Genomic DNA, 397390 nt, shown 5'->3' with positions numbered 1-397390 from the left:
TACTACAACGTCAACTAAAGTCCAGTTCTTAGACTTTGAAATTGGCGCCACTTCACGAATTGTTACTAAATCACCTTCGTTACATACGTTAGCTTCGTCATGTGCTTTCAACTTAGTTGAACGCGTGATGAATTTACCGTACATAGGGTGCTTAACGCGACGTTCGATCATTACAACGATAGACTTATCCATCTTGTTACTGATAACAACGCCTTGTAGTGTGCGGATTTTAGCTTCGCTCATTACTTACCTGCCTTTTCAGTGATGATAGTCTTAACACGTGCAATATTGCGACGTACCGTTCTTAGCAAATGAGTTTGTGCTAATTGACCAGTGCTTGCTTGCATGCGGTAGTTAAACTGCTCGCGTAGAAGCTCTAGTAATTCAGCGTTAAGCTCTTCAATGCTTTTTGCTTTAAGTTCACTAGCTTTCATTACATTACCGTCCTAGTTACGAAGGTAGTTTTAAACGGAAGTTTAGCAGCTGCTAAAGCAAAGGCTTCGCGTGCTAATTCTTCAGAAACACCTTCCATTTCATAAAGAACACGACCAGGAAGAATTTGGCAAACCCAATATTCTACTGAACCTTTACCTTTACCCATACGAACCTCAAGAGGTTTTTTGGTAATTGGCTTATCAGGGAAAACGCGTATCCAGATTTTACCTTGACGTTTTACATGACGAGTCATAGCACGACGAGCGGCTTCAATTTGGCGTGCAGTCATACGACCACGTTCTACCGATTTTAAACCGTAAGTACCGAAGCTTACTGAACTACCAACCTGTGCAAGACCACGGTTACGTAGTTTAAACTGCTTACGGAATTTAGTACGTTTTGGTTGTAACATTACTGATTCCTCTTACTTAGGCTTGCGGTTAGATTTTCTTTTAGGTTTAGCAGCTGGTTGCTCTGCTTGCAATGGCATTTTGCCAATGATTTCACCTTTAAAGATCCAAACTTTGATACCAATAACACCATAAGTTGTGTCACCACGCGCAATAGCGTAGTCGATATCTGCACGTAATGTATGTAGAGGTACACGACCTTCACGATACCATTCTGCACGTGCAATATCAGCGCCGCCTAAACGACCGCTAACTTGAACTTTGATGCCTTTAGCGCCTAAACGCATTGCGTTTTGTACTGCACGCTTCATAGCGCGACGGAACATAACACGGCGTTCTAATTGACTAGCAATGCTGTCAGCAACAAGCTGCGCATCCATTTCTGGCTTACGAACTTCAGCGATGTTGATTTGAGCAGGAACACCAGCAATTTTAGAAACAGCTAAACGTAATTTTTCAACATCTTCGCCTTTCTTACCGATAACAACACCCGGACGAGCCGTGTGAATTGTAACGCGGATAGATTTGGCTGGACGTTCAATAACTACTTTTGATAGTGATGCGCGCTTAAGCTTTTCTTTCAAAAATTCGCGAACCTTATGATCGCCGTCTAAGTTGCTAGCAAAATCTTTGCTGCTTGCAAACCAAGTAGACGCGAAAGGTTTCGTGATACCTAAGCGAATACCGGTAGGATTAACTTTTTGACCCATACTAATATACTCCTAAGAATCAGACACAATCACAGTGATGTGACTAGTGCGCTTAATAATGCGATCGGCACGGCCTTTCGCACGAGGTCTAATACGTTTCATTGTTGGACCATCGTCAACCATAATGGTTTTAACGAATAATTCATCAATGTCTGCACCTTCATTGTGCTCTGCATTAGCAATGGCTGAGTTAAGTACTTTTTTAACTAATCCAGCAGCTGATTTGTTGCTGAACGTTAAAATTTCAAGTGCTTTCTCAACATGTACGCCACGGATTTGATCCGCAACTAAACGTGCTTTTTGCGCAGAACCACGGGCAAATTTATGTATAGCGATAGCTTGCATTTAACTTCCCCTTATTTCTTCGCTTTCTTATCTGCGACATGGCCGCGATAAGTACGAGTTGGTGCAAATTCTCCTAATTTGTGACCGATCATTTCTTCGGTTACAAATACAGGAACGTGTTGACGGCCATTATGGACAGCTATGGTCAATCCGATCATCGTAGGGATGATCATTGAACGACGGGACCAAGTTTTAATTGGCTTTTTATTCCCGCTTTCCACCGCTTTCTCTACCTTCGTCAACAAGTGTAGGTCAATAAAAGGACCTTTCTTGAGGGAACGTGGCATGGTGATTCCTTAATTATCAGTACCCTCATTACCGAACCTCATTATGTGGTTATCGGTAATGCAGAGTATTAGTTTAATGTACTAAATTACTTAGTACGACGACGTACGATAAATTTATCAGTACGCTTGTTCTTACGAGTTTTGTAACCCTTAGTTGGTACACCCCAAGGTGATACCGGGTGACGACCACCAGATGTTTTACCTTCACCACCACCGTGCGGGTGATCAACCGGGTTCATAGCAACACCACGAACCGTTGGGCGAACACCGCGCCAGCGTGAAGCACCAGCTTTACCCAGAGAGCGAAGCATGTGTTCAGCATTGCCGATTTCACCTAACGTTGCACGACAATCCGCTTCAACTTTGCGCATTTCGCCAGAGCGAAGACGTAAAGTAACGTAAGCACCGTCTTTCGCAACTAATTGTGCGTAAGTACCAGCAGCACGTGCAACTTGTGCACCTTTACCTGGCTTAAGTTCGATTGCGTGAACAACACTACCTAATGGTGCGTTGCGAAGTGGCATACTATTACCGGCTTTGATCGGCGCATCAACACCAGACTGGATTGTATCACCAGCTGTTAAGCCTTTAGGGGCTAAGATGTAACGACGCTCGCCATCGGCGTATAATACTAAAGCAATGTTAGCACTGCGGTTTGGATCGTATTCTAAACGTTCTACTTTAGCAGGAATGCCATCTTTATTACGTTTAAAGTCAACGATACGATAATGATGCTTATGCCCACCACCAATGTGACGAACAGTAATGCGACCATTATTGTTACGACCACCAGACTTAGACTTAGTGTCTAGTAATGGTGCGTAAGGCTTACCTTTGTGAAGCTCTTTGTTTACCACTTTAACTAGGTGACGACGACCCGGAGAAGTAGGTTTACATTTTACAATAGCCATTTTCAACTACTCCTATGATTCAGCGCCAACGAAGTCGATGTCACTACCTTCTGCAAGAGTTACGTAAGCTTTTTTCCAGTCGTTACGACGACCAGTGCGAGCTCCAGTACGTTTTACTTTACCCTTAACATTAAGTGTATTAACACCTACTACAGAAACTTCAAAAAGCTTCTCAACTGCCGCTTTGATTTCAGCTTTAGTTGCATCAGTAGTTACTTTGAAAACAACTGTGTTGTTTGCTTCAGCTGCCACTGTTGCTTTTTCAGAAATATTTGGTGCTAAAAGCACTTTCAACAAACGTTCTTCGTTTATCATGCTAGTATCCCCTCAATTTCTTTAACTGCATCAGCAGTAATTAAAACTTTTTCGAAACCAACTAAGCTTACTGGGTCGATTGCTGCAACATCACGAACGTCAACTTTATATAAGTTACGTGCTGATAAGAACAAGTTCTCGTCAACTTCTTTAGTTACAATCAAAACGTCTTTAAGCTCTAAGCCTTTCAACTTAGCAACTAAATCTTTAGTTTTAGGTGTTTCTACCGAAAAATCGTTTACTACAACTAGACGCTCTTGACGAACTAATTCAGATAGGATGCTAGCAATCGCACCACGATACATTTTACGGTTAACTTTTAAGCTGTGGTCTTGAGGTTTAGCAGCAAATGTAACACCACCTGAACGCCAAATTGGACCACGAGTAGTACCAGCACGTGCACGGCCAGTACCTTTTTGGCGCCATGGTTTAGCACCACCGCCGCTAACTTCAGAGCGAGTTTTTTGAGCACGAGTACCTTGACGAGCACCAGCTGCATATGCAACTACTACTTGATGTACTAACGCTTCGTTAAACTCACGTCCAAAAGTTGCTTCAGACACTTCAAGAGCACCTGTTGCGTCTTTTAATGATAATTCCATCACAAAATCTCCTGGACTAAGCTTTAACAGCTGGTTTGATGATTACGTTGCCATTGATTGCACCCGGAACTGCGCCTTTAACAAGCAACAAGTTACGTTCTGCATCAACGCGAACCAATTCAAGGTTTTGTGTAGTAACGCGCACAGCACCCATATGACCAGACATTTTTTTGCCTTTGAAAACGCGACCTGGTGTTTGACACTGACCTAACGAACCGTTAGAGCGGTGAGAAATCGAGTTACCATGTGTTGCATCTTGCATGCTGAAATTCCAGCGCTTGATACCACCTTGGAAACCTTTACCTTTTGAGGTACCAGTTACGTCTACTAATTTAGTTTCATTGAAAATCTCAACAGTGATTTCACTGCCAGCTTCAATATCGCTACCTTCATTATCACCTAAGCGGAATTCCCACAGGCCACGACCTGCTTCAACGCCTGCTTTAGCGAAATGACCAGCTGCTGGTTTGTTAACACGATTAGCTTTTTTGCTACCCGTAGTAACTTGAAGCGCTGAATAACCATCGTTGTCTACAGTTTTAATCTGAGCAACACGGTTCGCTTCAACTTCTAGAACTGTAACAGGAGTAGAAATACCGTCTTCTGTGAAGACACGAGTCATACCCACTTTACGTCCAACTAGACCTATAGTCATTGTTAAAACTCCTCTTAGCCCAAGCTGATTTGAACATCAACGCCAGCTGCAAGATCTAAACGCATTAATGCGTCTACAGTCTTTTCAGTTGGCTCAACGATATCAATCATGCGTTTATGAGTACGAATTTCGTACTGATCACGCGCATCTTTGTTAACGTGTGGAGAAGTCAAGATAGTGAAACGTTCTTTGCGTGTAGGCAATGGAATTGGACCACGAACCTGTGCGCCAGTACGTTTTGCAGTATCAACGATTTCTGCTGTAGATTGATCAATCAAACGATGATCGAACGCTTTCAAACGAATGCGAATTCTTTGATTTGACATGTATCAAATCCCCTTTTAAAAGAACAAAAAAATACATCCCTCTGCTTCCTTATGTGCTGGAAGGGGGTGTATTACTTAATAACATTCAACGCAAAATTAGCGCTGCTGTATAAAGAGGTAAACTAAATAGTTTTCTCTTTAGCTTGTTTTTCCTTACGATATTATCGAAACGAATAAACAAAAGCACACTCAGTTCACCTGAATGTGGTCGCGTATTATACATAATAATATTATTTAGGCAAGGGTTAAGTTTGCTTTGCTATTTTATTAATTTATCTGAGGCTAGATGGCGTTTGCCCGGTCCATTTTTTAAATGCCGCTCTAAAATTTGACACATCACTAAAGCCAATTGAACACCCTATATCTTCAACAGTTAATTGTGTAGATAGAATGAGTTTCTTTGCTGCTTCACAGCGTAACTCTTTCGCTATATCTCTAAAACTTGTGCCTTGCTCTGATAGCTTCCTTCTTAAGGTTCTTGGTGTTATGCATAAATAGTTGGCAAGCTCTTCTGAATACAATTCTTTATGCATATTCGCGGCTACCCATTGGTTAACTGTGATCAAAAATTCATTTTTAGCTGCAATTGAATTTAATACCAAATCGCATTGATCTAGTAATAACGGTATGGCAAAAGGATTACTTCTCGGTGTACTCAGCAGCAACTTGTTATTGGTGAGTACAAATTCATTATGGGCGCTGCCATACGTTATTGGGCACTGAAAATGCGCTTCATAAACGCGATAATGTTTAGGCTTAGCAAACGACAGTCTTAACTGGTCAAATGAAAAATTTTGGCTATTCAAACACTCTCTAACCAGAGAAAGTACGATCACACATTGGAGCTCTATATTAAATTCAATTAAGTCATTAACAGATAATAAATCGTTAAAACGAAAACAGGAATAACCCGGCATTTCATCATCATGCAAAGACATACTTACCGTTTTTGTGGCAAGATTGTGATAACGCACTGAAAATTCCAATGCGGCACGTAATCCTTTACAGCAGAGTAATGTGCATCCGTACAAACCGTAATCATTCACTTTTATTGATGCGCCCAATAATATACTGATCGTTGGGATCTTTAATGCGAGAACGTTACGATAGAAAGCAATTATCTGCTCTTTATGAACTTTATAATTACGATCATTTAGCTCATATGGATGGATATTAGTGTCTTTTAATAACAAAGCTACATCAACCCCTTTTTTAGCAAGCACTGTCGCAATAAAGCTAAGTTTATGGGCAAATACTTGTCCAACAAAGTTATCTGGCAAGTTATTTTTTAATGTCATATTACTATTTCTTATGGTGCCAATTAACGACAGTTAACCATCAATTAGACCGTTTATCACTCATTTTTGACCGCATTTCACCTTATTTTTACTATAACCGACGCTTATATTATAAGCACCTAGGATGCTTCAAGTTAAGCGTTACATGGGTATAACCAAAACCATAATAACTATAAAGGAAATGACATGAAGAATATGAGAAATAAACGTTTTTTTGCATTAAGCGCGTGTGCTCTTGCAATCAGTACCGCTTCGGCGCAACCAAACAACGAGAATGAACACGACAAAACATCACCTTTAGAAGTGCTGCACTTGGAAGTAATTCATGTAACCGCACAAAAACGTTCCGCAGATGCTCAAAAAACGCCAATATCACTTAATGTACTCAGTTCTGCTGATTTAAAAGAAAAAGGCATTGAGAAAATAGATGATCTGCAATATTCAGTACCCAATCTTCATATGACAGAAACGGGGATTTCAACGCAAATTTATATTCGCGGCATAGGCACGGGAAATAACCAAGGTTTTGAGCAATCTGTTGGTCAGTATATTGACGGGGTTCATTATGGTCGCCAACAACTATTGAGGATGCCTTTTCTCGATTTAGAGCGCGTCGAAGTATTAAAAGGTCCGCAATCAATTTTATTTGGGAAAAACTCCGTGGCTGGGGCGCTCAATTTAAGCTCTGCTAGGCCCACCCAAGACTTAAATGCAAGTATTGATGTATCTTATCAACCTGAGTTTGGCGCATCTGAAATCAACTCCATGGTTTCTGCTGGTTTAACCGACACTTTATCTGCTCGTGTTGCTCTACGTGATTACCAAGAAGATGGTTACATTAATAATAGCTTTAAAAATAACGATGAAACAACGCGAGATGAACAAGCGTATCGACTCAGTTTATTATGGGAACCAACAGATAGCACCAACTTTTTACTTAAACTAGAACACGACGAATTTAAAAGCGATGGCCGTCAAATTGAAATTATTCGCGATGATCCTAACATGTCTACTGGCTTAGCATTTAATCAATACCTTGGTTTGTTTGGTCACCCCGGAGGAATCACCGAAAGCGAACTAAACTTCGAACGTCAGGCTGACAATGATGAGTTTAGCCATAATGAATTAGACAACATCACTTTAACGGCTAATACCATGTTTGATGATTACACGTTAACGTCAATCAGTAGCTTAGTCAGTTATGAGTTTACCGAAGAATGTGATTGTGACTACGTTGCAGCGCCAGTATTTAACGTAGATATCAATGAAGAATATGAGCAATTTAGCCAAGAATTAAGAATAGTTTCACCATTAAGTGATACGTTTGATTGGATCGGTGGTTTGTATTTTCAACGCAGTGAAAACGAATTTGATGATCGTATCAAAATCCCTGCAAACAGTATATTACCTCTAGCTAACCCGTCATTGGCACCCATTGCTAATACAAGCGCAGGACGCAATTACACCTTAGAAAGCACTATGTGGTCTGTTTTTTTTCAAGGTAATTTTCATGTTAGTGATGATCTAACTGTAACGGCAGGTGCTCGCTATACCACAGAAAAGAAAGACGGTCACAGGGAAATGAATATTAGAGAGCTGAACAATAATATCATTGGCGGTGGAGATATTATCGCTGATCCAACAGCTGCTACTTTATACAATCTTGCTTTTGCTATTCAAAATGAGCAAAGTCCATTATCGCCTGAAGGGCACAATTTAACTAACTCTAGAGATGAGTCTTCATTCACTCCTTTGTTAAATGTTCAGTACAAATTCAACCGTGATGTCATGACTTATATTTCAGCGACTACAGGCTTTAAAGCTGGAGGTTTTGATGCGCGCGCTAATAATATTGGCTCATGGGAATTTGAAGAAGAAGAGGCAACCTCTTATGAATATGGTATTAAGTCTTCATTATTAGAGCATACTTTGGAAGTGAACTTAGCTGTCTATCGAACTGAATACGACAATTTGCAAATTAGTCAATTTGATGGAACTTTAGGCTTTAATGTTGGTAATGCAAAAGAAACATTGGTACAAGGGCTAGAAGTTGACGGTCGCTGGTTAGCATTAGATTCTGATGCTGGTACGTTAACCATCAATTATGCTTTGGCTTATTTGGATCATGAATTTAAAGACTTCAAGAATGGCAATTGCTACAACCGTCAAGTGCCTGATGGTGATATTGGTCCAGGGGGCGTTCAATTATGCGATTTTACTGGCAAGTCAGGCCAATACACACCGAAATTTACCACGACAATTGGTTTTGATTATTTTAAAGCAATTTCATTTTTAGGGTTTGAATATTTCCGAGCTAATTTAGGCTTGTACCATGCTAGCGAGCAAAATGTTCACCCTAACCTAGATCCACTTTATGATATTGATGCTTATATCAAAGTCGATGCGCGTATTGCGCTAGAAGCTGAAAATTGGAGCATTGCACTATTTGGTAGAAACCTAACCGATGAAAAAGTATTAACATATGCTGGCAATGCGCCGCTCTCGGGTAGTAGTTTCGGCACTAACACCTTCTATGGTTTTGTTGACCGACCTGCAACCTTTGGACTACAAGTGCAATATGATTTTTCTGATTAATTTCTCTCAGTAAATATTAAAAGCAGGCGAAAATATCGTTATTTTTTCGCCCGCTTTTATCTTATAGTGTCTACACCTAACTTTAACTCTGTTGTTTTTTAAGGCCTTACCATGACTAAATCCTGGTTCCAAAACTATCCCAACAACATCGCTCATCAAATCGATGTAACTCGTTATCATTCACTTATCGACCTATTTCATAAAACAACAGCTAAATATAAGCAACAAACGGCTTATAGCAATTTCGGCTCGGAACTTAGCTTTGAGCAAATTGAAAAGCTATCACGTGACTTTTCCGCTTTTTTACAAACAAAACTCAACATAAAAAAAGGTGACCGAGTCGCACTAATGTGCCCTAACACTTTATGTTTCCCCGTTGCCATGTGGGGCATTATTCGAGCTGGTGGTGTACAAGTAAATGTTAACCCTATGTATACGCCCAGAGAGCTAGAACACCAACTCAATGATGCCCAAGTTGATACTATTATTATATTTTCACCTTCTACCAAGATGCTTGCAGATATTGTTGATAAAACTGGTGTTAAAAATATTATTACCATTGATTTAGATAACTTAGTTAATAAGGGATTACCCTGCGCTTCTGTTGATGAACGTTTAACTGACACGATCAAGTTTACTGACGCCTTAGCACAAGGCCAAGCGCTTGAGCTATCGGAGCCAACCCTGTCTCAATCAGATTTACTGTATTTACAATATACTGGAGGCACTACTGGATTATCTAAAGGAGCAATGCTCACCCATGGCAATTTGATCGCTAATATATTGCAATATGAAGAGTTTGCCAAAAATCATATTCACTATGGCAATGATATTGTTATTACCGCTATTCCGATGTACCACATCTTTGCTTTAATGGCGAATACCCTTGCCTATTTCACCTTCGGCGCTAAAAATATTTTAGTCACTAACCCACGTGATATGTCCAGTTTCGTTGAGGTTTGGAAAAACACTAAAGCAACCATGTTCACCGGAGTAAATACTTTATTCAACGGCCTATTACACACCCCAGGGTTTGAACAAGTAGATTTTTCATCTTTAAAACTATGTATCGGCGGCGGTGCAGCAGTGCAAAAAGCAGTTGCCGACAAATGGCAACAAGTCACTGGCGTAAAGTTAAATGAAGGCTACGGTTTGTCAGAAACCTCGCCTATTTTAACACTAAATTTTGGTACGACTATTGATGGCAAGCAAAGCTATATTGATGGTATTGGTGTGCCTATGCCTAATACTGATATCTCTATTCGCGATGATGATGGACATGTTGTTGCTCAAGGTGAATCTGGGGAATTATGCGCTAAGGGTCCACAGGTGATGTCAGGTTATTGGAATAATGTTGAGGCTACCCAGCAGTGCATGACCCCTGACGGTTACTTCAAAACAGGTGATGTTGCTATGCTCGACCAACAAGGTTTTTTTCATATTGTTGACCGTAAAAAAGATATGATTAATGTCTCTGGCTTTAATGTGTATCCAAATGAAATTGAAGCTCAAATTGCTAAAATGCCTGGCGTATTAGAATCTGCGTGTATTGGCATTGATGATGACAAAACGGGTGAAGCAGTGAAATTGTTTGTTGTCCGTAATGCAAACGCTGCAGATATCAATGAACAAGATGTTATTGATTTTTGCAGACAAGGTTTAACCGCTTATAAAATCCCTAAAACCGTCACCTTTATTAATGAAATTCCAAAATCTACTGTTGGAAAGCTTTTACGTCGTGAGTTGAGATGAACTACCGACTAAGATCACAAAAAATTGACGCATTATTGACATATTCTTGGCATGAATATTTCATATAACTAATTTATGTAAGTTAATATGAGCATTTGACAATTAGGTTAATGCACTAAGAAATGCTCACTTAGAACCTATTGCTAGTTTTTTTTGCTTTGATATAGCCAGAAAGTTCTTGACGAAACTAATCCTTAAGCGTTAAGTTTGATGGTCAATATAAAAACAACTATAAAATTGCAATAGTTCTCAGGATAATAAAGTAGAAATGGAAAGTATCTATTTAGAATACGAAAATGAAATGGATTTGTATGAGTCATATATGCCATTTTTTACTAAAGGTGGCTTATTTTTTCGTACAGACGAGCTTTATGATATGGATGTCGAATTAACCTTGTATGTAATGTTACCTGACTCATTAGAGTATACCAGTGTTAAAACTCAAGTGAGTTGGGTTACACCTTATGGTACTCAAAATGGCAATGACATGGGAGTTGGCGTAAGTTTTGTTGAAGATATCGAAAATGTTAATCAACAAATTGAAAGAACAATAGCAAGGCTTTTAGGTTCACATACACCAACCTTATCTATGTAATAGGCTATTATATAATAATTGTAATGTAAAAAGCACAATCTAAAGCGCGACTAAAATAAATATCAACCATGGAATTGACATATTTTATTACATGTAGATGTTAAGCAAATAATAGAGTAACTAGGGGTTAGATGATGAAAAAATGGTTATTTTCCGATAATGGAAAAATTACAGGTCCTTTCGAGTTAAATGAATCACGGACACTGATAAAAAAGAATCCTTCCTTATATGCTTGGAACCCGTCGCTTACTCACTGGGTACCGGTCAATCAAATTGAAGAATTCGAACTTACAGTTGATATTCCAAAGCCGCCGATTGCTGTTCCGTTAGATATGACAGAAAAATTTCTCAACGAAGAACGTGAGTTAATTGCTCAACTGGGAACTCTTGATGACAACATCACCTTGACCCATACTAAATTAAGTGAACTAAATAAAGATACTGAGCATTATCAAAATATAACCACTAAATTAAATAAAGAAGTTAAGACGGTTATTGACAATATTGAGAAGCAATATGCCGCGCTAGCACAAAGTCTTGCTGACGCTAGCCACACGTCAACTTCCGCTTAACATAGGTAAGTTCATTCGCTATGTTTACTACTAATAATATAACTATAAAGTTTTTAATTAACGCTATAAAAGGATGATGAGATGAATAAATGGTATTTTACTAAAAATAACACCATAACCGAACCCATGGATTTTGAGGCTGCCAAGAAATTTGTTGCGGCTAATCTCGACTCATATGGGTGGCAACAGTCATTCACACAATGGTTACCTGTTCATTGCATTAATGACTTTGCTGGCATTGTGCCAGAAGCCAAGCCATTACCCTTAGTTCCTCAAGGGGTTGTTGATGAATTTAATAGCAAATCAAAAAAAATTATTGATAATATTTCAAAAGTAAATAGTGATATCTCAAGTGGCGAAAAGCTTTTACAAGTGTTTGCCCAAGAGATCGATACCTATAAAAAAATGACAGTTAAATTAAGTCCAGAAGTACAAGCAAATATTAATAGTATTGAAGAGCATTATTTCGCCTTACAAAAGCAACTGCAAGATATAAAACAAACAACAAATACAACCGCCAACGAAGTCAGTCAAGTTGTCAGCAATTTTAATTTAAAAATCACCGACAAATCCGTTGCCTCAATTACTTCTGAGTTACAAAAAAACATAGCCAAACAAATCAATAAATCTGATGTGAAGCCTCAACCAGTCATTGAAGACGAAATAGATAAAGCGATCCGTGAAAAATTAAAAATTTCACCTCCTGATTTATCGAAAAAGCCTTCTGATGAAACTACCCCAGTAGAGTCTAACAAAACAGCTGACAGTGAATCTAAACCTGTTGAGTCTAAGGCTGAAGTATCAGCTGAGTCAAAATCATCTGAGTCTTCTAATCAAAAGGCGAGTGATGAAAAAATTGTTAATATTAGACCGCCTCGTCCAGCTGGTGCTAAAGTCATTAGTACTCGTTCTAATAGACCAGGACCTGGTGCGGGTGCACACTATGTAAACAACAACACAGCAACAGAAAGCAAAGACACAGAGAATAGTGCTAGCAAAGAGACAACAACGGCAACCGCTGCAACATCTAAAGATGCAAAGTCTAGCCCGAGTAAAGTGAAAATTATCGCGGGTATACCGGTAATAGATCACGCTGAAACAGCGCAAGATACAAAAACAACCGCCGCCAAATCAAAACAGAACAGCGCAGATAGTGACGCTGATAAAATTAAAGATAAAATAGGTGCAGGGGTAAAAAATATATTTAGCTCTATGTTTAATTCAGAGCCAACCTCACCTCCTATGTCTTCTGCAATAAAAGATATAGACAATAAAGACGATGACAAAACGGTAACCACCGAGCAACCCCAAAAGGTCGAAAAGGTCGAAGAAATCAAAGAGATCGAAAGCTATGAAGAGCCGATGAGACAAAAGCGTCGTCGTCGCAGATAGCCAATACCCTTGTTAATAATGATTGAATAAGACACTGTAGCTTTTGCTGCAGTGTCTTTTTTTTACTATTTATTTGTCATTCTTCTATCGATCTTAGTTCACTAATGTTATACTCGCGCGCAAATTTTCAACAAGTTCTGCTTTCTTATACTTATATATAGGTAATAGCTATATGGGTATAACAAAGCAAAATAGACATTAACTAAATAGAGTAAAGTAATGGCAGATTTATCCAAATACAGAAACATTGGTATATTCGCTCACGTTGATGCGGGTAAAACCACAACAACTGAACGTATCCTTAAATTAACTGGTCAGATCCACAAATCTGGTGAAACGCACGACGGTGAGTCAACTACTGACTTCATGGAACAAGAAGCTGAGCGCGGTATCACTATCCAGTCTGCTGCAGTAAGCTGTTTTTGGAGAGATCACCGTTTTAACGTTATCGATACTCCTGGACACGTTGATTTCACAGTTGAAGTTTATCGTTCACTTAAAGTACTTGATGGCGGTGTTGGTGTATTCTGTGGCTCTGGTGGTGTTGAACCACAATCAGAAACTAACTGGCGTTACGCTAACGACTCAGAAGTTGCCCGTATTATCTTTGTAAACAAGTTAGACCGTTTAGGTGCTAATTTCTACCGTGTTGTAGACCAAGTTAAAAACGTTTTAGGTGCTAATCCACTTGTTATGGTTTTACCAATTGGTGAAGAAGATGAGTTTACTGGTGTTGTAGACCTACTTACTCGCAAAGCATGGGTGTGGGATGAAACAGGCCTTCCTGAGAACTATGAAATCCAAGATGTACCTGCGGACATGGTTGACAAAGTTGAAGAATACCGCGAAATGCTTCTTGAAACTGCGCTTGAGCAAGATGATGATCTTTTCGAAGCATATTTAGAAGAAGGCACTGAGCCATCTATGGAAGATATCAAACGTTGTATCCGTAAAGGTACACGTACTATGGACTTCTTCCCTACTTACTGTGGTTCTGCGTTTAAAAACAAGGGTGTTCAAAATATTCTTGATGCTGTTGTTGATTACTTACCATCTCCTACTGAAGTTGATCCTCAGCCACTTACTGATGAAGAAGGTGAGCCAACGGGTAAATACGCAATCGTTTCTGCAGATGAAACATTCAAAGCGTTAGCATTTAAAATCACTGATGACCGTTTTGGTACCTTAACGTTCGTGCGTATCTATTCAGGTACATTGAAAAAAGGCGATACCATTCTTAATGCGGCCACAGGTAAAACTGAACGTGTTGGCCGTATGTGTGAAATGCAAGCCGATGATCGTAACGAACTAACTTCTGCACAAGCCGGTGATATCATCGCGATTGTTGGTATGAAGAGTAACGTTCAAACAGGTCACACATTATGTGATCCTAAAGACCCTATCATCCTAGAAGCTATGGTGTTCCCTAAACCAGTAATCTCTATCTCAGTTAAGCCTAAAGATAAAGGTTCTACAGAGAAAATGGGTATTGCTATTGGTAAAATGGTTGCTGAAGATCCGACGTTCCAAGTTGAAACTGATGAAGATTCAGGTGAAACAATTTTATCTGGTATGGGTGAACTTCACTTAGATATCAAAGTAGATATCTTAAAGCGTACCTACGGTGTTGAATTAGAAGTTGGTAAGCCACAAGTTGCCTACCGTGAAACAATTACTGCAGAGATTGAAGATTCTTACACTCATAAGAAACAATCTGGTGGTTCTGGTCAGTTCGGTAAAATTGATTACCGTATCAAGCCTGGTGAACCTGGTTCTGGTTTCGTATTCAGCTCTGTTGTTGTTGGTGGTAATGTTCCTAAAGAATTCTTCCCAGCAATCGAGAAAGGCTTTAAGGGTATGATGGATACTGGTGTTCTTGCTGGTTTCCCTGTACTAGATGTTGAAGTTGAATTATACGATGGTGGCTTCCATGCGGTTGATTCATCTGCCGTTGCATTTGAACTTGCTGCTCGTGGTGCTTTCCGTCAATCAATTCCTAAAGCTGGTGCTCAGTTAATTGAACCTATCATGAAAGTTGATGTGTTTACGCCTGATGATCACGTTGGTGATGTTATTGGTGATTTAAACCGTCGTCGTGGCATGATCGGTGGTCAAGATGCAGGTGTTTCTGGCGTTCGTATTAAAGCTGACGTACCTCTTTCAGAAATGTTCGGTTACATCGGATCATTACGTACAATGACATCGGGTCGTGGTCAATTCTCAATGGAATTCTCACATTACCTACCATGTCCAAATAACGTAGCTGAAGAAGTAATTGCTGAAGCAAAAGCGGCTAAAGCTGCTAAAGAAGCTGCTAGAAAATAATAATTATTAGCCTTAGCTAATAATTAACGTACAAAAAAAGGATGCTTCGGCATCCTTTTTTATTTGACTATTAAGGTCTTTCCCACTCAGCGTCAATCAAAATGGGTAAAAAAAGCACCGTGTTAACAAACGACAGTGCCTTTGAGTAAGCGAAGCTGAGGTGTACCAACTCAAATTAGCTAGTGCATTTCAAAATAGAACTTAGTACGCTTATTATCGTAATTACCTACTTCATTCATTGTTTCTGCGTTATATAATCGTCCATTAACCATAGTATAAGCAACTTTGTCACTCAAGCGTATGTCTTGACTAATATCGCCATCAATTACGATTAAATCCGCTAATTTTCCAACTTTAATAGAGCCAAGCTGATCATCTAACCCTAAGGTTTGTGCCGGAGAAATAGTGCCTGTTCGCAATGCTTGTAGTGGTGTCATACCACCTTGCGCCATCATCCACATTTCCCAGTGCATCGCTAAGCCTTCACGTTGTCCATGACCGCCAGCATTGACTTTAATGCCTAAGTCTTGCAACTCTTTAGCAACTTTCGCAACATTAAAGTGGTTATAATGACTTAATGGAGCTTTTGGTCTGCGCATTGCTCTTGGCTGTAAAAACTCACTGGGTACATATTTACTTAAACGTGGATGTAGCCAAACATCGGTAGTGTTATACCAATAGTTCTCTCCCCAAATGCCGCCATAAGCGACCACCAATGTCGGTGTATAAGCCATTTGAGATTGCGACCATAACTGTTTTACATCATCATAAACTTTAGCAACAGGAATAGAATGCTCTAACGTGGTATGGCCATCAACCACCATAGTTAAATTATGTTGTAATAAAGAGCCACCTTCAGGCACTACAAGCATATTTAACTCACGGGCCGCCTGTATAAACTGTTGGCGTTGGTTTCTACGCGGCTGGTTATAACTTTTAACACTAAATGCCCCTGCTTTTTGTAGACGCTCAACGTGAAACTTTGCATCCTCTAAACTATCAACATGCGCGGTATATCCTGCAGCATGAGCGCCATAAAGAATCTTACCAGTAGAGAATAAACGGGCAGCAACAATCTGTCCTGCTTTTTGCATTTCACTAGCAGCAAAAAATTCTGAGGTGTCATTTGATGGATCGTGAATACTGGTAACACCGAGTGCTAATCCTGCATAGTTTTTCCAGTTCTGTTGAGGAATAATTTGGTTATTACCTTGCGGGCCATGAGCATGGGCATCTATTAATCCCGGCATAATACTCTTACCCGTAATATCAATGACTTTGGCTGAAGAAGGTATATTGACTGTTGATCTACTACCAATAGCCTTAATGATATTCCCTTCAACTAACACCACGCCATTATCAATAACCTGATCATCTTCCATGGTAATCACTTTACCGCCAACAAACGCAACCAAGCCTGATGGTTTATCAACTTTCTTTTGGTAACCAAGGTAGGTTTTTATCACTTTCGATTCTGAGTTTTTATCAGTGTCGGTGGCAGTTTTTTCGGGAGCAATAGCAAAAAGATTTTCAATATTGGCTTGGTACAAATCAGCACCTAAACTCCAATACAGTTTGTTTGAATCACCGTGCCAGTTAATGCCTTGCCCTGCTCTAACAGAAAGTTGTTTAACAGGTAAATTTCCGCCTTTAGGGCCGATAGTAATAACGTCGCCACGCTCAATAAATGGTGTGACAAAAACGTTAAAACGTTCCGCAAAAGCTAAAAATTGGCCGTTGGGTGATACCCGATATTCAGTGGCAAACTTACCTTGGTAAATGATTCTATCCTCTTTACCATCTAAACTGACGTAGGCTAATTGCGGCTGTTTTGCGTCACGAACCACATAAATATTGTCATTACTTTGACCAAAATGTGCTTTTTGCCCTTGCGCTGTTATAAAGACTGGTTTGGCTCCTTTACGTTCACCTTTTGCTGAAACTGCATATATGCCAGGGTTAAGATCCCAAGTAGGCTTAGTAATATAGCCACCAGAAATTTTATGGTACACCACAGTTTTGCCATCAGGTGAGAAACTGGGTTCAATATATTTGCCCTTTTCTTTGAGTAAAGCCTTACTTTTACCACCACGGCTGGAAACTACACGAATTTGCCCTTGTTGTTGATCGTGCCAAGTAGCATAAACAATTTTTTTACCATCACGCGAAAAACTTGGGTTTAACTCAAAATGCTGATTCTGTTTGGTTAAGCGCTTTGCTTTACCTTTTGCCTTACCATCAACAATGCTGCGAGTATAAATATGACCCATGGATTCAAACACAACTTTTTTACCATCAGGGGAAATCTCAATATCTCTGAGCATGTTAGCGGTGAATTTATCTTGTGGAAGTTGCTGCTTGAACTGTAACGCATGCTGAATTTTTTTCGTGGTTTTAACATGAAAGTTAATCACTTGCGCTTCTTTGGACTCAATATCAAGGCGATTTATTTTGCCATCATCCCAAAAAATCAAATGCTCACTATCCGGTGTCCAAGCAATATTAGGATACACCCCGTGAATCGCCCAAGTTTCTTGGAGATCGCGCTCTAAATTTTCATAAATTTTTATTTCTTCGCCGCTTTTTAAGTCATACAAATATAAATTGGATGCAAAATCATCTCGACTGATAAACGCAATAAAGCGCCCATCTGGTGACGGTGTCGGCCGGATTGCGCCACCTTTACCACTAATAATGGTATCTATTTCTCCTGATGCCAATTCAAGGCGTTTGATTTTATAAATACCTTTAACAGAGTCTTTTGAATAATGAAAGGTTTTGCCAGGGGTTGCATCTTGAGAAAAATAGACATATTTTCCATCAGCAGAATATGCCGGTTCACCTAAGTCTTTTTGATCATTAGGCCGTTTAGTTAGCATAACGCCACTACCACCGGTTTTATGATAAAGCCAAACTTCCCCAGCGCCTAAAGAACGTAAGCTAGTATAGTGCTTTCTACCAATTAAATAATTACCATCGGGTGACCAGGCAGGGCTATTTAATAATCGAAATTGTTCATTTGAAACCGCTTTAGCATTGCCTCCATCACGATCCATAATCCATAAATTATCACCGCCATCTTGATCTGAAGTAAAAGCAATATGTTTACCGTCAGGGCTAAAGCGTGGTTGCATTTGCCAAGCAATATCAGTCATTAAAGGTTTCGCTTCTCCGCCATCAATATCCATAAGATAAATATCGCCGAGAAAGTCAAAAACCAATGTGTTGCCATCAGGGCTAACATCAACGCTCATCCATGTGCCCGATGTAACGTCAATATTGACTTCTTTAAATACCCCTTGAGGGGCGTTCACTGACCATGTAGGCTCTTTTTCAGGTGCGGCTTTAGTGTCTGCCGCTTGGCTTTGCATTGCTGCAGGCAGCATAACACTAGCAATTAGTAATGAAATTACTTTTGCTTTTTTTATTGATTGGAACATATCTCAGTACCTTCAGTAGATTAATTACAATTTATACAAACATATATAATGTAATGTAATTTCTATACTACTAAAACACAAAGGCACAAAAAAATAACCATTATACGACAGCTAACACTATATCAACGATGAAATACCAATGCTAAATCTGATAACCCCAGCGTGGCATAATTTTCTGTGCTATCCCTAAATGATCTAATACACGCCCTACCATAAAATCGACCAAATCATTAATTGCTTGTGGCTGATGATAGAAACCTGGCGCTGCAGGCATTATTGTTACGCCTTGCTGAGACAAACTCAGCATGTTGGTTAAATGAATCGTTGAAAGGGGGGTTTCTCGAACCATTAAGATAAGCTGACCACGCTCTTTGATAACGACATCGGCAGCACGTTCTATTAAATTATCGCTCATGCCTTGGCTGATAGCAGCGAGAGTTCCGGTTGAACAGGGGCAAATGACCATTTGCTTTGGCGCGGCCGAACCAGAGGCAACGGGAGAAAACCATTGCTCTTTACCAAACACTTTTATTTGCTCTACTTTGCTGTTAAATCTCTCAGTTAATAAAGCACTAGCCGCATCTGGCGATGCAGGTAATTTAAAATTTAGCTCAGTATCCAACACCACACGCCCTGCGCTAGAACACAGCAGGTAAACTTGGTAATCAGCGGCGATTAAACACTCGATTAATCGCAAAGCATAGCCTGCGCCAGAAGCTCCGGTGATAGCTACAGTAATTTTTTTACTAAAGCCTTCTAAGTTATTATTTTCAGTACTAGAATTTGCTATTGTATTAGCCATTATGTTCAACTTATAAATTACTATATTTGCTGGTTAGCGCGGTTAATAGTTTATGATGAATATTTCCAAAGCCACCATTACTCATCACCACTATAGTATCATTGGCTTGGCTGTGCTCGATAATTTTCACCACTAACTCATCAACAGTTTTTTCAACAAAACAAGGTTGCTGACATTGATTCTTTAGCGCGTCAACCGACCACTTAATATGCTCATCTTGATAAACAAACACCTGATCAGCTTGCGCTAGTGATAAGGGTAACGACGCTTTATGCACGCCTGATTTCATCGTGTTTGAACGCGGCTCTAATACCGCTAAAACTCGACCCGGTGTATCACTGGTGTCAACTTGCGTCCTAACACCCGCCAGTGTTTTAGCGATAGCCGTGGGATGATGGGCAAAATCATCATAAACGCGGATATGGTTGACTTCGCCTTTAAGCTCAAAACGACGTTTAGTATTAATAAATGAAGCTAAAGCTTCAATAGCAATATGGCTAGGCACACCAGCATGACGGGCTGCGGCTATAGCCATTAAGCCATTATCAATATTAAAGTCACCAATAAGTGACCAGTTAACCTGCCCCTGTAGCACCCCATTAAACAATACTTCAAATTCACTACCATCAGCAACAAGCTTTTTCGCCTGCCAGCCTTGCTGACAAAGGCTGTGCTCAGTAGGCGTCCAACAGCCCATTACTAAGGTCTGATTTATCGCGACCTCATTGTGCGGAGACAAGATCAGACCATTGCTAGGTACCATACGAATAAGGTGATGAAATTGACGTTGAATATCTGATAAATCATCAAAGATGTCACCATGATCAAATTCCAAGTTATTAATGACTAAAGTTCTAGGGCGATAATGAACAAACTTGGAACGTTTATCAAAAAAAGCCGTGTCATATTCATCGGCTTCAATCACAAAAAAGGGGGCATTACCTAGCCGAGCTGAACAGTCAAAATTTTGTGGTACACCACCAATTAAAAACCCCGGCGTTAATTGTGCATAGTCTAAAATCCAAGTAAGCATACTACTGGTGGTAGTTTTGCCATGGGTACCGGCAACGGCTAGTACCCAACGGTCTTTTAAAACATTTTCTAATAGCCATTGTGGACCTGAAATATACGGAATATTTCGATCAAGCATATATTCTACCATGATATTCCCTCGGGTCATGGCATTGCCTACAATCACTAAGTCAGGCTCATCATCAAAGTGAGCGGTGTGATAACCCTGCTTTAATTCAATACCAAGCTGTTCTAGTTGGGTGCTCATCGGTGGGTACACCTGAGCATCACAACCGGTCACACGAAAACCAAGCTCTTTTGCTAGGGCAGCTATTCCTCCCATAAAGGTGCCGCAAATACCGAGAATATGTAAATGTTGAATTTTATTTGTCATGAGTAAGGAAAAAGACTGAAATTAGATGAAAAATTATGGTGGTTAATATACCTTAGACTCTCTGGATAAGTAAAAAAGTATTGGATAAAAGATGTCAGTAACCACAGTAAGCAGTCTTCATATATACCCCATTAAATCAACGCAGGGCATTCGCTTGCTGCAGACTGATGTAGAGCCTAGAGGCTTAGCCTTTGATCGACGCTTTGTTATAGCCGATCTTTCAGGGCAATTTATCACCGCGAGAGTAGAGCCAACTTTATGCATAGTGCAAACAAGGTTAACCGAGCAAGGCCTAATACTATCAGCGCCGAATATGCCAACCTTAACACTCAATTATGACGAATTTAGTGAACACTATCAAAACGTCACAGTATGGGGCGATGAAATATCAGGACAAAGTTGCACTGAAGCAGCCAATGCTTGGTTTAGTGAATACTTAAAACGCCCGTGTCAGTTACTGTTTTTTGGTCAAAAGTCGTTGCGAGAAAAAAAGGCATCGAGCAAGATCTCACGACAGCTCGCTTTTGCTGATGGTTATCCGTTGCTATTAATCTCTCAAGCATCATTAGACTCACTTAACCATCGTCTTGCCAACAATCAACAGCCAGCCGTACTCATGTCACAATTTCGCCCAAACATAGTGGTAGATAACTGCCTACCCTTTGCTGAGGACGGTTGGTTGCATATTCGTATTGGCGAAGTTGAATTTATGGTAAGCAAGCCTTGCGAGCGTTGTATATTGACCACGGTTAATCCAAATACAGGTGAAAAGCATTTTCAACAGCAACCTTTACATACACTTAAATCATTTCGAAAAACCAGTGATGGTGAAATACTCTTTGGCCAAAACTTGATACCACTTAATAGTGGTCAGATAAAAGTGGGAGATAAATTAACCGTTATAAGCCAGCAAGAACCGCCAACCTTTGCTGTTGAACAAACCAACGTACAACATCAAGCGGATAATTTAAAAAAAGAAAAAACAATAACGGCTTTTGCAAACAATAACGCATCAACCACTAAAACCTCTCGAAAAAAGGCAACTGTGCATTTTGACAAATGGCAAAAAGATTATGCAATTCCTGATGTCAAGAATAACCCAAAAACCTTACTAGAAAATGGTGAAGATGCCGGGTTAATACTGCCATACTCTTGTCGGGCAGGTATGTGTGGTCGGTGTAAAGCAAAGCTTATCAGTGGTGAAGTACATCAAACAACCAGTGATGGTTTGACTGCACAAGAAGTTCAACAAGGCTATATTTTATGTTGCTCGGCTACTGCCAAGAGTGATGTGGTAATTAAGCATGAATAATCTTCACTAGTATTTTGCAGTAATCAACATACAGCATTTGCCTTACGAGCTTTTTGATAGCGCAATATTTTTACCTGAGTATTGCGGTTCTAAGCAAAAAACAGTGCGTTCCCCAAAAGAAACCTCAACCTCACCGTGCTATTTCTACAATTGTCACCCTTGGTAATTATATTTCATTTTCGTAAACCACATAACAAAAATATATCGATAATTTAGACTAAAGTCGATAAATCTTGACGTAAATCAACATATAGTTTCTCTAGTAGAAGTTAGCTTGAGACGTTGATATAAATCAACTTTTAAAATCTGACAGGGTGTGAGAATTAGCTCATTAGAGTACATATAATCATAAAAACAAAGGTACTAACGTTTTTCTTAAATTATAAAACTTAACACTGGAACATTACTATGAAAGCAAAAAATATGAATAAAACTAATTTCGCCCTCTCCCTAGTTACTGCTGCTATCTTATCCGCTCCTTCAGCTTTTGCCGCTGATTCAGACTTGGCATCTGCAATCACTGATGGCACATTATCAGCGAACTTAAATTTACGTTATGAAGCCGTAGATCAAGATAACGCGTTAAAAAATGCTGATGCATTAACATTACGTACTCGGATAAACTACACGACCGGTATGTTCAAAGGATTTTCTGCGGCTGTTGAACTTGAAAACTCAACCTCGTTAGTTGATGACTACAACGATGCAACCGGAGAAGGAGCAGGTTACTCTGTAATTGCCGATCCTGATCACACAGAACTTGATCAAGCCTATATTGCCTATAAAGAAGGTAAGTTAACCGGTAAATTGGGTCGTCAAGTAATCACTATGGATAACCATCGTTTTGTTGGCCATGTCGGCTGGCGTCAAGATAGACAAACCTTTGATGCATTAACCTTAGGCTATCAGTTAAATGAAGCCACCAAAGTTTCTTATGCTTATCTAGCAAAGCGCAATCGTATTTTTTCTGATGAAAAAGACGTGGATGCAAAAGATCATTTGCTAAATATTTCACACAAAACTAAAGCGGGTACCATCACGGGTTATGCGTACTTATTAGAAGAAGATAAAACTGGTGGTGCAGAAATTAATACCTTAGGTGTTCGTTATGCTGGTGCCACTACCATAAAAGAAAACAAAGTGACCTATTCAGCTGAATTTGCTCGCCAAGATAACGATACTGCTGATAAGTCGGCAAACTACTTTGCCGTAGAAGCAGGTACATCTATTAAGAAGATCAATGTTAAAGTGGGTTATGAACTACTCGGCTCAGATGATGGTGAATATGGTTTTGCAACGCCATTAGCAACATTGCATAAATTTAATGGTTGGGCTGATCAGTTTTTAGGTACACCAGCCCAAGGTTTGCAAGATATTTATGTTTCTGTTGGCGGTAAACTTGCTGGTGGTTCATGGAAAATAGTTGCTCATGACTTCGCCGCTGATGATTCAACCAATGCAATTGATGATTTAGGCTCAGAAATTGATGTGGTTTATGCAAAAGCAATCAACAAAACCTTCAAAGCAGGTATCAAATATGCAGCATACAATGCCAGCGATTACAATGACGACCTAGTTAAAGTAGATGCTGACAAGTTATGGGTATGGTTAGAAGCAAAATTCTAACCGGATAATACGCTTATAAACATTAAGTTACTCATTTTGGGTCAAACGAAAGTTTGACCCTTTTTTTATTATCAAAAAAAGCACCAACAGAAACGGGTATTAGCAAATAAGAAAATAATGCGTGAATTGTTATTTGCCAACGATTAGAATAGCCGCGGTTTTCATGGTTAGGCTTACCCATAGTGTTATTAATGATCGACAATTACGACTCATTTACCTTTAATTTAGTGCACTACTTTCAAGCACTAGGACAAGAGGTGGCTGTTTTTCGTCATGATGAGATTACCCTTGCGCAAATAACAGCGTTGCAACCAGAGTACTTAGTGATTTCTCCCGGCCCCTGCGATCCTGACAGCGCAGGTATCTCGCTCGAGGTAGTTGAACATTTTGCCGGCAAAATACCATTACTTGGTGTCTGTCTCGGCCATCAATGCATCGCCCAACATTTTGGTGCTAAAATAATAAAAGCTAAACAATTAATGCACGGTAAAACCAGTCAAATTACCCATAACGGCTCAGGCCTATTTCAACAACTTAACCTTCCATTGCAAGTAACTCGATACCATTCATTAATTGTTGATAAAAACAGCCTCAGTGATGATTTTATTGTCAGTGCTTGGAGCTTAGATGAGCAGGGAAATCATGATGAAATTATGGCTTTACAGCACAAGACATTAGCACTTTGCAGCGTACAATTTCATCCAGAATCGGTGTTAACTGAACAAGGTCACGCATTGCTAAAGAATTTTCTTGCAATGTCCTCCTCTTAACACAGAATAAAAAAAATAAGAAATACGCGTTTATCGCATTAATGCTTTGATAACCTAGACCGATAACCTTAGAATAAGCCTTTTGCTTTATACGTTATAAATATACTCAAACCATTATAATCAATGTGTTGTGAGAGATAATCAAATCCTATGCAATTTTTTAACAGTAACGACTCCATCTCTGCCATTCGCCAACAAGCAATCAGCTTATCTATTAGTAAAGATTTTGCTGAGAAAAGCCGTGGTAAAGTCGATATTGTGACCTTTCAAGGAAGTGAACAAGAAAATCGTCGTCGACAATTATTGTCCGTTGAAGTAAAAGCCCAACAAGCAAAAATAGTTGCGGCGCATGGAGAAGAGCATTTTCGCCAACAAGTAATGGCAACCTTTTTTGCCCAAGTAAATAAGCAAGTGAATGAACAATTTGATAACAAAGCTTATTTATATAACAAGGTACTGAATATAGAAGAGGAAGCTCCCACTATTTTAGAGCTACTAGCATTGCGGGCAACTTCAATAAACAAAATAAAACCTTTAGCAACTTCATTGCCATGGTTAGCAACTGACTTAATTAGTTTAGTCAATAAACCTCAATACCGAAAGCGTGCAGATGTTCAAGTGAGTGATGCTAAACTAGCGCTAAGCTATATCGGCCTAGATAACTTAAAACTGGTAATGCCCACCTTTATTCTTAAACATTGGTTACCAAACAGCACCGCGCCGTTTAGTATGATGAAGCGTAAGCTTTGGAATGACAGCTTATCAATAGCATTAGCCTCGCAAGCACTAGCCGAGCACACAGGAATTAATGGTTATGCTGCGTTTGCAACTGGCATGCTGTCAAATATTGGCAAATTAGCCATAACTCGCTGTTTTTTAAGTACCTATAACAAAATGTATAAGCAAGAGTTAACGGATGCGTTTAACGCTAAAGATAAGCGTTTACATAATATTTTAACAAAAATAGAAAGCTCGCCTGAGTTGCTGCTTGAACAGTTAACTTTGCGTAGTAGTCAACTTTCAGCTGAACTTATTGAATTGATGAATTTTGATCGCTTACCTATTACTGAAGCCATGTTTGACTTAGCGTATACTGAATCATTAGACAAAATGTCACCTTTAGCGCAAATAGTAACTAAAGCTAAGGTTTATGTTGATTATCGTAGCCTTGCCAAAGCCAAATTGATCACAGAGCACGAAACGCTAGCATTATTTCAAGCGGCAAAATTAACAAAAGCTGAGATTTCCTTACTCAAAAAAAGTGATATCGACCATATAAAGTTAAAATTCAACTAGCTTTTAGCAATTTTGATGAATTTTTTTTTGATTATTTATGAAAAGCATCATTAGTGCATTTTTTTTCAACTAGCTCACTACTGTATACCAATGTCTCTTTTTGGTTTTTTTTACCTAGCAATAAATATTCAGTTAATTTGAATAAAACTCCTCAACCCTTTATTTTTAAAAGCCTGCAGCACTTTCAGGCAAGACAATCCGGCTTTTTCCTGTCATAATCATCTTCTATTATTTAAGCACTGACTGAAATAATACCAGTTTCATTAATTAGGTGATCTATTTTATACGCAGGAAAAACAGCGAAATACAAGGCATTTATTTTAATAACTAGTTGTTCTAATTGTTAAATAAATAACGCCGTAGTTGGTTGTTTTAACCAGTAGAAATGATCACATAGTTAGTGAGATTGGTATAAATAGCATAAATAGATATTTTACATATACTCAGTCAGTGTGAGCAATATACATAAGCCAGTCAATTTTGAGGAATTATAAATGTCAGAACAATTTTCTGTAAATCGCGAGTTATTTGATGAAGTCATGGTGCCTAACTACGCACCTTCAGCTGTTATTCCAGTTCGTGGCCAAGGCTCTCGAGTATGGGATCAACAAAACAATGAGTATGTCGATTTTGCTGGTGGTATTGCCGTAAATTGTTTAGGTCATTGCCATCCGGCACTTGTAGGCGCATTAAAAGACCAAGGTGAAAAAATTTGGCATTTATCAAATGTAATGACCAACGAACCAGCTTTGCGTTTAGCGAAAAAATTAGTCGATAATACTTTTGCAGAAAAGGTATATTTTGCAAATTCCGGTGCTGAAGCAAACGAAAGTGCGTTAAAGCTGGCTCGTCGTTGGGCGCTAAATGAATTTGGTGAGCAAAAAACACAAATCATCGCCTTTAAGCAAGGTTTTCACGGTCGTACCTTCTTTACCGTCACTGTGGGTGGTCAAGAAGCGTACTCTGCAGGTTTTGGCCCAAGACCTGCCGACATTGTGCATGCTGAATATAATAACCTAGACAGCGTTAAAGCCTTAATTTCAGATAAAACCTGCGCTATTATGATTGAACCTCTACAAGGCGAAGGTGGTATCGTCTCACCAACGCCTGAATTTATTCAGGGGGTTCGCGAATTATGTGATGAACACAACGCATTATTGATCTTTGATGAAGTGCAAACAGGTGCAGGTCGATTAGGAGCTTTATATGCCTATATGGATCTGGGTGTTACGCCAGATATTTTAACCTCTGCTAAAGGACTCGGTGGCGGTATCCCTATTGGTGCAATGCTAACGACTACTGACATCGCCAAGCATTTAGTTATTGGTACGCATGGCAGTACCTATGGAGGCAACCCGCTAGCTTGTGCTGTAGCAGAAGCAGTGATGGATATCATTACTGATGACACAGTATTAGCGGCTGTTAAAACTAAATCTCAACAATACATTGATGGCTTAAATGCCATTAATGCTAAGTATGACGTATTTAAAGAAATTCGTGGTAAAGGTTTACTACTTGGTGCGGTATTAAATGATAAATACCAAGGTAGAGCAAAAGACTTCTTAGTAGCAGCCATGGCTGAAGGTGTTATGACCTTAGTTGCCGGTGCTAATATTATTCGTTTTGCCCCCTCACTTATCATCCCTGAAGAAGATATTACTGAAGGTTTAGCACGCTTTGAGAAAGCTGTCGCTAAAATTGTGTCTTAATTAAAACGCACAATAGCATTGCCTTATTAATATGTGAACATTCACAAGTTAATAAGGCTGTATTCTAATCTTCGAGAGCTATTTATGATTATCATCCGCCCTATTAAAACAACTGATTATGACGATTTATATCGCATTGCAATTGAATCAGGCCATGGCTTTACGTCACTGCCGGTGAATGAAGATATTTTAAAAAAACGCATTGATCATTCACAAACATCGTTTAATAGTCAAGTCAGTGAACCTGGCAATCAAGGCTACCTGTTTGTGATGGAAGATACCCAAACGGGGCAAGTAGTTGGCACTTCAGGTATTGAAGCTGCTGTTGGCTTAGATAATTCTTTTTATCATTATCATTTAGGCAAGGTTGTTCATAGTTCACGAGAATTAGATATTCACAATACCGTTGAAACACTTTCGCTTTGTAATGATTACACTGGCGCAACTGAAATATGCACGCTATTTTTACAAGAGAGCCATCGCAAAGATGGTAATGGCCGATTCTTGTCGCGTTGTCGATTCTTATTTATCGCTGAGCATACCGAGCGATTTTCAGAGTGTGTTATTGCTGAAATGCGCGGTGTGAGTGATGAAAACGGTCAATCACCTTTTTATGATTGGCTTGAAGAACACTTCTTATCTATTGAATTTACCAAAGCTGATTATTTAACCGGCATTGGTAATAAAGATTTCATCGCTGAATTAATGCCTAAATACCCGGTTTATGTCAGCCTATTAACAAAAGAAGCACAGCAAGTCATCAATAAAGTCCACAAAAATACCGTGCCTGCTTTGCGCTTGCTAACCGCTGAAGGTTTTTCACGCCGTGGTTATGTTGATATTTTTGATGCAGGACCAACTGTTGAAGCAGATCGTAATCAAATAAGAGCCGTTCGCGAAAGTAGTAAGTATCAAGTATTAATTGATGATTCTTGTGGCAACGAAAACAGCGAAAAATACATTGTCTGCAATACAAAAGTAGCAGATTTTAGAGCAACACAAGTTAAATTATCACCCAGAGAAACCGCTAACCAAGTGGTACTTACAAGCGATGTTGCCCAAGCATTACAGGTAGAGCAAGGCGACTGGGTTCGTCTGCTAAGCAATTAATAGCCTAACAAATAGGAATAAATATATGTCTGATGTTCAATTAATTAATGGTCAATGGCAAGCCGGATTAGGGCACGAGATTGTTTCACTAAATCCTGCTCGCAACGAAGTTATCTGGCAAGGAAAAACGGCGTCTCCTGAGCAAGTAGAGCAGGCGATTAGCAGTGCACGAACTGCCTTTGAATCTTGGTCAACTCGTAGCTTTGATGAGCGCGTTAGTATTGTCAGCAAATATGCCGAATTACTGGGCGAAAATAAAGAGGCACTCGCTAACACTATTGCCTTAGAAACAGGAAAACCTCGCTGGGAAACCTTAGGCGAAGTTGGTGCTATGATTGGGAAAATAAATATATCCCTTAATGCTTATAAAGAACGAACGGGTACTGTAGAAAACCCAATGCCCGGTGCAAAAGCTTTTATTCGCCACAAACCTCATGGTGTTGTGGCGGTTTTTGGCCCATATAATTTCCCTGGACATTTACCCAATGGACATATAGTTCCAGCACTTATCGCCGGCAATACCATTGTATTTAAACCCAGTGAATTAACGCCTAAAGTTGCACAAGAAATGTTAAAAATTTGGCAAGCTGCTGGCCTACCAGACGGCGTTATCAATCTTGTTCAAGGTGAAATAGAAACCGGTAAAGCCTTAGCAGGCAGCAAAATGATCGATGGTCTATTTTTCACAGGTAGCTCAGCAACAGGGCATTTATTGCATCAACAATTTGCAGGCCAACCGGGTAAAATTTTAGCGCTTGAAATGGGTGGTAACAACCCGCTGATCGTTAAAGATGTTAGCGACATTAATGCCGTTGTCCACGACATTATTCAATCTGCCTTTGTGACTACCGGTCAACGTTGTACTTGTGCTCGTCGCTTATTCATCGAAGAAGGCGAACAAGGCGATCGCATTATTGCCAAATTAATTGAAGCAACCAAAGCGCTCACAATTGGCTATTATGATGATGAACAACAACCCTTCTTAGGCGCGATGATCTCTGAAAAAGCAGCGTTAGGCTTAGTGGCTGCACAGCAAAAATTACTCGATTTAGGGGCAAGTTCACTACTTGAATTAAAGCACTTAGAGGCAAATACAGGCTTTGTTTCTCCAGGCATTGTTGATGTCACTAATATTGTCGCTAAAGTACCTGATGAAGAATACTTTGGTCCTTTATTAAAAGTATATCGTTATAGCGATTTTGATGAAGCCATTAATGAAGGTAACAATACTGGCTTTGGCTTGTCTGCTGGTCTATTGAGTGATAGTGAAGATCTGTACAACCACTTTTTTACTCGCATTCGTGCAGGTATTGTTAACTGGAACAAACCCATTACGGGTGCAAGCAGCGCCGCACCTTTTGGTGGTATTGGGGCTAGTGGTAACCACAGAGCCAGCGCATTTTATGCGGCTGATTACTGTGCTTATCCAATTGCCTCAGTTGAAGCAGAAAAAGTTAGCTTACCCGCTACTTTAAGCCCAGGTATCACACTGTAACTATGCTCCTTAAACACACGCATACTTTAGTAAACAAAAGAGCAGCGGGCTTACGCCCCTGCTTCTTTAAGAATATCGATCAAATATAGTTTTTGGTGGTAGCGTTTGTTGTCACCCAAATATCCCCTTGGAAAATTTTAGCCTTCACTCTCTACCGCCCTCTTTTGAAGTTTTTTACCTCTACTTATAATCCAAAGGATATATCATGACAGCACAAGTCTCTCATCTTTTTAATAATATTTGGCAACAATATTTAGCCGTAACCCCATCAGCTAATGAAATTCACCAACTTTTAGGCGACGGCGCAGATGTGATCAATGATCACGTAGCTTATCGAACCTTTAACCTCGATAAGGTCAATTTAACTAAGCTTGCAAGTCAGCTATTAGCAGTTGGCTACACTGAATGTGGGGAGTATGATTTTCCTGAAAAAAAACTCACCGCTAAGCATTTTGAGCACAGCGATAGCACCTTACCTAAGGTATTTATCAGTGAACTACGTGTCGAGGAATTTCCAGCTGATGTCCAAGCTATAATCCATGGTTTAGTTAAACAACTGCCTGATAATATTAGCGAGCAAGCAAACTTTCTTTATTCTGGACGAACTTGGCAAGTTAGCAGCAATGAATATAAAACCTTACTAAAGGCAAGTGAGTATGCTGCTTGGTTGGCTGCTTGGGGCTATAGAGCAAACCACTTTACCGTAAGCATTAACCATTTAAATAAGTTCGATGAGATCACTGAGGTTAACGCGACCTTAAAAAAATCTGGTTATCATTTAAATACCGCTGGTGGTGAAATTAAAGGTAATTTAGCGGTTATGCTAGAGCAATCATCAACTCTCGCTGATAATGCTAAGGTTGAATTTAGCGATAAAACCATGGAAATTCCAAGCTGTTTCTATGAATTCGCTAAGCGCTACCCACAAGAAAACGGTGAGCTTTATAGTGGGTTTGTTGCAGCTTCTGCTGATAAAATATTTGAAAGTACCCATGCTGCATAAATGGGATTAACACTTAAGCCAGTATTGCCTTTGGTACTGGCTTTCTTATCTCGCAAACACTAGTAGTGAGCGGCATCACTCTTTTTGCCTTGATAACTTATTTCTAACTCAACAATAGAAATAGACTCATTTAATAATAATTCATGATAAATACTCATTAAGTCATCTGTTTTTGTTGGGATTACTCTAAAGGTATCTTTCGCTATTTTGGTTTTGCGTTTAAAAGATAAATTCGGTATTTTTCCTGGCTTTGCTACGACTACAAATGCACCAGTAACGGTGCCATATTCTGACATATGAATGCTTCGCACCCTGCTACCCTTGCGAAGATTTCCTCCTTCGACAATAAATTTATCACCATTTACCGAGATAGTCGTTTTACCCGATAAATTCGGTTTTATCACATTGTGTTTTGTAGCTTTTATTGCTATCGGTTTACTTGGACTATTATCCTTAACAGGTGTTTGCACCTGTTGCTGACGATTGTTGTTTTCTGATACGTTGTCAGGCTCAGATTGCGAACATGAAACAACAGTAGCAACCATACAAAACCCTATAAGTAGCCTATGTTTATTGTTCATTTATTCTTCCCTCTAAATTGAAAAAGCCAGCGAAATCGCTGGCTTTTTAATAATAACAATAAACCAGACTACTTACGACGACGTAAAAGTGCTAATGGTAATAACAACAATGCTAACCAAGAAGTAGAGCCACCACTAGATTTTTTAGCGGGTGGCGTCACTGGTGCTGGAATGTCTTTAACTGTAACAGACACATTGCTTACGACAGAATCTGTACCATCATTAACCGTTAAGGTTAATTCAACTGAAGTTGAACCTGAGGCCACAGCCGGTGCAGTAAAGCTAGCATTAGCTGTATCAGCACCCGTGATAGTCACTCCAGTATTTGTGGTTTCTGCCCAAGTATAAGTTAACGCATCACCATTAGGATCAACGGCTTCTGCTGTCAATACCACATTAGCGCCTTCATTGACCGTTTGCGATAAAACGCTATCTGCTATCGTCACCATTGGTAAGCGGTTATTACAAGCAAAGCTGTCACCTGCAACAACATCTGAGAAAATACTCGTTTGAGTATTGGTAAAAGTCATATCATCAATGTACCAACCTGCACTAAAACCAGAAAAAGGTTCAGGTACAAAGGCGGAATCTGTTGCTAAACGGAAACGGAATTGTACTTGGTTACCGTTAATAGACTCACCAAAACTAATAGTTTCCATACCGTAGTTTGTGCCTGAGAACATTGGACGTTCAGCAATAACCGCTTCTGTATGTTCTAACCCTACATCAGTATATCCATCGCCTAAGAACACAGCACCCACTTCTGTGACATCGGCCCATTCACCACCATTGATACTTACTTCTACTACAGCGCCATCATAACCTTCTTCAATGTTATATAAATGCCAGAAGCTAATAGTATAATCACCATCAAAGCCAACTGCCATTGGGCGGGTTTGATAAGCAACATCAGAGGTGAAGCTATTGGCTGTGGCCGAAATCATGCCGTCCGTTGCATCCCATTGATCTAGACCCCAAGTACCTGTTGCCAGATCACCACCATCAATAACATTTTCAGTGAAATCATGTAGACGAGACAGAGTATTAAAGTCTTCAACTTGTGAGCTACCTACTAATTCTCGAGCCACAAAGTCAACATTTGTTGTTATTGATAGCTCATATTCCGCGGCTTCAACTCCACCATCAAGATCAGGCACAAACTTAAGCACTAGTTCGTCACCTACTCCTGCATCATTTAAGGTAAATTCGATAGGCGCACTCGTAGCTGAACCAAACATAGCTATATCACCTAAGGTCACAACGCCATCATTAGCAAATGTAACATCATGACCGCTTTCGGCTACTACAGTACCGCTTACACCGCTAAGAGCTGCATTACCACCATTATAGACAGAAAAACTAACCGTACCTGTTTCTCCTTTATCTAAAATATTATCATTTGAACAGTAACCCGAAGTTAAGCCTGCATAGTTGGTGTCAACCTTATGTGCGGTAACAGAAAAAGTATCTAGGTCAGTTTTGTACGACTCAACAACACCTGCGTGATCTGTTGAGAAACGACTTGGCGAAACAGCGCCTAAGCCCATACCACGACGTGCAAAGGCTGCTAAGATTAACTTATAATCTTCTTGATCATTCGCGTATGCGGCTGCCAATAGCGCATCACGCCCTTCGGTGAAGGTCGGAGCCATTGGCATCATCTTATAACTCGCCACAAGATAATCTTTCATCAAGCTTTTTGCTTCATCAAAAGTATGACGTTCGTCATTAACCATGGCAATAAAGCTATCCCATAGCATTGAGGCATATACAGCCCCTGAACCATGAACTTCTGGATCCGCTTCAACATCAGCAAAAGTAGATGGGTTTATCTCCATATTGGTTGAGTAGGGGTATTGGCGGATACCATTAACGAAGCTAGCAACGTAGGTAGTATCACCGTAGCCACCAGCATAGTTTTCGTTACCTGCGACTAAGTTGTCATCAGCATCTGAAGCAAATAATAGCGCATGGAAATCACCAAAACCTTCACCCATTGAGCCTGCTTGGTTACTACTTAAACCTGAGCCATTACCCACTAAACGATTACTGATATAGTGACCCCATTCATGGGCAACAATAGCATTATCCCAAGAGCTATCTTTAAACACCCGTGTTAGATCGTTTCTAAACATCTTGATAGAAACGCTTTGATTAGCATCTAATAAAGCATAAATGGCGGCACCCTGATTTTCTGAAATGCCCATGCTAGGTATTGTGACAGTATCATCACTTCCACCCATAGGTGCAGGATCATCACCATCTTTATTATTTGCTACTAAAACAGCAATAGCTCCCGCTTCTTGGGCATTTTTAACTTTCACGGTGAAATTACACGCACCACGATCTATGATGGCGATTTTGCCAACTAGGTCCGCGCCATTTGTCGCAGCTTCACAGCCATCTCTTACTGGATCTGTTCCATCTTCAATACGGATCAAACTACCTGAAACATCAAAGACCTTAGGACCAAAACTTGAAAGCCTTACGCCATCCAATAAACCAATAGATGAATGAGAGGTAGCTGTTACACCATAATCAACGCCGTTTTCTGCTTGAGTCGTTTCCCAAAGGTACATCTGCATACGTGGAGAAGCGCCATCTGCAGGGGTAGACATATTGGCATTATCAAAACCCGAATTGTCTTGAACCTCTACATTTAATGCATCTCCTTCAACACCACCACGACCATAGTTTAGTGCTTGAGCGTTTCCTGATGCTTCATCAAAGCCATGGGCGTAAAAATCATCATGTAAATAGTTATTCATTAAAAATAAATTCACGATGGCAGCTTTTCGGTTATTGACTGAGTATTCAGCTTCCGTGTCATCATATGGATAATCAAAGGTATTGGCGCTGGTCACTTCAGCCATATAATCGCCGTTGGTAAAACCTTGTGGAGCAACAGCATCAACGTAAGCAGTAACATTGTTACCTGCGGTAGTAGTGGCATCATCAGCCAACCATGCATCTTTTGTACTAATAGGGCCGTGACTCAATGAAACCAACGGGGCATCTAGGTACGCTGCGGTTAAATATGCATCTTCATCGCTACCTGCTGGTGCTGGCATCACATTACCATGAGGGCTATCCCAAGGTTTACCATTTGCATCAGCATAAATCCGGTAATTAAAGTCTGCGGCATGGCTAGTTAAATTCTTTTTAAATAAAACTTCGCCGGTTTTTGCCGATATAACATACGCATAATATTCTGAATCGAGACTATTAATATCAGCAGTTTCAAGCTCAACATAATGAGCAGCAACTAATGTGTTTTTATGCTCAAAGAATACTTTTTTAGCTCGAGGCTCACCAACTAATTGTTTAGCTGTTGACATGTTGTCTACAGAAAACTTATCGAATTTATCCGTTGAAGCTTTTGCAACTACGCTGACAGCGCTGCTATCTCCGCCCATTGCCGAAAATGCAGCACTTACTGACTTAGCACTGTTACCGAACGCACTATCAATGTTTTTAAGCACTGATGCTGCCGAGCGACTCGCCGTTTTTCCTAAAAAATACCCAGATGAGGCAACTAAATCAAAGTTACGATTCATCATAATATTGTATTCACTATTAAATACTTCAACGCCTGCGACTTCTTGCTTGTATTTAGCAATTTTTGCGCCGCGTCCTAAATCATGAATATTTGCTAAAACAGGTTTAGCTAAACTCTGGTTAGCTTTATTTAGACCTGTTAATTGCTTCAAATAAAAGTCTGCTGCAAAAGCGTTTTGATGCGCTATAGCAATAGCGCCAACATTGGGTTTAACGATATTTTTACTGGCCCATGCAAAAGTAGTTTTACCTAATTTTGCATCATACTGATTGGCCATACCGCTGACAGTATTAGTTTGAGTCTGTTGTTGTGATAAAACATTGGTAGGTAATTTGCTTTTACCTGATGCTTTAAATGTTTGAGCATCAGTTGTATTTGCGGCAACACTACCTAGTGCGGTAACAGAAAGTGCGGCACCAACAAAACTTGCAATAAGTGATTTTTTCATTTTGATTAAAACTCCTTCAATAGCTTTGCTTGCTCATTGTGAGTAGCAAATTTGCTTATTTTATTTATTATTAATTTCTTTGTTGAAAACAGACTAAACTAAAATGCTAAAACAAAACAGCCCATAAACAAAAATATTACAATTATTTTACAATTACTGCTGTACTGAATTATGAACAAGACTTAATACTGCTTCAATTTTCATTTTTCATTTTTCATTTTTCATTTTTCAAAGTAACTATTTTTTGCGTGTTGATCACTAGACCTGATACAATGCGGTTTTGTATAGAAGTGCAACACGATATTAGAATGATTATTGATAACGAGGGTTACATTCACATAATTGAATATTTAACAGAGCACTTATGTTTATTTGAAAACTCAACTACCGATCATTACCAAAGCAGCTCTGTCTTGTCCGTGATAGAAAGTGAACTAAGCGAGCAAATAATGTCAGTTTGCGGGCAAAATAAAATTCTGTCATTTAACCAACGCAATACTATTATTCGTGAATGTGATGCAATAGTTCATGACCTACAAGAAATATTATCCGGTGTTATTAATAAGCCCGTTACCCAGCAGCAACATAGCTTTATTAGCGAGTTTGCATCATTAATCAAAAATTTATTTGATACACATATTAATAGTGCCATAAAAAGCTGATTTGCTATTGCAAACATCACAAATTAATTAAAATGCCCTTTTTTACGATAAGAGAGTTCAACAATGAAAGCACAAGTTAAATGGCTTGGTGAAGAGCTATTTCTCGGCACTTCAGAGAGTGGTCATACGTTAATGATCGATGCTAATGGCGGTAATTTAGCGCCCAGTCCCTTAGAAAACATTCTGATGTCTTTAGGCGGTTGCTCTTCGGTTGATGTGGTAAGTATATTACAAAAAGCTCGCCAACAAATTAACAATTGTGAGGTTGAAATTAATGGTACTCGCGTTGAAACCGTGCCTAAATTGTTTTCAGCTATTCATTTGCACTTTGTGATCACCGGACACAACATTAAAGAAAACCACGTACAGCGCGCTGTGGCTTTGTCTGCTGACAAATATTGTTCAGTGGCACTCATGCTGTGCGGTAAAGTGAGTATTACCCATGACTATACTATTATAGAATGCTAGCAACACGTAAACTTACACTGGCTATACTCGTTTACCATTAAGCTTATAAATCGCTCATCCAGTCGAGCTGTTTGTTCGCTTGGTTTTTTCTTTCCATGAGATCACGGATCAGCGGGGTCAAGATTAACTCCATTGCTAAACCCATCTTACCCCCAGGCACAACCATGGTACTTACGCGTGACATAAATGCACCATCAATCATACGAAGGTAATATTGAAAATCGACATTTTTAACTTCGCGGAACCTTATCACCACAAAGCTTTCGTCTAAAGTCGGGATCGCTTTTGCGCTAAATGGGTTAGAAGTATCAACGGTTGGCACCCGTTGAAAGTTAATATGGGTACGAGAGAACTGTGGTGTGATAAATGAAATATAATCTTCCATGCTTCGGACAATGCTCGCGGTTACTGCTTCACGGCTATGACCGCGCTTTTTGGTATCGCGGATAATTTTCTGTATCCATTCCAAATTAACAATAGGCACCATACCAATCAGTAGATCTACATGCTGAGCAACATCATTATCGGCGGTAACAACACCGCCATGGAGGCCTTCATAGTATAAAAGATCAGTGCCTTCGCCTAATTCTTCCCATGGGGTAAACGTACCTGGCATTTGGTTATAAGGCACGGCCTCGTCAAAGGTGTGTAAGTAGCGCCTCATCATCCCTCTGCCAGTTTCACCATAACTACAAAAAAGTTTTTCTAAAGCGCCAAAATCATTCGCTAAATCACCAAAATAACTTATATTAGCGCGGATCTCTTTCGCCTTTCGCTTTTCTAGGTCCATCTCTTGGCGAGAAAATCGGTGAAAACTATCGCCTTCAACATTGACTGAGTTTATCCCTAGCGTGCGAAATATATGTTCAAACGCAGCGGTAGTGGTGGACGTACCAGCGCCAGATGAACCAGTAATAGCAATAATAGGGTTTCTTGAAGACATAAAACTAGCTCAATAAAAAAGATAGCTATTTTATACGGGGTAATTCCATTAAGGTCAAGTAACAAAAAACCGAGCCTAAGCTCGGTTTTTTAATTCTATCACAGAGTGAAACTTAAACGTGGGTTTAAGCTTCTGCTGATTCTTCGACTTCTTCAACAATTTCTTCAACTGCTGGACGGTCTACTAATTCAACGTAAGCCATAGGCGCTTTATCACCAGTACGGAAACCGCATTTTAAAATACGCGTGTAACCACCTGGACGTTCTTGGTAGCGTTCACCAAGTTCGTTAAATAAAATACCTACTACTTCTTTGTCTTGTGTACGAGCAAATGCTAAACGACGATTTGCAACACTGTCGGTTTTAGCCAATGTAATCAAAGGCTCTACAACGCGACGTAGTTCTTTAGCTTTAGCTACAGTCGTTTTAATAACGCCGTGCTTAACTAAAGAGCTTGCCATATTGCGGAACATCGCTTGGCGATGACTGCTATTACGGTTTAACTGGCGACCACTTTGACGATGACGCATGTGTTAATCCTTCTTAAAAAACTATTAAAAAAACGATGATCGAACTAGTCGTTGTCAACGATGCTTTCTGGTGGCCAGTTTTCTAGGCGCATACCTAGAGACAAACCACGTGACGCTAACACGTCTTTAATTTCAGTTAATGACTTCTTACCTAAATTAGGCGTTTTAAGAAGCTCAACTTCAGCACGTTGTACTAAATCACCAATATATTGAATTGCCTCTGCTTTTAAACAGTTAGCGCTACGAACAGTTAGCTCTAAATCATCTACAGGACGAAGCAAGATTGGGTCAAACAATGGTTTTTCTTCCACTTGCTCAACTTCTTTAATATCACGAAGTTCTACAAACGCATCTAGCTGTTCAGCTAAAATAGTTGAAGCGCGACGGATAGCTTCTTCCGGATCCAATGTACCATTGGTTTCCATATCTAAAACTAATTTGTCTAAATCTGTACGTTGTTCAACACGTGCAGAATCTACATCATAAGCAATTCTAACTACTGGACTGAATGAGGCATCAACCAACAAACGACCAATAGCACGATCTTCTTCCTCGGCATCACGGCGCGCTGAAGCAGGTACATAACCACGACCTGTTTCAATTTTAATGCGCATACTGATAGAACCTTCACCAGTTAAAGTGCAGATTACATGATCTGGGTTTGCAATAGTTACATCACCATCATGTTGTATATCAGCTGCCGTTACAGGGCCTTCACCAGACTTAGTTAAAGTCAGAACGGCTTCATTTTTGCCTTCTAATAAAACAGCAAGCCCTTTTAGGTTTAACAATATTTCGATGATGTCTTCTTGAACACCTTCTTTACTACTGTATTCGTGTAATACACCATCAATTTCTACTTCAGTTACAGCACAACCTGGCATTGAAGATAAAAGAATGCGGCGTAACGCATTACCTAAAGTGTGACCAAAACCACGTTCTAATGGCTCTAAAGTTACCTTAGCACGACGAGGGCTAAGGGTTTCAATACCAACCATTCGTGGTCTAAGGAATTCGGTTACAGAACCCTGCATATATGTCCTCTCTTAAAGTGCAACTTTACTATTTAGAGTAAAGTTCAACAATTAACTGTTCATTAATTTCAGCAGATAAGTCAGCTCTATCTGGAACACGTTTAAATGTACCTTCAAGTTTTTTATTATCAACTTCAACCCAAAGTGGCTTCTCACGTTGGTCAGCTAAGTCTAAAGCAGCAATAATACGTGCTTGAGTTTTAGATTTTTCGCGAACAGAAACCACATCTTCAGCTTTAACAGTGAAAGATGGAATATTTACTACGCCGCCGTTTACCACGATAGCCTTATGGCTAACTAATTGACGAGCTTCAGCACGAGTGCTTGCATAGCCCATACGGTAAACTACGTTGTCTAAACGTGTTTCTAAAAGTTGTAACAAGTTTTCACCTGTATTACCTTTTAAACGCGCAGCTTCTTTGTAGTAATTACTGAATTGTTTTTCAAGTACGCCATAAATACGACGAACTTTTTGTTTTTCACGAAGTTGAACACCATAGTCTGACAAACGACCGCGACGGGCGCCATGTTGACCTGGTATTGTTTCGATTTTACATTTAGTGTCAATTGCTCTAACACCGCTTTTAAGGAACAAATCTGTTCCTTCACGGCGACTAAGTTTTAACTTAGGACCTAAATATCTAGCCATTTTCTTTCTCCAACTATCCTAAAAAAAAGCGATTAAACGCGACGTTTCTTAGGAGGACGACAACCATTATGAGGAATAGGTGTAACGTCAGTAATGTTGGTGATTTTAAAACCAGCAGCATTTAAGGCACGGATAGCAGATTCACGACCTGGACCTGGACCTTTAACGAACACTTCAATATTCTTCAAGCCAAACTCTTTTGCAGTAGCGCCTGCGCGGTCTGCAGCTACTTGCGCAGCAAAAGGGGTAGATTTACGTGAACCACGGAAACCTGAACCACCTGCAGTCGCCCAAGATAATGCATTACCTTGACGGTCTGTAAGAGTCACGATTGTGTTGTTGAAAGAAGCATGGATATGAGCCATGCCGTCAGCAACTTGTTTTTTTACGCGTTTGCGCGAACGAACTGGTGTTTTTGCCATTATCTAGTTCCTCTTACTTCTTAATTGGCTTACGAGGACCTTTACGGGTACGCGCATTTGTTTTAGTGCGTTGACCACGTAGAGGAAGACTGCGACGGTGACGAATGCCACGGTAACAACCTAAATCCATAAGACGTTTAATGTTCATTGAAACTTCACGGCGCAAATCACCTTCTACGGTAAATTTGTCCACTTCAGCGCGAAGCAAATCAATTTTTGCTTCATCTAATTCACTGATCTTCGTTGATTCTTCAATACCGGCAGCTGCACAAATTGCTTTCGCACGTGTAGCACCAATACCGTAAATCGCAGTAATGGCGATTACTGCATGCTTACGATCAGGGATGTTAATGCCAGCGATACGGGCCACTAACACATCTCCTATTAATAATTAAAATTACTTTGGTTGGAAAGCCCGTTAGGATACCCAACCATTCTCTTTTTTCGCAAATCGAAGCGGCATTATACAGAAAATTCTGCATAATGCCAGTTCAAAAAGATCTAAGCGTTAACTCATTACTAAGCTAAGTTTTATTCTTAAACTTGTAACTCGTTGCTTGGGTGATTAGCCCTGTCTTTGTTTGTGCTTTGGCTCTGAGCAAAGAACGCGAATAACGCCTTTACGCTTAACCACTTTACAGTTACGACAAATCTTTTTTACGGATGCACGTACTTTCATTTTATACTCCGTTAACTTTTTTTGACTCAGTCTATCGACCGTAGCCTTTTAAGTTTGCTTTTTTAAGTACATTGTCATATTGATGAGACATCATATGCGTTTGTACTTGTGCCATAAAATCCATGATAACAACAACGATAATCAATAATGATGTACCGCCAAAATAGAACTGAACGTCCCATGCTATCATCATAAACTCAGGTACCAAACAGACAAATGTAATATATAACGCACCTGCTAGGGTTAATCGCGTCATTACTTTATCTATGTATTTGGATGTTTGTTCACCTGGACGAATCCCTGGAATGAACGCACCTGACTTTTTCAAGTTATCTGCTGTTTCACGCGGATTGAAAACCAATGCCGTGTAAAAGAAACAGAAAAATATTATTGCTGCAGCTAACATCAATACATACAAAGGTTGCCCTGGCGACATCGCCTGAGAAACACCTTGTAAGAAATCTGCCACAGGACCTTCACCTTGACCGAACCAGCTCGCTAACGTGCCAGGGAACAAGATAATACTTGAGGCAAAGATAGGCGGGATAACCCCAGCCATATTTACTTTCAAGGGTAAATGCGTGCTTTGTGCAGCGAAAACCTTACGGCCTTGCTGACGTTTAGCATAGTTAACAACAATACGTCGTTGACCACGTTCTACAAATACCACTAAGAAAGTTACTGCAAATACCACAACGCCAATAAGCAATAATACTAATAGGTGCAATTCACCTTGACGCGCCATCTCTGCCGTTTGACCAACAGCTGACGGCATGCCAGCAACAATACCAGCAAAAATAATAATCGAGATACCATTACCAATACCGCGTTCAGTAATTTGCTCACCTAACCACATTAAAAACATAGTACCGGTAACCAAACTAACTACTGCAGTGAAATAAAAACCAAAGCCAGCATTCATAACTAAGCCTTGCATCATTTCTGGTAAACTTCTGGCAATCGCGATCGACTGAACTGTTGCTAGAACTAGTGTGCCGTAACGTGTGTACTGGCTGATTTTACGTCGTCCTGCTTCACCTTCTTTCTTAAGCTCGGCAAACTTCGGTGTCATAACCGTCATAAGCTGCATAATAATTGAAGCCGAAATGTACGGCATAATACCAAGGGCCAATACTGAGGCTCGCTCAAGTGCACCACCAGAGAACATGTTAAACATTTCTACAATGGTGCCCTTTTGTTGTTCAAAGAACTGAGCTAATACAGCGGCGTCAATACCAGGGATTGGTACAAATGATCCTAAACGTAGCACGACTAATGCTATGAATACGAACCATAATCTTTGTTTAAGCTCAGACGTACCGCCTGCGCTCTTACTTCCCTTTTGAGAAGCGTCCAATCCTGGTTTAGCCATAATCTGTATTATTCCTCGATGTTACCACCGGCAGCTTCAATAGCTGCACGAGCACCTTTAGTTACGCCTAAACCGCGAACAGTGATCTTGCGAGTAATTTCGCCAGACAGCATGATTTTTGCTGTTTCAATGTTACGGCTGATTAGACCAGCATCTTTTAACGCGTGAATATCAACAACATCACCTTGAATTTGATTTAATTCATGTAAACGAACTTCAGCGCGAACTAAAGATTTACGTGACGTAAAACCAAACTTAGGTAAACGTTGTTTCAATGGCATCTGACCACCTTCAAAACCAGGACGTACACTACCGCCAGAACGAGACTTCTGACCTTTGTGACCACGACCACCTGTTTTGCCGATACCAGAACCAATACCACGACCACAGCGTTTCTTAGCTTTATTCGATCCCGGTGCAGGGGATAAAGTATTTAAATGCATAATTAATCCTCCACCTTAACCATATAGTAAACCTTGTTAATCATACCACGCACAGATGGAGTATCTTCTAACTCAACTGTGTGATTGATACGACGTAGACCAAGGCCTTTTAATGTAGCTCTATGCTTCGGTAAACGACCGATAGAACTTTTTACTTGTGTTACTTTAACTGTTTTAGACATGCTGAATTACCCCAGTATTTCATCAACGCTTTTGCCACGTTTAGCTGCCATGCTTTCAGGCGAATGCATATTCGTCAAAGCAGAAACAGTAGCGCGAACTACGTTAATTGGGTTAGTAGAACCGTATGCTTTTGACAATACGTTCTGAACGCCTGCAACTTCAAGTACTGCACGCATCGCGCCACCGGCGATGATACCTGTACCTTCAGAAGCTGGTTGCATGTAAACTTTAGAACCAGAATGACGGCCTTTGATAGCGTGTTGAAGAGTTGTACCCTTCAAGTCAACTGTTACTATGTTACGGTGCGCTTTTTCCATTGCTTTTTGAATAGCAGCAGGCACTTCACGTGCTTTACCGTAGCCAAAACCAACGCGACCATTACCGTCACCAACGACTGTTAATGCGGTGAAACTGAAAATACGACCACCTTTAACCACTTTAGATACGCGGTTAACGGCGATTAGCTTTTCAGCCATATCACTTTGTTGTGTGTTTTCTTGATTATGATTAGCCATTATCAACCCCTAGAACTGAAGACCAGCTTCGCGAGCTGCTTCTGCTAATGCTTTAACGCGACCATGGTAAAGGAAGCCTGAGCGATCAAAAGCAACTTTAGAGATGCCTTTGGCTACAGCACGCTCAGCAATTGCTTTACCTACTGCAGTTGCTGCTGCAACATTACCTGTTTTTTCAACTTGCGCTTTTACTTCGCTGTCTAAAGTAGACGCAGAGGCAATCACTTCGCTACCAGTTGGCGCGATTAGTTGAGCGTAAATGTGACGAGGAGTACGGAATATGACTAAACGATTCGCACCCAACTCGCTGATTTTTGCACGAGAGCGTTTAGCTCTGCGCAAACGAGATGTTTTCTTATCCATAGTATTACCCTACTTCTTCTTAGCTTCTTTACGACGAACGTATTCATCAGCGTAACGTACACCTTTACCTTTATAAGGCTCTGGTTTACGGTATGCACGAATGTTCGCTGCGGTTTGACCAACTAAATGTTTATCACAACCTTTCAGTGTGATTTCAGTTTGGCTAGGAGTTTCAACAGTAATTCCTTCAGGAATTGCGTGTTTGATTGGGTGTGAAAAACCTAAAGATAAATCTAATGATTTACCAGCAGCTTTTGCACGGTAACCAACACCCTGTAAAACTAATTTCTTTTCAAAACCTTTACTAACACCTTCAACCATATTATTGATTAAAGCGCGTGCAGTACCGGCTTGTGCCCATGCAGTTCTTTCATCGCATGCGATATTAGTAATGATTTGGTTCTCTTCTTGAGAAACCGCAACAAAACTGTGAATCGTACGTGATAATTCACCTACTGGACCTTTAACTGTGATGTCTTGACCTGATAACGTTACGGTAACGCCAGCAGGAACAGCGACAGGTGCTTTTGCAACACGAGACATAATGTACTCCTTACTCTACGAAACCAAGAACTTCACCGCCAATACCCGCAGAGCGAGCGGCGCGATCCGTCATCAAACCTTTAGAAGTAGAAACTATCGCAATACCCATGCCGGCAAGAACTTTAGGAAGTTCATCACAGCTTTTGTATATACGAAGACCAGGACGTGAAACACGCTTGATCGTTTCAATTACTTCTTTACCTTCAAAATATTTCAACTCAACAGATAGCTCTGGCTTTACATCGCCTGCTACTGAGTAGTCTGAAATATAACCTTCTTCTTTAAGTAAGTTAGCAATTGCAACTTTTAACTTTGAAGACGGCATTGTTACTGCAACTTTTGCTGCAGATTGACCGTTGCGGATGCGTGTAAACATGTCCGCGATAGGATCAGTCATCATAACCATTTACTCCCGTGAATTACCAACTAGCTTTCTTAAGACCTGGAACTTCACCACGCATTGTTGCTTCGCGCAACTTAATACGGCTTAAGCCGAATTTACGTAAGAAACCATGTGGACGACCCGTAACATTACAACGATTACGTTGACGGCTACTTGAAGAATCACGAGGTAAACTTTGAAGTTTCAATACCGCATCCCAACGATCTTCTTCAGAAGACTCTGGACTTGAGATGATTTCTTTTAACGCACGACGCTTTTCAGCGTACTGAGCTACTAGTTTTGTACGTTTAGCTTCACGAGCTTTCATTGACGATTTAGCCATAACTCTACACCTTCTTCTTGAACGGGAAATTGAAGGCAGACAATAAAGCGTGTCCTTCTTCGTTATCTTTCGCGCTAGTAGTAATAGTGATATCTAATCCGCGAATTTTATCGATTTTATCATAATCGATTTCAGGGAAGATGATTTGCTCACGAACGCCCATGCTGTAATTACCACGACCATCGAATGACTTAGGGTTTAAGCCACGGAAGTCACGGATACGAGGAATTGAGATAGAGATTAAACGCTCTAAAAATTCCCACATACGCTCGCCGCGTAGAGTTACTTTCGTACCAATAGGATAGCCTTCACGAATTTTGAAGCCCGCAACTGATTTGCGTGCTACTGTCGTGACCGGCTTTTGACCTGAGATTGCAGTAAGATCATTTGTGGCGTGTTCTAAAACTTTTTTATCAGAAATAGCTTCACCAACACCCATATTAAGGGTGATCTTTTCAATCCGAGGGACTTGCATGACACTTTTATAACCGAACTTCTTTTGAAGATCTGCTACAACTGTATCTTTGTAAAAATCATGCAGTTTCGCCATCGTTTACTCCAATTAAATTAATTCGTTATCAGATTTGAAGAAACGAACTTTTTTGCCGTCTTCAATTCTAAAACCAACGCGGTCAGCCTTACCCGATTTAGGGTTAAGGATAGCTACGTTAGATACCTGCAAAGGTGCTTCTTTTTCAACAATGCCACCAGGCTGCTGTAACTGAGGTACAGGCTTAGTGTGCTTTTTGATTAAATTAACGCCTTCTACGTATACTTTGCCGCTTTCAACAAGAACTTTAGTAACTTTACCAGTTTTACCCTTGTCTTTGCCTGCAAGTACGATTACTTCATCATCACGACGAATCTTAGATGCCATTATCGTGACTCCTTATAGTACTTCTGGTGCTAATGATACGATCTTCATAAATTTCTCATTACGAAGTTCACGTGTCACTGGCCCAAAAATACGAGTACCAATTGGTTGTAAGCTTGCATTAAGCATTACAGCCGCGTTTTCATCAAAACGGATGGCAGAACCATCTGTACGACGAACACCTTTCTTAGTGCGCACCACTACCGCAGTATGAACATCACCTTTTTTTACTTTACCGCGAGGACTTGCTTCCTTCACGGCAACTTTGATGATGTCTCCAATGCGTGCATAGCGACGGTGCGAGCCACCAAGAACCTTTATACATTGAACACGCTTAGCGCCACTGTTATCAGCAACATTCAGCTGTGATTGCATTTGGATCATTGATTTTTGCTCCGCTGTTATCTTTTAACCTTCTAAAAAAAACGAAGTAATACAAAAAGATAAATTAAAATTCAAGGCCAGAAATTGACCCGTCACTGCCTTAAAAAGACTTCCCATCCCTTAGAACTTCAGCAAAAAGCTAACCACTCAAAGTTACCGGGCGCGAGATTATACCACCACTAAAAATAAAGTGGTAGTTTAATTAACTAAATATTGAACAGTGTAAAAAATAAACCCGATACTAAAACCTAAGACTATAACTAACTACTATTTGTTTGGCTTATTTTCCTTATATAGTTTTGTTCTCTTGTTCTACTTATATAGTGTGATGTAATTAAAGTGAGTAAGATGTTATAGATTTGGTGTGATAATTAATTATTGTGATTAACAAAAGATATAATGATTGACTAACCCTAACAAAACTTGCTACAAAAGCTGCCTGTTTTAACAAGATAGAAATAAAAGCTGATTTTGTATCATTTTAATCATTATTAACAAACTGATATCTAAGTAGTTATTTTTTATTTCTAAATTTATTCATTGGAAACATTGATTTTTACCATCAGTGATACAATATAGTCCTGAAGTCGAACCCTAGTAGTTTATGCAATTACTGAGGAAAAGGGCTATTATTAATAGTATTGGCAATTACAATTAAGGCTAACAGGTTAAGGTATAACCCTTGGTCTTTATAGTATTAGGAGATTCAACATGCCAGCAAGTAAAAATAAAGCATTAGGTATTTTAGCATTAGCGGGCGTAGCGCCATACCAAGGTAAAGCTGATGAAGAATACATGGGTGAACCACAAAAAGAACACTTCAAAAAAATTCTTGATGCATGGCGTGTACAACTTCGTGAAGAAGTGGATCGCACCGTAACGCACATGCAAGACGAAGCGGCTAACTTTCCAGACCCAGTTGACCGAGCCGCGCAGGAAGAAGAGTTTAGTTTAGAATTACGTACACGAGATCGTGAGCGCAAGCTTATCAAGAAAATTGAGAAAACCTTACAGTTGATTGAAGAAGATGATTTTGGTTTTTGCAATTCTTGCGGTATAGAAATTGGTATACGCCGATTAGAAGCTAGACCAACCGCTGATCTTTGTATTGAATGTAAGACTTTAGCAGAAATTAAAGAACGTCAAATGGCTGGTTAAGTCATTGCATTGGTAATGACTTCGAACAATAATTTACCGATTGAGCGATCACCATTATTATCTAAAGATAGTTATCGTGGTCGTTTTGCCCCCTCCCCTTCAGGCTTACTTCATTTTGGTTCCTTAATCACCGCGTTAGCTAGCTACTGTGATGCAAAATCAACTACTGACTCTCAAGGGCTTCAAGGTAAGTGGTTAGTACGTATTGAAGATATTGACCCGCCAAGAGAACAGGTTGGTGCAAGCGCTTCGATTTTATCTACTCTAGAGGCCTTTGGTTTACATTGGGATGAGCAAGTTCTCTATCAAAGTCAGCAAGCAAAACGATATAGAGAAATGCTTAATGAGTTACGACAGCAACATTTAAGTTACTATTGTCGTTGCACACGCAATGAAATAAAACAAATTGGTGGTATATACCAAGGACATTGTCGTTCTTTAAACCAACCTAAACAAGATAGTGCTGCTAGGCTAGTCAATCAACATGGGTTACATCAATTTAACGATATTTTTCAAGGACGTGTACAATGTGATCTTGCTTTAGCAGCAGAAGATTTTATCATACACCGTAAAGACGGGCTATTTGCTTATCAACTTGCCGTGGTGCATGATGATATTTTCCAAAATATTAGCCATGTTATTCGTGGCTGTGATCTACTTGAGCCAACCGCTAGACAATTAACATTATTTGCAACACTAAATTGCCCTGCCCCCCAATATGGCCATATCCCCTTAGCAATAACCGATCAGGGATATAAACTCAGTAAACAAAATAAAGCTCCCGCTATAGATAAAAACCATCCACAACCAAGCCTTATTGCTGCGCTTAATTTCTTAGGCCAAGCGCCAGCGCCAGAATTAGTGTATGAAGATGTTGGAGATATTATTGATTGGGCGGTTGAGCATTGGTCAAGAGAAAAAGTTTCTCCCGTTAAAGAAATAACTATTGCCTAGAGTATTTTCATTTAACAAACGAGTATGCCAAGATAACCAAAACTTTTTCTTCGCAATAAGCACACATATGATTTTAAATTTTTCAGATTTTTCCGCTAACCAACGCTATCATTTGATGACGCAAACCATTATTCCTCGCCCAATTGCTTGGGCATTAACAGATTCTAATAATGGCACTTATAATTTAGCGCCATTTTCATATTTTACCGCAGTTGCCAGTGCTCCGCCGCTACTTATGCTATCGGTAGGTAAAAAACCTAATGGCGAAGATAAAGATACTTTAGTTAATATTATTAACAATAAAAAAATGGTCATTCATATTGCTTCTGAGTGTCACGCCGACTTAGTAACAAATACATCGCAAACATTAGCACATGGTGAATCAGAGCTGACCAAAAATAACATTATCACCACTGAATTTGAGGGCTTTTCTTTACCGCGATTAGCGCAATGCGATATTGCTTATGGTTGTGAGTTATACGAAATAAAAGCACTCGGTGATGTACCCCAAAGTTTAATTTTTGTTGAAGTTAAACAGGCCTATATTAGTGATACTGTTGCAGATTTAGATGAGAAACAACGCATTACCGTTCACGCTAACCGAATCAACCCTCTAGCTCGTTTAGGCGGTGGTGAATATGCCACTATTAATACACCTTTTACTATTGCTAGACCCAAATAATAACCCCCACTTTATGAAGGAATACTCATGTCTCAAACTATTGTAATTACTGGAGCCAACCGTGGTATTGGTTTTGCTATGGCAAAAATTTTTCAACAACGAGGCGACACAGTTTATGCGCTGTGCAGACAAAGCTCACCCCAGCTAGATGCTTTAGGTGTTAATGTTGTCGAAAATATAGATATAGCGACTAATGATGGTATTGCTCATGCTAAATCAACATTGGCCCATTGCCCGATAGATCTATTAATTAATAATGCCGGTATTCTACGAGATGAAAACTTACAACAATTCAACACTAGCACGATAACTGAACAGTTTATGGTTAATGCCTTAGCGCCCTTGTCACTAACACAAGCTTTACTAGAAAACCTTAACACGGATAGCAAAATTGCTTTTATCACCTCACGAATGGGCTCTATTGCAGACAACGATTCAGGTGGCCGTTATGGTTATAGAATGTCAAAAGCAGCCCTTAATAGTGGCGCGGTGTCACTAGCAAAAGATTTACAGCCAACAAAGATTTCCGTCGGCATATATCACCCAGGCTATGTACAAACAGATATGGTTAATAATGCCGGGCAGACCAGTAATGGTGATATCAGCGCCCATGTTGCCGCAGAAAGACTAATTGGTTTAATGGACGGTTTAACCCTAGCTGACTCTGGCGTATTTAAACATTCCAATGGTGAAGTTTTACCTTGGTAAATGATGGTATGGTTTATACCTGTTGGAATTAAATAATCACATTTGTGTTATCGTGATTAACGACAACTAGTCACTATCTAATAAACGCGGAGAATATTGAAATGGAAGTACGCTTTATTTCAAAAACAATAACAATCAGTGGGTTCAGCATCAGAACGGATAATGCCACTGAAATGGATCCCCAAACAGGGCAGATTGCTAAATTATGGCAAACCTTCGATAAAACTGTACCGGTTGATTATAAAAATGGTGAAAGAATATATGGCGTGTATTCTGATTATGAATCTGATCACACAGGGAAATTTACTGTACTTGCAGGTTTTGACGGTAATGATTCCTCATCCCAATCACAACTTGAGTCAATAACGATCCCAGAAGGTAAATATCTTGTATTTTCGCATAAAGGTGATATGCCTCAAATTGCTATCGATGCTTGGACCGAGGTTTGGCATTATTTTTCACAAACAAATACGGAATATAAAAGGCGTTTTTCAATCGACTTCGAATTCTACCCCAATGGCAATGAAATCGAAGTTCATATCGCCATTCTATAATAATAGCTCATCGAGTATTTAACAGTGCCCCCAGAAAAAGAGATGCTTTTTCGTTCTCTTTTTTTACAATTTGTTATATCATTATCAGCAACTATTTATAACGTTAACCTTAACAAATAATGAGTTAACTAGTACAAATACCGATTCAACCACCCCCGACACTTATTATAAGGCCAGCGATTATCAAACGCGTTATCGATTTATGTAAAAAAGTTTTTACTAAAAATACCAGTAAAAATAATCAAACCTCTAGTCATGCCACCACTCTTGATCAGCCGATAGAACTTAGTCGCGATCAACATCCAGTATCTCGGCAATTAATTAGTCAAAGTGCGCTTAAAGTTTTATACCGTTTAAATAAAAGCGGCTTCGATGCTTACCTAGTTGGCGGTGGCGTGCGCGATATTTTATTAGGATTAAAGCCAAAAGATTTTGATATTGCCACCAATGCTACGCCTGACGAAATAAAAGGCTTATTTCGAAACTGCCGCTTAATTGGTAGGCGCTTTCGTTTAGCTCATATTGTTTTTGGGCGTGAAATTATAGAGGTCGCTACCTTCCGTGGTCACCACGATGAACAAGGCACACAAGATAAGAAAACCTCAAAACAAAGCGAGCACGGCATGCTACTGCGCGATAATATTTATGGCAGTATTGAAGAGGATGCCCAGCGTCGAGATTTTACCATCAATGCTCTGTATTACTCGTCTAAAGACTTTAAAGTACTCGATTTTGCCAATGGCGTTAGTGATGTAAACAATAAAATTATTCGGTTAATTGGTGATCCTGAAACGCGCTATCGTGAAGATCCAGTGCGCATGCTGCGCGCAATTCGTTTTGCCACTAAACTTGATATGCAAATGGCACCAGAAACCTCTAAACCTATTAAAGATTTATCGCCTTTAATGGCTAATATTCCTGCTGCACGCATGTTTGAAGAGTTTTTGAAAATGTTTATCTCTGGCAAGGCTGTTGCGAACTACCATCAACTGCGTAAATACAACCTTTTCGGTTATTTCTTTCCAGCAGTTGACCAAAAGTTACCTACACTTAATCTTGCACAAAAAAGTGAGCCAGGTGGTGATGATTTGCTTGAACGCTTTATTATTCAAGCCATGACCAACACAGACAAGCGCATCAATAATGAACAACGTGTTACCCCTGCATTCTTATTTGCCGCCATGCTTTGGTATCCGTTACAAAATTATATTAAGCAGATTAATCTGCACAATCAAATGTCGCCCCAGGATGCTTTTTTTGCTGCGTTAAGTGAAGTAATGCCAGAGCAACAACGAAGCATTGCTATACCTAAGCGCTTTCAAGGTGTGATGAAAGACATATGGATTTTGCAAGAAAAATTAGTACGCCGTGAAGGTAAAAAAGCATTTAAAACGTTTGAGCACCCTAAATTTAGAGCTGGTTACGACTTTTTACTATTGCGCAGCGAAATTGAGACTGACAATGACCAATTAGCAGAGCTAGCAAAGTGGTGGACTGATTTTCAAAATGTTTCTCAAGATGCCCAACTACAAATGGTCAGAGGAATAAAAAGCGCGCCGAACAGTCGACGTCGTACTCCGAGAAAACGCCGTAAACCAGCACCGTCAACTGCTGCTAAGTAACACTTGCGATGCACATATCCAAAACCACTGCATATATAGGCTTAGGCAGCAATTTATCTAAGCCTATTGAACAAGTTAAAGCCGCTATTGAAGTAATAGCTAAACTGCCCCAAAGCCACATTAGCGCGGTGTCTTCCTTGTATCTTAGCAAACCTATGGGCCCGCAAGATCAAGACGACTATATTAATGCAGTTCTTGCTTTAGAGACCTCGCTAACGGCCATTGAATTACTTGATGCTTTACAAGCCATTGAACATACTGCGGGAAGGGTTCGCAAAGATAACCGCTGGGGTGCACGTATTTTAGATCTCGACATTATTCTTTTTGGCGATGAAGTTATCGATTCACCACGGCTAACGATCCCACATTACGGTATGTGTGAACGAGAGTTTGTGCTAGTGCCATTAGCAGAAATTTCCCCCCAGCTCACATTACCCAATGGCACCAGTGTAAAACTATTGAGCCAAAATATTGAAAAAAATGCGATGGTAAAGCTCAATTAAAGCGAGAGATAGTTTGCTCAATATTGCAGTGAAAAACTATTTGTGCGAAAGTAGTGCAACTGAGTAATTACTCAAACCTAAATTCAAATCTATACGCAAACAATAAATTAACTCAACCAAGTATTGAGAACTCTATGGCTAAAATAACCACATCAACCTTGTTAAAAATGAAACAACAAGGGGAAAAAATCTCTACAATTACCGCTTATGATGCAAGCTTCGCCCAGCTTTTTGATCAAGCAGGTATTCACGCTATTTTAATTGGCGACTCATTAGGTATGGTATTGCAGGGCCAAGACGACACCCTACCAGTATCTATTGATCATATGGTTTATCACACTCAGTGTGTTAAACGAGGTGTTGAAAATACGTTAATCATTGGCGATATGCCATTTATGAGCTATGCCACCACCGAACAAGCAATGACAAATGCCGCTAAGTTAATGCAGGCAGGTGCAAGCATGGTTAAAATGGAAGGCGGTGCTTGGTTGGTTGATACCATTAAATCACTGGTTGAACGTGGCATACCAGTGTGTGCCCATTTAGGGTTAACTCCGCAATCTGTTAATGTGTTTGGCGGCTTTAAGGTACAAGGTCGACAAGATGAACAAGCACAACAAATGATAAAAGACGCGCAAGCGTTAGAAGCGGCAGGCGCACAATTGCTGGTATTAGAATGCATCCCTGCACCCCTGGGAAAAGCGATCTCTGAAGCCATAACCATTCCAACCATTGGTATTGGTGCGGGCAAGGATACTGACGGACAAATACTGGTAATGCACGATGCCTTAGGTATCTCTTGTAGCTATATGCCAAAATTCTCACGAAATTTCATCAAAGAAACGGGCGATATTAAAAAAGCCATTGAGCTGTATATCAGCGAAGTTACCAAGGGTAATTTTCCCGGTGAAGAGCATATTTTTAAATAGACAGTTAGCACGTGCGAGTTACTAATTTCATAATACACCAAACCAAGCATAAAAAGGCTTAGCTACTCACAACGCCTCTAACTCACTACTTTATGGTAGCGCGCTCGAAAACGCCTTTGAGTTAGAAGCAGTATCAGTGGCATACACAGTTTCACGAGATAAAGATGAACACAGTAGAAAATATAAACGATTTACGCGCCCAAGTTAAAGCATGGCGCATGCAAGGGTTAACCATAGCATTTGTACCAACCATGGGCAATTTACATGACGGTCACTTAGCGTTAGTTAATGCCGCCCACCGGTATGCAGATAAAGTCATTGTCAGTATTTTTGTTAATCCAATGCAGTTTGGTTTAAGTGAAGATATTGACAATTATCCAAGAACGCTAGCGCAAGATAAAGCGAGCTTGATTAAAGTAAACACTGACTTATTGTTTACCCCAACAGCAGAAACTATTTACCCCAAAGGCTTTGGTGAAAATAGCTATGTTGAAGTGCCTAACATTTCAAATTTATATTGCGGCGCTAGTCGTCCGGGTCATTTCCGCGGTGTTGCCACAGTTGTTTGTAAATTATTCAACTTGGTTCAACCTGATGTGGCGTGTTTTGGCTCAAAAGATTATCAACAGCTTCAGGTTATACAAACCATGGTTGAAGATTTATCTATGCCCGTTGACATTGTTCCAGTTGAAATTGTCCGTGAAACATCAGGGTTAGCAATGAGTTCACGCAATGGCTATTTAACTCCTGAAGAATTAGCGATTGCTCCCGCTTTATATAAAACGTTGCAATGGCTAAGTGCTGAGTTACGTAAAAGCCATCAACCTAGAGATTATGCCGCGTTAGTAATGCAAGCGTGTGAACAAATTGACCGTGCTGGATTAAAAACTGATTACATCAATTTATGTCATGCTAAAACGCTCGCACCCGTCACCCCAAATGATAAAGATATTGTTATTTTAGCGGCTGCCTACTTAGGTAAAGCAAGGTTAATTGATAACTTGCCAGTGAGTTTGTAATAACACTCAATGAATACATGGCGAGTCAGAGAAAGTTTGGCTAACAAACACTCGAAACTTGCCATTTTTATCATCCTTAAACACGCTAACCTTCTGCTAGAGCAAGTAACTGCGGTAAAAAATTCTCGCTTTCTTGGGCTAATAGGCATTGCTCAGCCAAAATATCCTGTAAATTTTGCTTACTGGTTAGCGGGTTAGCCAGCACAACTCTAAAGACAATCACTTTTTCCCCGCCATAGTGCGCAACCTCTATGCGGGTACGTGACACAAACGAGCGCCCATCTTCACGTTGGCGTTTTTGAATAAATTTAGTTAATTTACCAAGCAATAAATTAATATCAGCTTGCTGTTGAGTCGTTGTACTGTGTTGTGCAAGAAATTTCTGCACCGACTTGGGTACGTAACGATACGTTAACAAACACAACTCTGGTTTGGTAATTAGCTCAAAATCTTGATGTTGATTGATAATATCTGCAAAATATTCTGCTTTTTCGATGGCTTGGTTAATCAACATTTCATAACCGGGTCGGCTAATAATATGCAAACTCGCATAGACCAACATTGCCATCCCAGGACGAGAGCCTTCTAGGGTATGGCTACCTAAATCTTTTGAGCCATTACGTAAAATGTACTCTGCATGATGTTCTATATCTGCCACTGACGAAGGGTCTTTAAATAAAACCACGCCCGCCCCCATAGGAACATACATTTGTTTATGAGCATCTATAGTGACTGAGTCTGCGCGTTCAATACCTGACAGTAAATGACGGTGTTTGTTCGAGAGTAATGTTGCTCCTCCCCAAGCGGCATCTACGTGAAAGTGACAGTCGTATTGCGCTGCAATGTCAGCCATTTTATCTAAAGGATCAATATTACCTGTTTCGGTTGTACCAGCAACACCAACAATAGATAACACTTTAATATTTTGTTCACTCAACTGTTGGCACTTTTGTGCCAATTTTTGACAATCAATTTTATTATTTTCATCCGTTTCAATGGCGATCACGCTGTCTTGACCTATGCCGAGAATATCCGCGGATTTTTTTAACGAATAGTGACCACGCTCTGACACAAGAATAACCAAGCCTTGATAGCCATAGTGTTGTAGCGCTGAAAATAAGCCTGAACGGGTAATACCTTTAAAGTTACCATCCGCTTTCAATAATTTATTACGGGCAACCCAAAGGGCGGTGATGTTAGCGACGGTACCACCCGAGCAAAAAGCCCCTAAAGAATGCTCAGCAGAGTGCATCCAAGCCTGATAAAAATGTTCATCTTGTAAGTAGACCAAGTTATGCATCATGCCAAGCACTTGCCGTTCTAATGGCGTAAAGGCTTTAGATGTTTCGACTTTTACCAAGTTTTGATTTAAGCCAACCATCAACTTAGATAAAGGCAGAATAAAAGAAGGTAACGCAGAGGTCATATGGCCAATAAAGCTTGGACTAGCAGTATGAACAGACTGCGCGACCAGTTTATCTAATAAATGATGGATATGATCAGAAACAAACTCAGGTTGTTCTGGAATACGCGGGCAAACAAAATCTTGCTCGATATCTGTTAGTGCATTTTTACTAGCAACAATATGATTATTAAGAAATCCCGCTAAGTTTTGCGACATTTCTTTCTCTATTACTCCTAAGGTTGAATCAGGCGCTTCAGCCACAGTAAAAATTCGGTGCAAAGATTCATTTGTTGCTTGTGCTGTACGTTTGCTCTGCGTCATAGCCAGTATTAATAACCACTAAGTAATAACCAATATGTGTGGCACTTTAATAAAAAACGCGGCAAATGTCTTCTATTTTCAGTCTAAAGCCTGATGATAGTGATTATTCACTTGGTTATTGATACTAATTAACCAGTGAGCTCGCGTAAATCAAACCCGCCTGTGTACAGGTCATCAATGCAATGATTAATACCAATATTTTATTTTTCACCGTTTTCATGATTTTTCCTTTTAACATAACGATTATGCTAATTAGTAATCAACAGTTGTGCCAAAACACTAATATACTGATTTAAAAGAAATTAGTGTTTTATAAGGTTTCTTCAGAAATCCTTAAGTGGTGAAAATCGCTATAAAATAGTGCTTTTATACACATTAACGATTCAGTATTAACTGCCAGCACACTTGGCCACTGGTTTGATATTTAGCTTCAAAAGGCGTTAATGGCGGCTGAGTAGATACTTCATCGTGGCTATTCACTTGGCTAATGTTGCCATGCAATGCCACTTGTTTAGCCGCTTGTTGAAACTCTTGTAAATACAAGAGCCAATTACTACGCAAAATAAGGGTATTACCAATACTCGTCATTTGCGGAAATACTGCACTACCATGCCAACGGCGCTGTAAATGCTTGGACTTAGGCCAAGGATTAGGATACAAAATATAATGTTTACTCACCGGCCAATTCGCTGCTTTAACTAAGCGATAGAAGTCATTAAGATCAGCGCGCACTAAATGGTAGTTATTTGCCTGATAACCGTCTTCTAATGAGAAGCCTTCAACATTACGACTGATTCTATGTGCCGATTTATCAACACCAATCACCAACGCTTGTGGATTTTGTTGTGCCAAAATCCGCGTGCTTTGTCCGACGCCGCAACAGGCATCTAAAATAATTTCCCCCGCAGAATTGTTTGTTAAAAAGGCTTGAACAAACGCATCCATTTCCTCAAACGCTTGCTCTGTGTGGGCTTGATACGGCTTTTGAAAAGGGTGTGCTAAATGTTTTTGCACCACTTCATCAAGCTTTTCATGAATGCCTGTTTGGTTAGTGACAATAGCTTTTGAATCGCCTGTCATATTGTTGCTATCCATATTAACTTCTCAGCCCTATACCTTTGCTAATTAACGTCATCGCAATGGTAAATAAAGTAACAATAAATACACCTATTACGGCAAAGGCAACGGTGATATTAACGTCTGATATACCCAAAAAACCATAGCGAAAGGCATTTACCATATAGACAATCGGGTTGATTTGCGAAACACCTTGCCAAAATTCAGGCAATAAACTAATAGAATAGAACACGCCGCCAAGGTAGGTTAACGGCGTTAAAACAAAAGTAGGAATTATAGAAATATCATCAAAACTCCCAGCAAAAATTGCATTAATTAAACCACCCAAAGCGAACGTAGCAGAGGTTAATGACACTGTTGCAATAATTATCCATACATTGTGTATTTGAATATCAACAAAAAATAAAGAGACTATAGTCACAATTAGCCCGACTAACATACCACGTGCCATACCGCCGCCAACATATCCGGCAACAATCACCCAATTAGGCACAGGTGCCACCAACATTTCTTCAACATTGCGTTGCCATTTAGCGCTAAAAAATGACGAGGCGACATTAGAGTATGAATTAGTGATAACACTCATCATGATTAATCCGGGCACGATAAACGACATATAATCAAAGCCACCCATTTCGCCAATACGGGAACCAATAAGTGAGCCAAAAATAACAAAATATAAACTAATGGTAATCGCTGGAGGCACTAATGTTTGTACCCAAATACGCAGAAAACGTTGAACTTCTTTATTTAAAATACTTTTCAAGGCAATGGAGTTATTCATAATTAGCTAGCCTCTTTTTTCGATTCATTGTTCGAGATTAGATTGACAAATAGCGCTTCTAATCGATTACTTTTGTTGCGCATACTTAACACATTAATTCCTTGCTCTGATAACTGTACAAACACTGAGTTTAAGCTTTGTGATTTTTGTAGATCTACCTCTAACGTATGATCGTCAAGCACTCTATAGCTTATACCCTCAAGACTAATTTGATGTTGAGTAGGCGATAAATCTAAAACAAATGTTTCACCATCTAGCTGTGCGAGTAAGCCTTTCATACTGGTATTTTCAACAATTTTCCCACCGTCAATGATACCAATATTGCGACATAAGGTTTCTGCTTCTTCTAAGTAGTGAGTGGTTAAAATAATGGTAATACCTTGGTTATTTAAATCACGTAAAAAATCCCACATGCCACGACGAATTTCAATATCAACGCCAGCGGTTGGCTCATCTAAGATCAGCATTTGTGGTTCATGCATTAAGGCACGAGCGATCATTAAACGACGCTTCATGCCGCCAGAAAGCTCACGTGCAGGGGCATTTCGCTTATCCCACAATTCCAGTTGTTTTAAATATTTTTCAGCACGCTCTAGGGCTATTTTCTTTGGCACGCCATAATACCCGGCCTGATTCACTAAAATATTCGTCAAAGGTTCAAACTGGTTAAAGTTAAACTCTTGTGGCACTAAGCCAATAAAAGATTTTGCTTTTTCTAAATCAGTATCAATGTCATAACCATACACTTTCACTTGACCTTGGCTTTTATTGACCAAGGAAGTGATCACGCCAATAGTGGTGGATTTTCCAGCGCCATTAGGACCTAACAAAGCAAAAAAATCACCTTGTTTTACTGTTAAATCAATACCTTTTAGCGCTTGAAAGCCGCCTTTGTAGGTTTTTGCTAGTGCGGTTATTTCCAATGCATATGTGGGTGATGCATCAGTATTTACCGCGTTAGTTTTTAATGCTTGGGTCATGATTTTCCTTTAAGGGCAATTAATAACAACAGTCAAGGATAAGGCAAATAAATATGGTGCTATTTATTATAAATTCAACCTTACTGGCAATCTATTACAATAATATTTTCGCCTACTGCTGTGAGCCATCTTTGATTTCGATTAGGTAGCTTGGCACTATTGTTATGCTATAATTAAGCATATCTTATCAATACATCTTTTATCGATGTGACTCATGACTAAAAAAAATCTCACTATTCGCGAACGTACTATTTTTGACGGATTATTTACCAAATACTTTTTAAAATCATTTTTTACCCTTTGGTTTAAATTAGCAGGTTGGAAGGTCTGCAAACATCCCCCCGAAGGCGCAGGCGTTGCTATTGCAGCACCACATACCTCTAACTGGGATTTTATTTATGCCCTTGGCGCGGCCGTAATACAGGATGTAAAAATTTATTTTTCAATTAAAGACAGCTTGTGCAAAGTACCTGTTTTAGGCTCGTTATTAATGTGGTTAGGTGCTATGCCGATTGATCGAAGCTCAAAAGGGCAAGGCCAAGTAGAGCAAATAACAGCGTTTATTGATTCGCAAAAAGGCAATCGTGTATTTTTCTTGTTTACTCCTGAAGGTACTCGTGGTGCAGTTAAAAAATGGAAAACTGGTTTCTACCATGTTGCACAAGGGTGTGAGCTACCTATTTTTCTTGCCAAGGTAGATTACCTCAGTAAAGAAACGGGCGTGTTTCATACCTTTAAACTAACCGGTGATAAAGACGATGACATTCAAGCGATACAAGCGTCTTATCGCAGTATTCATGGTAAACATATTAACGACCAATATCCGCCTTATATTGGCCAACTGCCGTCAATTTCTGAAGCTGAAGCCGCGGTTATTAAAGCCTTGTATTCGCTTAAAGGGGTAGCCACTAAAATGGAAATTACTGCTAAAGCGAAATTAACCAAGTTATCTAGCAATATGTTAACCCTGTTAATTGACAAAGGCCTGTTAGAAAAGCATACCGTTAGTGGCAGCGCTAATGAAAGCACTTACCAGCTAACCTTTGCCGGCAAAGGGTATTTTTTACATCTCACGCCAACAATTAATTAAAGCTCAATCAAGTTCGCCTACGGGTATTTAGTTTTTCTGGTAGGCGAATTGAAAATTGTCCCGTGTTGTAGTTTGCCGTTTACCTAAATACCTGCAGGACAAAAAATACAGCGTTTAATAACGCTTTCACCGAAAACCTCTTTTAAAAAAGCTTTACTGGCTTCTATCACTCCATATCCTCACGGCTAGACTACTAAGTGATTAATTATGCATTGAAATAAAAGCATTGTGTAGTAAACTATCCTAGTTAATATGAGTAAACATAGTAAGGAAGCTATTGAAAATTCAGTTTTTCTTTCCAATCTTTCCTGTCTCTGTAATACCTCAAAAAAACAAATCCTATCGGCTATGTTTAGCTGCTCAATCAAATAGGCTATTTATATATTAACTTCAACAAGAGATACTTACTTGTTGTTAAACCTCTGAATCGACGTTAGAGAACAATTTAATTTTTAAAAGGAACTTAAAAGAATGAATGAAATAATTCTATGTAAACGAAACTTAAGCGGCAGTGCATTTAAAAATGAGTGTGGTATTGATATTGCCCAAGCTTTATCTCTCACATGCCCAAACCCAGAGATGATTATAGCGAACAAACCCTATTTATTGAAAAAGGGGCGTTCTACTTTTGGTGCCACAACTTTAGCAAAGTTGTCTAATCCTGCAACTACAAAGAACCTTACAGATTTATCTTTATCTTTTGGCGGTGATAATCTGATAGCCCTTGCCGCTATTACTGCAAAGTTAAAAGAATTTAATGTTGGCTTAATGGGGGCATCAACAAGTGTTTACGCCAACAGAATTGGTGACTTTGTTGGTGCGGTGAAAGACTATCAAACAGCACTAATGGAATATCGTCATGCTTCAATGGCAAATTCCCCCACCAAAGCAGCTGCAAAACAAAAGGCAAAGATTGCTTTTGACAAAATGCAACGTAAATTTAGGTTAGAAGTTAAGGCAATAACTAGCCAAATTAAGTCAACTCGTGGGAACCCTATGACCAACTTTAAAAGAGGAGCTAATATTGCTAGAAGCAGCCGAAGTGTAGCTAAACTAGACCTAATCAATCCAGTACAAGCAGATAATATTGTGAAACTCACTAAATATGCCAAAGTTTTGGGGAATGGACTGACTGTTATCGACTTTGGTGGTCGAGTTGGCAATATTCATAATAGTTACAAAGCAGGCGCTAATTGGGAGCGAGAGATGTTTATTGAATCAAGTAGTTTTGCTTTAAGTGCAGCTACTGGTATCGGCGTTGTCAATGCTGGCGGTGCAGCATTAACCTTTTTGATGGTGGCAACTCCAGTGGGCTGGGTTGGTTTAATTGTCGGCGGTTTGGCTGTGGCAGGTACAGCTGCGGCTGCCTCAATAGGAATGAATAGTGCAGTAAAAAACAATAGTGGCGACTGGTATGACGCTATAATTAAGGTGGTAAGTGATTTATGAGTATGTTTTCTCAATTACTAGGCTTTGTTGCTATTTTTGTGTTTTTTTCATGTATTTTGTATGTTTTATTCGGTCAAATCACTGTACGTAAATTACGAAAGAACCCTAAAACCAAAGATCTACTCGGAGTCGAGTATGTTAGCGGCTGGGATATTATTAATGTCGCACAAGCCTTTGCATTCCCCCGTTCTTGGGCAGAAAAAGTAGAAAATAGTAAGTTTTCGTTCCTATATGCAAATGCAACTGTGTTATATGAAAATACCACTAAATTTGATCAAGTATTAGGCTGTATTTTTTATTGGCTAATCACGCTTTCAGGTTTATCAGGTGCTTTTCTGGTCTTACTTAATTACCTTGGCGTTTTCAGTGAATAGAGGTTTAATAAATAAAGGGTGGGTTGCGCGTAGCCAAAACTTAGTCATTTTGTTGCGGCTACGCTTTATAAGTAAATATAACTGTGACAGGTTATCTGTTTATACTTTTTTAAGCCAAAACTAATCACTACTTCACAAACACTACACTTGATAATGGTGGCACTGTGAAGCCTTTCTTATCGGCTTTACTTTGTGTCACGATTTTATCAGCACTGTGTTGTTGAATAGGGTGTAATTGATATTCACTTGCTTGTTGGTAAGCAAAGGTTTGTGCCTCAGTGCTAGTGTTGAAAATAACCATTAAACTATCAACATTCTCATCTACTGCTTGGCCTTGGGTATCATCAAGTTTCATCACCACGAGACCCAGCTGCTTGTTATCATTATTTAAGAAACTGACTTTTTCAATAATCGCTTCCGCTGTAGTTAGTCTAAATAATGGCGAGCTCATACGCAGTGCCAGCATTTCTTCAAATATTTTAGCACTCAATTTAATATGTTTAGCTTGGACTTGATCACGCCCTTGGTGACCTTTTAATACGGTTTTAATTAATGGCCAGTTGTCTTTGTCTTTATCTGCTGGCGGTAAACCAATATTGTAGTAATTACTTTGCTTGCTAAAATCAACTCGGTTAAACCAGTCGCCATAGTCATAGCTATCTCTAAGATACGATTTAGAGCGCATAAACTCGCTACCCATATGCAAAAATGGAATGCCTTGGGCGAATAAAGTGAACGACAGACTTTGCACATGCATCCTCACACGATCGTCCGTAGAAACCTCAAAAGGCAAGCGATATTGACTATTATCCCACAAGGTTTGATTATCATGCTTTGACACATAGTTAATGGTATCACTAGGATCTAAAGCATAACCTGTTGGTTGATCGCCATAAGGGATATCCTTACCGAGTACTTGTTTACCGTTTTGCTGTTTAACTGGGAACTTTGATAAGTTACCCGCTAAGCCAACTCTTAATTGATCCATGCGTAAATCAAATTCTTGGCGGCTGTTAGCTTGGCTTAAACGTTCATTAGCTTGTATCAATAAACCATTTCCGATCCCCTGCGAATCGCGGGTATTATTGCCTCCACCGCGCACTGCGTCACGTAGCCGGTCAGAAAAAGTACCTATTTCTGTGCCACCCAAATTTAACTGGCTCGCCTGTTCAAAGCGACTATTGTTAGCGACTTCACCAAAGTTCCAGCCTTCTCCATAAAAATAAGTGTCAGAATCCACTGCTCGCACCGCTTCTCTTGCTGCTAACATTGCGGTTTTAGTCTGATGCCCCATTAAATCAAAACGAAAGCCATCAATTTTGTAGTCTCTAGCCCAAGTGACTAATGAATCTGTCATCAGTTTTGCCATCATCACCCGTTCAGTGGCGGTATTTCCGCAGGTATAACAGGTCGATTGCTCAACTTCACCGGTCATAATATTCAAACGGTGATAGTAATTAGGGACAATTTTATCGAGCACTGATTTTTCTTTTAAACCAAACTGGTAGGTATGGTTGTACACTACATCCATAATCACTCTAAACCCAAGACGGTGAATGCTTTGTATCATTGCTCTAAACTCAACTAATCGGCCTTTGCCTTGTGGGTTTAGCGCATAACTGCCTTCTGGTACTGTGTAGTGAAAAGGATCATAACCCCAATTGAAATTATCATACTGTCGCAGTTCACTCACTATTTGCTGTATTTGCTCACCGCTAGCATCAAAACTCGCTAGCAAAGATTTTAAGCTTTGCTCTTCACTTACATCAGCAAAATCAGTAGTGCAAATCACCAAATTAGGATCAATAGGACATACTTTGGTTTTTATCTGTGCGATAGAGTCGTTTATATCAACCGTTTTTGATGTATCCTCATTAATACTGGCAAGGTCATAAGTAGGTAATAAGTGGATAGTATTTAACCCTGCTTTTTTCAGTAATTTTAAGTGCTGTATACCGTGAGAGGCCTGTTCACTAAAGGCTTGATATTTTCCTCGATATTCATCATTAGCAAGTGCCTTATCGTTAGCACTAAAATCACGAATATGAGTTTCATAAAAGATATTATCTTCAACGTTGTTCACCGTAGGCACAGGATGATTCAACCAACCTTGAGGCTGTGTGTCAGGCGCATTTAAATCAACCACTTGTGAGTACTTACTATTTACTGACAAACTCAGAGAGTATGGGTCGGTAGTAGTCAAAGTCTCTACTTGCTTGGACTCGCTATGATAAACCGTGACTTGATATTGATAGTAAGCGCTATTAAGCGAGCTGTCAGTGGTTATCGACCAAACCCCACTATGAGTGTCTTCAATCATTGTTAAATGAGGTGTTTCGGCCGGGGTAAGATCGTCATTAAACAGTAACAATTCAACTTTTTGAGCAGTTGGCGCCCATAGCTTAAAGCTCACCTTATTTTCAGTGATTGTAGCACCAAGATCGGTCACTTCATCCGCATCATTAGGCCCTTGGGTATAAAGTGCGTCAATGACTGCACCGGTTTGCACATACGAAAGGTGTTCAATTTGCGCTTGTTCATTTAACGCCGCTACCATCAAGGGTTGTTTCAACCATGTTTTAACCTGTGCTGCAGACAAGTTAACTTTATACCCTTGAAAATCAGCTAAATGTGGAAACCTTCCTAACATTTCATCAGGCAGAGAAACAGCCGACAACAAGAGACCATCAAAGCCATTTTGAGTTGCAGCTAATAATTGATAGTAATGTTGACTGTCTGTTTTAGGTAATAGTAATAATTCAGGTGCTAACCAATGAGCCGCGCTGTCGCTCGTCATACTTGCTAATTGGCTAGCTGTATATGCCTGAGGTTTAACTTCATAGCTCGTTTTATCAAGGGTAGTAAATTGATGTTGCAGTGTTTGAGTATTATCTCCACAAGCAGCGAGTAAAAACGATGCAAAAACGCTTGCGTAAGCTATCAACGATATTTTGGACTTTTTCATAAGGGTCGAATCTAAAAGTTTTTGTTGTTATTAACTTACTTGCTCTGCCCAGATAAAAAAACTAGTTTTGACTCAATGCATACGTATTCAAAAAATATAATAACCATAAAAAGATTCAAAAGGCTTACAAAAATCAATTTGTAAGCCTTTTGCTGCGACGTCAATGAGGCAACTAAGTTTGCCTCAAATTTTAGTGCGATCTATGGTTGGCATTGCTGAATAATCAAATTTCCTACATTAGCTCCTTGGCTTGGGTTTTCTTCGTGCAATGTGAGTAAGAAGCTATATCTGCCTGCTGCTAATGTAGCTTGGTTATTGTCTGTACCCGCACCTTGATATGCAACTGAATAAGTCACCCCTATGGCTAAATCACTGCGATTAATGTCAGTGCTGCCATTAGCTTGTGCCCATAGTTGGGTTTCCCAGTTACCATCACTTGAAGCCAGTTTAAATTGCATTGCACCATCAAAATCGGCTACGGCTTGATAAATATTGTTACCCTTGTAGTGCATACGATAAGTGTCTTGTGCATTCCAGCCTGTATGATCACCTTTAACATAAAGTTGGCCATCACCAGCGATAGTAAACGGGATAGCGTCAGTTGAATTAACTAAGGCGTCACAATCAACAGTTGGTGCAACACGGCTAATAGTTAGTTCTGGCACAGCCGCTGATGCATCAAGGGCAAAGGTAAAGCTCTCCTCAGCGTCCGCGGTAAATTCCATGCTGCCACCATTATTGGTAATCGCAATAGAGCTTGTGCCAACACTGACATCACTAAAGCCTAGATCAACTGCCGCAGAATCAATTGAAGTAAGAGTAAAGGTGTGTGTTCCTGCGGCTAACGTTGTGGCTAAGCTATAAATACCATTGCCGTCGTAAGTAAAAGTATCTGCTGAGGTAAAACCGTCATTGCCATCGTTATTCATTGAGCCACGAACAAAAAGCATATTATTGCCATACGGGGCAATATCAGGTGCATCACGAGTAACACTTGCAGATAACCCCATCCCCTGATTAGCGCCCTGTGGTTTAACAAACACAGCCGTTGTTAACGCAGGTACAGTAAAGGTGCCCGCATTTGCGCCCACGGTAAAGCTTGCGGTTTGTACTGTGCTATCAACTGAGGCTTGTTGTTTGCTGTGCAATTCAAAGCCAGCGGCTGTGGCTACAGTATGTGATTGTTCTCTCATGGTGGCGTTAATCACCACAATAATGGCATCATTATTAGCATCTAAATCAACCAAACCTGTACCATCATCAATACTCATCACTATCAAACCCTTCGTTTGATTACTACCCGTATTATGAAAACCAACACGATCATAAACATCCTGTGCTGTCGCCAGACTAAATAACTTGCTGCCAGCGCGTATAGCAACAAACTCATTAAATACCTGGCTCGCAAATTCAATATGGCTAGCTTTTACTTTAGTTTCAGGGTTTTCAATTATAGTCTTTATATCAGCAATGGTTTTACCATCATCTATTTCTACTGGCAGACCAACATTCCAGTTATTGCTATTCTTGGTGAAATCAACCCAATTATACCAATCACCATTGTTATAACTGTTTTTATCCATAGATTTAGAGCGAAGTAAATCACCACCAATTTGTAAAAAAGGGATCCCTTGGCTGAGTATTGGCATAGTAATAGCGATATTTTGTGCTCGTACTCTGTTATTTACTGACATATCGCTAGCTAAACCATATTGCAATTTATCCCACAACGTTGAGCCGTCATGCTTAGAAACATAATTGATGATATCAGCGGGATCTTTGGCATAAGATGATTGCGAAAAGTCTATACCCGATTTTATAACGCCATGCTTATCTTGCAGCTGATAATCTTGCAAAGTGCCGGCTAAACCTAAACGCATGATATTTTGATCGTTAAAAGTAGCATTTTCATTAAACAATGACGCTCCACGAATAATATCTCGTGGTCTGTCATTGAAGGTGCCTATCTCTGAGCCTGCCATTTGGTATTGTGCCGCTTGTTCATAGCCTTGCTCTGAACGGCCCCAACCTTCACCGTAAAAATAGGTATCTGCATCAATGGCTTGAACCGCATTGCGCGCCTTGATGATGGAGTCTTTTGAATGGCTCCCCATAATATCAAAACGAAAGGCATCAAATTTATAATGATTCGCCCACATTACTAATGAGTCACTCATTAGCTTGTCCATCATTCGGTGCTGTGTTTCAGTATCTTGGCAACAAGTCTCGTTAAGAACATTCCCCGAAGTTAAATCACGGCGGTAGTAATAACCTGGAACGACTTTATCGAGTACTGAGTTATCCCACAAACCCGATGAATTGGTATGGTTATACACAACATCCAGAGAGGCTCTTAAGCCCATATCATGTAAAGCTTTAATCATTAAACGCATTTCTATAATACGACTGACACCATCGGCATCAGAAGAAAAGCTGCCATCTGGGACATTAAAATGTTGTGGATCATAACCAAAGTTATAGCCATCAATATCACGCATTGATTGTGTTAAAACTTTCGCTTTATCTGTGCTGGTGTCGTAACTTGCAAATACTGACAATAAAGTTGCCGCATCATTTTCTTCACCACACACAGGGGCGTTACTTTTAACCGCACACAACTCAGCTACGGTATTGGTTAAGTTAATTTGTTTACTAAAGTCCTCATTAACACTCGCAATATCATTGGCGGGTAAAATTTGAAAATGAGTTAAACCTGCCGTAGCTAATGATTTCAAATGCGTTACCGGCACTGAGCTTTCTTCGGTGAAGGCTAAATATTTACCACGATTGGCAACACTGGTGCTTTCATCACGCACACTAAAATCACGTATATTGCCCTCATAAATGATGGCATCTTCAATATCTGCAATCACAGGAATGCTATGAGTGTCCCAACCTAGTGGTTTTAAATCCGTATCCTGCAAATTGACAAATTGCGAATACATGCCGTTAGTTGACAACGATATAGAGTAAGGGTCGGTTGACCAAAGAGTTTCAAACTGTTTATTTTGGTGATGATAAACCGTTAATTCATAGCGATAAAATAGTCTATCGTTGTTGATTGGCGTAGTAGAAGACCAAATGCCTGTTGCACTATCAAACGTCATAGTTTCAGTGCTTTGTAGGATTTTTTCAGCATTATAAATTTTCAAGGAAACTTGCTGTGCTGTAGGTGCCCATAGCGTTGCTTTAATATCCGTCGCGCTATAACTCAAACCCAGTTGAGCTTCATCAGCATCATTACTACCAGAGATATAAAGTGCATCAAGTACTTGTGGTGTTTGCACATAAGTGGCTGCAACAACTTCATCAGCGCTGTTATAAGCAATAGCGAGTAATTTCCCTTTTAGCATCTGTTTAACCTTGCTGCTATCAGGATTAGCTGCTTCATAAGCATCAAGTACACTATATCGAGGTAAATCTAACGCATTAGCACTGTTAGTTGCTGGGATAAATTCAATATAGTTCTCCCCTGCTATGCCAGTATCGCCATTAAAACCTAAGTCATTTACAGCTGAGCTATAAACCCTAACGTTAGCAACACTATTAGCACTAACTTCCCAAAAAATGGTATCTGCTGCAACCCAATGAGCCGCCGTATCTTTGATAAGTACTCCTGATGGGAATAGTGTTGGCTCGGTATATAGTTCATTAACACCGTCAAGTAACCAAATCATACGTTCGCCAGATAAATCAGCTTGCTGATCAGCCTCATTAGGTGCTTTATTATTACCACTGTGCATGATGTAATTAACACAATCAGTATCAGAATATCCATCTTTTAAGCTAACCAGCCAATAAGCACCATAATTAGGATCATCTCCTGATTTTGCTTGTGGCGTTGCCCAATCTATCGCCGGTCCGTCGTAACCATCGCAAGTTTCATCCGCCCACAAATGTAAGCCCCAACTCGTATAATTATTGTCGACACGGTTATAGAAAATAACTAATTCATTTTCGCCTGCTGTTACTACAGGCGCAGGTAATGAATTATCTATTGTTACTGTCATTTCAGTGACATTAATTGTCTCCTTTTTACCATCATTACCACCACAAGATACTGTACTGCACATGAGTATCGCAGTAATTAACGGATGATAAACATTTTTTATTCTCATCAAAACTTATCCCTTTATTATTATTTGCCTACCATGAACTTAAGGATTTGATTATTTTTTAAATAGTCATTGCATACGTATTCAATCGTTTTTCAATAGCACTCCACCTTATGAATACGTATGCATACGCTATTCATCACCGAATCTGCTCTTTATAGTAAAGTTGTTCACAAATTGACTGTCTTTTAAACATGATGACGTGACAAAACCAACAAAACATATAACTATTAAGCTAAAGGGACACTGGCTTATAAAAAATTAATCACGGATGGCTAGGGGAGAACATTCAATGTTAAATTTTAAACCAAGTAGAATGACGCTAGCACTGCTTTCAAGTGGCTTCGTAGCGTTAACCGCATTTAGCGCGCCAACATTTGCCGCTGAAGAAGCAGAAGCTGCAAAAGCTGAACAAGAAATTGAAGTTGAAGTAATTCAAGTGACCGGCTTTCGTAAAAGTGTGGTCGAGTCTATCAATTTAAAACGCTATTCATCAAATGTAGTAGAAGCTATTTCCGCAGAAGATATCGGTAAATTACCTGATTCTTCCATAGCCGAGTCAATTGCGCGTTTACCAGGTCTTGCTGCACAACGCCTTGATGGCCGAGCAAGTAAAGTTAGTATTCGTGGTTTCGGTGAAAATGAAAGTGGTACCACCTTAAATGGTCGTGAACAAGTGTCAATTGGTGACAACCGTGGTGTAGAATTTGATCTATACCCTTCAGAAATCATGAGTGGCGTTACAGTATTTAAAACGCCCAATGCCAGCCTTGAAGGTGAAGGGATTGCTGGTGTTATTGATTTACAAACTATTAAGCCACTCAACCAAGATGGTCGCGTTGTTCAGTTTAATGGTACTTATGAAAAAACCAGTTTCGATAAATTAAATCCAGATGGAGATGATGATGGTTTAAAAGGCACCTTCTTCTACATGGATCAATTTGCAGATGACACCTTAGGTGTTGCGTTTGCCTACACTACCATGACCTCGCCCAACCAAGAAAAACGTTGGAATGCTTGGGGATACCCAGAATTTGAAGCTGAGGGCAAACAATACTCTATTTTAGGTGGAGCAAAACCGTTTGTTCGCTCTTCTACCCTAGAGCGTGATTCAGCCATGCTAGTGGTTGAAGCAGCACCAACTAATGACATTAAGATGACTTTTGATGCCCTTTATGTGGATTTCTTAGATACCAAAAGATTACGTGGCATTGAAGTACCTTTTGCTTGGGGTCAAGGGTCACTTTCAGCACAAAACATCGACGAAGCAACAGGCTTTATCACTGCAGGTGGTACTGACGGTCAACGTGTTGTTGTTCGTAACGATGTTGAAAGACGTGATGCTGAATTAATCTCACTTGGCTTTAACACTAAATGGTCTGTTGCCGATGAGTGGGTATTAGACTTTGATGCCAGTTACTCTGAAGTACAGCGTGATGTATTTAGTGTCGAAAGTTACTCGGGTACTGGTCGTGGAGACAACCGTGGCGCAGCAGACTCTCTTGGCTATGTATTCAACTCAGGTAATACTGGTGCTACTTTCTCGCATGGTTTAGATTACAGCGATTACAATTTAATGCAATTAGGTGGTCCTTTAAGCTGGGGGTGGAGTGGCGCATTAAATGATAAATATGGCGTTACAGGTACAGAATATGAAAACCAACTACAAGATGGTTTCATTAATGCACCAAATATCGATGATGAATTAATGTCATTAAAATTTGCTGCCAGCCAAGAAATAGATTCTGACTTTATTTCTGATATTACCTACGGTGTTGCTTATCGTGAGCGTGAGAAAACTAAAAAATCAGAAGGTTATTTCATGACCTTGAGTAGTTTTAGCTACCCAGATAACCCTGGAACATTGTCTGTTCCTGAGCAATATCGTTTAGGCAGCACTTCATTAGATTTTATTGGTATGGGTGATATGATTGCCTACGATACCATGGGCCTCATTAATGATGGTTACTTCGACTTATTAAGAGAGAGTTTGACTAACCCTTCGCATGCTACTAAATCTTGGCGAGTGAGCGAAACAGTCACTTCAGCCTTTGTACAAGCTGAAATTGCTACTGAAGTTTCAGGCATGGAACTAACAGGTAATTTTGGGGTGCGTTATGTTTATACTGAACAATCTTCTAAAGGTAATGCGTTTAATACTGTAGACGGACGTGTTGTCGCTATACCAACTGACATTAGTCATGATTACAGTCATTTTTTACCTAGCCTTAACTTATCGTTAAAAATTGACGACTCACAATCACTACGTTTTGGTGCGGCAAAAACAATTTCTCGCGCACGTTTAGATGAAATGAATGCTTCATTTACAGCGGAATACAAAACCCAACCCGATGACCAAGGTAACTTCTGGCATGTTAGTGGCGGTAACCCAGCACTAGAGCCAAAAGAAGCCATTGGACTTGATTTGTCTTATGAGAATTATTTCAGTGATGAAGGTTATTTTGCTGTAGCCTTATTCCACAAAGATATTTCCAATTGGATTTTTGATGGCTCATATGCGGTTGATATGACAGGTGTAGCTAACCCTTCAACCGGTTTATTACCGGCAACAACGTCAGGTACAGGTAGCGGTAAAGTAAACGGCGGTGAAGGTTCACTTTCAGGGTATGAAATTTCAGCAACCTTACCATTCAATGTGGTGTCAGAATCTCTTGATGGCTTTGGTGTTATCGCCAGCTATACTGGTGTTGATTCTGACATGAAGGATCAAAACGGTAACAAATTCCAGTTACCGGGTCTTTCTGAAAACATTTCTACTTTTACAATCTATTATGACAACAATGGCTTCTCAGCACGTGCAAGCATGCGCCATCGTGGTGACTTTAAAGGGGATGTTTACGGGCTAGGGTTTGACACGGTGCAAGTTGATATTCTTGGCGAAACCATTTGGGATGCCCAAATTGGCTACGACTTTGGTGACGCTGGTTACGAAAACTTAGAGGGGCTTGCCATCACGCTACAAGCGTATAACTTGACGGAAGAGCCATTCACTTCGTTACAAGGTGATAATGCACTGCAAGTACGTGATTACCAAGATTACGGAAGTTCTTACTTATTAGGCTTTAGCTATAAGTTTTAATTAAAAGCTATATGTAGTTTAATTTAAAGCCCTTGTGATAAAAGTTGCAGGGGCTTTTCATTTTTAATATTCATAATTGTTTAGCGATCTACTGCCATACATGGAGCATAAAATGAACCAAGATAAAATCCAAAAGGTTATTGTTGTTGGCGGCGGAACCGCTGGTTGGATGACCGCAGCCCTACTCGCTAAAGTATTAGGAAAAACAATTGACATTACGTTAGTTGAATCAGACAAAATAGGAATTGTAGGTGTGGGAGAAGCCACGATTCCACCAATAATTAACTTCAACAGTGCCATTGGCATTGATGAGACAGAATTCTTAAAAGCAACTCAGGGCACAATCAAACTTGGTATTGAATTCAATCATTGGAACAAAGAGGGTGACCACTACATGCATGCCTTTGGTAACATTGGCAAAAAATTTCCTTTTTGTGATTTTCACCACTTTTGGCAAAAGGCTCAGCAAATAGCAAAGGATTCAGACAATATTGATGAAAGTGATTTTTGGGATTACTCGTTAAATTATCAAGCAGCTAAACAAGGAAAATTTGCGCCTATTAAAAATATTCCTAATACTAATTTGCCTGGGTTAGGGTATGCCTATCATTTTGATGCTGGCTTATACGCTAAGTTCTTAGGTACACATGCACAAAGTATGGGTGTAAAGCGAATTGAAGGTACCATATCTGAAGTATCACAACATCATGACTCAGGTTTTATAAAAAGCTTATTACTTGAAGATGGCACAACCGTAGCAGGTGATTTATTTATTGATTGTACCGGCCTTTCCGCCTTGTTAATTGAAAAAACCTTAAGCACAGGTTTTGAAGATTATTCTCATTGGCTACCTTGTAATAGAGCTGTTGCTGTGCCTTGCGAACGCACAAAAACCACAGAGCCTTATACACGCTCAACTGCACATAGCATTGGCTGGCAATGGCGAATACCACTACAACATCGAACAGGCAATGGCTTAGTGTATTCAGATAAATATATGACAGATGATGAAGCTAAAGCTGTTTTACTTAGCAATCTAGATGGTAAACCATTGGCTGAACCCAGAATTGTGCCTTTTAGGACGGGACGACGTCGCAAGCAGTGGCACAAAAACGTGGTATCTATTGGCTTAGCAAGTGGCTTTTTTGAACCGCTTGAGTCCACTAATATACATTTAATTCAAACCGCCGCTACCCGTTTAGTCAAATTTTTTCCGCACAAGGGAATTAATATCGAAGAAGTTGATGAGTTCAATCGACAATCGAAAACAGAAGCAGAAGGCATTCGAGATTTCATTATTTTACATTACAAACTCAATGGTCGCGGCGACAGTGAGTTTTGGCGTGCATGTCAACGTATGGATGTACCCGATTCGCTTATCAATAAAATTCAATTATTCAAAAAAACCGGTAAAGTGTTTTGCAACCCTGATGATTTATTTACTGAAATAGCTTGGCAACAAGTTATGATAGGGCAAGACAACGCGCCCGAAGATCATCACCCCTTAGTTGAGACCTTAAGCACAGAACAAGTATTAGACTTAATGGATAACCTAAAAACCTTAGTCAATCGGACGGTAGAAAAACTCCCTAGTCATGATGACTTTTTAACTTCACTTTAAGCAGATGTAAGCAATGCAAACAATAACATTAAACAACTCAAACATTACCAGTACTCGCCTTATTTATGGCTGTATGCGTATTGCTGGAGACAACTCAGCTCAGGATAGAGCAAAGGGAAAACAAGCTATTCATTCAGCGCTTGATGCTGGTTATAACCATTTTGATCACGCCGATATTTATGGTGACGGAGAATGTGAGCAACTCTTTGGTGAGCTACTTAATAAATCACCAAGCATGCGTGATAATATTATTATAACGTCAAAAGCGGGTATAAGAGTTGGCGATGTTCCAAATATTGGCGATCCTAAGTGTTATGACTTTGCTCAGCACTATTTAACTCAACAAGTAGAGCGTTCGCTAAAGCGCCTGAATACAGATTATTTAGATCTGTTTTTACTGCATCGACCGGACTACCTATTTAATGCAGAAGATGTTGCTGAAACCCTGATGCAATTAAAAGCTAGCGGTAAAGTTAAGCAGTTTGGCGTGAGTAACTTTTCACCTTCGCAAGTCAATTTGCTACAATCAGCGTTAGCTGAGCCATTATTAGTGAATCAGATAGAAATCAATATTCACAATATTGAAAGCTTCACCGATGGCACTTTAGATCAATGTCAGCAATTGGGCATAACGCCTATTGCATGGTGCCCGCTAGGCGGTGTAGCTTACCCTGCATGGGGCAACACTTTTTCAACAACGGATGAACAGCGCATATCAACAGAATTATCACGCCAAGCAAACAAATATGACTGTATGCCATGGCAGCTAATATTAACTTGGTTATTAAAGCACCCTGCAAATATCTGTCCTATCATTGGCTCTACCACTCCTGAGCGTATTGTCGGTGCTAAACAAGCGCTAACAATAGATTATAGCCATGAAGATTGGTATCGCTTACTAGAAGCAAGAAACGGCTATGCGGTGCCTTAGATATTACCTTCAAATTTAAATAGGCTTTGGGTTGCTACTAAGGTTTTAATGCTTGGCCAAGTAGCAATGCTCGTGAATATATAGTTAGAATATTTCAGCGAAGTCTGCTTCAAGCTCATTATAGTCAACTGAGCTAATGCCAAGTACATCTAAATATAGACTTTCATACTCTTGCCACATAGGGGCATAATTAAACCGTTTCGCACGTTCAACTATATTTTCTGCGGCTTTAAGTGTTGCAAGTGCAACTTTACACTCAGATTCAACTGAGCTTGAAAAAAAGCTATTGTCGTGATGTTGAAGAATTAATTGGCAAAGTTCTTTTGGTAGATGCCAAGAAGACGAAATGTAATACCCTAATACTGCATGATTAGTTTGGTAATGCCTTTCTTCAACTGCAATAAAATTATCAGCGGTATTAGCTTCAATAAGCACTTCTTTATAGTCTGCATATTTTAGCGCTAACAAGGGTATACCACAGTTATGAAATAACCCTATGGTGTAAAGCATCTCTACAGGAATATTATTTTCAACTTTACCACCAAGAAAGGTCATGGCATTTGCAATATCATTGGCATCATCCCAAAATCGTTCCAATGAGATACTGGCTTTTCCTGTAAATGACTGTTTAAGTAAGGTTGCTGTGACTAAACTATTAATAGTATTAAGCCCTAACATTAACACCGCTTGTTTTATTTCTGAAATCCGCCGATTCATGCCATATAAAGGAGAATTTATAATTTTTAAAATTGTTGCCGACAAACCAACATCACTGGCAATTAGGTTGGCAACTGCACCAATATTGGGTTCTTTTTCAGCCATTAAGTCATCTATTTCAGATAAAATTTCAGGCCTAACTGGTACTTGAAATCCTGCAACTACCTGTGCCATTTTTTGCTCATCAAGCTCAAACAAATTCACTTCTCCTTTAATAATTTAAATTCACACTTAATTGTACAGCGATAAATCATGCAAATTATGCCTAATGCCTAATACTAGTTCAGATCATAATAAAGATAAACAGCGACTAAAGTATGAAAAGCCATGAAATACAGCCTAAAAATCATTAAATAAAATAATTTGATTTCATCGTTTGGCTTAAACCATAAATACGTTAGTATTACTTCTAGACACCTTCAATAACGAAGGAATTATCAGTATTTAAACTTAATAAGGACTCTTTGTGTTTACCACCGAACTTGCCACCGAAACGGAAAAAAGCAAACTATCACTTGCCCCTACTGATTTATTAAAAGAAGAAATCGATCAGGTTGCCAACATCTATAATATCGTCATTGAATTTTTTACCAATTATAGTTTCCAACTTGTTGGCGCATTAATCATTTTTATTCTTGGCTACATGGTAGCGGGAAAGATATCTCGATGGGTCTTAAAATTATGTTTAAAACATAACCTAGATGTCACCTTAAGTCAGTTTTTAGCTAGTACCTCTAAAATGCTCATTGTTATCATGATAACCATTATTTCATTGAATAAATTAGGTATTAGTGTCACCCCGTTTGTAGCGGCCATCGGTGCTATTTCTCTAGGTGCTGGTTTAGCATTACAAGGATTGTTAGCTAACTATGCCGCCGGTTTTAATATTATTTTAATCCGACCTTTTGTGGTGGGTGACACCATTACTGTCCATGGTGTCACGGGTGTAGTTGAAGAGGTATTGCTAGCTTATACCTTATTAAAAAATGAAGATGATGTGGCAATTACTATCCCTAATAAGCATATCGTGGGTGAAATTTTGCATAATTCAAAAAATGATTCTTTGCTTGAACTAAAAGTCGGTATTGCCTATGAGCACAACCCCTTAGAGGTGGTAAAATTGCTTGAACAAACCATGCTCTCACTAGATATTATTGGCGACAATGGCAAGTTACAAGTGGGTATTGATGAGTTTTCAGACAGTGCCATTACCTTGGCTGTTCGGCTGTGGACGCCAACGGTCAACCTGTATGCAGCAAAGTATAAAGCCTACGCCAGTATTTATACTGCACTAGATAACGCCAATATCAATATTCCATTTCCTCAACGTGATGTACATATTCATCAAGTTGCTCAAACATAAAAGCAATTAAAAACCCAAAACAATAAGTTTTTATCGTTTATCGATAAAAACTTATTGCTAAATATTTGCACACTGTTATATTAAGCCCATAATACGACTTATTAATAACACCAATGACAAAAATATCTCTCGTCAGTAAATACATTTGCGCATTACTTCTTGCACTGGCCATTTTGCAAGTAACCTCTCATGCTTTATTGTTATGCTTTGGTGAATTAACCACTGAAGGTTTAAGCCAGTTAAGTATTGATTTCTATTTATTTTCTAGCCATATATCTCACCAATTTCCCCATGGATGGCTTGATATATCTCAAGCGCTGATGAGTGAAAACTTTAATGCATTAGCCATTCTAGGCACTGCTGAATTAATACCCTACCTTTTGATTTATTACTTTTTATTCAAACTCTTTAGTTATTACCAACGAGGCCAAATTTTTACTGTTGCCAACATAGCTTGTTTAAGAAATATCGGCAAAACCCTGCTATTGTGGATTTTGTTGAATGCTTTTTATCCAGTATTGGTTTCCTTAATTATTCGATTTACAGGGCTCTCTAACAAGCTTGCCATTTATCTGAATATTGGTAGTAGTGAAATAGTGTACTTAATTTCTGGGTTAGTCATTTATGTGATGGCATGGGTAATGACTTTAGCCATTGAGTTAAAGCAAGAGCAGGAGCTCGTGGTTTAATGGCTATTATTATTGAACTTGATGTCATGCTTGCTAAACGAAAAATGAAATTAAATGATTTAGCGCAAGCGGTAGGCATTACGCCGCAAAACTTATCAGTATTAAAAAGTGGCCGTGCTAAAGCGATACGTTTTTCTACTTTAGATGCTATTTGCCAAACCTTAAATTGTTCACCTGGTGATATCTTGATTTATCAATCGGATGGTGATGAAAATGAATAATTTAATAGATATTGCTGCATCTGTTCTCACGGTAGTAGATAAGTTTAATTTAGCTTTTTTTAACGCGCTTATGCATTTCGCTCAGGATAAATGTTATATCCTTTGTAGGGGGTAATTTATTGCCCCTTTGTCGGACTGAAGTCCAACCTACATGGGGTATTTAAATTATACCCATAGATCCTGAGCTATATATACCCGCTCCACTTGAAGATGCAGGATTCAGCTGGAACGGGTATGCATAACCATGCTTTTCAATGGAGTAAAATATGTTTAGAAAAATCATCGTTATTGGCATGTTAGCAGGAATTTTTTCGTGTACCGCCACGCTACAAGAAGACAAATTCATCACCCAGAGTGAAGTTTTAGAACGTTATAATGAAGAATTGATCAATAACTGGCAACAACAATTTCCCGGCCATAAACTCAACACTCTTTCATTAACCACCACAAACAACGAGGCACAACTAGAAGGGTTATATTTAGATAATCCTGACAGTGATTCACTAATATTTGTAATTCAAGGCAATGGAATGCAAGTGAAAGAAGGCGGTATAGCGATGTTAAAAACCCTATCACCTTTAGGGTTAGATATTGTTATTTTTGATCGCAGAGGCCTAGGGGCTAGCTCAGGTAAAGCAACAATTATGAATTTAGCTTCAGACGCTAATGAACAATACCAGTATATAAAATCCGTATTAAAACCAAATAAAGTGATTGTTCATGGCTATTCATTAGGGAGTTTTATTGCCACGCAATTAGCCAAAGAACACCCTATTGATGCGCTAGTTTTACAAGGCTCCGCTACCAATGTAGATGACTGGATAGCAGCAAAAACGCCTTGGTATATGTACCCTTTCTTAACCGTTAATATGGATCCTGCATTTCATTTAGCCAATAACCAAGTGATTGTTGAGCAACAATACCAAAATCCCTTACTTATTATTGCAGGTGAAGACGATCAACAAGTACCCGTTAGCCTGTCACAGAAACTTTTTAATGCTAGCCAATCAGCGAATAAAAAGTTAATTATTGTAGAAGGGGCTGACCATGGAAATATGTTTAAAGCCCCTGCAACAACTGACATTTATATTGAATTTTTAACATCAATATAAATGTCAGTTTAATTCACTTGATAGATAGCAAAACTCAATGGCGACAGCTTATCTTTTGTATTAGCAGTTGATTGGTAGAGCAGCTTTTCAGTTTGTGATTTAGTCAGTACATCTAAGCTTTGAACTTGTGTTGAAGTATTAAATACAATCACTAGTTTTTGTTCTTTTGCTTGAACTTTAGCAACACGCTCAATGGCAAAAACGCCTGGCTTATCCTGTGAGTACAAGGTTGTTTGCTCACCAAAACGTAATGCTGGATACTGTTGATATAACTTGGCATATTGTGCGAAGGCTTTATAAAATGTATGTTGGATATCAAAATTGTCATCGGCAGTGCTTTTGTCTGTTGCTAGTAAATCATCGTCATTGTAGCTAGCAACTTTTGACGGCATCATGTCTTGACGTGAGTCTTGATCGCCACCGTCACCGACAAAACCTTGCTCATCACCATAATAAATTACTGGAACGCCACGGCTAAAAAATAACATAGCATTGGCAAGTAAATTACGTTGAATTTGTTCTTGCTCACTGTAATTATGTTTACTTTCTTTTAAAAAGTAAGCAAATCGTCCCATGTCATGATTACCAGTAAAATTAACCAGCTGATTAGCATTAGTATTTTCAATATCCTTATGGCTCGTTTGATAGAAATGATCTTGGGCAAATAAATTTGCCAATTCATCAGACCCTTTTTGTTCTACCAAAGCGCTTCGAATGGCACCTTGTAAAGCAAAGTCTAATACCGATTGTAGTTTTGCTTCCCTGGTAAAACTGCTTAATTCCTTAGCGTCAAAACTATACACTTCACCAAACATAAAAAAGTTACCTATGCCTAATGATTTAGCGTGCGAGATTAATGCCGGCGAAAACGCTTGCCAAAACTCAGTATTTACATGTTTAACTGTATCGATACGGAAACCGTCGGGTTTGAATTCATCAATAATGGCTTTGTAAATATCAATCATGCCCTTAACAACCTCTGGGTTGTCAGTATCAACATCATCAAGACCGGCAAAATCACCGCGAATTGAGCTTTCGCCAACCCAATTAGAGTCTCCCTGGTTATGGTAAACATTCACATCATTAAGCCATAATGGCGTTTTTAAGGTTTCATTTCCTGTTGGAATAATAGGCGTATAAACATTCCCATTAGCTAGCTCGGCAACTGATTTAAAAGGGCAATCTTCACCTTCTTCTTCAATTAACCAACCCAAACCATCACCGCCATGACATTCTTTATACTTAATAACATCAGCCGTGTGATTGGTAATAATATCGAAAAACACTTTTATATTTCGCTGATGCGCTTGGTCAATAAAGTGCTTTAGATCAGCATTAGTGCCTAAGTGTGGATCAATTTCAGTAAAATCTAATATCCAATAGCCATGATAACCAGACGTGCCTTGTTGCATTGCTTGGTTACGCAATATCGGCGTTAACCAAATAGCGGTAACCCCCATGTTATCAAGATAAGGTAATTTTTCAGTTAACCCTGCAAGGTCGCCACCGTGATACATCCCCTTGTGGCTTTTATCAAAACCGCCACGAGATAAGGCTCGTTTTTTATCGTTAGCCGCGGCGCCTAAATCATTGCTTTTATCACCATTGTGAAATCTATCAGGCAAAACAAAATAAAAAACTTCGTCCTGAAAAGCGCGTTGTTGATAAGGCGCTAACTTAGCCGCTTTTGCGCTGCTATTTAATTGCTGTTCGGCTGCTTTCGCATCTCCCACTAGAGGCATAAACACACTAGTGATTGCAGTAATAAAAATAGCGCTTTGCACAAATACTTTCATAATAATCATCTCTTTTTATAGTTATATATTTTTCGTGCCTATGCACTTAACTCAAGACAAACAAATTATCTAATGTAGGGGGTAATTTATTGCCCCGTGTATATTTTATTGCTCGGACTAAAGTCCGCCCTACATAAGATGTTTAAATTTTCTTGCCTATGCACTTAACTCAGGACAAACAAATTATCTAATGTAGGGGGGTAATTAATTGCCCCATGCATATTCTATTGCTCGGACTAAAGTCCGCCCTACATAAGATGTTTAAATTTTCGTGCCTATGCACTTAACTCAAGACAAACAAATTATCTAATGTAGGGGGGTAATTTATTGCCCCGTGTATATTTTATTGCTCGGACTAAAGTCCGCCCTACATAAGAAACCTCTGATTTTTTAAATAACTTAATTTTTCGGTCTTGCTTGCTGCATAGCACTGGTAATGGCATTAACTGAGTCTTGTTGAAAGAACTCTTCCAGGGTGACAGGTAGTTTCTGACGCCAATTTGGGTGCTGATCTATAGTGCCTGGAATATTCACTTGTTCTACCACCTCTAGCACATCCTCCAAAGGAATTAATTGAATATGGCTTGGCGCCTGTGCTAAATATTTTTGCACCGCAACAGATAATTCAGTATTCATTTTAGCTGGCGCTTGTTGAGGAAACTTCTCTCTATCAATAACGTTAAGATCATCCAGCGCTGAGATTAACAATTGCCTATCTTCAACACGCGCGCTTCGCTCTGCCTGCCCCATAGCCTCACTAGGGTATAAGTCGAGTGTTTGTCGCCACTCAAGATCGCGACCTGTCCACCATCCTGTCAATGTAGGTAAATCATGAGTTGATACTGTCACCATAGACTGAGCTGGATAGAGCTCTGGACGCATAAACAAACCAGAGTCCCAACGTTCAAAAAATAGCACTTTATAGGATAATAAGCCTGCTGCCGCCATAATATCGCCAAAGCCATCAGGGACTGTGCCTAAGTCTTCACCAATCACCACACACTGTTCACGTCGAGATTCAAGCGCAATAATCCGTAGAATGTCTTCGAGTGGAAAGGTGATATAAACCCCCTCATCGGCTTTCATACCCGGTGCTACCCAATATTGGCGCATTAATCCTAAAATATGATCAATACGCAACGCTCCAGCATATTGCATATTACTGCGTAATGCTTTTACTAGCGGTAAATAACCTTGTTGCTTTAACGCCACAGGGTTAATTGGCGTTAATCCCCAATCTTGTCCTAAAGTATTCATGGCATCAGGTGGTGCGCCTACCGCAGCACCTGACACATAAACGTCTTTATCACACCAAACATCGACGCCTGAGCCATCACAACCCACAGCTAAATCAAGATATAAACCCACAGGCATACCCTGTTCACTGGCCGTATCGGCAACTGTTGTTAATTGTCGATGCGCTAGCCATTGTAAATATGCAAAATAATTAATGCGCTGGCTATGACTGATTTGAAACGCCTTGATTTCAGCGCTGTTAGGGTTTTGATAAGCTTTGGGCCACATTTTCCAACCATAAGCATGCTCATCTAGCTCCCTAAAATGTTCATACAAGGCATCAAAGGTTGTCAACTTCACTAAGTCTTCCCCCTGCTCAGCCTTAAAATCATCAAATTCTTGTCGCAAGGCGTCACTTGCCTGACCATTAAACTCACGATATAACAATGCAAGCATTTGATATTTTACGTGAGCAACCGCGGGGTAATCGATCAGCTCTGAAGCTTTAGCATGGGCAAGTGTTGTTTGAAACTCTGCGCTGCTAAATAACTGTTGTGCCGCGTTGCACTCATTAAAATGAGGCACTGTAGTCACATCAATATACATAACATTTAAAAAACAACGACTCGTTGGTGAGTAAGGGCTGCGATGGGATGGGTTATTTGGATATAAAGGATGTAACGGGTTTAAACCTATAGCGGAAACGCCTTGCTTAGCTGACTGTTCAACCAAATTGAGCAAATCGCCAAAATCACCCATACCCCAGTTATTTTCACTGCGGATAGCATAAAGCTGGGCCGCATATCCCCAGATTTTCTCAGGTGAAGCTTCTTGTGGGCTGTAACATGTTTGAGGTGCAAAAATTAAATGACACTGCGCCGATTGCTCACCATAGGTAATGGCTAATTGATGATAACCTTGCGCTAATTGTGGTAACGCTAACTGATACTTAACATATTGGTGATCATCTAACGGTGTTTCATCTATTTTAGTTAAGGTGTTCAAAGCTATTTGAGCGTTTAGCTTTTCACCTATTTCTGTTGTAACTTGCCATTCAAGGTAATCACATGCGCTAGCACACAAACTGACAACGATAAAATGTTCACTTTCTTCACATTTAGCTATGTGGGTGGCCGGCAACATATTGCGCCACGTCTGCTCATTTAATAATTTTATTTGCTGCTTAACAATACTATCGCTACTTAGATCGTACCCCATTGCTTTTAGTAAGCTTTGACGTGCTTGGTCTTTAGCAAACACTTGATTACCATAAGAATCAATATAACTTTGGTGGAACCCGACTAATTGGGCTAACTGTTCTATTAAGTGCGAACTTGCCTGTGCAGCAACATGGCACGAGTCTGATAAAATGCCCGCTGAAAAGTCTTGTGACGTCATATACTTATTACTCTCTATCTTCTTTGCTCACAGAGGTGAGTTGCTTAAAACTGGCTGTGTGGGTTTTATATTTTGATGTTGTCATTAGCCGCCCTGCTTGGTCATTGAAAAAACAACTGTGCTTAATGGTGGAACTGTTATGGTGATAGTGTGCGCTTGCCCCTGACACGAGCTGCTAGCACTGGTGACACCACCAAAGTTACCTTGATTACTGCCGCCATAAATTTCGGCATCTGAATTAAATATTTCATGATAAAAACCTGCGCTAGGCACCCCAACTGCGTAGTTTTGATGACACTGGGGGGTAAAATTACAAACCACAATAACCGCGGGACGCTCAGTGTTCCCTGCAGCGTCACCATAACGAATAAAGCTATAAATAGACTGCTGCGCATTATCATGCTCTAACCAAGTGAAACCTTGTTGGTGACAGTCTTGCTGATAAAGTGCAGGGGTACTGGTATACAAAGTATTCAAATCTTTAACGAGCTGCTGCACACCGCTATGCCAATGGATATCAAGCTGATGCCAATCAAGCTCTGTGTCATGATTCCACTCTTTTCCTTGCGCAAATTCACAGCCCATAAAGAGTAGTTTTTTACCCGGGTGGGTCCACATAAAGCCATAATAGGCACGTAAATTAGCAAACTGTTGCCAAGTATCACCGGGCATTTTCGCTAACATAGAGCCTTTACCATGGACCACTTCATCGTGACTTAACGGCAAAACAAAGTTTTCATCAAAGGCGTAAACCAAACTAAAGCTTAATTTGTTGTGATGATATTTTTTATGAATAGGATCTTCTTGCATGTACTGCAAGCTGTCATTCATCCAACCCATATTCCATTTGTAACCAAAACCCAAGCCACCTGAGTCAGTCGGACGAGAAACACCCGGCCAAGAAGTAGATTCTTCAGCGACTGAAAATGTGCCCGGATATTGACTATAGAGCTCTTCATTAAAGCGTTGTAAAAAAGCGACCGCTTCAAGGTTTTCACGACCACCATGAATATTAGGTAGCCATTCATCTGCTTTACGGCTGTAATCTAAGTACAACATAGAAGCAACCGCATCGACGCGGATACCATCAACATGAAAATCATCAAGCCAGTGCATGGCACTGGCACGTAAAAAATTGGCAACTTCTGTACGGCCATAATTATAAATTAAGGTGTTCCAATCAGGATGAAAGCCTAAGCGTGGATCTTCATGTTCATATAAATGTGTGCCGTCAAATTGTGCTAAACCATGTGGGTCACTAGGAAAATGTCCCGGCACCCAATCAATAAGCACTCCTAGGTTAGCTTGATGACAACAATCAATAAAATACTGAAAATCTTCACGGCTACCAAACCGTGCGGTTGGCGCAAATAAACCTACAGGTTGATAACCCCATGAACCATCAAACGGATATTCACTTACCGGCATCAATTGAATATGGGTAAAGCCCATATCAAGTACGTAAGGAATTAGCTGCTGAGCAATCTCTCGATAATTTAAAAAATCACCATTTGCCGCTCTTTTCCATGAACCAAGATGCACCTCATAAATACTAATCGCTGCGTTACAGGCATTACGTTGCTCGCGCTGTGCTAACCATTGTTCATCTGTCCATGGATAGGTTTGCTCGTTAGCAACGATGCTAGCGGTATCAGGACGATTTTGTGATTGGCTAGCATAGGGATCTGCTTTGTGATCAAGGAGATTGCCATGTCGATCTTTCAATTCAAATTTGTATAAACTACCGGGGTTAACCTCAGGAATAAACAAAGTCCAATAGCCACTCAACTTGCCATAGTGGGGAATGTTTTCCATCAGATGAATGCGCCCATCCCACTGGTTAAAGTCGCCAATAACTGCAACTGAACTTGCATTAGGCGCCCAAACGCTAAAAGTAGTGCCTTCAACTATGCTATTGCTATTATCTGTGACCGATGCTGAACGAGCACCTAATACACGATAAGGCTTTTGATGGTTTCCTTCATTGAGCAAATGCAGATCGAGTTCACCTAAGATTGCATTTTTCATGGTGGAACAAAATGCATACGCATCTTCAACAACCTGAACTTGCCCATTGCTGCTTACTTGTAATTGGTAAGCAAAGCGTTTTTTACGCCTGAGTTTGGCAACAAAAAAACCTCTTGGGTCTACTTGGGTTAGCGTCGCCAAAGGCTTTTGAGTTTTTTTATCCAGAATAACAATATGCTGTGCATCCGGCATAAAAACACGAATAACTAGTTTCTCTTCACCACTTAATCGAGTATCAGTAAGCGTTTGCAAACCTAGCAAAGCATGAGCAGCAATATGACGTGCTTGCGCGATGGCATCAACATCGGCTTGCGTGGTCATAGTGTTGGTTAAAATACGTGTTATGGTATTTATTTTTTTACTCATACTGTCCCTTTTATACGTCCATGGTTATCATGTTCGACTATTGGTTACTGTTTACGACTTAGTTAAGTGCCAAATATTGTCTACATAATCTTCAATAGAACGATCAGAGTTGAACTTACCCATCATCGCAGTATTTAAAATGGCCATACGTGCCCATTGCGCTTTATTTTGATATGCCTTACCTAATGCAAAGTGCGCATCAGAGTATGATTGAAAATCTGCAAGCACCTTGTATGGGTCACCTCCATCAAGAAAACTATGTTTTAGCGTGGACAATTCGCCCTCATGACCCGGAGTAAAATAATCCGTGTCGAGCCAATCTAAACATGCTTTAATTTCACTGTTAGTTTCATAATAATGCTGCGAGTTGTAACCTTTATTATCCAAGGCCTTCACTTCATCAACGGTTAACCCAAAAATGAAGATATTGTCACTGCCTACTTCTTCAGCAATTTCAATATTCGCGCCATCTAAAGTGCCAATAGTTACCGCGCCATTGAGGGCCAGTTTCATATTACCCGTACCTGATGCTTCTTTGCCTGCGGTAGATATTTGCTCTGAAACATCAGCAGCTGGAATGATTTTTTCAGCTAAACTGACACGGTAATTAGGTAAAAACACCACTTTTAATTTGTCATTGATACGAGGATCGTTATTGATTTTCTCGGCAATTTTATTGGTGGCATAGATGATTGCTTTCGCTAATTTATAGCCTGGAGCAGCTTTTGCGCCAAAAATAAAGACGCGCGGGTGCATATCTAGCTCAGGGTTCTCCAGTAAGCGACGATATAAAGCCAAAATGTGAAGCAAATTCAAATGTTGACGTTTGTATTCGTGTAACCGTTTTATTTGCACATCAAAAATAGCTTCTGGACTGACTGTGATTCCGGTTAACGCTTTAATTTCTTTGGTGAGCAAAATTTTATTTTGCAATTTAATATCCATAAACTGCTGTTGAAAATTATTATCATCAGCCAACGCAGACAGCTGCTTTAAGCTATTTAAATCTTTAGCCCAGTCTTCTTTGATAGTTTTGGATAACAACTTTGAAAGCAGCGGATTACAAGCTTTTAACCAACGACGCGGCGTAATTCCATTAGTGACATTGGTTAGTTTATTTGGCCATAAGGCATTAAATTCTGGAAATAAATCACTTTTCACTAAGTCAGAGTGAACTTGAGCAACACCATTAACTTTATGAGCGGTAACTACGCATAGGTGCGCCATTCTTACGGTGCGTTGCTCGCCTTCTTCAATCAGTGACAAGCGTGCGCGCATCGCTTCATCATTTGGCCATTTAGCTGCAACGTCATTATTTAAAAAAGCTTCATTAATTGCATATAAAATCGTTAAATGACGAGGTAAGACTTTATCAAATAAAGCAACAGACCATTTTTCTAATGCTTCTGGTAATAAGGTGTGGTTGGTATAGGCAAAAACTTTACCTGCTAAGTTCCAAGCCTCGTTCCACGTCATCTCATATTCATCTAGCAATACCCGCATAAATTCTAAAATAGCAAGGGTAGGATGGGTATCATTTAATTGAATCGCTACTTTGTCAGCAAGTAACACTATGTTTTTAGCTAAATTCAACTTGCCATGCTTGGCTTCAAAACGGGCAATAATGTCTTTTACTGAACAGGCACAAAAGAAGTACTGCTGAATAAAACGCAACTCTTTGCCCGCATCATGTTCATCATTGGGGTATAATACTTTCGAGACACTTTCAGCCTGAACTTGGTCTTCTAGGGCATGTAAATAGTCGCCATCGTTAAATTTATCCCAATCGAAAGCGTTATCGGCTCGACATTCCCATAAACGTAAGGTGTTCACTGTGTCGCTTTGATAGCCAACAATTGGAATATCCCAAGGCACACCTCTAAAGGCATTACCTGCATGCCAAATGGATTTAACACTGCCATTCGCCTGAACCACTTGCTCAACTTCACCATAAAGTTTAATGGCTTGTGCTGACTCTGGGCGACAAACTTCCCATGGATTACCGAACTCACGCCACATATCAGGTGTTTCAATTTGATGACCATCAGCAAAAGCTTGTTTAAATAAGCCATGCTGATAATGAATGCCGTACCCCATAGCATTGTAATCAAGGGTAGCAAGAGAGTCTAAAAAGCAAGCAGCTAAACGTCCTAAACCGCCATTACCTAACGCAAGATCAGGTCCTTGCTCGCATAAATCAGCCAGCTCGAAGCCTAAGCCTTTCAGTGCTTTATCGGTTATTTCATATAAATTAATATTGTGTAAATTATTCGACAATAAGCGTCCCATAAGATACTCAAGAGATAAGTAATTAACACTTTTAGCATCGGATGAAAACTGACGCGCCTTCGTCGCTTTCAACTTATTTACAATAATATCTTGCAACGCTAAAGAGGTTGCTTGCCAGTATGCCGACTTGGTTTCTTTTTCATCTGCAATGTCACCTAAGGTAAACTGCAGGTGATATTCAATACGCGAGGTTAATTCAGCGGCATCAATAGTTGAGCTGCTCGCAGTTGTCTTGTTAACTGTGGTTTTAGCTTTGGTAAACATATGTCGTTCTAACTCTCAATAATTCAGATAATAAAAAACCTATGTTTCGATTATGACTAACTGAGAAATTAGGGCAATGGACTACATACGTATGCAAAGATGAAAACGATGAAAAAACTCATGCATACGTATGTAAAAGGCGATTCATCGCCACAACATATAGTGGCTACTTATTTTTGACGGTTTAATTTACCCAAACAAGCAGCATCACCGAACCTGATTGTTATCAAACATATTTTCAATAGTCATAATATTTTGCACTCATTTGCTAGTGAAAAACTATTTTTTAATTTTTGTACTATAGTTTATGAGTGAAGGAAATAACTTCGATACTGCAGCAAGATAATTCCGCTCCAATCTGAATCACTAAAAAGGCTTAAACAATGAATGTAGAGTTTATTAACCCGTTTTTAAATGCACTGTTGAATGTTGTTGGTATGATGGGACATACAGAATTAATTGCCGAAAGCCCTAGATTAAAAAAGAATGATATTTCGATGGGAGATGTCTCAGGACTTATTGGTATGGTTGGTCCACAAACGAAAGGCTCACTCTCAATCACTTTTGAAAAATCATTAGCGCTGAGGATTATGCAACGTATGCTCGGCGAAAAAACCAAAGAAATAAATGAAGACGTTACTGACATGGTGGGTGAAATAACTAATATGGTAACGGGAGGAGCAAAAAAAGAGCTAGGTAAAAAGGGCTATGATTTTGATATGGCGACCCCGATCGTAGTGTCAGGTAAAAACCATACCATTGATCATAAACATAAAAGTAAAGGTCATGTCATTATTATTCCTTTTAAGTCTGACTCAGGCAGAGCATTTATTGAAATCTGTTTTGAATAAAACACTTTAACCTATATGGACCCTCTGTGATTGCAAGACACTTAAACCCAATACTCCCAGCCACCTGAGCAAATCGTGATCATCTATTCTTATGGATTACCATTAAGTAATTACAACTGCATCAATGTGTATATCAGCTCAACTCTTTCTCTGGTGCGTTTTTCATTAAGAAGATCCTAAACATGCATTTAACATGGCACTGCATACGTATTCAAAAGGCAGTATAATCCGTGCGAGGTTATTATCGGTAGTAAAACACATATTATTTAAGGATCTCCTTTGCGCTTTTTGACCTTGTTTGCCTTACTGAGAACATCTCTCTGGATTACATTATTTTTTGGCCAAGCCTTTGTTTGTGCAAACGCAGAAAACACGCCAACAAATAATTATGTTAGCCATCAACTCATTGATAATGCTCTAGTGGTTAGCACCACGCAAGGACAGGTAACTTTAAGTGCTTATGGGCCACAAGCGATTGAAGTTCACTATGCGCCAAGCCGTGCAACAACAGCGGCTAATATATCCACCGACATTTTAGCGAAAAATGCAGCTAATTTACCTTCATTTGCGATTAAAGAAGCGGCAAAAAAACACGCTTTAGCCCTAGAAAACACCAAACACTCCTTAACTTTTTCTAGTGACAAGTTAAGTGCAATAATCACTAAACATCCTTTTAACATTGCTTTTTACACTTTAAAAGATAACCAGAAACAGCTGTTGTTAGCACAAGAGCGCGGTTATTTTACCGGAACCGCGCAAGAGAATGATCAGCAACACCCAGTGCAAGGCTTTCGTTTTTCATTAACCGAACATGAAAAGCTATTAGGCGGTGGTGAACGAGTACTAGGGATGGATAGACGCGGCCAGCGCATGCCATTATATAACCGAGCGCATTATGGTTACGAAACTCGCTCAACACAAATGAATTTCAGTATACCTGCGGTATTATCAAGTAATAAGTACATCGTCTTATTCGATAACTCAGCTAAAGGATGGATGGATTTAGGTAAATCTGAACAAAACATCCTGCAATTTGAAGCTGTTTCAGGGCGCATGGCTTACCTTGTTTTTGCTGGTGAAACCTACCCTGAATTAATCAAAAATTATGTTGAGGTGACTGGCAAACAACCCATGCCACCGCGCTGGGCGCTTGGTAATTACGCTTCTCGTTTCGGTTATCGCAGCGAACAAGAAGTTCGTAAAACCGTGAACAAATTTATCGAATTAGATTTTCCGTTAGACGCACTAATCCTTGATCTATATTGGTTTGGTAAAGACATAAAAGGCCACATGGGTAATTTAGATTGGGATAAAGCAACATTTCCAACCCCAAAAAGTATGATCTCAGATCTTAATAAACAAGGGGTAAAAACTGTATTGATCACAGAGCCTTTTGTGTTAACCAGCTCAACCAAATGGGCTGATGCTACAAAGAGCCAAGCCTTAGCAAAAGGTGGTGATGGCAAACCAAAACGTTTTGATTTTTACTTTGGTAATACCGGCTTAATTGATGTTTTTAATGATGATGGCAAAGATTGGTTTAACGCTATTTATCAAGGTTTACATCAACAAGGTGTCGCCGGCTGGTGGGGCGATTTAGGCGAGCCAGAAGTTCATCCTAGCGATACCTTGCATACTTTAGCTGATGGCAGCGTAGTTAATGGCGATGCTATTCATAATGTTTACGGTCATCAATGGGCAAAAATGGTTTACGAAAACCAATTAACGTTAACACCAAATAAACGCCCTTTCATTCTTATGCGCTCAGGGTTTGCTGGCTCACAGCGTTACGGTATGATCCCGTGGACGGGAGATGTCAATCGCTCCTGGGGCGGGCTCAAACCGCAAGTTGAGTTGAGTTTACAAATGGGCTTGCTTGGCATGGCATACACTCATTCGGATTTAGGGGGCTTTGCTGGGGGTGAAACATTCAATAAAGAAATGTATATCCGCTGGTTACAATATGGCGTTTTCCAACCAATTTACCGTCCACACGCACAAGATAATATAGCTCCTGAAGTCGTCTTTCACGACAAGGAAACTCAAGCTATTTTACGTAACTTTATTAAGCTTAGATACCAGTTATTACCCTATAACTACACCCTAGCTTATCAAAACAGTACGACAGGCATGCCGCTTATGCGCCCATTGTTCTTTGAGCAAGCATCACTGCCAACAAGTAAAAATGAGGCAACAATCAACTTAATGGATAATGCTACCAGTTACCTTTGGGGTGATGCCTTTTTAGTCACTCCGGTGGTTGATGCAAACGTAAAATCAGTTTCAGTGCCTTTACCAAAAGGCGTTTGGTTTGATTATTTTAACGGTGATAGACATCTAGGCAATCATACGGTTGATATTGCAACAAGCTTAGAAACCCTGCCGGTACTGGTTCGCGCAGGTTCATTTATTCCTATGATAGACGCTATTCAATCAACTAAAGATTATGACAACACTAAGCTAACACTTCACTACTATCACGATAAATCAGTTAACCACAGTGTTGGTGAAATGTATGAAGATGATGGTGAAATGTTTCAAGCTAACACCCAAGATTTATTTGAGTTATTATCTTTTAAAGCCAATCAGCAAAGTGGTCAGTTAGCGATTCATCTTTCTAGGAATGCTCATCACTATGTTGGTATGCCCAAAAGTAGGCAAATGACCTTGGTCATTCATAACTGGCAAAATAGCCCGGCAAAGGTAATGCTCAATAACAAAGTGATAAACGATCTTAGCTGGGATAAAACAACACGAACGTTAACCGTTAATTTTGTTTGGCAACACCAAGATTTAACCCTAAACGTACAGTAAAAAATATCGCAATTAAGTGAGTCTAAATAATGAACACAACCACAAAAAAAACCATTAACTTAATTGCCGATATTGGCGGCACTAATATTCGTATAGCGCAAGCTGAACAGTCATGCGCTGCAAAATATAAAGAAATTGAAACCTACCGCTGTGCTGAATTTGCTAGTTTAGCCGATGTAATCTCGCTTTATATAGAGAAAAAGCAGCTGCATGATAATGTTATCAATGCTTGTTTAGCCATAGCCTGCCCAACAGACAACGATATTATTTCGATGACCAACTTACCTTGGCAGTTTTCACAAAAAGCACTCGTTGAAACGCTAAAGCTAAATAGCTTAACTATGATCAATGACTATACCGCTATTGCCATGGCTATTCCGCTATTAAATGACAGTCAAAAAGTAAAAATTGGCGGTGGCCAAACCGTTACCAATAAACCTATTTCAGTGTGCGGGCCAGGCACAGGGTTGGGTGTTGCCAATTTAGTCCCGATTTCAGTCGCCGGAAATAATCAATGGCATTGTGTTAGCGGCGAAGGAGGTCATGTCGATTTTGCCCCTGTCGGCGAAATGGAAATTGCAGTATTGCGGTATTTAAACACTATAAAAAACCGCGTTTCATATGAACAATTGCTTTCAGGCTATGGTTTAGAGCAAATCTATCAAGCCTTGGTTAATATTGACGATGATGATGAAGAGGCTCGTTTATCGGCTCAAGAAATAAGTAAACGAGGTGTTGAAGGTACGTGTATTATGTGTCGTCAAAGCATGCTCATTTTTTGTCAAGTACTCGGCAGTTTTGCGGGCAATTTAGCCCTAATTATGAACAGCCAGGGCGGTGTATATATTGCTGGCGGTATCGTACCGCGTTTTATTGATTTTCTTAAAGAAAGTAAATTTAGAGAACGCTTTGAAAGTAAAGGGCGTTTATCACATATTACTCAGCAAACACCTACTTACGTTATTACAGAAGCGCAACCGGGTTTACTAGGCGCTGCTGCGTATATATTGCAACAATAAGCTATTGCAGCAATATCGCTTTAATAACAGTCAGAAGACTGTGAGTGATTGCCTGAATGATTGAGTTAATCATTCAAAAACAATGAAACTACCAATGGTTAACCTGCCTTTTTTAGGGTCTGATGATAATCCTACTAATGGGTTTATGTTACCCGAGTGCAACAAGTTACTTGGGTAAATAACGGCTCTATTCATACTCGCATTTACCGAATATATTTGCTCGAACATATTATTGCTACCTTGAATATAGCAGGGGTTTAAATGTAACTGATTCTCCATAGCTTCTTTTTTCAACTGAGTTCCATAGCCAAGTAAACGCGCTGCAGTAATAGTTTCGAATGCACTAGCACGGTGTCGATAAAAAGCGGTACCACCATGCTCTGGTTCACATAAGTAATGTACCACTGCTAACTGGTTACTCTGTGTTGTATCAAAGTGTGGCACCATTTGCATCGGCCTTAACTGCTCGGGCGCTTGATCAGAAATAGCAAAAGCCGATAATACAGCCGTAGCATATTGAGCATTCTCAAAGCCAAAAAATGATTTAAATAGTGGGAAGTATTGTGAACAAAGCTGCTCGGCATAGCTGGCTTTCGTCTGTTTTCGCTTTCCGGGGTAATAGTTTTTAACATCCGAACTAAATAATGAGCCATCTCCTGCTTCTTCGATAAGCGTCTGATAGTCTTTTGCAAAGTTATCAATGATTAGTACAGGCGTATTTTCTTGCCCGATGCTAACTTTAGTTATGCTAGTCTGATTTAACGCAACATTACTCATGGACACCCTCAATAGCACTCGTTATCAATGCTCAAGCCGATTATTTTTTAAGTCAATCAAAGTCTGTACTTGCCCCAATGAGTTACTCAAAATCTGTATTGCGGCCAATAAGCCTAATTTATGAAGTTGTAATATCTGCTCATCAACTAACTTAGCTAACGCCTCTTTGTTTACCGTATATAAACCATTTAACCGCGTTGATGTTTGATTTTTAAAGGTGATTTTTAATGATAGCGATTGCAATAAATCCATAGCTTGTAAGTTTTCAATTAAACGTTTGCTTTCTGCTTCGCCGCTAAGTAATTCTGCTAGACAGGCTTTAGTTTGTTGAAAGTAATCCGAATCTAGTCCGCGTTCATCAAACAAGTTCATGCCCCCTTCAGACGTAATCGCAGGACTTTCACTATCAACACAAACGATGTGATCAATATTGTCTGACTGTACTTTATGATGTGTAATAGGATTGCCAACAAAGAAAGGTTGACGCCTAATATGTAAAGGTAAATAAAGACCTTGCCACTCGCCATTGCTCCAAAATAAATTTTCTCCCGTTTCAAAGCCTAATAAAGCGATACAGACGAACTCACCGGTTTCACCATCTTTAGTAATGGCGAGCGGGTATTGTGTGGCTGCACTTGAAAACTCTGACAGAACTACAGGGATCATATTTAGCTTTGCCCCATGTAAAGCCAATTTACGGATATCTATCTGTAACGTTCGGTGATTTTTATTATCTACTGCAACTAGATTTGCCATTTATATTTCTCTTTTATCGCTGTTTATAAAATTACCCACACTTAAATAGTACTAAAACCAAACGTTTTAATTTTATTAAGCAATTCTCGATTTGTTGGCAAAGTAGAAACTGCGGTATCAATTAGCTTTTTATTTTTTGAAAACTGATAATCAGCAAAATCAATATCATCTAAAATATAGGGAGCATGACTATAGTCGCTTTTAAAACCCATGCCATACAGCACATATTGATAACTGGCTGCAGGGAACACTTCATTATTGCTAGTGAAATCGCAATCCGCAGGTGAGCGATACTCCCACAAGTCCATCAAATCTTGAAGACTTTCAGGAATCGTTTCTTTTGCTCGATTATCAACCCAAAAAGGCTCATTTCGCTTGCTCAAAACATAATGTAATTTAAGAAAATCGATAATTCTTTGCCAGCGATAGTGAGTGGTTTCATTAAAACGTTTCGCCACTACATTCATAATACCGCGCGACTGTGGTAATTGTTCAGATATCATTTGTGCCGCCAGCTCTACCATAACTAACGCGGAGGCTTCTAAAGGCTCTAAAAACCCTGCCGACAGCCCTACAGCAACACAATTGTTTTTCCAAAACGTTTCTCGATATCCACTAACTATCGGGATTTTTCTGATTGGTAATGAGGAAATGTTATCACCAACATAGTCAGCTAAAACTGCTCTGGCTTGTTCTTCTGTTGAATATTTACTTGAATAAACATAACCAACACCTCGACGATGCTGTAAACCTATATCCCAAATCCATCCCGCTTCTTGTCCTGTTGAAATAGTATGCGAAGCAATCGGTGAATCCTCATTATCATAAGGTACCTGAACAGCTAAAGCCGTATCAATAAACAATACATCACTACAGCTTTTAAAAGGTACTTGATAATGCTTACCTAAAAGTAAGGAAGAAAAACCCGTGCAATCAACAAATAAGTCGCCACAAATATCCTTGTTATTATTTGTTGATACTGAAGCTATATCATTATTTTCAGCAGTATTAATGGCAGTAACATCATCTAAGATATGAGTGACACCTAGTTTATTAGTGCAATGTTTTTGTAAAAACACGGCAAATTTTCCAGAATCCAAGTGGTAGGCATAATTCGCTACATCAGAAAATTCTGCTGTTCTAATCGTTTTTGGCGCTAAACCTTGTTCACAAATCGCTTCTTGAAAACAGACTTCATGAGAGAAAGAGCCCACCCCTTCTTGGCCTTGCCTAGCTAGCCAGTGCGCTGCTACTTCTGCTTGCCCATAACCTTGTGGCAATACCAAGGGGTGATAGTAAAAGTCGCCTTCATTACCATCTACCCACTTGGCAAACTTAGCCCCTTGCTTGAAACTAGCATCGCATTCTCTAATAAAATCAGTTTCACTAATACCTAACGCTATCAAGGTACTACGCATAGTTGGCCACGTTCCCTCCCCTACACCAATAGCGGGTATGGTTGGCGACTCTACGAGTATAACCTTCAGTCCCTTTTCGGTATTAGCTTTGTGTTTTGCCGCTAGGCGCCCTGCAGTAAGCCAGCCGGCAATACCACCACCGACAACAACGACGGTTTTTACTAAGGTTTCATTATTCTTTTTGTTTTCTGCAGATTCATTCATAACAGCTTGACCTTATGATGTGATATGAAAAAAGCGTCTACTGAAGTTCAGAAGACGCTTTCAGCTTTATAGTTCGCGCTTAGAATGAACCACGAATACCAAAGGCAAAACGGCGGCCACTATCTTCAACTAACAGGAGTTGGTTCGCAAAGCGACCACGCTTATGCACATATTCTTCAGTCAAGTTAATCCCTTCAAAGAAAATAGAGATATTGTCATTAATATCATAACTACCACTAGCATCTACTTGCGCATACGCTTCAACAATAGTAACACCATCACCATTTGACTGTGTTAATGACTGCACAAAGCTATCACGCCAGTTATAAGCTAAACGAAATTGCAGTGGCCCATTTTCATAAAATCCAACAAGGTTATAAGAGTCACTTAACCCTGTTACTGCAAATACTTGGGTAATATCAGCTGCATCAAGCGGCGCATCACTATCAACCAAAGTTGCGTTAGCCATTAAACCAAAACCGCTATCAAAGGTATGTTGGAGCGCAATCTCCCAACCATCAACAATCGCAGACTCACTGTTGTTAGGAAACGTATTAGTAAATACAGCCGTGCTATCAGCACCATCAGAATTATCAACATCAGTACCGGTAGATGGATCGGTTAACAAGCTGCCATCAGCTAATTCAAAGGTAAGATCTTGTGTGGCATTAATAATAAAATTAGCAACATTTTTTCTAAAATAACCAGCAGATAAATAACTCGCCTCAGCGTAATACCATTCTAGCGATAAATCGACATTATCTGACGTGAACGGTTCTAACGCAGGATTACCAGAGCTAGAGGTTAAATTGCCTCCTTGACGTGTGGTGCCTATAACCGTTACCGGTGACAAGCTATCTAATGTTGGCCGCGTTATTGTTTGTGAGGCTGCAAAACGAGCAATCAAATCATCATTAATTTCTAACTTCACACTTAGGTTAGGTAATAACGCTTCATAACTAGACGTTTTGGAAATTGACTGGGCTGCACCATACATGGGTAACATTTCCGTTTTATCAAGAATATCAAGCTGCCTCACAGGCTCATCAGTGCCATCGACATCGACGTCAGTTGCTTCATAACGAAAGCCTGCCGTTGCTGAAAGGGGCATACCTGATAATTCAGTTTCAAAGTCAAATTCTACATATAACGAAATAGTCTCTTCAGTGATTTCAAATGATTTATTGCGTTTTACCGCATCAAAACTGATGTCATTACCATTAGCTGCCGAGAAAGCTTCTAAGAAAGCAAAATTGGCTTCGCCATCATGTGCTAGCCATGAAGTTGGCATACGCCCACCGCCACTAACATTGGCTAAAAAATCACCACCCGCGTCAAATACATATTGTGAAAAAGCATCCATGTTTGGCGAGTCTGGGTAACCACAAAAGGCACAATGAATACCAACCCCTTCATTATCCCAACGATCTAAACTTTTAGTTTCAGATGAATACATGGCACCAAATTTAACTGCCGATAATCCACTATCAGCATCATCAAGCCAGGTGCTGTTCCAGCGCAATTGATCAACGGTATCTTCAACAGCCCAACCACGGCGTAACATCACATGTGCACGGCTATTGGCGGGATCCAAAAGATCAGCAACCCCGTTCGGTGTAATTGCAGGATCATAAGCCACACCATCAATTTCTTGTTGTCCACTATATATACCCGCATCTGCGCCAGCAAACTCACTAGCGTAAGGTAAAATATTATTATCTACTTGAAAACGCACTCGGTTAGCGTAGCCAATCAAGGATAATTGGTCACCTCGACCATTATTTGCTTCACGTTCGGCACTTGAATGGCTGATATCAAATTGCATATTTAAATTGTCATTTACGTCCCAATCAAAATTTAAGCCTAAAGCGCTTGAGCCTGTTAATCGATCAAACTTTTTAGCATGCATATCAGTCGCTAAACCAACTTCTTGATACAAATCGATAACTGTGCCGTTGGCATCAACAGTAGCACCAGCATCATTACCAAAACCTTCAATATTGGGCGCCGTAAACCAGTGTCCATATGAGTTGGTATTACTTTCTACATCAAAATCTGAATACAAGGCGTCAGCAGTAACAATAAGGTTATCAGCCGGTGCGTATTGAATAACTAAATTAACATTAGTACGGGTACGTTGTTCGGTGGTGACTTTATGATCATAGTTACGTGGAGAGAATATATTGCCCGTATAAGGTTGCCCACTTTCAGTTTGCGGATTAGGCACACCAACGTTTTCTAACCAACCATCCATTTGAGCTTGATTTAAACGAGTTTCACGCTCTTGGTGCGATATTGCAAATAACAGCCCTAAGTTGTCATCATTAAAAGTGTTACTGACCAACGCTGACACCTGTGGCGTGGTTTCTGCACTGTTTTCATCGTAAACGCCTTTGACACTGCCTGCCAATTTAAAACCGCTAATAGCAAAAGGACGAGCGGTAGTAACATTGACGGTTGAACCAATACCGCCTGACTGCATGGTTGCGGTAGAAGTTTTATGAACATCTAAACTTTTCACGAGCTCTGAGGCGATAGTATCAAAACTAAAAGCCCGACTTTGATTTTCTGAGGCCATTTGGCGACCATTTACCAACACCGTGTTAAACTCAGGACCAAAGCCTCGCACTGTAATTAATTGCCCTTCACCACCTGAGCGATCAATTGACACACCAGTAATGCGTTGTAGTGATTCCGCTAAATTAGTGTCTGGAAATTTACCAATATCTTCCGCAGAAATAGAATCAACAACACCTCCTGCCTCTCTTTTTGCATCCATGGCACGACCTAACGCGCCTCTGATTCCTCTAACCTCAATAATCTCTGTTTCTTTTGTTTGAGGCTCTGCCTCTGCAGGTAAGGCTGCAACGGAAGTTAGTACCGCAAGTACTGCGCTTGAAACTTTATTCTTTTTATAATTAGCCATGTCGTTTTCTCTCTCAAAACTTGGATCTATTAAAATAGATAACTGCCCACTTTCACTAATTTCAGTTTTCAAGCCGGTATCTTTAAGCATTATTTGCAGTGCAGTCATTATTGAATACTGCCCTGATACTCGATTAGTTTGCTTTCCTGCCATTTTATCTAATGGGAAAAGCAAGGTAATATCCGCTTGCTCGGCAAAATTAATTAGTGATAAGTCAGCTCTTTGTCTGGGAATATTAAACTTCACTTTTTCAGCTATTTCTTCTGCTAAAACCCCGTTATTAGACAGGCTTAAAATCAGAACAAAAGCGATGAATTGTAAATATAATTTTTGATATTCCGAGCGTATAGATTTTCGCCATACACAAAACAAAGACGACTGGCCTTTTATTTTCCTCCATATTTTTTTTGTCATTTTTAAAATGAATTCTGTTAGCTGATTAATCATGTTTATTTTTTATGATGCCTTGGTATTTTTATTATTTGACATTTTATCTAGCTATAAGTTGATTAATAATTATTTTCATTATCACAATAAGATGTTGTTAATAAAGGATAATAATATATATAAACAAAACCCAAATGCGCTTGCATAAACTAGCAATACAATTATCACCAAAAACCATATTACACTTCTCCTATGGATTACAAGCTTTTAACTCTGTCTTCGTGCTTACTAATCGGTAATAGTTTGAGGTGTAAGCTATAATAAATATAACTTAAATTAGCGGATTTTTAGCGTTAAATCGTCCTTCTACTATACGAGTTAAATGGCTAACTCCATGATGACAATAATACAACTATTGAGTAGGGCTTAATGTCGAACCAAACATTACTACATAAAGCATATTTAACCTCTAGAAAAAGTATCTCTAGGTTGGTTGCTCGCATTGTGCCGCCCCATGAAATTGAAGATATTGTCCAAGAAACGTATGTTCGCATTTGCCAAATAGAAAACAAAGAAAAAATCACTTCACCTAAATCTTTTATGTATAAAACAGCGAAAAATTTAGCCTTAGATTATCAAAAACAAGCAAATGTACGTCTTGTTGATGGTATCGAAAATATGGAAACTTTAGAGCGATTATTATCAGATCAGTCTAAAGATGAGATGTATGAAAATGCACTAGCTAATAGTGAGTTTTCTTATTTTTGTGAAGCAGTTAGACTATTACCTGTACAATGCCGTAAAGTGTTTGTATTAAAGAAAGTTTATGGTTATTCGCAGCGTGAAATTGCTGTTCAGTTAAACTTAAGTGAAAGTACCGTGGAAAAACATATCTCAACTGGCATGAAACGATGCACCTTGTTCATGCGTAAAACACAAGATAACGCAGTGCATGAAAAAGAGCCATCATTTCAAGACACGCAACTAAAAAACGGAGGCACTTATGAGTAATATCCATCACATTCATAAGCCAACTATCATTGACGATGAAGAAAGCCGTGTTGAAGAGGCCTGTGATTGGTTGGCTAAAATAGAAAGAGGGCTGACAGAGCAAGAAAAACCTGCACTACACACCTGGTTATCATTAACCTCTAAAAACACCGAAGTGTTATTAGAAGTTGCTCACTTGTGGGACAAAATGGGTGTGCTAAGCCGTTTATCCGATTTATTTCCACAAACACCGCCAAATACAAGTAAAAAATACTCAACATGGTTAGGTGCACTAGCAGCTTCGGTCGTTTTTGCCATTACGCTAGGGTTTTATCAAAATGGATTCCATTTTTCATTATTTGGGCAAGCTGAGCAGTCCGCCGTTGTTGCATCGCAAATGAATTTCCAAACAGGCATTGGTGAAAGCAATACCATCAACTTACCTGATAACAGTAAAATTGTTCTAAATACTAATAGTTTTGTGCAAGTACGCTACACAAATACTGCAAGAATTATTGATTTGCAGCGAGGTGAAATTCATATTGATGTTGCTCATGATAAAACCAGACCATTAAGCGTGATCGCTAGTGGTAAAGTTATCCAAGCGGTAGGAACTGCATTCAATGTTGAAGTACGTAATGATTTAGTAGAGCTAATCGTTACCGATGGCAAAGTATTGGTTGCGCAAAGAAATAAAACTATAGCACAAACGGATATTAACGAAGTTGTCAAAAGGTTACCTCATAACTCTATGGCTATATCTAAAGGAGAAAAAGTAGACTTAGATTCAACCGGTAATACTATTGAAAAAGTTGTCAAAGTAGATCCTGTAGAGCTTGCTGCAAGCTTGTCTTGGCGCCAAGGAAACTTGATATTTAGAGGCGAGTCATTGGCTGAGGCGATGGCTGAAATTAGTCGCTATACCAATTTAACATTTGAATTATCAGATGACGAACAACTGCATCAAGTTCAAGTTGCGGGAATGTTTAAAACTGGAGACGTAACGGGTTTACTTGAGGTATTAAGCAACAATTTCAATATTACTTATAAAAAAATTGCTAACGATAAAATTGTTTTACACTACGCGGGCTAATGTCTAACTATCTGATGCTCGTGTGGTAATTTACATCTAATTTTTTGAAACATGGTTATCCTTTATTACATAAGACAAAAGAGCAATAGCCTTGCCCCCTTTTATACATAACCTATAAATAACTCACACTTCATTCATCACGTTAAATGTCATGAATACATAATAATAATAAGGATTACATCAGTGAAGACCAATGCTACAGATGAATTTAACAATGCGTTTCATATTGCTAAAAAGCAACCAGACTCAACTTTATATGTACTATTTATCGCATCAGTTGCCGCAATTGGTGGCTTTCTCTTTGGTTTCGATTCAGGGGTGATAAATGGCACGGTAACAGCACTAGGTAATGCATTTAATTCCAACGATGTTTCTACTGGCTTTAATGTCGCCTCTGTTTTGCTAGGCTGCGCCTTGGGTGCTTTAGCCGCAGGTCCGTTATCAGATCATTATGGCCGTAAAGCAATTATGATTATTACCGCTATTATTTTTGCCATCAGCGCGTTTGGCTCAGGAATTTCTAGCACGTCTATGGAGTTTATTCTCTACCGATTATTTGGCGGTTTAGGTATTGGTGCTGCGTCGGTTTTGGCACCTGCTTACATTGCAGAAATTGCCCCTGCAGCTATACGAGGTCGATTAGCTACCTTGCAACAACTCGCTATCGTGCTAGGTTTATTTGCGGCCTTTTTGAGTAACTATATTATCGCTTCACATGCTGGCGGTGCACAAAGCATCTTTATGTTAGACATTGCAGCATGGCGCTGGATGTTTTGGGTAGAGCTGATTCCATCCATGCTATTCTTAATGGGTGTACTTTTTATTCCTGAATCGCCTCGATATTTAGTTGCGCAAGGGAAAATTGAAAAGGCGCAACAGGTCTTTGCAAAAATATCATCCACTAATACCATTGAACAAATTGAAAACGTTAAAAAGTCATTACATGGTGACAAAAAGCCGAGCATTAGCGATTTATTTATTGAAGGTAAAAACAGAATACATCCTATCATTTGGGCAGGTGTTGCGTTGTCAGTATTCCAACAATTTGTTGGTATTAACGTGGTTTTTTATTATGGCTCTGAACTTTGGCAAGCCGCTGGATTTGACGAATCACAATCATTATTCATTAATGTTATCACTGGTACTACTAACATAGTATCAACGTTTATCGCTATTGCCTTAGTTGATAAAATCGGCCGAAAACCGTTACTACTTATTGGTAGCATTGGCATGTTTATCAGTTTAGGTGCATTGACTTTTATCTTTGGCACCGCTGGGTTTGATGAGGTGGGTAAACTCGCTTTAACCGAAAGCATGGGCACAATGGCATTAATTATGGCCAACTTATTTGTGGTGTTTTTTGGTTTAAGTTGGGGGCCAATCGTTTGGGTATTATTAGGCGAAATGTTCAACAACCGAATTCGCGGCGCGGCTTTAGCAGTAGCCGCCAGTGCTCAATGGCTAGCAAACTTTACCATTACTATGACCTTTCCAGTATTACTAGCTAACTTAGGATTAGCTAGTGCTTATGGCCTATACGCAATATCAGCGTTTATAAGTATTTTCTTTGTGGTGAAATACATAAAAGAAACACGTGGTGTTCAATTAGAAGCAATGTAGTAGTTTTCAAATTACAGCACTAAAACAATTTACCTTTATTGCTTTGGTGCTGCTTGATTTTATTGTAACTTTAGCTATTCCATATAATTATCTAAAACTCTACAAATACACTTTTCAACACCGCATTAGTTTATCTTTCATTTATTCCCTCTTCACTCAATGAAATAAAATTACATAAAACTGTAATTACACTATAAAAATATGTAAAATAAATAATGTTATTGCCTTGCATTACATTTTTACTCACTTTTTACTGAACTAAAGAGCCATTTTGGTAATTTTACGACAGTAAGTGCAGTGCCGTCAGAAAATGGTAAGACTGTCTATTACCTGTGTTAAGTAATCCTAAACGGATAAAAAAACAACAAGGCTAATAATAATTTTAAGAATAAAGCGAAGTGCAAGCAATGTTTAACTGTCTTAGAATTGCGTATTATGCACACTTGTTAACATCAACAACACTTAGTTTTCTAGTCTGCATTAAACGTCCGTTAAAGGAAAAACATGAAACAATATATAATGGAGCCTGGCAGTGCTTACCCTATAGGAACTACAGTTAAAAATTCAGGTGTTAATTTTGCTATTTTTTCCGCCAACGCTGAAAAAATTGAACTGTGTATTTTTGACCAACAAGGTCAGCAAGAATTACAGCGCTTTATTTTACCTCAGTGTCAACACAATATATGGCATGGTTTTCTTAATGGCGCTAAAGCTGGTTTAGTTTATGGTTATCGGGTTTACGGTCCTTACAGCCCAGAATCAGGTCATCGCTTTAATCACCATAAATTACTATTAGACCCCTATGCAAAAGCCTTGAAAGGCACATTTAAATGGTCAGATCGTCATTTTGCTTATAACGTCACCGATCCTCGACAAGACCTCTCATTCGATGTTAGAGATAATGCCGATGTTATGGTCAAAGCGATTGTTGTTGACCCAAAGGCTCCACTTGTACCAAGAAACCCCATTGCTTGGCAAAATACGGTAATCTATGAAGGCCATGTTAAAGGCTTAACCGCGCTAAATCCCAAGGTGCCAGAAAAATTACGTGGTTCGTTTTTAGGCATAAGCCATCCAGCCATGCTTGCTCATTATCGCGCGATTGGCATTACTACTATTGAGCTACTGCCGGTTCAACAATTTATTTCAGAGCAGTTTTTAATAGATAAGCAGCTTGAAAATTATTGGGGCTATAATTCGCTCGCCTTTTTTGTTCCCCACAAAAATTATCTTAACCAGCAGCAAGTACATGATTTCCAACGCATGACTGATGAACTTCATCAAGCGGGTTTTGAAATACTCATTGATGTGGTGTACAACCACACTTGTGAGGGTGACTGGTTAGGACCAACATTAAGCTTTAGAGGTATAGACAATGCTAGCTATTATCGCTTAAACCCTGCATCACCGCGTTATTATATTAATGATACGGGTTGTGGCAACACCCTAAATATAAGTCATCCTCGTGTTTTGCAAATGGTTATGGATAGTTTGCGTTATTGGGTACAAGTCATGGGAGTTGATGGCTTTCGTTTTGATTTAGCAACTATTCTAGGGCGGGAAGCGCATGGCTTTGATAGTCAGAGTGGTTTTTTAGATGCGGTATTACAAGACCCTATTCTCAATAGTGTAAAAATAATTGCCGAGCCATGGGATATTGGCCCCGGAGGTTATCAACTGGGTGGGTTTCCTCCGCCGTGGTCTGAATGGAACGATCGCTATCGAGATACTATCAGACGTTATTGGCGAGGCGATAAAGGAATTTTGCCTGAATTTGCCCGCAGAATTCATGGCTCTAGTGATATTTTTGAAGGCAATGGTCGCCAGCCTTTTGCTAGTATCAACTTTGTCTGTAGTCATGATGGAAATACCCTTTATGATTTAGTGAGTTACCAAGATCGCCATAATAAAGCCAATGGCGAAAACAATCAGGATGGTCATGCTGATAATTTTTCGCATAATTACGGCGTCGAAGGTGATACTGATAATCAAGACATTACCCGGTTACGCTTAAGACAAATAAAAAATATGCTAGCAACACTGATGCTTTCTCAGGGCGTTCCTATGTTGCTGGCAGGTGATGAAATGGGGCGAAGCCAACAGGGTAATAATAATGCCTATTGCCAAGACAATATGATTAATTGGTTAAATTGGGATGAAAGAACTCTGTATGCAAAAGAGCTAAAGCCTTTTGTCGCTAGCTTAAGTCAATTAAGAAAATCTTGTTCAATGCTCGCCCATGATCGTTTTATACATCACAATGATGATAGGGCTAAAGTCACCATTAGCTGGCTCCATCCATCAGGCATAGCAATGAACAAGGAACATTGGCATGCTCAACATGCAGCTACCTTAGGGTATTTATTGCAGCAAAAATCAAGTAGCGATGCGTTACTTTGTTTGTTTCATGCCGGCAACGCACCAATCACCTTTCAATTACCCGCACTTGACAATAACGGGTCATGGCAAATAATGATCGACACCACAATAAATACTGTGCAAGATGCAGTACGCTTTATGCCAACCCAGCAATCTATTATCATGGCACCGTTTTCAACAATGGTTTTATTAAACAAGGATCAACAATGACCACCATACGAGTTAACACCCAAGCCTTTTCTGATCAAAAACCGGGGACTTCTGGGTTACGAAAAAAAGTCACTCAATTTCAACAACCCGGCTATTTGGAAAACTTTGTTCAAGCTATTTTTAACACTATTACCCCTAGTAGCAACCAAAGGTTGGTCATAGGTGGCGATGGCCGCTTTTATAATAGAGAAGCCATTCAAGTCATTGTTCGAATGGCCATTGCTAATGGCTTTACTGAAATTCTAGTGGGCCAAGGGGGGATTTTATCAACACCCGCAGCCTCATGCGTGATCAGAAAAAACAAAGCCTGTGGCGGTATTATTTTATCGGCAAGTCATAATCCTGGTGGTCCTGATGAAGACTTTGGTATTAAGTTTAATGGTGAAAATGGTGGTCCTGCACCCGAGCCAATCACTGAGGCCATTTTTCAACAAACACTGAAAATAACGCAGTATCAAACCATTGATTACAATGATATTGATTTGGATAAGTTAGGTACATTACAAATAGCACAGGCACAGGTAACAATTTTTGATCCTGTCATTGATTATGCCGACTTAATGGCGTCGATGTTTGACTTTGATGCGATGAAACAACTATTTCAACAAGGCAAATTTCGCATGTGTTTTGATGCCATGCATGCGGTTAATGGCCCGTATGCAAAAGAAATACTGGAGCGCAGATTAGGAGCCCCCATAGGTACTGTTATTAATGCAACGCCGTTAACTGATTTTGGCGGTGGCCACCCCGATCCAAATTTAGTGCATGCCCATGAATTAGTGGCGCTACTGCATGGTGATGACCCACTCGACTTTGGTGCGGCCTCAGACGGTGATGGCGATCGAAATATGATATTAGGTAAAAGGTTTTACATAAATCCTTGTGATAGTTTAGCAATTTTAACCGCCAATGCTGACTGTATTCCTGCCTATGCAAAAGGGCTTGCCGGTGTGGCACGCTCAATGCCCACTAGTCGTGCAGCCGATCGCGTAGCAAGTGCTATGGATATTCCTTGTTTTGAAACACCAACCGGTTGGAAGTTTTTCGGTAATTTATTAGACGCAGGAAAAATCACCTTATGTGGCGAAGAAAGTTTTGGCACAGGATCGGATCATGTCAGAGAAAAAGATGGTTTATGGGCAGTTTTATTTTGGTTGAATTTAATTGCGGCAAAAAATCAGCCTGTACGTGACATTGTCGAGAATCATTGGGCTAAATATGGCCGAGATTATTTTACTCGTCATGATTACGAAGGTGTAGATAGCAACAATGCCCAAGCAATGATCAGCCAATTGAAAGCTAAAATACCAACCATGCCCGGTCAAACATTTATCGATAAAAACAAGAGTGAAATCAAAATAGAATCAGCAGATGATTTTCAATACCTTGACCCTGTCGATAATAGTAAAACGAGCGAACAAGGTGTTCGAGTGTATTTAAGTAATGGTGGTCGTATTGTCTTTAGATTATCAGGTACTGGCACCCAAGGGGCAACGTTAAGAGTTTATTTTGACTGTTTTCAACAACACCCAGATTTACTCGCTCAAGATCCTCAACATGCTTTAAGTGAACTAGTTGATATAGCACAATCATTGGCCGGCATTAAACAGTTCACCGGTAGAGTTAAGCCGGATGTGATCACCTAGTATAAAATCAAATGTATTGAATACGTATGTAATGCATGGTTGTTGCTTATCATAATAGGTATATTAATAACCCCGTTGTTTGATATTGACCAAGCATTTATTGGTGGTAAGCACGCTAGTCTTTTTCAATAATTTGATAAGGCTGTGTGCTTTTTTTATCAAACTAGCTGAAATTATTACTATAAGAGTCTGCTACATGACCACGACCGACAACACGATACATAACCCTAATCAAAAACCTCGCCTGAACTTTTGGCAAATTTGGAATGTTAGCTTCGGCTTTCTTGGCGTACAATTTGGCTTTGCCCTACAAAATGCAAATGCCAGCAGAATTCTGTCTGACTTAGGAGCCGATTTACACTCTTTGTCACTTTTTTGGTTAGTTGCGCCGATTATGGGCTTAATTATCCAGCCCTTGGTTGGATCGGCTTCTGATCAAACGTGGAACCGTTTAGGTCGTCGAAATCCTTATATATTAGCCGGCGGCTTTGCCGCAGCAATTGGCATGTTATTAATGCCAAATTCAGCCACCTTAGCTAGCTTTATCACGCCGTTATTTTTTGGCGCTATGATGTTGGCATTAATGGATGCCTCATTCAACCTAGCCTTTCAACCATTTCGCGCCCTAGTTTCAGATATGGTGCCATCTGAACAACGAAACGTTGGTTATTCTATTCAATCATTCTTAATCAATATTGGTGCTGTACTAGGCTCAATTCTGCCCTTTGTATTAACCAACGTTATTGGTTTAGAAAACACCGCCAATGCTGGCTCAGTTGCGCCTTCGGTGATTTGGGCATTTTATATTGGTGCGTCAGTGATGTTAGGCTCAGTGTTATGGACAGTCTTTAGAACCAAAGAATACGCGCCCGGAACTAATGGCTTAGCACCCTTAGAACAAAACGATATTGAACGCTCATTAGCAGAAAAATTAGCACACTTTTTTAGCTTAATGAAAACCATGCCAACTACTATGAAACAACTAGCCCTAGTACAGTTTTTCTCTTGGTTTGCTTTATTCATTATGTGGGTTTATACCATGCCAGCAATTACTCAGCACATTTGGGGCATTGATGCTAAATGGTTTGACCCGCATTATCTAGAATCTGTTAGCAACATACCTGTAGATATTGCACAAGCAAAAGGCACTGCTGGAGATTGGGTAGGTATTATCTTTGCCGCCTATTCACTATTTGCTGCTATTGCCTCATTATTTATGGCCAAAGTGGCCAATAAGATTGGCCGTAAACTAACTTATTCATTATCATTATTTGCCGGTGGACTGGGGTATTTGAGTATTATGTTAATGCAAAATCCCGAGCTAACCTTAGTTAATTTAGGCATTACTCAAATAGAAGTGCCACAGGGCGCAGTATCGTTATTTTTACCTATGGTTGGTATTGGTATCGCTTGGGCAGCAATACTGGCCATGCCTTATGCAATTTTAGCTGGCTCATTACCGGTTAAGCAAACGGGTGTTTACATGGGCATATTTAACTTTACCATTGCCGCACCACAAATTGTTTCAGGAATATTTGCCGGTTGGATTTTAACCGCTGTATTTGATAACCAAGCGATTTACATCATAATGTTAGCTGGGATCTCGATGATTTTAGCAGCATTGTCTGTGCATTTTGTGAACGAAGGTGCAGAACAGAGTATAACAGCAGGTAATGATGAGCACATACAAACTAACTAAAGACTTTAACTTTTAAATATAACTGCCTCTGAAAACTGAAGCGCTTTATTGGTGATAAGGTCAATAATTAGCATAATTATTGGCCGCTTTGTTGTATTAAACCACAGATTTTTGTAGTATCTGTTGTATAGATTATACCTTTTAGCTTGGTATATTTTTCCTAATACAATCATTATCATGCAATAAAGGGATCTTTTATGTTTTCATTAAACCAACCTCACTTAACTACCTTAGCTTTAGCTATTACACTCAGCTTAGCAACCCTACCTACTGCTTTTGCTGAAGACACGCCAGCAGACACCTGTGCCAGCGCTGCCTCTTTGTTCAAAGAAGGAGATATTGAAGGAGCGTTAGAGGAAGCAAGATGGTGTGTGACACAATTAGAACAGCTTAAGCAAAGCAGAGTATCGTCATTTTTTAAGGACGAAATCAATGGATTTAAAGGTGGAAAGCTCAATAAGCAACAAGCTATGGGGATTTCCATGATTGAAAGAAGTTACAGCAAGGACGGAAAAATCATTAAAGTTTCTTTATCAGGAGGAGCTTCTGGCGTTGCAAACAATGCTTTTGCCGCACTTGCCTCGTTTGGCATGCAAGCGGCTGATGGTGAAAAAATAAGAATTCAGCGCAGAACAGCTGTAGTAACCGCTGACGGTAACAATAATCAAGTTGTCGTTACGCTAAAAAATGATGGCATGCTTACCTTTGAGTCCAATGATTTGTCAAGTAAGGACGTAACCGCTTTTGCCAAAGCGTTTCCTATTGCTGATTTAGATGATTCTAGAAACTAAATCACGCTTACAGCTATATTAGCTAAATATATCAACTGACGAAAAAATAAGGAAAATGCATGTCGACCGAAAATATAGTTTTTGCCGCAATCGGAGTGATTGCTTTAGCCGTAGTGGCTTATTTTATTCTGCGCTACCTGAAAGGCTCAATAGAAATAGCGCTCGAACAAACCAGTTTTAATCCAGGAGATACAATTAAAGGTAACTTTCGTTTACAGGCCCGTCAAGCCATTGAAGGCAATAAATTAACCGTAGCTCTGGTTGCTGATGAAGTCATTAAGCGTAAAGACAGTGAAGGTAAAAACGTTACTGATACCCAAGAGATATACCGAGACGAACAGGTAATAGAAGGTAAACACCTCTATGAAAAAGGGTTTGACAATACTCATGACTTTGAGTTGTTAGTCCCGGGTTCGGGTGAATCAAGCATGGATAACTCAAAAATAGGTCAGGCATTAAACACGCTGGGCTCGATGATGGATATGAATCGACGATACCTAGAATGGTCAATCGAAGTTTGTTTAGATGCTAAAGGTATAGATTTAACTGATTCTGAAAAAGTCTACGTTAAATAGTATTTTTTAACGGGCCAAAAGCCACCCCATATCGTAGCTGTATTTGATAAGCATACCAAAGCACATAATGACAACTAGCATTCTTAGAAGTTTAGGGTTGATTGAAAACAAACAATGAGACCCTAACCAAGCGCCGATCACTTGCCCAAACATCATAACCACACCTATTGTCCAAACTATTTTACCGGCAAATAAAAATATAATTAATGAAGCGATATTTGTTGAAAAGTTTAGTGTTTTTGCGATGGCTGTAGATTTTATAATGCCATATCCCCTTAAAGATATACCTGCTAAAGCGAAGAATGAGCCTGTACCGGGACCAAAAAAACCATCATAACAACCTATGGCCGGAACCACGATATTGTTGTAGCTACGTTGTGAAAGCTTTGGTTTAGCTTGCTCTTCACTCGGTGTTGGTGAGATTAAAAAGTAAACGCCAATAAATGAAATAACAACAGGAATAACATAATTAAGTATTTCTGGATTCACAAACTGTATAGCGATAGAGCCTATTGTTGCGCCAATAAAAGCAAAGAGCATTATGTTTTTAACGTCATGCCATTTAACCCTTTTATTTTTTATCATCAAAAACGTTGCTGTTGCTGTTCCCATACTGCCCTGTAATTTATTAGTTCCCAATGCTGCTAGAGGGCCTACCCCGCTTAAAATTAATGCTGGTAAAGCAATTAACCCACCGCCACCTGCAAGGGTGTCTAATAAACCTGCAACAACTGCAACTATAAATAGAATAGACAGTAGTTGTGTCGTGATTTGCGCATATTCCATCAAGATTCTCTTATAAAAAAGGGGATGGGTTATCAGACAAAGTACTTGGCAAAATAACCTAAACGAAAGTTCAACTAATGATTCAATGTTTCATTATTAAGCAACTTATCAATTAACTGCTTAGCTTGCATAGGATCATAACTGATCGTTCTATCTAAAGTAACCAGCTCAAGGTTATGCCCTCCTTTAGGTCTTGTTAACCAAAAACGTGGCACAACTGACAGTAATTTTGAGTAAGTTAAGGTTTGTCTTTGTATGCCGCCTGTTTGGCCACTTTTTCCACCCGTTTTATCGCCAACTAACTGACCAAAGTTATGATCTTGGATAGTATTTGAAAATAAAATAGAAGATGAGTAAGTATAAGGCCCAACTAATACGGAAACCTTACCTCTGTATTTTAACGGATTGTCAGAATCTACTTGATGTACTGTGCTGATTTCACCCGTTACAACATCACCTACTTTTCTTCCTTCCCCTACTCTTCCTGGAATAACTTTTAGCTTATAATTTGAGCCTGTTTTCCAAGGTTTATCTGCAATATAAGGTAGAATTCCTTTAATCCATAAATGATCATCACCACCGCTATTTTTTCTAATATCTATAATCAAATGTGTTAATTGCTGTTTTTTAATTTCGCTGAAAACAGATTCTAAAAACCTGAATACACGCGGTTCATCTTCAAGCCAAAGAAATGTATTAATAGTCAGCAGGCCAGTATCTTTTGTTAGTAAGCCAAATTGAAAGTTAGCGTCAAAGCTATCCTCACTATTATCTATTTCATTACTCGCATTAACGGTCACTTTTTTTATCTGATTAGACCCATCTTGCAAATCTAACGTAAACTTTTTTTGCTCACCAAAATACAACCAGTAGTAAGTTGCAAATCGAGTCGCTAGTATGGCTTGCCTGTGATTATCACTATCACCGTGGGTTCGTTGGAGTAAAGGTTTCAATATTTCGAAAATGGGCTGTCCATTAATCTTGGTAATCTCATGGCCAGCAAGCTCAGATGACTCACCATTAAGATGCCTTTTTATGAGAAGCTGACTGTTGTCAATCACTACCTCAAACGGAAATAAAGAGCCGCCATTTTGTAAATGTGCCTCTATAAGTGCTTCTCTATCTAAAGGCGTTATGGATGAATGACCATCAGAGATGATGCTATTGAATTGCATCATTTCTAACCAGAAATTTCGCACTGATATAGGCTCATTAATACTCTCTTTAAATTGATTAATTTTTTCATAAAACAAGTTAACATCTTCTACGGTATAGCCTAACTCAGGGTGAGTTTTTTCGATAAACGTTAGCCACTGATTAATATCAGCCCTAGCCTCTTTAGGCTGCAACATTGCATGGTAGTGTTCTAGTTTTGTAGCAAATACATCGGAAGAAATTAGGCCTAGTAGTAATATGATGAGTATATTCTTGAACATTTTGTTTCCCGGTAAGTTATATGATTATTGGTGTGAAGCTGCTAATAGCATAATTGTACTCACTCTCAATATAGATTAACATTAATGAAAACTAACTATAGAATTAAGCCTAAACTTAATGATAAATAGCGACGATTTACGTTTTTTTCAAATGATAGCGACACATTCATCTTTAGCTGCAACTGCTCGTGCTTTGAATGTCACCCCACCAACCATTACCCAACGATTACAAGCTATCGAGCACAAACTTAAGTTGAAATTAGTAGAGCGGCATGCACGAAGTATTACCCTTACCGATGAAGGTGAATTACTGGTTGAGCGAGCTAGCATCATCCTTGGTGAAATGGATGATCTACATGAATCAATTTATAGTCAGCGTAATGAGGTTAGAGGCTGTTTGAAAATTTTAGCGCCATTAGGTTTTGGTCGAAAATACATAGCACCTCTGGTGACAAAATTTCAGCAGCAATACAAAAACATCTCTGTTGAACTTGAGTTGTCTGATAACCCTGATTGGGCTACTAAGCATTCTTGGGATATAATTATCTATATCGGCGAATTACGTGACTCATCGTTCAGGTTAACGATATTAGCTGAAAACAAGCGCTTTTTATGCGCTTCTCCAGCTTATATAGCAAAACATGGCTTAGTAACCCAGCCTGCTGATTTACGTCAACATCATTGTATTGCGCTTAGAGAAAATGCTGAAGATGTCACCATGTGGAAGTTTAGCAAGCCGACTACTAGCAAAACTGAATCAATTCGTATCAAGCCTGAACTTACATGTAATGATGGCCGTGTTATCAAACAATGGGCGTTAGATGGATATGGTATTATTTCAAGATCCGAATGGGATGTCGCACCTGAATTACAAAAGGGTTCGCTAGTACGCTTGTTAACTAACTATGAATTACCCTCTGCTAATATAGTCGCCTTATTAGGGACTGATCAGCGTTCACGATCAGGGAGGACAACTAAGTTTTTAGCGCTTCTGAAAAAATCTATTGGAGAAAAACCTTGGTATTAAAGACAGATACTTAATTAACAACGCTAAAAATAATTAACTTCCACAAGATTTACGAACGATAACATTAGGCTCAATTAAAGTGGTACTTATCTCTTGACCACTAATTGACGCTAACAAGGTGCTGACTAATAGCTCACCAGCTAATTTAGTGTCTTGTTTAACGGTAGTTAAAGGAGGGAAAGTAAAACTAGCAATGGCGATATCGTCGAAACCAACCACAGCGACTTGCTCAGGAATGGCGATGTTGTGTTCTTTTAAAGCACGCATCGCGCCAATAGCAATTAAATCACTAGCCGCGCAAATTGCGTCAAAATGTTCACCACTTTCAATCAACTCGCAAGCGGCATAGTAACCGGCTTCTTCAGTATAAAAAGCATTAAACTGCGCTTTTTCATTGACTACTAGGTTATGATTTTTTAGTGCTTGGCAATGACCTTTATAACGATCAAAAAATTCAGGTGCACGACTTGAAGCGCTCCCTAAAAAAGCAAAATATTTTCTGCCTTGTTTAATAACATGTTCAGTGATTTCTTTGCCGCCTAAATAATTATCACAGCCAATAGACACGATAGGTAAATCTTTTGCTTCTGCGCCCCAACGAACATAATGAGTTCCTTGTTCATTGAGCTTAATTAACTTTTCTTCATAATCAACGTAGTCACCATAACCTAATAAAATCAAACCATCGGCTTTGTTGCTGTCTTCAAAATCAGCATGCCAATCATTACTTGATTGTTGAAAAGACACTAATAAGTCGTAACCCTTATCTGCACATGCTCTAGTGATGCTGCCAAGCATCGATAAGAAAAAAGGATTAATCGCAGAATCATCATTGGTGGGATCTTCAAATAACAGTAGGGCGATGGTATCGCAATGCTGTGAACGTAAATTACTGGCATTTTTGTCTACTTTGTAATTTAGCTCTTTGGCGATGGCTTGGATCTTTTGTCGAGTTTCTTCATTAACTAACGGGCTATTGCGCAATGCTCTAGACACGGTTGATTGGGAAACACCCGCTTGGTATGCAATATCAAAAGAGGTCGCTTTTTCTTTCACTTAGGTAACTCTAAATAAAGTCTTTTATAACCAGAATATACTCCACTACGTAGGTTAAGTATAGAGCTAAGTATCATGCGAACACGCAAATACTATTTGTTTTAAAAACATTCAGACATAAAAAAAGCCTAACCCTGAATAGCAGATATAGGCTTTTCAATGGTGCAAGCAATTGAGACTATTTTGACGCCCGTGATACATAATCACCCGTACGAGTATCAATTTTTACTTTTTCACCAATTTGCACAAATAAAGGAACACGAATAACAGCGCCAGTAGCTAACGTAGCTGGTTTACCGCCTGTTCCTGCGGTATCACCTTTTAAACCTGGATCGGTTTCAGTAATATCAAGTTCAACAAAGTTAGGAGGTGTTACTGAAATTGGCGCGTTGTTCCATAAAGTAATGGTACAAATATCACCCTCAACCAACCATTTAACTGCGTCAGCAACGGCTTTATCATCGGCAGCAACTTGGTCAAATGTTTCATTATTCATGAAATGCCAAAACTCACCATCAGCATAAAGGTAAGCCAATTCGATATCCATTACGTCAGCACCTTCAACCGACTCGCCTGATTTAAAGGTTTTTTCTAGAACCTTGCCTGAAACAAGTTTACGAATTTTAACGCGGTTAAAGGCTTGACCTTTTCCCGGCTTAACAATTTCATTCTCAAGAATGTTACAAGGTTCGCCATCAAGCATGATTTTAAGTCCAGCTTTAAACTGGTTAGTACTGAAATTAGCCATTAGTGTGCTCTTTAATTAATTGTCTATTACCATTAAACTACGCAATATCTATGGTAGAGAACATAAGTTGAAATAAGAATTGTCGCAGATAATAACCCTTATCCGCACTAATTTCATCGGTTTTGACGTCTTTTTTGATTGCATATTTGCATTTTTGCGGCCTACACCTCAAATAACTGGCAAGTTGTACAAAAAAGGACGTTAAAAAAAAATGAAAAAAAATGAAAAAAATCCTGCAATTGTGTTTGCAAACTCGTTAGGCTCTAAAAAATCGACAAAAACCACCCTTAGAGTTATTGATTACTTATGCAGGGAATACAACAAAACCGATCACAATTCGCTAGATTGGGCTAATTTTGACTATGTTGAGCTACTAAAACTAAGGCGAAAATTCATTGATAAGGGGTTAAAAACAACCTCTATTAATAGCTATATAAGCACGCTAAAAAGTGTTAGCCGTGAATCATGGCGTTTACATATCATTGATACTGAAACGTACATGAGAATTAAGGATATACAAGGCATTAAAGGTCATTCTGATATGACTGGCCGCGCATTGTCACCAACCGAGCTTAACAACGCGGTTAATAGCACTAATAATGATATTAAAAGCATTCGTGATTCTGCCGTAATTGCTATTGGTTACGGCTGCGGTTTACGTTCGTTTGAGATTGCACAAATTGAACTTAACGACATATCAAGAAATAAGCTGATAGTTTATGGTAAAGGCCGTATTGTTAGGAACGTTTATTTGCCTAATTTTGCTGTTAACGCGTTAAAACGTTGGTTACATATTCGCGGTAGTAAAAAAGGCGCGTTGTTCTCTTCGTTAACGAAAAATCATAGGCTTTTAGATCATGGTATTTCTGTTCGTACAGTGGGAGATATTATTGATAAGCGTTGCGAGAATATAGGCATTGAGCGATTTACACCCCATGATTTACGGCGTTCGTTTGCTACTAACTTGTTATCATCAGGTGTCGATGTATTCATCGTGCAAAAACTAATGAGACACGCGAGTATTAATACAACTAGAATTTATGACATGAGGGGGGAAGATGCAAAAATGGCGGCTGTTGAAATGTTGCCGTTTTAATTTATTTGTTCGTACGAACTGGCAACGTGTTCGCACGAACAATCCACCAGAACGTAATAATTTAACGTTTGGTACGTAATAATTGTTAATTTATTACGTTCTAGTCTCTGCTTTTCTTTCTAGAATCCATAATAGTTTCAATTATTGATAACCGTTTATCGAAATTGGCGATCAAATGATTTAAACGTATTAGCGCATAAACTGAAATAATAACGGGCGCACTTAGGCCGATTTCTGATAGTTGTTTTAATACTGGTATTATTTCCATTTTAACCCTCTTTTGGCGGTGTCCAATTTGCTTTTTGTCGTGCTAATTCTTCCTTTGTTGGCTGCGAATTCCAATCGCCAAAAAAATTCCTCATTTTATATGCACCATAGGCGGCACAGGCCACCACGCCTAACAATAAATATTTATATTCTTTTTTCACCATTTGGGCCCACCTAACTTAACGGCGTAATACATCATTTTAGCTTTAAAATAGTTCACGTTATCCGTTCTCATTGCTTCATAAAACATTTTATGTACTGCCTTGTGTGGCTCTGATTTTGCCACACAATAAACATCATGAATCACGCTTGCGCGTCGATATTTGCCTGAAAACGGGGAACCAATGAAAGACCATAAAAACCGTGGAATGCTTGCACCGTCTATGATTGCGCCTTTTGGGGCTACCCAGTGTTTTCCTGTTTTATCCTGGTAAAGTAGCGGTTTTAATAATTGCATTTTTCGAGGCTTGTTTTTCCACTTTGTTTCAACATCACCAATAAATTTTGCAATCACTTTTCTGGTAATCCTTGCCAAAATTCATCAGGCGAGTGACTAACGTCATAAATCCAGCCACCTAATGACCAATGCTCATTACCCGACAATGTTTTACCTACAGAATTAACACCATTAGAAAAAATATTATTGGGGTTTGTCGGTGCTATTGAATAAGCCGCATCACTCGCGCCCTGTGCAATGCTTTTCTTAAAAAGATAAACGGCTAAAATCGCAGTTATACCCAGCGCGGCTGCTGCACCGGCCTTTGTATCTAAAATATTCTTCATTATGCAAAACCTCGCTCGAATCCTGTTTGTATTTGTTCGCTTGAATACGGTTGTTGTCCGTTTTCATGGCGAACAATTGCGGCCATTAGTAACGGGTAATCATAAACGGCCAGTGGTTCAACTGGTGATAAGCCCGTAATACTTGCTGCACTGTTGATATAACTTTGTGTATCGTTTTCATTTGGTGGAGCCCAACGTGTAATAATAGATTGAATTGTATTTAAGCCGTAAATATCGCGGTATGTTCTAAGCACTCGCGCCATTGCTCTTAATCCGTTCTCTGGTTCATCAAAGACAATAAAACCTTTGTTTTCATCAATAGCGCCTTGCCACTCCTGCCAATTTCCAGTAGCGCGAATATTTCCAGCGTTATTATTACGAATACCCAATGGTGTGTTTTTTGTGATCATAAATAAGCCTGTGACAATAAGAACGGTTATCGATGTTAGATAAAAGTGATTGTTCATTGCTAATTAAAATCTTTTAAATTTGAAACGGTTTCAGTTGTTGCTATCGTTGGCGAACTCAACAACGACATTTTTGCATCTAACGCTTTGTACGCTATATGCATTTTATGCTCATTGTTTGACGTATTCCCGACATACGCTTCTGCACGAGTCAAACCGACATATTGAAAATCAATTTTTAATGATGTCTCACAAATTAAGCCAAGACCTTTTGCGTACGAATCACAAACAGTTTCCAAAACAGACGGGCTATATTTACCCCTAGCACCGCAATTAAACCCAAGCATTCGGCCAAACATAGCATTTTCATTATTTATTAAATCAATAGTGTACTCCGTACCATTTTTGATTATAAACACCCTGTAAATTTGCCCTGCATTTACTGAGCGTGGGAACATCGGCAACAATATGTTTGTCATCACACAAGGAGAATCTATATCTAAAACAGTTTGTCTTGCTGATGTATCAGAAAGATAAAAACTATTACCGCCTATTCTGTATTTAAACATATCGTTTGCGGTAGAATTAACATAACCAAGACCAGACGGTGCTACTGCGGTTTGAGGCATGATAACCTCAGAATTAGCAGACAATAACCCCATAGAAACGAAATCATTTTTTTGCGCTACACTTTGAAGTAAAACTCTCATTTAAAATAACTCGTCTATTGCTTTAACAACCACAGAACCCGACACTGGAACTAAAGAAAGCGCCTGCTTATTCGTCCATTGATATAGACCTGCTGGCAACTCAATACCATTGACAGAATCATTTAAATAACAGCTATTTGATATTTGATATGTACCTTGCAAGCGGGCTGTATTAGCCGGAAAAATCTCAGTTAACACGTTAATTGTTTGTTTCGGTAAATAATTAACATTACTTGCTGAATCAACCGAAATTGCGCCACTCATTGAACTATCTTCAGCTTTTGCCTTACCGCACCAAAAACGGATATTTTGAGCGTTATAAGATGAAAACTCTATTTCAGTAATAGGCGATCCATAACTCGATAAATCTAGTGTTAGCCCTGCCTTGATATCAGTGCGTAACGACCAATCTTGACCGCGAAAAATAGCCTTAGCATCCTCACTTAAATACAACACCTTAAAATGATGCCCGTTCATACCCATGATTGAGGCTGTAGCGCTTATATCTTGTCTATAAATCATCAGTTAACCTCGAAACGCATAGGCCACGCCAATAACTGCCGCGCCAATTGATAAATATTTAAAAATTTCTTTTAGACCTTCAACGCTATCGTCTAGCGCAACGTTTCCGGCCACTTCTAGCGCTGAATCCAATCCTTGTTCTTGTAACTGTGCTAACGTCAACAAGCTATCGTTTAACATTGTTGAATTATCAGCCATGTAACCACCGAACAAACCTGTTAATTCTGCGTTAGCTTGAATTGATTGATTAGACAAAAAGCCAACATCGGCTGAATATTGTTCTTGAGCTGATTTAAGCCCTGCACCAAAATCATTTAATGACTGTTGGTGTTGACTAGCTAAAACCTCAGTTGTATCAATAACTTTGTCTGCTAGAATTGCATTGTTGAGCATGGCGCTATCTGTTAAATACGCCAAATCACCGCCATATTGCGAGGCTAAATTTTCAGTAGATGCAATAACTGAATCTGACAAATAGGCGCTATTAGCTGCTGAATCTGCCGCAATATTTGCAATATTGTTGTTCGCCTCGGCTGAGGCTAACAACGCAGAATCAACAATTGATAAATTATCCGCGCTTGTTCCCAAAACAACATCAATAATTGAATTCAAACCATTGTTAAACGTATCAGAAACTAAACCAAACGCGGAATCAATAGCCCCGTGGTCAGTTTGCGTTATATTGTTAGTGGTGTTAGTTTCAATTTTGTTTTTGCTGCCTGCAACATTTGTTTTTAAAATTAGGTTACTACTGCCAATAGTGCCACGGTTGCCCGTATCAAAACCCGTTTCGCTCGATTTTGATTCTGAGCCAAAAAAACTACCAAACATATTAAGCCCTTATTTTTTTAACAGTATTACGGCCGCAATAATAGCCGCTGCAATCAATATATTTTGATTTGAATTAGCACTGGAACCATTAACTATATGATTAGCACCAAATGACATAGAGCCACCGCCCGAGGTGGCACTACTAGAACCTTGAAAACCACCGCCACCAGTTAAACCACCCTTACCTAGACCGCCCAACCCCATCTGCTCAAGCATTTTTGTTACCTCTACCCTGTAGATAATTAGCAATAAGAATTGCCGTAACAGATACGGCAACACTAGAAATAAATGACTTTAAACTCATTTATTCATTACCAAGGCAACAACCAAAATAACCGCACTACCAATCAGCAAATGGTTTTGCTCAAGCTTAAAACCTTGTTGCACTGGCACAACTGGCGATGGTGGCGCGGGCGTTTGGTTAACATTCGCGGTTGTTTCAACCGTTCCCGAGTGTTCCTGTTGCGCTCTACCTGTCGCCTCGGCTTTTGCCTCTTCAACTCTAAAGTTGAAATACTGACCTAACAGATTTGAAAAATCGTCCATCATGACAAACGCCCCCCTTTAAATTCCGGTATAACCCGATAAATATTCGACAACAATGTCAAATGCCCCCGCACTTGCACAATGAGTACGTACACGAAAATCAAACGCATTTTGTACAACTAGCGCTTGCATTGGGTCACCATGTAATGTGAAATCTACCGTGGTCATTTTTGCCGTATTAGGATTACGACCGTAGTCGGTTTGAATACCTGCGCCGAGCGTTTTAGATGGGTCATACCAAATCGTAGAATCTAACTCGACTTCGGCTTTTGAAATATCACTTTTAAACAAATGAATTGCTTTTATGCGTGATTCACGCGGCAAGTTATCGATTTCTTTAATACCTGCGGCTGCGGCACTGGCTGAAAATCGTTTGTACTTGATAATTGCACCAAGAGGTAGGTTATTACTACGAATAGCACTGGCTTTTAATACTGGTGCGGCTGCGGCTGCATCAATATTTACAGCAACATCAAACGTGCTGACGTCCATTGTTCCGATGGCCGTAGAGCGTCTAGTCGCTTCTTTAAACTCTGGCGTTTCAAACCACAACGTAATAACACCTGCTTTGATGTTACGTTTGTAATATTTATTAATATCTTGCAAACGCGTAGCATCTGAAAACGATTGTAAAACCTTACCGTTTATTCTGACTTCAATATCTTGTAATTGCGCAAGTGTAACGCCTGAATATTCAATATTGATTGCATTGTAAGAATAGCCCAAAGGCACTTGTAAAACTGCCGTAGAACCTGCGCTGACATTGGAAAAACTAGGTAATTCTTTATAACTAAACTGTGACATAGAACCCCCGATTAGCCAGTGATTCGACGTACAGCCGATACTTTATTTCGTAAAACGTGTGCTGTAAGAACAGCGCCCACAACTACAAAAAAATTTATTGCTTTTGCTTTGCTCATTTTCTAGTCTCCCGACTTAAATGTTTAAAAATGCGCCCTGCTTCACAGCGTTGCGCTATTGGTTTGCTATATGTACAACGTTTTTTGCACAAAAAAAAGCCACTCCGTAACGTAACGGAATGGCTCTTTAAAAAAGTGTACTTCTAGGGGCTAGAGGTATACTTTTTTATTCGTCATCTTCCAAAATCACAACCCAAGCTTCATAAGGCGCGCTTACTATTTTCAACTCTAGTAACTCAAATTCCTCTGCCTCGTAAACTTCAACAACTTTTTTATATGCCAGTGGTTTAGGCACATAAGAAGAAAACATAAAAGCAACTTCTTTGTTTTTCTCACTATCAAACTCTTTAACGTGTGCAATTACTGCATAATCAGATTGTATTGTTTTCATCATTTCACCTTTTTGTTTATAAATGTAAGTTTACCTGCTTGGCTTGGTTTACTGCCATTACGAATATAAAAATGACATTCCTCAAGCGTTGCGATTTTTTCAGTTGGTACGGACATAATGCCAGCCATGTACTTTTGGTCGGCTGGTGTTCGTAGCAGTCCGCACCAAATATAACGACATTGATTAAGGAATGTTTTATCAACTTCTTGCGGCCGTTGACTAACACCCATTAAACGAATACCGTACTTTCGACCTTTGCGAGATAAAAAGCCCCAATGTTTTGGAGCCTTGCCGGGCTTTACTACGTCTGCTAGCTCTTCGGCAATAACCGTCATTGGCCGTTTAGCATGACCAATTGCCCACGCTAACGAACAAAACCATTCGAAATTCTCAGGTGTTGGCTCAAGTTCAACCCTTGCACGAATTTTACCAAAACCTGCGGCCTTAACTGCGCGTAAAAACCCTTGCTTGGTGGTGTAATTACGCAAACCTGAATAGCTACCCTCTGGGTCCCACGCAATAACGCGATCACAATTTCTGTAATACGGGTGTCGTTTTATAAACGTTGTTTTACCTGAGCCCGTAAAACCTAAACAAATATGATGTAAATTGTCTAAACTTTCATCAGTTCTAGAGTACGTCGTCATTCTGTTCACCATTTATTGTTTTAGATTCTTGCGCCATGTAGTACATGGCAACACGGCCACCAACAAACGTACCCGTTGCCATGAGAAAAGCAGCCCAAGGCGGCAAATTTACACCACCGACTGATTCCATAAATTCCTGAGTTGCTTGCTCCATTTCTTCGGCTTCATCTTCTGACATATTCATATCAAGCCCAGTTGCCTTAGTCGCTTGCATACTGCCAAGATTAAGCACTTGAACAAACGAACGAGCAAAACTTTTCGGGGTATGTCGGCTAGTGTGAGATACCTCACCCGTTGTTGTTTCAACTTCGGGTATATCTGCATCTTGAATTGTTACTTCGGGTAGAACAGGCTCGCCAATTTCTATCATTGGCTCCGCTTGTGAAATTTCTGCCGGTTCAGCTGCTGTATCTTCTGTTTTTTTACGTGGTGCCATGTTTTACTCCAAGATAAATTGCTAATAACAAATTCAAAAAAACAGCTAAAATGCAAAAATAGTAAGCCATTCTGTTTAAACCATCTTCAAAATATTCCCATTTTAAAAAAGCTTTATGAATACAAAAAAAACATAGAAAAAATATAAATACATTTAAAATTAGTAACGTTATAAACATAAAACCTCCGTTACATATCTAAGAATGAAAAACCCGAACTTTCTCGGGGTTTTTCTGGTGGTGGCGTTTCAATTGTTTGCGTTGGCACGGGGCTTTTTTTGGGTTGTACGGGCGTTTGTTTAACGTCTGCCCCGTAAATTGTCGCGCGTTCCAATATGATTTCTTGACCGCCCTGAGCGTTTAAGGGCTGTTGGCCGCAATGAGAGCAAGCAACATATAATTTTGAATTTCTGTTTTTACGTACTGGCACAACTGAGTTACACCACGCGCATGTAATTTCTCCGATATCAGCATTTACTTTTGACATTTGCTCAACCTCACTTTTAAACTAAACAATTCTTGGTTTTGGTGAATTACCAAAGGGATTAAAATCTTCATGGCTTTTTCGGCAATGTTCGCTTTGGTGGTGGGCAATCTTGCCCCCTCAAATTCAATCGCCAAATTTTTCAATGCTGCTATTTCTTCATTCATAAGTACCTCTTTATCGTTACGAAATTTTTTGAGGGCGAAAAATTTCCACCCCTGCAAGATTTGAGCGTGTCCATTGGCTAGATTATCCCTCTACCGCTTGCTAATAGGCTCACTCTGCTGCCGTATTGGAAATTGCTTTATTCCTGCCTTTTAAAACAAAGACCTCTTACAAGCCCTTTCAGGGCTTGCGCTTAAAGGTGGTCGCTAGCGCTCCAATCCTTCACCTTTCGAGAATAAATGCGCTCGGCTAGCCTCGAAATGATTTACCGGTGTTGCTGCTCTTCCGCTGCGCTTCAGATGCAGCAAGCCCCTAGAGAACCACCAAAAAAATTGTCGCTAACTGCGACTTTTCTTGGTTAAATCACTACTGGCAATGGTGCAATCTGAAACACGCTTTGTTCGTTTCAGACGCGTTAACGGGCTAATAACCGTTAACGATGATGGGATATGCTACGCTTTCAATTAAATGCGCCCTTTCACCTACAGCCCCACCACACAAACGCATTAAACAACTTACCTCGCCTTTTTAACGTGCTGCCGTTGGTTTACCCGTTGCACTTGTTATTTAGCAGGTTGCGAACCCTGCGCGTTCATCGCTTCGTACTGCGTTCAATGTCGGTGATAGATCCTTGATATTGAACTGGGCCACTCAAACCCCATTTTTTAACGTAGTGTGCAACCAATCTCTTCAACCCAATTACACACCCTGATAGCTAAAAACCTTTTTAACGAGCAAAAGAAAGCCCACGCGGTTTAAGGCATGGGCTTTGTTTTGCTCGTTACTCTGGCTTTTTTCGCATGTCGGTAATGTCGGTTATATTGAAAAAATCAATAAAACGTTGCCACTCTTCAATGCAATCAAATTCTAAACTCACTCTTGAATCATCAGGTGACCATATTTGTATAAATTGAATTGTTCTTTTAGAGTCACTAGCGTTTTGAATCCAACCTCTAAAATCGCCTTTTTTTACTTTCGCATTAACTGAAATCATAACTTCCCCTTTTGCGCGTAATAGCGCATTAAAATCATTTTTTTAATTAAGGAGATGTCTGTCATGTTGGCTTGCCACCGTTGCTGTAAACGCGCTCTAAAAGCGGCTGTATTATCAACAATCGTTACTTGTTCAGCTTGCATTCAGTTACCCCCCGTTAGCATTCCCAAACCTAAAAAAAGGGCGGTGCGCCCGTTGCAACAGGCAACACCAAGGGAATAAATGTAAGTAAGATGCTTTGGCGGCTATGAACTGAAATAACATGAAGTGTGCTAACAACATCAGTAAAACGGCCTACACCGCTAAAGCGAATAATAAGGTATAGCATGCCGATACACCTGTAAAGTGTACCGATACGATTGCCAAAATGCTTTACAGGTACTAAAATTAAAAAAGCTAACAACATCAGGTAGAATGAAATGAACTTTCAAGACGTACTAGACAAGGTCTGCAATGGAGTTTCAGACAATAAGACATCTCAAAAACTTGGCATTTCTAGAATCTCATTCAGCAGATACAGAAATGGCCGACAAGTACCAAATGATGAACTACTCGATAAAATGATTGAAATGAGTGGCTTATCACCACAACAAGTATACTTAGCCGCATACGCTGAAAAGGTACACAACCCAAAGGTTGCCGAGGCATTTAGACACCTTGCGGCATAGAAAAAAAACACCAAAAAAGACCGCTTTTTATAGCGGTTTTTTAGTGCCTGACAAATAGAGAAAATTTGCAAGTGTATAATAAATAAGCACTTGTTATCGCGCTGTAAACAACACATAAACCTAAAAACAAAAACATGAGCAAAAACAACAAATTAAAAGAGTTTTCAGGTGAAAAATTGTCGCAGATAATAACCCAAATTGACCCACAATTGCATCTTTGCAGTGAAATTTCATGGCAAAAAGATCTACAGCAAGTGGTCACTGACCCAGAAAAATTATTATCTATGTTGGGTATTAATAGTGAGAATTATTTACAGCACTTTAAAGCTCGAAAATTATTTCCAGTACGCGTCCCCATACCTTTTATAAAACGTATGGCGCCTGGGGATATTGACGATCCGTTATTAAAACAGGTGATGCCACTATCAAACGAATTTGTTGTGACTGACGGTTTTATGACTGATCCTCTGCAAGAGCATGATACCGTTGCTGAAGGCTTACTGCACAAATATAAGCATCGAGTATTAATGATCGTTAAAGCTGGGTGTGCAATAAATTGCCGTTACTGCTTCCGTCGTCATTTTCCCTACCACGAGAACAGCCCCAACAAGCAGCGCTGGCAGCAAGCATTAACATACATCAGCAAACATACTGAAATTTCTGAAGTGATTTTTAGTGGCGGCGACCCACTGATGGCCAGCGATGAACATTTAACTTGGCTTGTAGAGCAAATAGAGGCGATACCTCATGTGACCCGCTTACGCATTCATACACGCTTGCCCGTGGTGATCCCCAATCGTATTACCCCGAAATTAGTTGAACTACTAAGCCATAGTCGTTTAAAAGCAACCATGGTTTTACATATAAACCATGGTAATGAAATAGATGATTCACTTGTTAATGCGCTTGAGCCGTTAAAAGCTGCGCGTATTCCAATTTTTAATCAAAGCGTAATGCTTAAAGGGGTAAACGATAATGCTAAAACACTTATTACCCTATGTGAAAAAGCTTTTGATAGCGGCATAATGCCTTACTATTTACATTTATTTGACCCCGTTCAAGGCGCCGCCCATTTTGATGTCAAAGAAGAAAGAGCAATAAAAATAGTTAACGAAATGCTTAGCATCTTGCCCGGCTTTTTAATGCCAAAATTGGTGCGAGAATTAGCGGGACAAGCAAATAAAACCCCTATTAATTTAACATTAAACTAAACATTCACAGCATAAGCTGGAATAATCACCCCACTTTTTGAGTAAGAAAATACACCATGACTAAAGCGATAGAACAACAATTGATCGAAAATATATCTTTAATTTTAAAAAGATCCCTGACTGCTGATGCAACATTAGCTGATTTAAGAGCACAAAAAAAAGCCGGATTTGAAGCTATTTTCAAAAAAGATGCTGGTTTTAATAATAGTGCAAATACATTTCAGCCTTATGTTGAAGAAATCGCCGATGATTTATTGCAGTGGCAGGCTAATAAAGAGCAACAGGAATTACTTATTCCTTTAGTCAAAAAAATAGAACAGCTATTTACGGTATTAGCCGGTTTTGAACAGACTCATAGCGCATAAATACATGCCACTCTTTATTTTGTTACGATATTTAACCACAATACTTAGTTGTCATTGTGGTTAAATAACAAAATGTAGGTAAAGTGTTATTGGTTTTTTTCCACAATATGATCATTGAAAGCTTTTTTAAACCAGTCATCTAGCATTTTCTTTTCATAACCTAAAGCATCATTGCGGTATCTAAGGCTGCTGCCCATCATAAAGTTCATATCTCGTAATTTTACCGATGCTGCAGCAATTTTCCCGCCATCAGAGCCAAGTAATTGATAAGAAAAAGTCAATTGTGGTGAATAAAGTTCTTTAATGATTCGCAAACGGTCAATGCCGCCGATGAGGGTATCACCCGCCAAATCAACATCGGTGACCTCAATATGGAGGACCATACCTTCAGGAAGACGCTGTGCTAACTTATTAAAGTGTTTTTCAAAGTTTTTAAACGTGCGTTCTCTAAAGTGTGTACGGTGTTCATTACCCGAGTCAATATCCCGATATTTTTTATAATCTGTCCAAGTAACTTCAGCGGTTGCAGCGTATGTTTTGCTAGGCAACAAAATAATGACTAACAAGATTAATAATATGGTCGTAAACGTTTTCATAAGCATATCCTCCGTATGGTCTATAATAGATTAGACCATAAAAATGTTCGAGATATTACATAAAACGCGTACTATTTTACAAAAGGCGACTACGAAATAGGATATACCATGTCTGAATATATAATGAGTCAGATGCACATTGAAGCTGCACGCAACGCTACCGACGACTTTAATTTGTTTCATGATAAGCACCGCTGGCACAAGATAAAAGATAACCCTTTTCGCGGAACAGTTGCGCTAGGTTTTCAATTAGGCTGCTTTGTAGAAGACCAGGTCAATCGTTCTGCTAAAAATTACATCCAACAATTAAATACCGCAAACAAGCCACAAATTAGCGGCTCACCGTTGAACTTTAGCCAGTATGAACTCACGTTTGCCGGTGCAGTTAAACCAGGTGATAGTATTTCACTAGTAGTTCGTGATGGCCGCCTATCATCTGGTGCCAATACTGAGTACTTTTCAAATCGAGTCGCACTTAAAGCAAACGGTAAAACAGTGTTACTCGGCTATAAACGACAAAGCAGTGCTCACTTGATAAAAGGTATTGCGCCATTACCAAATTTTGAGGAAGTGTTTAATAGCGATGATCGAAGCTTTATCACCGGTTCGCACTGTTTTGTTAAACGTAAATACATGATTGTTGGTAATGCTAAAAACTTTCTAACCAGTGCATTCGCTGAGCAATCTGACTACATTGATGAATTTATTGATAAAGTCAGCTTTCCTGAAATGTACCCACTAAGTTTGATATCATCAGCGCTCTTAGAGCGAGCACAGGCAGTTGGACAAGACTTGATTGCAGAGCCAATGATATACCTGTCTCATAAATTGTCGATTGATAACAAAGTAATGAGCACGCTTCAAAGTAATGATTGTTTAAATATTTTACTAAGCTCTCCTATTAAATCAGCTGATAAGAACGCTCAATCTGTTGTGCATCATTGCAGTTGCGTGTTAGCCACAAAAGAAGTTCTATTTCACGCTGAAATACAGTTGGCGCCGTTGTCTTCATTAGTGAAATAATACTTTCAAGCATCACAAGGACAGGTACTCAATCACTGTGATGAATTGTTTTGAGTTTTAAACTAAAACTGCTAAATTGTACTTTAGCTGAGATTTTTTCATTAACTCAAATGACTGGATATTTTTCCACAACTCAACTATAGCAACCATCACTTGTTCAATTGTGTTAGTAAATTATGGCAACTAAAAAAAATAAAAACTGGCTCATTTACCTTGTTGCTATTGTTATTGCTCTCGTTATCATCAGCCCGCTTGCTGATAAAAAAATAATGCCCACAGCACCTATCATTGAGCAAAAAGCCCACAGCCAACCAAAAGCTTTAACACCCATTAAGGCTAAGCAAGTATTAACCGAAAAAGTGCACGTTGCGCCGCCCGTTGCTCCTCCTTATAAAGTAGAAAACCATTACCCTTCACAAGATGTGTTTGACGAACATCTTTGTAGTATAGATAGATTGCATATGGATTACCAAGCGTCACTTACAACTGCCACCCAGCGATTAAGTAACCAGTATCAACACCAGTTTTATCAGCTCAGCCCTAATTTAACGCTCAACCTTTATTCAGTCAAAATGACAACCTATTTTGAAGAAACGCTGATTGCAAGAATTAACATTTTACATCAAGAGTACATTAAATTATTAGGCGACTCAGCTGAGCGCAAAATAGAATTAAATTTAGTGATCACCCCTGAACGAACCGATTATGATTATTACACTGGGTTTTATGCTGATAATTTAATTACCTCTCTTGGCGTTTATTTTGGTGGATTAAATATTGCTTATATTGATTACCAACATTCTGATGAAAAAGCCCTAAAAACCGCCCTTCATGAAACGGTTCACGCCTTTAATGCACACATCATAGGTAAAACGCCACGGATGTTTAATGAAGGCATGGCTGAATTTTATGAGAATATGACCATAAAAGATGACAAACTCAGCCTTGTTTTTTACACCAATCAATTAACCAAACCGCCCTATCCGTTAATGCAGTTTTTTGACTATCAACAATGGGCAAATTTAGACATTCATCACCTGTATTATAGCAGCTGGGCTTGGGTTGCCTTTATGTACGGTGATCTTGAGCGGTTAAACGCGTTAATCACCTTTATTGAAAAAGAACAAGTTGAGCCATGTTCAGCCTTTTCTGCCGGTGAAACTTATGGCATTTTCCAAGAAATTTATAGCACCCTAGAAACAGATTTTTATGATTGGCAACAAAATATCAGTGCAAAGTAATAGCGTATCACCTTTAGCATAAAAGCTTTTAGGGATCTTGCCTTATCAAAAATTGATTATTTTCGGCAATACCAGCTTAAACTCCGCCCCAGAAAGCTCATGAGAGTCACCAACGGTTAGGCTGGCGCTATGCCAATCAAGCACACGTTTTACAATCGCTAAGCCAACGCCATATCCTTTATAATTTGACGCACTTTGTTCTCCCCGGATAAAGGGCTTAATTATTTGCTCTCGAAGCTCTATGCTGGTATTCCATGAAGTAACTTTACGGTAAAGTCGATAAATAGGCCTGCGCTCTTAATGAGCGCAGCACCATAAAGTAATCAAACACGATAAAAAATATAGTTTTACGCACGAATAGAGCGTTATTCTACTATTTCACTTATCGTTAATACAGGTGTATTTATGTCGTTCGCATCAAGTACAAAAGCTAATATTTGGGTGTTAACAAGCGTTAATGAAAGGTTATCATTAGAGTTTGGTGTTAACTCAACGTTAGTACCTAACGTTATAGCGTGTGCCCCACCCAAATTAGGACCACCTGTGCCTCCCCAGTCAGCATCAGCAACTTTTAATGAATGTTGGCCGTCGGAGATTTGATAACGGCCACTATAAATACCGTTACCTTGATAAGTTAATGGGCGATTAGTGCCCCACTCATTCATTAAACCTCTTAAGTAGATAACCTTATCACCGTAAGGTGCTGGTATTGCTAGTGGTTCATCTGGTGTTATCAATAAACTTGGGCTGTGTCCGTCGCTAGCGTCTAATTCAAACACATACTTACCATCAGCAATAAGGTTTAATGTTAAATTATTGCCGCCGTTAATTAAGCTAGTCGCTTGAGCGATAGGCATATTGAACCCACCACCAATATTTGCCGTTGAAAAACTATCATCTGCAATTTTGAACTGATATTCACCCTGCTGTAAATCTGTAGCTAGTCGGTATTTATCATTACCCATATAAATAAAAGGCAAGGAAGTATCCCAATTATTCATCGCACCACGTAAATAAATGGTGTTGGTGCCATAAGCAGGTAATGCCGATAAACCAAAACCTTGCTCTTCTCCTTGTGGTTTAACAAATACTGCGGTCGTTAGTGCAGGTACAACAAAATTGCCATTGCTAAAACTAGCGGTTTGCACGCGAGTATCTGCTGAGTTCGCCTGGTTTTGATGTAGTTCAAAGTTAGTCGCATTATTAACGTTGAAAGACTGTTCACTGCTAGTACCATTAAATAGCACCACAATGGCATCGTTTGCCGGGTCTAAATCTGTCAACCCTATTCCATCATCTAAGCTCATTACTATTAAACCTTGGCGCTGCTCGGTACCAATGTTATGAAACTTAATACGGTTAGATACTTGCTCTGCCGTGGTCAATCTAAATAGCTTACTGGTTGCTCTAATATTGATAAACTCTTTAAATAGAGCACTCGTTAAGTTAATTGCTTGAGCGCTAAAAGCATTATTCGCATTAGCACTAATCGCACTAATCGTTGGCCATTTATTTTGGTTGTCTTGGGCTAACGGTAAACCAATATTCCAATTACTTTGTGTTTGTGTGAAATCAATACGATTAAACCAATCACCGGCATCATAGGTATTTCTATCCATTGATTTTGAACGAATTAAATCTGATCCCATTTGTAAAAATGGAATTCCTTGGCTCAATAGTGGTAATGAAAGCGCAATATTTTGCACCCTTACTTTATCGCTAACGCTCATTTGGGCAGGCAAATGATACTGTAGCTGATCCCATAAGGTTTCATTATCATGCTTAGAGACATAATTAACGGTATCTGCTGGGTCGCTACTGTAACCTGCTGGTTGACCATTCCATTGATAATCATAACTAGATAGATAGTTACCACTAGCGGCAACAAACTGATAGCTATCAATATTCCCAACTAAACCAATACGGATAACATCTTGATCATCTAAACTACCGCCATCATTAAATAAAGCAGCGCCTCGCACAGCGTCACGTTGTCGGTCAGAGTATGTGCCTATTTCGCTGCCGGCCATATTAAGTTGTGATGCTTGTTCAAAACGGCGGTTATTGACCACTTCGCCGAAATTCCAACCTTCACCATAAAAATAGCTATCAGCATCTACAGCTAATACCGCCTTTCTTGCTTCAAGAATAGCTTGCTTAGGAATATGTCCCATTAAGTCAAACCTAAAGCCGTCAAAGCCAAAATTTTTGGCAAAGCTCACTAATGAATCATTCATTAGTTTAGCCATCATTCTATGCTCTGTTGCCGTATTTTCACAACAAGTAGAGGTTTCAATAGCTCCACTATATTCATTTAACCTATGGTAATACCCTGGTACTACTTTATCTAATACCGAGTTATCATATAAGCCTGATGATGCGGCATGGTTGTAGACAACATCAAGTACTACCCGTAGTCCAATTTCATGCAATGCTTGGTTCATTGCACGCATTTCAATGATGCGGCTAATGCCATCAGGATTTGAAGCGTAACTACCTTCAGGTGCGGCAAAATGCTGTGGATCATACCCCCAATTAAAGCCGTCAAAACGTCGCATTGATTCAACCAGTGCTTGCGCTTGTGTTGTACTTGGGTCGTAATTTTTTAAGACATCAAGTAGTACAGTATTGTCATTCTCGACACCACATACTGGCGTATTAGCGTTCAGTTGGCATAAATCAGCCACCGTATCGGTTACATCAACACGCTGACTAGCATCTTCCTCGATAGAGGCGATGTCATTGGCAGGTAATACATGAAAATGCGTTAAACCTGCCGCTTGTAGTTGCTGTAAATGCTGCATAGGTAAAGAGTCTGCTTCGGTAAAAGCAAGATACTTTCCGCGATTCTCTGCGCTTGTGCTTTGGTCTAAAGCACTAAAGTCACGAATATGACCTTCATAAATAATGCTGTCCTCAAAACTTGCTACTGTAGGTACAACATGAGTATCCCAGCCTTGTGGTTTTAATTCATCGTCGTTTAAATCAACAAATTGACTATATCGACCATTAGTTGATAAACCGACAGAATAAGGATCTGTAACCGTTAAGTTTTCCATTTTACTGGTCAGTGGATGAAATACGGTTAATTGATAACGGTAATAAAGGCGATCAACCGTCGATTTTTCCGTGCGATAAGACCAAATACCTGTCGCTTCATCGACAAGCATTGGCTGAGTCTTTACTTCTTGCTTTGCAACATTATAAATCTTAATTGCCACTTGGCTTGCAGTAGGCGCCCAAACTGCTGCGGTTACTTGACCATCTTGATAATTAACACCTAAGTTTGCTTCATCAGCATCTAAGCTGTTGCGGGTATACAAATAGTCCAATAAACGTGGCGACTGCACACGTGTCGCATCGAGTAAATTTTCTTGTTGATCTAAAGCGACTACGAGTAATTGATTTTTAACTAATTGTTTTGCTTGAGCATCATCTATATCTAAGGTGAAGCCTTTAAAGCCATTTAAGTGTGGGTTTTGTTGATAATAACTCGCGTTAGCATCTTTGGTAGCGAGTGTTTTATATGGTAAGTCATTCAGTAGCGCTTTGTCGATAACCTCAATACCTGCTTCTGCGGCATAATACAAACGGTAACTATCTGCGTTATTCACTTCAGTTGACCATAATAACGTACTGGTGTCTAACCAATGAACGCGCGCACCATCCAAAAAAACAGGCCGAGTGCTAACTGGGGTATACCAGATGTCAGGGTAGCCATTAAAGGTGAAGGCCTGCTGGCTTTGCTCGGCTTTTATAGGTTCGAAGCGACTATTACTAGCACCAAGCGCTTTGTCATTCCCCTTATGAATAATGAAGTTATAGCAATCGGCACCAGGTTCTACACTAAGAATATAATAGCCGCCATATTCTGGATGTATGCCATCAATAGGGTACGGAGATGACCACTGAGAAAAATGAGCACTGTCAGTAGTTGGACTCGCATAATTACCGCAACCTTCGCCGTTCCATAAATGTAATCCCCAACCATCATAGTTACCATCTGCGCGTTGATAAAAAATAGCTATTTGATTATCGCTTAATTCAAGCCCTGTACCGCTCGTGATTATCTCCACCTTATTGATGATTTCAAAAGCAATAAGCGCACGTTTGAGCTCAAGTTTTAACGTAAACTTATGGCTGGCACCTGCAGCTAGTTCCCCTATCGACAAATTGATATAAGGAACACCATCGTCATGACCATCAATATTTAGTATCTGGTGGCTGCTGCTCGGAATGAAAACTCGAAATGGCCCGGTTAATGTTTCGCTACCTTGGTTAGTAATAGTAACAATTGACAAATATTGATTATTGATGCGATCGTAAACAGGACGAGGTGAATAACTAAAATCAGTTTCAGCTGTATTCTGCCATGCAGCATAGCTAAAGGGGGTAGTCAGTAACATTAATAATAGCGCAAATTGTAGCGTTAATTGCCACAGAGTTTTTTTATAAAAATTCATGCCATTATCCTCGGTTGGAATTAAAGCGTTGTTGGCTAATTACACCTACCATAGCGATTAATAGCATGATAAGTGTACTTGGCTCTGGCACTGAAGTTGTTACAGAAGTTAACAAAACATTGTCTATCATGAGTTTTGATGACACCGACGTCGGGTTAAAACCACCTTGTACAGTGAAATCTAGGGTCCAATTTGTTTGGTTGTAAAAGCTAGGGTCTAATAATGCGGAAAAAGCCCCTGACTGGTAGAGACTAGTCGCTTCAATAAGATGTCCATGTTCACCATTAGCATTGAATAAAGTTCCTGTGCCATTGCTTAAACTGACAAAAAAACTGTCGGCTAACAAGCTACCGTCATCAAAACCAGAGAAATTCCAATCAAAGCTAAGCTGCAAACCACCACTGGCAACCGTTAAGTCTAAGGCAGTGAAAAGCGTATTGGCATTAAATGCAGTAGCCCCCTCTAATAGATCAACACTAATAACAGCACTACAGTCGCCGGCATTATTATTAATACTAAAATCCCCTGTTGAACCCGGGTCACCAAAACCGTCAGTGTCTTTGTGCCAACCTTGAAAATCACAACGTTGGAAATCACCATTGTCAATGATTGAGCTATAGCCATCAACACTAAAGAGAAGTACACATACCGCGGTTATAAACGCTCTTACTTTCATCACTATCACCTTGTTTTTATATTTTATTTTAATTTATTTTTGTACAGCACATTTGTCATAAGGCTTATCGTAGGGCTTAGTACCTGAGTTACAAATATCCAACATTTGCTGTTGGTTTATTAAACGCTAGTTATGAGAGGATGTTAGATTGAATACGTATGCATGCATACGTATTCAATCGTTTAGAGAGTAGTGTGAGTGATGAAATAAGGCTTTAGTTTAAAAGATTAATGCTTCAGTAATAGATTTACAAAAACGTTATATTGAATTGACGCCAGCATTCCCTTCTTTCATTGACTTAGATAGCTTACGAAACTCACTTGGGGTTGTTCCAGTCTCTTGCTTAAAGGCTTTATAAAAGGAAGGTCTCGCGTTAAAACCAACCTCAAGCGCGACATTTAGCACACTGTCTTGATTGGCTAAAATTTTCGATTTGGCAGCCTCAATACGCCACTTGTTGATGAAGTCAAAGAAGTTAGTGCAGAGCGTTTCATTCAGCGTTTGTGAGATATAGTTGGGAGAAATAGCTAAATGGTTTGCGAGTTTTTGCAATGATAAGCTTGAATCTAAATATAACTTCTCCTTACTCATCGTGTTATTAATTTTATCTGCAATACGACTTGCTTGCTCAGAATCTAGTGCTGAACGCTGATACTTCATTGGAGGACTGAGTACAATGCTATTATCATTATTTGGGGCTGCTGTATCTAGCGTTTCATTTTTACCATAGTCAGTAAAAACTGGCTTTTGTTGCAAGCCAAAGTGAGCCAAACTCCAGACCAACAATAGGGACAGCAAGCTCTCAGTTCTTATATTAAATAAAAAGTTGTCAAATAGGTTGGAAGAAAACACCGTAACCAAAGAAAACAACCATGTGCAAATAGCAATAAATAGTAGCCAGTTCATCCAGTTAAGTGCTTTATCGTCATGGTTTGAAAACACGTTTTTTAGCTGTTTTCGATAATCAACCAAACGACGAATAATACGGAAAGCTAAATACACACATTGCCCCAACCAAAGCATCATCAACACCAATAAACCTATAGCTGTGGCGATAGCTAAAGGGGCAACTACATCAAGGTCATCAATAAACATGTCGTTATACATGCTTTTTGGTAAAGACAGGATCATGACACCAATAAGCATAGCGGGCCATAACAAAGAAAAATAGCGTATTTGTTTGCGGTTTAGTTGCCAAGGTTTTTCAGCGGTGATCCCTTCAATATAAAACCATAAAGAAGGACACAACAAAAAAGCAATAGGAAATGCTATCGCGCTATAAAGTTGGCTAACATCAGGAAATTGTGCATAAACAACTGGCACCAATGCGATTGTGCCGTTGGCGAATAAAAAGATTGCTAAGGGTAAAAAAACGACAGACTTCAATGCGCGCTTCAAAAGAATTGGAACGCTTAACAATATCTGTCCTAGCATAATCATGCTGATAATCATTACGATAGGGTCAGTCAAATTTCATACCTTATTTGCACACTTAAATATTTAAGCATTAATTCTACTTCATTATCCTAGAATATACCTAAAAAAGTGTCCGCGCTTCTAGTCTCGGACGACATAAGCGCTTATAAAGCCTATTATTTTAAACAATCACGGACAAATTGTAATATTGTGTCCTCGTTACCTTGTGATTGATGAAGTGTTAATACAAACCTTGGTATTGCCCTTCACTAATAATTTTAACCATCACCTTTTGCCTGTTCAAAGGGTAAAAACAAATAGAGAAATGGAGTTACAAATGAGTTCAAACAATAGTACCGCGCAAGTTTTTGAAGACTTTCAAATTAACGTCAAACTGAAAATCTCTGCACTTTGGGTCGCGGTAATGTTTTGTTATGTCTATGGCGACTATATCGAAATTTATGTACCTGGAGTACTAGCTGAAGCAATGCTGGTAAAATCAACAACAGAAACGCAATTAGAGTTTTTTGCAGTCGCGCTACTCATGGTAATACCTAGTGTGATGATATTTTTCACCTTAGTGTTAAAACCTATAATTAATCGCTTATTAAATATTATATTGCCTATGTTTTATATAATTTTGCTTGTTGCGGTAAATTTAGGTGGTGGTTGGGTGTTTTACCTATTTTTAACGGCAATAGAGATTTTCATTTCAGTGGCGATTGCTTGGTACGCATGGAACTGGCCAACAATCGAAAATAATAATGAAACATCGTTGTCTCACACATTTTAAAATTGGCTGACATTGAAGAATAGCTTAGCCGTGAATTAAACACGTTTCACTTCAGCCATTTATTGGAATTAGAACAGAATATTATTGAAGGCGCCTTTCATAAAGTATTGGCGCCGTAGTACAGGCAATAGCAAAGAAAATATAATACGCAGATATTGCAGGTAATTTTTCATCTAGTAACCTGTCTATTTAATATAGGTTAAGCAACTTTATGTCACTACTTAATAGCTAGTGATCTATCTCCCTCTCCTATTGTAAATATTATTTATAGCAATTTTAATTTGATTAATGATCGTTATGATCATAACATAAAAACATACCATACTGTATGGTATGTTTTTATATGTAATATATGTTCTTTTTAATCGTTCATATCAGTTAACTAGTTGAGCTTAGTAAGGAGTATTAAATGCAGGTAACATTTTTATGGACAGCTGTTGTAATGAGCTTTGTTACATTTTTAGTACATACATTTGTCGGTAGTCGTAGAGTTGCACAACCTTTGCTAGTCAATACCTCCTTGCCTATTGCATCTAAATGGTTGAATTATTACTGCTGGCATATCACCACTATTTATACTTTTTTGATGGGTGGCGGTTATGCATATGTAGCATTAAATCCAAATAAACCTGAATTGGTTGTTTTTTTAAGTATTCTGAATAGTTGTTTTGCTGTTCTCAGTGCTTTGGTTGCACTAAAGGGGAATATTAACCCGTTTCGTTTTCCTTCTACGTTACTTTTTTCAACCGTGTCTGTGTTGGGTATTGCAAGTTTGTTGGTTTAAGTTTATTGATTTGGGTTGACTACCGAATAAAGGAAAGTTTGATGATTAAAATATTCGCCGCTATTCATGCTTTAAAGCTACCAATCGATGATCGTCTGAGTGGCAAAGCAATCGCGCCTTTTTTCAGAGATGCACTGCAAACGCAGTTATCACAAAAGCAACTTACCCCCAGCGAAGTGCAATATGCCATTTTTAATTATTTACCTAGTTGGGTTAATGGCCTAATGCAACTGCGCAATAAACTGGTAAAGCTATTTGGCTTTAAAGTGGGACAAGATAATTTAAGGCCAGAAAGCGATGAATTATCTATTGGCGATCAAGCAGGCTTTTTAACTATTATTGAAAAGTCAGATGATGAAATAATCAGTTATGCCGATGATAAACATATGACTTTCTATTTAAGTGTCAAAAAGCAAGGTAATAACGTCGTTGTTTCGAGTTTGGTTAATCAAAAAACACTGATTGGCCGTATTTACGTTAATGCCGTTCTGCCCTTTCATTACTTTATTGCCCGTATCGTAATTAACAATGCCATTAAGGCGAAAAGAATATGACTAAACCCGCTAAAAAAAACCGCATAGACTGGCTAACCTTTGCACTTGAAATACTCATTAAAAAAGGGCCTGACCATCTTAAAATAGCACCTTTATGTGATTTAAAAGGCGTGACTAAAGGCTCTTTTTATCACCACTTTAAAAATCGTGCAATGTTTATCGATAACTTAATGCAGCATTGGTACGAAACCACCACAGTTGCCTTTATTGAACAAGCCAATACTCAAGACTCACCGCTAGAGCGGTTAAAAAAGCTAGATAAAGTCATTACCAGCACAAACATTGAAGCAGAAGTGCATATCCGTGCTTGGGCACTTAAAGACCCAACCATTAGTGTACATTTGCAAAAAATAGACACTCAACGACAAGAATATTTAGCACAGTGTTATTTCGAATTAGGGCTTGAACAATCACAAGCTAAAGATGTTGCTTTAATGGCCTACGCCAATTTTTTAGGCATGCAGCAAATTCATCCAACACCAAGCGTAGAAGACGCATTGAGAGTATCGGTTATGGCATCAAAAGCATTGCTCCCTAATATTGATAATTAATATTGATAGCTAATAAACAAATTTTAAAACTTAAAGGAAGCTACCATGAAAGCGATGAAATACTCCGGTTATTATTTATTTGCCACGGGCGTGATACACAACTTTATTGGGCTGATGCTTGGTTGGTCAAGCTTAATAGGCATGCACCAAGACGGTTGGCTATTTTCAACTGTAGTAAATGGGCAAATGGCATTTGACCGTGAAGCCATAAGTTGGTTTTTAATTAGCGGTACATTTTGGATGTTGTTTGGATTGATGCTACAAAAAGCATTAAACGAAGGCTTTATACCGCCACTTTCACTTGGTTGGGGCTTTATAGCTATTGGCATTACTATAGCGGTTATTATGCCGATATCAGGTGCTTACTTATTTATTGTGCAAGGTGTCATATTACTGATGGGGTCTTCATCTAATAAAACGCTGGTTTCAACCTAATTTTACCTATCTGATATTTGCGAGCCTAATACTTAAATATAAGTAATAGGCTTTATATTAACTAAGTAAACTGGTTTTAAAGGCTGATTCTCCTTTTCTCTTTGCAGCATACCTCTGCTTTCATTTTCAACTTAGATATACCCAATTTTTGTAGAGCGTCTTCATTTGATTAGAGAATTCAATGATTACTTGGATGGTTAAACCTTGTTTGTTTGATTAATGACTTCTCAATTTTATCATTTCAAAAAAGGTACTCATCAGCATGTTCTCAACGTTGCAACAGTTCCCAGCATATCCGAACTTGGTCTTTCTGTTGAATTTAACGCCGACAACACCCCCAATAAAATCGATATGGGCCCAGTATATACAAAGCTGAGATCGGTGCTACACAAGTACTTGCCTGTGTAAAAGCTGCTGGAACCTTCAAAAGCGTTTAATGAAAGTAAAAGTCAGTTGATTACTTTTCTGACTCCTTTAATTGATATGATCATGTAACTTAAACCATAATTTCCTGCCCATAGATGAATTATCGGCAATCCAATTTATACTCTTGAAATTATAAAGTTTGATAAAACGTACAAATGAAAATCTATAAAATCAATGCGTTATGGTTTATTACAAAACGATTTAGGCTGAAATCTATTACACCATGCCGCCCACTCACAGCCTATCCATTTGATAATCAACTAAAAAATAAAACTAACCAAGTGGGATACCCCACATTATACCCCCGCAGCTCAAGTGACTTAGTTAAGCTGTTGATAAATATTAAAATAAAGTTTTTGTTAAAAACAAACATCTTGGTTCACCACTATTCCAACACAGAGTTTAGATTTGTTTCTACTCAATGCCTTCTTAAGCGCTTTGCTGACATTAACTTTTGTATATACTTGATCATATCAATGGCAATACTAATTGAAATTTCTTGCTCATTTAGGGCTAGTTCAAACTCATTGAGCCTTTGATACATACTTCATTATTGTAAACTAGAATAATAAGAAGCGCCCCTATAATGAAAGGCGCTTCATAATGGTGATCGACAACATTGGACCAAATGATTTGCTTAAGCATATATTGCTCTACAGCAAGCTAAGTAAAATAGTGCTCTTATAAATACTCTTTTAAGAAGGATAGGTATTTATCTGACGCACTGATGCGATTTGCCTTTTTACTAAAGCCATGGCCTTCATCATCAAATACTAGGTAATCAACGTAAGTGCCGCCGCCACGAATAGCTTCAACCATTTCATCACTTTCAATTTGAAGCACACGAGGATCGTTTTTACCTTGCACAACTAAAACAGGGCTTTTTACTTGATGACCGAAAAATACAGGTGAAATACTGTGTAATCGTTCTTTGTCTGTCGCTGGATCGCCTAATTCATCATATAGGCTTTGTCTGAACGCTTCCCAATATGGAGGAATACTTTCTAAAGTACGTACCCAGTTGGTTACGCCAAAAATATTAATACCTACTTTAAATTCATCGGTAAACGCCATAGCAGCCATCGTTAGATAACCTCCATAACTACCGCCCATTACACCTATACGATCTTCATCAACCCAATCTAGCGTTTGTAAATATTTCTTATTGTATACAACGTCTTTTAAGTCATGGTCACCATGCTTTTTATCATCTAAATGATAAAACGTTTTGCCATAACCATTGGAACCACGATTGTTAATTTTTATAATGGCATAACCGTTGTTTACCAAATGCTGAGTATAAGCAGAGTATCCTTTACGAGATTGTCCGCCAGGGCCGCCGTGAATCATTATCAATGCTGGTACTTTTTGAGTAGTTGCTTGTTTTGGTTTATACAAAATTGCTGGAATTTCTAAACCGTCAAAGCTTTTAAATCGTACAACTTCACCCGCAACCAAATTTTCTTCTTTAATTGCTGGGTTGCCAGAGTTGGTCAAACGCTTAACGCTATTACTTCCCATCTTATGCACATATAAATCTGATGGCGAAATATCAGAATTAACATAAAAAACGAGAGTTGTAGAATCGGCAGAAAAGTTCACACCACGCAAATCACCGCTTGGCATATTCGGCAATGCTAGAGACTTATTACTCGCAACATCTTTTATTTCAATTTTTGTTTGTGCATCGGCGTTGATTCCAGTGACTTGGTATTTTCCGTCTTCGGAAAAATAACTAAACCTTACATCCCAAGGTGCTTTGAAATTAATGGTATGCTCACCTGACGCTATATCGTATGACCAAGCTTGATTAAATTCACCGAATTCGTTTGTGGCATAGATTAATTGCTTACTATCTTGAGTGAAGGTGTAGGCAAAATACTCAACGTTGCCTTCATGTGGTGATACATGAGTTGGTTTAAGCGACTTCTTTAAAATGTCGACAAGGTATAGGTCTGAATTACTATTAGAATGCGACTTACTTAACGCGACAAATCGCCCATTTGGACTCATCGACTCAATTGAATATCCAGTTGTATTTTCAAATATGAGTTGTCGGCTATAATCGCTCACTGAGTATTGATAAACATCAAAGTATTTTGCATCACGTTCATTGGTCATTACATAAAAGGTTTCTTTGTCTTTATGCCAGGATAGAAAGTTAGCTTTGTGTCCTGAACCAGGGGTTAAATCAGTTTCTTCGCCATTTAACTCCCTAACAAATAGGTGATCTAATTCATCTCCACCTTTATCAGCTGAAAATAAAAACCTTTCATCATTTGGAAACCAAGAATCGACGTATATTGATTCTTCGGTTGAAAAAGTTAGCTGAGTTGGCAAGCTGCCGTTTAGTGGTACTTTATATGCGTTGTAAATACCTGAATCGTCGTTACTTACAAGAACGGCATCACCTTTATAGTTAATGGATGAACCAAAAGTACTAGTTGTTTTAAAGAATTCTTCAGCGCTATAGGTTTGTATCGAAATTTGTCGATTTTTATCTTCTTGATCAGAACTTGAGCATGCCGTGAGGGCGAAGCCTAATAAAGCTAAGCTTATGAAACGTTTAAACATATATATGTCCTTATTGTGCTTTTTTAATTAGTATTATTTTATTCGAAGTTAGTATGGTGCAAAGTCCGTGTTTATACAAACCATATAATATTGATTAATATCTCTAGTGCGCACTTTAAAGTCATGTTAATGCAACTTTGTGAATGACGGCTATGGTACATTTTTGCAATGTCCGGTTATTCAATTAATTGCTAATGTTTATAGTCAAACAATCAATATTTATATAGGTGGTAAACGTCCGCTAACGTATCTTAGTGAACATTAGGTTCGGCTGGGAGATAGCTTTCGCTTGCCCACAATTAAGACATAAAAAGTATTATTAGATATTGAGAAGCAGCAAATAAAAAAGCCTGAATATCACTATTCAGGCTTTCGTTTAATTGGTTAGAGCTTTATATGAATAGAGTTTTAACTCTATTACATCATGCCGCCCATTCCACCCATACCGCCCATGCCGCCCATATCAGGCATTGCAGGAGCCGCAGCAGCTTCTTGTGGTGCGTCAGTAATCATTGCTTCTGTTGTTAACATTAAACCCGCAACCGAAGCTGCAAATTGTAATGCTGAACGTGTTACTTTAGTTGGATCAAGAATACCCATTTCTAACATATCGCCGTAAGTACTGTTACCCGCATTGTAGCCGTAGTTGGCTTCACCATTACGCACTTCATTAAGTACCACTGATGATTCATCGCCACAGTTAGATACGATTTGACGTAGTGGCGCTTCCATCGCGCGAATAGCAACATTAATACCATGAGTTTGGTCTTCGTTAATACCTTCAAGGTCTTTAATAGCCTCAGCAGCGCGAACTAATGCAACACCACCACCGGCAACAACACCTTCTTCAACCGCTGCGCGTGTTGCATGTAATGCATCTTCAACACGGGCTTTTTTCTCTTTCATTTCAACTTCTGTTGCTGCACCTACTTTAATTACTGCAACACCGCCAGCAAGTTTAGCTAAACGCTCTTGAAGTTTTTCTTTATCGTAATCTGAAGATGATTCTTCTATTTGACCACGAATTTGCGCAACACGTGCTTGAATATCAGCTTCTTCGCCAATACCGTCAATGATGGTGGTATTGTCTTTAGAGATGATAACGCGCTTAGCTTGGCCTAAGTCTTCTAATGTCGCTTTTTCAAGCTCCATACCAATTTCTTCAGAAATAACGGTACCTGCTGTTAATGTAGCAACATCTTGCAGCATGGCTTTACGACGGTCACCAAAACCTGGGGCTTTAACCGCTGCAACTTTAACAATACCACGCATGTTGTTTACAACTAAGGTTGCTAATGCTTCACCTTCAACATCTTCTGCAATAATAAGTAATGGCTTACCAGCTTTTGCTACGCCTTCAAGAGTTGTTAGTAATTCTCTGATGTTAGAGACTTTCTTATCAACTAATAAAATAAATGGGTTTTCTAATTCAACTGTACCGTTTTCTTGGCTGTTGATAAAGTAAGGAGATAGGTAACCTCGGTCAAATTGCATACCTTCAACAACATCTAGTTCATCGGTAAGGGCTTGACCTTCTTCAACCGTAATAACGCCTTCAGTACCCACTTTGTCCATGGCTGTGGCAATAATTTTACCTACTGTTTCATCAGAGTTTGCTGAAATAGTACCTACTTGCTCAATCGCCTTATTGTCTGTTACTGGTGTAGAGCTGTCTTTTAATGCGCTCACAGCAGCAATTACTGCTTTATCGATACCACGTTTAAGATCCATCGGGTTCATACCCGCAGCAATTGATTTTAAACCTTCATTTACAATAGCTTGCGCTAAAACTGTTGCCGTTGTAGTACCGTCACCAGCTTCATCATTGGCTTTAGAAGCAACTTCTTTCACCATTTGTGCGCCCATGTTTTCGAATTTATCTTCTAGCTCAATTTCTTTAGCAACCGAAACACCATCTTTAGTGATTGTTGGACCACCAAAAGATTTGTCTAACACTACGTTACGACCTTTAGGTCCTAAAGTTACTTTTACCGCGTTGGCTAATATATTTACACCATTTAACATTTTTACGCGTGCGTCATTTCCAAATAATACGTCTTTTGCAGCCATGTTATTAATTCCTATAAATTTGTTTCTAATTAAAAATCAATGTAAACGCTATACTTTCAAGCAACAGTGTCATTATGTTGATGTGCTCAAAAGTGAAGAAAACTAAGGTGCTTACACTAGAAAGAGAATATGTTTAATGTGACTATTCTACGATAGCCAAAATATCAGCTTCACTTAAAATAAGGACTTCTTCACCATCAATTTTTTCAGTTTTCACACCGTAACCTTCTGAAAAAATCACTTGGTCACCAATTTTTACGTCTAATGGGCGTACATCACCATTTTCTAAAATACGGCCATTGCCAACTGCAACAACTTCGCCACGAGTTGATTTCTCGGCTGCACTACCTGTTAGTACAATGCCACCTGCTGATTTTGATTCGACTTCTTTGCGTTTTACGATGACGCGATCGTGTAATGGACGAATGCTCATATATTGTCTCCTGAGACTATTGAGTGTTAACAAATTGGTTTATGTGTAACTAGATGGGGCTTAAAAAATACTTCACAAGTGTTGTTGTTAATTTTTTCAGCTATTTTCTATTCTTTTCGTTTAAAGTCACCTTCAAAGTTTTCTCCTTGATGGTGATTTAATGGTGCTTTTTCAGTAAATATGTCCTCTGGCTCAACCTCATTTTCATAAGTGTGCCCTGATGTTTGAGTAAAACTACTTGAATGAAAATGCGCATTTGCACCAAAACCCGCACCTTGGCTAGTATGAATATGAGCCTGTACTGAGCGAGCCAATGCTTGACGAATGCTAGGCACAAGTAACGATAAACCAAAAATATCGGTAACAAAACCAGGAGTTACTAAAAGCACACCCGCAACTAATAGCATTAACCCTGTAACTATTTCACTAGAAGGCATTTCACCTTGTGCCATTTTAGCTTGAACCGATTGCAAGGTAGCAAGCCCTTGTTGGCGAACATACTTAGCACCCAACCAAGCACTAATAACAACAATAGCCACGGTGGGCCATGCGCCAATTAATTCCCCTACTTGCATTAACACAGTAATTTCAATAATGGGAACAATAATAAATAGTGCAAATAATATGCGAAACATAAAGACTCCTGTTTTATTTGTAATATATATTGGGCTGATCAGGTCTTTTTCAAGCGCACTGCATTTTTACACCACTTTTTACTTGTGTTGTTAAGTTTTAGTTAAGAGAATAAGGCTAAACTTTTGGGTTATAATTGACCTTGTCATAATTAAACTAAATAAGTGGTGCAGCGCATACAGGATTATGCAGTATTGCAACAGATGTGGTTACCTTGAATATCCGGCAAGGTAAAAACACTACTTAACCCGGATAAAAGATTATTTAAAGTTGTTTTGATGAATAAAATACTGTCGTTTTTTAACTTACCATTAAGTCAATATACCCGCACTTATTTACCGGTTTTGTGTGTATTACTTATAACGCTTACCTCCTTGCAACCGAACGTTAGTCAAGCGCAAAATTCAATTTTTGACACCTCAAGTTCCTCGTTGTTTAGTAATGATGATGAATTTTTACATGTTGACCAAGCATTTGTTTTTAATTTTGATCAACGAACTAACTTGCTCAACGTTAGCTTTGATATTAGCGAAGGTTACTATCTTTATCGACATCAGTTTAAGTTTACTGGAGAAAATGTTCAATTTTCAGCGGTAGACCTGCCTCAAGGCATTGATCATGAAGATGAATTTTTTGGTGTTCAGCAAATTTATAAAGAACAATTAACCTTTACGATTAACTTAGAACAGGCAAATGCTGACGCAAGTATTACTATTCGTTATCAAGGTTGTGCTGATAAAGGCTTATGTTATCCGCCAACTAAAAAAACAGTACAATTAAATGAAGTACTTCTGCAAGCAACGGCTGATAATTCGACTGTTTTATCAGCGTTAAACCCTTCACAAACGCCAATAAGCGTACCATCAACAGATAACACACCAAATACAACCTCAGCTACCGCTGCTAGCGAGCAACATCAATTAGCTGACATGTTAAAGCAAGACAGTTTACTGTTAACCTTAGTTGCTTTTTTTGTTGGTGGTTTATTATTATCTTTTACCCCTTGTGTCTTTCCTATGTATCCTATTTTAACGGGTATTATTGTTGGGGCAGGAGAGAAAATAACCACTAAAAAAGCCTTTACCTTATCATTTTTCTATGTGCAAGGTATGGCGGTTACTTATACTTTATTAGGCGTTGTTGTTGCCCTCGCAGGTGCTCAATTTCAAGCCATATTTCAACATCCCTATGTATTAATTGCGATGAGTGCTTTATTTATATTTCTAGCGCTTTCAATGTTCGGTGTGTTTAATTTAGCACTTCCTGCAAGCCTTCAAACTAAATTAAATGATCTCAGTAATAAACAAAAAGGCGGCTCTATTACCGGCGTTATTATTATGGGGGTTATTTCTGGCTTAGTAGCCTCGCCATGTACAACAGCACCGTTAACTGGGGCATTATTATATATCTCTCAAACTGGTGATGTTGTACTTGGTGCCTCAGCTTTATATGCCTTAAGTTTAGGTATGGGATTACCTTTACTTATTCTAGGTAGTTCTGGGGGTAAATTATTACCTAAAGCAGGTAACTGGATGAACATTATCAAAAATATTTTTGGTTTGTTGCTGTTAGCTGTTCCGATATTTTTATTAGAGCGTTTTATACCTGACGTTGCAAGCCAAGCTCTATGGGCCTTATTAGTATTAGCTAGTGCTAGCTATTTTTATGTAGCAAATCAAAATGCCGCTCAAAACAAGCCGAAAGGTTTTGGCTTTGGTTTGCGTTCACTGCTGATTTTTCTAATGATGTTTGTCGGTGCAAACATGGCTTACCAGCTGGTAGTGCCTAGCGCTAAACAAACCACTGCTTCAACGAGTCAATCTAACCAAGTGCAACACTTCAAGCAAGTATCTACATTGCAAGCATTACAAGCTGCGATTAAACAGGCAAATAATGAGGGAAAAACGGTAATGTTAGATTTATATGCCGATTGGTGTGTGGCCTGTAAGGAATTTGAACAGTACACTTTCCCCGACCCTAGAGTTCAACAAGCACTAGCTAACTCTGTGTTACTTCAAATCGATTTAACTGAAACAGGTAGCGCTGAAAATATCGAATTAATGGAGCATTTTAATGTGTTTGGTTTACCTTCAATTCTATTTTTTGATTTGCAAGGGAAGGAATTAAGTCAACAGCGCATTACTGGGTTTATGGGTGCTGAGCCTTTTAGCGCACATATTCAAGCCATCTTTTAGAGGCAAGGTACTTTAACGGTAATAATTAGTTAGACCCCAGCCAAGCATCAACAATATAGCTTAATAATATTCAAAAGCTTTGTTGTTGATGCGTTAATCTATTGAGGCTTTATCAACCTGTGTTTTCCAATGCCCGTCATGAATATGCGTTGTGATAAATTCAATTAATTCAACTTCTGGCACTGGTTTTGAAAAATAATATCCTTGAATTATATTACATCCGTTCTCAGTTAAGCTGCGCAACTGTGCAGCAGTTTCTACGCCTTCAGCAACAACAATTAAATCTAAATTCTTCACCATAGCAATAGTCGACATAATAATTTGGTAGTCAGAATGATTTTCTAACATACCAAACACAAAGCTTTTATCAATTTTTATAACATCAATCGGCATCTTTTTAAGGTACGCCAACGAGGAATATCCGGTACCAAAATCATCAATGGCAAAACTAAAGCCCATCACTTTAAGGCTGTCCATCATAGTAATTGTGTGTTCAATGTCTTTAACTAACGTTTGCTCAGTAAGCTCCAATTCAAAATCTTGCGCTGTTAATGAAAACTTTTTCAATAAACTTTGTAAGTAGCTAGGTAAATTAACATCGATAAACTGCCCAGCAGATAAATTAATCGCTATTTTAATATCCGACAACCCTTGCTCTTTAATCAACACCGCTAATTCAAAGCAACGATGAATAATCCAGTAGCCAAGCTCTATCATATGCTGAGAGTTTTCTAAGATCGGAATAAAATCTTCAGGAGATATCATACCGCGCTCAGGATGCTGCCAACGAAGTAGTGCTTCAAAGCCATAAAGTTTTTTATTATCTGCCCGTAATTGCGGTTGCAGGCTTAAGCTAAACTGTTGTTTGGCAAGCGCTTGACGCACTTCGCCTTCAAGCATGACTTTATGAGCCACACGTTGGTACATCGCTTGATAATAAACATGGTATTGTCCGCCACCATTATCTTTAGCTTCATACATAGCAATATCGGCATGTGAAATTAGATCTTCGGCTTTTTCATCGGCTGATTCAGTATACGAAATACCAATACTGGTGGAGACATAGAAAATACTAGAGCCAAGCCTTATCGGCTCTTTAAATTGGGTTAGCAACTGCTCAGCAACAGTCACCGCTTCGTTAACTGATTGTAAGTTACCCAACACCACAACAAATTCATCACCACCAAAGCGACAGGCTAAATCAATTTTACCAACACTTAAACGCACTCGTTCTGCTGCCTGAATCAGTAGTTTGTCACCTTCGGTATGGCCGTTACTATCATTTACCTTTTTAAAATCATCTAAATCTAAAAATAAAACCGCAACACCACCGGGGAAACGACCAATATTTGATATTGACTTACGCAATTGATAATTCAACATATTGCGATTGGGTAAGCCTGTTAGCAGGTCATACATTGCAATGTTTTCAAGTTCTTTGGTTTTTTGTTCGACTTCAATATTGAGTTGCTCTAACTCATAACTCAACTCTAATGCTGAATGCGTTAACACGTCTAATTCATCAGAAAATAGAATAGGTCTTTGCAGTTTTACTTGCCTAAATTGGTCAAACTTTTTACTAGCAAGCAAAGGCAAGGCTCCAGATAACCGTAACAAACGCTTGGTAAAAGGCCTCGCGACAAAATAAACAAAAAAACCTAATAGTAAGAAAATACCACTCAGTGACACTAAAAACTGTTGTCTATATTGGGCATTTTTTTCTTTAAATTGTGTTACATCATCAATTAAAGATAGGTAAAACGCCCGTTGGCTACTTTGTGCAAGAGGTAATATATTAACTAAGTAACTACGGCTATTGAGATCTAGCTGCAACCCTTGTTTAAGTACTATGTCTACATTCGATTCATTATTTGCATCAATAAGTGCTTGGGTTAAGCCCATATTAGATGATGAAACAATATCAATATCATTGTTAGTGGCGTTTGCTACTAAAGGGAAACTAATCACCGCAACATCACTGTTTAACGAGGTATTAATGGCATACAACATATCAACAAGACTAGTGCTCATGGTAATAACAGCAACTTCGCCTTGGTTATTTAATAAAGGAAGACTCAATAATAATTGACATTGTTGTTGGCAATAAATTTGATGATAAGGCCGCTGATATAATAATACTTGTTCTATGTTTTCTTTTACCGCGCTAGGAATAACTGAGGTAATATAAAGTGTATTTTTTTTAGCATCCACTAACCAGACATTTTCTACATTAAGGTTAAACTGCAAACCATCAAATTGGTTTTTTAGCTGTTCAGTAAACACAGTAAAATTATCTTGTTGAGAAAACTGGGTGATCTCAGCAAATGACTCAATCCAAACATTGAGCTTAGAGCGTAAAATATCGCTGTGTAGCACAAATTGTGCTTGTCCTTGATCTAACGTATGTTGTTGAAACTGTTTGTATTCATCTTGCAATCGCGATAAGGACAGCGCAGAAAAACCAATCGCCAAAAGCAATAACGTAGAAACTATCAGCATTAAGAGTTTGGTTGGAACACTAATAAATTTTTTTGTCATTAGTACACGTCCTTATTAAAACCAATACATTAAATGCATCGCCCATAGTTGCCAGTTTTTATTATTATTCATTTGTGGATTAGGAAGAACAACAGGGGTTAACCTACCTGCCCCTTGAATCCAATGATATTCAAAGCTCAACCTTAAGTTACTGGTAAAATCATACGATAATCCAAGGGTAGCATCTCGGTGATATACAAAATACCCAGGAACAAGTCCACCACTTTCAGCTTCAAACTTCTTGCCTTTTTTATCATTTTTATCACTGTAAAAACGCTCATAGCGAGCTAATAACGTTAATTCATCACTAAGTTTATACCGTGATTGCAGATACGCCCCTTGACCAACCGGCTTTTTAAAATGCAATGGATGGTAAAAGCCTTTAGTGATAAATCGCTCTTGATAAACCTCACCACTAAATTCCCAACGCTCTCCTTCATATAATGCATTAACAGTATAAAATTGAAAAGAAAAACCACCATCAAAAAAACGATCGCTGTTATCATTGGCTTGATAGCTGAAGTCTGAGTCTAAATAAGACGCACCAAAGCGCCACGGTGAGAAAGCAGGTTGCCAGTAAATACTTGCCTGTATATCGGTATCTTGCTTAACTTCACCTTTAGCAAACTCGCTTAAAATGATATTAGCTTGTTTATCTGTAATAGGAGAGGCACCGTAACTAAAGTTTACATCAAAATTGCCATAATCATCATTATTGTGACTAATTTTTATTGCCGCGCCATCGCCACCAACAGCAAAATCTCTAAAGCCATCAAAATATACCGATTGCGGTAAAATAATACTCGGGCGAGCAAACGGAATATCTCTAGAACTGGAGTATAACCAATGGTTATTTTTAAACCTGCCTAAATAAATATTGGCACGCCATGCTGGACTGTCATATGCCGCCCAATCTAACAATGCATAATCAACACGCACACCTTCTGCGTAGCGATTTCCCCCATTAAGGTAAACAACTTGTCCGGCTAAACGTAAGTTATTGTTTAATTGATAAGAGGCATTAATACCAACTTCAGTAAGTTTGGAGGTTAAAGCACCGTCGTCATTAACAAAGTCACTTCCATGAACATCAATCAAACCTTGCGCTGCAAAACCATGAAGCTGTAATTGTTGCTCTACCGCTTTACCAGTAACAGAAAAAACACACAATGTTGTTATGAGTATTGTCAGAAACAACCTTTTCATTGGGATATTTACCATTTTAATCTGTAATTGTAATAACACGCACAGACTCCTCATCCTTGACGTTGTCGACATAACCAATAGCACCAGGGGTATTTTTGATGGCATCGATCAGCTCTTGTGGCGAATTTACAGTAATTGGTGCAACACCTAAGCCCGAGTAGGTGAGTTTATTCCAGATGCGATCAAGTTGATAGGGAAACATTTGCAAACGCTCTTTACTAAAGTGTAAATGCAGCACATGTTTTCTTGGTAATGTATAGACAGTAATTCTGCTGCCATCAGCCCAATGTATTTGTCGCATGGTGTAAATGCGCCTTAATTGGGAGGTTGTTAATACTGACTCTTTCACAGAAGGGTGCATAATCACCTCAACAGCATAAACCGTTGAACTAGCAATTCCCAAAACTATAAACAACCAGAGTAAATATATTTTTTTGATAATGCTGTCCTTTTCCACCTAACCCCATTTTATTAAAAACGGTTAAGCATTTACCAAAGATTCAGTGAGACGATTATACATGAATGGTAAGTGACGATTTATCGATAAAGCGAACTATAGCTTACTGAAAATATTAAATAAAGCTTAATGTTTCTCGATAAAAAATTAGCTGCTACTTAACGCTTTTAACAGCACTCAAGTTGCATAACTCCCGCCGCATAAATTCTATAAATACTAAGCTAGCTATTTGAATTACAACAATAACTTAGATATCAACTGCTTTACCAAACACTCCGAAAAGGTGTAACCCCTTAAAAAACAGCACCTTAATTAACTTCAATTATTAGGTGATTGTAGTAAATGATTTATAGAAAATCCAGTTTTTATAGCAATCAAAGAGATTAGACCAGTATTTTGCTGCTATATTCTGCGAAAACACTATAATAATCGCCAATATCAAAAAATAAGCAGTTTTTGATTCACAGCATCATTATTTTATGCAATCATAATAAGTAATTACATTTTACCGGTATTTTTGACGAAGATGACCACAAAGTTTAAAGTTTTATTGTTAAATGGCCCTAATTTAAATATGTTAGGCAAGCGTGAGCCTGAAATATACGGCGCACAAACATTAGGTCAATTAGTTGAGAAGTTAACTGAGCAAGCTCAACAGCAAAACATTGAGCTGACTCATTTACAATCAAATGCTGAGCACGAGTTAATTGATGCAATACATCAAGCTTATCAAGAAATTGATTTTATTATTATAAACCCTGCGGCCTTCACCCATACCAGTGTTGCTATTCGAGACGCGTTATTGTCTGTAGCAATTCCCTTTATTGAAGTGCATTTATCAAATGTGCATGCTCGGGAAAAATTTAGACATCACTCTTATTTATCTGATGTTGCTAAAGGTGTGATTTGTGGCCTAGGTACGCAAGGATATAGCTTTGCACTTGATAGCGCAAAAACCTATTTGAACAACAGAAAAGCAAACATTAGCAATTAATGAAAAATCATTAATTGGTTTATATTTTAAGCAAAACGAACATAAGGTATTACAATGGATATTCGCAAAATAAAAAAACTGATCGAATTAGTAGAAGAATCAGGGATCAATGAACTAGAAATTTCTGAAGGTGAAGAATCAGTTCGCATTAGCCGTGGCGCAGTAGCCGCTGCACCGGTTATGCATGCAGCCCCTGTTGCTGCAACTGCTTCACCTATTGCAGCCCCTGCAGAAGCTTCTGCACCAGTTTCAGCGCCAACTGCACCGGTAGTATCTGGTCATACCGTTCGCTCTCCTATGGTTGGCACTTTCTATGCTTCTGCTTCACCTGATTCACCTGCCTTTGTTGACGTTGGCCAACACGTAAATGCTGGAGACACCTTGTGTATTGTTGAAGCAATGAAAATGATGAACCAAATTGAAGCCGACAAATCAGGTGTTATCAAAGAAATTCTAGCGCAAAACGAAGATGCTATTGAATTTGATCAACCGCTATTCATCATTGAATAAGCCCAACCAAAAAGGGTCATTCCATGTTAGATAAAGTTGTTATCGCCAACCGTGGCGAAATTGCCTTAAGAATACTACGCGCTTGTAAAGAGCTTGGCATTAAAACTGTTGCCGTACATTCAACGGCTGACAAAAACTTAAAACACGTATTATTAGCTGATGAAACCATCTGTATTGGCGGTCCTTCAGCGCTAGATAGTTACTTAAACGCACCTGCTATTATCACAGCAGCAGAAGTCACTAACTCTGTTGCTATTCATCCAGGGTATGGTTTTTTAGCTGAAAATGCTGACTTTGCCGAGCAGGTTGAAAAGTCTGGTTTTGCCTTTATCGGTCCTAAAGCAGAAAGCATCCGCATCATGGGTGACAAAGTTGCGGCCATTCAAGCAATGAAAACTGCTGGGGTTCCTTGTGTGCCAGGCTCTGATGGTCCTTTAACTGACGACGAAGCAGTGAACAAGGCTCATGCTAAACGTATAGGTTACCCGGTAATAGTTAAAGCCGCTGGTGGCGGTGGTGGCCGCGGTATGCGCGTAGTTCGTTCTGAAGAAGAATTAGTAGAGTCTATCGCGTTAACTAAAAAAGAAGCCGGTACTATCTTTAAAAACGACATGGTATATATGGAGAAATTCCTTGAAAATCCTCGCCATGTTGAAATACAAATTATTGCTGATGGTCAAGGTGCTGCAATTCATCTAGGTGAACGTGATTGCTCTATGCAACGTCGCCATCAAAAAGTCGTTGAAGAAGCTCCTGCTCCAGGTATTACACCTGAAATGCGCGCTAAAATTGGTGAGCGTTGTTGTAATGCTTGTATTGAAATTAATTACCGTGGTGCGGGCACGTTTGAGTTTTTATATGAAAACGGCGAATTCTACTTTATTGAAATGAATACGCGAATTCAAGTTGAGCACCCGGTCACTGAAATGATCACTGGGGTTGACTTAATTAAAGAACAGCTAAGAGTTGCCGCTGGTCAGCCATTATCGTATACCCAAGATGATATTAAAATTTCAGGTCATTCAATCGAGTGTCGCATCAATGCTGAACATCCTCGAACATTCATACCATCGCCAGGTAAAATTACTCGGTTCCACTCCCCTGGTGGTTTAGGTGTACGTTGGGATTCTCATGTTTATGCAGATTATGTGGTACCACCTCATTATGATTCTATGATTGGTAAATTAATTACTTGGGGTGATAACCGTGATGTCGCTATTGCTCGTATGCGCAATGCATTGTCTGAGTTAGTGGTTGACGGTATTAATACCAATATCACTTTACACAAAGACATTCTTGACGATCAAGGGTTTGTCAATGGTGGCGCTAACATTCACTATTTAGAGAAAAAATTATCTGAATCTGAGTAGTTAACGGCACTATTGTGATATACAAAAAGATGATATTAAAAGCTTTGCAGTTGCAGAGCTTTTTTATTTCAATTACGTTAATATCCAGTTGATTACGCGCCGAGTTGGGCGTAAATTTACTCATATAGATATTAAACAGCTAAACCAATCAACGAGATTAAGCTATGAATAAACCATTAGAAAAGCCACACCCTCCTGCTGACGATGACTGCTGTGGTGGAGGTGCATGTAACCCTTGTGTTTGGGATCATTATTATGCTGAGTTACAAAAATGGCGTATTGAACAAGCTAAATTAAAAGAGCAAGCTCAAGAAAAAAATGATTAATATCTATCTATACCCAAGCCATCTCAAGGTGCTCGTTTAAAACATCAAAAAAGTGAAACACTCTAATCTTTATTGAAATATCCCTCGACTCTAAGAGCAATTCCAGGAGTGGTAGAATAGCCCTCCTTCTCAGGCCACTCTAGAAACGGCTCAATTTCAAAAAATAGCCACTTGCGATAAGCATTGGCCCGATAGAGATAACTTAACTTATAATTATCAGCAACAAAGCCACGGTCATTATTGTCTTCACCTTGTATAACAAAGCCAATAGCTGAGGCTTGTCGCCTATCTATCTGGCGTAGTAAGTAATTCTGTTGACTCCATCGATAGCCATCAAAGGCTTGAGAAAACCTCACCCTAAGATTAGTTCGAAATTGCCGATCTTTTGAGTAATTATAGTTATATTCAGCACGTAAACCCTGTCCAAAGCCATCCTTTAAGTAATAATAAACCGAAGGCTGAAGTTCAAAGATATGTTTTTCAGAAAAGTCAGTGAGGAACTTTAACCTAACTTTAGCAAACAGATCGCCACTAGAAATTCCCACTCTGCTATCAAGAAAGCGAGTAGGTTTACTAATATTAATTAACCGAATTGCCGCAGTTAAAGAATCACCGCCGTTAGACGTTAAGTTTCCCCCTTGATAATCATTGTCAGTTTGATTGTCATCCAACTCATCAGAAAAAATAAAATCCACTTTTTGTTCTAAATTTGGTAGCTTTAAACGTAAACGAAATTTTTGCGTAAACACACTTAAATCTCTCGCCCTTGGCTCCCAGCCAACGCGAACTCTAAGTGATGATTTTGTATTGGTGCCATCAATTTCATCACTTGCAAAAAAACTATCAAACCATAATGCTGTGCCATAAACTGAATCACTTATCGCATCGTGAAAGCCAAACAACCAATCATCTTCCGGTCTGGGATAGACAACGATTAATTCCATTGGGTCTTCATTTTTCTCCTGCGCCATGGCATCAGGAAAAAACAGCAACGCCAATATAAAAGCAGCTCTGATCAAACTTATTATTCCTTTTTATTATTAATAGGTATGATTACTTAAATTATGCACCAAAATTCCACTTTCAGTTAATTAATTGCTCAATTTATCGTGTGCCGTCAGCTATTGTATTGACCTGATAAATAAAAAAACCCCGTAATAACGAGGTCTTATATGATTTACTTTAATTTGTCTTTACAAAAAAGACAACCGTTTCCTAGAACGGAATATCATCATCAAAATCAATTGATGGCTCTTGAGGGTTCACTTTAGGTGCTTGCTGTTGAGGTTGCTGTGAAAAACCACCTTGTTGTGGCGCTTGTTGTTGGCCAAAACCACCTTGTTGTTGTGGCGCTTGTTGCTGGCCAAAACCACCTTGTTGTTGCGGTGTTTGCTGCCCTTGAGGCGCAAAACCACCTTGTGGTGCCTGTTTGTTATAAGCCTGTTGTTGCTGTGCAGGCTGACCTTGGAAGCCACCTTGCTGTTGCTGTGCAGGCTGACCTTGGAAGCCACCTTGCTGTTGAGGTGCTTGCTGACCTTGGAAGCCGCCTTGATTAGATGATTTTCCATCTAACATCTGCATGACTCCATTATAGCCTTGTAATACAATTTCAGTGGTATATTGATCTTGGCCTTGTTGGTTGGTCCACTTACGTGTTTGTAATGAACCTTCAAGATATACTTTTGAACCTTTTTTCAAATATTCACCAGCAATTTCAGCAAGTTTGCCAAACATAACGACACGGTGCCATTCAGTTTTCTCTTTTTGTTCACCGGTTTGTTTGTCTTTCCATGAATCTGACGTTGCTACAGTGATATTGGCAACTGCACCGCCATTTGGCATAAAACGTACCTCAGGATCTTTACCTAAGTTACCTACTATAATTACTTTATTTACACCCGCCATGAAAAATCCTATTGATTGTGTACTTCTAAAACAAGTTGCTTGATAAACAAACACCGCGCCTTAGATTTTAAAAATTTAATTAAGAGAGTAATTCTATAGGGAGAATCGATCAAATTCGAGTGCTTTTTTCGTTTCCGAGCTATTTATTTTTAGCTAATTGATTTTAATCGAATTAGCTAAAATTGAAATGATTACTCTTGTACTAGGTGTTTTGTTAATTCACTGCGGATCTCTTCTGATATTTTCATAGACTGCTGTGCTTGATAATCAAAATTAACCATAGCCGCAGTACCTGAAACACATTTTTGCCCATGCTGCCAAATTTCTTGGTAAACATCGAAAGATGCGCCGCCAATTCGGCTGATATATGTGCGTACCTCAACTGCTTGCCCATAAAATAATTGACCATGATAAGACACCTCAATTTTAGCAATAATCAGTTGCCATTTTTTCGGGTCTAAGTCAGGAATAAATAACTTGAATATTGGCTCTCTTGCACCCTCAAACCATACGGGAATTATAGTATTATTAATATGGCCAAGCGCGTCTGTATCGCTAAAACGGGGCATGAAGTTTTCTGTAAACATAACTATTTTATCTCTATTTTTATCGGCTTAATACCGCTATAGTAACTTTAGTTCGAGGTAAAATCAGTCACTAATACAAAAAATAAAAGATCCTAACAATGAAACAATTACTCTTACTGTGTTTATGTCTAAGTTTAGTAGCAACTTCATCACCACTATTGGCCAAAGGTGATAAAGCTGCACCAGCACGCACTGAAGGCAATGGTCCTTATAAGCGACTAATATTGCGTGGTGGTATTTTAGTCACTGGAGAAGGTGCGCCCGCTCGAGGCCCTATGGATATTGTGATTGAAAACGATCGCATCACTCAAATTGTTAATGTTGGCAATCCCGGTGTGCCGATTACTTCAACTCGCCGCCCTGTTGCCCAAAAAGGTGATAAAGAAGTAAATATTGAAGGCCAGTATGTGCTCCCCGGCTTTATTGACATGCATGGCCATATTGGTGGTAGTGCTGACAATATTCCTGCCGAATATGTGTTTAAACTATGGCTTGCTCACGGTATTACCACCGTTCGCGAACCAGGCAGTTTTAATGGCATACCATGGGTAATGGATCATGTTAAACGCAGTGAGAACAATACCATTGCAGCCCCGCGAATTGTGCCTTACTTTGGTTTTGGCTTAGGCAGTGATCAACACATTACCACTGCTAAGCAAGCACGAAACTGGGTAAAATCTATTGCCAAAAAAGGTGCTAAAGGCATTAAATTTTTTGGCGCTTCCCCTGAAATAATGGCAGCGGCGTTAACTGAAGCAAAATCACAAGGCCTAGGCAGCATGATGCATCATGCACAGCTTGATGTTACCAACATGAATGTTATAGATTCTGCTCGATTAGGTTTAACCACTATGGAGCATTGGTATGGTTTACCTGAGGCATTATTTGAACATCAGCATATTCAAAATTACTCCCCTGATTATAACTATAACAATGAGCAAGACCGATTTGGTGAAGCGGGCCGTTTATGGTTACAAGCGGCCAAACAAGGCAGTGAAAAATGGCAACAAGTCCGTGATGAATTATTAGCGCTTGATTTTACCCTAGACCCGACCTTTACCATTTATGAAGCAAGTCGGGACTTAATGCGTGATATGAATGCTGATTGGCACAAAGAGTACACATTGCCAACCTTATGGAACTTCTTTCAACCCAATCGTTATGCACACGGATCGTACTGGTTTGATTGGACCACTGATGATGAAATTGCCTGGAAGAAAAACTATCAACAATGGATGGGTTTTGTTAATGAATACAAAAACCATGGTGGCCGTGTTACTACTGGCTCAGATTCAGGGTATATCTTCAAAATTTATGGTTTTAGCTATATTCGCGAATTAGAGCTGTTACGTGAAGCTGGTTTTAATGCGCTGGAAGTAATACAAGCTGCAACTATTAATGGCGCACAAGCGTTAGGAATGGCTGATGATATTGGCTCTATTCGTGTTGGTAAAAAAGCTGATTTGGTTATCGTAAATGAAAACCCGTTACGTAACTTTAAAGTGCTCTATGGCACCGGCCATTTTCGCTTAAATAGCGATAATCAACCGGCACGCGTTGGAGGGGTAAACTATACCGTAAAAGATGGCATTATTTATGATGCAAAAGCATTATTAGCAGACGTTCGCGCCATTGTAAGCGCAGCAAAAAAACAATAGCTATATCATTATTTTGGAATAAAACTAAAGAAAACGCTTTAAAATACGGTCAATTTGGGCAAACCGTATCTTATTTAACAATTTCTTTGGTTTTTCTGGGTAATCACTTACTGCCTCAAGTTCACTAAAATGATTGATTTTTTCGGTATGTTGCATAATAGCCTTTAACTCAGGGGCTACTTTTGCCATTAAACCTTGAGCAGCATCATCAAGCAACAAACCATTTTCTAAGTCTAAAGCCCATGCCCGTGGGTTTAAGTTACTTCCTGTTAATAGATGATAACGCTCATCACTGATAATACCTTTAAGGTGAAAGCTATTATCTTTATCACGCCATAAGTGAATATTGAGTAAACCTTTATCAATAAAACCTTGGTAGCGCTTAACAAAACGTTTAAGCAACATTTCATAAATATACGGCACTATACCAATGGTACTAAAATTAGCTTGGTCAGCAATATAAAAATCGTTGGCGGTTTTATCGCCCACCACTAAAGTAATATGAACGCCACGCTTTAACGCATTAACAATATCTCGTGCTAACACCGGCGGTAAATTAAAGTAAGGAGTAAAAATCAGTAACTGCTGTTGACTGCTTTTTATTACTTTGCGAATCACACCGTTAAGTTTGTTTCTTCGACGACCATAACCAATGAGTGGCAAAATGCTGATAGGGTTAGCCACCACACTCGATTTTTTATCATGCCCTTCAAAGTGCATATGATAAGCTGATTTTTTCAATAACGCTTTAAGGGCTATAATATTCTGTTTTTGCTGCTCTGGTGCTGGCAGCTCCACTTCGTTAAGTAACGGCGCTAAATTTGAGTCGATAAAAAATTGCTGTAAATACAGGCAAAAACTGCTTGCCAATGAGGAGTTACTAATTTGGTAATATCTATCTAGGCGATAGCGGCTCTCTTGCTGCATATAAATATCATTAATGCTTGCACCGGTGTAAAACAGTACATCATCAAAAACCATACCTTTTAAATGCAACACGCCAAACAACTCTTTACGCTTAACGCCAATACCATAAACAGCAATTTTTTGTTGGTATTGCGCCGCTGCAGCAAGGTATAAGGCTCGATTCCCTAAACTTTGTTTTTCGCCAATTAACCCACGTTGAGCACGATGAAAATCAACAAAAATATTAATCTCTAAATCAGGCTTTTTTGCTTTCGCCTGATAAAGCGCATGGAGTATTTCTCTACCCGCCTCATCATCTTGCAAATAAAGCGCAGTAATGTAAATACGGTGGTTAGCTTGAGCAATTAAGGTTAATAATTGTTGTTTATATTGTTTGGGCGTAGAGAATACATCGATATCTTCGCTGCTAACTACTAAATTTTTCATTTCAAAAGTCAAACTGGGTTAATAACTATAAAGGCGTTTGCAGCAGTATACGTCAGTTTATATTTTTCTAAAGTAAATTTTGCTAATTGTTGTCACAAGTTGTAACAAACGCTCACTTACTTGGGTATATATAGAAACCATTAATAGCACTAAAAACTTCCCTGTTTTTGTTTTGTTCTTGTCTACAAAGGTAGTATCAGTGGTAAAGAGTAACTCAGTAGCCTTTATGCTGGTTTCAACACATATCCTTTAGTGAATTAAATCACCATTGCTAATTCTGCCGCTTGACGTATAGCTCGTTTAGCATCAAGCTCGGCCGCCACATTGGCTCCACCAATTAAGTGAACGCTTACACCGCCTTGCTCAAGCGCTTGTTGTAAATCACGGTTTGGCTCTTGTCCGGCGCAAATAATCACATTGTCGACATCAAGTAATTGCTCTTTGCCCGCGACCTCAATTAACAGTCCTTGATCAGATACCGACTTATAGCTCACTCCAGGGATCATATTGACATTATGTTTAGCTAAATTCGCTCGATGTACCCAGCCCGAAGTTTTACCTAAGCCTTTACCTACCTTAGTGGTTTTACGTTGTAATAATGTAATTTGACGATCGCTAGGTGCTTTCTCAAATAATTTTTCTGAGTCCAAAGCACCAGTATGCTGATAAGATTTATCCACACCCCAATGTTTTAACCATGCTTCTTGATTCACAGACAGTGACTCACCAGACTCAACTAAGTATGACGCCACATCAAACCCTATGCCGCCAGCACCAATAATGGCAACCTTTTCACCAACAGTTACTTTTTCTCGTAATACCTGTAAATAGCTCAATACTTTAGGATGCTCAATGCCTTCAATATCAAGTTTTCTGGGTTTAATCCCTGTTGCTAGCACCACATCATCAAAACCCGCAGCGAGTAAACTTTCAGCACTTTGTTCACTATTTAAATTTACCTTAACATTATGCAAAGCCAGCTGTTTATTGAAGTAACGAATGGTTTCATAAAACTCTTCTTTGCCTGGTATTTGTTTAGCTACATTAAACTGACCACCTATTTCTGCTGTTTTATCAAACAGCTCAACATGATGACCACGCTCTGCAGCGTAGACACTAAATGCTAACCCTGCAGGTCCCGCGCCTATTACCGCTAATTTTTTTGTTTTTTTAGCTTTAACAAAATTTAACTCTGTTTCATAACATGCTCTTGGGTTCACTAAACAAGAGGCGCGCTTTTGCTGAAACACATGATCTAAGCAAGCCTGGTTACACGCAATACAGGTATTGATCTGATCCGACTTATTCTCTGCTGCCTTGTTAACAAAGTCAGCATCGGCTAGGAATGGTCGCGCCATTGACACCATATCTGCCTGACCCGAGGCCAGAATTTGTTCCGCAACTTCAGGGGTATTAATACGGTTTGTGGTTATAAGCGGAATGGATACTTCTTTTTTCATTCGCTCAGTAACCCAAGTAAATGCGGCTCTTGGAACTGAGGTAACTATGGTTGGCACACGTGCTTCATGCCAACCAATGCCGGTATTAATTAATGTTGCTCCTGCTTGCTCTACGGCTTTTGCCATCGTCACTACGTCATCCCAGCTATTACCGCCTTCGACCAAATCCAACATGGATAAGCGGAAGATAATAATAAATTTTTCGCCAACCTTAGCACGTACCGCTTTGATGGTTTCTATGGCCAAACGCATGCGATTTTCAATACTACCGCCCCATTGATCAGTACGCTGATTGGTTCGCACACAAGCAAATTGGTTTATTAAATAACCTTCACTGCCCATAATTTCAACACCATCATAACCCGCTTTGGCAGCCAAATTAGCTGAATGGGCATAATCTTTAATCGTGCCTTCAATTTGTCTATTCGACATTGCTTTAGGGGTAAATGGCGTAATGGGTGATTTAACTTTACTTGGGCCAACACTAAACGGGTGATACGCATATCGCCCGGTATGTAAAAGCTGCAAGCAGATCTTCGTTGGATATTTATGTACAGCGCTGGTGACTTGCTTATGTTTATTTACATGCCAAAAATGGCTCAATTCACTACCAAAAGGGGCAATTCTACCACGCTTATTAGGGCTAACACCGCCAGTGACAATAAGGCCAACGCCTCCTTTAGCACGCTCTTCATAAAAGGCCGCCAGTTTGGCAAAACCACCGCGCTCTTCTTCAAGGCCGGTATGCATTGACCCCATCAATGTACGATTGGCTAATTGAGTAAAGCCTAGGTCAAGGGGCGCTAATAAGTGAGGAAAGTGCTTGTTTGATGTTGTCATATCAAGTCCTATTGGTCTAACCAGTTAGTAAGTTGTCGTTAATTTACGCAAAAAATTTCAAAAACACAAGTTAATTTTGACACCTGTCAGATAGGTTCATCTTAATTCTTCATCTACCTTAGGTTATTATTGCTAGATGTATAAAAAAGCTAAAAAAGTTGAAGTGAATATTAATCAAATAGCACTCACCACTTAATCACTAATAGTAGTAGAATCTTTGAAAGTGGCGAACAAATAATTAGGATAAGCTCCAGCCAATGACTATTAACAAACAAGCACTAGTTGAATTAATCATCAGCGATCTTCAACAGGCCTTAAATCAAGCCATTAGTGCAGCGAACGAGGCCCATGCCGCTGCGGTTGATGATCAAAGTGTTGCAGAAACGCAATATGATACGCTCGCGATTGAAGCAAGCTACCTTGCTGAGGGGCAGTCAAAGCGCGTTCAAGAATTACAAAAGGCAATTTATAGTTACCAAACATTAAACTTATTGGCTTTTGATGAAGACAAAGCAATCGCTTTATCTGCACTAGTACAACTTAATGCAGACAGCCAAGCGCAACACTGGTTTTTTATTGGTCCTGCAGCAGGCGGTTTTCGCTGCCAATTAGCCAAACTGCAGATCACAGTGATCACGCCACAATCGCCCATGGGCTTAGCGTTCATGGGAAAATACCAATATGATGATATTAAAATAACACTCGGCAATGGTCAGTTAAACGATTACATCGCTATGGTACAGTGAGCAATATCACCGTACCCATCACTTATTTTAATGACACTGCACTGTTGCGATGTCAGCAGAATTAGCCGAAAAATAGACATCACTGAGTGAAAGCGTCACCGGAGCACTTGATGTTAATGCAAAAGGTGTTGCCAACTTATCAAACCGAATACCAGCTTGTTCAAAACAGCTTAACGCCACAGAAAGCTCATGCCACTCATTTTTAGGTAACTGTGAAAGCTTTTGAGCAATGTCAATACTGGCCTGACAGCTTTTTTGCTCTCCCGCTGTTTTGCCACACAACATCGATACTATCACCGGCGCAGCAATATCACTTTCTCTTTTAACAGTGAACACTAATGCTGAAGACATAATTGGCGTCATCGCTAAATCAGCAGTTTCTCCCGAAGGTGCTGAAAATTGAATGCCAGCCTTATGTTTTCCTGTTAGCTGTACTCTAAAAGCGTCTTCTTGAACTTCTTTATCAACGGTTCGGTACACAATACCCGGTAACGATGCACTATTAGATTCAATAGCCTTTTTTTGCTTACCTGACCATAATATAAGTTGCCATGGTTTCATTGGGGTACCCGCAAAAATTGGCAAGTCTGTTTGGCTACTTTGGCTGAAGGTAAAATCTTCAGCCAAATTATCTGGTAAGGTATTTTTATCCCCATAACGCAAGCCAAAGCCATAAGGTAATAACGGCTGATAGTCTTTATCAAATCGATTAACGGTTTGTTCAGGTGTGCGTGGCCAAGAAAACGAAAGTTTGCCGGTAAAGTTATGTTGAATTTGGTTTTCTCCATCTTTCAATATTACCTCAGCAACTGCTTTACCTTCAGAGCCAGGTAACCATGCCGCAACAAAAGCATCACTGGCGTTTAACTCCGCATTTACCCACATTGGTCTACCACTAATAAATAGTGAAACAACCGGAATTCCTTGGGCTTTGAAGCGCTTTAATAAGGCAAGATCTGACTTATGGCTTGCCTGATAGGCTAAATGATCTCTATCACCTTGGCCTTCTGCGTAAGGCTCCTCACCAAAAACCACAATTGCCACATCTGGTTGCTCAGTAAACAGTCCTTTTTCATTAAGCTCTATTTGCCCACCGGCTGCCGTTATTTGCTCAGCAAAACCATCAAAAATAGAGCTACCACCAGGAAAGTCACTGTTTTGATTATTAGTGCCCTGCCATGTGATCGTCCAACCGCCTGATTGCTTGCCAATATTATTTGCGGCATCTCCCGCGATTAAAAACTTCTGTTTAGGTGATAGCGGCAGTAAGTTCGCCTTGTTTTTCAATAATACTAATGATTCGCGCACTGCTTGTTTGGCTACTTTACGATGGGCTTCACTGCCAATTAATTGTGTTTTCCCTGAAAATTGTCGTTTAGCTGGACTAGGTTTATCAAATAGACCTGCTCTTAACTTTACTCGTAAAATTCGGCTTACTGCGTCATCAATACGAGATTGTGCAATTACACCACTTTTTACTTGCGCAATGGTATTTTCATACAACGGCTTCCAAGCATCCGTCGGTACCATAAAAATATCTAAACCAGCATTGACCGATTGCGGGCAACTCTCATTAGAGCAACCTTGTACTTGTCCATGACCATTCCAGTCACCAACCACAAAACCATCAAAACCCATTTGTTCTTTTAACACTGTGGTTAACAAGTACTGGCTGCCGTGGATTTTTTCACCTTGCCAACGATTAAATGAGGCCATCACAGATTGTGCGCCCGCCGTTAAGCCACCGACGTAGCCTTGGGCATGAAGTTCAAACAATGTTTGTTCATCATCAATATTATTACCTTGATCATCACCACCTTGTGTACCGCCATCACCGATAAAGTGTTTTACGGTACTAATAACACGATCATCACCGAGAAAGTCTTTTCCTGCCATGCCCTGTAAACCAAGAACAATTGCTGTTGCGTAAGTTTTTACAATCTCGGGATCTTCTGAGTAGCCTTCATAAGCTCGCCCCCAACGATCATCTCTAACCGTCGCAACGGTTGGGGCAAACACCCAATCTATACCGGTTACCATGACCTCTGTTGCTGTTATTTCAGCAATTTTTTCAAGTAACTCCGGGTTATTCGCAGCACCTAAACCAATGTTGTGTGGAAACAAGGTTGCGCCAATCACATTGTTGTGCCCGTGTACTGCATCTGTGCCCCACATAGTCGGAATTGTGCTGCCATCAAGTGAGTCATCAATAGATGCTTGATACATTTGCTCAGCTAAATGTATCCAGTCTTGAGGAGTGGCATGTTTATTATTATTAGGAAAAGCCCCACCACCATTGAGATATGAGCCAAACCCGTATTGGCGCATATCTTCAGGGCTTATATCCCTAATTTCTGGTTGGATCATTTGTGCAACTTTTTGCTCTAGAGTCATGGTAGACAATATTTCAACAATTTTTGACTCAATCACTGGATCTTTTTTAACATCAATAGTGAGTTGCGGCCATATCGTTTGATTATGCACCCGGCTATTTTTGCTTGGGTCAACAGCCACATGCTCTGCCTGACTGCAACTAAATGTAACGATAGGCAAAAGCACCATCAACAGTGCGCGGGGTTTAAAAATAGAATACATCATGATTGTCTCGTTTGAGTCGTTAGGTTCACTATCGGGTTGTCGTTAGCTTTACAGCCGCTAACGCCATAAAAAGCAATATATACATAGCAAAACAAAGGAAGAATAAAAGCGATTTGAATGGTTAAACTATCCGCCAACATACCTTGTAATAACGGAATAATAGCGCCACCGACAATAGCTAAGCACAAAATACCTGCACCTTGACTGGTATGCTTGCCAAGCCCTTTTAACGCTAAACTAAAAATCGTAGGAAACATAATAGAGTTACATAGCCCGACCAGCAAAATTGCCCACATTGCAATACTGCCTGTGCCAACAATAGCTACACCCACCAAAATAGCCGCTAGCACCGCATTAAAGGCAAGCGCTTTTTCGGCATTAATTTTTTGCATCACTGCTGCACCAATAAATCGTCCGAGCATAGCTCCGCCCCAATAGTAGGTTAAATAGGTTGCCGCCTCAGATTCAACTAGTCCTGCTATATCAGCCTCTCCTAAAAAACTCACTAAGAAGCTACCAATGGACACTTCCGCGCCAACATAAACAAAAATGCCAATAGCACCTAAAACCAAGTGACGATATTGCCAAGCAGAGCCATCAAGTTTTTCTTCATCAATAGCTTCAGCACTTTCAATATGAGGCAGTTTTAAAAAAGAAAATATTGCCGCTAGTATTAGCAACATGGCTGTTAATATTAAATAAGGTACTTTGACACTGTCAGCAGATGCTGATTCAGACATAGAACTTGCCGCTTCATTTAAAATAAGTAGTGCCCCTAAATAAGGGGCAACTGTAGTGCCGAGGGAATTAAATGCTTGGGTCATGGTTAATCGTGATGATGCCGATTTTGCAGGCCCTAACAAGGTGACATAAGGGTTAGCAGACACTTGTAGCACGGTAATGCCACTCGCGAGTACAAACAGAGCAAGTAAGAAAAAGTTGTAACTATGCAGAGATGCCGCAGGATAAAAAAGCAAACATCCTAGCGCTGCAATGACTAAACCAGTCACTATACCCTTTTGATATCCTACTTTTTTTACTACTCGCCCTGCAGGAAGTGAGACTAAAAAGTAAGCACCAAAAAAGCAAAATTGCACCAACATTGACTGGGTATAACTTAAGTCAAAAATTGCTTTTAGGTGAGGTATAAGAATGTCATTTAAGCAGGTAATAAAACCCCACATAAAAAATAGCGAAGTTAATGAAATTAATGCAAATTGATTGGTATTGTTTATACCTTTGTTTTGACTATTTTGTTGTTCTAAAGTGAACGAAGCTCCAGCCATGAGGGTGAACTCCTATAACGTACGTTGAATGAGTGCAATAAAGGCGGCTAGTGATTCAACATCGCACTAACCTCTTTATTTTGCATAAAGCGAAAAACTTAACGCTGCTCAAGTAGCCAGCGTTATTTTTTCTACCGATTAAAAGCTATATCTAGCTCCTAAGCTGTAGCGAGGACCATATTCGCGTGCAAATAAAAACTGTCTTTCATAACGTCCAAAGCCTTGCTCCGTTTCGTTATTAAGGTTGATGCCCTCAACGAATACAGTGAATCGTTCATTAACATCATAATTAACGCTCATATCCCACTGACCAAAAGCTTTAGCAAATTGTGGTGGGTTGTCTGATGAACCTTGATCCTGTCCAACACCAATCAAGTACTCATCTCGCCAGGCATAAGTAACTTTGACTGACAAACCATCTTTTTCATAAAAAGCTTGGAAGTTAGCTGAGTCACTTAAGCCCGTTAATGGGGTTTGTTGATCTAAACTATTCACATCAAATTCAACATCACCATCTACAAAAGTCGCATTAACCCCAACACCAAAGCCGGTGTCTCCAAACAGGTGCTGAACAGCAAGTTCAAAACCATCAACTGTTTTGTTGTCAGAGGCATTAAACGGACGTTTGATATCCCAAGTCATCAATGGGTCGTCTGCATTTGGTGTTAAATAGCCTTGTTCATTTAGTGTTGAACCATTAGCTTGTATTTGCGCAAAAATAGCATCATTGGTAGCTTGTTCACCTCGCCCTTCAATATCACTAATAGCTTGCTGCCAACGTGGCCCTAAATAAACATCATTAAAGCCTTCAATGGTAGTTGAAACAATTTGACTACCAATAAAGTTTTTAACATCTTTTCTGAAATAGCCAAGTGCAGCATAGCTGCCCTCGTCGTAATAATATTCAAGGCTTAAGTCAAAGTTTGTTGACTCATAAGGTTGTAGATTAGTATTGCCTTCACTGCCATTGCGCGAGCCAATTTTGGGGCTTCCTGAAAGACTTCGTCCACCGGCTAAATCTCCTAATGGCGCTCTAGCAATGGTTTTACCCCAAGAAACACGGCCAACTACCTCATCGGTAATATCAACTTTGAGATCGAACATCGGCAAAAAGACATCATGTTCACCGGTTAGGGCTAAAAAGTTATTTTCACCGGGTAAATATTGGGTATGCCATTCACTGCCACCTTTCCACCACACAGCGGTGGGTACAGGTTGTAATACATTACTGGTGACTTTTGTTTCTTCATAACGCACACCCACATTTAACTGTACTGGAAAATCAGCGACATCAAATTCCCAAGCGGTTTGTAGGTAAAGGCTAGTGGTGTCTTCTGCTACTGAGCCAGCTGACTGTGTCCCCATGTCATGGTAGGCAGTGGTAGCGAAATAGTCATCACCACCAAGAACATCATTGGTAAGAAATGCTTCTGATCTAGCAACCAGCTCATCAAAATCAAACGTGTAATAGTAATGCGGATCTAACGAGCTTCCTCCACCATCAAAGGCTCCTAAGAAGTCGCTGGTATCGTGGCGGGTAAACATGCCATCGGGCAACATTGCCGTATAAGAAGGGTTAAATAAGAATCCACCAATTAATCCACTCCAAGCGCTCGAACCACTAATGTTTTGCTCGGTACGGGCAATACCAAACTTAATATCAACTAGCGGTATATCAAAAACATCATTATCCCATGCACCATCAAGTTGTAATTGCTCAACTTCAGCTTTGCCTGGCGAGTGGATAAATTGACTAAAATGTGAATCAATTTCACTAGCTGCCAATTCATTTGTACCGTTATTCCAGAGTATTTCAGCATGTGGCACCTCACCCGTTCTATAGTCGTAAAACTTAGTATTAAGTTGGTCAGAGCCTAAAACTAACGAACCCGCGCTATCCATCCCCTTATCTTTGCCATTATCCGCTTCATTGCTAGAGTTATGATAATCTAAAGTAAGCGATAAGGTGTCATTGACCATCCAATCTAGGTTGAAACCAATCGATTTTGCTGCCACTTCGGTGGTATCACGATTAGCACTAAATGAACCGTCATTGCCACTAATATCAGCGTAAACAACCGTACCATTTTCATCTAGTTCATAGCCATTGATATTACCTCCATAATCATTCCACATCCCCCACCCTATGGAGTTTGTTCCTGTAACTGCTTTTGAGCCGGTATAATCAAAGGTTAGAATAAGATCATCGATGGGCGCATATTGTACAACTACATAGCCGTTGGTTCTTTCCCGCTGGGTGTTAGCTATGGTGTAGTTCATGTCACGAGGAAAAAAATGATCACCTATGCGGTTTCCCTCGTCATCAAGTGGCCTAGGGTCGATAACATTGGCTGCATCTAAATTACTAGGCAAAGCAACATTGGCTTGCCACCCCTGTATTCCTGCGCTTTGTTGCTGAAAATCTCGTCGTTGATGATTAAAGGCAAAGGCAAAACCTAAGCTTTCATCAGCAAAGGTGTTTGAATATAAAGCAGAGAACTCTGGCGTAATATCATCGCCTTCTTCATTAGAGGTATCATAAAGCGCCTTAGTCGATATTGATAATTTTTCACCTGGGCTAGAGAGCGGCTTGGTGGTAACAATATTGACGGTTGCGCCTAAGCCTCCGGTTGGGTTTTCAGCTCTAGCTGTTTTATATACTTCTAATGCGGAAACACCTTCTGCAGCTAAATTTTCAAAATTAAACGAGCGACTATTACCCGTACCCGGCATTTGTCTGCCATTTAAGGTTACTAGGTTAAAATCCGGCCCAAATCCACGTACAGTAATTTGACTACCTTCACCATTACTTCGACTTACAGACACCCCAGTGATGCGCTGTAACGATTCAGCCAAGTTGGTATCTGGAAATTTGCCCATTTCTTCAGAGGAAATCGCATCAACGACCCCAGACATATCCCGTTTTAAATTCATTGCTCGGGTTAAGCTGCCTTTTATACCTCTAACCTCAATGACTTCAACTTGATCTTCTTGTTCTTTAACTTCTTCAATAGCTTGTGCAGAAATAGTACTAGTTAGACTTGCAGTCAATGCTGCAGAAATATACAAGGCTAAGCGTTTTTTAGAGAATTTTAATTGTTTCATGTTTACCCTACTTTCTTATAATGAGTTGGAAAAGCGGTACTACCTTGCCGAACAAATGTGTACCGCATAACACGTTTATATAACGAGTGATTACGGTGCTTTGATAACCACATTATCAAGGCGATATACCGCTCCTTCACCAGCTCCCCATGCAGGGAAAACCATTAAGACATCAATTTGATCAATTCCTAAACCAGCATCAAATAGACTTTGTAATGAATAAGTATAGCTTTGCCATTGTCCAACCACAGGATCTACTCCTTCTTGGCTAGCATTTAAAGCAAGCTCAACCGCAGCAGAAGCATCACCTGACTCTATTTTAAACAACCAAGCAGCATCTGAATTATTAGGTGCATTAACAACCTTCATTTCAAATTGAACAACCCCATTAGACAGTAAGTTTGAGGCATCTAAATACACGTCATCATCGGCTAACAAACCCATCACTGTTGGCGAAGCACCAATAACAAACTCAGCAGTAGCGCCATGCTCAGTGTCGTCATTTTCTATGGTTGGGGTTGAACCGCCACAACAGTCCCAAATACTCCACTGTTCCTTCACTTGCTCAGCAAACAACACATCACCGCTAAAGCTGTCTGATGCATTAGGATCATAAACCTTGGCATTATCAACTCGATAAATAGCACCTTCTCCAGCGCCCCATGCAGGGAAAATCATGAGCACATCAATAGCGCTAACATCTAAACCGGCATTAGCTAAATCAGACAAATTGTAGGTGTACGTTTGCCATTCCCCTGCTGTAGGCGCGACACCCTCAACACTCTCTGATAATGGCAACTCTACTGCTGTATCGCCACCCGCTGCTTCAATTTTAAATAACCACGCTGCGCTGGTATCATTTGGCATTGAGGTAACTTTCATGTCAAATTGCACCACACCATTAGACAAAATACTCGAGGCATCAAAAGGAGCGGGCTGTTCGGTATTACCTTCTCTAGAAATAAACCCCATCACCGTTGGACTTGCGCCAATAGCAAATTCAGCCACTGCGCCATGAGCATCATCTTCATCCGTTGCAACAACAGGCGTTGAACCACCACAACAATCCCACATAGGCCAACTTGGGTTTTCTGCATCATCAAAAAGGACAACTTCTGGAGAAGAAGTATTAACGCCTGAATCAATTTCTACATTAGTGATGCTATACACCGCCCCCTCACCTGCTCCCCATGCTGGAAATACCATAATGACGTCAATTGCACTTAGATCTAAACCAGCATCAGCTAACATCTTCAGCGGAAAAGTGTAGGTTTGCCATTCTTCCGCTGCTGGTAAAATGCCTTCTGAACTCTCAGATAAAGACATTTCAGCTGCCGTAGCACCGTCAGAGCTTTCTATTTTGAATAACCAAGCTGCGCTGGCATCATTTGGCATTGAGCTGACCTTCATATCAAAACGAATAGAGCCTGTTGCTATTGCTGGAGAAGCATCAAAAGGGCTTGCTACACCAACGGGGTCGGTTATATTACCCTCTCTTGAAATAAAACCATTGACGGTTGGTGATGCACCCACAGAAAACTGCATTACATTACCTTGATCAGTATCTTCAACAACTACAGGTGTTGAACCACCACAACAATCCCATGCTGGCCAATTTGGATTAATCGCACCAGTAAAAATGCTCAGGCTTTGTGGAACAGCAACTGATGGTAGCTTAGGAATTGGCGCTGCACCCTCTACCAAGGCATCGTCAAGACTATCGTAACCACCTCGAACAGTGTCACAACCTTTACCCGTATCAGGATTTTGATTACATTGATAAACACGCACATAATCAATTTCAAAGGTTTGTCCATGCTCAAATGCTGATGCATCAATGCCTAGGTTATTGACATTTTCCGGCCAATCCCCCCCGACGGCAAAGTTTAAAATCATAAAAAACTGTTGATCAAAAGGCGCTGCATCCCAATGGGTAGTTAACTCACCCGTTACAGCATCATAGTATTCTGCAAACCAACCTTGGTGGGCTAGGCCAACTGCCACGTCTTTACTGTTATAGCGCACTTGCGATTGACGTTGTGTGGCATATAAGTAGTCATCAACATACCAACGAATTTCACCTTGTTGCCATTCAATCGCGTAAGTATGGAAGTCATCAGCAGGGTTTATCCCCTCAGGTAAACTGTAGGATTTTCCTGAATGTGCATTATCAGGCCATGCTTTGCCATAGTGGAGTGTACCGTGAATATTGTTTTCGATAACGCCTTCGGCATTAGTTGTTTTCAAGTTAACCGCTTCAAGAATATCGATTTCACCCGATTTTGGCCAACCACCGTAAGTTTCATCCGTGGGTAACATCCAAAAGGCCGGCCAACTGCCTTGGCCGCTGGGTAGTTTTGCTTTTACCTCAAACCTACCATAAGTAAAATCCGCTTTGTTTTTGGTAATAATACGTGCAGACGTATAAGGTTGCTCAGCCCCATCTGAGGCAGGTAATGCAACAATATTTAGAATGCCATCACTGACAAAAGCATTGTCGCTACTGTCGGTGTAACATTGTTTTTCATTGTTACCGCCACCTTGGCAATTGACTTCATGAGTCCATTTATTGGTATCAATTGCAGTACCATCAAATTCATCACTCCATACTAACTGCCAATCAGTAACTGGCTGCTGCGGGTCAACCTTGCTTGCATCAGTATTGGTGGCAACATCGCCCCCACAACCAAGCAATGATACGGCTGAAGCCAATACACAAAATTGTGTGATATTTCTTACAACTTTAATCATAATTATATTTCCAAAGACTTAACATCTACTGTTATTTTGCTCAGTTGGTTCTTTTTAGTTTTTGTGCCACTCAACCAAACAAAAAGTTGTTAAATAGTTATACGCTCAATGTTCACAATACGCACAAGCTATCCCCTAGCGTTATATTGTGTTAGCAACGAAGGGGTTACAATTAAAATGCGGCATCAAGGGTTAATAACGCGGTATGGGTATTTTTTATTATGTATGTGCGATAACACGCAACAAAAACACGTTAACGGGTTATGTTGCTGTTTTTGATTCGATTAATTCTTGAATGGCTGAACTGAAATTTCGACTTACTTTAAGATGAATATCGTCACCGAGCTCTAAGATACTTTCACTATTACGCAACGCACGAATGCTTTTAATACAGTTAACATTGACCAAGGTTGATTTATGGATACGTTTAAAAACGCGCTCATCTAACTGACTTTGCAATTTTTTCATGGTGATACGCACAATATGGGTTTCTTTTTTGGTATGTACGCACATGTAATCTCCTGCAGCATCGATCCATCGAATAGTATTTACTGGCAAAAACACTTTTTCATTATCACTATTTTTAATGACCAACTCTTGGCAAAACGATGTTGGTAGTGGTTCACCTGATTGTAACCAACTCTCTAATTCTGAGATTGCGATACCTGAACTTTTACCCAACGCCTGCAACAATTTAAATTTTTCGTGTTCTTTGCTAGCCTGTTTAGGGTTATGTTTTTCAAGTAATCGTTCAACTGTTTTCTTCAAACGTCCTAAATTAGCGGGTTTTAACACATAATCAATGGCATTAAGTTCAAATGCATCAATCGCATATTCCCCGTAAGCACTCACAAAAACAATCATTGGCAAGATATCAGATTGCAGTGCTTGCACCACTTCAATACCATTTAAACCCGGCAAACGCAGATCAAGAAATAACACATCTGGAGACAGTTCATGACACAAGGCGATAGCTTGATCACCGTCACTGGCTTCACCAATCACGTTAATTTCAGAAATTTTTTCAAGCCGTAAGCGTAACCCTTCAAGGGCAAGCGGTTCATCATCAACGATAATGGCGGTTAGCACTTTTTTACTCATGATAATTTCTCAAAAGGTACAGATATACTCACGGTTGTCCCCTTCTGGTCATTGATAGCTATCTGTATATTGTAGTCACCATTAAACATAGCATCCAATCGCGCTTTAGTATTACTCATACCAATACCAAAGCCATCACTCACCATGTGGTGTTTTCCGTCACCATTATCTAACACCTTTATAAGTAATCGATCCCCCTGCTTTGCTGCGGAAATAGTGATATTGCCACCTTCTTTTCTAGGTTCAATGGCATATTTTATGGAGTTTTCAATTAAGGGCTGCAACAACATGCTAGGTATTTGACAGTTCAACACTTCATCACTAATTTGCCGATTAATACTTAACCTATCAGCAAATCTGACCTTTTCAATAGACAAATAAATATCCAACAACTGTAATTCTTTGTGCAAATTCGTTTTGCTTTTTGTCTTGTTATCTAAAGAATATCGAAAAAATTCACACAGCTTATCTAGCATCTCATTCGCTTTATCATTTTCATGTTTATAAATCAGCGTTGAAATAGCATTAAGAGTATTAAACATAAAATGAGGGTTTAGCTGATATCTAAGCATTTGCAATTGTGCATCTTTGGCTGAGGTTTGCGCCCTTAGCAACATTTCATGCTCTTTTTGTAGTCTGGTGTTGTACAACATAATGAAAAAGAATGCCGTCCAAACAAACATAGTGGTTAACGAAAACATTAACCAACCGCCAAACTCCAACATATTCCAGCCTTCATTCCAGTGCTGATGATGGACAATCACCTTAAACGAACTCATTTTGATAACGTTATAAGTCAAGCCGAGTACTGCCGCTGATAAAAAGCTGCAAAACAATGTTTGCTTTAATGGCAAATGGACAATACGGCGAATCAACTGCCATTGTAAATAAGACAGTAGAAAACCACTCATGGTTTCTACTATTAGATTAACAATTTGCTCTGAAAGGCTGAAATTTGGATCGTCAAGTTGTGGGCGAATAATAGCGAGAAAAACCACCAAGGCATAACCGAGCCAGCCAGCAATTTGTAACGTCCAAAATTGATGACTCTGCTTAGAGAAAGTTTGAGCTTCTATTTCTAGTGAAGTTTCTATGTTAAATTCATCCATAACACCAACGACATATTGTCATCATAATAGTAAAAATGAATCAATGTAGCGATAATATTTAATTAAAGCGTTTTTTTTCGACAAGGCGTGCCTATTTCGAGACAAGGTATTAAATAATTTGACTCAATTGACAAAAGCGTAGAGGTGTCATAAATAATGGGCGTGGCATCAATTAATTAGTGTATCGGTGGCGCGGGTAATTTTTGAGATTATATCTATCTCACTATCGCCCCAAAACGCCTTACAAATGGATCAAGTTTCAAACATTTCACTACTATTTTCAAAAGATTTAAATTCAATAGAGTTTCCACTATAGTCGAGTACAAACATTGTATTTTGTTGCCCCATTTCGAGATAGCATTAAGCTTAAATACGTCCACTCTACTTATCATGACTATGTGCAAAACATACACAGAGGTTTCTTGTACCAGTAAGGTAAGCTTGTATTACTTAAATTAGCTTTTTGATATCGCGATAAAAGTTCTCATGCGACCCTAACGTTAATAATTCCAAAGTGACATTTCCATCTTCATAACTGTACCCAAGCAAAGTTAGTTGTTTAGTCATTTTGAACTTATAAACACGCAAAAAAGATAAGTCACCTTTCTTTTGCTCACCAATTAGCGGATCTTTAATCAACTCCCTGATCGCATTATCTAACTCTATCTTTTGATTTTTATGTAGCTTTTTAACTGTTCTTTTAAATATTGGCGTTTGAAGAACTTTAGTAATTTTAGTCAAATTGGTAGTTCTCTAACTTGCCTGCTTCTTTTTCAGCTTTAGCGATAATCGCTTGTTTTACAAACTCATAAGGCAATTCAGGATTATCTTCCATTATCTCACCTATTTTTGCCCAATGTTCAATTTGCTTTGGCGTAGTTCTATTTAAAGCTCTGCCCATAATGGTTGCTTTACTAACTAAGCTCTCATCTAATCTAATACTTGCTGTTGCCATGATAATCTCCACTCATCGTCAATAACACAATCGTAGCACACAGCTACTTTTGATGCAACTTACCACAGAAGGGTTTAGGATGTGAGTTGCTCAGAGTGGTAAGCCATTATTTCGCACCTAAAACCTTAAAATTTTAGAATTGACTTACTGTAAACCTATCTCGCTTTGTGCCCAAAGCGCCATAGAAAACCAATTTTATATCATAAACACTATGACGTTATCGCCACCTTTTCGTAAAAGAACTTATAATAACTTCCATACCAAGACCAGATCTATTCATTGAAATATACCTAAATTAATTGGGGATATGAGTGTCAGATACTCATATCAAATGGGTTTGTTTTAGGAGGCAGAGACTGTATGTCAGCATTTGTGCCAGTTGATTTATCTCATTTTTTAGATACGACCAATAGTCTGGATTGTCTACAGTTCGTTGCTTTATTTTGGCAGGGACAAAACGTGACATTTCGCTGTTAAAATCAATCTTTACTTCATCAGCATTATTTAGTCTATATAACTGTGTTTGCAACATTTCAAAGAAGTCATCTTGCTGCTTTCCTCTGGCTTGTAGTTTATTATATGTTAACCCTGTATTTACTTTGATTCCTTGTTGCTTTATCCAAACTATATCCCAAAGATCACGAGGTTTAATTCGTCTTGAACGATAGGCTAAAGCGATAAATTTATCAGCAAAAATTTCTTCAAGTGACTGCGTTGGTATTAAATACCCTTCAGTAGATACATCAATACCATAATGGTTTATTAATGGTCGTTTTTGAACGTCGAAAGAAGGAATGGCACAAACATCGATATGCATTTTTTGACGCGGAATATCAGGTCTATTAGACTTCCTTTCTATACTTATTTTCCATGAAGATGTGTTTCCTTGTTTTTCTTGGCTCGGTTTATTTACCCATACCTCAACTTCGTATTTTTTTGAAAGGTAGTGTTGAATATCATTTTCAAGTCCGTTGAAGTCTGATGGCTTGAAGTCATGCCCTCCGTTGAAATCTAAATCTTCAGACAGACGAGAGCTGTTATAACAAAGTCTTAGAGATGTGCCACCAATAAATGTTAAATGTTAAATGTTGTAAGACACCTTGCTCTACGAGAACATGCATGATGTCATGATGTAAAATTTCCTTTTCAATCACAGGGATTATTCCTGCATATTCAGGGTGTTGCTGTAGAATCTGATTTATGTAGCGCGATAGCATTAACTGTTCTCCAGCATATGGGTATTACGACGACAAGATTTTAGGTCAGCTATAGCCCGACTTACACTGGCCCTAAACATTTTAATGTCAAAATCAAAGTACACATCATTTTCTAATTGCTCTAAGGATTTCTTAGTATGAATAAATTCAACAATACCGTAGGCTGTATCAAATTTTCCTTTTCTTCCTTTAGTCATAACTGTTAGCCTATCCATTGTGATTTGCGATATATCACCAGTATGACTCAGTTGGCTTTCAAGACTAATATAGTTAAAAAAACCAGCTCTGAGTTTTTTGGCAACATTAAAAAGTGCTTTTGATAAATCGGGAGGAGTGATAGAGCTGGTGTATATGCCTTTTGTTACTCTTATCAGTGTACCTCTTTTAACGCAATCGGTTAAAAACTTGTTAAATTTTGGCGTTACCTGCTCATCTAACATGTAGGCAAGTTCGGCAGTATCAAATACACTGTCTCCAGAGGCTATTGATTTTGCTATAGCAGATGTGAGTTTTTCAGACTTATTCATCAGTATACAGTTTATTACTTATAGTGTAATAAACTGTATACTGATGATGAATAAATAACAAGCACTACACGTATCAAATACAAATAACCCTCATGTTTAAAGAGTAAATTTATAAAAACTATTATGGAGTTTATGGCTGCTTTATTAGCCTTGGTGACTGTCAGGTGTAATCTAATGTATCATTCACCTAACAAAATTGAATTTAACGCGTGTAGAAAAAGGTAAACTAAAATAATATCTAGTTCAGCTCGAATATTGATTATTAATAGCCTGGTTATTTATTAAGCTTCACAAAAATACACCGAAAAGACATGACCTTGCTGTAATAAAAACACCACGGTCATGAAATAGTATTAATTGACCAAAACTAGTATGGCTGTGCTTAGCTTAGCTTAGCAAGGCTTTTACCGCAGGCAAATCTACAAGTTTGTCATCTACCTTTAAATAGGCTACTGCATGACTTTTTTCGCTAGCATTACCATCAAGCTCATCATGTACTAGGGTTGCTTCAATAACGCCCGGCATATTGATCAGCAACTCAGCAACTTGTTCCGCTTTTTCTTCACTGTTAATAGTGGTACTAAAGGTAAAGCTTTTTGATTTTTTCAGTTTTTGCATACCAAAGCTCAATAGCAACCAAAATATACTCACTACCGCCATTACTAAAAATATACTGTTCTCACCAAAATGACTCGCCACTAATCCACCGACAATACCACCAACAAACGCGCCTAAAAATTGGCTACTAGAATAAATCCCCATTACGCTGCCTTTAACCCCAGCAGGCGCAATGCGCGAGAGAATAGAGGGCATGGTTGCTTCTAAATAATTAAAGGCTGTAAAAAACAGCACCACAGAGATGATCAAGCTGGTTAAGCCTGAAGGTATCAACCACAATAACAGCAAAGCCACACTCAGCAATGCGACTGCACCACTAAACATTGGCTTTTCTTGCTGCTTTTTCATGGCGATAATCATAAAAGGCACCATTAAAAAGAACGAGCCAAGTAACGTTGGGAGATATATTTGCCAATGATCTTCTAATGCTAAGCCACTAGCAACAAATTGCTTTGGCAAGGTCACGAAACAAGCGGTTAATGCCATATGTAAAACAAACACCCCTGCGTTTAAACGGGCTAACTGTGGGTGACGAACAAGTTTAGCTATTTGCTCAGGTAAGGCAACACTGTCTCCACGCGGCGCTTTGCTGACCGAATAAGGCACCATAAACTGGATCATAAACATAGCAACAATAGTTAATGCGCCAGTAAACCAAAACAAGCCACTTAAACCAAAGGCATCAGCCACTATAGGCCCTAAAATCATTGCTAGGGTGAATGACAAACCGATAAACATGCCAATAGTGGCCATGACTTTTGGGCGCTGCTCTTCACGACTTAAATCAGCCGCTAATGCTAAAATTGCACTGGCAATAGCGCCCATGCCTTGCAGTGCTCGACCAAGTACAACGCCATAAATACTAGTAGAAAGTGCGGCAACAATGCTACCGATTAAAAACACCACCAACCCAGCTAAAATCACCGGTTTACGGCCATACTTATCCGACAATATTCCCATAGGTATTTGCAGTAATGCTTGGGTTAAACCATAGGCACCAATGGCAAGCCCAAGCCATAAAGGGCTATAACCTGCAAGCTGTTCGCCGTAGATAGCAAACACTGGCAAGATCATAAATAACCCTAACATGCGCACACCAAAAACACTGGCAAGCGAAAAGGCGGCTTTTTTCTCGATACGGTTTAAACCTGAAACACCCATGAAAATTTTTACCTTGTGTTAAAAATATAACGAGCCTAAACATTGCTCAAATACAAAATCGACGTAGTTTACCACGCTATGCTCAGCAACAAAATATTAGTCAAAAATATACCTTAGATAATTAAAGCACCAAGGCTTGCTATCACGAAAGCAAACACCACATTAAGTACCAAACCCGCACGCATCATTTGCTGCTGAGGTACAAATCCCGAAGAGAATACAATTGCATTAGGCGGAGTAGCAACGGGTAACATAAAGGCACAAGAGGCACTTAAGGCAATAACAACCGCGATGACAACAGGGGGTAACTGTAAATCAACCGCAACCGACATAAATAAAGGCACTAATAGTGCGGCGCTTGCTGTATTGCTAACTAACTCAGTAAGAAAAATAACAAACAGACAGATAATCAATAACAATAACCAACTGTTATTTGCTGGTAAATGGCCACTTATTTGATTGGCTAACCACATACTAGCGCCTGAGGAATTTAACATAGCGCTTAACGTTAAGCCGCCACCAAATAAGATAAGAATCCCCCAGTTTGTTTGCTTGATAAATTCATCATAAGGTAAGCACTTAGAGCCAGTTAACAGGATAATAGCCAGCACGGCTAGCATGGCGTCAAACCCTGATGAGACACCTAAAAGTTCAGACAATGGCACACTAAAAACCCAGCCTAACGCGGTCAATGCAAAAATAGCTAGTGCTATATTTCGCTGCCAATGATAATCAGTGCGTTTTATTTCAAAGGTGACCGGCTGGCTAAACTTTGGCCTAAAAATTAGCAGTAGAATACCAATCATCAGCGGAAATAATATTACAAATAGCGGCAGCCCCCACTGAATCCAATCAGCAAAACTTAACCCAGTTGCCGATGCCGCAATGGCATTGGGCGGGCTACCAATAAGCGTCACCATGCCACCCAAATTTGCCGAATAAGCTAAGCCTAATAACACAAACACATACAAACTTGGGTTTTCATCCGCACGTTGTCGTGACAGTAACCCCAACGATATCGGCAGCATTAAGGCAATAGTGGCAGTATTACTGATCCACATGGAGAGAATAGCCGTAGTAATAAACAGAAATACAATAGCGACAAACGGGCGTCCTCTCGCCAGCGACAACATGGTTAATGCAAATAACTGATCTAAGCCATATTTTTGTAAGCTCGCGGCTAAGGCAAAACCGCCCATAAAAAGAAAAATAATAGGATTGGCAAAATTTTCAAACGCTTGAGGCGCTGATAACAACCCAGTTGATAACGCTAAAACGGGGATCAATAACGCAGTAGTACCAATAGGCAGCGCTTGGGTTATCCACAGCCAAGCAATAGCAACAAAAATAGCCATACCTTGCTGTACTTGCACTTCTGCATCAATAAAGCCTCTTGCTGCGAAGAAAAACACCACCGAGAGCAATAAGTTAACCGTATTTTTAGTAAGCAAATTAGCGCCTATAAGTGAAAGTAACAGATAATAAAGCCAAGCTAGATTCTAATATACTTCTGAGTAAATTGATAAAATAAAAGTGCTCATAAACCGAACATTTTTCTATATTTATGTCATAATACTCGGCTGAAATTTTACCCATGGATTAATAGATAAAAAATGAGAAACATTGACGTCAGAGGGGCGCGTACCCATAACCTGAAAAACATCAGTTTAACCATTCCTCGTGATAAATTAGTGGTGATCACCGGGCTATCTGGTTCAGGTAAATCATCACTGGCTTTCGATACCTTATATGCCGAAGGGCAACGTCGCTATGTTGAATCGTTATCAGCCTATGCTCGTCAATTTTTATCGCTAATGGAAAAACCTGATGTTGATCATATCGAAGGGTTATCACCAGCTATTTCTATCGAACAAAAATCTACTTCTCACAATCCTCGCTCTACTGTGGGTACAATTACCGAAATATACGATTACTTAAGATTATTATATGCACGTGTTGGTGAGCCTCGTTGTCCAACTCATAAACAACCACTAGCGGCTCAAACCGTTTCTCAAATGGTTGACAAAGTTTTAGCCCTTGAAGAAGGTACTAAAGTAATGCTGCTTGCACCAGTATTGCAAAACCGCAAGGGTGAACACATTAAATTGTTAGATAACTTAGCCGCCCAAGGGTTTATTCGTGCCCGTATTGATGGCGAAGTATGCGACTTATCTGATCCACCAACACTAGAATTACATAAAAAACATACTATTGAAGTAGTGGTTGATCGCTTAAAAGTGCGTCCAGATATTCAATTGCGCTTATCTGAATCGTTTGAAACCACCTTAGGTTTAACCGCTGGCACCGCCAAAGTTGCCTTTATGGATGAACCTAACAAAGAAGAATTGCTATTCTCAGCTAATTTTGCCTGCCCACATTGTGGTTACAGTATGCAAGAATTAGAGCCACGATTATTCTCTTTCAACAACCCTGCAGGTGCTTGCCAAACCTGTGATGGTTTAGGTATTGAACAGTTTTTTGATAGTAATCGCATCATCGCTAATGATGAATTAAGCCTTTCTGGTGGCGCGGTTCGTGGTTGGGATAAACGTAATTTTTATTACTTTCAAATGCTGCAAGCACTCGCCGAACATTACCAGTTTGCCTTAGATAAACCATTTAACTCATTAACCGAAGCAAACCGCCAAGTGGTACTTTACGGCAGCGGCAGTGAAGAAATTGAATTCAAATACATGAATGATCGCGGTGATGTTGTTGTACGCAAACACCCATTTGAAGGCATCATTAATAATATGCAGCGCCGCTATAAAGAAACAGAATCGAATGCGGTGCGTGAAGAATTAGCCAAATATTTAAATAGCCAACATTGTCCTGACTGTAATGGTAGTCGTTTACGCTTAGAGGCGCGCAATGTGTTTATTGATAATACGCCATTACCTATTGTCGCTGAATTTGCTATAGCGGATGCCTTAGCATTTTTCAAAGGCTTAAGTCTTACTGGGCAAAAAGCACAAGTTGCAGAGAAAATTTTAAAAGAAATCAACGACCGTTTAGGTTTTTTAGTTAATGTTGGCTTAAATTATTTAAATCTATCACGCGGAGCCAACACATTATCCGGCGGTGAAGCGCAGCGTATTCGCTTAGCCAGCCAAATTGGTGCCGGTTTAGTTGGTGTAATGTATGTTTTAGATGAACCATCAATTGGCTTACATCAGCGTGACAACGAACGTTTACTCAGTACCTTGATCCATTTACGAGACTTAGGCAATACTGTGATTGTGGTTGAGCATGATGAAGATGCCATACGTGCAGCAGATTTTGTCATTGATATTGGCCCGGGTGCTGGAGTACATGGCGGTGAAATCATTGCCCAAGGCAGTGTTGACGATATTTTAAATTGTAAGGACTCACTTACTGGAAAGTACCTGTCTGGCGAAGAGGCAATAGAAATACCTGACGTTCGTCACCCGTTTGATAACAAGAATATCGTTGAGCTACTAGGTGCTAGTGGTAATAACTTAAAAGATGTTGACTTAGTCATCCCTAACGGCTTAATGACCTGTATTACTGGGGTTTCAGGCTCAGGTAAATCTACCCTAATTAATGATACCTTATATAAAATAGCCCATATTGAACTTAATGGTGCCACCGTTGATGAGCCAGCGCCTTATAAATCTATCACGGGGTTAGAACACCTTGATAAGGTTATCGATATTGACCAAAGCCCCATTGGCAGAACGCCTCGTTCAAACCCTGCCACATATACTGGCATATTTACCGCTATTCGCGATATTTTCGCCGCCACCCAAGAGTCTCGCTCTCGTGGTTATAAGCCTGGACGTTTTAGTTTTAATGTTAAAGGTGGACGTTGTGAAGCTTGCCAAGGTGATGGTCTAATTAAAGTAGAGATGCACTTTTTACCTGATGTGTACGTGCCATGTGATGTTTGTAAATCAAAACGCTATAACCGTGAAACTTTAGAAGTACTTTATAAGGGTAAAAATATTCATGAAGTACTCGATATGACCATTGAAGATTCTTTTGAGTTTTTTAATGCCATTCCTGCGGTCAAACGTAAATTGCAAACCTTGCTTGATGTCGGCTTAGGCTATATAAAGCTTGGGCAATCTGCAACTACCCTTTCGGGTGGCGAAGCTCAGCGAGTCAAATTATCAAAAGAGCTATCCAAACGCGATACCGGTAAAACCTTGTATATCTTAGATGAGCCAACCACAGGCTTACATTTTCATGATATTAAACAGCTCTTACATGTTATTCATCGCTTACGCGACCATGGTAATACCATAGTGGTGATTGAGCATAATCTAGACGTAATAAAAACCGCTGACTGGATTATTGATTTAGGTCCTGAAGGTGGCTCAGGTGGTGGCGAAATTTTAGTTACCGGTACGCCCGAGCAAGTAGCACAGCATGAAAGTTCTCATACTGCGCATTTTTTGAAGCCCTTATTGGATAAAAATGGTTAAATTAATATGGTAATAGTTACAGATTCAGCAAGACTTAGCTTTCGCTTGATGGGGCAAAATGATGCCCAAGCCTTATGGGAATTAGATCAAGATCCCGAAGTTATGCATTATCTCAATGGTGGCAAACCTAATAGTATGGCAACCATTAACGAAGTTTTTCTACCGCGCATGCAAGCCTATACCGATGCAAGCAAAGGTTGGGGGATTTGGCAGGTCTGTGATAAAAGCTCGCAAGAATACCTTGGCTGGGTGTTAGCAAGGCCAATGAGCTTTTTCACCGAACAACCTGATATAAAAGATATTGAATTAGGCTGGCGTTTTTTCAAAAAAGCATGGGGAAAAGGCTATGCAACCGAGGCAGCTATAGCGATTAAAGATGCGTTAGCTAGTCAAACAGATATCGAGCATGTTTCGGCATTAGCGGTAGAAGATAACATTGGCTCAATTTGTGTGATGAAAAAAATAGGTATGCAATTTGTTCGAAAATATGAGCATAAAGACCCAATTGGTGACTTCACCGCAGTGCACTACCAAATGTCGGTAAAATAGCTTACTCTATTTTTATAAGGTATAAATAAAACCTAAGAAACAGCGATATTTTGATAAAGGAATAACCACTGAAACATTCTAACAGCACACAAACATATCCCAATGCGCTCATTTATTTGCTCGCCTTTACCAGTGGCTTTTGTATTATGGGTATAGAGCTTTTAGGAGGCAGAATTCTCGCGCCATTCTTTGGCAGCTCTGTGCATATATGGGGCAGTATCATTACCGTCTTTATGTTGAGCTTATCCCTCGGATATTTACTTGGCGGTAAGCTTTCCACACGCAGCCCCTCGTTAACAACCTACGGGCTTATTTTTGTTATTGCTGCAATAACCCTTTTACCTATTGCTTTATTTAGCCAATGGATAATGCAGGCAATATTTCTCAGTATTGAAGACACTCGCTATGGCTCTTTATTAGCTTCCATGGCGCTGTTTTTTATTCCTACTGTTATTCTCGGGATGCTATCGCCTTATTCAGTGCGATTATTAGTCACTCACTCGCATGAAAGCGGCCAAATAGCCGGAAAGCTCTATTTTGTTTCAACCCTAGGTAGCGCCTTAGGCACGATTGTAACTTCATTTTATTTAATATTATGGTTTGACATTAACCTAATTGTTTATAGCTTTTGCGCAACTCTTGCAGGTTTAGGTTTATTGGCAATTTTTATCAATAAAAGCCGTCAAGCATATAAAGAGAAAGTTGGACTCAGCCATGCTTAAATCGTCAGTGGTACTTTGCTTGTTACTTTTATCAGTTATGGTAATAGGTAGCTCATTGGTTCACGCTAAAGTAATACATCAAGAACGCTCACTGTACCGCAATATATTAGTGGAAGATAACGGCGACTTACGCTGTTTAAAGTTTAATGTTAAAAGCAACAAAACCCAACAAAGCTGCTACTTAAAGAGCCAACCACAGCAATTAGTATTTAATTATACTAAACTATTAATGGCTAGCTTATTGTTTAATTCTGAACCAAAACGCATACTAATCATTGGCTTAGGCGGTGGAACCATGTCTAATACCCTTGGCCAACTCTACCCTTCTAGTCAAATCGATAACGTTGAAATTGACCCAGCAGTAATTAACGTCGCGCGTCAATACTTCGGCTTTGATGAAAATAAAAACGTCCACACTTACACTCAAGATGGGCGCATTTTTATTAAACGTGCTTTATTAAAAAAGCATCATTACGATTGGATCATACTCGATGCCTTTAATGGCGATTATATTCCAGAGCATTTAATGACAAAAGAGTTTTTACAGGAAGCTAAAGCATTACTGAGTAACGATGGTATACTCAGCGCTAACACCTTTTCATTAAGCAAACTGTACGCACACGAATCGGCGACTTATAAAGCTGTATTTGGTGATTTCTATCAGGTAAGTAACCAAGCAAACGCTAACCGTATTATTATCGCTCATCGTAATGGTTTCTCTAACACCCCGTTAACTCCTGAAAATATCAATACTTTTAAAACAACATTACAGCCCTTTGGTGTTGATATTAAGCATTTATACGACCACATGGTTTTTTCCAAACATCATCAAGATTGGCCAGAAAACACGCGTTTATTGACCGATCAATTCTCTCCTGTTAATTTATTAAACTCAAACTAAAAGCGATTTCTGCACAAAAACTATCCTAAAGTCTAATTGGATTATTTTGTCGACACTTCTATAGTATTAACATAATTAATAACTCATTGAGGGCAGCTCATGAACTTTACAGAGCAACAAAGCAAAGCAGTAGAATCAACGAAAGAGTACTGGAATGAGCAAGCTAAGCTTGTTTCTTGGTATAAAACACCAAATACAATATTGTCGACAAATGATAATGACTGGACCGATTGGTTTGCTGATGGCGAACTAAATACCAGTTACCTCGCCCTTGATTATCATGTTGAACAAGGCCGTGGCGCTGAGACTGCACTCATTTATGACTCGCCGGTAACCGGCACCAAGCAAACCTTTACTTATCTTGAGTTAACTGAGTTGGTGGCTAAGTTTGCTGATGTATTACAAAAGCAGCAGGTAGACAAAGGTGATCGAGTTTTAATCTATATGCCAATGATCCCACAAGCTGCTATTGCGATGTTAGCTTGTGCTCGTATTGGTGCAATTCATTCCGTGGTGTTTGGCGGCTTTGCAGCAAAAGAGCTAGCCATACGTATTGATGATGCTGAACCTAAAGTAGTGGTGAGTGCCAGTTGCGGTATCGAAATTGAAAAAATTATCCCTTATAAGCCATTACTCGATAACGCCATTGAATTATCAACACACAAGCCTAGCAGCTGTATCATATATCAACGTGAACAATTAAGTGCTGACATGCACAGTGGTCGCGACTACAACTGGCAAATACTGATGGATAGTGCCCAACGCATTGCACCAGTGCCTGTTAAAAGTACCGATCCACTTTATATTCTCTATACCTCAGGCACTACGGGTAAACCCAAAGGTGTAGTGAGAGACAATGGTGGTCATGCCGTAGCCATGCTCTATAGCATGAAAAATATCTACGGCATGCAAACTGGCGATACTTTCTGGGCTGCATCTGATGTTGGTTGGGTTGTGGGGCATTCTTACATTGTTTATGCGCCGCTTATGGCTGGCTGCTCAACTATTTTATATGAAGGAAAACCAATAAAAACGCCAGATGCTGGGGCTTTTTGGCGTGTGTGTGAAGAATATAAAGTCAATGCCTTATTTAGTGCTCCTACGGCATTTCGTGCCATTGCTAAAGAAGACCCTGAAGGTGCTTTATTGCAAGATTACGATTTATCGCAATTAAAACGACTTTATCTTGCTGGCGAACGTTTAGATCCCGCCACCTATCATTGGCTGCAAGATAAAACTAAGCTTCCGGTCATTGATCACTGGTGGCAAACTGAAACCGGTTGGGCTATTGCTAGCACACCATTTACTGATGAAAGTGGCACGTCATTAATGCCGACCAAAGCGGGCTCTGCTGGTTTTCCGGTACCTGGCTTTAATGTACAAATTTTAGATGCTTACGGTAAAGCTCTGCCTGCCAATCAGCAAGGTACAGTGGCGATAAAATTACCAATGCCTCCTGGCTGTTTACAAACAGTTTATAAAGATGATGAACGCTTCAAATCAAGCTACTTGTCAACACACCCAGGTTATTATGTAACCGGTGATGGCGGTTATATAGATGACGCAGGTTACTTATTCATTATGGGCCGAACCGATGATGTGATCAACGTCGCAGGACATCGCTTATCCACAGGCGAAATGGAAGAGGTGTTATCTAGCCATAGCGCGGTTGCTGAATGTGCAGTGATCGGTATTCATTGCCCACTCAAAGGCCAAGTACCGTTTGGTTTAGTGGTGATAAAAAATGGTGTTGAGGAAAGTGATGAACAACTGATCAGCGACTTGAAGAAGAAAGTACGTGCTGACATTGGCGCAATTGCTTCACTGCAAGGTCTCATCATAGCCGAGCGCTTACCTAAAACACGTTCGGGTAAAATTCTGCGTAAAACCTTAAGACAAATGATTGATGGTGAAGAAATTGAAATCCCTTCAACCATTGATGATCCTGAAATAATCGCTGAACTTTATAAGCAACTAGAGCCTACTACCAAGTAACAATTTAGTGAGTCATCAGCCTATATTTAAAAAGCTGCTCATAAGTATGAGCAGCTTTTTTTACGCTTTATGTAGTTTATTCAGCATTACATCCTAAACCTCAATAGAGCTTTATATACACTAACAATTTATACATAATTTTTAGTTATGAAAGAGGCTAATATTCCGACTTTGCATACGTTAGGTAGTTCTGAAATTTAGGGCTGCAGCTAGCCAAAAGTTGACCTAAAAAATCTCTGTTAGGCCGTTCAGTTTTGCAAAAAGGTGCCCCTTCATGTATCTACATTTCTATTCAAATATCTATCTCAAAGAATTAAAAACTAGACATTAAAGACTAATTAGACTAAATTAGTCTTAATATTGTTTAAGGAGGTTATAAATATGTACATAGATAACAAGGCTTACTATCAAATTAAAGAGAATTTAGAAGAAGCTTCTTTTTTGATTAATAAATCAGGAGAAGAGAAGAGGGTACATAACTTAATCATGAATGCTCTAATTAATTTGGCGAAACACGAAAGTAGTCCAGAGGAAAGTTCACTATCTGAAGTTAACGAAATAAATAAAGTTGCCAGAAGACTCAAGCTTTGGGCTAAACGACCAGAACAATTAAACACTAGAATCCTAACTACCTACTTGAAACTCAAGGCTAGAGAAGGGAAAGTAACAGAGCATAGATTAAAACAAGAAGTAAATGAAGATAGCAATTTTGATTCAAATTTTACGCAAATGAAAATAATAGCTGACAGGAATCATGGCAAACTATTCTCCGTGGAAAATAATGAAGTAACAATATGGGAGCCTGTTAAGCCTCATGTCGATAAATTCATAAAAAATTTAGGTATATAAATATGCCAGATTGCTTAGGTAAAATTGTTGACTACCTACTCAATGGGGCTAACGACAAAGCCTTTATTGAAATTCAATCTAAAAAGAAAATGCACTCCTATTCAGATAGTGAATGGGCCGCTGTGATTTGTCACTTAAACAGAGAAGATATTGTAAAACTAATAAAAAACCTTATTTCAATACGCAAAAGAAATAAACTGCATATTGGTGGAAGTGTCAGCCCTGTTAGGTGGCTATATAAATTTTATATAGAAAACTATAATGATGATAATAACGAATTATTTGATTGGATTGCCCATAACAGCGAAAATCCGTATGAACCAATGGGTAGTTATCAGCATAATCATCGATGAATAACTAATACTGACCAACTGCTTCACGCTAATTACTGCCTGATAACATATGGCAAACAATTCGGTTGGGTGAATTCTATTAAGAATCCATTAGGCCATTGTCTGCTATCGTATCTTAGCAGACATAAATTGAGGCATATAAGCGTTATTGTTTTTGACCGTTTCAGACTTATGACTGACCTAATCTACGATACGAACAGGTCAAACTAGAGATTGAGTAGGATCAGATTAAATAGACACTATTACCCTTTACTTTCAGCCGCTGTTTTAGTGGAACCCGCCACCGCTTTATTTATTTCAGCCATTTCTGCTGCTGTTAAGTCACGCCATTGTCCGGGTTTTAAATTGCCTAACTCAACACTCATAATTCGCGATCGTTTGAGCTTTTTAACCTCATAATCGAGGTGTTCACACATACGGCGAATTTGTCGATTCAAGCCTTGAGTTAAAATAATAGTAAAGACAAACCGGCTTTTTACGCGCACAATACAAGGTTTGGTAATCGTGCCTAAAATTGGCACCCCGCGAGACATGCGCTCAATAAAACGCTCACTAATTGGCTTATCTACAGTAACAATATATTCTTTGTCGTGCGCATTTTCAGCACGCAAAATTTTATTCACTATATCACCATCGCTGGTGAGAAAAATTAGTCCCTCTGACGGTTTATCTAAACGACCAATAGGAAATATTCGCTCTTTATGACCAATGGCATCAATAATATTCCCCCGCACATGACTTTCAGTGGTACAAGTAATACCAATGGGTTTGTTATAGGCAATATAAATACGATCTGACTTGTTATCCGGCATCGACGCAATGGGTTTACCATCAACTTTGACCACATCACCTGATTTAACTTTTGTGCCTAATTCTGGCAACTTACCATTAATAGTAACTCGATTAGCTTCAATTAATTTGTCTGCGCCTCGACGAGAACAAAAACCCGATTCACTGATATATTTGTTTAAGCGTTTTTCGCTAGGCGTTGAGTTAGATGAATTGTCGGTCATAAAGAATATTTAAGTGCATTTAGTCTGTTTACCATTATACTCAAAACAACCCTTAATGTATCAAGTGTAGTAGAACATTATGTTAATTTTTGCCCATCGTGGTGCCAGTGGTGTAGAGCCCGAAAACACCTTACGTGCGATACAAGCCGCAATTAGCGCAGATGTCGACGGCATTGAAATCGATATTTATGAAGCTGACAATCGGCTTTTTGTCATTCATGACCGCTGGTTACAGCGTACCACCAGTGGCATAGGGCAAATATCTCAACATAAGTATGAAGATTTGCGCCGTTTAGATGCCGGCTTAGGAGAAAGCATTCCTACTTTGGATGAGGTGCTTGCCCTTATTGCTGGCCGCTGTCTTATTAATATCGAAATTAAAGGTATTAGTAATATTGATTTATTATTTTGCTATCTTGATCAGGCTATTCACAACGCTCAAATTACGGTTGATGATATTTTACTATCATCCTTTAACCACCGTTTACTCTATAATATTCATCAGCAACGACCTGAGTTTGCTATTGGTGGCTTGACTGCCTGTTATCCACTCGATTATGCAAAATTTGCTGAGCAACTTAATGCTTATTCGGTGCACCTTGATGTGGATTTTATTAGCGTGAACTTTGTTAAAGATGCTCACCAACGAGGGCTAAAAGTGTTTGTTTATACCGTCGATGAGCTTGAAGATATCAAAGCAATGAAAGCACTTGGGGTTGACGGTATTTTTTCTAATTTTCCTACCACAACAAAAAGCCATATAGCGCATTTAAGCATGAACGCTATTGAGTAGCATCACCCCAATAATAAGCCAACGTGCCTCACTCTTTTTTGTTGGACTAAAATCCAACCTAAAGGTAGAGGTTAAATTATTAAATAACTTGCCTACCATTTTGCATTAACGCACTAAGCGGATTTACGCCAAACTGATAACTTAGCTCAGCCGGCTGATTAATATTCCATAGCGCCATATCGGCATCAAAACCAACACTGAGTTGTCCTTTAGACGCTGCTAATCCTAACGCTTTTGCCGAATGACAAGTAACACCGGCTAATGCCTCGCATGGCGTTAATCTAAACAAGGTACACGCCATATTTAGCATTAATTGAATAGAACAAATGGGTGAAGAGCCCGGATTAGCATCAGTAGCAATTGCCATGGCTACACCATGGTGGCGTAATAATTCAATAGGAGGTAATTGTGTTTCACGTAAAAAATAAAAAGCCCCTGGTAACAAAACTGCGGTCATATTGGCCGCGCTCATCGCTTTTACGCCCGCTTCAGATAAAAACTCTACATGATCACTTGATAGCGCGTTATATTTTGCCGCTAGTTCAGTTGCGCCCAAATTTGTTAATTGCTCCGCATGTACCTTAATGGCTAAGCCGTTTTGCTGCGCCTTAGCAAATACCCGCTCGGTTTGTTCAATATCAAAGCCAATATTTTCGCAAAACACATCAACAGTATCGGCTAATTTTTGTTCCGCAATTACCGGTATCATTTCATCGCAAACTAAGTCGATATAACCCTGAGGGTCATTGTTATATTCGGTAGGAAGTGCATGTGCACCAAGAAACGTTGGCTTAATCGTTATCGGCAAGGCTTTTGCTAATTCGCGTGCAACCTTAAGCATTTTAATTTCATTGGGTAAATCTAAGCCGTAGCCCGACTTAATTTCCACGGTAGTAACACCTTGTTGGTGGAGTGTTGTTAAACGTGGCAATGCACTTGCTAGTAACTCATCTGCTGTTGCCGCTCTAGTTGCCTTGACCGTAGAAACAATACCTCCGCCGGCTTGAGCTATTTCTTGATAGCTTTTTCCCTGTAAACGCATCTCAAATTCATTCGCACGATTACCGCCATAAACAAGGTGGGTATGACAATCAATAAATCCTGGGGTTAGCCACTGACCTTGGCCGTCAATGAGTTCAATTGATTCAGAGTGATATTTAGGTAAATCGACTTCTTTACCTACCCATGCAATTTTGCCATCGCTAATGGCTAAAGCGCCTTGCTCTATGCTGCCATAACCAGCGCCAGCGTCAGTCATGGTGGCTAAGTTCACATTTAGCCACAGCGTTTGCCAATGTTCAGTGGTGTCAGAAGATTGCAGGGTTTTATTCATAAATAGGGCCTAATCGCGATAATTATTAGCGACAACTTTAGCTGACTAGGTAAAAATTATCAATAGTTGTATATACAACTATTGTATTATTTAACAAACTATGAGATTGTATATACAAGTTGAATTAAATCGCTAACCTTACCTAAGAGTATTATGAGCATTACTAGTTTACCCCAAAAGAAGCTAAGCAAAAATGAAAAGCCGGCAAAATTTACTATTATTAAGCAGTATATTTGTCAAAAAATTGAATCTGGGGCATGGCCACAGCATTTCAAAGTGCCGTCAGAAAATGAATTAACACAGCAATTTGATGTTAGCCGCATGACTGCGCGCCGTGCTTTGCAAGAGCTAACTGAACAAGGCATTCTGGTTCGTGCTCAAGGCTCAGGCACATTTGTCGCTACCTTTAAATCGCAATCATCACTGTTAGAAATAAGAAATATTAGCGATGAAATTCAAGACAGGGGCCATAAGCATCATGCTCAACAACTTATGCTTAAATCAGTGGCAGTCAATGAAGAAATTAAAATTTTATTAAATTTAAAAAACAATGAACAAGTGTTCATGTCGCAAATATTGCATTTTGAAAATGATCAACCTATTCAATTAGAGCAGCGTTATGTTAATGCGGAACTAGTGCCTGAATATTTATTACAAGACTTTACTACCACAACGCCACATGAGTATTTATCTGCTGTTGCACCAATTACAGAAGCAACCCATGAGATTGAAGCAGTACTAGCCGCCGATAATATTTGCCAGCTGCTGGGTATTGCTCATAGCGAACCGTGTTTACAAGTTAAACGCCGAACCTGGTCAAGCACTGGGGTGATTAGTTTAGCTATTTTAACGGCACCGGGTAATAAATACCGGTTAGGTAACCATTTAGTTTTTTAAGCAGATCAACACAAAAATAGAGCTGCACTTGCTGCAAGAATATTACGAGGAAACCCATGACTATTAATACAATCGATAACACAGGCAATAACTCCACCAATAATATTGAGCCACGTCTTGATACGTCAAGAATAATACGTGCCGATCGTGGCAGTAAAATAAGCGCTAAAAGCTGGTTAACCGAAGCCGCAAAACGCATGTTAATGAACAACCTTGACCCTGAGGTAGCAGAGCATCCACAATCTTTAGTAGTTTACGGTGGTATTGGCCGAGCAGCTCGCAACTGGGAATGTTTTGATAAAATCGTTGAAGTATTAAACCGCCTTGAGGATGACGAAACCTTAATGGTGCAGTCAGGTAAGCCCGTTGGCGTATTCAAAACCCATAGCGATGCCCCAAGGGTTTTAATTGCTAACTCAAACTTAGTGCCACATTGGGGCAATTGGGAGCACTTTAACGAGTTAGATAAAAAAGGTTTAATGATGTACGGTCAAATGACCGCAGGTTCATGGATCTACATTGGCTCACAAGGCATAGTGCAAGGTACCTATGAAACATTTGTCGCTATGGCAAAACAACATTTTGGTGGCAGCGCTAAGAGTAAATGGGTGCTAACAGGTGGTTTAGGTGGCATGGGTGGCGCACAACCTCTAGCCGCTACTATGGCAGGTTATTCAGCGTTAGTGGTAGAGTGTGATGAATCACGTATCGACTTTAGACTGCAAACTCGCTACGTTGATAAAAAAGCCACTGATCTTGACCAAGCATTAGCAATCATTAATGAAGCAACTGCTAAGGGCGAAGCGATTTCTGTAGGTTTACTTGGTAATGCGGCCGATGTATTCCCTGAATTAGTTAAACGAGGGATTACCCCAGATGTAGTAACCGATCAAACCTCTGCGCACGACCCTCTAAACGGTTATTTACCACAGGGTTGGACCATGGAATATGCGGCACAAATGCGCAAACAAGACGAAACGGCAGTAGTTAAAGCAGCCAAACAGTCAATGGCTGTTCAAGTACAGGCTATGCTTGATTTGCAAGCAGCTGGTGCAGCGACCACAGATTACGGTAATAACATTCGCCAAATGGCCTTAGAAGAAGGGATTAGCAATGCCTTTGATTTCCCCGGTTTTGTACCCGCTTATGTGCGCCCATTATTTTGTGAAGGTATTGGCCCATTTCGTTGGGTGGCTTTATCAGGCGATCCAGAAGATATCTATAAAACCGACGCCAAAGTTAAAGAATTAATTCCAGACAATCCACATTTGCATAACTGGCTAGATATGGCGCGCGAGCGCATTGAATTTCAAGGCTTACCGGCTCGTATTTGCTGGGTCGGGTTAAAAGATCGCGCACGTTTAGCGTTAGCCTTCAATGAAATGGTGAAAAATGGTGAGCTATCTGCGCCAGTGGTTATTGGTCGCGATCATTTAGATTCTGGTTCAGTCGCATCACCTAATCGCGAAACTGAAAGCATGCTTGATGGCTCTGATGCAGTTTCAGATTGGCCATTACTCAATGCCTTGTTGTCTACTTCAGGTGGTGCCACTTGGGTAAGTATTCATCACGGCGGTGGTGTAGGCATGGGCTTTAGCCAACATGCTGGTGTAGTAATTGTTGCTGATGGTAGCGATGCTGCTGCAACACGTATTGGTCGAGTATTATGGAATGACCCTGCAACCGGCGTTATGCGCCATGCTGATGCGGGTTACGACATTGCAATTAACTGCGCGAAAGAGCAACAGTTAGACCTTCCGATGATTGATGGTGCAAACGGCCAATAACAATTACTTGAAAAAGAATGATATAGAGAAAATTATGACACCAATAACACAATTAAATATTATCCCCGGGCAACTAACCCTAGCACAACTTCGTGCGGTAAACCGTTATGACGGTATTGAGTATTCTTTAGATGAAAGTGCTTTTGATGATATCAATAAAAGTGCTGCGGCCGTACAACAAGTGATTAAAGATAATCGCGTTGTCTACGGTATTAATACTGGCTTTGGTTTACTGGCTAGCACCCGTATTAAAAATGATGAATTAGAGCTGTTACAACGTTCAATTGTACTGTCACATTCAGCCGGTTTTGGTGAATACATGGAAGATTGCACTGTGCGTTTGATGATGGTGCTAAAAATTAACTCCTTATCTCGCGGGTTTTCAGGTATTCGTTTAAGTGTTATTCAAGCACTTATTACCTTACTTAATGCCCAAGTTTATCCTTGTGTCCCGAAAAAAGGCTCAGTGGGCGCCTCTGGCGACTTAGCGCCATTATCGCATATGGTGTTACCTTTACTTGGCGAAGGTGAAATGTCTTATCAAGATCAAATTATTCCTGCTAAAGAAGGTTTGAAAATTGCGGGGCTTGAGCCAATTACTTTAGCGGCAAAAGAAGGCTTAGCATTGCTTAATGGTACACAGGCCTCTACCGCATTTTCATTAGAAGGCTTATTTTTAGCCGAAGATTTGTATGCCGCAGGTACAGTGATTGGCGCTTTAACAGTTGAAGCGGCAAAAGGCAGCCGAGCACCGTTTGATCATCGTGTGCATTTTGTTCGTGGTCAGCAAGGTCAAATTGATGCCGCCAGTGCTTATCGTCATGTCATGACTGAAGATTCTGAAATTGCCCAATCACACGTTGATTGTGAAAAAGTGCAAGACCCCTATTCGCTGCGCTGTCAGCCGCAAGTGATGGGCGCTTGCTTAACGCAAATTCGTCAAGCCGCCACCGTACTTCATGTTGAAGCTAATGGCGTTACCGACAACCCGTTAGTCTTTGCCAATGAGGGTGATTTTATTTCCGCTGGTAATTTCCATGCTGAGCCAGTTGCGATGGCTGCTGATAACTTAGCGCTAGCAATCGCCGAAATAGGCTCACTGTCGGAGCGTCGTATGGCATTACTTATTGATGCTAGCTTAAGTAAACTCCCTCCATTTTTAGTAGATAATGGCGGTGTTAATTCTGGCTTTATGATCGCCCAAGTCACTTCAGCGGCACTAGCGTCAGAGAATAAAACCTTAGCTCACCCAGCATCAGTGGATAGCTTACCGACATCGGCCAATCAAGAAGATCATGTGTCTATGGCTGCTTTTGCAGGTCGACGATTAACCGATATGAGTGAAAATACCAATGGCGTATTGGCTGTAGAATATCTGGCTGCTGCACAAGGGTTAGATTTTAGAGCGCCGTTAAAAGGCTCACCTATTATCGAACAAGCAAAAGCTATGCTGCGTGAAACGGTGACTTTTTATGATAAAGACCGATACTTTGCCCCTGATATTGTCGAAGCCTCAGCTATCATCAGTGATGGTGATTTAAACCAGTTTATGCCTGAGCAGTTATTGCCCAGTTTTTAACGACTTATTTGATTAATTTTTAATGAGTAAATGGGTGCTAATAAGCACCCATTTTTTTAAGCAAAACTTGCAAAAAAATCAACTCGGTGTAAATTTAAATAAGACTCGTTAGCAATCACCCGACTACCGATGACAATAACCGGTTACAATAATTATAACAGGGGCACCTCATGACCGAGAACACGCAAGATACTACCAATACCCAAGGATCTATCCCTAAGTGGTTCACCATTGCAGCCACGCTTGCTTTAGTGTGGAATTTAATGGGCGTATTAGCGTTTGTCGGGCAAGTAACAATGACCGATGAAATGATGGCGCAATTACCCCAAGCTGAGCAAACTCTTTATCGTACCATTCCATTATGGGCAACCATTGCCTTTGCTTGCGCTGTTTTTGCTGGAGCGCTTGGCTCGCTCGCCTTATTAATGAAAAAAGTACTCGCACAGCCGCTGTTAATTCTGTCATTGGCTGGGGTGATTATACAAATGTTTCACGCTTTTATAATCAGCAACTCGTTTGAAGTACTTGGTGCTAGCGGTGCCATAATGCCGATAATGGTGGTAATTATTGCTATTGCATTAGTGCGATGGGTTAGTAAAGCCAAAGCTCAACACTGGCTTTCTTAGCTATTGATAAAGCAGCGTTTCTTTAGTAAGTTATTGTTGCTGCTATATCTTGATTTATAAATTATCTGATAAGGAAATCTGCTAATGTCATTAAAATTCATGCTCCCTGCTTCACTCTGTCTTGTATTAATTGCTTGTGGCGGTGGCGCAAGTAGCGACAGTGGCATCACACCTACTGCGCCCGTTCCCGAAAAGCAATCATTAACCCTAAGCTATGATTTTTCTGAGTCCGATCTAGGTTTTACAATTGATACCGCAGATCATGATGTTGACCACGAGTTGAATGGTAAAATACGATCTGAGCTAACCTCCTTGCCATCACCTTATGAATACCGACAAGGTATTATGTTCCAGTGGCGTAATTATTCTGATGATATAAAAGGTTTTATTAAAAAGAAAATTACGGGGTTGAAGGGCGATAGTCTGTTTAACGTGAATTTTAACGTCGAACTAGTCACTTTTATGTCTGATGCTTGCGTTGGTATCGGCGGCTCGCCCGGACAAAGCGTTAAGGTTAAGGCAGCGCTACTTGCACAGGAGCCGAATAAGTTGATAGACGGTAGTGGTAGTTCCACCATGTATCGTATCGATATAAATGATGGTCAATCCGGTGGTGATGATGTGGTTGTATTAGGTCATATTGGTCTACCAATACCTTGCGACGATGATTTTTTTGCCAACCCAGTTTGGGAGATAAAACCACTTACTAATGATGAATCCTTTGTGTTAACTACTAATGCAAATGGTGAAGCATGGGTGTATTTGTCAATTGATTCAGGGTTTGAAGGTGAAAGTACTTTCTATATAGCATCAGTTGAGTTGCAAATTGAGCAGCAGTAATTGTTGCCCCTACAACTTTTCGCTGATTGCTTCTGCTGTTTTTAGCGTACGTATTTCTTGGAACAACTGGTCGGCTTCTGCGTATTGAAGTTTAAGATACTTAAGCCATTGTTTAATACGATTAGGATAATACTTGCTCTTATCACCGTAAGTTTCAAAGCGAGTATATGCTAGTAATAATGTTTGTACTTCATGCCAAGGCATAGCATTCACTTTGGGGTGTTCAGGGTCATTTCCTTGCCCTTTGATCAGTTGAGCTAAATTAGGCAGCATTAATGCACCGCGTCCAACCATAATATCGGTACAAGTAGATACTTCACGACATTTATTGGCATCACTCAAATTAAAAATATCGCCATTTGCTATCACTGGAATGCTTATATTCTGTTTTATTTTAGCTATCCATTGCCAATGGGCTGGAGGCTTATAGCCTTCAATTTTAGTGCGTGCATGCACGGTTAATTCATTCGCTCCTGCCGCTTCAATGGCTTGCGCATTTTCAATGGCAAGGCTTTTATCTTCATAGCCAAGGCGAATTTTAGCACTGACAATAGCATCTGTTGGCACTGCTTTTTTCACTGCACTCACAATTTGATAAAGGTTGTCTGGATCTTTTAATAAAATCGCGCCTCCTCGATTGCTATTAACCATTTTTGACGGGCAACCAAAATTAATATCTACACCATGTGAACCCAATTCGATGACTTTAGCGGCATTATCAGCCATACAAACGGGATTTTGACCTAATAGCTGTACTCTTACAGGTGTTCCTGCTGCGGTAGTGCTGCCATAAGCATTAGCATTTTTTAATTCCGGACAGGCTCGATAGAACGCCTTATCTGAAATAGTTTGCTCAACTACGCGAACAAACTCAGTAACACATAAGTCATACCCACCAATTTCGGTGAGTAACCCTCGCATTAAATGATCAAGTACGCCTTCCATCGGCGCTAATACTATTCGCATCACGAGGGGGTCTTGTGGTTAGTTTTTTTACAATGACCTTTGCTACGATTTTTCAAGTGTTTATTGATTAAGTAGTAAAAAAGTGTGGTCGCAAAGGCAATAGAAAAATGCACCACTAAGGTCAGTAGCTGAGCATTTTGTTGCCACAAAAATATCGGTCCACGGTAGGTGATTACGAATAAATCTAGTACAGAAACGTGTAACCAAATCGCAACAAAGACTAACTTAAGACGATGACGGCTAAGAAAAGCATGAGTAAAAACAGTCAAAAATAAAACCAATAACAGGCACAAGTAGCACTATTATAGCCAAGTGAGTAGCTCAGGGTAAATAAACTTATAATTTAAACCTTGTTTAGCTTTGTCACCACTGACAATTTTGTCTATATCATTTGCACCATTTGACGACAAAACAGCCGCATCAAGTGGCAAAGCTTTAGTTGCTACTTGATAAAAATGCCGTTTACTAACATGCGTATCACAAACTCCATTGAAAATTCCAGAATTTGCGCCCGTCGTTAACAAAGACTCAATTAATCCCACGGCATCTTGTTGGTGAATAAAATTAACTGGTGCCATGGAGTCAGTCAGCGTTTTATTGGCCAAAACAAATTTACGCGGGTGACGGTCTGGCCCAAGTAAACCAGCTAGCCGGATCACATTAGCTTGCGGCTTAAACTTTAGCACTACTTGCTCCGCAGCTTCAATCATAGCAACTTTAGCAATAGTGGTATTTAGACGGCTTTCTTCATTAACAATACCTGTGAGCCCTTGATAAACCCCAGTGGTAGATAACATAATTATACGTTGAGTGATCCCTCGTTTTTGTGCTGCATTAACCAATTGCGCTATTTTATCAGCGTAGTCAGTTCGGCCTTTTTTAAATTGAGGGGTGATTGCAATAACCAAATAATGTTGGGCAAAAACATCCTGTTGTGACAGCTGTTCGTTCTGGCTTGGCACAAGCAGTTGCTGTGCGTTGATTCCTTGCTGAATAAGCTTATCAACATTCTCTTGCTTACTACTGGTAGCAAGAATTGAACCCCCTTTTTCTATTAAAGCAACCGCTAGTGCTTTGCCTAACCAGCCACATCCTATAATACCAACGGATAAGTCAGTTTGTTCGGTATCATTCGCGTTATACATTACGGTTCCTGTTTAAAATGTTTAATTTGTTCAACTACAGTTTTAGCAACGCCATTGGGAACCAAAAAAGATAGATTATACTGGCTGATTTTCCAGCCTTGTTCGGTCTGAATTAAAACACCCGAGCCACGACAAAAGCCATATTTTTGGTTTTCTAATATTTCATCAAAAAAGGCTACCTTACTATGTTTTATTAAGCTTATATTCCTTTCTTTGACTTGGTATAACCAACCATTGCCTTGGTTAAAGTGCGGCAAAACAAATTCAGTAAATTGCTTTTTAGTCCAACGCTCGCTGGCATCAGTACCTAAAAAAATAGCATCTGAAGTTAACAAACCTAAATATACCGATGCATTGGCCTCTGCCGCTGCATGATGAAATTGATCTAACGATTGGGTAATGGCTTGCTCTATCGTTTTATGTTGATCGTTTTTGTGCGCTAAAGTGAAAAAACTCGCTAACATCAGCACTAGTAACAGGTATTTATGAGGCATAATATTCTCCATTTATTTGGGTATAATAAAGTAACTACCGGTAAAAGTGGCAGCTATCTTGTCGCCACAGTAAACATGGGCAACTAACTTAATACGTGCTTTTTTACCTTGCGCTAAATTATCAAATGTTCCTGACACCTCATGCTGGAGTACTTGAGCATAAGCCAAACCTTTAATTGGACTATGATAGCGAATGTCAGCTTGGGCTAACACAATATCGCCATCTAAGTTAGCCTGGGTTTGTTGTTGTTCTTGCATAGCCAAATACACCCAACCCCAGCCCGTTAGTGTAGCCAAGGTATAAATGCTGCCAGCAAACATGGTGTGATGCAAATTTTGATTAAATTGTGCATCACAATTGGTCAGCAGTTCTTTACTATCATAGTAACTTATTTGTAAAGCCATGGCTTTACTTAATGGAATGGTGCTATGCCAAATATCTTGAAGGGTTTGTGCCGGTATTGCTTGATGTTTAGCATGGCTCGTGAGTTTTTTGCTCATACGGTAATGCTTGACTTCATCATACAAGGTATGGGAAAACCCTTGATTTTCGTATCCCAATTGTTGATAAAAAGCGATTGCCTGCTCACGGGCATTGAGGCAAATTTCTGTTAAACCGAACTTACATGCCTGTGCTTCTAGTTCGTTAATTATTTGTTGGCCTAATCCTTGCCCTTGCATGCGCTCAGCAACCGCCATGTAACGAATTTTTCCTTGCAGCCCGGCTAATTTTTCTAGGCGACCAACGGCTAACACTTGAGCATTTTCATCAATGACCATACGGTGAATCGCGTGCTGCTCATGCTCATCTTGCTCACTTCCTAGCGCTTGTTGCCAAGGTTTTCTCAATATCTGCCAGCGTAAGTGGTAGTATTGTAAGAATTCATCATCGGTATTAGGTGCTCTTAGGGTGTTCATTGTCTATCCTTAGTAGAGTAACGTTTATTGTCTACATTGAAACTAGGAGAATTATGCAATTAGCAAAACACATTGCGCAAGGAAATTTATTGTACTTAAGCCAAAGTAATCAGCGTTTATCCGTTAGCGAAAATGCATATTATCGGTGGCTAGCATTTGCTAGCCCTGAAGGCGAACAAGTGATTCAGAGTGTTATGCTTAAGCGTAAACCATGGCGATTAACCTTGCCCCATCAAACTGCGCTAATGTTACCCTTATTGTTTTTTAAACCCAACCGTATTGTTGAGTTAGGCTTAGGAGGGGGGAATATTCAACGCTTTATATCGCACTTATCCTCCGCGATCACTATTGATAGTGTGGAACACTACAGTGAAGTCATTGACTGCTTTAACCAGTTTTTCAACCCGCAAAGCAATCCTGTACACCTAATATATAGTGATAGCACACAATGGTTACTCCAAAACACATTGATTTATGACTGGTTTATTTGCGATATTTATCAACAAGACATTCAAAGCTATAATAGTGCCGTGAATCAATTGACGCATTTAACTCGCCATATAACGCCAAGTACTTGTTTGTCTATTAACTTACCCGATGCAACTGACCAAGAAGTTAATTTGCTGCTTACCATACTCCAACAAGTCTCAAGGGATCATAACATCACCTATTTTCATGTACCCAACTATTTAAATATTGTGATACATTTATTACCTAAGCAATGGCAAATTTATAAACGTTCAAAGCGAAACAGCTACAGTTATTTACCGAAATCTATATTCTCGAAGTGGCAGAATTTTTGGCAGCATGGAAAAAACATCTAGCGGCCTATAGGGTTAAATTGTAAGTGTAAAAGTAACCGGCCCATCATTTAATAGCTGTACTTTCATATCGGCAGCAAACTCACCTGTAGGCACTTTAAAGCCTTGTGTTCTTAGTTGCTGACAAAAATATTGATAAAGCTCATTACTAAATTCAGGTTTAGCCGCCGAGGTAAAACTTGGGCGCATACCACTTGTTGTATCTGCCGCTAAGGTAAATTGTGATACCACCAAAATATCACCGCCCACTTGCTTAACATTAAGGTTCATTTTACCTTGAGCATCATTGAATACTCGATAGCCAGCCACACGCTCTGCAAGGCGTTTGGCTTTCGCTTCAGTATCTTCAGGTTGAACGGCTAACAACACCAACAATCCCTGTGCTATTTCACCAATAACGGCATTATCCACTGTCACACTTGCCGAGCTTACGCGTTGTATTAAGGCAATCATACGTCTTCACTCTCTAATTCATATTCTTGTAATGATACGGTAATGACCGCACCACCTAATACGATTAACCAAGATAAATACACCCACAAAAATAAAATAGGTACAATCGCTAATGCGCCATAAATAGCTTGATATGAAGGAAAAGCGGTTAAGTAAAGAGCAAATATTTTTTTTGCTAACTCAAACAAAATAGCAGCAAACAAAGCGCCTGAAATTGCATATTTAAAGGGTACTGTTTTATTGGGCACTAACATATACAGCAACACAAAAGCAGCCATTGATGACAATAAGGGCAACACCCTAAAAAAAAGACTCGTGATACCAATACTATCGTCTACACCCAGTGACACCAGTGAAACAATATAAGAGGTGATAGCAATACTTGCACCAACCAAAATAGGCCCTAATGTTAAGATCATCCAATACATTGAAAACGAAGTAATCACACGACGTTTTTTATTTACCTGCCAAATATTATTAAAGGTTTTATCAATAACCGAAATCAATAATAAGGCCGCGACAAATAAAAATGATAAAGCGACCGCTGACATTTTAGAGGCATTAGCAACAAACGTAGACATGTATTGCTGCACAACATCACTGGCGGTAGGAACAAAGTTATCATACACAAACTGTTGTACACTTTGATGAAAATCAGCAAAAATTGGAAAGGCAGTTGCCACCGATAAAGCAACTACCATCAGAGGCACTAGTGACATTAAGCTGACATAGGAAAGATATCCTGCAACTACTTGCAACTGTGCTTGGGCAACACGCTTTTGTAAATAACGCATAAACGAAAAACAATGTCGCCAAGACAAAGTGTGCTTAATTTGTTTAAAAAACATTTGCAAAGAACTCATATTTGCTAACAATTATGTGATATTTAAATGGTTTGTAATATATTATGATAACCTCTTAATATTTACTAGTAATACCCAAGCTAACTAACCAGAAAGCTTTTAACTACACTTGGGTAGATGAGGAGACAAAATGGCAGGTCAAGGTTCAGGTGGTAATGTAATTGCGGCAATATGTAATATATTTTTTCCCGGCTTAGGGCAGTTAGTGCAAGGAAGGGTTTTACCTGCAATTATTTTTGCAATTGTTTGCGTGGGTGGCTATGCACTCTGGTGGTTGATAATTCCAGCAATTATTGCCGGTATTTTTCATTTATATTCAATTTTAGATGCCGCTACTTATAAAAACGATAACTAACGCAACGTAATGTAATGTAATGCAATACTTTTTGGGTGAGCTATGGCTTATACCAAACGGATTAATAACTGCGATTACAAAAAAAGCCGCTTGATACACCATCAAACGGCTTTTTTAATAACGCTAGCGTATCTAAACTCTACTTAGCACTGCGGCCTTCACGTTTACGATCGCTCTCTTTTAAGAACTTCTTACGGATACGAATGTTATCTGGTGTTACTTCTACCAGCTCATCGTTATCAATAAATTCTAACGCTTGCTCTAATGACATTAAAATAGGTGGTGTTAACGTTTGCGCTTCATCAGTTCCCGATGAACGCACGTTAGTTAGTTGCTTACCTTTAAGCGCATTCACGGTTAAGTCGTTATCACGACTATGAATACCAATAACTTGACCTTCATAAACATCAACACCATGACCGATCATCATTCTGCCACGTGATTGTAGGTTAAATATTGCATTAGTTAAGGCTTTACCCGTAGCATTTGCGATCATTACACCATTTTTACGTTGGCCTATATCACCACCTTTGTGAGGACCATACTCGAAGAATGTGTGGTAAATCAAACCAGAGCCAGAGGTTAAGGTCATAAACTCAGTTTGGAAACCAATCAAGCCACGGCTAGGCATGATGAAATCCATACGAATACGGCCAGTGCCATCAGGCGCCATATCAGTTAATTCAGCCTTGCGGGTTCCCATTTTTTCCATAATAGACCCTTGATGTACTTCTTCTACATCAATGGTTACGGTTTCGTAGGGTTCTTGTAGCTCACCATCAACTTCACGAATAATTACTTCAGGGCGTGATACCGCCAATTCGTAACCTTCACGACGCATGTTTTCAATAAGTATGCCTAAGTGCAACTCACCTCGACCTGATACTTTAAATTTATCTGGATCATCAAGCTGCTCAACACGTAATGCAACATTATGCACTAATTCTTTTTCTAACCGGTCTTTGATATTACGAGAGGTAACATACTTACCTTCTTTACCACAAAATGGTGAGGTATTGACTTGGAAAGTCATATTGATGGTCGGCTCATCAATAGACAAGGCAGGTAAACCAACCACTTCATTTGGACAACAAATAGTGTCAGATATTTTCAATTCACCTAAACCAGTAATAGCGATAATATCACCTGCTTCAGCAACCTCAGACTCATAGCGTTCTAGGCCTAAGTAACCAAATACTTTACCTACTTTACCATTATGAATGTTGCCATTTGCACATTGCACTGTCACTTGTTGATTAGGTTTTACACTACCACGGGTAATACGACCAACGCCAATTACACCTAAATAAGAACTGTAATCAAGTTGTGATATTTGCATTTGAAATGCGCCATCTGGGTCGGCAACAGGCGAAGGGACTTCGTTGATGATGGTATCAAATAACGGTGTCATGTCTGTACCAACAGCACCTTCTTCTAACGTTGCCCAGCCATTGATTGCTGAGGCGTACACAACTTTAAAATCAAGTTGTTCGTCAGTTGCACCAAGGTTATCAAATAATTCAAATACTTGATCCATAACCCAATCAGGACGAGAGCCAGGCTTATCAATTTTGTTAATGACTAGAATTGGCTTTAAACCTTGAGCAAAGGCTTTTTGCGTCACAAAACGTGTTTGCGGCATTGGCCCCTCTTGCGCATCAACAATCAATAATACTGAATCAACCATTGACATAACACGTTCTACTTCACCACCAAAGTCAGCATGACCAGGAGTATCTACGATATTTACACGGTAGTCGTTCCAGTTAATTGCGGTATTTTTTGCTAAAATGGTGATACCACGCTCTTTTTCGATATCATTTGAATCCATTGTACGTTCTTCTAGACCGCCTCGTGCGTCTAGCGTACCTGACTGTTCTAATAATTTATCTACTAAAGTGGTTTTTCCGTGATCAACGTGGGCAATGATGGCAACGTTACGTAATTTATCTAACACAGGCGTTTACTCGCTGTTACTATTATTTCATAAGCTAACTAAACACAAGGCAGCATATAAATAACTAGGGCTATAATTGGGCGCGCATTATACAGCAGATTTGCTTAAAAAGATATCACTTATCTAAAACACCTTTTTTAGAAAAATAACGCTTAATCCATAACAATAAAGCATCGAATAGTGCCAATTAATTACAGGAATATCGAATGAAATAGTCTATAGTAAATGCAACGAAAGCTTGAATGCACCATAAAGATCCCACATCGCACCAAAGCAGTGCAAGGATGTATTTTAATCAAAAGCAAGAGCTTGTTTATAAAGGGTTTTATAGTTGGCATACTATTAGCTTATTGTTTGCCATAACAATTGGTGCTTACCAAAAAAATTAACACTAACTTCCACTGGAGAGACAAAATGTCACAAGCAGTATTCGATTTAATAGAAGAACACGACGTCAAATTTATTGACCTTCGTTTTACTGATACCAAAGGTAAAGAGCAACACGTTTCTATTCCTCATCATCAAGTTACCGAGGACTTCTTTGAAGAAGGTAAAATGTTTGACGGCTCTTCAATCCAAGGTTGGAAAGGCATTAACAAATCTGACATGGTATTAATGCCAGATGCTGATTCTGCTGTATTAGACCCTTTCACTGACGCTGTTACCCTTAACATTCGTTGTGATGTAGTAGAACCTGATACTATGCAAGGTTACAGCCGTGACCCTCGTTCAGTTGCAAAGCGTGCTGAAGAGTATTTACGCTCTACTGGTATTGCCGATACCGTATTAATTGGTCCAGAGCCAGAGTTTTTCTTATTTGACGATGTACGATTTGACACTGATATCAGTGGTTCTTTCTTTAAAGTTGATGATAAAGAAGCATGTTGGAATTCAGGTACTGAGTATGAAGAAGGCAACATGGGGCATCGTCCTGGTCTTAAAGGCGGTTACTTCCCAGTATCTCCAGTAGATTCTTCACAAGATATTCGTTCAGCAATGTGTTTAGTTATGGAAGATATGGGCTTAGTTGTTGAAGCACATCACCATGAGGTTGCGACGGCAGGTCAAAACGAAATCGCTTGTCGCTTTAATACTATGGTATTAAAAGCCGATGAAGTTCAAGTGTATAAGTATGTGGTTCATAACGTAGCACACGCATACGGTAAAACAGCGACATTCATGCCTAAACCGCTAGTTGGTGATAATGGCTCAGGTATGCACGTACATCAATCTCTTGGCAAAGATGGCGTTAACTTATTCTCTGGTGATAAATACGGCGGATTATCTGAAATGGCACTTTACTATATTGGTGGTATCATCAAGCATGCTAAAGCGCTAAACGCATTTACTAACCCAGCTACTAACTCTTACAAACGTTTAGTTCCACATTTTGAAGCGCCAATTATGCTTGCTTATTCAGCTGCTAACCGCTCTGCTTCAATTCGTATTCCAGTGGTACCATCACCAAAAGCGGCACGTATTGAAGTTCGCTTCCCTGATCCAGCGGCTAACCCTTACTTAGCATTCTCAGCATTGTTAATGGCTGGCCTTGACGGAATCAAAAATAAGATCCACCCTGGTGATGCAATGGATAAAGATTTATACGACCTTCCTGCAGAAGAAGCATTAGCGATTCCACAAGTTGCTACATCATTAACTGATGCGCTTGATGCTTTAGAAGCAGATAGAGAGTTCTTAACGGCTGGTGGTGTAATGGATGACGATATGATTGATGCTTACATTGCCCTTAAGCGCGCTGATTGTGAATTACTTAACACCTCAACTCACCCTGTTGAATTTGCTATGTACTACAGCGTTTAATTTGTAAAAATAAACCTTTTTTATAAAGCCCATTTCGATGGGCTTTTTTTATGGCTCAACTTTAAAATCAAAGAAAGTTAGTTTTAAGTGGTAAATATTAACATTATTGTATAAATTATAACTACCTATGTTTATACTAGGGGTGTTTGGCTATATCTAAAGGAAGCAGATATACTTAGGTTACTATGATTAAAACTCTATTATTGATATTACTTACCATTGCAATAGCAACGCCAGTAAATGCAGGTACGGCTAAGGTGTATGTGTGGCGTAATGAAAAGGGTGAGCTAGTTTATTCAGATACTTTTAAGCCCGGCTCGGAAGAAGTCATAACCAAACCTGACAATGTCATTAAATTATCCACATCAGTTGAAACTCAAGTATTAGATATCAACAAAAAAGTTATAAAAGAAGAATATCAAGTACTTATCAATATCCCCAAAAATAACAGCACGATTCGAGATAATACAGGCTCAATATATATTCAAGGTACTATCAAACCTATTTTTAAACGGGGTTTAACAATTCAGTTAGTTTTAGATGGCGAGCCTTACCAAGCCCCTCAAACTGATACCCGCTTTTCGCTACGTAATATCAACCGCGGTGAACATCAAATAAAAATGCAGTTATTAAATGAAAAAGGCAAGGTTATTGCATCATCAGATATAATAACGTTTTATATGCACCGCGCCTCGGTTAATTAGCCCTATCTAGCACCAAATAGCGGCATTTTGCGCTGCAAATAAAACCTTTATAGAATATACTAAAATTGAAAGCACCAAATTGGTGCATCAATAGTGTAATGATGGGGCTTTACCTTGCAATCTAGGCAAATAATACAACAACGTAAATTAGGATATCAGCAAGCACTGGCTAATCAACTGGTGACCGCGGTACTTATTCTCGATCAAAAATTAACCATTTGTTATTTAAACCCTGCTGCAGAAGCGTTACTAATAAAAAGTTTAAATAAGTTATATGGTTGTTCTTATGACTTTGTTTTTGCCAACACCTCCATCACTGAATCTCGCTTAGTGCAGCTGCTGGCAACGGGGCAAGAGTTTACCGATAGTGAAATTGTCATTGCATTTAACCAAAATCATCGTTTTACCGCCGAAGTTACTGCATCTGCGGTAGAATTTAATCGCACACCTCATGTACTTATTGAATTCAAACAAATAGACCAACAAAAACAAATTAGTCTTGAAGTTTTTCAGCAACAACAATGGATAGCAGCCCGCGACTTAATTAAGGGCCTAGCTCATGAAATTAAAAACCCACTCGGAGGCTTGCGCGGTGCGGCGCAATTACTGAATAAAGAATTGGATACAGAGCAGCAAGAATACACCGCTATGATTATTGAACAAGCGGATAGATTAACCAATTTAGTCGATCGTTTATTAGGGCCAAACCAGCTTCCACAAATAAAAAGCCATAATATTCATTCTGTACTAGAAAAAGTCTGCCAAGTGATAAATTTTTCTAGCGAGCAAGAAATACAGTTAAAACGTGACTATGACCCTTCAATACCCACCATTGAATGTGATCAGGAAAAAATACAGCAAGCGGTTTTAAATATAGTTAACAATGCGATTCAAGCAATCTCGCCTGATAACACTATTACGCTAAAAACCCGAATAGCCAGCAACAAAACCATTAACGGCAAACGAGTAAAATTGTCAGTAGAAATTAGTATTATTGATGATGGCCCAGGCATACCTGCGAATATTCAAGACACCTTGTTTTATCCTATGGTTTCAGGGCGTTCCAATGGCACCGGTTTAGGTTTATCCATTGCACAAACACTCATTAACCAACACCATGGTAAGCTTTCATGTCATAGCCAACCGGGACACACTGAATTTATTATACTTTTACCATTAATCGACAATAAATAACTTAAGCAAAGGGTCTGAAAACTCAAGCCCACCACTTTAACTCAAGAGAAAACATGATGATAACCGAACAAGTTTGGATAGTTGATGACGATAGCTCAATTCGTTGGGTATTAGAAAAAGCCTTTGTCAAAGCTAATATCACCAGTGCATCTTTTGAAAGCGCTAATAACTTATTAGTAGCGCTTGACCATGATCAGCCTGAAATCATTATTTCTGATATCAGAATGCCTGATATGGATGGTATGACGTTACTCAGTGCAATCAACAAGAGCCACCCCAATATCCCTGTGATTATTATGACCGCTCACTCTGATCTCGATAGTGCAGTTAATGCCTATAAAGGCGGTGCATTTGAATATTTACCCAAACCTTTTGATATGGACGAAGCGGTAACGCTAGCTAAACGCGCTTTAACCCATGCGCGCGAGCAAAATGCCAAGAACAAACAAAAAGAGGCAACCCCTCTTGCTGCCGGTTTAATTGGTGAAGCGCCAGCAATGCAAGAAGTATTTCGAGCCATTGGCCGCTTGTCACGCTCAAGTATAAGTGTCTTAATCAATGGCGAATCTGGTACAGGTAAAGAATTAGTTGCCCATGCACTGCATTCACATAGCCCACGATCAGAGGCCCCCTTTATTCCGTTGAATATGGCCGCGATTCCAAAAGATTTAATTGAGTCAGAATTATTTGGTCATGAAAAAGGCGCGTTTACTGGCGCTAACTCGGTGCGCCAAGGCCGATTTGAACAAGCCCATGGTGGCACGTTATTTCTCGACGAAATAGGCGATATGCCACTAGAAATTCAGACCCGATTATTACGGGTATTGTCAGATGGGCAATTTTATCGCGTTGGTGGACACTCACCAGTACAAGTAGATGTTAGGATCATCGCCGCCACTCATCAAAATTTAGAAGACAGAGTCAACAACGGTGAGTTTAGAGAAGATTTATTCCATCGCTTAAATGTGATTAGAGTCCACTTACCTAGCTTGCGTGAACGAAAAGAAGATATCGGGCTATTGAGCCAACACTTCCTAAAACAAGCCGCCAATGAGTTAAGTGTTGAACCTAAAACCGTCAGCAATAAAGCCGCTGCCTTTTTACAGCAATGCCAGTGGCCCGGTAATGTGAGACAGTTAGAAAATATTTGCCGATTTCTCACCGTGATGGCAAGTGGGCAAGAAATATTAGTAGAAGACTTACCCAGTGAGCTGACAGAAAAAACTGCACAAATAAGCGCACAAGCATCTTCTTGGCAGGCTGCGCTGAGCGACTGGATGGATCAGGAACTAGTAAAAGGCAGTAGCGCTATTTTAGACACCGCCATGCCTGAATTTGAAAAAATAATGCTCGAGCGTGCACTGTTATTTACCCAAGGCCATAAACAAGATGCGGCAAAAAAACTCGGCTGGGGTCGAAATACCTTAACGCGGAAGCTTAAGGAGCTAGATATATAGGGCACACTTATAGCCTAACTATCAACCAAAGAATGGCTTTTTGAAATATAATCAGACGGTTAGCGTCATTGATTTTACATCGGCCTCTTAACAGAGTCGATAATGAATTAAACTCTGGCTCTGACGACCCTTTGGATTATGAATGCATTGCCAAAAGCAACGCTACTTAACTATATCAATATAACCTTAAGTACGTTCGTCTTTACTGTGCCAAACCCTTACAACAACGATGGTAACGTTATCTTCTCTATAACGTAAAACATAATTTCCTGCGCCAAAAGGAATTAGTATTTCTCGAAATGAACTTAAACCTTCAACAGGACGTCCTGATTCAGGGTTACTCATTAGAGTTATTGCACCTTCTCTAATTTTACCTGCCGCTCTCTTTGCAGCACTTGGGTTTTTGTCTTGAATGAATTTTCGGAGCAGCATTAAATCGGTTATTGCATCAGGTAACCAAACTACTTCTCGGGACATGGTTTTTCCTGCTCAGAACCCCAACAGTCTAACCAATTCATTACTGATTGATTGCTTACAGATTCACCATTTTCTTTATAAGCTTCCCATCTTGCTAATGATTCTTTATCAGCTTGTTCTTTTGCTTCTTCTTGCTCGATATAACGAGCTAATGCTTCTTTAGCATGATAACTTTTAGAACGATGAGTACGCTCAGCCAATGCAGACAACCTACTTTCTAACTCATTATCTAATCTAACGCCTAACATAATTTGATCTTTACATTTGCTCAATCATGTTAAACAGTGTTTAACAATTTAATAGATTTGTCAATTTACATTTCTACTTAGCATGTTGATGACATTATCAAAAGGGTTATCAAAAGGGTTATCAAAAGGGTCAGAGCACTTTGTTTTCTCGATATCCTTTCGATTTTCGATCGCCCCCTCTAGGCAATGGTGATGCACGCCGTCCTGTTTGTTTTTCGATTTGTGCTTTAAAGCGATCATTGCCTAATACCCAAGCCTTGCTTGTCGCATCTTGAATTTCTTTAATGGTATAGTCAGGGATATGATGCTTAAACAATTCACGATAAGCAGCTTTTCTTTTTTTCTGGCTAGTGCCAAGTTCAAGGTAACTAGCATGAGGTGTCAGCAAAGCTATTTTTTTATCTTCTGCATTGCCATGATAGCTCGACCAAGGGTATTCCACTGGATGATTGACCATATCTGCCGCTACTGGGTTTAATTCTATGTATCGACTGACCAATAGAAAATAATGTTCACTATCAACTAATGTTGATTTAAACCGTCCTTCCCACAATGTTCCTGTGCGGTTATAGGTTTGATTAACATATCGCACATAATATCGCCCTAACGATTGCATCAGTTTGCTTACACCGTCATTGGTACTTGGTGTTACTAACAAATGAACATGGTTGGTCATCAAAACATACGCATGAATAGCGACTTGATACTTTTTGCCATATTCCTTGAGCTTATCCAAATATAACACGTAGTCTTCATCACCAAAAAAGGTTGCCTGCCTATTATTACCTCTTTGCACCACATGTTGAGCGACACCTGGCATATTTAATCTTGGTAGTCGGGGCATTATTAAGTCTCCCTCTTATATTAAAATCAGCTTATGTCATCCGCAAAACAAAATCAATAACTCTGACCCTTTGGTTCTGATTGTAAATTATCAGTAAAGGAAAACCAATTACTCTGACCCCTTTGATTTGTGAGCTTTCAATAATAGTGTTTCAGATTTTTTCATGCTCTCATTATATTTTTTAAGCATATATAAAACTCCAAGAAAGTTATCCTTCCAAGTAAAGCTTTCCTCTAATTTTTCAACTTTTGAAATTGCTTCATCAAGTTTTTCTTGTTGTCGAGAAGAAATGGCCATGTCTACTAATTTTTCTACACAGTCAAATTGACCCGCATCACACTTAAGAGTTTTTGCACCTTTAGCAGGTACCTCATTAGCATTCAAACTAAATAAGAATAAAACCATAAAGAATGTAATTGTACGCATTTTAATAACTTACCCTAGAGGGACTTACATCAGGAACGAACTGATGATACCACGCTTTTATTTCTGGAGCGCCACTGCTTGACTCAATAAGTTGTGGAGAACTAGCCTTTATGGCATTTGACCGAATAGCTTTAAGCTTAGGGGATGATACATTAGTTGAGATACTCACACAGCCTTTAGCAACTATACCTGCACATGCTTCTGCGGCAATACCTATTTGTCCCTTGGCATTAACATCTATACCTCCTCAATCAAAAGGGTCAGAGCAATCAAAAGGGTCAAAATCAAAAGGGTCAGAGACATTGGTTTTCTCGATATCCTATCGATTTTGGATCGCCCTCTCTAGGCAATGGTGATGCACGCCGTCCTGTTTGTTTTTCTATTTGTGCTTTAAAGCGATCATTGCCTAATATCCAAGCCTTGCTTGTCGCATCTTGAATTTCTCTAATGGTATAGCCAGGGATATGATGCTTAAACAATTCACGATAAGCATCTTTTCTTTTTTTCTGGCTAGTGCCAAGTTCAAGGTAACTAGCATGAGGTGTCAGCAAAGCTATTTTTTTATCTTCTGCATTGCCATGATAGCTTGACCAAGGGTATTCCGCTGGATGATTAACCATATCTGCCGCTACAGGGTTTAATTCTATGTATCGACTGACCAATAAAAAATAATGTTCACTATCAACTAATGTTGATTTAAATCGTCCTTCCCACAATGTTCCTGTTCTGTTGTAGGTTTGATTAACATAACGCACATAATATCGCCCTAACGATTGCATCAGCTTGCTTACACCATCTTTTGTACTTGGTGTTACTAACAAATGGACATGGTTGGTCATCAAAACATACGCATGAATAGCGACTTGATACTTTTTGCCATATTCCTTTAGTTTGTCCAAATATACGGTATAGTCTTCATCACTAAAAAATGTTACCTGTCTATTATTTCCTCTCTGTACAACATGTTGAGCGACACCTGGCAAGTTTAATCTTGGTAGACGGGGCATTATTAAATCTCCCTCTTAAAATAAAATCAGCTTATGTAATCCGCAAAACAAAATCAATTACTCTGACCCCTTTGATTCGCTTGGCGTTACTAACAAATGAACATGGTTGGTCATCAAAACATACGCATGAATAGCGACTTGATACTTTTTGCCATATTCCTTGAGCTTATCCAAATATAACACGTAGTCTTCATCACCAAAAAAGGTTGCCTGCCTATTATTACCTCTTTGCACCACATGTTGAGCGACACCAGGCATATTTAATCTTGGTAGACGGGGCATTATTAAGTCTCCCTCTTATATTAAAATCAGCTTATGTCATCCGCAAAATAGAATCAATAACTCTGACCCCTTTGATTCTTTGACGGCCTTTGCCTTGCATCATGCAGAACACGTAATATTTCTAATGTATTATCTACATGATTAATGCGATACCAAAGTGTGTAAGGAGTACCGCTCACGACCCACTCCTGCATGTCAGGAAAGCGACCTTCTCGCCCTAAACTCGGTATTTCTTGTAACAATAGACTCGCTTCATGAAACTTTTTCGCAACGCCTTTTGCGGCTTGAGGATTACGTTGATCAATATAATCAACGGTTTCTTGCATGTCTTGTAATGCAGCTTGTGTCCACTTAAGCTTAAGCATCTACGTCCCATTTTTTGAAGAAGTTTGTCACTTCATCATCACTGGAAAATTGTCCATTATCCGCTTGCCTCTGACCTTCAGCTAAGGCTAAACGTGTTGCTTCATCTAATGCCGGTTTTTCCGTCACGCTTTCTTTAAATGTGTGAACAATGTTTAATAATGCGCCTAAATACTCTTGTGGCGTTTGCTCTATTTCTTGATGTAATGCTTGTGCATAGTTGATAACTGCCATGATTAATCCACCTTTTCTTGTGCTGATATCATTAGTTTACCACTCTTTTTAATTTTTCTTAAAGTTGCTTTTGTCTTTACTGCTCTTGCTTATTTTCTAAAGACAATAATCAAAGAGGGTCTGAGTTGATTTTCACGATATCCTTTCAATTTTCGATCATCTCTTATGGGTAATGCTGATACACGCCAGCCTGTTAGCTTTAAATTTGTGCTTTGAGCGTTTGCCTCCTAAATCTAAGCCTTATTTACGCATCTTGAATTGTTAACATCAGGGATATAAAGTTTAAATAATTAACAACCAGCGGGTTTTCTTTTTCCTAACGAGTGTAAAGTTCTCTATAACTTGCATGCAACTAGGTTAGAACTATTTCAAATTTTCTCTCTGTTTTACTGAGGGTATTACACCAATAGCACTCGCCAAAGCTAACCTTGATGTACTATTATCAACATATCTACCTATACTGATAATGTATAACCTAGTATCAACCAACTAATTAGGGTTGATAACATGAGAGCCTAGCAATGATCACTCACTCAAAAACTCAATCACTTGAGCAAACACTTTCAGCTATCGTTGAGCAAAAAAAAGAGTTACCCGGTGCTTTATTACCTATTTTACATGATATTCAACACCACTGTGGTTATATCCCTCAAATAGCCTTGACCATTATTTCAAAGGCTTTGAAGCAAACTGAAGCTGAAATATATGGTGTGATCAGTTTTTATGCGCATTTTCATCTTGAGCCACAAGGTAAGCATACCATTGAAATATGCCGTGGTGAGGCCTGTCAATCAATGGGGTCTATGGCGCTTGAGCAAGCGATAAAATCTAAACTTAACATCGATTTTGGACAAACAACCCCAGATAAAAACTTTACCCTTGAGCCGGTATATTGTTTGGGAAATTGTGCTTGTTCTCCTAGCATTAAAGTTGGCGATAAAACTTATGGCCAAATGACCAGTGAAAAATTTTCCTCGCTGAGCGAACAACTCTCACTTTATAAAATTTCATTAGGTGAGGAGCATTGATATGACCACAAGAATCACCACACTGTACTTACCTATTGATACCACCGCATTATCAATGGGTGCCGACGAAGTTGCCAAGGCAATAGAGTTTCAAACTACCGCTAATCAACAGGCCGTAAAAATTATCCGCAACGGCTCTCGTGGCCTGTTTTTTTTAGAGCCTATGCTTGAAGTTGAAACCGCACAAGGCCGAGTAGCCTATGGGCCAGTATCAATTGATGATGTCGAATCATTACTTGCACAAGGAATGTTAAATGGCGCTCCTTCTCATCCCTTGTATTTAGGGTTAACAGAAAGCATCCCTTACTTAGCCAAGCAACAACGGCTAACGTTTCAACGGGCAGGCATTATTGACCCACTCAGTATTGAAAGTTACATCAAGCACCAAGGGTTTAATGGCTTATCAAACGCCTTAACTCTTCTTGCACAAGGCCGCCAAAGCATAGTTGATGAAATTAAAGCATCAGGCTTACGAGGCAGAGGCGGTGCCGCGTTTCCAACCGGCATCAAATGGCAAACGGTGCTCGATGCTAAAGTGAGCTCACCCGAACAAAAAAAATACATTGTTTGCAATGCCGATGAAGGCGATTCAGGTACTTTTTCAGATCGCTTATTAATGGAAGCTGACCCGTTTAGTTTACTTGAAGGCATGATCATCGCAGGTTTAGCAGTAGGTGCAACGCAAGGCTATATTTACCTGCGCTCAGAATATCCTCAAGCCCATAAAATACTAGAGCAAGCGGTTGCTCTTGCTTACCAACATCAGTATTTAGGGGATAATATTCAGGGCAGTGACCAGAACTTTGATATTGAAGTTCGCTTAGGCGCTGGTGCTTATATTTGTGGTGAAGAAACCGCGTTATTAGAAAGCCTAGAAGGCAAACGCGGCTTAGTACGCGCTAAACCGCCACTACCGGCAATTGAAGGTTTATTTGGTCAGCCAACAATAGTCAATAATGTCATCAGTTTAGCAACTGTACCCACAATACTTGCCAAAGGCGCACAATATTACCAAGATTATGGCGTCGGCCGTTCACGGGGAACTTTAGCTTTTCAGTTAGCAGGAAATATCAAGCAAGGCGGGTTAGTTGAGCTTGCTTTTGGTACGAGCTTAGCCGAGATTGTCAATGATTTTGGCGCAGGCACTTATACTGGCAAGCCCATGAAAGCCATTCAAGTTGGCGGCCCTTTAGGGGCATATTTACCAGAGCAACAATGGCATACACCGCTTGATTACGAAGCATTTTCTGCAATTGGTGCCGTATTAGGTCATGGCGGTATTGTGGTGTTTGATCATAGCGTCAGCATGACCGAACAAGCACGTTTTGCTATGGAGTTTTGTGCTGTTGAGTCTTGCGGTAAATGTACACCCTGTCGCATTGGCTCTACGCGCGGAGTAGAAGTAATAGATAAAATGCTAGCTGCTCATCAACAAGGTCAGGCAACCACTCAAGCAGAGCTTAACACCTTACTAGTAGACTTATGCGATACTATGGAGGATGGCTCGTTATGCGCCATGGGAGGGATGACCCCTAACCCAGTTAACAGTGTGCTAAACCACTTTGCCGATGATTTTATCACCGATCAACCAAGCAAGCATGTTGAGACTCTTTTAAAGGCTTCAGCGAAGGAGCAACACTAATGGTAACGATTTATAATCCTAGGTTAGCAATTAACACCACACAAAACCAAGGTGAGCAAGCGCTAAAACCAAACAGTTTAAAAGACTTAGGTACTCCTTTTGTGGAATCTAAAGAGCAAGTGAGCTTAACCATTGATGGCCAACCCATTACCGTGCCTAAAGGTACCTCAGTGATGCGTGCTGCGGCATTATTAGGTATCACTATTCCTAAGCTATGCGCTTCAGATAATCTAGAGTCATTTGGCTCTTGCCGTTTATGTGCGGTGGAAATTACTGGACGTAAAGGTATGCCAGCATCATGTACTACACCGGCTGAACCAGACATGCAGGTAAGCACGCACAATAAAAAAATTGCCCGTTTACGTAAAAATATTATGGAATTGTACATTTCAGATCACCCACTTGATTGTTTAACTTGCCCGAGTAATGGTGACTGTGAATTGCAAGATATGGCAGGAGCCGTTGGCCTACGAGAAGTGAGATATGGCTTTGATGGTGAAAATCATCTTGATGCGGCTAAAGATAAATCAAACCCTTATTTTACCTTCGAGCCAAGCAAATGTATTGTTTGCTCACGTTGTGTACGTGCTTGCGAACAAGTGCAAGGCACCTTTGCTTTGACCGTTGAAGGACGAGGGTTTGATTCGAAAATTTCAACGGGCATGAATAATGATTTTTTAAGCTCAGATTGTGTTTCTTGTGGCGCTTGCGTTCAAGCCTGCCCTACTTCAACCTTAATGGAAAACAGTGTCATAGACCAAGGCCAACCAGAGCGCAGCATTACCACTACTTGCGCATATTGTGGCGTTGGTTGTTCCTTTGAAGCACAAATGAAAGGCGAAGAAGTGGTTCGCATGGTTCCGGCAAAAGATGGCCAAGCCAATCATGGTCATTCATGCGTTAAAGGTCGATTTGCCTTTGGCTATGCCACTCATCAAGATCGCATTACTACCCCTATGATTCGCGAAAGTATCGACCAACCTTGGCAAGAAGTCAGTTGGGATGAAGCTATCAATTTTGCCGCCAAAAAACTTCAAGCTATTCAAACACAATACGGTAAAGACAGTATTGGCGGTATCACCTCGTCACGTTGCACCAATGAAGAAACCTATTTGGTGCAAAAACTCATTCGCGCTGCTTTTGGTAATAATAATACCGACACCTGCGCACGGGTATGTCATTCGCCAACAGGCTTTGGCTTAAAAGCAACCATAGGTGAATCTGCGGGTACACAAACCTTTGACTCTGTGCTCAAGGCCGATACCATTATAGTCATTGGCGCAAACCCAACAGACGCCCACCCAGTATTTGCTTCATTGTTAAAAAAACGTTTACGCCAAGGCGCAAACTTGATCATTGCCGATCCACGTAAAATTGATCTCGGCAATAGCCCACATGTAAAACTAAACTATCATTTACCGTTACTACCAGGTACTAATGTGGCTTTTATTAATGCCATGGCACATGTCATAGTTGATGAAGGTTTAGAAGATAAAGCCTTTATTGCCGAGCGCTGCGAAACACAGGCTTACCAACAATGGCTGACTTTTATCAGCGACACGCGTCATTCACCCGAAAATACCCAAGCAATAACCGGCATTGATGCGAAGCAATTACGCCAAGCAGCACGGTTGTATGCCACGGTTAATAATGGTGCTATTTATTATGGTTTAGGGGTTACCGAGCATTCTCAAGGCTCTAGCATGGTGATGGGTATTGCCAATTTAGCATTGCTCACTGGCAATATTGGCCGCGAAGGTGTTGGTGTTAATCCGCTTAGAGGGCAAAATAATGTGCAAGGCTCTTGTGATATGGGCTCTTTTCCTCATGAATTACCGGGGTATCAACATGTTAGTAATGATGTGTTGCGAGAAAGTTTTGAACAGCATTGGCAAGTGGCTATTGATAGCGAGCCGGGGCTACGCATTCCTAATATGTTTGATGCTGCCATAGATGGAAGCTTCAAAGGTTTGTACTGCCAAGGCGAAGACATTGCGCAATCAGACCCAAATACACAGCATGTTGAAGCGGCTTTATCGTCCTTAACGTGTTTAATCGTACAAGACATTTTCTTAAATGAAACCGCCAAGTTTGCTCATGTATTTTTGCCCGGCGCTTCTTTCTTAGAAAAAGACGGTACTTTTACTAATGCCGAGCGCCGAATTAATCGCGTCAGAAAAGTCATGACGCCATTAGCAGGTAAAGCAGATTGGGAAACCACCATGGCCTTATCGAATGCTTTGGGTTATGAGATGACATATCAACATCCAAATGAAATTATGACTGAAATTGCACAATTAACCCCTACTTTTACTGGCGTTAGTTATGAAAAGCTTGATCAGTTGGGCAGTATTCAATGGCCGTGTAATGAGGCTAACCCTACAGGCACGCCAACTATGCATGTTGATAGTTTTCCTATTGGCAAAGCCACATTTGCATTAACTGAGTATGTGGCTACCAATGAACGGGCCAATAGAAAGTATCCGTTGTTATTAACCACTGGGCGAATATTGTCACAATACAATGTGGGCGCACAAACTAGGCGCACAGAAAACCAACACTGGCATGATCAAGATATGTTAGAAATTCACCCCCATGATGCCCAAGAGCGTGGCATTAAAAACGGTGATAATTTAGGGGTTAGCAGCCGTGCGGGTAATACAGTGTTAGCAGCTAAGATCACCGAGCGCATGCAGCCGGGGGTGGTTTATACCACATTCCATCATCCTGAAAGTGGCGCTAACGTCGTCACTACCGACAATTCAGACTGGGCGACCAATTGCCCCGAGTATAAAGTCACCGCCGTGCAAGTTGAGAAAGTGTCTGCGCCATCAAAATGGCAGCAAAGGCAACAAGAATTTGCGAGCCAACAAACCAACTTTTTACCAAAAAAGCGTCAAGGCAAGCGTCAAAATAATGAATAGCATAGACAACAACTCGACAAATGGGCTGTGTAAAATTAATCGCCGAGTTATCACTGCAACACCCAGTAACTGTGAACCAGAAGTTGACTGGGTCATTGAAGAGCAAGCAATTGCATTAGTGTTTAACCAGATATCTCACGCAGTCATGATGGCAACCCCGCGCGACTTGCTTGATTTTGCCATTGGCTTTAGTTTATCTGAAGGTATTATCAACCAAGCCAAGGATATTTTAACTTATGAAATAGTAGAGGCTGAACAGGGTATTGAAGTACAACTGGGCATTAGTTCACGACAGTTTTCAGCACTTAAGCATAAACGCAGAAGCTTGCTCGGCAACAGTGGGTGTGGTTTATGTGGGGTTGAGTCTTTAGCTCAAACTGTCAAAACCAGAGCAAAGCTCGAGCCAATAACCCTGTTAAGTTTTGATGTAGTCAATCAAGCCGTTACTACTTTTACTCAGCAACAGCAACTTAATCAGTTAACCGGCTCAGCTCATGCTGCGGCTTTTTGTGCGGTTGATACCGGCGAAATACTCTGTATCAGAGAAGATGTCGGCCGTCACAATGCATTAGACAAGTTATTAGGCGCATTAGCACAGCAACCTGCTTACAACACTGAACTACAGCGTCAACAGGGCTTTATTTTAGTCTCTAGTAGAGCAAGTTATGAAATGGTTGATAAAACCATTGCCGCGGGTATTCATCACTTAGTAAGTATTTCCGCCGCAACCAGCAAAGCGATTCAATGGGCGCAACAGCATCAACTCAACTTGATTGGGTTTGCCCGTTCAAATCGACATTTACGCTATAGCCAACCACACAAGTAGACACCGAAAATGACCACAAAAAACGACAGTATCATAAAGATGAGTAACCAAATTGCTGACAACATAGGATTGCACTTAACAACAGAGCAAGCTGCCGATAAGGTGTTCAATCATATTCAACTGTTTTGGGCAAAATCGATGAAAAATAATTTGATCGACTATTATCAAGAAGATGGAACGCGCTTAGGCAGCACCACTAAACTGGCAGTAGAAAAGCTAATTGCTGCTACAAGGTGATTTAAATCGCTCAAGTGGTTGATTAAACTACCTTCATATTTTCTTTATGCATGCTATTTTAACCGAACAAGCGTATTAATATGTTTTTTCTGGGGATTAACTGCTCTTTATAAGCTCTACTTTAGGAATATTAACCGTAATTTTTGTGCCTTTATTGACACGGCTAGTACAAGTGATTTCTCCTTTTAAGTTATGTATCACTAAATTGTGAATAATGCTTAAACCTAAACCACTGCCTCCACTGCCCATTTTGGTGGTATAAAACGGGTCAAATATTTTATCAATAAACGCTTCATTAATTCCGACACCATCATCTTCACAACTAAAAACTAGTGCTTTTTCATGGTAATTGGCATTGAGCTTTATGGTACCTTTGTCTTCTATACCATGCATCAGTGAATTCATAACAAGGTTGGTGACTATTTGCGAAAAAATTCCGGCAAAGCTATGTATATCAATTGAATCATCAATATTGTTAATCACTTCAATAGGTGAGTTTTTTAAACGCCCATGAAAGCTTAAAATAATTGAATCGCAGTAACTTTTTAAATTAAAGGAGCGTTTGATTTCATTGTGTTGATCAGCACAAACCTCTTTAAATGAACTCACTAACTCGGCGGTATGATGTAAACTAGACAACATAGCTTTTGACAGAACTTGAGTATTACTTAAAAATTTCCTTAAGTAGTTTTCGCTAAGGCCTTTACTGTCTAGCTTTTGCACAACAGCTAAAGCTTCTTCTTCAATATTACTTATACCTAATACACAGTTGCCTATGGGAGTATTAATTTCGTGTGCAACCCCAGCGACTAATCGCCCTAATGAGGTCATTTTTTCAGTTTGAATGAGGATCTTTTGTGCTCTTTGTAATTCAGTTAGGCTATTTTCCAACTCAGCGGTTCGTTTTTCTACCTTTTCCTCTAACTCCTGATTCAATTTAAGAACCGAATTTTCCGCGGCAATTCGCAACTCCAACTCGTGTTTGAGTTCTTGTTGTGCTTGCCTCAATTGACACATTGCTTTTTTCTGTTCTTTCACCTTTTGATTAAGAGTAAAAAAATGGTTTTTGGCTGAATCACACTCATTGACTCTCAATACAACCAGCGCTACAGCTGTATCAGTGGATGGTGTAAATAGAAAACCATCAGTAAGATAGCAAGTACTAACATTCAATTTAAGCGGTACTTGGCAAGGCGTTCTACTACGAGTATAAGGTTTTAACTTTTCTATAATGTGCGGTAATTCACCACTAACTATAAGGGATAACGTTTGATTTTTTAGTGCTTCAGCTTTGAGGGCTAACAATTGGCTTGCTTTACGATTAACTTCTAGAATTATTCCGTCAGCAGACACTAATATCATACCATCAGGCAATTTATCAGTGACCTGACGAAAATTAGCAATGTCTTTACTATGTTCGCTATTCTTTAAAATATTCATTGCCAATGTCTACAGTAGCAGCATCGTTTACATTCAGATACACGATAACACGACAGGAGCTTGCTCCATTGGCAATAGTTTCTTCCAAAGAGACCTTAGCATACCCCAAATTCTCTGCTGCAATAGTACCAAAGACATTTGATGTCATCATACATAGCGCAGGTCGGCCTTTAACTTTATCGCCAAACGGGCAGGAATGCCCTTGTAAAACAATTTTATTATCATCTTCAGAAATAACACTAAACTTACCTTGAATACGATGCTTTAGATCTACTAACACCGAAGATACTTGCTCACGATTCAAGGTGTTTACTTTAAGAGCTGTGCGATATTGCGCGTTAAGTGACTCCCCCATTTGTTGGCCGACAATACTGATAAACCCTTCAGCTTGGTTAAGCCCAACAACATCTTGCAAGGTACCCGATAAATAGCGTAATAAGTCACGCAAAAAAGTATCACGCTCTAATGGAATGATTAATTCAGATAGGTTCGCTTTACTTGAAATGATACGCCCCTTAGATTCGATGCCTTAAAGAAAATAGACAAATTATCTGCAAAATGAATGCTATCGAATCAACAAAGCATTCATTATTAAGTAAGGTATAAGTATGATTATAGGTATAGCATATGAAAAGTTATTATTCTAGTAAGTGCAATAATAAGCGTTCTCAATCGCAGTAGCCAAACTGCATACTGGGTCAGCAATTACTATTTTTCTTGGAGTTGAGATTTATCGATTTGCTCAGAGGTTGTTAACTCACCAATATTGAGAACCGGTGCAGCATCTATGTCAGAAGCCCCCATCATATGCGCAACACGTTCAACACTGGCGAGTAACTGGTATTGCTCCCATTCTTTTAGCGCACTAAATTTTTCAACAAAGCTTTCTTCAATAGGTTTAGGTGCATTTAACAGAGTTTTAGCGCCGTCATCAGTTAAAAACAAAGCAACCCTTCTGCGATCACTTTCACTACGAACCCGATTAACAAACTGCTTAGTTTCTAATCTATCTAAAATACTGGTAACCGTGGGTTGGCTTAAATTAATATTAGTGGCAACCTCTTTAGCCGTAATGCCTTTGATTCGTTCTAATTCTTGCAATACCAGTAATTGAGGCCCAGTAATTCCCGCTTCTTTGCTTAATTTTTTTGAGCGCAAGTCTATTGCACGAATAATTCGACGTATTGACACAAACAATTCTTCGTATTTTTCCATAGGTATTTTTCTTATTTAATAATCATTTGCTTGTTAACTAAATTCTATCTGGGAATAGTTTTAAACACTAGCTATTTTTCTCACCATAATTTGCTGTTATAGGCTTTATTTAACCTAAAAATGCCTATTTTGTACGCAAAAACTTGATTTTCATCTTAAATATAGTTAGTATGCGCATCTTTAGTACACTAATTACTTTTATGTTAACTTTACATTAACTTTATACTATGCAAAAGGAGAAACTATGAATATTAACTATGAAACTTCAAAATATAGTAGTCCGTCAAAAACCCCCTATTTTTCGGCTGATATTTCTCACTGTTTTACCCCTTTCCATCGTTTTCAATACGCTTCTTATCGCTTGAATCTCCTAGTAAACAAGACGTAATCCTCCTTCGTAAATAATTAGTGCTGTATCGATAACTTGAGTTACCTCCTCTAATTGTTGTTCGTTATCGCTAGCTAGCCAACAAATCCAATAGCCAGAATTACCCCGGCTTTGAATGGGCTTTAGTGGCATTTTAGTAACGACAATAATTGATAAATTTTAAAACAACAGAATATCAATAGATTTATAAGGGTTCACCGTGAATTTTGAACATTGGAAAAGAATAGTAATTAAGGTTGGTAGCGCATTAATCGCACCAACAAATACGGGTTGTAGTAGTGAATATTTATTGAGTATTGCAAACTTTATCAAACAGTGCCGCTCTTCAGGCATACAAGTTGTGTTAGTTTCTTCTGGCTCCATAGCCGCAGGCGCACATCTATTTTCCCCTAATAAAGACAGCAAAAACACAGACAACATCATCATCAAAAAGGCGATGGCTGCTGCAGGACAAGCGGAAATGATGGCAACTTGGGATACATTATTTGACTTCCCTACTGCGCAAGTATTATTAACCCATGCAGATTTACGCAAACGAGATCGGTATGAGAGTATAAGAGATACTATAGATACCTTGTTAGAGCATGATATTCTTCCCATTGTTAATGAAAACGACGCGGTTACAACAGACAAACTTAAAGTAGGTGACAATGACAACCTTTCTGCCATGGTTGCAACAGCCGCGCACGCTGATACTTTAGTAATTTGCTCAGATATAGAAGGACTTTTCACCAAAAACCCACACTTGCACCAAGATGCAAAGTTGGTATCCGATGTCTATCAGATCGATGAAGACATTTATGCTATGGCTGGTGGCGCTACCAGCAGTGTTGGTACAGGTGGTATGAAAACCAAAATTGAAGCAGCAGAGAAAGCGATTTCTCACGGTATTGATACTTATATTGTTAACGGGTTTAAAAAGCAAACCTTTCAAGCAATGTTGGCTGGCGATAATCCTGGCACACATTTTTTCTCTGATAAAAACCCGATGCACGACGGTGTACACTGGATGCGTCATACTACCCGCGCCCTAGGAGAACTCATTGTCGGCGATCAGTACAAAATTGGTCACAATGAGGCCAGTGATTTATTAGTCGCCGATGATTTACTCAGTGTCAACGGAGATTTCTCTTCCGGCGATGTGGTACTTTTACGTAAACATAATGGCGACAAGCTAGCCAAAGTAAAAACTAACTACAGCAGTTGTTTGCTTAACTTTGTTGCTGATAGTACCAACCAAGACTTTTCTGAAGAATTAGATAAAACCCAAGACCCTATTATTTCAAAACAGTATATTGCCTTAATGGAATCTTGATAAAATGGTGTTTTAATCAACTTTTGGCACCAATTGTCTATTGTCGCATTAATCGATAATGGCATTGTTAGCGTCATCTTCGACTTGTTTTATCGAAGATGACTGACTTATCAATTAGATTAACGCCGCCCACTGGCTTCAACTTGCTCAAACATTTGTTGAATTGAAGCTGGCACCTGCTCTGTCGATTTACTCACCAACACAATAACAAGGGTAGATAAAACAAACCCCGGAACTATTTCATAAATAGTGGCGCTTAATGATTGGCCATTAATAGTGTAAGGGGCATAAATCCATACCAATACTGTAACAGCGCCAGTAACCATACCAGCGAGCGCGCCATTTCGATTCATTTTTTTCCAAAAAAGGCTCAAAACAACAATCGGTCCAAACGCCGCACCGAAGCCAGCCCATGCATTGCTTACTAAATTTAAAATGGAGCTATTACGATCATAAGCCAAATATATCGCAACTAATGCCACTATAAAGACTGAAATTCGTCCAACCATCACTTGTTGCTTATCACTAGCATCTTGATGCAAAAATGTTTTATAAAAATCTTCGGTTAACGAACTTGAGGTCACCAATAATTGTGACGAAATAGTACTCATTATTGCAGCTAGAATAGCCGCTAATAAAAACCCTGAGATCAATGGACTAAATAACACTTGTGATAATACGATAAAAATAGTTTCAGGGTCATTTAATGCAAGGCCTGTATTATTAACGTAGACAATCCCAGAAAACCCTGTGGCCATAGCACCGCATATGGCAACAATCATCCAAGTCATGCCAATTCGTCGTGCTGTGGGTAAATCTTTCACCGAACGTATCGCCATAAATCGAACGATAATATGAGGTTGACCAAAATACCCCAAGCCCCAAGACATCGCCGATATTATGCCGATGATCCCAACACCACTAAACATATTGAGTAAATCAGGATTAATTGCTTGAATACTAGTATGCATAGTTGATAAGCCGCCAATATCATTAATAACCACTATAGGCACTAGCACTAAAGCGATAAACATAATACAGCCTTGAACAAAGTCAGTTAAACTCACCGCAAGGAAGCCACCAAATAAAGTGTAAGCCACTACCACACCCGCAGTCACATACAAGCCCAGTTCATAGCTTAAGCCAAAAGAGCTTTCAAATAACTTACCCCCTGCGACGATGCCCGAAGAGGTATACAGGGTAAAAAATACAATAATAACCACAGAAGAAACTAACCTTAATGCTCTAGATTTGTCTTCAAATCTATGTTCAAAGAAGTCAGGTAGAGTAATTGAGTCGTTAGCGAGTTCGGTATAAATTCGCAAACGTGGCGCAACAATGAGATAATTTAGGAATGAGCCAATCACTAAACCAAGTGCAATCCACAAACTGCTAACACCGGTAATATACATCGCGCCAGGTAATCCCATTAACATCCAGCCACTCATATCTGAGGCGCCGGCTGATAATGCTGTTACTGAGGGGCTTAAGCTACGCCCACCTAGCATATACCCAGAGACATCATTAGCTGTTTTTAGATAGGCATAAACACCTATCGCTATCATTGCGAAAAAATATATTCCTAAAGATAAAAGCGTTTCAAATTGCAAAATAATTCCCACCGTTGGTCTATAAATACCTTTGTGCCGATAAAGAGTTAATTTGCTCGCTAATCCATAAATATTAATAATAATTTATCTGTGCTGGTGGTTTTTTATAAGTAGGTCAATGAACTAACAAATAATTAACTGACTTTGGTTTATTGTTATTCAAGCACTTGAGCTATATTTTATTGTTGCATATTGGGCAAAAGCACTATTTTCTTATATGATTAACAAAAAAAAGCGTATTTTCGAATAATAATTCATAATTTTTTATGGATTTGACCTTATACAAGCTCTTTATAAGTAACACCAAAAATTGGACAAATTGAATGCAAAAAAACGAGTCGCCTAACAACCGAATTTATGACGCTTTTCAATCATGCAGAGATGGTTTAGTGCGCTCGATTATGAAAATGAGTGTCAAGCAACAAGATGTTGATGATATTTTACAAGAAACCTTTATCCGAGCTTTAAACTCAGATACTAAAAAGCAAATAGATTCTCCCAAGGGATATTTATTTGTGGTTTCAAGAAACTTAGTCCTGAAAAAATTAACACAACAATCGAAAGAAATAGACACTGAAATTGACGATGCTTTATTAGAAAATGATAGTGAAAATACCGTTGAAAAAGCGCTCCATCAAAAACTTAAATTTGAACGCTTTATTGAAGTATTAAACTCATTACCTGAAAAAAATCGTCGCGCAATCCTATTAAGAAAACTCTATTGTTTAAGCCATAAAGAAATAGCAAAAAAAATGAATTTATCCGTAAGCTCTGTTGAAAAAAATATCGCCCAAGGCTTGAAACAATGCAAACAGTCACTTTGTGCTCAAGGATATGATGCAAATGAAAACAAACAGCCAATACCGCTTAATCGTTCTAGCGAGGAGGGCACAAAATGACAACAAGTAACAAGGTCATTCCACTTCATACAGTGAACTCCATTGATGACGAAGCTTCGCTTTGGTTAGTCAGGCTAGACAACGGCAATTTATCTGAGCAGTCCAGACAAGAATTAAAGGCTTGGCTAGCTGCAGATGAACGCCACCAACAAGCATTAAAATCCATGGCTGATGTCTGGCATGACATGGATGAAGTGCTAATGATGATTAATGATGACAGCGCGTCAAAAAACGCCTCAATATGGTCAGTATTAACGCCCGCATTTAAACCCGCTTTATTGGCAGCCAGCGCGAGTTTTCTAGCAATTATTTTGTGGTTAACCATGCCTGCTAATGTAGAAAAGCATTCTTATGCCACCTTAATTGGACAACAAATGGATACCCGTTTCGAAGATGGCTCGATTATACATTTAAATACCAATAGTCATATTGAAACTGAATTTTCTGATGAAAAGCGCATCATTAAATTAATTAAAGGAGAAGCATTATTTGAGGTGGCTCATGATCCTAACCGTCCCTTTATTGTTTATGCCGGTGATCGTCTTGTTCAAGCGATAGGAACCAAGTTTGTTGTCCATTTAGCCCCTGAAAACATTCAAGTTACTGTGACTGATGGTAAAGTTAAAATGTCCAAAGTCGCCTTAAACACCAGTTTAGATGACATTAAAGCATTAAACAGCGCCACCATTGAAAGAGATGACATTTTCATCGCTAAAGGTGAGAAAGTGATCTCTACGAGTAATGACTCGCCAAAATTAAGCGTTATTAAGCCAGAAAGTATCGCTCGTGAACTTTCTTGGTTAAATGGTAAGCTAGTGTTTGACAATGAAAGGCTATTAGACGTAATTAAAAAGATCAACCGCTATGACGATATAGAAATCATCTTAGGCGACCCCTCACTTCATGATGTTAAAATCAGTGGTCGTTTTGATCTTGGAGACAGTGAAGCATTAATTGAAGCAATAGAGTTATCTTTTAATATTACTTCTCACCAGCCAGAGTCGAATAAAATAATCCTGACTAAAAAGATTTAACACCATAAGCTAAGCGCATCAATCAATTGAAAAGTAAGGTTTTATCATGCAATGATAAAACCTTACTACCCTAAAGCCAATCATGAAAAATCAACACCCTCTCACCATTTTTTTTATTCCTGCAAAAAATAAATGAAAAAACTTTACGGTTTTTCATCCCACTCGACTCTTTAACTTAGGCTGCAAATAATGAATACCTTCTTGGTATAAACAAAAAGCCTCAAGAAAAAAAATTATAACTCGGTAAAAAATTGGGAAGGAAATAACATGTCTACTATATTTCGTGCTACGTCGTTAGCACTTGCTGTAAGTGTTGCGCTAGGTAGCACTTCGTCATACGCAGCTGGAGAAGGTAATCCTGCTGCAGAAAAAGATGTTGAAAAAATTGTTGTGGTTGGCTCTCGTGGTGCGCCACGCTCAGTTAATGACTCACCAGTACCTATTGATTTAATTGGCGGTGATGAGCTTGATCGTGGTGGTAATACCGATATGCTCGAGCTGATTAAAGGCAGCGTGCCGTCATTTAACGTTCATTCTAACCCTATTTCAGATGCTGCAAGTTTAGTTAAACCTGCTAACTTACGTGGTTTATCATCAGACAGCACCCTAATACTGGTTAATGGTAAACGTCGTCATCGTGCATCAGTGATTGCTTTATTAGGTGGTGGTATTAATGATGGTGCCCAAGGCCCTGATATTTCAGTTATTCCTAGCTCAGCATTAAAACAAGTAGAAGTACTGCGTGATGGTGCTGCAGCGCAATATGGCTCAGATGCCATTGCTGGGGTAATGAACTTTGTCTTAAAAGATGACGCTGACGGCGGTTCGTTAACTGCACGTTATGGCTCTTACTATGAAGGCGATGGCGATACCATGGAGATCTCTGGTAATGTCGGCATGGCATTAACTAAAGACGGCTTTGCTAACTTAAGTTTTCAATATAAAAATGCCGATGCCACTAGCCGAAGTGTTCAGCGCCCCGACGCTGCTGGCTTTATTGCGGCTGGTGTTCCTAATGTAGGTGAACCTGCACAAGTTTGGGGCTCTCCTGAAGTTAATGATGATTACACTATTTTTCTTAACTCTGGCTTAGACTTAGGTAACGATAACGAAGCTTACTTATTTGGTAACTTTTCAGAGCGAGATATTCGCGGTGGTTTCTACTATCGTAATCCCCATAATCGTGGTGGTGTATATTCAAATGATGGTGGTGGCTCACTACTCATTGGTGATGTTGCTCAAGCAAATGGCGCTGAAAGAACTTGTTTACCTGTTCCGGTTTCCAGCAACAACGTATTAACTCAACAAGATTATATCGATAATATAGCCAATAACGATAATTGCTTTAGTTTTAATGAATTATTACCCGGCGGCTTTACCCCTAATTTTGGTGGTAACATTGTAGATACTTCAATCACTATGGGAACACGTGGTGAGTTAGATAATGGCGTTATGTATGACGTAAGTGGTTCAATTGGCTTCAATGAATCTTCTTATGTAATTTATGATACCTTGAATGCGTCATTGGGACTTGATACCCCTCGTGATTTTAACCCAGGTAAACATACACAACTCGAAAAAACCTTTAACATCGATCTCAATAAAGACATCGAAGTCGATTCAATCGATGCCTTAATGGTAGCTGGTGGCTTTGAGTGGCATGCTGAGTCCTTTGAAGTAACGGCTGGTGATGTGGCTTCTTTTGAAGCTGGTCCATTTACAGATCAAGGGTTTGGTATTGGCTCTAATGGTTTTCCAGGGTTTAAACCACAAGCAGCCGGTGTTTATTCACGTCAAAACTATGCGTTTTATGTTGATATGGAAGCACAAGTCACTGAAGACTTTTTGTTAGGTGCCGCGCTTCGTTATGAAGATTACAGTACCTTTGGCAGTGATACCAACTACAAGTTGACCGGCCAATACCACATCACTGATGATTTTTCATTACGTGGTTCAATCAGTACCGGTTTCCGCGCGCCAACGGTTGGGCAAGCGAACTACTCCAATGTACAAACCGCATTAGAAAATGGTGCTTTAGTCGATTCTGCTTTATTACCAGCAACTAATCCGGTTGCTAAACAATTAGGTGCCCAAGAATTAACGCCAGAGCAATCTGAAAGTTATACCTTAGGTGCGGCATGGAATGTCGGCGCTCTTTTTGTCACACTTGATTATTATAATATTTCTGTTGAAGACCGGGTGTCTCAGTCAACAAAGTATGAACTAACCGATGCCGATAAGGTTGCATTAAAAGCAGACGGTGTGCCCAATGTAGATTCAATACAGTTGGTAAGCTTTTTCACCAATGATTTTGACACTACCACATCAGGAATCGACTTTAACGCTAACTACGCTACTGAATTACTTGATGGTGATGCCACCTTCAGCTTGGCCTACAATTACAACAAAACTGAAGTAGATAATTTCACTGTAGTCACAGGTGATTTTAAAGTATCTCGTTTGGAAAATGATTTACCTAACCATCGCGCTACCTTTACTTGGTCACAATCTTGGGATCAAATGAGTGTATTGCTTCGTGGTAATTACTATGGCGAATACCAAGGTGTTCATGTTGATTACGATGCCACCATTAACGATGGTGATGCTGCGATGACCCTTGATGCCGAGTTAAGTTACTTTGTTGCCGAGGATATTGTATTGTCTGTAGGTGCGCAAAACTTATTCGACCAACAAGCCACTAAAATCAACTTCACTGAACAAGGTGCTGCAGATTGTGGTGGATGTGTAAACAACCAGTGGGGTGGTAAATATTATGAAACCTCACCTTTTGGTTTTAACGGTGGTTTTTACTACGTAAAAGCAACTTATAACTTCTAAGATGTTATAACTTAGGTTGTTATTATCAAACCCAGCGCTTGCTGGGTTTTTTATATATAAATCAGCAAAAAATGTTAAAAAATCATTTATTGGTTAAGAAGAAATATTCAGAGAAACAACACTGGAGATGGTACTTAGGAACAGGTTATGACATTATTATCTAAAGGGTATATACAACTAAATGAATAATAATAAACTGTGAGATATCTATTAAGTGTTTGACCGCCTATTAAAACAAAAAACAGGGAAAGTCATTAAGTTTCATCTAGTGTTTTGCTTACTCTTGTTAGGTAACTCCTTAGTATGCGAAGCTACTGAACGATTTCACTTTGAGTTACCGGCAATGAATGCCCCAGCGGCCTTAAATAAATTGGCCGACATATCTGGATATTCTCTGCTTTATCCCTTTGATGATGCTATTGTGGTAGTGACCAATCCAATGTTTGGCCGCTACTCTCTTGAAGAGGCTTTGGCAAAAATTCTGCTCAATACACCAATGCGTGCGGTAGCCACCCAAAAGCGGGTTATTGCTGTGTCTGCTCAATTAGATAACTATGCGCGTTATATCGCCCGAATTAACAAAAAAAGTAGCCCATCGATTAGCGATGCAGCAGGTAAATCTAACCACAATGATTCCACTGACATTACCGCTAAAAAAACTAAAGTACCTATTGAAGCTGAACGTTTTGTTATTACCGGCTCACGACGGGTAAATCGTTCACCAAGTAATGCCTTAGCCCCTTTAGATGTCATTAATAAGCAAGATCTTACCGCCCGTGGTAATAACGATATGATCGCGACACTCTCCAATGTTATTCCTTCATATAATTCAAGCCAAGAAGCGATTAACGATGCGGCAACCATAGTTCGTCCTGCGAGTCTTAGAGGATTACCCACCGATAGTATGCTAATACTTGTAAATGGTAAACGACGTCATCGCAGCGGCGTTATTTACGAATACGTTTCAGGATTAAACGTAGGTGCCCATGGGGTCGATTTGGAGCCAATCCCCAGAATTGCGCTAAAGAGTGTTGAGGTGTTACGTGATGGTGCAGCCGCACAATATGGCTCAGATGCTATCGCTGGGGTGATTAACTTTAGGCTAGAAAACAGTGCTAAAATAAACCGCATTGAAATGCGCTCTGGTCAGCATTACCCAGGAGATGGTGCTAAATTTGAATTATCGGGGATGTTGGGCACCAATATTGGCGAGGTCGGCTCAGGCAATGTGTCCTTCGAGCTTTCTCAAAGTGATGCAACATCGCGCGGTATTCAAGATCCTGCGGTTGAAAGTTTAATTGCAAGCGGTATTAATGAAGAAGATATTCAAGACCCTGTTGTGATTTGGGGGGCTCCTAACATAAGTGACAATATTAAGCTGTTTGGCAATATCGAAATGGATATTGGCAATAACAGCAACTATTCGCAACTCTACCTCTTTGGCAATTGGGCACAGCGTAAGGTAGACGGCAGCTTTTTTTATCGCAACCCAAATACTCGTGCGAGTGTCTTTACAAACCCTAATGATGGTACTCGTTTATTTTTTGATACAACCGATAATAACAGCGGTAATTGCCCCATACCAACAATCCCAGGCGGGATTGGTGATGCCAAAGCACTAGCAGCGGTTGCAGCAAACGACAATTGTTATGCCTTTAATGAACAATTTCCCGGCGGCTTTACCCCAAGGTTCGGTGGCAAAGTTACCGATGCCAGTATGGCTACTGGCATAAGAGGTGTATTCGATAACTCCAACGCTGAATTAAGTTACGATATTAGCATGATAATTGGCAGTAATCGTCTTGATTATGAACTGCATAATAGTGTTAATGCCTCATTAGGAGAAAGCTCTCCTAATGATTTTGAACTAGGCTCACAAATACAAACAGAGCGCATCATCAATGCTGATTTCACATATCCTCTCGATCTTGGTCTTGAATCAGAATTAAACATTGCATTTGGCTATCAAAACTATTTTGAACAATATCAAGTTATAGCCGGTGACAAGGCTTCTTATGAAGCAGGCCCTTTTTCGAATCATGGTGAAGCTATTGGCGCAAATGGCTTCCCCGGCTTCTCTCCTGAAGCCGCTGCGACAAACGATCGAACATCAAACGCGGTTTATTTAGATATTGAAGGCGACATTACTGACACTCTGTCAATGTCATTTGCGATGAGATATGAAGATATAGAAAACATTGGCAATACCTTTAATGGCAAGCTGTCAGCACGCGCACAAATAACCAATGAAGTCGCATTACGTTCAACCCTCAGCACCGGATTTAGAGCGCCCACCGTAGGGCAATCAACACTGCAACGCATATCTAACACTAATTCCATTGTAAATGATGTGGTTGTGCAACAGATATCCCAATTAGTGAGTGCTTTAAGTCCCATTGCAACGGCTCGCTCTGGCGGCGAGCTTAAGCCTGAAACTGCAACTAGCTTTAGCTTAGGGGTATTATCTGAAGTAGGGCCAGTTAACATCACTTTAGATTATTTTCATATTGGTATAGACGACCGATTATCATTATTTGAAAGTGAAATAAGTGAAAACGATACACCTTTGTTAATCGCCTCAGGGGTAGATTCAAATGTGGTTAATATTCAATATTATGCTAACGATTTTAACTCAACAACCCAAGGTATTGATTTAGTTGCAAGTACCCCCTTTGCATTTGGTGGTGGCAATAACCTAGTCACATTAGCTTTTAACTATACCGACACTAAGCTAGCAGTGACTAATCCCAAGAGCCCTATTGCAAATTTTAATGTCCGTAAGGAACGGGAAGAAGGCGTACCCAAAGTCAGAGCTGTACTCAGTTATACGCACTCACAAGCCGCATTTAATACTATGGTTCGCATGAATTATTATGGCTCATTTTATAATGCGCAGTTTAACGATGTATCACTAATTGAAAAAGTTGACCCCGTGGTTGTCACTGATTTTGAAGTATCTTACGATATGACCGATAACTTAATGATTGCCCTAGGTGCTAAAAATATCTTTGACGTCTACCCTGATGAATATAGCCAAGGGCGTAGCTCTGGATTTTTGGGTGCTATTTATCCGTTAAATGCCCCGTCTGGTTTCAACGGCGGTTATTATTACTTGCGCATGGCTTGGAATTTTTAGTCTCAGCTTGTTTGATATTTCTCTATAAGCTTTGTCAATGGCAAGGGTCTGTCAAAGTAATACCCCTGAATCAAATCACAATTATATAGCGCTAATCGTTCATATTGTTCTTTAGTTTCAACACCTTCAGCGACAATCGCTAAATCATAAAACTGTCCGATAGCAATAATGGTTTTAACCAAGGACTCACTTTGTTTATTTACTAACAATTTATTGATAAAAGAGCGATCAACTTTTATTTCATTTATCGGTAGGTTTCCTAAATAACTCAATGAAGAATAACCTGTACCAAAATCGTCAAGGGATAATTGAATACCATAATCACGTATCTGATTAAGCACAGGAGTCACCTTAGTTAAATCAGAAATTAGCACATTTTCGGTAATTTCGAGCATAACCAAATCAGGGGAAAAGCCACTTTGGGTAATGGTATTGAGTATGTTTACAGCAAAATTTGCCGCCATTAATTGTTTTGGTGAAATATTCAGAGACAACTGTAATGCCTGTTTGTGCACACGATTGAACGCATGTATATCGTTAAGAGCCGTTGTGATAACAAAGTCACCAATTTCAGAAATAATCCCTATTTCTTCGGCTAAATGGATAAACTCATCTGGTGAGACTGCACCAAGTGCTTTATTATTCCAACGAGCCAAAGCTTCAACCCCTTTAAGAGCACCCGTTTCAACACATATTTGCGGTTGGTAAAAAACACTTAATTCATTTTCAGCAATAGCCATTCGCAATTCAGACTCAATCAAGAAGTCTCGTTGTACTTGCTTATTAATAGCATCATTAAAAAATAAAGAACGCCCTTTTTGTAGTGATTTAGATTTATACAGAACAATATCCGCTTTACTAATAAGATCCTCAGCATTAACGGCATCATCAGGGTACATGGCTACGCCTATACTACAGCTAGAAAAAATTGATTTACCCTGAATGATAAATTCTTGATTAAATATTTGCTGAATCATTTCAATTTTTTCTTGTGCTTGGTGCAAATCACTAATCATTGGAAAGCAAAAAATGAATTCATCCCCCCCAAAGCGAGCAACACTATCATATCCATTTAATATTTTAGTGAATCCTTTTCCTAACGCTTCCAGTAACTTATCACCGACAGAGTGACCATGTAGATCATTAATTTTTTTAAAGTCATCTAAATCAACAAACATCACCGCCAGACGCTTATTACTTTCCTTCGACAGCTTTATGCCTTGTAGAATATTGTCATCAAGTAATACTCTGTTGGGTAACTTAGTTAAAGTGTCATGTAAAGCTTGGTACTGTAACTGTAGCTTGACCTTATTTAATTCTTCAAAGTCTGAATTTATTTGGGTTTCATAGTGAGAAAATCGATTAGACAAATATTTTGTTAAGAGCAGTGATAAAGCGACAAAGAATAAGGTCACAATAGAGCTTAAGCCCAATAAATTTAGAAACTGGCTTTTGTTTTGTTGAGCAACAATTTTTTCTCGTTCGGCCAGGTATTTATCTGCTTCTTGCTTATAAAAACCTGTACCAATGATCCACTCCCACTGAGAAAAACTCTGAATGAAGCTTACTTTTTCAGCTGGTTGTCCTGTACTTGGCATGATAGGGCTAAGATAGTCTAGGTAGCCGCCGCCTTGTTTAGCAACATCAATAATACGATTACCAACTTCTACAACATTGTTATCGCTATTGTTATTTAAGTTAGTTCCTTGAAAGTTTTTTCTCACATGAGAAATTATATTACCTTGATAATCTAACAAGAAAATAAATCCATTTTGACCGTATTTAATGTTTGAAATTCGCTCTATCAGGCGTTTTTTAATATCATTTTCGACATCAACCACATACTCTCCGGTGCCAATAAACCAGTCATAAGGAGCAAAATGTTTACCAAAGCCGATTTTTTCAAATTCTTGCTGTTTATTATTCGGCTTAACAAACCACCAATGATAAAAAGCCTCGCCATTGTCTTTGGCCAGTTGCCCTAAATCTCGAACAATATAATTTCCACGACGGTCTTGAAAATTAATTTTTGAAGTGCCTTCCATTTGTGGCAATACCGGGTGCATAACACTGAGCCCGTCTGTTTTATAGATAAAGAAGTATCCTCGTCCATTGTTAAAACGAATATTGCGCAATGCATCTGTAATTAAAGCGGTAACTTCTTGTTCTGTTTTACCTTTATTATTATTATATATATTAGTGGCGATGTTATGCGCTTGATATATATAGTTTTTAATATTACTTTTGAGTATTGCTTCTGTGTTGTTTTTTTCAAAGGTGATTTGTTGAATAACTTGGTTAACTTGGGTTTTAATCATCTCTTTTTCAGAGGCAATAAAACTTTTTTTAAGGCTGAGCATATCGCCTGCATGAAGGGTTTTATTATGATTTAGCACCACAAACATCGATAACATAGCAAACGCTATCACAGTAACAGGCGGGATAACTTTAATTAGTTGTAGTAGTTTTTTATCATGAACTATTGGCATGAACTAACTCACTTGTAATGGCGCTTTTTGACATTCACGGGGAGTCCATATAAGACCCTAAGCGTATGCTAAATATGTGTTATAAATTAAATCAATTAGACACTGTACACTTTATAGTGTAGTTGCTTAAAAAAAATTCATCATACTATATTGATCATTGTTATGGAAATTTTGCTTATGCGGTTGTTAATTGCATAGTATTAATTTCCTCTGTTAGCGCTCAAAATCGTTCTCATTATACAAGTTAAAAAAAGCCCCTGTGTAGGGGCTGAACCATCAAGCGAGGAAGGAACTTTGAATTATTTTAAAATAACTGTATCAATCACATGGATAGTGCCATTGCTCGTATTAATATCTGCAATAGTCACCATAGCATCACCAATCATTAACATGCCACTATCAGGATCAATACTCACTGCAACATCAGTACCCGAAGCTGTGGTAATTGTTTGTCCGTTGGCAGCATAGGCATCTAATGAGCTAAGCGCAGCACCGCTAACCACATGTGTTAACAATACGTTTGTTAGCGCTTCACTATCAGCTAACAAATCTGCTAAAGCGTCAGGATCAATTTTAGCAAATGCATCATTTGTAGGAGCAAATACGGTAAAGGTGGCAGTTTCGTCAGCGAGTGTTGTCACTAAATCGGCTGCTAGTAGCGCATCTACTAAGGTTGAGAAATTATCAGGATCAGCTAATGCAACTTCAACAATAGTTTGGTTCGAAGCATCAACAGTTGCGGGAGGTAAAATCACTGTATCTACCACATGAATGACTCCATTACTGGCCATTACATCAGCAGTACTTACCTTAGCACCATTGATAAATAGCATTGAATCGACAAATGACAGTGCAATATCTGCCCCAGCTGCAGTTTCAACTTTATTTTCCATCGATTGTGCAACTTCTATGGCGCTTTCTGCCAATACCTTGCCAGGAACAACATGATATAGAAGGATGTCAGATAACTGCTCCGTTGTTAAACTTTCTAAAGTACCCGCTGGTAACTTTGCAAACGCAGCATCGGTTGGAGCAAACACAGTGTATTCACTGTCTAGATCAGCCAGTACAGTATCAAGCCCCGTAGTTTGAAGTGCAGCGGCCAATGTAGTGAAGTTACCGTTATCAACAGCCACTTCTACTAATGACATTACTGCAGGCTCTACAACCTCTGTTTGTTCAATATGATTATCATCATCATTACATGCTTGAAGTAAAGACATGCTTAAAAATGCCACACTAAGTACTTTTAAATATTTCACTTTGCTACCCTCTAATTAATACATTTGATTAAATTATTTTTGCCACTCACGAATAGAATTACGCGGCTCTACAAAAAAAAGATCATAAAAAAATGAAAAAATATAATTTTTTATCAATGATCTAAACCATACTATTTACGTAATAACAGTATTGAGTTGAAAAAAGAGGCAGTTATGAAGATTTTAATTACTGGTGGAACAGGATTTATAGGGCAAGCTTTAATCAAAATATTGTTACAACAAAACGCAGAAATTAAGGTGGTAACCAGAAATATTGCTCATGCAAAAAGCACGTTACCTAATACTGTCGAGTTTATAACCCACTTATCGCTAGACGATATTGAAAGCTGTGATGTGGTGATTAACCTTGCTGGCGAGCCTATTGCAGATAAGCGCTGGTCAGCAAAACAAAAAGATCGAATTTGTCAAAGTCGATGGCAACTAACCAAACAACTTGCAGAAAATATTCAACTTGCAAAAAATCCACCTCACTTATTTATCTCAGGAAGTGCCATCGGAATATATGGGCGACAAGATAATACTCCAATCACAGAAAGCTTTTCTGATTTTCATCCTGAGTTTACTCACAATGTTTGTGAAAAGTGGGAAAATATAGCCACCAGCGCATCTAGCTGCCAAACCCGTGTAGCTCTATTAAGAACAGGAATTGTTTTAGCAAAGGACAAGGGAGCGCTAGCTAAAATGCTAACACCGTTTAAACTCGGACTTGGAGGTAAAATAGGGCGTGGTAATCAAATGATGTCTTGGATTCATATCCACGATATGGTGCGCGCTATTCTACATATCATTGCACATCAAGAGCTGCACGGCCCGATCAATATGACTGCCGAGCAAGCAGTTTCTAACCAAGACTTTAGCAAAGTACTCGCTAATACATTAAATCGACCATGCTTTGCCACCGTACCAAGTTTTATGCTCAAAGTACTATTAGGTGAAATGTCTGACCTTTTGCTCTTTGGGCAGAATGTATATCCAGAAAAATTGTTAAAGAGTGGCTTTGTGTTTGAATACAAAGATATTAGCACTGCCATGGACAACTTGTTTCCAGGCTAAAACTAATGTTCTTTGGGATGTACTAAACAACTTGAACACGATAAAACAAAAAAGCCTCGATTATCGAGGCTTTGATAGTGATGCAGAACAATTAGGTACTTAGTAGGTAACTATTCTATATTAGCAATCTGAACATAGACGACATAATTAAACCATTTTAATTCAAAAGGATACATCCTAATTAAATACCTAATCATAAATTATGTAACCACTTCTGTAACCATATTGATGGCAATAGCAGTCTATTTGAAACCTCCACTGCAATACCAGTTACTACTTGCTAGTGCTTGATACATTGCTGTTTTCCAACTGTTTGTATGTTGTAGCGATGCACCTGCATGTTTTTTTAATAGAGCTTGTTCTACACCTGCTTGCTGACTTATTTGAAAATCTATATCTAACTCACCCCGTAAGTTAGATATTTCATCTCCAGCTTGAATACAGAAGCGTTTAGCTAGCTTAAAGTCATCAAAGTGACTATTTACTCTAGCCTGATCAGAAGCATTCCAATGACCTGGTGCTCGCACAAAATACCTGATAGTTGCAGGAGTTGTCTGAATGACTTCTGCAAACAACCATTGTTCATTTATAAAGTGACCTTGGTCAAAGTATGGGTGTAAACATTGTTCATTCTTCGATGTTGCTATTCCTGCATTTTTACCTTTATTGCAAGGGGTACAACTAGGAACTAGGTTATTAGGGTGAATAGATAACAATGGAAATTTTGCTTTGGGTAAGTAGTGATCTAAAGTATCAACTTGTCCAAACCCGCAAAAGGGACAAATTCGCAAAGGTGCTTGCATCATAATTTGATCATAATACTGCCTCGCAGGCTTTCTAGCAGGGACCATTTGAAATGTATAAAGCCCCTTAAGCTGACCTTTGGTTACTTGACCTGTTACTACTGCGTCATCATTACCGGTAAAGGTTTGTATTTGAAATAAGTCAGCAGTAGCCGCTTTCGTATCAAAGTCTTGAACTGAATTATTTAGTTGAGGGTTGATAGCATTAATATTCTGTGTCTGTGTTTGACAGCTAATACTACCAACACAGGTATTTAATACATCAGTAAAAGTAAGTTGAGGATGCGGAATAGCTCGCATATTAATCGACCTCTCTATTTGCAATTAACGCTCTGAGAATTGCCTGACCTTCAAACCCTATTTGTCCTTTGTATAGGTCTACGATTTCGTCAAAACTTTTACCTGCTTTAACTGACTCCATTAACAATGCATGAAAACCTGATTTAGTGACTTCTAAACCAAATACCTCACGAGTTAAAACACCGACATTTTCACCAAAAGTTTCATTTTCAGGGCGAAAAGAAACACCTTCATTTCGCGTTCTTTCTAATTTCCAGACGCAGTTTTTAGGTACTTCTTGTAGTATTACAGGGGAGTGGGTAGCAATAATAGCAACAGCATTTCGGTCTACTAGTAAGTCAGATAGAGCTCTTGTAAATGCTGAAAGTAATGGAGGGTGCAGATGACTCTCGGGTTCATCAATCAATACCAGAGTTTTTTCTTCTATTGTTTCAATAAGTTTTGTTAAGGTAAGCAAAACGATAGTATGCCCTGAACTCATCAGACGAACTAACTTTAACGCTGATTTTTTTACTTCACCGGCTTTTTCTAAACCACCTAAACGGGTGAGGTTCATTTCTGCAAAGTTAATATCAGATTCTAGCGTTTTAATCGCTCGTAGCCATCGTTTTTTCTTGGTCTGTAAACCGAAACAAACTAATAAGCTATCAACGAAGTCGTTTCTTATCGCTTCATCACCTTTCAGTTTTTTTGAGTTTGCATCATCATTTTTCTTTAAACCTATGTAAAAATAGCAAGTTCCTAAGCTTCTATCTGGTCTGTTTTTTGGTGGAATAAATGGGTCAAATGCGCTGAAAGAAACAGAAGATATACTACTGAAATAATCTTTAGGAAGTCTTATTTCTTGCCAGGGATTTTGTTTACAGAGCATCACGCCAACTTCTTCTTTAGCGGCTGAATCATCAATAACTGTTTTAACAATGTTGTTTAGTAAAGTTGTCTTGCCAACGCCATTCCGACCAATCAGAACGTGTATATTGCTAGAAGGCAAGGAGCCAGGAGTTACTTTAAAACTTATATCTATTTGGGCACTTTTCTCTGTTTGCACTTTTTTATATGAGAAATCGAACTCAGATAATGGTGCTTCACCTTTAATTATTTTAGAGAACTGTCCGTGAATGACTGAAGTGCTCACTGAGCGTAATAGCGATGTTTTAAAAACAGGTTCATCAAAGGCTATATCAAAACTATTGCGAGAATATGCTACATCATTGAGTTTTTCTAATATTTGATTACCAAGTTCTTCACTCAGTAGGCTTCTAATATTTTTGTAGTATTCATCACCTTGCCCTAGACTAAATGCATTATCATTAAAGTGTGCAAAAGGGTCATTACTTATCTGTTCAGAAATCCAGCCTTTTTTACAACCGACAATTCCAACTTTAATATTTCCAATACTATGTCGGTTACCATGTTCATCAAAAACAACCAGCGAAAATGTAGTTTTAAAATCATAGTCATCCCAATTACCTTCACACAAGTAAGCAGTCAGTTTACCGGTTTGCGGGGGATAAGCTTTGTGCTTTATTATTTTAAACGTTAATTCCATTTTCTAATTCTCTAAAATGATCCATAAGTACTATTACCAGCGCCTTGATAATTCGCATAAACATGCTGATAAACAACAAGGTTTAAATCAGCTAATTCAGCATCAGGGTAAGGGGCTTGTGGCAACCACTCTAGGCTATCTTTGATCATGGTTTTAACTTGTGAACTAACTTGTGTGCTTTCACGCCATCGGTCAACTTTCAGCTTTTCTGCTTTAAGCTTTGCTAAGGTTTCTTTTGCTACTTTTTTAACTTCTTTTTCATCAGCTGGTTTTAACGTTGGCTTTTTAAGAAGGTCGTAAATTGCTAAGGTTTCTTCATCTAAACCCTCACGCATAGCTCGTTCTTGCTCAGGGCTTAAGTCATTTTTCATAAAGTCATTTAAGTCATCAAATGCTTTTTGAACAGCTTGAATGTCTTTACCTGCATTATATTCGGCAATAATTTCTTTGTATTTTTCATAAAATTCAAGGCGAATGGGGTTCTCACGCACCATTCTTTCAAGCTGCTTTTCAATCGCTTCTTGAAGATCAAAAACAACGGCATTCTTTTGCTCAGATTTAGCAAAGGCTTTTCTAAGGCGATCAAAGTCTAAATTACCTAAATCAACATAATCATCTTCACGAACTTCATTCTTTAACGTACTGACACTCATGCTGACTTCTTGTTGAAGCTTGCGCATTACCGATGAAATGTCCGCAGATTTTGTTTTTTGATTAAGTTGGCTATAAATGGCTTCAACCGCGTTATAACGAGGAATAAATTGCTTCACAATCTCTTCAGGGTATAGCGCTTTGTATTTACGCATTACCTCACGAGCAGCTACTTCAAATTGAGTTCGGGTGGTTTCATTTAAGCTTACAGCATTTGCTGCTTTGCCCAATGAAGTTAAACGCTCCATAGCGGTTTTAGCGTTAACAAGGTCATCAAGGTTAAAGTCAACTTCAGATAAAAAGTTAGCAACAGCAAGAATCGCTGCATTAAGTTCTTCAGCCATTTCTTCTAGTTTTTCAACTGGGTTGGTTGGCTTTTCTTCGCCACCATTGCCTTTACCGCCAGGTGAAGTAGGTTTACCGCCTTCACCGTAAACTGAATAGGCTTTTTCTAATTGGGTATACACATTGCCGTAATCAACAATTAAGCCATTTTCCTTTTCATCATCATATACTCGGTTGGCACGAGCAATGGTTTGCATCAACGTATGACCTTGGATAGGCTTATCTAAGTAAACGGTTGATACACAGGGGGCATCAAAGCCAGTGATCCACATGGCACACACTATAGCTAAGCGGAACGGATTTTCTTCGTCTTTAAATTCAGTTTCAAGGTCGCGTTCCACCATTTTCTTGCGATGAGTTTCGATATCTAAATCAAGCGCTTTAAATTTCTTAACTTCGTTTTGCTCACTACTTACTACAACACAAACTTCGGTTTCTTCAACACGAGTTAAATGTTTCTTAATGGTGAGCTCTTCTTGCTGATCGATTGCATCTTCAATGCGCTGTTTTAATTCTTTAATATACTCAGGCCAATAACCCATCACTAATTCATACATACGAACAGCAGTTGGTTTATCAAGGGCTACAAACATCGCTTTACCTTGATAACCACGGTCATTAAAGTGCCAAACTAAATCTTTAGCTATTTTATCAAGACGATCATCTGAAGTAAGAATTGGGTAATCTCTAGCAAACTCTCGTCTCAGCTTAGCTATTTGGTCAGTATCTAAATCTTCATTATTGATGATTTCAGCCATGCGTTCGTCTAAGTCTGGGTTTTCTATATCGAGCTTTTCACCACGATTTAAATAACGAAGTGGCAGGGTTGCACCATCATCCATGGCTCGTTTGAAGTCATAAACTGAAACATAACCACCGAATATTTTTTTAGTCAATTCAACTTCATCAGCAATTAAAGGCGTGCCAGTACAACCAAGGAAAGATGCATTAGGGATGGCTTTAAAACGCATGTTTTGTGCGTATGTACCGCCTTGCGTTCGGTGTGCTTCATCTGAAATAACAATGATGTTATCTCTTTCGGTTATCAGCGGATATTCAGTTTCTTTTTTCTTATCAATAGCGAACTTATGGATCAGCGTAAACACATAACGATGATTTTCACTGAGCAATTCACGTAAATGGGTTCGTGATTTAGCTCGCATATTTTCTTCGGTTAGTGCGCCACAACCAGTAAAGGTATCATAAAGCTGATTTTCTAATTCGGTACGATCAACCACAATTAAGAAGGTGTAGCTTTTACCAAACTTACGTAATATTTTTTGGCAAATAAATACCATAGAGTATGATTTACCAGAGCCTTGGGTATGCCAGAAAACGCCCAGCTTACCTTTTAAGTCATTAATGTTTTTGGCTTTGTTGACCACTTTATTTACACCAATAAATTGGTGGTTTTTTGCCATGATTTTTACAACGTCATCGCCTTCACCATCGAACAGCAAAAAGTTTTCAAATAAATCGAGTAACCGATGCTTTTCACAAGTACCACGTAAAATGGTGTCTAGGCTAACTTCTCCTTTGTCGTTTTCTTCAATACGCTTCCATTCAAGAAAGAATTTATATGGGCTAGTTACTGTACCTACGCGAGAGTCAGTACCATTACTTAAAATGATAAAGGCATTGCTATGCAGCACTTCTTCAATAGTATCTTTATAATCGCTTAGGTTATCTTCATAAGCGTTTCGCAAATCTGTGTGGTGGGCTTTAAGCTCAAAAAACACCAGCGGAATACCGTTAACAAAGCCAACAATATCAGGGCGGCGGTTATAAAGCTTACCCACTACTTCAAACTGCCTAACTGCGAGAAAGTGATTTTTGGTTGGCTCGTTAAAGTTGAATACTTTAAGACGTTTCTTTTGCAGTTTACCTTTATTGTCTTGATAACTAACTTGCACACCTTTAGTTAATAGCTCATGTTTGGCTTTATTAATTGCACCTAGGCTTTTATCAGCTTCGACTTGGGTGATTTGGTCAATGGCGTTTTGATATGCCATATCAGGTAGTTTGGGGTTTAACTTAACCAGCGCTTGTTTGAGGTAGCGAATGAGTATGACTTCTGATTTATTAGCACGCCCAAGCAAACCATCACTACGGTCGTCTTGGCTCGATAGGGTTTCGTTATGCCAAGCGGTTTTAACCTGCCATTGCAGGTCGAGCAACACCTCTTCACTGGCGGCTTCTACTAAACCATCTTCAGAATAATCATAACTCATTTATTGATACTCCATTCAATACGCTTTATTAACTTCTCTATTTAAACTAGAGCGCTTGTTATTTTTTCTTTGTTTTTACCAATTAGGCTGTTGCAATTTTATCTTCTTGCTCTTCCAACCGATTTAACATGGCTTCTGGCAATTCCACTTGTTCGATATCAATCATGCCAGTCAATAATCTTGGAAGAAGGATGTCTCTGGCTTCTTTGAGTAACTTAATCTGATTATTTAATTTGAATTTAGCTGCATAGATTGGTTCCGCTAACGTGTTGAATTCTTTAATTAGGTCATCACTTGGAAGAGTTTCTTCGAGAGCTCTAATGAATTTCAAGCTGTAAAATTTCTGAGCAACACCTGACGACATACTATCTAGTTTATTCACTGTATGTTCATTAGATAAATAGCTATACAAAAAATATTCAAAGCCATGCTTTCTCTTAAAAATAACAACATTTTTACAGCTATATTCAAAGTCTTCAGTTACGACACCAGTGTTCCCTAAAGTTCCTATATTGGAAAACAATATATCCCATTCTGATAAACCGCTTCTTTTTTTGATTTGCTCGTGATCTTCGTAACTAATTAAATAAGCACTTTCAAAATTTATAAACCCGTTTTCTATATGCTTACCCGTGATTAAAGGAACTCCTTGCTCAACTTGCTTAGGACTATCATGTGTTCCATCAGTTATCTTTTCACAAAAATCGCTTATTGGTCGTTTGACCCAACCTTCAGGTAGACCTGTTTCTTTATCAAAAACAGCTGTTTCATGGCCGGGGAATTTCATGCGAATAAACCACTCTTCGAAAGTGATTTGCGCCATCTCTTCTAATAACTTAATGCGTTTTAGGTTGTTTTCGATAAGGTCGTCGTAACTCGATAAAATTGCAGCCAGTACTTTTTGCTCTTTTAGTGGAGGTACCACAACTGGAAGACGTTTTAGTATGCCACCACTAAGGTTAAGCATAGTTGCACCAACAGCGTTATTAATTAACCATTCAATGGTGTCTGAACGACTTAAATAATATCTAAAATAAGTTGGGTCTAGCACCTTTTTGGGAGGTGTAATTTTTAAACACCCTGTACCACATATAAACCCTGTTTGCTCTTCGGTTATAAGGGTACACTTTGAAATTTCGCCTCTTCGAGGAATAACAATATCACCAACTTGAACTTTATGCTTTGAAAGCCTTTTTACGTTGATATCGTCAATTCGAGCGATCTCAGCAAGCTCGATTTTTCCACCCTTAATGTCTTTTGGCATGATCACTGGAGTACCTTCAGCAACATAATCATGTTGGTGAAGTTGTGAGCCAAATGGGCCAGTTTGTATCACTCCCCCATACTCATCACATATGGTTCCAAGCTCAGTAGATATCCACTCACTCATTAGTATCTCACCTCGGAAATTTGAGATAACAGCTTATTAGATGATTCATTTAGCTTCGACAGCTCTTCATGTACCTCGGCTATTCTGGCTTTATAATCAAAGTCTTTATCTATCTGTAATTGGTAGCCAACATACCTTCCTGGCGTTAAGCTGTAATCGTTCTCTTCAACTTCATCACGGCTAACAATTTTGCATAAACCTTCTATATCTTGGTATTGGTCGTTAGGGAAGTTTTCTCTTAATGATGACCAGTCTTTGATACGTTGTTTGTAATCAGCTAATTCTTGTTTAAGAAGTTCTTTATGATCGTTTAATGCAGCGCTTAGTGATTTAAGTAAGCGGCTATTCGCATCGAGTTGCTTTTTAAGCTGCTTGTTCTTTTTATTTGCTTGGTCTTTTGTCGCTTTGTCTTCAGGCGTAATAGAAGGGCTTTCTTTAATCGCTTTGGCTTCTTCTTTACATTCAACTAATGCTTTTTCAGACTGTGCTTGGTATTGCTCAATCAAAGAAAATAGCTTTTCAACGGGTAGGTTGAAGCGCTCATTCCATGTTTGGCAGGTATCAAAATCGCTGTCATCAGCAACACTAGGTTGCTCGTTTAATTCTGCTGCAATTGAGCTGAAATCAAGGTTAGGTTTGTCACCTTTATAATCATCAGCATTTGGCGCTGCTAAAATCGTTTTGCATTCATTACGCAGTTGGTTGATTTCATTTGCGATGTCTTTACCCAATGAAATAGCTTCTTGATTATGAATGGTTTGAGCAGAGGCTATCGCGGTCTCATCACCTCGGTACGATTCCATAAGGGCGTTAAAATTAGTTAACTGCCCAGGTGAATAATCATTAATGGTGTTGGTGACAACTCGGAAGGTATTACGAGCATCTATCATTAAGATTTTGTCTTTGTTTTTATCCGTTTTACCTTTGTCTAAAAACCAGACATGACAAGGTAAAGAGCGGGTATAGAAGAAGTTATTACCTACCGACACAATACAATCAACCGCACCTGTTTCTACCAGTTTTTGGCGAATAGCTTTTTCGGTATTTCCTGCATCGGTGGCAGAGCTTGCCATTACAAAACCCGCACGGCCTTGATCATTTAGGTAATGATAAAAATACTGTATCCACAAGTAGTTGCCGTTATCAGCTTTAGGTATACCTACATCTTTGAATAGACGAACATCGGTTTTAACATAATCTTTTTTCTTATCGACTTTTTTCACGTTAAATGGCGGATTAGCCATTACAAAATCACATTGACCAACAAGGGCATGAGGGTCAGAATAGAAGCTGTTGGTTTCAGATACTTTACCTTCAATACCATGAATAGCTAAGTTCATTTTTGCTAAACGGGTGTTGTTCGACTTTAGCTCAGAGCCATAACATTTAACTTTGGTGTTTATAGAAACACCTTTGTTTTGTTCTTCAATAAAATGACCTGTTTGTACAAACATACCGCCTGAACCACAAGCAGGATCATGAATAATACCGTGATCGGGTTTGATCATATTTACGATAAGTTGAACGAGTGAAGGTGGCGTGAAGAATTCTCCGCCTTCTTGCGCACCGGCACCATCCATTGAGAATTTCATTAAGAAGAACTCGTAAATGCGACCGAAAATATCGCCTTTTATTTTTTTCACTGAGTCTTTATTAAAAACACGAATTAACTCGCGTAGTAAGTCTGCATCAAACTCTTGATAGTTTTTAGGTAATACGCCCAATAAGTCAGGATAAGCCTCTTCAATTAGCTTCATCGCATTGTTAATGGCTTCATCTAATGATTCTGATTCTGGCAGGTCTGCTAGGTAATCAAACTGTGACGCTTCTGGTAACATCATTGCACCAGCCGCTAGGAAGTCTTCCTTAGTTGGCGCACGTTTACCACGAGGGCCATCAGGAATACTCGCTTCAATTTGGCCTTTTGCTTGGTCATATCGGTTTTGCGCATAACGCAGTAGGATTAAGCCAAGCACAGGATCTTTATATTCAGCGGCAGTAAGCTTTGAATTTGCACGGAGAGAATTAGCACTATCCCAAAGTTCAGTTTCTAATTGTTTGATTTCTTGTTGGTTCATGTTTATTTAATTCTCTAGCTTATTTATCAATGTATATTTCAACTTATATTTCAAAGAAGTCTTCATCTATTTTCTTCAGGTGCAATACCTGTTCGTCTCTGCTACCGATGTTATATCGCAGCATGAGTTTTGCTAATTCAGTACCATTTATAAGTACAATGCGAGTGCCTAAGTTTTGTGCGGTCTCGATGGCCGATGATGTAAACTCAGATGTTGTAATGAAAATGCCTTTTTGTGCTTTTTTCAGGTTTAATGCACCAAAGAAGTCACGAATATCAACAGCACCGACATTGTTACCTTGGGCATAACGTTTAGCTTGTATGTATATCTGATCTACGCCTAAAGGGTCTTGATCTATAACACCATCAATGCCGTTATCACCTGTTTTACCTAGTGCATGTGCGGCTCCTTCGCCAGTACCACCATATCCCATGGCTACAAGAAGTTCGATTAGGAGATCTTCAAAGAAGGCGGGAGTGACTTTGCGAGTGCGTTCTAGAATGTCTAGGGCTAACGAATCATTGATTTGTTTATAAGCCAAGCGAAGTGCTTCATCAGGAGTTATGTCGTCAACTTCGTCATTATCTTCAACATCATTTTTAGTCGTTACATTTTTTTGGTCTTTAAATGCAATAAACTCATCAAACTGCTTTAGATATTTATTATCGATAACAGCATCATTATCTTGAAGGGCTTTTATTCCACGCTCGGTAATAACAAAATGCGCACGTTTAGTAATATCTAATAACCCTGCTTTAGAAAGGTAAGTACGCGCCCAACCAACACGGTTATCAATAATTCTTTGTTTACCACTAGGTAGCGTTTCTTCACGCTCGTTTTCTGTAAGATTAAACTTATCAGCGAGCTGATTGATGACATCACGAAGTTTTACTTCGCTATTTTTTTCAGGTGAATTATTAGCTGCATTCGCTATTTCAAGAAAAGGGCGCATGAATTGCTGGTAATTGGGGATCATTTCTAGTCCTTTTTCACTTTCCGTGTTTCAAAACCGGCAAGAGTTACTTATTTTAAACCTTATGATTTAATTCAGTTGTCGTGCCACAATGCGTATTGGGAGAATATTGTAAAATCAATAAAAATACTACAATTTAGTAATAAAAATATCACTTTACACCATTGTCATAACCCATTTTTTTTTGTAATTCCTTAATTCTTGCTAACCTCTCTTCTGGCTTCATTTCAGTTACTTTAGCATTAATTACTCCATTGACCGTTGTATAAAGTTCTTGTTTTTCTTTAAATGCTTGAACTGCAACATGCTTCCCCAATAATTCTAATGCTTTACCGATTCCTGTTGGATTAAATTCTCCAATTTCAATAGTTTGATACTCACCTTCTACATTAACAGTTTTCTTAATTAGTTTACGACCAAAACAATGATCTAAGTATTCTTGTATTTGGATTAACACATAATCCGCGTCTATTTTAGTTCTTTCGGTCCGCTCTTGTTTAGCTATTTCAATCGCTGATCTAATGTCAGGTTTTGACAAGTTTTGATTAGCAATTCGGTTAGCTGTTTTTTTACTATAACCGGCTCTAATCGCTGCTTGTGTTCCATTTAAGTCTTTTAGATATTCCTTCACAAACATATCTTGTTTTATTGTTAATTTTTTTACCGGCATTGTTACCACCAAAGATATAAAGTATTGCTATACCACCTGTACCAAAGAGCTAAGACACGCTAGTTATTGAGGTTTAGATGGTATGGCTATTATTAGGGATATTTTCTTTGCTATACCATTTATACCCTTTATTATTTATCACTTAAATCAATTGGGATAGGTGGTATAGCAAGTTCAGGCTATTCGAAGATATCTGAAGCGCTCTCATTTAATATTTCTGCAAAATTTTGCCTCATGACATTGATATCAGGTAGTTCAAAATATTTTCCCTCTCCTCTGTCTGACCTACCAAGACTTGGCCCTGAGATTTCAGCCATTAGCTTGCCTATTTGACTTCTTGCTGAGCCCAATTTAAAAGAGATATTCTTAGACTCACACCAATGATTATATTCATCAATTATCTTGGTTACACCTATCCTGGCATTCTTTGAAAACCCATCATTTCTTAATAAGTGTTCAAATATAAACTGCTGAGAAAGAGTTAGTGATTGAAGCTTTTGTTCAATTAAGGCTTTTGTTGTAGGTGCTTTAAATGGATTGAAGTTCGTTATGTCAGTATTTAACAAATGGTTTAATAATTTAGATGCCCCATTATTATTTATCCAGTTACGCAACTTTAAAAAGTATTCAGTGTCTTGCGCATATTTGGGATTAGGCTCTAAAACTAAATAACGCCTTTCTTTTGTACCTGCTGCAATCACATGATGACGATTACTGGCAAAAACGACTCTTGCATAATTGGGTATTGAAATAGCTTCCAAACCTTTTTGTTCCATTTGTACCGTTGACTCACTGATAAAAGACTTCAATTTATCTGCGGTAGCTCTTGATGTTAGATTTACTTCATCTGCAAATATGAGTAACTTATTTGCTATTACACCATTAAATTGACCTGTAATGTGTCTATCGCCGTTCAAATGAACTCCTTGAGAACCAAATATATCTAATAATGGAATCATCATAGTGCCTTTACCTGTTCCTTCTACAGATTTCATTATTATGGCAACGCTAGGCTTGTCTTCTGGCTTTTGAACTGCATGTGCAAAATATCTAATGAGATAGTTAAAAGCGATATCATCCCCCCCACAAATAACATTTTTAACGTGGTTAAGGTAAATAGAGCAATCTCCCTCAATTGGTTCAACACTTGGTTTTATGAAAGTATTAAAAAAATGAGGCGGGCACTTTTCTTGAACAGGAAAAAACCCCACACCATCTAACTTTTTATTCTTTCCTGGCCACTTTGTCCATGCCCTACCCGCATTGTTTTTAGCAATCATTGGGTAGTCACTAGTAAAATTAATAAATTCATCAATAGATAAAAAAATGCAATTGGAACCATGCATAGTGCATGGTTTTATAAAGGCTATTTTATTTTTACTGCCTATTAACACATGAGTAAATTTCTCATTCATTAAGGTCATTATTTCTACTTCATCTTTATTCAGTTTCTGACCTGATGCTAAAGTATATTTGTCAATTTTAAACATATAATCATTCCAGGGATTTCTTTATTAATGCATATTTATCTTCAATACTTTTTAATTTATCTCTGCGTTTAAGTATCTTTTTTTCTACTAATGACTCTCGAAGAATAGAACGCAAATAAGCTAACCATTCATGATCGCTATTAAACACCCTGTTATGGTAAGAATGGATAATATTTCTATCTTTCAACGTACCAAAAGAAAAAGTAATAATTGGTTTTTGTAAAAGTATATAAAAGAAGGTGTTATTTCCGATATTCAAATAGTGAACCTTTCCATCAGCAATAAAGTTTATTTTAATTAACTCACTATAATTTTCCTTCATGGTAGACCCCTAAAATATTTGATTGAGTAGATTCGAATTTTTTTAACATCATATTTAGTAGATCAACTATATCGCTGTGCTCTAATTCAAAATTAGTACCATCACTTGAATTAGATATTAACTTAACAATGATGTGTAACTCATTTACTTCAAAATCTACAAGTTCAAACTTCCTTGGTAATAAATTCATATCTTAATCCTCCAAACCAGGGTTTTCTTTATTAATAAAAAGAAGCAAGTCAGACAATAACCATGCAACACTGTTCGTGCCCAGAATTTTACGCTTAGGGTGCTTACCTTCTTTTTCTAATTGAGTAGTTCTACTTCTTGATAAGGAAGTGAAGTTTTTTCTTTCAGGATCTCTGACAAGACGTTCTTTTTCGCCATAGATTTCGAGTAATGTTTTACGTTTATTATTAGGAATAGGAAGTTTAGGTGTTTTCATTTGAGTATCCTCTAGTTATCTGAAACTGTCGGATACTTACTATATATATTAAAATTAATGTATCTATAAGGGTAAACTTAGAAATTTACCCTTATAGACAAAGATGTTTAATCAAAAACATTCCTCTACAAATAGTTTATTATTTGGGTAGAGGTTAAGGATGGGTCTATATCCAACATTGATTCTAGTGTTTTTATCTCACTAGAACTGATGATTTTTTTAGCTGTTGGATAATCATTCGTGTTAAAACTAGCTATTTTATCACCAGATAAATCTTGGTAAATAAGGTCACATATTTCCTCAATAGTAATATGTATTTTTGAGTGTTTAGAAAAAACCTTTAAATCTAATATAGGCAATGTATGTCTATTAAATATATTGTGAACTTTTTCTGATTTCCATTTATTATTTGGTTTTTTAACAACTCTTAATGATTCTTGCCCATTTATTACAAATCGCTTAAATTCACTTAACAACTGATTAATTGGTCTTGCCAAATCAATCGAAGCAATTACAGTTGATTTAGAAACTCTAACTGGTTGAAGATTCATTTCTTTAAAAGTAGACTCCATTCCTTTTGTTTTTAATTCCACTTTTAATGGCTGAAAGCTTTTATGAATCAAATCAATATATTCTTCGGTTACAGCCGCTATATTTGGTGTATCAAAATTATTAATTAACAAAGAAGTATTTTTTAAAATTTTATCTGTAGTAAAAGGTAGATGTGCATAATAAAAATTTTCTCCATACACACTTGCAAATGGCTTACCTGTAACTATTTTATTTGCCCAGAAAGTAGTAAGTTGCTCTTTATTCCAAATTATTGAGCCTAAATCTTTATGGCCATAAGGCATTTCATCACTTAACATCCAGTTTCTAAGTTTTAGCTCCTTAATTAGTTGCGAAAAAGTTAACTTTTTCACATCGTTATAACTATCTAAATTAAACCATTCATAATCTTTCATGTTTAACTCCCTGGATAACGATCACAAACGATATCAATTAACTTAGTATTGGATGAATACTCTCCAATATCCCATAGTGGAAAATTATATAAATCACATGCTATCTCTGTGATTGGATATTCAAGTTCAACATCATTTGCCCATGTTTTGGGCAAATTTGTTAAGCCATAAAGCGTTCCCCAAATATTTCCCGCTATTGCGCCTGTCGAGTCTGAATCACCATCATGGCTTACACTAATATTCATTAATTCTTTGAAATTTTTTGCTACTAAAACACAGTAAATAGAAATAGCTAAAGCTTCTTCTGCTATCCAACCTTCGCCCATTATTTTAATAGCGTCATGTGGTAATATATCGGTCTTAGATAATTTCACTGCCTGCTTTATCGCGTTAATTGTTTCATGCTTATATTCTTTTCTATTAAGAATTTCTAGTACCGTTTTACATGCATCAATTAGTGATTCTCCTTCCAATATTTGATAGATAATTACAGCAAAAGCGCCTGATGCTAAATAACCTGTCGCGTGACCATGCGTAAGATTTGCAGCGTTAGAAGCCAACTCAAAACAATCATTAACTGAATATTTATGTTTTAAACGCCAGCAATAAAGCCCAATTGGAGCAACGCGCATCACACCACCACAACCCTTACTATTATTTATTGCCGGCGCTTCAAAGCTATCCATTTCTGCCAATGCAGAAAGACAAGTATTACCAGGGGCTCTTTGTGAATGAAGCTCTATTTGTTGCCAAAGATAACCGTCAGTTTCAACATGCAGCGATCTTGGGGATGAATGACCTTGAGTTTGATACCACCGTTGATAAGCATGACCAATACAACCAAGTTCAGAAGTAACGCCTTTAAAGCAACCTCGGACCCATGAACGAAGTAGCCCTTCTGCTGTAAATAATGTCATTTGTGTATCATCAGTAATTGCACCGGTTTTTCCGTAGGCTATATCAAAATTTTGAATTCCGTCCTTGCCATACTTTTTCAATATTTCATCACGCTTCATAAATTCGACAGGAGCGCCGAAAGCATCACCAATAGCACCGCCAAGCAAACAACCTAAAAACTTTGAACGGGTACTGTCTAAATTTTCAATGGTTTTATGAGGCTCTTGAATACTTTTGTCGCTTTTATTTAAAGTTAAAAAATATTTTTCAAAGCAAAATTTTGATTGATTAAAGAATTCATTTACATATAACTGAGTACCAATATGCTTGTGAGGTAATGGATTCAATGACGTTTGTTTTCTCCACACTTCAAGAGAGCTGACGTCATGACTGATTCCTAATCCATATTGCCAATAACTTAAGTAACTTTGTCCAGCATCAGATGCATAAGATTGAGAAATGCTGCCTGCCCGGTGAGCCGCATATTGTAATTTATTACGACCTATTAACTCACCTGTCATTTGATCGACATTTTCACAAATAGCACGGATTTTATTTAAGGCATTATCATCTAGAGGTTGGTATACACAAATTAGTAAGTGTTCATCTTTTTGTTTAAAGGCAGCTAGTAATTCATCATTTCGTTGTATTGTTACTATCTCATCTATCGCAAGATTTATATCACCATATAAAGCAGTCCAGTTTTCACCCTCAACAAAGTTTTCTTCTTCAATACCTTGATCATTGAATAAATTACATAAAGATAAAATAGCTTTATGTTGGTCTTTATAATTACAGCCTTTCTCGGACATCCTTAGTTGAATGCCTTGTAATAAGAGTTCTTTAGGAATATTTTCAATATTAGTTAAACCCGATTTGAATATTTGCTTAGGCAGGAAGTATTCTTGTTCAGGTATATTTAAATTATCTAGTGCTGCTTTCTTAAAAGTAAGCGAAATTAATTCTGTCATTTATCACCCCTAATTAACGTAGGGAGCTATTAAGCTCGATATTTTGAATAAAGCCTCTTTTCGTTCATCAAAGTAGTCATACTGATCATAAACACCTTCCACGCCTTTAATTTTATGGTTTAAGCACCTCTCACTAATATGAGGTGGTACTTTTAAGCTAGCCAATAAAGTTTTTGCTGATCTTCTTAAGTCATGAATAGTAAAATGCGCAAAATTAAATTTATCTTCTTTAAATAACTTTGCTATTGCTGCATTTAGTGTGTCAGGCGAGACATAAGCTCTTTTACTTCTTCTTCTGTTAGGAAAAATATAAAGGCTTCCAGCTGATCTAATTTCAAGCTCTGAGAGCCAACCTAAAACTTCTGTAGATAAAGGCACCCTAATACTAACGCCTGTTTTAGTTCTTTCTTTCGGTATAATCCAAATTCCTTTATCCAAATCAAATTCGCTCCAAGTCGCAGCCATTAATTCCATTTTTCTACAAGCTAACGATAACAGTAACGCTATTGCTAAATAATTTTCTCTTGTGACTTGATCTTTGTTGGCAGTTAGGACGATAAACAATTCTTTTATTTCTTCAATTGATAAAGCACGTTGTCTTGCAACTTCAATACCGCCAGCATCAGCATATTGAAATGCATCTGCAGGATTGGTTTCTACGATACCAAGTTTAATTCCGTGTCTAAAAATATGCTTAAGATAGTTTAATGCGTCATTTGCAATAGATGGACGCCCTGATTGATCGATGCTTTTAATAACAACTCTAATATCCAGCGGCTTAATTTTCGTTGTGGCGATACCACCCAGTATTGGTGAAATATCTTTTTGATATACTCGCCGATAAATATAAGATGTTTTTATCCGCTTATCACATTCTTTTAACCAGTCTTCTGCTAATGCATCTAATAGTTTAAATGGTTTTACAGAGTCTAGTTTCCTATGTTCTAGGGGATCTTCACCTTCTTTCACCATCATTTTAATTTCAGCTGCTTTTAAACGAGCCTCAGCTAATGACAATGCTGGATATGGTTTTTTAAGAGATATAAATCTGCGTTTACCATATATAGAATACCGAACTTCAAAAGTAGCGGTTGCAGAATTACTTACCCGAAAATAAAGACCATTACCAAGAGATTCTCGGCATGGTTCACCTTTTTTCTGTAGTGCTGTTAATTGTTTAGCGTTAAGTGTTGCCATCAGAATCCTAAAAGTGGTTACAATGATAAAAAAATCCCAATAAAAAAGGGTTACCTATTATTAAGTAACCCTTATTGTAACCATTTTTTCAGATAACGCCAGTAATCTTGAGACACCTTACAATAATAAAACCATATAAAACAAACACCTCAGGTAGCACCCGTAACCACAAACACCCTATTCAATATTCGCAATCTGCTCACGCATTTGTTCAATTAACACCTTTAACTCAACTGCACTGGCGGTAACGTCGGTGTTAATAGATTTTGAGCCAAGTGTGTTTGCTTCACGGTTAAATTCTTGCATCATGAAATCTAAACGGCGACCTTGTGCGCCACCTTTTTTGAGGATTTTTTTGGTTTCGCTGACATGGCTGTTTAAGCGGTCTAGCTCTTCAGCTACATCCATTTTTTGAGCAAGTAATACTAGCTCTTGCTCTACTCGGCCTGAATCTAAATCGATTTTAGCATCGGTAAATTTTTCAATAATACGGTTACGCTGCCATTCTATAATTTCTGGCATTTGCGTTTGTACTTTTTCAGCCTCAAGTGTGATTGCATCAAGGCGCTGTTCAATCATCGCGGTTAGGTTTTCACCTTCGCTAGCACGGGCGTTAATAAAGTCTTTCAGGGCAATATCAAAACCAGCAAGTAGTTCAGCTTGAATCGCTGACATATCAGACTCTTCAGCTTCCATTACGCCAGGCCAGCGCATTACTTCAAAGGGGTTTATTTGGCTGTTAAGTGTCTGTTCGTTTATCCAATTAGCATGTTGTAGTAATTGCTGAGCCAATTTTTCATTGAGGGCGAGTTCACTTTTATTCGCCGCATTAGCGTTAAAACGTAAGCTGCATTCTACCTTACCGCGGTTTAACTGCTTACGAAAACGCTCTCGCAGTACAGGCTCTATGCCACGAAACTGCTCAGGCAAGCGAAAATAGGTTTCTAAAAAACGTTGATTAACGGAGCGAATTTCCCACACTGCATTACCCCAATCGCCTTTAACTTCGTGGCGAGAAAATGCTGTCATACTGTGGATCATAATGGTTACCTACTAAATAATAATGATAAGATTATGCCTTAGTAGGCTTTGAGTGGCTAGTAAAACAGCCTTAGTTAAAATGATTCATCAAGGGGCTGTAAAAATTAAATCACCAAAGCTCACTGAAAAATCAACACACCAGACACTAAAGGTATTAATATCATCGAGGCTATGATTATTTGGCAATTTCACGATAATTGTTGCGTTATTATACGGGACACTGTCTTTTCTTAGCTCATCACCTAAGGTAAACGACTCAATTGAACTGGTGTCAGTATTGTCTGCATAAAAATATACAGCTGGCGCTGTCGCATCATAGTTGAAATTAGTAATAGCGATAGTGCAATTATCAATAATTTCAGCATCTCCCGTTACATCATGAGCTAAGGTATTAAAACTACCTGTAAAACCTACTGACGGATGGTCACTGCCACAGGCACTTTGCTCATTTCCCGTACTTCCCCCTAGGGTAGTTTCAAAGTGCATGACAGCTTGCGCTGCTGAAATTAAGCTGATATTAACCGCATTATTATCTAAAACAAGTTGTTGAACTTGGCTGTCAAAATCTGCACTGGCAAAATCAACCGTTAAGTTGGCCGCTAAGGCATGAATATTGTCATTAAGGGTTATGCCATTTGCTGCATCTCCATCTACATCAAGCGTTTGTAATAACCGTAGCATATTAACGACTTCAGTGTTATTAGTGTATTGTGTACTGAATATAGTTAAAGGGGTTATAACACTGGCAACTGGGGTTTCTAAAAATTCTATGTCACCAATAGAAAAGGTTACCTTTTCATTTAACTGATAGATGAACTCGCCATTTGCATTTGTGACACCTGATTGTGTTTCGGTTTTGTAATTAAGTCCTTGCACAGGTGAATCAATAAATGTGCCAGTATACGTAACTGGCGATGGTTGAATGGCGGGTTGAGATGTATCGGCAGTTGATGAGTCAGAGCCTCCTCCACAAGCCATCAAACTAAGAGATATAATGCAGCCTGTAGATATTACTTTTAACATACAATTCACCTTTTTTTTGTTTTCAATATGCTGTTGAGTTAGCAAAGTATGATTCAATTTCCTGACGAATTCCTCACAGAAGTATCACAATTTGATATTTTTTAAGTGTTAAGTTTTTGCCAATGCGTTTTTATATGCTCTGCCACACGAAACGCGTTTGCATAAATGGTAAAAGTGTAAGGAACACTACCGCCAGTTGGCATAAATGAACCGTCCGTTACATAAAGGTTATCAACCTCATGTGCTTGACAGTTTTTATTTAGTACCGACGTTTTAGGATTATCACCAAATCGGCATCCCCCCGCCATTAAGTTAGTGGCTGGATAACCACTGACTGAAGAATCAATGTTTTTAGCGCCTAGTGCTACTAAAAGCTTTTCAGCTTTATTGGCTAAGTAGGCACCTACTTCGAGATCATGTTCATGATAACCAATACGTACTTTCGCCACCGGATCGCCCCACTTATCGGTCACTTCATCATCAAGGGTTACAAAACAATCATCCGTAGGCAGCCAATCATTAAATACTTCAAACCGTAAGGTTTTATAAGTGGTAAACTCTTGTTTCATACTTTGCTTTAAGGCTTCGCCCCAGAGTAATTGCTCATTACCCTGGTCGTCCGCTCCCCACTGTGTTCCTCTTGCACGTGCAATAGGGTTTTGATGGAATAGAAAGTCGATGGTTCCTCCTTTTGCTTTACCATGACTATTTGCTCCAGCAAAGGTTTTATCCTCTATTTTATACCAGTCTTGCAACGCTCGATTAATAAAGGGGCCAACATGTTTTAGTTCTCTCGCCTGTTGCTCAGTCAACTCATTAAAAAAGAAATCACCACTACCAGTTCCGCCACCACTAAAGAGTAAGTTTTTTCCTACTTGACCATTATTGTTGGCTAAACCATTAGGAAATTTTTCACCTTTGGACGCCAATAACAATCGTGATGTTTCCACCGCTTGACAGGCAACTACATAAATTTTTGCCTTAACTTTTTGTTTTCGTCCCAAGCTATCGTAATAATCAACACTACTCACTTTTCCTTGGTCATCAGTGGCTATTTTATATACCTTGGCATTGGGTTTGATCGTACAATTACCAGTAGCAACCGCATGATTTAATAACGCGGCTCGGCCACTACCTTTAGCACCTGATGAACAGCCATAACTACTACAGTAGCCTGAATACTCACAGCTTTTTCGTCCCATTGCTGGTTTTGATAATATTGCTCTTGGTACCGGTACCGCATGATAGCCTATACTTGCGGCCGCTTTATCTATCCATGCTGACATAGGCACTTCAGCAACAGGAGGATAAGGAAAATCCGTTGAACGTGGCTCTTGATGTGGATGTTCAACCACACGGCCTGAAACACCAACCTCACGTTCTGTCATGGCATAATAGGGCTCCAAGTCATCATAACTAATGGGCCAGTCCGCAACGTTTGCGCCAGCAATGGCACCGAACTCAGTTTTCAAGCGAAAATCAATGGGCTTCAGGCGATGAAAATAACCACTCATAAAATTAGATGAGCCACCGACAACCGTACCATTCCACCATGACCAGCCTGACTGGCTAGTTGCCTCGCCCTGCCATAAGCTGTCGCCATTTTCATCTTGATATTCTTCTTCAATCACATGTTGTTCATCGCTTAATTTTGGGTTGTAAGCGTCATGTATACTGATGGCCAGTTCATCTTTAAAAAATTCTTTTTCTGTTAACCACGGGCCCTTTTCTAGCACTATTACTTTGGCACCCGCTTTTGCCAATGTGTAAACAACCGGTGAAGCACCTGCCCCACTACCAACAACACAAATATCATAAGTTACATTGTTCATGCTTTATTTATTCTCTTAATTGATGAGGTCTTTAGCGGTAATGAGCTCGCTAACTGCTGGTTGTTATGCTGCTCTTTAATGGGGATGGCATTACCCGAGCTTATAGCAAGCTCTTGATGTGCTTTCCCCCGTTGTGGCAGTTCAAAATAGCGTTGCCCAGCCTTAGGCAATGGAAATCCAGGCTGATGTTCAAGCCAATGCCACCCTACTCCGTTTGGGTTGCCACCGTATGCAGGAGGCGCCAACATGGCTTCAAATATATAGGCAAGCAGGGTTGCTAACCAGTTTTCACCCGCCCTAGATTGACTTATTCCCCTAAGGATTATTTCTTTCTCATCAGATGATAGCTTTACAAAGGGCTTATCTAACTGGCTGTGCGCATAACCATTTAACCAACTCACCCCTTTAATAATGAAATCTTTTTCATCTTGATCAATAGGCTGCACTGTTACCACTTGATATAAATACGCTAGCGCATCAATATCTTTAGCGCTAGGACCACTCCGCGGTTTATGTGTAGACTCAGGCAACAAATGCATTAAGGTTGCTTCTAACGTTAACCAAGGATCTTTGGTTAATAACCTCTGCAAGATGTTTTTGTCTGGTGCTGTTGACGCTAAAGCTGGCAAAATCATGCCAGAACTAACGCCGATAGCTCCAGCTCCAGCCGCTGATTTCAAAAACATTCTTCGCGATAAGTTGCTATTCATCCTTGTCGCTGTTGAGTCTTTTTGTCGTTGTCTTTTTTCTTTAAACCAAAGAGGGGTTTTATATGTTTTATCAAAGAATGATTTCAAATGCCTACTCCCACTTGTCTTGATGTTATTTTCCGACACTGCCTTTGAACGCCCATTTATTAAGGAAATTAGACCAATACACTGCTGAATACCGCTGCCCGTCTAATAATTCAGCGGTATCCTTAGATAGCAACATTTTACCTGTTGCTGTAGATACATACATATGAGGGTAACCTAGCACTGGCGGTAACGAAGCCATAAAGTCAGCATTTTCATTGCTGTCGCTGACATTAATTTTTAACAATACGTATTGATTATGTAAGGTTTGATATATGTCTGGGTTTTTCAGTAAAAAATCATCCATTTTATGACACCAAGTACACCAATTACCGCCAATTTCAATTAACACATTGCGGTGTGTACTTTTTGCTAACGCTAATGCTGCATTAGCATCTTTAAAGGGATCGCGTTTTGCATCATAGACTTTACTGTACTCAGGTAATTCATAGGCAAGTTGACTACTATGGTCAGGTGGTTGTACCTCACCAAAACCAAAGAGGCCTAAACAAAATATCAAGGATATAACTAGTTTCATTATCCACTCACTATTAAAAATATTGCTATAAATTACACATCACTGACAAGGTGACCTTTATTATCTCAACTATATTTCAAAAAATGTGCTGAAGCATTATAATAGAGTCAATTATTTACATGCATTTATAAAAAGGGTTACACCATGCGTCCAAGCGGCAGAACATTAGGGCAAATTCGCCCAGTTACCATCACACGTCAATTTACCGCACATGCTGAAGGTTCAGTACTAATTGAATTTGGCGATACCAAAGTGATTTGCACCGCTTCAGTAGAAGAAGGCGTACCTCGTTTTTTAAAAGGCCAAGGTAAAGGCTGGGTAACAGCTGAATACGGTATGCTACCTCGATCAACGCACACGCGTATGCGAAGAGAAGCGGCCAACGGCAAACAAAGTGGCAGAACCTTAGAAATATCACGTTTAATTGCCCGTGCTTTGCGTGCTGCTGTTGATTTGAAAGCTTTAGGTGAAAATACCATTTCGGTAGATTGTGACGTGATTCAAGCCGATGGTGGTACGCGTACTGCATCAATTACCGGCGCCTGTGTTGCGTTAGTTGACGCACTTAACTATATGCGCGCTAAAGACATTATTAAAACCAACCCACTTAAGCATATGATTGCAGCTATTTCAGTAGGGGTTTATCAAGGTGAGCCAGTGGCTGACTTAGATTACGCAGAAGATTCCAATGCTGAAACTGATATGAATGTGGTCATGACTGATACTGGCAAATTGATTGAAGTTCAAGGTACAGCTGAAGAAGAGCCATTTAGCTTTGAAGAAATGCAAGCGATGATGCAGTTGTCTAAAGATGCAATTAATGAATTATTTGACCACCAAAAAGCAGCATTAAGCTAACACCCTCGCTTTTATTGGTAAAGTTTGGAGAAAAAATGAAAGATTATCAACGCGAATTTATTGAATTCGCTTTATCGAAGCAAGTATTACGTTTTGGTGAATTCACATTAAAATCAGGCCGTACCAGCCCTTACTTTTTTAATGCTGGATTATTTAAAACTGGGGGCGATTTAGCACGTTTAGGGCGCTTTTATGCAGCAGCTTTAGTTGATGCAAAAGTCGATTTTGATTTAGTCTTTGGTCCAGCCTACAAAGGTATTCCTATTGCAACCACCACAACAGTTGCATTATTTGATCATCACCAGCTTGATATTCCTTATTGCTTCAATCGTAAAGAAGCTAAAACCCATGGTGAAGGCGGCAGTTTAGTTGGTGCTGAGCTAAAGGGTAAAGTGATGTTGGTAGATGATGTGATCACAGCCGGCACAGCAATTCGTGAGTCGATGGAAATTATCAAAACTCATAATGCTGAGCTTTCTGGTGTGCTAATCGCCTTAGATAGACAAGAAAAAGGCCAAGGTGAATTATCAGCTATTCAAGAAGTTGAACGCGATTTTGGTACCCAAGTTATTGCTATTGTGTCCTTGGCTGATGTTGTGACCTTCCTTGAAGAAAAGCTTGAAAATGAACCAGAAAACCAAGCTGAATTAAGCGCTAGCCTAGCGAGCATCAAACAATATCGTCAAAGTTACGGTATTTAAAACTATAGGTATTGCGTTGTGCAACTAAAAAGCCTACATCTTTGCAGGCTTTTTTACTTTAATTGCTTGATAAACTAAGCGGTTAACTCAAATTTAAAGCTTGGCGCTTTTTCATAAGCTTGGGTGATGCCTGCATAATAATTTTCAATTCTTAATGCTCGTTGTACAACCGCTGCTGGTTGGCTAGGTATAGCACTTTCTTGGTTATCTAAGCTTTTATTAATTAACACTTCATATGAGTGGCTTGAATGACGACTTGATACAGCAGAGGAGGCAGTACCTTGCTCATTTTCTTTATCACTACTTGATGTCCGACCTTCAGCACGTTTAGCTGCCAGCTCAACCAATAACTCTGATTGTGCTTGCATAATCAATTGGGTGGCGGTACTTGCGACTCGAGTATCTTGTATTGATGGGTGAACAGGGGCTAATGCCGCCGCATGAACTTTCTGCATTTTAGCAATTGTTGCTTGAGGATCTCCTTTAACAATAGATAAATCAACGGAAACCTCCCCTTCTACCGCATATCTTTTACCGTCAGGGCCGGTAGTGTAAGACAAGCTAGGTGCGCCAGTAACAGAGCCACCAACAGCAGCATGAGCAGCTTCATGAGTACGAACTTCTTTATCCCTTTTCTTGAGTTCGCTAATAACCCGTTCGTGTTCTAATTGTTCAGCACGGGTCTGCTCTGAGCCATCTTTTGCTGTGTTACTATCGCTAGCTTCTTGAGCTGAAGGCTTTGAACCACCAGTGTCACCTTGGTGTTCATGCCCTTGGTGTTCATGTTGTTCGGTGATACTGCTATTAGCTAATTTTGCCTGTTCGCTAATATTAGCAAAATCTATGGTAGCATTATTTTGAGCGGGTGTTCTGCCACGCTCTTTATCTGAAGCAAGCCCTTTCTCAGCCGTCGATTGACTGGTTGCTGGGGCCTGAGTGATCATATCTCGTTGGTTATTCTCACGACGCAAGCTTTCCGTATGCGGATTAAGCACAGTTGGAATGGATAAATTGGGTACTTGCGGTGTAATGTTCATAATTAACTCACAGCTTCACCTATTATGCCGTTACATCGAGTAAGGTTCCTAAACTATCATCAGCTGTTTTAATTATTTCAGTAGAAGCTTTTGCTTGATGTTCAGCAACTTTCAAATCAACAATTGACTGATTTAAACTAGGAATTTTTTGCTCACTACTTACAGCCGCTTGACTAACAACATCAACCTCACGAGTAGCGCCGGTCTGAGCAACAATATCTGCAGCTGCTTGATCAGCGACTTCTGTGGCTTTTTGCAGGCCTTGAATGCCTGAATTAAATGCCGATTGTATTTCCATCAGACTGTCCTCATTAAACGTTATCTGTACTGATTAATTATTAGCCAAAACGGTGAAAAAGTAAAGGTTAATTACACTCGTTTTGCTAGTGGATAAACCTTGCCAACAGCCAATTAACAAGTATTTCTTTAAAATCATCTGCATGCGAAATAAAAGGTGCGTGCGATGCCTGAAGAAATATATGTTGTTCGCTTTCTTGGGCAAGTGTCTCAACCTGGCTGATAACCCTTTTAGGTACCAAACTATCTGCATTGCCATACAAGCGTAAAAAGGGTTGATAAATATCCTTTAGCCTAGGCCTGAAATCAGTGCTTTCTAATAATTTTAGTGATAGATCGAGCGTTTTTTTATTTGCCATTTCATGTTTGAATATTAAGGCAGTGAGCTGTTTAACATCTTGACGAATATGCGGGCTACCCATCGCCTGAATCTTTAAGAAGCCGCTAATGGTTTTTTGTGTATCTATCTTGAGTTGTTGATGAAATGTCTCAAGCACTTTAGGTTTTATACCTGGCCATAACGTATCTTTTTGTTCATTCATTTCCTCTGTAAAACGAGGTGAGCTTGCCACGGTGATCAAACCAAGTACCTTTTTTGGATAACTTAACGCCATTTCAGTCGCAACCAATCCACCCAAAGACCAGCCTAAATAGATTGCTGGTTGTTTAATAGTGTTAACAATACATTGACAAATATTAGCCAATGAATAGCTGCTAAGCGTATTATCAATATTGATTCCATAACCAGGTAAGTCCAGGGTTACGATGTAGAAGACATCAGTAAACTCTGGAGTTAACTGTTCAATAAAAGGTTGCCATACTGCTGAGTTCAAGCCCCACCCATGTAGTAAAACTAGTGGTATTTTGTGTTGCTTTTGCTTTGCGGTTAATTCAGGGTAAGTGGAAATATGGAGAATTTCTGCCATGCTGATATCTTAAGGAATTTTCAATGTACGCTATGTTACAAAATGGTTGATAACAATGGAATGGCAAACACGCATAAACAAGTTATATCAAAAATTACGAGTGACACTTGGACAGTGTGATTTGTGCGGCAACAGCATTTCTGACAACACCAATAGTTTAGACACAATTATTTCACCAAGGCTGATTTGTTGTCATTGTTTGGCTGACTTACCTTTGTTTACTCACACCGCAACTCAGGGTGATTTATTAAATTGGCCGGCAATAACTAAAGCATTACCAAAAATACATTTTGATCATTTATTCTGCCTTTCACCCTACTTACCCCCTTTTACCCACTGGTTACCTCAATTTAAATATCAGGGCCGCTTTGAGTTAGCCTCCTTGTTTGCCGACTTACTTGCCCATCAATGGCGAGCTTTTCATTTTCCCATCAATGCAACACCGGTTGATCTAATCATTAGTGTGCCATTACACATTAGTAAGTGGCAATATCGTGGCTACAATCAAGCACACCTAATCGCTAAACCATTAGCGATTAAGCTCCAGCTTCCTTATGATGAAACCGTGCTAATTCGCTCAAAAAAAAGCATCAGTCAAGTAGGGAAAACTGGCGCTCAACGACGTAAAAGCTTAACCAATGCCTTTGCCTTAGCCCATAAATTATCAGCACAGGTCAAGCATGTGATACTGGTTGATGATGTCTTAACCACAGGCAGTACAGCCAGTGAAATCAGCAAGCTATTAAAACATGCAGGTGTGTCAAAAGTTACCGTATTAACGGTGTGCTTAACACTCCCTGCTAGGTAAACTCTTAGCGCTTGCTTTGAGCATTAAATGCCTTAGCAAAAAACAGACTATTAGCGAGTAGTTTAGCGCTCCCTAACCAATAACCGCGAAAAGCCAGTACGTCAGCTGTGGCTATCACTCGACCTTTACCGTAATTATGAGCAACAATAGCGGCATTATGCGCTAAGCGACGAACTAAATTACTGTCAGTATAGCCGCTAAGCAGAGGATCTTCATGATACTTTGCTACTGTAATAAATGGCTGCTGCCCAGCATCCATAATTAAGGTACTATTACGAAAAATAGGTAAGTTTTCTTGGGTGTAGCCGAACGCTAATGGGTGAGAAGTATCTAACTTAGTTTCAAAAATAGCTCCTGCAATGCGCTTTCTCGCACTGAGCTTTTCTTTATCTCCATAGCTTAACTTGTCTGTATCAAATAACAGATTTATTTCTTTTTTACTGGCAAAGTTTGCTGCAAGAATATCTTGTTTGGCTAGCCATTTAGCACCACGTTTTTGAGCAAAAACGATCCCTCCTTGCTTAAGCCAAGCTTTAACAGCAGAAGTATTTTTGGCTGATAGCCCTTGATAATTTCCATCAACTAAAATGAGGTGGCTATAATTTGATAAATCTATACTAGACAGGCGAGAATGTTCAACGACACTGACCGGAATATGTAATGTTTCATCAAGATAGTAACGAATTTCTCCGGCTTCATATTGAGAAATACCCTTGCCTCCTAACAATAATACTTTAGGTTGCTTAAGTAATCGAAATGAGTTGCTGCCAAAGTCAATACCTTGCCTTGTTAAACCGCTGTTAATGGTAACTAGCTCAATATTTACTTGGTGTGCTAACTGTGCAGTGTTAACTCGCCAATTTTCAGCAGTCTGAACTCCAGCAGGAATAATAATGGTACCACTGGCAAAACTACGTTTCTTACCATTAACCTCACTGGTGAAACTTGAGGTCGCCACTTTAGCGTTAATCTTTTTTGCCAATAATTGGTTCAATAACTTTGGTGCTAAGGCATGGTGCCATTCAAATGCATAGGCATAATCGCTGTTTTTAACACTAAGTTTGCTAACGTGGTTAATCTCTTTTGTAGACCAAGGAGTTTTTGCTATCTCAAGCCCCCAAGTACTATCAAGCTGATGAAATTCAATATTCATGGCTAGAGGCATAGTCCAGCCGGATACATCATAAAAGGTATTATCAGGAAAGTCTGTTTGCTGGTTAAACAGCGCTTGCACTAGTCGGTATTGTTTTTGCGCTAAAGGGATATAATAGCTCGTTTGTGCGTTATAGCTTTTACCTTGATGGCTAAAATCACGGCTTAAGGGGTAAACCTGAATTTGATGCTGTGTTAGTTTTTCTAGCAAAGTATTTAAGCGATAACTATCTTTAGTTTCACTAATCAAATACCCTTTAAATTTTTCTTTTTTTGCTTGTTTTATTGCTTGTTGATAAAACGATTGTTGATATTTTTGCAACGCTTGTCGATTTTGCCAAGCTCCTTCTATAGTTGATAGCGAAGTGAGTACATGATTTTGAATACCAAACTCAAAGGTTAACAAACCATTTATGGTATCTTGTTGCATACCTCGTGAGCTGGCTTGTTCAAATAAAATACCGACACTGGCATTGATGTCGGGATAGGTGGAGCCTTTCCCATAATAAAAGTCATCAAAACTCTCTTGGCTATAATATAGACGCTGAGCCTTATCTAACGCACTGGCATGAAATTTCGCCAATGCTTGGGTCAAGCTGACATTTTGTTTAGGTGTAAGTGGGTGGGTTCTACTAATAATACCCGGTTGAAAAAAGTAACTACTGTTGGCACCCATTTCATGATAATCACCCAATACATGAGGCTGATATTGATGAAAATATTTCAATCTATGACGACTTTCTTGTTGGGTTAATAATAACCAATCACGGTTTAAATCAAACCAGAAATGATTAGTTCTGCCGCTTACCCAACCTTGATGATGTTCAATATGTTCAGCATCACTGTTGCTGGCTGAGCCTCGATAGGTACTGACCCAATTCACAAATCGGTCCATGCCGTCTGGGTTAACACTTGGCTCTAATACAATAATGGTATTGGCTAGCATAGTAGAAATGTACTGTTCCTCTGATGCTGCTAAGTAATAGGCAACCACCATGGCGGCATTGGCACCACTAATTTCGTCACCATGAACACTATAGCCTAACCACACAACTAAAGGCTCATCAGTTGTTTTTGTGTTCGCCTTTTCGCTGCGCTTACTAGCAAGGATAGTGTCTAAATTTTCAATGTTTTCAGGGCTAGAAATAGTGATCAAGAATTGATCGCGCAGCTGAGCTGTTTTGCCAATAGCCGTCATTTTCAATCGCGTTGAACTGTCTGATAATTGACTGAAATACTGTTTTAATTGATCGTGTCTAACATGACGTTGGCCTATTTCAAAGCCTAAACTATCACTTGGTAAAGGGATTTTATCATTAAAAGTGGCCTGCTTCGGTAAATAGTTTTGCACTGGCATTGCAGATAAAAACGTAGCAGGGATGAGTAAAAACAATAAGATAATAAAACGAGGCAATAACATAATAAATTCCAATAGAATGATCTGAGATAAAATAGCAAATAAAAACATAAAAATCATTAGCACATCGCGAGATTGCGGAGTAAAATGTATATACCCGAGTAAAATGCTCAAGTATATTCATTTTAAAATCGAAAAAATCAAGAGAGTTGCTGAATTATGATCACTATATCACCTACTGCCCAAGAGCATTTTATTAAGTTATTAGCTCAACAAGCCGAAGGCACCCATATTCGCGTATTTGTTGTAAACCCTGGCACTGCAAAAGCTGAATGCGGTGTATCATACTGCCCACCTGACGCAGTAGAAGCTGATGATATAGAAATTCCTTTTGATGGTTTTTCTGCTATGGTTGATGCCGATAGCAAAGGGTTTTTAGAAGAAGCTGAAATAGATTTTGTTACCGACCAAATGGGCTCACAACTTACCCTCAAAGCACCGAATGCTAAATTACGTAAAGTTGCTGATGATGCACCGTTATTTGAGCGTGTTCACTACTTTTTACAAGCCGAAGTAAACCCACAACTTGCCGGTCATGGCGGCGAATGTACCTTAATTGAAATTACTGACGATGGCTATGTAGTGTTACAATTTGGCGGCGGTTGTAACGGCTGTAGTCAAATAGATGTTACCGTTAAAGATGGTATTGAAAAACAGTTAATTGATATTATGGGTGATGAAATAAAAGGCGTTAAAGATGTTACTGAACATGAGCGCGGTGAGCACTCTTATTACTAAACACGGTAACAATGAATAATGTACTGGCAAGATTAGGTCAAAATCCCAAACGTAGCCTGTCGCTACTTTTAATAGGGTTTGGCCTTTTTTTCTTTGGCTTGATTTTCGTTGCACTTGGTTATTTTTATCATCACTTATGGCAAGTGTTAGGTATTATTATTCTCGCTATCGCTTGCTTAATTGCCGCTTGGGGTTATTTAGGTATTTTTGCTAATCGTTGGTATCATATTCTTAATAAGCATTCTTCCGGCAATAATAATCGTCAATGATAGTATTTATACAAAAGCACTGGCTTCACATTACCTTATTGCTACTTATCAGCATTGCCACATTATCACTTTGGCCCGCGGCAAAACTACCTGACGTACCCGGCTCAGATAAAACCCACCATTTAATTGCTTATGCCGCATTAATGTTTCCAGCTGCTTTGCGCCAACCCAAGTGTATTGTTGTAATCACCGTTGGCTTTCTCGGTTTTAGTGGCTTGATTGAACTTATTCAACCTTATGTGAATCGCTATGGTGAGTGGTTAGATATGGCAGCAAATACCAGTGGCATTTTATGCGGCTGGCTACTAGCACATTTTTTGTTACGTACTAAACGAAATGTAAGCAACTAAGTTGACACTCATCAAAACAATGTTTGCTAAACTTAGTACAATATTCATTATATTTAATTAGGCGACCCAATCATGCCATCAACAGAAATAGAAGTTAAACACCACCCGAAACATTTGTGGCAAAAAATCACTACCGTTATTGCCAACCTATGCTTTGCCTGCGCCGTTATGGGTGTGATAATCACCCTGATTTATATTGATGACGTGACTGAAGTATATAAAGCGGCGATGGGTTCTATTACCTTTATTAGTTTCGCTATTGGCATGGTATTAAAATCTATGGCTGACACCAGTATTCCTAATTTGAAGCCAGATAAAGACTAGTTTGTTTTAACTTGCTAAATGTGTTGCTTTTAATACAAAGCGACTATCTTTTGATAATCGCTCAGCAGCTTATCACTATCAATACTCACTACTTTTCCAACTTCTTGTTCGGGTTTAAAGATAGCAGCGATTTTTCCTTCGGGGTTGATCAACACTAATGACGCACTGTGATCCACCAAGTACCCTTCTCCTTCTCCGCTGATGGCGTACATCAACCCTAAGTTCCGAGCAAAAGGGAAAAGCACATCATGACCTGCCCTTAATGCGATAAATTCAGCATTAAAATAAGCAATATATTGGCTTAATTTTTCTTGGGTATCACGCTGGGGATCAACACTTACCAACAGTATTTGACTATTGTGCGCAGCCACTTTTAATTCATCGTAGATATAACCTAAATTTTGCAAGGTAGTTGGACAGACATCAGGACAAGAAGTATAGCCAAAAAATACTAGCGACCATTTACCTTTTAGCTTTGCTTTGGTAAACGGGTCACCATTATGATCAATCAATTCAAAGGGCTTTATATCTCTTGCATGTTGATAATAGAGCGCATGTTCTGGCTGCGGTAATTGAGTTGCCTTTTGAAAAAACCACGCCCCGAGTATAGCTGCGATAAAGCCAATGACATAAATATACGTATGTTTCATAAGAGAGCTATTTTAACCTACTGGTAGTATGTAGTGATCAAGTAACAGAATAATAAACAACAACATTAAGTGAATAATTGAAAATTTAAAGGTGTCTATCGCGGTGTTCTCATCTGCATTAAACTTTAACTTCCATGCATAAGCAAAAAACACTAAATTTAGCACCACAGCCCCTACTAAATACAACCAATTACTCATGCCAACCAAATAAGGCAGTAAACCTACAACAAATAACAACACGGTATACAACAGTATTTGTGTTTTAGTGAAATTAACCCCGTGAGTCACAGGTAGCATGGGTATATTTACCTTGGCATAGTCATTTTTTCGATGGATCGCTAGCGCCCAAAAATGTGGTGGTGTCCAAGTAAAAATTAATAACACCAACAATAAGGCATGCGGATGTATATCATTGGTCATTGCCGTCCAACCGAGTAATGGCGGGATAGCGCCAGCCAAGCCGCCAATGGTAATATTTTGTGGTGTAGCCCGCTTTAAATACATGGTGTAAACAAAACTATAACCAACTAAACCAGCCAAGGTTAAATAAGCCGTTAACGGGTTAACTAAGGCATAAAGCATAATAAAGCCAACAATAGCCAAACTAGCGGCAAACACTATGGCTGCATTGGCAGTAATTCGCCCTTCAGGCAGTGGACGACTATGAGTACGTCCCATTATGGCATCAATTTTCTCATCGACAATATGGTTTATGGCCGCTGCCGCTGATGATAATAATCCAATCCCTAGCATTGCAGGAATAAACAGTTGCCAAGGTAATCCTCCTGGCACCGATAAGCTCATCCCGACAACAGCCGTTAATACTAATAGCGCAACGACTCGTGGCTTAGTTATATCATAATAAGCACGCCATTTTGGCGTTATAATAGGCACCATCTTTATTTCTTCAATCATTTCATCAGACATAATTATTCCTGTATTAATACTTTATATTGTACGACGTAAACGATAAGTCAAGGCAATGAGAGTCAGCATCAAACACCCTGCGACAATGTTGTGAGCAACAGCTACAGATAACGGCAATGAAAACCAAATGTTACTTATTCCTAATGCCACTTGAGCAACAAGAGCAACACCAACAATTAATGCTAAAGATTTAAAAGTGCTTGTTTGCGCTTTGAAAAACACCATTAAAATAAGCCAAGCCAAATATACCGTTGTGACAACAGCACCAAAACGATGCATAACATGGATAGTCACGCGTTCATCATGGTTTAAATGACCAAATTCATAACTGTCTTTTGCAGGGGGAATCAAATCAAACGAGTTTTCAAAGTTTAATTGCGATTGCCAGCCAGCCTGGCAGATCGGCAGCTCCACACAGCTTAGCGCGGCATAATTAGACGATGTCCAACCTCCTAAGGCTATTTGACCCGTTAAAATAATAATACCTAATAGCGCATATCGACTGTATTTTTTGACCGCAAAATCACTGTAAGGAACGCGATGCCGCGATAAACGCAAATACAACAAAAATAATAAGCAAAGCGTGGTAAAACCTCCCAACAAATGCCCCATAACGACAATAGGCATCAGTTTCATTGTTACTGTCCACATGCCCAAAGCGGCTTGAAAAATAACAACCGCTAAGATAAAGCAAGGTAAACCTAAGGGTGTACCTTGTGAGCGATTTTTATAAGACAAAAAGGTAATAACTAAAATCAGTAAACCTAAGGTGCCGGCAAAGTATCGATGAATCATTTCATTCCATGCTTTTTCAGGCTCAACTTTACGCTCAGGGTAAGCTAACTCAGCTTTTGCTATTTGTTCTTTTGTTTCAGGTACATCGAGTAATCCGTAGCATGTTGGCCAATCAGGACAGCCTAAACCTGCATGGGTTAAACGCGTATAGGCGCCTAATACCACAACCACTATAGCTAAAAGTATACTGACAAAAACTAGTTTTTTAATCAGGTTATGCGGTGCAGATAGCATTGGTTCACTCATGTTAGCCCACCTTGGAATATTTAAGCAGTTTTTTCATGTCAGCAAGGATTTGCTTACCAAACTGAGGCAGTTGCTTGGCATTATTAGGGATTTGATGACTCATAAAGACATTACCTAATGGATCACTAATAAATATGTTCTGGGAGTCAAGATATCGCTCGGCTTGAGAAGGCATAGTGGTAAGTTGCCACTGACTTTTAGATAGCTGTTGAAGATGTTCATTTGCAAGCTCATTTTGATACAAGGCAAGTGGCGTAACTCTCGGCATTTCTTTACCTAAAGCGACATAAGTATTATGCACCGTTGTCAGTGTTTTTTGACAACCAATATCGCATTGTTGTGGTATGTTGTAGATAATTAACCATTGTTTATCATAGGCCGCTTTATCAAGACCTAATTGCGCTATTGTTAATTCTTGCGATAATAATGCGCCGTTATTAGTAACGCCTGTAGCAAGCCACTCTCCTTCTAAGGCAAACTTAGCCAAGACAATTGGTAAAGCAAATACCGCCAACATCAATAAGAAGCTTCTTCGGTTTTTTTGCTGAATCTTATTTTTTCCATCCTCATTGTGAGTAATAGGGGGTTTTTCTGTTACTACATTCATACCAACTAGCCTTTAAATTATCTTAATTTGTTATCTTTTTTATTTTTTTTCGTCATAACTTTTTTTATATCTGAACCAAATTTTGCCCAGATCATTAACAATATCCATGCTAAAGCCAAGCTAAACCATTGAAACGCATAACCGCGATGCTTTTGTGGTGACATCACTATGGGTTGCCAATTTTTTTCAAAACCAATGCTTTCATTTTTATCTACATAAACAACGAAGGGCAACAGCTGTTTATTGATAATTGATGAAAATTTATCTAGCTCGATTTGCTGTACTCTTAATGGCCACGTATTATCACTAAACACTTGCGATTCCAGCATAATACCTGCTTCAATAAAACGGACATTTCCTTGGAATTGGTGCCAGCCATCCAACGCTTTAACATCAGGCAACTCATCTCTATTAATTGAGCCATTAACCCAACCAAGATTAATTAAAACCGCATATTTAGCGGTAGTTGCTACTTGATATACGCGGTATCCTAAACGCCCTTTATTGGTTTGGTTATCTAATAGAAATACTTGTTTTTTATTAAATTGACCTTTAAGGATAACAGGATAATCATTGACCTCATCAATGGATTGACTGTGACTAATTAATTTCACCAAGCGGGCTAGAGAAATCGGATTTTGGCTATTGAGTTGTTCTATTTTGGCTAGACGTAGTTCTTTTTCCAACGCTCTGTCCGATTGCCATAAACCAAGCTTTACTAGTGCCGAAAAAACAAGCACAGTAAACACCAGCCACAAAAGATTAAGTTTATTGGCGTTACTAGGTTGTTTTTCTTCCATAGTTGAAGCGTTACTACTTGGCATTAAAATAAAAATCCTTAACACTATTTATCACAGAGGATATGCTCGTATGTTATTTAAAATTGTTATTATCACCTTACTTTTGTTTATGATTTACAACCTGTTTCGCGCCTTGCTTATTATGAATAAAAAGCCGAAAGATAAAATAAATGCAACTGATCAAACATCTATGACCAAATTCATCGGACGTAGGTTAATGCTCTCTGTTGCTATTGTTATCATACTAGTAATAGGTTTGCTCACTGGCTTGATAACCCCAAATCCTCGACCTTATTAATTATTAACCTCTTGAGAGTCATGAGATAGGTAATCTTTCTGTTGGTGCAATGCTAAGATAAATGCGTTAGCACAAAGCTAAGGTACTGAATTGACGCCAGTCAATGAGTACCTTCAATGCAGTTATCACGGATTTAGCAACGTATTTAACATCACAAGATGTAGACGAAGACAAACAACAATACCCAAACCACATCGACAAAATGCCAATACCAACTGGCCGCTTGAAAAGCGAAATGATTGTCTGGGGTAAAGTGCCCCTTCAATACTCTAAAGAACATCACAATTAGCATAATGCAACCTAGGGTGACATGCATGCCATGAAACCCTGTTAACATATAAAACGTATTGCCGTATATGCCACTAGTTAAGTACAGCTGCATTTCTTCAGAATAGCCATGGGCATACTCTAGTACTTGAAAGCCCATAAATGCCATACCTAAAACTATAGTTATTGCTAGCCATATTTTTAATTGTGGTCGCTTATTTTGTTCTAAAGCGACATGAGCAAAATGCGCGGTAATTGATGACGTTAAAAGCAAAATGGTATTAAGCAAAGGCAAACCATACCAACCCATGCCAGTGGTTTGGGTACCATCAGGGGTTTTAATTAGAGGCCAAACAGCAGTAAATTCGGGCCACAGCACTGCCCCTGTCATGGCATTATTACCTGCTCCTCCTAACCACGGCACTGAAAACGTTCTGGCGTAGAGCAAGGCACCAAAAAATGCGGCAAAAAACATCACTTCTGAAAAAATAAACCAACTCATTCCTTGTCGAAATGAATTATCCATTTGATGGCTATACTTTCCTGCCATTGATTCATTAATCACATTACTAAACCAACCCACGACCATAAATATTACTAACGCAATGCCGGCAAGTAATATATAGCCACCAAAACCGCTAGTCTGGTTTTTGATTTCTGTTACATAATTGGCTGCACCTATGGCAATCAAAAATAAGGCAATTGCACCCACAATAGGCCAGTGACTTTGCGCTGGCACATAATAGCTTTCATATTCTTTTGTTGTCATTTTTGTTCCCTCTTTTTCTTTTGAATGTTAAAGGGTAAAACCACACGCCTATTAAGCATCATTTTTGTCGGTGATGTCATACAAGGTGTAAGATAATGTCAGCGTTGTAATCTCTGAAGGTAACTCAAGATCAACATAAAACTGCAACCCCATTTCAACTTCTTCACCAGGCATTAACGGCTGCTGAGTAAAGCAAAAACATTCAATTTTTTGAAAATATCCAGCAGCTAATCCTGGTGAAACTGACGGAACAGCTTGACCAATAATTTCGCGCTGAGCGTTATTTTTAGCGTAAAAATTAACAAATTTCATTTCACCGGGGTGAACCGATATTTCATTGATAACAGGTTCAAACTTCCAAGGAATGCCTTGTGCTGTACGAGTAATAAACTGCACTTTTACTGTACGCGAGCTATCAATACCATTATCAGCATAAGTAACAGCAACATCATTGGTCTTGCCATTCAAACCGGTAATATCACAAAAAACATCATATAAAGGCACAAGTGCAAACCCAAAACCAAACATCGCAAAAACCACTAATACAAGTTTTTTAATGACTTTGCTGTTACTGGCTTTATTTATTTGTTGGTCGGTTTGTTGAACCGTGCCTTTATCCATGATTAATCAACCTTTGGTGGTGTGCTAAAGGTATGGTATGGCGCAGGGCTTGGTACAGTCCACTCTAACCCTTCTGCTCCATCCCATGGTTTCGCTGGTGCTTTCTCGCCACCTTTAATACATTTGATCACAACCGCTAAGAAAATAAGTTGTGATAAACCAAAGGCAAAACCGCCAATACTCACCCATTTGTTAAAATCAGCGAATTGCAGGGCATAGTCAGGAATACGTCTTGGCATACCTGCTAACCCTAAGAAATGCATTGGGAAGAACAACAGGTTCACTGAGATTAATGAACACCAAAAATGCCATTTAGCTAACGACTCGTTAAACATATTCCCTGTCCATTTTGGTAACCAGTAGTAAGCACCTGCATAGATTGAAAATAAAGAGCCCGTTACTAACACGTAATGAAAGTGAGCAACAACAAAGTAAGTATCATGGTATTGAAAATCTACCGGTGTCATCGCTAACATCAATCCTGAAAATCCACCAATGGTAAATAATATAACAAAGGCAATGGAAAACAGCATTGGCACTTCAAAGGTCATAGAGCCGCGCCACATAGTAGCAACCCAGTTAAATACCTTAACGCCTGTTGGCACAGCTATTAACATGGTGCAATACATGAAAAATAACTCACCAAATAACGGCATTCCCGTGGTAAACATATGATGGGCCCAGACAATAAATGACAATAACGCGATAGACGCTGTTGCATAAACCATCGAGCTATAGCCAAAGAGTTTTTTCCGTGCAAATGCTGGGATGATGGTTGAAACAATACCAAAGGCGGGCAAAATCATGATGTAAACTTCAGGATGACCAAAGAACCAAAAGATATGCTGGAACATGACCGGGTCGCCACCACCTGCAGCATCAAAGAAGCTAGTGCCAAAGTATGTGTCTGTTAACAACATAGTTACCACGCCGGCTAACACTGGCATTACCGCTATCAATAAGTAGGCGGTAATAAAAAAGGTCCAAACAAACAAAGGCATTTTCATGTATGTCATGCCAGGAGCGCGTAAGTTCATAATAGTTACGACAATATTAATCGCGCCCATAATAGACGAAACACCCATAATATGAACAGCAAAAACAAAAAATGCCGTGCTGCCATTAGAATAAGTAGTCGATAGTGGCGCATAAAAGGTCCAACCAAAATTTGGCGCGCCGCTTTCCATAAAGAAAGAAGACAGCAAAATAGCAAAGGCAAATGGTAAAATCCAAAAGCTCCAGTTATTCATCCTTGGTAATGCCATATCTGGTGCACCAATCATCATGGGGATCATCCAGTTAGCAAAACCTGTAAATGCTGGCATGATGGCACCAAATACCATAATTAGGCCATGAACCGTGGTTAACTGATTAAAAAAGTCAGGTTCAACAATTTGTAAACCGGGCTGAAATAACTCAGCACGAATAACCATTGCAAGTGCGCCGCCCGTTAAGAGCATAATAAAAGAGAACCACAAATAAAGTGTTCCTATATCTTTATGGTTAGTGGTGTATAGCCAACGTTTTATTCCGGTCATTTTATGGTCATGATGATCATCGTTATGCGTGTCATCAAGCGATTCATTTATTGTTTCTGTTGTCATTTTTTACTCCTCGCCTGCTGCTTTTACATCTGAACTTTGCACTAAATCGCCGGTATCGTTACCCCAAGCGTTTCGTTCATACGTTACAACTGCTGCGATTTCTTTTAAACTTAATTGCTTACCAAATGGAGGCATCATGCCTTTTCCGTTCAGCACCAGAGAAATATGGTCTGCAACTGAGCCTTGTACGGCAACAGCGCTACCTTTAAGTGCGGGGAATGTCGGTGGTAAACCTAAGCCTGTGGGTTGATGACAAGCGGCACAATGCGCCATATAGGTTGACTCACCTAATTGCATTAACTCGTCTTTGCTCATAGAGGCACTTAATGAGGCCAATTCGGCATCAGCTGCTTGTGCTGTTAATGCATTTTGCTCATTTATCCAAGTGTCATAATCTGCTGCAGACTTAACTTCAACAACAATAGGCATGAAGCCATGATCTTTACCGCACAGTTCAGCACATTGACCTCGATAAATACCAGGTAGGTCAACATTGGTCCACGCTTCATTGATAAAGCCAGGGTTGGCATCTTGTTTAACTGCAAAAGCAGGAACCCACCAAGAGTGAATAACATCATCGGAAGTGATTAAAAAACGAACTTTTTTATTCGCAGGTATCACTAAAGGTCTATCAACTTCTAGTAAGTAGTCTTCGCTCTTTTCGGCACCATTACCAGCAAAACTGCCATTTTGGTTTTCATATTGTTCTCGCGGTGTCGACAATACAGAATAGTATTCAATATCTTGATCAAAATATTTGTAATGCCATTTCCATTGCGAGCCGGTAATTTGGATGGTTACCTCAGAATTATCATTATCTTCCATGCTTATTAAGGTACTAGTTGCAGGTACTGCCATGGCAATCAGAATGACAATAGGAATCGCCGTCCACAATATTTCTACTTTTGTACTCTCGTGAAAATCAGCGGCTTTTGCCCCTTTAGATTTTCGGTGGAATATCATTGACCAAAACATCGCGCCAAAAACGACTATGCCGATAGCAGTGCAAATATAGAGCACCAGCATATGTAAGTCATATACCTCTCGACTAACTGCTGTTACCCCTTTGGTTAAATTTAACTGTGTCTCTGCCCAAGCTGAACTGGAAAACAAACTTGTTAATAACAGCCAAGCTCCCATCAACCAACATTGATTACCTCTATTCACTCAACCTCTCCTCTATCATTGCCTAGTCACACTAAAGAGCAGGAACAGCATCTCTTGTTATTATGCATAGGCCATAAAAAATAGAAAACAGAAAGCAGCAATGTACTACTCACATCATTGAACTGATTATCTGCTAATTTTGTTATTATATTTTTATTAAATTAACTGACGATAATTGCCAATACCTTACAAAACATTGAGCAAGTGATGTCTATATTTATCAAATTAGCGAATTATCGTATTATTGTTGTTATTGCGTTTTTTTCGTTATTTTTTGTACAATTACTGCTTTAGAATTACTCAAAACTTGATCCAGGTCAAACAATTTTTCAGGGTTAAATAGAGAAAAAGCAACAATTTCAATAGAGTAACAACTCTAACTATAAGCCCAACCCCTTGCAGGTATAGGCTATTGTTATGTTAAACATTAATATGAGAAATATTTGTTTTTTTTGCAGGTTTCTAAGCGTTAGTGACTTTTGTCATTTTATGGTAGGTATTTGAATTTTTTCGTTATGATGATATTGGCAATCAGCACAGAGTAAAAATGAGCAAACAATAATTGCCGCCATGATGAGCGTCAATTATTGTTTGAATTAGCTATTTAGCTATATTGCAATTATTCTTTTTAGCCGTTTACCCAGCTAATTACATCCAGTTACCGTTGCGAATAACACCAACAGCAAGACCTTCAATATTAAACTCTTGACAAGAAAGATCGACTTTAATTGGCGAGAAAGCCTCATTTTCTGCATGTAAATAAACAATATTACCCTCTCGTTTAAATCGCTTTACCGTGACATCATTTTCTACTCTGGCAACAATGACTTGTCCGTTTTGTATATCAGTAGTTTGATGAACAGCAAGTAAATCGCCATCTAAAATACCAATATCTTTCATGCTTTCACCATTTACGCGCAGTAAATAGTTAGCACAAGGATGAAACAAATTGCCATCCATTTGGTAATGTTCTTCAACATGTTCTTCTGCCAAGATGGGCTCGCCTGCGGCTACTCGGCCAATTAACGGTAAGCCAGCTTCTTCGATAAATTGTTCCGCTAAACGTATACCCCGAGAGGTACCCGCTAGCATTTCAATATAGCCTTTTTTGGCTAATGCTTTTAAATGCTCTTCGGCAGCATTCGCTGATTTAAAGCCAAAAAAATCTGCAATTTCGGCACGCGTAGGTGGCATACCTGTTTCTTGAATATTCTCTTTAATCAGATCAAAGATCTGTTGCTGGCGATTTGTTAATGGTTTTAGTTCATTCATTGCAGACATAAGCTTTCCTTTCTACTTTTCCATTCTAGGAAAAGTCCTGTATTTATTTACAACTGTCAGTATATACAGTCAAATTACAAACACAAGCTTTTGCTGATAATATTATGATTTTCGCTCTCAATAACGGGCAAAATCACATGACTTTACAGCGATATTTATACAAAAATAGCCCCCATCCTTCAGGTGTTCACTTTGAATGCTGATATTATTAAACTAGGTGTATTTCAATCATGTTTTCCAGAACTTTTATTTGGTGGTGCCAAGCACAGCTTTTAATGGCGTTAAGAATTGCTCAAAGTTCTGCCATTGTTGCGTGGCACTTTTATATATAGGCTGGCGTACTTGTTCGGAACTTGGGGTTTTAATATTACGTTTGGTTTTATGAAAATCTAGACAGGACTGTTCAAATTCAAGGCCACAAAAGTCTAGCATTCTGCGAACTTGTGTGTCTAAATCATCCACTACGTCTTCATGATTAACCGTCAATACGGATCCAGGCAGTACATTATCCCAGTGTGCCATTAATTTTAAATAAGCTTGATAGTAACGACCAATATCTTCTAGGTTATAGCTAAAGTCTTGCCCTTCAGCGAATAGTTGCTTAAAGCCACTAAAACAACAGGCCATAGGTGATCTACGTGCGTCTATCACTTTTGCGTTAGGTAGTATTAAGCGAATCAAACCAATATGTAGAAAATTGTTGGGCATTTTATCAATAAAATACGGCGCTGCTTCTCGATATACTTTTGTCTCGTCAATAAACTGCTGACCAAATCGACTAAAATAATCAGGAGTTATTTCAGCTAAATTTTTTGGGTATTGGTTTTCGACACTATTTTGGTTTCTGCCACTCAATCTTGCCGCTAAACCTAGAATATTATGCAGCTCCATCGTGCCATCAACTTGGCTATGAGATGCTAATATCTGTTCAAGTAAAGTAGATCCTGCTCGTGGTAGGCCAACGATAAAAATAGGATCAGGTGCGCTCAAACCTAAATGCCCTCTTTGATTAAATAACTCATGTGTACAGTATTTCATTTGGGCGGCGACTTGTTGTTCAATTTTACCGATATCAAAGCCGCTTTGCTTATGCTGTATAGCGTTTCCTTGCTGATAAGCTTTGAAAGCTTTTGCGTATTCTTGCTTATCTTCAAAAGCTTTGCCTGTCGCGAAATAGAGCTGAATACTATCAAGCGATGCTAATGCTTTATTTTCTTGCTGTAGTTGCATTTGCTTAATTTCTTCATCACTAAAACGATAGGTTTTTGTGTTAGCTAAGCTCCAATATGCATCGCCATAATCTGGCTTTAATTGATATGCTTGTTGGTAAGCCGAAACAGCTCGCTTAATATCTCCTTTTGCCTTTAGTGCATGCCCAAGCTGTAAGTGAAAGCCAGCAATAGCATGGTCTTGTGCAATGACTTGCTCATATATCCTGATAGCTTGTTCAACTTTCCCTAAACCTGTCAATACATTAGCTTTAGCAACTTTGAAACTTAAATTGTTAGGTTGTTCAGCCAACAGACTTTCTACTTGACTAGCAGCTAGTTTGTATTTTCCTAAACGGATTAACAGGTTAAGGTATTGAGAACGAGCAGTAATATGGTTTGGATCTAGTTCAAGTGCAGTAGCCAATAAAAACTCGGCATCATCATAAATTTTTAATTCCATGCCTATTTCAGCGAGTAAGCACATGCCTTCAATATGCCGCTTATTATTTTGTAAAAAGTGTCGACAAATTTGTTCCGCTTTTAATAGTTTTCCTTCATGCATCAATTGAGTAACGCCGAGCAAAGCGGGCGGTAGTTGCTTTAATTTTGCTAATTGATTTGCAGCCTGTTGCACATGGCTTGTTTGATTGGTTTTTTGATAAATTTCAATTAGCTGTTGCCAACTAGCCATTAAACTTGGATTGAGTTTTACCGCGTTTTCGAAGGCTGCTTTGGCTGGAACTGTTTGATTTAATGCTAGGTGAATATAACCTTTTTCTTGATTAGCTCGGCTATGTTGCTCATCAAGTTTCAATAATTCATTAATACTAATTAAAGCTGCAGCATGATCTTTAGCATAACGCTGCGCTACGGCAATTAAATACCAGAGTTCAATGTGCTGTTTTTTTTCTGTTGTTTGTGCCAAAAGCAACTGACTTTGTTCAATAGCATCATTAAATTTTGTTGCTTGAATCAGCTGTTGAATCGACTTTAATTGTTGTTCTATAGCAGGCAAGGATGATATCTCCAACGACTTGGCTCCGTGGTGAATTATTATAAAGTATTTATCAATAAAAAGCCGCTTGATACAAATAACAAGCGGCTAGTTTTACAGGTAAATGTTCGCTATAACTTAATAAAAATCATAAGAGAACCTAAAACCAACGGTTCGTGGTCTATTACTTACCACTTTTGGCGTAAACTGTTGAGTATCTATATTTAAAATGGCACTTTCATCGGTTAAATTATCAATGAAGAATTCTGCTTTCCATTCGTCGTTTGTTACACCAAAACTCAGATTAGCCAAAATGTAACTATCTGCCACATAACGGCCGCCTTTAAAGGTTTGTCCATTACGGTCTTGGTAATTAACCCCAGAATAAACACTCGCTTCATTTTCAATACTTAAGCCTGAGCCTGTACCATAGATTAAATGACTCGCATCTTCTACCACATTGGCATTCATGGTCATACCCGTTAATCTATCGCCAGTATAACTAATTGAGCCGTTAATATAGCCAGACATATCACCTTTTATATGGTAATAGTAATTGGCTTGTAGATTTCCGGAGAACTCTGCTGTAAACGGTAATCGACTACCAACTGGCGGTGCTATGCCGACAAGTTCGTCATTGACTGAGGTTAACTCAGTATCAATCCAACTAAACGCGCCCGATATCACTAAATTGTCAGTTGCAACCCAAGTAAAGTCACCATCAACCCCCCTAATTTCTGCATTACCTACATTATCGGTAAATACTAAGAAACTAATATTGGTTGGGTCAAATCGTGAGGTTTGTAAGTCAGCTATTTCTGAATAATAGGCCGTTGCATTCAAACGAAGCGTTTGTTCAAATAAGCTAGATTTAATTCCTAACTCAATATTATCTAAACTATCCGTGGTTGAATAAACTGGTATGCGGAAACCTTCAAAAGCGCCTTCTTGAGACGTTGCTGAACCACCACCAACACGGTTAGTGACCGGTGGTCTAAACCCTTCTGAGTAAGAAGTATATACCATCACTTCATCTGATACTTTCCAATCAAGCCCAACCTTAATAATGGTATCATCTACCGTTAGTTCACCATTATCATCAAGTAAGCTGGTTTCTAACTGACCACTGGCAAGCGCTGCTTGTATTGCAGCCGCTTCATCGGCACCAAAAAATTCACTTAACGCAGCATCACTACCATCACCAAAAGCACGTAATCGCCCACTGACATCTACTGTTGATGTTGAGCCTTTATAAATGTCATCAATTTGATACCAACGGGCACCAAAACTTGCGGTGACTGTGTCAGTTAAATCAAACTCGAACTGACCAAATACCGCTATTTGATCTATAGTATGAGTAACATCATTAACAAAACTTACTTCAGCAGGAAATGGCCCGCCATTACTGTTAATTCCTTCATCACCTGGCAGTGTTCGCTTTAAGTCAGGATAAAGATCAGTATTAGCTATTTTAAACTGACCAACGGTTGATAGTTCTTGCGAGTCATAAAAAACACCGGCTGTCACACGCCAGCGATTATCAACAGAGGTGTTTGCGCGTAACTCATGAGTGACACGAGATGCGCCGGTATCTTCTTTATAAAATTTTGTTGGATCAAGACACTCTTGAACTTCAGCTGCCGCCGCATAATTACAAAGATAGTAGGTAGCAAATAAGCCGCCATTGGTATAACCCGTGTAATCAATAGTTGAGTTAATGTCTCTATCTAAGTAGCCACCAGTATAAACAATATCAAGCTGCTCCAGGCGACCTTCTAATGTCCAGGTGGTTAAACCAAAGTCATCATTGTTATTTTCTGGTTGAAAGCGATTGGTTGATTCCTCTCCCTCAAGGTTAGGGTCATAAGCAAATACCCCTTCAGTATCGAGCGATTGTTGGGTGTGCTGAACTAACAGCTCCCATTCATCATTAATTAAATAAGATAAACCAAAACGAGCACCGGCATAATTAGCAGTATTAAAATTTTCTTCAACTAAATGATCATTTTTGGGCGACACAATTGGGGTAGTTTCAGGATTGGCTAGTTTACCCCAACCAGCAGAAATTCTATCGACAACAACAGCACTACCAGTATAACCACCTTCACCAGGGACATTGAGAATATTATCAATCCAACCACCGGCATGATCATTATAAGCCGCCACGCGAACAGCAAGCGAATCACTTAACGACATATTAAAATAAGCTTCAACAGAGTTGCTCATATCGCCACCCTTTGTTGAACTTGTACTCATATCAAAACCAGCAGAGAAACCATCATGATTTGGTTTGTTGGTAATTAAACGCACAGTACCCGATTGAGAACTAGCACCAAAAAGCGTGCCTTGTGGGCCAGGCAGCACCTCAACACGTTCTACGTCAGTCGCATAAACATCTAAATTACGGCCTTGCATCGACACGGGTTGCTCATCCAAGTAAAAAGCAACCGATGGTTGTAAGGCTTGTACCGATGAAACAGAGATATTGGTTTGATTGGTTGCAGCACCGCGCATTATTATTTCATTTTGTCCTGGACCAGTTCCCTGAAAAGAAACGCTAGGCAAAAATTCGACATACTCATCAAAGTTTGCAACGCCGAGCTTTTCTAAACTATCACCAGTGATAGCGGTAACAGTAACAGGAACTTCTTGTATAGATTCAGCACGTTTAGTAGCAGTGACTTCAATAACTTCAATTTTTGCATTTTGTTTTTTTATCGCTTCCTCAGCATAGAGAGAGCTTGATGCAGCTAGTGCTGTTAAGACAGCATAATGCAGCTTGGTGAGTTTCATGTTAACGACCTCTTGATTTTTGAATTATGTTTCGAGCTGATATTATTAGTACTCTAATCATTATGTATTATAGGTTAGCAATTAAAGTGTGATTTTACAAAAGATTGAGCATTTATATTCATATCGTAAAGTTACCATTGTTAGTCTAGTAGTTTACATAATGGTTTATGTGGATATAATCTCAATACAAACTATATTCTGGAGAGTGGCTTGTCTTTACCCATAAAAAGTCAATTAAATAAAAAGGTCTTTGTTGGTTCCTCGTCAATAATTATCGCTCTTTTGCTTTATACCGTTGCATTACCTAAACAAGCACAGAGCATATTCAACCTTATCCAAGCAAGTATCGTTGATAATGGCAGTTGGTTTTATGTACTAACTGTGGCATTTATTTTCTTTTTTGTAATTTTCTTAGGTTTTTCTCGTTATGGCGAAATACGGTTGGGTCCTGATCACGCCAAACCCGATTACTCGTTACTGACTTGGCTTTCGATGTTGTTCGCTGCGGGTATGGGAATTGGTTTGATGTTTTTCGGGGTCGCAGAGCCACTAATGCATTACTTATCACCACCTACAGCGGCAACTGGCACTGTTGCTGCCGCTCAAGAAGCAATGAAAATGACTTTTTTCCACTGGGGTCTGCATGCTTGGGCTATTTATGCCATTGTTGCCTTAGTACTCGCTTACTTTAGTTATCGACACAACTTACCCTTAACATTACGTTCTGCGTTATACCCATTAATTGGAGAGAAGATTTACCAATGGCCTGGGCATTTGGTTGATGTATTTGCCGTGGTTAGTACTGTGTTTGGGGTTGCAACTTCACTTGGTTTAGGAGCTTCACAGGTTAATGCTGGTTTTGGTTACTTGTTTGGCATAGACACTTCCACCACCAACCAAATAATAATAATGTCTGGTATCACTACGCTCGCCGTGGTGTCTGTTGCCACAGGTTTAGATAAAGGCATCAAAAGATTATCTGAAGCTAATATGATTTTGGCGGTAATATTATTAGCTTTAATTTTTGTGCTAGGGCCGACCGTTTTTTTATTGCAGGCTTATTTACAAAACATGGGTGATTACTTAGCCGATATAATACACAACACCTTTAATTTATTTGCCTATAAAAAAACAGATTGGATAGGTGGTTGGACAATATTTTACTGGGGATGGTGGCTTGCCTGGGCTCCTTTTGTGGGTTTATTTATAGCTAGAATTTCTCGTGGACGCAGTATTAGAGAGTTCATTTTAGGTGTGATGTTAATTCCCACCTTATTTACTTTGTTGTGGATGACTATTTTTGGCAATAGTGCTATTGATTTAGTATACAGCCAAGGAGTTGTTGAGTTAGGCGAAATGGTCAGTCAAGACTCTTCTGTTGCGCTATTTGTATTTCTTGAAAACTTTCCACTGACCTCAGTACTCTCATTTTTTAGTGTGCTAATGATCGTGATCTTCTTTGTTACCTCATGTGACTCTGGCGCAATGGTGGTTGATATGCTTTGTTCACACGGCAGTAATAACACGCCATTATGGCAACGTATTTATTGGGCTGTGGGCATTGGGGTGGTTGCTGCAATATTGTTGTTAGCTGGCGGTTTAAATGCACTACAAACTATGACCATAGCAAGTGCCTTACCTTTTGCTATTGTCTTGTTACTTGCTATTATTGGCTTGATAAAAGCGCTAAAAGTTGAAGCATTTAAACAAGAAAGCCAACTGATAACTGCTATCCCCCATTCTGCTAATGACAATAACGACAGTTGGCAAACTAGATTAAAGAACATTGTTGATTTTCCAAATAAAAGCAATGTTAATAAATTCATTGATCAGACTGTTGTACCTGCATTTGATTCGGTTGCTAAAGAACTACAAGCAAACCAAATTAATGTTAACGTTTCAACTGACAGTGGCATAAGCCTTATTGTTGATCACGGCGATGAGCAAAGATTTATTTATCGTGTACTTGCTCGTAAATACTCACAACCAGATTTCATCACCGAAGATGATGACGATGAACAAAGTTACTATCGTGCTGAGGTTCACCTTGTTGAAGGCGGACAAGATTACGACATTATGGGCTGGTCAAAAACAGCCGTAATTAACAATATAATTGACCAATACCATAAACACTTACACTTTCTACATTTACTGCGTTAACCAATGCAATGCCAACTTGAAAGTAATAACAAGTTGGCATTTTTGTAACTGTGTTTAATCGCCAACCAAAATGCGTTTAAACAAAATGAGAGGTTAAAAGCCTGCTGCGCGAGATACTTAAGGTTAAGCACTCGCATCTTAAAGTAGCTTGGGTATATAATTAATTACCTATTATCAATGGTCGAAAGCAATGTCATTAGAAAATATCTCCGCACAACTCAACATGGCACACAATACCAAACCTGGTAGTAAACGCACGCTACCTCCTGTCGATCAGTGGAATCCTCCTTACTGTGGTGAAATAAACCTACAGATAAAAGCCAATGGCGATTGGTTTTATGAGGGGACTGTTTTCAAACGTCTTGCTTTGGTGAAGTTACTTGCTTCAGTATTAAAACTTGAAGATGATGACTATTTTTTAGTCACGCCAGTAGAGAAAATTAAAATCTCTGTCGACGACGCCCCCTTTGTATTAACACAGTGGCATTGGCAAGATAAAATGCAAACGACTATGGTAGTGGCCAATAACGTTGGCGATGAGTTTATTTTAGATGCTAATCACCCGCTCATTATTAATGAATTTGGCGAACTATATGTGACGGTACGTCGTAATTTATTGGCAAAAGTACACCGCAATATATATTACCAATGGGTAGACTTAGCTGAAGAAATTAAAACAACAAAAGGCACTGAGTTGATATTTACTAGTGCCGATTGCCAATTTAGTTTGGGAGTTATCGAATAACTATTTAATTTCTGACAGTTATCAAGTGAAGATAATTTAAATCACGCGTGAAAAACGCTGTTGATTGATATGTTTTTTCATATAAGCGTCAAAACTCATACAGATGATACGTATCAATAGCCGTGCTTTTTGATTGACGGTTATCGATTGTGCGGTATTTGCCACTAAGCCATCGTCTATAAAGGTATCAAGCAGGGGCAAGTCTTCAGCAAAGTAATCATCAAAATTAATGTTATATTTTTCATTAATCTTGGTTTTATCTAAATAAAGGTTACACATCAGCTCTCGGATTACTTCGCCGCGCAAAACATCATCATCTTGTAAACTAACACCGCGTTCAAGTGCATGTTGTTGATTATCAATTGCTTTATAGTAAGCTTGTAATTCCTTAATATTTTGTCCAAATGAATGGCCAATATTACTAATTGATGACACACCTAAACCAAGTAGATCACAACCACCTTTAGTGGTGTAACCCTGAAAGTTACGATGTAACGTGCCATCGTTTTGAGCAATAGACAGTTCATCATTAGGTTTAGCAAAATGATCCATGCCGATAAAGTCGTAGCCGTAGTTACACAAGGTTTCTATTGACAGTTTCATCAAGGCAAATTTTTCTTGGGTAGTAGGTAGCCATTCATCACGTAACTTACGTTGTGCGGCAAAACGACTTGGCAAGTGTGCATAACTAAACAGTGAAATTCGGTCAACATCCCACTCGTGCGCTTTATCTAAGGTTTTAGCAAAGTTTTCTAGTGTTTGATGCGGTAAACCATAAATTAAGTCGATGTTAATTGACTTAAACCCTACGTTCTTAGCGTGAGCAATAAAGTCACCAATAAACTGTGTAGATTGCACACGGTTGATGGCTTGCTGTACTTTTAAGTCAAGATCTTGAACACCAAGACTTAAACGGTTAAACCCTAGTGAAAATAAGTGCTCCGCCAAGTTCATTTCAATTTCTCTAGGATCTATTTCGATGCTCATTTCCAGATCATCAGAGAAATCAAATTTTTCTTTTAACAAAGCAACTAACGTTGTTATTTGTTTATCTGTTAAAAAACTTGGTGTACCGCCACCCCAGTGTAACTGTTTCACTTTATAGTCAGTAAATAATGGTGCTTGCAGGGCAATTTCTTGTGCTAAATATTCAAGATAGGTATCAGCTTTATCACGATGACGGGTAATGACCTTATTACAGCCACAGTAATAACAAAGGGTATGACAAAATGGAATGTGAACATACAAAGACAACTCACGGTTAGGTGAATCTTTTACTGCTTGAACAAAGTCTTTATGTTTAAAGTCGTCATGAAACTCAAGCGCGGTTGGATAAGAAGTATATCTTGGGCCACTTGTGTTATATTTGTTGAGTAATTTAGGATCGAAAAATTGACTGACTTGCATCTTGCTCACACCTTTAATTCAGGCACCATATAAATAACTTGTACCTATTATACATAACTAATGAATTCGGGTATTGATTAAACGCAAGTCTTTCATTTATTAATGCGCTTATAAATTGTTAGTCTGCACACTCAATACAACTTTCTGCCGCTGGCTGCACCTGTAAACGTTTTTCGCTAATAGGCTCGCCGCATTTTTGGCATATGCCATAACTACCATTTTCCATGCGGGTTATTGCGTTGGATAAATGCTGTATTTCTATTTTAGCTTCAGATTCTAAGGCATTTAATACTTCTTCATTTTCTCGTTCGCCCGCTTGTTCAGACCAGTCTGAATCACGACCATCGGCAAAGTCACGGTGAATTGCACCAATACGTTGCTGAAGTTCAACAATACGTTGAGTAAATTGCGATTTTAATTGTTCGGTCATCATGCATACCTCAAATAAAGCACTACTGAATGTAGTATTAACTTATGCCTTAAGTATACTCATTCTTTCTGTAGTATATTGTTGAAGTAGATCAAGGTCTGTCACTATTTCGCTGTGCAACTGTGCTTCTATTTTCATTCGTTGATAATCTTCTTGCATGCGCTGTTTTTTAGCTAACTGCTTTCTATCTTCAAGGATTGATAGATGTTTTATCTCATTATACAACTTAAAAATCGCTGGAAATTGTTGTGCCAATTCACTGCTTAGCTTCAAAGAGTCTAACAATACGGATAAACGCCAACACCCTTCGCTAAAGTCACATTGCTCTTCTTGCATGGCCTTAACAATAATTTTGACACTGGCGAACACTGTTAAATCGTGCTTAGCTAATGCTTGTTGTTTGGCAACTTCCGCCTGTTGTTGCGCTTTTTTTTGCGCACTCAGTTGCTTTAACAGTGTGCCCGCATAAAAAGCTAAACTTGCGATAATCACCGTTGCTACAGCAATGGCAATAAGCCAGTATTCGTTCATAACCAGTCGCCTTATTCTCGATCATCATCGGTTAATGAATCAAGCACAGAAGAACTGTCTAACTTGTCCCATAAATCATCTTCGGACTTACCGATACTTGCTGGTGTTTGGTCTTCATCCGCATCATCTAGCTGGGCACTTATTTGTTGATGACGCTCCATTAAGTCATTAAAGTAATGCACTTCGTCTTCTGTTAATGAAAGCTCATCTTCTTGCTTTTCAAGGATAGTTTGTAAACGCTCATCGGCCTCGATGTTTGCTAACTGTTGAGCTAAACTCAGTTCAACATTTGCATCATCTTTATCTACGCGACGAACCGCAGCAATAGCTTCAGATGCAGGGTTTACCGCTCGAGTTTGTTTAGGCTTAGTTGATTGAGTTGCAGGTGATTTAGCAGCTCCACCTAAATCAATTGGCTTTTTACTGCCAATACGGGGATCTTTATTTTGAGCAGCTTTTTGATCTTGTTGACTAACGGGTTGCGCTTCTTGTTGACGGTTGCCGGGTTTTTTGCCCTTTCTTTTACGCACTCTTGGCTCAACGTTAGCTAATTCTACTTTACTAAGTTTAGGTTTCGCCGTGGGTGCAGAGCCCTGTTTTCTTGACTTTTTTGTACGAGACATGAATTTGATACTTTTATAACGATTAATTGCGCTATTTTACGCCATTAACCGTTAAAAAGTAATGAAAGAATTAAAACTTAATCTTGTTGATGTAACCAAGCCGCATGACGTGGTGCTCGTTTAGTTTTAGACCATTCTTCAATCATTGCCGATCCAACTTGGTTCAACTGTTTAAATTGCTCAGGTGTGCCGGTATTAGCCGCTAATTCTAAACGATGTCCATTTGGGTCAAAAAAGTAGATTGATTTAAAAACGCCATGATTGACTGGTCCTAAAACATCGACCCCTTTGCTTTGAAGTGTTGCCTTGGCTGACAACAGCGCTTCAAGATTTTCTACCCGCAATGCTAAATGCTGCACCCATTCAGGGGTGTTCTCATCACGTCCCATTTCAGGCGAATTAGGAATTTCAAAAAAAGCTAAGACATTGTCATTACCGGCATCGAGAAAAATATGCATGTAAGGGTCAGGGGCTTTAGTAGAAGGTACTTCATCTTCTGCAATGGCTAAAACCAAATCCATATTTAACTTGTCTTTATACCAATCGGTTGTTTCTTTAGCATCTTTACAGCGATAAGCAACGTGGTGAATTTTTTCTATCTTGATCATGTCAAAGTGTCTTATGAAAAACTAAAGTGTGAGCTAATTTTAGTCATATCTTCACTAACTTCACTAATTTAAACGCTATTTAACCTGTTAGCTAACGTCAGTAATTCACTACGCCTATCTGTATAGTTATTGTTACAGCAATATTTGTTGAGCCACTAGGCTAAAATAACGGTTTTATCACCATTTAAACATACACGTTGCTCGGCATGAATCCTCACTGCATGACTTAAGGCGGTGGCCTCAAGATCGTGCCCCATATGTACCATCTGCTCAATAGTAAACGTATGATTAATAGGCTTAACTTCTTGTGCGATAATGGGCCCTTCATCAAGGTTTGCTGTTACATAGTGCGCCGTCGCGCCAATAACTTTCACCCCGCGAGCATGAGCTTGGTGGTAAGGGCGTGCACCTTTAAAACTAGGCAAAAACGAATGGTGAATATTGATTGCGCGACCAGCTAACTGCTGACACAAATCATCTGACAAAATTTGCATGTAACGAGCAAGTACCAATAAATCAGCCTTGGTTTCAGCCATTAACGCCAAAATTTGTGCTTCTTGTGCCGCTTTAGTCTCTTTAGTGATAGGCAAATGATAAAAAGGTACATTGTGCCAGTCTGCCAGAGATTTACAATCTTGATGATTAGACATTACAGCAACAATATTAATAGGCAATACCCCTGATTTCCATTTTGTTAATAATGAAACCAGACAGTGATCGTCCTTTGAAACCGCAATCACTACATTAGGTACATCACGTTTATTTCTCAATTGATAAGACATAGCTAAAGGTTTAGCTAGTTCCTCTAAAGCTTCAATAAATTCATTTTCAGATACGGTTAAATTACGATCATCAAAGGCAATGCGCGAAAAAAAAGTTTCAGTATAAGGGTCACTATATTGAGAGGTTTCTGTAATAAAGGCACCATGTTCAAACAAGCTTTGAGAAACTTTTGCTAAAACGCCAGTGTTGTCTGGGCATTGCCAGGTTAGGATATAGTGATTGGGAGTTGTCATGATATTTTGTTAATGATGAATACAGAGGCGATATCATTGGTTATTTTCACCAAAATTTCTACTATTTTTATAGCTTATTTGGCTATATATTCTTATTTTTATGTTTATTGGTTAGATAAACGGTGTTTATTTTTAATGTATAGCTGCTCTACTTTTTCACGAGCCCAAGGAGTTTTACGTAAAAACTTTAAGCTTGATTGAATGCTAGGGTCTTTGGTAAAGCAATTTATTTTTATTTGCTTGCCTAATTCGTCAAAACCAAAATACGCTTCAAGCTCGGTAACTATCGTTTTTAAAGTTACACCATGTAACGGGTTATAGGGCTGATTATCCATGTAAGTACTTCGTTGAGTAAAAAGTCATTATAACAAAAAACAAGCAAAAAAAATGCACCTAGAGTTAGCAAAAAACCTCTTGCCCTAAACGGTAGGTGCTTATACCATTAATTAAAGTATTTTGTTTTAATTAGCAAAGTAAGCGGTTAAGTCATCCGCACCACCAATATGCTGACCGTCAATAAAGACCTGTGGTACAGTATCAGCATTAGCTATGGCGCGCATGGCTGAAATACTAATTGCATCACCAAGGGTTAACTCTTCATAGGTTAAACCATGTTGCTCAAGCAATGCTTTAGCTCTAGCACAGTGCGGACAGCCGGGTTTAGTAAACAAACTAACTTGCGATGTTTGCACTGCTTCAGGGTTAATGAAAGCCAACATTGTATCTGCGTCAGATACTTCAAATGGGTCACCAGGTAAATCCGGTTCAATAAACATTTTTTCAATTACGCCATCTTTAACTAACATTGAATATCGCCAGCTACGCTTACCAAAACCAATAGCTCCTTTATCAACTAATAAGCCCATACCTTGGGTAAATTCACCGTTACCATCTGGAATAAAACTGATATTTTCAGCCTGTTGATCTGCTGCCCATGCATTCATTACAAAGGTATCATTGACAGATACACAGATAATTTCATCAACACCGTTTTCAGAAAACTTGCTGGCTAACTCATTGTAGCGAGGTAAATGTGTTGAAGAACACGTAGGCGTAAAAGCCCCCGGTAAAGAAAAAACAACCACTGTTTTACCTGCAAAAATTTCTTGGGTATCGCGTTTGCTCCATTCATCATTGACACGGATAGGAAAAGTGACTGAGGGTACAGATTGACCTTCTTTATTGGTAAATGGTGTTGCTACATTGGAACTGTTATTAGACATTATATTTCCTTAATATTGTGATGATAAATAAACGATGCTGTAAAATAGCCATGTCGTAATTATCGTCGAAAAATTAATTTTTTAACATTAATTAAAATAGATGATTACAATCAATATAATAGATTAATAACTGAATTATTTTTGAAATTATATTTCCTTACTCTGGTCTTGTGATAAGTAACGAACATCTCAAACCAAAAACTAAAGGAAAGCATTGTGCGTATAACCTCACCATTTATTTTAATCAGTATATTTTTATTATTAACTAGCTTGTCTACCTTAGCCAATAATCAAGCCCTGCCATTGAAAACGATTGCCGAAAGCGCAGAACAAGTAAGGCCATTGCTTAATGGGCAGTATATTCCTTCAAACATAACTGTTACCACCTCAACCGGTAAAAAACTTGCTTTAACAAAAGTAATAAACAATCAAAAAACCATCCTGTTCTTTTATCGCGGAGGTTGGTGTCCATTTTGTAATACACAAATGGGGCAACTTAAACAAATTGAAAGCCAGCTAAGCTCTCTTGGATTTCAACTGATTGGTATTTCAACTGACAACGCGCAAGATCTTCAAAAAAGTATTGGCAAAAATAAACTCAATTATCAACTGCTGGCTGATTTTAATTCTGATGTCAGTCAAGCTTTCGGCTTAGCCTATTATGCAAGCAAAGAGACTACCGATCGCTACCTTAAGGCAATAAACTTAAAAAACCCACTGCAAAAAAATCAGGCTGGCGAGGAAAGATTAGTCCTACCGGTACCTGCAATTTATGTCATCGACAGTGACGGCTTGGTACAATTTAATTACGTAAATCCTAACTACAAGGTACGCTTGCACCAATCATTACTCCTAAAAGCTGCAGCGTTAGTGAAATAACTAAAATATTTGCTAATCACTAACGCTACATGATAAATTAGCTACAACTTGTATATACAACCAAATACAAGTACGACATATTAGCGAGTTTACTTAAAAAAGGGTGAGTGATGAATGCAAATTATTCCTTAGTAAAAGGCAATATTGGCATGCTGATTAGCATGCCACATAATGGACAGCAAATCCCCGAAGCTATCGCTGACACTATGACAACTAGCGCTAGAAGGGTGGTTGATACCGACTGGTATATGGATAAACTGTATGACTTTGCTACAGCCATGGGCATATATACGCTCAACCCAACATATAGTCGTTATGTTATCGATCTCAATCGAAATCCCAATGGTGAAGCTTTATATATTGGCGAAAACAATACTGAACTTTGCCCAACCACTGCCTTTGATTTATCGCCACTTTATCTTAAAAATCAACAACCAACACCAGAAGAAGTAGCTCGTCGCGTTAAGCAGTATTGGCAACCCTATCATCAAGTGTTAACTGAAACCTTAGCACTGCTCAAGCAGCAATACGGTAAAGTTGTACTACTAGATGCGCATTCAATTTTATCACACGTACCACGCTTTTTTGATGGCCAATTACCCGATTTTAATTTTGGTACTGCCGATGGAAAAAGTTGCGACTCTGTGCTGCTAAATAATATCCGCGCACTTGATTTATCGCCCTACTCTTGTGCGTTCAATGGTCGTTTCAAAGGGGGGTATATTACTCGTGCTTATGGTAAGCCAACAGATAATATTCACGCTATTCAGCTTGAGCTATCGCAGCACACTTATATGAATGAGCCAAGCAATCAGTACAATCAACAAAAAGCAGCTCAAGTAAAACAACATTTAAAAAAGTTTGTTACCTGTTTGGCCGATTTTGCACAACGCTAATGCCCATTAAATCTCAATCGATAAGTGAGAGTTACCCCTATGAAATATTATGCTGAAAACATTTTACTAACTGATGGTTGGTCTACGGATAAAACAATTACCATAGACGAAGGGATCATTTCTGCTATTAGTGCAGGTAAAGCAAAAGGCGCGAAAGTGCTATCAGGGCCGGTCATTCCTGGCATGGTCAATTGTCACTCCCATGCGTTTCAACGTGCCTTTGCCGGTTTTAGCGAGCAAGGTAGCGATGGACAAGATAGTTTTTGGACATGGCGAACGATAATGTATAAGTTTTTGGCACAATTAAGTTGTGATGATGCCCAGGTTATTGCACAGCAGCTTTATATTGAAATGCTCAAAATGGGATACACTCGGGTAGCTGAATTTCACTATTTGCACCACGATATTGATGGCAATACCTACGCAAAAAATCAAGCTGAGCAAGGTTTAGCAATGATGGCTGTGGCTATTTTTAATGCCGCAAAAAATTCAGGAATAGGATTAACCATGCTACCTGTGTTGTATCAATATGCAGGCTTTGGGCGGCAAGCACCAAATGAAGGCCAAAAACGCTTCATTAATTCTACTTCACAATTTAATCAATTGGTCAGTGATTGTTTTGTCCTAAGCAAGCAATACCCCAATACTAATATTGGCATTGCACCTCATTCATTGCGCGCTGTAGATAAAGATGCAATCACCCAAGCCGTTCAACATGTGCGTTCACTTGATGATCAAGCCCCGATTCATATCCATATAGCAGAGCAGCAACAAGAGGTTGATGATTGTTTACGACATTATAAAAAACGCCCAGTACAGTGGTTGTTAGATAACATTGAATTAGACCAACATTGGTGCTTAATTCATGCAACTCACATCAACTCACAAGAACAACAAGGGATTGTAGACAGTAATGCTATTGCTGGAATTTGCCCAACAACCGAAGCTAATCTTGGTGATGGTATTTTTCCCACAGCAGACTTTTTAGCGCTAAATGGCACCTTGGCAATCGGCTCAGACAGTCATATCTCGGTAAACCCAATTGAAGAGCTGCGATGGTTAGAATATGCACAACGTTTAACTAAACAACAAAGAGCGGTTCTGGCTTCAGTTAACACTGCCTCAGTCGGCCAAAATTTATGGCTAAAAGCTGCTGCGGGTGGCGCGCAAAGTACCAATTCAAATACCGGAGCTTTAGCCGTGGGAAAACAAGCTGACTTATTAGTGCTTGACCCAAAGCAAACATCTCTTTTTGCTAATAAAAACCAGCACTTACTTGATAGTGTCATCTTTGCTAGCCAAAGCAATACCATAAAAGATGTGATGGTTAATGGTCATTGGGTAATAAAAAATGGGAGCCATGCTTTAGAGCAAAGCAGTGCCACCAACTTTGCCCATTTGTTAGCTAAACTATCGGCTTAAAGCATGTTTTGATATTTATCTATAGTTTTACACACTTTACTTTTATTGGCTGGGTGAAAAACAACATTACGCTTATTGCCTTTGCAATAAGCTTGATAGAACTCACCTACATTTTTACGTGACGAAGTGATCTGTTGCAAAGACGCAATTTCATCCATTGAAAAAGTATCTAATTGAGGCTCTAAATCTGTATATATTTTATCGGCTTTTAACCTTACGCTGGTATCGCTAAATTCAGCAAACCCCTCCAATAATTGCGCTTTAGTTTTATCATAAAACTGAGTAACTTCTGGTTGGGGGTAAAAATGTAAAAACACTGCCGCAGCAACAATTAAAATGATTAAATTTTTCATAACGTCTCGTATATTAGTATGCGCTAATTTATGTTATTCTCAGACAGAACAATACCATATTACTTTTTTTTGTACTAACTTACAGCAACACTATTAAGTTATTTCCCGATCGTCGAGAATTAAATATAATTTTTATTTCCTAGTTTATAAGGATTCATCGTGAGCACTGACGACAAGCAATTATCCAAAAGCACGGTTAACATTCCCGTTAAAAATGTAAAAATTCATCCTGCCAAACACAGCAAAGAACGCTATAAGCCTGGTGATCAGATCTATGTGCGCAAAAGTTCTGGATTTTTCCAAAAGTTAAGACAACGCATGAATTTGGTATATTTTGCCTTCTTCGCTCTTTTACCTTGGCTTCAATACAATGGTCATCAAGCAATTTTGTTTGACATTAGTGAACAGCGCTTTACTTTGTGGGGCTTAACGTTATGGCCTCAAGATCTTACTTTACTAGCTTGGCTTTTTATTTTTTCAGCGTTTTTACTGTTTTTTGTCACAACTTTCTTAGGTCGAGTTTGGTGTGGTTATATGTGCCCACAAACCGTCTGGACTTTTATTTTTATCTGGTTTGAAGAAAAAATTGAAGGTACTGCAAATCAACGCAGAAAACTAAATCAGCAGAAAATGAATGCAAGCAAACTCTACAAAAAAGCCTTGAAACATGGCTGCTGGCTTTTATTTTCATTATTTACGGCCATGACCTTCGCTGGGTATTTTTCACCAATGAATGAGTTATTTATCAACATTGTGACCTTTGATACCAGCGTCACTATGGCTATTATTCTAGCCTTTTTTACTTTTGCTACATACGGTAATGCTGGCTGGATGCGTGAAACGGTATGCTTACATATGTGCCCATACGCACGCTTTCAATCTGCCATGTTTGATAAGGACACCTTAACTGTATCTTATGATAGCAATAGAGGTGAAACTCGTGGTGCTCGTGGGCGAAAACAAGATCCCAAAGAAATTGGTTTAGGTGACTGTATAGATTGTAATTTATGTGTTGAGGTTTGCCCTACCGGTATTGATATTCGTAACGGCTTACAATATGAATGTATCAACTGTGGTGCCTGTGTTGATGCTTGTTCAAGCGTAATGACACGAATGAAATACGAGCAAGGCTTAATCCGCTATACCACAGAACATGAATTAGAAGGTAAAAAAGTCCATTTTGTCCGCTCTAAGTTAATTGGTTATGCGTTGGTATTGTTGGTCATGAGTACCATGCTAGTATTAGAAATTGTTAACCGAGTACCTTTATCACTTGATATTATTCGCGACAGAACTGAACTGGCAAAAGAAAACTTTAACGGTGAAATAGAAAATGTTTATACCTTAAAAATTCTGAATATGTCGCAAACAGACAATACTTACCGGTTATCAGTAACAGGTATCGAAAATACCCAGTGGCATGGTAAGCAAGAGGTTTTCGTTGAGGCCGCTACCGTGTATACCTTACCCATTAGTATCTCTGTAGACCCTTATGAGTTAAAGGGTTACATGACAGATATTAATTTTACCGTAGAGCAAATTTCACCGCAAGATGATGTCAGCATTGAGCAAGAAAGCCGCTTTTTTAACAAACGATGATCGCTAGCTGAGAATAAATGAGCATTTATGGCACAATTTGATTTTAAATCGCTTTCTCCCGATACCATTATCGACGGTTTAGAAAGCGCAGGTTTTATGGTTGAAAGCGGTTTACTGGCACTGAATAGTTATGAAAACCGGGTTTATCAGTTTCATGATGAGCACTCAACTAAGTATGTAACCAAGTTTTATCGACCTAACCGTTGGCAGCTTGCGCAAATTCAGGAAGAGCATGACTTTTCATTTGAACTTGATGAACACGAATTGCCTATTGTTGCTCCCTTAAAAAGAAACGGAAAAAGTTTATTTGAATACCAGGGCTACCATTTTGCTGTATTTCCTTGTCGGGGCGGTCGTATCTTTGAGGTTGACAATTTAAACCAATTGGAATGGATGGGGCGATTTGTTGGTCGCATTCATGCGGTTGCTGCTAAAAAGGCATTTGTACAAAGACCAAGTTTTAATGTGGATGAAATGCTCTATCAAGCCAGTGAAACTATTGAGCAAAGTGGCTTTGTAATAAATTCATTGAATAAACCTTTTTTTACCATATTAGCACAAGTCATTGATGTTGCGGCGAAGCAATATCAGGTCGAACAGCCAATACGCTTGCATGGTGACTGCCATGCAGGCAATATTTTATGGCGTGACGAAGGGCCGCACTTTGTTGATTTAGACGATTGTCGCACCGGCCCTGCTATTCAAGACTTATGGATGATGCTGTCAGGCGATAGACAACAACAATTGTTACAAATTGACACCCTATTAATGGGCTATGAAGAGTTTTTTTCATTTGAACCAACACAACTTGTTTTGATAGAATCATTACGAACTATGCGTGTCGTTAATTATATGGCATGGTTATGCAAGCGTTGGCAAGATCCAGCTTTTCCTCGAAACTTTCCATGGTTTAATACTGAAAAGTACTGGGAACAGCAAATACTTATGCTCAAAGAACAAATGTCGGCACTGCAACAACCACCGTTAAGTTTGTTACCTGCTTGATACATTATCAGCCGGAATGCCAACTACAGGCGCTTTTCTTTATGTGCCATATTAATACTAAATAAATCAGGAAATTATAATGAGAAAAATACAGCAGTTTTTTATGGTATTGCTAATGCCTCTTTTAGCTTTTTCAATATCCGCTTGTGCTGAAAAGTACACTGAAGGTAAGCACTATTCGAAAGTAAATGAAACCGTATCGAGTCAAGCAGAAGTGCGTGAATATTTTTCTGCATATTGTGGCCATTGTTTTAAATTTGAACCGCTAATGCATAATATTAAAAAGCAATTACCAAGTAATGTAAAATTCGAACGTAACCATGTTGATTTTCTTCGCGGCGCTTCACCAAAGATACAGCAATTGATCAGTAAAGCTGTGGTTGCGGCACAGCAATTAGGTGATGAAGATAAACTCATTGGTGCCATATTTAATTATATTCATATACAACGTGCTGTTATTACTTCTGAAAAAGATATTCGCAACATTTTTGTACTTAACGGTGCTGATGGCGATAAATTTGATAAATTGATGAAAAGTTTTAGTGTAAACTCACAAGCCAAGTCAATGAAGAAACATCAAGATAACATGTCTCAAAAAGGCGCGTTAAAAGCAGTTCCAACGGTTATTGTAAATGGTAAATATCGTGTGAATGTAGCTGAATTAGATAAAAACAACTTTGAACAAGACTACAACAACCTAATCAGTCACTTACTTACCCTTAAGTAATACCAATTTGATTAAATTGTTAACAATTTAAAGCTGTCACTATGACAGCTTTTTTGATCTACTCATTTAATAAACTTTGTAATAACTTCTCTTTAGCTTTTGCAAACTCATCTTGGGTTAAAAAGCCCTGTTGCTTGAGATTTACTAACTTCTCTAGGGCATTGACCAACTCGGTATTTATCGTACTGTTATGGTGGCCCTCACCTGATGTTTTGTTAACCGCTTCACTTGCTTTGGCTGCCGATGTGTTGTTTTTCGACGTATTATCTGTTGAAACACTATTATCAGACAGAATGACACGCTCCGCTTTGGTAGGACGAATCGCTGCTGCTTGATCATGAAGCGGCATTTGCTGTTGAGCTTTTTGTTCACTGGCAGCCTGCGTTTCAATTGTTGGCTTGATAGGTCTTGTGGCCGTTTCCTTACTATTTATTTTTTCCGCTATTAACCAGCACCAATCAACCACATCATCAATCACCACGGTATAGGTTTTTTTCGTTATGCGGTCGCTACCTTTTCGCATATATAAACACACGGTATAGCTTTTGTCATGGCTGTCACACAACAGCAAACTAATTTGTCTAGCTTTACCATCAACCATCTTAGTAATTTTTTCTTTAGCAAAGAGTGCGCGCAAACCTTGTTCTTTGTCATCATCAAACCCATGCCCAGCCGTATGATTAATAGTGCTAATACTATGATTGTTTAACAACACCTCACAGCTTACCAAGTCGGAAAAATTAATGATGGTATCCGCGGTGTTTTGATGACGATGATATAAAGCGACTTGCTGTTGTGAATCACTTAACTTTAGTTGCGCAAATTGCTTTCTTACCACAGCTTTAGCTGAAAATTGCAGCCGTTTAAACATGAAAAAGCCAATCGCTACAATAGCGAATATAATGAGTAGAAAATAAGACGTTGACCCCTCATCAGTTTGTAATGTGCCAGCGTTAGTATTTTTTTCTGCCGGTAAAATCTCGCCATTATTTTCTTGAAACAGTTGAAACACAACACCCGCAGTTTTATTTATGAGCAAAAGTTCATCGTCAACATTTGTGGTAATAGAGATATCACTACCAGCATTAACGTGTTGCTCGGGGAAACGCCATACTAACTGAGACTCGCGCTCAATTAACGTCCCCTGATTAAAGGCTAGGTTTAGCGATATAGACTCAATAAGCCAATGCTGCTTTGTTTGTTTTAATAGGAGCAACTTATTTCTTAACAATGGCAAACTTCGCCCCTGATAACTGAGTAAATCCATAATAGCGCTATCTGTTTGGTACAACACAGTACTTGGGGCTTTATTACGCCAATCATCACCACCTGTTGTTAAGGTCAATACCGACTTGTTTTGATAGTAGTGAGACAGTAAAAGAGCATCCTTATTTTTATCCGGCCAGATAAACTGCTTTATATTTTGCCCCCCTAACAGGTAAAGCTCATTGCTGATGCTATCAACATTCGAGAACGGGTTATTACTTGGCACAGTAAAATTTCGCAAACCAAATTTTGCAGGATTTATCCGTAAAATAACACCTGAATACAGTGGCTTTTGCCATTTTTCTTGTCCGTTTAATGCAATGTATAGTAAGCCGAAATCTTCATTCCATGCTTTTTTATATGGGTTAAATGCCATTTGCTGTATCTTGATACTGAGATCAGGCACTGCAATGCGCAAAACTTCCCGCTTAGTGGTTAAATCAACCTTTTTATAACTAGCGTCTGTAAATTTCCACTGAGTAATAACCGCATCATGCGTTAAGGAAAAGCCGCTACTGCGTTCTTGTATTCGTTTAACCTTACTTTGCTGATCTAAGCTTTCTATGTGGGCGGTATAAAACGTGTTATAACCCAATTGATCACGTAATGAGAAATTAGGGTGTAACGCAATAGCCGTCAACTGAATCGGCTCAGTCGTGGTTTTCTTAGTCGCATTAAGATTAAAAATAACATGGGCGTTATCCATACTATCAATCAGGGTCATTTGACCTGCAGTATCAATAATAAAATGCTGCTGTTGGTTACTTGGGTTAGCTACAAGCTGCTGCCACCCAGAAGAGGTTATCGAGGGATTATTGCTTTGGGCAATTTGATTCAGTTGATAATCGTTTGTTGCTGCAATTGCAACCGGTAAAAAAAAACTCACAATTGCTAACATCACAACACCGTAGGTTGTGAACTGAATCCAATGGAAGAAATTATTTTTACTGTTCATCACACTTAAGCGTTACTTTAGATAAATAGATATATTAACAGAATAGCAAGAGACGGTGAAAAATCACAGATGTAATCTATTTAAAAGTCAGTAAGTTCATTGAAAAAAGAGAAAAAAAAGCTAATTGCACAAAACAATTAGCTTTATTGGATTTACTAATAAAACTTAGTAGGTGAGTTACTATTAGAAGTTAACCGTCACTTCATTAGAACACGCGGTACTTTCATCACACACTTGATAAATGAACTGAGAGCCAGTTGCTCTTCGTTCTCGGTCGCGATAAATACCAACATTAGAAACCGTATCAATTTTTTCACCGTTACGATAAATATCAACCATTTCTGAACCTGTGCCAGACCAAACAATATCAACACGCAAGTTACCTAAACGCGATTTATACGCGCGTTTAACATCAGCTTCAATACTGACATCAGAAACCGTTACTTCCATAACGCTGGTATTTGCATTACCTTCAGCATCCGTTACGGTTAATGAAACATTATATGTACCTGATGCAGCGTAACTATGAGTAGGGTTTTGCTCAGTAGCGCTTGTCCCATCACCAAAGTCCCATGCCCAGCTTGTAATGTCACCATTGACATCTGAACTGCTATCCGTAAATGATACCGATAAGTAATTAGCATCATAACTGAATTCAGCAATAGGCGCTGCAGGTGCTACATCACCCAACGCAGAGAAAGTGATAGACCAATTATTTAGGTTACCTGTATCCGCTGCATAAGTATCTTCAATACTTAAGGTCCAATCACCTAAAGTTGACTCACCATTAAATGCACTTGAAGGGAAAGATTGAGCGATATCATCGGCACTACCGCCTGCTTGATTATGCAATACTGCCGTTGTACCTGCAGGTGATGTTAATTTAACAATTAAGTCACCAATATAGGTATGAGTGATATCAACAAAGGTGCTTGATCCAAATACCGTTAGTGCGTCTGCAATAGTAATGGTTGATGTTACGCCTGATGGGTCATTATCAGGAATAGCTGCAGGTGTAGTGTTATTATAGGTAAAATCATTCAGCCCTTGTGGATTAACATATAAAGAGACTGTTTTACTTTTAACTATTTCACCGCTTGTACCAGTAACAGTAAATTGGTAATCACCCCAAGCAGTATCTGCAACTGTAGGTACCGTTAAAATAAAGCTTGTTCCTGGTGTCACTGTTGACGCTGACAATGCCGCACTGCCTAGTGAATCGGTAACGGTTAAATCAACATCACCATTCCAATCAGCAATAGCGCTAACATCAAAGTTGTAAGTAGCTGTTTCACCGGCGGTTAGCATAATTGAACCAGGAGAAACTGAGAAGCCAAAGCCTGGCGTTGGATCAGCATCAATTAACGCTGTGTGTATATTTAAACGTTTACCTGAAACAGTTTTACCATTTAGTTCTGTATTGTCATCACCACTGTTCATTAATAGCTCTTTTAATTCAACCACTGAAAGTTCAGGGTTAACAGAAAGTACTAATGCGGCAGCGCCAGCAACATGAGGTGTAGCCATGGATGTTCCTGAAAAGCTGCTATAGCCGCCACCGGGTACCGTTGATAAAATTGCAGAGCCTGGTGCTCCCATATCAACGCTGGTTAAACCCCATTGTGAAAAACCCGACATTGAATCAGTATGGGTTGTACTTGCTACAGAAAGAACACTGTCATGTTCATAACTTGATGGAAAGTGAGGACTCACATCATTATCAACAGCATCATTACCGGCCGCTGCAACAAATAAAATATCTGCCGCTTCAGAAGCGTTAATCGCATCAATCATGGCCTGACTTGAACCGCCACCGCCCCAACTATTATTTAACACGCGCAAGTTAATGCCGCTATTTTTCAGAGCTACCATGTAATCCATACATTCCAACGCATCAGAAGTTGCGCCTGAGCCAGCAGCATCTAAAAATTTACAACCGACTATTGAAACGTCATGGTTAACGCCGGCAACGCCCTGTGCATTATTACCTGTACCACCAATAGTCCCCGATACGTGTGTACCATGACCATTATCATCCATAGGGTCGCCAACACCGGTAATAGCATTAATGCCATAAACATCGTCAATATAACCATTGCCGTCATTATCAATACCATCGCCAGCAATCTCACCTGGGTTTACCCAAGCATTGTCAGTTAAATCAGTATGGCTATGATCAACACCTGTATCAATAACACCAACGACAACATCGCTACTACCTGTTGAAATTTCCCATGCTTCTGGGGCATCTATATCGGCATCATCTGTACCGCCCGTTTGGCCGGTATTGTGCATTCCCCATAACTCATCAAAACGTGAGTCATCTGGCATCACACTCGCTTTTAGCAAATAATCTGGCTCAGCATATAATACCGCGGGATGCTGATTAAGTTTTTCCAGCGCTTTTTTAGCTAATATACTAGTAAGCTTATAATTTGCCATTCGACCTTGCGAGATATGACGATAAGCATCATCTATTTCATCCGCATTCAGATCAGTAATTTTTGCCAGCACTAGACTTCGCGCAGAACGTCTTTGTAATGCGGTAGTGTTTTCTTTATAAACGACGATCACCGAGTCACTTTTATAACTGGCTTGGTTTACACCATCGATATGGGTTGATGCCATCGCTAGAGTGGGTAGCATCGCTAAGGTTAACGCTGTTAATTTCGATTTCATGATTTGAATCCATGTCCGTTGTTATTATGCTCAAAAAAGTTGAGCGTCGGTATAGATTCTCCAATGTTAATCTGTCTATTTTACTACTTTCACACTACATCTATGGAACTAAGCAACCCAAGTACTTTAAACATATAAATTAACAAAATACTAACAAATAGAATTAAAAATCATAAAAATACGACTTTATTCTTAGAAACCTATAACTCATACCTTAAAAACCTCATGCTTTTTTATGGCTTTTTCAGGTGGTAATACCTGATGTGTTCACTAGTACTTTTTTACTAGTTATAGCGGCCAATCATTTCATTAACATTTATTTTACATTTTAAGCCATTGTTTTAAAAGACTTATTATTAAATGATAGTTTAGGGTGATATGTCTCTAGTAAAAATAATTATATGGTTTAAGGGCAACTATGTGTTTAAAGGTAGTGTTAGGTGAGAATAAATAAACTAAATAATAACAATAAAAGAAGCCCGCTCCAGTGCTGTTTTTTTACTGTTGTGATCGCAAATTTAGCATTTTATTCTCAGATGAGTTATTCAAATGACTTACTTTCAGGCACAGAACTAAAAGACTCTCCTTTGTCGTTAAGTCTTACTACTACAGCAACCATGCAAATTGGTGAGGAAACTCAACAATTAGTTATCAATCAATATGGAATACACAACAAAGCAACAGTAAACCAAATGGCTAACATGGGAAATAACATCATTATTGACCAGTTTGGTATTGACAATATGGCTAACCTAACACAATCAGGTTATGGCAATACAATCAACTTGCAACAACAAGGTAATAATAATTTTGCTGAAGTTATTCAAGAGGGCAATACCAATGTAGCTAATGTACTACAGGAAGGTGAACAAACATTTACTGTTCATCAAATTGGAAATGACATGGTGGTTAATATTACTCAATTTTAACAACCTACTTTGGAGAAAACTGTGAAAATTAATAAATCAATAATAGCCGGAGCTATCGTATTAGCGTTAGGCACACAACAAACTGCTTTTGCTGCAGATGATGTAAAAGACGAATCAGCAGTACAAATCAGCAAAGATATTATGGTCGATGCGGCTGGTAACGTCATCATTCTGTCGCAAACATCACAAACCGGCGCTGTGTATGGTAATGATGTCCATTTAGCACAAGAAGGTGATGCGAACGGGATTGATGCATCAGTAAATGGCGATGACAACAGCACTGAAGTTATGCAAGTAGGCGTTAGCAATATCGCTATCAGTGCCAGTACAGGTGATAGCAATATCCAAGCGATCACGCAAGAGGGTGACGATAACGAAGCTCAAACAACTATCACAGGTGATGAAAATATTGCCGAAGTCAACCAACTTGGTGGTGGCTACCTAGGCATAGGCAACGCTGCAGTCAATACTATTTCTGGTGACGGTAACGAAGTATCAATGGAGCAAGGTGATGGTGGCCACTGGTCATTTAACCGTAATATGGAAGGCTCAGGTAATAGTTTAACCACCAAACAGTCAGGCCAATGGAACGAAGTTCATTTTGATAATATTGTTGGCGATGGTAATGAAATAGCCGTTGACCAAGATGGCTATTGGAACGTAGTACGCGTTAGTACTATTGAAGGTTCAGACAATGAGATTGATTTTGAACAAGAAGGCGACCGCAATAAAATCACAGTAACAGAGGTCATTGGCGGTGAAAACGAACTCAACGTTGATCAAGAAGGTAATTACAACCAAGTCACTTCCAATATATTTATGGGTGAAGGCAACGAAGTATCACTTACCCAAAATGGCGATGACAACGAGTCTACTTTTGACGTGATTGGCGATAACAACGACTTTACTGTAATGCAAAATGGCGCAGCTAACATCTCATACCTTGGTGCGCTTGGTAGCGACAATGAGTTTAGCGTTACACAAATTGGTGATGCCAACGAATCTCACTTGGTAAACTTCAATGGTTTTGATAATGACATTGATGTACTTCAAGCAGGTGACGAAAACGTTGCAGTAATTCAAGCATCTGCCGATGATAATAGCTTAACCACCAATGAAAATGACATTGAAGTAGCTCAAACAGGTAACATGAATGATGCGGTTGTTAACATGAGTACTATCTTAGATAGCAACTTCAACACCGTTGATATTGCCCAAAGTGGTGACCTGAACTCATTGGATATTTTAATTGAAGGCAGCAACCATGTTATCGATATCGCTCAAACGGGTGATGAAAACATGGTCACGGGTGCAAATGGTGATGCCATGTTAATTGGCGGTGCTGGCATTGAGCTAAGTATTAATCAAATAGGTAATGGTAACCTAGTTGAAGGCTCTATTATTAGCGCTGGTGGCAGTGTTTCCATCTCTCAAGTGGGTGATTGGAACAGCGCAACTATTATTCAGCAATAAGCTGAATAATCATTAAAGGGGGGCGGGGGCCCCTTTTTTTATACAAATATGAACTATAAATTTATTTTTTTAATACTTTTCTCTTCTTTTTCTGCTAACACTTCGGAACTCGAAATTGGCGGTTTACTGCTAGATAACACCATCAGCAGGCAAGGAAAAGAGTTTGCCTACAAGTTCAGTCAACTTTGGCAAGATTTGCCTCATTCAGATGGAATTAACGTGCAGATAAAAGAGCAAGTAATTCCTCGTTCAGGGACAAAATTAACGGTAAACATGAATAACACCCTTATATATGTCACTTATATGGGCAGGAGACAAGAGCCGATAAAAAGTCGAGTTGAACAAGCCATGCTAATTTTGATCGAAATGATGGCAAAATCTCAATTTACAGAACACAACCCTGATATATCAAATGATGGATGGTAGTAATGAATATAAAAACAAGTGTTTTAGTGGTTTTCCTTTTAGCTGCATCCTGGGTAAATGCCTCCGAACTAGTGTATACCCCAATCAACCCGAGTTTTGGTGGTAATCCTCTCAATGGTAATTTTTTATTAGGTAAAGCACAGGCTCAAAATAAACATAAAGCCAAATTAAATAAAAAGTCTTATGCCGAAAAGTTTCAAGAATCTTTAGAGCGAGCTTATATTAATAAGATGGTGCGAGAGATTACCGATCTTGCCTTTGGCGAAACTTGTGATGTTGCCACCGATACCGAGTGTGACCCAAGCATATTTAATGAAGACTCAATATTTACCAGCGGCGATTATCTGATAGAGATTATTACCAGCAATACCGACAGTATTACTGTACAAATTACCAATAGCCTAACAGGTGAAATCACATTAATTGAAGTACCAAGATTTGGATAATAAAATGAAGAAGTTAATAGTTGTCTCTTTGTTCCTCGTATTATCAGGTTGTAGTAGCCTTAATCACTTAATACCACCTGAGCAAGCAGGTGCGATAAAAATAGTGAATTCTGCCGCTTTTGATGAGCTAACCAATTTACCCAAGCCTAAGGGGCGCATTCCGGTATCGGTTTATTCTTTTCGTGATCAAACAGGGCAATATAAGCCTCAAGCGAATGTCAGCTCTTTTTCAACCGCGGTTACCCAAGGCGCCACCTCAATTTTAATGCAAGCATTGAGCGACTCTGACTGGTTTTTGCCCGTTGAGCGTGAGGGCTTACAAAATATTCTAACCGAAAGAAAAATCATCAGAGCCTCTTTGCAAAATGATAAAAAAGAGGGTCAGGAAGTCAAAGACCTGCCGCCACTAACCACCTCAAAATTGCTAATAGAAGGTGGAATAATCAGTTATGACTCTAATATTAAAACCGGCGGCTTTGGTGCTGAATATTTCGGTATAGGCGCCTCAGAACTTTACCGAGAAGATTTAATATCCGTTTACATGCGGGCAATTGATGTGCGAACCGGACAAGTACTGGTCTCGGTTTCAACATCTAAAAAGATACTCAGTAAAGAAATTAGAGCCGGTTTTTTTCGCTATGTTAGCTTTAAAAGACTAGCCGAAGCTGAAGGTGGCTACACCACCAATGAGCCAATGCATTTATGTGTTACCCAAACCATTGAAAAAGCCATAACGGAGCTTATCCTAAAAGGTATCGATAAAAAGGTATGGCGAGCAGCCTCACCTGCCATTGCTCAGATAAAAAAAGCGCCAACTAAACTCGCCACACCAGCTAAAGTGCTTGAAAAACCCAAAACGCAACTCGCTAGCATTATTTATTTTGATTATGACAAAGCGGACATCTCAAATAAAGCGGCTAAAACACTCACCTCACATGCTGACTACTTGGTAAAACACCCAACAAAGAAAGTACGTTTAGAAGGCCATGCCGACGAAAGAGGTAATGTTAAATATAACGCGACCTTAGGAAAAAATAGAGCCGTGGCGGCGGCTAAGCACTTGCACCAACAAGGTGTTAAAGCAGAGCAAATGTTAGTAACTAGCTTAGGCGAAAATAAGCCTGTAGATAAAGGCACCTCTGAAAAGTCATATGCTAGCAATCGCCGCGTAGAGTTGAAGCCGATTGATAAATAAAAGCATCCTAACTCATTGCGTTGTTCCTTAGTTTAACTATGGTCTAGTTTAATTATGATCGGCTTAGTTAATTGTAGTTAATTGCTGATGTTTTTCTAATGCCAGAATAAAGTCGCTAGGTGAATCCACACCGATATAAATAACATTACCCGTGTTAAGTTCAATTTTTACATTTGGGTTACCCGCCAAATTATACCTTTTAACATGACCCGCTCTGCGTATGAAGCTTGAATTTAATTCAATACTTTCAATCTCAGTTAAAGGCACACACAAAGGATTCCATATTCCGTACCTGATAATAAGAGAAGTTGATGTAATGGAAATAGGCCTAATTGAAATTGCCTTATATTCAGCAATAAAAAAGACTAAACCAATAAGCGTTATACCCGTTGTAATATTGGCCACAAATGGAGACCATATAAAGTGCAATAACAAATGCATAACGGGTAACTCAAATATAATAATGAGAATAAACCCAAATTGATTACTTTGCGTACTGTCTTTTTCATGACAACTGAAGTGATCATCTCCCGAAAAATATTGCTGTTTTATCCTACGGGAAAATAATGCATACGTCCAAATGCGAGCCTCGAAAGAAAGTAATGAGCTTATCACACCTTTACCTACAATTTTTTCAATCGGCTCTGATATAGACATATCAGGATCTTTTTCTTTGATAAGCGATGCTTTAATCGCAAAGAATACGGTAAAGATAGTGGTGACTTCTAAAGCGATAAATGCTGCAATAGCTAAGTAGCGCAATGACTCAAGGTAAGGCCAAATAACCTTTGAGCTTTCAGGAATAACAAAGCTTCCAACCAATACAATTAAACAAGCATATGCAACAGCCTTAATTGTTGCTTCTTTTTTATCTTTGACGCACAAAAAGCATAAAACAGGTAAAACAATTAAACCGTCAATTAATAACAGCCATTCTGGCTGCTCTGTACCATACTCATTTAAAGCATTGGAGCTTTGATAGAAAAAAGCCCAAAATATACAAATAATAGTAAGAAATATAAATGGTATATTTTTTTTAGTTAACGCTAGCATGAATACCCCTTATAGTTAAAATGCTGACCTTTCGGTCATTAATTAGCATAGCGGTTAATTCACTACTTGAAACTGTTTGCTCCAAGACAGCAATTCAACTCTATTTCTTGAGCTGGTTTTTCTAAAGATACTGTAAATATGGGTTTTAACGGTATTAGGGCTAATATGCAGTTGACTGGCGATCTCTTTATTTTGAGCGCCACTAGATACTAGGCCTATAATCGTTTTTTCTCTTTTAGTTAATGATGGGCAAACCGTTTGATTGTTATCAGTATAGTCAATATTCCCTTGAGTAGTATCCAAGTGTGTTAATAGTTCACCTAGTGCAATATTCATGGTTTCACGTTTAAACCACCGCTCATCATCGAGTAAAGCACCGAACCCCTTCAAAATGATATCAGCACGATCCGCATGATAAAACATTCCTCTGATACCTGCCATTAATGCAGATTTTTCATCTAGCACTCCTGCAGAGCAATTAAACAACACCACCTTATGCTTAAGTGTTAACTTCACCAAGTTTTCGGGAATGGCGTTGACATTAATGATGCTGGCAAAATCAATAAAAATTAAAGGATATTGAGCTAAAGCTAGCTTTTCAGGTAAGGAGCAACTCACTTGCGCTGTGATGTTGCATGTGGCTAATAAATTCAAAAATTGAGTTAACTTTAGTTGTTCTGCTGAGGTCAATTCGATACTTTTGCTTATATTGGTAAGAACATAAGCTTTAGCAGGGGTAGTCACTTCTGTCATATCACGTACTTCTTATGTTTTTATAGGTACATTAAGTGAAGTTATGACGTTCTAGATTGATAAAGAGGGTTATTCCGTCCTTTTTGTTTACAAGAATCAATCCATTAACTCCACGATTACATACTATTAATGATATTTTCACACCAAATGTCAATATAAATATGCAAAAAAAGTAACTTTGTATCTATTCACTAAAAAACGCTTGAGCTGATTCAGTCGTTATTTGCCCTTAAATTATAGTAATAAATGCACAGTTTTCGCTTCAATAAACTGTGCTTTCTCGGCAGTGGCTAAATAACTCAACTTACCCTCAACCATCAGGTTGTTGCCTAGCTTTGCATGCTCCACTATGTATTGTGCTTGTTTACCCCAAACGTGCAATTCACGCTCTATTTGGTGAGGTTGCCAGCATTGTTTTTCAAAGGAATATGCTTGTTGATTTATACTAATATTCATTTGTGCTAACTGTTTATTATTTTGTGTAGTGATTAACTGAGGTTCACTGAGTAATTGCCCACTGCAATGCACTTGATTAACGGTTTGTGTATAACCTTTGTTAAACTTTTGAATAAAAGTCGCATGCACAATGGCTGGATGTTGTTTGGTATTGGCTGTATTGACTTTGATATTGCTTAAATAGCCTTGCACTAACACAATATCGCCTTTGTTAGCTGTTAGTAGCGTCTGTTCAACTAATTCACCTTCCACTTTTATATGGTGATAGCTAGTCCACTCTTTGTATTGATTCGTTTTTTTATCTAACCATTTTGAGCTAGTGGCAAGCGTAATTTCAGTGATTGCTGAAACAGGGTTCGCCTTATAACGAATATCTGGCGTAGCCACTAAATTGCCCAACAGTGTCACCGCACATAAATTTTGACTTTGCACGGGTGTGTTTAACTTATGCATAATAAAACAGCTCTTATCGCCTAATTGATACAAATGAAAAAATAGAATTGTATTTCTTTTTACGCCATTTTACAGTATTCAGTCAATTTATTTTGTCTTCTATTGCAAGGGTATGCTGACGCAATCATTTTTTACCCGTTAACTTGGCCTTTTTCATATTATGGTAAACATCAATACTGTAGAGCGCTAATGCTGACCAAATAAATACAAAGGTTATAAATTCAGCTAACTGCATTGATTCTTGATAATAAAAGCTTGCCAGTAAAAACATAATACTAGGGCCTATATATTGAAAAAAACCTAAGCTTGATAAGGTTAAACGCTTAGCTGCCGCGGTAAAACATAACAACGGCGCAGTAGTTACTATGCCTGCCATTACCAAAGTAATATTGAGTGTATTAGCGTTAAGAGCCAAGTTTGATGTGGTGCTTTCTAGAAAAAATAACCAATATATAATCGCCACGGGTAGCATTAACAGCGATTCGATCAACAAGCCAACAAACGAGTCCACGTGCATTTTTTTTCTTAATACGCCATAAACGGCAAAAGAACTTGCCAAAGCCAAAGATACAACGGGCAATGAACCAACAGTAAACAATTGTACTAATACACCAAAAACAGCTAAACCCACCGCCACTTTTTGATTTCTCCGTAAGCGCTCACTGAAAAATAGCATCCCTAACGCGACATTAAATAAAGGATTGATAAAATACCCTAGGCTAGCATCAAGCAAATGATCATTATTAACAGCCCAAATAAATAATAACCAATTGAATGCTAACACCGCTGCAGATAGGCTCAACTTAGCAATAACCTTAGGCTGCTGACATAGCTGAACCAGCACTGACCACTTTTTGCTAGCTAATACTAATAGTAATAAAAAAACGCTAGACCAAATAATGCGGTGCATTAAAATTTCACCTGCGCCAATATCTACCAGTAATTTAAAATATATCGGGGCAAGCCCCCACATAAAATAAGCGGCTAAAGCATTGATAACACCACTGCGCATTGATAATTGTTGCTGTGAAATTGACATAATGGGATATTTTTAACAGAAATAACACTGGCGCGCATGGTAGCACAACAACAGCAATAGTTATGCTAATTCTAAACGAGTTTAATCTATCAAACGTATGCAAATGTAAAGTTAACCAACCATATAGGTTCCCGTACCAAACGCTATATGTTCACCTTGCTCGTTATGCATTTCCATACGTGCAACAGCAACTTTACTGCCACTTCGAATAATGTGCGCAGTAACAATAAACGCTTCTCCACGACCCGGACGTAAATAATCAGTTCGTAAATCTATTGTGCCTATTTTATCTAGACTTTGCCTAATTGCCGCAGGCGATTTATCGGTTAGCTGCTCAATGATATTAGCTGCGGCCACTGTGCCTCCAGCCAAATCTAATGCTGACGCAGTTACGCCACCGTGCAGTATTTTTCGAACTGGGTTACCAATTAATTTATCTTGCCAAGCAAAGCGCACTTCGGAATTTTGGGCGTTAAACCGGGTAATTTCTAATCCTAGTAATTGATTAAATGGCATGTTCTGATTCCAATAATCAGTAAGCTGTTGATACATTACCTCATTACTCATATAAACCTCTCTGGTCAGACGTGTAAACAATTAAGATAACATCATTAAGGGCACATAGGTAAAAATAATGGTGCCTCTACAACGTCACTCAGGTAAAATAGGGTCATTGTCAATTACCGAAGACGTTCTGTTGAATATTGCTACACAACCTATTGATGAAACATCAGACAACCAAAAGCTTCTGCTCACTAGTTTAAAACACCATTTTGGTTACGATAGTTTTCGCCAAGGCCAAGCTGAAATCATTACTCACCTTCTTCAAGGAAGGGATTCTCTGGTACTTATGCCTACAGGCGGTGGCAAATCATTGTGCTATCAATTGCCCGCCACCTTATTACCGGGAATCACCATTGTTGTTTCTCCTTTAATTGCACTGATGAAAGACCAAGTTGATAACCTCACTCATCAAGGAATATCGGCAGCATTTATTAATTCATCATTGTCGCAACAAACAATTAACGATACTTTTACCCAGCTAGCCCAGGGAAAAATCAAACTACTCTATGTTGCTCCAGAGCGATTAACAAGTCGCTATTTTTTACAAGGGTTAAGTGAACTACCTTTGAGTATGTTCGCCATAGATGAAGCACACTGTATTTCGCAATGGGGGCATGATTTTCGACCGGCTTATACTCAACTCAATATTTTAAAAGAATTTTTTCCTCAGGTGCCGGTGATGGCATTAACCGCTACGGCAGATGTTACTACACGTAAAGATATCCTTGCTCAACTATCATTAAACAACCCTTACATTCATTTAGACAGCTTTGATAGGCCAAACATACGCTTTACCTTAGCGCAAAAATATGACGGTGAAAAACAAGTATTGGGTTATGTGAAAAAGCAAGGCGATGACTCTGGTATTATCTATTGCAACAGCCGCTGGCAGGTAGAAAAACTCACCAAGTATCTAGCCGCATGTGGCATCAATTGTGCTGCTTACCATGCTGGCCTTGAAACTGAAATACGGGCTTTAGTGCAAGAAGGCTTTACCAAAGACAATATTCAAATCGTTGTAGCAACCGTCGCTTTTGGCTTAGGCATCAATAAACCCAATGTACGCTATGTTATTCATTTTGAACCCCCTCGTACCTTAGAGTCCTATTACCAAGAAATAGGTCGTGCAGGTCGCGATGGTTTGCCCGCTGAAGCGTTGTTTTTAGTTGCTGACAAAGACATTAGTCGTATTAAAAAACGTATTAGTGAAGGTGACAACCCGCAACGTGTTAATGTTGAAAAGCAACGCTTTGCTGCCATGAGTGCATTTATTGACGCACAAACGTGTCGCCGACAAGTTGTTTTAAACTATTTTGCAGAATATACCCAACAAGGCTGTGGTAACTGTGATATATGCTTAGACCCCCCAAGCCAGTTTGACGCAACAGAGCCAGCTCAAAAAGTACTATCATGTGTTTTTCGTATTAAACAACAAGGTGATATTAACCATGTTATTGATGTTTTACGTGGGGAAAATACCAGCCAAGTATTAAGCCAAGCACACGAGCAGGTATCAACCTTTGGTATTGGTAGTGGAAAAACACACGGCTATTGGTTTGCGATTATCGGGCAACTCATTCACTTAGGTTACTTACAACAAGATATTGAGCAACAATCTACTCTGTGTTTAACACAAGCATCGCGCAGCGTACTTAAAGCAACAGAGCCATTAATGCTAGCGAGCCCACGTTTACAAAAAGCCAGTTATTGGCAAAGTAAACACCAGCAAAAACCTTATGACAGAGCGTTATTCAGCAAATTACGTGAACTAAGAAAAAGTATCGCCGATGGTGAAGATATTGCGCCATTTATTGTCTTTAACGATGCAACGCTGTCAGAGCTCGCTAGAGCTCAACCCAAAACAGCAGCACAAATGCTTGCCATTAGTGGTATTGGTGATGTCAAGCTAGCACGTTATGGCAGGGCCTTTTTGCAAGTGATTAGCGAGCATTGTCATTAACCTATGCAACCTTATATTTTAAGATCAAAAAAAGCGCTAATTAGCGCTTTTTTAACTATTACAGATTGGCAAGCTTATTTTAAGCTGGCGTAGTATGCTGCTAAGTTATCCATATCAGCGTCAGTCAATGCTGCAACCATACCCTTCATGGTTGGATCATTACGTTTACCTGATTTGAAGTCTTTAAGTTGCTTAGCAAGGTAAGCTTCTTTTTGACCAGCAAGGTTAGGGTACATTGGAACAGCTGAAATACCAGCAACGCCGTGACATGCACTACACATCATTGATTTACCTTTACCAGCGGCAGCATCACCAGCAAAAGCAGGAGATGCCATCATTACGGTTGCAGCAACTGCAAGAGTAAGTTTAATCATAGTAATTATCTCTCTTTATCTATAAAGTTAATTTTCTTTCTAAAGCCAGTATAAATAAAAACCGTTCTGCTGTCGTTATTTTTTTAATATAATGCTTTTTTTAATGTGAGTAGCATAGCAATGGACTATAAATGAATACCATTCTCATAAAATCAATTGCTTATAGAGCAGAGATTATTGATATTTTATTTAATAAAAGCTGGTATCAAGAAGATATCAATTTACTGACAAAATTACTGTTAAATAAAGTAACAGCATCTCAAATAAAAGAAACGATATTAGGGGCAGATAGAGAAAACATTCGCTTTCAATACTTAGATGCCGAGTTTGTATTAAACTTTGATTATTACAGTCAATCTTGTTGGATTTGTCCTAATGATGAAGCTAGCCAAAACAAAACCCATCAACTTTTTGAACGTTTAAAGGCATAACATGTTTGACAAAATACTCATTAGCCGTTGCTTTTTAGGTGAAAACGTTCGTTACGATAGTAAAGCGATTCCCTTAAAACACCCATTGTTAGCTTTATGGCAACAGCAAAAACGTCTAGTTGCTATCTGCCCAGAAGTATCAGGGGGCTTGCCTGTGCCAAGAGAGCCAGCAGAGCAGCAACCTCATAGTGGCAAAGTGATTACCCTATCCAATATAGATGTCAGTGCACAATTTAATGATGGTGCCAATCAAGCATTAGCTTTATGCAAAAAGCACAATATTCGCTTCGCTTTACTAAAAGAGTCTAGCCCTTCATGTGGTAGTTCGTATATTTATGATGGTTCTTTTTCCAATAAAAAAATTGTCGGACAGGGCATTACTAGTCAACTCTTGCACCAACATGGAATTACTGTTTTTTCAGAACACTCGCTAGATAAGTTAGCCACTTTGTTAGATTGTGCTGACCTAACTAACCACCAATAATTGCTTTACGACTTCTATTAATAAATTTATTGAGTGGCTCTTTGTTTTTCATTTCGCCAACGCCACATGAAACACTCATTTTAGGTAATCTTACACCAGACTGCACACTCACAAAGCGAAGCTTTTCAACACCTTGTCTTATTTTTTCGGCTATTTCAGTCGCAATCTCGGTTTCAACGTCAGGTAACAACACAATAAACTCATCGCAAGCAGAGCGTACAGGTAAACCACTATCATCAACATAACTAGCCACTTTTTTGGCGATTTTAGATAAGATAACATCGCCAATTAAGCTGCCAAAACGTTCTTTAAATTGACTAAAATGATCGACACTAACCACAATAGCAACAATACTTTTATTAGTCTCATCACCAAGCCATACATCAACATGTTTAGACATAGCTTTTCGGTTATGTAAGCCAGTGACTGGGTCGAGATATAATTCTTCACGAACTAGTTCTAGTTCATCCTCCAAGGCTTTTGTTTGCATTTGAGCTTGCTCTAAATTAGTAGCTAACTCATGTTGACGCATTTTAAAGGTGGTGGATGCTTGATGAAGTTTAGATAAGGCTAATTTAACTTTCTCTTTGTCACCAGACATCAACTCAGGTAAGTAATCATCAAATTGTTCAATAAGATCTTCTGCACCAGAAACTGATTGTTGGCAACGCTGCTGAAATTGAGTCAATAGGCTAGATAAATCAGAAAGGATTTCTTCACGAAATTTGCTTTGTTCAAGTAAGTGCTCTTTATAAAGTTGCTCCATAAAGAAATTATCTAACGCTCGACCTGACAACAAAAAGCGTTTAATACTTGCTATTAATTTTGACTTTTTGTTCTGGCAATATTCATAACTAACGGCGTAATTAATAGGATTAACGGGTAGATGCCATTGCTTCAATTGACTGACAGCTAAGGCCATGGTTTTACTTGCTTGCTTTACGGAATCGTGATACTTCACCGATCACCTCTATGAAATTAACACGTCCATGATCTGCGGCATATGTGGGTGCTAATTCTCTAGTATTTGAGTAAAAATATCTACTAAATTTATAATTATTTTATCTCAAAATACTGCTACAGTACCCATTCGTCTTTAAGTGAGTGAATAGAATGAAAAAAATTTTTTCCTTATGCTGTATTTTTTTTCTGTTAAGTTGCAGTCAAACTAAACGCATCGATGATAAACCCGTTATCAGCTCTCGAGATCAACAGTTACATCAGTTAATTCGTACCTATCAGCAATTTTATCAACAAAGCAATCCCTTTAACGATCCTCAAGAGGGAGGTAATAATGGCAAGCTGCCCGATCTATCCGCTAAGTTTTTAGCAAAGCAACATAAAAAACGACAAAAGATCTATAAAGCCTTAACTCGTATTGATAACGATGACCTCAGCGCCGCTAACAAAATCAATAGTGCTGTTTTAACTTATGTTTTAAAAAATCAAATTGATAGTTATAACAATAAAGAACACTATATGCCGCTAACCGCAGAGTCGGGTTTTCATGTGTGGATTGCTAACATTAGCCAGCAGGTAAACCTAACAAGTGAACAAGATTACCGCGATTATCTGTCAAAGTTACGTGCTCTGCCTCGCTACTTTTCTCAACAAACGGCGTGGATGAATCGTGGTATTGCCGAAGGGATCACCCAGCCTAAAGTTGTACTTAAGGGCTTTGAAAAATCAATACAGGCTTTTATAAAACAAGATATTACTGACAGTATCTATTATAAGCCTTTTAAAAAGATGTCTGTTCATATCACAATCGAAAAACAGAAAAAGTTTCAGCAAGCAGCCAAAAAAATTATTGCTGAGCAAGTAATGCCAACTTACCAAAAATATTATGATTATATGGTCAACCGTTATCAACCCAATGCTAGAGATAACATTGCCGCCATTTCATTACCTAATGGTAAAACTTATTATCAAAACCGTGTCGCTCATTACACCACCTTGGATATAACCGCAGAACAAGTGCATCAAAAAGGCATAGCCGAAGTTAAGCGAATCCGTGCTGAAATGGATGAGATTATCAAGCAACTCAATTTTGATGGCGACTTCAAAGCCTTTGTCAGCTTTTTACGTAATGATCCGCAGTTTTATGCTAAAACTCCTGTTGCCTTATTAAAAGAGGCATCCTATATCGCAAAAAAAATGGATGCAAAACTGCCCTCCTTGTTCAAAACTTTACCTAGAACTCCTTATGGCGTTATCGAAGTGCCAGCGAATATCGCACCTAAATACACCACTGGTCGCTATTCTGGCCCAGCTCGTGACGATCAAGCGGGAAACTACTGGGTCAACACTTATCGATTAGATAGACGACCACTTTACGTTCTCCCCGCATTAACCTTGCATGAAGCCGTACCCGGTCATCATTTGCAAGGCTCTATAGCCCGAGAAATGAAAGAGGTACCAAAGTTTCGTAATCAAACCTATATCTCAGCCTTTGGCGAAGGTTGGGGGCTGTATTCCGAATATCTAGGCATAGAAGCTGAGATTTACGAAACGCCTTATCAAGATTTTGGTCGATTAACCTATGAAATGTGGCGTGCCTGTCGACTTGTTGTTGATACAGGTATGCATGCTAAAGGGTGGTCTAGGCAGCAAGCTATCGATTATTTAGCTAATAATACAGCCCTCTCATTGCATAATGTGCAAACAGAAATAGACAGATATATTTCATGGCCAGGTCAAGCTTTATCATACAAAATTGGTGAGTTAACAATTAAACGATTACGTAAAACAGCAGAAAAAGCCTTAGGCGAGCATTTTGATTTACGGGACTTTCATGATCAAATTTTGAAGAATGGTTCAATGCCATTAAGCATGTTAGAAAGAGTAATTGAACAATATATTCAGCAACAACGCGCAAAAATAATACAAAAGCAGATATTGGAAGAAAATAAATAGGAATTATTAAGGATGTTAGCAGAAGGCAAGGAAGCCACGCAAAGCAGACCGAGGAAATAAACTTGAGACTGTTAAAATAGAAGAGCCCCCACTACATCTAAATTTGGCAGTCCCGCTGTCATAGGTTTCCCGTTAGACCGGTTACTTTGCGTCTCTAACTTTCATTAGATTTGCCCTTGTCGAGCTTTAGAAGCTCAAATTCATTATAGCGCTTCTCTTTTATTTGTAAACAAAAAACTAACATATTAGGGTTAATCGCGTTAAAATAAGCACTGATTTTTTTATAAGCCTGTGTTTTTACTGATGTTAATAATTAAAAAAATAATTAATTTTTTTGCATTTATACTGTCATTTTTTCTGCTCAGTATGAGCTTTAGTGTCTTATCAGCAGAAGCTGACAGGTTAAGCCCTGAGCAGTTGATTGCGCAAGTAGATGCATTAGTTCAAACAGATCTCGAAACACTCAACTATCGGCAAATTGTTGCGTTAGGCAATGCCATCATAATACAAAGATCATTGTACCCAAGTGAAACCTTAGCCAAAACCTATTTATTATTAGCCAATGTTGCTAACAATAAAGGTGAATTTTCAACCGGATTTCAATTTATTCAAGATGGCTTAGCTATATCAAGTGTAAATGAGCAAACCAATTTAGATTTATATATTACCCAAGCAAATATTCATAACGCCCAAAATCAAGGCGAAGCTCTACTTTCCACTGCTGATAAAATAATAGATAGACCAAACATCAAAGAAATCACCCCTTATTATTTATTAGCAATGGGTTATCGAAGCCTTGCTCTTATCATGTTAAATCAGCATAAAATTGGCTTAGCTGATTTACAAAAAACAATTAATACCGCAAATAAACACACTGATTTCAATGAGAATATTGCGCTATTATCAATCCTAGCCAAAGCTTATTTTCATTTAGGTGACTACCAAGCTACACTGACCATTCAGTTGAAAATACTCGCATTGCGTTTTGAGTTAGCGCGACTGGGCAATGTTAACCAAACCTATCAACACATTGCTAATATCTATTATCGCTTACACCGTTTTGATGATGCATACAATGCCTATTGGGAGGCAAAGAAACATGCTGAGAAAAAACAAGCGCCTATTTTTATAGCTCATGCAACAAAAGGCTTAGGCTTAACACTATTTCAACAAAAAAATTATGCTGAAGCAGCAATTAAGATTCAAGCAGCAAAATCACTCTTTTATCAGAACAACTTAGCAAGTCCCTTTTTAGAAACCCTCGTTATCTTAGCGCAAATTAGCAAAGCCACAGGACAAGAAAATGAAGCTATCAATAGATTATTAGAAGCAGAGCAAACGGCTAAAAATATTAAGTTAACAAATGATTATGCCATATTATATAAGATGCTTGCTCAACTTTACTTGGATAGATCCGAGCTCAATAAAGCCTATTTCTGGCAAAAAGAGTACAGTAACAGTCTACTAAGAAGTACTAAGACCGCATATTATGATGACAAGCTACCACCACTAACTTTTTTGAATGCAAACAAGGTAGATAGTGTCAATGCCGGTAGTCCTTTAATTCAATCAACGGATAACATCACTCAACCCGATGAAATACAAAACCTTCCAGCAGAGGCCAACTCGCAAACCTCTATTGTTTATTCCCTATCACTCCTTATCTTTGCATTATCTACCCTAGTGCTATTTTTATGGTTAAAGCCGCGTCAAACAAAACAAAACAACAATGAAGTAGTAACTGCGATACCAAGCAATATAAATAATTGTCCGATTCAAACCAAAAAATGCTACCAAAAGCAAGTCAATATGGCCAAACACTTCAACTATCCTCTCACCCTAGGATATATTTCCATCAGTAATTGGCAAGACTTAACACATCAATTCAATAAACGCGTAGTAACTGAGATTACCGATGAAATCGCCAACTTAATCGGCATATATATTAGTGAGTTTGATGATGCAGGCTTGATTAACGAAGGAGAATATTTGATCTTTTTTGTACATCAGCACCAAGCGGAGGCCGAGTTTGTTATGGAAAAAATAGCAGAGGTATTAAGATTGAGGTTTTTTGCCAACTTAGGTAATTTTTCTCTCGCTATGAATTACTCAGTTGCAAGCCCGAACTTTACTGATTCAGAACCCGAGGTTTCGCTATCTCATCTACGTGATATTGCTAAAATAATTTAATCTGTTTCGACAAAAGATGAGAAAAGATAATACGGTGAAAAATGCTGGACTTTGAAAAAGCATAATTAAAAGCAGCAATGGCTAAGCCGAGTGCTGCATTAACTATAACTAAGCTGTGTTTGTGGCTTTATCTAGGTAAATTATAGCCACTGATTTAGTGTCGAATTTGTATACTGGGAAGCGTATCGATTTCGCCTTCACTTGATATAGTTGCTGCGTTATCATTACAAATCAAAATGGCTAAATCACCCACACTACTTGAGCGAATATAGGCAAGTTTATAGCCAAACTGCAGCAGGCTACTTGCAGCAAACTTTTGAGCCAAAGAAAGCTTTTCCCATAAGCCGTCAACATTAACAGTCGGTTGCTGTCTTCTTTCTAATAATGTTTCTCTCAGCGCTGATGTCTGCATAAAAACCTCAACGTTTAAATGTATTAAATCATTCAAACTAATAATAAGCTTAAAATTTAAGCGTAGATGAAGCTAAGTTAGCTCAAATTTATCTATACTTCAAGACATTTATTGCAAAAAATAGCACAAAAAAACTGTTATCATGGTTGGAATATGAGGTAAGAATGCGCTTTCTTTTGATAAAAAGTGCGTAAGGCCATTAATTTATAATAAAGTATTAAGTATGAAACTAATGAGTATAAAACTATGAGTCACGTGCTAGATGAACTACTTGCACTACTAAAATTAGAGGTAATCGAAAAAGGCATATATCGGGGGCAAAGCCAAGATTTAGGCTTTCGTGCTTTGTTTGGAGGTCAGGTGATGGGGCAAGCATTATCTGCCGCTCAAGAAACTGTGGAAAATGGCCGTTTTGTGCATTCGCTACACTCTTATTTCCTCAGAGCCGGTGATGCTTCTAAACCTGTGGTTTATGAAGTAGAAAACATCCGAGATGGGGCTAGTTTTTGTACACGCAGAGTACAAGCAATACAAAATGGCCAAGCTATTTTTTATATGACAGCTTCGTTTCAGCGGCCAGAGCAAGGGTTCGAACACCAAGATACAATGCCCAAGGTGCCTAATCCTGAAGGCATTATGTCATACCGAGATTTTCTGACCCAATATCAAGATGCACTGCCTGAAGGAGTGCGTGAGATCTTTTTAGCAGAAAAACCCATTGAGATCCGGCCTATTCAGCAATATAACTGGTTTAATCCTGAAAAAACTGACTCTGCGTGCCAAATTTGGTTAAAAGCCAACGGTCACATGCCGAATGAATTACCGATTCATAGCTGTATGTTAGCTTATGCGTCCGATTTTCACTTTCTACCAACGGCGTTATTGCCCCATGGCGTTAGCCATTTGCAACCTAACTTTCAAATAGCAACCGTTGATCATGCCATATGGTTCCATCGCCCATTTCGTTTTGACGATTGGTTGCTATATTCTATGGACAGTCCTTCTGCAAGTAACGGACGTGGCTTAGTTCGCGGGCAAATTTTTAACCGTCAGGGTGAATTAGTCGCCTCAACCATGCAAGAAGGTGTCATTAGGCAAAGGTAAATGCCATACTCATGTTAAGTCGCTTTAGTGCTACTTTTCCAATCAAAACCGCTGGGATGTTGAAAAACACGTAAGTCAAAGTGTGGCGCAATGGCAAACAGGTGATCAAAAATATCTGCTTGAATTGCTTCATACTCCGTCCACACGGTAGTGTTGGCAAAACAATAGAGCTCTAAAGGCAAGCCACTTGCGGTTGCAGGTAGCTGCCTGACCATACAGGTAAGATCATTACGTACTCGTTGGTTTTGATGCAAGTACATTTCAATATAAGCACGGAAAGTACCCACATTGGTTAACTGACGAATATCAATTACATTTAAATGCTCATCCTGGTTTAATGCCTTGTTTTCATTTTCAAGCTGTTGCTTTTTATCAGACAAATAAGTTTTCAACAGCGCAGTACTTGCTAAAAAGTCAACTTTTTCAAGTGAATAAAAGTCAATACTGGCAACATCAATAATAATAGTCCGTTTAATGCGTCTTGCGCCACAATGGTACATATTACGCCAGTTTTTAAAAGAGTCACTGGTTAACGCATAAGTGGGTACTGTGGTAATAGTTTTATCAAAGTTTTCAACTTTAACTGTATTTAAGCCAATCTCTATCACATCGCCATCCGCACCGTATTTAGGTAATTCAATCCAATCGCCTGCCACCACCATTTTATTCGCTGAAATTTGTATACTTGCCACCAACCCCTTAATAGTATCTTGAAAAACTAAAATTAAAACCGCAGTTAATGCACCTAAACCACTAAGTAAATAAATAGGTGAACGGTTTAATATTAATGACACAATAACAATAGCGGCAACAAGATAGATGGCTAACTTTATGACTTGAATAATGGCGTTGAGGGGTAAATATTTCTGTTTCGCGGTTTCTTGATACAAACTCTTACTAACATTAAGTATCGAGCTCACGGTACGGGCAATTTGAAATGTTAGTAACATTTTAGCAAGCAATACTAAAACCGTTGCAAATAATAGCTCGCCGGGAAAAACAATAGGGGTCAAAAACAAAATAACAATAAAAGGCAACAGTAAGGTTAAACGCGTTAATACCTGATGTTCTATTAAGGCATCATCCCAGGTGTTTTTCGTTTTCAATATGACCCTATGAACCACTTTTATGACTTGATGCTTAGCAAGGTAATAACTCATTGCTGAAATTAACACAATAATAAGCAAACCAAGCGCAATACCGCTGGTTTCAATATATTGTTCTCTTATTCCTTGTGAAGCTAACCAAGCAGTCATCAATTCATTCATCGTTATTCCTTAATATTACCATCACCTTGTTTGGCATTTGTCAGCATTTTATCGAGCCTAGCATCTTTTTCGGCCCAAAATTGCGTCAGCCATTTTTGAAAAGCTATTTTATGAGTGCGATCATTGAGGTAATCGCCACTCAATTGCCCGTCAATTGCTTGAGTGTGCACTTCTATATGCACTTGTTTTATTCGACCACTAAGAAAATCGACAAAGTTTGGAATATCATCAGGATAATAAATGGTTATATCAACCAATGTTGTTAAATGCTCGCCCATAGCATCAAGCACAAATGCGATCCCGCCCGCTTTTGGTTTAAGTAAATACTTAAATGGTGATTTTTGATTGTCATGTTTAGCTTGGGTAAAACGGGTACCCTCGATAAAGCTCATTACACTGACTGGCTTATGCTTAAATTTACCACAAGCTTTACGAGTAGTTTCTAGATCTTTACCACGCAAATGGGGATTTTTTTTCAAGAACGATTGGCTATACCTGCGCATAAAAGGAAAATCTAACGCCCACCAAGCCAAACCTAAAATGGGCACATAAATCAGCTCTTTCTTTAAGAAAAACTTTAAAAACGGTATTTTACCATGCAAAGCGCGTTGTAAGACAACAATATCAACCCAGCTTTGATGGTTTGCTAAAACCAAATACCAGTCTTTTTTATTTACCCCTTCTAAACCTGTGACTTGTAGCTTCATTTGCGTAAATAGCTTTTGGTTAAAGGTATTCACAGCCACCCAATTACTTGCCATTAAGTCTAACAAATAGCTAAATAATTTTTGAGAAATAGCGATTGGAATTAACGCCTTAAGCAAAGAAAACACTAAAATCGGAATCAACCAAAAAATAGTATTTAGGGCATAAAGGCTAAAAGATAATAAAGCAATAAGGGGTGCAGGTAAAAAATTAAGCATCTTAGGTTGTATGATTAAATAATGTAAAAAGGTGATAATAGCTATATTTAATCATGCTTTGCCATCAATTTATATTGTTATTGTCAAACTAGGTCGACTTCTATTCCTAAAAGCTATTGAAGAGCGTATTTAACTCTATTAATTCGCTTGTATATCTTAGTAAACCGGTTGAATGCCTGCGCAGTTTTTTGCATACTTGCACAGGATTCAATCGTAGGAGAGATAATGAACTTTAATAGAGCCGTGATCAAAGTTGGCAGTGCCTTAGTCGCACCGACTAAAACGGGTTGTAGCGGACAATATACATTAGCAATTGCACAATTTATTACTAAGTGTCAGCAACAAGGCAAGGAAATCATCCTCGTTTCTTCTGGCGGCGTTGCCGCTGGCCGAAGTATTATTCATCATGGTAGTCCCGAGTTATCTATTGCCGTAAAAAAAGCAATGTCGAGTGTTGGTCAAATGAAAATGATGGCTAACTGGCAGCGCTTTTTTGATAGACCATGCAGCCAAATTTTGATTAATCAAAGCGATCTTGAAAATAGAAAACGCTTTATCTCTATTAAAGAAACCATACAGATCCAATTAGCCAACGGTATTTTGCCGATAGTTAATGAGAATGATACCTTAACGTCTGAAGATTTAACGGTTGGTGATAACGATAACCTTGCCGCACTAGTTGCTCAAGTATGTAAAGCCGACAGTTTATTTATTCTAAGTGATATTGATGGTGTCTTTACTAAGGATCCCAAAGTTCACTCCGATGCAGTATTGATTCCTGACATTGAACATATTACCGATGAAATTTATGCGTTAGCAGGTACCAGTCGCAACCATCTCGCGACTGGCGGTATGAAAACTAAAATTCAAGCTGCAGAAAAAGCGGTAGAACACGGTATTAATACCTATATTGTCAATGGTACTAAAAGCGAAGTATTTGCTTCTCTGTTGGCGCAACAAAATCCAGGCACACGTTTTGCTGCCGATAAGGATATTATTAAAGCAAAAAAACATTGGTTAAAGCACACCTTGAAAAGCCAAGGTAAGATCACTTTAGACTCGGGGGCCGTAAATGCCTTAGTCAATAAAGGTGCGTCATTACTTCCCTCAGGAATAAAAACGATTGAACAACACTTTAAGGCAGGTGATGCTGTCGATTTAATCGATCATCAAAACAATCACTTCATAGCGAAAGGGATCAGCCTGTACAGCCATTCTGATTTACAACGTATTATGGGTAAGCATAGCGATGAAATCGCTATCATTTTAGGACACAACCAAAGTAATGTTGTGGTCCATCGTGATGATATGGTTATTTTATAGCTAACGCTACTCATGATAATTAAGGGGTAATATATATGACGAACGTAAATACAACGAATTTCTCAATGGAAAAAATGGCACTTAGTGCAAAGATTGCCAGTCGAATTTCCGCACAACTAACTACCTCTGAAAAAGATGCGTTACTTAATGCCATTGCTGATGCCATTGAAGCAAATAGCGATCATATTATCAGTGAAAATGCTAAAGATATTGACGCTGGCCGTGCCAAAGGTCTAACACAAGCAATGCTTGACAGGTTAGTACTAACCAAACAAGGGGTCAAAGATATTAGCGCTGCTATTCGCGAGATTGTTGCGCTAGCCGACCCTACGGGTAATGTCAGTAATTTAGCACTTCGACCAAATGGAATACAAGTTGGTAAAATGCGTATTCCATTAGGCGTAATTGCCATGATCTATGAAGCTAGACCAAATGTAACCGCTGAAGCAGCAGCACTGTGTATCAAGTCAGGCAACGCCGTTATTTTACGTGGTGGCTCTGAAGCCATTCATTCCAACTTAGCCATTGCACACTGCTTACATAATGTATTAACTGAACACGGCTGTGACAAAAATGTGGTCAGTGTTATCCCTGATACCAGTCGCGATGTGATTGAGCAGTTATTAAAACAAAAAGAGACTATCGATCTAGTGATCCCTCGTGGCGGTGAAGGGTTGATACGTTATGTCAGTGAAAACAGTCAAATTCCAGTAATACAGCACTATAAAGGTGTATGTCATTTATTTATTGATAAGTCAGCTGATTTAACTAAAGCAGTTAACATTTTAGTGAATGGCAAAACCCAAAAGCCTAGCGCCTGTAATGCTTTTGAAACCGTGTTAGTGCATCAGGCTATTGCCGCAGAGTTTTTACCACTAGCAGCCAAAGCACTCGAAGCAGCGGCTAAAGTACAAGTTCACGCTTGTGAAAAAAGTCTAAGCTACTTCGACGGCGGACAGTTAGCCTCAACAGATGATTACCATGCTGAATACTTAGCTCAAGAAATTGCGGTTAAAGTTGTTGATGGCTTTAATGATGCGATATCACATATCAATGAATATACCTCAGATCATACCGAGGTTATCGTGACTCAAGATATCTCAAGAAGCCAAGCCTTTATTCGACAAATCAATTCATCTGTTGTTATGGTCAATGCCTCTTCACGCTTTTCAGATGGTAATCAACTAGGTTTAGGCTCTGAAATTGGCATTTCTACCAGTAAGTTACATGCATACGGGCCAATGGGTCTAGAGGCATTAACTACTGAAAAATTTGTGGTGTATGGCGACGGTCAAGTTAGAGCATAGCTACAAACTGTTTGACCCTAGTGATTACTAGCCATCTTAGCGGTAGATAAATTTAGCTAATAAAGCTACTTCACTCTTGTGTGTTGTAGCTTTACTCAGTATCCTACGCGACCTTTTTTCATTTGAATGGTTTACTATAAATGATAGGTTTTGATTACGGCACGTCTAATTGTAGTGTTGCGAGAATGGTTAATGGTCAACCGCAAATCATCCCCTTGATGATTGATGACAATCACCAAAGCAACACCATTGCCTCTAATTTATATGCCCCCGATCGCGACATTATTTGCCATTGGCTAAATCAACACTTAAGTGTTGAACAGCAAGCGCTATTTAAAAAATCCCATTCCTTGGTGCTGCAAAAAGCACAACGAGCTTTGCGTGAGCTAAATTTTGATGGTATTGCCACAGATCTACTCTTTGGCAAGTCCGCTCTTGAAAAGTACTTAGAAGACCCTGAAGAAGGCTATTACATTAAATCGCCAAAGTCATTTTTAGGTGCTAGTGGATTAGCCCCAACACAAATTCAGTTATTTGAAGATATTGTTGCCGCCATGATGAGCAATGTTAAACAATTAACCGAGGCACAATTGCAGCGAGAAGTCACACAAACAGTCATTGGCCGTCCAATCAATTTCCAAGGCTTACATGGCGAAGAAAGCAATCAACAAGCTATCACTGTTCTCACCAATGCCGCTAAACGCGTCGGTTTTAAGTCGGTTGAATTTCAATACGAGCCCGTAGCAGCCGGGTTTGAATTTGAAGCAAGTTTGCAACAAGAAACGCGGGTTTTAGTGGTTGATATCGGCGGCGGCACCAGTGATTGTTCAATGTTATTGATGGGGCCAGAATTTATAAATAGTGATGATCGTGTGCAGCACTTGCTTGCCCATAGCGGTGTGAGAGTAGCAGGTAATGATTTTGATATTCAGCTAGCTTTACAAGGAATTATGCCAAGCTTAGGCATGCACAGTTATTTAAAAACTGGAACGCCTATGCCTACGGCCAGTTTTTATCAAGCCGTTGCCATTAATAACATTAATGAACAAACCAAGTTTTATAGTGCCAAAAACAGGCGTGATTTAATTCAGTTAGCACGTGACGCTAAAGATAGCGCATTGATTGAACGTCTCATAACTGTGCATGATCACAAGCTGAGCTATCAGCTTGTCAACGCTGCTGAGCAAGCTAAAATTAATTTGTCTGGACAAGACTCACACCTAATATCATTAACAGATATTGATAATGGTTTAACCATTGAAGTAGACAATCCCCTCTTTAAACAGGCAAATACTCGCACTTTGGCAAGCATAGGGGAGTTAATGCAATCAGCGGTCAAGCAAGCACAAGTGCAACCTGATGTAATTTTTGTTACTGGTGGCACCGCAAAATCGCCTGTTATCAGCGACTATATTCAACAACAAATGCCCTGCACCCCCATGGTGATTGGAGATCACTTTGGTAGTGTTACCTCGGGTTTAGCGCGGTGGGCTGAACAAATATATCGTTAAATGGTTAATTACTCGAACGTATAGCTATAGCCTGAACTATACTCATATCAACTGACTCACTATTTGAAAGACGTTATCACGTTTAATGATTTTTTCAATCACCCGAAATATTGTTTTGTTAACTGCGCTATTGAGTTACATTAACATCGCCTTTGCTACCGATATTATTCGCTATGTCGAGTCTCAGCAGTTCCCCGATCCTAAACAGGGCTATTTTGTTGATTTATTAATGTTAGCCCTTGAAGAAACAACGAATGAATACGGCAGTTATCAATTACAGCCGGTGCATATTGAAATGACTCAGGCTAGAACATCACTTATGCTTGAGCGTAATGAGTATGTTAATTTAACATGGCGGATGACCTCCCAAGCATTAGAGCAACAATTACAGGCAATTTACTTTCCTATTTTAAAGGGCTTAATGGGCAGTCGGATTTTCGTGATTAATAAAGGTAGTCAAGGCAAATTCCCTAGCAACCTACCTTTGAGCGAATTAAAAAAAATCCCACTTGGTCAGGGTATTAACTGGCCTGACGCCACTATTTTACTTGCCAATGGGTTTAATGTCGTTAAAGGCCATGATCCCTATTTGGTGCGAATGTTGAAAAGTGGTCGCTTTGAGTTTTACCCCAGAGCATTGCATGAACCATGGTCTGAGCTGGCAGAAGAGAGCGAGCTTGTGGTTGAAAAAAACTTTATGCTTAAATACCCTGCCCCAACCTTCTTTTTTGTTAACAAGCAGAACACTCGCTTGCATCAAAGGCTAGACTTAGGATTTAAGAAACTACTTAGTTCAGGGAAGTTTGAACAATTTTTCTTAAACCACCCGATAACGGCTGGCATTTTAACCAAAGCCAATGTGAATCAGCGTATTATTTTTAAATTAGAAAACCCACTCCTATCTAACCAAGTGAAACAGCTATTAACTGATAAACGCCTCTGGCTCACAGCCAAATAAGGTTCGCATAAGCCCTCACCATAATAAGTCGTTAACTTGTTTAGCGCTCTTTATGTTGATAGTATCTCTGCAATTCAAACAAATAAAAAACACCATAGCAGGTTGAATATAATGGAACTATCTAAGGAGATACTATGAAGGGTGCAGGTGGAACATCTGGCGGATTGAGTCATTTTTTTATTGGCCTAATCATGATGTGTGGCGGCTTTTATATGTTGTTAAATGCCATTACGGTGACATCAAGTTTTGGTATGGGCATGAGATTATATGGATTTTCTGCTATGGGTGGGCAGTACAATATTACCAGTGGCATGATAATGATCCCATTTATGTTTGGTGTCGGTCTTATTTTTTACAATGGTAGAAATTTTCTTGGTTGGCTGCTAGCTATCGGCTCAGTGACCGGACTTATTTTTGGTGTTATTTCATCAATTCGGTTTAGCTTTAGAACCATGAGCTCTTTTGATTTAATTGTTATTCTAGTATTAGCTATAGGTGGGCTAGGCTTATTTTTACGATCACTAAAAACACTAGATGCGCGTTTACCAGATGCATAATAGGCAATGATTCACCTTACTGTTACCAATCAAAAAGTGCGCTGAAATAGCGCACTTTTACCTTCAGACAATCAGTACTAAGTTCGGCTTTAGTATTATCTAAAACTATCATTTATCCCCGATAACACACGATTACCCGGACAAAGCACATCTTGGCTGAGTTGATTTAATGGCGTATTGTTGGTGTCATTGATCTCATGAAAATCACTGGCCGTAGGCTCTAAATAAAACAGCCCGGTAAGAATTTTTCCTGCTTGCTTATTTTGCTCTATATCGATAATAGCCTGACTTGCATTGCTGCTATCATAATCTTGGGTTAATTTTTGAATTCGCATAATTGAACCATCATGTAAACAGACATCATCACACTCACCACTGTTGCTATGACTCGTGATTTCTGTTTTCACGGGAACAAAATCAGCAACGGCTGCAGTAGTAACATGATCATGAACATAGTCGTATGATCGGGTTGACCCCGCATGATTATTAAACGTAACACACGGAGAAACAATATCGATAAAGGCAAAACCTTTATGGCTCATTGCCGCTTTTAATAAAGGCACCAGTTGGTGTTTGTCTCCCGAAAAACTTCTCGCCACAAAACTGGCGCCCAGTTGTAAGGCCATCACACACAAATCAATATCGTTAAAAAGACTCAAGTCACCGGCTTTATTTTTCACGCCTTTATCTGCTGTGGCCGCTAGCTGCCCCTTGGTTAAGCCATAAACGCCATTATTAGCAACCATATAAACCATATTTAACTGTCTGCGCACCACATGAGCAAACTGACCAAAGCCAATAGAAGCACTATCACCATCCCCTGACATGGCCAAATATAACAGCTCTTGATTAGCTAAATTTGCCCCCGTAGCAATCGAAGGCATTCGGCCATGCACAGTATTAAATCCATGGGCTTTATTCAGAAAATAGTTCGGCGCTTTAGACGAGCAGCCAATACCTGACAGTTTAGCGACTTCGCTAGGTTGAATGGATAACTCATGGCAAGCCTGTATTATTGCGGCAGTAATTGAGTCATGACCGCACCCTGCACATAAAGTAGATAAAGCACCTTCATAATCACGATAGGTTAAACCTAAATCGTTAACAGGAAGGCGAGGATGGCGAAATGTTGATTTAATAAAACTCATCGGTATTCTCCTTAACCTGTTTTAGTGTTTTTTTGGTTGCTGGCCAGTATCGATAACACCGACTCTACAATAAGATGACTAGTCACGGGTAAACCATCAAAATTAAGAATACTGGCGAGTTTATTGGGATCAATTTGTAGCTCATTGACTAATAGGCTTTTCATTTGAGCATCCCTATTTTGTTCAATAACAAATACCTGTTTATTATTACAAGAATGCTCTTCAATAAACTGCTCAATAGTTTGATGAAAAGGAAAGGCTCTAATACGCAAACAATCTGCTATTAATCCTTGTTCTTTTAACTGGTCAACAGCTTCAGCAATAGGATGACTACTGGTGCCAAAGAAAATCAGTCCTAACTGGCCTCGGCTCTTCGCTTGTTGTATTTCAGGCTCAGGTAAAAACTTAACACTATTGATAAATTTTTTTGTTAACCGCTCCATGTTATCAACATAATCGGCAGACTTTTCAGTGTAGCCAGCAAAATGATTACGCGAGGTACCCCGATTAAAATAAGCACCTTTATCAGGATGCGTACCAGGCAATGTGCGATAACAAATACCATCGTCATCAACATCTAAATAACGCCCGAATACTTCCACTTCATCTAGTTGCTGAGCTGATAACACTTTGCCACGTTGATAGGCTTTATCATCTTGCCATGAAAATGCTGTTGTTAAATGATCATTCATCCCTAAGTCTAAATCGCTCATCACAATCACCGGTGTTTGCAGCTGCTCGGCAATATCAAATGCTTGTGCGCTTAATGCAAAGCATTCACTTGGACTATCGGGAAACAACAATACTTGTTTGGTATCACCATGAGAAGCATAAGCACAAGCAAGAATATCTGACTGTTGAGTACGGGTTGGCATTCCGGTTGATGGCCCTGAACGCTGAACATTCACAAGTACCATAGGGGTTTCAGTAAAATAGGCTAAACCTAAAAATTCTGTCATTAAGGAAACACCTGGCCCTGAAGTAGCAGTAAAAGCGCGAGCACCATTCCAGCCTGCACCAATCGCCACACCAATAGCGGCTAATTCATCTTCTACTTGCACAATGGCATAGTTTTTTTGTCCACTTGCGGGATCTATACGTAAGCGATGGCAATAACTGGCGAATTTTTCAATTACCGATGTTGAAGGAGTGATAGGATACCAACCCACCACAGTTGCACCACCAAACACAGCACCCAAGCCTGTTGCTGTGTTTCCGTCCACCAAAATACGATCGCCCACTAAATTTCGGCTATCTACTTGAATAGCCAGCGGACAAATAAAATGCTCTTTTGCATATTGATAACCAAGCTCTAAGGCATAGATATTGGGGGTTATTAGTTTTTCTTTACCCTTAAACTGATCTCGAACCAAGCCTTTTAGTAAAGTAAAATCCATATTTAATAAGGCTGCCAATGCGCCAACATAAATAACATTTTTAAACAGTTGCCGCTGCCTTGGATCGGTATATTCTTTTAAACAAATATTTGAAATTGGCATACCTAAATAATGAATATCGGTTCGTATTTGGCTATCTAGCAAAGCTCTACTTGAATCATAAAGCAGGTAACCGCCAGCCTGAACACTACTAATATCATCATTAAGGCTTTGCGCATTCATGGCTACCACCATTTCTGAGTTGCCACCACGCCTACCTAAGTAATTTTTTTCGGAGATCCTGACCTCATACCAAGTAGGCATACCTTGTATATTCGATGGAAATATATTTTTCGCACTTACCGGTATGCCCATACGCAAAATAGCTTTAGCAAACATATTATTAGCACTAGCTGAGCCAGTACCATTGGTGTTTGCAAACCGCACTACAAACTCATTAATTAATAAATGTTCTGCTTTAACATCGTCACTATTATTGCCATCCGTATTGTTTACCGTATTTGTTAGCATAGATTTCATACCTAATTCTCTTGCTGATCTTAGCGTTATTTAATCGTGGCGTTAATATTATTAATGAGTAGTTTTTTCATATCCCAAGCGCCAGTTGGACAACGCTCTGCACACAACCCACAATGCAAGCATACATCTTCATCTTTAACCATGATGTGTCCTGTTTTTAAAGGGGCTGATACCAATAAACTTTGTTCACTATTAAGCTCGGAGACCCTAAACTGCTTAACCACTTGTTCATCTTCACTTTGTTCTTCAACAAAATTGATACAATCCATTGGGCAAACATCTTCACAGGCCGAGCATTCAATACAGGTGCTTTCTGTAAACACTGTATGCACATCACAGTTCAAGCATCGACTTGCTTCTGCTAATGCCAGTTTTTCATCAAACCCTAATTCGACCTCGGTCGATAAGGTTTTTACGGCTTCATCCCATGAAATGTGTGGTACAAGATTACGTGCTTGGTGATCAATGCCACTTTGGTAGCTCCATTCATGAATACCCATTTTCTGACTCACTAAGTTAAAGCTGGTATCAGATCTATCTTCAATAGGGTCAGCATGTTGACAAAGTAAATCAATAGAGATTGCCGCTTGATGACCATTAGCCACGGCTGAAATAATATTTTTAGGACCAAACGCCGCGTCCCCGCCAAAAAAGACATTGGGCAAACTAGATTGTAGTGAATCACTGTTTACTTTTGGACTATCCCATTGGTTGAACTTAATGCCAATATCGCGCTCTATCCAATCAAATGCTGTGTCTTGGCCCACCGCAACCAGCACCTGATCACATTCAACCAACAAGGTTTCACCAGTAGCTTGCAAGCTACGATTACCAACTTTGTCATAAACTGATGCCACTTGCTCAAAGAGCACAGCCACTAATTTGCCATTGTCAATTTTGTATTCCAAAGGATTATAGTTTGGCATGATAGTAATGCCTTCTGCGGCTGCATCTTCTTTTTCCCAAGGTGATGCTTTCATCGCGTCAAAGCTTGAGCGTACCAACACTGTTACGTCATCGGCGCCTAAACGTTTTGCAGTGCGGCAGCAATCCATCGCGGTATTGCCTCCCCCTAATACCACCACTTTTTTGGGACTGGGATTATCCTTGTCATAGGTTAAATGACCAAAAGAAACCTTTGCAAGCCAGTTGATGCCAGTGTCTATCTGTGGCTGAGTCACAGTGGGGTCAAGCTGATCATGACCAGGAATTTTTAACCAACGACCATTGGGTGCCCCAGTACCAACAAATATGGCATCAAAATTTGCTTTCAATAAATTATCTAGTGACGTGATCTCTTCACCAAAATGGCACTCTAACCCCATATTTATAATATAATTAAGCTCTTCATCTAGTACGGTTTCGGGTAATCTAAAGGCAGGGATTTGACTACGCATCATGCCGCCCGCTTTGGCATCACGTTCAAACATAACCACGTCGTACCCCAAAGGGAGTAAATCTCTAGCAACGGTCATTGATGCAGGGCCTGCACCGATCAGTGCAACCCGTTTACCATTTTTTTTATGGGGGATCTTAGGAAGGAATGCGCTAATGTCATCTTTATTATCAGCGGCCACACGTTTTAATCGACAGATAGCAACAGGGGTGTCTTCTACGCGGCCTCTGCGGCATGCTGGTTCACAGGGGCGGTCACATACCCTACCTAAAACCCCCGGAAATACATTAGACTCCCAATTAATGAGATAGGCATCGGTATAACGTTTTTCGGCAATGAGACGTATATACTCGGGTACAGGCGTATGTGCTGGACAAGCTTGCTGACAGTCAACAACTTTAAGAAAGTGTTGGTAATTATCAGTATCAGTTTTCTTCAAAGCTAACTCCTTTAATTGTGCAAGGTCTTATTTGAAACAACTTATACTTTCATTACATCAATATACGAACGGGCTTATGTGCTGACCTCAGGAGAAAAAAGCATGCTATGTTAAAAGGTAATTTATTACCCTTTGTCGGACTAAAGTCCAACCTACATAGATTTAGTAGCGCCTAAGTAAGCGACATAAGCATAAATACCATGGTATAACTGCTTGATGCTATTTGTATATATTCTAATCTAATCTATTTAGTGTACCTTGTTAATAATTAATTTGATTTAATACCTTAGTGGTATCGCTTACCCTCATCTACCCATGGTATTTATCAAAATAGATCTTAGCTTGTTCAGTTACTTTTGGTGCCAACAATACGGTTGAAATCATGGTGGGTATTGCCATTAAGGCGTACATAATATCAATTAAGTTAATCACTAACGCTAGCGAAGAAACCGCGCCAACAATAATCAAACATAAATAAAACCAAACATAGCCTTGTTCAAAACGTTTTCCTAACAAAAACTCTGCGCATTTACTGCCGTAATACCAAAATGTTAGCACGGTACTAGTGCTAAGAAAGAACACCACCAACGTTAGTAAGTAGCCACCAATATTGGGAAACGCTTGCTCAAATACTTGCGCAGTTAAACTCACGCCGGTTAGTTGAAGATCACCGATATCCGTCACCAAAATCGCTAACGCTGTACAAGTACAGACAATTAAGGTATCTACTATCGGGCCTAAAGTTGCAACTAGGCCTTCACGGGTTGGCTCATTGGTTTTAGCCGCGCCATGCGCCATTGATTCAGTGCCAATACCCGCTTCATTTGAAAAGGCACCACGTTGAACGCCTGTCAGTACTACGGCACCAATAAAACCACCAGCAACTGAACTACCGCTAAAGGCTCCAATGAATATTGAAGAAAAAGCACTAGGAATAGCAGAAAGGTTCTGCAATAACACCCCTAAGGTTAATAAAAAATAACAAATAACCATCATAGGAATGACTTTACTGGTAATTTTAGCTAAACGTTCAAGCTTGCCCATTACAATATAAGTAATTAAACAACAGAGGAATATGCCCGTTACTAAATCAAAACTAAAGTGATCATTGGCAGTTGCTAAACCATGTGGAATGGCAATAAAGTCTCGCATGACTTGTACCAGCTGGTTTATTTGAAAGATAGGCAAAGCCCCAAACATACCGCCTAAACAAAATAACCAAGCCAATGGTAACCATTTTTTCCCTAACCCTTCACGAATGACATACATAGGCCCGCCTTGTATGCGCCCACTGCGATCTACACCTCGATAGTTTACGGCTAACGTTGCAGTATAAAACTTAGTGGCAATACCTACCAAGGCGGTAACCCACATCCAAAAAATAGCCCCCGCACCACCAATGGTAATAGCTACAGCAACCCCAGCTATGTTACCTAAACCTAACGTGCCTGATAGCGCAACCATCAAGGCTTGAAAATGGGTTAAATCACCTTTGGCCTTATCTTCTTTTGAAAACTTACCTAAGGTAATGTCCAGTGCGTGTTTTAAGTGTAAGTAGGGTAAAAAACGGCTATGAAATACAAAAAACAGCCCGCCACCAACAAGTAAGATAACTAAGGGTAATCCCCACATAAACGCGGAAATTTCGCCCAGTATTAATGTTAATTCTTTCATATAGTTATAATTTTATAGTGTTAATTTTATTAGAGCAGCAAGCTTTGCTTAATTTCATGGTATTCATCGGCCGCATTAATCAATGACTTAGCGGTTAAATTAGGTACACCATACACTTGGGTTTTAACGCCATATTCAGCGTTAATATGGCTGAGTAACAAATCAAAATCTCCATCACCAGACAACAAAACCACAGTATCGATCTCTTTATTCGCGGCGACTGTCATCACATCAATTGTAATACCAACATCCCAATCACCTTTAGCTGAGCCATCGCTGCGTTGGATAAAGGGTTTTAACTTAACATCAAAGCCAATATGTTTCAGCGCTTTTTGAAACTTGTGTTGTTGATCATCGCTTCGTTGAATGGCATAAGCATTTGCCATAACAACGTCGCCTTGAGCCATTAGCTCTTGCCATAATAGACGGTAGTTAAACTGTCGCTGATAGGCATCTCTTGTGGTGTAATAAATATTTTGAACATCTACAAACACAGCAATTCTTTGCAAAATAAGTCCTTTGTGTAGGTTGGTTATCGTTAAGGCGGCTATGTTTATAATATAGTAATAAGGAATGAGGTAAAGCAGTTAACGCTATAATGAATGCTATTTATCTGGGCTCAGCGACTAAAGTGCTATACCAAATAAGCGAATGAATTCGGTAAAATTACTAAAATGAACTTAGCGATTAATAAGTTATTCGCTAAAGGGTTGCATTTGTGCTTAATTGTTCTACATTATTATCAGTCAGTTTTGCTGTAGATACACTTATAATGCTAAACTCCTTTTTTTGATTTTTTCACACGGTTAATATTAGCGCTCATGGTATCTATATTGCGTTCTTTTTTTTATTTATTATTAAAACTTCCTCTTCGTTTATTGGTTCGTAGCAAAATAGTACTTGATGCCAATACGCCTATTGAAACATCGTCACGACCAATATTCTATGTGGTGAGTTATCAATCTGCGAGTGACTTAATCTCATTACAACGCGCCTGTAAAAAACAAAATTTGCCCGACCCATTAGGCAAAGTAAAAATCAAAGACAAATTATTTGATCGCACCCTGTGCCTAGCAAAGCCAACCTCAATATTTGGTTTTAAACGCAGTAAAACCAATGCTATACAACAAGGCCTTGAGATGTTGAATCAACATCATCTTGATAGCGAGCTTGATGTACAGCTAATTCCGGTTAACTTGGTTTGGGGCAGAGTTCCTACGCAAGAAAAAAACAACGCCAATGTTTCGTCTTTATTAGCAGAGCAAGCAGCCCCAACATGGTTGCAAAAGTTTTTTATTGTGATGTTTTTAGGTCGCGATAATTTAATCCGTTATAGCGACGCATTTTCCTTAAGAAATATGTCTGATGACCATGGTCATGACGAAGCCACCGCACGTAAATTATTACGAGTGGCTCGTTTTCACTTTCACCGTCAAAACATTGCTGCCAAAGGGCCTCGGCTTATTCATCGTCAGCAAATGTTTACCGCATTATTTGCTAATCCCTCGGTAAAACGCATTATCAATGACGAGGCAAAAAGTAAAAACATCAGCCCTGACAAAGTAAAAAAGCAAGCACACGCAATGATGCAAGAAATTGCTGGTGATTACAGTGTGTCATTAGTACGACTAGGTGAAAGATTGCTACGCTGGTTATGGGGCCGTTTATATAGCGACATTAAAGTCAATAACTCACAGGTACTGAGAAAGTTAGCACAAGAGGGGCACGAAATTATTTATGTGCCCTGTCATCGTAGCCATATGGATTATTTATTACTCTCATATGTTATTTTGCAAGAAGGACTTGTAATGCCGCGCATAGCTGCCGGTATTAACTTAAACTTCTGGCCAGCAGGCCCTATTTTTAGAAAAGGCGGTGCCTTCTTTATTCGCAGAAGTTTTGCCGGAAACCGATTGTATTCAACTATTTTCCGTGAATATTTAGGCTTGCTTTTTGAGCGTGGTTACTCGGTAAAATATTACACAGAAGGCGGCCGAAGCCGCACTGGCAGATTATTAAGCCCTAAAACGGGAATGCTAGCGATGACGATTCAAAGTTTATTGCGTGGTATCGATCGCCCGTTAACCTTAGTGCCTGTTTACATAGGGTACGAGCATGTAATGGAAGTGGGCACTTACTATAAAGAATTAAGCGGCAGTGAAAAGAAAAAAGAGTCTATTTTTGGGGTGCTTAAAGCAATTAAAAATTTACGAAATTATGGTAACGGTTATGTTAATTTTGGCGAGCCTATTAATATTAATAACTACTTAAATGATAAAGTACCTAATTGGAAAGAATCAATTGACCCAATAGATCCGCAAAAACCTAACTGGTTAACACCTACCATCAATGACATGTCTTATCAGCTGATGACCCAAATTAATCAATGTGCTGCTCTGAATGGCGTGGCCTTGGTTGCGCTAATTTTACATGCCAGTGAAAATAGAGCCTTGGCAAAAGCTGATTTAGAAAAACACTTAGACTTTTTTCTTGATATTCAGCGCAAAGCCCCTTTTAGTCAACAACTCACTATTCCAGAGCAAAATGGTGCACAACTGCTTGAACATGTTCTTTCACTCAATAAAATCACCGTTTCGCAAGACAGTTTTGGCACTATTATTTCGCTAGATGACTCGGCAAGTTTAGAAATGCGCTATTACCGAAATAATATTTTGCACACCTATGCGTTAATTTCGTTAGTATGCAAACAATTAACCCATAGCAATAAGATTTCTCACCAGCAAATAACCCAGCAAACTGTTAGCTTATTAACCACATTAAAAGATGACTTATTTTTATGGCAAACGCCTGAACAAATAGAGCAACAAGTAGAACAAGTATTAACGGCGCTTGAAAGCAGTGACCTTGCTAAACAATCTGCGGCGCAATTTTGGTCATTAACCGATGACACACAATTGCTTAACCATGTTCATTTAATGGCTGAATGTATTGACGAAAGCATACAACGCTTAGCCATAATCACCTCTCTTACCACACGATTAGCCCCGATAACAAGACGCGAGCTTGAGCAAAAAGTAGTTGCCATTGCCAAGCGTTTAGCGGTGTTAAATAATATTACTGCACCTGAATTTATTGATAAAAAAGCCCAAGCCACATTGATTAACACTTTACGTGAACAAGGCTATTTAACATTAAATGAAGAAGGGTTACTCACTACCAGTGAGTCTATGGCTGAATTAAAGCAAAAAGTTACCCGCTTAGTTTCAATTGAAGTTTTACAAGGTATTGCTAGGTAACTCTATTTGTACTTCACCTAAATACTAGCCAGAGTGCCTAAGCATAATGCGACTCTGACTTTATCAGCGCTTTTTTGGCTAGTAATAAGTGAATAAAGGTGGCTAACGATTTTTGTTACTTACCAATAGACGCTAATTCTATGGCAACTTGTTCAACACCTTGTTTTGCAATTCTGGAGCTTAATTCTGCCTTTTTACTACTCAGTAAAGATATCCCTTCTACCACCATGTCATACGCCTTCCATTGCCCAGTTTTCTTGTTTTGTCGCATTTTAAATACCACATCAATGGTGGGCTTGTTGGTATCAACAATTTGTGTTTTTATCGCAACAATACGCTTATTTTTTACGGGTTTTTCCGATTCAAAAATCACTTGCTGATTGTTATATTGCTTTAAAGCCGTGGCATAGGTTTTTGCTAAATAATGACGCATAGAGCTGACAAACTGTTCGCGCTGTGCCGGTGTAGTGTTACGTAAATTTTTACCCAGAATGCGATACGATGCATATTGATAATCAATAGACGGCATCAACTCTTCTTCTACAATAACCTGCATAAGCGCAGGAAACTTTTCAATTTCTTGTTGATTTGCAGCAATGCGGGTAAATAATTTATTACCTATGTTTTGCAACACCACATAAGGAGAGGTAGTTGAGGTTTCAGACGAAAATGCTGAACTAGTAAACACCAATAAAAATATCATCAAGGTTTTGGTTATGGGTTGCATTGGGTCGCTCCTATAAATTTAGAAAAGTGCGATGATTTAAATAAAATCACAATATACCGACCGCTCGGTATGTAAGATAAGTGAAGCATAGCACCGACCGGTCGGTTTGTAACCTTTTTTATTTATAAGGAAAGCGTTTAACTAAGAACTTTTAGCGTTAAGCTACTTTTTCAATGCACGAATATACAAACAAAGTTCAGTAATAACCTGTTGAAATAATTCTTTATTACGCGAACTTTTTGTTAACGATGTTGCCCCATGAAAAGTCGCAACAATAAAATAAGCGACTTGAGAAAAAACTAGGTTATCACGAAGATCGCCCTGCACTCGCTCTAAAGACTCAACAATAAGTGCATTTAATTTTTCTTGCATAGATAAAATTCGCAAACGAAAACCTTCATCAACATTGGCCATTTCTTCACAAAGATTATTCAATGGGCAGCCACAAACCGCCTCATTACATACCATAGAATTACACATTGAGGTGAAGAACTCACACAATCCTTCAATTGGGTCGTTTTGACTTAACGCCGGCTGCCATGTGCCCAGAAATACTGGAATATAGTTCTCTTCAAATACCGCATAACCCAATTCAAGCTTATTGGTAAAATGATAATACAAAGCACCTTTAGAGATACCACATCGATTTAATATGGTAGACAAGCTGGTTGCTTGAAAGCCATGCTGATGAATTTCTTCAGCGGCCACAGCAAGAATTTTTTGACGGGTTTGTTCGGCATCACTCATTTTACGACTCTTGATATTCTCAGAATTTAACCTGTTCACAATAACAAACCGATTGGTCTGTTGCAAGAACAGGGTTAGTTAAAAAATAAACGAGTTGCCACCAGTTTTTATTTATTATGCTATATTATTAAACATGATACGTAAAAGTTGAAAAGCTAAAATGAGTAAATTGTTCGCGATAGCACTATTAATATGTTCTGCAATTGTTAACGCTAATACGGTAATAGACATTACTTATTATATTTCAGATAAATCATCTTCTCCTATTCAAATTCCTTCGGAAAATAGCGGTATCGTAACAGATGTGCTAAAGCAACTAGTTCTGCCTAATGTAAACCTAGAGTATAAAACATTGCCTTTTAAGCGCATGATATTAATGTTAGAAAAATCAAAAACGCCCTGGATTACTTATGGCTCTGTTCAATGGCCAGATTCAAGATCACACAGTTTGTCAGCCACACCGCTAATGACAGTTCAACATGTATTAATGACTACTTCAGAAGTCCCTTATAATTCAATAGACGATATTCTAGATAAAGGTTTGGTCTTAATACGGGGCTTTAATTACCCGGGTTTGATAAATTATATAAACAAAAAGCCTGAAAATGTTTATTATGTCAAAACTCATGAAGCGGCAATAGAAATGGTGCTAAAAAATAGAGTGGCTGCATTTGTCGAAATGAAATCAAGGCTTATCTATCATTTGAACAAGTTGACAATTAATAGGGAATCAATAGCCTTCCATAACTTTTCAAGTATCATCCCAGATTATGATGTAAATTTAAGCTTTTCCAAGGACTTCCCCAAAGTGTATAGGAGTTCAATTGAAAGACAGCTATACGAATTAAAGAAAACAGGTAGGCTAGAGGCAATATTGCAAAAATATAAATAATTTTCCTACCGGCAATATCCCAAGTGCTACCCATAATCTAATCAAGGATAGCACCTGCAAAACCTATCGAGAAATCACAAATATTGATTATGTTTACTACTTATTATCACATCAATAAACGCTAATAACTAAGCACCGCTTAACTATTTTTAACTACGGCACTATTCACCAACTTTTGATACCAAAATGAAGCGATTAGAATAAAAACACCAATCCCCATAAATAAAATAACTTTTTGCCAAAGCACGGCGTTAACAGCATCCACCAGTGACAACTTAACAATACCGAGCAAAATTAAACCAAAGCTGTATTTAACTGTAGTAATACGCCTATCTTTTAGGAATAAAATTAATGCACCATGCACTGCTAATGCTGGAGCAATTAATAGCTCAAGTCGGTAGTTAGAAAATCCATAGCACAGAGTTATGTAAGTTATTGCGCCTACAGAATGCAACAGTAAGTCACCATTTAATTTTAACATTCCCCCTAATTTTGACTGTTTAAATCGTTGTTGTTTTTGATATAAAGCTGCCATTAAAAAGATCACTGGAATAATGGCATATTCTGCACTGGATAAGGTCATGAACCACGCACCAACAACTAGCAGCAAGTTAATCACCATAATGGTGGTTTCATTCCTTTTTAAATGCGCTGAAAGTGTCAGTGCATTAAACGCAAGCGCCCAATAAACAGCGGCAATCACACCACCATACAATAAGCTACTGGTATGAAAGCCAACGATATTTGGCAAAGCAAAACCAAGGGAAAATAGCCCCCAACTACACACATAACGATAAAGCGAGGTAGCGTCTTTACAAGCGAAGTAATATGCAATGGCGTAAACACTGAAAAAGCCAACGAAGGCAAGCAAGCTGTACAATAGTGATAGCTGACCAATGGCTATAATGAAAATCAGGCTAGCTAAACCGGTAAGCACTTTTGCTTCTTTCACCAGTAGGTGGTGCTGTATGGTTCGAGCCAATAACAATGCTAATAATGGTGAAAGCCATAAAAGTAAAAGTGCTGCTTCATCAAATCGACGAATGACCGAGCCAACCCAACAAACCGGAATAAGTAAATAGAACAAAATACGTGCCGACTCAGCAACATGCATAATAGCGCTGTCTGGTTGATATTTTCGATAAAAAACCGACCATAACCACAACTGGGCAAACGCTGAAATCAGCGCAAATTTGGCAAATAATGGCAGCAACATAAAACGATAGCTATTTGCTGATAACGCGCCTTGATAAGCATAAAATAATGGCACCAAAATAAGTATCGCCGCAAATACTTCTATACTGACTTGTTTACAATTTTTGGCTCTAAACAGTAATGCTATTTGCACTAAAATAACCAGTGCGCCAGTCCAATTACCTAGTCCTAGGTTAGCACTGGCAATGACCAACACAGATATCCACACAGCTTCTATTAATTGCAAAAGCGGTTTAACCCTGTTTTGGGTGTAGTCATTAAATACCTTAGTATTGTTGATGAGTCGTAGCCAAATCGCAATAATAGCAACAATGGTTAAAGATAATACCCAACCGTCTACTGATTTCAATGCGGGTAAAGGGAAATAAGGCGCTAATGCTGACCAAGAATATACCAAGGCGATTGCCGTTAGTATTTGCCCTTGATTAATGACCGAACTAAGTTTGTATTTGCGACCAATAGCTAGTAATAATATTCCCTCTATTGCCCAAGCAATGCCCCAATAAGCATTACTTACCGCACTAATAATAGTTAATATACCCCATGTTGCAGCCAATAATATAAAGCAATGGCTTAACTCCCGCTTGATCCGATAAAAGAACACGCTAGTCACAACAGCTACCAAAGCATTCAATGCAAAACTAACACTCATTGGTTGAGTAAAGATATCAGCTGATTGAAAGCACATTAATACGATGGCACCCACCAGTGCCGCAATAAACACTAATGTGTGTTTTATCGGTGCTTGCTCTTTAAGTATTTCGGCAGTGGCATAGGCTAAAAACAGTAAATAAAACAGGTTTATCACCCATACAGATACTATAATAGCTTCAAAGCCAAGCACCCATTCAAGTGATACTAGCGTAAATGCTAGGCTTAACTGTGCGAGCCACTGACCAATATATCGGTAGGCTAAAATTAAGCTACTGCCAACAACAAAGGCCAGAGATAACAAATAATAAAGCGGTTCAATGACAATAGTATTTGAAAGTATTGGCATAGTAGCGATACCAATAACGCCAAGCGCGGCAACAATTTTGGTGTCTAACCACAATGCCAGCCAGTGACAAACCATGGCAATGGCCAAATACAAAGCTAATACCGCAACATTTGGCAATAAGCTGTAGACACTGCCAGCAAAGTAGACCGTGCTATAAGAGAGTAGAATTCCCAAGGTAACAATGGCTGTAGCAAATTCACCAAAGCGTGTTTTTATTTTTAATACTATACCCAATACCATTACAAAAACGGCGGCAAGGCACATCAGTAAAGCTTTAGAGCCAGCTCCTAGCTGATCAATAAGCAACTGCATTAAATAGCCAAACCCAGCAAGGGTTAAACCGATACCCACAAGGGTAAGGATAAAAATCCCCAACATACCTCGTTCTTTATATGACTGATATATTTTGGCAACAGGTGCAAACCAATCGAAAAGTGACGCAAGTAAGCCTTGAAAAAACAACATGAAGAAAGCTGGCGCACGAGCAGTATTGCTGGCTGCAAAGTCACTAGATGTTGACGCTAAGTAGGCATCTTCTGGTATTGACTGAGCTTGAGCGTAAGCTACTTCTGTAGCCTTATGTGGTTCTACAAAAGCAGTAGACTCCTGCTCAAGCACAACAGGTTGCTCATTTAGCTCTGCTGTTTGTTGCGTCTGCACAAGTAAACTACTCAAACGGCTTTCAACCGCTTCAATTCGCTTACTAAATTGAAGTTTAAGCAAGGCAACTTCAGACTTTAACGCTTTAACTTCTTCATTCATTATTACATCCTGTAACTTATTGCTAATTAACAATAAACATTTGAACATCGACGGTTTTAAGTTGCAAGAACTTCTCTAACTTTATGCTACAACATTCAATAGTTTTAACCTTGTTACTTTGTGCGACTGGCCGCTTCACGGTTAAACTTATTAGGGTGAATGTTAAGGGGTTGACTGGTTAGGGTTGAACTCGAAGATGATTTCGTAGCTGCGTTGCACATTAGTACTTTGTTTATATTTCCACTTCGCTAAAGCTTGTTTGGCTGAGCGCTGTAACTCTCGACTAACTTCAGAGTTAACTATCTTAATATTTTTAACACTTCCCGTAGCATCAATTTCATAACGTAATCTAATCGTACCATATTGTTGTGCTTGTAGGGCTTGGTGTGAATATTTAGGCATAACCTTATAAATTGGCTTCATTAAAAAGTCAGGCTCTTTCAGTTGTGGTAGTTTAACAACTTGTACAGTGTTGAGCTCAACATTTTCAACGCTACTAACTTGCACATTATTTTTTTCTGGCGCTAACACCTCATGACCTGATGCTAATACTGGAATATCCGGCTTAGGTGGCAACATAGGTTTAACTACCACAACCTTATCTTCAACCTTTTTCGGTGTATCCTCAATGATATTGATCTGATGTTGCGTAGAAAACGATTGTGTTTGCTCTTGGGTATTTTTAGTGAAGTGGGACATAATAGCCATAATCCCAAACGAAGCGACGCCTCCCACCGCAAACATTGACAGCAGCTTCACTACTGAATAACTCCTTTTAGTAGAGATACTAGTCATAGGGATGCTTGGAGCAATGATTTTCGATTTACGTTGCTGATAAAGTGCCGATAATTCTTTATCAAACTGTTCATTGTTCATGAGGCGTTCCTAACATTTCTTTTAAGTTTTTACGTGCATAGCGCAAACGGCTTTTCACTGTTTCAAAGTGCTCATTTGTTACGTCACATATTTCAATTATTGAAAGCCCTTCTTGTTGAAAAATAAAAGCTTCTCGTTGATAAAAAGGTAACTGATTAATAGCAAAGTTAAAGGATGCCAACCGGTCATTCATTTCAAACTCTTGTGCTGGTGAGCAACAATTTAGATGATGTGCCTCTAACGCTTGCCACTGCCATTTTTGTTGACGTCTTAACTCATCAATCAAAGTGTTTCGAGCGATCGTATAAAGCCAACTTTTCACATTTGTGTGTTTTGTTGTCAATGATTGTACTTTCATTACTTTAAGCCATGTTGTTTGTAACACATCTTCAGCTGTCTCTTTGTCAGATAGACTTATTAAGTAGTGATAAATTGATAGATTGAACTGCTCTACCAGTAATGTTAAGTACTTTTCATCATTGGTAGAGACATAATGCTCAAGCAACCTTTCTGGGGTGATAGTGGTATTTAACCAACCTTTTATCATTGAGGGTAGCTTCAAATAGATATCCTAAATCTGCTGTTCCATAGTAAAATCTAATTGCACGGTAAAATTTTTCTGTTGCACTTGTTTACCATCAATTGATTTTGCGCGATATTTCCATTTTCTCAATGCCTGTTTTGCGGCTTTATCAAAAATACGTTTTGGCTGTGAATCAAGTACTTTAACATTAATTACTTGCCCTATTTCACTAATATCAAACGCTAATGTAACCCAACCTTGAATTCCCTCCCTAAGTGCATTGATGGGGTATTTAGGGTTTACCCGAACAACAGGTCGTGCATCTTGGTTTGGTTGAGAGTTCATAGCCAAACTACTCGTATTATTACTTATCATTTTTAGACCCGTCGGGGTATAACTGAAGTCGGTATTTACTTTAGTTATCTCTGGCGAAACCTTACTTAACTCCATCACTGGTGGTGGCTCAGGTGGTTGTAATAACTTGCGAGCCTTGATTTCTGGCTTAGAATCCTCAGGTGTTTTTACAATATCAACAATAACCGGAGGTGGACCTAGCGTTGTTTCTACCTGGTCACTATTGATCAAAAACGCCATAAAAGCGAATAAGCCAAACGAGATTACCCCTGCCATAGCAAATATAGATATTACTTTCTTCATAGTTTTTCCTCGCCTAATAAAATTAAAGAGGTGTGATCACACAGCAAATAACCCAATTAACTATTTGCATACATGTAAAACGATGAAGAACTTAAAATGGGGTTAAAATATTTTTAGTTTTATATATTTATCTTTACAGAATGTGCTTTGGTACACATTTCCTCAGCTTGAGAATTAAATTAAGCCTCAGAAAACATTGTAATCTTGGTGGTAAAACTTCCTTTTTCACTAATTTTTATGTCAATCGCTAATTTCTCCGTAACGCTTTAAATATTGACATTTCCCATGGGCGCATAGCTAAAAGAAGACCAAAATGCTTTCGATTATCTAATGGTAATAACGCATCTTCTTGGTTCAATAAGGCAACTTCTTTTTTCAATTGTTTGAGTTTTCTTTCAATAATATTGATAGACGTTTCACTATAGGTACCTCTAATATAAAACCTGATACAATTATCTCCAACAAAACTTGATGCCATAAACTTTGTAATACCATTTTTATCCATATACTTTTCTAATGGACCATTGGGTATCCACTGAAAATTTTGCGAGATTAGCATCTTGTATTTGTTGTTGGGTAAAAGTTGAATTATTTTCAGCCGATCTAATTTTGCCATTAATTGAACACATTCAAATTGATCTATTTGGTAGTGATGAATTATCTCATCAAAACTCCAACCATCTCGAACACAAGCAGCAACTAAAAATAATTTGGTATCATCAATCAACTCTTGCTCTTGCACAGCGGTTAACTGAATAAGCTTTTTTCGTTGATTTTCTACTAAAACAAATAAATCAGATAGGCTAATACCCGCAACTTCACAAATCTCTTCTAGCCGCACTAACGAAAATTGCTTCAATGAGAACATCCTTTTTACATTCGCTTCACTCATACCCAACTGTTGAGCAAGGGCTTTATAGGTAATCCCTTGCTGTTTAAGTGTCGATTTTAGTATCTCACATACTTCTATTAGCTGACTCAAGTATTGTAATCCTATACTTATAGTTGATTATTTTAATACATTACACACGTTGGTTTATTTTAACAATTCCATTGTCATAATCATTTCTGTTTTTAACACACACTTTTCATAAGTAAATAAGGAAGCAAGATGAAAACATTAAACAAAGTATTATTAATCACATTAACAATGACGAGTTTACAGTCTTTTGCGGACAGTGGAGCGTCACAGAATGCCAGTGCAGCAAGCAAGCATTCTGCTTTAGCTACATCTCATGGCACAGTAGCAAGTGCTAAGTTGGGTAGTGCAGTCATTGCTACGCCACTTATCGTGGTCGGAGCAATCGGAAATGTTGCGTTACAAGCAGGTAGTGCATTAATGGAAAATGCAGTTGCTGCCACGCCTTTAGAAGTAACAGATAAAACAATTACTGCTGCACCTTCGCCTGCTCAAATAATGAAGGTCAATAGACAGGAGAACTTATAATGAATAAGCTTTTAAACATCCTCTTTATTGCAATGATGACCATCACACGACCAGCCATAGCTGGAAGTGCTCAAGACACAGAGATTCAATTTACAGTTGCAGCGGTTGAAAAATTTGCTAAAGAAGTTGAGAAATTTGCAGCTAAAGAAGGAGCTAGAGCATTCATTATCGGTCGAGTTGGCAGGCCAGAAAAAGAGTTACCTAAGGGAATTAAATTTACCCATACTGCAGTCGCAATTTACTCATCTATCAAACTTGATTCAGGTGAAACCGTAAAAGGCTACGCCATTCATAACCTTTATCAAAAGAAAGGTCAGTTAGATAAAAGTGAATTAATCATTGACTACCCTGTTGATTTTTTTTGGGGAGTTAACAGCTTAAAAGCAGGTGTTATTATTCCTACACCTGATTTACAAAAACGTATTTTAGACGTTATCGCTAGCGGTAAAGACAAGCTGATACATAATAAAAACTATTCTGTCATTGCTAACCCATTTAATAATATCTTTCAAAACTGCACTGAACACACGCTAAACATTGTCAACTCAGGTATTTACCAAACAACAGACATACAACAACTAAAAAGTAATACTAAACAACATTTTAAACCTCAAAAGGTAAAAGCGAGTCCGTTTAAGTTATTGTTAGGTAATTGGTTTGTAGATGATGTTTCTACTAAAGATCACTCTGGTAGCGTTTATACAACAACGTTTACAGCCATAGGTAAGTATCTAAAAAACAATAATTTACTATCTAAGGCTGTTGTTTTAAAAACTGATGGTTCGACAGAGCAACTATTGTAAATTATCATGTCTATGTAGATCAATTAGGAACAATTCAACATTTGTCGAAAACGTCATTCCAGTGGTGTTTTCGGCTGGAATCTAAACAAAAATCTATGGATGTTCGACAAAAGACTTCGAAGATGACGTTATCAATGAACTCCTGAGTAAAGTACATTGGCACGAAAAGTCATTTGATATTGTTAATAAGCTTCATATCCAACCAATAAAAAATCATGTCATATTCCCACTTAAGACAAATAGCAATTTCAACTGTTTTTAACTATCAACCATACATTATAAAACATTCAAACATACAACAAACCAATTTAAATAATTGTATTTTAAGTGTATAAATTAAAAAAGATAAAAAATAATTATTTCTTCTTGTTATATAATAGACGATCGGTCTATTATATAACAATGAACTTACCTACACCAAAACCACGTCGTGGCAGACCACCTAAAGTATCACGAGAAAACCATGATACAAAAGCGGCATTGATTCGCAGCGGGCTTGAACAGCTAACTGAAAGCGGCTTTGCTTCGTCAGGAATCGATCAGATCTTAAAAAGGGTCAATGTACCAAAAGGTTCTTTTTATCATTACTTTGCCAGTAAAGAAGCATTTGGTCAGGCAGTAATTGACAGTTATGCCAGTTACTTTGCAGATAAATTAGACGCCTGTTTATTAGATGAATCATACTCCCCCTTAACTCGCCTAAGTAATTTTGTTGAAAAAGCTAAAATGGGGATGGCGCGTCATCACTTTAAACGCGGCTGTTTGGTTGGCAATCTTGGTCAGGAAATTGAATTATTACCTGAAAGCTTCAGGCAACAATTAATTACTATATTTAATAACTGGCAACAACGCTTAAGTCATTGTTTTATAATGGCACAAAAACAACATGAGCTATCAAGCAGTGCAGATTGCGAACGACTCGCTGAACTTTTTTGGGTTGGCTGGGAAGGCGCAGTTAGCCGGGCAAAATTAGTGCAAAATAACCAACCTCTAGACAATTTCTTTCAGCATTTCATTGCAACATTACCTAAATAATTTTTTTAACCATTTATAGACGATCAGTCTAATTAAGGAGAGTACTATGTTCCAAGGTATATTAATCGAAAAAGATGACCAAGGTTACCGTGCAACCATTAACAACATTGGCGACAGTTTATTACCCGAAGGCGATGTAACTGTGAATGTATCGCATAGTACGCTCAACTATAAAGATGCATTAGCCATCACGGGCAAAGGCCCTGTGGTTAGAACATTTCCTATGATACCAGGTATCGATTTAGTGGGTATTGTTGAGCACAGTGAAAGTGATAAATTTAAAGTCGGTGACGCTGTATTACTTAATGGTTTTGGCGTTGGTGAAACGCATTGTGGCGGTTTAGCTCAAAAGGCGCGCTTAAAAAGTGAGTGGTTAATTCCACTACCAAAAGCCTTTACATCACGTCAAGCTATGGCTATTGGTACTGCAGGATACACTGCGATGTTGTGTGTTATTGCCCTTGAAAAAAATGGTATAACACCAGAAAAAGGTGACATTATAGTGACAGGCGCTAACGGTGGTGTAGGTAGCTTCTCTATCGCTATTTTAGCAAAACTAGGCTATCGAGTGGTCGCTTCTACAGGACGCGTTGATCAAGCTGAATACTTAACAAAATTAGGCGCGGCAGAAATTATTGATCGTAACACTTTATCAGAGCCTGGTCGTCCGTTAGGCAAAGAACGCTGGGCTGGTGCAATCGACTCAGCAGGCAGCCACACATTAGCCAATGTTTGTGCTGGTATTCAATATGGTGGTGTAGTAGCCGCATGCGGTTTAGCACAAGGTATGGACTTTCCAGCAACTGTTGCCCCGTTTATTTTACGTGGTATCACCTTGGCAGGCATTGATAGCGTAATGCGCCCATTGCAAGACAGAATTGAAGCATGGCAACGCCTTGGTGATATTTTAGACCCTGAAGTATTTGAAGACATTTGTACAGACATCAGTTTAAGCGATGTGGTAGAAACCGCTGAAAACCTAATTGCAGGTAAGGTGCGTGGCCGTGTGGTTGTTGATATGACTCAGTAATCGCTTAAAAAAAATAGGATGCTTGATTTAGGGATTAACCCTAAATCAAGCTTGTTAACATCAAGAAATGATCAAGTGATCAGGGAATAGAATCACTAGCAATAGCACTAATATTTGCATAATGATGAACGGTATTACCCCTTTATAAATTGTGGTTGTTTTCATCCACTTTGGCGCAACCCCTTTTAAATAGAACAGACTAAAACCAAATGGCGGGGTTAAAAAGGAAGTTTGCAAGTTCATTGAAATTAATATTGCGAACCACACTAAATTAATATCTAAAGCAACGGCAACAGGCAATAAAATAGGGACCACCAAGAAGGCAATTTCAATAAAATCAATGAAAAAGCCTAACACTAATATCGCCAACATGGCCAAAGCAACAAATGTCCATTTACCGCCGGGTAATTCCAAAAAGAAGTCTTCAATTATATATTCACTACCCGAATAACTAAATACCATAGCAAATGCTGTTGCACCAATAAGCACCGCAAAAACCATCGAGGTAACTTTCACCGTCTCTTTTGACACATCATGCATTTTAGCAAAAGTAAAACTGCCATAAAAAATAGATAAAATGACCGCACCTACAGCACCAATTGCCGCAGATTCAGTAGGCGTTGCAATACCAGCAAAGATTGAACCTAATACTACGAGGATAAGCACTAAGGGGGGAACAACATCTTTCAATGCTTGCAACAATAATTCACGTTTATTTTCTGTCACCTCAATAGGCGGCATAAACTCTGGTTTTACTTTACCTAATATCAATATATATAAGGTGTAAAAGCCTACCAACATCATGCCAGGTATCACCGCAGCACGAAATAAATCACCAACAGGTACGCCCATTACATCACCCAAAATAATTAAGATTATAGAGGGAGGGATAATTTGACCTAAGGTACCTGAAGCACAGATTACCCCAGCAGCAGTTGGCTGGTGGTAGTTATTTTTCAACATAACAGGCAGAGAAATAACCCCCATGGCAACCACACTTGCACCTACAACACCAGTAGAGGCGGCTAATAAGGCGCCAACAATAATGGTTGAAACAGCGACACCACCAGCAATACCACCAAAAAGTTTGGCGGAAGACTCTAATAAACGTTCGGCCAAACCTGTTTTTTGTAAGACAATACCCATAAAAATAAACATGGGTACGGCCATTAAAATGGTATTTTCCATAATTGCCATTATGCGGTAAGGCATGAATTCAAATAGCTCTACCCCAAGTACAGCAACGCCAACAATAAGTGATATGCCAGCAAAGGTAAACGCTACCGAATAACCTAAAAACAAACACACCAAGGCGATACCAAAAAGTACTAAACCCGTCATTATAATTCTCCCTGATGATGCTTATTAGGCAGCTGTGTGCCTAACAGTATTTGAATATTACTCAGCAGCACATGAAAAATAGATAACACTAAAAAGAAAGATGAAAGTGGAATAACAGCGCGTACTACCCAGCGATGTGGCAAGCCACCGGGGTCGCCACTGCCTTCACCCATAGCATAAGCATCTAAGGCATAGCCGTAACCGTAATACATTATTAATAACGTAATAGGTAAGGCAAGGAAGATTGAACCAAAAATATTAATGATTGCCTGCTTCTTAGCTGACATCACATCGTAAAATATATCCACGCGCACATGCGCATCTTCCTTTAATGTATAGGCTATACCAAACATGAACATTGCAGCAAATAAATGCCATTCAAGCTCCTGCATCCCTATATTCACGTCATTAAAAAAATATCGCATGACGACATCATAAAAAACATTGGCAATCATCAGTAGCATTAACAGGCTACAAAAATTACCTAAGACATCAATAATTTTAGTAATTAATTTCAGACTAGCATTCATATTTGGCTCTTTTTTTTCTAAAAAAAACGCGGTTAAAAACCGCGCTTACTTCATCTAAATAGACATTCTACTTGGTATCAAAGTTATCAAGATAAGCTCTATCAGACAAGTTTGTCCATGCACGCACTTTCTCTTTATAACTATTCAGAGATTTTAATATCTTTTCTGTCATTGGATCTTTAGCTGAAAATTCAGCTAATAAATCATCATTAGTTTGCTTGATTTTGTTCATCAGGCTCTTAGGAAAAGAACGCATTTTTACATTAGGGTAATCTTTTTGTAAGGTCGCTAAATTTTTTCCACTTTCATGGTAAGACTGAGTGTACATATCATAGGCAGCTGTTTTCATTGCTACTGTTAAGATTTTTTGTAAATCTTTAGGCAATGAGTTATATGCTTTTTCATTGACCATAAATTGCAACTCGGCAGCCGGCTCATGCCAACCGGTATAATAGTATGGCGCTATTTTATGAAAGCCCATTCGTAAATCTAAAGACGGACCAACCCACTCTAGCGCATCAATAGTATTGCGCTCTAAGGCTGTATAAAGCTCACCTGAAGGAATATTGGTTGGTTTTGCACCTAGTTTTGCTAACACTTCACCAGCAAAGCCTGGGATACGCATTTTCAACCCTTTAAGGTCTGCTACGCTGTTAATTTCTTTTTTAAACCAGCCACCCATTTGGTTACCGGTATTGCCACCAGGAAATGATAAAATTCCATATTGATCATAAACTTCTTTCATCAATTCCATACCACCGCCATGGTAAAACCATGCATACTGTTCAGGTGCTGTCATTCCAAACGGAATTGTAGTGAAAAAGAGCGTATTAAAGTTTTTACCTTTCCAATAATAAGATCCTGAATGACCCATTTGATATTGACCACTTTTAACAAAATCAAATATCCCCAATGCAGATTTATGTTTATTTGAAGAGTCAATACGAATATCTAAACGTCCGTTGGACATTTCTTTAACCATTTTTGCCATATTTTTAGTGGCGTCACCAAAAATAGGAAAGTTTGGCCCCCAAGTTTCAGCCAGCTTCCAGCGATATTTTTTCCCATCATCTGCCATGGCTAGGCTTGATAAGCCTAACGAAGAAAGCCCAAGCGACACAATAAGTGCGGCCTTTAAAAAAAGTGATTTTTTCATCTATTATTTCCTTTAGCTTATTGTAATTTAATTAGTTATTGTTTTTAAAATTGTGTTTATCTATCTACATATGCTTAGTTGCACTGCTTAACAATAGTATAAATCTTCAAGCATGGCTATTCGTGCGAACACCTAAGACTAAAGTAGTAGATGCAATATATAATCTAATCGCTAGTGCTTTTATCATAAATTTGTAATGATAAATAATACTCTTATTTCTGGTGATTATTTCATGATTCTCCCTTTACGCCTCCTTTATATTACTGTGATACAAGTAATATTAACGTCAATCGTCATCTTTTTTTTCGTCACTAATGAATATCGCACACTGTCAAATAACAATTTGCAGACATTAAAAACCTTTTTATTAAATCAGAAAAAGCAAGAGTTACAAAACTATACCTCCCTTGCACAAGCAGCGATTAAGCACACAAACCCTATCAATACTGATGAAAACGATAAAAAAGCCAAGCAAAATGCTGTAGAAAATTTACTTAATCAATTACTGTACAACGGTAATGATGGTTACTTTTTTGCTTACAATGATGAAGGGGTCAATATCGCTCATCCAAAAGAACCCTATAGAATAGGCAAAAGTTGGTGGACATTAGAAGATGATAGCGGCAAAAAAATCATTCAATTGCTCATTAGCAACGCTAAATCAGGCGGAGGCTTCTTGCAATATCAGTGGAGCAAACCTTCTAGTCAACAAACGTCGGATAAAATCAGCTATTCAACCTACCTAGACGAATGGCAATGGATGATAGGCACTGGTGCTTATCTTGATGATGTAAATCAGCAGTTAGGCTCCCTTCAGCAAAAAATAGATCAGCATATTAATAAAACCAAACAAATTATTTTAGTTATTTCGCTCAGCTCTATCTTTATTATTTTTCTATTAGGCTTTGTCATTAATTTGAATAATAAAAAGAAGGCCGATCAAAAAATTAATGAGTTAGGCCAAAAGATAGTTAACCTGCAAGAAGATCAACATCAACATATTTCCCGCGAATTACATGACGGCATAGTACAAATATTAGTTTCAATTCAATATTCTATCGAGGCAACTAGCATTTTTTTAAGACAAACTAAGCAAGAAAAACCTACTTCCTTAGCTGACGCAGAAAAAAATCTGAGCATCGCCATTCAAGAAGTAAGACGTATCTCTCATAATTTACATCCTAGAATACTTGATGAGCTAGGTTTATCCTCGGCAATTGCAACACTAGCCAAAGACTTCGCTAAGCAAACAAACATTGACATTAGCTTTACCAAGCCTAAGTTAAGAAAACTGCTACCCAACAACATAAATATTAGCCTGTATCGCGTTGTACAAGAGTCGTTAATTAATATTGAAAAACATGCCAAAGCAACACATGTCGATATTGACTTGGCGGTTAAAAACAAATGGCTTACCTTAACCATTACTGATAATGGCGTTGGCTTTAGCGGCAGTAGTAACAACAAGGCTGGCCCGCCTATTGACTCATTAGGTATTGGTTTGCGCAACTTAACAGAACGTATAGAATACCTTTGTGGTCAACTCAAAGTGTGTACTTCGAATAAGGGTACGACAATTAGTGCTATTATACCTGTTCATGTATTTTCTTATTACTTTAACAGTGAAACCAATAAAAATAATAATTACACGAACAGTCTATCTGCCGCTGATCCTAATAACAGCCAACCGCTAGACTCTTAAAAGGACGAGATATGCCTAAATCAGCAACAAATGAAGGTATAACCACCGTATTACTGGTTGATGATCATCCTATGGTTCAAGATGGTTTAACCGCCTGTTTATCTTATTACCCGGACATCGAAATAATTGGCAGTACACAAGATGGTAAAAATGCACTAGCCCAAGCGCTTAAAGTACAGCCAGATGTTATTCTTATGGATATCAGCATGCCTGACATGAATGGTATTGATGCCACTGAAATGATTACCGAACAATTAACCCACACAAAAGTGCTTATTTTTAGCATGCATGACAGCTTAGAGTTTGTTAATAGTGCCATGCAAGCAGGTGCTTGTGGTTATATTTTAAAAGATACAGGATCCGCTGAAGTGTACGCTGCCATTAAAGCTGTTGCCTCGGGTAACATTCATTTTAGCCCATCAATTGCCGCAGCCTTAGCCGATAACCCTCAAGAAGAAGAAGACGAGAAAGCTAAACTAACTACAAGAGAGCAAGTAGTATTGGCTTATATAGCGCAAGGATTATCAAACAAAGCCGTAGCAAAAGTTCTCAACATTAGCTTTCGTACTGTTGAAGCACATCGGCGAAATATAAAAACTAAATTACAAATAGATAGTTTGGCAGAGCTTATCCGCTATGCTGTTAATAACGGCCTCATTGATAGTTGATTGGTTAAGGGGTTATACCCAAATTACCATTATAAATACTCAACAAATATACCAATAAAAATAACCATTCCTACCCAATGGTTATGTAAAAAAGCGTGAAAACATTGTTGCCGCTCTCGATTGCTTATCAACATTTGCTGATAGCTAAATAATCCCGCACTAATGACTAAACTTAATTGATAAGGCCAGCCAAATGCCAACATCTCACCAATGGTGAATAGCAAGCCCAAAACTAATAATTGCAATATCCCAATGATTTTTTTGTCATATTTGCCAAATAAAATAGCGGTTGATTTTACCCCTATTTTTAAATCATCATTGCGATCAACCATTGCATACATAGTGTCATAGGCCACAGTCCATAATAAATTGGCGGTCAGTAATAGCCATGCAATGGGGGGAATCTGACCTTGTGCTTCTGAAAATGCCATTATCATTCCCCAACTAAAGGCCGCACCAAGTACCACTTGCGGTAACTGGGTGTAGCGCTTCATAAAGGGATAACAAGCGGCTAATAGTAAGGCAACAACGGATAAATAAATGGTCGGCCAACTTAACGTTAGCACTAACCCCAATGCGATACCAATGAGCACACCAAATAGGCTTAAAGCCTCATCTTTACTTATCATACCCGAGATTAACGGCCTATTGTTGGTGCGCTCTACCCTGCCATCTACTTTCATATCGGCAATATCATTAATTACGCAACCTGCGCTGCGCATGACAAAAACGCCAAGACTAAACACCAGCAATAAATGTAAGTTTGGCCAACCATCACTGGCTATCCATAACGCCCAGTACGTTGGCCACAGTAGTAAATACGTGCCAATGGGCTTATCCATACGCGTAATTAACTTAATCGCTATCGCTTTTTGTTTTAAAGTGTTCATTAAAGATTCAGCCATTTTTGCACGCTAAATTAGTGTTGGGTTGATAGGCAAAGGCCTCAGGTAAAAATACTTCGGCTACCATCAATGGTTTGTTCTCTAAGACAAAAATAGAGCGTCGACCCCATAGATTATTTTCAACCTTTAAGGCTAAGTCTTTTGCTAGTTGAGCAACACTGCTATTTTGATCAAATTCTGCTACTTCAATTGCTTGGCGCTCAAGCGATGGGCTATTAAAAAGCACTTGCCCTAATGATTGTGTACCTAAATTGGCTAAAGCCTGTTCTGCTCCAGTTAAACTTGATAAGGGTAACAAACTACGGGCAAAAACTTGCGGCTTATCATCACAGAAAAGTAACACTTCACGCACTAATACTTGTTCATTTGGCTTAATAAGCGCAACAGCCTCATTACTTTGACAACGCTCGACCTGTTGACCAAGCAACTCCACCCTAAAATGCTGACAATGTGATTTTAAACGAGCGGTAAGTGAGTTAGGATCAAGCAACCAAGACTGTAAATTTACAGGTAAAACGCTGTCTTGCGCATCGTGCCAATGACTAGTCAAGGTAACGGGAAATAAAGATTGCAAATTCATAAACTAAAGGCCAAGTGAAAACCGAAAAGATAATAACATTGTTTTTATCAGAACTCATTTCACCTCGGGTACTAAATCAGAAAAAAGTAAAAATATTGCAGCAAAAAATTCATTTCAGGTTATTATAAGTGTCATACGATCAGTTTTGTAGTTATTACCCAAATCCAAGAAGTAGCCCTTATGCTAAAATATTTATTAGTGATATCGTGTTTATTGATCCCATTGACCAGTCAATCATCTAATTATGCTTATTATGGATTTGAGCCTGATATTGTCACTAATTATGTGGCGGTAAGAAAAAATTTAGGGTATGTGCGCTTAACCGTTGAGTTAATGGTGCCCAGTGAAAGTATTGATATCGTTGAACATCACTCGCCCTTATTGCGCGATGCCATTATTGATATTATTGGCAAACAGCCTGAAGAAAAAGTTAAATCGATAAAAGGTCGTTCTGAAATACAATTAAAATGTGAAGAAAAAGTTAAGGCGCTGCTGGTTAAAGAAACCGGTCAGCCTTTGATCAAAAAATTATTATTTACCCAATGGTTAGACAACTAATCACTGCACAGCAGACATTTAATATACCCTATACTATATATTGAACTTTAACCCAACAAACTAACAAAGCGTGCGGTATCAATCTCACATTGATACCCACATGAGCAAAATCGAAGAGCTAGGCAAAAAAGATGTTAACAAAGAAAACTAAGGGGTTTACCTTAATTGAACTGGTTGTTGTAATTGTTATTTTAGGTATTTTATCTGTCGTTGCCCTACCTCGCTTTATTGATTTATCGTCTGATGCAAGAATTTCAACCCTGACTCAGCTAGAAGCTAGCGTGAAAGGCGCGAATAATTTGCTTTTCATGAAATCTCATATGCCAAGTTACACCACTCGCGCGGTGCCTGGCAGACCTGATTTACTAGATATCGACATGGACCACGATGGCGATTTTGAGGTGTTTTCTCCAGACAACATCGACGTAAGACTAAAAGAGCGTTATTTAGATAATACCGACGTTATTAAACGCATTGATATTTCAGATGTGTTTAAATTTGAGTACGAAGGCATTGACTATACTTACATTGGATATGATTTAAACAATGATAGCCAAGTGAAAAACGATGCGTGTTATTTTAAATACACGCAAGCTCAAAGCCCTACTGTACCCGCAGCCTATGAAATAGTTAACACCGGCTGTTAATTGTCTTTAATTAATTTGACTTTATAAACCGCCAATAAACTGCCTGATATTAACCCAAGTAAATGTGCTGTATTAGCAACATTAACCGGCAATAAATCAACAAAGCCTAATAATAACCAAAATAATAAAAAGCCAATAATAGGTTTAGATAAAGACAAGCCTTGCTCAGGCGCTAAATGCCCGAACCACCAAACAAAGCCAACCAAAGCATAAACCACTCCTGACAAGCCGCCAAAGTTTGCGCCAGAGACAAAAAATTGTCCTAAGTTAGAAAATACCGCTGAAATTAACAATAAGTTAATGAGCATGCCTTTTCCTAACGCTTTTTCAATACTGCCGCCAAGCTGCCACCACCACATGGTATTAAAGACAATATGTAACCAAGAAAAATGAAAAAAAGCAGGCCCAATAAGTCGCCAAGGCTCAGTAATTAGTAAATCAGCAGATAAGCGGGGATAAAATTGTAATTGATTAAACAGCGACTGCGCCCAGCCTAAATTACTGGCGAGAAAAACCAACCAACACAAGACAAAAACAATTAAGGTAACTGCTCCAGCGTGCGCCAAAAAATTCTCTTTGAAACTAGCAACAAGAGGTTGCTCGTTACTCGTGACTGCAACCGTTTCACCATGCTGCCATGCTGCTTGTTGATATTTTGTATCAAACGGCTGTTTTATAAACTGTTCAAACTCTCGTTGTGCTTGAGCCATTTTGTCTGGGTGACAACAGACAATATACTCAAGCTTACTCTGGCTAACTTGTGCCTCACTGCTATTTTTACTAATCACGTTAGCTTCAATGCCTAACGTGACTAAGTAATTAGCAAACAATAATGCAATATTGTGCTGTTCAAGCTGAACTAAAGGTTGTAAGTGCTGATGTTCCGTCATAGGCTGCCCTTCAATCCCCCTCTTAACGAGAGATTTTATTAGGGTATTGTAGCTGCCATTGTGTAAACCCACCATCAAGAGAGTAGACTTGGGTAAAGTCTTGGCTAACTAAAAATTGCGCAGCTTGTTGACTTGAATGCCCATGATAACAACAAACAACCACTGGGGCATCGGGATCCGCATCTCGTAAAAAATCAGCCAGATTTTCATTGGTTAAATGAAGTGCATCACTAATACGACCATTGTTAAATGAAGTTTCGTCACGTATATCAACCACTACATGCGTTTTATCATCAATGACTTGAGCTAACTGTTCTACTTGCATATGAGCAAAGCTTTGCGTTTCAATCACTTTTTATTCCCAATTTAAAATAACTTTACCTGACTGCCCTGACCGCATGACATCAAAACCTTGTTGAAAATCATCAACGCCATAATGATGGGTAATAATAGGAGATAAATCCAAACCAGATTGAACTAAACTCGCCATTTTATACCAGGTTTCAAACATTTCACGACCATAAATACCTTTGATAGTTAAGCCTTTAAAAATTATTTGACTCCAATCTATCGCCATATCTTTACCTGGAATGCCTAGCATAGCAATTTTACCACCATTATTCATGCTATCTAACATGCTAGTAAATGCAGACGGCACACCTGACATCTCCAGGCCAACATCAAAACCTTCTGTCATGCCTAAGCTGTTCATGACATCTTTCAAATTTTCTTTAGAAACGTCAACCGCACGGGTAGCACCCATTTTTTTAGCTAGATCAAGTCGATACTCATTAATATCGGTAATCACCACGTGGCGAGCACCAACATGTTTAGCAACAGCAGCAGCCATAATACCAATAGGGCCTGCGCCAGTGATTAAGACATCTTCACCCACTAAATCAAATGACAATGCGGTATGTACGGCATTGCCAAAGGGATCAAAAATAGCCGCTAAGTCATCGGAAATTTCATCGGGTAACTTAAACGCATTGTATGCAGGAATCACTAAATATTCAGCAAAAGCACCGGCTCGGTTAACACCAACACCTACAGTGTTACGACATAAATGGGTGCGACCGCCACGACAATTTCGGCAATGACCACAAGTAATATGACCTTCACCTGAAACACGATCTCCCAAAGCAAACCCTTTTACTTCTTGGCCGATACCAACGACCTCTCCCGCATATTCATGCCCTACAACCATAGGCACAGGAATAGTGTTTTGTGACCATTCATCCCAGTTATAAATATGGATATCGGTACCGCAGATAGCGGTTTTGTTAATTTTTATTAACAGATCATTATGGCCCATTTCAGGCTTTTCTGTTTCGGTTAACCAAATACCTTGTTCTGGTTTGATTTTAGATAATGATTTCATTGTCTTGTTCTCTGCTTTAAATGACGCCCATCTCTTTGCCAATTTTTGTAAAGGCTGCAATCGCTTGATCTAATTGCTCTGTGGTATGAGCCGCTGAAATTTGTGTACGAATACGCGCTTGACCTTTAGGTACCACAGGGAAAGAAAAACCTATCACGTAAATACCTTGTGCCAACAATTTATTTGCCATTTCGCTGGCTACTTTAGCGTCTCCTAGCATCACGGGAACAATGGCATGATCAGCACCGGCACAAGTAAACCCGGCAGCTTCCATCTGGCGTCTAAAATATTCAGTATTGGCTTTTAAGGTTTTGCGTAATTCTCCACCTTCAGCTAATAGCTTCAATACTTGCAATGATGCGTTCACAATAGCGGGGGCAAGTGAGTTAGAAAATAAATACGGACGAGAGCGCTGACGTAACCATTCAATCACCTCTTTCTTTGCTGAAGTATAACCACCTGAGGCACCGCCCATGGCTTTACCTAACGTACCCGTAATGATATCCACACGCCCCATTACCTCACAATATTCGTGACTGCCTCGGCCATTTTCACCGACAAAACCGACAGCATGTGAGTCATCAACCATTACCATAGCATTGTACTTGTCGGCTAAATCACAAACCCCTTTGAGGTTAGCGATCACACCATCCATTGAAAATACCCCATCGGTGGCAATCAATTTAAAACGAGCACCAGCGGCATCAGCATCAATCAAATTTTGTTCTAACGCTGCCATATCATTATTGGCATAGCGATAGCGTTTGGCTTTACATAATCGTACACCATCAATAATCGAAGCATGATTAAGGGCATCGCTAATAATCGCATCTTCAGGCCCTAATAAGGTTTCAAATAAGCCGGCATTGGCATCAAAACAAGAGGAATACAAAATAGTATCTTCCATGCCTAAAAATTGACTAATACCTTGCTCTAGTGCTTTATGTATATCTTGCGTTCCGCAGATAAACCTAACCGAAGCCATACCAAATCCATGCTCATCTAAACCAGTTTTGGCCGCAGCAATAAGCGCCGGATGATTGGCTAAACCTAAATAGTTGTTAGCACAAAAGTTAATCACTTGTTCGCCGGTATTCACAGCTATTTTGGCTTGCTGTGCCGTAGTGATAACACGCTCAGCTTTATATAAGCCCTCAGCTTTAACTTGCGATATCTGTTCTTGAATATGACTATAAAAATTAGTGGACTGGTTATCTGACATCAGAGAGCCTCAACGATTAAATAGAGAAGTAGGGTGCATTGTACGCTTTTAATGTAACAAACACAGTCACTATCCGAATACTATTTTGTTAAAAAGTCACTTTATGTAAAATTATTCTTACTAATTATTGCTAGTATATATACCCAATCCACCCCAAGATGCTCGTTTGAATCTTGAGGTAGTTTTGGTATAGGTATATAGGTAAACTCAGGTATAATCTTTAGCAAAGTCATTATTGAAGATTTTATGCTTGCTCTACTAATTTACCGCATACTTTTATTGTTATTACTGCCATTGTTATTGTTAACGTTATTATTGCGCTCAATCACTAACCGCCAATATCGTCAGCGCTTAAGCGAACGTTTGGGTTTTTTCCCTTATCCATCACCTGAACACGGTAAAGGGGGCATTGTAATTCATGCCGCTAGCGTCGGTGAAGTCATTGCCTTAACTCCCTTTGTTGAGCAGTTGCTATCAAAGTATTCGCATTTGCCTATCACTATAACAACGTTCACCCCTACAGGTTCAGCACAGGTAATAAAACAGTTTGGCAACCGGGTGCAACACGCGTTTCTCCCATTAGATGTGTTGCCTTGCACGCAACTATTTTTAGCTCGATTACAGCCTAAGCTAATAATTTTTATGGAAACAGAGTTATGGCCAAACTTAATTAACCAGTGTGCCAACAAAAAAATTAAGCTACTACTTATTAATGGCCGTTTATCCACCAAGTCTATGCAAAGCTATCAAAAAGTGAGTGCGCTTATTAAACCTAGCCTAAATCATTTTGATCAAATTCTCTGCCAAAGTCAGGATAATTTAGCTCATTTTCTACAGCTAGGTGCACATACTGAACGTTGCCAAATGTCAGGCAATCTTAAGTTTGATATTAGCGTTAGTGACAGCACCTTTGAAAAACAAACCACACTCGCCAGGTTATTACCTAAACATCGCACGCTTTGGTTAGTAGCAAGCACCCACCAAGGCGATGAAGAACTTGCATTAAACGCCTTTACCACCATAAAAAAACACTTTCCTTCAGTGCTATTGGTCCTTGTACCAAGGCACCCTGAGCGTTTTAGCTCTGTTGCCAAACTGTGTGCTAATCAAGGGTTTACTTTAACCAAACGCAGCGAAAACACTCAGGTTACTGAGCAAGATATTTGGCTCTTAGATACTCTAGGAGAGCTTATGGCTGCCTATGCGCTCGCTGACATTGTCACTATGGGCGGGAGTTTCAGCCAGATCGGCGGCCATAACCCATTAGAGCCAGCATTGTTTAAAAAGCCCATTATTGTTGGTCATGATATGAGCAATTTTACTGAGGTCTTACAGCAGTTACTCGACAATCAAGGCATTGTGCAATTAGCCGCAGATAGCAATAGTGATGTTAGCCAGTTGCTTTGCGAAGCGGTAGTAAATTTATTAGAAAATGACGCTGTGGCATCAGAGCTAGGTAGCAACGCTCATCAAGTCGTATTAAGTAACCAAGGCGCTAGTGCGCGTACATTAGCGCAAGTGCAGGAGCTGATTTCATGAGCATAACTCACACGGTTAAATGTTTTCAACATCAAAATGAATATTGTCTCTATGATGCAAAACAGATCGACGATTTCAGTCCGAACATGCTCAGCGCATTATATTGGCAAAAAAACAAAGCTGTGACTGGCTCTGCACAAGGGCGAGGTACTACATGGTTTGTAAAATATACCCCTAAACATAATAAGCAAACTCAACATTGGGTATTGCGCCATTACTATCGGGGCGGCCTAATAGGTAAATTAATTAATGACAGTTATATTTTTACTGGGCAAACACGCACCCGTGCGGCTCAAGAGTTTTCATTATTAGCGCATATGCAAGCGTTAGCATTACCTGCGCCTAAACCTATTGCGTATCGTGTTGTTCGCAGCGGGTTAATCTATCAAGCCGATCTGCTCAGTACGCGTATTGAAAACGCCCAAGATCTGGTTGCCATACTAACAACAAAAAGCATATCACCTCATTTATGGCAGAAGATTGGTGCCACTATAAAGCGTTTTCATCATCATAATATTTACCACCATGACTTAAACGCCCATAATATTTTAATTGATGAAGCTGAAAATGTATTTTTAATCGATTTTGATCGTGGTGAGATTAGAGCCAATAACCAAAGCGGTTGGCAAAAAGATAATCTAGATAGGCTTCAACGCTCATTTTTAAAAGAACAAAAGCAATTGCTTAATTTTCATTGGACGCATGAAAATTGGCAATTACTACTTGAAACTTATCTCAGCCATGCGCCCTAAATTTTACCGCACAGATTACTGAGATTGCGCGTCTTTACATCGTTGTAAGTACATATCGCGCGCTTTTAATAACTCTGGCATTGCCTGTTCAGTGGTGTAAGGACGTAAAATAACTAAAATCTTCAATACCCCCTGATAAAACACCGAATCATTAATTTCATTGTCAATATTCTGAGTTTGATAAAAACTGACCCAAAACGTGTTAATAATTCGCAAAATACTGACAATATCAGGTAACTCTTCATCTTGAAAATGAATAATGTTTGCACTTCTTAGTGAAATTAACAATTGGCTAACCCGCTCAGCAATTGAGTGTTGCACTTCCACGTATTTTTCTCTTAAGCTCGGATTTTTATCAAGTAAAACAGGTAAGTTACTATAAAAGAACCTAAATTTTAATAGCATTTGAAATACTGCATCCATATAGAGGATGATCGCATCAAGAGGTTTTACGTCGCTACTGACCGTAGGAAAGGTATCTAGCAATAAATTACGCGCATATTCTTCGTAAATAGACAAAATAATGTCTTCTTTATTACGAAAGTGATAATACAAATTACCCGGACTTATCCCGAGATGCGCTGCAATATGGTTAGTGGTAACATTTCGCTCTCCTTGCTCGTTAAATAATGCAATGCTTGCCTGAATTATCTTATCGCGGGTTTTCATAAACGTTACTTCTTTGTTATGGTTTAGGTAATTAAATTTTAACGATCTTTGTATAATACTATCAAAATTCAATAAACTTAAAGTCTTTTTGAGTAAATACTTTAAAAAAATCTTCGCTATTTTCTCAATTTATCGTGTTTTTGCGGTTTATACTTGTCACAAACTCCGCTAACCCGATACAATGCTTCGGCATTATCCAATAAATGAAACGCAAAATATGACTATAAGAGCAATTTACCCAGGCACATTCGATCCTGTTACTAATGGCCATTCAGACTTAATTGTTCGCGCAAGTCGCTTATTTAATGAAGTAATTATTGGTGTTGCCTCAAGCCCAAGCAAAAAACCGCGCTTCGCACTGGAGCAAAGAGTTGAAATGATTAAGCAAATAACCAGTGATTTAGATAATGTCACTGTGGTGGGTTTTAGTGGTTTATTAGTAGATTTTGCTAAACATCACCAAGCAAAAGTTTTGATTCGTGGTTTACGCGCGGTATCAGACTTTGAATATGAATTTCAACTCGCGAACATGAACCGACGTTTGTCACCTGATTTAGAAAGCGTGTTTCTAACCCCAGCAGAGGGTAACTCTTTTATCTCGTCAACCTTAGTAAAAGAAGTTGCCCTGCACAAAGGTGATGTTAGCCAGTTTGTTCACCCTACGGTTAAAGCCGCCTTAGAGCAGACACTAAAGTAGTACTACTTTAGTGAGTCAATAAATGCTTGAGAGTCAGCAATTGAAGCATTCATATCAACCACTAAGGCGTCAATATCTTGTTTGATCAATTTATATTCGCCTTTTAATGCCCCTACAGCTTTGGCATTTAAGTTGTGTTTTAGGTACAACATATTATCTCTTAAAGCACTTAAGACCGGCTCCATTTTTCTTTCTGCGCTGTGCATGGCACGAATAACCGTTTGATAACGCTTTTGTGTTTGTCTTAGTTTTTGCTGGCTTTGTCGCTTCAAACTTGTGCTTGTATACTGCTCAATTTCAGTTTGCCATTCATCAAATAACGCTTCGGAAACCCCTTCAATCGCTTCAATGCGTTTAGATAAATCATTGGCTGCATTTTCACTGGCGATATAATGATCTTCACTCTTTTCAAATTGTGCCTGTAACTCACCACCATCAAAAGCGATCAAAGTTGAAAACTGTTCCAAGGCGCTTTTAAACTCTTCTTTTACCTCTTCTTGCGATTCAGTCGCTTCTTCAACGCGATCAATTAAAATGTCACGTTTGTGAATGCCAACTTTTTCCATCGCCGAATAATAGGCTGATTGACAACCAGTCATCAAAGTAACCATAACAATTAACAAAGGTATTGTTTTTAACATAAGTCTATCCCAAGGTATAAGTTTTATCTGAACGATTAATTAAACAGCGCACGATACATTGTACCTTTATACCCAAGCCACCTCAAGATGCAGGATTGTGCGTGAATTAAGACGTCATTAGGCAACCATTGGTAGCGGTGATAATTTTGCCTAAGATCCATTACCTGAAATGTACACTATAATTAATATAAATCCAGGTAGGGGGATGTATTAGCATCTAAGATGATTAATATAAAAAATTCACGATATATTGTTGCAATACTATTACTAGTGCTCAGTATTAACTCAGCCGCTAAAGAAGAGCGGGTCATCACCCTTGAGGATGGTAAAGTACATTATATACTTGAAGTGATGAGGCATATTCTTTGGCCAAACGACAGTAAAATAGATGAATTCAACCTAGTTATTGTAAGTAAAAACATCCAGTTACTAACGGCATTTAATCATAGGGATAATAATCAGGTTCGTGGTAAAAACACCATTATTAAACAGGCAGAATATCTTGATACTATTAGCCAAAATGCCAACGTTATTGTCGTCGACGCGTCGCAATCTTTTGAAATAGTTGCAATTAATGAACGCTTCAAGAATGCCTTAATCATTAGTGATGGACAGGTAAGTAAAGCACACTTGATGGTCGCGATATTAACCTCCAGAAACCAAATAAAGCTGACAATAAACCGTGACAACATTATCAATCGTGGGTTTAAAATCACTAACAGTTTACTAGATTTCGCCGGAACCAAAGCCGATTTAGTTAAACAATTAACCGCCAAGGATCATGATTTCAACCAGCTGCTTGAGAAAGTTAAATCCAAAGAAGCACTGCTCACCCATTTAAATCAATCGTTGGACACCAACAAACAACACTTACAGCAAGTATTACTCAATTTAAATAAACAAAACAATCAGCTACTGGTAGCGCACCGTCAGTTGGCAGCCGTAAAAGAACAACTAACAGCACTACAAGCCAGTAAAGAAGCAATAAAGCTAGAATTAGCAACGCATAAAAGTAACTTAACCGCTCAACAACAATTGATGGCAGAAAAAGAGGTTGAGCATCACCAGCAACAACAGAAGTTAACCGTCCTAAATCAAGCGATCGCTGCTAATAAAATAGCGCTTGGCCAACAAGTCGCTCAACTTGAGCAGCAAAACTCTACCATACAACACAAAGAAGAAAAAATTAGTCAGCAACAGACGCTTTTATATGCGAGTACCGGTATCGCCTTAGTTATTTTATTGTTGATATTTTTAGTGCTGAGAATCAATATTAAACGCAAGCAAACTAATATTAAGCTTTATCAATTGGCAACAACAGATGACATGACAAAGCTGTTCAACCGCCGACACTTCCTCTCGCTCGCCCAACGCGAGCTCAATAAACTACACCGAACTCACAGTGATGGTGCCGTATTAATGATTGATATTGATCACTTCAAAAAAATTAATGATAGATTCGGACATGCTGCTGGCGATCAAGCGATTATTAATGTTGCCAAAATATTACAAGACAACTTAAGAAGTTATGACATTGTCGGCAGAGTGGGTGGGGAGGAATTTGCCATGCTATTTACTAACTGCGAAATCAATACCGCAACGCAAATTGCCGAGCGTATACGTCAAAAAGCTGCTGATTTAACCACTAAATTCCAGCAAGAGCAGATAAAGCTAACGGTGAGTATTGGTATAACCGCTCGATTACAAGAAGAAAAAAGCATTGAAAGTATGCTACATCGTGCTGATGAAGCTTTATATCAAGCAAAACAGTCCGGAAGAAATAAAGTGGTACTCCTTTAGCTGGTGATTTAGCGCTATCTTTAGTTAGTTAATTTCAGCCACTAGACCGACTGATTAACCCTATATTTGTTGGCAGCTAGGACAATACACAGAACTCCGGTTTGATTGTCTTACTTCTAGCAACGTTTCTTTACAATGCAAACAAGCTTGCCCAGCCCGGCCATAAACAAATAATGATTGGGCAAAATAGCCAGGACGACCATCGGCCTGAGTGAAGTCTTTTAAGGTAGTGCCACCTTGTTCAATTGCCGCACTCAATACCTGCTTAATATTATCGGTTAATCGGTTATAGTGCTTCTTACTCAATGCCCCTGCTTGCGTTATTGGTGAAATACCTGAAAGAAATAACGCTTCATTGGCATAAATATTACCCACACCAACCACGACATGGTTATTCATTATAAATGTTTTTATTGGTACTGTTTTTTTACGGGATTTTTCATATAAACAATCGGCTGTAAACTCAGAAGATAAGGGCTCAGGACCCAGCTTATTAATTAACGGATGCACATTAATATCTTCTGTGATCCAAAGAACACAGCCAAAACGACGCGGATCATTAAGTCTCAATGCTAGACCATTTTCTAACACTAAATCAAAATGATCATGTTTGGCAATCGGTGTATTTTTATCAATAACTCGGATAGTACCCGACATGCCTAGATGTAGCATCAATACGCCTTTTACTGTGCCCAGCAGCAAGTATTTTGCACGTCGATTAACTGAGATGATTTTTTCACCGCACATATCTGAAATGGTTGGCGTAATAGGCCAGCGCATTTTTGCATTCCGAACAACGACATCAGTGACATTTTGGTTTAATACATGTGGTGCGATACCTTGCTTGCACACCTCTACTTCTGGTAATTCTGGCATATAATTCTTATGTGCTACTCTATTGAAGGAATAAGTTGATGACTAATGGCTGCAGGAAAAGCAAGCCAGATATCACTTTGGTGATTATAGATAAGTAGTTGGTCGGTTAATGAATACAAGGTATAGATCTGCTCTTTATCTATCGCAGCGACACTTACGGCCACTTTAACACCCTGCACACCCTCAACAACAATCTCTGCGGCTTGCACTAAGCCACGGCTTTGTTGCCAAGTAAACATAAGTTGCTCTATCTGTTGATTACTTAAGTTGAGCAATACCCCTTGGCTGGTCATTTTCCATGCTCTGCCAACACGCTCAAATATCACTTGTTTATCCTCAGCCAAATCTATGGTCAGTGTTAAAATCACACTTTGCTCAGGTAATAACAAGGTATCGTTGGTATTGCTGTTTTCGGGGAACAAACGATCATTGGTCGCGTTTATTAATAAAATAATAATCATTACCGAAAATATAATGACATTATTCCAAGCTGTTTTAGAGAGTTTCACAATCAGTATCATATACCTGCATAATCGATAACCCTATCATACTGAAGTTTTGATATAAAAAACATCACGAAAATTCAGGTGCGGCCTAAGTAATACCAAATTACGCCCATAAAAAAACCCAGTATAAACTGGGCTTTTTATTAGTATAAAGCAAAATTAATTACTTAATTTTAGCTTCTTTATACATCACGTGCTTACGAGCTTTTGGATCAAATTTTTTGATTTCCATTTTCTCTGGCATAGTCTTTTTATTCTTGTCTGTAGTATAAAAATGACCTGTACCGGCACTAGATACTAAACGAATCTTATCGCGCATAATATTCTCCTAGAAAAGTAATTAAACTTTTTCGCCACGGGCACGGATATCAGTTAATACTGCATCAATACCTTTTTTATCGATAATACGCATTCCTTTCGGAGTTAAACGTAATTTAACGAAACGATTTTCACTCTCTACCCAAAAACGGTGAGATTGAAGGTTAGGTAAAAAACGACGACGAGTCGCGTTTCTTGCGTGAGAACGGTTGTTCCCTACGACTGGTTTCTTGCCTGTAACTTGGCAAACTTTAGACATTTGAGTCACTCCAAAATTAATATTAGCTCGAGCTTATTTCTTCCGAGAATTTCCCCAAGACCGTCGCCTCAGGATCCTGAAAAAGGTGGCATATTATAGAGAAACTGAATTATGAATGCTAGCCCTAAGCGTAAAAAGCTAACAAAAAGACAGTAGATATCTTTTAAGCTTTATTAAACAATAAGTTATGGCATGGTTTTTAAGTACAGGCGAGCGAGCCAGCTTTATTTTTAAGCGTTTAACTGGTTTTTTGCTTAATCTATCAGCAATGAATGGACAAAATCAACCAAGTTAGTGACTAACTTTTAGTCAACATCGGAATCAAATAACTTTTCAATTTGCTCTTTTTGTTCTTTACTTGAGAGTTCATCAATTAAAATACGAATAATATGTGATTTGGCTAAATCTGTTCCTTCAGACAGCGTTTTTAATTGCTCTATAGTGGTCTCACTCAAAGTGAAGGTTGCTCGTCGAAACGGCTTTCCCTGATTTTCTGCTGACTTTTTCCGCTCAATCAGCATTTTTGCATCATGGATAGCCTGCTTAAGATTCATTTTCCCATGATTTTCATTGCTCACTATTTGCGGAGAGCCCTTGGCGTAGTTATCCGCGTCAGCAATAAACTCATCGATAGTAAAATGCTCTTTTACATTTTCTTCCTTCGCATTAGGCCTATCCTTGTTTTTCTTTAAATCAATTAAACTCATGGGCATTATCCGGTTTCATTGCCATTAACTCTTCAGCTATGGCTATCATTTCGGTTGCTGCTTTGCCGTCGGGATCGATTTCAATAACCGAAGAGCCTTGCTCTTCACTGTCATCATAAATATTACGACTAAACGTTACGGCATCAAGTACATTGATCCCAAAGGAACGACATACTTCTTTTGCTTCTAGAATTCGACCCGCTTGATTAGGTAATGACGGACATTGGGTAATCACAAAAGAAGCTATCATTTTTGGATTAACCATTTTACAGGTACTGAGCATATCTTCCATATGAGGAACGGTTTTCAAATCACGGCGCTTAGGCCTTAATGGAATAATAACATGATCGGCAACCGACATTGCTGCACGAAGCGCTAAGTTATCTTGTCCACCACAATCAACAATTACATAATCATAATGCTGGCCTAGGCTCAGTAAATCATTACGAATTTTTCCGTAAAGCTGAATACAGTTAATGGCTGGCAGAGAAGGGGCACTATTACGGGCTTGTATCCAGTCAGACGTAGTGCGTTGCGGGTCACAGTCAACCATTAAAACTATGGCATTTTTATTTCGAGCAAAGTGCACCGCTAAGTTTTGCGCTAAACAACTTTTACCACTGCCACCTTTTTCACCACCCACTAATATCATCATATGTTTTTCTTCCTAAAATACTACCTAGTTGTTAACTCGTGAAAACACTAAGCTAAGTGTTAATTATAGTCTATTTTAAATAAAAGCTAATTTGTATCATTTTGCTATGATTTTTCTAATACCAAAGCTATTTCAAACCAACCATTATCTTGTTGAATACAGCGCAAAACTTTACCCTGTAGCTTCTGATTGTTTGCGCTAGCTGATTTAAAAACAATCGTCACAGCGGTTTGTATGGGTAACTCAATATCGCAATCCACTCTTACCCCACCACGAGCAAAATCTAAACAAGCAATTTTTTTAGTTCTTTCTTGGCCACTATCATCAGTCCATACAATATCAACCAATTCCTTTTCCATATCGAGACGAAAAGAACTACGACGTTCCATGTCATTATCACTACTATCTGTCATAAGATGATCCTTTGTTACCATGAAATACTTGCTATAGATTAAAAGTAACTGGCATTTAGCTTTTTATCAAGCTAATTCATACCGATACCTGACCATGTTCTGCAAAAGAATAACATTGATGGCCAGCAACGATGATATGATCTAACACGCGTACATCAATAAGTTGCAAGGCTTGCTCTAGTTTTTGAGTGATATGCTTATCTGCTATACTCGCTTCAGCCACACCCGATGGATGGTTATGTACTAAAATCACAGCAGCAGCATGATGCTTTAATGTCTGCTCAACCACAACCCTAGGGTAAACAGTTGCGGCATTTAGTGTGCCAAAAAATAATCGTTCAAACTTCAATACTTGATGCTGATTATCAAGAAAAAGTACCGCAAACACTTCTCGCGTTTCCTGACGAAGTTCACTCACAAGGTAGTCACGAGTTGCTTGTGATGAGGTTAGTGCATTACCTGTTTGCCTAAGTTGCTCTGATAAATAGCGTTTTGACATTTCTAAACATGCTTGAAGCTGAACGTATTTTGCACTACCCAAGCCATGTTGCTGACAAAACTCCTGTTGATTGGCGCAAAATACATTGGCTAGGCTACCAAAGTTCACTAATAACTGCCGCGATAAATCAACCACATTACAGCCTTTTACTCCGGTTCTTAGAAAAATAGCTAATAACTCAGCATCACTTAGGCTTGCTGGCCCTAGTGACAATAATTTCTCCCTTGGGCGCTCTGAGCTTGGCCAGCTTTTAAGGGTTTGTTCCTTGTTCTCATGAGCGAGTGCTAAATCTACTTTACACATTGTCGGCTTCCTTGCTGTTTGGAGGATGATTTTTTTACAACTCTTTTTTCAAATTAAGCGAATAAATGCTATCTTACTCACACTATTGATAAGTATAAGATTAGCAGGTTATGGAAATTCTACAGGGCAAAAAAATTGTTCTGGGCATTAGTGGCGGTATAGCCGCGTATAAAGCCCCTGAATTAGTCCGCCGTTTAAAAGAACAAGGCGCTGATATTCGTGTTGTGATGACCGAAGGTGCTAAAGCTTTTATTACTCCTTTAACGTTACAAGCGGTATCAGGCAATGCAGTTGCTGATAGTTTGCTCGATACTCAAGCTGAGTTAGCAATGGGGCATATTGAGTTAGCCAAATGGGCCGATCTAATCATAATCGCCCCAGCAACCGCTGACATCATAGCAAAAATCACCGCAGGAATGGCCAACGATTTACTCACCACACTTTGCCTAGCAACGAGTGCTCCTATTGCTATAGCGCCCGCAATGAACCAACAAATGTGGCACGCCTTAGCAACTCAAGCGAATATCACAACACTTAAAGACCGTGGATATCATATTTGGGGGCCTGGTTGTGGCGAGCAAGCCTGTGGTGATGTTGGCTTAGGACGAATGTTAGACGTGGACGACTTAGTGAGTTTAAGTGGTGATTTTTTCGTTGAAAAATACTTACAAGGCCAGCACTGGGTAGTTACCGCAGGACCAACACGCGAAGCTATCGATCCTGTGCGTTATATTTCAAACCATAGTTCGGGTAAAATGGGTTATGCTATCGCTCATGCAGCGGTTCGTGCCGGTGCTAAAGTTACCTTAATATCTGGTCCAGTGACCCTTAACGCGCCCTTTGGATGCGAATTAATAAGGGTCAACAGTGCTGATGAAATGCATCAACACGCGTTATCATTGGCACCAACCTGTAGCACCTTTGTTGCTTGTGCCGCAGTAGCAGACTACCGTGTTGCTAATGTGGCTGCACAGAAAATAAAAAAGACTAATGATGCTATGCAGCTTGAATTAGTTAAAAACCACGATATTGTTGCTGATGTTGCTCAGTTAACTGACAAACCCTTTATCGTTGGTTTTGCCGCCGAAACCCAAAATGTAGAACACTACGCTCGCGGCAAGCTCGTGCGTAAAAACCTTGATTTAATTGCCGCTAATGATGTGGCAAAATCGGGACAAGGCTTCAACAGCGACGATAATGCTTTAACCTTATTTAGCGCAGTTGATCACATTGAAATCCCTTTAGCCAATAAAACCATTGTTGCCCAGCAGTTAGTGTCTTTAATTAATCAACATTATTTAGCCAAACTAAACTCGACCGAACTGTAAAGTGATCCATGGCAAACAGCATTGCTAAATTGACACAACATATAACAACAAACCCAATATAGATAAGAGAACACGTTACCATGTCCGCTACCTCAAAAAGCTCACAAAAGATTAGCCGTAAACAACAAATACTAGAATGCTTAGCACTAATGTTGCAATCTAGCCCAGGTGAACGCATCACTACGGCAAAATTGGCTGGAGAAGTGGGAGTGTCAGAAGCAGCGTTATATCGTCATTTTCCTTCAAAAGCACGTATGTTTGAAGGCTTAATTGACTTTATCGAAGAATCAATCTTTTCACGTATTAATCTTATTTTAACGGATCATAAAGAAACCTTGGTGCGCTGCCACCACGTATTACATGTGTTACTAGTGTTTGCTGAACGTAACCCCGGTATGTGTCGCATACTATCTGGGGATGCTTTAATGGGTGAAAACGAGCGGTTACGTGTCAGAGTGCACCAATTTTTTGAAAAACTTGAATCACAATTTAAACAAATCTTGCGCGAGCGAAAACTGCGTGAAGGCAAGGCATTTACTATTAACGAACAAGCGCTTGCTAACATTTTAGTGTCTTTTGCTGAAGGTAAAATAAGTCAATATGTTCGTTCTGGCTTTGATAAAAAGCCCAGCAGTGACTTTAATGACCAATGGCAATTTTTAATGGCAAGCAAATAAACTTAATAAAAAAGGAATATCATGAGCGAACTATCACAACTAAAACCAACGAGTTTATGGCAGTTATTTGAAAAAATTTGCAGCATTCCACATCCGTCTAAGCATGAGCAAAAAATCTCGCTGTGGATTCAATCATGGGCAACAGAGCTGGGGCTTGATGTCAAAGAAGACGCTGTAGGTAATTTATTTATTAAAAAACCCGCAACTTCAGGCATGGAAGATCGTCAAGGCATTGTTTTACAAGCCCATATGGACATGGTGCCACAAAAAAACAATGATACTAACCATGACTTTCTCGTTGATCCTATTCGCCCGTATATTGTCACCGAAAGCGATGGTGACTGGGTAACGGCCGACGGCACCACCTTAGGGGCTGATAATGGTGTTGGTTTAGCCTCAGCATTAGCCGTGTTAGCCAGTGATGACATTGCTCATGGTCCGTTAGAAGTATTAGTTACAATAGACGAAGAAGCGGGCATGTCAGGGGCTTTCGGGCTTGAATCAGGCTGGCTTGAAGGCGACATTCTGATTAACACCGACTCAGAGCAAGAAGGCGAGGTCTATATGGGCTGTGCTGGCGGTATTGATGGTTTAGCCACGTTTGCCTTAACCTTTGAAGATGTGCCCGCAAATTACCAAGGGTTTAATTTATCAATTTCAGGCCTAAAAGGTGGGCATTCAGGTGTTGATATCCATACTGGCAGAGCCAATGCAAATAAACTGCTAACACGTTTCTTGCTTGATGCAAGTAACGATTTTGACATTCGGTTAACTGAATTTAACGGCGGTAGTTTACGTAATGCCATCCCTAGAGAAGCCAATGCCAGCTTTGTTGTTGATAAAGCACAAATTGAACCGTTAAAAACAGCCTTATCTTTATATTTATCCACTATACAAGCTAATTTAGCTGCTATTGAAACTGATATTGATATGCTGCTTATTTCACCCGAAGACTTTGAACAATGTTGGGATAGCACTACTCAAAGTAATATTCTACTTGCGCTTAACGCCTGCCCTAACGGAGTGATCCGTATGAGTGATGATATTGAAGGAATAGTGGAAACTTCTTTAAATCTGGGCGTTATTCAAACTCGTGGCAACAAGCTTAATGCATTAGTGCTTATTCGCAGCTTGCATGACGATGGCCGCGCAGAAACACAACGTACGGTGCAATCAGTGTTCGAACTCGCCGGAGCTAACGTTGCATTTAGTGGCGCTTATCCCGGCTGGAAACCCAACCCTGACTCAGCCATTATGAAAACTGTGAGTAATACCTATCAAGAACTTTTCAATAAAGTGCCTGCTGTAATGGTGATTCACGCAGGTTTAGAATGTGGTTTATTTAAAGATGCCTACCCGCACTGGGATATGGTCTCTATTGGCCCTACCATTAAATTCCCTCATTCACCTGATGAAAAAATTGAAATTGCCACCGTTGAACAATATTGGCAACTGTTAACAGCGGTTTTAGCAAAAGCCCCAAGAAAGTAGTCTCATAAAACTGAGATTAGTGATTAATTATTTTTCACCGATCTCAGTTTCAATTTTGACATGGATATGTAAATATCTTAGGAGCTTTAGGTAAAAATTTATATACACAAATGCATTGGACTTCAGCACAACAAAGGGAGTCAAAATTCTCTGCTACAATAGTTCATGAGTGAAGCGTACAAGCAGGTTTTTAGTGGTTATAACTCAATTTACAACAATCTAAAAAAGTAAGATTGGTCATTACTACTTTTTCAGTTAGAATAGAAAGCTAACTCTTAGAGGAAATGTTTTTATGACTCAGCCAGAAAAAATAATAATAGCTGACGACCACCCCTTGTTCCGACAAGCTTTATTAGGAACATTAAAAGTAAAATTCAATCAAACCAAATGGATTGAAGCAGAAACCATTGCTGAGCTTGAAGATCAACTTCAAAATAATAGCGATAGTGACTTATTACTCTTAGACTTAAATATCCCCGGTGCACATGGTTTTAATACCCTGATTCACATCCGCAATCATTTTCCACAAATTCCTGTGGTTGTCGTTTCAGCACATGAAGATCATAGCACTATTAGCAAAGCAATGGGGTATGGCGCAGCAGGGTTTGTGCCTAAATCAACACCGGTTGATGATATTATCAACGCTATCATGACAGTACTATCAGGTGAAACTTGGCTACCAAGCGCCTATGAAAACGTGCTTGAAGATAATGATAACGCTGATATTGCCGAACGGGTTGCCAGCTTAACTCAGCAACAGTACCGTATTTTGATGATGTTTGCCCAAGGCTTGTTGAACAAACAAATTGCCTATGATTTAAATGTTTCTGAAGCCACTATCAAAGCACACGCTACTGCAATATTTCGTAAATTAGACGTTCGAAACCGTACTCAAGCAGTTATTGCCATAGGTCAATTAGATTTAACCGAAGAAAACTTCAAATAAACAGTCGTTGAACTTTAACCTTGCTTAATCGCCATAATCTACTTGTAGTTTTTGTGCTAACTTGGCACTAATCATCGCTCGAAGTGCCGCCGGTTTTACTAACTTGCGCATAAAGCCAACATCGGCTTGTTTCGCTTTTTCTTCTATGCCACTTTCAATGGTTGCGGTAATCAATATCGCAGGAATATAATGATTGCAACTTCGACGCATATCAGCAATTAAAGTTAGACCGTCTGCCTGTTCGCCAGCAGGTAAGCCCGCTTGGTAACCTAATTGATAATCTACCAGTAAAATATCAATATCATTATGGTGATTTGCAAACTCCGCTAAAGCGGTTTCACGTGAATCAGCCGCTAAAATATTACATTGCCACGCAGAAAGCAGCTCAACCATGCCACTTAATACATCAGGATCATTATCAATACACAATACGGTAATGTCTTTTAGCCCACCTTTTTTCTGCGATGCCGGCTTACTTGGTTGCACAGCCAGCTGACTAGCCCGTTCAACCGTGATGGAAAATTTACAGCCTTGCATCTCTCTCGATTGTAAACTGAGCGAGTGTCCTAACAACTGCACTAACGATTGGGTGATATTGAGCCCTAAGCCTAAACCACGGCCAGATTGGCTGCCCGCTGAATCTAATTGGGTAAATTGCTCAAACACTAACACTTGTTTCTCTAAAGGTATCCCAGGACCATTATCAAGTACCTGTATCACTACTTTATTTCTGAGCGCACGCACACCTAATAACACTTTTCCCGGGCTAGCATATCTAAATGCGTTGCCCACTAAGTTTTGAATAATGCGCCTTAACAAATGTTTGTCCGATTTGACCCAAACCTTGGTAGACACTAAACGAAACTCAACCTGTTGCTCAACAGCTAAGGCGGCAAATTCTTGCTCTAAATCATCAAATAATTCATTTAACGAGAAGACTTCAATATGCGGTTTAATATTGCCACTTTCTAAACGCGCAATTTGTGCTAAATCGGCCAATAAATCGTTAGCTGCTCTCAGTGATTTATCAATATTGTTCACTTGTCGCTGTTGCTCGGGAGTCAACTCATTTTGCTCTGTTAAAGCTGAGGTAAATAAACGTGCGGCTTCAAGTGGCTGCATTAAATCATGACTACAGGCTTTCAAATATTGGCTTTTTTTAAGGTGCGCTTGCTCCGCTTTTTCATGGGCTTTAGCTAGGGCTTCATTGGTTTTTGCCAACGTTAAAGTACGTTCAAATACGCGAGTTTCTAAATCAAGGTTCGCTTCTTTTAATACCTGCTCAGCTTGTCGGTAGGCAGTAATATCTGAAAAAAGCATAACAAAACCACCATCAGGTAGAGGATTACCTTCAATACGAATAGTTTGTCCTGTCGCTTGTTGTCTTTCTGAGCGATGCGAGCTACCTTTACGTAAATATTCTAAACGCCTGAACACTTGATTATCAATATCTCCTGCACCACACAAGCCTCGCTTAACATTATGGCGAATTAAGGCCTCTACCGGGCTACCAACATAAATAAGCTCAGGTGGGTAATCAAACAAATCTAAGTACTTTTTATTCCACGCAACTAAGTTTAAGTTCTTATCAACAATAGAAATACCTTCACTGGCATTTTCAATCGCACTTTGCAGCAAGGTCTGGGAAAACTGTTGTCGTTCACTCGACGCATCCTCAACTAACACCGCTAACTCGTCTAAAGCGATGTCTCTGCCATCGAGCGCTGAAGACAACACTAACCTAGCTGAAGATGCGCCCATAACCATAGCAAGGGTATTCTCAGTGTGTTGTAACAACAACTGGTTATAGGTTTCGTTGCCTAAGCGTTTCTTATTGTGTGATGCGACAAACACGTTAAAACTTGTTTTAGCCTTGCTTTCACCAACAAAACGAGACGCAAGTAACTCTAATTCACTAACATCTAACTGACGCCGCTTTTCCATATTCAGCAATGTGGGTGACTGCCATTCTAAAAATAATGAAGCTTGCACACGCTCTTGTACACTTTGGCGACTAATTTGTGAAAGCGCCCACATCACAATAATATTGGCCGCTAAACTAAACAGAGTTGCCGTAGTTTTAGTCGGTAAAATCCCTTCGGCAAACGGCGATGCGTATAAGCCAAACTGAGGAAGGAAATTTAAACTTAGCCATAAAATAAAGCCAACCAAAATACCGGCATAAACCCCCATTAAGCTGGCGCGACGCCAATAAAAGGCAACTACAAGCGCCGGTGTCAGCTGTGCAAATGCGCCAAAGGCGACCTCACCTGAAGCGGCTAACGTATCTGGTGGTGCCATAATGAAAACACCGTAACCTGACATAATTATAAATAATATCAGTAATTTACGTATGTTTAATAAGCGTTTTCTAAAGTTATCATAATTGCTTTGTGCCACTTTTTGTTTGCGATAAAGTAATGGAAAAACAATTTCATTACTGAGCATGGTACTTAAGGCAATCGCTGAGATAATGACCATTGAACTCGCCGCAGAAACAGCGCCAAGAAAGGTAAACAAGGTTAACCATGTTTGCCCTCCAACTCCGGGCAAAAAGAGCACATAGGCATCAGAAGGAACCGTATCACCTAGTAATAACTGCCCGGCCAAACCTAAAGGTGCAGCAAAAAAAGCAAATATTAAAATATAAATAGGAAATACTCGCCGGCCAAGCCAAGTATCTTTTTGATCTTTCAATTCAACTACCATAACTTGAAATTGTCTTGGCAGCGATAAGAATGCTGCCATCACAATCACTAGCATTGCCAACATTGAGCTTACATTACTGGTGTTCATTTGAGTTTCAAGTTTCAAGCTAGCACCAGATTGTTGCCAAATATCTAATGGGGAGTCAAATAATGAAAAGCACACAAACAAGCTCACCGCTAAAAAAGCCATAATTTTAACTAAGGATTCAAAGGCTATGGCTAGCATAACCCCAGGGTGTCGCTCTGTTACATCTATGTTGCGAATACCGAATAAGATGGTAAAACCAGCGAGCACTAAACTTACCACTAGACCGATATGCCAACTACGCAGACTTTGATCAATTTGTAACTGTTGAAAGGAGTAAACCATGGCTTTTAATTGCAATGCGATATATGGCATTGCACCGACAAACGCCACGATAGTCACCATAATGGCAAGGTTATGTGATTTGCCAAAACGGGCTGCTAGTAAGTCAGCAATAGAGGTTAAATTAAGTTTTAAACTAATGCGAATAATGCGTTGAATAAACGGCCAAGCAAAGACAAATAAAATGATGGGGCCAAGATAAATAGGGATATGAGATAAAAAATTGGTCGCTGCCTGCCCGGTTGTTCCTAAAAAACTCCAGGAAGTACAATACACCCCTAAGGTTAGAGCATAAATAATACCCTGACCTTTTTTTGCCAATTGATGGCGATATTTATCTCCCAAATAGGCAATTAAAAACAACAAGCCGATGTAAATTAAACTAATACTAACTAATTGCCAATTGGGGAACATAATTACTCGCTATGCCATATAGCCTAAAAAATGATGGGAATGATATCAAACGGATAAAATAACCTTAACAATATAAGCAAGATAATTCACGGAGATAAATACGACTTTTGGCTATTTCATTAAGTATTATCCTAAAAAGTTTGTTAAAATATTTCGCAAACCAAGGAGTGCGGTTTTAGAAAGTATATTTTTTTCTGTTAAATATACCTCTAAATAACTGCTGAGATGTTGATGAAATCAACAAACCCTTTGAACCTGGACGGAAATTAGTGTCTGCCGCTACGGTAGCAACTAATACAACCGGCGTAGGAATGGTTAGTGATCACATCACAATCTACTCAAGATAACCTCCCTGTGCCGCATCTCTATATGTTCAATTACCCGAGTATACTTTTATCATAGTTATGAGATCTTTATGAATTTTTGTAAATCAACACGTTCAATAGCCACTGCTTCATTGTTGTTTTCAGTTGCTAGCTTATCAGCCAACGCAGCAGAAACTAACACCACAACGACTGATGAACTAGAAGTTATCACGGTGACCAGTGATTTTAGACAACAAAACCTAATGAAAACCCCCAGTGCGTTATCCGTTTTATCTGCGCATGATATACAGCAGCGTAATGCCCAACATCTTGAAGAGTTAGTTGCTATTACTCCCAATGTCAATTTTGCCAGTGGCTCACAACGAGCACGCTATTTTCAAATTCGTGGGATTGGCGAACGAAGTCAATTTAAAGAGCCAATTAACCCCTCTGTTGGGGTGATCATTGATGGTATCGATTTTACCGGCGTTGGCAGTATCGCCAACTTATTTGATGTACAACAAGCAGAAATATTTCGCGGCCCTCAAGGTACACGTTTTGGTGCTAATGCGCTGGCCGGCATGATCAACATAACCACTAAGGCCCCTACTGATGAGTTTGAAGGCGCCCTTAAGCTCAACGCAGGTAATTACGACACGTTAGGGTTAGGCTTAGCACTTTCTGGTCCAGCTTCAGAAGCCGTAAATTACCGCGTAGCTGCCAATACATACCAAAGTGACGGTTTTATTGAAAATGCCTATTTAAATGAAAGTGATACCAATAATAGAGACGAGACCACATTGAGGGGTAAACTGTCGATTCAAATGAGCGATGATTTCACGATCGATTTGTCAGCATTCTATTTTGATTTTGATAATGGCTATGATGCTTTTTCATTAGATAATACTCGTACCACTTTGTCAGATCAGCCTGGTGTTGATCAGCAGCAAACCAGTGCCTTAGCAGCAACACTCACATACCAAGGTTTTAATCCGTTCACACTCGTGACATTATTGAGCCATGCCGATTCAGAGTTAACTTACGGTTACGATGAAGACTGGGCTTATGCTGGCATTTCAGATCCCGGTGTCATTGAAAACCAAGAGTATGCCTATTGGGAGTACGCTTCAACAGACTACTATTTCCGTGATAAATCCACACAAACGTTAGAGTTTAGAGCGCTATCAAACGACAATAGCAAATTGTTTAAAGACACCACAAATTGGGTGGTCGGCCTATATTTCAAAGCAGATGATGAAGATTTGCAGCGACAATACACCTATTTAGACAGTGATTTCACTTCGACCTTTGATACTCAAACCATGGCTATTTTCAGTCAATTTGATAGTCAGTTAGATGCACAGTGGGCTTTAAGCACTGGGCTTAGAATTGAACATCGTAGCGCTGACTATCACAACTCTAACGGTTTCATTGATAGCATTAACGATACTATGGTTGGCGGTAAGTTAGTGCTCAGCTACCAACAAAATGACGATAGTTTTTGGTATGGTTCTATCAACCGAGGTTATAAAACCGGTGGCGCAAATACTGATGGTACCTTACCCGACGATTTACGCACTTTTGAACCTGAATACTTAGTTAATTATGAAGTGGGTTATAAGCTATCTTTGCTTGATAATGCCGCTTATATGCGTGTCGCCGCGTTTTATATGGACCGAAGTGACGTACAGGTACGTAGTTCTAACACCGTTATGCGTGATGATGGTAGCTCAGAATTTATTTCATACTTAGGTAATGCCGCATCGGGTCATAATGTCGGCGTTGAAGTTGAAGCAGATTGGCAACTTAATGACGTGTTTGCAATATACGGCACATTAGGTGTATTAGACACCCAATTTAGTCATTTTATTAACGCCGACGGAAAATCACTCGATAACAGACAACAAGCGCATGCTCCCAATTACCAATTTAACCTAGGGACTAACATACAACCAAGTGAAGATTGGCTAATTAATGTTTCAGTTGATGGTAAAGACGGGTTTTATTTCTCTGATAGCCACAATGAGCGCGCTAAATCTATGGTGCTAGTCAACGTTTCTCTGAGTTATTTACAAGAACAGTATCAAGTAAAAATTTGGGTGCGTAATTTAACCGATGAAAACTATGCAAACCGTGGTTTTTATTTTGGCAATGACCCAAGAGATGGTTATGATGCTAAACAATATACCCAACTATCTGAGCCGCGTGTGTTTGGTGTAACATTAGATTATCAATTTTAATCAGTAAATTAGCCGCGAGCAATACTGTTGCTCGCTGTGAAGTCATTTTCGCGTAGCACTTATTAAGCAGAGGTTTTATGAAAATATCTATCGAATTAAGTTTATATCCGTTAGCTCTCGATAATTTTAAAGCAGAAATTTGGGCGTTTATTAAGCGTTTACGTCAAGTTGATGGCTTAACAGTGGTCACTAATGGCATGAGTACACAGGTATTTGGTGATTATGATTTAGCTGTTACTCATGTTATGGCTGAAATTAAACATGTGCATAGCACTATAGGCTCAGCTGTATTTGTCTGTAAATTTATCAGTGGTGATCGCTCGCAACCAGAAGCCGAAAGTTAATGGCTGAGTTGCTTGCAAGCTTTATGACCTATAGTGCAACCTTGCCTTGGCTTGAATTGCTAGCAATGCTATTAGCTCTTGCATATGTTATTTTAGCCGCGCTTGGCTCTATATGGTGTTGGCCTGCTGCTTTTTTTAGTACCGCAATTTATACTTATGTGTTCTACGATGTTTCATTGTTGATGGATAGCGCATTAAACATTTATTACCTAATAATGGCGCTATATGGTTATTGGCTATGGAAAAAAGATTCCACCAATAATGAACACGCATCATTAGGCATTGTTTCTTGGCAACTGAGCTTTCATCTCAAAGCTGGTGCTTTTTTAACCATGGTTTCTGTTGTGTTGGGTTATGTAATGGCTAATTACACTCCCGCTCACTTCCCTTACCTTGATACTTTCACCACAGTTTTTGCGGTATTTGCCACCTATTTAGTTACACAAAAAGTACTGGAGAATTGGCTTTATTGGCTAGCAATTGATGCAGTTTCAATCTATTTATACCTAGCAAAAGATTTAACCCCCACCGTGGTGTTGTTTAGTATATATATGGTTATTGCCACATTTGGCTACATTAAATGGCACAGCTTATATAAAACCAATGCAACTAATTTACCCAAACTTGATGTTAGTTAAGTGCTATGGAGCATCCTTTATCTTCATTACAATGTTTTAATAATGTAGAAAACATTATCCCTATTGCTTCTGGGTTAAGTAGCGAGTGCTATCAGGTATTTGCCGATAATCAAACATTCTTCGCCAAGAGAATAGCTTCAACAAACGAAGTAGGTATTGCCCTACACGCTGCGACACACGGTATTAGCCCTCACGTTGTCTATCATGACAAAAATTGGCTGATCAACCAATTTGTTGTTGGCGAAAACCTTGCACTAGCGTCGCTGGCTCTTAACCGCAAGATCACCGTTGCATTATCATTAATGGCACAATGCCATCAATTCAAGGCAAAACCCAGTCTACTTAGCCCCAAACGCATAGTTGATGACCTTATCAATCATGATTTTTATTCAACTCATGAAAAACTTGCACTATCTCGCACAGCTGAGCAATTAATTGCACAATTAACATTGAGTAAACACTTAGTTTGCTGCCATGGCGATTTAAATTTTAGCAATGTGATCATTGACCAAAACAAACATTACTTAGTTGATTTTGAATGCACGCACACAGCACCTGCCGAGTACGATTTAGCCATGTTTATCGCAGTAAACAATCTCAATCACAGTCAGCTAGCAACCATTGTCGAAGACTACAACAAGCACTCCTGGCTTGCTGTTGATCAAGCACTAGTTAAACACTTTTTACATTTTTGTTACTTCATTAATGCCTTGTGGTATCACCAAGCGTATCAAAAAACTAAACTTGCGCAGTTCTCACAGCTAGAACAGCAACAATGGCAATATATTTCGCATTTAACCGATTAAGCGCCCATTTAGAGATTTTCACTATCCTTTAAAGATTACCAAAATGCATCTTTGAGGGTTTGCAAACCCCTCCTAGTTCTAGTAGGTTAATAGCAATAATAATTACAAAAATACTCATAGGATTAAAATATGTCTATCGAAACCATTTATAAAGTCACCTTACATCCATTTATCAATGAATCAATTGCCAGCCTAAAAGCAATGACTCACCTTTCTGGCGCGGCTGCTGATGCCTTTATGGATCAAGTCGATGATTTTCGTTTTAAAGGTTATGCTGTTTGTTCAGAGGTAACTGGCTGTATTAATGGCGTGATCATGATGCACCATTATCCCGAAACAGCTATTGCCATAGGTAACTCAGTTTGCGAAACCATGTTTGATGAGAAATATAATCATACCCAAATGAATGAAGAATTGAGTAATGCATTGGCTGAATGGGGTAATACCATTGTTGGTCGCTCTACCGATTTACTCAGTCGACATAATTTAGAATTCAATTTCTCCAGCCCGTACTTTGTCCACAACCTCGAAGATATGGAAAAATATCTCTCTGGCGTAAAAGAAATAGTCACGGTACCGATTACCGTTGAAGGCGTTGGCCGTTATTATTTTAATTTATTAGTGCGCGATGTTAATTTTCAAAAAGGTGGCGCGAAACGTGAAGAAAGCTCAGGTATTGCTAACCCTCACACAACCCCATTGCCAACCGACAAAAAAATACTGCTGGTTGATGATAGCGCTATGATTCGTAAAGCGTTAAAGCGATTCTTAAATAATCTAGGTTACCAAAATATTATTGAAGCTGATGATGGCTCAAGTGCAGTCACCATGGTAGAAAATGAAGCGCCTGATTTCATGTTTATGGATGTGGTCATGGGTGAAATGAATGGTGATGAAGCATTAAAAACTATACGTGCTAAAGGCCATGACGTACCTGTAGTAATGCTATCATCTGTCACCGACCAAGCATTGGTCGATCAATGTAAACAAAGTGGAGTGTCTGGTTTTATCTTTAAACCCATTCAAGCAGATAATGGCGCAGAAATAATCCAGTCTTATTTGAAAATTGCTTAAATATATACCAAATTAACTCAGTTCAAGTCATCACTTGAACTGAGTTTTCATCTGCTTTATTTTCACCTTTCAAGCGTATTTAACTTTTGTCTAAGACGGATGAATTACCAGCCAAATTTGATCTATGTTAGCTTTTGCTCAATTACCTCTTGTTCCATGTTTGTATATAATTTAGCCTGTACTGCACTAAAAACAATAATGGGACAAATATGTATTTTCAAACAATCAAACAGGCAATTTTTAGCACGTCTTTTGTTTTAATGCTCGTCAGTTGTGGTGGCGGTAGTGAAGAAAGTAGTAACAACACAGTAACTCCTCCAGTCCAGAGTACTCCAACTATTACACCGCTTTCTCGTGATATTATTACTTACAAACAAGCAGTGCAACAACTTACCCTGAGTAATGAGCACTATCACCTGGCGATAAACGAATTCACTCAAAAAGACCTATCTAACAATACCATAGAACAAGCCAAAGTAAGTTTTGAGACTTTTTTTGCACATCAAGAAGCGTTACTTGAAGCGTTAACCGCTTATAACGCATTGGTTAGCAAAAATGCAAAGTTAGCATCACCCAAAAAAATATTTAAAAATTCTGACCAATGTGATGCCTCTACTGAAAACGGCGATGTTTTGACCGAGTTAGCTAATGCAAGCCCGGGGTTGATTGGTGGCGTGAATATTGGTGCTGTTATTTCAGCTGGCAATACCATCAAAACAGCCCGAGAAAAGATTGCAATTTTAGATACCAAGAAATCCAATGGTGAAATAGACGATATTGACTATATGCTCGCCATGAAAGAACTACAAAAACAAGCTCTTAAAGATGGCGTAAAAACCGGTATTGGTGGTTATGTAGGTGCGGGTACAGGTCTTGTTGTGGGTATGGTGGCTGGCGCTGCAAGCTTAACGGCAGCTCCTGTTGTATTATTAGGAGCTGCCGCTGGTTATGTTGCAGGTACCACCTTTAATATGCTATTTGTAAATAATACCACCCAAGAAGTTACAACAGCACGAGTATCGGCTGAATCTGCTCAGTTTGCTGTGCCAGATTGTAGTGAAGGCACATTAGTAATATCTACCGATGTCCTTGATAGTAATGACGATTCAGAACCCACACCATTGATCATCGAAGATTTTGCCACGCCGGATACGGGTTGGAGTGCAAGATATGACAGCGAGGTTACTTTAACCTTACCTCCTGCTAAACCAATAGAGCAAGTAAGTGCGGACGACAGTACTTTAGATATAGAGAAAACAGTATCTACACCAGCCAACGTGACTAGCTGTAATGACATCCAAACCATACATATTACACCTATAGTATCTGCAATTGATAAAACAGCAATATTAAGTATTAAGACACAGCCCGAAATAAGTGACTGTTTAATCACCCTATCTGGCACTAAAATTATAGACAGCTATCATACACCTGTATCTGAAGTCGTTAGAACTAGCAATAACGCCATGTATTTTCACAATATTAGCGGCCCTCAACAAGGCATTATGAATGTTTCTGTGTCTGTTACTGCTGAGAATGGCGCTAGCATAAGTCTTAATCATGATTTTGATTTTGGTTTAATCTCATTAGTTGGTATTACATCCGAAGCTACTGTAAATGTTGAATTAGACAGCACCTTAACTCTAAGTGAATTAAATGTTGTTGCACAATATGAAGATGGCAGTGAACTATTGGTATTTGATACTGATTTAACATGGTCACTTATTAGCGGCTGTGGGGAAATAGAAGGCAATAAATACTACGCACCTGAGACTGAAATATGTACAGCAACTGTTATGTTGAACCATATCGACTCATTTCAACAAACTGCGTCACAAACTTTTACCATTAATATCATTCCTGCCTTTGGTATTAACCTTATCGGCCTTGAGACTGACAAGCCTGCAAACGAGAACTTATTGATTAGTTTTTCAGTCGATGTAGCTCGTGATGACTATACAGTTTACTTATCAGTGAACGGCACAAGTGGATATACAGTACCGGAAAAAGCACTTGTTTCTCTCGGTCGGAATTCTTTTGTTGAAGGAGTATGGATGTCAAATTACCTTGAACACCCTGATGTTTGGTTAAATGGTGATCTTTTAACCATTACAGTGAAAGTAACTGCGCCAGAGACTGCCACGCTAGACAAACTTGACATAAGCAAAACTTTCGAAGCAAATTTGCTTCCGGGTGAAGAATCACCTTTCGCAGGCAACTATCTTGGTGCTATTAGCGGTGACGATAGCGGCGCATTATCTTTCACTGTTGATTTTGCTGGTTATATAGAAGGTACTGTTTATTCCAGTGTTGACGAACAAAACTATGCTATAGATGGTTATGTCGCTTATCAAACTGGTGCTGTCAGCCTTGGTGCAAGTGGCGTTTCTGGATGGGGTATAGGCACTATTGTCAATGAAAGGGTAACAAACGGAACATGGACTTCAACAGATGAAGGCGTTACTGAGAGTGGTTCTTGGACAGTAACCAAACAATAAGGCTTATTAGTAAACCAATAATGTTTCTAATCTATTTAGGAGCATTATTGGCTGCACTACAACTGTAACCTCAAATGTTCCTTATTTTGTGGTTTGCGTGTAAAACTCAGATATATACTGCCCGCCTTTAATCTTTGCAATTAAACGTAGCTTATAACTATCTCCTTTATTAGCAACCAAACTACGTAAAGGCGTTTTGTTGCGCCAATAATAGGGGCTTTTTTTCATCCCTAACGGGTATGAGGTCATGTTGTCTGATTTATCCACTAAAAAGAACGTCGCGCTGTCTAATGGGAAGGTTGAGTTGACTTCAATAAGCCCGTCTTTATCAGCAACGTTCACCTTAAATTCACCTGATTTAAGCACGCAGCTTTGATTAATGACATCACAATGCCCTTCAGGAACTAACTGAATTATTTTTTCTTTGGCTGCTTCGTTTTCTTCCCATAAATCAGCTAATGCAAAACCTAAAATGGTAAGGATAGGGGCAACGATAATAGCTACTTTTGTATGTTTATTCATAAGGTTCCTGTGGTGCTTTATGCATCTCATAATATTTTATTTATTTTACTTGTTTCTTGTGCAGTAATGAATAAATTAAATAAAAGATTATCAATATTGAGCGTTATAAAATAAAGGCTCCAATTCAAATGAAGAGGAGCCTTTTACTATCAGTTAAATAGTATTCTAGAGAAACTTAGTGAGCGTGTGCAGCACTAGTTTTACCAGGTAAACGCATATGGTCAACCATTTCTTGGATATTCTGCGGAGCAGGACCTGTCACTTTAAGCATAGCAAACGCTACCACAAAGTTAACAATTGCACCCACTGAACCAAACGCATTAGGTGAAATACCAAAGAACCAGTTAGGACCCATATCACCTAAGAATGATGTACCAGGAATAAACATAATACCTTTATGCTGGAATACATAAAGCATTGTTACACCGATACCTGCAACCATACCTGCAATCGCAGCTGTGCCTGACATTTTTTTAGAGAAGATACCCATCATTAACGCTGGGAAGATACTTGATGCTGCTAAACCAAAGGCTAGCGCTACCGTACCCGCGGCAAATCCTGGTGGATTCATCCCTAGATAACCTGCAAATAGAATGGCTACCGTCATGGTTATACGACCAGCAAGAAGCTCATTTTTCTCAGACATATCTGGAACAAAGACCCCTTTCATTAAATCATGGGATACTGAAGACGATATTGCTAGCAATAAGCCCGCTGCGGTTGATAATGCTGCGGCTAAACCACCCGCTGCAACTAGAGCAATAACCCAGTTTGGTAAATTAGCAATAGCTGGATTCGCTAGTACCATAATGTCACGGTCAACTTTAACCATTTCATTGGTTGCTTTATCAGCAGTGTATTGTACTTTACCGTCACCATTTTTATCTTCAAACTTTAATAATCCTGTTTGTTCCCAGTCTTTAAACCATTGTGGACGTTCAGCATACTCAAGGTTTTGACCAGCAGCTGGTTCAATAGTATTCATCAAGTTAAGACGAGCCATTGCACCTACTGCTGGAGCAACTGTATAAAGTAACGCGATGAATACTAACGCATAACCTGCAGATTGACGTGCTGCCTGTACTGATGGAACAGTGAAGAAGCGCATGATGACATGAGGAAGACCCGCTGTACCAATCATAAGTGACATTGTATAAGCGAACATATTCAATGTACCGCCTAAGTTAGCAGTAGTATATTCTTTGAAACCAAGATCAGTTACTACCATATCTAACTTATCAAGCAAGTAAACACCGCTTCCATCAGCAAGCGTACTACCTAAACCTAATTGTGGAATTGGGTTACCGGTCAGTTGTAATGAGATAAATACCGCAGGAATAGTGTAAGCAAAAATCATCACACAGTACTGAGCGATTTGGGTATAAGTAATACCTTTCATACCACCTAATACCGCATAAACCCATACTACAACCATACCAATCATTAACCCAAAGTCATAATCAACTTCTAAGAAACGAGAGAAGGCAACACCCACGCCCTTCATTTGACCAATAACATAAGTTACAGATGCAATGATCAAACAAACTACCGCAACAATACGGGCTGTTTTAGAGTAATAGCGATCTGAAATAAACTCAGGAACCGTAAATTTGCCGTGCTTACGCATGTAAGGAGCAAGCAACATGGCTAGTAAAACATAACCACCGGTCCAACCCATTAAGAATACTGAGCCACCGTAACCTAAGAAAGCAATCAAACCAGCCATCGAGATGAATGACGCGGCACTCATCCAGTCAGCACCAATTGCCATACCATTTTGTAATGGCGTAATACCACCACCGGCTACATAAAAATCACTGGTTGAGCCTGCACGCGCCCACCAAGCAATAGCAAAATATAAAGCGAAGGTGCCGAATACGGCAATATAAGTATATAGTTTTAACTCTTCCATGCTTATTCCTCCACTTTATATTTTTGATCAAGCTTATTCATTTTGGCACCATACCAAAAGATTAAACCAAGAAATGAGTAAATAGAACCTTGCTGTGCAAACCAAAAACCAAGTTTGTACCCACCTAGACGAATTGCATTTAGTGGCTCTACAAGTAGTAAGCCTAAACCAAATGAAACTGCAAACCAGATTGCAAGACATATAAAGATTAGGCGAAGATTTTCCGACCAATAGGTTTCTTTATTTTCCACAATAGTCTCCTAGCGACGTT

366 protein-coding genes, 2 pseudogenes and 1 riboswitch are annotated in these 397390 nt (G+C 39.1%); of the genes and pseudogenes, 152 read left to right on the top strand and 216 right to left on the bottom strand.

Going from position 1 to position 397390, the window contains the following annotated elements:
- The 12 genes from rpsQ to ABXG98_RS07030 form a co-directional block, all read right to left on the bottom strand.
- Nucleotides 1-243, bottom strand: a 243-nt coding sequence (rpsQ, locus tag ABXG98_RS07085) for a 30S ribosomal protein S17 (RefSeq protein WP_353537984.1), incomplete at its 3' end; no start/stop codon positions are given.
- Nucleotides 243-434 carry a 50S ribosomal protein L29 gene (gene rpmC, locus ABXG98_RS07080; RefSeq protein ID WP_159821672.1) on the bottom strand — a complete coding sequence of 64 codons (192 nt, stop codon included), beginning with the start codon at nucleotides 432-434 and terminating at the stop codon, nucleotides 243-245. The genes rpsQ and rpmC, both read right to left, overlap by 1 nt.
- The gene (gene rplP, locus ABXG98_RS07075) at nucleotides 434-847 is read right to left on the bottom strand and encodes a 50S ribosomal protein L16 (protein WP_206483184.1); all 414 of its coding nucleotides are present in this window, start codon (nucleotides 845-847) and stop codon (nucleotides 434-436) included. The genes rpmC and rplP overlap by 1 nt, the downstream gene beginning before the upstream one ends.
- Nucleotides 848-859: 12 nt before the next feature.
- Nucleotides 860-1555 carry a 30S ribosomal protein S3 gene (gene rpsC, locus ABXG98_RS07070; RefSeq protein WP_353537983.1) on the bottom strand — a complete coding sequence of 232 codons (696 nt, stop codon included), beginning with the start codon at nucleotides 1553-1555 and terminating at the stop codon, nucleotides 860-862.
- Between the two features lie 12 nt (nucleotides 1556-1567).
- Nucleotides 1568-1900 carry a 50S ribosomal protein L22 gene (gene rplV / locus ABXG98_RS07065; protein WP_353537982.1) on the bottom strand — a complete coding sequence of 111 codons (333 nt, stop codon included), beginning with the start codon at nucleotides 1898-1900 and terminating at the stop codon, nucleotides 1568-1570.
- Between the two features lie 11 nt (nucleotides 1901-1911).
- The gene (gene rpsS, locus ABXG98_RS07060) at nucleotides 1912-2187 is read right to left on the bottom strand and encodes a 30S ribosomal protein S19 (RefSeq protein WP_011041718.1); all 276 of its coding nucleotides are present in this window, start codon (nucleotides 2185-2187) and stop codon (nucleotides 1912-1914) included.
- Between the two features lie 86 nt (nucleotides 2188-2273).
- Nucleotides 2274-3098, bottom strand: a complete 825-nt coding sequence (gene rplB, locus ABXG98_RS07055; protein WP_353537981.1) for a 50S ribosomal protein L2 — start codon at nucleotides 3096-3098, stop codon at nucleotides 2274-2276.
- 12 nt (nucleotides 3099-3110) lie between these two features.
- Complete coding sequence (rplW, locus tag ABXG98_RS07050) at nucleotides 3111-3413, bottom strand: 50S ribosomal protein L23 (RefSeq protein WP_242283926.1); 303 nt, start codon at nucleotides 3411-3413, stop codon at nucleotides 3111-3113.
- Nucleotides 3410-4015 (bottom strand): 50S ribosomal protein L4, encoded by a 606-nt coding sequence (gene rplD / locus ABXG98_RS07045; protein WP_353537980.1) that lies wholly within the window; start codon nucleotides 4013-4015, stop codon nucleotides 3410-3412. Before rplD ends, rplW begins: the two co-directional genes overlap by 4 nt.
- 16 nt (nucleotides 4016-4031) lie before the next feature.
- Nucleotides 4032-4670, bottom strand: coding sequence for a 50S ribosomal protein L3 (gene rplC / locus ABXG98_RS07040; protein WP_353537979.1), 639 nt, complete (start codon nucleotides 4668-4670; stop codon nucleotides 4032-4034).
- A 14-nt stretch (nucleotides 4671-4684) separates the two neighbouring features.
- Entirely contained in the window at nucleotides 4685-4996 is a 312-nt protein-coding gene (gene rpsJ, locus ABXG98_RS07035; RefSeq protein WP_070375080.1) for a 30S ribosomal protein S10, read from the bottom strand.
- Between the two features lie 272 nt (nucleotides 4997-5268).
- Nucleotides 5269-6294, bottom strand: a complete 1026-nt coding sequence (locus ABXG98_RS07030) for an AraC family transcriptional regulator (protein ID WP_353537978.1) — start codon at nucleotides 6292-6294, stop codon at nucleotides 5269-5271.
- Nucleotides 6295-6480: 186 nt separating this feature from the next.
- Between ABXG98_RS07030 and ABXG98_RS07025 the strand changes: the two genes are divergently transcribed.
- From ABXG98_RS07025 to fusA, 6 genes are all read left to right on the top strand, one after another.
- Complete coding sequence (locus ABXG98_RS07025; RefSeq protein ID WP_353537977.1) at nucleotides 6481-8889, top strand: TonB-dependent receptor; 2409 nt, start codon at nucleotides 6481-6483, stop codon at nucleotides 8887-8889.
- 111 nt (nucleotides 8890-9000) lie between these two features.
- Nucleotides 9001-10641, top strand: a complete 1641-nt coding sequence (locus ABXG98_RS07020; RefSeq protein ID WP_353537976.1) for an AMP-binding protein — start codon at nucleotides 9001-9003, stop codon at nucleotides 10639-10641.
- 268 nt (nucleotides 10642-10909) lie between these two features.
- Entirely contained in the window at nucleotides 10910-11236 is a 327-nt protein-coding gene (locus ABXG98_RS07015; RefSeq protein WP_353537975.1) for a PilZ domain-containing protein, read from the top strand.
- A gap of 134 nt (nucleotides 11237-11370) precedes the next feature.
- On the top strand, nucleotides 11371-11808 hold the full coding sequence (locus ABXG98_RS07010; protein ID WP_353537974.1) for a DUF4339 domain-containing protein: 438 nt from the start codon (nucleotides 11371-11373) through the stop codon (nucleotides 11806-11808).
- A gap of 81 nt (nucleotides 11809-11889) precedes the next feature.
- Nucleotides 11890-13200 carry a hypothetical protein gene (locus ABXG98_RS07005; protein WP_353537973.1) on the top strand — a complete coding sequence of 437 codons (1311 nt, stop codon included), beginning with the start codon at nucleotides 11890-11892 and terminating at the stop codon, nucleotides 13198-13200.
- Nucleotides 13201-13419: 219 nt separating this feature from the next.
- Entirely contained in the window at nucleotides 13420-15525 is a 2106-nt protein-coding gene (fusA, locus tag ABXG98_RS07000) for an elongation factor G (protein ID WP_353537972.1), read from the top strand.
- A 179-nt stretch (nucleotides 15526-15704) separates the two neighbouring features.
- On the opposite strand, the gene ABXG98_RS06995 is transcribed toward fusA, so the two are convergent.
- The 3 genes from ABXG98_RS06995 to mpl form a co-directional block, all read right to left on the bottom strand.
- Entirely contained in the window at nucleotides 15705-18911 is a 3207-nt protein-coding gene (locus ABXG98_RS06995; RefSeq protein ID WP_353538005.1) for an amidohydrolase family protein, read from the bottom strand.
- Between the two features lie 196 nt (nucleotides 18912-19107).
- The gene (locus tag ABXG98_RS06990) at nucleotides 19108-19767 is read right to left on the bottom strand and encodes a flavin prenyltransferase UbiX (protein ID WP_353537971.1); all 660 of its coding nucleotides are present in this window, start codon (nucleotides 19765-19767) and stop codon (nucleotides 19108-19110) included.
- A 10-nt stretch (nucleotides 19768-19777) separates the two neighbouring features.
- Nucleotides 19778-21172: a UDP-N-acetylmuramate:L-alanyl-gamma-D-glutamyl-meso-diaminopimelate ligase gene (gene mpl / locus ABXG98_RS06985; RefSeq protein WP_353537970.1), complete on the bottom strand. Its 1395-nt coding sequence runs from the start codon at nucleotides 21170-21172 to the stop codon at nucleotides 19778-19780.
- Between the two features lie 91 nt (nucleotides 21173-21263).
- Between mpl and ABXG98_RS06980 the strand changes: the two genes are divergently transcribed.
- From ABXG98_RS06980 to ABXG98_RS06945, 8 genes are all read left to right on the top strand, one after another.
- Nucleotides 21264-22484 (top strand): YcbX family protein, encoded by a 1221-nt coding sequence (locus ABXG98_RS06980; protein ID WP_353537969.1) that lies wholly within the window; start codon nucleotides 21264-21266, stop codon nucleotides 22482-22484.
- A 408-nt stretch (nucleotides 22485-22892) separates the two neighbouring features.
- Nucleotides 22893-24110, top strand: coding sequence for an alginate export family protein (locus ABXG98_RS06975; protein WP_353537968.1), 1218 nt, complete (start codon nucleotides 22893-22895; stop codon nucleotides 24108-24110).
- A gap of 182 nt (nucleotides 24111-24292) precedes the next feature.
- Nucleotides 24293-24880 (top strand): anthranilate synthase component II, encoded by a 588-nt coding sequence (locus ABXG98_RS06970; RefSeq protein WP_353537967.1) that lies wholly within the window; start codon nucleotides 24293-24295, stop codon nucleotides 24878-24880.
- A 150-nt stretch (nucleotides 24881-25030) separates the two neighbouring features.
- Entirely contained in the window at nucleotides 25031-26176 is a 1146-nt protein-coding gene (locus tag ABXG98_RS06965; protein WP_353537966.1) for an HDOD domain-containing protein, read from the top strand.
- Nucleotides 26177-26670: 494 nt separating this feature from the next.
- Complete coding sequence (locus ABXG98_RS06960; RefSeq protein WP_353537965.1) at nucleotides 26671-27885, top strand: aspartate aminotransferase family protein; 1215 nt, start codon at nucleotides 26671-26673, stop codon at nucleotides 27883-27885.
- 84 nt (nucleotides 27886-27969) lie between these two features.
- A complete protein-coding gene (gene astA / locus ABXG98_RS06955; protein ID WP_353537964.1) occupies nucleotides 27970-28995 on the top strand; it encodes an arginine N-succinyltransferase in 1026 nt (341 codons plus the stop codon).
- 25 nt (nucleotides 28996-29020) lie between these two features.
- Nucleotides 29021-30490 (top strand): succinylglutamate-semialdehyde dehydrogenase, encoded by a 1470-nt coding sequence (gene astD / locus ABXG98_RS06950; RefSeq protein ID WP_353537963.1) that lies wholly within the window; start codon nucleotides 29021-29023, stop codon nucleotides 30488-30490.
- Nucleotides 30491-30695: 205 nt separating this feature from the next.
- Entirely contained in the window at nucleotides 30696-31493 is a 798-nt protein-coding gene (locus ABXG98_RS06945) for a DUF1338 domain-containing protein (RefSeq protein ID WP_353537962.1), read from the top strand.
- A 59-nt stretch (nucleotides 31494-31552) separates the two neighbouring features.
- Here the strand turns inward: ABXG98_RS06945 and ABXG98_RS06940 are convergent, their stop codons facing one another.
- Together ABXG98_RS06940 and ABXG98_RS06935 are read right to left on the bottom strand one after the other, a co-directional pair.
- The gene (locus ABXG98_RS06940) at nucleotides 31553-32074 is read right to left on the bottom strand and encodes a hypothetical protein (protein WP_353537961.1); all 522 of its coding nucleotides are present in this window, start codon (nucleotides 32072-32074) and stop codon (nucleotides 31553-31555) included.
- 68 nt (nucleotides 32075-32142) lie between these two features.
- The gene (locus tag ABXG98_RS06935) at nucleotides 32143-36081 is read right to left on the bottom strand and encodes a rhombosortase-dependent M36 family metallopeptidase (RefSeq protein ID WP_353537960.1); all 3939 of its coding nucleotides are present in this window, start codon (nucleotides 36079-36081) and stop codon (nucleotides 32143-32145) included.
- Between the two features lie 308 nt (nucleotides 36082-36389).
- Here ABXG98_RS06935 and ABXG98_RS06930 point away from each other — a divergent pair, with 308 nt between their 5' ends.
- Complete coding sequence (locus ABXG98_RS06930) at nucleotides 36390-36743, top strand: DUF3802 family protein (RefSeq protein ID WP_353538004.1); 354 nt, start codon at nucleotides 36390-36392, stop codon at nucleotides 36741-36743.
- Between the two features lie 63 nt (nucleotides 36744-36806).
- A complete protein-coding gene (locus tag ABXG98_RS06925) occupies nucleotides 36807-37211 on the top strand; it encodes an OsmC family protein (RefSeq protein ID WP_353537959.1) in 405 nt (134 codons plus the stop codon).
- A 43-nt stretch (nucleotides 37212-37254) separates the two neighbouring features.
- Here the strand turns inward: ABXG98_RS06925 and ABXG98_RS06920 are convergent, their stop codons facing one another.
- The 18 genes from ABXG98_RS06920 to rplN all read right to left on the bottom strand — a co-directional run bounded on the left by ABXG98_RS06920 (nucleotide 37255) and on the right by rplN (nucleotide 46869).
- Complete coding sequence (locus ABXG98_RS06920) at nucleotides 37255-38154, bottom strand: phosphoribulokinase (RefSeq protein ID WP_353537958.1); 900 nt, start codon at nucleotides 38152-38154, stop codon at nucleotides 37255-37257.
- Nucleotides 38155-38278: 124 nt separating this feature from the next.
- On the bottom strand, nucleotides 38279-38683 hold the full coding sequence (gene rplQ / locus ABXG98_RS06915; RefSeq protein ID WP_353537957.1) for a 50S ribosomal protein L17: 405 nt from the start codon (nucleotides 38681-38683) through the stop codon (nucleotides 38279-38281).
- Nucleotides 38684-38727: 44 nt separating this feature from the next.
- Nucleotides 38728-39717 carry a DNA-directed RNA polymerase subunit alpha gene (locus ABXG98_RS06910; protein ID WP_353537956.1) on the bottom strand — a complete coding sequence of 330 codons (990 nt, stop codon included), beginning with the start codon at nucleotides 39715-39717 and terminating at the stop codon, nucleotides 38728-38730.
- Between the two features lie 28 nt (nucleotides 39718-39745).
- On the bottom strand, nucleotides 39746-40366 hold the full coding sequence (gene rpsD / locus ABXG98_RS06905; RefSeq protein ID WP_242287331.1) for a 30S ribosomal protein S4: 621 nt from the start codon (nucleotides 40364-40366) through the stop codon (nucleotides 39746-39748).
- A gap of 32 nt (nucleotides 40367-40398) precedes the next feature.
- Complete coding sequence (gene rpsK, locus ABXG98_RS06900; RefSeq protein ID WP_114325558.1) at nucleotides 40399-40788, bottom strand: 30S ribosomal protein S11; 390 nt, start codon at nucleotides 40786-40788, stop codon at nucleotides 40399-40401.
- 13 nt (nucleotides 40789-40801) lie between these two features.
- On the bottom strand, nucleotides 40802-41158 hold the full coding sequence (rpsM, locus tag ABXG98_RS06895) for a 30S ribosomal protein S13 (RefSeq protein ID WP_242287332.1): 357 nt from the start codon (nucleotides 41156-41158) through the stop codon (nucleotides 40802-40804).
- 195 nt (nucleotides 41159-41353) lie between these two features.
- Nucleotides 41354-41467, bottom strand: a complete 114-nt coding sequence (gene rpmJ, locus ABXG98_RS06890; RefSeq protein ID WP_130603190.1) for a 50S ribosomal protein L36 — start codon at nucleotides 41465-41467, stop codon at nucleotides 41354-41356.
- A gap of 31 nt (nucleotides 41468-41498) precedes the next feature.
- On the bottom strand, nucleotides 41499-42839 hold the full coding sequence (gene secY, locus ABXG98_RS06885) for a preprotein translocase subunit SecY (protein WP_353537955.1): 1341 nt from the start codon (nucleotides 42837-42839) through the stop codon (nucleotides 41499-41501).
- Nucleotides 42840-42847: 8 nt separating this feature from the next.
- Nucleotides 42848-43282, bottom strand: a complete 435-nt coding sequence (gene rplO, locus ABXG98_RS06880; RefSeq protein ID WP_353537954.1) for a 50S ribosomal protein L15 — start codon at nucleotides 43280-43282, stop codon at nucleotides 42848-42850.
- Between the two features lie 2 nt (nucleotides 43283-43284).
- Nucleotides 43285-43464 carry a 50S ribosomal protein L30 gene (gene rpmD, locus ABXG98_RS06875; RefSeq protein WP_353537953.1) on the bottom strand — a complete coding sequence of 60 codons (180 nt, stop codon included), beginning with the start codon at nucleotides 43462-43464 and terminating at the stop codon, nucleotides 43285-43287.
- Between the two features lie 6 nt (nucleotides 43465-43470).
- Nucleotides 43471-43980 (bottom strand): 30S ribosomal protein S5, encoded by a 510-nt coding sequence (gene rpsE / locus ABXG98_RS06870; protein ID WP_353537952.1) that lies wholly within the window; start codon nucleotides 43978-43980, stop codon nucleotides 43471-43473.
- 9 nt (nucleotides 43981-43989) lie between these two features.
- A complete protein-coding gene (gene rplR / locus ABXG98_RS06865; protein ID WP_353537951.1) occupies nucleotides 43990-44343 on the bottom strand; it encodes a 50S ribosomal protein L18 in 354 nt (117 codons plus the stop codon).
- Nucleotides 44344-44352: 9 nt separating this feature from the next.
- Complete coding sequence (gene rplF / locus ABXG98_RS06860; RefSeq protein WP_353537950.1) at nucleotides 44353-44886, bottom strand: 50S ribosomal protein L6; 534 nt, start codon at nucleotides 44884-44886, stop codon at nucleotides 44353-44355.
- Between the two features lie 10 nt (nucleotides 44887-44896).
- Entirely contained in the window at nucleotides 44897-45286 is a 390-nt protein-coding gene (rpsH, locus tag ABXG98_RS06855) for a 30S ribosomal protein S8 (RefSeq protein WP_502901541.1), read from the bottom strand.
- 19 nt (nucleotides 45287-45305) lie between these two features.
- Nucleotides 45306-45611: a 30S ribosomal protein S14 gene (rpsN, locus tag ABXG98_RS06850; RefSeq protein ID WP_353537948.1), complete on the bottom strand. Its 306-nt coding sequence runs from the start codon at nucleotides 45609-45611 to the stop codon at nucleotides 45306-45308.
- A 4-nt stretch (nucleotides 45612-45615) separates the two neighbouring features.
- Nucleotides 45616-46161 carry a 50S ribosomal protein L5 gene (rplE, locus tag ABXG98_RS06845; RefSeq protein ID WP_353537947.1) on the bottom strand — a complete coding sequence of 182 codons (546 nt, stop codon included), beginning with the start codon at nucleotides 46159-46161 and terminating at the stop codon, nucleotides 45616-45618.
- A gap of 12 nt (nucleotides 46162-46173) precedes the next feature.
- Nucleotides 46174-46488 (bottom strand): 50S ribosomal protein L24, encoded by a 315-nt coding sequence (rplX, locus tag ABXG98_RS06840; protein WP_353537946.1) that lies wholly within the window; start codon nucleotides 46486-46488, stop codon nucleotides 46174-46176.
- Nucleotides 46489-46500: 12 nt separating this feature from the next.
- Nucleotides 46501-46869, bottom strand: a complete 369-nt coding sequence (gene rplN, locus ABXG98_RS06835) for a 50S ribosomal protein L14 (protein ID WP_159817695.1) — start codon at nucleotides 46867-46869, stop codon at nucleotides 46501-46503.
- Between the two features lie 711 nt (nucleotides 46870-47580).
- On the opposite strand from rplN, the gene dksA reads away from it, so the two are divergent.
- From dksA to panC, 9 genes are all read left to right on the top strand, one after another.
- Nucleotides 47581-48027, top strand: a complete 447-nt coding sequence (dksA, locus tag ABXG98_RS06830; RefSeq protein ID WP_353537945.1) for an RNA polymerase-binding protein DksA — start codon at nucleotides 47581-47583, stop codon at nucleotides 48025-48027.
- A gap of 15 nt (nucleotides 48028-48042) precedes the next feature.
- Nucleotides 48043-48981 (top strand): tRNA glutamyl-Q(34) synthetase GluQRS, encoded by a 939-nt coding sequence (gene gluQRS / locus ABXG98_RS06825; protein ID WP_353537944.1) that lies wholly within the window; start codon nucleotides 48043-48045, stop codon nucleotides 48979-48981.
- Nucleotides 48982-49048: 67 nt separating this feature from the next.
- The gene (locus ABXG98_RS06820) at nucleotides 49049-49663 is read left to right on the top strand and encodes a flavin reductase family protein (RefSeq protein ID WP_353537943.1); all 615 of its coding nucleotides are present in this window, start codon (nucleotides 49049-49051) and stop codon (nucleotides 49661-49663) included.
- Nucleotides 49664-49690: 27 nt separating this feature from the next.
- Nucleotides 49691-50371, top strand: coding sequence for an SDR family oxidoreductase (locus tag ABXG98_RS06815; RefSeq protein WP_353537942.1), 681 nt, complete (start codon nucleotides 49691-49693; stop codon nucleotides 50369-50371).
- Nucleotides 50372-50472: 101 nt separating this feature from the next.
- Nucleotides 50473-50925: a GyrI-like domain-containing protein gene (locus tag ABXG98_RS06810; protein ID WP_353537941.1), complete on the top strand. Its 453-nt coding sequence runs from the start codon at nucleotides 50473-50475 to the stop codon at nucleotides 50923-50925.
- 137 nt (nucleotides 50926-51062) lie between these two features.
- Nucleotides 51063-52547, top strand: coding sequence for a polynucleotide adenylyltransferase PcnB (gene pcnB, locus ABXG98_RS06805; protein WP_353538003.1), 1485 nt, complete (start codon nucleotides 51063-51065; stop codon nucleotides 52545-52547).
- A gap of 8 nt (nucleotides 52548-52555) precedes the next feature.
- Nucleotides 52556-53050 (top strand): 2-amino-4-hydroxy-6-hydroxymethyldihydropteridine diphosphokinase, encoded by a 495-nt coding sequence (gene folK, locus ABXG98_RS06800; protein ID WP_353537940.1) that lies wholly within the window; start codon nucleotides 52556-52558, stop codon nucleotides 53048-53050.
- Between the two features lie 134 nt (nucleotides 53051-53184).
- Entirely contained in the window at nucleotides 53185-53979 is a 795-nt protein-coding gene (panB, locus tag ABXG98_RS06795; RefSeq protein WP_353537939.1) for a 3-methyl-2-oxobutanoate hydroxymethyltransferase, read from the top strand.
- A gap of 164 nt (nucleotides 53980-54143) precedes the next feature.
- On the top strand, nucleotides 54144-54998 hold the full coding sequence (gene panC, locus ABXG98_RS06790; protein ID WP_353537938.1) for a pantoate--beta-alanine ligase: 855 nt from the start codon (nucleotides 54144-54146) through the stop codon (nucleotides 54996-54998).
- Nucleotides 54999-55083: 85 nt separating this feature from the next.
- Here the strand turns inward: panC and panP are convergent, their stop codons facing one another.
- From panP to ABXG98_RS06770, 4 genes are all read right to left on the bottom strand, one after another.
- Nucleotides 55084-56724, bottom strand: coding sequence for a pyridoxal-dependent aspartate 1-decarboxylase PanP (gene panP, locus ABXG98_RS06785; protein ID WP_353537937.1), 1641 nt, complete (start codon nucleotides 56722-56724; stop codon nucleotides 55084-55086).
- Nucleotides 56725-57099: 375 nt separating this feature from the next.
- Nucleotides 57100-57819, bottom strand: a complete 720-nt coding sequence (gene trmB, locus ABXG98_RS06780; protein ID WP_353537936.1) for a tRNA (guanine(46)-N(7))-methyltransferase TrmB — start codon at nucleotides 57817-57819, stop codon at nucleotides 57100-57102.
- 1 nt (nucleotide 57820) lies between these two features.
- Complete coding sequence (locus ABXG98_RS06775; protein WP_353537935.1) at nucleotides 57821-58585, bottom strand: ABC transporter permease; 765 nt, start codon at nucleotides 58583-58585, stop codon at nucleotides 57821-57823.
- A gap of 2 nt (nucleotides 58586-58587) precedes the next feature.
- Nucleotides 58588-59565, bottom strand: a complete 978-nt coding sequence (locus tag ABXG98_RS06770) for an ABC transporter ATP-binding protein (protein ID WP_353537934.1) — start codon at nucleotides 59563-59565, stop codon at nucleotides 58588-58590.
- A 214-nt stretch (nucleotides 59566-59779) separates the two neighbouring features.
- Between ABXG98_RS06770 and ABXG98_RS06765 the strand changes: the two genes are divergently transcribed.
- From ABXG98_RS06765 to ABXG98_RS06755, 3 genes are all read left to right on the top strand, one after another.
- On the top strand, nucleotides 59780-60655 hold the full coding sequence (locus ABXG98_RS06765; RefSeq protein WP_353537933.1) for a 1-acyl-sn-glycerol-3-phosphate acyltransferase: 876 nt from the start codon (nucleotides 59780-59782) through the stop codon (nucleotides 60653-60655).
- Nucleotides 60656-61126: 471 nt separating this feature from the next.
- Nucleotides 61127-62104, top strand: coding sequence for a hypothetical protein (locus ABXG98_RS06760; protein WP_353537932.1), 978 nt, complete (start codon nucleotides 61127-61129; stop codon nucleotides 62102-62104).
- Nucleotides 62101-62478, top strand: a complete 378-nt coding sequence (locus tag ABXG98_RS06755) for a hypothetical protein (RefSeq protein ID WP_353537931.1) — start codon at nucleotides 62101-62103, stop codon at nucleotides 62476-62478. The genes ABXG98_RS06760 and ABXG98_RS06755 overlap by 4 nt, the downstream gene beginning before the upstream one ends.
- 127 nt (nucleotides 62479-62605) lie before the next feature.
- On the opposite strand, the gene pulA (ABXG98_RS06750) is transcribed toward ABXG98_RS06755, so the two are convergent.
- Together pulA (ABXG98_RS06750) and ABXG98_RS06745 are read right to left on the bottom strand one after the other, a co-directional pair.
- The gene (gene pulA / locus ABXG98_RS06750; RefSeq protein WP_353537930.1) at nucleotides 62606-65443 is read right to left on the bottom strand and encodes a pullulanase-type alpha-1,6-glucosidase; all 2838 of its coding nucleotides are present in this window, start codon (nucleotides 65441-65443) and stop codon (nucleotides 62606-62608) included.
- A gap of 200 nt (nucleotides 65444-65643) precedes the next feature.
- Nucleotides 65644-69561 carry an alpha-1,6-glucosidase domain-containing protein gene (locus ABXG98_RS06745; protein WP_353537929.1) on the bottom strand — a complete coding sequence of 1306 codons (3918 nt, stop codon included), beginning with the start codon at nucleotides 69559-69561 and terminating at the stop codon, nucleotides 65644-65646.
- A gap of 289 nt (nucleotides 69562-69850) precedes the next feature.
- Between ABXG98_RS06745 and ABXG98_RS06740 the strand changes: the two genes are divergently transcribed.
- From ABXG98_RS06740 to ABXG98_RS06730, 3 genes are all read left to right on the top strand, one after another.
- A complete protein-coding gene (locus tag ABXG98_RS06740; RefSeq protein WP_353537928.1) occupies nucleotides 69851-72658 on the top strand; it encodes a TonB-dependent receptor in 2808 nt (935 codons plus the stop codon).
- A 112-nt stretch (nucleotides 72659-72770) separates the two neighbouring features.
- Entirely contained in the window at nucleotides 72771-74279 is a 1509-nt protein-coding gene (locus tag ABXG98_RS06735) for a tryptophan halogenase family protein (RefSeq protein WP_353537927.1), read from the top strand.
- 13 nt (nucleotides 74280-74292) lie between these two features.
- Nucleotides 74293-75210: an aldo/keto reductase gene (locus tag ABXG98_RS06730; RefSeq protein WP_353537926.1), complete on the top strand. Its 918-nt coding sequence runs from the start codon at nucleotides 74293-74295 to the stop codon at nucleotides 75208-75210.
- An 84-nt stretch (nucleotides 75211-75294) separates the two neighbouring features.
- Here ABXG98_RS06730 and ABXG98_RS06725 read toward each other — a convergent pair whose 3' ends face one another.
- The gene (locus tag ABXG98_RS06725; RefSeq protein ID WP_353537925.1) at nucleotides 75295-76125 is read right to left on the bottom strand and encodes an HDOD domain-containing protein; all 831 of its coding nucleotides are present in this window, start codon (nucleotides 76123-76125) and stop codon (nucleotides 75295-75297) included.
- A 268-nt stretch (nucleotides 76126-76393) separates the two neighbouring features.
- Here ABXG98_RS06725 and ABXG98_RS06720 point away from each other — a divergent pair, with 268 nt between their 5' ends.
- From ABXG98_RS06720 to ABXG98_RS06705, 4 genes are all read left to right on the top strand, one after another.
- Entirely contained in the window at nucleotides 76394-77290 is an 897-nt protein-coding gene (locus tag ABXG98_RS06720) for a mechanosensitive ion channel family protein (RefSeq protein ID WP_353537924.1), read from the top strand.
- A gap of 113 nt (nucleotides 77291-77403) precedes the next feature.
- Nucleotides 77404-77979, top strand: coding sequence for a DUF2975 domain-containing protein (locus ABXG98_RS06715; RefSeq protein WP_353537923.1), 576 nt, complete (start codon nucleotides 77404-77406; stop codon nucleotides 77977-77979).
- Nucleotides 77979-78200, top strand: coding sequence for a helix-turn-helix domain-containing protein (locus tag ABXG98_RS06710; RefSeq protein ID WP_353537922.1), 222 nt, complete (start codon nucleotides 77979-77981; stop codon nucleotides 78198-78200). Before ABXG98_RS06715 ends, ABXG98_RS06710 begins: the two co-directional genes overlap by 1 nt.
- A gap of 266 nt (nucleotides 78201-78466) precedes the next feature.
- The gene (locus ABXG98_RS06705; RefSeq protein WP_353537921.1) at nucleotides 78467-79312 is read left to right on the top strand and encodes an alpha/beta hydrolase; all 846 of its coding nucleotides are present in this window, start codon (nucleotides 78467-78469) and stop codon (nucleotides 79310-79312) included.
- An 8-nt stretch (nucleotides 79313-79320) separates the two neighbouring features.
- Here ABXG98_RS06705 and ABXG98_RS06700 read toward each other — a convergent pair whose 3' ends face one another.
- The 4 genes from ABXG98_RS06700 to ABXG98_RS06685 all read right to left on the bottom strand — a co-directional run bounded on the left by ABXG98_RS06700 (nucleotide 79321) and on the right by ABXG98_RS06685 (nucleotide 88689).
- Entirely contained in the window at nucleotides 79321-81108 is a 1788-nt protein-coding gene (locus tag ABXG98_RS06700; protein WP_353537920.1) for an alpha-amylase family glycosyl hydrolase, read from the bottom strand.
- Nucleotides 81109-81507: 399 nt separating this feature from the next.
- Nucleotides 81508-83742, bottom strand: coding sequence for a 4-alpha-glucanotransferase (gene malQ / locus ABXG98_RS06695; RefSeq protein ID WP_353537919.1), 2235 nt, complete (start codon nucleotides 83740-83742; stop codon nucleotides 81508-81510).
- A gap of 84 nt (nucleotides 83743-83826) precedes the next feature.
- A complete protein-coding gene (glgB, locus tag ABXG98_RS06690; RefSeq protein ID WP_353537918.1) occupies nucleotides 83827-86136 on the bottom strand; it encodes a 1,4-alpha-glucan branching protein GlgB in 2310 nt (769 codons plus the stop codon).
- A gap of 51 nt (nucleotides 86137-86187) precedes the next feature.
- Nucleotides 86188-88689: a glycogen/starch/alpha-glucan phosphorylase gene (locus ABXG98_RS06685; protein WP_353537917.1), complete on the bottom strand. Its 2502-nt coding sequence runs from the start codon at nucleotides 88687-88689 to the stop codon at nucleotides 86188-86190.
- A 383-nt stretch (nucleotides 88690-89072) separates the two neighbouring features.
- On the opposite strand from ABXG98_RS06685, the gene ABXG98_RS06680 reads away from it, so the two are divergent.
- From ABXG98_RS06680 to ABXG98_RS06670, 3 genes are all read left to right on the top strand, one after another.
- Entirely contained in the window at nucleotides 89073-89540 is a 468-nt protein-coding gene (locus ABXG98_RS06680; RefSeq protein ID WP_353537916.1) for a chemotaxis protein CheX, read from the top strand.
- A 279-nt stretch (nucleotides 89541-89819) separates the two neighbouring features.
- Entirely contained in the window at nucleotides 89820-92354 is a 2535-nt protein-coding gene (locus ABXG98_RS06675) for a glycoside hydrolase family 31 protein (protein WP_353537915.1), read from the top strand.
- Nucleotides 92355-92383: 29 nt separating this feature from the next.
- On the top strand, nucleotides 92384-93373 hold the full coding sequence (locus ABXG98_RS06670) for a glucokinase (RefSeq protein ID WP_353537914.1): 990 nt from the start codon (nucleotides 92384-92386) through the stop codon (nucleotides 93371-93373).
- Nucleotides 93374-93442: 69 nt separating this feature from the next.
- Here ABXG98_RS06670 and ABXG98_RS06665 read toward each other — a convergent pair whose 3' ends face one another.
- The 4 genes from ABXG98_RS06665 to ABXG98_RS06650 all read right to left on the bottom strand — a co-directional run bounded on the left by ABXG98_RS06665 (nucleotide 93443) and on the right by ABXG98_RS06650 (nucleotide 99454).
- Nucleotides 93443-94150: a DUF6445 family protein gene (locus ABXG98_RS06665; protein ID WP_353537913.1), complete on the bottom strand. Its 708-nt coding sequence runs from the start codon at nucleotides 94148-94150 to the stop codon at nucleotides 93443-93445.
- A gap of 24 nt (nucleotides 94151-94174) precedes the next feature.
- Entirely contained in the window at nucleotides 94175-94906 is a 732-nt protein-coding gene (locus ABXG98_RS06660) for a SapC family protein (protein ID WP_353537912.1), read from the bottom strand.
- 41 nt (nucleotides 94907-94947) lie between these two features.
- On the bottom strand, nucleotides 94948-96528 hold the full coding sequence (locus ABXG98_RS06655) for a tryptophan halogenase family protein (RefSeq protein WP_353537911.1): 1581 nt from the start codon (nucleotides 96526-96528) through the stop codon (nucleotides 94948-94950).
- A gap of 79 nt (nucleotides 96529-96607) precedes the next feature.
- Nucleotides 96608-99454, bottom strand: a complete 2847-nt coding sequence (locus tag ABXG98_RS06650) for a TonB-dependent receptor (RefSeq protein WP_353538002.1) — start codon at nucleotides 99452-99454, stop codon at nucleotides 96608-96610.
- Between the two features lie 816 nt (nucleotides 99455-100270).
- Here ABXG98_RS06650 and ABXG98_RS06645 point away from each other — a divergent pair.
- The 8 genes from ABXG98_RS06645 to ABXG98_RS06610 all read left to right on the top strand — a co-directional run bounded on the left by ABXG98_RS06645 (nucleotide 100271) and on the right by ABXG98_RS06610 (nucleotide 110844).
- Entirely contained in the window at nucleotides 100271-100852 is a 582-nt protein-coding gene (locus ABXG98_RS06645; RefSeq protein ID WP_353537910.1) for an RNA polymerase sigma factor, read from the top strand.
- Nucleotides 100845-101924 (top strand): FecR family protein, encoded by a 1080-nt coding sequence (locus tag ABXG98_RS06640; RefSeq protein ID WP_353537909.1) that lies wholly within the window; start codon nucleotides 100845-100847, stop codon nucleotides 101922-101924. Before ABXG98_RS06645 ends, ABXG98_RS06640 begins: the two co-directional genes overlap by 8 nt.
- 225 nt (nucleotides 101925-102149) lie before the next feature.
- Nucleotides 102150-103544, top strand: a complete 1395-nt coding sequence (locus tag ABXG98_RS06635) for a sugar porter family MFS transporter (protein WP_353538001.1) — start codon at nucleotides 102150-102152, stop codon at nucleotides 103542-103544.
- 504 nt (nucleotides 103545-104048) lie between these two features.
- A complete protein-coding gene (gene glgX, locus ABXG98_RS06630; protein WP_353537908.1) occupies nucleotides 104049-106133 on the top strand; it encodes a glycogen debranching protein GlgX in 2085 nt (694 codons plus the stop codon).
- Nucleotides 106130-107779, top strand: coding sequence for an alpha-D-glucose phosphate-specific phosphoglucomutase (locus tag ABXG98_RS06625; protein ID WP_353537907.1), 1650 nt, complete (start codon nucleotides 106130-106132; stop codon nucleotides 107777-107779). The genes glgX and ABXG98_RS06625 overlap by 4 nt, the downstream gene beginning before the upstream one ends.
- Before the next feature lie 196 nt (nucleotides 107780-107975).
- The gene (locus ABXG98_RS06620; RefSeq protein WP_353537906.1) at nucleotides 107976-109478 is read left to right on the top strand and encodes an MFS transporter; all 1503 of its coding nucleotides are present in this window, start codon (nucleotides 107976-107978) and stop codon (nucleotides 109476-109478) included.
- Between the two features lie 197 nt (nucleotides 109479-109675).
- Entirely contained in the window at nucleotides 109676-110269 is a 594-nt protein-coding gene (locus ABXG98_RS06615; RefSeq protein ID WP_353537905.1) for a hypothetical protein, read from the top strand.
- A 59-nt stretch (nucleotides 110270-110328) separates the two neighbouring features.
- The gene (locus ABXG98_RS06610; RefSeq protein WP_353537904.1) at nucleotides 110329-110844 is read left to right on the top strand and encodes a hypothetical protein; all 516 of its coding nucleotides are present in this window, start codon (nucleotides 110329-110331) and stop codon (nucleotides 110842-110844) included.
- Between the two features lie 6 nt (nucleotides 110845-110850).
- On the opposite strand, the gene ABXG98_RS06605 is transcribed toward ABXG98_RS06610, so the two are convergent.
- On the bottom strand, nucleotides 110851-111630 hold the full coding sequence (locus ABXG98_RS06605; RefSeq protein ID WP_353537903.1) for a TSUP family transporter: 780 nt from the start codon (nucleotides 111628-111630) through the stop codon (nucleotides 110851-110853).
- Nucleotides 111631-111704: 74 nt separating this feature from the next.
- Entirely contained in the window at nucleotides 111705-113066 is a 1362-nt protein-coding gene (locus tag ABXG98_RS06600; RefSeq protein ID WP_353537902.1) for a S41 family peptidase, read from the bottom strand.
- 118 nt (nucleotides 113067-113184) lie between these two features.
- Between ABXG98_RS06600 and ABXG98_RS06595 the strand changes: the two genes are divergently transcribed.
- Nucleotides 113185-114093, top strand: coding sequence for a LysR family transcriptional regulator (locus ABXG98_RS06595; protein WP_353537901.1), 909 nt, complete (start codon nucleotides 113185-113187; stop codon nucleotides 114091-114093).
- Between the two features lie 33 nt (nucleotides 114094-114126).
- Here ABXG98_RS06595 and ABXG98_RS06590 read toward each other — a convergent pair whose 3' ends face one another.
- Entirely contained in the window at nucleotides 114127-115149 is a 1023-nt protein-coding gene (locus ABXG98_RS06590) for a LacI family DNA-binding transcriptional regulator (RefSeq protein ID WP_353537900.1), read from the bottom strand.
- Between the two features lie 178 nt (nucleotides 115150-115327).
- On the bottom strand, nucleotides 115328-115897 hold the full coding sequence (gene efp / locus ABXG98_RS06585) for an elongation factor P (protein ID WP_353537899.1): 570 nt from the start codon (nucleotides 115895-115897) through the stop codon (nucleotides 115328-115330).
- A gap of 211 nt (nucleotides 115898-116108) precedes the next feature.
- On the opposite strand from efp, the gene ABXG98_RS06580 reads away from it, so the two are divergent.
- Entirely contained in the window at nucleotides 116109-116993 is an 885-nt protein-coding gene (locus tag ABXG98_RS06580) for a tyrosine-type recombinase/integrase (protein ID WP_353537898.1), read from the top strand.
- Between the two features lie 100 nt (nucleotides 116994-117093).
- Here the strand turns inward: ABXG98_RS06580 and ABXG98_RS06575 are convergent, their stop codons facing one another.
- From ABXG98_RS06575 to ABXG98_RS06485, 19 genes are all read right to left on the bottom strand, one after another.
- Entirely contained in the window at nucleotides 117094-117261 is a 168-nt protein-coding gene (locus ABXG98_RS06575; RefSeq protein ID WP_353537897.1) for a hypothetical protein, read from the bottom strand.
- Between the two features lies 1 nt (nucleotide 117262).
- Nucleotides 117263-117424: a hypothetical protein gene (locus tag ABXG98_RS06570; RefSeq protein WP_353537896.1), complete on the bottom strand. Its 162-nt coding sequence runs from the start codon at nucleotides 117422-117424 to the stop codon at nucleotides 117263-117265.
- On the bottom strand, nucleotides 117418-117774 hold the full coding sequence (locus ABXG98_RS06565) for a DUF1353 domain-containing protein (protein ID WP_353537895.1): 357 nt from the start codon (nucleotides 117772-117774) through the stop codon (nucleotides 117418-117420). The genes ABXG98_RS06570 and ABXG98_RS06565 overlap by 7 nt, the downstream gene beginning before the upstream one ends.
- A complete protein-coding gene (locus tag ABXG98_RS06560) occupies nucleotides 117771-118043 on the bottom strand; it encodes a hypothetical protein (protein ID WP_353537894.1) in 273 nt (90 codons plus the stop codon). Before ABXG98_RS06560 ends, ABXG98_RS06565 begins: the two co-directional genes overlap by 4 nt.
- On the bottom strand, nucleotides 118043-118453 hold the full coding sequence (locus ABXG98_RS06555; RefSeq protein WP_353537893.1) for a virion protein: 411 nt from the start codon (nucleotides 118451-118453) through the stop codon (nucleotides 118043-118045). Before ABXG98_RS06555 ends, ABXG98_RS06560 begins: the two co-directional genes overlap by 1 nt.
- Before the next feature lie 59 nt (nucleotides 118454-118512).
- Nucleotides 118513-119160 carry a hypothetical protein gene (locus ABXG98_RS06550; protein WP_353537892.1) on the bottom strand — a complete coding sequence of 216 codons (648 nt, stop codon included), beginning with the start codon at nucleotides 119158-119160 and terminating at the stop codon, nucleotides 118513-118515.
- Nucleotides 119161-119682 (bottom strand): hypothetical protein, encoded by a 522-nt coding sequence (locus tag ABXG98_RS06545; RefSeq protein WP_353537891.1) that lies wholly within the window; start codon nucleotides 119680-119682, stop codon nucleotides 119161-119163. It abuts the gene before it with no gap.
- Nucleotides 119683-119685: 3 nt separating this feature from the next.
- Nucleotides 119686-120513 carry a hypothetical protein gene (locus ABXG98_RS06540; RefSeq protein WP_353537890.1) on the bottom strand — a complete coding sequence of 276 codons (828 nt, stop codon included), beginning with the start codon at nucleotides 120511-120513 and terminating at the stop codon, nucleotides 119686-119688.
- Nucleotides 120514-120522: 9 nt separating this feature from the next.
- The gene (locus tag ABXG98_RS06535) at nucleotides 120523-120729 is read right to left on the bottom strand and encodes a hypothetical protein (protein WP_353537889.1); all 207 of its coding nucleotides are present in this window, start codon (nucleotides 120727-120729) and stop codon (nucleotides 120523-120525) included.
- Nucleotides 120730-120813: 84 nt separating this feature from the next.
- The gene (locus ABXG98_RS06530) at nucleotides 120814-121062 is read right to left on the bottom strand and encodes a hypothetical protein (protein ID WP_353537888.1); all 249 of its coding nucleotides are present in this window, start codon (nucleotides 121060-121062) and stop codon (nucleotides 120814-120816) included.
- Nucleotides 121063-121077: 15 nt separating this feature from the next.
- Nucleotides 121078-121863 carry a major capsid protein P2 gene (locus ABXG98_RS06525; protein ID WP_353537887.1) on the bottom strand — a complete coding sequence of 262 codons (786 nt, stop codon included), beginning with the start codon at nucleotides 121861-121863 and terminating at the stop codon, nucleotides 121078-121080.
- A gap of 282 nt (nucleotides 121864-122145) precedes the next feature.
- Nucleotides 122146-122370 (bottom strand): hypothetical protein, encoded by a 225-nt coding sequence (locus ABXG98_RS06520; protein WP_353537886.1) that lies wholly within the window; start codon nucleotides 122368-122370, stop codon nucleotides 122146-122148.
- Nucleotides 122370-123017, bottom strand: a complete 648-nt coding sequence (locus ABXG98_RS06515; protein WP_353537885.1) for a P-loop NTPase family protein — start codon at nucleotides 123015-123017, stop codon at nucleotides 122370-122372. The genes ABXG98_RS06520 and ABXG98_RS06515 overlap by 1 nt, the downstream gene beginning before the upstream one ends.
- On the bottom strand, nucleotides 123001-123453 hold the full coding sequence (locus ABXG98_RS06510) for a hypothetical protein (protein WP_353537884.1): 453 nt from the start codon (nucleotides 123451-123453) through the stop codon (nucleotides 123001-123003). The genes ABXG98_RS06515 and ABXG98_RS06510 overlap by 17 nt, the downstream gene beginning before the upstream one ends.
- A 188-nt stretch (nucleotides 123454-123641) precedes the next feature.
- A complete protein-coding gene (locus ABXG98_RS06505; RefSeq protein WP_353537883.1) occupies nucleotides 123642-123938 on the bottom strand; it encodes a hypothetical protein in 297 nt (98 codons plus the stop codon).
- On the bottom strand, nucleotides 123926-124102 hold the full coding sequence (locus ABXG98_RS06500) for a hypothetical protein (RefSeq protein ID WP_353537882.1): 177 nt from the start codon (nucleotides 124100-124102) through the stop codon (nucleotides 123926-123928). Before ABXG98_RS06500 ends, ABXG98_RS06505 begins: the two co-directional genes overlap by 13 nt.
- Nucleotides 124103-124881: 779 nt before the next feature.
- On the bottom strand, nucleotides 124882-125094 hold the full coding sequence (locus tag ABXG98_RS06495) for a hypothetical protein (RefSeq protein ID WP_353537881.1): 213 nt from the start codon (nucleotides 125092-125094) through the stop codon (nucleotides 124882-124884).
- Nucleotides 125091-125237, bottom strand: a complete 147-nt coding sequence (locus ABXG98_RS06490) for a hypothetical protein (RefSeq protein ID WP_353537880.1) — start codon at nucleotides 125235-125237, stop codon at nucleotides 125091-125093. Before ABXG98_RS06490 ends, ABXG98_RS06495 begins: the two co-directional genes overlap by 4 nt.
- 29 nt (nucleotides 125238-125266) lie before the next feature.
- Nucleotides 125267-125422 (bottom strand): hypothetical protein, encoded by a 156-nt coding sequence (locus ABXG98_RS06485; protein ID WP_353537879.1) that lies wholly within the window; start codon nucleotides 125420-125422, stop codon nucleotides 125267-125269.
- 91 nt (nucleotides 125423-125513) lie between these two features.
- Here ABXG98_RS06485 and ABXG98_RS06480 point away from each other — a divergent pair, with 91 nt between their 5' ends.
- The 3 genes from ABXG98_RS06480 to ABXG98_RS06470 all read left to right on the top strand — a co-directional run bounded on the left by ABXG98_RS06480 (nucleotide 125514) and on the right by ABXG98_RS06470 (nucleotide 127338).
- A complete protein-coding gene (locus tag ABXG98_RS06480) occupies nucleotides 125514-125762 on the top strand; it encodes a helix-turn-helix domain-containing protein (protein WP_353537878.1) in 249 nt (82 codons plus the stop codon).
- Between the two features lie 134 nt (nucleotides 125763-125896).
- Entirely contained in the window at nucleotides 125897-126973 is a 1077-nt protein-coding gene (epmB, locus tag ABXG98_RS06475; RefSeq protein WP_353537877.1) for an EF-P beta-lysylation protein EpmB, read from the top strand.
- Between the two features lie 56 nt (nucleotides 126974-127029).
- Nucleotides 127030-127338 (top strand): hypothetical protein, encoded by a 309-nt coding sequence (locus ABXG98_RS06470; RefSeq protein WP_353537876.1) that lies wholly within the window; start codon nucleotides 127030-127032, stop codon nucleotides 127336-127338.
- Between the two features lie 86 nt (nucleotides 127339-127424).
- Here the strand turns inward: ABXG98_RS06470 and ABXG98_RS06465 are convergent, their stop codons facing one another.
- Nucleotides 127425-127934 carry a DUF3016 domain-containing protein gene (locus tag ABXG98_RS06465; protein ID WP_353537875.1) on the bottom strand — a complete coding sequence of 170 codons (510 nt, stop codon included), beginning with the start codon at nucleotides 127932-127934 and terminating at the stop codon, nucleotides 127425-127427.
- A gap of 108 nt (nucleotides 127935-128042) precedes the next feature.
- Between ABXG98_RS06465 and ABXG98_RS06460 the strand changes: the two genes are divergently transcribed.
- Both ABXG98_RS06460 and ABXG98_RS06455 read left to right on the top strand, forming a co-directional pair.
- Nucleotides 128043-128957, top strand: coding sequence for a hypothetical protein (locus ABXG98_RS06460; protein ID WP_353537874.1), 915 nt, complete (start codon nucleotides 128043-128045; stop codon nucleotides 128955-128957).
- A gap of 176 nt (nucleotides 128958-129133) precedes the next feature.
- Entirely contained in the window at nucleotides 129134-130198 is a 1065-nt protein-coding gene (locus tag ABXG98_RS06455; protein ID WP_353537873.1) for a hypothetical protein, read from the top strand.
- 45 nt (nucleotides 130199-130243) lie between these two features.
- Here the strand turns inward: ABXG98_RS06455 and ABXG98_RS06450 are convergent, their stop codons facing one another.
- The 4 genes from ABXG98_RS06450 to ABXG98_RS06435 all read right to left on the bottom strand — a co-directional run bounded on the left by ABXG98_RS06450 (nucleotide 130244) and on the right by ABXG98_RS06435 (nucleotide 136807).
- Complete coding sequence (locus ABXG98_RS06450) at nucleotides 130244-130441, bottom strand: ATP-binding protein (RefSeq protein ID WP_353538000.1); 198 nt, start codon at nucleotides 130439-130441, stop codon at nucleotides 130244-130246.
- Between the two features lie 122 nt (nucleotides 130442-130563).
- Nucleotides 130564-134661, bottom strand: coding sequence for a pullulanase-type alpha-1,6-glucosidase (gene pulA, locus ABXG98_RS06445; protein WP_353537872.1), 4098 nt, complete (start codon nucleotides 134659-134661; stop codon nucleotides 130564-130566).
- A 4-nt stretch (nucleotides 134662-134665) separates the two neighbouring features.
- Nucleotides 134666-135337, bottom strand: a complete 672-nt coding sequence (locus ABXG98_RS06440; protein ID WP_353537871.1) for a PEP-CTERM sorting domain-containing protein — start codon at nucleotides 135335-135337, stop codon at nucleotides 134666-134668.
- Nucleotides 135338-135595: 258 nt separating this feature from the next.
- Nucleotides 135596-136807, bottom strand: a complete 1212-nt coding sequence (locus tag ABXG98_RS06435) for a helix-turn-helix domain-containing protein (protein WP_353537870.1) — start codon at nucleotides 136805-136807, stop codon at nucleotides 135596-135598.
- A gap of 283 nt (nucleotides 136808-137090) precedes the next feature.
- Here ABXG98_RS06435 and ABXG98_RS06430 point away from each other — a divergent pair, with 283 nt between their 5' ends.
- The 5 genes from ABXG98_RS06430 (at nucleotide 137091) to ABXG98_RS06410 (ending at nucleotide 139870) form a co-directional block, all read left to right on the top strand.
- Nucleotides 137091-137546, top strand: a complete 456-nt coding sequence (locus ABXG98_RS06430) for a DUF6326 family protein (RefSeq protein ID WP_353537869.1) — start codon at nucleotides 137091-137093, stop codon at nucleotides 137544-137546.
- 409 nt (nucleotides 137547-137955) lie between these two features.
- Nucleotides 137956-138330 (top strand): hypothetical protein, encoded by a 375-nt coding sequence (locus ABXG98_RS06425; protein ID WP_353537868.1) that lies wholly within the window; start codon nucleotides 137956-137958, stop codon nucleotides 138328-138330.
- Nucleotides 138331-138371: 41 nt separating this feature from the next.
- Complete coding sequence (locus tag ABXG98_RS06420) at nucleotides 138372-138884, top strand: DUF2867 domain-containing protein (protein ID WP_353537867.1); 513 nt, start codon at nucleotides 138372-138374, stop codon at nucleotides 138882-138884.
- Nucleotides 138881-139435, top strand: a complete 555-nt coding sequence (locus ABXG98_RS06415; protein WP_353537866.1) for a TetR/AcrR family transcriptional regulator — start codon at nucleotides 138881-138883, stop codon at nucleotides 139433-139435. Before ABXG98_RS06420 ends, ABXG98_RS06415 begins: the two co-directional genes overlap by 4 nt.
- A gap of 45 nt (nucleotides 139436-139480) precedes the next feature.
- Nucleotides 139481-139870 carry a DUF6463 family protein gene (locus tag ABXG98_RS06410; protein WP_353537865.1) on the top strand — a complete coding sequence of 130 codons (390 nt, stop codon included), beginning with the start codon at nucleotides 139481-139483 and terminating at the stop codon, nucleotides 139868-139870.
- Nucleotides 139871-140977: 1107 nt separating this feature from the next.
- Here the strand turns inward: ABXG98_RS06410 and ABXG98_RS06405 are convergent.
- The 4 genes from ABXG98_RS06405 to ABXG98_RS06390 form a co-directional block, all read right to left on the bottom strand.
- The gene (locus ABXG98_RS06405; protein WP_353537864.1) at nucleotides 140978-142870 is read right to left on the bottom strand and encodes a prolyl oligopeptidase family serine peptidase; all 1893 of its coding nucleotides are present in this window, start codon (nucleotides 142868-142870) and stop codon (nucleotides 140978-140980) included.
- A 417-nt stretch (nucleotides 142871-143287) separates the two neighbouring features.
- Entirely contained in the window at nucleotides 143288-144940 is a 1653-nt protein-coding gene (gene groL / locus ABXG98_RS06400; protein WP_353537863.1) for a chaperonin GroEL, read from the bottom strand.
- Nucleotides 144941-145082: 142 nt separating this feature from the next.
- Nucleotides 145083-145373 carry a co-chaperone GroES gene (locus ABXG98_RS06395; RefSeq protein WP_353537862.1) on the bottom strand — a complete coding sequence of 97 codons (291 nt, stop codon included), beginning with the start codon at nucleotides 145371-145373 and terminating at the stop codon, nucleotides 145083-145085.
- 107 nt (nucleotides 145374-145480) lie between these two features.
- Nucleotides 145481-146008 carry an FxsA family protein gene (locus ABXG98_RS06390; RefSeq protein ID WP_353537861.1) on the bottom strand — a complete coding sequence of 176 codons (528 nt, stop codon included), beginning with the start codon at nucleotides 146006-146008 and terminating at the stop codon, nucleotides 145481-145483.
- A 276-nt stretch (nucleotides 146009-146284) separates the two neighbouring features.
- On the opposite strand from ABXG98_RS06390, the gene ABXG98_RS06385 reads away from it, so the two are divergent.
- Nucleotides 146285-148201: a protein-disulfide reductase DsbD gene (locus ABXG98_RS06385; RefSeq protein ID WP_353537860.1), complete on the top strand. Its 1917-nt coding sequence runs from the start codon at nucleotides 146285-146287 to the stop codon at nucleotides 148199-148201.
- Between the two features lie 93 nt (nucleotides 148202-148294).
- Here the strand turns inward: ABXG98_RS06385 and ABXG98_RS06380 are convergent, their stop codons facing one another.
- From ABXG98_RS06380 to ABXG98_RS06370, 3 genes are read right to left on the bottom strand one after another with little or no spacing between them, the layout of a single operon-like run.
- Nucleotides 148295-150739, bottom strand: coding sequence for a putative bifunctional diguanylate cyclase/phosphodiesterase (locus ABXG98_RS06380; RefSeq protein ID WP_353537859.1), 2445 nt, complete (start codon nucleotides 150737-150739; stop codon nucleotides 148295-148297).
- Nucleotides 150740-150754: 15 nt separating this feature from the next.
- A complete protein-coding gene (locus ABXG98_RS06375) occupies nucleotides 150755-151945 on the bottom strand; it encodes a hypothetical protein (protein ID WP_353537858.1) in 1191 nt (396 codons plus the stop codon).
- A 16-nt stretch (nucleotides 151946-151961) separates the two neighbouring features.
- Nucleotides 151962-152402, bottom strand: coding sequence for a type 2 periplasmic-binding domain-containing protein (locus ABXG98_RS06370; protein ID WP_353537857.1), 441 nt, complete (start codon nucleotides 152400-152402; stop codon nucleotides 151962-151964).
- Nucleotides 152403-152928: 526 nt separating this feature from the next.
- Between ABXG98_RS06370 and aroQ the strand changes: the two genes are divergently transcribed.
- The 4 genes from aroQ (at nucleotide 152929) to ABXG98_RS06350 (ending at nucleotide 155602) form a co-directional block, all read left to right on the top strand.
- Entirely contained in the window at nucleotides 152929-153396 is a 468-nt protein-coding gene (gene aroQ, locus ABXG98_RS06365) for a type II 3-dehydroquinate dehydratase (RefSeq protein WP_353537856.1), read from the top strand.
- A 54-nt stretch (nucleotides 153397-153450) separates the two neighbouring features.
- Entirely contained in the window at nucleotides 153451-153906 is a 456-nt protein-coding gene (gene accB / locus ABXG98_RS06360; protein WP_353537855.1) for an acetyl-CoA carboxylase biotin carboxyl carrier protein, read from the top strand.
- Nucleotides 153907-153929: 23 nt separating this feature from the next.
- Nucleotides 153930-155276 (top strand): acetyl-CoA carboxylase biotin carboxylase subunit, encoded by a 1347-nt coding sequence (gene accC / locus ABXG98_RS06355; protein ID WP_353537854.1) that lies wholly within the window; start codon nucleotides 153930-153932, stop codon nucleotides 155274-155276.
- A gap of 164 nt (nucleotides 155277-155440) precedes the next feature.
- A complete protein-coding gene (locus ABXG98_RS06350; protein ID WP_353537853.1) occupies nucleotides 155441-155602 on the top strand; it encodes an oxidoreductase-like domain-containing protein in 162 nt (53 codons plus the stop codon).
- A 62-nt stretch (nucleotides 155603-155664) separates the two neighbouring features.
- On the opposite strand, the gene ABXG98_RS06345 is transcribed toward ABXG98_RS06350, so the two are convergent.
- From ABXG98_RS06345 to ABXG98_RS06335, 3 genes are all read right to left on the bottom strand, one after another.
- Nucleotides 155665-156621, bottom strand: a complete 957-nt coding sequence (locus tag ABXG98_RS06345) for a hypothetical protein (RefSeq protein WP_353537852.1) — start codon at nucleotides 156619-156621, stop codon at nucleotides 155665-155667.
- A 196-nt stretch (nucleotides 156622-156817) separates the two neighbouring features.
- The gene (gene ssb / locus ABXG98_RS06340; protein WP_353537851.1) at nucleotides 156818-157507 is read right to left on the bottom strand and encodes a single-stranded DNA-binding protein; all 690 of its coding nucleotides are present in this window, start codon (nucleotides 157505-157507) and stop codon (nucleotides 156818-156820) included.
- Between the two features lie 191 nt (nucleotides 157508-157698).
- Nucleotides 157699-158094 carry an acyl-CoA thioesterase gene (locus ABXG98_RS06335; protein ID WP_353537850.1) on the bottom strand — a complete coding sequence of 132 codons (396 nt, stop codon included), beginning with the start codon at nucleotides 158092-158094 and terminating at the stop codon, nucleotides 157699-157701.
- 98 nt (nucleotides 158095-158192) lie between these two features.
- Between ABXG98_RS06335 and ABXG98_RS06330 the strand changes: the two genes are divergently transcribed.
- The gene (locus ABXG98_RS06330) at nucleotides 158193-159752 is read left to right on the top strand and encodes an amidohydrolase family protein (RefSeq protein ID WP_353537849.1); all 1560 of its coding nucleotides are present in this window, start codon (nucleotides 158193-158195) and stop codon (nucleotides 159750-159752) included.
- Between the two features lie 24 nt (nucleotides 159753-159776).
- Here ABXG98_RS06330 and pssA read toward each other — a convergent pair whose 3' ends face one another.
- Nucleotides 159777-161105, bottom strand: coding sequence for a CDP-diacylglycerol--serine O-phosphatidyltransferase (gene pssA / locus ABXG98_RS06325; RefSeq protein WP_353537848.1), 1329 nt, complete (start codon nucleotides 161103-161105; stop codon nucleotides 159777-159779).
- A 257-nt stretch (nucleotides 161106-161362) separates the two neighbouring features.
- Entirely contained in the window at nucleotides 161363-163405 is a 2043-nt protein-coding gene (locus tag ABXG98_RS06320) for an oxidoreductase (protein WP_353537847.1), read from the bottom strand.
- Between the two features lie 257 nt (nucleotides 163406-163662).
- Here ABXG98_RS06320 and ABXG98_RS06315 point away from each other — a divergent pair, with 257 nt between their 5' ends.
- Complete coding sequence (locus tag ABXG98_RS06315) at nucleotides 163663-164151, top strand: hypothetical protein (RefSeq protein ID WP_353537846.1); 489 nt, start codon at nucleotides 163663-163665, stop codon at nucleotides 164149-164151.
- Between the two features lie 27 nt (nucleotides 164152-164178).
- Here the strand turns inward: ABXG98_RS06315 and ABXG98_RS06310 are convergent, their stop codons facing one another.
- From ABXG98_RS06310 to ABXG98_RS06255, 12 genes are all read right to left on the bottom strand, one after another.
- The gene (locus ABXG98_RS06310) at nucleotides 164179-166746 is read right to left on the bottom strand and encodes a glycoside hydrolase family 3 protein (RefSeq protein ID WP_502901544.1); all 2568 of its coding nucleotides are present in this window, start codon (nucleotides 166744-166746) and stop codon (nucleotides 164179-164181) included.
- A complete protein-coding gene (locus tag ABXG98_RS06305; protein ID WP_502901540.1) occupies nucleotides 166746-168035 on the bottom strand; it encodes a sugar MFS transporter in 1290 nt (429 codons plus the stop codon). The genes ABXG98_RS06310 and ABXG98_RS06305 overlap by 1 nt, the downstream gene beginning before the upstream one ends.
- A 138-nt stretch (nucleotides 168036-168173) precedes the next feature.
- Entirely contained in the window at nucleotides 168174-171140 is a 2967-nt protein-coding gene (locus ABXG98_RS06300) for a TonB-dependent receptor (RefSeq protein WP_353537844.1), read from the bottom strand.
- A gap of 90 nt (nucleotides 171141-171230) precedes the next feature.
- Nucleotides 171231-173891 (bottom strand): family 16 glycosylhydrolase, encoded by a 2661-nt coding sequence (locus ABXG98_RS06295; RefSeq protein ID WP_353537843.1) that lies wholly within the window; start codon nucleotides 173889-173891, stop codon nucleotides 171231-171233.
- A gap of 261 nt (nucleotides 173892-174152) precedes the next feature.
- Nucleotides 174153-174992 carry a LytR/AlgR family response regulator transcription factor gene (locus ABXG98_RS06290; protein ID WP_353537842.1) on the bottom strand — a complete coding sequence of 280 codons (840 nt, stop codon included), beginning with the start codon at nucleotides 174990-174992 and terminating at the stop codon, nucleotides 174153-174155.
- On the bottom strand, nucleotides 174989-176101 hold the full coding sequence (locus ABXG98_RS06285; RefSeq protein WP_353537841.1) for a sensor histidine kinase: 1113 nt from the start codon (nucleotides 176099-176101) through the stop codon (nucleotides 174989-174991). The genes ABXG98_RS06290 and ABXG98_RS06285 overlap by 4 nt, the downstream gene beginning before the upstream one ends.
- Nucleotides 176102-176551: 450 nt before the next feature.
- On the bottom strand, nucleotides 176552-176842 hold the full coding sequence (locus tag ABXG98_RS06280; protein WP_353537840.1) for a type II toxin-antitoxin system RelE/ParE family toxin: 291 nt from the start codon (nucleotides 176840-176842) through the stop codon (nucleotides 176552-176554).
- Entirely contained in the window at nucleotides 176835-177056 is a 222-nt protein-coding gene (locus ABXG98_RS06275; protein WP_353537839.1) for a TA system antitoxin ParD family protein, read from the bottom strand. The genes ABXG98_RS06280 and ABXG98_RS06275 overlap by 8 nt, the downstream gene beginning before the upstream one ends.
- Before the next feature lie 322 nt (nucleotides 177057-177378).
- On the bottom strand, nucleotides 177379-178083 hold the full coding sequence (locus ABXG98_RS06270) for a nucleotidyl transferase AbiEii/AbiGii toxin family protein (protein ID WP_353537998.1): 705 nt from the start codon (nucleotides 178081-178083) through the stop codon (nucleotides 177379-177381).
- Between the two features lie 189 nt (nucleotides 178084-178272).
- Nucleotides 178273-178800: a type IV toxin-antitoxin system AbiEi family antitoxin gene (abiEi, locus tag ABXG98_RS06265; RefSeq protein WP_353537838.1), complete on the bottom strand. Its 528-nt coding sequence runs from the start codon at nucleotides 178798-178800 to the stop codon at nucleotides 178273-178275.
- A 387-nt stretch (nucleotides 178801-179187) separates the two neighbouring features.
- A complete protein-coding gene (locus ABXG98_RS06260; protein ID WP_353537837.1) occupies nucleotides 179188-180579 on the bottom strand; it encodes an MFS transporter in 1392 nt (463 codons plus the stop codon).
- A 113-nt stretch (nucleotides 180580-180692) separates the two neighbouring features.
- Nucleotides 180693-182030, bottom strand: a complete 1338-nt coding sequence (locus ABXG98_RS06255; RefSeq protein ID WP_353537836.1) for an SLC13 family permease — start codon at nucleotides 182028-182030, stop codon at nucleotides 180693-180695.
- Between the two features lie 162 nt (nucleotides 182031-182192).
- Between ABXG98_RS06255 and uvrA the strand changes: the two genes are divergently transcribed.
- From uvrA to ABXG98_RS06220, 7 genes are all read left to right on the top strand, one after another.
- Nucleotides 182193-185027, top strand: a complete 2835-nt coding sequence (uvrA, locus tag ABXG98_RS06250) for an excinuclease ABC subunit UvrA (protein WP_353537835.1) — start codon at nucleotides 182193-182195, stop codon at nucleotides 185025-185027.
- Nucleotides 185028-185033: 6 nt separating this feature from the next.
- Nucleotides 185034-185576, top strand: coding sequence for a GNAT family N-acetyltransferase (locus ABXG98_RS06245; RefSeq protein WP_353537834.1), 543 nt, complete (start codon nucleotides 185034-185036; stop codon nucleotides 185574-185576).
- Between the two features lie 146 nt (nucleotides 185577-185722).
- Nucleotides 185723-186298 carry a fused MFS/spermidine synthase gene (locus ABXG98_RS06240; protein ID WP_353537833.1) on the top strand — a complete coding sequence of 192 codons (576 nt, stop codon included), beginning with the start codon at nucleotides 185723-185725 and terminating at the stop codon, nucleotides 186296-186298.
- Nucleotides 186291-187199 (top strand): spermidine synthase, encoded by a 909-nt coding sequence (locus ABXG98_RS06235; protein WP_353537832.1) that lies wholly within the window; start codon nucleotides 186291-186293, stop codon nucleotides 187197-187199. Before ABXG98_RS06240 ends, ABXG98_RS06235 begins: the two co-directional genes overlap by 8 nt.
- A 99-nt stretch (nucleotides 187200-187298) precedes the next feature.
- Complete coding sequence (locus tag ABXG98_RS06230; RefSeq protein ID WP_353537831.1) at nucleotides 187299-189194, top strand: propionyl-CoA synthetase; 1896 nt, start codon at nucleotides 187299-187301, stop codon at nucleotides 189192-189194.
- Between the two features lie 381 nt (nucleotides 189195-189575).
- Entirely contained in the window at nucleotides 189576-190043 is a 468-nt protein-coding gene (locus ABXG98_RS06225; RefSeq protein WP_353537830.1) for a hypothetical protein, read from the top strand.
- 2 nt (nucleotides 190044-190045) lie between these two features.
- On the top strand, nucleotides 190046-190396 hold the full coding sequence (locus tag ABXG98_RS06220) for a hypothetical protein (protein WP_353537829.1): 351 nt from the start codon (nucleotides 190046-190048) through the stop codon (nucleotides 190394-190396).
- 242 nt (nucleotides 190397-190638) lie between these two features.
- Here the strand turns inward: ABXG98_RS06220 and rluF are convergent, their stop codons facing one another.
- Nucleotides 190639-191409 (bottom strand): 23S rRNA pseudouridine(2604) synthase RluF, encoded by a 771-nt coding sequence (gene rluF / locus ABXG98_RS06215; RefSeq protein WP_353537828.1) that lies wholly within the window; start codon nucleotides 191407-191409, stop codon nucleotides 190639-190641.
- 79 nt (nucleotides 191410-191488) lie between these two features.
- On the opposite strand from rluF, the gene ABXG98_RS06210 reads away from it, so the two are divergent.
- A complete protein-coding gene (locus ABXG98_RS06210; protein WP_353537827.1) occupies nucleotides 191489-192202 on the top strand; it encodes a glycerophosphodiester phosphodiesterase in 714 nt (237 codons plus the stop codon).
- A gap of 79 nt (nucleotides 192203-192281) precedes the next feature.
- On the opposite strand, the gene hutI is transcribed toward ABXG98_RS06210, so the two are convergent.
- Entirely contained in the window at nucleotides 192282-193535 is a 1254-nt protein-coding gene (gene hutI / locus ABXG98_RS06205) for an imidazolonepropionase (RefSeq protein WP_353537826.1), read from the bottom strand.
- A 153-nt stretch (nucleotides 193536-193688) separates the two neighbouring features.
- Here hutI and hutC point away from each other — a divergent pair, with 153 nt between their 5' ends.
- From hutC to ABXG98_RS06180, 5 genes are all read left to right on the top strand, one after another.
- A complete protein-coding gene (gene hutC, locus ABXG98_RS06200; protein ID WP_353537825.1) occupies nucleotides 193689-194432 on the top strand; it encodes a histidine utilization transcriptional repressor HutC in 744 nt (247 codons plus the stop codon).
- Nucleotides 194433-194488: 56 nt separating this feature from the next.
- Complete coding sequence (gene hutU, locus ABXG98_RS06195) at nucleotides 194489-196219, top strand: urocanate hydratase (protein WP_502901539.1); 1731 nt, start codon at nucleotides 194489-194491, stop codon at nucleotides 196217-196219.
- Between the two features lie 34 nt (nucleotides 196220-196253).
- On the top strand, nucleotides 196254-197798 hold the full coding sequence (gene hutH / locus ABXG98_RS06190) for a histidine ammonia-lyase (protein WP_353537824.1): 1545 nt from the start codon (nucleotides 196254-196256) through the stop codon (nucleotides 197796-197798).
- Between the two features lie 170 nt (nucleotides 197799-197968).
- On the top strand, nucleotides 197969-198424 hold the full coding sequence (locus tag ABXG98_RS06185; RefSeq protein WP_353537823.1) for a hypothetical protein: 456 nt from the start codon (nucleotides 197969-197971) through the stop codon (nucleotides 198422-198424).
- 84 nt (nucleotides 198425-198508) lie between these two features.
- Nucleotides 198509-199264 (top strand): hypothetical protein, encoded by a 756-nt coding sequence (locus tag ABXG98_RS06180; protein WP_353537822.1) that lies wholly within the window; start codon nucleotides 198509-198511, stop codon nucleotides 199262-199264.
- 9 nt (nucleotides 199265-199273) lie between these two features.
- Here the strand turns inward: ABXG98_RS06180 and ABXG98_RS06175 are convergent, their stop codons facing one another.
- From ABXG98_RS06175 to ABXG98_RS06160, 4 genes are all read right to left on the bottom strand, one after another.
- Nucleotides 199274-200230 (bottom strand): tRNA-dihydrouridine synthase, encoded by a 957-nt coding sequence (locus ABXG98_RS06175; protein ID WP_353537996.1) that lies wholly within the window; start codon nucleotides 200228-200230, stop codon nucleotides 199274-199276.
- A gap of 302 nt (nucleotides 200231-200532) precedes the next feature.
- Complete coding sequence (locus ABXG98_RS06170; RefSeq protein ID WP_353537821.1) at nucleotides 200533-201375, bottom strand: NAD(P)-binding domain-containing protein; 843 nt, start codon at nucleotides 201373-201375, stop codon at nucleotides 200533-200535.
- The gene (locus ABXG98_RS06165) at nucleotides 201375-201869 is read right to left on the bottom strand and encodes a nuclear transport factor 2 family protein (RefSeq protein WP_353537820.1); all 495 of its coding nucleotides are present in this window, start codon (nucleotides 201867-201869) and stop codon (nucleotides 201375-201377) included. Before ABXG98_RS06165 ends, ABXG98_RS06170 begins: the two co-directional genes overlap by 1 nt.
- Before the next feature lie 12 nt (nucleotides 201870-201881).
- On the bottom strand, nucleotides 201882-202787 hold the full coding sequence (locus ABXG98_RS06160) for a bifunctional GNAT family N-acetyltransferase/hotdog fold thioesterase (protein WP_353537819.1): 906 nt from the start codon (nucleotides 202785-202787) through the stop codon (nucleotides 201882-201884).
- A gap of 53 nt (nucleotides 202788-202840) precedes the next feature.
- Between ABXG98_RS06160 and ABXG98_RS06155 the strand changes: the two genes are divergently transcribed.
- A complete protein-coding gene (locus ABXG98_RS06155; RefSeq protein ID WP_353537818.1) occupies nucleotides 202841-203611 on the top strand; it encodes a class I SAM-dependent methyltransferase in 771 nt (256 codons plus the stop codon).
- Between the two features lie 12 nt (nucleotides 203612-203623).
- On the opposite strand, the gene dtd is transcribed toward ABXG98_RS06155, so the two are convergent.
- Both dtd and ABXG98_RS06145 read right to left on the bottom strand, forming a co-directional pair.
- Nucleotides 203624-204061 carry a D-aminoacyl-tRNA deacylase gene (gene dtd / locus ABXG98_RS06150; protein ID WP_353537817.1) on the bottom strand — a complete coding sequence of 146 codons (438 nt, stop codon included), beginning with the start codon at nucleotides 204059-204061 and terminating at the stop codon, nucleotides 203624-203626.
- Entirely contained in the window at nucleotides 204058-204909 is an 852-nt protein-coding gene (locus tag ABXG98_RS06145; RefSeq protein ID WP_353537816.1) for a virulence factor BrkB family protein, read from the bottom strand. The genes dtd and ABXG98_RS06145 overlap by 4 nt, the downstream gene beginning before the upstream one ends.
- Nucleotides 204910-205054: 145 nt before the next feature.
- Between ABXG98_RS06145 and ABXG98_RS06140 the strand changes: the two genes are divergently transcribed.
- The gene (locus tag ABXG98_RS06140) at nucleotides 205055-205279 is read left to right on the top strand and encodes a hypothetical protein (protein WP_353537815.1); all 225 of its coding nucleotides are present in this window, start codon (nucleotides 205055-205057) and stop codon (nucleotides 205277-205279) included.
- Between the two features lie 139 nt (nucleotides 205280-205418).
- On the opposite strand, the gene typA is transcribed toward ABXG98_RS06140, so the two are convergent.
- Nucleotides 205419-207236, bottom strand: coding sequence for a translational GTPase TypA (typA, locus tag ABXG98_RS06135; RefSeq protein WP_353537814.1), 1818 nt, complete (start codon nucleotides 207234-207236; stop codon nucleotides 205419-205421).
- A gap of 414 nt (nucleotides 207237-207650) precedes the next feature.
- Between typA and glnA the strand changes: the two genes are divergently transcribed.
- The 4 genes from glnA to glnG all read left to right on the top strand — a co-directional run bounded on the left by glnA (nucleotide 207651) and on the right by glnG (nucleotide 212412).
- The gene (gene glnA / locus ABXG98_RS06130; protein WP_353537813.1) at nucleotides 207651-209057 is read left to right on the top strand and encodes a glutamate--ammonia ligase; all 1407 of its coding nucleotides are present in this window, start codon (nucleotides 207651-207653) and stop codon (nucleotides 209055-209057) included.
- A 185-nt stretch (nucleotides 209058-209242) separates the two neighbouring features.
- Nucleotides 209243-209761 (top strand): DUF4124 domain-containing protein, encoded by a 519-nt coding sequence (locus ABXG98_RS06125; protein ID WP_353537812.1) that lies wholly within the window; start codon nucleotides 209243-209245, stop codon nucleotides 209759-209761.
- A gap of 114 nt (nucleotides 209762-209875) precedes the next feature.
- Nucleotides 209876-210955 (top strand): nitrogen regulation protein NR(II), encoded by a 1080-nt coding sequence (glnL, locus tag ABXG98_RS06120; protein WP_353537811.1) that lies wholly within the window; start codon nucleotides 209876-209878, stop codon nucleotides 210953-210955.
- Between the two features lie 56 nt (nucleotides 210956-211011).
- Nucleotides 211012-212412, top strand: coding sequence for a nitrogen regulation protein NR(I) (gene glnG, locus ABXG98_RS06115; RefSeq protein WP_353537995.1), 1401 nt, complete (start codon nucleotides 211012-211014; stop codon nucleotides 212410-212412).
- Between the two features lie 186 nt (nucleotides 212413-212598).
- Here glnG and ABXG98_RS06110 read toward each other — a convergent pair whose 3' ends face one another.
- From ABXG98_RS06110 to ABXG98_RS06075, 8 genes are all read right to left on the bottom strand, one after another.
- On the bottom strand, nucleotides 212599-212889 hold the full coding sequence (locus ABXG98_RS06110; protein ID WP_353537810.1) for a type II toxin-antitoxin system RelE/ParE family toxin: 291 nt from the start codon (nucleotides 212887-212889) through the stop codon (nucleotides 212599-212601).
- Entirely contained in the window at nucleotides 212874-213137 is a 264-nt protein-coding gene (locus tag ABXG98_RS06105; protein ID WP_353537809.1) for a CopG family ribbon-helix-helix protein, read from the bottom strand. Before ABXG98_RS06105 ends, ABXG98_RS06110 begins: the two co-directional genes overlap by 16 nt.
- 130 nt (nucleotides 213138-213267) lie before the next feature.
- Nucleotides 213268-213981: a transposase gene (locus tag ABXG98_RS06100; RefSeq protein WP_353537808.1), complete on the bottom strand. Its 714-nt coding sequence runs from the start codon at nucleotides 213979-213981 to the stop codon at nucleotides 213268-213270.
- 108 nt (nucleotides 213982-214089) lie between these two features.
- A complete protein-coding gene (locus ABXG98_RS06095) occupies nucleotides 214090-214407 on the bottom strand; it encodes a hypothetical protein (protein ID WP_353537807.1) in 318 nt (105 codons plus the stop codon).
- A 293-nt stretch (nucleotides 214408-214700) separates the two neighbouring features.
- Nucleotides 214701-215414, bottom strand: coding sequence for a transposase (locus ABXG98_RS06090; protein ID WP_353537806.1), 714 nt, complete (start codon nucleotides 215412-215414; stop codon nucleotides 214701-214703).
- 57 nt (nucleotides 215415-215471) lie between these two features.
- On the bottom strand, nucleotides 215472-215696 hold the full coding sequence (locus ABXG98_RS06085; RefSeq protein WP_353537805.1) for a transposase: 225 nt from the start codon (nucleotides 215694-215696) through the stop codon (nucleotides 215472-215474).
- Nucleotides 215697-215749: 53 nt separating this feature from the next.
- Nucleotides 215750-216061: a type II toxin-antitoxin system RelE/ParE family toxin gene (locus ABXG98_RS06080; RefSeq protein ID WP_353537804.1), complete on the bottom strand. Its 312-nt coding sequence runs from the start codon at nucleotides 216059-216061 to the stop codon at nucleotides 215750-215752.
- Nucleotides 216054-216293, bottom strand: a complete 240-nt coding sequence (locus ABXG98_RS06075; protein WP_353537803.1) for a hypothetical protein — start codon at nucleotides 216291-216293, stop codon at nucleotides 216054-216056. The genes ABXG98_RS06080 and ABXG98_RS06075 overlap by 8 nt, the downstream gene beginning before the upstream one ends.
- A 521-nt stretch (nucleotides 216294-216814) precedes the next feature.
- On the opposite strand from ABXG98_RS06075, the gene ABXG98_RS06070 reads away from it, so the two are divergent.
- Genes ABXG98_RS06070 through ABXG98_RS06050 form a run of 5 tightly spaced genes read left to right on the top strand, consistent with a single transcriptional unit; the run spans nucleotide 216815 to nucleotide 222950 of the window.
- Entirely contained in the window at nucleotides 216815-217321 is a 507-nt protein-coding gene (locus tag ABXG98_RS06070) for a formate dehydrogenase subunit gamma (RefSeq protein ID WP_353537802.1), read from the top strand.
- Between the two features lies 1 nt (nucleotide 217322).
- The gene (locus tag ABXG98_RS06065; protein ID WP_353537801.1) at nucleotides 217323-218963 is read left to right on the top strand and encodes a formate dehydrogenase beta subunit; all 1641 of its coding nucleotides are present in this window, start codon (nucleotides 217323-217325) and stop codon (nucleotides 218961-218963) included.
- Nucleotides 218963-221887, top strand: coding sequence for a formate dehydrogenase subunit alpha (fdhF, locus tag ABXG98_RS06060; RefSeq protein ID WP_353537800.1), 2925 nt, complete (start codon nucleotides 218963-218965; stop codon nucleotides 221885-221887). The genes ABXG98_RS06065 and fdhF overlap by 1 nt, the downstream gene beginning before the upstream one ends.
- A complete protein-coding gene (gene fdhD, locus ABXG98_RS06055; protein ID WP_353537799.1) occupies nucleotides 221880-222713 on the top strand; it encodes a formate dehydrogenase accessory sulfurtransferase FdhD in 834 nt (277 codons plus the stop codon). Before fdhF ends, fdhD begins: the two co-directional genes overlap by 8 nt.
- 9 nt (nucleotides 222714-222722) lie before the next feature.
- Entirely contained in the window at nucleotides 222723-222950 is a 228-nt protein-coding gene (locus ABXG98_RS06050; RefSeq protein ID WP_353537798.1) for a formate dehydrogenase subunit delta, read from the top strand.
- A gap of 96 nt (nucleotides 222951-223046) precedes the next feature.
- Here the strand turns inward: ABXG98_RS06050 and ABXG98_RS06045 are convergent, their stop codons facing one another.
- The 3 genes from ABXG98_RS06045 to ABXG98_RS06035 form a co-directional block, all read right to left on the bottom strand.
- On the bottom strand, nucleotides 223047-224390 hold the full coding sequence (locus tag ABXG98_RS06045; protein ID WP_353537797.1) for a PAS domain-containing sensor histidine kinase: 1344 nt from the start codon (nucleotides 224388-224390) through the stop codon (nucleotides 223047-223049).
- Nucleotides 224371-224838 (bottom strand): methanogen output domain 1-containing protein, encoded by a 468-nt coding sequence (locus ABXG98_RS06040; RefSeq protein ID WP_353537796.1) that lies wholly within the window; start codon nucleotides 224836-224838, stop codon nucleotides 224371-224373. Before ABXG98_RS06040 ends, ABXG98_RS06045 begins: the two co-directional genes overlap by 20 nt.
- A gap of 260 nt (nucleotides 224839-225098) precedes the next feature.
- On the bottom strand, nucleotides 225099-225605 hold the full coding sequence (locus tag ABXG98_RS06035; RefSeq protein ID WP_353537795.1) for a MarR family winged helix-turn-helix transcriptional regulator: 507 nt from the start codon (nucleotides 225603-225605) through the stop codon (nucleotides 225099-225101).
- Between the two features lie 587 nt (nucleotides 225606-226192).
- Here ABXG98_RS06035 and proB (ABXG98_RS06030) point away from each other — a divergent pair.
- On the top strand, nucleotides 226193-227308 hold the full coding sequence (gene proB / locus ABXG98_RS06030; protein ID WP_353537794.1) for a glutamate 5-kinase: 1116 nt from the start codon (nucleotides 226193-226195) through the stop codon (nucleotides 227306-227308).
- Nucleotides 227309-227427: 119 nt separating this feature from the next.
- Here the strand turns inward: proB (ABXG98_RS06030) and putP are convergent, their stop codons facing one another.
- Complete coding sequence (gene putP, locus ABXG98_RS06025) at nucleotides 227428-228873, bottom strand: sodium/proline symporter PutP (protein WP_502901543.1); 1446 nt, start codon at nucleotides 228871-228873, stop codon at nucleotides 227428-227430.
- 368 nt (nucleotides 228874-229241) lie between these two features.
- Here putP and ABXG98_RS06020 point away from each other — a divergent pair, with 368 nt between their 5' ends.
- The 4 genes from ABXG98_RS06020 (at nucleotide 229242) to ABXG98_RS06005 (ending at nucleotide 236825) form a co-directional block, all read left to right on the top strand.
- Nucleotides 229242-229817: an RNA polymerase sigma factor gene (locus ABXG98_RS06020; RefSeq protein ID WP_353537792.1), complete on the top strand. Its 576-nt coding sequence runs from the start codon at nucleotides 229242-229244 to the stop codon at nucleotides 229815-229817.
- Complete coding sequence (locus ABXG98_RS06015) at nucleotides 229814-230851, top strand: FecR family protein (protein ID WP_353537791.1); 1038 nt, start codon at nucleotides 229814-229816, stop codon at nucleotides 230849-230851. Before ABXG98_RS06020 ends, ABXG98_RS06015 begins: the two co-directional genes overlap by 4 nt.
- A gap of 267 nt (nucleotides 230852-231118) precedes the next feature.
- The gene (locus ABXG98_RS06010) at nucleotides 231119-233689 is read left to right on the top strand and encodes a TonB-dependent receptor plug domain-containing protein (protein ID WP_353537790.1); all 2571 of its coding nucleotides are present in this window, start codon (nucleotides 231119-231121) and stop codon (nucleotides 233687-233689) included.
- A gap of 214 nt (nucleotides 233690-233903) precedes the next feature.
- Nucleotides 233904-236825, top strand: coding sequence for a TonB-dependent receptor plug domain-containing protein (locus ABXG98_RS06005; protein ID WP_353537789.1), 2922 nt, complete (start codon nucleotides 233904-233906; stop codon nucleotides 236823-236825).
- A gap of 2 nt (nucleotides 236826-236827) precedes the next feature.
- On the opposite strand, the gene ABXG98_RS06000 is transcribed toward ABXG98_RS06005, so the two are convergent.
- Nucleotides 236828-239314: a bifunctional diguanylate cyclase/phosphodiesterase gene (locus ABXG98_RS06000; RefSeq protein WP_353537788.1), complete on the bottom strand. Its 2487-nt coding sequence runs from the start codon at nucleotides 239312-239314 to the stop codon at nucleotides 236828-236830.
- 299 nt (nucleotides 239315-239613) lie between these two features.
- A complete protein-coding gene (locus ABXG98_RS05995; protein ID WP_353537787.1) occupies nucleotides 239614-240576 on the bottom strand; it encodes a fasciclin domain-containing protein in 963 nt (320 codons plus the stop codon).
- A gap of 174 nt (nucleotides 240577-240750) precedes the next feature.
- Between ABXG98_RS05995 and ABXG98_RS05990 the strand changes: the two genes are divergently transcribed.
- Nucleotides 240751-241650: a TIGR01777 family oxidoreductase gene (locus tag ABXG98_RS05990; protein ID WP_353537786.1), complete on the top strand. Its 900-nt coding sequence runs from the start codon at nucleotides 240751-240753 to the stop codon at nucleotides 241648-241650.
- A gap of 242 nt (nucleotides 241651-241892) precedes the next feature.
- On the opposite strand, the gene ABXG98_RS05985 is transcribed toward ABXG98_RS05990, so the two are convergent.
- The 19 genes from ABXG98_RS05985 to ABXG98_RS05895 all read right to left on the bottom strand — a co-directional run bounded on the left by ABXG98_RS05985 (nucleotide 241893) and on the right by ABXG98_RS05895 (nucleotide 264155).
- Entirely contained in the window at nucleotides 241893-242753 is an 861-nt protein-coding gene (locus tag ABXG98_RS05985) for an HNH endonuclease (RefSeq protein ID WP_353537785.1), read from the bottom strand.
- Nucleotide 242754: 1 nt separating this feature from the next.
- Nucleotides 242755-244302, bottom strand: a complete 1548-nt coding sequence (locus ABXG98_RS05980) for an AAA family ATPase (protein WP_353537784.1) — start codon at nucleotides 244300-244302, stop codon at nucleotides 242755-242757.
- An 11-nt stretch (nucleotides 244303-244313) separates the two neighbouring features.
- A complete protein-coding gene (locus ABXG98_RS05975) occupies nucleotides 244314-247529 on the bottom strand; it encodes a type I restriction endonuclease subunit R (protein WP_353537783.1) in 3216 nt (1071 codons plus the stop codon).
- Between the two features lie 82 nt (nucleotides 247530-247611).
- Nucleotides 247612-248919 (bottom strand): restriction endonuclease subunit S, encoded by a 1308-nt coding sequence (locus tag ABXG98_RS05970; RefSeq protein ID WP_353537782.1) that lies wholly within the window; start codon nucleotides 248917-248919, stop codon nucleotides 247612-247614.
- Nucleotides 248919-250997 (bottom strand): type I restriction-modification system subunit M, encoded by a 2079-nt coding sequence (locus ABXG98_RS05965; protein ID WP_353537781.1) that lies wholly within the window; start codon nucleotides 250995-250997, stop codon nucleotides 248919-248921. The genes ABXG98_RS05970 and ABXG98_RS05965 overlap by 1 nt, the downstream gene beginning before the upstream one ends.
- A 43-nt stretch (nucleotides 250998-251040) precedes the next feature.
- Nucleotides 251041-251973, bottom strand: coding sequence for a restriction endonuclease (locus ABXG98_RS05960; RefSeq protein ID WP_353537780.1), 933 nt, complete (start codon nucleotides 251971-251973; stop codon nucleotides 251041-251043).
- A gap of 148 nt (nucleotides 251974-252121) precedes the next feature.
- On the bottom strand, nucleotides 252122-252640 hold the full coding sequence (locus tag ABXG98_RS05955) for a terminase small subunit (RefSeq protein ID WP_353537779.1): 519 nt from the start codon (nucleotides 252638-252640) through the stop codon (nucleotides 252122-252124).
- A gap of 179 nt (nucleotides 252641-252819) precedes the next feature.
- Complete coding sequence (locus ABXG98_RS05950) at nucleotides 252820-254130, bottom strand: DUF5906 domain-containing protein (protein WP_353537778.1); 1311 nt, start codon at nucleotides 254128-254130, stop codon at nucleotides 252820-252822.
- A 4-nt stretch (nucleotides 254131-254134) separates the two neighbouring features.
- Nucleotides 254135-254452, bottom strand: a complete 318-nt coding sequence (locus ABXG98_RS05945; RefSeq protein ID WP_353537777.1) for a hypothetical protein — start codon at nucleotides 254450-254452, stop codon at nucleotides 254135-254137.
- Entirely contained in the window at nucleotides 254436-254642 is a 207-nt protein-coding gene (locus ABXG98_RS05940) for a hypothetical protein (RefSeq protein ID WP_353537776.1), read from the bottom strand. The genes ABXG98_RS05945 and ABXG98_RS05940 overlap by 17 nt, the downstream gene beginning before the upstream one ends.
- Before the next feature lie 3 nt (nucleotides 254643-254645).
- Nucleotides 254646-254897: an AlpA family phage regulatory protein gene (locus tag ABXG98_RS05935; protein WP_353537775.1), complete on the bottom strand. Its 252-nt coding sequence runs from the start codon at nucleotides 254895-254897 to the stop codon at nucleotides 254646-254648.
- Nucleotides 254898-255022: 125 nt separating this feature from the next.
- Complete coding sequence (locus tag ABXG98_RS05930) at nucleotides 255023-255862, bottom strand: DUF6387 family protein (RefSeq protein WP_353537774.1); 840 nt, start codon at nucleotides 255860-255862, stop codon at nucleotides 255023-255025.
- Between the two features lie 2 nt (nucleotides 255863-255864).
- A complete protein-coding gene (locus ABXG98_RS05925) occupies nucleotides 255865-257730 on the bottom strand; it encodes an ADP-ribosylglycohydrolase family protein (RefSeq protein WP_353537773.1) in 1866 nt (621 codons plus the stop codon).
- A gap of 9 nt (nucleotides 257731-257739) precedes the next feature.
- Complete coding sequence (locus ABXG98_RS05920) at nucleotides 257740-258927, bottom strand: tyrosine-type recombinase/integrase (RefSeq protein WP_353537772.1); 1188 nt, start codon at nucleotides 258925-258927, stop codon at nucleotides 257740-257742.
- A 177-nt stretch (nucleotides 258928-259104) separates the two neighbouring features.
- Entirely contained in the window at nucleotides 259105-259968 is an 864-nt protein-coding gene (locus ABXG98_RS05915) for a YicC/YloC family endoribonuclease (RefSeq protein ID WP_353537771.1), read from the bottom strand.
- 87 nt (nucleotides 259969-260055) lie between these two features.
- A complete protein-coding gene (locus ABXG98_RS05910) occupies nucleotides 260056-260991 on the bottom strand; it encodes a DM13 domain-containing protein (protein WP_353537770.1) in 936 nt (311 codons plus the stop codon).
- A 101-nt stretch (nucleotides 260992-261092) separates the two neighbouring features.
- Complete coding sequence (locus ABXG98_RS05905; RefSeq protein WP_353537769.1) at nucleotides 261093-262823, bottom strand: GMC family oxidoreductase; 1731 nt, start codon at nucleotides 262821-262823, stop codon at nucleotides 261093-261095.
- Complete coding sequence (locus ABXG98_RS05900; protein ID WP_353537768.1) at nucleotides 262820-263620, bottom strand: gluconate 2-dehydrogenase subunit 3 family protein; 801 nt, start codon at nucleotides 263618-263620, stop codon at nucleotides 262820-262822. The genes ABXG98_RS05905 and ABXG98_RS05900 overlap by 4 nt, the downstream gene beginning before the upstream one ends.
- A 25-nt stretch (nucleotides 263621-263645) precedes the next feature.
- Nucleotides 263646-264155 carry a thioredoxin family protein gene (locus ABXG98_RS05895; RefSeq protein ID WP_353537767.1) on the bottom strand — a complete coding sequence of 170 codons (510 nt, stop codon included), beginning with the start codon at nucleotides 264153-264155 and terminating at the stop codon, nucleotides 263646-263648.
- 144 nt (nucleotides 264156-264299) lie between these two features.
- Between ABXG98_RS05895 and rph the strand changes: the two genes are divergently transcribed.
- On the top strand, nucleotides 264300-265013 hold the full coding sequence (rph, locus tag ABXG98_RS05890) for a ribonuclease PH (protein WP_353537766.1): 714 nt from the start codon (nucleotides 264300-264302) through the stop codon (nucleotides 265011-265013).
- Nucleotides 265014-265048: 35 nt separating this feature from the next.
- Nucleotides 265049-265714 carry an orotate phosphoribosyltransferase gene (pyrE, locus tag ABXG98_RS05885; RefSeq protein ID WP_353537765.1) on the top strand — a complete coding sequence of 222 codons (666 nt, stop codon included), beginning with the start codon at nucleotides 265049-265051 and terminating at the stop codon, nucleotides 265712-265714.
- 74 nt (nucleotides 265715-265788) lie between these two features.
- On the opposite strand, the gene ABXG98_RS05880 is transcribed toward pyrE, so the two are convergent.
- The 3 genes from ABXG98_RS05880 to bioH form a co-directional block, all read right to left on the bottom strand.
- Entirely contained in the window at nucleotides 265789-266751 is a 963-nt protein-coding gene (locus ABXG98_RS05880) for a putative metalloprotease CJM1_0395 family protein (protein ID WP_353537764.1), read from the bottom strand.
- A 22-nt stretch (nucleotides 266752-266773) separates the two neighbouring features.
- A complete protein-coding gene (locus tag ABXG98_RS05875; protein ID WP_353537763.1) occupies nucleotides 266774-267049 on the bottom strand; it encodes a hypothetical protein in 276 nt (91 codons plus the stop codon).
- An 85-nt stretch (nucleotides 267050-267134) separates the two neighbouring features.
- A complete protein-coding gene (gene bioH, locus ABXG98_RS05870) occupies nucleotides 267135-267974 on the bottom strand; it encodes a pimeloyl-ACP methyl ester esterase BioH (RefSeq protein WP_353537762.1) in 840 nt (279 codons plus the stop codon).
- Nucleotides 267975-268029: 55 nt separating this feature from the next.
- On the opposite strand from bioH, the gene ABXG98_RS05865 reads away from it, so the two are divergent.
- Nucleotides 268030-268782 carry a ComF family protein gene (locus ABXG98_RS05865; RefSeq protein WP_353537761.1) on the top strand — a complete coding sequence of 251 codons (753 nt, stop codon included), beginning with the start codon at nucleotides 268030-268032 and terminating at the stop codon, nucleotides 268780-268782.
- A 4-nt stretch (nucleotides 268783-268786) separates the two neighbouring features.
- On the opposite strand, the gene ABXG98_RS05860 is transcribed toward ABXG98_RS05865, so the two are convergent.
- Nucleotides 268787-271465 carry a M14 family zinc carboxypeptidase gene (locus ABXG98_RS05860; protein WP_353537760.1) on the bottom strand — a complete coding sequence of 893 codons (2679 nt, stop codon included), beginning with the start codon at nucleotides 271463-271465 and terminating at the stop codon, nucleotides 268787-268789.
- 45 nt (nucleotides 271466-271510) lie between these two features.
- Between ABXG98_RS05860 and nfuA the strand changes: the two genes are divergently transcribed.
- The 4 genes from nfuA to ABXG98_RS05840 all read left to right on the top strand — a co-directional run bounded on the left by nfuA (nucleotide 271511) and on the right by ABXG98_RS05840 (nucleotide 273032).
- Nucleotides 271511-272089 carry a Fe-S biogenesis protein NfuA gene (gene nfuA, locus ABXG98_RS05855; protein WP_353537759.1) on the top strand — a complete coding sequence of 193 codons (579 nt, stop codon included), beginning with the start codon at nucleotides 271511-271513 and terminating at the stop codon, nucleotides 272087-272089.
- Between the two features lie 11 nt (nucleotides 272090-272100).
- Nucleotides 272101-272358 carry a hypothetical protein gene (locus ABXG98_RS05850; protein WP_353537758.1) on the top strand — a complete coding sequence of 86 codons (258 nt, stop codon included), beginning with the start codon at nucleotides 272101-272103 and terminating at the stop codon, nucleotides 272356-272358.
- Entirely contained in the window at nucleotides 272355-272708 is a 354-nt protein-coding gene (locus ABXG98_RS05845; RefSeq protein ID WP_353537757.1) for a VanZ family protein, read from the top strand. The genes ABXG98_RS05850 and ABXG98_RS05845 overlap by 4 nt, the downstream gene beginning before the upstream one ends.
- A gap of 72 nt (nucleotides 272709-272780) precedes the next feature.
- Nucleotides 272781-273032, top strand: coding sequence for a hypothetical protein (locus tag ABXG98_RS05840; protein ID WP_353537756.1), 252 nt, complete (start codon nucleotides 272781-272783; stop codon nucleotides 273030-273032).
- Between the two features lie 29 nt (nucleotides 273033-273061).
- On the opposite strand, the gene ABXG98_RS05835 is transcribed toward ABXG98_RS05840, so the two are convergent.
- Genes ABXG98_RS05835 through ABXG98_RS05815 form a run of 5 tightly spaced genes read right to left on the bottom strand, consistent with a single transcriptional unit; the run spans nucleotide 273062 to nucleotide 277081 of the window.
- Nucleotides 273062-273682: an SCO family protein gene (locus ABXG98_RS05835; RefSeq protein WP_353537755.1), complete on the bottom strand. Its 621-nt coding sequence runs from the start codon at nucleotides 273680-273682 to the stop codon at nucleotides 273062-273064.
- 12 nt (nucleotides 273683-273694) lie between these two features.
- Entirely contained in the window at nucleotides 273695-274609 is a 915-nt protein-coding gene (gene cyoE / locus ABXG98_RS05830; protein WP_353537754.1) for a heme o synthase, read from the bottom strand.
- Between the two features lie 21 nt (nucleotides 274610-274630).
- Nucleotides 274631-275650 (bottom strand): COX15/CtaA family protein, encoded by a 1020-nt coding sequence (locus ABXG98_RS05825; RefSeq protein ID WP_353537753.1) that lies wholly within the window; start codon nucleotides 275648-275650, stop codon nucleotides 274631-274633.
- Between the two features lies 1 nt (nucleotide 275651).
- Nucleotides 275652-276257, bottom strand: coding sequence for a redox-active disulfide-containing membrane protein (locus tag ABXG98_RS05820; protein ID WP_353537752.1), 606 nt, complete (start codon nucleotides 276255-276257; stop codon nucleotides 275652-275654).
- A 17-nt stretch (nucleotides 276258-276274) separates the two neighbouring features.
- On the bottom strand, nucleotides 276275-277081 hold the full coding sequence (locus tag ABXG98_RS05815; protein ID WP_353537751.1) for an SURF1 family protein: 807 nt from the start codon (nucleotides 277079-277081) through the stop codon (nucleotides 276275-276277).
- A gap of 46 nt (nucleotides 277082-277127) precedes the next feature.
- On the opposite strand from ABXG98_RS05815, the gene ABXG98_RS05810 reads away from it, so the two are divergent.
- The gene (locus ABXG98_RS05810) at nucleotides 277128-277355 is read left to right on the top strand and encodes a DUF2909 domain-containing protein (protein WP_353537750.1); all 228 of its coding nucleotides are present in this window, start codon (nucleotides 277128-277130) and stop codon (nucleotides 277353-277355) included.
- 151 nt (nucleotides 277356-277506) lie between these two features.
- On the opposite strand, the gene ABXG98_RS05805 is transcribed toward ABXG98_RS05810, so the two are convergent.
- The 7 genes from ABXG98_RS05805 to ABXG98_RS05775 all read right to left on the bottom strand — a co-directional run bounded on the left by ABXG98_RS05805 (nucleotide 277507) and on the right by ABXG98_RS05775 (nucleotide 288062).
- A complete protein-coding gene (locus tag ABXG98_RS05805; protein WP_353537749.1) occupies nucleotides 277507-278391 on the bottom strand; it encodes a cytochrome c oxidase subunit 3 in 885 nt (294 codons plus the stop codon).
- Between the two features lie 51 nt (nucleotides 278392-278442).
- Nucleotides 278443-279012: a cytochrome c oxidase assembly protein gene (locus ABXG98_RS05800; protein ID WP_353537748.1), complete on the bottom strand. Its 570-nt coding sequence runs from the start codon at nucleotides 279010-279012 to the stop codon at nucleotides 278443-278445.
- A gap of 2 nt (nucleotides 279013-279014) precedes the next feature.
- A complete protein-coding gene (ctaD, locus tag ABXG98_RS05795) occupies nucleotides 279015-280616 on the bottom strand; it encodes a cytochrome c oxidase subunit I (RefSeq protein ID WP_353537747.1) in 1602 nt (533 codons plus the stop codon).
- A gap of 3 nt (nucleotides 280617-280619) precedes the next feature.
- On the bottom strand, nucleotides 280620-281783 hold the full coding sequence (gene coxB, locus ABXG98_RS05790) for a cytochrome c oxidase subunit II (protein WP_353537746.1): 1164 nt from the start codon (nucleotides 281781-281783) through the stop codon (nucleotides 280620-280622).
- Nucleotides 281784-282431: 648 nt separating this feature from the next.
- Nucleotides 282432-283055, bottom strand: coding sequence for a transcriptional repressor LexA (gene lexA / locus ABXG98_RS05785; protein WP_353537994.1), 624 nt, complete (start codon nucleotides 283053-283055; stop codon nucleotides 282432-282434).
- A gap of 255 nt (nucleotides 283056-283310) precedes the next feature.
- The gene (locus ABXG98_RS05780) at nucleotides 283311-285305 is read right to left on the bottom strand and encodes a tetratricopeptide repeat-containing sulfotransferase family protein (protein WP_353537745.1); all 1995 of its coding nucleotides are present in this window, start codon (nucleotides 285303-285305) and stop codon (nucleotides 283311-283313) included.
- A gap of 102 nt (nucleotides 285306-285407) precedes the next feature.
- A complete protein-coding gene (locus ABXG98_RS05775; protein WP_353537744.1) occupies nucleotides 285408-288062 on the bottom strand; it encodes a TonB-dependent receptor in 2655 nt (884 codons plus the stop codon).
- Between the two features lie 210 nt (nucleotides 288063-288272).
- Here ABXG98_RS05775 and ABXG98_RS05770 point away from each other — a divergent pair, with 210 nt between their 5' ends.
- Both ABXG98_RS05770 and ABXG98_RS05765 read left to right on the top strand, forming a co-directional pair.
- Nucleotides 288273-290222, top strand: coding sequence for a BCCT family transporter (locus ABXG98_RS05770; protein ID WP_353537743.1), 1950 nt, complete (start codon nucleotides 288273-288275; stop codon nucleotides 290220-290222).
- A 190-nt stretch (nucleotides 290223-290412) separates the two neighbouring features.
- Nucleotides 290413-290967 carry a DUF1285 domain-containing protein gene (locus ABXG98_RS05765; protein ID WP_353537742.1) on the top strand — a complete coding sequence of 185 codons (555 nt, stop codon included), beginning with the start codon at nucleotides 290413-290415 and terminating at the stop codon, nucleotides 290965-290967.
- Nucleotides 290968-291003: 36 nt separating this feature from the next.
- Here the strand turns inward: ABXG98_RS05765 and hemN are convergent, their stop codons facing one another.
- The 8 genes and pseudogenes from hemN to ABXG98_RS05725 form a co-directional block, all read right to left on the bottom strand.
- Nucleotides 291004-292374: an oxygen-independent coproporphyrinogen III oxidase gene (hemN, locus tag ABXG98_RS05760; RefSeq protein ID WP_353537741.1), complete on the bottom strand. Its 1371-nt coding sequence runs from the start codon at nucleotides 292372-292374 to the stop codon at nucleotides 291004-291006.
- Between the two features lie 118 nt (nucleotides 292375-292492).
- Complete coding sequence (locus tag ABXG98_RS05755; RefSeq protein WP_353537740.1) at nucleotides 292493-292804, bottom strand: TraR/DksA family transcriptional regulator; 312 nt, start codon at nucleotides 292802-292804, stop codon at nucleotides 292493-292495.
- A gap of 42 nt (nucleotides 292805-292846) precedes the next feature.
- Complete coding sequence (locus ABXG98_RS05750; protein ID WP_353537739.1) at nucleotides 292847-293335, bottom strand: DUF2489 domain-containing protein; 489 nt, start codon at nucleotides 293333-293335, stop codon at nucleotides 292847-292849.
- 11 nt (nucleotides 293336-293346) lie between these two features.
- Nucleotides 293347-293958, bottom strand: a complete 612-nt coding sequence (gene yihI, locus ABXG98_RS05745; RefSeq protein ID WP_353537738.1) for a Der GTPase-activating protein YihI — start codon at nucleotides 293956-293958, stop codon at nucleotides 293347-293349.
- 77 nt (nucleotides 293959-294035) lie between these two features.
- On the bottom strand, nucleotides 294036-294566 hold the full coding sequence (locus ABXG98_RS05740) for a VOC family protein (protein WP_353537737.1): 531 nt from the start codon (nucleotides 294564-294566) through the stop codon (nucleotides 294036-294038).
- Nucleotides 294567-294721: 155 nt separating this feature from the next.
- Nucleotides 294722-295582, bottom strand: a complete 861-nt coding sequence (purU, locus tag ABXG98_RS05735; protein WP_353537736.1) for a formyltetrahydrofolate deformylase — start codon at nucleotides 295580-295582, stop codon at nucleotides 294722-294724.
- 107 nt (nucleotides 295583-295689) lie between these two features.
- Nucleotides 295690-295917: pseudogene (locus ABXG98_RS05730) on the bottom strand (VF530 family protein); the annotation flags it as partial.
- Between the two features lie 126 nt (nucleotides 295918-296043).
- On the bottom strand, nucleotides 296044-296805 hold the full coding sequence (locus ABXG98_RS05725; RefSeq protein ID WP_353537735.1) for a glutathione peroxidase: 762 nt from the start codon (nucleotides 296803-296805) through the stop codon (nucleotides 296044-296046).
- A 216-nt stretch (nucleotides 296806-297021) separates the two neighbouring features.
- On the opposite strand from ABXG98_RS05725, the gene ABXG98_RS05720 reads away from it, so the two are divergent.
- The 3 genes from ABXG98_RS05720 (at nucleotide 297022) to ABXG98_RS05710 (ending at nucleotide 300002) form a co-directional block, all read left to right on the top strand.
- Complete coding sequence (locus ABXG98_RS05720) at nucleotides 297022-297684, top strand: peroxiredoxin-like family protein (protein ID WP_353537734.1); 663 nt, start codon at nucleotides 297022-297024, stop codon at nucleotides 297682-297684.
- A gap of 110 nt (nucleotides 297685-297794) precedes the next feature.
- Nucleotides 297795-298580 carry an N-formylglutamate deformylase gene (hutG, locus tag ABXG98_RS05715; RefSeq protein WP_353537733.1) on the top strand — a complete coding sequence of 262 codons (786 nt, stop codon included), beginning with the start codon at nucleotides 297795-297797 and terminating at the stop codon, nucleotides 298578-298580.
- 39 nt (nucleotides 298581-298619) lie between these two features.
- A complete protein-coding gene (locus ABXG98_RS05710) occupies nucleotides 298620-300002 on the top strand; it encodes a formimidoylglutamate deiminase (RefSeq protein ID WP_353537732.1) in 1383 nt (460 codons plus the stop codon).
- Here the strand turns inward: ABXG98_RS05710 and ABXG98_RS05705 are convergent.
- Nucleotides 299999-300355, bottom strand: a complete 357-nt coding sequence (locus tag ABXG98_RS05705; RefSeq protein ID WP_353537731.1) for a hypothetical protein — start codon at nucleotides 300353-300355, stop codon at nucleotides 299999-300001. The genes ABXG98_RS05710 and ABXG98_RS05705 overlap by 4 nt on opposite strands.
- 159 nt (nucleotides 300356-300514) lie before the next feature.
- Here ABXG98_RS05705 and ccoG point away from each other — a divergent pair, with 159 nt between their 5' ends.
- From ccoG to ABXG98_RS05690, 3 genes are all read left to right on the top strand, one after another.
- Nucleotides 300515-301954: a cytochrome c oxidase accessory protein CcoG gene (ccoG, locus tag ABXG98_RS05700; protein WP_353537730.1), complete on the top strand. Its 1440-nt coding sequence runs from the start codon at nucleotides 300515-300517 to the stop codon at nucleotides 301952-301954.
- A gap of 27 nt (nucleotides 301955-301981) precedes the next feature.
- Nucleotides 301982-302959 carry a serine/threonine protein kinase gene (locus ABXG98_RS05695; RefSeq protein ID WP_353537729.1) on the top strand — a complete coding sequence of 326 codons (978 nt, stop codon included), beginning with the start codon at nucleotides 301982-301984 and terminating at the stop codon, nucleotides 302957-302959.
- Between the two features lie 79 nt (nucleotides 302960-303038).
- Complete coding sequence (locus tag ABXG98_RS05690) at nucleotides 303039-303686, top strand: thiol:disulfide interchange protein DsbA/DsbL (protein ID WP_353537728.1); 648 nt, start codon at nucleotides 303039-303041, stop codon at nucleotides 303684-303686.
- A gap of 58 nt (nucleotides 303687-303744) precedes the next feature.
- On the opposite strand, the gene ABXG98_RS05685 is transcribed toward ABXG98_RS05690, so the two are convergent.
- Together ABXG98_RS05685 and ABXG98_RS05680 are read right to left on the bottom strand one after the other, a co-directional pair.
- Nucleotides 303745-305910 (bottom strand): SHOCT domain-containing protein, encoded by a 2166-nt coding sequence (locus tag ABXG98_RS05685; protein ID WP_353537727.1) that lies wholly within the window; start codon nucleotides 305908-305910, stop codon nucleotides 303745-303747.
- Nucleotides 305911-306090: 180 nt separating this feature from the next.
- Nucleotides 306091-308586, bottom strand: a complete 2496-nt coding sequence (locus ABXG98_RS05680; RefSeq protein ID WP_353537726.1) for a S8 family serine peptidase — start codon at nucleotides 308584-308586, stop codon at nucleotides 306091-306093.
- A 536-nt stretch (nucleotides 308587-309122) separates the two neighbouring features.
- Here ABXG98_RS05680 and ABXG98_RS05675 point away from each other — a divergent pair.
- The 6 genes and pseudogenes from ABXG98_RS05675 to ABXG98_RS05650 all read left to right on the top strand — a co-directional run bounded on the left by ABXG98_RS05675 (nucleotide 309123) and on the right by ABXG98_RS05650 (nucleotide 313055).
- Complete coding sequence (locus ABXG98_RS05675; protein ID WP_353537725.1) at nucleotides 309123-309515, top strand: curlin subunit CsgB; 393 nt, start codon at nucleotides 309123-309125, stop codon at nucleotides 309513-309515.
- Between the two features lie 21 nt (nucleotides 309516-309536).
- Nucleotides 309537-310988: a curlin gene (locus ABXG98_RS05670; protein ID WP_353537724.1), complete on the top strand. Its 1452-nt coding sequence runs from the start codon at nucleotides 309537-309539 to the stop codon at nucleotides 310986-310988.
- Between the two features lie 48 nt (nucleotides 310989-311036).
- Nucleotides 311037-311414: a CsgE family curli-type amyloid fiber assembly protein gene (locus ABXG98_RS05665; protein WP_353537723.1), complete on the top strand. Its 378-nt coding sequence runs from the start codon at nucleotides 311037-311039 to the stop codon at nucleotides 311412-311414.
- 2 nt (nucleotides 311415-311416) lie between these two features.
- Nucleotides 311417-311860, top strand: coding sequence for a curli assembly protein CsgF (locus ABXG98_RS05660; protein ID WP_353537722.1), 444 nt, complete (start codon nucleotides 311417-311419; stop codon nucleotides 311858-311860).
- Nucleotides 311861-311864: 4 nt separating this feature from the next.
- Nucleotides 311865-312632: pseudogene (locus tag ABXG98_RS05655) on the top strand (CsgG/HfaB family protein); the annotation flags it as partial.
- Between the two features lie 66 nt (nucleotides 312633-312698).
- The gene (locus ABXG98_RS05650; RefSeq protein ID WP_353537993.1) at nucleotides 312699-313055 is read left to right on the top strand and encodes an OmpA family protein; all 357 of its coding nucleotides are present in this window, start codon (nucleotides 312699-312701) and stop codon (nucleotides 313053-313055) included.
- Nucleotides 313056-313118: 63 nt separating this feature from the next.
- On the opposite strand, the gene ABXG98_RS05645 is transcribed toward ABXG98_RS05650, so the two are convergent.
- From ABXG98_RS05645 to ABXG98_RS05625, 5 genes are all read right to left on the bottom strand, one after another.
- Nucleotides 313119-314108, bottom strand: coding sequence for a PH domain-containing protein (locus ABXG98_RS05645; RefSeq protein ID WP_353537721.1), 990 nt, complete (start codon nucleotides 314106-314108; stop codon nucleotides 313119-313121).
- 54 nt (nucleotides 314109-314162) lie between these two features.
- On the bottom strand, nucleotides 314163-314861 hold the full coding sequence (locus tag ABXG98_RS05640) for a helix-turn-helix domain-containing protein (protein WP_353537720.1): 699 nt from the start codon (nucleotides 314859-314861) through the stop codon (nucleotides 314163-314165).
- Between the two features lie 234 nt (nucleotides 314862-315095).
- Nucleotides 315096-315770 (bottom strand): single-stranded DNA-binding protein, encoded by a 675-nt coding sequence (locus ABXG98_RS05635; protein ID WP_353537719.1) that lies wholly within the window; start codon nucleotides 315768-315770, stop codon nucleotides 315096-315098.
- 124 nt (nucleotides 315771-315894) lie between these two features.
- Nucleotides 315895-316809 carry an EamA family transporter RarD gene (gene rarD, locus ABXG98_RS05630; RefSeq protein WP_353537718.1) on the bottom strand — a complete coding sequence of 305 codons (915 nt, stop codon included), beginning with the start codon at nucleotides 316807-316809 and terminating at the stop codon, nucleotides 315895-315897.
- Between the two features lie 111 nt (nucleotides 316810-316920).
- Entirely contained in the window at nucleotides 316921-317376 is a 456-nt protein-coding gene (locus ABXG98_RS05625) for a thioesterase family protein (protein ID WP_353537717.1), read from the bottom strand.
- Nucleotides 317377-317443: 67 nt separating this feature from the next.
- Between ABXG98_RS05625 and recQ the strand changes: the two genes are divergently transcribed.
- Nucleotides 317444-319333 (top strand): DNA helicase RecQ, encoded by a 1890-nt coding sequence (gene recQ, locus ABXG98_RS05620; RefSeq protein WP_353537716.1) that lies wholly within the window; start codon nucleotides 317444-317446, stop codon nucleotides 319331-319333.
- A 74-nt stretch (nucleotides 319334-319407) separates the two neighbouring features.
- Here recQ and ABXG98_RS05615 read toward each other — a convergent pair whose 3' ends face one another.
- Complete coding sequence (locus ABXG98_RS05615; RefSeq protein WP_353537715.1) at nucleotides 319408-319707, bottom strand: c-type cytochrome; 300 nt, start codon at nucleotides 319705-319707, stop codon at nucleotides 319408-319410.
- A 131-nt stretch (nucleotides 319708-319838) separates the two neighbouring features.
- Here ABXG98_RS05615 and ABXG98_RS05610 point away from each other — a divergent pair, with 131 nt between their 5' ends.
- Both ABXG98_RS05610 and ABXG98_RS05605 read left to right on the top strand, forming a co-directional pair.
- Complete coding sequence (locus ABXG98_RS05610; protein WP_353537714.1) at nucleotides 319839-320138, top strand: DUF3630 family protein; 300 nt, start codon at nucleotides 319839-319841, stop codon at nucleotides 320136-320138.
- A 1-nt stretch (nucleotide 320139) separates the two neighbouring features.
- On the top strand, nucleotides 320140-320622 hold the full coding sequence (locus tag ABXG98_RS05605) for a 2-thiouracil desulfurase family protein (protein ID WP_353537713.1): 483 nt from the start codon (nucleotides 320140-320142) through the stop codon (nucleotides 320620-320622).
- Here ABXG98_RS05605 and ABXG98_RS05600 read toward each other — a convergent pair.
- On the bottom strand, nucleotides 320609-321583 hold the full coding sequence (locus ABXG98_RS05600; RefSeq protein WP_353537712.1) for a GGDEF domain-containing protein: 975 nt from the start codon (nucleotides 321581-321583) through the stop codon (nucleotides 320609-320611). The genes ABXG98_RS05605 and ABXG98_RS05600 overlap by 14 nt on opposite strands.
- Before the next feature lie 152 nt (nucleotides 321584-321735).
- Between ABXG98_RS05600 and ABXG98_RS05595 the strand changes: the two genes are divergently transcribed.
- Nucleotides 321736-323538 (top strand): DUF885 domain-containing protein, encoded by a 1803-nt coding sequence (locus ABXG98_RS05595; protein ID WP_353537711.1) that lies wholly within the window; start codon nucleotides 321736-321738, stop codon nucleotides 323536-323538.
- A gap of 102 nt (nucleotides 323539-323640) precedes the next feature.
- A riboswitch (cyclic di-GMP riboswitch) is annotated at nucleotides 323641-323723 on the bottom strand.
- Nucleotides 323724-323904: 181 nt separating this feature from the next.
- Nucleotides 323905-325728 carry a tetratricopeptide repeat protein gene (locus tag ABXG98_RS05590; RefSeq protein WP_353537710.1) on the top strand — a complete coding sequence of 608 codons (1824 nt, stop codon included), beginning with the start codon at nucleotides 323905-323907 and terminating at the stop codon, nucleotides 325726-325728.
- Between the two features lie 154 nt (nucleotides 325729-325882).
- On the opposite strand, the gene ABXG98_RS05585 is transcribed toward ABXG98_RS05590, so the two are convergent.
- Entirely contained in the window at nucleotides 325883-326140 is a 258-nt protein-coding gene (locus ABXG98_RS05585; protein ID WP_353537709.1) for a hypothetical protein, read from the bottom strand.
- Nucleotides 326141-326386: 246 nt separating this feature from the next.
- On the opposite strand from ABXG98_RS05585, the gene tesB reads away from it, so the two are divergent.
- A complete protein-coding gene (tesB, locus tag ABXG98_RS05580; protein ID WP_353537708.1) occupies nucleotides 326387-327244 on the top strand; it encodes an acyl-CoA thioesterase II in 858 nt (285 codons plus the stop codon).
- 14 nt (nucleotides 327245-327258) lie between these two features.
- Here the strand turns inward: tesB and ABXG98_RS05575 are convergent, their stop codons facing one another.
- Together ABXG98_RS05575 and yihG are read right to left on the bottom strand one after the other, a co-directional pair.
- Nucleotides 327259-328512 carry a mechanosensitive ion channel family protein gene (locus ABXG98_RS05575; protein ID WP_353537707.1) on the bottom strand — a complete coding sequence of 418 codons (1254 nt, stop codon included), beginning with the start codon at nucleotides 328510-328512 and terminating at the stop codon, nucleotides 327259-327261.
- Nucleotides 328513-328514: 2 nt separating this feature from the next.
- Nucleotides 328515-329435, bottom strand: coding sequence for a 1-acylglycerol-3-phosphate O-acyltransferase, YihG family (gene yihG, locus ABXG98_RS05570; RefSeq protein ID WP_353537706.1), 921 nt, complete (start codon nucleotides 329433-329435; stop codon nucleotides 328515-328517).
- Between the two features lie 225 nt (nucleotides 329436-329660).
- On the opposite strand from yihG, the gene proB (ABXG98_RS05565) reads away from it, so the two are divergent.
- From proB (ABXG98_RS05565) to ABXG98_RS05545, 5 genes are all read left to right on the top strand, one after another.
- On the top strand, nucleotides 329661-330758 hold the full coding sequence (gene proB / locus ABXG98_RS05565) for a glutamate 5-kinase (protein ID WP_353537705.1): 1098 nt from the start codon (nucleotides 329661-329663) through the stop codon (nucleotides 330756-330758).
- A gap of 35 nt (nucleotides 330759-330793) precedes the next feature.
- Nucleotides 330794-332065 (top strand): glutamate-5-semialdehyde dehydrogenase, encoded by a 1272-nt coding sequence (locus ABXG98_RS05560; RefSeq protein ID WP_353537704.1) that lies wholly within the window; start codon nucleotides 330794-330796, stop codon nucleotides 332063-332065.
- A gap of 140 nt (nucleotides 332066-332205) precedes the next feature.
- Entirely contained in the window at nucleotides 332206-333576 is a 1371-nt protein-coding gene (yegD, locus tag ABXG98_RS05555; RefSeq protein ID WP_353537703.1) for a molecular chaperone, read from the top strand.
- An 85-nt stretch (nucleotides 333577-333661) separates the two neighbouring features.
- Nucleotides 333662-334534, top strand: a complete 873-nt coding sequence (locus ABXG98_RS05550) for a hypothetical protein (RefSeq protein WP_353537702.1) — start codon at nucleotides 333662-333664, stop codon at nucleotides 334532-334534.
- A gap of 134 nt (nucleotides 334535-334668) precedes the next feature.
- On the top strand, nucleotides 334669-335091 hold the full coding sequence (locus tag ABXG98_RS05545; RefSeq protein WP_353537701.1) for a hypothetical protein: 423 nt from the start codon (nucleotides 334669-334671) through the stop codon (nucleotides 335089-335091).
- Between the two features lie 95 nt (nucleotides 335092-335186).
- Here the strand turns inward: ABXG98_RS05545 and ABXG98_RS05540 are convergent, their stop codons facing one another.
- From ABXG98_RS05540 to ABXG98_RS05520, 5 genes are all read right to left on the bottom strand, one after another.
- Nucleotides 335187-336239, bottom strand: a complete 1053-nt coding sequence (locus tag ABXG98_RS05540) for a 2-oxoacid:ferredoxin oxidoreductase subunit beta (protein ID WP_353537700.1) — start codon at nucleotides 336237-336239, stop codon at nucleotides 335187-335189.
- Nucleotides 336240-336250: 11 nt separating this feature from the next.
- Nucleotides 336251-338155 carry a 2-oxoacid:acceptor oxidoreductase subunit alpha gene (locus ABXG98_RS05535; RefSeq protein ID WP_353537699.1) on the bottom strand — a complete coding sequence of 635 codons (1905 nt, stop codon included), beginning with the start codon at nucleotides 338153-338155 and terminating at the stop codon, nucleotides 336251-336253.
- Between the two features lie 26 nt (nucleotides 338156-338181).
- Nucleotides 338182-339990 carry an FAD-dependent oxidoreductase gene (locus tag ABXG98_RS05530; RefSeq protein ID WP_353537698.1) on the bottom strand — a complete coding sequence of 603 codons (1809 nt, stop codon included), beginning with the start codon at nucleotides 339988-339990 and terminating at the stop codon, nucleotides 338182-338184.
- A gap of 309 nt (nucleotides 339991-340299) precedes the next feature.
- The gene (locus ABXG98_RS05525) at nucleotides 340300-341664 is read right to left on the bottom strand and encodes an alanine/glycine:cation symporter family protein (RefSeq protein WP_353537697.1); all 1365 of its coding nucleotides are present in this window, start codon (nucleotides 341662-341664) and stop codon (nucleotides 340300-340302) included.
- A 29-nt stretch (nucleotides 341665-341693) separates the two neighbouring features.
- A complete protein-coding gene (locus ABXG98_RS05520) occupies nucleotides 341694-342173 on the bottom strand; it encodes an NYN domain-containing protein (RefSeq protein ID WP_353537696.1) in 480 nt (159 codons plus the stop codon).
- A 324-nt stretch (nucleotides 342174-342497) separates the two neighbouring features.
- Between ABXG98_RS05520 and plsB the strand changes: the two genes are divergently transcribed.
- A complete protein-coding gene (gene plsB, locus ABXG98_RS05515; RefSeq protein WP_353537695.1) occupies nucleotides 342498-344921 on the top strand; it encodes a glycerol-3-phosphate 1-O-acyltransferase PlsB in 2424 nt (807 codons plus the stop codon).
- A gap of 115 nt (nucleotides 344922-345036) precedes the next feature.
- On the opposite strand, the gene ABXG98_RS05510 is transcribed toward plsB, so the two are convergent.
- Both ABXG98_RS05510 and ABXG98_RS05505 read right to left on the bottom strand, forming a co-directional pair.
- Entirely contained in the window at nucleotides 345037-345648 is a 612-nt protein-coding gene (locus ABXG98_RS05510) for an MlaC/ttg2D family ABC transporter substrate-binding protein (RefSeq protein WP_353537694.1), read from the bottom strand.
- Nucleotides 345649-345810: 162 nt separating this feature from the next.
- A complete protein-coding gene (locus tag ABXG98_RS05505) occupies nucleotides 345811-346395 on the bottom strand; it encodes a TetR/AcrR family transcriptional regulator (RefSeq protein WP_353537693.1) in 585 nt (194 codons plus the stop codon).
- A gap of 160 nt (nucleotides 346396-346555) precedes the next feature.
- Here ABXG98_RS05505 and ABXG98_RS05500 point away from each other — a divergent pair, with 160 nt between their 5' ends.
- Nucleotides 346556-347287, top strand: coding sequence for a substrate-binding periplasmic protein (locus ABXG98_RS05500; protein WP_353537692.1), 732 nt, complete (start codon nucleotides 346556-346558; stop codon nucleotides 347285-347287).
- A 139-nt stretch (nucleotides 347288-347426) separates the two neighbouring features.
- Here the strand turns inward: ABXG98_RS05500 and ABXG98_RS05495 are convergent, their stop codons facing one another.
- From ABXG98_RS05495 to ABXG98_RS05475, 5 genes are all read right to left on the bottom strand, one after another.
- Nucleotides 347427-350264 (bottom strand): DUF2339 domain-containing protein, encoded by a 2838-nt coding sequence (locus ABXG98_RS05495; RefSeq protein WP_353537691.1) that lies wholly within the window; start codon nucleotides 350262-350264, stop codon nucleotides 347427-347429.
- Nucleotides 350265-350426: 162 nt separating this feature from the next.
- Complete coding sequence (locus tag ABXG98_RS05490; RefSeq protein WP_353537690.1) at nucleotides 350427-351140, bottom strand: energy transducer TonB; 714 nt, start codon at nucleotides 351138-351140, stop codon at nucleotides 350427-350429.
- A complete protein-coding gene (locus tag ABXG98_RS05485) occupies nucleotides 351130-351702 on the bottom strand; it encodes an RNA polymerase sigma factor (protein ID WP_353537689.1) in 573 nt (190 codons plus the stop codon). Before ABXG98_RS05485 ends, ABXG98_RS05490 begins: the two co-directional genes overlap by 11 nt.
- A gap of 9 nt (nucleotides 351703-351711) precedes the next feature.
- Nucleotides 351712-352320: an energy transducer TonB gene (locus tag ABXG98_RS05480; protein WP_353537688.1), complete on the bottom strand. Its 609-nt coding sequence runs from the start codon at nucleotides 352318-352320 to the stop codon at nucleotides 351712-351714.
- Between the two features lie 247 nt (nucleotides 352321-352567).
- A complete protein-coding gene (locus ABXG98_RS05475; protein ID WP_353537687.1) occupies nucleotides 352568-353302 on the bottom strand; it encodes a helix-turn-helix domain-containing protein in 735 nt (244 codons plus the stop codon).
- Nucleotides 353303-353431: 129 nt separating this feature from the next.
- Between ABXG98_RS05475 and ABXG98_RS05470 the strand changes: the two genes are divergently transcribed.
- The 4 genes from ABXG98_RS05470 (at nucleotide 353432) to acuI (ending at nucleotide 356635) form a co-directional block, all read left to right on the top strand.
- Nucleotides 353432-353767 carry a hypothetical protein gene (locus tag ABXG98_RS05470; RefSeq protein WP_353537686.1) on the top strand — a complete coding sequence of 112 codons (336 nt, stop codon included), beginning with the start codon at nucleotides 353432-353434 and terminating at the stop codon, nucleotides 353765-353767.
- The gene (locus tag ABXG98_RS05465; RefSeq protein WP_353537685.1) at nucleotides 353767-354570 is read left to right on the top strand and encodes a DUF2145 domain-containing protein; all 804 of its coding nucleotides are present in this window, start codon (nucleotides 353767-353769) and stop codon (nucleotides 354568-354570) included. The genes ABXG98_RS05470 and ABXG98_RS05465 overlap by 1 nt, the downstream gene beginning before the upstream one ends.
- A gap of 402 nt (nucleotides 354571-354972) precedes the next feature.
- Complete coding sequence (gene acuR / locus ABXG98_RS05460; protein ID WP_353537684.1) at nucleotides 354973-355605, top strand: acrylate utilization transcriptional regulator AcuR; 633 nt, start codon at nucleotides 354973-354975, stop codon at nucleotides 355603-355605.
- A 46-nt stretch (nucleotides 355606-355651) separates the two neighbouring features.
- Nucleotides 355652-356635: an acrylyl-CoA reductase (NADPH) gene (gene acuI, locus ABXG98_RS05455; RefSeq protein ID WP_353537683.1), complete on the top strand. Its 984-nt coding sequence runs from the start codon at nucleotides 355652-355654 to the stop codon at nucleotides 356633-356635.
- Nucleotides 356636-356695: 60 nt separating this feature from the next.
- Here acuI and ABXG98_RS05450 read toward each other — a convergent pair whose 3' ends face one another.
- The 3 genes from ABXG98_RS05450 to ABXG98_RS05440 all read right to left on the bottom strand — a co-directional run bounded on the left by ABXG98_RS05450 (nucleotide 356696) and on the right by ABXG98_RS05440 (nucleotide 359662).
- On the bottom strand, nucleotides 356696-357976 hold the full coding sequence (locus tag ABXG98_RS05450) for a TRAP transporter large permease (RefSeq protein WP_353537682.1): 1281 nt from the start codon (nucleotides 357974-357976) through the stop codon (nucleotides 356696-356698).
- On the bottom strand, nucleotides 357976-358506 hold the full coding sequence (locus tag ABXG98_RS05445) for a TRAP transporter small permease subunit (RefSeq protein ID WP_353537681.1): 531 nt from the start codon (nucleotides 358504-358506) through the stop codon (nucleotides 357976-357978). Before ABXG98_RS05445 ends, ABXG98_RS05450 begins: the two co-directional genes overlap by 1 nt.
- Before the next feature lie 67 nt (nucleotides 358507-358573).
- Nucleotides 358574-359662 (bottom strand): TRAP transporter substrate-binding protein, encoded by a 1089-nt coding sequence (locus ABXG98_RS05440; protein WP_353537680.1) that lies wholly within the window; start codon nucleotides 359660-359662, stop codon nucleotides 358574-358576.
- Between the two features lie 196 nt (nucleotides 359663-359858).
- Between ABXG98_RS05440 and ABXG98_RS05435 the strand changes: the two genes are divergently transcribed.
- Together ABXG98_RS05435 and ABXG98_RS05430 are read left to right on the top strand one after the other, a co-directional pair.
- On the top strand, nucleotides 359859-361364 hold the full coding sequence (locus ABXG98_RS05435) for a cache domain-containing protein (RefSeq protein ID WP_353537679.1): 1506 nt from the start codon (nucleotides 359859-359861) through the stop codon (nucleotides 361362-361364).
- An 11-nt stretch (nucleotides 361365-361375) separates the two neighbouring features.
- On the top strand, nucleotides 361376-362032 hold the full coding sequence (locus ABXG98_RS05430) for a response regulator (protein ID WP_353537678.1): 657 nt from the start codon (nucleotides 361376-361378) through the stop codon (nucleotides 362030-362032).
- Nucleotides 362033-362061: 29 nt separating this feature from the next.
- Here ABXG98_RS05430 and ubiA read toward each other — a convergent pair whose 3' ends face one another.
- Entirely contained in the window at nucleotides 362062-362937 is an 876-nt protein-coding gene (ubiA, locus tag ABXG98_RS05425) for a 4-hydroxybenzoate octaprenyltransferase (RefSeq protein WP_353537677.1), read from the bottom strand.
- Nucleotides 362930-363517: a chorismate--pyruvate lyase family protein gene (locus ABXG98_RS05420; RefSeq protein WP_353537676.1), complete on the bottom strand. Its 588-nt coding sequence runs from the start codon at nucleotides 363515-363517 to the stop codon at nucleotides 362930-362932. Before ABXG98_RS05420 ends, ubiA begins: the two co-directional genes overlap by 8 nt.
- A 180-nt stretch (nucleotides 363518-363697) precedes the next feature.
- Between ABXG98_RS05420 and ABXG98_RS05415 the strand changes: the two genes are divergently transcribed.
- Both ABXG98_RS05415 and ABXG98_RS05410 read left to right on the top strand, forming a co-directional pair.
- On the top strand, nucleotides 363698-364075 hold the full coding sequence (locus ABXG98_RS05415; RefSeq protein ID WP_353537675.1) for a flagellar basal body-associated FliL family protein: 378 nt from the start codon (nucleotides 363698-363700) through the stop codon (nucleotides 364073-364075).
- Nucleotides 364076-364206: 131 nt separating this feature from the next.
- A complete protein-coding gene (locus tag ABXG98_RS05410; RefSeq protein WP_353537674.1) occupies nucleotides 364207-364722 on the top strand; it encodes a type II secretion system protein in 516 nt (171 codons plus the stop codon).
- Here the strand turns inward: ABXG98_RS05410 and glpG are convergent.
- From glpG to ABXG98_RS05390, 4 genes are read right to left on the bottom strand one after another with little or no spacing between them, the layout of a single operon-like run.
- Nucleotides 364719-365612 (bottom strand): rhomboid family intramembrane serine protease GlpG, encoded by an 894-nt coding sequence (gene glpG / locus ABXG98_RS05405; protein WP_353537673.1) that lies wholly within the window; start codon nucleotides 365610-365612, stop codon nucleotides 364719-364721. The genes ABXG98_RS05410 and glpG overlap by 4 nt on opposite strands.
- Before the next feature lie 22 nt (nucleotides 365613-365634).
- The gene (gene glpE / locus ABXG98_RS05400) at nucleotides 365635-365964 is read right to left on the bottom strand and encodes a thiosulfate sulfurtransferase GlpE (protein WP_502901538.1); all 330 of its coding nucleotides are present in this window, start codon (nucleotides 365962-365964) and stop codon (nucleotides 365635-365637) included.
- Between the two features lie 3 nt (nucleotides 365965-365967).
- A complete protein-coding gene (gene tdh / locus ABXG98_RS05395) occupies nucleotides 365968-366993 on the bottom strand; it encodes an L-threonine 3-dehydrogenase (RefSeq protein WP_353537672.1) in 1026 nt (341 codons plus the stop codon).
- A 16-nt stretch (nucleotides 366994-367009) separates the two neighbouring features.
- A complete protein-coding gene (locus tag ABXG98_RS05390; protein WP_353537671.1) occupies nucleotides 367010-368215 on the bottom strand; it encodes a glycine C-acetyltransferase in 1206 nt (401 codons plus the stop codon).
- Nucleotides 368216-368461: 246 nt separating this feature from the next.
- Here ABXG98_RS05390 and waaA point away from each other — a divergent pair, with 246 nt between their 5' ends.
- Nucleotides 368462-369754, top strand: a complete 1293-nt coding sequence (gene waaA, locus ABXG98_RS05385) for a lipid IV(A) 3-deoxy-D-manno-octulosonic acid transferase (RefSeq protein WP_353537670.1) — start codon at nucleotides 368462-368464, stop codon at nucleotides 369752-369754.
- Nucleotides 369751-370506, top strand: a complete 756-nt coding sequence (locus ABXG98_RS05380) for a 3-deoxy-D-manno-octulosonic acid kinase (protein ID WP_353537669.1) — start codon at nucleotides 369751-369753, stop codon at nucleotides 370504-370506. Before waaA ends, ABXG98_RS05380 begins: the two co-directional genes overlap by 4 nt.
- Before the next feature lie 15 nt (nucleotides 370507-370521).
- Here ABXG98_RS05380 and ABXG98_RS05375 read toward each other — a convergent pair whose 3' ends face one another.
- Nucleotides 370522-371175 carry a TetR/AcrR family transcriptional regulator gene (locus ABXG98_RS05375; RefSeq protein WP_353537668.1) on the bottom strand — a complete coding sequence of 218 codons (654 nt, stop codon included), beginning with the start codon at nucleotides 371173-371175 and terminating at the stop codon, nucleotides 370522-370524.
- Nucleotides 371176-371392: 217 nt separating this feature from the next.
- On the opposite strand from ABXG98_RS05375, the gene coaD reads away from it, so the two are divergent.
- Complete coding sequence (gene coaD / locus ABXG98_RS05370) at nucleotides 371393-371872, top strand: pantetheine-phosphate adenylyltransferase (RefSeq protein ID WP_353537667.1); 480 nt, start codon at nucleotides 371393-371395, stop codon at nucleotides 371870-371872.
- Nucleotides 371873-371874: 2 nt separating this feature from the next.
- On the opposite strand, the gene ABXG98_RS05365 is transcribed toward coaD, so the two are convergent.
- Nucleotides 371875-372513, bottom strand: a complete 639-nt coding sequence (locus tag ABXG98_RS05365; protein ID WP_353537666.1) for a DUF2959 domain-containing protein — start codon at nucleotides 372511-372513, stop codon at nucleotides 371875-371877.
- Between the two features lie 222 nt (nucleotides 372514-372735).
- Between ABXG98_RS05365 and ABXG98_RS05360 the strand changes: the two genes are divergently transcribed.
- On the top strand, nucleotides 372736-374313 hold the full coding sequence (locus ABXG98_RS05360) for a YfiR/HmsC family protein (protein WP_353537665.1): 1578 nt from the start codon (nucleotides 372736-372738) through the stop codon (nucleotides 374311-374313).
- Nucleotides 374314-374373: 60 nt separating this feature from the next.
- On the opposite strand, the gene mutM is transcribed toward ABXG98_RS05360, so the two are convergent.
- From mutM to radC, 8 genes are all read right to left on the bottom strand, one after another.
- Nucleotides 374374-375189 (bottom strand): bifunctional DNA-formamidopyrimidine glycosylase/DNA-(apurinic or apyrimidinic site) lyase, encoded by an 816-nt coding sequence (gene mutM / locus ABXG98_RS05355; protein ID WP_353537664.1) that lies wholly within the window; start codon nucleotides 375187-375189, stop codon nucleotides 374374-374376.
- Between the two features lie 14 nt (nucleotides 375190-375203).
- Nucleotides 375204-375698: a hypothetical protein gene (locus ABXG98_RS05350; RefSeq protein ID WP_353537663.1), complete on the bottom strand. Its 495-nt coding sequence runs from the start codon at nucleotides 375696-375698 to the stop codon at nucleotides 375204-375206.
- A 160-nt stretch (nucleotides 375699-375858) separates the two neighbouring features.
- Entirely contained in the window at nucleotides 375859-376014 is a 156-nt protein-coding gene (rpmG, locus tag ABXG98_RS05345; RefSeq protein WP_044834320.1) for a 50S ribosomal protein L33, read from the bottom strand.
- Nucleotides 376015-376035: 21 nt separating this feature from the next.
- A complete protein-coding gene (gene rpmB / locus ABXG98_RS05340; protein ID WP_159822134.1) occupies nucleotides 376036-376272 on the bottom strand; it encodes a 50S ribosomal protein L28 in 237 nt (78 codons plus the stop codon).
- 305 nt (nucleotides 376273-376577) lie between these two features.
- Nucleotides 376578-376979, bottom strand: a complete 402-nt coding sequence (locus tag ABXG98_RS05335) for a hypothetical protein (protein ID WP_353537662.1) — start codon at nucleotides 376977-376979, stop codon at nucleotides 376578-376580.
- Nucleotides 376966-377634, bottom strand: a complete 669-nt coding sequence (locus ABXG98_RS05330) for an AAA family ATPase (protein ID WP_353537661.1) — start codon at nucleotides 377632-377634, stop codon at nucleotides 376966-376968. The genes ABXG98_RS05335 and ABXG98_RS05330 overlap by 14 nt, the downstream gene beginning before the upstream one ends.
- Before the next feature lie 104 nt (nucleotides 377635-377738).
- The gene (locus ABXG98_RS05325; RefSeq protein WP_353537660.1) at nucleotides 377739-378047 is read right to left on the bottom strand and encodes a PilZ domain-containing protein; all 309 of its coding nucleotides are present in this window, start codon (nucleotides 378045-378047) and stop codon (nucleotides 377739-377741) included.
- A 76-nt stretch (nucleotides 378048-378123) separates the two neighbouring features.
- Nucleotides 378124-378849 carry a RadC family protein gene (gene radC, locus ABXG98_RS05320; RefSeq protein ID WP_353537659.1) on the bottom strand — a complete coding sequence of 242 codons (726 nt, stop codon included), beginning with the start codon at nucleotides 378847-378849 and terminating at the stop codon, nucleotides 378124-378126.
- Nucleotides 378850-378959: 110 nt separating this feature from the next.
- Between radC and coaBC the strand changes: the two genes are divergently transcribed.
- The 4 genes from coaBC (at nucleotide 378960) to ABXG98_RS05300 (ending at nucleotide 383291) form a co-directional block, all read left to right on the top strand.
- Nucleotides 378960-380177 carry a bifunctional phosphopantothenoylcysteine decarboxylase/phosphopantothenate--cysteine ligase CoaBC gene (gene coaBC / locus ABXG98_RS05315; protein WP_353537658.1) on the top strand — a complete coding sequence of 406 codons (1218 nt, stop codon included), beginning with the start codon at nucleotides 378960-378962 and terminating at the stop codon, nucleotides 380175-380177.
- Nucleotides 380178-380257: 80 nt separating this feature from the next.
- Nucleotides 380258-380854, top strand: a complete 597-nt coding sequence (gene slmA / locus ABXG98_RS05310) for a nucleoid occlusion factor SlmA (protein ID WP_353537657.1) — start codon at nucleotides 380258-380260, stop codon at nucleotides 380852-380854.
- 21 nt (nucleotides 380855-380875) lie between these two features.
- Nucleotides 380876-382345, top strand: a complete 1470-nt coding sequence (locus ABXG98_RS05305; protein ID WP_353537656.1) for an aminoacyl-histidine dipeptidase — start codon at nucleotides 380876-380878, stop codon at nucleotides 382343-382345.
- A gap of 292 nt (nucleotides 382346-382637) precedes the next feature.
- Nucleotides 382638-383291 carry a response regulator gene (locus ABXG98_RS05300; protein WP_353537655.1) on the top strand — a complete coding sequence of 218 codons (654 nt, stop codon included), beginning with the start codon at nucleotides 382638-382640 and terminating at the stop codon, nucleotides 383289-383291.
- A gap of 24 nt (nucleotides 383292-383315) precedes the next feature.
- On the opposite strand, the gene ABXG98_RS05295 is transcribed toward ABXG98_RS05300, so the two are convergent.
- Entirely contained in the window at nucleotides 383316-386780 is a 3465-nt protein-coding gene (locus ABXG98_RS05295; RefSeq protein WP_353537654.1) for a hybrid sensor histidine kinase/response regulator, read from the bottom strand.
- Between the two features lie 415 nt (nucleotides 386781-387195).
- Between ABXG98_RS05295 and ABXG98_RS05290 the strand changes: the two genes are divergently transcribed.
- From ABXG98_RS05290 to ABXG98_RS05265, 6 genes are all read left to right on the top strand, one after another.
- A complete protein-coding gene (locus ABXG98_RS05290) occupies nucleotides 387196-389325 on the top strand; it encodes a TonB-dependent receptor (RefSeq protein ID WP_353537653.1) in 2130 nt (709 codons plus the stop codon).
- Between the two features lie 77 nt (nucleotides 389326-389402).
- Entirely contained in the window at nucleotides 389403-389669 is a 267-nt protein-coding gene (locus tag ABXG98_RS05285) for a hypothetical protein (protein WP_353537652.1), read from the top strand.
- A complete protein-coding gene (gene pnuC / locus ABXG98_RS05280; protein WP_353537651.1) occupies nucleotides 389669-390307 on the top strand; it encodes a nicotinamide riboside transporter PnuC in 639 nt (212 codons plus the stop codon). The genes ABXG98_RS05285 and pnuC overlap by 1 nt, the downstream gene beginning before the upstream one ends.
- Nucleotides 390308-390312: 5 nt before the next feature.
- Nucleotides 390313-391113 (top strand): phosphotransferase, encoded by an 801-nt coding sequence (locus ABXG98_RS05275; RefSeq protein ID WP_353537650.1) that lies wholly within the window; start codon nucleotides 390313-390315, stop codon nucleotides 391111-391113.
- A 129-nt stretch (nucleotides 391114-391242) separates the two neighbouring features.
- Nucleotides 391243-392187 (top strand): response regulator, encoded by a 945-nt coding sequence (locus ABXG98_RS05270; protein ID WP_353537649.1) that lies wholly within the window; start codon nucleotides 391243-391245, stop codon nucleotides 392185-392187.
- Between the two features lie 209 nt (nucleotides 392188-392396).
- Nucleotides 392397-394685 (top strand): glycine zipper family protein, encoded by a 2289-nt coding sequence (locus tag ABXG98_RS05265; RefSeq protein WP_353537648.1) that lies wholly within the window; start codon nucleotides 392397-392399, stop codon nucleotides 394683-394685.
- A gap of 81 nt (nucleotides 394686-394766) precedes the next feature.
- Here the strand turns inward: ABXG98_RS05265 and ABXG98_RS05260 are convergent, their stop codons facing one another.
- The 3 genes from ABXG98_RS05260 to ABXG98_RS05250 all read right to left on the bottom strand — a co-directional run bounded on the left by ABXG98_RS05260 (nucleotide 394767) and on the right by ABXG98_RS05250 (nucleotide 397370).
- Entirely contained in the window at nucleotides 394767-395207 is a 441-nt protein-coding gene (locus ABXG98_RS05260; protein WP_353537646.1) for a hypothetical protein, read from the bottom strand.
- Nucleotides 395208-395382: 175 nt separating this feature from the next.
- The gene (locus ABXG98_RS05255; protein ID WP_353537645.1) at nucleotides 395383-397119 is read right to left on the bottom strand and encodes a sodium:solute symporter family protein; all 1737 of its coding nucleotides are present in this window, start codon (nucleotides 397117-397119) and stop codon (nucleotides 395383-395385) included.
- A 2-nt stretch (nucleotides 397120-397121) separates the two neighbouring features.
- Nucleotides 397122-397370 (bottom strand): DUF4212 domain-containing protein, encoded by a 249-nt coding sequence (locus tag ABXG98_RS05250; protein WP_242283304.1) that lies wholly within the window; start codon nucleotides 397368-397370, stop codon nucleotides 397122-397124.
- Nucleotides 397371-397390: the final 20 nt, after the last annotated feature.

Origin of the sequence: Colwellia sp. KU-HH00111 (assembly GCF_040362745.1) — a bacterium.
Lineage (GTDB): Bacteria > Pseudomonadota > Gammaproteobacteria > Enterobacterales > Alteromonadaceae > Colwellia.
Note: the sequence above shows the minus strand (reverse complement) of the source record. Positions and strands in the feature narration are given on the sequence as shown.

Excerpts from the sequence above, each read along its gene's own strand:
- ABXG98_RS06570 (WP_353537896.1), bottom strand. The coding sequence starts at position 117,424 with ATGGTGAAAAAAGAATATAAATATTTATTGTTAGGCGTGGTGGCCTGT.
- ABXG98_RS05930 (WP_353537774.1), bottom strand. The coding sequence starts at position 255,862 with ATGAAAGATTATGAATGGTTTAATTTAGATAGTTATAACGATGTGAAA.
- ABXG98_RS05440 (WP_353537680.1), bottom strand. The coding sequence starts at position 359,662 with ATGAAAAAATCACTTTTTTTAAAGGCCGCACTTATTGTGTCGCTTGGG.
- glgX (WP_353537908.1), top strand. The coding sequence starts at position 104,049 with ATGAAACAATATATAATGGAGCCTGGCAGTGCTTACCCTATAGGAACT.
- ABXG98_RS05260 (WP_353537646.1), bottom strand. The coding sequence starts at position 395,207 with ATGAATAAACATACAAAAGTAGCTATTATCGTTGCCCCTATCCTTACC.
- ABXG98_RS06300 (WP_353537844.1), bottom strand. The coding sequence starts at position 171,140 with ATGAAACAATTAAAATTCTCTAAAAAACGCTTAGCCTTGTATATTTCT.
- panB (WP_353537939.1), top strand. The coding sequence starts at position 53,185 with ATGGCTAAAATAACCACATCAACCTTGTTAAAAATGAAACAACAAGGG.
- ABXG98_RS05810 (WP_353537750.1), top strand. The coding sequence starts at position 277,128 with ATGTTATTTAAAATTGTTATTATCACCTTACTTTTGTTTATGATTTAC.
- ABXG98_RS05275 (WP_353537650.1), top strand. The coding sequence starts at position 390,313 with ATGGAGCATCCTTTATCTTCATTACAATGTTTTAATAATGTAGAAAAC.
- ABXG98_RS05450 (WP_353537682.1), bottom strand. The coding sequence starts at position 357,976 with ATGACGGGTTTAGTACTTTTTGGTATCGCCTTGGTGTGTTTGTTTTTA.
- ABXG98_RS05875 (WP_353537763.1), bottom strand. The coding sequence starts at position 267,049 with ATGGAAATACAATCGGCATTTAATTCAGGCATTCAAGGCCTGCAAAAA.
- ABXG98_RS06095 (WP_353537807.1), bottom strand. The coding sequence starts at position 214,407 with ATGCGTACAATTACATTCTTTATGGTTTTATTCTTATTTAGTTTGAAT.
- ABXG98_RS05920 (WP_353537772.1), bottom strand. The coding sequence starts at position 258,927 with ATGGCAACACTTAACGCTAAACAATTAACAGCACTACAGAAAAAAGGT.
- slmA (WP_353537657.1), top strand. The coding sequence starts at position 380,258 with ATGTCCGCTACCTCAAAAAGCTCACAAAAGATTAGCCGTAAACAACAA.
- ABXG98_RS05540 (WP_353537700.1), bottom strand. The coding sequence starts at position 336,239 with ATGAGTTTTATTAAATCAACATTTCGCCATCCTCGCCTTCCTGTTAAC.
- ABXG98_RS05725 (WP_353537735.1), bottom strand. The coding sequence starts at position 296,805 with ATGTCTAATAACAGTTCCAATGTAGCAACACCATTTACCAATAAAGAA.
- ABXG98_RS05365 (WP_353537666.1), bottom strand. The coding sequence starts at position 372,513 with ATGTTAAAAACAATACCTTTGTTAATTGTTATGGTTACTTTGATGACT.
- yihG (WP_353537706.1), bottom strand. The coding sequence starts at position 329,435 with ATGCTTAATTTTTTACCTGCACCCCTTATTGCTTTATTATCTTTTAGC.
- ABXG98_RS06380 (WP_353537859.1), bottom strand. The coding sequence starts at position 150,739 with ATGACAAAAAAATTTATTAGTGTTCCAACCAAACTCTTAATGCTGATA.
- folK (WP_353537940.1), top strand. The coding sequence starts at position 52,556 with ATGCACATATCCAAAACCACTGCATATATAGGCTTAGGCAGCAATTTA.
- ABXG98_RS05420 (WP_353537676.1), bottom strand. The coding sequence starts at position 363,517 with ATGAATTTGCAATCTTTATTTCCCGTTACCTTGACTAGTCATTGGCAC.
- rpsC (WP_353537983.1), bottom strand. The coding sequence starts at position 1,555 with ATGGGTCAAAAAGTTAATCCTACCGGTATTCGCTTAGGTATCACGAAA.
- ABXG98_RS06415 (WP_353537866.1), top strand. The coding sequence starts at position 138,881 with ATGACTAAACCCGCTAAAAAAAACCGCATAGACTGGCTAACCTTTGCA.
- yegD (WP_353537703.1), top strand. The coding sequence starts at position 332,206 with ATGATAGGTTTTGATTACGGCACGTCTAATTGTAGTGTTGCGAGAATG.
- ABXG98_RS05550 (WP_353537702.1), top strand. The coding sequence starts at position 333,662 with ATGATTTTTTCAATCACCCGAAATATTGTTTTGTTAACTGCGCTATTG.
- ABXG98_RS05465 (WP_353537685.1), top strand. The coding sequence starts at position 353,767 with ATGAATAAGCTTTTAAACATCCTCTTTATTGCAATGATGACCATCACA.
- ABXG98_RS07020 (WP_353537976.1), top strand. The coding sequence starts at position 9,001 with ATGACTAAATCCTGGTTCCAAAACTATCCCAACAACATCGCTCATCAA.
- ABXG98_RS06560 (WP_353537894.1), bottom strand. The coding sequence starts at position 118,043 with ATGAAGAATATTTTAGATACAAAGGCCGGTGCAGCAGCCGCGCTGGGT.
- ABXG98_RS06930 (WP_353538004.1), top strand. The coding sequence starts at position 36,390 with ATGATTATTGATAACGAGGGTTACATTCACATAATTGAATATTTAACA.
- bioH (WP_353537762.1), bottom strand. The coding sequence starts at position 267,974 with ATGGCAGAAATTCTCCATATTTCCACTTACCCTGAATTAACCGCAAAG.
- efp (WP_353537899.1), bottom strand. The coding sequence starts at position 115,897 with ATGGCTAATTTCAGTACTAACCAGTTTAAAGCTGGACTTAAAATCATG.
- ABXG98_RS06610 (WP_353537904.1), top strand. The coding sequence starts at position 110,329 with ATGTCGACCGAAAATATAGTTTTTGCCGCAATCGGAGTGATTGCTTTA.
- recQ (WP_353537716.1), top strand. The coding sequence starts at position 317,444 with ATGGTGCCTCTACAACGTCACTCAGGTAAAATAGGGTCATTGTCAATT.
- ABXG98_RS06605 (WP_353537903.1), bottom strand. The coding sequence starts at position 111,630 with ATGGAATATGCGCAAATCACGACACAACTACTGTCTATTCTATTTATA.
- astD (WP_353537963.1), top strand. The coding sequence starts at position 29,021 with ATGTCTGATGTTCAATTAATTAATGGTCAATGGCAAGCCGGATTAGGG.
- ABXG98_RS05410 (WP_353537674.1), top strand. The coding sequence starts at position 364,207 with ATGTTAACAAAGAAAACTAAGGGGTTTACCTTAATTGAACTGGTTGTT.
- ABXG98_RS05970 (WP_353537782.1), bottom strand. The coding sequence starts at position 248,919 with ATGAGTGAGTGGATATCTACTGAGCTTGGAACCATATGTGATGAGTAT.
- rplV (WP_353537982.1), bottom strand. The coding sequence starts at position 1,900 with ATGCAAGCTATCGCTATACATAAATTTGCCCGTGGTTCTGCGCAAAAA.
- ABXG98_RS05905 (WP_353537769.1), bottom strand. The coding sequence starts at position 262,823 with ATGAACAATGTAACTTATGATATTTGTGTTGTTGGTAGTGGGGCAGGT.
- ABXG98_RS06035 (WP_353537795.1), bottom strand. The coding sequence starts at position 225,605 with ATGGAAAAATACGAAGAATTGTTTGTGTCAATACGTCGAATTATTCGT.
- ABXG98_RS06085 (WP_353537805.1), bottom strand. The coding sequence starts at position 215,696 with ATGCCCCGTCTACCAAGATTAAATATGCCTGGTGTCGCTCAACATGTG.
- ABXG98_RS06105 (WP_353537809.1), bottom strand. The coding sequence starts at position 213,137 with ATGTTAGGCGTTAGATTAGATAATGAGTTAGAAAGTAGGTTGTCTGCA.
- ABXG98_RS06420 (WP_353537867.1), top strand. The coding sequence starts at position 138,372 with ATGATTAAAATATTCGCCGCTATTCATGCTTTAAAGCTACCAATCGAT.
- rpmG (WP_044834320.1), bottom strand. The coding sequence starts at position 376,014 with ATGCGCGATAAGATTCGTTTAGTATCTAGTGCCGGTACAGGTCATTTT.
- panP (WP_353537937.1), bottom strand. The coding sequence starts at position 56,724 with ATGACGCAGAGCAAACGTACAGCACAAGCAACAAATGAATCTTTGCAC.
- putP (WP_502901543.1), bottom strand. The coding sequence starts at position 228,873 with ATGATAGCGATAGGTGTTTATGCCTATCTAAAAACAGCTAATGATGTC.
- ABXG98_RS06160 (WP_353537819.1), bottom strand. The coding sequence starts at position 202,787 with ATGAACACCCTAAGAGCACCTAATACCGATGATGAATTCTTACAATAC.
- ABXG98_RS06125 (WP_353537812.1), top strand. The coding sequence starts at position 209,243 with ATGATTAAAACTCTATTATTGATATTACTTACCATTGCAATAGCAACG.
- ABXG98_RS05635 (WP_353537719.1), bottom strand. The coding sequence starts at position 315,770 with ATGCATAAGTTAAACACACCCGTGCAAAGTCAAAATTTATGTGCGGTG.
- ABXG98_RS06110 (WP_353537810.1), bottom strand. The coding sequence starts at position 212,889 with ATGTCCCGAGAAGTAGTTTGGTTACCTGATGCAATAACCGATTTAATG.
- ABXG98_RS06470 (WP_353537876.1), top strand. The coding sequence starts at position 127,030 with ATGACTAAAGCGATAGAACAACAATTGATCGAAAATATATCTTTAATT.
- ABXG98_RS06175 (WP_353537996.1), bottom strand. The coding sequence starts at position 200,230 with ATGCGAATAGTATTAGCGCCGATGGAAGGCGTACTTGATCATTTAATG.
- ABXG98_RS05805 (WP_353537749.1), bottom strand. The coding sequence starts at position 278,391 with ATGACAACAAAAGAATATGAAAGCTATTATGTGCCAGCGCAAAGTCAC.
- ABXG98_RS05800 (WP_353537748.1), bottom strand. The coding sequence starts at position 279,012 with ATGGATAAAGGCACGGTTCAACAAACCGACCAACAAATAAATAAAGCC.
- ABXG98_RS05490 (WP_353537690.1), bottom strand. The coding sequence starts at position 351,140 with ATGAACAATGAACAGTTTGATAAAGAATTATCGGCACTTTATCAGCAA.
- ABXG98_RS05990 (WP_353537786.1), top strand. The coding sequence starts at position 240,751 with ATGAAGATTTTAATTACTGGTGGAACAGGATTTATAGGGCAAGCTTTA.
- ABXG98_RS06080 (WP_353537804.1), bottom strand. The coding sequence starts at position 216,061 with ATGCTTAAGCTTAAGTGGACACAAGCTGCATTACAAGACATGCAAGAA.
- ABXG98_RS06530 (WP_353537888.1), bottom strand. The coding sequence starts at position 121,062 with ATGATGGACGATTTTTCAAATCTGTTAGGTCAGTATTTCAACTTTAGA.
- fdhD (WP_353537799.1), top strand. The coding sequence starts at position 221,880 with ATGAATAGCATAGACAACAACTCGACAAATGGGCTGTGTAAAATTAAT.
- ABXG98_RS06490 (WP_353537880.1), bottom strand. The coding sequence starts at position 125,237 with ATGCAAGCTGAACAAGTAACGATTGTTGATAATACAGCCGCTTTTAGA.
- tdh (WP_353537672.1), bottom strand. The coding sequence starts at position 366,993 with ATGAAATCATTATCTAAAATCAAACCAGAACAAGGTATTTGGTTAACC.
- ABXG98_RS06580 (WP_353537898.1), top strand. The coding sequence starts at position 116,109 with ATGAAAAAAAATGAAAAAAATCCTGCAATTGTGTTTGCAAACTCGTTA.
- ABXG98_RS05765 (WP_353537742.1), top strand. The coding sequence starts at position 290,413 with ATGTCATTAGAAAATATCTCCGCACAACTCAACATGGCACACAATACC.
- rluF (WP_353537828.1), bottom strand. The coding sequence starts at position 191,409 with ATGACCGACAATTCATCTAACTCAACGCCTAGCGAAAAACGCTTAAAC.
- rplC (WP_353537979.1), bottom strand. The coding sequence starts at position 4,670 with ATGACTATAGGTCTAGTTGGACGTAAAGTGGGTATGACTCGTGTCTTC.
- ABXG98_RS05270 (WP_353537649.1), top strand. The coding sequence starts at position 391,243 with ATGTCTATCGAAACCATTTATAAAGTCACCTTACATCCATTTATCAAT.
- pnuC (WP_353537651.1), top strand. The coding sequence starts at position 389,669 with ATGGCTGAGTTGCTTGCAAGCTTTATGACCTATAGTGCAACCTTGCCT.
- ABXG98_RS05665 (WP_353537723.1), top strand. The coding sequence starts at position 311,037 with ATGAACTATAAATTTATTTTTTTAATACTTTTCTCTTCTTTTTCTGCT.
- ABXG98_RS05980 (WP_353537784.1), bottom strand. The coding sequence starts at position 244,302 with ATGGAATTAACGTTTAAAATAATAAAGCACAAAGCTTATCCCCCGCAA.
- ABXG98_RS06335 (WP_353537850.1), bottom strand. The coding sequence starts at position 158,094 with ATGTTTACAGAAAACTTCATGCCCCGTTTTAGCGATACAGACGCGCTT.
- ABXG98_RS06145 (WP_353537816.1), bottom strand. The coding sequence starts at position 204,909 with ATGTTTTTTAAACAAATTAAGCACACTTTGTCTTGGCGACATTGTTTT.
- ABXG98_RS06545 (WP_353537891.1), bottom strand. The coding sequence starts at position 119,682 with ATGATTTATAGACAAGATATAAGCGCTACAGCCTCAATCATGGGTATG.
- ABXG98_RS06670 (WP_353537914.1), top strand. The coding sequence starts at position 92,384 with ATGAACACAACCACAAAAAAAACCATTAACTTAATTGCCGATATTGGC.
- ABXG98_RS06385 (WP_353537860.1), top strand. The coding sequence starts at position 146,285 with ATGAATAAAATACTGTCGTTTTTTAACTTACCATTAAGTCAATATACC.
- ABXG98_RS06965 (WP_353537966.1), top strand. The coding sequence starts at position 25,031 with ATGCAATTTTTTAACAGTAACGACTCCATCTCTGCCATTCGCCAACAA.
- ABXG98_RS07005 (WP_353537973.1), top strand. The coding sequence starts at position 11,890 with ATGAATAAATGGTATTTTACTAAAAATAACACCATAACCGAACCCATG.
- ABXG98_RS06700 (WP_353537920.1), bottom strand. The coding sequence starts at position 81,108 with ATGAAAGTATTTGTGCAAAGCGCTATTTTTATTACTGCAATCACTAGT.
- ABXG98_RS06770 (WP_353537934.1), bottom strand. The coding sequence starts at position 59,565 with ATGACCCAAGCATTAAAAACTAACGCGGTAAATACTGATGCATCACCC.
- ABXG98_RS05975 (WP_353537783.1), bottom strand. The coding sequence starts at position 247,529 with ATGAGTTATGATTATTCTGAAGATGGTTTAGTAGAAGCCGCCAGTGAA.
- trmB (WP_353537936.1), bottom strand. The coding sequence starts at position 57,819 with ATGGATAGCAACAATATGACAGGCGATTCAAAAGCTATTGTCACTAAC.
- rpsS (WP_011041718.1), bottom strand. The coding sequence starts at position 2,187 with ATGCCACGTTCCCTCAAGAAAGGTCCTTTTATTGACCTACACTTGTTG.
- ABXG98_RS05660 (WP_353537722.1), top strand. The coding sequence starts at position 311,417 with ATGAATATAAAAACAAGTGTTTTAGTGGTTTTCCTTTTAGCTGCATCC.
- groL (WP_353537863.1), bottom strand. The coding sequence starts at position 144,940 with ATGGCTGCAAAAGACGTATTATTTGGAAATGACGCACGCGTAAAAATG.
- abiEi (WP_353537838.1), bottom strand. The coding sequence starts at position 178,800 with ATGAATAAGTCTGAAAAACTCACATCTGCTATAGCAAAATCAATAGCC.
- ABXG98_RS06480 (WP_353537878.1), top strand. The coding sequence starts at position 125,514 with ATGAACTTTCAAGACGTACTAGACAAGGTCTGCAATGGAGTTTCAGAC.
- ABXG98_RS05335 (WP_353537662.1), bottom strand. The coding sequence starts at position 376,979 with ATGAGTTTAATTGATTTAAAGAAAAACAAGGATAGGCCTAATGCGAAG.
- ABXG98_RS06600 (WP_353537902.1), bottom strand. The coding sequence starts at position 113,066 with ATGTTCAAGAATATACTCATCATATTACTACTAGGCCTAATTTCTTCC.
- acuI (WP_353537683.1), top strand. The coding sequence starts at position 355,652 with ATGTTCCAAGGTATATTAATCGAAAAAGATGACCAAGGTTACCGTGCA.
- ABXG98_RS06440 (WP_353537871.1), bottom strand. The coding sequence starts at position 135,337 with ATGAAAGTAAGAGCGTTTATAACCGCGGTATGTGTACTTCTCTTTAGT.
- nfuA (WP_353537759.1), top strand. The coding sequence starts at position 271,511 with ATGATCACTATATCACCTACTGCCCAAGAGCATTTTATTAAGTTATTA.
- ABXG98_RS05985 (WP_353537785.1), bottom strand. The coding sequence starts at position 242,753 with ATGCGAGCTATTCCGCATCCTCAACTTACTTTTACTGATGTATTAAAT.
- ABXG98_RS06010 (WP_353537790.1), top strand. The coding sequence starts at position 231,119 with ATGTCTACTATATTTCGTGCTACGTCGTTAGCACTTGCTGTAAGTGTT.
- ABXG98_RS06615 (WP_353537905.1), top strand. The coding sequence starts at position 109,676 with ATGTTTTCATTAAACCAACCTCACTTAACTACCTTAGCTTTAGCTATT.
- ABXG98_RS05835 (WP_353537755.1), bottom strand. The coding sequence starts at position 273,682 with ATGAAACATACGTATATTTATGTCATTGGCTTTATCGCAGCTATACTC.
- ABXG98_RS05895 (WP_353537767.1), bottom strand. The coding sequence starts at position 264,155 with ATGAAACTAGTTATATCCTTGATATTTTGTTTAGGCCTCTTTGGTTTT.
- ABXG98_RS05910 (WP_353537770.1), bottom strand. The coding sequence starts at position 260,991 with ATGTTAAAAGTAATATCTACAGGCTGCATTATATCTCTTAGTTTGATG.
- ABXG98_RS06655 (WP_353537911.1), bottom strand. The coding sequence starts at position 96,528 with ATGAATGAATCTGCAGAAAACAAAAAGAATAATGAAACCTTAGTAAAA.
- ABXG98_RS05925 (WP_353537773.1), bottom strand. The coding sequence starts at position 257,730 with ATGACAGAATTAATTTCGCTTACTTTTAAGAAAGCAGCACTAGATAAT.
- rarD (WP_353537718.1), bottom strand. The coding sequence starts at position 316,809 with ATGTCAATTTCACAGCAACAATTATCAATGCGCAGTGGTGTTATCAAT.
- ABXG98_RS06550 (WP_353537892.1), bottom strand. The coding sequence starts at position 119,160 with ATGAGAGTTTTACTTCAAAGTGTAGCGCAAAAAAATGATTTCGTTTCT.
- ABXG98_RS05865 (WP_353537761.1), top strand. The coding sequence starts at position 268,030 with ATGGAATGGCAAACACGCATAAACAAGTTATATCAAAAATTACGAGTG.
- ABXG98_RS06760 (WP_353537932.1), top strand. The coding sequence starts at position 61,127 with ATGAATGAAATAATTCTATGTAAACGAAACTTAAGCGGCAGTGCATTT.
- ABXG98_RS05255 (WP_353537645.1), bottom strand. The coding sequence starts at position 397,119 with ATGGAAGAGTTAAAACTATATACTTATATTGCCGTATTCGGCACCTTC.
- fusA (WP_353537972.1), top strand. The coding sequence starts at position 13,420 with ATGGCAGATTTATCCAAATACAGAAACATTGGTATATTCGCTCACGTT.
- tesB (WP_353537708.1), top strand. The coding sequence starts at position 326,387 with ATGAGTCACGTGCTAGATGAACTACTTGCACTACTAAAATTAGAGGTA.
- ABXG98_RS07025 (WP_353537977.1), top strand. The coding sequence starts at position 6,481 with ATGAAGAATATGAGAAATAAACGTTTTTTTGCATTAAGCGCGTGTGCT.
- ABXG98_RS06045 (WP_353537797.1), bottom strand. The coding sequence starts at position 224,390 with ATGAATATTTTAAAGAATAGCGAACATAGTAAAGACATTGCTAATTTT.
- epmB (WP_353537877.1), top strand. The coding sequence starts at position 125,897 with ATGAGCAAAAACAACAAATTAAAAGAGTTTTCAGGTGAAAAATTGTCG.
- ubiA (WP_353537677.1), bottom strand. The coding sequence starts at position 362,937 with ATGGCTGAATCTTTAATGAACACTTTAAAACAAAAAGCGATAGCGATT.
- ABXG98_RS05775 (WP_353537744.1), bottom strand. The coding sequence starts at position 288,062 with ATGAAACTCACCAAGCTGCATTATGCTGTCTTAACAGCACTAGCTGCA.
- ABXG98_RS06925 (WP_353537959.1), top strand. The coding sequence starts at position 36,807 with ATGAAAGCACAAGTTAAATGGCTTGGTGAAGAGCTATTTCTCGGCACT.
- ABXG98_RS06240 (WP_353537833.1), top strand. The coding sequence starts at position 185,723 with ATGGGTATAGAGCTTTTAGGAGGCAGAATTCTCGCGCCATTCTTTGGC.
- ABXG98_RS07010 (WP_353537974.1), top strand. The coding sequence starts at position 11,371 with ATGAAAAAATGGTTATTTTCCGATAATGGAAAAATTACAGGTCCTTTC.
- ABXG98_RS06555 (WP_353537893.1), bottom strand. The coding sequence starts at position 118,453 with ATGATCACAAAAAACACACCATTGGGTATTCGTAATAATAACGCTGGA.
- dtd (WP_353537817.1), bottom strand. The coding sequence starts at position 204,061 with ATGATTGCCTTAATACAACGCGTAAGCTCGGCAAGTGTGACAGTGGAT.
- pssA (WP_353537848.1), bottom strand. The coding sequence starts at position 161,105 with ATGAAAAATTTAGTAGTTAGCAGCGAAGATATCGATGTATTCTCTACG.
- ABXG98_RS06180 (WP_353537822.1), top strand. The coding sequence starts at position 198,509 with ATGTCATTAAAATTCATGCTCCCTGCTTCACTCTGTCTTGTATTAATT.
- ABXG98_RS07030 (WP_353537978.1), bottom strand. The coding sequence starts at position 6,294 with ATGACATTAAAAAATAACTTGCCAGATAACTTTGTTGGACAAGTATTT.
- astA (WP_353537964.1), top strand. The coding sequence starts at position 27,970 with ATGATTATCATCCGCCCTATTAAAACAACTGATTATGACGATTTATAT.
- ABXG98_RS06710 (WP_353537922.1), top strand. The coding sequence starts at position 77,979 with ATGGCTATTATTATTGAACTTGATGTCATGCTTGCTAAACGAAAAATG.
- ABXG98_RS05330 (WP_353537661.1), bottom strand. The coding sequence starts at position 377,634 with ATGATGATATTAGTGGGTGGTGAAAAAGGTGGCAGTGGTAAAAGTTGT.
- ABXG98_RS05935 (WP_353537775.1), bottom strand. The coding sequence starts at position 254,897 with ATGAAAACACCTAAACTTCCTATTCCTAATAATAAACGTAAAACATTA.
- ABXG98_RS05605 (WP_353537713.1), top strand. The coding sequence starts at position 320,140 with ATGTTTGACAAAATACTCATTAGCCGTTGCTTTTTAGGTGAAAACGTT.
- ABXG98_RS05285 (WP_353537652.1), top strand. The coding sequence starts at position 389,403 with ATGAAAATATCTATCGAATTAAGTTTATATCCGTTAGCTCTCGATAAT.
- ABXG98_RS05430 (WP_353537678.1), top strand. The coding sequence starts at position 361,376 with ATGCCTAAATCAGCAACAAATGAAGGTATAACCACCGTATTACTGGTT.
- ABXG98_RS06575 (WP_353537897.1), bottom strand. The coding sequence starts at position 117,261 with ATGGAAATAATACCAGTATTAAAACAACTATCAGAAATCGGCCTAAGT.
- aroQ (WP_353537856.1), top strand. The coding sequence starts at position 152,929 with ATGACCACAAAGTTTAAAGTTTTATTGTTAAATGGCCCTAATTTAAAT.
- ABXG98_RS06395 (WP_353537862.1), bottom strand. The coding sequence starts at position 145,373 with ATGAGCATTCGTCCATTACACGATCGCGTCATCGTAAAACGCAAAGAA.
- ABXG98_RS05965 (WP_353537781.1), bottom strand. The coding sequence starts at position 250,997 with ATGAACCAACAAGAAATCAAACAATTAGAAACTGAACTTTGGGATAGT.
- ABXG98_RS05740 (WP_353537737.1), bottom strand. The coding sequence starts at position 294,566 with ATGATCAAGATAGAAAAAATTCACCACGTTGCTTATCGCTGTAAAGAT.
- ABXG98_RS06050 (WP_353537798.1), top strand. The coding sequence starts at position 222,723 with ATGACCACAAAAAACGACAGTATCATAAAGATGAGTAACCAAATTGCT.
- ABXG98_RS07015 (WP_353537975.1), top strand. The coding sequence starts at position 10,910 with ATGGAAAGTATCTATTTAGAATACGAAAATGAAATGGATTTGTATGAG.
- lexA (WP_353537994.1), bottom strand. The coding sequence starts at position 283,055 with ATGAATGAACTAAAACCATTAACAAATCGCCAGCAACAGATCTTTGAT.
- ABXG98_RS06755 (WP_353537931.1), top strand. The coding sequence starts at position 62,101 with ATGAGTATGTTTTCTCAATTACTAGGCTTTGTTGCTATTTTTGTGTTT.
- ABXG98_RS06640 (WP_353537909.1), top strand. The coding sequence starts at position 100,845 with ATGAGTAATATCCATCACATTCATAAGCCAACTATCATTGACGATGAA.
- hemN (WP_353537741.1), bottom strand. The coding sequence starts at position 292,374 with ATGCAAGTCAGTCAATTTTTCGATCCTAAATTACTCAACAAATATAAC.
- ABXG98_RS06410 (WP_353537865.1), top strand. The coding sequence starts at position 139,481 with ATGAAAGCGATGAAATACTCCGGTTATTATTTATTTGCCACGGGCGTG.
- ABXG98_RS06775 (WP_353537935.1), bottom strand. The coding sequence starts at position 58,585 with ATGAATAACTCCATTGCCTTGAAAAGTATTTTAAATAAAGAAGTTCAA.
- ABXG98_RS06510 (WP_353537884.1), bottom strand. The coding sequence starts at position 123,453 with ATGGCACCACGTAAAAAAACAGAAGATACAGCAGCTGAACCGGCAGAA.
- ABXG98_RS05815 (WP_353537751.1), bottom strand. The coding sequence starts at position 277,081 with ATGCCAAGTAGTAACGCTTCAACTATGGAAGAAAAACAACCTAGTAAC.
- dksA (WP_353537945.1), top strand. The coding sequence starts at position 47,581 with ATGCCAGCAAGTAAAAATAAAGCATTAGGTATTTTAGCATTAGCGGGC.
- ABXG98_RS05380 (WP_353537669.1), top strand. The coding sequence starts at position 369,751 with ATGAGCATAACTCACACGGTTAAATGTTTTCAACATCAAAATGAATAT.
- ABXG98_RS06705 (WP_353537921.1), top strand. The coding sequence starts at position 78,467 with ATGTTTAGAAAAATCATCGTTATTGGCATGTTAGCAGGAATTTTTTCG.
- uvrA (WP_353537835.1), top strand. The coding sequence starts at position 182,193 with ATGAGAAACATTGACGTCAGAGGGGCGCGTACCCATAACCTGAAAAAC.
- ABXG98_RS06100 (WP_353537808.1), bottom strand. The coding sequence starts at position 213,981 with ATGCCCCGACTACCAAGATTAAATATGCCAGGTGTCGCTCAACATGTG.
- rpsN (WP_353537948.1), bottom strand. The coding sequence starts at position 45,611 with ATGGCTAAATCGTCAATGAAAGCTCGTGAAGCTAAACGTACAAAACTA.
- ABXG98_RS05915 (WP_353537771.1), bottom strand. The coding sequence starts at position 259,968 with ATGATCCACAGTATGACAGCATTTTCTCGCCACGAAGTTAAAGGCGAT.
- rplO (WP_353537954.1), bottom strand. The coding sequence starts at position 43,282 with ATGCATTTAAATACTTTATCCCCTGCACCGGGATCGAATAAAGCTAAG.
- ABXG98_RS06820 (WP_353537943.1), top strand. The coding sequence starts at position 49,049 with ATGATTTTAAATTTTTCAGATTTTTCCGCTAACCAACGCTATCATTTG.
- mutM (WP_353537664.1), bottom strand. The coding sequence starts at position 375,189 with ATGCCAGAATTACCAGAAGTAGAGGTGTGCAAGCAAGGTATCGCACCA.
- ABXG98_RS05950 (WP_353537778.1), bottom strand. The coding sequence starts at position 254,130 with ATGTTTAAAATTGACAAATATACTTTAGCATCAGGTCAGAAACTGAAT.
- ABXG98_RS06210 (WP_353537827.1), top strand. The coding sequence starts at position 191,489 with ATGTTAATTTTTGCCCATCGTGGTGCCAGTGGTGTAGAGCCCGAAAAC.
- ABXG98_RS06430 (WP_353537869.1), top strand. The coding sequence starts at position 137,091 with ATGAGTTCAAACAATAGTACCGCGCAAGTTTTTGAAGACTTTCAAATT.
- ABXG98_RS05850 (WP_353537758.1), top strand. The coding sequence starts at position 272,101 with ATGAATAATGTACTGGCAAGATTAGGTCAAAATCCCAAACGTAGCCTG.
- ABXG98_RS06285 (WP_353537841.1), bottom strand. The coding sequence starts at position 176,101 with ATGGATGAATTTAACATAGAAACTTCACTAGAAATAGAAGCTCAAACT.
- cyoE (WP_353537754.1), bottom strand. The coding sequence starts at position 274,609 with ATGTCTGATGAAATGATTGAAGAAATAAAGATGGTGCCTATTATAACG.
- hutI (WP_353537826.1), bottom strand. The coding sequence starts at position 193,535 with ATGAATAAAACCCTGCAATCTTCTGACACCACTGAACATTGGCAAACG.
- ABXG98_RS06070 (WP_353537802.1), top strand. The coding sequence starts at position 216,815 with ATGATCACTCACTCAAAAACTCAATCACTTGAGCAAACACTTTCAGCT.
- coaD (WP_353537667.1), top strand. The coding sequence starts at position 371,393 with ATGACTATAAGAGCAATTTACCCAGGCACATTCGATCCTGTTACTAAT.
- rplB (WP_353537981.1), bottom strand. The coding sequence starts at position 3,098 with ATGGCTATTGTAAAATGTAAACCTACTTCTCCGGGTCGTCGTCACCTA.
- ABXG98_RS06295 (WP_353537843.1), bottom strand. The coding sequence starts at position 173,891 with ATGATTAAAGTTGTAAGAAATATCACACAATTTTGTGTATTGGCTTCA.
- ABXG98_RS06520 (WP_353537886.1), bottom strand. The coding sequence starts at position 122,370 with ATGAAAACAATACAATCTGATTATGCAGTAATTGCACACGTTAAAGAG.
- ABXG98_RS05415 (WP_353537675.1), top strand. The coding sequence starts at position 363,698 with ATGCTAAAATATTTATTAGTGATATCGTGTTTATTGATCCCATTGACC.
- ABXG98_RS06715 (WP_353537923.1), top strand. The coding sequence starts at position 77,404 with ATGACAAAAATATCTCTCGTCAGTAAATACATTTGCGCATTACTTCTT.
- ABXG98_RS05955 (WP_353537779.1), bottom strand. The coding sequence starts at position 252,640 with ATGCCGGTAAAAAAATTAACAATAAAACAAGATATGTTTGTGAAGGAA.
- ABXG98_RS05560 (WP_353537704.1), top strand. The coding sequence starts at position 330,794 with ATGACGAACGTAAATACAACGAATTTCTCAATGGAAAAAATGGCACTT.
- rplP (WP_206483184.1), bottom strand. The coding sequence starts at position 847 with ATGTTACAACCAAAACGTACTAAATTCCGTAAGCAGTTTAAACTACGT.
- accC (WP_353537854.1), top strand. The coding sequence starts at position 153,930 with ATGTTAGATAAAGTTGTTATCGCCAACCGTGGCGAAATTGCCTTAAGA.
- ABXG98_RS06260 (WP_353537837.1), bottom strand. The coding sequence starts at position 180,579 with ATGGGTGTTTCAGGTTTAAACCGTATCGAGAAAAAAGCCGCCTTTTCG.
- ABXG98_RS06910 (WP_353537956.1), bottom strand. The coding sequence starts at position 39,717 with ATGCAGGGTTCTGTAACCGAATTCCTTAGACCACGAATGGTTGGTATT.
- ABXG98_RS05880 (WP_353537764.1), bottom strand. The coding sequence starts at position 266,751 with ATGAACATTACACCGCAAGTACCCAATTTATCCATTCCAACTGTGCTT.
- secY (WP_353537955.1), bottom strand. The coding sequence starts at position 42,839 with ATGGCTAAACCAGGATTGGACGCTTCTCAAAAGGGAAGTAAGAGCGCA.
- ABXG98_RS06960 (WP_353537965.1), top strand. The coding sequence starts at position 26,671 with ATGTCAGAACAATTTTCTGTAAATCGCGAGTTATTTGATGAAGTCATG.
- ABXG98_RS05375 (WP_353537668.1), bottom strand. The coding sequence starts at position 371,175 with ATGAAAACCCGCGATAAGATAATTCAGGCAAGCATTGCATTATTTAAC.
- ABXG98_RS06680 (WP_353537916.1), top strand. The coding sequence starts at position 89,073 with ATGAATGTAGAGTTTATTAACCCGTTTTTAAATGCACTGTTGAATGTT.
- glpG (WP_353537673.1), bottom strand. The coding sequence starts at position 365,612 with ATGACGGAACATCAGCACTTACAACCTTTAGTTCAGCTTGAACAGCAC.
- ABXG98_RS06170 (WP_353537821.1), bottom strand. The coding sequence starts at position 201,375 with ATGTATAACGCGAATGATACCGAACAAACTGACTTATCCGTTGGTATT.
- ABXG98_RS06500 (WP_353537882.1), bottom strand. The coding sequence starts at position 124,102 with ATGAATGAAGAAATAGCAGCATTGAAAAATTTGGCGATTGAATTTGAG.
- gluQRS (WP_353537944.1), top strand. The coding sequence starts at position 48,043 with ATGACTTCGAACAATAATTTACCGATTGAGCGATCACCATTATTATCT.
- proB (WP_353537705.1), top strand. The coding sequence starts at position 329,661 with ATGAACTTTAATAGAGCCGTGATCAAAGTTGGCAGTGCCTTAGTCGCA.
- ABXG98_RS05300 (WP_353537655.1), top strand. The coding sequence starts at position 382,638 with ATGACTCAGCCAGAAAAAATAATAATAGCTGACGACCACCCCTTGTTC.
- ABXG98_RS05610 (WP_353537714.1), top strand. The coding sequence starts at position 319,839 with ATGAATACCATTCTCATAAAATCAATTGCTTATAGAGCAGAGATTATT.
- radC (WP_353537659.1), bottom strand. The coding sequence starts at position 378,849 with ATGTGTAAAGTAGATTTAGCACTCGCTCATGAGAACAAGGAACAAACC.
- rpmC (WP_159821672.1), bottom strand. The coding sequence starts at position 434 with ATGAAAGCTAGTGAACTTAAAGCAAAAAGCATTGAAGAGCTTAACGCT.
- yihI (WP_353537738.1), bottom strand. The coding sequence starts at position 293,958 with ATGTCTCGTACAAAAAAGTCAAGAAAACAGGGCTCTGCACCCACGGCG.
- hutC (WP_353537825.1), top strand. The coding sequence starts at position 193,689 with ATGAGCATTACTAGTTTACCCCAAAAGAAGCTAAGCAAAAATGAAAAG.
- glgB (WP_353537918.1), bottom strand. The coding sequence starts at position 86,136 with ATGAGTAAAAAAATAAATACCATAACACGTATTTTAACCAACACTATG.
- ABXG98_RS05940 (WP_353537776.1), bottom strand. The coding sequence starts at position 254,642 with ATGAATTTATTACCAAGGAAGTTTGAACTTGTAGATTTTGAAGTAAAT.
- glnA (WP_353537813.1), top strand. The coding sequence starts at position 207,651 with ATGTCACAAGCAGTATTCGATTTAATAGAAGAACACGACGTCAAATTT.
- rplF (WP_353537950.1), bottom strand. The coding sequence starts at position 44,886 with ATGTCTCGTGTTGCAAAAGCACCTGTCGCTGTTCCTGCTGGCGTTACC.
- waaA (WP_353537670.1), top strand. The coding sequence starts at position 368,462 with ATGCTTGCTCTACTAATTTACCGCATACTTTTATTGTTATTACTGCCA.
- ABXG98_RS05480 (WP_353537688.1), bottom strand. The coding sequence starts at position 352,320 with ATGAAGAAAGTAATATCTATATTTGCTATGGCAGGGGTAATCTCGTTT.
- ABXG98_RS05645 (WP_353537721.1), bottom strand. The coding sequence starts at position 314,108 with ATGCTAGCGTTAACTAAAAAAAATATACCATTTATATTTCTTACTATT.
- ABXG98_RS05840 (WP_353537756.1), top strand. The coding sequence starts at position 272,781 with ATGCCATCAACAGAAATAGAAGTTAAACACCACCCGAAACATTTGTGG.
- ABXG98_RS06485 (WP_353537879.1), bottom strand. The coding sequence starts at position 125,422 with ATGCTATACCTTATTATTCGCTTTAGCGGTGTAGGCCGTTTTACTGAT.
- ABXG98_RS06235 (WP_353537832.1), top strand. The coding sequence starts at position 186,291 with ATGCTTAAATCGTCAGTGGTACTTTGCTTGTTACTTTTATCAGTTATG.
- ABXG98_RS05710 (WP_353537732.1), top strand. The coding sequence starts at position 298,620 with ATGAAATATTATGCTGAAAACATTTTACTAACTGATGGTTGGTCTACG.
- ABXG98_RS06390 (WP_353537861.1), bottom strand. The coding sequence starts at position 146,008 with ATGTTTCGCATATTATTTGCACTATTTATTATTGTTCCCATTATTGAA.
- ABXG98_RS06990 (WP_353537971.1), bottom strand. The coding sequence starts at position 19,767 with ATGGCTAATACAATAGCAAATTCTAGTACTGAAAATAATAACTTAGAA.
- ABXG98_RS06185 (WP_353537823.1), top strand. The coding sequence starts at position 197,969 with ATGACCGAGAACACGCAAGATACTACCAATACCCAAGGATCTATCCCT.
- ABXG98_RS05305 (WP_353537656.1), top strand. The coding sequence starts at position 380,876 with ATGAGCGAACTATCACAACTAAAACCAACGAGTTTATGGCAGTTATTT.
- ABXG98_RS06140 (WP_353537815.1), top strand. The coding sequence starts at position 205,055 with ATGGCAGGTCAAGGTTCAGGTGGTAATGTAATTGCGGCAATATGTAAT.
- ABXG98_RS05675 (WP_353537725.1), top strand. The coding sequence starts at position 309,123 with ATGAGTTATTCAAATGACTTACTTTCAGGCACAGAACTAAAAGACTCT.
- rpmD (WP_353537953.1), bottom strand. The coding sequence starts at position 43,464 with ATGTCTAAAACAGTTAAAGTAACACAAGTAAAAAGTTCTATCGGTCGT.
- ABXG98_RS05360 (WP_353537665.1), top strand. The coding sequence starts at position 372,736 with ATGATTAATATAAAAAATTCACGATATATTGTTGCAATACTATTACTA.
- ABXG98_RS05825 (WP_353537753.1), bottom strand. The coding sequence starts at position 275,650 with ATGAGTGAACCAATGCTATCTGCACCGCATAACCTGATTAAAAAACTA.
- ABXG98_RS05585 (WP_353537709.1), bottom strand. The coding sequence starts at position 326,140 with ATGCAGACATCAGCGCTGAGAGAAACATTATTAGAAAGAAGACAGCAA.
- ABXG98_RS06155 (WP_353537818.1), top strand. The coding sequence starts at position 202,841 with ATGCAATTAGCAAAACACATTGCGCAAGGAAATTTATTGTACTTAAGC.
- ABXG98_RS06685 (WP_353537917.1), bottom strand. The coding sequence starts at position 88,689 with ATGTTTACCAAAGCTAAAACCACAGTTAACAAGACAACTGCGAGCAGC.
- ABXG98_RS06330 (WP_353537849.1), top strand. The coding sequence starts at position 158,193 with ATGAAACAATTACTCTTACTGTGTTTATGTCTAAGTTTAGTAGCAACT.
- ABXG98_RS05525 (WP_353537697.1), bottom strand. The coding sequence starts at position 341,664 with ATGAAAGAATTAACATTAATACTGGGCGAAATTTCCGCGTTTATGTGG.
- ABXG98_RS06465 (WP_353537875.1), bottom strand. The coding sequence starts at position 127,934 with ATGAAAACGTTTACGACCATATTATTAATCTTGTTAGTCATTATTTTG.
- ABXG98_RS05535 (WP_353537699.1), bottom strand. The coding sequence starts at position 338,155 with ATGAAATCTATGCTAACAAATACGGTAAACAATACGGATGGCAATAAT.
- rplW (WP_242283926.1), bottom strand. The coding sequence starts at position 3,413 with ATGATAAACGAAGAACGTTTGTTGAAAGTGCTTTTAGCACCAAATATT.
- rpsD (WP_242287331.1), bottom strand. The coding sequence starts at position 40,366 with ATGGCTAGATATTTAGGTCCTAAGTTAAAACTTAGTCGCCGTGAAGGA.
- ABXG98_RS06310 (WP_502901544.1), bottom strand. The coding sequence starts at position 166,746 with ATGTATTCTATTTTTAAACCCCGCGCACTGTTGATGGTGCTTTTGCCT.
- ABXG98_RS05705 (WP_353537731.1), bottom strand. The coding sequence starts at position 300,355 with ATGAAAAATTTAATCATTTTAATTGTTGCTGCGGCAGTGTTTTTACAT.
- accB (WP_353537855.1), top strand. The coding sequence starts at position 153,451 with ATGGATATTCGCAAAATAAAAAAACTGATCGAATTAGTAGAAGAATCA.
- rpsH (WP_502901541.1), bottom strand. The coding sequence starts at position 45,286 with ATGATGACTGATCCTATCGCGGACATGTTTACACGCATCCGCAACGGT.
- ABXG98_RS05960 (WP_353537780.1), bottom strand. The coding sequence starts at position 251,973 with ATGATCCCCAATTACCAGCAATTCATGCGCCCTTTTCTTGAAATAGCG.
- rplD (WP_353537980.1), bottom strand. The coding sequence starts at position 4,015 with ATGGAATTATCATTAAAAGACGCAACAGGTGCTCTTGAAGTGTCTGAA.
- panC (WP_353537938.1), top strand. The coding sequence starts at position 54,144 with ATGAACACAGTAGAAAATATAAACGATTTACGCGCCCAAGTTAAAGCA.
- ABXG98_RS06650 (WP_353538002.1), bottom strand. The coding sequence starts at position 99,454 with ATGGCTAATTATAAAAAGAATAAAGTTTCAAGCGCAGTACTTGCGGTA.
- ABXG98_RS05680 (WP_353537726.1), bottom strand. The coding sequence starts at position 308,586 with ATGAAATCGAAATTAACAGCGTTAACCTTAGCGATGCTACCCACTCTA.
- rpsE (WP_353537952.1), bottom strand. The coding sequence starts at position 43,980 with ATGGCTAATCATAATCAAGAAAACACACAACAAAGTGATATGGCTGAA.
- ABXG98_RS06740 (WP_353537928.1), top strand. The coding sequence starts at position 69,851 with ATGTTAAATTTTAAACCAAGTAGAATGACGCTAGCACTGCTTTCAAGT.
- rpsJ (WP_070375080.1), bottom strand. The coding sequence starts at position 4,996 with ATGTCAAATCAAAGAATTCGCATTCGTTTGAAAGCGTTCGATCATCGT.
- ABXG98_RS05295 (WP_353537654.1), bottom strand. The coding sequence starts at position 386,780 with ATGTTCCCCAATTGGCAATTAGTTAGTATTAGTTTAATTTACATCGGC.
- rph (WP_353537766.1), top strand. The coding sequence starts at position 264,300 with ATGCGTCCAAGCGGCAGAACATTAGGGCAAATTCGCCCAGTTACCATC.
- ABXG98_RS05435 (WP_353537679.1), top strand. The coding sequence starts at position 359,859 with ATGATAAATAATACTCTTATTTCTGGTGATTATTTCATGATTCTCCCT.
- ABXG98_RS06225 (WP_353537830.1), top strand. The coding sequence starts at position 189,576 with ATGTACATAGATAACAAGGCTTACTATCAAATTAAAGAGAATTTAGAA.
- ABXG98_RS06320 (WP_353537847.1), bottom strand. The coding sequence starts at position 163,405 with ATGACAACATCAAACAAGCACTTTCCTCACTTATTAGCGCCCCTTGAC.
- ABXG98_RS06745 (WP_353537929.1), bottom strand. The coding sequence starts at position 69,561 with ATGAGAATAAAAAATGTTTATCATCCGTTAATTACTGCGATACTCATG.
- ABXG98_RS06765 (WP_353537933.1), top strand. The coding sequence starts at position 59,780 with ATGACTAAAAAAAATCTCACTATTCGCGAACGTACTATTTTTGACGGA.
- ABXG98_RS05755 (WP_353537740.1), bottom strand. The coding sequence starts at position 292,804 with ATGACCGAACAATTAAAATCGCAATTTACTCAACGTATTGTTGAACTT.
- ABXG98_RS05265 (WP_353537648.1), top strand. The coding sequence starts at position 392,397 with ATGTATTTTCAAACAATCAAACAGGCAATTTTTAGCACGTCTTTTGTT.
- ABXG98_RS05290 (WP_353537653.1), top strand. The coding sequence starts at position 387,196 with ATGAATTTTTGTAAATCAACACGTTCAATAGCCACTGCTTCATTGTTG.
- ABXG98_RS06425 (WP_353537868.1), top strand. The coding sequence starts at position 137,956 with ATGCAGGTAACATTTTTATGGACAGCTGTTGTAATGAGCTTTGTTACA.
- glnG (WP_353537995.1), top strand. The coding sequence starts at position 211,012 with ATGATAACCGAACAAGTTTGGATAGTTGATGACGATAGCTCAATTCGT.
- ABXG98_RS06000 (WP_353537788.1), bottom strand. The coding sequence starts at position 239,314 with ATGCCAATAGTTCATGATAAAAAACTACTACAACTAATTAAAGTTATC.
- ABXG98_RS06540 (WP_353537890.1), bottom strand. The coding sequence starts at position 120,513 with ATGTTTGGTAGTTTTTTTGGCTCAGAATCAAAATCGAGCGAAACGGGT.
- ABXG98_RS05495 (WP_353537691.1), bottom strand. The coding sequence starts at position 350,264 with ATGAATGAAGAAGTTAAAGCGTTAAAGTCTGAAGTTGCCTTGCTTAAA.
- hutU (WP_502901539.1), top strand. The coding sequence starts at position 194,489 with ATGACTATTAATACAATCGATAACACAGGCAATAACTCCACCAATAAT.
- ABXG98_RS05945 (WP_353537777.1), bottom strand. The coding sequence starts at position 254,452 with ATGAAGGAAAATTATAGTGAGTTAATTAAAATAAACTTTATTGCTGAT.
- rplR (WP_353537951.1), bottom strand. The coding sequence starts at position 44,343 with ATGGATAAGAAAACATCTCGTTTGCGCAGAGCTAAACGCTCTCGTGCA.
- ABXG98_RS06940 (WP_353537961.1), bottom strand. The coding sequence starts at position 32,074 with ATGAACAATAAACATAGGCTACTTATAGGGTTTTGTATGGTTGCTACT.
- ABXG98_RS06920 (WP_353537958.1), bottom strand. The coding sequence starts at position 38,154 with ATGTCTTCAAGAAACCCTATTATTGCTATTACTGGTTCATCTGGCGCT.
- ABXG98_RS06245 (WP_353537834.1), top strand. The coding sequence starts at position 185,034 with ATGGTAATAGTTACAGATTCAGCAAGACTTAGCTTTCGCTTGATGGGG.
- ABXG98_RS06350 (WP_353537853.1), top strand. The coding sequence starts at position 155,441 with ATGAATAAACCATTAGAAAAGCCACACCCTCCTGCTGACGATGACTGC.
- ABXG98_RS06375 (WP_353537858.1), bottom strand. The coding sequence starts at position 151,945 with ATGAAAAGGTTGTTTCTGACAATACTCATAACAACATTGTGTGTTTTT.
- ABXG98_RS06020 (WP_353537792.1), top strand. The coding sequence starts at position 229,242 with ATGCAAAAAAACGAGTCGCCTAACAACCGAATTTATGACGCTTTTCAA.
- ABXG98_RS05590 (WP_353537710.1), top strand. The coding sequence starts at position 323,905 with ATGAGCTTTAGTGTCTTATCAGCAGAAGCTGACAGGTTAAGCCCTGAG.
- ABXG98_RS06165 (WP_353537820.1), bottom strand. The coding sequence starts at position 201,869 with ATGCCTCATAAATACCTGTTACTAGTGCTGATGTTAGCGAGTTTTTTC.
- ABXG98_RS05325 (WP_353537660.1), bottom strand. The coding sequence starts at position 378,047 with ATGACAGATAGTAGTGATAATGACATGGAACGTCGTAGTTCTTTTCGT.
- ABXG98_RS05615 (WP_353537715.1), bottom strand. The coding sequence starts at position 319,707 with ATGATTAAACTTACTCTTGCAGTTGCTGCAACCGTAATGATGGCATCT.
- ABXG98_RS06015 (WP_353537791.1), top strand. The coding sequence starts at position 229,814 with ATGACAACAAGTAACAAGGTCATTCCACTTCATACAGTGAACTCCATT.
- ABXG98_RS06620 (WP_353537906.1), top strand. The coding sequence starts at position 107,976 with ATGACCACGACCGACAACACGATACATAACCCTAATCAAAAACCTCGC.
- ABXG98_RS06945 (WP_353537962.1), top strand. The coding sequence starts at position 30,696 with ATGACAGCACAAGTCTCTCATCTTTTTAATAATATTTGGCAACAATAT.
- ABXG98_RS05445 (WP_353537681.1), bottom strand. The coding sequence starts at position 358,506 with ATGAATGCTAGTCTGAAATTAATTACTAAAATTATTGATGTCTTAGGT.
- acuR (WP_353537684.1), top strand. The coding sequence starts at position 354,973 with ATGAACTTACCTACACCAAAACCACGTCGTGGCAGACCACCTAAAGTA.
- rpsK (WP_114325558.1), bottom strand. The coding sequence starts at position 40,788 with ATGGCAAAAACACCAGTTCGTTCGCGCAAACGCGTAAAAAAACAAGTT.
- ABXG98_RS06455 (WP_353537873.1), top strand. The coding sequence starts at position 129,134 with ATGGCAACTAAAAAAAATAAAAACTGGCTCATTTACCTTGTTGCTATT.
- ABXG98_RS05470 (WP_353537686.1), top strand. The coding sequence starts at position 353,432 with ATGAAAACATTAAACAAAGTATTATTAATCACATTAACAATGACGAGT.
- hutG (WP_353537733.1), top strand. The coding sequence starts at position 297,795 with ATGAATGCAAATTATTCCTTAGTAAAAGGCAATATTGGCATGCTGATT.
- rplN (WP_159817695.1), bottom strand. The coding sequence starts at position 46,869 with ATGATCCAAATGCAATCACAGCTGAATGTTGCTGATAACAGTGGCGCT.
- ABXG98_RS05595 (WP_353537711.1), top strand. The coding sequence starts at position 321,736 with ATGAAAAAAATTTTTTCCTTATGCTGTATTTTTTTTCTGTTAAGTTGC.
- ABXG98_RS06535 (WP_353537889.1), bottom strand. The coding sequence starts at position 120,729 with ATGCTTGAGCAGATGGGGTTGGGCGGTCTAGGTAAGGGTGGTTTAACT.
- pulA (WP_353537930.1), bottom strand. The coding sequence starts at position 65,443 with ATGAAAAAGTCCAAAATATCGTTGATAGCTTACGCAAGCGTTTTTGCA.
- ABXG98_RS06515 (WP_353537885.1), bottom strand. The coding sequence starts at position 123,017 with ATGACGACGTACTCTAGAACTGATGAAAGTTTAGACAATTTACATCAT.
- ssb (WP_353537851.1), bottom strand. The coding sequence starts at position 157,507 with ATGGCGGGTGTAAATAAAGTAATTATAGTAGGTAACTTAGGTAAAGAT.
- ABXG98_RS06810 (WP_353537941.1), top strand. The coding sequence starts at position 50,473 with ATGGAAGTACGCTTTATTTCAAAAACAATAACAATCAGTGGGTTCAGC.
- ABXG98_RS06230 (WP_353537831.1), top strand. The coding sequence starts at position 187,299 with ATGAACTTTACAGAGCAACAAAGCAAAGCAGTAGAATCAACGAAAGAG.
- purU (WP_353537736.1), bottom strand. The coding sequence starts at position 295,582 with ATGACAACTCCCAATCACTATATCCTAACCTGGCAATGCCCAGACAAC.
- ABXG98_RS06275 (WP_353537839.1), bottom strand. The coding sequence starts at position 177,056 with ATGGCAACAGCAAGTATTAGATTAGATGAGAGCTTAGTTAGTAAAGCA.
- mpl (WP_353537970.1), bottom strand. The coding sequence starts at position 21,172 with ATGACAAATAAAATTCAACATTTACATATTCTCGGTATTTGCGGCACC.
- pyrE (WP_353537765.1), top strand. The coding sequence starts at position 265,049 with ATGAAAGATTATCAACGCGAATTTATTGAATTCGCTTTATCGAAGCAA.
- ABXG98_RS05820 (WP_353537752.1), bottom strand. The coding sequence starts at position 276,257 with ATGAATGTAGTAACAGAAAAACCCCCTATTACTCACAATGAGGATGGA.
- ABXG98_RS05510 (WP_353537694.1), bottom strand. The coding sequence starts at position 345,648 with ATGCAACCCATAACCAAAACCTTGATGATATTTTTATTGGTGTTTACT.
- fdhF (WP_353537800.1), top strand. The coding sequence starts at position 218,963 with ATGGTAACGATTTATAATCCTAGGTTAGCAATTAACACCACACAAAAC.
- pulA (WP_353537872.1), bottom strand. The coding sequence starts at position 134,661 with ATGAATTTTTATAAAAAAACTCTGTGGCAATTAACGCTACAATTTGCG.
- coaBC (WP_353537658.1), top strand. The coding sequence starts at position 378,960 with ATGGAAATTCTACAGGGCAAAAAAATTGTTCTGGGCATTAGTGGCGGT.
- ABXG98_RS06065 (WP_353537801.1), top strand. The coding sequence starts at position 217,323 with ATGACCACAAGAATCACCACACTGTACTTACCTATTGATACCACCGCA.
- ABXG98_RS06645 (WP_353537910.1), top strand. The coding sequence starts at position 100,271 with ATGTCGAACCAAACATTACTACATAAAGCATATTTAACCTCTAGAAAA.
- ABXG98_RS05500 (WP_353537692.1), top strand. The coding sequence starts at position 346,556 with ATGAGTAAATTGTTCGCGATAGCACTATTAATATGTTCTGCAATTGTT.
- ABXG98_RS06660 (WP_353537912.1), bottom strand. The coding sequence starts at position 94,906 with ATGGCAAATCTAGTTGCAGTAGATAATAAAAATCACCGAACGTTACAG.
- rplQ (WP_353537957.1), bottom strand. The coding sequence starts at position 38,683 with ATGCGTCATCGTCAAAGTGGTCGCCAGTTAAACCGTAATAGCAGTCAT.
- ABXG98_RS05640 (WP_353537720.1), bottom strand. The coding sequence starts at position 314,861 with ATGACAGAAGTGACTACCCCTGCTAAAGCTTATGTTCTTACCAATATA.
- ABXG98_RS06405 (WP_353537864.1), bottom strand. The coding sequence starts at position 142,870 with ATGTTTAAACGTTTCATAAGCTTAGCTTTATTAGGCTTCGCCCTCACG.
- ABXG98_RS05695 (WP_353537729.1), top strand. The coding sequence starts at position 301,982 with ATGGCACAATTTGATTTTAAATCGCTTTCTCCCGATACCATTATCGAC.
- rplX (WP_353537946.1), bottom strand. The coding sequence starts at position 46,488 with ATGGCATCTAAGATTCGTCGTGATGATGAAGTAATCGTACTTGCAGGC.
- ABXG98_RS06995 (WP_353538005.1), bottom strand. The coding sequence starts at position 18,911 with ATGCTGCCTGCAGCAATGCAAAGCCAAGCGGCAGACACTAAAGCCGCA.
- rplE (WP_353537947.1), bottom strand. The coding sequence starts at position 46,161 with ATGGCGAAACTGCATGATTTTTACAAAGATACAGTTGTAGCAGATCTT.
- ABXG98_RS06730 (WP_353537926.1), top strand. The coding sequence starts at position 74,293 with ATGCAAACAATAACATTAAACAACTCAAACATTACCAGTACTCGCCTT.
- ABXG98_RS05690 (WP_353537728.1), top strand. The coding sequence starts at position 303,039 with ATGAGAAAAATACAGCAGTTTTTTATGGTATTGCTAATGCCTCTTTTA.
- ABXG98_RS06595 (WP_353537901.1), top strand. The coding sequence starts at position 113,185 with ATGATAAATAGCGACGATTTACGTTTTTTTCAAATGATAGCGACACAT.
- ABXG98_RS06220 (WP_353537829.1), top strand. The coding sequence starts at position 190,046 with ATGCCAGATTGCTTAGGTAAAATTGTTGACTACCTACTCAATGGGGCT.
- ABXG98_RS06495 (WP_353537881.1), bottom strand. The coding sequence starts at position 125,094 with ATGATTTCAGTTAATGCGAAAGTAAAAAAAGGCGATTTTAGAGGTTGG.
- ABXG98_RS05750 (WP_353537739.1), bottom strand. The coding sequence starts at position 293,335 with ATGAACGAATACTGGCTTATTGCCATTGCTGTAGCAACGGTGATTATC.
- ABXG98_RS06625 (WP_353537907.1), top strand. The coding sequence starts at position 106,130 with ATGACCACCATACGAGTTAACACCCAAGCCTTTTCTGATCAAAAACCG.
- ABXG98_RS05625 (WP_353537717.1), bottom strand. The coding sequence starts at position 317,376 with ATGAGTAATGAGGTAATGTATCAACAGCTTACTGATTATTGGAATCAG.
- ABXG98_RS06735 (WP_353537927.1), top strand. The coding sequence starts at position 72,771 with ATGAACCAAGATAAAATCCAAAAGGTTATTGTTGTTGGCGGCGGAACC.
- ctaD (WP_353537747.1), bottom strand. The coding sequence starts at position 280,616 with ATGACAACAGAAACAATAAATGAATCGCTTGATGACACGCATAACGAT.
- malQ (WP_353537919.1), bottom strand. The coding sequence starts at position 83,742 with ATGACGTCACAAGACTTTTCAGCGGGCATTTTATCAGACTCGTGCCAT.
- ABXG98_RS06505 (WP_353537883.1), bottom strand. The coding sequence starts at position 123,938 with ATGTCAAAAGTAAATGCTGATATCGGAGAAATTACATGCGCGTGGTGT.
- ABXG98_RS06290 (WP_353537842.1), bottom strand. The coding sequence starts at position 174,992 with ATGAGTAAAAAAGTGCTAACCGCCATTATCGTTGATGATGAACCGCTT.
- ABXG98_RS05390 (WP_353537671.1), bottom strand. The coding sequence starts at position 368,215 with ATGTCAGATAACCAGTCCACTAATTTTTATAGTCATATTCAAGAACAG.
- ABXG98_RS06305 (WP_502901540.1), bottom strand. The coding sequence starts at position 168,035 with ATGGCTGGAGCTTCGTTCACTTTAGAACAACAAAATAGTCAAAACAAA.
- ABXG98_RS06980 (WP_353537969.1), top strand. The coding sequence starts at position 21,264 with ATGTCAGTAACCACAGTAAGCAGTCTTCATATATACCCCATTAAATCA.
- ABXG98_RS05845 (WP_353537757.1), top strand. The coding sequence starts at position 272,355 with ATGATAGTATTTATACAAAAGCACTGGCTTCACATTACCTTATTGCTA.
- ABXG98_RS05575 (WP_353537707.1), bottom strand. The coding sequence starts at position 328,512 with ATGAATGAATTGATGACTGCTTGGTTAGCTTCACAAGGAATAAGAGAA.
- ABXG98_RS06090 (WP_353537806.1), bottom strand. The coding sequence starts at position 215,414 with ATGCCCCGTCTACCAAGATTAAACTTGCCAGGTGTCGCTCAACATGTT.
- ABXG98_RS06815 (WP_353537942.1), top strand. The coding sequence starts at position 49,691 with ATGTCTCAAACTATTGTAATTACTGGAGCCAACCGTGGTATTGGTTTT.
- rpmJ (WP_130603190.1), bottom strand. The coding sequence starts at position 41,467 with ATGAAAGTACGTGCATCCGTAAAAAAGATTTGTCGTAACTGTAAAGTG.
- ABXG98_RS05545 (WP_353537701.1), top strand. The coding sequence starts at position 334,669 with ATGAAGGGTGCAGGTGGAACATCTGGCGGATTGAGTCATTTTTTTATT.
- ABXG98_RS05505 (WP_353537693.1), bottom strand. The coding sequence starts at position 346,395 with ATGAGTGATGCCGAACAAACCCGTCAAAAAATTCTTGCTGTGGCCGCT.
- hutH (WP_353537824.1), top strand. The coding sequence starts at position 196,254 with ATGACACCAATAACACAATTAAATATTATCCCCGGGCAACTAACCCTA.
- ABXG98_RS06460 (WP_353537874.1), top strand. The coding sequence starts at position 128,043 with ATGTCTGAATATATAATGAGTCAGATGCACATTGAAGCTGCACGCAAC.
- ABXG98_RS06935 (WP_353537960.1), bottom strand. The coding sequence starts at position 36,081 with ATGAAAAAATCACTTATTGCAAGTTTTGTTGGTGCCGCACTTTCTGTT.
- ABXG98_RS06975 (WP_353537968.1), top strand. The coding sequence starts at position 22,893 with ATGAAAGCAAAAAATATGAATAAAACTAATTTCGCCCTCTCCCTAGTT.
- rpmB (WP_159822134.1), bottom strand. The coding sequence starts at position 376,272 with ATGTCTAAAGTTTGCCAAGTTACAGGCAAGAAACCAGTCGTAGGGAAC.
- ABXG98_RS06525 (WP_353537887.1), bottom strand. The coding sequence starts at position 121,863 with ATGTCACAGTTTAGTTATAAAGAATTACCTAGTTTTTCCAATGTCAGC.
- ABXG98_RS06315 (WP_353537846.1), top strand. The coding sequence starts at position 163,663 with ATGACTATTAACAAACAAGCACTAGTTGAATTAATCATCAGCGATCTT.
- ABXG98_RS06075 (WP_353537803.1), bottom strand. The coding sequence starts at position 216,293 with ATGGCAGTTATCAACTATGCACAAGCATTACATCAAGAAATAGAGCAA.
- ABXG98_RS06665 (WP_353537913.1), bottom strand. The coding sequence starts at position 94,150 with ATGAGTAATGTTGCGTTAAATCAGACTAGCATAACTAAAGTTAGCATC.